Genomic DNA, 461,373 nt, shown 5'->3' on the forward strand with positions numbered 1-461,373 from the left:
GATTTACTAGCATTACAGCGTCTCAAATTGGTTTTTTGACACACCAGATAATCAATTAATGAAACCAGCAAAATTGTCTCCAGATACAATATTAACCTTTCGTAAATTACTATCTGTTAACTTTTAAAATTTAGAAAAAACAAATATACGACAGATAAACAACATTAAAAATATTGTTCATATTACTGATTTTAAATAATTAAATATTAAATGTGAAATTGTGACGCATTAAATAAATCAGATAAATTGCAGCTATCTTTTTGCGTGACTATTATCGGCCGCATGGCCAAGGCGACCTGAATGGAACAGTAACTATGATAAGATCTGTAAAAATTGATCAGCACAATATGTCAGCTCACCCCGAACATCATCATGGTCAAATCATGAGAGAGCCGCAAGCTGGTTTTGCAATTATATCCGTTCTTGTCATTGTCACGCTTCTTGGCGCCATTGCTGTTCCCTTACTAAACACAGTGCATAAAAGCCGGGAAAGCGCAGTCTCACTTCGCGTCACGTCTCATCTTGGGCATGAGGCGCGAGAGAATTTCGAACTTGGGTTTCATATGACAAAACTTGATGGTGGCATTCCCAGCTTTTTCAAAACGGGCATATCACCATCGGTTATCCCCATTGGTACAGCTTGTTTCAAACGCATTAATGCAGTCGATAATGAATATCTTGGTGGCTTTGACATTTTTGACCCAAATATTCACCATTCACCAATGACAGTATCAAACAACCGATCTGTAGTTACATTTGCATATGATAATGGGCGCAAAACGGGTGCGGTATTTGAGGAGCTTGTTATTGTATCCTGCGCCATGTCAGAAACGGGTGAAATTGGTGTCTATGCGGGTAAATTGGGTGTTATTGATGGCTCCTTCTATCCGATAAATTACGGACAATTTTAGAGCATCATGGCGTTGGACATCTTTGGGACTCGCTAATACGCAACTGAATGTCCGGTTTGTCGCGTATAGTAAATTGCCGATAGCTAACGCCAATACCTGAATCATTGACGGCGCGAATATTCCATTTTGTGATGTTGTCAGTTAAAAGCATTTCGAGTCGAGGGTTAACATCGCCATCGCCATCTGGATCCTGATTATAGAATTCCAATTCATATGTGCCATTACGTTTACCATTACTGGGAAGTCGAAGGGGAAGCACAACGCCATCATGTGATTTATCCCACCCCGGGGTTATCCTAAGCTTTCCAGATGAGTGAATCGTGGATGGTCTATATTCATGGGGATCATCAGCAAATGTAAATTTATCGGCAAAAGATGTTAAATCGCGGTTAGGTTCTATATTGTTTAGATTAAAATATGCTTTGCCGCCAGTTTTATCATTATCATCAAAAACAAAAAACAAGCTGAAGCGGTCAACCGTATTGAGATTATGTTGTTCATGTAAGAAAACGGTGACGCTATCTGGAACTTCATCGCGGTTTTTTGGTGAATAGTTGATATATTTACCAGGTAAATTTGCATCGGCAGCATGTGGCCTCGTACATGGAAAAGGATCACCTTGTTCTTTTATGTATTGATAATAGCTTGGCACGCCGTCTGTGCGATCAAACCTAACATACTGTTTGGGTTGATTTTTTAAGGGACCGCAATATCCATAATAATCTTGCGGATAGAGATTACTCCATACGGATACAGTCGTCACAAATTCACGTACTTCAAATGTTTTCGAAGAAGCATTATAGCGGCCAAGGTCAAAACGCGTGGCCGTGCCATTTGCAACACCACCGCAATTTGCCGTTACCTTTATGGTGGAAGATGCTGTGCGGCTGATTATTCCTGCTCGGGCATTGAGGGTTAAAATATCATCACCAAAAAACCCGTTATCCGATTGGTATTGAAGATTTGAAAGAAGGCTTGCTACTTGTGTTGGTGAGCCCTGAAACATCACATTTGAACTATTATCACCCGTAATCGTCATTCCGGACGGAATTGACGAAAAACGAAGCCGGTTTGTTGGGTGCGACGTGTTAATTTCCAGACTGAGCTGCGCTGCTGTATCCAGCGCATAAACGCCAATATCTTTAAGCGCCGTTAAAACGCTACTTATGCTGGTGAATATTGCAGGCATTTCTATGGTCAGGCCCGGGGCGCTTTTGTCAATTGGCTCGATCATGGATGTATAAAAACTGCCAGGGTTATCTCGGCTATAAGCAACATAGCGGGGAAAGATAATTTGTTGCCCTGCTTTGACAGGTAATGACTGGTTTGCGGCTTGCGTTAAACAGGTAGCGTCCTCAACGAATACTCTTAAAGACGGATTGCTTGATGATGCGTTCTGAATTGGCAATGATACAGTACATCGGCCACCGCCGCCTTCCAGTGCAAATGCGATCTTGCCGCCACGCGACAGAATTGCATTTATATTTTCAGCGATGTTATGACCAGCCGCATCCTTGCAATTTTTTTCAATACTGAAAGTGCTGAAACGAATAATGGCGTCGGAACTGAGTTTGCACTTTGGCACAGTGCCGTTATAGCGACTTCCATTGCCAAAAACAGTGCCCACAACAAGCGGGGGGGCGTCTTGAAGGTCCTGCGGCATTGTGCTGTTTATATACACAGGTGATTGCAATGTATCGCTCAGCTGGTCACGCCTGAAATCATCATAAATAAAAGCCGCTATGGCTTCGTTCTTTTGTTGTGTCGTTAGTTCGTTTCGTCCTTGAAGTAAACTTATCTTATTCTGCGAAACAAATTGAATGGCGGCAACACTGACCACGGCAAACAATGAAAGTGCGACAAGAAGCTCAATCGTTGAAAAACCTGAATGTGGTTTTTTAAACCTAACATCTATGTTTGTCGAACGCATAAAATCTCTATTGGCAATATTTAGGAAGCCAAAAGATAAAGTAATTAATAATTTTTTAGCATTTTCTATTTAAGTTTATTTAATATCTGCATGGCATCATTGACGCGCCCTGCCGCATTCGGTATTACCTGACCAATATCACGCAGGCCCGGTGGCAGAGTGGTTATGCAGCGGTTTGCAAAACCGTGTACATCGGTTCAATTCCGGTCCGGGCCTCCATAACTTTGGGCATTATGCCTTAAAAACGCTCATTTTTGGGGCACTCACCCAATCAATCATAATTTCCAAGCATAATCAGTGCTGTTTTTATGTCATTGATTGGTGCGGAAAAAATTATGTTTTCTGCCAGCTTTTCCAATATTTCCATTGCTGTTCGGGTGCCAGTGACTATGTTGGTTTTATTATGATTGAATAAATAGGGGTATAAGATGGCCATCGTAACGGAAAACAATTCTACTATCGTAGAACCTTTAGAAATGCGCAATGCAATGGGCAAGTTTCTGACAGGTGTGACCATTGTCACGATCATACAAACTGATGGCACCCCCTATGGTCTTACTGTTAATTCTTTCAATTCCGTGTCTTTAGATCCGCCTTTGGTCTTATGGTCGCTTGATAACCGTAATGGTAATTTACAGGCCTTTCGTGATGCGGATGGTTTTGTTGTCAATGTGATGGCGTCGGCACAGGCTGATTTATGTGGACGTTTTGCAAGTCAAACACCGAACCGTTTTGATGGTGTTGACTGGGAAAGAGGCGTTTCTGGTCACCCGGTTCTAAATGGTTGCTTGGCAAGTTTTGATTGCCGGCATTGGACCGAATATGAAGGTGGTGATCACACAATCTTTATTGGTGAGGTTGTGTCAATCAAACAACAGGAAGGCACACCAGCAGCCTATTTCAGCGGCAAGCTTGGTCACTATAACCGTTAATGGATAAATCCAGCTCTTCAATTCTGGGTGATGTGGTGCTTCTTGGCGGTGGCCATGCCCAGATCGCCGTTTTGAAGATGTTTGCGATGAAACCGATAGCGGGCATTCGGTTAACCCTTGTAACCAACGATATGCGAACGCCCTATTCAGGGATGTTACCTGGCTTTGTTGAAGGGGTGTGGGACGATGATGATCTGCATATCGATCTTGCCACATTAGCGCAATTTGCTGGCGCACGTATCATTCACGCGTCATGTACAGGCATTGATGCCGACCATAAACGACTTTTGTTTGATCATCGCCCTACCCTTCGGTTTGATGTGCTTTCTGTCAATATAGGCGGTCAGCCTGCCTTAGACGCAATTGATGGTGCAATGGAACATGCTATTCCCGTCAAACCGATTGCACAATTTCAACATCGGCTAAATGACGTGCTTTCAGCTGACAAAAAACATAAGTTGAGTGTTATTGGCGGTGGGGCGGCAGGGTGCGAATTAGCGCTCGCTTTATCCAAACGATGGTTGACTGAGACGGGAAAAAGACCTGAATTGCGCCTGTTCAGTCGCTCGAACCGTCTTATGCCATATATGGCAGCACGAGCCGGAAAATTGATCGAAGCTGATTTGAACGCTATTGGTGCTCATATCCATAAGGGTGCAGAAGTCACTAGCATTCACGCTAATGGCCTTTCATGTCGTGATGGCCAGACATATGATTTTGACGCCTGTTTTCTGGTATCTGCGGTGAAACCACCTGCATGGTTAGCCTCATCTACAATTGAACGTGATGAAAACGGTTTTATTCGAGTTGGACAAAATTTACAGTCATTGAGCCACCCCTATATTTTTGCAAGTGGTGATATCGCGTCTTTACATCCATATAGCAGACCTAAAGCAGGCGTTTTTGCGGTTCGTGCAGGACGAATCCTTGCCCAGAACCTGCAACGCTATATCAAGCAGCAATCACTCCGCCCATGGAATCCACAATCACGTTATCTGGCGCTTATCGGTACAGCCGACGGGGCCGCAATCGCCGCGCATGGGTCGTTTGGGTTTAAAGCGCACTATCTGTGGCGACTCAAAGTCTGGATCGATCAACGCTTTATGGGTAAGTATAAATCTCTTGCTATGCCCCCCACCCCAAAAACAGACACTTTAGACGCGATCAATTCCGATGAAGGCAAACACAGTGATCCAGCTTTTGCGGCAATGCGTTGTCTTGGTTGCGGTGCCAAAACAGGCCATGAAACGCTACAAAATGCGATGCGTGAAGCGGTGTCTATAGCCATAGGGATGGGGGCTGATCCCGATCTGATGCCAGATGACAGCCTTGCAGAAGACGCCGCATCACTGCCCTCACCGGCACCCAATATGCGGATATTGCAGTCTGTCGATATGCTGTCCGAAATTGTGTCAGACCCATTTAAGCTTGGTCAAATAGCTTCGGTTCACGCTTTTAGTGATATATACGCAATGCTTGGAAAGCCATTATATTCATTGGCTATTATTAATTTGAATGAAGCAAAAATATCGATTCAAACTGACCAGCTCACGCACATTCTTGCAGGGACTTTACTGGCTCATAGCAAGGCAGGTGTAAAGCTGGTTGGCGGCCATACCAGCGAAGGCGGGTCCTTGTCGGTTGGCTTTTCTGTAACAGGCACGCGTCCCGAACATGGCGCATATACACCAGCCCCCAAAGATGCGGTGATTATTCTGTCAAAACCGATTGGCACTGGCCTCGTCATGGCGGGACATATGCAATTGAAAGCTCGTGGGAACTGGATCACATCCACAATCGATACTATGTGCATGAGCAATCATCAGGCCACCAAGATAGCCATGGAACATGGTATCGAATGGGTAACTGACATAACTGGGTTCGGTCTGGCGCGGCATGTGCTTAATCTGGCTAATCGTGCGGGGGCAACAGGATGCTATCTTTATCCGGATGCCATCATCTCTTTACCTGGTGCCCAGTTCATGGCCGATAATGGCATTGTTTCCAGCCTTGCTGGCCAAAATCAGGCGGCGGTTCGACTCGATCATAATGGCTGTGATCAACATAGAACGCCATTATTATTTGACCCGCAAACAAGTGGTGGTCTGGCGATGCTGGCAAAACCTGAACAGGCTGACCACATCCTTGCGGCATTGGTTGCGACAGGTCATCACCCCGCAATTGTCGGGCGTATAACGCATAGTAAGAGTGGCATAACCCTGTCAGCAAAGGATGCTGGCTAATGGGTGCACCCATAAAACGAATTACCGAATGGTGGCACAATGATGATGTTGATACGGTTATCGATGTGCGCACGCCAGCTGAATTTGCCGATGATCATATTATAGGGGCGATAAATTTACCGGTCTTAAACAACCAGCAACGTATTGATATTGGCACCATGTATAAACAGACCGGCCCTTTTGAAGCCAAACTTGCAGGTGCGGCATTGGTCGCACAGAATATTGCCTCACATTTACAGCAAAGTCTGGCTGACAAGCCGCGTAACTGGCGTCCTATGGTCTATTGCTGGCGGGGAGGACAACGTAGCGGTGCCATGGCGCAAATCCTCAGCGATATTGGCTGGCATGTGAAATTGATCGATGGCGGTTATAAACGCTATCGGCGGGATATATTAACAAGACTGGATGAAATGCCGCCTAAATTGCGCTTTATCAAGCTTGGCGGCGTCACTGGCACTGCCAAAACGCATATTTTACGAGCCGCCCGCGCGCTAGGGGCACAGGTCATCGATCTTGAAGGGCTTGCCAGACATCGTGGTTCATTATTGGGCATTGAACCGGATGCGGATCAACCTGCGCAGCGTTTGTTTGAATCCGAAATTGCGCATTGTCTTGAACAATTCGATAGCACTCGTCCGGTTTTTGTCGAGGCAGAAAGCAATAAAATTGGTCAACTTCATATTCCGGCGGCATTATTCGCTTCAATGCGTTCAGCCAAGACAGTGCTTGTCACAGCAACATTAAAAGCCCGCGTTGCCTTTTTAAGGCATGATTACCAGCATATGACCAATCAACCAGAACGGCTGCTACCGCTATTTGACGGGCTGGTAAAACGCTATGGTCATGACATTGTTGATGGTTGGAAAGTCCTGTCATCTGATGGTGACTGGGATGGTTTGGTAGCTGATTTACTGGAAACACATTACGACCCGGCTTATCGCCGTTCGGCGACAGCGCATGGCCATGAGGTTATATTAGAGATTGATGGTGGCGCACTTGATTCCACGGCAATCCAGAGGGCCGCTATGCAGATACTTACAATAACCTGATTTTTGCCATTCAGAATAAATGGCACGTAAAATGCAGTTTAATTTTGATGAAAACGCGCTTGCATCTGCGCGTTGGTGATGTATAACTCCTCACCAAGTCTTGTGATTTACCATTTATGGTGTGTCTTATAGGTTATGGCTCTATTCCCCGGTAGCTCAGCGGTAGAGCAAGCGACTGTTAATCGCTTGGCCGGCGGTTCGAATCCGTCCCGGGGAGCCAATCTTCTCACTATCCCAGAAAATATTCCGTTGAAACGGTTGTCAACGCAAAGGTGGCTTCATCGATGAAAAAACCTGCCAATATGCCCGTGCTTGCCGTGGAGGATATAAGCGAGATTGTGCAGATGGCACTTTCGGATCATGATAGTTTCGCCCAGATTGAAATGCTTTATGGCTTATCCGATAGTCAGGTAAAAACATTGATGCGCAAGACCCTCAAACGCGGTAGCTATGAAGCATGGCGGAAAAGAGTGCGGCAGTTTGGTGATCGGCGTGCGCATTACAAATAAAGCATCCGTTGCCAGGCGGACACTAACAAAATTTATGCGGTCTTTTTTTCTATCTCGATAAAGCTGAACGGGCTATCGCTGTCATTTATCACATTATGATCGACACCAGCATAGCGCGCATAAGAAACACCATTGGTAAGGGGGCTTTGCGTGATCTGGCCATCAGCCGCCTCGATAGTCAGTGTCCCTGTCGTAAGGGGAACAACCACATAATCCATCTCATGCACATGTCGGCCTGTTTCAGCACCCGGGGCAAAGTCCCAGCGTGTAACGACAAAAGCATCATTTTCGGCCTGTTTGGTGGGTATGGCGCGTGGCCGATCAGAATTATTCTGCATTATATCATTCCTTTTCACTGTCAAAGATCAAAGTTAACTGTCATAGAGCAGACATAATATAATTAAACTTATTTATGACGGTCTTGCAAAACAGAAATCGCATCGGCCAGTGATAAATCAGCATCTTCCAGCAATACCATCATATGGAATAGCAAATCTGCCGACTCATTGGCCATTTCGGCCTTATCATCCTTCATACGGGCCAGAGCAAGTTCAACCCCCTCTTCACCAACCTTTTGTGCGATACGCGCTTTCCCAGCTTCAAACAGACTGGTTGTATAGCTACCTGCTGGCATAGCGGCATGACGTTGCTTTATCACAATCCCAAGGCGGTCAAGAAACGTCGTGTTTGATGCTGTTTTCTCACCAAAGCATGAATGCGCACCAGTATGGCAAGTGGGGCCAGCCGGTGATGCCAAAACCAACAAACTATCATTGTCACAATCAAGTTTGACCTCAATAAGTGTCAATATATTACCCGAGCTTTCACCTTTCATCCAGAGGCGTTGCTTGGAACGGCTATAAAAGGTTACCTTGCCGCTATCATAGCTTGCCGCCAGAGCGTCACGGTTCATATAGCCAAGCATCAACACTTCGCGCGTATCTACATGCTGGATAATCGCTGGTAATAAACCGCTTTCACCATCTTTGTTCCAGTCTGGGGCATCCAGATTGATCATGACCGCATCAGACATTGCTAAATTCTCACTTCAATTTGTTTCGATTTTAGATAGGCTTTAAGATCGGGAATCGGTATCTGTCCACTATGAAAAATGGACGCTGCCAACCCGCCATCAATATTGGTTTGTGTGAACAGTTCAACAAAATGCTCGTAATCACCAGCACCACCCGATGCAATGACCGGCACTGAGACAGCATCACGCACCATCTTTAGCTGCGCCAGATCATAACCTTGTTTCACGCCATCATTATTCATACAGTTCAACACAATCTCGCCCGCACCATGTGCCACAGCTTCTTGTGCCCACGCCACTGTATCACGCTTGGATTTAACCGTTTTTTCAACGTCACCAGTATATTGATAGACCTGAAAACCATCATTTTCACGGCGCGAATCAATACCAACAACAACGCATTGCGTACCAAAGGCCGCGGCCAGTTCACTTATAAACTCTGGTCGTTCAAGCGCCGGTGAGTTAACTGAAATCTTGTCAGCACCATCATTCAGCAAAATTTTGGCATCTTCGATAGAGCGTATGCCACCAGCCACACAAAAGGGAATATTGATGCGGCGCGCCACAGCATTGACCCAGCTTTTATCAACCACGCGGCCATCAGCACTAGCGGTGATATCATAAAACACCAGTTCATCAACCCCTTCATCGGCATAACGCTGGCTTAGCTCCAGAATATCCCCCATATCACGGTGGTTGCGGAATTGTACGCCTTTCACAACACGGCCATCTTTGACATCTAGGCAAGCGATAATCCGTTTTGTCAGCATGCTACAACCTCCAGAGCTTCCCTGACACTAAACACCCCTTCATACAGGGCTTTACCAATGATCACCCCATCTGTAGGCAAGCCTTCAAGATCATTCAGCGCGCTCACGCCGCCTGATGCCTGTAGCTTGATGTTGGGAAATGCAGACTTAACCGAAGCGTAAAGATCACGGTTACAGCCGGTCATCATCCCATCACGCGCAATATCTGTGCATAAAGCATGTAGCAATCCATGATTGGCGTAATGCCCCAGAAACTCAAACAATGTCAGTTTGCTGGTTTCTTGCCATCCCGACATCGCAATATTATAGCTGACATCACCTGATGTGTCGGCTACCGGCATAACATCTGCAGCAAGGCATATGGTTTCGCCGCCATATCTGGAAAACAAGGCTTCCCCGGCTGCGTAATCACGCACAGCCAGACTGCCAACAACAACACGGCTAGCCCCGGCATTAACCAAGTCCGCAACGTCATCCAAACTGCGGATACCACCGCCGGTTTGTACTTTCAGACCGGTTGCGTCAATAATTCGGGTAATCAGATCAAGCTGGCGGTTTGCTGGGTCTTTCGCCCCATCCAGATCAACAAGATGTAACCAGCTTGCCCCCGCATCGGCATATGATTTGGCAACAGATACGGGATCAGTGCCATAGGTGGTCTGCTGATCAAAATCCCCTTTATTAAGGCGGACAACAGCTCCCCCAATCAAATCAATCGCGGGATAGATAATCATGCGGGCATCTCCAGAAAATTCTGTAAAATTCGCGCCCCTACTGGACCCGAGCGTTCGGGGTGAAACTGGCATCCCATAAAATTACGATCCGCTACTATGGCCGTAAATCTATCACCATAATTACAACTGGCAATCGTAGCTTTGGTAACAGGCGCAAAAAATGTATGCACAAAATAGACATGCGCACCTTGCTCGATTCCTCTTAGCAAAGGGTGTGCGCTGGCAAAATCCAGACTGTTCCATCCCATATGCGGTACAGAGCGATCACTAGCGGGGGTAAAGGCCGCACAATTACCTGGCGTAATACAAAGCAAATTTGTATTGGCGACAGTGCTATCAGCCTTTTCTGGCGACTGCTCAAACAAAAGCTGCATCCCCAGACACACCCCCAGCACAGGTTGCGTCAAGCCGCGAATAACATCAACAAGCCCGGCCTTGGTCAGGATATCCATCGCAACGGGGGCTGTCCCCACGCCTGGCAGTATCACACGTTCGGCGTCGCGAATAACATCTGCATCAGTGGTTAAAATGCTGGTCACGTCCAAACGTTCAAGAGCAAATTGTACAGATGCAATATTGGCACCACCGCTATCTATAATCGCGATCATAATACGCCTTTTGTACTTGGCAATTCACTGCCTTCACGACGCACAGCCTGACGCATGGTCCGGCCAAACCCCTTAAAACAGGCTTCAACCATATGATGGGCATTTTCACCTGTTACTGAAATATGCAGATTGGCCTGCATATGTTCGGCGAGCGAATAAAAGAAATGGGGCACCATATCGGTTGGCAAATCACCAACATGCGTCGCCGGAAAATCAGCTTTAAAATCAAGATAGAAACGACCACTCAGATCAAGCGCAACATTCACCAGCGTCTCATCCATTGGCAACATAAAGCCGTAACGATTTATGCCGCGCTTATCGCCAAGCGCCATCCTTATGGCCTGGCCCAATGCAATGGCGCAATCTTCAACTGTGTGATGCGCATCAATATGCAGATCACCGTCACATTCGACCTCCAGCGAAAACCCGCCATGTTTGGCAATCTGATCAAGCATATGATCATAAAAACCAATGCCGGTATTAATATTGACGGGAAATGCCCGATCGAGATTTACCGAAACCGAAATAGCCGTTTCACTGGTTGTGCGAATGACCTTGCCCGTTCTGGCTGGATCAGTCGCTATCTCTATGCTGTCACCGTTTAGCGCCGCCATAAGCGCATTCATCTCGTCCTCAGTTCCAATTGAAATACGAATGCTATTGGCCAGCCGCGGCTGGTGCGATTGGTTACGTACGACAATCCCGGCTTGCAGACAGGTTGCATAGAATTTATCGGCATCCTGCACCCGCACCAAAATGAAATTGGCGTCACTTGGCAAAATCTCGTCAACCATTGGCAAGGCGGCCAGACGCGGAATAAAGCGGTCACGGCGCTCAATGAGCGCATCCCGTTTTGCGGCAAGCGCGCGATGATTTTTTGACGTTAGAATAGCAAGAGCTGCATCAACAACAGGGCTTGCCAATGGATATGGGGCCAGAACCTTTTGCAAAAGCTGGGTAACCTCCCCGCGCGCGATCGCTGCCCCACACCGCAAACCTGCCGCCGCGTGCGATTTGGATAAGGTGCGCAAAATGACAAGATTGGGCGTCGATTCAATCATCGGAACCAAGCTGCTGGCCTCGGCATATTGGATATAGGTTTCATCCAGAACAATCAGTGCCTGATCCGCATAGGCATCACAAAGGCTCATTATGTCATCGCGTGCCATGACATTGCCTGTAGGATTATTGGGCGAACAGATGAATATCATCTTGGTATTTTCATCCGTTGCCTTGTCAATGGCTACAATATCAAGACCGAAGTTATCATTCAAAGGCGCTTCGCGCGTTTCGACAGCATGTAGAATGGCTGACTGACGATACATGGCAAATGTTGGGGGACAAATGACAATATTATCGATGTTTGGTACACAAAAGGCGCGCATTAGACATTCAATCGCTTCATCCGCACCACGGGTAACCGTCAGATTACGTGTTGATATATCAAGCCAGTCACAGATAGCGACCGCCAGTCTTACAGGTTGCTGGCTTGGATAGCGCGCCAGATTATGCGCACCTACAAACGGCTCAAAGGGACATTCATTAGCATCCAGAAAAATAGATGTATCCGCACCAGTTTGTAACGATCGTGCTGATGAATAGCCTTTCATTGCTAAAATCTCAGGACGAGCTCGATTGACAATGGGCGTGGTAGATTGATTTTTTTGGGTCTCCATAATTTGCCTCTAATCCAGCATTTTTTCGATGGGCACAACGAGAATGGAATTGGCCCCTTTTGCTTTCAATGCTTCCATTGTGTTCCAGAACACCCCCTCTTCGCAGACGGCATGGACAGCAACCATGTCATCACGACCTTGCAGAGGCATAACGGTGGGTGATTGCGAACCGGGTAAAACCGCTTTAATCGCATCGAGCGAATCTATGGGGCTGTTCAACATGATATAGCGGCTGTTTTCTGCACGTAAAACGGCACGCAATCGCGCGATCAGCTTTTCACAAATCGAATTGATCTCGACGTCCTTTATTTCATTTTTGATAACGACAGCCTGCGATTGCATCACGATGTCAGTTTCGCGCAAACCATTGGATTTTAGCGTGTTACCGGTTGAAACAAGGTCACAGATCACATCGGCAAGATGCGTGCGAGGGGCGACTTCGACTGCGCCCTGCATGGTGACAATATCGGCTGAAACATTCTTCTCGGCCAGATATTTGGCAAGCAACCCTCGGTATGATGTGGCAATCGTCTTGCCGGACAATGACGTGATATCTTTGTAATCAAAATCATTTGGCACGGCGATAGATAGACGGCATTTACCATAACCAAGCGCCATAACCTCTTTTAATTCGGCATATTTACCATTTTCGTTAGCCTGCTGTTCAAGCAATGCATTCTGCCCCAGAATACCCAACTGGCATACATTTGTAGCCAGAAAAGCCGGAATGTCATCATCTCGTACCAGAAAAACATCTAACGGAAAATTATCTGCCATACATAAAAGTTGGTCGCGGCTTTTAGCCAGCGAAATACCGCATTTTTCAAGCAATTTTAGCGACATATCCGCCAGGCGCCCTGACTTCTGAATGGCAATTTTCAACCTGCCGTTATCACGCATTGTATTCATTGACTCACTATCCTTTACCTAGAGCTTTCCCTGGCGTTGCATAATTGTTTTATAGCCATCAAAACCGTTATTCAGAAACCGGGCGACCCTGACAATCGTTGCGGTGCTTACACTGGTTTCTGCGGCAATCTTGCGATATGGCACCTTTTGCACAAGCATTTGCGCCACCCGCCACCGATCAATCAACCCTTCAAGTTCGGCAGGCGTACATAGATCATAGAAAAAGCTTCGTGCTTCCCCATTATTCTCCAGCGTCAATATCGCGTCGAACAGATCCTGTTCATGCTTAGTTTGAATTTCGTTGCGCTTCATCTGAACCATAAGTTATGTGACTTGTTTCAGCGTTTTAATACGCTAAAACACATCTGTCAACACGCAGAAACCGCATAAAGTCATAAAATGATTAAGATGCTATAAAATGAATAATGAAAATGAAGCTTTACAGCGCACGAGAATCTAAATCACGGGCGCGTACGATCGACAAAAGCCGACCATCTTCGGGATCAATATCGCGCACCCTATCGGCTTCAAAACCGATATCGGCAAGACAGCAAGTCGGAAAATACGATAAATTATTGTCAGTATGTGTTGAACCAACCATTCGATTAAGCAAAACGACAAGACTTGGATTATGGCCAATAACCATCATATTCTCGCAGTTATTTGCCTGTTCCTCGATCACATACATAAGTTGATTAGCTGTCGCTTCATAAAGACTATCAACAAACAGCATAGCAATGTCAGGCCAGTTTTGTGAGACAATTTCATATGTCTGTTTGGTACGTATGGCTGGTGACACAAGCACAAAGTCAGGTAGCATTTTCTGTTGCACCATCATGTTACCGACATTTTCAGCATTCTGTTGACCACGCTTAATGAGCGCACGATCAAAATCAGAAATACCGACTCTAGGGGTTTCGCTTTTACCATGTCGTAAAAGAGTGATACGAGCCATAAGCTGTCCAAACAAAGCCATTTGCTAACATTAACAAATCATAAAATTAAATTGGCATGATCTTGCTATTCTGCCAACCATCAATTTTTAAAAACTATTTTGCATCGAACGGCTTATACACCTATTGTCGGATAAACCGATATGTATCTTTCACCACGGAATAAAGAACAGCAATAACATGCAGAAAAATGATTTCCTGGCCGCCATTGGCAACACCCCTCTCATCAAGCTTCGTGCTGCATCTGAGATGACAAATTGCACGATTCTGGGCAAGGCAGAATTCATGAATCCTGGCGGGTCTGTCAAAGATCGTGCAGCTCTGGCTATCATTGAAGATGCAGAAGCCAAAGGCCTGCTTGGTCCCGGCGGTATGATTGTAGAGGGTACGGCGGGCAATACAGGCATTGGTTTGACTATGGTGGGAAATGCCAAGGGTTATCAGTCGGTCATTGTTATGCCCGAAACGCAAAGTGAAGAAAAAAAACAAGTTTTGCGCGTTTTTGGCGCTGATTTACGCCTTGTTCCGGCAGTCCCTTATAAGAATCCAGACAATTACGTTCGCTATTCTGAAAGGCTCGCTCAAGAGCTAAGCGGGACACATAATGGCGGTGTGATCTGGGCGAACCAGTTTGACAATACCGCCAATCTTGACGGGCATTACAAAACCACTGGGCCTGAAATATGGGCACAGACCGATCAAAAGGTTGATGGGTTTATCTGTTCGGTTGGATCGGGCGGCACATTAGCCGGCGTCAGCCAGTTCCTGAAAGAAATGAATCCTGATATCAAAATTGGCCTAGCTGACCCAGAAGGCTCAGCCTTATTCAATTATTACGCACATGGTGAATTAAAAGCCGAAGGCAATTCGATTTCAGAGGGTATTGGTCAGGGGCGCATAACCGCCAACCTGGAAAAAGCCTTTGTTGATATGCCTTTCTGCCTCAGTGATAAAGAGGCCTTGCCGATGATTTACGCATTGATGCGGGATGAAGGCCTGTATCTGGGTGGTTCCTCTGCGATCAATATTGCAGGTGCTGTTGCGATGGCACAGGAAATGGGGCCAGGTCATACCATTGTCACCATTCTATGTGACAGTGGTCAACGCTACCAATCAAAGGTCTGGAATCCGGAATTTCTGCGGGAAAAAGATTTGCCCATACCCGATTGGCTTTAAAGAGGAATACCATGGCTCATAACAATAATATCGTTACAGCAGAATGGCTTAAAGCGCATATAGATGATAGTGATTTAAGAATATTTGATGCGACCTTTCACATTCCCGCAACTGGACGTGATGCCAATACCGAATTTGATGACGGGCATATCCCGGGTGCCCAGTGTTTTGATCTTGGGGTGATTGCTGATCCTGATGCGGCGCTACCGCACACCGTGCCTTCTGCCGAAATATTTCAAACGCATTTGCGCAGACTTGGTGTCAATCAGCATGATCATGTGATCGTCTATGATGATTCGGTTTTCATGTCTTCGGCGCGGGCATGGTGGTTATGCCGTTTGTTTGGTCATACCAAAGTCAGCTATCTTGATGGCGGCCTCACCGCATGGAAACAGGCTGGCGGCAATCTGGAAAAAGGCGCTTCAACAGCTGTTGCCTTGGGTAATTTTATCGCTGGTAAAGCACGCGATTCAGCCGTGGCCTATATGCCGGACCTCCGTGCGCAGGTCGAAGCTGGCACCGCCGGTCAAATCGTTGATGCCCGGGCTACAGGTCGCTTTACTGGCGAGGTTCCGGAACCCCGTGCGGGTATCCGTTCGGGGCATATTCCGGGGTCATTAAATGTGCCTGTTACGTCGTTGTTTGATCCGGATACAAAGCTCTTAAAGCCTACCAATGAATTAAAACAGATCATTGAATCTGCTGGTGTTGATCTATCGCAAGACATCACGACAACATGTGGCACAGGCGTAACAGCATGTGCTTTGGCGCTAGCGCTTGAACTTGTTGGACATCGACAGGTTGCAATGTTCGATGGATCATGGACTGAATGGGGTACATCAGATGCCCCAATCGAAACCGGTACAGCCTAGCCCAATATTAGCATAAAGCCCTAGCTAACCCTTAGAGATTAGTCATTCAGAATCTGGCTGAGGAATAGTTTTGTACGCTTACTTTTTGGCTTATTAAAGAATGTTTCCGGATCATTTTCTTCAACAATTTCGCCTGCATCCATAAAGATGACCCGATTTGCAACTTTACGTGCAAAGCCCATTTCATGGGTCACAACAATCATCGTCATGCCATCTTCAGCAAGCGAGATCATAGTTTCCAGCACTTCCTTGATCATTTCAGGATCAAGCGCGGATGTTGGTTCGTCGAACAGCATGATCCGAGGGCGCATACACAAAGCACGGGCAATCGCCACACGCTGTTGCTGACCACCTGAAAGCTGGCCAGGATATTTGAGCGCTTGTTCTGGAATACGCACACGCTCCAGATATTGCATAGCAATCTCTTCGGCTTCCTTGCGCGGCATCTTGCGCACCCAGATCGGGGCAAGCACACAATTCTCGAGAATTGTCAGATGCGGGAACAGATTGAAACTCTGAAACACCATACCGACTTCTGAACGGATCGTTTCGATATCCTTCAGATCACTTGTCAGATCAGTACCATGTACATTGATGACGCCTTTTTGATGTTCTTCAAGACGGTTGATACAACGAATCAGCGTTGATTTACCTGAGCCTGACGGGCCACAAATAACAATTTTTTCCCCAGACTTAACTGTCAGATCAATGTTTTTGAGCGCATGAAAATTACCGAACCATTTATGCATCGCCTCGATGCGGATAACAGTTTCACCTTGTGAAGATTTGTTTGGTTTCCCAGCCATTTTATTTCCAGCCATTTTGTTTCCAGCCAATTATTTCTTCTGAAATTTGTTTTCAGTGTCCAGTTTACGCTCCAGATAGGCTGAGTAATAACTCATCCCGTAGCAGCATATGAAAAAGAATATTGCAACAAAGATATATACCTCGCGTGCCAGACCATTCCAGTTCGGGTCCGCCAGCGATGAACGCCCCATACCAAGCACATCAAACATACCAATGATCAAAACCAGCGTCGTATCTTTGAATAGGCCGATAAAGGTATTCACGATACCTGGAATTGAAATTTTAAGAACCTGCGGCATGACAATCAGATATGTTGTCTTCCAATATGTAAGTCCGGACGCTTGCGCCGCTTCAATCTGACCTTTTGGAATACCTGCCAGACCACCACGGATCACCTCGGCCATATAGGCTGAGGCAAAAAAGGTGACCATAATCAGAACCCGAACCAGAAGATCAAACGTGGTACCTGGTGGCAGGAAGTAATTCAGCATGGTTGACGCAATGAACAGCAAAGCGATCAGCGGAACACCGCGAATGAACTCGATAAAGATAACCGAAAGCATCTTTAGCACAGGCAGTTTGGATGTCCGGCCTAGTGCCAGCATGATACCAATGGGCAATGAAAAGGCGATTCCCGTAACTCCAATAAGAAGTGTCAGGGCAATACCACCGATTTTCTTGGTTTCAACGGGATCCAGCCCCAGACCGCCAAAAACCAACCATGTTGCAATAAAGGGGAATAAGGCCGAATACAGCAAAGCCAACGGGCGGCGCGGCGTGTTATCCCATAATATAGGTACCAGCGCGATCAGGAACAGGACAAAGGACAGATTGACCCGCCAGATATATTCTTCGGGGTAAAAACCATAAGTAAGCAGTTGCAGTCGTGTACTTACAAAAGCCCAACATGCAGCACTATTGGGTTCTTCCATCTGCTCCCAGCAATCAACCCTGCCTGACGCCGACCAAACCGCATCAATGATGCCCCACTGAACCAGCCCCGGCACAAACAGATACAGAATATAAATACACACAAGGGTAAGCACAGTGTCGGCAGGCGTCGCAAACAGGTTCTTGCGTAGCCATAACACAATGCCTGTCTCACCGCGTGGCGGCAACATAACCTCGGAAGCATTTGACTGTTTTGTTGAGTCTGTAGAAGCTGTCATGATTATCTAGCCTTCAATGCAACGCGGTGGTTAAGGTAATTCATGGCTCCTGAAATGATAAGCGACAGGCATAGATAAGTCAGAAGCACCAATGACATGGTCTCCACCTCTTTACCTGTCTGCATCAATGAAATACCACCCAACGTCGCTACAATATCGAAATACCCAATGGCAATGGCCAGTGACGAGTTTTTGGTCAGGTTCAGATAATTACTGGCAATCGGCGGAATGATCAGTGGCAAGGCCTGTGGAATGATCACCAGGCGCAAGGTACGAGTAGGCGAAATACCAAGCGCATGCGCCGCTTCTTTTTGGCCTTTATGTATAGCCAGAATACCACCACGCACAATCTCGGCAATAAAGCTGGCCGTGTAATATGATAATGCGAACCAAAGTGCCACATATTCAGGGCGCAGAATTAATCCGCCTTTGAAATTAAAGCCTTTGAGTTTTGGCACTTCAACACCAATAGCACCTCCAATCATCATGTTGGTCAGAACGGGTAAGGCAATAATCAAAGCCAAGCATGTCCAGAAAAGAGGAAAAATCTTACCGGTCTTCATTTGTCTGTTTTTTGCCCATTTTGCCAGAACAAAACAACCGGCAACGGCAATCAGAAAGGCACCAACGACGAACTCGTAACCTTGCTCTAATGTAGGCGCAGGGGCAAAAATACCCCGGTTCGTCATATAGAAAACACCGCTAATGGCTTCGGCTTTTTTAGGTACGGGCAACAGATTAATGATGACGCCATAGATAAAGAAGATATGAAGCAAAACCGGAACATTGCGCGTGAAATCAATAAATATCTGCGATAATTTACTGACCAGAAAATTATTTGACAGGCGCATCACACCAAGTGTGAAGCCTAGAATTGTAGCCAGAATAATCCCGGTTACGGCGACAAGCAAAGTGTTGGACAAACCCACCAAAGCTGCACGGAAATGCGTATCTGTGGGGCCATAATCGACGAACGGTTGAAAGGTGATATCATATCCGGCGGGTACCCAGAGGAAATTCATGCTGAGATCTTTGCCAATGGCGGCAAGGTTAACAAGCACATTCTGCCCAATGGAAAAAACAAGATAACATATTACCGCAAGTGTAATAATCTGGATCGCAACAGATCGCACTTCTTGATTGTAAAACAACCGGCGTAAACTGAAATCCGTGGTGCTATTTTGATGCATGCGGTTTTCCAAAATATTTAAAATAAATGTCTATTAATAATAAAACACCGCGGGTTACCCCGCGGTGCGTATTCTGTAACCGGATCCTAGCGGAACGGAGGTGAGTACTGCAGACCACCATCTGTCCATAGTGCGTTTACACCACGGCCAATACCCAGTGGTGTGTTCACACCGATGTTGCGCTCAAAGATCTCGCCATAGTTACCAACCTGAGCAATGATGTTCTTTGCCCAATCGTTGCTAAGACCAAGCTCTGGACCCAAATTGGCTTCAAGACCAAGAAAACGCTTGATTTCAGGGTTGTTGGTAGTAGCACCAATTGTGTTTACGTTAGCCTGTGTAATGCCCAGCTCTTCAGCTGTGATTGTTGCATACAGAACCCAACGAACAATATCGGCCCACTCATCATCACCCTGACGTACTGCTGGTCCAAGTGGCTCCTTAGAGATAATTTCAGGAAGAACCATGTGATCGTCTGGGTTTTCCATTGCAGCGCGCTGTGAAGACAGAGCAGACGCATCAGTTGTCAGAACGTCACCACGACCAGAATTGTAGCACTCGCGTGCTTCAGCTGAATCAGCAACTGGAACAGCTTCATAGGTCATGTTGTTTGAACGGAAATAGTCAGCGAGGTTCAGTTCGGTTGTTGTACCTGTCTGGATACATACAGATGCACCATCAAGCTCAAGAGCAGAACTAATGCCCAGTGATTTTTTGGCCATAAAGCCCTGACCGTCATAGTAGTTCACACCCAGGAATGTAAGCTTAACGCCCACATCACGGCTGAAAGTGATTGTTGTGTTACGCCACAGAACGTCTGCTTCGCCAGCATTCAATACTGTAAAGCGGTTCTGAGTTGTTGCCGGTACAGGACCGATCTTTTGTGCGTCACCAAGAACAGCGGCAGCTGTGGCACGACAGAAATCTACGTCGAAACCAGTCCAGTTACCTTTGTCATCTGGAAAAGCAAAGCCAGCTAGGCCAGTACTAAATACACATTTTACTTCGCCACGAGACTTGACGTCTTCCAGCGTACTAGCCTGTGCTGTGCTAACAAGCGCAGCCGCAGCAAGACCAGCAAATGCAAAATAAACCTTTTTCATGAGTTTGTTCCCTGCTTAGTTTATTGTTGTTTAAAACCGTTAAAGTTATTGAAACTTCAACACTATATTATCCTACCCAATCGACAGTATTAAAGAAAGTATAAAGTCAATTTTTGTAATAATTTGGAATAGTAAACTTTCATTTTGTTCAAAACTGAAATTATAGATGGCCTTGCATCAATCATTTTTGGAATGCGTTTTCTGTAAATTTAAAGATACTTAATTTAGAAAAGCAGTATTCAACTCGACTCTTCGATGGCTTGAAATGCTCCCCCAAACAAACCTTGCACTTGCGTCAAAATTATGACTAGCTAGGGTCAAGTCAAAGGTAATTAAGACTGTTTTCTTCCGCAATTAACTCGTTAGGAGAAATAAATGTCTATTAACCCTCCCCTGACTAATCTTCCAATTGAAAAAGCTGGTAGCGGTTTTTATCAAGGTTTCAATCGCGCTGTAACGGTAGGATCCAAAGCCCTTATTGGGGCTTTGATTCTATGGGCCGCCGTCTTTTCCGATCAGGCTGGCGCGCTGTTAAGCCAGATCAACGGCTTTCTACTCGCGCATTTTGGCCACTGGTATATGTATGTAGTGGCTTTCTATGTTGTCGTCTGCTTCATTCTGGCATTATGGCCACGCACAGGCGCCATACATCTTGGCCAACCAGATGAAAAGCCCGAATTCTCGCGCTTTTCATGGTTTTCGATGATGTTTGGCGCGGGAATCGGTATCGGCATGCTGACCTATTCAACAGCCGAGCCGATCTATCACTTTTCCAATAACCCCGATATTATTCGCGGTACGGTCGCGGCTGTATCGGCTGAGAATGTGAGACCTGCTTTCCAATGGTCATTTTTGCATTGGGGTTTATCGGCTTGGGCTTGTTATGCTTTGGTTGGCTTGGCGCTGGCCTTTTTCAGCTATTCACGGGGTCTGCCCTTGACCATACGTTCCGGATTGACACCTTTACTAGGCAAAAGCCTATCTGGTCCGCTTGGCCATGCTGTGGACATCGTTTCGGTTATTGCAACAATATTGGGGGTGTCTGTCACAATCGGCTATGGCGTGTCGCAATTTTCGTCTGGCATGTTCAACATCACCGGCGCAAACTGGATGATGGATGCTGAAGGTTTGCCAACCAAAACAGCCATGATTTTATCGCTACTTATTGTCATGGGCGCATCAACTATGTCTGCAATGTCGGGCGTTGGCCGCGGCATTAAATGGCTATCCAACTTGAATATGGGGCTGTCTTTGTTCATTCTGACATTCTTCATATTGTTCGGGTCAACGCTGTTTGTGTTCAAATCCTTTTTTCTAGGCCTGTATGACTATCTGATTGCTTTTCCGCGCATGTCGCTGGAAGTCTGGAGTAATGATGGTAGCGAGGTAAGCCAAAAACTGGCTGACTGGCAAGGTGGATGGACTATCTTCTACTGGGCATGGTGGATTGCCTTTGCACCTTTTGTCGGGCTGTTTTTGGCGCGTATATCCCGCGGCAGAAGTATTCGTGAATATGTACTTGGCGCCATGATTGTCCCTGCGACCATGTGTTTTGTATGGTTTACCTTTGTTGGCGGTACGGCGATTGATCTGGAACTCAGAGGCATTGCTGGCGGTCAAATCATGGATGCAGGCATTTCATCGCAATTATTTGAAATGATAAACATCATGCTGTCACCAGCCTTGGCAACAGCCATGTCAGTGGTGATTGTCATTCTGTTGCTGACCTTTCTTGTGACATCGGCCGACTCGGCAGTCTTGATCATTAACACAATCGCTGCAGGCGGTGACGCCTCACAAAAAGGGAATGTTCATATCATCACATGGGGGGCGGCATTAACGCTGGTTATCGCCGTTTTGCTGCTGGCTGGTGGCCTTTCGGCGATCAATACAGCGATGATTATCGGGGCATTGCCATTTTCCTTTGTGATGGCTTTGATGGGCATTTCCTTACTCAAAGCCCTTATTCGAGATGGCATGCGTGACAATTCAAAAACAAAGTCATAGCCCACTGACGTCACATTTTAACGATCTGATCCCGATATGAATAATATTGGGATCAGTTTCACGTTTAGATTGATGAATTAGGTTCATAAATTTGATCATGTATCGGTGACAAGGGTCATAATTACCCTTAGCATGCAACATCATCTAAAAGGGGGAGGATATGATGAGCGAAAATGTGTTTTTAAAATCGATTGAAGAAAATTTTAAAAAGGCGGCATCCTTTCTGGATTTAGATGAGGGTCTGGCCAATAAGATCATGGTCAATAATTCCACCTATGTTGTGCGCTTTGGTGTCCGTTTGCGAGGTGAGCTTCATACCTTTACGGGATACCGTTCGGTGCATTCCGAGCATTTTGAACCGGTGAAAGGGGGCATTCGATTTAACGAACATGTGACGCTCGAAGAAGTCGAGGCGCTGGCCTCGCTAATGACTTATAAATGCGCCTTGATGGAAATTCCGTTTGGTGGATCAAAAGGCGGTTTAATTATAAATCCGTCCGACTGGAATGAAACCGAACTTGAACGCATCACCCGGCGCTTCACCCAGGAATTGGCCAAACGCGACCTTATTAATCCGTCCCAGAATGTCCCTGCCCCCGATGTTGGCACGGGCGAACGCGAAATGGCGTGGATGGCCGATGAATATAAACGCCTGAATCCCACCGATTTACATGCCTGGGCATGCGTCACCGGCAAACCGGCTGGTAAAGGCGGCATAGCAGGCCGGACAGAGGCAACAGGACGCGGCATTCAATATGGGCTACAAGAGTTTTTCCGTCACAAAATTGATGTCGAAAAGACCGGCCTTTCAGGCAATCTCAAAGGCAAACGCGTCATTGTTCAGGGGCTTGGCAATGTTGGCTATCATGCCGCTTTGTTCCTCAGCACAGAAGACGGTGCGCTGATTACCCATGTTTTGGAACGTGGCGGTGCCGTCGTCAATGAAAACGGTATCGATATTGTATCTTTGCACGCGCATATCATGGAACATGGCACTGTTAAGGGGTTTGACGGCTTTGTCAAAAGTGGCAGTGAAATGCTCGAATCCGATGCTGACATTCTGATCCCCGCGGCAATGGAACTTGTGATCACCAAAGATAATGCCTCTAACATCAAAACCCCGCTGATTATCGAAGCTGCGAATGGCCCCATTTCAGCCGAAGGTGATGCTATCCTGTGCGACCGTGGTATTGTGGTTATCCCTGATCTCTATGCAAATGCTGGCGGGGTAACGGTTAGCTATTTTGAATGGATCAAAAATCTAACCCGCATACGGTTTGGCCGCTTGCAACGACGGCAAAGTGAAAACCATTTTGATGCCATTATCAGCGGTGTTGAAATGATGACAGGCAAGACCTTTCCCACCGATTTACGTGATCGCGCCCTAACCGGTGCGACCGAGCTTGATCTGGTGCGTTCGGGATTGGAAGATACCATGCGACAGGCCTATATCGATATCAGCGCGGCATGGAATGCGAATCCAGACATACCAGACCTGCGCACAGCCGCCATGAAAATTGCTGTACAGCGGGTATCATCCAGCTACAGTTCACTTGGCATTTAACCCAATTCACTAGCGGCAGTAATGTGCATAGGCGTCGGCACTGGCTTTGAAAATATGCGCATGGCGGCTTATTAATGCGGCTACATCCTTGTCATATCCGCCACCTATCACCGTGGCCACAGGAATATCGCGTGCCAGAAAATGCGCCAGAACCATATCATCGCGCGCCCGTAACCCTTGATCGGTAACATTTAGATAGCCAAGCCGGTCATCAATATGAATGTCAACGCCAGCATCATAAATGACAATATCTGGACGCATCACACCTGCCAGTTTTGATAAAGTATCGGCAAGAATGGCAAGATAGCCTTCATTATCAAGCCCTCGATCAAGTTCGATATCAAAATCACTGATCGCCTTGCGTGCAGGATAATTCGTAGCACAATGCAATGACACGGTAACAGCTCTATCCTCATCCATGAGCATCCGTGCAGTGCCATCCCCCTGATGCACATCACAATCGAGTATCAATACCTGATCTATGCCCGGGTCACGCAGCAGATTGATCGCGGTGAAGGCAATATCATTAAACACGCAGAAACCCGCACCATGGCCGTAATGCGCGTGATGTGTTCCACCTGCTGCATGACAGGCAAGCCCGTGTTCACGCGCTAGCCGCGCTGTCATCAAAGTACCATTCGGGGCCAGAAAAGAACGTCTTGCCAAAGCCTCGCTCCACTCAAACCCCAGCACACGCAATGCCTCTGTTGTAATGCTACCATCATGGATAGAGGCCACATAATTGGGGTCATGTATTTGTGAAAGCGCCTCAATCGTGGCTGGTATGGGGGTAGCATGGGTGAATTCAGCCAATATGCCCTCAGCGTCAAGATGGCTGATCAGGCGGGTAAATTTACGAGATGGAAAGCGGTGCCCGTCGGCAAGCGGAATATCATAATCTGGATGCGATACGATATGAAGCATGAATAAACTAACCGCACACAAGTAATTACAGCGTCATATATGGGCGCATATGAACCCAAACAATGGCGATTCCGGGAGGACTCGAACCCCCAACCTGCTCATTAGAAGTGAGCTGCTCTATCCAGTTGAGCTACGGAACCGATGACGTTGTCATAGCCATCTTTACCGCCTCTTGTCCAGTATATATGATGAACTTATGACTGATAAATCTGCAATTTGCCGCCTTCCAAACCATAGCGGTATCATTCGCGCGTTAACTGATGATGATATAGTGGCGGCAACGGCTATTTATGCCCATCATGTCGAAACTGGCACTGGTAGCTTTGAAACCGTTGCCCCCTCTGTTAAGGATATGGCCGCGCGCTTTGCAGAATTACGCAATGCCCATTATCCGACGCTGGTCGCTGTCAATGCTGATGAACTTGTCATGGGTTTTGCCTATGCAGGGCCTTATAAACCTCGCGCGGCTTATAAACATACTGTTGAGGACAGTATCTATATACATCCGGATCATATGGGCATGGGAATAGGCCGGGCTTTGCTGATCTCAATAATTGATCAGGCAAGGCTACAAGGCTATAAACAAATGATGGCGGTAATTGGTGGGTCGGATAATCACGGCTCCATTAAACTGCATGCGTCACTTGGTTTCACGCTTATTGGCACCGCACAAAATATTGGCTTTAAATTCAATGATATGGTTGACGTTGTTTTCATGCAACGTGATTTGGAAACAGACGAATGACGAAGCCGGATTTAATGCGTCCAGGCGCCTTTGCGGTTAAAGGCAAAATTATCGGCATATGCCCGTGGCTTGACCTTGCGTGATGTTGGTTCACGCACGTCAAAATCGATCCCATGCGCCTCGGCATAGGCAATGGCTGCCTCTTTGCTGGGAAAGCGCATACGTACCTGACGGGCTGTATCGGACGAAGATTGCCAGCCCATCAATGAGTCCGGACGCGCACCTTCGGAACGGGGAAAGGAAAGAACCCACACATTGCCACGGCTCACATTACCATTGCGACCCGATTGCATAGCTGTTTTGCTTGGTTTGTGGATAATTGCACGCATAGATAACATCTCCAGATAAAAGCGATATTTCCGGGCGCAGCCCTGTTCCGATCAGCCCTCAAGGAAAAACATGCAAGACAGAAGGGATTGGTCGGAGTGGAGAGATTCGAACTCCCGGCCCTCTGGTCCCAAACCAGATGCGCTACCAGGCTGCGCTACACTCCGACGGGTTTTTAATATCGCTACTGTCAGGTTTTTTCAAGCCTAGATCACTGCAAAAACGATATTAATTAGAATTTGATGAATTTCAAGGCGTTGCCAGTGGTAGTTTCAGATGAATTTCACCTCCCAAATCCCATGTCTCGCTGGTTTTGCCTGCAACCTCAAGAACATAAATCGCTGGACTCAATGACACACGGTTAGTCAGGGTTAACGGCGGCACATTGACAAATTTATTAATAAAGCGCCCATCCTTGTCAAAAAACAGAATATCCAGAGGTATAATTGTGTCTTTCATCCAGAATCTGAGTATCTCTTCAGCTGGAAAAATGAATAACATGCCGCTATCAGCCGCCAGCTTGTCCCGAAACATCAAGCCTTCTTGACGTTCGTCCCTGGTCACAGCCAGTTCCACATGAATTATTTTGTGCGCCTTAGCCCCCGCCACAACAAGCTCAATCCGCTTTGTGTCAGCCCAGACAGGAAACGATATATAAAGACTTAATGATATTAAAAGCCCTATGACTATTCTAGCTGGCGATCGCATAGCCAAAAATCAGGATAATTGTCAGAAGAATAGCCTGTACCATAACCGCCCGACCCGGGATGGTGGGACCCGAAATGGGCTTATCCATAACCAAGTCAACAGCATCCCAGATCATTGTCTTTGCCTGTGCCAGAATGCCAATCAGCCAGTGCCATAGCGTCATGACGCCCCGTAATATGGGCATGCCCACCATAGGCGCGAGCCGACGGTAGAACCAATCTGAATTAAGCACAACGGACGGGATTTCTGGCGGATATAATTTCATCCGAATCAACAACACAAATGCCAGCATGGCAAAGATCAATAATTGTAACTGGCCAGTTACATGACTTGCATCATAGGGATGATAATCGATTGAATAGGGCAGAATACTGTAAAGGGCGGCAGGATAGACACCGATCGCGACACATAAAACCGCGGCAATTCCCATAGCAATTCGCATATTAAGAGGGGCTTCGGTGGTTTTTAGCCCTGAATCATGCGCAAAGAAAGCAAAATACGGTATTTTGATTCCCGAATGTTCAAGCACACCTGCCGAGGCGAACAACAACACAAAATAAGCCCAGACAATGCCCGTATCGCCAAGCGCGGACATGGTCAGCGATTTTGCGACAAATCCACTAAAAAGCGGAAATGCCGAAATCGACATGGCACCGATCACACAGCAAATCATGGTAAATGGCATCTGCCGGTAAAGACCACCAAGCGCCGAGGCTTTGATTGTACCCACCTGATGCAGAACCGCGCCCATGCTCATGAACAACAGGGCTTTGTAAATAATATGCACAAACGCATGAGCGACCGCGCCATTGATTGCCAATTCACTGCCAACACCAACCGCCACAACCATAAATCCAAGCTGGTTATTGAGGCTAAAGGCCAGCACCCGACGCAGGTCATTTTCAATCACCGCAAAGAATACCGGTAAAGCCGTCATCGAAGCGCCAATCCAGATAAGATATTCTGTGCCCGGAAACGCCCGCGCCAAGGCATAAATCGCCAGTTTGGTCGTAAAGGCGGATAATGCAACCGTGCCTGTTGGTGTGGCTTCGGGATAGGCATCCTGAAGCCAGCCATTAAGAAACGGAAAGGCAGCTTTGATCCCCAGCGCAAGGAAAATAAACCAGCTTGCCAGACTGCCCAGTTCCATTTTTTCAAACAGAATTGACTGACCATTAGCGGCCAGAACCGCCGCCCCGCATAAAAGCAGAACTCCGCTTGTTACCTGAAAGATCAAATAACGCATCGATGCCTTGCGGGCACGTTCGGTATTTGACGCCAGAATAAGGAAAACCGACGTAATGGCCGTTGCTTCCCACCAGATGAACAATGTAATCAGATCACCCGCATGCACAGCCGCAATTGCCGCACCGGCATAGGATAAAGACGCCGTATGCTCCTGCCATTTCTGATCATGCCAGCTATAGATAACGTTTAAGGCAGCCGCCAGATGGAAAATAATGGCAAACGGCATGGTCAGCGCATCAGCGCGATACAGAACCAGATCATAGCCCATGACATGCCATATGGCATGGATACCATCGCCAGTGGTTAATCCCCACGCTGACAGGCCAATCATCACCAACATCCATATCTGGCGTGATATATGCGGAATGAATGGCACTGCACAAGCGCCAAGCAACATGATAATGCCAGGAGGCAGACTAGCGAACATGGCTGTCCTCCCCGGTATCCTGCTTATCATCATAATAGCTTTCATCGCGCATGATCAGGCGGCGCAGAATCTTACCTACTTCGACGATAAAGATAAAAGCTATGAATCCATAAATGGCTGGAAACATGAAACTGTCTTCGATAAGCGTTTCACCATGGCGATGCACAACAAATTCCAGCGCTATAAGAATAACAGCGATGACCAGCAAAAAGCGAGTGAACCGACTGCCTAGCCGTGCCAGATCAAGCTGGGTTTTTGAAGGCGATTTACTCATGGCGACACCATCATGGACGCAAGATTTGCAAAAGGATCAACAAAGAAAAACAATAACAAGGATAAAGCCGCCGTCACAACTGGTGGGATAATCACCAGAGGGTGCAGGGTGATTTTAAGGTCTTTGACCTTGGGTCTGAAAAAGCCCCGCGAAACAGGTTCTAGCAGATAATAAATATTCAAAAGCGACGACAAGCCCAGCACGCCCAGAACAAACAACATGCCGCTGTCAACCGCGCCAACCATCAGATAGAATTTCGACCAGCTTCCCCCCAAAGGCGGGATACCGATAATCGATAATGCACCCAGAAAGAAAGCCCCAAACACCCATTTCAATTCAGGTCCCTGCCCGTCAAGATCCGAAACTTTCGTAACATGGGCGCATACATAAATAGCCCCCGCACAGAAGAATAGCGTGATTTTACCAGCGGCGTGCATGACGATATGCAAAGCTGCGCCCTGGATCGCAATGGCCGATGCTAATGCTGCCCCCAACACAATATAAGAAAGCTGGCTGATCGTCGAATAGGCCAGACGCGCCTTGATATCATCCTTGGTGATGGCCACAAAGCTTGACGCCAGAATGGTAAAGGACGCAATCCATACAAGCCATTGTGATGCGCCGCTTGCGGATAGAAAGCCTGTTCCAAAAATATAGACAACCACCGTCAACATGGTGAATACACCCGCCTTGACCACCGCCACCGCATGCAGCAAGGCTGAAACGGGTGTCGGTGCCACCATAGCGGCAGGAAGCCAGCGATGAAACGGCATCAATGCGGCTTTACCAATCCCAAAGGCAAATAGCGCCAGCAGAAACGGCGCCGCTTGTGGGCTGATATAGCCTTCCAGAATACCGCCTTGCTGAAAATCTAATGTTCCAGTCGCCAACCAGACCCAGATGACTGCAGGTAATAACAGCACCACCGAGGTACCAACCAGAATGCCCATATATAAACGGCCAGCATTCCGCGCGACCTTAGACTCCTTATGTGTCACCAGTGGATAAGTTGAAAAGGTCAGTATTTCATAAAAAATAAACAGCACCAGCAAATTGCCCGACCATGCAATGGCCAGGGCGGCATGCACGGCAACAGCATAAAAGGCGGCAAAACGTGTTTGCTGTTTTTCATGATTGCCACGCATATAGCCAACGGAAAATATCGCCGCCAAAATCCACAAGCCTGAGGCAACAAGACCAAAAATAGCGCCTAACGGGGTAACAGCAAATGTCAGCGAAATACCATCGGCGAAATTGGCAACAACCAGCGTTGGCACATTGCCAGCAAGTACATCCATGGCCACATGAATGGCAGCAAACAGTGTAACAACCGCGCCTATCGGGCCAGCCGCATCACGCCATGTGGCACGCACTGCCAGAAATGGCGTCAATAGCGCAACAACCAAAGGTGCCAAAAGACCAAGGATTATGGCTGAATCTGCTGACATCATCATAATCCGGCTCCGATCAACGCCTTGGCAGCAAATTCTGCGCTTGCCACCATCCAGCTGGCATCAATACCAAACCATAAATTCAGCCCAGCCAACATCCAAAGCGGCATATAAACTGCCGGATTTTCATTAAGCTTCGGCGCGTCATGGGCGGCTGGCTGCATCCACATCACTTCGATAATTTTCCATATATAGATCAAAGATAGCGCACTACTGGCCAGCACGATGCCAACTAGCAGGTAACTATCCATTTCAAGCATCGCCCTCACCAGATACAATTTTGAGATAAAGCCAGCGGTCAATGGCAACCCGATCAAAGACAAGCCACAAATAACAAATGCGGTGGCCGTAATCGGCATGCGATGCCCCATGCCTGTCAGGCTATTAAGATCAACACGGTTGCGCATGGCCGTGAAAAAACCGGCAACCGCCATAAACAGGCCACCCTTTATAAGCGCATGATTACCAATATGGATGAAACCGGCGGCAACGCCTGATTTTGACGCAAGTCCGAAACCAAGGGTGATATAGCCAATCTGGGCAATCGATGATTGGGCTAGCAATTTTTTTATGTCGGACTCATATATCGCCATGATCGTACCGACAAAAATACCCATCACCGACAACGGAACAATCACCATCGTCAAGGCTGATCCAATCATCTCGGGGAAACCACCAAAGACAGTGAATATCAGCCGTGCCAGCACATAAATCGATGCTTTGGTCGCAATCGCCGCCAACAAGATAGACACTGCCGACGGGGCATAACTATAGGCGGCAGGCAACCAGACATGCACCGGAAATACAGCCGCTTTGACCAGAATGCCGGCAATCATAAAGCCAAACCCGACAAAGATAACAATACTCTGCTCTATTTCGGGCAATCGCAGTGCCAAATCGGCCATGTTCAATGTGCCCGTAACAGCATAGACAAAGCCAATACCGATCACATAGAAAGTGGCACCAACCGCACCGATAATCAGATAATTAAACGCCGCAATCAGGCTGCGTCGGTCTGTGCCTGCACCCATGGCAATCAAAATTACCGAAGACAAAGCCGAGATTTCCAGAAACACAAACAGGTTAAAGGCGTCCGCTGTCATGACCAGGCCAGATAGCCCCCCACAAACAAGCAACCAGGCGGCATAGGTTTTTCCACAATCAGCTAACGCGATTTCAGCCGCAATCAGATGTCGTGCGGCCAAAGTCGTGATAAAAGCCAGCCCCATCATAATCACCAGCGTCATGCTGGTCGCCGAATCAACGACAAATTCGATGCCCCATGGCGGTTCCCAATTGCCTAGATAATAGGATATTTCAACACCAGTCATGGTGACGCTATGCAGCAACAGAGCGATGACAAAACTGGCACCAACTGCAGCTAGGCTGATAACCCACGCAAACGCAGGTATCGGCACCAACGTGACAACAGCCGCCAATATCAGCGGAATGGCCACCAGCAAGGCAGGCAAATTCTGAATCAGCGAGCTAGCTGTCATGATGTTTACCATCCTTGACCGCTGTCCGCCGTCTGTTTGGGCGCGCAAGCGCCGCTTCTGCCTTTGCCGCTAGAAGCTCATCTTCTTCGATTGATCCAAAAGCTTCATTGATACGTAGAACCAGCGCCAGCCCCAATGCCGTTGTCGAAACACCTACAACAATTGCCGTCAGGATCAGCACATGCGGAAGCGGGTTAGAATACACCACAGACGGATCATCAACCAAAATAGGTGCCGTACCGCCCGCCATTTTGCCCAGCGTGATATAGAATAAGAATACGGAGGTCTGGAAAATGGACAGGCCTACCAGCTTTTTGACCAGATTCTGTCTCGATATCACCATAAACAGACCAGCCATCATCAAGAAAATGACAACGTAATAGTTCCACAGATCTGCGATAGCCAGCATTGTCATGACTTATCCTCAACAAAACCTGCAAATGCATGAAACAGAGCCAGCATGACACTGGTAACTGTCAGCCCGACACCCAGCTCAACCAGCAGAATACCCATATGCTGGCCGCTAGCCACATCACCTGTTAAGGCGGTGTAATCAAGGAAATAACCGCCATTCATCACGCTCACTACACCAACAGAACCGTAGAGCAGAACCCCCGAACACATCAGCACGACATTGACCTTGGTTGAAACCAGCTTGCGCCCTGCATCAAGACCAAAGACAAGTCCATGCAAAATGAACGCCGCGGCAATAATCACGCCCGCCTGAAACCCACCACCTGGGCCGTAATCACCATGGAATTGGACATACAAACCAAACATGATGATAGGTGCAAACAAAATTTTGGCGGCCAGACGGAAAACAGGATTATTCTGCATATCTAGCCCTCATCCTTGGAACGTGATTTATGCTTGCGCGTGCGCGTATACCCACTCAACAGCAACAAAACGCCCAGACCTGCGGTAAACACAACAATCGTCTCTCCCAGCGTATCGAAGCCACGATAACTGGCCAGCACGGTGGTTACTACATTCGGAATATGCAGAACATCGCCACTTTCTGCCAGATAACGCGGGGCAACATGGGTATGGGCAGGTGCCGTCGGGTCACCAATTGCAGGTAAATGCGCCGTCGCCGCGACCAGAAGCAAGCCAGCAATACCACAAATCATAAAGGCGGCCAGATTGTTATGCGTTGCCGGTTTTTCTTCGGCAGGCAGATAAGCCATCGCAGCAAGAAACAAGACCGATGACACACCAGCTCCGACAGCCGCTTCGGTAAAGGCCACGTCAACGGCATCAAGATTGACAAAAAACGCCGCCGAAATCAGCGAATAGGCACCCGACATAACAATCACGGCAAAAAGCCGTCCTGTTCGCACCACCATGACGGCAATCACCAGCAAAATGCACATCAGGAATATGTTGATAATAAGACCTGTCATGTCGCCGTACTCTTTTTGGCAGCGCCCTTTTTGGCAGCGCCCTTTTTAGCCGCACTCTTTTTAGCCGCACCCTTAGATGACGGTGTCTTGGCTGAAAGTGTGCTGATTCCTTCGGGCTTCACGCCATGCTTATAAGCAGCCTGCACGACTGCATGTCCAGCAATAGGACTTGTGAAAAACAGAAAAATACCAATAAAGGCCAGCTTCACCGTTATCAATGTAAAACCGGCATGCAGCATCATCCCAAGTATCAGAAAGCCTAGACCCGCCGTATCCATCATACCCACAGCATGCATGCGGCTATAAACGTCAGGAAGGCGCAACAGGCCAAGACTACCTATCAGCAGGGCGACAATGCCGATAAACAGACAAAGTGACGACAATATGGAAACAATCATTTCGATCACTTATTATCCCCACGCTTTGCATCACCAAGGCTACCTGTACTGAAAAGTTTCAGAACCGCAAAGGTGCCGATGAAGTTAATCACCGCATAAAGAATGGATATATCGATAAATTCCGGCCGTCCCATCACAAAGCCATGCAAGGCGATCGCCAGAATGATAACAGTACCAATGGCATTAACAGCCAGAATACGATCAAAAGCTGTTGGCCCCAAACCCGTTCGGATCAAAGCCAGTACGATAGAGACCGCACATGCGGCCAAGGCTGCTACCATCATCATGACTTGGCCAGCTCCGCATCTGTTATGTCTTCTAGAGCCGAAACACGGCGATCCATATCGCCACTACGCACATCATCACCAAAATCCGAATGCAGTGCATGCACAATAAATGTCGATGATTTACTTTCATTGATATCAATGGTTACGGTGCCAGGCGTCAAGGTAATCGAATTGGCATAGGTGGCCACACCTGCCGCAGTGCGTTGGGTGGCGGGAACCTCAAATATTTCTGGCTTGGCACCCCCAAACAGAATGATTTTTGAGGTGGCAATATTCGACATGATGATTTCACGCAAAAGCCACAACAGGAAAGCTGGCAGTCTGGCAAATAAATGCGTCGGCAAGCCTTCAAGATCACTAGCACCAATGCGCCAGGACAGCCACGCACAGAGCGCACAACTCAAGACGCCGAATGATGTGATTAGGGGCGTATAATGCCCAGACATCAATAGCCATCCACAAAACAGGATCACGAATAGAAGAACAACACGCATCATAGACTAGGCATACCTCAAAACAGGAATCTTCATAATAGAGATATTTGTGAGAGTATCAATGCTTGCTCGGTTGTTTTGGTTTGAAAAAATGTTATTTTTTTCATCCCTATCGACCTTGCAAATTTAATGGCTTCACGATAATTTAAGATCACAAAGTAACTAGGCATCATGCGTCTTAAAGGAATTGAAAATGGCCACCAAATCTGCATCAAATGCGAAACCACGTCCGGATCATGTGCCGGAGGAAAATGTATATGAGAAAATGCATTGGATGGTGATTGTTACCTACCTTTGCGCTGCCGTTGCTGTGGCTGCCATGGTTATTAACGCTGGCTAATTGAAAAGTCGTAGAAGCAACGATTCACTGTAACTTTATTATGGGAGCGTTAGTGGACGCTTTATACCAAAAGCAGATACTGTCACTAGCGCATAGCGCCCGCGCCAGCACCCTTGATTTTACGCCCGCTTATACAGCCAGCTGTAACAATCCTGTTTGTGGTGACCGGGTAACCGTATCGATTGCCATCAAGGCAGAACACATTTCCGATATAAATGTTGCTGTCAAAGGGTGTGCTCTTTGTGAGGCAGGGGCTGGTCTTTTGCTTGAATCTGCTCGGCATGAACATCTAGACAGAATCAACGCACTTGGCACAAGCCTTCGCGCGTTTCTAGATACCGGTAATGAAGATGAAAAACAGCCAGGCGACGAAACAAGCACTCAAATTCAGGTGTTCGCACCAGTCAAACCCATAAGCAACAGACACAAATGTGTCACGCTTGCCTTTGACGCCTTTGACGAGGCCATCGGCCTATTCAGGGCGGACAGAGACCTTGTCAAAAGCCCATAAGGCCACGCACAAAGCAAGCGGGAATCCGATAACAAGGATCAAGCCGATATTCGCGTTCATAATTATCTCCACGACAAAGTTATGCCTGTTTCTACGATGACCCGTCATCTCTTGGCAAGGGACAAAACGACGCGATTTCCCTAATCATCCAAAAGCAGGCAAGCATATTGAGGTAAAACAAGATCAGGCCCCTGCTCCCATGCCGCCGCTCTATAGGCATCTGCCACTATTTTGCCTGTTTCGGTCATACAATCGTCAACCGAGTCAAATGTAAGATCGGTTGTTATCACCCCCGATGTCATAATGGCTACCGCTACCCACTCCATCTTAATCATCCATCAACACACAAGCATATTTGTTGAGTTCGATATCCTGCGCTTTTGCTTCAACGATATCGGCTTTGGCTGTCCGCGCCATCAAGGCGGCCTCGGCAGCTTGTTTATAGCAATCATCAACAGTTCGGTAGGTAATATCAGTTGGCACAATGCCCTGTGATAGCACCGCCACTAAAAGCCATTTCATTCCTAAACCCCGCCATATGATTAACTATGGGGCTAGAATAAAAGCGTTATTAATTGCAAACAAGAGCGCAAAATATCTAATTTAATATTTTGTAAAACTAGATTTTTAGATTATTTTTCAATCTACTAAAAGATTCTTGTGAACCATCATGAAAGGTGCCGAACCACCGATCAAGTGGAAAGTCAACACTGCCATAATTACACTCAAAATAACGATGATGCAGTTGATGATGAAAATGACCCAACGCAAAGCGGTCTTTATTGCCAATAAACAAGCTATGAAACCCGCTATGCCCAATAATCGCTGAAAGACCCAGCATATACATATGGAAACAGATATGTATCGGGTGCGACGGTATGAATAAATGAATAAAAACTGACGAGAAATATATGGCATGTTCAACTGGATGCATTGAAATGCCTGACCATGGACCAACATTCACATTGCGATGGTGCAAGGCATGAACCCATTTATAAACGACGCCCATATGCAGAAAACGATGTCCCCAGTAAAAGTGAAACGCGATCCACGGCCCGGTAAGGAATATAATCAGACTGAACAGAACCGGACTATCACCCCACTCAATAGCACTTGCAGCACCACTATTGAGGCGCCATAGCATAATCGCCTGATAGAATGTCCAGAATCCAACGCCGCTGACTAAGGTCCAGAATATATTGTCATGCACTTGATTCCCAAAGCTGAAACGACCGCCCCCTTTATGGCCGAACGCGCTGATATATTTACGTTCGATGCCTTGCCCTTTATGTATATACAAAAACCAGTGCAAGCCTCCAGCAACAGCACAAACCAGTCCCAGATTGACGCCATAAAGAACCCCCACCCATGTCATGCTGCCGCTATCACCATCAACAGGCATAACAGGCTGCATCAGATAGAATGTGGCAATAGCCAAAATCAGAACAAAGCTGACTTCGGATAGCTTCAACCACGTATCACGATGATACGCCCAAATTGTTGGCATGTGCCAAGGCCACTCAAACAGCGGGTTATTCCCTATTGGCAGATCGGGATGCCAGTTCCATTGCTGACGCGCTGATTGTGCCGGGGCATCATGCGATGAACCATTGTCTCTAAAGGGGGTTTGATTGTCAGCTGGCATGGCTTGATCTCCCATTACAGATAAAAATGTTTCAGATTATCTGAAAGCAGGCAATATCAAATCAGCATAACAACGCAAGCTAGCCTATTTGCCGATCAAGGCTTCCCACCATCGCTCAAAGACGCCCGGATCATCCAAAACCACCGTTTGCCCCATAAGCGGAGTCATCACAGATATATTATGTGGCTTTGCTCGTTTGATAATTTCGATCGGCGGATCATACCAGTTATGCATTGATAAGGTGAACATGCCCCAATGAACCGGAACCAGATGCTTGCCTTGCAAATCAATGAATCCCTGTATCACTTCATCTGGCATATTGTGAACAGCGGCCCAGTTTTCATTATATTGCCCGCTATCCATGAACACGATATCAAACGCGCCATATTGATCACCGATGTTTTTGTAATGCACATCATAACCAGAATCGCCACTATAATAGACACGCTTGCCTCCGCCTTGAACAATCCAGGATGCCCACAGTGTTTTCATTGTCGAAAACAGCGCTGTCCGGCCAGAAAAATGCTGGGCTGGTGTACAGATAAAAGTAACGCCATCAAAATCTATCTTATCCCACCAATCCAACTCGATCAGCTTGTCATTCGCAACGCCCCATTTTCGCAAATGCGAACTAACGCCAAGCGGTGTCACAAAGGTTACATCATCATCCTTTAGCTTGATGATCGTTTCCATATCAAGATGATCATAGTGATCATGTGAAATCAGCACATAATCAAGCTCAGGCAAATCATTGAGATTGACTACAGGCGGCTGAAACCGTTTTACCAGAAAACTGACCGGAGACGCGGCATTGGAAAATATCGGATCGACCAGAACGATCTTGTTGTTAATGGACAGCAGGAATGTTGAATGGCCTAGCCAGATGAATTTTACCGTACCGGTGCTATCGCCAAAATCGGCAGGCACCCCCGAACGATCTTCGGGAATTAATTGCGATGGGGACGTTTCATTAGAATTGAAAAAGAAATTATGCCTTAAATTACCTATTGGATCGTCCCAGAAGCTCGTTTCATCCCCCATATTCTCTATGATATCAGGGCGTCGATTGACGAATGTCTTGCTGGCCATATCATAATTGGGTGATGACTGAACAATTTTCAGATGCACATCTTTGGGGGGTTCGCCTAACTGGTCACATCCCGTCAGCATTATAAGTGCCAATGTTACCAGTAAAAATCTTCTCAACATCATCGTTACACCTATAACTTTAATCAACATCCAGCCCTCATTTTGATTGCATCCTGTTCACGCCGTCCCATGTTGATGCGTCCCACCCACCTCTCAAAAGACTTTCACATCTTTCAACATATAAATGTGCCACCATATCGGCCGGATTATTATCATGGATATCAGCAAATATTGTCTGCGCTTCATGAATATTCTGGGCCTGATACAATGTCACAGCTTCATCAAAACGTGCCTTGTTCCTGACCTTCAAAGCCATGATGTCATCAGCTTCAGCATCCAGAACCTCAAACACCTTGACCGCATCTGACTTGCCTTTGACCGCAACCCTGTCAATCATCCGCACGGCAAATAAGCCGGGCGTTAATTTCAAACAGCTATCCTCGCTTATCAGAACCTTTGCCTTATATAGCTTGGTCAGCATTTCAAGTCGGGCAGCTAAATTAACAGCATCGCTGATAACCGACCCTTCCATCCTGTCCGCCTCGCCAAGCGTGCCGAACATCATCGAGCCGGTATTGACGCCAATACCGATATTGATACTCTGCTTACCCTGTGCTTTGGCCTCTTTGTTATAAACGATCAAATTCTGCTGCATTTTCACCGCAGCGGCTGTCGCGTCATCGGCAGACCGATTAAACAAAGCCATAATGCCGTCACCGAGAAATTTATCGATATAGCCATTATGCGCGCGTACGATCGGCCCCATGCGCTTCAGATAGCCATTCACAAAACTGAAATTCTCGTCAGGTGTCATATTTTCCGAGATACTGGTGAATGACCGTATGTCAGAAAACAGAATGCTCATCTCAATCTCGACCTGATCGCCAAGATTAACATCCAGAATGCTGTCTTTCTTTAAATTCAATAACAGCTGCTTGGGAACGAAACGCTGATAAGCCGATGTCAGACGGATTTGCTGATCAAGAGCCAGAGCTTTAAGATCATTGAGTTGTTGTGCCACCGCAAAACCAAAGGTAACAAACATCGACAAAAACAATAACCCGCCACTTGTTGTGGCTACCAGCATGGTGACCCATGTGAACCCGAACATCAGATAGGCAATGATCGAAATGGGGACTGTCAGCAACGGCAACATGAACGACATACACATATATTTTCCGGTCTTGCTTCCCTTGAACCAAGAAACGGCAGATATACCAACGGATGCCAGCAACAATAAACCAAATGGCAAAACCAGATATTGTAATTTGACGACACCTGGTCCAAGCCGGTCAGGTGGATAGGCAATCAAGTCAAATTCTGATGCACCCGGCCATGACAGCGCGGTGACAAAATTGACAAAAATCATAATGGCGTAAAAGCCAATCACCGCCAGAAAAACTCTATCTAAACGCTTAAACTGTTTGTCCAATTCCAGCGATTTTCGGAAAAATTGTAATAGCAGAGCAAATAAAGCTGAATTCAGGACAAGGGTGAATTCGCTATTCGATACCCATCGGTTAATCCCGAACAACATGGCATTTGATGATGTCAGACCCACAAAGGCAGTGGCCTGAAACAGACTAAGAGACAGCCACAGATAATTACCTTTCGAAACAACATAAATGAACAAATAATAAAGCCCAAAAGCAAAAGCCACCGACATGAACACGATGTTGCTGGCAAAGCGGAACAATTCGCGCAATTGCACATCCTGCCATGTCCCAACCGTCATGCGGTCAAGGCCATTGACCCGCCCCATAAAGCGGTCAAACGGATTGCTGCGAAAATAACTGTAAAGCACGGTTTCTTCACCGATAGGCATCAGAACCCTATATTGCCCTAAAATCCGACCATCATCGATCCAGTCACCACTCTCATATACCCAATAGGGATAGCTGATTGCGCCCTGACGGCTAGTTGTGAAAATCTTTTTTTCGCGGTTCCAGTTGTGATTAATGCCGATCTCTTGGGTTGCCGTATTATTGAAAATGCGAACACGAACCCAATAACCATCTGCGATCGATTGATCGCTTTGCAACGTTGAAGACCAGTCGCCTTGTTCCAAAGCCGATAAAGCGGCAGTATGGTCAACTCCCTCCAGAAACGACAGATTCTCGTGCGGAATGGTTGCCAGTTGCTGAGGTTCAATTGAAAAAACAGTTTCGGCATGCGCTATCGTGCTGGTTAGCAAAGCTATCAGAAACGCCAGACACTTTATGCTGTCACCAGACAAACCCAGAAGGCCACGTATGTGAAGCTTCATGCAAAAGTACCACAACACCTAAACAATGTTACCATCACATTTAAAAGCGACTTTAACAATACCAAAGGCAAAAAATTTCCCTGAACAAAGCTTGCGCGCATGAACCATCACGGTCCCCGCGTCAGCTATGCTTGCAGCAACGCTTTTTTATGTTTTGCAATTTCTAATATCCACGGTGCAATAGCATCAAACTGTTTGATCAGTTGCAGATAATCATTGCGTTCGGTGATTTTATGCACCTTGTTCAGAGGTGACCAATGCCGTTCACGTTTATGGTCCTCTGGCCATTTATTGACCTGTTTGGTGACCAAAAGCGGGTAATAGGTAACCAGAACATTTTCAACGTTAATCCCGTTGCTTTTTCCAATCACCACAGTCATAGGAAAATCCGTTAGTAACGTACCCCTTACCCCAGCTTCTTCAAAGGCTTCGCGTTTGCATCCCTGCTTATGCGTTTCATTAGCTTTCAGATCACCTTTGGGCAGGATCCAGCTACCACGGTTCTGCGATGTTACAAACATCACCGCTATACAATCACCGCTTATATCAAAGGGAATAACGCCTATTTTATGACTCATAAAACATCTTATCTTATATCATTTTCTCTAATGTGCATTTTATTATCAGTAATAAATCTAAACAATTTAAATCCAGACCCAAATAAAAAGATTACATGCAGATCGGCTTTATTTTTCGGCAATATATACTGTCTGGCAACAATCAGTTTCCATCAACGGGTTAAAAAACACCACATCTTCCGCATATGCTTTGGCAAATACCTTTGCAAGACGATCGACAAACGTATCATCCGCAGCATCATTCGACCATAAGGCAAAAACACCACCATCCTTCACAAATGTGGCCAGTTGGCGCAAGCCATCTTCGGTATAAAAGCCAGCATGACTATGATTCAGATGAAAATCGGGGGTATGATCAATATCCAGAAAGATGCCGTCAAAACTGCGATGCGGATGCGCTTTATCAAACCCCTTATCATCAGCAGCACAGGCAAAAAAGTCAGCTTCGACAATATCACAACGCGGGTCTTCAGCCAACATGGTGCCAATAGGAAGCAGGCCATGCTGATGCCAAGCAATGACCGGAGCCAGATATTCGATAACCGTCACTGACTTTACATGATCGAAAGCCAGCGCCGCCTGTGCCGTATAGCCAAGCCCCAGCCCCCCAATCAGAATATCAGGCGCAGCATGCGTCATGCGCGATAAAGGGCGCTCGGCAAGGGCGACCTCAGACGCCGTGAACATATCCGACATAAGATGCTCGTCATTCAGAATGACTTCGACAACATCTTTATCGAGCTTTAACTGCCGGCGGCGGCGCAGCGATAGTGGCCCTAGCGGGGTCATCTGATAATCGAGTTCTTCAAATAATACTGACAAATCTAAGACCTACTCATCCCATTTTATATCTTTATAGTTGAACTTACGACTTATCGTCGGTTTGACAATCTGAAAATATGGAGACAGGTCAAAGTCACGCGGCGTGAAATGGCTATAATGTCTTTTTTGCATAACACGCTGATCAATAGAAAAGCGGGTTTGCTTCTGCGTTCCAACAGCGCGCGGCAGAATGGGATATTTTATTGATTGAAACGATTGCGCAACCAGCGTCGAACAAATGGCTTTTGTTGGATCGCCACTGCCAAAAGCGATCAATGAACGCCGATAGCGCGATGGCACAGGGGGCGTGGCAATCAGATAGCGCATTAGATCAAAAATATTCTTACTGTCATATTGATGCCCGATACGTTCGATGGCGAAATTGATCAAGGCGCGCTTATCCGCATCGGTTACATTAACTGGACGACAGATACGGACATTATACCCATCATATTTAGACAAAGGCACCCGACAGACACCATTCACCAGATCAGCCTCCAGCAATGGATCCTGTCCGTCTTTATCACCAACAAACAGACAGACATGCGACCAAGTTGACTGCGTCAGATATTTGATCGCGGTGCTTATCTGGCTATTGCCTTCGACGAGCAATAGGTCACAAGGTTGTAACGTCGCCATTAACTGCGCCTGAGACAAAACCGAAAACCGTTCATATCCTGGCTTTGGTTTGCTCAAATAGCGTGCAAGCATGTTTCCGAAATAGCGTAATATGGATTGCATATGCTTAAAACCAAACCCTATTTTTCATATCACCAGTTCTATTCTATGCGCTTGTCCTTTTTGCCGCGCTTGAACTTTTTGAAAAAGCTATGCGAAATCGCAAAGCGGGGGCGTAATCCGTTGTCTGGGCGGAAAATAGCCTCGGACAATACCGGCTGCAATGATTGCTTTTGGCTCAATTCGCGTTTCACGATATAGAGACCACTAGCAATGATCAAAGCAGATCCCGCAACCAGCGATATGGTTACCTGATCGCTAAATAGTATCAAACCGAAAAATCCGGCCCATAATATCTGCGAATATTGCATCGGGGCAATAATCGCCGCATTAGCATTTTGAAAGGCTGAGACAATGAAAAACATCGCCAGAAACCCTAAAAGAGCCAGAATGGCAATGCTACCAAGATGCAATAACGGCATGGGTTCGTAAACAAACGGCAAAACAGAACCCATAATCAGAAAATTACCCAACATAGGGTAAAGTAGCATGACAGCCATTTTTTCACGTTGTCCAATTCTGCGGGTGATTAACGAATTGGTGGCTGCGCCGACAACGCCGCCCAAACCTGCCAGATGACCTAACGTGAATGACACATCACCTGGTTGCAAAACCACTAGAACACCAATAAAGCCAACAAGCACTGATAATCCACGATGCAGACCAACACGCTCCCCAAGCACGGGAATTGATAAAACCGTGATCAATATGGGGGTCAGAAACAACAGCGCATATGTCTGTGCAAGCGGCAATACCGAAAAAGCATAAAAGGTACAAAAACCCGACAGCGATGTTGCCAGCACCCTGATACTCATCTGCACAGGATGATGCGGCCACAGGCTACCTGTGCGCGGATTTCTGAGGATATAAAGCGTGACCAGAGGAAAGGAAAACAGCACCGAAAAGAACATGATTTGAAACGGGGTATAAAAGCCACCAAGATATTTTACAACAACGTCATGCGTTGAATATAAACCAAAACCAACAAGCGAAAGAAAGGCACCCTTAGCTGATGATTGTTTGATTTTTCCCATGCTTACTTTTGACAGCTTTTAACCAATATAACCAGCCTAATTTTATCAAAAAACAATCAATCAACCTGTTTTTTTAGTATATTTTTCTATTAAATTGATCTCATCCGCCTTGACAAAAATACTTAATGGACGCGAATTTTAAGAAAGGGCTAAGTCTTTTAGTCACACTGAAAACAAAATAAACGCCCTGTAATTAATTAGGGAGATTATTATGAAACACGTCAAAACAATAATGGCTACAGCCGTTGTTAGTGCAACAATGGTTTCAGTAGCCGCACAAGCTGAAAAATGGGATATGCCCATGGCCTATGCCGCAGGTAATTTCCATTCGGAAATGGGTGTGGTCTTTGCTGATAGGGTTCGTGATTATACCGATGGTGATATTGACATTACCGTGCATGCTGGTGGTTCCCTGTTTAAAGGTGGTGAGATCAAGCGCGCTGTTCAAACTGGCCAGGCACCAATTGGTGAACGCTTCATGTCTGCACATGCAAATGAGGTGCCTCTTTTGGGCTGGGATAACTTGCCGTTTCTGGCAACGACATATGCAGATAACAACAAATTATGGGCTGCTGCCAAAGACAAGGTCAATGCCCAGCTTGATAGTCTGAACCTTGTTGCCCTTTACACCTGCCCTTGGCCAGGTCAGGGTTTTTATTTCAAGAAGGCTGTTAATTCATCTGCCGACACCCAAGGTGTAAAATTCCGTTCCTATAATACAGCGACAGCAACCTTTGCAAAAGAGCTTGGCATGACACCTGTTCAGGTTGAAGCTGCCGAACTATCGCAAGCACTGGCAACAGGCGTCGCTGAAAGCTTCATTTCTTCCGGTTCAACAGGCTATGATCGGAAAGTGTGGGAACATCTCACCCATTACTACAAGGTGAATGCGTGGCTGCCACGAAACTATGTCATCGTCAATAAAGGTGTTTGGAATGGTCTCGATAGCAGCACAAAATCAGCCATTCAGAAAGCGGCTGACGAAACTGGTGCTGATTGTTCTGCAAAGTCGGCAGAACTCGCCAACTGGTATTTCGAACAGCTTGAGGCCAATGGCATGAGCGTTGAAGATGCAAGTGCCGATTTCCTTAGAGAACTTAAGGCTATTGGTGCAAAAATGCAGGCCGACTGGCTCGCTTCGACAGGTGCAGATGGCCAAGCCATCATTGACGCCTATAAGTCAATGTAACTGAAGATGAAATGATTATGCCCCTTGCCATTGGCGGGGGGCATAGATTTAATTATGACAAATTGGCCTCTATTACTCGGAATGCCGCTTTGGTTCTGGTTGTTCATCCTTCCTGCCATGGTTGCTTTATTCTGTCGTCTTGCCCGTTTCCGCATCCAGCCTCTGCTAAAACCAGTATGGCGTATGCTGGATCGTGTTTATCTTGCCTCGGGCATCATTGCCGCCATTTTTATGATCACAATACTGGTTATCATCATGGCGCAGATGGCGGCACGTTGGCTCAATATACCCTTTGAAGGCTCGACTGAATTTGCCGGCTATGCGATGGCCGCGACGTCATTCTTTGCACTGGCGCATGCGCTGAGTCGCGGTGCCCATATCCGGGTATCGATTCTATTGAATCTAAACCGTTACACCAGACTTTGGCTGGATGCTTTTGCAACGCTGATCGCGGCGGTAATCGCCACATATTTTGCCCGTTTTGCGGTAAAGACGAATTTCATGTCAGAAATTTTGAATGACCGGACACAAGGTCAGGATCAGATCCCCGAATGGATTTTATCGATACTCAAAATGCCCGGTACCTTTCCAACTGAATGGGCAACATTATGGGCAAATACCAGTAATGAATTGATTTTTACCCCGGTCTGGGTGCCACAGATACCTATGTCGATTGGTACAATCCTGTTGGCCATTGCCTTATGGGACAATTTGATACGTCTGCTTGTAACAAGTGAAACCGCCATCAAGGGAGAAGTAGTTAAATGACCGAACTATATGCCACCGGCATTTTCCTATTTGTTCTATTTGCCATGCTTGGTAGCTCCGTATGGGTTGGCCTTGCGCTTGTTGGCGTTGCCTTTGTGGGGATGGAACTGTTCACCTCGCGCCCTGCTGGCGATGCAATGATTACGACCATCTGGACAGGTGCCTCAAGCTGGACACTGACCGCCCTGCCCCTATTCATATGGATGGGTGAGATTCTGTACCGAACGCGATTATCCGAAGATATGTTCCGCGGGTTGGCGCCATGGATGCGCTGGTTGCCTGGTGGTTTGTTGCATACAAATATTGCCGGATGTACTCTTTTTGCGGCTGTATCGGGGTCATCGGCGGCGACTTTGACCACTGTGGGTAAAATGTCGATTCCCGAATTACGTCAACGTGGTTATCCAGAATATATGATCATCGGCACCTTGGCTGGTGCTGCCACCTTGGGGCTCATGATTCCACCGTCATTGACGCTTATTGTCTATGGCGTATCGATCAATGAATCGATCACCAAATTGTTTCTGGCCGGTGTTATTCCCGGACTGGTTCTGGCGGGTTTATTTATGACCTATATCATAGCGTGGCATTTTTTACGGCCATCCGAACGACCTGCCGCCGAACCAGCAATATCATTATCACAAATGATTAAAGACAGCCGGTTTCTGGCTCCCGTTCTTATGTTGGTATTCCTTGTCATCGGGTCAATGTATTTTGGCTGGGCCACAGCCACCGAAGCTGCTGCTGTAGGTGTTGTCGGGGCTTTGGGGCTGGCAGCTTTGCAACGGTCATTATCGATGGAGACCTTTCTGTCCAGCCTCATGGGGGCTACCCGCACATCGGCGATGATTGCGCTCATCTTGATGGGTGCGTCATTCCTGTCTTTATCTATGGGCTTTACTGGCTTGCCGCGCGCCTTGGCAGGATGGATTGATGAAATGCAGTTATCACCAATCGTTCTGATTGCCGCATTGACGGTCTTTTACATTATCCTTGGTATGTTTTTGGATGGCATTTCCTCGGTCGTTTTGACCATGGCAATTGTCGAGCCGATGATTCGGCAAGCTGGCATCGATGTGATATGGTTTGGCGTATTTGTCGTGGTCGTGGTCGAAATGGCACAGGTGACGCCGCCTATTGGTTTCAATTTGTTTGTTCTGCAAGGCATGACCAAACATGAAATTTCCTATATCGCGCGTACCGCCATACCAATGGTTCTGCTGATGGTGCTAATGGTGATCATTCTGGTGATATGGCCAGAGCTTGCGACATGGTTGCCGGATAATGTGCGTCAGAGCCCATCAAGCTAGACCGGATATAGCCGGAGACACTTATGGCAAAACTGACAGTCTTGCAACTTGATACAGCATTTCCGCGTTTACCTGGGGATGTTGCTTCACCTGATAGCTATGACTGTGCCATTGAAATCGTGACCATTCCTGCGGCCACCGTAAAAGCCATCGTCACTGATCATCCTGACCAAACGGATATCAGTGGTTTTGAAACGGCGATTGATCTTATTGACCGCACCGCAGAGGATGATGACGTTATCACCACATCCTGTGGATTTTTATGCTATTGGCAGAAACATCTTGCCCGCCGAACGCGTCTTCCCTTTGTTGCTTCGGCTTTAACTGATATGCCGCGCCTGCAGGCACAATATGGACAACGGCTTGGCATTTTGACCTTTGATGCAAACACCCTCACCCAGCCTGCTTATGCTCCCGCCTTAGCTGGCTTTAACGGTTCCATAGCTGGTCTGCCAAAGACCGCATATCTGCGTCAGGTTATCACCCAGAATGCCCCCCAACTGGACAGCCAGCGCGCTGAAGCTGAACTTATTGAACTTGTGCGCAAAATGATTTCAGACACACCCATTGACGCCTTATTGCTCGAATGTACTAACCTGCCCCCCTATAAAGCCGCGTTGAAAGCCGAATTTGGCATTGAAATTTATGATATTTTGACAGTTTTGCATAAAATCGACGCACAAATGGTTAAACCGTATTATAATTGAAATTATGTAACGGCCAATTCATGGAGATACCGTTATGGCTGATATAAAAACACCCGGATATGCCAAGGCTGGCCTTGTGAATTTTGAAGATATCCCGGTTATTGATCTTAGTGATATTGATACCGATCAGGGGCGCCAGAAAATCGCCCGGGAACTTGTGCACACAGCAAAAACGATTGGCTTTTTCTACATAAGCAATCATGGCATTTCCGCAGACATATGTGCCAAGGCCTTTGCCGCATCGCGCCGTTTCTTTGCCCTACCATCATCAGACAAAAGCACCATCGAAGTTGATCAGCATCAACGCGGCTGGATGGCGCAGGGCATGGCCAATCTCGAAGGATCAAAAACCTATGATGCAAAGGAAGTGTTTTTCTGGGGATTTGATGTCGCTAATGACGATCCTGATGTCATCGCAGGCTTGCCCATGGTGCACCCGAATCAATGGCCGGATGATGTCGCACCTTTCCTTCGCCGTGATATTCTGCCCTATTATGAAGCAGTTCTTGATCTCAGCCGGAAACTCCTGGCCGCTTTAGCGGTCGGGCTAGGACAATCCGCCGATATGTTTCAGGCGGCTTATCAAAAACCGCTAGGTCGTGGACAATTGGTCTATTACCCCATCTTGAACCAAGAGGACATAGATGCCGAAAGATTTGGCGCGGCGACACATTCGGATTTTGGCGTTCTGACAATATTGATGCAGGATGACTTGGGCGGCCTTCAGGTTCAAAGGCTTGATGGGAACTGGATTGAAGCCACACCAATCGAAGGTACGCTGGTTTGCAATATCGGTGATCTACTCGAACGCTGGACGAATGGCGTACTCATCTCGACAAAACATCGGGTGTTGAATCGTGCGCATAAAAGCCGGTTTTCGATTCCAATTTTCTGTGATCCGGCAAGTGATGCCATCGTTGACCCGCGGGATTTTGACCCAGACGCCGACATTAGCACCTATCCGCCAATCACCGCAGGCAATTATATCATGGGGCGCAATCAACGTAATTTTGCCCAATATGAGAATAAATGACAATATTATTAGGCTGGTGTCTTATCAACCGTTACGGCGTAAACTTCTTGGGTATTTAATGATGGGGAATCAACGACTTTATAGTGCGCTTTGCTAATCTGCTCACATTTTTCATAAACTTCAAAGCTTTCATATTCATAGACAACCATGCGATAGTATTTGTCAGGGTGATCTAAAAAGATCGTTTGTTTGGCAGAAAGTAACCTATAAAATTATCTAGGGAATTTTAATGGACATAATAAGTACGATTAAGGCTTTGTTTAGTGGCGAGCGAGTCTCTCAAAGCGATACGTTGATTCTGGCTTTGGTGGTATTGGCTTTATATATTTGTATTAAACGGTTTATGAAGCGCAAAAGCGCCGATAAATAGACGCTTAATATCGTCTCTATCATCGTTATTTTGTAATCAAACTTTCTCCAAAACCTGCCCCAAACGCAAAAACGCCCCCGGCCAGCAAAGGTCGATGGTTCATAAACTATTGATTTAATGTATTAAACGACTTGGCATCCCGTAGGGGATTCGAACCCCTGTTGCCGCCGTGAAAGGGCGGTGTCCTAGGCCTCTAGACGAACGGGACATAAAGGCAAGTGAGGTTGTATTAGTCAAATAACGCGGCCAAATCAAGCCGATTTCGCGCCAAACAGCCAAATAAATGTATAAACCGTTATGTAACCTTCAAAAACCCACTGTCACATTGGTTTTCAGCCGTTTTATGACCGTCCAAATGCGAGTGCGGGCGTGGCCACATCCTCTATTTCAATCTGCATGGCACGGCCGCCACGATAGCGGTCGCGGCGTAATTTACCCAATATATGCAAATAACGCCCATCAGCGGCTTGTTGCAGCAACTGGCCAATGGGTGCCCCACCCGCTTGAAAGGCGATCGCATTTAGCGCGGTACCACTTCCATCATCAAGACGGCATGAAACATGCGCTCCCGCGTCACCAACCAGACGGATATTCTTGATGCGGCAGTCAGGAAGCACAAAACGTGGTTCTGGATTTCCACTGCCAAACGGGCCTAATTTATCCAGCCAGTCAGATACTTCAGGCTGGCATCCGGCAACGCTCAGCAACGCACTCACTTTATGCGACACTTTCGGGATTTCACCTTTCAGATCATCCAGCAGACGTTGATTCATAAAGGCCTGAAATGCGGCAAGCTTGTCTTTCATAATGGAAAAACCAGCCGCCATATCATGCCCGCCACCACCTTCCAGAAGCCCCATCTGATGCGCCGCAATAATCGCATTACCAATCGCAAAGCCGGGAATACTGCGTGCCGAACCTTTGCCCAAACCATCGGGGGAAAAAGCAATCACACAGGCGGGCTTGGCAAAACGGTCTTTCAGGCGTCCGGCAACAATGCCTATCACGCCTTCATGCCACGCCTCATCTCCAACTACCAGAACATGGTTATCACTTTGCGCACTGGCCCGATCCATGGCATGGGCACGTATATCGTCTTCGATGCTACGCCGTTCTTTATTCATTTCATCCAGCCGTGCGGCAAGCCCGATGGCTTCATCTTCACGCTGACAGGACAATAGTTTGACCCCAAGTTCAGATACGCCAATCCGCCCCGCCGCGTTGATACGCGGGCCAATCAGAAATCCCAGTGCATAGGGATTCGGTGCGCTATTCATGCCGGCCACATCGGCCAGACGGGCAAGTCCATGATTATGCCGGTTTGCCATGATTTTAAGCCCTTGCGCTACAAAGGCACGGTTTAAATCGGTCAACGGCACAACATCACACACGGTGGCCAATGCCACCAGATCAAGCTGTTGCAACAGATCAGGCGCCTTACGATCCTCGAAAAAGCCCCGCTGGCGCAAAGCCCGAAGCACCCCGACCAGAACAATAAAACAGACACCAGCGGCGCATAAATGGCCATAACGACCATCCTCATCAAGCCTGTTGGGGTTGATAACACTATGCGCACGCGGTAATTCTGGACCCGCTATATGATGATCAATCACAATCACATCCATGCCACTATCGGCAACGGCGGCAAGCGGTGCATGCGCAGAAATACCGCAATCAACGGTTAACAGCAAAGACGCGCCTTTTTCCTGCAGGCGAGTCAGCGCATTGGCGTTCGGGCCATAGCCCTCTTTGAAACGATCGGGAATATGCACAAATGTTTCGATATGCAGCGCCCGCATGACATTCACAAACAACGCCGCTGCCGATGCGCCATCAACATCGTAATCACCAAAGATACCAATCGCATCTCCGGCCTCGACACTGTCGGCAATACGCGCGACCGCCTTATCCATATCCTTAAAGCGCGAAGGATCAGGCAAAAGATCGCGCAAACGCGGATCAATCAGCGTTTCAACCTCGATTGCGCTGATACCACGCGAAGCCAGAATACGGGCAATCGGCAATGGCATATCGGCAAAATGCTCTTGCAAGCCAGCCGTATATCGATCGGTATCATGTGCATTTAATGATGCGGAGATATGGTCCCAACGGGCATCGCTTGCGGACTGCGTGATTCCAAGGCATGCGTCAGGCGTCATTACCCCTCCTGCTCGCTTGGTACAATCGGCATGGATACCGGTGACGCCTTCACACAGGAAAGCGCACTAAGCGCGCTCAAAGCGGCTTCTAGCGCCGATGCAGGGCATTCATGCGTTGTCATGGCAAGTGCCACAACATCATCAGGTGCCCGCCCCTGCTGGACAAGCGACTCTACGGAAATATCATGTTCTTGCAGAATTCTTGTCACATCGGCCAGAACACCCGGCTGGTCAATCACCGTCAGACGGATATAAAAGGCTGTATCAGGGCCATTACCATTCTTGGCCTTGCTGCCATCGCTAAGCGCGGCCATCGGGCGGCCAAACGGCAAACAGGCGCGTCCGGCCGCAACATCGATCACATCAGCTAATACGGCTGATCCTGTTGCCCCTGCCCCCGCGCCAGGGCCAACTGATAAGACGCTGCCAATCGGCATACCATCATAGGCAACAGCATTCAAAACACCATCAACCTTAGCCAGCTGGCTTGATAACGGCAATAAACAGGTTTCCATCCGTGGCACACGACCTGGCTCAGCTACACCAACAAGCTTGATACGGAATCCAAGCTGGCGGGCATAGGCAAAATCAACCGCCGACACATCACGGATGCCGCTTATTTTGACCGCTTCGAAATGTGGTGTATGACCAAAGGCAATCGCCGCCAGAATGGTCAGCTTATGCGCGGCATCAATGCCATCAACGTCAAAACTTGGTTCGGCTTCGGCATAGCCGAGCTTTTGTGCATCAACAAGCACATCGTCAAAATGCTCGCCAGTTTTTTCCATGCGCGATAGAATATAGTTACAGGTGCCATTCAAAATACCGGCAACGCGGGAAAATTCATTCGCTACCAGTCCTTCGCGCAATGTCTTAACGGCAGGAATGCCACCAGCCACTGCCGCCTCAAAGGTCAGCGCAACCTCATTCTCCTCTGCCAGTTTTGCCAGCGCACCACCATGATGCGCAATCATCGCTTTATTAGCCGTGACAACATGTTTTCCGGCCGCTAAGGCCGCGCGTGTTAGATCAAGTGCAACACCCTCACTGCCACCGATCAGCTCGATAACAAGGTCAACATCATCAATTTTGGCAAGATCGCGTGCATCATCCACCCATTGGATACCATCCATTGAAAAGCCACGATCACTATCCTTGCTTCGCGCTGATACGGCTACCAGTTGCAAGCGGCTACCGCCCGCCGCGCTCAGCGCGTCGTTGCGTCTAATCAACTGGCGAGCGACTTCACTGCCAACGACGCCTAGACCGGCAATAGCAATATTCAAAACAGATTTTTCATAAGTCATCAAAGATTTCCATCAAGGCCGAAGAAAAAAGCGGAAAAACGGCTCACCACCACCTGCATTTTCTAACGAATTGGTCATAAACTAGCAAGCATAACTGGTGCGATTAGCCGTCGTCATTTTTGCCAAACCCGCCACCTCCGGGGGTTTCAATGACAAACACATCACCGGGCTTCATTGTGCGCAAATCGGTAGCCGTTAATGTCTCGATTGACCCATCGGTGCGTTCGACCCAGTTTGCGCCGGTAGCCGCTGCCCCACCGCCTGCCATGCCATAGGGCGGTACAATCCGGTGGTTAGCAAGGATAACAGCTTCCATTTCTTCCAGAAAGCGTGTGCGACGCCGGACACCATTGCCGCCCATATACTTGCCGACACCACCAGAGTTTTCCCTGATTTCAAAACTTTCCAGAATAACGGGATAGCGCCATTCAAGCACTTCCGGATCGGTCAGACGACTATTGGTCATGTGCGTATGCACCGCGTCCGTTCCGTCAAAATCAGGGCCTGCGCCAGATCCCCCACACAGGGTTTCATAATATTGATGCGTATCATTGCCATAGATGAAATTATTCATCGTACCTTGTGCTGCTGCCATCACCCCAAGCGCGCCATACAGCGTATCCGTAACAATCTGCGACGTTTCTACATTGCCGGCGATGACCGCGGCTGGATAGCGGGCTTTTAGCATGCAATCATCAGGTAAAATGATGCTGACCGGCTTCAGGCAACCTTCATTCATTGGTATATCATCATCTACTAACGTTCTGAAAACATACAATACTGCGGCACGGCATACAGCCGCAGGAGCGTTGAAATTGTTAGCCCCTTGTGGACTGGTGCCGGTGAAATCCACCACCGCTGACCGTTTCGCTTTATCAATCGAAATCTTGACTTTGACCTGCTGCCCATTATCCATCGGATAGGTAAATTCGCCATCACTCAGCACATCAATCACGCGGCGTACCGATTCTTCGGCATTGTCTTGCACATGCCCCATATAGGCAATGACCGTATCAAGCCCGAACTGCACCACCATCTTGTTTAGTTCCTGCAAGCCTTTTTCATTGGCGGCAAGCTGTGCCCGCAGATCGGCAATATTCTGTTCGGGGTTGCGCGCTGGATATTTTGCCTCTTTCAGAATTGCCATCATTTCGGCTTCGCGATAAGTACCGGCATCGACCATCTTAAAATTATCAATCAGCACCCCTTCTTCATCGATATGCGCTGAATCTGGCGGCGCTGATCCTGGCGTGCGCCCGCCCACATCTGGGTGATGACCTCGACAAGCGACAAAGAACAGAATATCGCTTTTATCTGCCTTGAACACTGGCGTAACGACAGTAATATCCGGAAGATGCGTACCCCCATTATAAGGGTTGTTCAGAACAAATGAGTCGCCCGGATTGATATTGCCTTCATTACCATTGATGATCGCGCGTACACTTTCACCCATTGAACCAAGATGCACCGGCATATGCGGGGCATTGGCAATGAGCGAACCGGTGGCATCAAAAATGGCACATGAAAAATCAAGCCGTTCCTTGACATTCACTGACAAAGCCGTGTTTTGCAGTGTATAGCCCATCTGTTCGGCAATCGACATGAACAGATTATTGAACACTTCCAGCATTACCGGATCACAGCTAGTACCGATCGCATGGCGTTCTGCCCGTGCTTCGGTACGCCGCAACACCAGATTGCCGATGTCGGACATTTCCGCTTCCCAGCCAGGCTCGACAACATTGGTGCCAGTGGCTTCGATAATCAAAGCGGGACCTTTGATCCGGTTGCCAGCGCCGATCTTGTCACGCTGAAAGACTGGTGCCTTGACAAATTCACCCCCCATATAGGCATCAACGATGTCAACTGGCTGGGGATCATCCGCGCTCATAGGTTGGCTGATCGATGGCAAGTCAAATGTATGACCAATCGCTTCAACCGAAATGGTGGCCGCGATCAATGCTTTGCCTGACATCAAAAATCCGAAACGTGACCTGTAGGCGGCCTCATAGGCGACGGTCATCGAGTCTATATCGCCATCATAGGGAACTTCCAACGCTGTATCCGAGCCATCATAGCGCAGATGCACAAACCAGTTGGTTTCCATGCGCTCAGCCGCGATATTCTGCGCCCGCACCTCGGCTTCGGCATCCGTAGCCAATGCGCTCAGCTCACTTTCAAGACGGCCAAGCAATTCCGTGTTCAGATGCGCTTCAACCGACCTTTCGCGCATCGCCGTTACATCGGCCAGCCCCATGCCATAGGCTGATAACACTCCGGCAAATGGATGAATCAGCACCGATGTCATGCCCAGATTATCGGCGATCTGACAGGCATGCTGTCCACCAGCCCCGCCAAAACATTGCAAGGTATATTCGGTGACATCATAGCCGCGTTGCACCGATATCTTTTTGATCGCATTCGCCATATTTTCAACCGCTATACGCAAAAACCCATCGGCAATGGCTTCGGGCGAGCGATCCATACCGGTGCTGGCCTTGACCTGTGCTGCCAGCGCTTCAAATCCGGCACGTACAGGCACCGCGTCAAGCGGTTGATTCTGGTTCGGGCCAAATACTGGGGGAAAGAATTGCGGTTGTAATTTACCCAGCATCACATTGCAGTCAGTGACCGCCAACGGGCCGCCGCGTCGGTAACAGGCTGGCCCCGGATTGGCACCAGCGCTTTCCGGCCCCACCCGAAAACGCGCGCCATCGAACTGGCATAAAGACCCGCCACCTGCCGCAACCGTATGGATCAACAGCATTGGCGCATGTATCCGCACGCCAGCTACAACAGTCTCAAACACCCGTTCAAAGGCATTTTCAAAATGCGCCACATCGGTTGATGTTCCGCCCATATCAAACGTAATCACCCGGTCAAAGCCAGCTTGCTGCGCCGTTTTGACAGCCCCGACAATCCCCCCAGCCGGCCCTGACAAAATCGCATCCTTGCCCTGAAACAGACTCGAATCTGTCAAGCCGCCATTCGATTGCATCAGTTGCAAATTGGTGCTGTTTCCGTCATCTGACAGCGCCTCGGCAATCCGGTCGATATAGCGGCGCAAAATCGGCGACAGATAAGCATCGGCGATCGTCGTATCGCCGCGCCCGACAAATTTGATCATCGAGCTGGTCTGATGGCTTGTCGAAATCTGGCTAAAGCCAATATCTGATGCCAGTTTGGCTATCTTTTGCTCATGCCCTGGCACACGGTAAGCATGCATCAACACAATCGCAATCGACCGGATGCCATCATCATAGGCGGCTTGCAGACGCGGCCGCAGATCATCCAGATCAAGCGGCACCAGCACATTATCCTCGGCATCAATGCGCTCATTAACTTCTTCCACGCGTTCATACAGCATTTCAGGCAAGGTAATCTTGCGGTCAAACAGCCGCGGACGTGCCTGATAGGCAATACGTATCTGGTCACGGAAACCCTTTGTTACAACCAGCAAGGTGCGGTCACCCTTGCGCTCCAGCAGTGCATTGGTGGCGACCGTTGTGCCCATTTTCACCGCATCAATCAGGCTGGCGGGGATCGGGTCGTTGCTCTCGATATTCAGAAAGTCGCGGATCCCCTGCAACGCGGCATCATCATAGGCTTCCGGATTTTCCGACAGTAATTTATGCGTCGCCAGCACGCCTTCGGGACTGCGCGCTACCACATCGGTGAATGTGCCCCCACGGTCAACCCAGAACTGCCAGCCGGATATATCCGCGCCTTTATCTGAAGCGTGCGTTTTGTCAAAAGAGTCCGGTGGCATAAAATATCCGTTCACAAGCAGTAATCGAAAGAACAAACAGCAATATCGATGAAAATGATTCCGCTAAATATGTTCGTAATGAATGTCGCGGATAACCGCCCGTCTTGTCAATTTGTCTTGTCAATTTTGATCTATGAAAATCAGCTTATTTTCTGTCACAGACATGATTGATACCATCGCTAATCTTCGCATCCATAAAGGCATGAATATCGACCATATCAAAACAGGCAATATTAACCCCATAAGTAGTCGGGTCAGCGCGGCGCTTATGAAATGTATAAATACCGCATTTTTTACAGAAATAATGTTTTGCTTCACCTGTATTCCACCGATACAGCGTCAGCAACTTTTCACCTTTGACAATCTTCAGATCGTCCAGTTTGACCGAGGCCATGACCGCCCAGCGGCGACGGCATAGGGAACAGTCACATCTCTTGGCGCTAACAAATTCTCCATCAAACGGAATTATGAATTCTACCCCGCCGCAATGACACGTACCGGTTATGGTCATTTTCAAAACTCCTTTTCGAAATATACGCGGTCATAGCCGTCAACTTCACCGCGAAAGGTTTCGCTAAAGCCAAGCGCATGATACCAGCTGATATTCCGTTCCATCTTAACATTCGTATAAAGCTGATAACGGTCACAAAGCGGGCGCAGATAATCTTCTATAAAATCCATCATGCGCTTGCCTAGCCCCTTGCCTGCCGCCATCGGCGTTACGGCCACATTTTCAAGCCAGTAATCATCACCTTTTTTGACAATTATGGCAAAGCCAACAATGTCAAAATCGTCACGCTTGCCACTATCACTTTTGGTATCGGCCACCTTGTCCTCGACAACAAATACAATATCATCCGCTATATGCGCCGCATAATCAGCCAGCATCGGCGCTGGCCTCCGCCCCATCAGCGGCACATAATCCCGATAGGCCGCCACCGCAATCGCAGCGCACGTTTCGGCATCATCCATAGTGGCTTTACGTATCTTCATAACTTCTCTTCATCCGGCATAATCCGCGCCATTGCATCGGCCAGCACGGGTCTATCCGCTTCCAGCTTCTGCCGCACATTATCTCTATCCTGTACTGGCCGGTTCTGGCTCATTTTTGACTTGGCTTCACATCTTGAAACCGAAATGCGCAACCCGATAATTGATGCTATCTGTTCATCCAGAAAATCACGCGGCGCATCACGCATTTTCCAGGCCTTATCACCATTAACTCTTTGTTCAAACAGGCTGGTCAATTTGCCAACCACTGACCGCAGGAATTTCACATCATCACTAAATGTGATGGTGCCGTGAAAATGCACAATCTGGTAATTCCATGTCGGCACGACCTTATGATGCTCTGCCTTTGATGGATACCAGTTCGGGCTGATATAGGCATCCTCGGCATGAAAGATCACCATGACATCGCTAGATTGCGCGACAATCTCATGCATGTCATTGGCTTTGGCGATATGTCCGATTAATGATTTATTGCCATCATCATCCGTTTCCAGTAATAGCGGGATATGGTTGGCAAGCAGGCCATCTGCACCATGCGTTACCACCGTGGCAAGCGGAAAAGACGTTACGATCTTTTCGATTTCGCTATCACGCACTTCATTGAAATGGACGGGTATATACATTTCGAGTCACCTGTTCCTGTTTATATATTTCATGGCGGTTGACTTCCTGTTGCAGATTAATGGGGCCAGGCGTTGTCCAATAACGCTTAACTGGTCGGAACCCCAGACTTTGCAAAACCTTGTTTGGCCCTATATTCTGCGCATAAGGTTCGCAAATAATCATCTGTAAATTCAGAATATCAAAAAACATGGCAATTGATTGCCCAAGACAGCTTTTGGCAATGCCCTGCCCGCGATTGGCATCATCCCAGATATGCATATGTATCATGCCCGTTTTGCCATATGTGAAGGGCGACATATTCGAATGGCCAACCAGATCACCCTGAAATTCCCATCCAAGATAGAACATATGACGCTCAGACAATGATGTGTGAAACTGATCTGTCAGTGTCTTGACCCATTGGCCTCTTGACGGCAATTTTGTTTTATCAACGCCAAGCGCCAATAAATGGCTATCACTGGCATTGCCCCAGTAATCGGCAACCAGCATATGTTCCGCCAAAGTCATTTCGCGCACTATTATACTACTCATCGTAAAAATCTGTCTCCATAATTGTTTTTATTCAACAATTTATGGAATTAACCAATTTGCCCCATAAAAAAGGTACAAAAAGCAAAAAGGCAGGGAAAATCCCTGCCTTTTCGAAATATGAAACGGGCAAACCTAACGCTTGGAGAACTGGAAGCTCTTACGCGCTTTCGCTCTACCGTATTTCTTACGCTCGACAACACGTGAGTCACGTGTCAGAAAACCACCGGCTTTCAAAGCGGGGCGCAGGCCTGGCTCGAAATAGGTCAAAGCCCGGCTGATACCGTGGCGTACCGCGCCAGCCTGACCAGACAGACCGCCACCTTTAACCGTAGCAAACACATCAAATTCACCAACACGCTCAACCGTTTCGAAAGGCTGGGCAAGGATCATCTGCAAAACCGGACGTGCGAAATAAACGCTGACGTCACGACCATTGATTTTCACCTGACCGGTGCCACGCTTCACCCATACACGGGCAGAGGCGTCTTTCCGGCGACCAGTTGCATATGAACGGCCAAGACTATCGATCTTTGGCTCGGCAGGTGCGGCGACAACTTCGGCAGGCGCGGCATCAGCCGTGCCACCTTCGGTAAGCGCACCAAGCGCGGCCATGCCCACAGCTTCGGGTGCAGACGTTACTTCGGGTGTAGATGGGGCTTCAGCAACGGTCTCTGCTACTGGCTTTTCATCTTCGTTTTGCGTTTCCTGAGCCATAACTACCTCTTATTCTTTTCGTTCATGCTGGCGATATCGAGTACCGCTGGCTGCTGTGCTTCATGCGGATGCGACGGGCCAGCATAGATATGCAGGTTACGCATCGCCTGGCGCCCAAGCGGGCCACGTGGGATCATGCGCTCGACAGCTTTTTCGACAACACGGGTCGGAAAACGGCCATCAAGAATTTTGTCGGCTGTACGTTCCTTGATACCGCCCGGATAGCCGGTGTGCCAGTAATAGGTCTTTTGCGAACGCTTATTACCCGTCAGCTTCACCTTTTCGGCATTCACAACGATGATATGATCGCCGCAATCCATATTAGGTGTATAAGTCGGCTTGTGCTTACCCCGAACACGCAAGGCGATCAAAGACGCAAGACGTCCCAGAACCAGATCCTGCGCATCGACAACGAACCAGTTCTTTTCGATGTCTTTGGGTGTTGCAACATATGTCCTTGGCAAAGGCATAAAACAATCTCCAATTTTAGAATGATACAGACAGACCAGTTCATCTTTACTGGCTCATCTGCGAAACTGTTGCGGTTATAGGGCGATACAGTCACCTCGTCAAACAAAAAATATATTGTATTAATTATATAATCGTTTAAATACAGTAAGTTAATTATGTGGTTTTATTTTACCACATATATTTTGACCCTGCCTGCATAAATTTGACTCCAGATTGCTTTTACCGCGATCATGTCTATGCTACTTAAAGTGACAGAACCTTAAGGTCTCGTGCATCCGTAGCAATGTCACGTTGCCAATTAGCAAGCTTATCAAAAGTTACAGTATCTTTGGATGGTTCTAACAAAACATTGTTTAATGTTTTAAACTCGGCATTGGCCCTATCCACTGTGCTATTTAGCGGAAAGGCGATTCAAGGAGAAAAATAATGCAAAACCTGACCACACCAAAAGCGACATTGATTGGTTTAAGTTTAATAGCATTAGCGATTGCGACAACACCGTTTACAAGTGGTTTTGTTCAGCCTGCTAATGCTCAAAGCGGTATTCAAAAAGTAATAATTTGTGACCACCTTGACCCTAACGTTTGTGCAGGAGTTCATTGGGACTTTCTTACTGAAAAAAACGCGCTTTTTACAAGAGCAAACTAAACCCAGCAGATAATGTAAAGCACCATCATGTTCATCCTCATTGATAATTACGACAGTTTCACTTGGAACCTTTGGCATTTCCTGTCTGACCTTGGTGCCAGGGTCGAGATCATCCGCAATGACGCGGCCACGGCTGACGATATCATCACGCGCGCGCCGCAGGGCATTATCGTCTCGCCTGGCCCGGGCACGCCTGATGATGCTGGCATCACCATTGACCTGATACGTGCGGCAAAAGGCAAAATCCCCCTGCTTGGCGTTTGTCTTGGGCATCAAGCGCTTGCCGTTGCCTTTGGCGCGTCGATCATGCGCGTTGATCCGCCGGTTCATGGCAAATTATCAATGGTCAAGCGCACCTATAGTAACGCCGTTGTCACCGACATTTTCGCCAATTGCCCTGAAGACTTTCCGGTTACCAGATATCATTCACTCGTGGTTGATGAAGCGACCTTGCCTGATGAATTGACCGTGACCGCGCGCACGGCGGCGGGGGCGATCATGGGGCTATCGCATTGTCAGGCTGAATTGCACGGCGTCCAGTTCCATCCCGAATCCATTGCTTCGGTGGCGGGATACCGTATTCTGGGCAATTTTCTGAAAATCTGCGGGCATGACCTGCCTGATGAGGACACATTGGCGGCACTGGAAACACAAATCCTGCGTCTCGATCAACGCTTCCCCGACCAGATGCACGCTTAAGGCCAGATGCACGCTTAAAATCATCACCTGCAACCGCAAAGGGGCGCGGATCATCTCCACGCCCCTCATCAATTCATATTATATATTCTATGCGTCCTAGGCCGCCTTGCGCGCGCCCTTGGTCGCTTTTTCCAGCGCCTGTTCCAGATCGGCAATGATATCATCAATATGCTCGATCCCGATCGACAGGCGGATATAGCCCTGATTGACGCCAGCCGCTTCCTGTTCTTCTGGGGTCAGTTGCGAATGCGTTGTTGACGCTGGATGAATGACCAGCGAACGGGCATCACCGATATTGGCGACATGATGGAACAGCTCCAGCGCATCGACAAAGGCTTTACCTGCTTCCAGACCACCTTCCAGTTCAAACCCGACCAGGCCGCCATAGCCACCTTTCAGATACTGATAGGCACGGCGCGCTGGCTCGGCATCCTGCAACCGCGGATAATTGACCTTGGCAATGCCCGGATAGCTATCAAGGAAATCAGCTACCGCGCTGGCATTCTTGCTATGTTCGCGGATCCGCAATGGCAGGGTTTCAAGCCCCTGAATAAGCTGGAACGCATTAAATGGGCTAAGCGGTGCGCCCAGATCGCGCAACAATGTAACGCGTGCTTTCAGAACATAGGCAATCGGCCCCAATGGCTTGGCCGCCTCGACCCAGACCGCACCATGATAAGACGGATCAGGCTGATTCAGGGCTGGTTGACGTGCGGGGAACGCCCCCCAGTCGAAATTACCACCATCAATGATAATGCCGCCAATCGATGTGCCATGCCCGCCAATATATTTGGTCAGGGAATGGACAACAATCGCCGCGCCATGATCGAATGGTCGGGCCAGCAAGGGCGCTGCCGTATTATCGACGATCAACGGGATACCCAGAGGCCGGCCAATATCGGCCACTTCCTGAATTGGAAACACTTCCAGCTTCGGATTAGGCAGGGTTTCGGCATAATAGGCACGCGTGCGCTCATCTGTCGCCGCCGCGAAATTTTCTGGCTTTGACGGATCGACAAACCGCACCTCGATACCTTGCTGGGCAAAGGTGTTTTTGAACAGATTCCATGTCCCGCCATAAATATCGGTTGAACTGACGATATTGTCACCGGCAACCGCCAGATTCTGGATCGCATAGGCCGAAGCCACCTGCCCTGACGCCACCGCCAGTGCCGCGACACCGCCTTCGATTGCGGCCACGCGTTTTTCCAGCACATCCGTTGTCGGGTTCATGATCCGCGTATAGATATTACCCAGTTCGGCAAGGCCAAACAGATTGGCCGCATGATCGGTTGAGCCAAATTCATAGGATGTCGTTTGATAGATCGGCACTGCCACAGCATTGGTTGCTGGATCCTGACGGAAGCCAGCATGCAACGCGGCGGTTTCAGGATGCAGAACAGGTGTAGATGTAGGCTGATTTTCAGAATTAGACATTTTTGTCTCCTCTTTAGTGTTTTCGACGACATGTCAGGGCACACAAGCTAGAATCAAATACCCAACCCGTTTTAAGAGAGGTCAGCTCACAAGGATGGCCGAAACAGGATCCGACCCGAAAGGCTGATGACATCTGGGCAAAATCCAGAAGCACCAACCAAAGCGGCATTAAAAGAAAAGTGCCGTAACCTAAAAAACGCCTCGGCTAAAAGCGGGCGTTTATTGCTGACATCAAATCGTCAGGACATCCGGATCACGCTTTAGCCGTATTTATGAATCGCCCGCAAGTTGATATTAAATCGGCGATAAGGAATAAAAACATGCGCGAGTCGCCCTGTCAACAAGCCCTAAAGGAATATCATTTCAAATTTAGCTATAATATGAGCAAATTTTACTATTAGATGCAGAACAGCTACCCCGGCACTCCCAGCCTTTAGAACCGCCAACTGCAAAGCCCATAGCAGAGCGAAACAGCCCAATTGATAACGGAATTTTAACCACCCCTCTGGTATTATTGGCGGATGATAGTGCCAATTTACATATGGCGTTGCATATCGCACCTGCGCGTCTTGATGATGTTGCGGTGCCTGTTAATGTCATCCCTGTTGCTAGCGCCTCTGTTGTTTTCACCACCCGTAATGGCGGCTGATCTGGATAAGGGCGTACGCGCCTATAACGCTGGCGATTATACCACCGCCCTAGCCGAATTTCGTCCTCTAGCTGAACGAGGTGATGCCGCAGCACAAAATAATCTTGGGGTGATGTTTCATCTTGGAAAAGGTGTAGCACGGGATCACAGTTTGGCCTTTAAATGGTATAACCTCGCCGCTAATCAGGGGTATGACATGGCACAACATAATCTTGGCATTATGTATGTATATGGCCTAGGCGTGCCAAAGAATTATGTTGAAGCTTTACGCTGGTTTCGCCGTGCCGCCATGCAAGGACATGCGGCGGGGCAATATGATCTTGGCGTGATGTATGCCAATGGTGAAGGCGTATCACAGGATGATGTGCTTGCGTATATGTGGGGTAATCTAGCACGGGGGCAAGGTTATGAAAAAACCGATGGTTTGTTTGAACGTCTTGAAGTCCGCATGACCCGCAAACAGATCGCCACAGCCCAGGCCATGGCACTGAAATGCGCCGTACAGGATTACAAGGATTGTGATCAGCTTTAACCCGATTGCCAAATCCGATTGCCCAATATCCTGCGCGATAAAAATCAAATCGCCCAACATAAAAGCGCACAAGATATAAGCTGTCCGATTCAAGTTTGTTCACGAAATGTTTCACGTGAAACATTTTTTAAAATGGCCATTCTTTCAAAAAAGATATGGCGCAGAGTCACAAACTCCATATATGACGGAGCCCTATATATGACGTGGGTTTCTTGCAAAAGCGGGACGAGCCACATATAGTTCAGCAACTTGGCAAGTCCATACAGGTAAATCATGCCCGATATATTGAAATCTGACATTATGAAAACCGCGATAGATGAGCTTATCAGCGGCGCAATGCCGACGCCGGCAACAATCCGCGATTGCTTTAACCAGATTATGGAAGGTGACGTGTCGCCAGTCCGTATTTCGGCGTTCCTGATCGCGTTGAAAATGCGCGGTGAACGTGTTGAGGATATCGCCGCCGCGGCTTCGGTGATGCGCGAAAAGGCACTGACGATCGACGCCCCCGATGGCACCATGGATATTGTCGGCACTGGTGGTGATGGCATCGGCACCTATAACATATCTACCGCCACCGCCTTTGTTGTGGCGGGATGCGGAGTGCCTGTGGCCAAGCATGGCAATAAAGCTGTTTCATCGAAAAGTGGTGCGGCTGACGTGTTGTCCTGTCTGAATATCAAGCTTGATTGTGATATCTCACTTGTCACTAAAGCGCTTTATTCAACTAATATCTGTTTTTTAATGGCACCCCGCCACCATGCCGCGATGCGCCATGTTGGCCCTGTCCGCGCCGAACTTGGGATCCGAACCATTTTTAATCTGCTTGGTCCCCTCGCCAATCCGGCGTTGGTCAAGCGCATCATGATCGGCGTATTTGACAAGGCATGGTGCACGCCTTTTGCGCATGCGCTGGCACAGCTTGGCACCACACATGCCTGGGTCGTGCATGGCTCCGATGGTCTTGATGAAGTGACCACGACAGGGGTGACGCATGTGGCGGCACTCGAACATGGCACAGTGCGTGAATTCACCATTTCACCAGATGATTTTGGCATTTCTACTGCCAGTCTGGATGATCTTCGTGGCGGTAGCCCGGAAGAAAATGCCGACCACCTGCGTGCCTTACTTGATGGCGCAACAGGTGCCTATCGTGATATCGTGATAATGAATGCCGCCGTTGCGCTTGTAGCGGGTGGGCATGAGACTGATCTGAAAACAGGCGCCGAACGGGCACGCCATTCGATTGATACTGGACATGCCACAGCGGCGCTAGACGCGCTTGTTCGTATCACCAATAGCGGAGATTGACCATGCAGGACGTTCTAGCCCAGATTATCGATACAAAGCGCACTGAAATCGCCACGTTATTTGCCACAAGCAGTTTTAGCGATATTGACAAGGCGGCGCATGCGGCCTCGCCTGTGCGGGGGTTTACCAATGCGCTTAAAGCCGCCTCAAAAACCGGTTACGGCCTGATTGCCGAACTGAAGAAAGCATCCCCATCAAAGGGGCTTATCCGTGCCGATTTTGACCCCGAAACTTTGGCAAGAGCCTATGAGGAAGGCGGCGCGACCTGCCTTTCGGTGCTGACCGACCGGAAATGGTTTCAAGGCGCGTCTGAATATCTGGTGGCGGCGCGCAATGCTGTAAATCTGCCAGTACTGCGTAAAGATTTCATGATTGATCCGGTGCAAATCGCCGAGTCACGCGCGCTTGGCGCGGATTGTATTCTGCTGATTATGGCCGCGCTTGACGATGAACAGGCATTGGAGCTTGAAGCCTGTGCGCTTGATTACGGCATGGATGTGCTGATCGAAGTGCATGATGCCAGTGAGCTTGACCGCGCCTGTAAGCTAAAGTCACCATTGATGGGCATTAATAACCGTAATCTCAAAACCATGGACATTTCGCTTGATGTTGGTGCCGCCATGTTGCCGCTTTTGCCAGATGACCACATTGCCGTTGCCGAAAGCGGTTTATTTGCACCAGCTGATCTGGCGCGTATGGCAAAATCTGGGGCACGGTGTTTTTTAATTGGTGAGTCGCTGATGCGTGCCGATGATGTTGCGGCCGCGACTGCCGCTATTTTAGATAATCCGGTTGCGGCTGGTTAGTCAGCTCATAACTGCATGAAACGAGGTTGAAATGTCAAAATTCACCCATTTTGACGATAAAGGTGCCCCACATATGGTTGATGTTGGCAACAAGCCAGCAACTACAAGGGTGGCTGTTGCCAAGGGCTGTGTGATGATGCAACCCGAAACCCTGGCGATGATCGAAGATGGCACCGCCAAAAAAGGTGATGTGATGGGTATTGCCCAACTTGCCGGTATTATGGGCGCAAAACAGACAGCCAGTCTGATTCCGCTATGTCACCCGCTTGGACTGGATCATGTGGCGGTCGAACTGACAATCAACCATGACCGTAATGCAGTCGACATTACCGCTACCTGCCGACTGTCCGGCCAGACCGGCGTCGAGATGGAAGCATTGACAGCGGTGAGTGTTACCGCACTCACCATCTATGATATGTGTAAATCGGTTGATCGTGGTATGCAGATTGCCGATATCCGGCTGACGCATAAATCAGGCGGTAAATCCGGACAATATGATGCCCCGTAACAAACACGCAGATGACAACCGCCCTCCTCTGCTTGCTGTTGCCGAGGCAAAGCAGCGTATTCTTGACGGACTTGGCAGAACTGCAACCGAAAAGGTGTCATATGGTTCCGCATTGGGGCGCACGTTAGCCGCGCCAGTATATGCCAAGGCATCGGTGCCAGCCTTTGATCTATCGGCAATGGATGGATATGCGGTGCGTGGTGAAGATGTAAAAACCTTACCAGCGCGCCTGACGCGATGCGGTGAGTCGGCGGCTGGTCATCCCTTTACCGGCAAAGTTGCTCGGGGTGAAGCGGTACGTATTTTCACCGGCGCAAAGGTGCCCGATGATGCCGATGTGATTATTCTGCAAGAAGATGTCGATGCCATGTCAGAAGAAAACGGCATTACAATCACAATCAAAAGCGGCAATCCGGCTGGCAAACATATTCGCCGTAAAGGGCTGGATATGGAAAAGGATACGCCTGTACTTGATGCCGGACAGCATCTATCAGCCCGTGCTATCAGCCTGTGCCTGTCAGCAGGACATATTGAACTTGAGGTATATAAACAGCCCCGCATTGGCATTTTATCAACAGGTGACGAACTGGTGCCACCCGGCACGACACCCGCCAAAGGCCAGATTGTCAGCTCCAATGCCCAATATCTGGCAGATTTTGTCGAGATGAATGGGGGTATCCCTATTAATCTGGGCATTGCGCGTGATGCGGCTGGGGCTTTGGCAGAGGCGCTGGAAGCACATGCTGAGCTTGATTTGATTGTGACCAGTGGCGGCGCGTCAGTGGGCGTTCATGATCATATAGCTGGTGATCTGGATGGTGCCAATCAAAAGGTTGATACGGTTAATCAAACCCAGATAGATTTCTGGAAAATTGCCATGCGCCCGGGCAAACCGGTCATTTTTGGCAAGATTCGTAATATTCCGCTTTTGGGATTGCCCGGCAACCCAGTGTCATCGGCCATTTGCGCGATGATATTTCTGGCACCAGCAATGGCGCATATGCAAGGACGGCATCATCAAGACATGACTTTTCATGCGATGCTGGCATCTGATTTGCGGGACAATGACAAACGTCAGGAATATTTGCGAGCGACCCTTGCCTATGATGCGGCTGGTAGGGCGATTGTGACACCGGCCAGTTTACAGGATAGTTCGATGTTGTCAGTGCTGGCCAATGCCGATGTTCTGATTATGCGTCCGCCTTTTGATCCCGCCCGACATGCTGGCGATCAGGTTACGGTTCTGCCAATCCCCCGCCTGTTCTGAGTTTCGCATTAATTCATTTATCCTGCCTATTGCCAAAGGCCCAGAACATTGCTAGAACATTTAGAGAACAAATGTGAACAGCAAGGATCAAAGCCATGTTAACACGCAAACAAAGCGAGCTTCTGGACTATCTAACAACGCATCTAGCTACGCATGATGTACCCCCTTCTTTCGATGAAATGCGAAACGCATTAGGCCTTGCGTCAAAATCGGGCATTCATCGGCTGGTATCGGGACTTGAGGAACGCGGCTATATAAGGCGCTTACCTAACCGAGCCCGTGCTATCGAAATTTTACGTCCTGCTGGCGAACCATCAGCTATGGCAAATGCTGTTGCGGCGGCCGCAGACATCATTGCGTTACCCTTCCTTGGTCGCATTGCGGCGGGAACACCAATTGAAGCTTTGAGCGATCCGACAAGACAGCTTGAAGTACCGGCAAGCATGATCGGCAATGGCGAACATTTTGCCCTCGAAATTGTGGGGGATTCGATGATTGATGCCGGTATTCTTGAGGGTGATACGGTGGTGATCGAACGCGCAAATACAGCCAGTCATGGTGAAATCATCGTTGCCCTGATCAACAAACAGGAAGCGACGCTGAAAACATTGCTGAAAGAGCCTGGCCGGATTGGTCTGGAAGCGGCAAACCCACAATATGAAACCCGCTATTTCAGCACGGATGCTGTTGAGGTACAGGGCAAACTCGCTGGTTTGATACGGAATTATTAGAGATATAAACTGATTCATTATTATTAATGTAAATCAGACTATTATATCCATAATGTAAAGTCATATCATAGATTTTTACATTGTTTCTGCATGGGTATTTGACGGGCACAAGCGACAGGATTATGTCAGTTTGACTTTGGCAGGCAGTGGTCAAATTATATCTGCGATCAACGATCGTCACTTTGCGCCCGTCAGCCATGTAATCAATACAGTATGGTTTGCACATTGTCGCCGGATGTACAGGACGAGCCAACTGTCGTTCGGCAATATCGGTAAAAAAGGAGGATAAACGGCGATGATTTTGCGAGCTGTGGCTATGGGCGATCCCATCCTGACCCGCCATGATCAAGAAGCGTGTTTGCCCTTTGGCAAATAAAACGCCCTGTGGGATTTCTGTGCGCCACCATAGAGCCACCGCCAGAACCAGCAATGACAGACCAAACGGATAGGCCCGATGATGGCATCCGATACATACCAAACACCCAGCCGATAAAATTGCCAGCGCCATATAACCGGGTGGATAAATCCGCCATCCCGCCCACGGCAAAGATGATATATATCCAGCCAAACTCACTAGCAGGTCTATTCCAGCCTGCATGATACCATTCACATAAGCTTCAAGCCCTGTCATATAGCCAATGACAACCAGAATGCCGCTGGGCATAATCCATAACCCCGTTAATGGAATACCCACTATATTCGCCATCACCCCCCATGGGGTTACCGCACCAAAATGTTGCGCTGTAAATGGCGCGGTTGCGGTTGAGGCAATCAGTGACGCGATGATGACACCCCCTATATAGGCCAATACCGGGTTACGCGAAGCCGAGATCAAGCGCGGACGTGTGGCATAAAATTCATACCAGGCAACCAAAGCCATGGTCGCGGCAAAAGATAGCTGAAAGCTAGCTGTATAAAGCGCTGCCGGATTAAGAATCAGAACAAACATAGCTGTCAAAGCCACATTACGTAATGTGAGAGCAAGCCGATCAAGCAGAATGGCCGAAATGACAAATAGCGCCATGATAAAGGCGCGCACCGCGCTGATCGATGCGCCTGAGACAAATACATAACCAAGCCCGGTTATCACACCAGCCACGGCGGCATATTTATGCACGGGCACACGCATTGAAAAAGAGGGAGCCAGACTGGCCAATGCCCGTACTGCGGCAATCACCCCAAAACATAACAGCCCCATATGCAAGCCCGAAATGGCCAGCAAATGCGCCAATCCGGATTTACGGAATGTTTCATAGGTTGCCTCGCTGATAAAACGACGATCACCGACCATCAATGCGGCGGCAATACCGCCTGCAGGCTTGTTCATATCCCTAGATAGCTGCAAAGCAAATTGATTCCGGAACCGTCCCAACCGATCCGCCAGACTATCTCGTTGGCCGCCATCATGTTGCAGATCGCCAATCACAAAGCCACTGGCTGAGACATTGCGGATCTGCGCCTGTAGGGCGTAATCGGGACTGCGCGGCAATATCGGTGTTGGTGATGGATAAAGGCGCGCGGAGAAGGCGATATGATCACCTATGGTCGGCAGTGAGGATACCCGGTCTGTTGAAATGCGGATAAGCGGGTGCCGCCCCACCGATAATTCCCTATTTGGATGGTCAAGTGCGATCCATAGTCTGATCCGGCGATCCATGGTGCCATCAATCGCAGTCACGGTGCCACTGCTGGTAATAGTGATCCCCCTATCCAGCGATTGCGGCGGATGTAGCATGATCTGCAAACTAGCGGCGGCAATGCCAACTATAGCGGTCACCAAACAACGTACCGAAAAGCCCGTCAGCATAGCTGATCTGGTGACGGCATATAGGCCTAGCCAAAGCCCCAGCGCAAGCATGGCGAGGGTGAAAACAAATTGCGGATTAGTGATTTCATGATGGTGAAAAAGCGCAATGGCTGTGATAAGACAGGCGGCATAGAATAACGCTCTTTTTTCCGGCTTGATAAGGCCGTCAAATAGGTGCATTTTCCGCATTGAACCAGATTTTAGCGCCATCTACCCTGCTCCTTAAGGATAAACCTAACCGGAAAGGCCTTAATAAATTATGAATGTTGTTACCCGTTTTGCCCCTTCACCCACCGGATATCTGCATGTTGGTGGCGCACGTACTGCTTTATTCAACTGGTTATTCGCACGTCATCATGGCGGCACCTATTTATTACGGATCGAAGATACCGACCGGCAAAGATCAACCGAAGATGCGATCAAGGCAATTCATGATGGGCTTGCGTGGCTAGGACTTGGCGGGGATGCGCCTGCGGTTAGCCAATCTGCGCAAGCACCGCGTCATGTCGAGGTGGCCAAAACGTTGATCGAACGTGGGGCGGCCTATCGTTGCTATCTGACGGCTGACGAACTGACCACCATTCGCGAAGAGGCCAGCAAAAATGGCACAACAGTGCGCTCGCCTTGGCGTGACCGCACTGACGCCCCAACGGATATGCCCTATGTTGTGCGGATGAAAATGCCTGATGATGGTGCAACAACCATTGATGATGCGGTTCAGGGCTCGGTGACCGTGCAAAATAGCATGCTTGACGATATGGTGATTCTGCGCGCTGATGGCACCCCGACCTATATGCTGGCTGTGGTCGTAGATGATCATGATATGGGCGTGACACATGTAATCCGTGGTGATGACCATCTGAATAACGCGTTCCGGCAATATATGGTCTATCACGGCATGGGATGGGATGTACCGATTTTTGCCCATATTCCCCTAATCCACGGCGCCGATGGGGCCAAATTATCAAAACGGCATGGTGCGTTGGGCGTTGATGCCTATCGGGATATGGGCTTTCTGGCCGACGCTATGGTCAATTACCTGCTGCGTCTTGGCTGGGGCCATGGCGATGACGAAATCATCTCACGCGAGAACGCCGTTAAGTGGTTTAGCCTCGATAAGGTTGGACGCGCGCCATCGCGTTTTGATATCGATAAGCTATATGACATGAATGCACATTATCTGCGCCATATGGCTCCGGAAGAGTTGGTCAGGCAGGTGCTGTCGATGACGAATGCGTCAAGCCCAGATGCCGAAGCCAGAGTGATGACATTACTGCCTTTGTTGCGTGAACGCGCCAAAACACATCTGGATATTGGCAATGCTATCGGTTTTCTGCTGCATGACGGGGCACCAGTGATCAGCGATGACGCGCAGGCATTACTAACAGTTACGGCAAAAGAGAATATTTCCAGATTGATGCAGGATCTGGCCGATAGCGACTGGGAGCTGGAGGCGTTAAAGCAGAATATCAAGGACTGGTTGGATCAAAACAATCTGAAAATGAAGGATATTGGTTTGCCATTACGTGCCGCTGTCACAGGAATGCAACAGTCCCCCTCTATCATCGACGTGATAGCTACTTTAGGGGCTGATGAAGTGCGTGCGCGGGTTGCAGAGGCTTGCAAATAAAGGTTATTTGCGCTATTAAAGCATCTCGCCCCCAATAAGAGTCATGCGCATTTACTGCGCCTATTGTGGTTCGTGAAACGTCTTTAAGGATAACATTATGGCTGACAATTCAAGCGCCGGCAAATCGATCACCCTCACCGATAATGAAACCGGCAAGGTTACACATTTACCTGTCCATAAAGGATCAATCGGCCCTGATGTCATCGATATTCGCCAGCTTTATGCCGAAACTGGCATGTTTACCTTTGACCCTGGCTATGGCGCAACCGGATCATGCGTGTCTGGCCTGACCTATATAGATGGTGATAAGGGTGTGCTTCTGCATCGTGGTTATTCGATTGACGAGCTTGCCGATAAATCCGATTTTCTGGAAGTTGCCTATCTGCTACTAGAAGGAGAATTACCAAGCGCAGACGTTAAAGCCTCATTTGATACAGCAATCACCCGGCATACAATGGTGCATGAACAGCTTTCGACCTTTCTGCGCGGGTTCCGGCGTGACGCGCATCCGATGGCCATCATGTGCGGGGTTGTTGGCGCTTTATCAGCTTTCTATCATGACTCGACCGATATTCACGACCCGCAACAGCGGATGGTGGCATCACGCCGCCTGATCGCCAAAATGCCAACTTTGGCAGCAATGGCGTATAAATATTCGCAAGGTCAGCCATTCAATTATCCGAATAACCAGCTGTCCTATGCCGAGAACTTTCTGCATATGTGCTTTTCGGTACCTGCCGAACCCTATGTCGTTGACCCTATTCTGGCCGATGCGATGGACAAGATTTTCATCCTGCATGCGGATCATGAACAAAATGCGTCAACCTCTACAGTACGCCTGGCAGGATCATCAGGGGCTAATCCGTTTGCCTGTATCGCAGCTGGTATCGCATCTTTATGGGGACCAGCGCATGGCGGGGCTAATGAAGCGGTTCTAAATATGCTAAACGAAATTGGGCATAAGGATAATATTCCTGAATATATTGCCAAAGCCCGGGATAAAAATGACCCGTTCCGGCTATTCGGTTTCGGCCACCGTGTCTATAAGAATTTTGATCCACGCGCCAAGGTTCTGCGTAAGGCATGTCATGATGTACTTGGCAAATTAGGCGTTCAAGACCCGCTGTTAGAACTTGCTATGGAACTTGAAGATATCGCTCTTAAGGATCAGTATTTTATCGATAAAAAGCTATATCCAAATGTAGATTTCTATTCGGGAATCATCCTCAAAGCTATGGGCTTCCCAACCTCTATGTTTACTGTTCTGTTTGCTGTGTCACGGACTGTCGGCTGGATCGCGCAGTGGAATGAAATGATCAAGGACCCCGCCCAACGTATCGGTCGCCCACGCCAGCTTTATACAGGCCCAGGCGAACGTCCCTATGTTGACGCGTCCAAGCGCTAAGCTGTCGATCACATTCAGCTAGATCAAGCTTTTTCAGACAGGTTATCTTTCGGGCTGGTTTCAAGCCAGGGAGTCATGGCCTGTGCCACCATATCATCAAAGCTGTTGCCACCACCGCGCAACATATCAGTCAGCGCCCGAGCGTTGCCTGTAGCTTTTGACAGCGCTTGAGCATCCGCCAATATAGTTTGCACAGTTACTGCCAGTGCCTGCGGCGTAGCCTGTTCCTGAAACAGGAATGGATAGACAGGCCGACCAAGCAAGGCGTTAGGCAAGACGACATTATCCATATTGACCAGACGTCGCCCGATAAAGGCCGATAATGGCGAAGTGGCATAACATACAACACCCGGCACGGCATGAAGCGCCGTCTGCAATGTAACAGTACCCGAAGCCGCCATCATGACATCAGCAGTGTTCATGGCGGTCAGAAAGGCCTCACGACCTGTATTTATGGTTATATCCTGGGCTATGCCATGACCAGCACATATATGTTCAACCTGTTCCTGAACATTCGATACGGTTGGTAGCGTCACATCTAAAGCAACACCCTGTTCACGCAGGATATCAAGCGCGGCAAGCATACGCGGCAAAAGCAAGCCAACTTCAGACCGCCGGCTTCCCGGTAATAAGCACAGTTTCTTTGTTCCCATATCCGATTGTTGTGCGGCGGTTGCCGGAATTTGTGATGCCGGTTCACTTGCCCAAGCCTCGGGGTGGCCTATAAAGGATGCTTTGACATCAAGTCCGTCAAAGAAAGCTGGCTCATGCGGGAACAGGCACAATAACCCATCCAGATGACGCGCAAATTTATGCCGCCGCCACGCCCCCCATGCCCAGATTGTTGGTGCCACCGCATGCACAATGGGTATGTGCATATTCGAACGCGTCAGGCGGCGTTTTAATCGTGCCGCCAAACGGATAGAAAACCCCTTTGCATCAACTGTCATGACAAGTTTGGGATTATGAGCAACTATCTGTGCAACAAGATCATTGGCAAGAGCCGATAGCTTTGAATAAGCGGTTAAGACTGCGGAAAAGCCAACAATCGACAATTGATCCATATCGGCCAGCGGTTTCAGGCCTTGTGCCAGCATCTTGTCGCCACCAACACCGATCCAGTTCTGTTTACCATATTTTGTTTCAATCGCCATCATCATCCGGGCAGCCAACGCATCTCCAGACGGTTCACCGGCAAGAATAAAGATCGGTGCGCTCATCGTTGGTTCCGTGGTTTCAGCCCTACCAAAGATATGTTACCTGCGATACAGGCAGCGATTACCTGTTCACGTGGATCAGCCAGCATAACCCCACCAGCTTCGATCGCCATGACACGGATGCCGGCATCCACAACAGCTTTGACCGTTTCAAGGCCAATAAAGGGAATATCAAGGCGTTTATCCTGAGCCGATTTCGGGATTTTCACAAACACGGCACCGCTTGCCGTCTTATCAATCAGATCAGCCGAACGTGCCAGCATTGCATCGGTGCCTTCAGCTGCCTCTATCGAAATGATCCGGCCATCCTGCACGACAACCCCCTGCCCGATATCATGCGATCCGATGCTGTCGAGAACTGCACATCCAAGGTCTATATCAGCACGATTCTGTTTGCCAAGCCTAGAGCCAGCGACAAGCCCTATAGCAAGATGCCGATCCGGCATTATATCACTGGCGGCCATGACCTTTATGCCAACCTCGGCAAAATATTCAGCAACGAGACGCAAAGTTTGGTCATCGCCACGCATGAGCATTTTGCCAAGCAATTTCACCCCATCCACATCAGGGCGCAAATCACCAATAGGAGGACGTCTGACCTTACCAACCATAATCATGGCATCACAGGCATGATCCAGCATCAATTTGCGTGTACGTCCGATATTCGCCAAGCCAATAGGTTCAGTCTGAAAGCTACTGTAATCAGCATCGGCCTGATGTTCCAACGGCATCATCACAACATCATGACCATTCGCAATGGCGGCATGGCCAATATCGACGGGAATGTGTCCCTGACCAGCGATAATGGCAAGCTTTGTCATAGTGCCCCTCAGCGTTTGGCCGCCTGACAAACACCGTTGCGCCCAGCATCGTCAATAAAGGCAATCATGTCCTGGACTTCGGCAACATCAGCAAAATGAGCGCGTGTTGTTTCAACGCGGGTCGCAAAAATATCCGCATCATTAAACAACATCAAAAATGCGGCACGAAGTGCGCTTACGCTTTCATCAGAAAAGCCGCGCCGTGCCAGACCAATGACATTTATGCCAGACAGACGCGCGCGATTGCCAACGGCGATAGAAAACGGTACCACATCCGAGTCAACAAGCGAATGGGCGCCAAGCATACAATGACTGCCCACACGGCAATGCTGTTGCACCGCCGAGTAACCGCCAAGCATGACAGAGTCGCCAATCTTAGCATGCCCGCCCAATGATGCGTTATTGGCAAAAATAACGTTATCGCCGACTATGCAGTCATGGGCGACATGCGCGCCTGCGAAAAACAGGCCATTATTACCAATGATGGTGCGCATATTATCGATCGCTGTGCCCGGGTGCATGGTAACATGCTCGCGAATGATACAATTTTCGCCAATCTCCAATGTCGAGGCCTCACCGGCATAGCGGGTATGCTGCGGGGCGCAACCAAGCACGGCAAAGGGATAGATTTGAGTACCCGCACCAATCGATGTATGGCCGTCAATCACCACATGGCTCATCAATTTGACACCGTCGCCAAGCACAGCATTGTCGCCAACAACACAATAGGCACCTATAGAGACACCAGCCCCGATGGTTGCGGCATTACTGATAATGGCTGTTGGATGAATAACGGTGCTGGTAAGGTTTGATTGATCCATTGAACTGCTCATAACCTAACGCGCCGGATCGACAGTCATCGCGCCAAATTCGGCCTCGGCAACTGTTTTACCGTCAACTGATGCAATACCGGTAAATTTCCACAAAGGCCCCTTGGCAGCGGTTTTTGTCACATGCAGGCGCATCATATCACCCGGGCGCACCGGTGTACGGAAACGCGCTTTTTCAATAGTGGTAAAGAAAACAAGCTTGCCTTTGGTAGCATCACCAAGCGTCACTGCTACCATACAGGCCGCCGTTTGCGCCAAAGCCTCGACAATCAGAACCCCCGGCATCACCGGAAAATCAGGAAAATGCCCAACGAAAAAGGGTTCACCCATGCTAACAGCTTTGATACCTGTCGCTTCCTGATCAGAAATCACGTCTTCGACCCGATCAATCAGCAATAATGGCGGACGATGCGGGATTAGCTTTTTAATCTCGTCAATGTTCAAATTTACTGTATCCGCGCCCATCATCTTACCCTTGTCAATTTTTGTTGTCTGACTGTTTCAAAAGACGGCGCAATCCAGCCAGTTTACGCCAATAATCACCACTTGCTTCGGCTGGAAACCCAACAACGGTTGAATTGGCATCTATGTTTTTAGTCACACCCGAATGCCCCATTATTATAGCCCCATCGCCGATGGTCAAATGCCCAGATATACCAGCCTGGCCACCAATGATAACATTTTTACCCAAAGTAACACTACCTGCCATGCCAACCTGCGCGGCTATCATGCAATTGTCACCAATAACGCAGTTATGGGCAATGTGGCATAAATTATCGAGCATGACCATTTTGCCCACTATTGTATCGTCCAAAGCACCGCGATCAATCGTGCTATTCGATCCGATATCACACCCATCAGCAATGCGCACAATACCCAACTGTGGCACCTTAACTATACTATCTGAAGCAGGTTCAAGGCCAAATCCAGCACTGCCAATAACGACACCGTTACGGACAACAACATGATCACCGATATCAGCAAAGGCTATCGAACTATTGGCAAAAATATGGCACTGCGCACCGATGGTAACATGCGGATAGATAATCGCACCGGCCTCAATAATGGTGCCTGCTCCAATAACAGCGTCGTGCATGATTGTTGCACGTGGTGATATTTGTGCTGTCGGATCAATACGGGCGTCAGGTGCGATGCCTGCGGTCGCCATATGCGCTTTGGGGTCAACCCGTTCAGTTACGAGATGCTGCGCTGCCTTGGCATAGGCAAGGCGTGGATTGTCAACGATGATCAGATGGATGGCATCAGGCAGGCTGTTCAGGCATGACTCGGATGCCAGAATGACAGCATTGTCAGGAATAGCCTGACCGGCTAAATGTTTTGGACTTGATACATAGGATAAAGCCCCGCTAGCCACACTATGCAAAGGCTCTATGTCGGTAATAAAGGATGCGGATATGGCGCTTGAAGGCGCAACAACACCCCCCAAGATGACAGCAAGATCAGCAACGGTTACCGTTTCGTCAAAATCATAGAATGTGCGATTAATTGTCACCAAACCATCCTAATTATTGTCAGGATTTGTGATTTCAATCTCAATTTTTGCATTTTTCGTGCGCTCATCCAGACGTTCAAGCACCTCGTTAGAGAGGTTGAAATGGGGTAAAAAGATCAATGCAGAATTTCGCGCCAAAATAAGATCAAGTTTCTTTTCAGCGGCAATTTCGGCAAGGATATCTATGGCCAATGCGCGCAGATCATTTTGTGCTTTTTGATAGGCGCTATCAAGAGCCTGACGCCGATACTGAATATCTTGCTGTAACTGGGTTACCTTATTCTGGAAGGCAATACGCTGTTGATCAAATTCAGCGTCAGAAATCACCCCGCGCTTTAACGTCAGGTCGCGCTCGGTATCCTGTAACTGTTTTTCGGTAACGCTAAACTCTTGCTGGAATTTTTCGCGTTGTTCATCAAGCAATTTGCGCACTTTATCGGATGCTACCGCAGAGCGAAGCACACCTTCAATATCAACAAGACCTATACGTTTTACATTGAGGTCAGCATTCTGCGTGGTCGCGTCCTGGGCCATTACAGGTCCGGAGAGGACACAAGCAACAAGCCAAAAAATCGCGTATTTAGCTAATCGATAATGCATAATCCAGTTTCCTTATCGCGCAGACCAAAGCATTTTGACAAAGCTAACGCTATTTCTTTATTCTATACATCATTTTAACGGCTTGGGCTATGTTCCAGCCAGACAATGTTTAGAAACGCGTGCCAATCGATAGTTGGAATCGTTTGGTTTCGTCATGCGATTGCTTTGATATCGGATCAGCCCAGTAGAATGACATCGGCCCCAAAACAGTATCCCAGAGGACACCCACACCCAATGAGGCACGCATAGCTTGATCATTAGGCTTGGTTACGCCCGCGGGATAATCTGTTCCCCATACCGAACCAAAATCGGTATATGCCGTCCAGCGCAGACCAATATCCTTGCTTAAGCCAAGGTCTGATACAATTTCAACAGACCCTGCATACATATTATTACCACCAACAGCCGCCTTAGAACCTGTATCACGCGGCCCAATACCAGACCCTGTAAAGCCGCGTACAAGCCGACCACCAAGCGAGAAACGTTGTGATTGTGTTACATTTTCACCAAGGCCTGCTACATGCCCGATACGCCCACGAACACCCAATATAACGGCATTAAACAGATACGGCTGATAATAAGCCGCGCGGCCCACAGTTCGCGAATATTTCGCATCACCACCAAAACCGGCAAGCGTTTCGGATATTTCCATCAGATACCCTTCGGAGGGATCAAATCTATTATCACGCGTATCCTTGCCCAGCGTATAGCTGACCGAAGATGTCAGAATGTTTTTTCCATTTTCCCCCGTCACCGACGTCGCGGTTGTTGATGAGTCAGTCGTTTCACTTTGATCAAGTCGGTAATTGACCTGATGATAAATATCATTAGCCGCACTAAAGCCAACGCCGAAATTAACACCTGTGCGTTTCGTTGTTACCGAACTGGATTTCGTCTTTTCATTGAATAGCGACGCACTGCCAGTCAGATTACGGCCAAGGAAATAAGGCTCGGTAACGCCAATCACAAAATCTGTTTTTGAGTCGGACAGGCCGATGCTGGCGCGCACCGAACGACCAGATCCCAAGAAATTGCGCTCGGCGATACCCAAATTCAAACTGGTTTTATCCAAGGTCGAATAACCGACACCAACACTGAATTCACCTGTCGATTGTTCTTCAACGATGATCTGCGAGATGGTCTGATCTTCGCTACTACCTTGGATGTTACGGACATCAACTTTGGCAAAATAACCCAAATTGCGAATGTTACGTTCTGAACGCTCTAGCTTGAGGGTGTTAAACGCATCCCCCTCGACAAGCTCCATTTCGCGGCGAATAACATCATCAAGCGTACGGGTATTATCAATAATATCAATGCGTTCAACAAAGTTCTTACGCGCCTTACCCACGGTGACATGAATATCGAGAACACTGTCTTCAGGTATGGTAGTTATTTCAGGGCGCACATCAACAAAGGCATAGCCAAATTCACCAAGACGGTTGGTGATGTCAACAAGCCCCTGCTCAAGCCGGCGCACGTCGTATCGATTATCATCAGAAAAATCAAACAACGAAATCAGATCAGGAATATCAACATTCTCAATTTCACTGGTCAGTGTAATATCACGAACCGTATATTGCGTGCCCTCGTTCAAAATGAAGGAGACGGCAAAACCGCTTCGGTCAGGCAATAGACCGCCCCGAACCCGGGTGACCGAAATGTCGGCATAACCACGCGCCAGATAAAACTGGCGAAGCAAACGCACATCATAATCCAACCGGCCTTCATCATATTTATCTGCCGAACTCAAAAACGCCCACCAGCGCTGCTCACGGCTTGAAATAGCACTGCGCAGAACCCGGTCAGAATAACGTTGGTTGCCCGAAAAGCTGATCGAACTGATCTTGATAAGAGGGCCCTCATTCACTTCGAACACCAGATCCACACGATTTTCATCAAGCTCGATGATTTTAGGCTCAACAGAGGCACCAAACCGGCCGCCAGCCTGATACAGATCAAGCAATGTTCTGGTCGCTTCAAGGGCTAGTTTCTGGGTGAATACGCGGCGCGGTTGAACGTCAATAGCTTCCAACAGGCGTTCATCGCTGATTGCGTCATTCCCTTCGATATTAATCCGGTTGATAATGGGGTTTTCCTGAATATCAATGGTGATAACACCAGCCTCATTATCAATGCTAATATCTTTGAAAAGACCGGTATCAAAAAGCCGTTCAAGCGCGACATTGAGGCTGCTCTGAGTTACCACATCACCAATATTTACCGGTAGATATGACAGCACCGTACCCGAAGACACACGCTTATTCCCAAGCACCCGTATCTCTGACACACGAATATTCTGATCATTCGATTGGGCATGTATTTCATTGGCGGGAAGTAACAGACCTGAAGCAAATAGAAAAATCGCAATTAGCAAAAAATTACGCATGGATACTCCATCTTTATCCGAACAGGCACGGCACCAGTTTTCAGTCCAGAACAATGCATTATTGAGACAGTAAAGGCAAATACGTCAAAAACACAGATACAATAACCTTCCAGATACAATAACCTTAAGGTATCAATCGTGCCAGATCAAATAAGACCAGAAATAACGTAAGCGTCATCAAAATTGCTATGCCACCCCGCATCAAGATAGCCTGCCAGTGAAGTGGTAATGGTTTTCCAAGCACCGCTTCAATCAGGAAAAATGCCATATGTCCCCCATCCAGCGCCGGAATTGGAAGCAAATTAATCAAGCCAAGATTGATCGAAATCACCGCGGTAAGCAAAATGAACGGCACTATTCCCTGATTAAGCACAGTACCAGATATTTCGGCTATGCGAACAGGACCGCCAACTTCACCTTTTTGAATGTTACCCGTGACCGCACGCCCCAAACCACGCAAAATCATTATCGACATGTGAAACGCGTCCGATGTTGCCGTAACCACTGCTGTCGAAGGTGCCATGCGCACACGGGCATTAACAGGAACTGACCTAACCCCCAACACCCCAACTGTTATGTCCAACTGATCGCTGAATTGTGCTTTAGGCGTCACAGGCAAGGTAAGTTCTTGACCATCACGGCGTAAACGAAAATCCAGCTGTTTACCCGGGCTTTCAATAATCAAACCGCGCATATCATTGAATTCACGTATTTTAATGCCGTCAATTTCTAGAATCAGATCACCGCTTTGCAAACCTGCCTCGGCGGCAGGCATGTTCGGTATAACCTCTCCTATTTCGGCTGGCAGTATCTGTTTACCAACGGTTATGTACACCATGGCAAATAACAATATGCCAAGAATAAAATTAGCTACAGGTCCTGCCAGGACAATCGCCATCCGCCAGTAAAGCCCAGCCCCACCAAAACTGCCCTCGACATGAGCACTGTCCTGTCCAGGTGTACTGGCGGCGTCTTCATCACCTCGCATTTTGACAAAACCACCAAATGGGATTGCCGCAATACGCCAGCGCGTCCCATTTTTGGCTGTCCGGCCATAAAGTTCGGGACCAAATCCGATGGAAAAAACCTCGACGATCACGCCGGCTTTGCGCGCCACCCAATAATGGCCAAGCTCATGAAAAAAAACGACTGGGGTTATTAGTAGCAAAAACCCAATAATCAGATCAAAGAATCCAAGATCACCCATCTTAATTACCCCTAGTTTCTGCGACAGATAACATTACTGCCCTTTAATTTTTTCAACAAGAACCGTAGCCACACGCCGCGCCTCGTTATCAACAGCGATGACAGCGTCAAGCGTGTTAATGTCACCATCTATATTGGTGGCTAGGCTATCTGCAACAATAGTGGCAATAGACGAAAAACTAATGTGACCGGCTAAAAATGCGGCCACAGCCACTTCATTGGCACCGTTTAGAATGGCCGGAGCAGTTCCGGCTTGTATTAAAGCGTTCTGTGCAAGAGCAAAGCATGGAAACCGATCCGGCTCAATAGGCAGAAATTCGAGTTTACCAAGCGCAACAATGTCCAATGGTTCCGGATCCCAGTTCAACCGACCAGGCATTTTCAGCGCATAAGAGATTGGCACCTGCATATCAGCAGAGGATAACTGGGCAATTATTGATCCATCGCGAAAATGAATCATACCGTGAATTATAGACTGGGGATGAATAACCGCTTCAATTTGTTCGGCAGGCAGATCAAACAGAAAATGCGCTTCGATGACTTCAAGTCCCTTATTCATCATTGTTGCGCTATCAACCGAAATTTTGCGCCCCATTTCCCAATTAGGATGCGCTACTGCATCTTGCGGCGTAATAGATGCAAATTCATTCAACGCGCGGGTTAAAAATGGGCCACCCGATGCTGTTAGACAAATCTTCTGAATCGATGACATGCCCTCATGAACGTCATTGCCATCAAGACGTTCCTGCCATCCATGCCAACATTGAAAAATAGCACTATGTTCACTATCAAGCGGAATGATCCGTGCCCCATTTTTTGCCGCAACCTGGCTGATCACATGACCTGCCGAAACCAAGGACTCTTTATTAGCCAACCCAATGGTCTGGCCTGCTTCGACAGCTTTCATCATTGATGGCAAACCAGCCAAGCCAACAATACCAGCAATAACGATATCAACCTTTATGGCGGCTAAATCCTTACATTCAGCATCGCCCGCAACAATCTTTATTTCGGAACCTAGCAGACGTTCAGCCAGACGCGCCTGCTTGGTGGCATCAGCAATACCGACAACATCTGGGGTGAATTCGAGCGCAAGATCGGCAAGCTTTTCAACATTTGAGCCGCCAACAAGGGCCTTAATGCGAAACAGGTCAGGATTTTGTCGCACCAAAGCCAGCGTATTATCGCCAATGGAACCTGTCGCCCCAAGAATGGTGATGACCGAATGTGATGACATGCCGAACCTTTATTAAATAAAAAACACCAACGCGACTATCGGTAAGGTGAGAAGATATCCGTCAAACCGATCAAGTAAACCACCATGTCCCGGGATAAGCCGGCCACTGTCCTTTACACCCATTTGCCGTTTTACACTGGACTCAAACAAGTCGCCAAGCTGAGCCAGACACCCAATTATGCACCCAAAGCCAAAAGCTACAACCGATGTCAGACCGAACATACCCGCAAAGATAAAATACAGTATGCCAGCCGCCAGAACACCGGCAATAGCTCCAGACACTGTTTTATTCGGGCTGATCGACGGTGCCAATTTTGGCCCACCCACACGTCTTCCAACGAAAAATGCTGCTATGTCACAAGCAGCAACAACAGCACAAACAGCCAACAGCATATATTGCCCGTTCTGGTTGTTGATAATCACCTGAGCACTGACACCGCACAAGGATGTAAGGCCAACGAAAACGGCTAATGGAAACGATTTTTGCCACATTAGCAAAACCATCATAGCTGTGATCACTGCCAAGATTAACCGCGTATCAATGACCATAAGCCATAGTGGCATACCCACAAAGGCAAACAGGACAAGCACTATAAACGTAAAGGGCTTGGCCAAATCAACCAACCGGCTAAATTCCAACCCCATAAGAATGAAAGCCAGCCACACAATCAAAGATGCAATTTTAGCATCAAACCAAACAAGGACTATAATCGGAACAAGGGTAGCAAACCCAACAAGGCGCTGAGCCAATGGGGAAAGCGACGAAAATGTCATCAAGTGGTGTCGCTTGATGCAGAGCTGAGGTTTTTGTCATTGTCAGCATAATTGCCACCAAAGCGACGCTCTCTATTATTGAATTCGGTAATTGCAACTTCTAGATCAGAGGCTTTGAAATCGGGCCAATATGTATCGCTGAAATATAATTCAGCATAGGACAGATCCCACAACAGGAAGTTTGAAATACGCTTTTCACCCCCAGTGCGGATAAGCAAATCAACTGGCGGCAAAACTGCCGTCTGCAAACGTGACTTCAAGAAATCGTTATTTACCAACTTTGGGTCAATAACTCCTGCTGCCACCTCTTCGGCAATTTGACGCGTAGCTTGCGTGATGTCCTGCTGGCCGCCAAAATCAAGTGCGATGGTTAGATTAAGGCCTGTGTTTTCAGCCGTCAAAGTCTCTGATTTGCTGATAAGCTGCTGCAAATCTGTAGAAAAATTACCTCTATTACCAATGACACGTAGGCGGATATTATTATGTATCAATTCTTCGATTTCACGCATTAGAAATAGGCGCATTAATTTAAGCAAACCAGACACTTCAGGTTCAGGACGGCTCCAGTTCTGAGCAGAGAATGCAAACGCCGTCAGCCAGCGGATCTGGCCTTGAGGTGCCGCACGACAAACATCCTTAAGCGACTCAGCGCCCTGATTGTGCCCACGAATAATGTCAAGCCCGCGCCCTTTTGCCCAACGCCGGTTGCCATCCATTATTATTGCTGTGTGATGCGGTGTTTTTACCATTTTTAAACCCGTTTTGGTAGTTTTCCAAAATTCAAATGGCTATATCCAAAGCAAGGATTATAGCCAATAGGTTGATATTATACCTGCGTTATCTCTTTTTCTTTATTGGCAAAAGCATCATCAATTTTTTTAACATATTCATCAGTTGTTTTTTGAATGTCACTTTCGAGTCCATGGCGTTCGTCTTCAGACATCAAACCTTCTTTTTCGGCCTTGCGAACACTTTCAATACCATCACGGCGAACATTGCGGATAGCGACACGAGCCGCTTCTGCATAGCGGCCTGCAACTTTGACCATATCTTTCCGGCGTTCTTCGGATAAATCAGGGATTGGCACACGAATGAGCGTACCTTCGGCCATCGGATTTAGACCGAGATCAGACTCACGAATGGCTTTTTCAACAGACGCGGTCATGGACGCATCCCACACGGTCACCGTTAGCAAACGTGGCTCAGGTGCCGAAATATTACCAACCTGACTCATCGGCATCTTAGAGCCGTAAGCGTCAACCATAATAGGTTCAAGCATTCCCGTCGATGCACGACCAGCCCGAAGCCCCATGAATTCAGTTTTCAGACTGGCAAAACCGCCTTCCATCCGACGTTTCATATCTTCGATGTCAAAATCAGCCATTTCCCCTACCTTTAGCTAAATTAAAGTCCGATGCCATTCATTGGTCAGTGCACGATGGTAAACTTGCCCTGATGCCGCAATACGCTAGCAAACCCACCTGCGCTTTCAATAGAAAAAACAAGGATGGGTATATTGTTCTCGCGCGCTAAAGAAATAGCAGAAGCGTCCATCACCCGCAAATCATCTGAAAGCACCTGCAAGTAGCCAAGTTCGTCATAGCGCTTTGCATTTTTATCTTTTTCTGGATCAGCCGAATAAACGCCATCAACACGCGTACCTTTCAGCAAGGCATGACAATTCATTTCGGTGGCGCGTAAAGCGGCGGCGGTATCCGTAGTAAAAAATGGATTGCCGGTTCCAGCTGCAAAGATCACAACACGGCCTTTTTCAAGATGCCGCGTTGCCCGACGACGTATATAAGGTTCACAAACAGCACTTATTGGCAATGCCGACATGACCCGCACAGGAACGTCCAACTGTTCAAGCGCGTTTTGCATGGCAAGGGCATTCATAACCGTTGCCAACATGCCCATATAATCACCAGTCGCGCGTTCCATACCCGCGGCGGCACCAGACACGCCCCGGAAAATATTACCGCCACCAATGACAAGGCATACCTCGACACCCGTGGCGATAACGTCTTTTACCTCTATGGCGACTTTGCTAACCATTTCAGGATCAATACCATATGAACGTCTGCCCATCAGAGATTCCCCTGAAATTTTGAGCATCACACGTTGATATTTCAAATCCGTTACGGTTTCGCTATCTGTTGCCAAGGCTAACTCCTGTGTTTTTCACTTAGGAAAGTTGTGCAGCAACTTCCGCCGCAAAGTCTGACTCTTCGCGTTCAATACCTTCACCAAGATTAAACCTTACAAATGCCTTAAGGGCAATGTCTGCACCGGCATCTTTACCTGCTTTGATGATGACATCTTCGATCCGAGTTTCACCATCAATAACGGACGTTTGCTCAAGCAGAACGACTTCCTGATAGTATTTTTTCATCCGACCTTCGACCATTTTTTCGGCGATTTCCTGAGGCTTGCCAGAGGCTTTGGCCTGTTCGATCAACACGTCGCGCTCACGCGCAACCATATCGGCATCAAGATCATCAACTGATAAGCTAGCTGGCGATGTTGCCGCTATATGCATGGCTACCTGCTTACCCAAACCATTCAACACATCAGCTGATGCGCTTGATTCCAGAGCCACAAGAACGCCAATACGGCCAAGACCGTCAGCTGTCGCATTATGCATATATGAAACGACAGAGCCGCTGGAAACCGATACTTTTTCCATACGACGCAGTGACATATTTTCACCAATCGTTGCAATCTTGTTGGTCAGTTCTTCCGAAACGTTACGACCTGTATCCGGGTAATCCAGCGTCTTAAGCGATTCAATGTCTGAAGCGCCAAGCGCAAGCAAACCAAGATTTCTGGCGAAATCCTGAAACTCGGTGTTACGCGCGACAAAATCGGTTTCTGCATTGAGTTCAACAATCGCACCTGACGTGCCATCAACAGCAACGGCAACCAAACCTTCAGCCGCTACACGACCTGATTTTTTAGCAGCCGCCGCCAAACCCTTTGTCCGCAACCAGTCAATTGCCGCGTCCATATCGCCACCGGTCTCGCCGAGAGCTTTTTTACAATCCATCATACCTGCGCCAGATTTTTCGCGCAGTTCCTTAACTAGTGCAGCCGTCACACTCATTTTGCTATCCTTATATGCAAAGTTGTTAAAACCATTAGCCCGCAATATGCAAGCAAAGCTGTTTTCCCCACTGTGGGGAAAACAGATGTTTGTTATTCTTTGGCAACTGTGTCTTCAGCAGGTGCCGCCGTTGCCGCATCTGCGGCAACTTCAGCAGCCACCTCAACAGGTGCTTCTTCGGCAGGTGCTTCTTCGGCTGGTGCTTCAAGAGCCACCTCGACAGGCGCTTCGACAGCCGCACCAACATCACCACCACTTTTCATCAATTCGGTCTGCAAACCGTCAAGGACAGCACCTTGAACCAGCTCGCAATAGAATGTGATGGCACGCATGGCATCGTCATTACCCGGGATCAGGTAATCAACGCCTTCCGGACTGGCATTACTATCAACAACAGCGACGACCGGAATATTGAGACGGTTAGCTTCCTGAACCGCAATGGCTTCTTTATTCGTGTCGAGGATAAACAGGATGTCAGGCAGACCGCCCATTTCCTTAATACCGCCAAGTGTGCGTTCAAGCTTTTCCTGTTCGCGAGTTAGCTGTAGAATTTCTTTCTTGGTCAGCTGGTTAATCTCGCCACTTTCCATACGGGCTTCAAGATCACGCAAACGACGGATCGACTGGGATACAGTCGCCCAGTTTGTCAACATGCCACCAAGCCAGCGATGATTTACATAATATTGTCCGCAGTCACGGGCTGTTTCAGCGATCTTTTCAGACGCGGCGCGCTTTGTGCCAACAAACAGCACACGGCCACCCTTAGCAGCCACATCACTGATTGCCTTTAAGGCGTGATGCAGCATTGGGACAGTCTGCTGGAGATCAAGGATATGCGTTTTGTTGCGCTCACCGAAAATAAACGGTTCCATACGCGGGTCCCAACGACGGGTGCTGTGACCGAAATGAACGCCTGCTTCAAGCATTTGGCGCATAGTAAAAGTAGGGAGAGCCATGTTATTTACTCCTGTTCTCCGGTTAAACCTCCATGAGGGAAATGAAAGGCATATGCCTTCACCGGATGGCCTGAAGCATGGATTTTGCCATGCCGGACCGCCCTCATGTGTGAATTGAGGTGAGATGTATCGCCTTATCCATGAAAAAGCAAGCCAGAAAGCCGCATTTATCAGCCAAACAAGAATAATATTTTCAATCTGAATGAACCTAAAGGTCGCGGACTTCAAGGACCCCCGGAATACGACGCAAATTCTGGCGCAATTCACCACTCAGCTTGAAACGACCTGCCAATGCGACGCGCACATCATGCCCATCGACAGTGAAATGCAACTTGACCTCGGCCTTGCCAGGCCCATCATCACGTAAAGCCGATTTAAGCTGTTCAAGCGGTTTGTCATCGCGGATCCATAAGCCAACCCCGCCATGCCATGCCGCAACAGCATCATCAAGCAACTGTACACGCGCAGCTAGTAACCGAGGCCCATTTTCTTCAACTTTTAGATTAGCAGAAACCAGCAATGGCTTGTCATCATTTAATAAATCTGAACTATTAGACAACACATCAGAAAAGAAAGTTGTTTCAAAGACACCTGTCTGATCAGTGAATTGGACAAAGGCGAATTTGTTGCCACGTTGTGAAACACGCACCTGTTTACCGGTGATTGACCCCGCCAGATTAACGCGTTGCGGTGGCCGTCCAGCCTCGATTTGACGGTTTAATTCACTAGCCGTGATAATGCGCAGTTTTGCAAGCTGGTTGCCATATCCATCAAGCGGATGTGCTGACAGATACAGACCCAGCGCGTCAAACTCTTCTTTCAGACGATCCATTGGCACCCAGTCTTCACATGGGGTAAGCCGCAATGAACTTGCCATACTATCGGTATCGTCACCAAACAGATTATTCTGGTTTGATTCCTTGTCACGTCGGAGGGTTTCGGCATGTGCCAATAGATAATCGATGTTGTTTAATAGCTCGTGGCGATTGGCATGAAGACAGTCAAGCGCCCCTGCCCGCACCAGATTTTCCATCTGCCGCCGATTGCTGGCATCACGAGGCAGACGTTCAAGGAAATCCATCAAATGTTCAAATTTTGAACCTGCGTCACGCTTTTCGGTAAGCCGCGCCATAGCTTCGGCGCCCACATTCTTTATCGCTCCAAGCGCATAGCGAATAGCCAGCTTATCATTGTCAGATTCGGGATGATTATTGTCAGGCTCCACGCGAAAACCGGCAAAGGAATGATTGACGCAAGGCGGCTTGATTGTGATGCCCTTTTGCTGGCATTCCTGACGGAATACAGCCAGTTTTTCGGTATTACCCGCATCAAGCGCCATCGACGCGGCCAGAAACTCGACTGGATAATTAGCCTTGAGATAAGCGGTCTGATAAGACACAAGCGCATAGGCCGCGGCATGCGATTTATTGAAACCATAGCCAGCAAAGGCCGCAATCGTATCAAAAATGTCTGAGGCCAGTTTTTCAGATATCGCATTATCAACAGCGCCATTAACAAAGGTTGCCCGTTGAGCATCCATTTCGGCTTTAATTTTCTTGCCCATCGCGCGACGTAGAATATCAGCTGCGCCAAGCGTATAGCCAGCTAGCACCTGCGCGGCTTGCTGTACCTGCTCTTGATAGATCATGATGCCATAGGTTTCGTTCAGGACTGGTTCAAGATCAGGGTGCATATAGGTAATCTGCGACGGATCATGCTTACGCGCTACATAGTCAGGGATATTCTCCATCGGCCCCGGACGATAAAGCGCCACCACCGCAATGATATCTTCGAAACGGTCAGGCTTCAGGCCACGCAGAACATCCCGCATACCAGCTGATTCCAACTGGAATACGCCAACGGTGTCACCAGCTGACAGCATTTCAAAGGTTTTGATATCATCAAGCGGTATGGCATCCAGATTAATTTCAATGCCACGCTGGGCAATAAATTCAACCGCACGCTGAAGAACGGTCAGCGTTTTCAGCCCCAAAAAGTCAAATTTAACCAGACCAGCCTGTTCAACCCATTTCATATTGAACTGGGTTACCGGCATGTCCGAGCGTGGATCCCTGTAGAGCGGCACAAGATCAGCCAAAGGACGGTCACCAATGACCAAACCCGCCGCATGTGTCGAGGCATGTCTGTAAAGACCTTCTAGCGACAATGACATATCAATCAGATCAGCAACCTGTTCATCCTGATTGCGCTCGGCACGAAGATCAGCTTCGCTTTCCAGCGCCTGTGCTATGGTGGTGGGATTGGCCGGATTATTGGGAATTAATTTGGCGATGCGATCCACCTGCCCATAAGGCATTTCAAGTACACGGCCAACATCCCGCAAAGCCGCACGCGCCTGTAATGATCCAAAGGTAATGATCTGGGCAACGCGGTCTTTACCATATTTTTCCTGAACATATGTGATGACTTCATCACGGCGATCCTGGCAAAAATCGATATCAAAATCAGGCATAGACACACGTTCTGGATTCAAAAAGCGCTCAAACAGCAACCCCCACCGGAGTGGATCAAGATCCGTGATTGATAACGCCCACGCCACCACCGAACCAGCACCAGACCCCCGCCCCGGCCCTACAGGAATAGCCGCGTTCTTAGCCCATTGGATAAAATCAGCAACAATCAGAAAATAGCCTGGAAACCCCATCTGATTGATGACACCAAGCTCAAAAGCCAAACGATCTTGATACGGTTTGGCTATATCAGCTTTTGCAGCAGCATCCATGTCATCGCTATAGACATAACGTTCCAACCTGTGCGCAAGGCCATCTTCAGCCTGTCGTGCCAGCGCAACATCTTCGGTTACATCTGTGCCAGCCGTAAAAGCAGGCAGGATCGGCGCCCGTTCAGGCGACATATAGCTACAACGTTTGGCGATGGTTACAGTATTTGCAATTGCTTCTGGAATATCTACAAATAAATCAGTCATTTGTTTGCCTGATTTAAAGTAATGGTTAGGTGAATATTTGATCCGGTTTTCTTCGGAAACCTTACGCCCTGTTCCAATACAAATCAGCGCATCATGTGGACCAGCCATCTTAGGTGAATCAAACCGGCAATCATTAGTGGCGACCAGTGGCAGATCAAGATTATCGGCTAATGCGACAAGTATCGGTTCAGCCACCTGCTCAGCACCTAGGCCATGTCTTTGCAGTTCGATATAGACACGCCCCTGCATGATCGTGTTCAAAGCCTGCAAACGTGATTTGGCCAGCGATTGGCGACCATCTGATGCTGGCAAGCCGACGAATCCGTCCATCACACCGCCGGACAGCAAAATCAGCCCTTCAGATCGTGCTGCCAAGGCATCAAAGTTACAATGCGGGTTGGCGTTTGCCTCTGAATTCAGCAAAGCGTCAGATAAGAGATGGGAAAGATTTACGTAACCCGTTTCATTCTGCGCCAGCAAAACAACTTCGCCTGTACCCTGACTGTCAGTGATATTGAGCTGAGCGCCCATAATGGGCTGAACGCCCACATTGACCATAGCCTTGGAAAATTCAAGCGCCCCAAACATATTGTTGGTGTCAGTGATGGCCGCAGCAGGCTGGGCATCTTCAGACACAAGCCGCGCAAGATTCTTGATTCGCAAAGTCGATTCGGCCAGTGAATAGGCTGTATGCAAGCGAAGATGGACAAAATTGGTGGGCATTTAACACCTGTATCATGGCTGGAACAGCCAGCATAAACCATAGTGACATAAGCGCAATGGACTGGCGCTTAGTTGCCTCAATATTTTTTAAAATAAGGAATAGAAAGATCAGTTGATAGTTTCGATGACACCGTTTTTTAGCGTCAAAATGCTGTCCATTTCATGCGCTAGCTGTTGATTATGCGTAACCACCAAGGCCGCTGTATTGGTGCCATGCACAATCGCCGATAGATGTTCAAAAACACCTGCCGCCGTAACCGGATCAAGATTACCCGTTGGTTCGTCAGCCAGCAGAACGCGCGGTGCATTGGCGACTGAGCGTGCGATGGCAACACGTTGCTGTTCACCACCCGATAGTAAGCCCGGACGATGGCTATCACGATTCATGAGGCCAACCATCTGTAATAATTGTTCAGCGCGTGCGGCTGCTTCGTCACGGCCAAGACCATTCAGCATTTGCGGTATCATGATATTTTCAAGCGCCGAAAATTCAGGAAGCAGACGGTGAAACTGGAACACAAAACCAATATGCGTGCGGCGTAACTGGCCTCGCTTACGGCGCCCAATCTTATCTGTTTGATGACCAGCTATGGTAACGGTGCCACTTGTTGGCGTTTCGAGAAGACCCGCGATATTCAGCAAGGTTGATTTGCCTGAACCCGAAGGCCCGATAAGCGCTTTCATTTCCCCTGAGGCTACCGTTAAACTAGCGTCACTAAGAATTTCCAGTTTGTTTTCGCCTTGCGTATAGTTCTTGGTCACCTTGTCGAGTGACAACATTGGCATTCGGCTTTGGTCCTGTCTATTCATAGCGCAAAGCCTCTGCCGGGGCGATGCGTGTTGCCCGCCATGCTGGGTAAAGACTAGCAATGAAAGATAATGAGATAGCCATGACAATCACCATTAAAACTTCCTGCGAATCAACCTTAGCCGGTAAATTTGATAGGAAATAAATTTCAGCGGCAAATAGTTCGGAACCGGTCATGCCTTCGAGAAACTGTTTAATAGCGTCTATTTTCCAACAGAACAGCATCCCCAGAACAGACCCAATGGCCGTGCCAACGACGCCTATGCTGGCACCTGTCATCAGGAAAACCCGCAAAATGGATCCCCCGCTTGCGCCCATAGTTCTCAGTACAGCAATATCAGCGTTCTTTGAGCGTACCAGCATAATCATTGATGATACGATATTGAAAGCCGCGACCAGAATGATCAGCGTCAGAATCAAAAACATAACATTACGCTCGACAGCTAGCGCGTTCAAAAAGCTCTTATTTCTATCAAGCCAGTCAAAGGCACGGAGGTTTTTAGTCAGAGTGCTGGCAATTGTCGCCCGGTAAAAGGCTATGTTCTGCGGATCATCAACATAGATTTCAAGCCCCGATACCGACGTGGGCAGACCCAGAAATTCACCTGCGACATCAAGCGGCATAAAAATGAAGCTAGTGTCATATTCATGCATGCCAACATCAAAAATGCCTGCAACCTTGAAACTACGACGTGTTGGCAAGGTGCCAAAGGCGGTGGCTTTACCACGCGCCGTGGTCAAGGTGATTGTACCGCCTGGCACTATACCGGTCTTGAACGCCATGGTTTTGCCAATCAACACGCCACCATCATCGCGAAAGCTGGCTATGGCCTTATCATCAAGTGAGTCCCATAAAGGCTTGCGCGCCGCAAGATCAGACCAGCGTACACCGCGAATAACGGCACCAAGGCTAACCGCATTTTTGGTCGCCATGACCTGACCTTCGATCTGAGGTGTTACCGCAATTACACCTGGCATATCAGTGATTGAAAGTGCCAGATCATCATAGTTTTTAATGCCATTCCCCTCGGTACTATAGATAGCCACATGACCATTAAGACCAAGAATGCGATCGACAAGTTCGGCGCGAAATCCATTCATTACCGACATCACAATAATCAGCGTGGCCACGCCAAGGGTAATACCCGCCAGTGAAAACCAGGCAATAACCGAGATAAACCCTTCAGCCCGACGCGCCCGCATATATCGAAGCGCAAGCATCCGTTCAACCGGAGAGAAAAATAAAGCCATTAGACGGTTTCCAATTCAGAGGATAGGTGAATGACGCGCATCATAAGTTATATCAATTATCGGTTTAAGATTTTGATAACAGCAGAATCTGGCGACATTTCGGCAGTTTCGCCCGTTTTACGCCGCTTTACCTCAACCATGTTATTTTCCATACCACGTGGACCAACAACAATTTGCCATGGAATACCAATCAAATCCATACTTGCCATCTTGGCACCCGGACGATCATTGCGGTCATCAAGCAACGGCTCCAATCCGGCATTGTCGAATTGTTCGTAAAGACGTTCGGCCTCGGCATCACACACGGCATCACCCGGTTTCAGATTAACGATCGCCACACCAAACGGCGCCACAGAATCTGGCCAAATAATACCCTTATCGTCATGACTGGCTTCAATGATGCCACCAACAAGCCGTGACACGCCAATACCATATGACCCCATATGCACGGGCACAGCTTTGCCATCAGGGCCACTGACTGTCGCGCCCATGGCCTCAGAGTATTTTGTTCCAAAGTAAAAGATATGGCCAATCTCAATACCACGAAGCGACATCAATTCATCTGCTGTCACCGGACAGTTATCCGCATCATGCATATCATCAGCACGCGCATAGAGACTGGTATATTTATCAACAAATGGCTGGAGATCGGCATTATAATCAATATCAGCATCCAGATTGATGTTCATCCAATCTTTATGAAAATAGACGCCGCTTTCGCCCGTTTCCGCCAGAATGATAAATTCGTGACTCATGTCACCGCCGATCGGTCCTGTGTCGGCTTCCATCGGGATTGCTGTTAAGCCCATGCGGGCAAAGGTTTTGAGATAAGATACAAACATACGGTTATAGGCCGCCCGTGCCTTGTCGCCATCCAGATCAAACGAATAAGCATCCTTCATCAAAAATTCACGGCCACGCATAATACCAAAACGCGGGCGCACTTCATCGCGGAATTTCCACTGAATATGATACATATTTAACGGTAGCGCTTTGTAACTGCGCACATGCGCCCGAAAAATGTCAGTAATCTGTTCTTCATTAGTAGGGCCGTAAAGCATGTTGCGCTCATGCCGGTCAACAATGCGCAACATCTCGGCACCATAATCGTCATAACGGCCAGATTCCTGCCATAGCTCGGCGGGCTGTATCGTCGGCATCAGAATTTCCAGAGCGCCTGCGCGGTTTTGTTCTTCGCGGACGATATTTTCGATTTTATCGAGGACACGCTTACCAAGCGGAAGCCATGAATAGATACCAGCGCTGGATTGTTGCACCATTCCCGCCCGTAACATCAAGCGATGCGATGCAATTTGAGCTTCTTTCGGGGTTTCTTTCAGAAGGGGTAGAAAATACTGGCTAAGACGCATAAAAGTTTCCTTGATATGGCTAATTCATAATAAGATCTGGTACATCCGGCACATTAAAGTCGGGCACGTCACTATAATGACCAGCAGATATCGATAATCTAGATTGAAGCCCCGCCTAACGCAAGGATGGAAGCCCTTCATGATTGAAGATATCGGCGATCATGTCATCCGAAACCTCTGCCAGTGTCGCAGGTGACCATGACGGGGCATTATCCTTATCCACCAGAACGGCTCTGACACCTTCAACGAAGTCCGGGCGGCGCATCATCTTGAGCGCAAGTTTGAAATCAAGATCAAGTGCAGCATCGGCGTCTGCAATCGTATCTGAGAGGTTCAATAGATGTGTGAATACCTTGATTGAGGTCGGGCATCTTGTGGTCAATAGACTGTGGATGCTATCGGCAAAGGCATCGCCCTTGATCCGCGCCATATCGGCTGCGCGCATCACCATGTCTTCGGCCTTTTCAGCGCCAAAAATATAATCAATAGCCGCCCGGTTTGCGGTCAGCCCAGGCACCCCCGGATCAATTTGAAAGTCAGCAATGACGCTATCAATCATATCCGCTGAACAAGTCACAAGCGCGTCTGACAGGGTATCAATATCAGCGCTTTTAACAGCCGCATGGGCAAGACCCAGCATCATACAATCAGCCCCATCAAGCATCGCCCCCGTGTTACCGATCCATAGCGCAACCGGCCTTGGACAGCGGCCCAGAAACAAGCTGGCTGTTGCATCCGGAAACAGGCCTATAGCGGTTTCAGGCATAGCAAAACGCGTGGTATCGGTAACAATGATATGTGAACAATTCTGCGCTATGCCAGCACCACCCCCCATCACAATGCCATCACATAAAGCAATCATTGGTTTGGAAAAATGCGCAACCGCAACATCTGCCAGATATTCAGACCGGAAATAATCAAGCGCCCCGTCAACAGGGTCTTCAGTCATTAATGTGCGTGCTAATCGCACATCACCACCCGCGCAAAACGCACGAGGTGCACTGCTTTTGAGAATGACGTGCGAAACCGTATCATCCTGATCCCATGCGGCTAGTTGGTCATGCAGAACCGTAACCATCTCTATACTAAGCGCGTTCAACGCCTTGGGGCGGGCAAGTGTGATCACGCCAACCCTTTGTGACCCAGAGCCGGTTTCACATGAACAGATAATGTCGCTTTGTCGCATTGCAGAAAGCCCCATGTTTGTTTACATATATTCAACAAAATGAAACATATCGGAAACCAGCAGGCATGAGTAGAGGTCAATTTCCATCCACAAGGATGCGTCGTAACCGCATGCAATCCTTTTCTCGTCGGCTGATGGCAGAAACAAATCTGACAGTTGATGATCTGATCTGGCCTATGTTCGTTGTCGAAGGTCAGGCGATAGATGAACCCATCGCGTCGATGCCCGGGCAATATCGGCATTCGATTGACCGCCTTGTCGCAAAGGCGGGAGAAGCTGTTGGCCTTTCGATTCCAGCCATTGCGATTTTTCCAGCTCTGGATTCATCGATGAAAGACGCAGACGGCACCGGTGCCCTTGATGGTAACAATCTTATCTGCCGGGCTGTTCGTGCTGTCAAAGACGCCTATCCAGACCTTGGCATCATTTGCGATGTCGCGCTTGACCCCTTTACCGATCATGGTCATGACGGCGTAATCCGTGATGGTATGGTCGCCAATGATGAAACCATTGACATTCTGTGCCAGCAAGCGGTTCTTCAAGCTGATGCTGGCTGTGATATCATCGCACCATCCGACATGATGGATGGGCGTGTTGGCGCTATCAGAACCGCCCTTGATCATGCCGGACATCAAAATGTGATCATCATGTCCTATGCAGCCAAATATGCCTCGGCTTTCTATGGGCCGTTCCGCGAGGCGGTTAAGGCAGGCGTCTCGCTTGGATCAACTGGCAAATCAAGCTATCAGATGGATCCGGCGAATAGCGATGAAGCTATGCATGAAATCGGCCTCGACCTGCAAGAAGGTGCCGATATGGTGATCATCAAACCCGGCATGCCTTATCTTGATGTTCTGAATAGGGCAAAAACTGAATTTGGTGTGCCATGTATCGCCTATCAGGTGTCAGGAGAATATGCGATGATTCTAGCGGCGGCGGAAAATGGCTGGATCGATCAGGATCGAAGCATGATGGAAAGCATGGCGGCTTTCAAACGCGCAGGCGCCGATGCTGTTATTACCTATTTTGCCCCGCAAATTGCCACAATTCTGCACTCAAAATAGCTTCTGCACTAGCGCAGATAATGAAAGCCCGTTAACGTCATCAAGCACGTAATCCAACAGTGCTGAACATGCCCCCCCATGTTTGGCAATCACATCTCCAAAGGGGTTCTTAATATGGGTGTTTCAGCACAAGATATCCGCGATGCGGCCACATTACTTGATGGCAATGTTATTCGGACGCCAATGATAAAGTCACCTTTATTATCCCGTCATCTGGGGTGCGAGGTCTATGTAAAACTCGAATGCCAACAATATACGTCGTCATTCAAGGCACGCGGCGCTTATGTTGCCATGCTTGGGCTTGATGACAAGCAACGGGAAAAAGGCGTTATCGCCATGTCAGCTGGCAATCATGCGCAAGCGGTCGCCTATCACGCCGAAGCCATGGGCATACCCGCGGTGATCGTGATGCCGTCACAAACGCCCTTTGCCAAAGTCACACGCACCCGAAGCTATGGCGCCGAAGTGGTGCTTGAAGGGCGCAATTTGAATGAATGCGAAAATACAGTACAAAAACTGATTGAAGAGCGTGGCCTGACCCTTATTCATCCCTATGACAATGAAAAAGTCATGCAAGGTCAAGGTACGGTCGGACTGGAAATGCTGGAAGACCAGCCTGATCTGGATATGCTGGTTGTGCCTATTGGTGGTGGCGGTCTGATGGGCGGCATATCGACAATAGCGCGCGACATGCGCCCTGATTTAAAAATTTATGGTGTCCAGACCGAAGCCTATCCATCAATGAAACTGGCCGTAGCCGGGCAGGAAATTGTCTGTGGCGGAGAAACGCTTGCCGAAGGCATTGCGGTTAAAAAACCGGGTGGGGTCACCTTGCCAGCCATCGAAAAGAATGTTGACGATATTCTGCTGGTAAATGAACAGCAGCTTGAATGGGCTGTCGGCGCCCTCATCGAACAACAACGGGTTGTTTCCGAAGGGGCTGGTGCGGCTGGTATCGCGGCACTTTACGCTTATCCCGAGATGTTTGCAGGTCAAAAAGTCGGGGTTGTGATCTGTGGTGGGAATATCGATCCACGATTACTGGCATCAATATTAAACCGTAATATGGCTAGCGACGGCCGGGTTGCGCGTTTACGTATCGATATTTCGGACGAACCGGGGATGCTAGCAGCGATTACCGCATCGATTGGACGATGTGGTGGCAATATCATCGAAATTTACCATCAAAGGCTGTTTTTTGATGTGCCAGCCAAACTCGCTAAAATTGACGCTGTCATCGAAACACGCGGTACCGAGCATGTCAAAGAGATCATCGATGATTTACGCAAGGCAAACTTTACAGTTCGCCAACTTGATGACGCCGACAAAAACTAGTAAAGGCACAAAAGCGTTTTTACGAAACGCCAAGCTTGATTTCTGACGCTGTTCATTGGCACATTAGTGTATGGATCAGGATAAGCGACTTCATAATCAGCCCCCCCTTGCCGTTCGCTTGAGCATGCGCAGTGAGTGCCCGTATATTGCTGGACGAACCGAACAGCGCGTGGCTGTCGATATCAGTCAGAATCCTGCCTTGCACGATCAAATGGCGCGGGCTGGTTTTCGCCGTGTTGAAAACTGGGTTTACAAGCCTGCCTGCCCCGGATGCAATGCCTGTATTCCGTGGCGCGTTGATACGGTTGGTTTCAAGATGGGGCGCAATCTGTCACGTATATGGCGTTCGAATGAGGATTTGACGCGTCATATTGCACCAATCACCCCAACAGCAGAACATTTCAATCTATTCAAACGCTATATCAGCACCCGTCATGGTGATGGACAAATGGCAACGATGAATCAGGATGAGTTCGTTAGCATGATCGAAAACAGCCCTATTGAGTCTGTCTTACTCAATTATATGACTGCTGATGGGCGCTTGATTGGGGCGGTACTAACCGATGTGCAAAGTGACGGTTTAAGTGCCGTTTACAGCTTCTATGACCCGTCTGAAACAAAACGATCGCTTGGCACTTATATGATTATGGACATGATTGATTTTGCCAAAGAACTAGGTTTGCCATGGCTTTATCTAGGCTATTACGTCGAAGACAGCAGCAAGATGTATTACAAAGCCCGCTTCCAGCCAGCCAGTGTTTTCATTGATGGGCAATGGCAAACATATAAAGCGCCGCAAGACACATAATCAAAGCTTGAAAAAAACACCATTTAACTGGATTTAAGTGAATTTTGCCGGACGCGGAAACCCTGTTGGCGGCAATTTACCCGCACCTGCCCTTTTGGCAATCCAGTTGCTCATATCCGTTTCGGTACGCGTGCGCCCGCCACCAGCCTGCCAGCTCAAGCCTTTATCACTGTGATACACTGTAACATCAGCAAGGCCGCCATCTTTGAAACGTTGCAGAATGACACCACGTCCGCGCGTCATTTCCGGTAATTCACTAATCGGAAAGGCCAGTAATTTGCGGTTCACTCCAACCGAAGCAACCATATCGCCATCGACCATACAACAGGCAACAGCGCGCGCATCTCCAGGCAAGTTGAGTATCTGTTTTCCACTTCTGGTTTGCGCAATAGCAGATTGCATATCCACGATCAGACCATGGCCAGTGCTAGCCGCAACCAGCATTTTACCAGCTACACCGCGCAATAATGTGATAATTTCGATATCCGCCGGCAAATCGGTCAAGAGGCTTACAGGTTCACCAAAACCACGCCCACGCGGCAAGCGATCACCTGCCAATGTATAGAAGCGGCCATTATCGGCAAACAGCAAAATCTTGTCGGTGGTTTCGGCATGTAAAACCAGCCCTGGACCGTCGCCCTCTTTGAATTTGAACTCGCTATCAAGCTCCTGATGCCCCTTCATGGCACGAATCCACCCTTTGGCTGAGCAAATGATGGTTATTGGTTCGCGCTCAACCAGAATTTCAGTTGGGTCAAAATCAATTTCAGGCGCATCAGCCAATGTTGTTCGCCGCCTGTCATGCTTGGCAAAACTATCTTTCATATCTTTGATTTCAGTGGCTATTTTTTTCCATTGCAAATCTTCATTCGCCAACAAATTCTGCAAGTCAGCCTGTTCGGCAACCAGATTATCCCGTTCGGTGCGCAAGGCCATTTCTTCAAGCCTGCGCAAAGAACGCAAACGCATATCCAGAATCGCATTGGCCTGTGTTTCGGTCAGATCGAAGCGCGCAATCAACGCGTCACGTGGATGTTCAGATTCGCGGATGATGGCGATCACTTCGTCAAGATTGAGATAGACGATGAGATAGCCTTCAAGCACCTCAAGACGATGCGCAATCTTGCCCAAACGGAAATGCGCACGCCGTTGCAAAACAACCTGTCGGTGCGCAAGCCACGCATTCAAAGCCCCACGCAAATCCATGACGCCAGGTCGTCCTGTTGCATCAAGTACATTCAGATTCAGCGGCACACGGGTTTCAAGATCGGATAGTTTGAACAGACTTTCCATGACGATTTCAGGTTCAAGACGACGTGATTTTGGCTCAAGCACGATACGTAAATCTTCGGCAGATTCATCACGGATATCAGCCAGAACAGGTAATTTCTTTGCATTAAGCATTTCTGCAAGACGTTCAATGAGACGAGATTTTTGAACCTGATACGGGATTTCAGTAACAACGATCTGCCAGCCACCTCCCTTTTCCTTTTCAATTTCCCAGCGCGCCCGCACCCGAAACCCGCCACGGCCTGTTGCATAGGCATCACGGATTGAATCCGCTGGTTCAACCAGCAACCCACCTGTCGGGAAATCAGGCCCCTTGACATATTGCATCAAGGTATCAATCGATGCGTTTGGATGTTTAATCAAATGAAGCGACGCATCAGCAAGCTCAATGACATTATGAGGCGGGATTGATGTCGCCATGCCAACCGCAATGCCCTGGGCACCATTGGCCAGTAGGTTAGGAAATCCAGCAGGCAGTAAGACAGGTTCTTCGGATTCACCATCATATGTTGGTCTGAAATCAACCGAATCTTCGTCGATACCGTCAAGCAAAAGCCGTGCGACTTCGGTCATGCGCGCTTCGGTGTAGCGCATGGCGGCCGCGTTATCGCCGTCGATATTACCAAAATTACCCTGCCCGTCCACAAGCCGATAGCGCATGGCAAATTCCTGTGCCAAGCGCACCATGGCATCATAAATGGCAGCGTCACCATGTGGGTGGAATTTACCCATAACGTCACCTACCACACGGGCAGATTTTTTGAACCCCTGACCCGGATCAAGCTTTAGCTGGCGCATGGCAAAAAGCAAACGCCGGTGCACAGGCTTCAATCCGTCACGTACATCTGGCAAGGAGCGTGATGTGATCGTAGATAAGGCATAGGCCAAATACCGTTCACTTAACGCATCGGAAAAGCTTGTCTGGTCAATATGTTCGCCAGGATTGGTATATGTATCATTCGCCATAATGTACCTTGTTAAAATCGTTTGTGGTCACTGGTTCTATTCGATATGAGCGCTTTGGTTATAGCGGCTTAAGACCATATCGGCTAGCCGTCTTCGTTGTATTGGTAGATCTTGATTATGCGCCGCAAAGACACGTTTCTCAAGGAAATGACCGGTTAAATTCAGGCCTGAAACATGATCAGATGCAACATTCGTAATTCCACCCAGAAATACCGGTAATGTCAGCATCCGCTGGACATATTCGCCAGCCTGATCCAAAGCGATCGCACATCCCGATTTCGGGCTTACATAGGCAAGCTTTTCCCGGGCACCACTGGCAGCACAGCGTGTCAGATCAAGCTGGTACCCTGCAGCATTCAGCAAGCCAAGCTCCCAACGGATATAGCCCTCGATCCAGCGATGATCCGGATCATCGAGACACATCAGATCAAACAGGGCATTTGTTCCATCATATAAAGCATGCTGGGCTTCGCGTTCAGGCAAGGTCCCATCAAGCAATGCACAGGCTGACGCAATGCCCGCAAGCCGCAAGGCATCATCTAGCATCAAAGCCGGTATCGCGTTAATCAATTCAATTTGCATCTGTCCAAGCTGGTCAATAAGCCGAGCACGCCAACTGACGCGCACGCGATTGCCAGGCTGTAAAATGCCACGCATTTTGGATGAGCTACCGCCACGAACAAGGCCAGCATGACGACCATTTTCTGCGGTCAGCACAATCACCACGGCACTGCCCTCACCATGTGGCTTTGCCGAAATAATGACGGCATCAGCAACCCATTCAGGCATTGTAATCCAGATCCCACAAAGAATAACGCGCCGAGTCATCCATCCAGTCTTTGCGATATTTCACATGCGAAAAGACATGCACCCGCCTTTCAAGTGCCTCTTCAAGATCGCGGCGGGCAGCAGACCCGATGCGCTTGATCGACTGTCCCTGCTTGCCAAGGATAATGCCACGATGCCCTTCACGCGCGACATAGATCGATAAATGCACCTCAGCGCTACCATCGTCGCGCTCTTCCCAGCTTTCGGTTTCCACCGTCAGCTGATAGGGCAATTCCTGATGCAAGTTCAAAAATAGCTTTTCACGCATAATTTCTGCTGCCAAAAGCCGCAGGGGCATATCTGAAAGGTCTTCAGGATCGAACAGATAGGGGCTTGCCGGCATATGGTCTGCCAGCCATGTTTTCAGATCATCGATACCGTTACCCGTTTCCGCCGACACCATGAAAATACGTTCAAAATCATACAGCTTGGACATGGCGTCAGCGCGTTCAAGCAAGCGTTCCTGCGGCGGCAGGTCAATCTTGTTAAGCACCAATGATGCCTTGCGACCAGACTTTTTGAGCTTTTCGATGATGTTCAGCGTATCCTGATCAATTTCGCGGCGGGCACAATCATGCAGTAGCAACAGAACGTCACCATCTTCGGCGCCTTGCCATGCTGCCTGCACCATAGCCCGGTCTAGGCGCCGCTTTGGCGTGAAAATACCCGGTGTATCGACAAAAATGATCTGCGCCGTGCCCTGCATGGCAATGCCACGAACCCGGCTGCGGGTGGTTTGCACCTTTGGGGTAACAATCGACACTTTCTGGCCAACCATGGCATTCATCAAGGTTGACTTACCCGCATTCGGTGCCCCGATAAGCGCTACAAAGCCAGCCTTGGTCATCGCGTCATCGCTTGTCATGTTATCTCTTTCTTGGTTAGGTCTTTTTTAGTTATTTGGGCCACCATAAGCGCAGCGGCTTGCTGTTCTGCCAGTTTCCGGTTTGAAGCGCTGGCCACGATAGAATCATACCCCTCAACAGATACTTCATATATCATTTCAGGCGCATGATCGGGTCCAGATTTAGAAATCAATCTATAGTGTGGCAAGGCAAGCCCCTGTTTCATGACCAATTCCTGCAGCCGTGACTTGGCATCCTTGTCGGTACCTGCTGGCGCGGCCGTATCAAGCGCCCAATATGCAAGGATAAAACGACGCGCCACCTCAAAGCCACCATCAAGATAATGCGCCGCAATCAGACTCTCAACCGCATCAGCAATGACCGATTCATTTTCAGCTAGCGCCATGCCGTTCTGAACCGAAATAAAACGAGCCAATTCAAGTTCACGGCCAACTTCGACTAGCTTTGACTGACGGGCATCAGCATGCAAACGCAAAGATAACTTGCCTTCATCTTCATCCGGACATTGACCATAGAAAAAATCAGCCAGAACAAGACCAAGAACCCGGTCCCCCAGAAATTCAAGCCGCTCGTTACTTTTTGTCGGCCCTGCAAAACTGGCATGTGTCAAAGCACGGACAAGCACTGATTGATCGTTGAATTTATGTGCCAGCCGTTCGGCTAGTGGTTTCAGATCAACTGATTTCATCAAATAATTGTATCACCAAGCCGGCCATAGCGAATTGCGAATGGCCATTTCCAGAATTCCCAAATACGGGCACTGCCATCATGGCTGTAAAACAGGATTTGCGCTTTACCGATAAGGTTTTCGGCAGGCACCATACCAACCGATGATGTTCGGCTGTCGCGCGAATTATCCCGATTATCGCCCATCATGAAATAATGATCCTCAAGAACGGTGAATTCAACCGTATTATCGAAGCTGTCATTATCTGAACGTTCCTGAATATAATGTTTGGTGCCGTTCGGTAATAATTCCTCATAGACCTTGAAATCAATTACCGATGAGGCATTACGCGCTTTTGTATTGCCAAGATAGGTGCGTTTGACCTGTTCGCCATTGATATGCAGGATGCCGTTTTTGACCTGAATACGATCGCCAGGCAAACCAACAACACGCTTGATAAAAGATATCGAAACATCGGTCGGCTGACGAAATACGACAACATCACCTCGCTCTGGCACATCTTCAGCTATACGCCCGCCAAAAGGCAAAATGCCAAGCGGGAAGGAATAGCGTGAATAACCATAGGAATATTTCGACACAAACAGATAATCCCCAACCAGCAAGGTGGGAACCATCGAGCCGGAAGGAATGTTGAATGGTTCAAACAGAAATGATCTAAAACCAAGGGCAATAGCGCCAGCAATTATTATCGTTTTAAAAAGCTCGCCTTTGCTTTCTTTTTTCTTAGTCATGTTAAATTCCCGTTTGAATCATTGATGCACTGATGACAACGAATGCTTGTGCATAGGGCAACTCGTCGCTAAGCGAAATATGTATTGAGGCCTTATAGCCTTCTGGGGTTAAGCGCTCAAGCGCCGTTTTGCACCCACCAGAAAGATGTAATCTTGGCGCACCATTCGGATCATTCAGCGTTTCGGCCTCACGCCATCCAAGGCCAGCCACCTCAGCAGCACTTAAAGCTTTGTAAACAGCTTCTTTTACAGCAAACCGTTTGGCGTAGAATAGTGACGGATCAGGTCTGTTTCGGGCAGTTTCAATTTCTTTTTCGGTAAAAATACGGGTTTCAAAACGCGCACCAAAGCGATCAAGACTATTCGCAATCCGGCGGCTATCAACCAGATCAGTCCCAATCCCCAAGATCATACTGACAAACCTGTACGCGCATCATCCATCAGATTACGCATGCGGCGGATGGCTTCGGGAAGCCCAAGGAAGATGCTTTCGCCAATCAGAAAATGCCCAATATTCAACTCTTCCATTTCGGGAATGGCCGCAATCGCCCCAACTGTGTCAAAGGTCAGACCATGCCCTGCATGGCACTCTATACCTTGTTTGACTGCATAGGTTGCCGCCGATCGAATACGGGTATATTCAAAATTACGGTTAGTGTCATCATGACAATAACGCCCTGTATGCAACTCAATAATATCAGCACCAACAGAACGCGCGGCATCAATTTCAGCTTCGCTTGCTTCGATAAATAGCGAAATACGAATACCTGCATCTTTCAGCGGCTGCAACAATGTGCCCAGCCGATCTTCATTGCCCACAACCGCCAAGCCACCTTCGGTAGTGACCTCTTCACGGCGTTCCGGCACAATACAGGCCGCATTTGGCCTGACAGCCAGCGCCATATCGATCATCTCTGAATTTGCCGCCATTTCAAAATTCAACGGCACTGTAATAGCCGCCTTTATCGCATGAATATCGTCATCATGAATATGCCGTCTATCCTCACGAAGATGAGCCGTAATGCCATCTGCGCCTGCCTGCTCTGCCAATAGAGCCGCGTCAACCGGATTGGGATGAACACCACCACGCGCGTTGCGAATAGTCGCAACATGATCAATATTGACGCCAAGACGCAATCTGGAAAGCGCTGATGATGATGTTTGGGTCATAAGAATTCCTTTATTCGCCCTTTTATATGATTGGTGTTATTTTGTGTCCTGATCGGTTTTCTGATCAAATTTTGTCGGCGTATCATGCGTCTTATCAGCTCCGGTGCCCCGGGTTGCCTGTGCGCGTCGCAATTTAGCCTCCATAATTCGTTTTGCCCTATGCTGACGCCAGGCGTCAATCGCCCAATAAGCCGCACCATAGGTCGTAAACCAACTGATTGCACCAAGTACAAAGCCCCCAAGCGTTAAAGGTAGCAGAAGATCGGTCGGATGTGACGAAAACTGATCCAGTGAAAGTAACTGTTGGCTGAAATCAAAACCTAAAATACGTAAAATGAATATACCCAGTTCATAATCAGCGTACCAGATTAGCGGGAATGTCCACGGATTGCCAATAAAGGTACCTATCGCCGAAACCAGAACGTTACCGCGTGCCAATGAGGTCAAAACGGCCGCCAGAATTAGATGAAAGCCGATAAAAGGCGTAAAGGATATAGCCACACCAAAAGACAGGCTGACCGCGATTGAAGAGGTGCTGCCGGGTGTCCGCACAACGCGTTGCATCAAATAGGCAAATAACCGGCGAAACCCGCGCTCGGGCCAAATCACCCCCCGCAACTGTGACAGTCGAGTTAAAGGATTCCTGCGCCTAAACATAGGCAAGCCCAAAACTGGTTAACATTGGCAGATGAAACTGCGCAGAAATATTAGCCATTAATATCCCGCTCCACGCTTTCAATATGCTTATTGGACTGCAAAACACCGATGATTGATCTTAAATGTTCAACATTTTTGACGTCAAGCTCCAGCTGAAAGCTGAAAAAATCAGGGGTGCGGTCAATCAGGTAAATATTTGAAATATTGCCACCTTGCTGGCCAATAACTGTAGTCAAAGCAGCCAAGCTACCAGGCACATTGGACAAGACTGTTTTTAAGCGCCCAGAAACACGCTTTGGCCCCTCGCGTTCCCATTCAACATCAATCCATAATTCAGGAGTGTCATTAAATTTGGATAAAGTATCACACCCAATCATATGCACCGTGACACCTTTGCCAGTAGTGAAAATGCCAACCACATCATCACCTGGTAACGGATGGCAACAGCGCCCCATAATAATCGCTGTTCCTGAATTATCTCCTTTTATTTTAAGCGCCACTGTTTGCTTTTTGGCGGTTTTACTGCTGCTTTTGCCTTTTACGGCAACTGCCGCATCGGGATGTACAGTTTCAAAAATTGTCAAAGCTGGAATACGGCCTTCGCCAACCTGCGCAAACAAGTCATCAATTTTGGTTGAACCAAGTGCAGTTAAATAATTTTCAATGGCTGACTGGCGAAAGGACTTACCATTTTCACGAAAAGTTTTCTGAAGCATTGCCTTGCCAACACGGCTGAATTCGACAATACGCTCAGCCCGCAGAAAGCGCCTTATGCCTGACTTGGCGCGCCCGGTTTTGACAAACGCCTCCCACTCGGCACGGGGGCGTGCATTCTCATCTGTGTGAATGTCAACCTGATCACCATTTTCAAGCTCGGTAGCTAGCTGACGATTCTTACCGTTAATGCTTACACCATTACAAGTAATGCCAATTTTTGTGTGAACGGCAAAAGCAAAATCCACCGCCGTTGCCCCTCGCGGCAAGGCAATTAGATCTCCACGGGGGGTAAAACAGAATACCTGATCTCGATATAAATCCATTTTCGTATGTTCAAGAAATTCATCAGCGCCTGCTTCTTCATCCAAAATAGAAACAAGTTCATTTATCCATTTTATTTTTTTGAAGTTATCAACATCTTCTTTGGTTTTATAGCTCCAGTGAGCCGCCACGCCATTTTCAGCATATTCATGCATTGATGGCGTCCGCACCTGAATTTCAATTTTGTGATTTTCAGGACCAATTACGCCTGTATGAAGTGACTGATAGCCATTGCGCTTTGGCGTTGAAATATAATCTTTAAATCGTCCCATAACCGATGGATAGGTGCCATGCACAGCACCAAGCGTTCTATAGCAGCTTTCAACATCAGGTACCAAAACACGAAAAGCCATTATATCTGCAAGCTGATCCATGGTGACTTTTTTGTGCTGCATTTTACGCCAGATTGAATAAGGCGTCTTAATACGTCCGGTAACACTACATTCTATGTCATGGCGCTCAACAACATGCTGAAGCTCAACACTGATAGTTGGAATGATGAGTTCTGTTTCTGTCACCAGATATTCAAGACGGTTTTTAATGGTTTCCTGCATTTCAGGATTCAGCACACCAAAAGCATAATCCTCCAATTCATTCTGGATATTGGTGACGCCAATCCGTTCAGCAAGCGGGACGTAAATTTCCATTGTCTCACGCGCAATGCGTGTTCGTTTTTCTGCTTTTGGAATGAAGGATAACGTGCGCATATTATGCGTTCGGTCGGCAAGCTTAACCAGCAACACCCTGACATCTTCGCTCATAGCCAGAAGTAGTTTACGAAAATTTTCTGCCTGAGCTGTACTTTGACGATTTTGTTCACCAATCCGACTCAGTTTGGTAACACCATCAACAAGCTGGGCAACACTAGCACCAAATGTCGCTTCGATGGTATCAAGCGAAACATCACAATCTTCTACGGTATCATGCAAAAGCGCCGTTATGACCGTATCAAGGTCAAGTCCCATCCCCGCCAGCATATTGGCCACGGCGACAGGATGCGTGTAATAGGCCTCTCCCGAAGCGCGCAACTGCCCATCATGCGCGGTCATGCCAAAATCAAAAGCACGCATCAAAATGTCGCCATCGCCCAAAGTGCCATAGCGTTGCATAGTGTTTTTAATCTGATCTGCAGTTTCAATCATCCAAGATCCCACCGATGCTCAAAATACCAGCATCCTTTTGGGCTGTTTGAATGATGCTGGCTGGCTTAATCCTCGCCCTGTAATTCGGTAAGGTCAACATCTTCAAAGCCAGTTTCTTCCAGCTCTTCGCTGCTACCGATTTGCATACCGCTTTCCTGAGCCTCATCATCACTGTAATCACCAACCATTTCAGATAGGTCAACTTCAGCAGCGATAGCAGCATCGTCGTGAGTTTCCTGTTCTTCACGAACAGAAAGACGCTGTAATTTCTTGATCAACCCCTCAGAAAGCACATCAAGATCGACGGTTTCTTCAGCAATTTCACGCAGCGCAATGACCGGGTTTTTGTCATTATCCCGATCAATCGTCGGAACGTCGCCTTTCAAAATGCCACGAGCGCGTTGACCAGCTGTCAAAACAAGCTCAAAACGGTTAGGGATTTTTTCAATACAATCTTCAACGGTGACACGTGCCATTCAGGTCTCCACGATTGGCGGCTAAAGCCAGCTCAAAAAATTAATGATTGACGGATGTTTACAGGAATTAAAAAAAACCCGCAAGCCCTTGTTCGGCGTATAATTATGATACCGGACGAATTATCTGACCATCTGGCAAAGTATCAATCAATGACTGGATAGAATCACCAGTCACCGGATGCACCCAGTCAGGCGCTAAATCCTGAAGTGGAAGCAATACAAAGGCGCGTTGATGCATGCGCGGATGCGGCAAAAGCAAAGATTCGTCATCACTGTGCATACCACCAAAATCCAAAAGGTCTATGTCAAGAACGCGGGCTTCGTTACGGATTCGCCTTTGGCGTCCGAACTGTGCCTCAACCTTATGTAAGGCGGTTAATGTTTCGGCGGCATTTAGGGATGTGGTGGCATGAATAACGGCATTTTTAAACCATGGTTGATCAGACACCGGCACCGGAGCCGACTCGAACCAGCGCGAAATTTTAATTATATCAATGCTATAACCAGACAGGCCGTCTAGCGCAGCCTCGCACCCCGCTTGAGGACTGTTAAAGCCATCAGGCGTTAAATTAGCGCCAATGCCCAGATATATGTCGGTTTTTTGCATGTTTATCCCTAAAGGTTTTATGCCAGCCACGCACATCATGCCCTAAACACATTTAGAACATGAATATGACGCCGTTATAGGCAAGTTGAATATATAAGTCGCTTTATTTTTTAGAAAAAGCTCAGCTTCTGTGTATTTATTATTAGTATTAAATTACGAATAGCTTTTATTCTTAATCATCATTTTTAAAAGGATTTATTAAAGGATTTTTTCTCATGGACAAAACAGCATTATTTATTGATGGATCTAACTTTTATGCCGCCGCCCGTGCGCTTAATCTGGATATAGACTTTGCGCGTATGCGGACTCATTTCGCCAAAGACACCAATCTCATCCGTGCTTATTACTATACCGCTATCCCTGAAGATCAGGAATTTTCCTCGCTTCGGCCGCTGGTCGATTGGCTGGATTATAATGGCTATGCCGTGGTCAGCAAATTAACCCGCGAATTTATTGATGAAGAAACCGGAAGACGCCGACTTAAAGGCAATATGGATATGGAACTGGCGCTCGATATGCTAAAGCTAGCGCCGCATATCGACCATGCCATTCTGTTTTCTGGTGATGGCGATTTCTGTCGTCTGCTCGAAGATGTGCAGGCGCTTGGTGTCCGAACAACGGTGGTGTCAACCAATAAGACATCCCCGCCGATGGTTGCCGATCAGTTACGTCGCATGGCTGATGTCTATATTGATATGGCCGATATTGCGGCAGATATTTCCAAAAGTAGTTCAAAAGCACCTGCCAAAGCGACAAATGACACCTAGACTTTCGACCTTTTCGCCGCCGCCAGCTGATTGTGCATTATGTCCACGGCTGCATGACTATTTGCAAACATATGCCAAAACACATCCTGAATGGCATAATGCGCCTGTTGATGCGATGGGATCATTGAAAGCGCAGGTTTTGATCGTTGGCCTCGCGCCTGGTTTAAAAGGCGCAAATGCAACTGGCCGCCCTTTTACCGGCGACTCGGCTGGAGGTTATCTTTTTGAGATGCTAGGACGATTTGGGATGGCGCATGGGGCATATGGCGGTCATGCAAATGACGGCATCAGGCTTGACGATGTCCGGATCACCAATGCGGTGCGATGCGTGCCCCCTCAAAACAAACCAAGCGCTGTCGAAACGCATAATTGCCGTCCCTTTCTTGTCGGTGAAATTATGGCCATGGCCAATCTCAAGGTGGTGCTGGCACTGGGGCGACTTGCGCATGATGCGGTTCTGCGCGCAACAGGATATAGATATGCAGAATATCTATTTACACATGCCAGCCATCACCAGATCGTCAGCAAGATGGCCGATGGCAACGCACGCAAACTTCAGCTGATCAGTTCGTATCATTGCTCACGATACAACACCCAGACGCGCCGATTGACCGATGATATGTTTTCACATATTTTCAGTATGGTGAAAGATGAAATTAATTTAGAAAATTAATTTTTACCACGTAAAAGGCGGGCTTTGTCACGGCCCCAGTCGCGATCCTTTGCCGCCTGGCGTTTATCCTGTTTCTTTCGGCCTTTGGCAAGACCAACCGAAATTTTAGCCACGCCTTTATCATTAAAATAAAGACTAAGCGGCACAAGTGTCATGCCTTCGCGCCGGATCAACCCCAGTAACTTGTTACGTTCACGTGCCTTGACCAACAATTCACGAGGACGCTTGGGTTCGTGATTAACCCGTGCAGGTTCGTAAATAGGGATATTTGCATTGAACAGCATCAAGCGCCCACTATCTTCACCAGCATAAGATTCGGCAATGCTGGCGCGCCCTGTCCGCAATGATTTGACCTCACTGCCAAGCAGGATCAGCCCAGCCTCGATACGGTCTTCGATCTCATATTCATGGCGCGCTTTTCGGTTTTCAGCGATACGGCCCGTTGATATATGCCCAGAGGCCATTTGATTTACCTAACTGGATAGATGACTAATTCAACAAACCTGCGCTTCGCAGGGCGGCTTTTACCTGTGCCTTGCTGGCTTCGGCAATTTCGCATAATGGCAAACGCGTATCTGCTGAACAGATGCCCAGCAGTTCCGCCGCATATTTGACCGGTCCGGGGCTCGCTTCGCAGAACATGGCATCATGAACTGGCATTAAACGCGCATTGATGAGCTGTGCGGTTTTGATATCGCCAGCCTGCCACGCCTGATGCATTTCAGCCACTAACTGAGGGGCGATATTGGACGTAACCGAAATCGCACCGTGACCACCTGCAGCAAGATAAGGCAAGGTTGTGGCATCTTCCCCCGACATCTGGGCAAAGCCATGCCCCAGCAAAGTTTGCAGTTTTGTTGGCCGTGCCACATCGCTGGTTGCGTCTTTAATGCCGCAGATATTACTGAAATCCTTGGCCATTCGGCATAGGTTATCATCGCTCACCCGCACGATTGATCGGCCGGGGATATCATAAACGATGACCGGTACGTCAACCGCCGTGGCAACGGCTGTGAAATGGCGATAAAGCCCCTCTTGCGTGGGCTTATTGTAATAGGGGCTGACAATCAGCACCGCATCTGCCCCCGCATCTGCACCATGTTTAGCCAGACGTACTGCCTCGGCTGTGCTATTTGATCCAGCCCCCGCAATGACAGGCACACGGCCAGCGGCCTGTTCTATACACAACTCAACAACGCGATCATGCTCTTCATGTGACAAGGTTGGGGATTCACCAGTAGTGCCGACAGGTACCAGACCATTCGTGCCACTTTCGATCTGAAAATCCACAAGTTTGCAGAACGCAGCTTCATCAATTTTACCATTGGCAAAAGGCGTAATAAGCGCTGTGAATGAACCGGCAAATTGCGGTGATGTGGCGGAACTGGTCATCTGGTGATCCTTTATGTTAACAAGCCACCAAAATAGGCGTGCAACGCGCCAAACTCAAGTGCCTAAAACAAACTAAGGCGATTGATAGGCTAACCGCTTGCGCCTATGACCTATTATTCCTAGGGTGTATCGTGATTTTTACCCATCCTGTCGGAGCCTTATCATGACAGACACCAAAGCGGCCATCGAACAAACAGCAGACGCGGCCTTGCAAATAACTGCAAAAACAATTGCCGATGCCGCGATCCGCATCGCGCCTCATACGATACAAACCCCCTTAATGGAGTCCCCTCTTTTAAATCAGTTGCTGGGTATTAGGCTATTGGTAAAAGCCGAGTGCCTGCAACATACGGGTGCCTTTAAATTACGCGGTGCCAGTAATGTGATCTGGTCGCTAGGTGATGAGGTCAAGCATGTCGTTGCCTATTCAAGCGGCAATCACGCGCAGGGTGTTGCCCGCGCCGCCGCCAGCCGCGGCATCAAAGCCACAATCGTGATGCCCGAAGACGCGCCAGCAAACAAGGTGGAAGGGACGCGTGCCTTTGGGGCTGAAATTGTCTTTTATGACCGCTATTCGCAGAATCGCGAGGAAATAGGCGAAGCCATAACCAAAACACATAATGCCGAGCTTGTTCGCCCTTATGAAGATGTGCGCATTATCGCCGGACAAGGCACTGTCGGGCATGAGATTGCCGCCCAATGCGCCGCCATGAATATCACGCCTGATGCCCTATTATGCTGTTGTGGCGGTGGCGGCTTAATCGCCGGAACAAGCATCGCCTTAAAAGCTGCCTTTCCGGATATTGATATCTGGTCTGCCGAACCAGCCTTTTATGACGATACCAAGCGATCGCTGGAAAGCGGCAAAATCCAGACCGCCGATATATCCAAAAAATCAATCTGTGATGCGATTGTGACCCCACAACCTGGCCAAATGACCTTTGCAATCAATCGTAACAACCTCAGCGGTGGTGCCGTTGTCAGCGACGAATTGGCTCTCAAGGCGATTGCAACTGCGTTTAAATATCTGAAGATCATTATTGAGCCAGGTGGTGCTGTGGCATTGGCGGCGGCTTTGGATGGACAATATCCAGCTGGTGCCAAAACTGTTATTGCCGTGGCATCAGGCGGTAATATTGATAACCAGATGTTTGCCCGCGCACTTGACGCCGGTGCGTTGATCTAGCTACGCATACGCCCTGCATTAGCATCAAATAACGGTACGCGCTGTAATCGTGCATCCAACTGTTCGCTGAGCAATTCTATCTGCCAGCCATCATTGTGATCGGCAAGTTCCTTTGGCACATAACCCTGTGCCACTGATACGCCCGATGCGTGGGCAAAACCACCCGATGTTACCCAGCCGACAACCTTGCCCGCATGGGATATAGGTTCATCGCCAATGACATCAGCGTCTTTGGCATCAACAACAAAGCTGCATAAACGCAATGAGCCGCCAGATTCACGCTCGGCATGCGCCGCAGCCTTGCCAATGAAGTCTGTGTCCTTGTCGTAGGCAACAAAGCGGTCAAGTCCGGTTTCAACAGCCCCATAAATCGGCCTGAATTCGCGTCCCCATGAGCCAAAATTCTTTTCCAGCCGCAAGGCATTCAAGGCGCGGGCGCCGAATAATGTGATGTCATGATCTGCACCTGCCAACATGAATTGGTCATATAGATTAGTTAGATATTCAGGTTTAACCCATATTTCATACCCAAGATCACCCGTGTAGCTGACCCGGCCAACAATGGCTGGCACCATGCCAATATCCATTCTGCGCACCGACATAAACGGCATAGCCGCGTGAGATACATCATCAAATGTGCACGCCTGCAAAACATCACGCGACTTTGGCCCAGCAAGCGTCAGACCAACAAGCTCAAGATTATGCGATGTAATCGTCACTGATCCATCTTTTGGCATATGCGCCATAAACCAGCGCATATGGTAATTTTCGGCAATTCCCGAGCCAATAATCAGAAATTCATCTTCTGCCAGACAAGCGAGGGAAAAGTCACCGATGACCTTGCCATCATCTTTCAGCATCGGCGCCAATGTCATGCGACCCATCGGTGGTAGCTTGCACGCCAGCAATCGATCCAACCACGCATGCGCACCACTACCTGTTACACTATATTTGGCAAATCCCGATATATCACCCAGACCAACAGAGTCGCGAACGCCGCGTGCCTCGGCACCAATATGCTCAAAGTCAGTTGACCGGCGCCACGAAAATTCATCCTTCACCCCTTCGGGGGCATACCATAGCGGCACTTCCAATCCATAACTGGCACCAAATTGCGCACCTGCAGCTTTTTGCCTGTCATATATGCTGGTGGTCAGCAAGGGACGGCCAGCTTCGAGTTCTTCATTCGGATAACGGATGGAAAAGCGACGTGAATAATTTTCACGCACACGCGCATTTGTGTAAGCCATATTCGTATAATCACCAAAGCGGCTGATATCCATCGCCCAGACATCAAAACCCGGATCACCATTAACAATCCAGTTTGCCAGCGCCAGACCAACCCCACCGCCCTGGCTAAATCCAGCCATAACAGCACATGCAGACCAGTAATTCGTCATGCCCTTGACCGGCCCGACAAGCGGATTACCATCCGGTGCAAAGGTGAACGGTCCATTGATGATTTGCTTTATGCCCGCGCGTTCAAAAGCGGGAAAATGCCGAAAGCCGACTTCCAATGACGGGGCAATCCGGTCAATATCAGGCTCGAGCAGTTGATGCCCAAATTCCCATGGTGTTTCGCGTTCTGACCACGGCACACAGGCTTTTTCATAAGTCCCCATCAGCATGCCGCCGCGTTCCTGGCGCACATAAATTTCACCGTCAAAATCAACAGCATGGATAACTTCAGACCCTGTTTTGGCGTTTGCCTCGGCGACCTCGGGCATATCCTCGGTTAACAGATACATATGTTCCATCGCCAGCACGGGCAATTCCAAACCCACCATGCGGCCAACTTCACGCGCCCACAACCCTGCGGCATTAACAATATGTTCTGCCTTGATTGTGCCTTTGTCAGTTATCACATTCCACGTACCATCCGGGCTTTGTGTCAGGGATTCAACCTTTGTATGAGTATAGAATTCTGCCCCATTCTTTCGTGCAGATTTTGCATAAGCATGGGTCACACCATAAGGATCAACATGTCCTTCAATAGGATCATACATAGCCCCAACAAACTGGCTAGGATCAATAAGCGGCAACAATTCATGGGCGCGCTCAGGGGTGATGATTTCAAGATCATCCATACCAAGATATTTACCCTTGGCATAAACGCCCTTTAACCAGTCAAAGCGTTCTTCGGTAGCGGCCAGCATGACACCACCCGTCATATGCATGGTGATATCCTGACCCGATAGGTCTTCGATTTCCTGATATAGCTCAATCGTATATTGTTGCAACTTGGCAACATTCGGATCACCATTAATCGTATGCATACCGCCCGCCGCGTGCCATGTTGATCCGGACGTCAATTCCGAACGTTCGAGCATGATAACGTCGCGGCATCCCAGCTTGGTCAGGTGATACAGAACCGAAGCCCCAACGACACCACCGCCGATAACAACCACTTTTGCTTGTGTTTTCATGTTAATACAATTCCATTCATATATTGTTGCATTGTTTAAAAATCAGTAGGCGCGCCGCCTTCAGCCTTACGCCGATCTACAAATGCCAGCAATTCTTCATGTCTGTCTGCAGGCATTGGCGGTGCCTGAAACGTGGCGATGATATCCTTGAATAGTTTATTAGCGCGTTCGGGTGTTCTGATTGCACCAGCGGCTTCCCAGGCTTCAAAATTCCGCCAGTCACTGACAAACGGTTCATGAAATGCGCTTTGATAGCGATCCTGCGTGTGCTGGATACCGAAATAATGGCCGCTTGCGCCAACTTCCCTGATCGCATCAATGGCAATGGCATCGGGTTGTGCATCCCATATGTCTGGCTCCATATAACGCTGGATAATCTGAAGCATTTCACAATCCATAATGAACTTTTCCGGACTTGCTATAAGCCCACCTTCAAGCCAACCAGCCGCGTGATAGACCATATTGGTTCCCGATTGCACCGCAGACCATAGTGAATTGGACGTTTCCCAGATAGATTGACCATCCGGTATATTTGCCGCACAAACGCCTGATGCACGCATAGGCATGTCGTAATATCGCGCCATCTGACCAGTAATCTGGGTTGCACGCATATATTCTGCTGTTCCAAATGCAGGCGCACCCGATTTCATATCAACATTCGAAGTAAAGGTGCCAATAACACAGGGACAGCCAGGCTTTACGTATTGAAACAGGGCAATGGCGGATAAGGCTTCGGCAATAGACAAGGTCACCGCCCCCGTCATGGTTACAGGCGCCATCGCGCCAGCCAGAGTGAAAGGTGTTACCACGACGGCTTGACCACGCCGGATCATCCGCAATGAACCGTCAATCATCGGATGATCATGCTTGAGAGGTGAAGTTGAATTGATGTTTGTAAACATATGCGGTTTTGACTGAAACGCGGCTTCACTAAGTCCCGCCGCAATCTTTACCATTTCCATGACATCTTCAATACGCTCTTTGCCAAGCGCATAAGCATGAGCGACCTTATCAGTCAGTGTTAGCTTGTCATAAATAACATCAAGATGACGAATAGAGGCATGAATATCTACCGGTTCGACCGGATAGCCTCCCACGAAATGAATGCAATTGAAATATTGTGAAAGTTTCAACAAATTTGCACATTGTTCTCGGGTACCAGCGATTTTATGCCCAAGGTCAAGATCATAGTAATTTGGTGGTGATGACACATTGCCAAAGAGAATGTGATTACCGCCAATGGTAATTTCGTGATCTGGATTACGAGGCGTTATGGTAAACTGGCGTGGCACTTTGGCAATCATATCCATGACCCAGTCACGCCCCATTTTTACGTTGGTGCCATCAACCTTACATCCAGCGTCTTTAAAAAGCTGCTGCGCTTCTTCATTAAGAAACTCAATGCCGATTTCTTCGAGGATATGCATAGCCCCGTTATGAATGGCGATAACACCATCCTCGGATAGAGGCTCGATTGGGCGATCATGATTAACGGGCAACCGCCACGGGCTTTGTTTGAAAAGCGTATCACCCCGGCGGGCCGTATTCGCGGCACGTCCCCCAGACCGTAGGCGCCGACCAGATTTTGCACCACCTGTTTTTGATGAATTCTCGTCCATGACGCCCCCTCAACATCCGGCAGAACACGGCTATCACGCCGATGTATCACATTCATTCATATTCGTAACTTTGATAACCATTTTTTGTGTCTGTCAAACATTTCTCGATCAAAAACCAAAGTTTGATAATGTTTTTACAGCGGCATCAAACAAACCAACTTTTAACCCTTTGATGGTTAGCTTGCATATAATGTCAATCTATCAAGAAATTGTTTTCACTTTTCATCAAGCCTGACTTTCAAGATAATTATGGCCATTTTCCATAACTAGCGTTTATAAAGGCGATATGATGACTGCGTCTGCCAAGATCCAAGAGAATGCCAATTGTGATCAGGCCGTAAATACAGCCAGATATTAGGATGAAATTTTATGCCTCATGATATTCATTTTGTTTTAGGCGGCGCACGTTCTGGTAAATCCCGCATAGCTGAAAACCTTGCCTTTGACAGTTTTAAAACCATGGCATCAGATGATGCCCAGCTTCTATATATTGCCACAGCACAGGCGTTTGATGACGAAATGCAGGCACGTATCGACCTGCATCAGCAGCGCCGCGGCGACGCGTGGAAGCTTGTCGAGGCACCAATTGATCTGGCCGATAATATCAAACTTTATGATAATCCCCATACTGTCATGCTGATTGACTGCCTGAGCGTCTGGGTTACCAATCTGTTGATCGGTGACCAGGATATAAAAGCCGAAAGTGAAAAGCTTTGTCATGGTCTCGATAACAGCCAGGCTACGATCTTTTGTGTTGCCAGCGAGACCGGATTGGGAATTGTGCCAGATAACGCCTTGTCACGGCAGTTCAGAGATGAAAGCGGATTGTTAAATCAGCATGTCGCGGCACTGGCAGATCATGTCTATTTTGTTACAGCGGGGCTGGTATCAAAACTTAAACCTTAACCCATAAACTTTGCTTATCTTTTACCTAATTCATACGAGACATTCATGATTTTTTCTTCAACCGCACATGTAATTGACATTATTGATAACCTTCCCGCCGCCAATGGTGAGGTCAAAAATCAGGCCTATGCACGGCAAAACCAACTTACAAAACCACCTGGATCACTTGGCAAACTGGAAACCATAGCTGTCTGGATGGCAGGATGGCAAGGTGTGGAAAAGCCTGTCATAAATAATGGGCAATGTCTGGTTTTCGCCGGCAATCATGGAGTTGTAGCACAAAATATTTCATCCTTTCCTGCAGAGGTTACAGGTCAGATGGTGGCCAATTTTGCCGCCGGTGGCGCTGCGATAAATCAGCTATGCGATGAAGCTAATCTGAAATTGACAGTTACCGATATCGAACTTGACCGGCCGACACATGATCTTTCTCAAGGTCCGGCAATGACCGAAGATGACGTTCTTGAGGCGATGAATATCGGTGCGGCTCAAATTGCCGAAGATTGCGATTTTATCGTCGTAGGCGAAATGGGCATTGGCAATACGACCGCCGCCGCCGCCTTGTGCATGGCACGATTTGGCGGCGACGCCCCACGCTGGGTGGGCCCCGGTACCGGGCTTGATGACGATGGCGTTGCACATAAAGCCAAAATCATTGAACAAGCTATAGATACACAAGGCAAAACAGATGCTAATCCGGTGGCCTTGCTGGCTGGATTTGGTGGCCGTGAACTAGCTGCCATTGCCGGTGCCGTTTTGGCTGCCCGGATGCGCTCGATACCGGTAATACTTGATGGCTTCATCAGCACCGCCGCCGCCGCCGCCCTGACCGCCGATGGCAAGCTTGACGCCCTAGATCATACGGTTATATCGCATATGTCGGCAGAACCGGGACATTTGAGACTTGCGGTTGCCTTGCGCAAACAGCCGCTTATCGATCTGGGCATGCGCCTTGGCGAAGCGAGTGGCGGGGCTGTGGCAACCTTGATTATTCGTGCGGCTCTGGCAACACATAACGGTATGGCTACCTTTGCCGAAGCTGGCGTAAGCGAGGGATAATGGCGAAGAAACCGCGCGCGCACACCCCAAAAAAACAGGATTTAATGCCTTTCTCGGTGTTTGGTGACAGCGCATCAGCCTTCATTCTGCTCAGCCGGATTCCTGTGTTCTGGTTTCGCTTTGAAGCATCAAAGACCCCTGATTTCACGCGTTCCTTATGGGCATTTCCCCTTGTAGGGATGATTATCGGTGCTGGTGCTGGTTGCATATTGCTGCCTACTGTTCAAACGGTTCTGCCCCCAGCGGGCGCTGCCATTCTAGCACTTGGCTTCATTGCCATTATTACTGGTGCCATGCACGAAGATGGCATGGCTGATCTGGCAGATGGCTTTGGCGGTGGGCAAACAGAAACCGATAAAAGCCGGATCATGCATGACAGTCATATCGGTTCCTATGGTGTGCTGGCGCTGATTTTGGTCAGTCTATTTCGTGGCACCCTGTTTTTTGCGATCAGCACCCTATTTAGCAATGGCATGATGCTGGTGCTGTTTATGGCAATCACGCTGGCCACCGCACGTGCGCAGATCATCTATCAGCTTTGCCTGTTTCCAATCAGCCCGCATGCTAAACTGGGGGCCATGCTGAGCCGCCCTGCCCCTATTGTTGTGATTATCGGCACTGCTTTATGGGTGATACCGTTTTTCTATCTATTCCCGCTGGTGCCTGCGCTTGGTGCAAGTTGTGCGGCATTGATCGTATCATTTTCGATTGGGTATCTGGCAAAACGCCAGATTTCCGGCCTATCTGGCGATGTCATGGGTGCCAGCATTATTGGTGCCGAAATGGGCTTTATGACGCTGTTTTATGCTCTGTCCACCAGTAGCTTTACCGGATAATAATATTGTCATGGAACATAATACACCTATCACCCGCTTTTATTTTGTCCGACATGCCGCTGTCCAGAAAGTGGCAGGCTGCTTGCCGCCGCATGATCCCCCTATAACCGATCATAGCCATGATCTGACTCACTTACTGGCATCACTGCCAACCGGGGCGGACTGGCATATAAGCCCGCTACAGCGCACACGGCAAACGGCCGATCTGCTAATGACACAGTTGCAACCGCAATCAATAAAAATGGAACCTGCCTTGGTTGAACAAAGTTTTGGCAACTGGCATGACCAGCCAGTGGATGAAATATGGAAAGAGCTTAAAGATAAACCGCGGCATAATTGGTCATTTATGACTGCGAGCTTCATTCCGCCTGATGGCGAGAGTTTTGTCCAGCAGTGTGCGCGGGTTGCTGACTGGTGCAAAATACAGGAGCAACAGGAATTTATCGTGCCACAGATTCTGATTGCGCATGCTGGCACCATTTGCGCTGTGCTGGCGCATATGCTGGCCATACCGCCAGATCGCGCTTTGGCTTTTACAGTGCCAAATTTAGGTTATCTGGAAGCACATCTGATGAATGCCAGCCATGGCACACAGCATGCTGGCGGTCTATGGCAGGTAAAATCACTACCATAGAGCGATCATTAAGGCCATGTTACGTACCGACCCCCATCCGGCGCATACCACGAGGATCAATCCAGCCAATCGTGCCATCTTCACGAAAATGAACAACATTCAGGCCAAGATGATTGGCATTCCGGAACATCAGCATATTGGCACCGCTTAGTTCCAGACGCATAACGGCCTGATCAACGCTCAATGTTTCAATATCATAAGACATATCTGCAAAAACAGGCACTAGTTCATCATCAGACTTTACATCATCGGACTTTACATCGTCGGACGCATGCACCTGCTCGCTAGAAGCATATACGCGCATGGGCGCGGTCATGATTGCTTCTTCTTCCTCGCCAATCGTAACTGTATTTCGATGATTTTTTAGACGCCTTTTATGGCGTCGCAAACGTTTTTCAGCATGCGTCATCGCTGCATCAAGTGCCGTATGGGCGTCGCCAGCCTGGCCAGTGGCTTCGAGTTCGATCCGGCGTGACAGGGCAACACGCGCTTTAACAGTAAATCCAGACTCGGCTTTCTCGAGCGTTATGTGGCCACTAACAGCATTTTGAAAATACTTTTCGACGACATTGTTCAGGGCATTATGGGCGTGTTCCTGAAAGGCCGCCCCGGTATCCATATTTTTTCCTGAAATGTTAATTTGCATACGGCGTATCTCCCTCAATCAAAACGTAACTGAATCACACATATGAACAGCCACTGAAGCGCAAATAACCGCGCCCATCTTTGCTATGAGGGAGCAGAAGGGCGCTCCAGATGTTTATGGTGACAAGAATAATGATTTGAAGCAAGAGTTTAGTCGATATTTATATCGAAATGGCTGGCGTCGCTCTGAAACCAAGCGAAAGCCGTCCTTGAGCAACCCTGTCAACACCATGAAGCGGGCGCGCATCTTCACCAGTTCGATTACTAAAACCTGGTGCCGAGAGTAAAACCATACGACCGGGTCGATCATCGATGGTTCGTTTGCCCCTGCCCGAGCGATCTTCACAGCCAAATAGACGTGACGAGCCATCAAGACAAATGATAATCACGATGTGATGATAACGTTGCCCGTCTCGATGAATGCCAATCCCTCGTGAACCTGCCGGGTATTTTTGAATGGCAAAGTCTTCAAGGCGGAAAGGCTGGGCAAAGGGGTTTTGTGGCAAAGCTTGCCCCGCCGCCCATAAGGACGTTTCAAGATAGGTAGCTAGATTATCAAAAACACCCTCGCGTGGTGCTGGAAAACAAACATCAAAATCCTGAAATGTAGAGCGCCCCTGATAATTGATTGCGCCTTGAGCACGCCGAAATTCCTGTTGTTTGGCGGCCATACGCAAACCGGCAACTTCAGCATCGGTGAAAAATTGCAAACTTGTTATCCGCTTTGCAGGATGAGCCAATCGTTGCAATGCTGCACCAAGTTGTTTTAGGCGCTTGTGATCATAGTCAAACATGCTGTCTCCCTGGCTCAAAAACCACAGGGCTTTTGCAGGTAGCACAAAGCAATCCCGATTTCCGACGATGGCGTTCAACCTCAAAACAGCCATTAGGGCACCGCATCATCCAGCGTGCATAAGAAAAATTCAGTGTATGACACCGTGTCGCCGTACATCCAATCGCGCGGGCCTGCTGCCGCCAAACGGCATCATGACCATGATGTGGCCCAACCAGCGCATGCGCGATTTCATGTAAAATCGTATCACGAATATGATCCATTTCAGCGTAACGGACATAGTGCCGCGACAACGATATTTCTTTTTTGTTATAATCACATTGGCCAGCCCGGCGGCGGGCATGATCAAGCTTAATGCGCCAGTCACCAAGACCATGCTGTTTCATCATATCCGTAGCCAAATTTAGGGCTTCGGCATGCGGACGGTCTATTTTTTTCAGCTTTTCGGGATCATGTTCAGAAACTGTCGGTACCGGATTCGGGCGGCGTGTCGAGGTTTGCGCGCCCGCCTGAACCATCAAATCAGAAAAAATATCAATGATTTTATTTTTCTGACGCATCAATAAACCTTCATAACCAGCACCAATTCAGTGGCTTTCATGTTTGGCAAGCCAGCCAACCACTTTGCCAGCTGCCGGTATCCAGATCAGACCTGCAAGCACATAAAAGACCAGATCGATAAGCCAGTGAATATTGGTGATATAATCAGCCAGCACCATCATCATTCCGACATAGATAATCAACGCTGGCACCAAACCTACCGCTACCGTAAAATGTCGCCACCTAGCCATAAGAACCTCATTTTCTCTGGCGTCAAAGCGCCCCAGTACCCAGTCTAAAGTCAGCCAGTGAATGCATCAACGAGCAATTTTAAGCCCATAAGCAACAAGACACCATGCGATATATGATAGAAGATGCGATCATTCATGCGCTTGTTCAACCACCAGCCCAGAAAAACACCAATTGGCACAACAGGTAATAACATTGCCGAAATATGCAAGCTATCGTTAGTAAATAGATCAAGCTGTAGATAAAGCGGTGTCTTTAGCAGATCGATAACCATGAAATAGACGCTGAATGTGCCGACAAAGGCTTGCCGTGAAACCCTGTGCGGTAACAGAAACACCTGTGCCGGAATGCCGCCTGACAAAGAAATAAAGCTGGAAATACCTGACAATCCACACCATAGAGCAGCACGTTGCCAGATACGCTTATCAACATAAGCAACCAGAACTGACAAGGCTGAATTCCTGATGATATCGATCCAGTATTTAACACCGGTAACCACGGCAACGACACCGATCAAGGCTGTTAGCATTACGTCGGTAAAATAGTCAAATAACAACCAACCAGCCACCTGTCCCAAAAGGGCAAACAGGCACATGATCGAGACAATTCGCCAGTTACAGAATTTGTACCATATAAATAAAACGCCAATATCGGTTAGCAGGAAAATTGGCAGTAACACAGCCAAAGCCAATTTAGGTGGCAACACAAATAACAAGATCGGCACTGAAGTGGAGGCTAACGCCCCGCCAAAGCCAGATTTGGCAACGGACAACATTAGGACTGACATGGCTGCCATTACCCAGAAAAGAAATGGCGATTCCGCCACTATTTCAAAACCGGTCATGATTTATGCTTTCGTGCCTCGACAAAGGCGATATAGCTAATTGATGACATCACAAGAAAGGCACCTGCCCATGTCGTTATGGCCGGTACTTCGTCGAATAAGATGAAGCCAAAAGCAGCAACAAATAATAATTGGATGAATTTACCTGATTGAGACGCCCACATAGGCCCGCGAAATGACCGCATTATGGCAACATGTGCCAAAGTTGCCAAAAGCCCGATCAAACATACACCAAACCAATGTGATAATGTCATCGGCTCCCAGACTAGCAATGCGGGAATGAACAAAATCAAGGCAATCAGCACCGATAATGTGATGATGATCATTTTGTCATCGTAGTTTGCTTTAAGTTTTTTGGCGATCAATTCGGATGACGCAAAGGCAGGCCCTGCGGCAAAAATTGCCAGCATGCCAATATTAATATCGGCAAAGCCCGGGCGTACGATCAATAAAGCCCCGCTAAATGAGACCAGAATGGTGATCATGCGCGGCACGGTTAGTATCTCACCAAACATCAGGGCCGCGCCGATCACAACATAGACAGGGACAAGGTTAAGCATGGCATTTACATCAGCCAGCGCTGCATGCAGAACGGCAAAGAACCAAAGAAACACCGCGGCCCCATGCAAACAGGCACGAATAAGAAACAAGCTACGATGTTTACTTTTCAAAAACCCAAGGCTTAGCCTGCCAGCAAAGGGAACCAAAATCAGGGCGCCAATGGCATAGCGTAAAAAGGTTGTCTGCGTGGTTGGCAAATCGATCAGCAAAAGACGAACAGTGAGCATCACACCTGCAAACATCAACACCCCGACCATCATCCACATTAAAGCGGCTATGATCTGATTACTATATATTGTCGATGGAATGCCGACGTTATCAGGCGCGGGTTTCAAACTATAGCCAACGCTGGATTGTCATCCGCCCAGAACAATGGCCCGCCAGTATGGGCAGCAAAACCCACACCAAAAAGCATGGCGGCATCTGCCATATCCCTAGATGTAACAACACCTTCTGTAACCGCCGCCCGGCATTCAGCCACAAGAGGCGTCAGCAACCGTAACGCAATTGCCTGTAACGCATCTGCATCATAAGATGCTCGTGGCCGTATAGCTTTTTTATCATCCCATTGATAAAAGCCCTGCCCACTCTTGCGGCCAATGGTTCCAGCGTTAATCAACGTTTGCAGTCGTGATTGGGACGTTTCCGACATGCCGAGGACAATGCCGGCATCATGACATACATCAAGCCCAATCTGATCCGCCAATTCAATGGGCCCCATAGGCATGCCAAATTCAACTAGCGCCTGATCGATCATATCGGCGTTTTCACCATCAATCACGGCATCGATAGCGGCAAACAAATAGGGAAGCAATGCCCGGTTCACCATGAAACCCGGAGATGATTTACAGGCAATTGGTAATTTTTTCATAGCCCCTGATACACACATGGCACGATGAATCGCGTCAGCATCACTGGCCTGGGTATGGACAATTTCAACCAATGGCAAAACCGGCACCGGATTGAAGAAATGCATGCCAATTAGACGCTCAGGTTTTTTCAGCGCAGCACCAATATCTTCAATAGGAATCGCCGAAGTGTTTGTCGCCATGATCGCGCCAGCTTTCATTTTGGTTTCGGCGTCGGCAAAGACCTTTTGTTTAAGATCAAGGTTTTCCGCTACCGCCTCAATCAACAGATCGGCGTCATGAAGCCCGGTGCCTGTATGATCAACATGCAAACGGTTTTTTGCCGCCGCCGCCATATCCGGTGACCTCAAACGGCGATCATACAGGCCATGAGCACGTTTTACAGCCGACTCAATGGCCTCAACATTGATATCCTGAAGCGTAACCTTAAACCCACTCATTGCCGCTACCGCCGCAATATCACCGCCCATGACACCTGCACCGATGACATGAATATGGGTGACATCACTGTTGCCACGGCCTTGTTTTTTTACTGCATCATTCAAGGCAAAAACACGCCGTAAACCTCGTGAGGCACCCCCCATCATCAAGCGGGCAAAAATATGGCTTTCCGCCGTAATCAACCGAGCCTGATCCGGGTTTTCCATGGCGAAATGACGTAAAATCTCAAATGGGGCTGGCGTGTTGTTTTCGGTAAAACGCGCTTCAATTTTAGCGGTTTCTACAGCAATCAGATCCGTTGAATCCACAATTAGAGGATCTGGCAATTCACGACCTTTATAGGCTTTAATTATTTTAATAGCTTCGGCTTTTAATTCATTGTTATTATTTACCAATAAATCAATTGCATTGCATGATTTTGCATCCTTGGCCTTTAGCGGTTTACCATAAAGCACCATATCCAAAGCTGTCGCAAGGCCTACCCTTTTGAATATACGGCCCGTACCACCATAACCAGGTAAAAGCCCAAGATTGACCTCCGGAAAGCCAATTTGCACAGATGGATCATCAACGCCAACAATGACATCAAACCCAAGGGCTAATTCATAACCGCCACCAAGGGCAACACCATCAATCAATGCCACCGTCGGGCATGGCAAATCGTCTATGCGCTGGATCGTTTCAAGGGTTTTGGCAATATGGGCTTTCACCACATCTTCGCTTGAGAATGCTTCAAATTCATTGATATCAGCACCAAAAATAAAACCGCGGTTTTTATGCGAATGAAGCACCAGCCCTGTTGGCGGGGCATCAGATAGACCTTTTGATATGTCTGCCAATTCGCGCAAAACAGCTGTGGTAAGTACATTGACCGATTTGTCCGCCACATCAAGGCCAAGCCAGACAATGCCATCATCGTCGCGTTCGACATGCCAATGGTCATATTTAATATTTGTTACGTGCATCTTTATTCCAATTTATGAGTATCGCGCCAACGCCAGTGATATCTATTCCCGCCTCATCCTTTTATAACAGCCAGTTACATACTGGCAAAGGATGCAAGACTAAAACATATGCTTAATATGTCGCAAAATTTCGGCTATGTCGCCAGAAATGAATTGATCAGAGGTGTTATCCTGCATATCGGCTTTAGGGCGTGTAAGCAACCAGACTGGCAAAGCAAGCGAACGCGCCGCGTGCAGTTTGGCAATACTGGCATTGCCACCTGAATTCTTGGCACAAATATGTGTAATGGCATGAGCTTTAAAAAGCGCTTCCTCATCTTCACTCATTTTGTTAGGTAATGATTCTATAAATTTGAAATTATGTGATTTATTAACATTTTCTGTCTTCAACCCTCGTGCCAAAACATCTATGTGATCAGCATCTTGAAACGCTGGCAAAGCCGCGCTTCCGCCTGCCAGAAACACACGAGCACCGGCGGGAAGTGCTTGTGCCATTTCTGTCCAGCTATCAAAATAGCGCCAATGATCACCTTTGCCTGCCTGCCATGCCGGACGCATATATCTTATCAGCTTCACACCTGACATTGTAGCCGCCGCATGGGCATTCTGGCTCATCTGCGTGGCATAAGGATGGGTTAAATCAATGATGGCATCGACATTATGGGTTGCGCAATAACCGGCCAGCCCAGAAGCGCCACCAAATCCGCCTTTTCTAGTTGGCACCAGTAAATCGATTGGTGATGGCGTCACCCCAGCGAGAGACGCCGTAATCGTGAAGCGTACATCATCTTTCAATTCACCAATGATGAACCGTGCTTCGCTTGTGCCAGCCAAAATCAGCAGATGCATCACGATTCCAAACGACCAGCACGCCCTAGCAAGGCACCGTCACGGCTGACAACAAATATTTCAACCGCAATATCATTCCGCTTCAGATAGGTCATTGCTGCATCAAGCGCCTGTTCGGCAATAATGGTCGCCAATGCGTGCCTCTGTTCAGGGTCAGCCATCTGTGCAATTTCAAGCACGCTGTTCGCATGCGCCACCGCATCATAACGGAACCCCAAAGGTTCTGCCAATAGTGCCAGCTTTTCAAAATCCACCTGCGATCGTGCCGAATGAAGATCAACCGCACCTTGTGCCATTTTCACCAACTTGCCAAAACCACCAGCTATGGTCAGACGCGGCACTGGGTTTTTGCGCATATATTTGAGCATACCACCTACAAAATCACCCATATCAAGCAAAGCTATATCAGGCAGATCATAGCGTTCTTTGGCAAACCCTTCAGATGTGGCACCGGTTGACCCAATTACATGCGGCAAGGCATTCGCCCGTGCGACGTCTATGCCACGATGAATCGAAGCGATCCATGCTGAACAGGAAAAAGGCCGTACAACACCTGTTGTGCCCAGAATTGAAATGCCGCCTTCAATTCCCAGTCGCGGATTCCATGTTTTCAGGGCAATCTTGTCACCATCTGGCACCGAAATTTCAATTTCAACATCACCAGTGCCCCCAAGTGACGTTGCCAAATCATCAATAACGGCACACATCATCTGGCGCGGCACCGGATTAATCGCCGGTTCGCCCACATCAATGGGTAAACCGGGTTTGGTGATAACGCCTACGCCAGATCCCTGACGAAACACCACACCGCTATCAGGCGCGCCCAAGCGTACAGTAGCGCAAATCATCGCACCATGCGTGACATCCGGATCATCGCCTGCATCCTTGACAACGCCAGCGCATGCCCAGCCTTCTCCCGAACTGGTTGTGGCTATTTCCAAATCGGCATTTTTGCCGCTTGGCGTCACAATAGTGACGCGATCAGGAAACTCGCCCGTCAGCAAAGCCATGTAGGATGCATTGACCGCGGCACTTGCACAAGTGCCCGTTGTCCATCCGAACCGTAAATTAGAGCTTAGCGTTGACGTCATGGGTTTCTGTCATTTTGTCTGAATGTGATAACCGCTTCATTTGCCGTCAAATTTTCGTGCAAAGGACAGCTAACAAGGATAATATCGCGCGTAATGACCAATGATAACAACCAAAATCAGACAGGTGTAGTGTCAATGACACAGGATGTTACCAATTCTGACCTCCAGACTGGCAAGCCAAACGGCATTTTGCCGGCGCTTGATAGCGTTGATTGGCCAGTTTTTGAAGCTGGATGGGTGTGGATGGTTGGCGGCGGCCCTGGTGACCCCGGATTATTGACCCTGCATGCGCTAAATGCCCTGCAACAAGCTGACATCATCATTTATGATGCGTTGGTTGATAAGGCGCTTTTATCCTGGGCAAAGCCAGATGCCGTGATTGAATATGCTGGAAAACGTGGGGGCAAACCCTCGCCAAAGCAACGCGATATTTCATTACGCCTAATTGAACTCGCCCAAGCCGGCAAGCGCGTTTTACGCTTGAAAGGGGGCGACCCATTTGTCTTTGGTCGCGGCGGCGAGGAAGCCCAAACGCTGGTGCAAGCTGGTATTAAGCTACGAATCATTCCGGGTATTTCAGCTGGCATTGGCGGTCTTGCCTATGCTGGCATTCCGGTGACGCATCGTGATGTGAACCAGTCCGTAACCTTTTTGTCCGGACATGACCGAACCGGCCTAATGCCATCAGCACTTGACTGGGACGCCTTGTCCAAAGGGTCGCAGGTCATAGTGATGTATATGGCCATCAAACATATGCCTGATATCTGTGAAAAGTTAATCGCCGCTGGTCGTGATCCACATGAGCCGGTTGCCGTGGTCAATAACGCAACGCGCGATGACATGCAGGTGCTGGAAACAACGCTGGTTAAAGCCCATGAAGATATAACTAGATCGGGCATTGGCGCGCCAGCGATTGTCTGTATAGGTCGGGTCGCGTTGATGCGGCAATGCCTTGACTGGATGGGACAAATGCAGGGTGTTCCTCCACGCAATCTTGATCCTCTTGACGTAAGGTCAGAATCGGAAACCGGATAATGGCGTGCTCAGGCTTTGTTGTTAGCGGTTTGTCATCAGGCAGTGGCAAAACTGTCATTACCCTTGGCCTGTTAAATGCGTTTCGGAAAGCAGGTGTCGCGATTGCTGCGGCAAAATCTGGCCCTGATTATATTGATAGCGCCTTTTTAAAAGCCGCAGCCGGTCAGGCAGCGATCAATCTTGATAGTCACGCCATGACACCGACATTGATTGACAGTCTGCTCCACAGGCATATCGCACGCCACCATGCCAAAACATTGATTGTCGAGGGGGTGATGGGGCTGTTTGACGGCACGCATAATGGCCGTGGTAGTACGGCTGATCTAGCCTGTCATCTGGATCTGCCGGTTATCCTTGTCATTGATGTCCGCAATACGGCGCAAAACGCTGCTGCACTAGCCGCCGGACTTGATCATATTCTGCGCCAGCATGCAAAACAGCGCTACTCAGGCGCATCAGGCACACATATCGCTGGCCTTATATTAAATCATGTGGCGTCAGCACGTCATCATACACTGATCGCCGAAGCCATGTCACATTATGACATTCCCATGCTTGGCAGCATCCCGACAACGGCTGATATTGATGTGCCATCTCGCCATCTTGGCCTTGTTCAAGCTGCCGATCTGGCCGCATCCGGTCGCCTAGATAGCGTGATTGACGCGGCGACAAAGCTGGTCGAAACGCATCTTGACCTGAACCTTATTCAGAAACTTGCTACGCCGCTTTCATTACAAGCTACATCACAAACGGCACTTGGTGCCCCCGCCCAGCATATTGCCATTGCGTCTGATGCGGCCTTTGGCTTTAGCTACAGCCATATCATCGATGAATGGGCATCATCAGGTGCTACAATATCACCCTTTTCACCGTTGAATGATGAAGCACCGCATGTTGATGCCGGATTTGTCTATATACCGGGGGGGTATCCCGAACTGCATTTGCAAAAATTAAGCACCGCCACTCAATTCATGGCTGGGCTTCAACAGATGGCTAGCCGAAACGTGCCCATATATGGCGAATGCGGTGGCTTTATGGTTTTGGGTGATGCTATCGTTGATGCCGATGGCAATCGCTTTGCCATGGCCGGCCTACTGGAGCTGGAAACCAGTTTTGCCAAACGCAAACTTCATCTTGGCTACAGAACACTGACCACCAAACAGGCAGGATTGTGGAACAATAAACTTGCCTCCACCCTGATGGCGCATGAATTTCATTATACAACAGCAACCAGAATGGCTGGTGAAGCACTGTTTGATGCCAAAGATGCCGCGTCTAACGATGTCGGCACTATGGGGCTTATTAAGGGAAGCGTTACTGGCTCATACGCGCATATTATCGCCGCCATCGAGGCTTAGGTTTTTGGTTTTTATTTTTGCTTTGCGTTGTCCTTTTTGGGCCGCAAGACATGGACATGATCTGCGTCGTATAAGGCGCTATCACGAAAATCAATGTCCTGAACAAGACTTTTGCCAACAAATATCAACGCTGTACGGGTGATTTTTTGCGCCTGTGCGGCTTTGTGCATATGTGCCAAATCAGTGTGGATATATGCCTCATCAGGCCAGCCAACACGATAAGCAATGATGACCGGACATTCAGCCCCATAAAAGGGTGTCAAATCCCGTTCTATCTGGCGCAAATTGCGGACGGATAAATGAATTGCCAAAGTGGCTCCCGTGCGGCCAAGACTTGTCAGTTCTTCGCCTTTGGGCATGGCCGAGGATTTCATCGCTGTGCGGGTCAGGATAAGGCTCTGGCTGACCTCAGGGATGGTTAATTCAATACCAAGCGCCGCCGCCGCCGCCGCATAAGCCGACACGCCGGGGGTGATGTCATAATCAATGCCAAGCACCTTTAGCCGCCTTATTTGTTCAGCAATTGCGCCATATAGTGACGGATCACCCGAATGAACACGCGCCACATCCATACCCTTGTCATGCGCGGCGGTAATTTCGGCCAGAATTTCATCAAGCGTCAGGGAAGCCGTATCAATAACACGCGCATCAGCCGGGGCTGATGCCACGACAGCCTCGGGCACCAAAGATCCGGCATAAAGACAGACCTGACAGCTTTCGATCAGACGCAAACCCCGAACGGTAATTAATTCAGGGTCACCAGGTCCGGCACCAATGAAGTGAACAGTCATGACTTTGATTCCTTGCCTTTAGAGACCGCGTTATCAAGATGTTTGGCGTAACCCCGCGGGGTATAAATCGCGGGCCCTGTCCCCCGTTCAAACATCCGTGATGACCCCGCGCCAACCATAACAACGGTCAGCATATCGACTTCGTTAATATCTAATGTGCCAAGCGTTCGATAGATCAGGTTTTCGTCAGGACGCCCCAGATTTTGCGCCAATAGAACCGGCACGGCATCACCACGATAGGAAATCAGTATATCTCTTGCCGTTGCCAATTGACTGCGCCGGCGCATCGAAACCGGATTATAAAAGGCGATAACAAAATCGCCTGCCCCGGCGGCATGAATACGTTGTTCAATGGCAGTCCATGGGGTTAATAAATCGGAAAGAGAGATGGTACAAAAATCATGACCAAGCAAAGCGCCTGATCGTGCGGCAGCCGCCTGAAGCGCTGAAATGCCTGGTGCGCTGACAACGTCAACCCGGCGCGCAGCATCACTAACGCCGCCATCATCATCTGTACGATCAAGCAATTCAAATACCAATGCGCCCATTGCGTAAATACCCGCATCACCAGAACAGATAATAGCCACATCCTTGCCAGTCGCGGCTGTTTCCAGCGCATAACGGCAACGTGCTTCTTCCTCGCCAAGCTTGAAATCTCGCCGTGGAATATGGGCAGCTATCGCGCCAAGTATATCGATATATAGACCATATCCAACCAATTCATCAGCCATCTGCACCATGCGTGATGCCTCAGGCGTGCGCCACGAACTTTGTCCCGGGCCAATCCCTATCAACATAACCCGACCAGTTTTACGCCCCCCCAGCATAGTGATATCAGCACATGGTTGATCAAGCAAAGCCACCGCCATAGTTGATGATGCTGATTTTTGCTTTTCGACAAGCAGTCGTCCGTTTATGCCAGATGCCGCCAGTGCGGCGGCCTCGGCCACTCCATGCGCCCCTATTTCTGCATGGACAACTTCCGAGGGATTAGCCAAACGCGGCGTTTCAGCTTCAAGACGGGCAACGTCATAAACCAGAAACGGGACATCAAGATGTGCTGCCAAAGCCTTTATGGCTGGCTCATCAGCCTTAATATCCACTGACACCACAGCCGCAATCGCTGACGGGTTTAGATCATGCGCGTCGAGATGCGCCAAAACATGCGGCATCAGTTCCTCAACTGCACAACCTCTTGCGCACCCAACACCCAGAACAAGTTGCTGCGGACAATAAACAAGCTGATTATTTGCGGGAGCTAGAGCCTGCATGGTTGCGGTGAGAACGACATCATCACCATGCGGCACCTTAGCCAGCCATGAATCTAATGATGCCTGTGCCTCACCATCACGCTTTGCGCCTGTTCCTGCCAGCAAGCTTGCCATAACGGGTGCGGCCTGATCCGGGTTTGCCAAGCGCCATCCTTGTGGGGGTTCATCTAAGGATGCCGACCATGCGATATTGCCAGCCATGGTCACGGCGATATGGCTATCATTTTCAGATGCTAATGCTTTGGCTATCCTAAGCCCGCCATGATGCCCGCCCAGTAATGGGACAATATTTACCCCATCATCGGACATCGCCAATACGGGGGCATCAGCTGTTTTATGCGACAAATACGGCGCTACCGCGCGAATCAGAATGCCCGATGCGCATATACCTATTATCGGACGTCCGGCAACGAATAATGCACCGATATGGGCTATTGTATCATCAAACAGATATGGCGCATCAGGGCAGCGGCTTTGCAGACCGTGAATATCGGCTTCAATACGCGACGCCAATGATCTGGCAAGGGTCAGTCCAGAAGCCGTCAATGCGACCATAACAGGACGCCGTGAGGTTAAAGCCATGGGTCATCACCCTTATATAAAATAATCATTGAGAAATAAGGTGCGTCATCGGGGGCATCAGATAATTTGTGACAGGTTTGGTGCGATAATGACGCGTGGCTGACATAGCGGGCTGTTTCGGCATAACCAAGCCGTTCAAACAGGCTACGAACCCGCGCAAGATGCCGTCCCACCTTGATAATGACTATCGCTTCGGCAGCTTTTATACCCGCTTCGAGCGTTGTATCATCAAGCGGTGCGGGCAAAATGGTCAATATATCATTACGCGCCACAAGCGGATGAGCCACCGCCGCCGCACACGCTGTCATCGAGGTGATGCCGGGGATGATTTCAACTTCGTAATCACGCAGACGTGCCAGCAGATACATGAAAGAGCCGTAAAATAGCGGATCCCCCTCGCATAGCACAACAACATCACGCCCAGCATCAAGATGGGTTTTGATCACTTCGGCACCCTGATCATAGATGCTTTGCGCTGGCATTCGCCCGCTTCGCATTGGCACCACCATCGGGATTTCAATAGCATCGCAAGATATGGCATCAGCCACAATAGAACGGGCAAAGCTGACACCATTGTCAGGTGCCGGATAGGCAATCACCGTTGCCGCTTCAACCAGACTCCATGCGCGGCGGGTGACAAGTTGTGCGTCGCCAGGCCCCGTGCCGACGCCATATAACCTGCCTAAGCTCATAGGCTTGATCCACTTGTATTGATGTTTTTCCGCCAAACCCATTGTGTTACCGGCATAAGGGCACGCCAGCCATGATATCCTCCAACCGGATCAGCGTGATTGACAGCTATGCGTGTTAAATCGCCTTTTGTCGCTTGCCAAGATGACAGCAAAATGGCTTCACTTTCGAGCGTTACCGCATGGGCAACAAGAACACCACCCGGACGAAGTTGTTGCTGGCAAAGCGCTATTAACGCGGGGGACAGACCACCACCAATAAAGATAGCATCCGGTGTTGGCAGGCCAAATAGCCCATCGGGCAAGGATGCGTGAATGGCGTGATAGCCAGCAGCGTCTGGACTATCATGCGAAGCCGAAACCCCGTGACGGCGGGCATTAGCCATCGCACGTTTGATCTGCGCGTCATCGCGGTCAATCGCATAGGCCTTTCCCCGCGGTGCATGGCGCAGAAAATCGATAGATACAGCACCAGATCCAGCACCTACATCCCACAGCACAGCCCCCGGAAAAGGTGATAATTTTGCCAGCGCGCTGGCGCGTAAATCGCGCTTTGTCATCTTGCCGTCAGTTTCAAACAAACTGTCTGAAAGAGCCATGCCTGTTGCACCAATATGATCCGGAACGGTGATCGCCAAAATATGAAAATCAGATATGTCTGCATGCGCCCATGCGCTGGCTATAGCATCAAAACGGGTTTCATATTCACCACCGATATCACCCAGCACAGTGATATGCGCCGAACCATATCCATGATCAACCAGAAGGGCAGCTATATCGGCGGCTGATTGGGCATTTGCTGTCAGCACAAGCAGTCGCGCCCGCGGATAGAGATAGGGAATAATACCCGTTACTGGACGGCCATGCACGGTTACAGTTTCACAATCGGCAAGCGGCCATCGCATGCGCGATGCCGCCATCTGAAATCCAGAAACAGCAGGCATGATTACGCATCTATCATGACCAAAATGCGTGACCAAACTGGAACCGACGCCAAACCATAATGGGTCACCTGTCGCCAGAATTACGATATTTCCAACAGTCGCCTCGAGTTTGGTAGTCAAATCAGAAAAAGGTGTAGGCCAGCTTTCGATTATGCCATCTGTATCAATCGTGGCATGGAACCGTTTCGACGCAAATATGTGATCGGCGGCCTTGATACAAGCAAGTGCATCAGGTGCCAAAGCCATGCACCCCGCTTCGGTAACGCCTATAATGGTAATATTTTGCGGGGCTGTGCTCATCTTGACCGCCCAGCGATCACCGCAAGCGCATTCAATGCCGCCGACGCAATTGCTGACCCCCCAAGAGTACCATGAAGGGTGATAAAGGGCGGCGCATACGGCTGTTCTAACGTGGCATGTTTGGCTGCTACGGACCACTCATCTGCGAGAGAGGCCAGCGCCATTTTTGACTCAGCCGCGCCAATAAAGCCGACAGGAAAACCAAGAATCAAAGCTGGTCTTACTGACTCATCACGCATACGTTCAAGCAAACGAAACAGGGCTGTTGGTGCATTGCCAATAACCACGATCCCGCCCTCAAGCCGTTCGTCCCATAGATCAACCGCCGCCGCCGAGCGTGTGGTTTTGTCAGCTAGGGCTCTGGCAGGTGTTTGCGGATCGTTTAATGTCACCCGAACCGGGTTATCTGCAGGTAGAAAACGTCGTGTTATACCCGATGCAACCATTTCACAATCACAAAAAATATGCGCGCCAGCTCGTAAAGCGGTAACCGCAGTTGATGTAGCATCCGCATCAATAACCAGCTGTTCAGCCACATCAACCATGCCACACGCATGAATGATACGGATCGCTATTTCGGCATCATCACCTGAAAAAGTGCCCAGCTGTGCCTGTTCACGAACATGCGCAAAGGATGCGTCGTAAATGGTCTGCGGGTCTTTGATATAGGAATAGGTTGTTGTCATCAGCGCCAATCACCTATCTGATTCCTGACTGGACTTGGGTTTGTAGTTGCGCACCGATTCCGGCCCATGCGGATGTTTTGCATGCGGATAAGGCTGATGCGTATGCCCATGATGATGGTCATGATCGTGGTGATGGTCATGATCGTGGGCATGATCGTGGCCGTGATCATGGTGGTGGTCACTGTCAAGGCGACACGCACCGCTACAGAAGCTATCACATAATTTACAATCTTCGACATTGCTACCGGGGGCTGAAATTCCCTGCCCCTCGACGTGATGATGATGACTTTCCTGTGCCACACCAACATCAGCTTCAAAACCCAGCACTTGCGCGCGGTATTTACACAAAGCACAGTTCATATTGTTATTACCATCAATGATCTCACGAACCCGATCGGCAAAGGTTGCAATCACTTTCGGATGGTCATTCAGATAGCTGGCCTTAATAAATTCAATATCCGGATAATGCGCTGCCACTTCATCGGTAAAGCCATAAATACGGTCAATCAGAATGCCTGAAAATAGGAAATACGGAAACACAACAACACGTTTATAGCCAAGCCGCGCTACATGCTCGAGGCATGGCTGGACAAGGGGAAAGGTTACGCCGCTATAGCCAACTTCTGCCCAGCCAAACCCCATACCTTCCCACAGCATCCGGCAAATTTTGGAAACATTGGAATTCGCATCAGGATCAGAGGCACCGCGCCCGATAACAACAAGGCAAGTATCAGCAATATCAACCGCACCATAGGTGGCGTTCGCTTCATCGACTGCGGATTTAATCCGATCACCAGCCGCTTGCAGCATTTGCAGATCGATCGCCAATTCACGGCCATATTGTATCGTAATATCATGTTCAGCCGCATAGGTGTTAAGTACCGATGGAATATCATTTTTGGCATGGCCAGCCGCAAACAACATGCCTGGCACCGCCAGAACATGCGTCACCCCTTTTGCACGCAAAGCATCCAGACCTGTTTTGATCACAGGTGTTGCAAATTCCAGATAACCATATTCGACAGGCCAGTCCGGAAACAAAGGTGCCAGTTTTTCCGCAAGTACGGCAAATTCCGTGACTGCGGATTTTGACCGTGAACCATGACCACATATCATCACACCATATTTTGGCGGTGTTTGCGTTTCATTAACATCATGCATTTTGTTCTGTCCCTTCGGTCACATCGGGAAGTTCACCCCCATCATCAGCATTGTCACCAGTATTACCTCTGGCACCGTTAGCTGATTTAATATCACTATCTTGTCTTCGCTTACGGTTTATAGCCAGAATGCCAGCCAGACCAACAGCCAGACCGCCTAGCACGGCACCCGCTATATGGCTATGACCGGCAAATTCGCCGAAATGCCCAATATGCGCAAATGCAGGCGCGCTGGCCATATTCAAGATAATACCGAAACCGAATATCAATAAGCAGGATTTGTTCTTATACATTCATATCTCACGTCACAAATTGTTACATCATGAATCAGGTGAGATATGTTTTGGATAGAAGCAAAGCAAAAACTAGAAACACAGCCATTTTGCTGCGTCATAGATCTTGGCTCGGGGCCCGGAATTGGTTGCCTGATTTAGGTCCACCGCACCGGGATCGCTTTCATCTTGTTCACAAGTCCACCGTCCTTGATTATGCATACTAGGAAGTTAGAACAATTACAATTACCCATAACCGCCATTAATTAGGTGAATTGCAACAAGCACGTTGAGCCATATCGCCTATATGGCTTACTATCATCATGGTAAAATACTGTTAGCGGAACATATCATCCTGATGTCTTCATTTTCCGATATAGAATTACGTGCGCTTGTTCTGATTGCGGCTATCTTGATCGACAGGATGGTTGGTGAACCTGCGCTGTTATGGCGGCACTTACCGCATCCAGTCGTTTTTTTTGGAAAATTAATCAGCTTCTGTGACCGAAAACTGAACCAAAAACGCAGAAAATGGACAGGGAGAAGACGACGTCTGCATGGGCTAATGGCCATATTGTTTCTGGTCGTGATTGCTGGCATTGCTGGATATGTGGCATCTTTTGGCGGGCTAATAGCCGATATTGTCATCGTCACTATTCTTATTGCTGGCAAATCGCTACATGATCATATTGATGCCGTTGCTGTTGCTTTACGCCGCGACATTAGTTCTGCCCGATACGCAGTCAGCATGATTGTCGGACGGCAAACCAACAATCTGGATGAAGATGAAATTGCACGTGCTGCCATCGAAACAGGTGCTGAAAACCTATCTGATGGCGTTTTTGCCCCTGCCCTATGGTATCTTGCGCTTGGGTTACCGGGAATTCTTATCTATAAAATGACCAACACGGCTGACAGCATGATCGGCTATAAAAATGCACGCTATCTGGCCTTTGGCTATGGCGCGGCTAAATTTGATGATTTGCTTAACTATGTTCCCGCACGCCTGACAGCTTTGCTAATCGCACTTGCTGGAATGCTCAAAGGCAGTTTACGGTTTTCTACCCTGTATCTTTTTGTCCCTGATGCCCGCACGCATAGCTCGCCAAATTCAGGTTGGCCCGAAGCCGCTATGGCATATGCCTTGGATATTTGGTTGGCCGGATCAAGATATTATGGGAATAGGTTGATTGTCGCGCCACGGATGAATCCTGACGGACGTTTGGTTGAAAGCAACGATATTCAAAAATCACTTGAAATATTGACCACTGCACAAATTCTGTTTCTTTTGGCCATCGCACTGACATTGATATGGTGGCATTTAGCTAGCTAGGTTGGTGACTCAAAGCCCCGCAATTTTTGCAATTTTATCCATATCAAGATGCGTCGCAATATGTTCAGCCAGTTTATCAAGAATTTCATCCACCATATCGTCATAATTGAGCTGGCTTTGTATCCCGCCAAGTTGCTGCATAAAGGCACTGCGAAAATCATTGCTACTGAAAATACCATGCACGTAACTGCCCGCGACCAACCCGCTTGGTGATACAGCTCCTTCCGGACGTCCTTCAATCATCAGTAAAGGGCGATCCCTATCATTTCCGCGCGTTCTGCCAATATGAATTTCATAACCAGAAACCAGAACCCCAGAATCAGCTGTCGTGGCGGCAACCTGTCTGACAGTTTTGTCAGTTGCCAAAAATGTTTCAACATCCAGCAAACCAAGCCCCTCGGCTGATCCTGCCTTACCTTCAATGCCATATGGATCATGTACCCAGTTACCAAGCATCTGATAACCACCACAAAGACCCAGCACACGCCCACCACGCCGGACATGGTTGATAATATCAGCGTCCCAGCCTTGCTGGCGCAAAAAGCCCAAATCAGATATTGTCGCCTTTGAACCGGGTATCAGAATAACATCCGCATCAACAGGCATAACATCACCTGGCTGAACAAGTGTCAGATCGATGCTGGGCTCAACCGACAAAGGATCAAGATCATCAAAATTGGCAATCCGTTGCAACAGCGGCACAGCAATTTTGAGTGCTTTATCTGAGCTGCCCATTGATTGCGATGACCCGATATCAAGGATATCTTCAGCTGGCAAAAGCCGCGCATCGGCAAACCATGGCAATATGCCAACACCATCCCACTTAGTATGGCTTTCGATAATTTTCATACCATCATTAAATAGATTAGTATCGCCACGGAATTTATTGATTAAAAATGCTTTTATCAAATTTGAATCTGCATTATCAAGCACCATATCGGTACCAACAAGACTGGCAATGACCCCACCTCGATCAATATCACCAACAAGAATAACGGGTATATCAGCCGCCTGTGCAAAGCCCATGTTGGCGATATCACCTGCCCGCAAATTTACCTCAGCGGGACTGCCAGCGCCTTCGACAATGACGATATCTGCCGTTGTGCAAAGCCGGTTAAAACTATCCATTACGCGTGGTAACAAGGTGGCTTTATGTGTGCCATATTCCTTGGCACGCATGCTGCCAAAGCGTTTTCCCTGAACGATAATCTGTGCCCCCGTATCCGTTTCAGGTTTGAGTAAAACCGGGTTCATATCAACAGAAGCGGCAACACGACAGGCCAAAGCCTGCAAAGCTTGCGCGCGGCCTATCTCACCACCATCGCTGGTCGCAGCCGCATTGTTTGACATATTCTGGGGTTTGAAAGGTCGGACAGTCAGGCCTTGATTGGCAAAATAACGACACAGGCCAGCGACCAATACCGATTTACCAACATTTGAACCCGCCCCCTGAATCATAAGACATGGTGTTGGCTTGTCTGTTGGTGAAAACACGGCGTGATCAACCATTAAAATTCAACACCAATCTGCGCCTTTATGCCAGAACGGAAAGGATGCTTTATAAGTGACATATCAGTAACAAGATCGGCTATTTCTATCAGCTCTTCAGCCGCATTACGTCCGGTCAGCACAACATGCGTCATGTCTGGCTTTTGCGTTTGCAGGAAGCTGATAACCTCATCAAGCGAAATATACCCATAGCGCAAGGCGATATTGATCTCATCCAGCAAAACCATTGCATTGGTGTCATCCAGAATCAAAGCCTTTGCCTGTTCCCAAGCAGCCAGTGCGGCGGCAATATCACGTTCTTTATCCTGCGTTTCCCAGGTAAAACCCTCGCCCATTGTATGAAACTGGCATAGATCACCAAAATGAGCCGTGATGAGATTGCGTTCACCCGTATCCATGCCCCCTTTGATAAACTGAACAACAGCACACGGCATCTGATGCGCGATACAACGAAAAATCATGCCAAAAGCGGCCGAGGACTTCCCTTTGCCTTTACCCGTATTGATAATGATTAACCCTTTTTCCTGGGTCTTACTGGCCATGATTTTGTCACGCGCCTGTTTTTTCTTAGCCATTTTGCTGTTATGGCGATCTATATCGTTTGGTGCCTGATCATCGGTCATCTTGGTTCCCCCTTCGTTTCTCAAGCTCAGCTTGCACGCTATTGCGTCTTGGTGTCCATAGGCCACGGTCGATGGCCTCTTGAAAGCGTGCCAGCATATCGGCATAGGCCGCGTCATTGGCCGTTTCAAGAAAATCGCGCACAAGGTCATCTTCTATATAGGCTTCATATAAGGCGGTGAAATGATGTTCATCAACCATCCGCGTGGTGGCCGCAAAAGCAAACAGATAATCAACGGTTGCCAGCATTTCAAATGCCCCTTTATAGCCATGTCGCATAGCCCCCGCGATCCATTTGGGATTACTAGCGCGGCCACGAACAACACGGCTGATTTCTTCGGCAAGGCTTCGGATAACGGGGCGCTCAGGTAATGAGTGGTCGTTGTGATAGACGGGCACATCACGCCCTGACAGATGCGCGACGGCGGCAGACAGACCACCTGCAAATTGATAGTAATCATCGCTATCAAGGATATCATGCTCACGATTATCCTGATTATGCAGCACTGCATCTGACGATGCCAACCGAGCTTCTAGCGCATCACGGGCATCAATTCCTGATAATTGTTCACCATAAGCATATGATGACCAAGTCAGAAAAGCTTCGGCAAAATCAGCACGTTGTTCCCAGATACCCTCATCAATCAGAGTTTGCAGACCTGCACCGTAAGCACCTGGCTTGGCACTGAAAATACGCATGGTACTTTGCCGCAACGCATCCTTAAGCGGCACACCATTATCCGTAAGCTTGGTTGTTTCGGCACGGGCAACCGCGGCAAGCGGGTTCTGGTCATCAGGCTCATCAAGTGCCGCAACAGCCTGAACAGCGCGATCAATCAGACTCATCTGTGCGGGAAAAGCATCGCGGAAAAACCCTGAACAACGCAATGAAATATCAATGCGAGGCCGACCCAGCACCGCTAGAGGAATGATATCAAACCCTGTCACACGGCGTGAATTATTGTCCCATTCAGGTTGCACACCCATTAAAGCCAGTGCCTGCGCGATATCATCACCGCCTGTTCGCATGTTTGATGTACCCCATGCCGACAGCACCATCGCCTTTGGCCAGTTACCATGATCAAGCAGATATCGGTCAAGCAACGCATTTGCCGACGCCCATCCCAAACGCCACGCAACCGGTGTTGGCAAAGCCCGGCTGTCAATTGAATAAAAGTTGCGGCCTGTTGGCAACACTTCGGGACGTCCACGTGTTGGCGCACCAGAAGCACCTGCAGGCACAAACTGACCCGCAAGTCCTCGTTGTAGAGCGTCTCGTTCAGCCTCGCCGCATGTATTTAAGGATGGTTTAATCACCGTTAATCCATGCGACAGCACCCTTGCCGATACTGGCCCTGGTGGTTTGATATCACCCGCAACCAGCGCCGCCGCCAGCATATCAAGCCGTTCCACTGTATCACCCTGACTTCGCCAGATGCTATTGGATATTTCAGCAAGAATGGCTGGTTGTGTTCCCTGCCAAGAAACAGCGCGTTCGGCAGTCAAAGGATCAAATAATTCATCCCCAATCGATAATTCAAGATCATCTGCCAACGCCCGAAGCAGTGACGCATGCGCGCCCTCTCCATCATAACGAGGGGTGCGCAAAATCTGTACCAGCAACGCATTCAACAGATCAGGCGCAGCATTACGGCCAAAAATATGCAAACCATCACGGATTTGCAGTTCCTTTAGATCACACAGGAAATTGTCAAGTTTCAGCAGTTTTTCACCAGCAGCATCATCAGGTAGAATGCCGCAATCCTTGGCCAGACCCGCGCGCTCAGCGTCAATCAGAATATCTTCTAAAAGTGCGGTAGAACGGGCTTTATCCATGCCAGCGGCTTCATAATATTCGTCCATTTGCGACTCGATTGCCGCCATGACCCCATGCGAGTCAGCATTTGTCATCGGTGGTGTCAGGTGGTCAAGCACAACCGCCGCGGTGCGGCGCTTGGCCTGTGCCCCTTCACCCGGATCATTGACAATAAAGGGATATAAATGCGGCACCGCCCCCAATACGGCCTCAGGATAACAAGACGCACTCAAAGCAAGCGCTTTGCCAGGTAACCATTCCAGATTGCCATGCTTGCCAAAATGAACCACGGCATCCATGCCCCAGATGTCACGCAACCAGATATAAAAGGCAAAATAATTATGTGGCGGCACCAGATCAGGCGCGTGATAGGTTGCCTTTGGATCGATATTATATCCCCGCGCTGGCTGAACACCGACGACAACATGCCCAAAGGCCAGAACCGGAATGCGGAAAGCCTTACCGTCAAACATGGGATCTTTTTCAGTAGTGCCCCATCGATCAATGACTGCGGATCGCACATCATCCGGCAATGATGCAAAGGCGTGCGCATAAACATCATGGGCTAGCGTTATATGGGATTCGCGCCCTTTCCATCCGGCGTTTGTTGGGCCTTTGCGAAGCGCAGCAATCAAATCGGCACTTGAGTTCGGTAAATTCGTGATTGTGTATCCAGCCACCTGCAAATCACGCAGCGTCTGAAACGCACTTTCTGGCGTATCAAGCCCAACCCCATTGGCAATCCGCCCGTCCTTATTCGGATAATTAGCAAGGATGAAAGCGATCTTTTTATCAGCCGGCTGTTTTTTGCGTAATGTACACCATTTTGCAGCTAAGCTTGCCACAAAACGGGCACGCTCTGGCACCAGCACATAATGCGTTGTCATGGCATGTGTAACAGCATCTTTGCTTAGTGGCTTTTTAAAGGCGATGGCGCGCGATAAAATTCGGCCATCCAATTCAGGCAAAGCCACATTCATCGCCAAATCACGCGCGGTTAGACCTGCCGAATTATCCTGCCAATCAGACGCACGGTTTGACGCCAGAACCACCTGAAAGACCGGCGCATCAACGGTGCCAAACGGCCCTGCCGAGCGCATATTCTGCTTGGCTGGTTGCATATTATCCACTGCCGACGGGTCAGAGACAGCAAAAGAGGTCATGTTTAAAATAACATCCGCTTTCGCCGTATGAAGACATTCAGCAACGATACTCGCTGATTGGGCTTCTTTAAGGCTAGACGCATAAATAGCTAGTGGGTTCATACCTGCGGCAATACAGGCCTCTATCAACCCGTCAATGGGCGCCAAATCACCAGCTTGCACAAGCGCCCGATAAAACACCAATGCCGCCACCGGCCTTGTTTGATCCCCCCATTGTGAACGAATGGTATCAAAGTCCGGCAGGTCACAATCCGGCCAATAAAGTCCTGCCCGGAGAAGTGGCCTGGCTGGCGGCGCATTCTGAGTATCATTGGCAATATCATAAAGACGCAGGAAAAAACTTTCGGCGTTCATCAAACCACCACCGTCAAGATAAGCGGCAAGGTCAGCGCATATTGCGGTATCAACCGAGGATAAATAGTCAAGTTCGGCATCCGGCTTGCCATCGCCCGAAATAAAGATAACCTTAATATCAGTATTTTGCGCTAGCTGACGCAGTTGCTGGGTACCATATGACCAGTAAGACGCCCCACCAAGCAAACGTACAACAATAATACGCGCTTTAGCCGCTGTTTTTTCGATATATAAATCAACCGAATAGGGATGTGTCAGACTCAGGTAATTCGCAATGCGAATATCACCAATAGCTGCATTTTTTAATTTTAATGACGCGGCCGCATTAGCCAGCAAGCTGACCTCGGTATCGGCCGAAGATAAAATGACAATATCACCTGGGGGCTGGGCTAGATCGACTGCCTCTTCAGAGTCATATAAGGCACCACTTTCATCAATTTTAAGAAGATGCATCAGCCAAACTACCGCCAAGCTGGCTTGCGATTGCCGCCCCGTCAAGCCCAGCCAGACCAATCACAACAAGCTGACCAACTCTAGCCTCGGTATCGCGTGCATAATAGCTATCCACACGCTTGCCAACAGCCTGTACAACCAGAGGAAGTGCTTTACCGGCTTCCTGTAAACGACCCTTGGCACGCAGAATACCATGCTGACCAGCCAGTTCGGCCAGCTGGGCAGTAAATGTTGCCGCGCTATCAACCGACCCCATCGAAATGATAAAAGAGGCAAATTCATCATGGCCATGTTCATGTTCGTGATGATGATCTGGATCATCATCATGATGGTGATGGTGGTGATGTGCATGTTCGGCGCGCGCATGCGCCTGATCTTCCATATCCAGCCCTAAAATCGCATCCATAGGGGCAACGCCGCCAGCAACCGAAATAATGGGCGTTGGTTCGTCAAGATGGCGTTCAACCATGGTCCGTGCTTTTGCCGCCCCGTCATCATCCAACATGTCGGCTTTTGATATGACAATCAGATTGGCTGCGGATATCTGGTCTTCAAATAACTCATCAATCGGGCTTTCGTGATCAAGTTCCGCATCCGCCGCACGTTGCGCTTCGAGTGCCTCAAGATCATGGGCAATCCCCCCCATGGCCAGCGCTGGCCCATCAACCAATGTAACAACCCCATCAAGCATCACCCGCGATTTGATGTCTGGCCAGCCAAAGGCCTGAACCAGCGGTTGCGGCAAAGCCAGACCCGATGTTTCGATCACGATATGATCGGGGGGCGGATCCTGTGCCAGCAATGTCTGAATACTGGGCAGAAAATCATCAGCAACCGTGCAACAGATACAGCCATTCGCCAGCTCGATGATATCTTCAGCACGGCATGAATCAGCACCACATTCCTGCAGCATGTCGCCATCCATTCCAATATCCCCGAATTCATTGACGATCAGTGCCAGCCTTTTGCCATTAGCCTGCATGATTATATTGCGGATCAGGGTTGTCTTTCCCGAACCAAGAAAGCCGGTAATAACAGTTGCTGGAATACGGGCTTGTGACATGAAAACCTTCTTTGACTGATTGCTAGAGATAACCAACTATAAAAGGCAGAACTGCGTTCTGCCTTTTAACGCATTACGTTAGTATATTACATTGCCGGAAAAACCAGCCCTTCGACTAGTTCGACCATATAGGCAACGCCTACACCAGCCATTAATGCACCTGCCAAACGTGGCTGAAGTGATGCGGCTGAGGTCGCTTTCCACATATTGACAGCAACATAACCTGCCAACAGGGCAATCGCCATCTGCACAAGGCCAAAGCCAGCAAGATAAGCAATGATCGGGGTCGCTTCGGCACCAACAACTGCGGCACCATATGCCCAGCCATGAAACAGACCAATGACCGTCGCACCTGCTGTCATTGGAACGATTGATGTAAGCTTGCCGCGCATGGCAATGACACCCGCAACAATGACGGATGCTGTAATCACAAGCTCGGCAAATGGAAGTGCAATTGCTGAGATGGTCATCATAGTTCCGGCCATAGTACCCAGCACGAAGCCAGCAGGCATGATGGCACGCTGTTTATGAAAGGCTGCGATAAGTCCAATCGCCACGACGAAAGCAAAATGGTCAAATCCAATGACCGGATGCCCTACACCTGATAAAAAACCATGAAGCAACGTTTGTGGCACTTCACCACCAAGCGGGTGATGCGCAAAAGCATTCGTTAGGGTTATAGATGAAAACGCGACTGCTAAAGCAAGAATTCTATGCATTTAGGTACTCCCAAAATTAAGCCCTCAGGCTGTTGCGGGGTACATTGATGACGGCGTTCAAAAATTGGACGACATCTTCACGGCACTCCCCGACCGTTTGAATCCGTATTTCAAGGCAGGTCTCCTGGCTTATGGCCATTTGTTCTCCGGCCTTCCCAGTGCTTTCAAGGGTTAACCTTGGCAGACACCAGTGGCATTTCGAAGAACGACCAGTTCACAGTCGCGGGGACGGCTATGGAGTCGGATGGCTTGTTTCATCCTTAACCATATTCCCTCTTTAAGGCATGATGCTTGGCATCAAAGCCACCTCTAATACTGATTAAAGTGTTCTCACAATACGATGATAGAAGTCAACCAATTGCGTCATCGTTTAGCCTAACTTCGCCAGATTTGAATTGAATTATGCAACCTATCCATTTCAGTGCTGTCGCGCAGCAACCCAAAACGCATCAAGTCCGGCCATTCACGGTATATGCGCGTCCAGATTCCTGTCTTTGCCAGATGCTCATGCAATGACAGCGCATCGGCATCACGGATCGTTTGAAACAGAAATGTACCGCCGATAATGCTTAGATTCGCATTGGTCAGAATTTTGGCCAGTTCAGCGGCCTGTTGTTCCAAAACATCTTTGTGATTTTTGATCCAGTCATCATCCTGTAATGCTAAGGTTCCTGCCATTAAAGCCACATTATTCACGGCCCATGGACCCAGCATGCCACGCATAGCATCGCTGTAGGTTGGTGATGTCATGGCAAAACCCAGCCGCACGCCTGCCAAACCAAAAAACTTTCCAAATGACCGTAAGTGAATGACGCAGGAATAGTCCGATAAATCAGCAAAAAGTTCTGCCCCTTCAGCATTATCCAAAAAGGCACCATCAATAATCAGCAGACCGCCCTTGCGTTCAATTTTCGACGCCAAAGCATTCAAATCTGTATATCTGTCACCTGTGGGGTTATTTGGAAAAACAACGACCGCGTGATCAGCTTCATCCGGCATCACATCACCATCAACAATATTATGACCGGCGTCTGCCCAGCAATGGGCATGCTCATTGTAAGTGGGCTGACGAATCCAGACAGTTCCGACGTTCACAAGCCGCGGAATAATTTGCAAGAATGCCTGTGTGCCAGCCCCTGCCATAACAGTTAGCCGATCAGGTACCTTGTAGGCATGGCGCGCGGCCTGAACGCAGGCCGTGAGCGAGGCTGCAGTTGGTAATGCTTGCAATGCGTCAACGGTAATCGGCGATAAGGGATAGATAAACGGGCTTATACCTGTTGAAAGATCAAGCATATCATCCGGTGCAAAGCCATATCGGGCTGCGGCAACGTCAATATTTCCACCATGCTCACGCATATGAAGCCTTTATACCCCCATCGAAGGTGATGTCACCAATCTCATCGCCTTCCCAATTTCGAAGAACAGGTCTGAAAAAGGCATCAAGCGAGGCTGGAATATCATACCCAATCGCATGTAAAACTGCGCCAAGCGCGACTTCGGTAGCGCGTGTTTGCCCATCACGACATTTTATCATCACCCCCAAACCCAGTTCATGAAGGGCTGCGGCATATACGCCCTCGGCACCAGTCTTTCCGGTGATGCGGGTACCAAAGGCGGCAGCAAGTGCGCTACATAGACGCCTGTCCCCCGCCAGCAAGAGTGGTGCGGATGCAATGCCGCGGATAATGCGCATGCAAGCCTCAGCCCTGTGCGTTGGCAATTGATCATGATCGGCAAACAAAGCAAAAGCCCGGGCCCAATTGCCCAATGGGGCACTGACCGCTGGCGCGCCGCACCCGTCAAATCCATGTGCATAACTCAATATATCAACGCCTGTCATGGCATCCAAAACACCAATAATCGATTGTTGAACCGGATGTGTTATGTCCGCATAGCCGTCGTAGGTCACACCCATCAGCTTTGCTAGTATCAGCATCCCACTATGTTTGCCGCTACAGTTGTTATGAATGCGTTCAAGCGCTTTTAGATTTTGCACCTGTTCAACCATAGCATTACGTTCAATCGACCAATGCGCACCACAGACAAGACAGCTTGGTGCCAGATCAAATTTTTGAAGCAATTGCGAGACCGCCGCACTATGTATTGGCTGACCATTATGGCTGGCGCAGATGATCGACCAGTCCGTATCATCAATAGCTGGAACCATCTGGCCTAGCGCATATTTTTCGGCCAAAGCTATCGCTTGAAGCGGCTTCATTGCCGAGCGTGGGAAAATAGGTCGTTCGACATCACCCAGGCCGACAATCACCTTGCCATCGGCGTCGCACACGGCAATGTCAACCGCATGATAACTCTCTAATGAGTGATTACGATTTACCTTTACAATGAGCGGCTCATCGCTGTGTAGAGGCAAACTCTGACGAGGTGTAATAATCTGGGTCATTGGGCACCTATATCATGATCATGTGTCAGCCTAAACATCATTTATGATTTGTGCTTCATGTAAAACGCTATCTAGTCGCGTCAATAAAAGGTCTGCATCTTTGTGATCAATTGTCAAAGGGGGACGAATTTTCAGCACATTATCCCATGGCCCATCTGTGCCGATAAGAATACGATGCGCGCGTAGCCGGTTTGAAACATATCCTGCCAGATGCGTTGCTGGTGTCTTGATAGCAGGATCAGTAACCAGCTCTATACCAGTAAACAACCCCATGCCACGAACATCGCCTACAATCTGATATTTATCCTGTAATATGCGATAACCATCTAGCAAGTGATGCCCAATTGTCTCGGCATTTTTCTGCAAATCTTCGTCATCGATAATGTCCAGCACCTCTGCCCCTATCAGACAAGCCAGCGTAGTGCCACCGAATGTCGAGAAAAACTCCATTCCGTTAACGAATGAGTCAGCGATAGCTTTGGTGGTTGCAACAACACCAATAGGGTGACCATTACCAATAGGTTTTCCAAGCACAACCATGTCAGGGCTGGCATCTTGCTGTTCAAACCCCCAATAGACACTGCCGAGCCGCCCTAACCCGGTTTGCACTTCATCAGCAATACAGACACCTCCTGCCTTGCGCACGCGTGCATACACCTCTTTCAAATAGCCTTCTGGCGGGATGATCTGTCCCCCAACACTGGGAAAACTCTCGGCGATAAATCCTGCAAGACCTGCGCCCTTTTTATCAATCGCCGCTATAGAATCATCAACGCTGGCCGCATATTTGGCACCTGCGCACGGATCATCATATCCGAACTTGCCACGATAGGGGTCAGCCACCTCGACCACTTCAACCCAGTCAGGTGCCCCCTCGCCCCCCGGCCCATTAAATTTATAAGGACTTATATCAATCGTTCCGGTGGTATGACCATGATAGCCATGATCCTGAACGATCATATGTTTCTGGCCTGTATGCGCACGCGCAAGCCGGAGTGCCAATTCATTAGCTTCTGACCCCGATGTCAGGAAATAGAAATGATCGAGATGATCTGGCAAGCGTGCCCGCAAGCTATCAGCAAATTTAATCTGTGCCGGATGCAGATAACGCGTATTCGTATTTATCATTTGCAACTGGCGCGCGGCAATCGCCTGTAAACGTGGGTGCGCATGCCCCACATGCGGTACATTGTTATAGGCATCAAGATAAGTGCGGCCATATTGGTCATAAAGATAATTGCGCCAGCCGCGTAACAACATGACTGGTGCTTTATATGATAATTTCAGATTGGCGCCAAAGCGCTCGCCTCGTGCTACCTGCGCATTATCGGTGCTGGCAATATCATAAAGCATACGCGCTTCATCCAGCCCCAGCAAAGCCGCCGGATTGGGATATAAGGCAGCGTAAAATGCTACATCATCCGGATCAGCAACACCAGGCCAGTCATCACCATGCAATATCAGACTTATACCAAGCTGAAAATGAAGATGCGGTTGCCAGCCACCATTAACCGCAACTGATCCAAGGGTGGCAAATTTTGTGCCTTTGTTTATAGTTTGACCGGGAGTTAGCGTGGCTATTGAATGTGGATCAAGATGGCCATAAAGGGTGTAAAAATCGTCACCATGTGCGGTCTTGTGAGCAAGTACAACGACGCCGCCATAATCAAGACGTTGCGCGCGATCAACCGCACTCACAACAATCGCATCATAAGGGGCAAATACAGCCTGATCATCCGGCGCAAACACGTCTATGCCCAGATGCATGGTTCGCCGCCCGTCAACGGAATGCGCTGCGGTTAGAAACGCCGCCTCGGTGTAAACCAATCTGGGCTCAAGGTAATGGCCGACTAGCGCCTTGGGCGCATCATCATCTGGCATTTCTATAAGTCGGGTAGCTTCTGCGCTGGTCAGATTAGTGGGATTCTGAGGTATAACCGTATCACCTACAGCGCATGAACAAAGTGGCATATTGGCAAGATCAAACCCAAATACAGGTGCAAAATCAGCTTTATTGCTGTTGATCCATTCTAGGGTTTGCTTGGAAAACGGCGTAATATCCAACCCGCATGCTAGCCGCAAACGCGCTGTCACTTCGTCATTTTCGATATGCTGGAATTTATGCAAGAAAGAACGGATCGGTGCCTGTGATACCATTACATAAGGATCATCAGGGCGCTCTTTAGCCATCACGCCAGCATTCACCATGCTTACGGCAAACCGTGTCAACACCAAAGGATAGATCAGCGCTATATCATCAGATGTCAACGGATAAGCCCGGTGGTAGCCAGCAACAACTGCGGATAATTTTTCAAGTGGGCGCGGATCATCAAGAATAATATAAGCTGCTAGAATGGCTAAATCGCAAACCGCAGGTGCCATGATCATATCACCAAAATCAACGATACCTGTTAATGTCGGGGTTGGTATCATTCCAGCAGAATCCATACCGGGCGTTACCAGCAGGTTATAATCATTGGGATCATTGTGGATCGCTGTTTTTGGTCGCTTTGCCAGCGCGGCGCTGATATACGCGCGGTAATCATCAATAATCGTACCAACGATCTGACGGTCATCTGGATCACCCAGCACCGACATATGGTCATAGATCCAGTCAGCACGGGTTAAATCCCACTTCATTTCGCGGGATAATTCAGCATGCGAAAAATCTGCAAGTGCAGCCGTCACCCGACCACACTTATAGCCAATATCATCAAGCAATAGACTATTATGCGGGCGAATGTCGGCAAGTGGTTGGCCTTGCAAACTCGTCATCATCCAGATCAAGCGCGCAATTCCATTAGTATCAACCGCCTTGTGATAGGATCGTCCATCACTTGTCGATATGATTCGAGGCACAGGCACATCAGGGATAATCTTGGCGATATGAGTCAACGCCGCAATCTGCATATCAATATGCGCTAATGAACAATCGGGGGGTGCGATTTTGGCAACAGCGATAATCTTACCCTGATCATAAATACCAATATTGGTGTCATATTCGCCATTTAATCCTAGCACTTCACCCGACATGCCAAACTCAGATGCGAATATTTGTTTCCAATGGGCTGTATCAGATGGTGATAATATGGGTGTTTTGGCAGACATCAAAGTTCACTCACTTCAAAAAAAGGGATATGCCAACAGGTATTTTGACAGCAGAACACATACATCATACAACAGGATTATCGACCTGCCGATCATTTCGCACCAATTTACAGTGGAAATATGTCATGCGCCATTATTTCATCACCGGAGTCAGCTCAGGCATAGGGGCTGCGTTAGTATCCGCCTTGAGCCCACACGCAAAAATCACAGGCGTTGCACGGCGTCGGGATCGGCTTGACGCGCTGGCAAAAGAAAATGACAATTTTCATCCTATCGCCGCCGATGTTACCGACCCAAAAGCGATGCAGTCCGCGGTCAATGATGCGATAAAGACCTCTGGTTCGATTGATGTGGCGATCCTCAATGCTGGTATCTATACCCCGCAAGATGGAAGCAAAATAGAGCCAGCCGTTTTTCAACAGCATATGGATGTAAATTATATGGGCGTTATTAATGCGCTAGCGCCAATAGTTGCTGATATGACTGACAAAAAACAAGGGCATATAGCCATTACGTCATCAGTTGCTGGATGGCGAGGTCTTCCTAAATCAGCCGCTTATGGCCCCACGAAAGCCGCACTTATTTCCCTAGCTGAGTCGCTTTATTTTGACCTCTTTCCCAAGGGTATAAAGCTGCAAGTCATCTGCCCCGGTTTTGTTGAAAGCGAAGCCACAGCCATCAATGATTTTGAGATGCCTGATTTGCTAACAAGCAAACAAGCAGCAACGCATATTCTCAACGGGCTGGAGGGTGACGATTTCATCGTTGATTTTCCAAAATCATTTACCCGCAAAATGAAATTTCTGAAATATCTGCCTGACCGGCTATTTTTCAAATTTGTTGCGCGGCAAACCGGATACAAAAAACAGTCATGAAAGCCAAACAGCGCACTGATATCATTCAAGCCTATGTCGCCGCCTTTACCAATCTTCGCAGTGACAATATCGACACGCTTTTATCGCTGGTTGATAATGATGTCCGCTTTAGCGATCCATTCAATGATGTTCAGTCTAAAGACAGTTTTTGCGCCATCTTTGAACATATGTTCAAAACCTGTGATAAGCCGCGTTTTTCCGTAACAGATATCGCTTATTCGGATCAGCTGGCATATCTACGCTGGGAGATGACCGCCAGGCTGAAAAGCTGGCCTAAATCAGACCTGTTCCTATCAGGTATGAGCGAAATTCATATCGGCGAGGATGGATTAATAACCGCGCATGTCGATCATTGGGACAGTGCCAGTCAACTTCTGGCAAAGTTACCTGTGATTAAAACCCTGATGCGTCCAATATTGCGGCTTTTCAGGATACCGGTCTGAAAGTGATTAACACTTCACCAAGCAGAATGCCCCATTTCGAGACTTTTGCGCGATTGACCATAACCGACCCATCCTGTAACGCCATGACATCGTCAAACAGAACCGTGACTTTGCGGCCAAACATCGGCAGATTGAATTTGTAGTGCCAGCTCAAAACATTATCAGTCAACCGACCCGTCGCATGCCCCAGAACATCAGCACATTCACCGCGATAAAGGCCGTCACCACATGCGGTCACTATCCATTGGCGGGTTTCTAACGCACCATCATCATAGACAAAATATTCATCAAGAATAAAGCCATCATCCGTGCGGCGGCCGTCAATAGTGACGCGAAACTGTCGTTGAACAGTACCAAAACGATCAATGAACATGCCAAAAGCAGCTAACTGCCTGTCAAAATAGTCTTCGGGCAAAAATGTAGGTATATCGATACTCATACCTGATCCTGTATTTTCATTTATGTGTTTTAGTCATTAGCGATGCATCAACAACATCTGTTTCACATCAATCATGCCCGCGCGGAATCCGCCCTCACAATAGGCCAGATAAAGTTCCCACATACGCTTGAAACGCTCGTCGAATTTATCCTCAGCCATGGCTGGCCAGGCCAGATTGAACCGTTCGCGCCATTCTGCCAAAGTGCGGGCATAATGCTGGGCATAGCCATTTTCTTCAACCAGCTGCAAACCCGCGTCATTCAATGGTTTATCAAGCATTGGTAATGAGGGTAGCATGCCACCAGGGAAGATATAGCGTTGGATAAAATCAGGCTGGCTTTTGTAAGCATGAAAAGATTTATGGTCGATGGTGATGGACTGAATTGCCGCTCGCCCGCCTTTTTTCAACAATTTCGAAACCGCATCAAAATAGGTAGGCCAGTACGCCTCGCCAACAGCTTCAAACATTTCAATCGAAACAATTTTATCAAATTTTCCCGTGAGATCACGGTAATCAACAAGTTGAAAATCTGCTTTACCACCCAGACCTGCCGCATCAATACTTTGCGTAGCAAATTCAAATTGCTCTTTTGAGATTGTTATGCCTGTAACGCGTGCCCCAACCGTTGAGATGACATATTTGGCGAAACCACCCCAGCCACAGCCAATCTCCAGAACATGATCGTCAGGTTGAATGTCGGCCATTTCGACAAGTTTTTGATATTTATTGATCTGCGCCTTCGTCAGATCATCAGCATCATCTTCAAAAACCGCAGATGAATAAGTCATCGTGGGATCAAGCCAATGTGCATAAAAATCATTACCTAGATCATAATGATGTGAAATATTTTTAGCCGAGCCACTTTTACTATTTCTGCGCCCAAGATGAAATGCCCGTAGAGCCCATTTCCTGATGAAATTTGGTTTTAATTGCACATCCATGTCTTCATCATGATACACGGCAAGTTCAATCAATGCTGGCAATGCGGTACTGCTCGCATCGCCATCCATGATAGCTTCGCAAAACCCCATCTTCCCATCGCGCATAATGCGCGATAAAGCAACGCGCGTGTGCAGACGAAGATCAGCATCAGGGCCAGCCTTTGCAGATTTGAAATTATGTATTTGACCATCCGGTAGCGTCAATTTCAGACTTCCACATTCGATTCGACCGAGAATGGCAAGAAACAGTTGAACCTGTTTTTTGTACATGAATTCGGAAAACATAAATTAAAACTCCTTAACTTTTTCCGATATCTTTGGCTGGTGACCATTTGCCTGGGGGATCAGGTCTTGAGAAGAAAGGTACTTTTTTTAACCATAGTTTAAAGGCTTCAACATGTATCGATAGAAGCGGGCGAAGCGGCCATTGTCCAGTCGAAAACAGCCCGCTGAGTATTGTTTTATTGGATAAGTCACACATTTCACCACGAAGGGTAGCTGTCAGGGCAACTTTATCATCTTGCATGTAACGCATCAGTAGCCGCATTCGATCACCAAGGACGCGTATTTTGAGCCTATAATGTCCACTATTAGCAAAAAAGGGCGAAACATGCAGGCGTTTTTCCGCCACCATTATTGTGCGACTGCTAGTCACCTTACCAATATAGGAATGTATATCACCAAAAGTGTTCCGCACTTCATAAATATGGACACGCTCGGCACCTGACTTATCGCATAGGACATAGACTGACACCGGATTGAATACAAGGCCAAATATGCGAGGGAATGTAAGCAAATAAACAGATTTCATGTCTTCGCCAGGGCAAAGTTCGATGGCTCTGGCACGCGCATATTCTGACAACTTCACCAATGATTCCTTGGACTTGAAATTAACACCATGATCCCGCTGGTGAAATGATAATAGATTAAATTTATCAACGCTGAACAAAGCTGACATCCGGTTAATTCGTTCGAGTTGATCAAGGTCAAGCCATAGAGATAACCCTTTACGGCTCAAGAAATGGGATGTTTTGCCGTGCCGTGTATGGTCAATTTGCGAAATGACAAGACGGCAGGCTGACATCAAGCACCAACCTGAGACGCCATGTCGGCGGGGACAGTAAAAGGGGCAACATCACTATCCCATGGGATTGACGCACCTAGCGTTTTGGCGATGGCCACTGCTGATTTCAATCCGTCTTCATGAAATCCATATCCAGTCCAGGCACCAGCAAAAAACAGATTATTTATGCCCTGAATACCCGCCAGCGCTGGTTGCGCCTTAATCGCAGCATGATCAAACACCGGATGATGATAGATAAATTCCCCATGAACAAGGTCAGGATCCGGCTCAATATGCGGGTTTAGTGTCTCATATAGGGGGTATTTCATATCGATCGATTGCAAACGGTTCATCCAATAAGTCAAACATAGATTATCCGGACTTTCTGTTCCAGACCCGTCTTTGGACACAATATAGTTCCAAGCAGCCCAGACCGCTTTACGGCGCGGCATCAGACGCGCATCTGAGTGAAGCACTGCACGATTAGGCTGAAACTGAAAGGCGGATAAAATATCACGCTCATCGGCAGTCGGATCAGCAATCAAAGCAAGCGACTCATCAGCATGTGCTGCCATAATGACCTTGTCGAACCAGAGATCACCTTGCCCCTTTATCGAGAGCATAACTCCGCCATTAGCGCGCCGAAGTGATGTTATGTTGACATCACAATGCACCTTGTCGCCCAGTACTTTGCGTATTCTGGTGACATATTCACGAGACCCTCCTAGCACTGTACGCCATTGAGGGCGATCAACAAAATTAAGCAACTTATGGTTTTCCATAAACCGCATGAACGCACGAACAGGAAAGGCATTCATCATATTTGACGTACATGACCAGATCGCCGCCCCCATCGGCAACAAATGATCCGTTACAAAAGCCTCACCGTAATTCTGACGTTCGATAAAGGCACCTAGCGTTTCATCTTCAGGCCCACTATAGGCATCGCGTGGCGCCGTGCGATAAAAGCGCACGAGGTCAGTCAGCATTGACCAATAGCGTGGGCGCAACAGATTAGAAGGCTGTGCCAGCAACCCTTTGATTGAGCCTTCATATTCAGATTGACCATTTGCGAGCGAAACAGCAAACGACATATCCGTATTTTGCGTGGGCACGTCAAGAACAGAAAAAAGATTGATAAGATTAGGATAATTCAACGGATTATAAACGATAAAACCCGTATCAACGGGAACCTTTACACCATTAAAATCAGCATCAACGGTATGACTGTGACCGCCTAGACGCGTTGCCTTTTCAAAGACGTGAACATCGGCATGATCCTTTAGAAGATATGCTGAGCCTAACCCAGAAATACCTGACCCAACAACGGCAATCCGCATTCAAAAAACCTCGTTTCATATCTGATATGGCGCCTAAAATCTGACCTTATCAGGTGGTTACTTAACTGATTATTAACATATATACATAAACATGATATCTAATTCTATCAATGTGACAGCGTTATAGTTGCAATACTTTACACGGCGCGCATTAATATATTGGTTTTGTAAGGGCTTTTGTAAATCAATGATCAGATCTATCGGTATTTCCCGTCAAAATTGTGAAGTTCAAGCGATTGATATATGGCGAGACGGGCTTTCGGCAACGATTCTGACATGGGGCGCAGTGGTTCAGGATTTACGCCTATTGGGCCATGACGCGCCTTTGGTGTTGGGGTTTCGCAAGTTCAAACATTATCCTCGTTATTCGCCGTATTATGGAGCCATAGCTGGACGCGTTGCCAATCGCATTGCTAACGGACATGGAAAAATTGGTGATCTGAGCTTTCACAGCGATACCAATTTTCTGGGCAAGCATAGTCTTCATGGCGGCAAAGATGGCTTTGGCACCCGTGACTGGGACATTCGCGATCATGGACATGATTTTGTTGAACTGGGCTTGCGTGATCCCGACGGCATGATGGGCTTTCCTGGCGCACTTGACGTCACCTGCCGTTATGAAATTCAGCCTGGCAATGAGCTGGTCGTAACGCTTGATGCAAAAACCGACGCGCCCACCTTTTGTAATCTGGCACATCATAGTTATTTCTGTCTTGATGATACCGGAGACATTCGCGGGCATGAATTACAAATTCATGCTGACGCCTATTTACCTTGTGACGCGGAATTTATTCCGACAGGTGAAATACGTGATGTCACCGACACCAGTTATGATTTTCGCACGGTACGACTGATTGGCGCTTGTGATCCTTGCGCCTATGATGTCAATTACTGCCTTGGCACCAGCAAGGTGCCGATCCGACCCGTAGCCACTGTGAAAAGCCCGCATTCGGGTATTATGATGCAGGTGGCTAGCACTGAGCCCGGACTTCAGCTATACACTGGACATAAGCTCGGCCCGCCGGTTCCCGGATTGAACGGTCGGCTGAATGGCCCCTATTCGGGGCTTTGTCTTGAACCGCAATTATGGCCGGATGCGCCAAACCACCCCCATTTTCCGTCAATTTCACTTTATCCCGATACTCATTATCACCAGAAAAGTAGTTTCACTTTCGCTGTTACTTAAGAGAGGAATAACAATGCGCTATAAAAAGCTTGGATCGTCTGATTTGAATGTCAGCATGATTTGCCTTGGATCAATGACTTGGGGCACTCAAAATACGGTTGCCGAAGGCGCAGCACAAATTGACATGGCACTCGACCATGGGGTCAATATTATTGATACCGCAGAAATGTATCCAACGACGCCGCTATCCAAGGAAACTCAGGGCGACACAGAGCGCGTTATTGGTGCATGGGTAAAGGCAAGCGGCAGACGCAAGGATGTGATGCTGGCAACTAAAGTTGCTGGCCAAGGTTATGCTAATGTGCGTGATGGTGCCGCTATTTCGCCCAAAACAATAAAACTTGCTGTTGAGGCGTCGCTGACATCAATGGCAACCGACTATATTGATTTATACCAGCTTCATTGGCCAAATCGCGGATCATATATGTTCCGTCAGAACTGGACATATGACCCCACGCATCAGAATAAAGAAGAAACGCTTGCGCATATGTATGAGGTTTTGCTGACCTTACAGGAACTCAAAAACGAGGGTAAAGTCCGTGAATTCGGATTGTCGAACGAAAGTGCATGGGGCACCAGCCAATGGGTTCGTATGGCCGAACAGCACGACCTGCCCCGTATGGTAGCCATCCAGAACGAATATAGTCTGCTATGCCGGCTGTTTGATACAGACCTGTCTGAAACAGTTCATAATGAAGATATTGGTTTGCTGGCATTTTCGCCTTTGGCCGCGGGGCTTCTTTCGGGCAAATATGCGCCCGATGTAACGCCAGCTGGTTCACGCCGATCACTTAATGAAAGTCTGGGGGGGCGTATCAATGAACATTTATGGCCTGCGATTGATAGCTATCGTGACATAGCTAACCGCCATGGGCTTGACCTCTGCCAGATGGCAATTGCCTGGACTTTGACACGTCCTTTCATGGCCTCATCGATTATTGGTGCTACCAGCATGAACCAGTTAGACACCATTCTAGGCGCTGCCGATCTGGCGCTGTCTGATGAGGTCATGGCTGAAATTCAGGCTACTTTCCGCACACATCCAATGCCCTATTAAGCCAATAGCTTGTCAAGATTGCAAAACCATGCCCTTTAGCCTCGATAAACAACTTGAAGCCGATAGCCTGTTTGTCACAAGTTATGATGACATTCAGATAAGGGTCATGAATGATGCGCGTTATGTCTGGGTTTTGTTGGTGCCGGAAATTGCCGATATGACGGAATTACATGATCTATCACCAGATAAACAACAAATTTTGTTGCAGCTGGCGGCATCAATAGGCGCAGGGATAAAAACCACGCCAATGCCAAACTTGCCAGCGATCACCAAAATCAATACGGCACTTATCGGTAATATTGTCAGCCAGCTTCATCTGCATATTGTTGGGCGGCATCCAGATGACGCGGCATGGCCAGCACCCGTATGGGGCATGGGTAGCGCTATCAAGCTTGACGAAAATGCCACCAATCACCGGCGGCAACTAATTCATAAAATCATGGATGCGTTTCAGGAAAATTGATGAATTATATATATAAAATATGCCCTGCTGATATCTGGGCCAAGGCCGAAGAAAATGGTGTGTTTTCTGGCGCTGGCATTGATTTAACAGATGGGTTTATTCATTTCTCGACGCAAGCACAAACTGCCGAAACTCTGCGGCTTCACTTTGCTGGTATTGCTGGTTTGAGGCTTATTCAGATCGATGCTGATGCGATTGATATTATTTGGGAAGAATCAAGAGGTGGTCAGCTTTTTCCACATCTCTATGAAACGTTACCCCTAACCAAGGTTGTTGCTGTTTTCGATCTGCCATTAGATGATGATGGGGTGCATATTCTTCCCGACATGCTTGGTGCCTAAGCTGGTATAGTGGCCACCGCAGACGATAGAGATTTGATATCTTCAACAACAGCATGAATATAACGATCTGGCCGCATAATCACAGCCAAAGCCCCCAGATCATCAAGCATCTTTGACAGCGCTGGCTCATGCGCGTCACTAACCACACATATATCATCGCGCAAAAGTGCCGGTGCATGGACATCCCTGCTGACAATACCCCATCGCAAACCAATAAAGTCGTCTAACAAACGACCATCAGCCATGAGTGGTTGCGGCGCGCGATAGCCCCGCAATGGATTCGTTGCATCGCCAATACCCGCACCAAGCCGTGGCGCGATTGATTGCATTTTTGCATTGCCTGCGACCTGTCCGTCATCTGCTTGAGGTTGGGGTGAGGATAAGGCAGTGCGCAACCCATCAGCTGTTTCACAACTATTCAATAAATTGCCAAGATATGTTGCCATTTCGATATAAGCGCGCGCATGTGGTGCCCGTTCGCTATCATAGCTATCGAGTATCGAAAATGCACCGCCGCGTAATATATGCGCCAGCTTCCAAGCCAAATTGGCAACGTCACGAATGCCGATACACATGCCTTGCCCCATAAATGGCGGCGTCAGATGCGCGGCATCACCAGCAATCATCACGCGGCCGCGACGCCAATAGCGCGCCAGTTTTGACTGAAACGTATAAACAGCACGCCGCTCAATCGATATATCGTCAGCTGTCACACGCGGCGCCAGAAATGACCAGACAAATTCATCCGAACGGACATAATCGTCGGTTTCGTCATCTTTCAGGCTAACCTCCCACCGCCGCCAGTTTCCAGGTTGGCGCGCATAGGTGCTAGGGCGATCAGGATCGCATGTCTGAATGGTGAAATCACCAAGATCAGGACGCGGCCTTTTTAACAGCCCATCAAGCACTAACCAGCGTTCCTCAAACCCCAGATCATGCATTTCATCATCACGGTTAATGCGCGTTATATCATCGCTGGATACAATATCCTTTGACGCGCATATATAATGCCTGACGAGCGAACGTGCGCCATCACAACCAATTACAAATCGCGCCTTTGCCTGCGCTGTCGTACCGTCATCATCAAAAGTGATCAAAGCGTGATTTTCGGTCTGGCTGACCGATGTCAACGTCGCACACCAGCGCATATCAACAGAACTAAACCGCGTCATACCTTGATGTAGTATGGCTTCAATATCTGGCTGATGAAACCGATAGCTTGGATACCACCCATAAGGGCCAATCGATTGTGGCCTGGACCAATCAACCAGCATATTCTGTTCTTTATCAACAAAATGCATGCCTGCATTGATACGCACTTTATCATTTATCGCATCGGCAAGCCCGATAGCCTGAAACACACGCATGACTTCATCATCAAGATGCACCGCACGCGGCAAAGGATAAGCCGAAGCTGCACGTTCCAAAACCAGAACACGGAACCCGTAAAGCCCCAGAAAATTGGCAAGACTGGCGCCAGATGGCCCACATCCAACGATTGCCACATCATACATGCCTTTAATCACGCAAAGTTCCTTTAAGTTGGTCATATAACCAAGGACAGTCAGCTATTCCAGGTGCGCGCATGCCGTTGCGTGCTATTTTCAGACGCAATTCACGCATTTCTGTTCGGGGCGCTTCGGGTAGATGCAGACGTTCATGCCCCCAGAAGCTTGGACCGGCAAAGGTTTCTTGCGGCTCCCAGGTAGCTGGATCAATCACCCGTCCACCCCAGCCATTCTCTATAAAAAAATCTGATGGAGTGTGGGCATAAAACGACGTCATATAGTCATTCGTATGCCGACCAAGCGTATAGGCAATAGCGTTATCTTCAAGCTGAGCCAAATCATAACCTTGCCCCACATCGTCAAGATTTTCATATTCAATCATGAAATGATGAAACCCAGTCCGGCCAGTGCCAATCATTGCAAAGCTGTGATGCCGCCCGTTTACATGGAAGAAGAACAAAGGAATGGGTGACAAGGCATAGTCAGATACGTTGAATTCGAGAACATCACGGTAAAATGGCATTAGCGCATGTGCATCTTTAACATGAAGCACCGCATGCCCCATGCCATAGGCACCGGTTTTAAAACCTTCGATCGGACGACCCGAGACGAATGGATCCGTTGTGGTTTCCGGGGCGTGAAACAATTCGACACGATTCCCGTCAGGATCGTCAAAGTAAATCATATTATCGACAAAACGCTGATCACATAGGGCACGGGACGCTGGCAAGACAGGTATGTCTGCCGCATCAACTCTTGCCGCATAGCGTTCAAGGTCTGCAACAGATGCAACCTGCCAGCCCATGAAAGCAAGATCAGAACCAGGCTCGTTGGCAACAACAAATCTTTGACGCCAGTCATCCATACGGAAAGATAGGCTACCCGCACTCCGATCACAGGCGTGCATGCCTAGCCTGCGAGTTGCAAAACTGGACCATTCATCCAATTTGTCACTGCGCACACCAAGATACCCAAGCGCTATAATTGACATAAAAACTCCACCGAAAAGCCCTTTCTGGAATAGTAACCTATGCTTAGCTAAGAGCAAGACAGAACCACACAAACTATCTATATGTATCATGCGTCAGAACGCCACTTGACCATAACGTTACTTAAATTCATTTTATAAACATGATTACGAATTCATCATCACATAAGTCCGCAGAAGCTGAGCGTTTGACGATCTGGCCGCATAGATCATTATCGCCAAAGGGTTTTGGCATTGTAATGGCGGCAATTGGATCACTGGCCTTTATTATTGGTTTTGGGTTCTTTATGGCAGGTGCATGGCCTGTAATAGGGTTTCTGGGGCTGGAAATATTGATTGTGTGGGGTGCCTTCAAACTGAATTATCGCGCCGCACGCCGCCGTGAAACCCTGAAAACGGAGGCAGATGATCTGATCATCCAGCGAACCGACCCAAATGGCAAGATTGACATAGAAACGCTATCTACTGCCTGGTTACGCGTCCAGATAACCCCGTCGATTGCCCCAACGACTGCCCAGCGTTATCGCCAGCGTGTTATCCTGACAAGTCATGGTAAAAGCACCGAAATTGGGAGTTTTCTGCATCCAGCCGAGAAAAAGCATCTCGCCAATGAACTTACAAGCATGATTGGCAGGGCAAGAGAGCGTCAGCTTCACGGCGACTAGGCTTATCACCCGTATCAATCAGACATTCCGATTTTATTCTGTTATTTTCGGCGCCAGATGATATTTATGGTGCCCTGTACGGTACCGACTTGAGCCGCAAAACAGGAGATGTTTTTGGACTTTTGGACGCCTTTCAAACTGGCATTTGATTTGCTGCTTTCGTCAGACACTGAATTGATGGGTATTATTGACCTGTCTTTAAAGGTGAGTTTGACAGCGGTTTTCATTTCGCTTGTCATTGGCATGCCGCTTGGCGCCATTCTGGCCAGCAAGAAGTTTTTTGGCGCTCCCGTGCTGATTGTCATTTCAAATACCTTTTTGAGCATGCCGCCGGTGGTTGTCGGCTTGTTGATCTATATACTGATTTCGCGATCTGGCCCGCTTGGCTGGCTGGAAATTCTCTATACGCCTTATGCCATGATACTTGCGCAAAGCATTCTTGTCGTGCCTATGTCGATTGCCCTATCGCGGCAGATATTTGAAACGTTGAACAATGAATATAAGCCGCTTTTCACATCTCTTGGTGTCAATGCCTTTAGACGCATCATGGTGCTGGTTGTTGACGCACGTATCGCGCTTATTACCATTGGACTGGCCTGCTTTGGGCGTGCTATTTCCGAAGTAGGCGCGGTTATTATCGTTGGCGGGAATATTCGTCATTCAACGAGGGTCATGACCACAGCGATTGCGTTAGAAACGTCCAAAGGTGAACTAGCTATCGCCATGGCCCTGGGACTGGTTCTTCTTTCGATTGCATTACTGGTCAATATCGCCAGCCAGTTCTTGCGGCATTACTTCAAAAAGGCGGCACTTGATGTCTGATACCATCATCATAAAAGCCGAGGCGCTGTCAATCATTAAAGATGGGTCTGCGATCCTGAATGCGGTCACAACACATATTTTGCAAGGCAAAATTACCATGCTCTTAGGGCATAATGGCGCGGGCAAAAGTCTATTGCTCCAAGCTTTGCATGGTATCATCGTACCCGATAGCGGTGTCATCACGGCACCACCAGCACATACTCAGAAAATGGTCTTTCAAAAGCCCATATTGTTGCGGCGTAGCGCGTCTCGACATTTTGACTTTCTATGCCCCGACATTAGCCAAACTGAAAAAATGGCATGGTTTGAACGCGCTGGATTGATAGGTCAGATGGATACCCCTGCCCGCCAGCTATCTGGAGGCGAACAGCAAAAACTGGCATTTATCGGCGCGCTGGCAAGCAAACCAGACCTGTTGTTTCTGGATGAACCTTCGGCCAATCTTGATTTTGAAGCCAGCGCAAAAATCGAATCTTTAATCAGCGACGCGCATAAAAACGGTGTAACGATCATCATGACAACGCATAATATAGCCCAGGCACATAGACTGGCTGATCATGTGCTGTTCATTGAGCATGGCAAACTGATCGAAGATAGAAACGCAAAAGACTTCTTTGCAAACCCATTGCATGATGCAGCACAAGCCTATATTGCCCATCATCATGCCTGATTATCTGTTGCTTTTTGAAAGTCAATCCATGCACATATTTCGTCAATTGAAGCGTTTTATCATCGTGATAATGGTCATGGCATCTACAACCATATCCAGTCACACCTTTGCCGAAACACCCTTTATTATTCTGCAATCGACGACATCAGCACAAAATTCCGGACTTTATGATCATCTGTTACCGCATTTCAAAAAACAAAGCGGTATTGATGTACGTGTTGTTGCTGTTGGCACCGGTCAGGCATTGCGTAACGCCCAAAATTGTGACGGAGACCTTTTACTGGTTCACTCCAAACCTGACGAAGAAAATTTTGTACAAGCTGGATATGGCGCAACGCGGCGCAATGTCATGTATAATGATTTTGTCGTTGTTGGCCCACATGATGATCCAGCTAGCATCAGACAGGCAGATACCGTCGCCGAAGCTTTGCGAATGATCTACGCACAGCAAAGCAAATTTGCCACCCGCGGTGATAACAGTGGCACACATAAAGCTGAATTACGTTTATGGGAAAGTGCTGGGCTAAAACCTGATGCGCGTCATGACCAATGGTATCTGGATACAGGACTTGGCATGGGCGCGACACTCAATTTCGCTGTTCAGGCTGATAGCTATGCCATCAGCGATCGGGGCACATGGATCGCATTTGCCAATAAAGTGAACCACAGAATTCTGTTTGAAAGTGACCCGCCTTTGTTCAATCAATATGGCGTGGTGACAATCAATGCGGATCGATGCCCTTATGTAAAACAGGATCTGGCAGAAACATTTGCAAGCTGGCTTGTATCGCCAGCTGGTCAAAAGCATATCGGCGCCTATCGCCGAAATGGGGTGCAACTGTTTTTCCCGAATGCCAGCCGATAGCCAAACAATTGTGAACCGACGAGATCATCTAAGAGTGCCGTTCATAAGCGGACATAAATACCGCACCCGCAGCAATGAGACAAAATATCCCGGATAAAATCCACAATATATTATATGACCCCGTATTTGTGCGAATAATAGCGCCTGTAAATGCCATTGCACCCGCACCTATCTGATGAAAAGCATTGATCCACCCAAAAATGGCTGGACCATCTCTGCCAAAAATGCGGTTGCATAAAACAATTATTGGGGGAACAGTCGCTACATCGAGTACCCCAAAAAATACCCCAAAAATTATCAATCTAGGATCAAATCCAGATACAAGTATAAGGGGTAACCAAAGCAAGGTTCCTGCACGTCCAACAAAAATAAAAGCAAGAATGAGTCGTGAACTCATCCTATCCGAAAGCCACCCTGCCCCAATAGTTCCAACAATGTTAAAGACGCCAATCAGAAATAAAATTGAGGACGCCACAGTTACATCAATTCCACAATCAACAGCGGCAGGTGTAAAATGGCTCCACATAATTCCATTTGTTGTTGCACCGCAAATCAGGAACAACAATACCAACACCCAAAATGCAGGGCTTCGCATTGATAATAATAGAGTTTCTATAACCCTATAGAGACCATCCTCAAAGGGTCTGGTAACAGCGGCCGTTTCAGGTGATGGCTTGTCATGCACAAAGACGATAACAGCCAATATCGCCAAAAAACTCAATGTGGCACATCCAAAGAGTGGCGCACGCCATCCAAATATATCTGATAGTGTCGACCACAGTGGTAAAAGAGCGAACTGCCCAACCACCGCTGAGGCTGTCAGAACACCCGTTACAATACCTATTTTCTCTTTAAACCATCGACGCGCAACATATGCACCATATGCCATTGTCAGCAAACCGGTGCCAAAGCCAACGAGCAAACCCCAAGCAACATTGAAAAGACCAATATTAGGAATCAAACAGACAGCACTACCAACAATGAGCAAGCATAATGCCGTGATTGACACATGCCTAACACCATATCGTTCCATGAAAAAAATGCCAAATGGTGCTACAAGGCCATACATAATCATATTCACCGCAACACCAGTACTTATGCTGGTTGCATTCCAAGCATAGGCCAAGGACAATTTCGTTAATAACAGACCAGCAAGTGTTGTATATGATCCAGCGGCAATGACCGCCAGAGTCGTTGCAAACAATATTGCCCAATCATCTAGTTTAACGCGTACTGTTTTTATCAATGGGGTGAAACTGTTTTCAATTGATTAAATAACCTAGCATATTGCTAAATCATTTGTCCTTGCTAAGCCAATCACAATAAGGTGAACACCAATCAAGGGTCTGTAATCTAGCTAGAGGCAATATAAAATTTAAATTTGTCCAGATCACATCAGTATATTTTACATGAAATCCATAGCACCCGCCGTAAAACAGGCTTATTGAATAGATATGATAAAATTTAAATATCATGCGTGCCCCAGCTGAACCAAACGTTTGATTGAAACATATGACTCTATCTGATCCTGTTATTCTGACTGCCAGCCTGATTGCGGTTGCGTTTGTAGGCCTGTCCAAAGGCGGCCTTGGCGGAGCCTTTGGGCTTTTAGGGGTGCCTATAATGGCGTTATTCATCCCCCCTCTTCAAGCTGCGGCCTTGCTTTTGCCAATCTATCTGCTGATGGATGCGGTAAGTTTATGGTCTTGGCGCGGTCAATGGGACAAACGCATATTATGGCAGATGGTACCTGCCGGACTTGTAGGCATTACAATTGGCTGGCTTACAGCATCGATTGTTTCAGACGCGGCCGTGCGGCTTCTGGTTGGGCTTGTGGCTCTGGGCTTTGTTGTTTTGACGTTCATAAGAGCAAGATATAAAACAGCAGATAAAGCTAGAGCCGATAACCCGCTTTCAGCGCGTTTCTGGGGTTTGCTATCGGGTTTTACCAGCTTTGTTGCCCATGCTGGTGGCCCAACATTCCAGATCCATGTTATGCCCATGCGCTTAACGCCTAGTCTTTATACAGGCACCAGCGTGGTCTTTTTTGCCTTTATGAATGCCAGCAAAATTATTCCCTATTACGCATTAGGACAATTTGGTTTCTATAATGCCTCAGCACTGCTACCAATGTTGCCGGTGGCGGTCATTGCCACCCTAACCGGTGCCTTCATAGTCAAACGGATGGAAGCTAAAATATTCTACCCCTTCATGTACAGCATGGTCAGCATCGTATCGATTAAACTGATTTATGACGGTATGAGCGCATTATGATGTTGCACGTTGGTCAATATCACCAACTGATGCCTCAAGATTAGCTTCCTGTTTGATCGGATTTACCGCTGGGCTTGGGACAAATGTATCGAAAGCATAATCAGGGTCAGTCTTTTGTCGGTGCCAGGTTTCACGCATTTCCCGCCAGGCGCCCCACAATGTCCGCGGCTTTGGCATATCTGCGGCAGTCGCGCGATGTAATTTTTCAAGATTATAGCATGGCACCCCAGCGAACATATGGTGCTCAAGATGCCAGTTCATATGCCAATATAAAAATTCAGACAGCGGATCCAATGTTATTGTCCGGACGCATTTACGAAAATCGGTTTCATCATGCTTCAGACCACAATGCATTGTTACGCCAACAAAATATCGGTGTGCATTCGCGATAAATACCGAACCAGAAATCAAAACCGCAAGAATAGGATGACCAATAGCAACCGCACCTCCGATCACACAAGTATGAAAGAGAAGAACAATTCGTGCCCAGTTTTTGGCTTTGGCACGATGCTCGTCACATCCTTCATATAATTCGCCCCCCCAAAAATTATAGGGATTATCAAAACGATTTGAGGCAATTTGGATAAAATTGACTAGCGTTGGCAAGATCGCTTTAGACTGATAACCACCAGTAATATTGACAGTGAAAAGTTGCACTAAATACCAGATACGTAAGGATGGTGCAGCAGGCATTACTTCTTCACGATCACCTTCAATATGCAAGGTATAGCGATGGTGATAATTATGGCTGAACTGATAAACACGAAAATTCTGCCAGCTCAGAAGCGCAAATACATACAAAAAGAAATCATTCAGCCATTTGGTTTTGAATACGGTCTTATGGCATAACTCGTGATGCGGTGCGGTGAAAAATGATGCTACAGTGCCTTGAAGAAACAAGGCAGCAAAAAAGGCAAGCCATATTTCCTGAACGAACATATAGAACGCAAAGGTACCTGTAGCCCCCCATAAAGCCAGATGCCCGATTGCATGATATAAGCCCTTGATATCATCTGGCTTCATCAAGTCGCGCAGCAGCACTTTGTCCACTGGGCATCTATACCAGCGAATATTCAAACTTTTACTGGTATTTATCATCGGTTCGAACGTATTGTCCGCTACTCTTTTGGAATTGAGACTCATCGCCTAACCCTCACAAACTATGCTGTTACGCAGGATAATCGCGCAAGAAAACCCATTTTTGCGCATCCGATTGATCTGGCTGATAGCTATAACCACCGCTATTAAAATCACGTAAATCATCCGACTGTGTCAACCGATTCTGAATGATGTAGCGCGCCATTGCCCCACGCGCCTTTTTTGCAAAAAAGCTGACGATTTTAGCTTTGCCCGCCTTATATTCCATAAATACAGGCGTAATGACTTGTGACGTAAGAGCAGACAGATCGACAGCACCAAAATACTCTTGTGATGCACAATTAACCAAAATCTGGGATTTGGTCGCGGAGGCTTGTTCATTCAAGGCTTCGGATATCTGGTGTCCCCAATAGTCATATAGCGAAGAACCACGAGAGGTTCTCAACCGGCTTCCCATTTCGAGTCGATAAGGCTCGATCGCATCCAAAGGGCGCAAAATGCCATATAGGCCAGATAATATACGCAAATGATTCTGTGCCCACGCCATCTCGTCAGCATCAAGCGATGCTGCCTCTAGCCCCTGATACGTATCACCGGCAAAAGCCAAAGCGGCAGGTTTCCTGTCTTGGCTTCCAAAAGCAGCAAAGCGATCAGCGTTCAATTGCGCTAGGTTCATGCTTAGTCCCATCAGGCTTTGCAGATCTTGCAAGCTTAGCTCACGAGCGATAGCGGCTAGCTCATCTGCATGACGGGCAAAAACTGGTTCGCTGGGCAACACGCCATCCGCAGGTTGCATATCTAATTTTTTAGCCGGCGAAACCACAACAAGCATTGCACTATCCTCTCAATATTATGCTAAATTAACGTGCTATTAACTAAACGTCCAGAATTGCATCAGCAATATTTAATAAAACGGATTTGTAGATTAGCATCAATATCTATTAACAATAAACATTCAGTTGGGTTTGCCCATGATCGGGTTTATCATTATCAGATTGAGTGACTTCAACGCATACTTCAAAAGTCGAGGATAGCTATGACCGAAACCAATATATCAGCACTGGACATGCGCGGAAAAAACCTTCGGATCAATAGTGACCGTCTTTGGGATTCGTTGATGGACATGGCCAAGATTGGCCCAGGTGTTGCCGGTGGTAATAATCGCCAGACACTGACCGATGAAGATGCTGAGGGTCGCCGTGTGTTTCAGCAATGGTGCGAAGCTGAAGGCATGACCATGGGGCTGGATAAATTGGGAAATATGTTCGCCCATCGTGACGGTACTGACCCAACATTACCGCCTGTAATGATTGGTAGCCATCTCGACACCCAACCCACCGGCGGTAAATATGACGGTGTTCTTGGTGTCCTCGCCGGATTGGAAATTATCCGCACCCTGAATGATACAGGCATTAAAACCAAACATCCAATTGAGGTTGTAAACTGGACAAATGAAGAAGGCGCCCGCTTTTCACCACCCATGATGTCATCCAGCGTGTTCGCCGGTATGTATTCGACAGAATGGGTCTATGACCGCGAAGATGCAGACGGCAAAACCGTAGGCGACGAGCTTGCCCGAATTGGCTGGTTGGGTGACGAGGATGTCGGTGCCCGTAAAATGGCGGCTTTCTTTGAACTTCACATCGAACAAGGCCCCATCCTTGAAGATGAAAATATCGATGTTGGTGTCGTCACCCATGGCCAGGGTTTGAAATGGCTTCAGGTGACATTAACAGGCAAATCATCGCATACCGGTTCAACGCCAATGAAAAACAGGGTCAATGCCGGTCTGGGTATGGCACGGATAACACAGTTGGTTGATGAAATTGCCTGGTCGCATGCGCCGCTTGCCGTTGGCGCAGTAGGGCATTGCGATGTGTATCCTAACTCTCGTAACATCATTCCGGGCAAGGTCGTGTTCACAATTGATTTTCGCCATCCAACGCAGGAAGTCATTGATGATATGGAACAGCGCTTTCGCAAAGGTGCCCAAGTCATTATCGATGAAATTGGCCTGACGATGGAGATTGAACAGGTCGGACAATTTGATCCTGTTACATTTGACGAGGGCTGTGTGTCTGCCGTGCGCCGCGCCGCTGAACGGCTTGGTTATGCACATCGCGATATCGTTTCCGGCGCTGGTCATGACGCCTGTCTTATCAATCGTGTGGCACCAACCGCTATGGTTATGTGTCCATGTGTTGATGGCTTGTCGCATAATGAAGCAGAGGAAATAAGTAAAGAGTGGGCGGCGGCCGGAACTGATGTTCTGTTTCATGCTGTTCTGGAAACAGCAGGTATCGTCGATGATTAGATATAAAACCTGCTAAACCATTCATATAGCTTCATATCAAAGGCATAGTTAATATGCAAAATTCATAAGCTATATCTGTTATAGATTTTACGTTGCGACGACTTAAGTGAGGATGCAGGCATGATTGTTGATCTGATTGGCTATACTGACAAATTGTCAGGACGACCTGGCGATACCATAAATTTCAAGGTATCCAGCCAGTTAGATGCCCCCGTCAAAGCCCAGCTTTTGCGTTCAATATGTGCAGATGCAAATCCAGCTGGTATGGGCATTGTCGAAACAAACTGTGATGATCTCTTTACGCCGCAACAATTCACTGCCAAAAATCAGCCCTTTCAGTCTGGATCCTTTGCCAAAACCGCGATCCCATTACAGCACCATGCCAAGGACAATATTCAGATATCGGTTTCAGTATTTCCAACCTTATTGACAGCAGATAGTCAGACCATTCTATCGATTGGCGAAACCCGACTTGATCTCGACGCCAGTGGCCTTGTGAGCTTCACAACGCAACAGGACCAAATCACCTGCAAAACAGCTTTAACCTTGCATAAATGGCATATGATAACCGCACATATTAAGGTGAATGGTGAACTTAGGCTTAGCGTCAGGCGGCTTGATAATGACAATAGCGAAACCGTAACGCAGCAATCTAACACGGCTTCGGATATAATAAATCTTGATGGTCTTGTTTGTCTTGCCGCCATGATAGGCGCACAAGGACCAAGTCAGTTTTTCAATGGTAAAATCGAAGCGCCATCAATTAGTGCCGATAACACAGCTATAGCCAGCTGGAATTTGGCCACAAACATGAACAGTCTGAAAGTGCCTAGTGCCTTGGCGCACTCTGACAGCGACCATTCGTTAACTCTGGTGAACGCGCCAACACGTGCGGTATGTGGCAGCAAGTGGGACGCCAGTGAACTTAACTGGCGGCACAAGCCCGAACATTATGCGGCTATCCATTTCCATGATGATGATATTTATGACTTTGACTGGGAGACGAGCTTTTCATTTTCGATCCCCGATAATATGCCATCTGGCATTTATGTGATGCGCATTACCTGCGGCGACCATGAAGATGCCATGCCGTTTTTCGTTTGTCCGCCCAAGGGTATTCGCCGAGCTAAATTATGTGTTCTTGTTTCAACATTTACCTATGCCATATATGGAAATCACGCGCGGCCAGATTACGTTCCAGCATGGCAGGAACGTATTAAAGAGTGGGGTGCCTATCCGCATAATCCAGCAGCCTATCCACAATATGGTTTATCAACCTATAACAACCATAGTGATGGTGCGGGCATCTGCCATGCGTCGCATAAACGTCCACTTTTCAATTTGCGTCCGGGATATATAACTTTTGGCGCCGCGAATTGTTCCGGCCTGCGCCATTTTCAGGCTGATAGCCATTTGATTGCGTGGCTTCATAACCAGAATATTGACTATGATATTATCACTGATGATGAAATTGACCGTGATGGCCTTGCAGCTATAGCGGGTTATGACGCGGTGACAACAGGCACACATCCAGAATATCACACAAGTAATACGCTTGATGCGCTGACAGCCTACCGCGATGCGGGTGGTGCGCTGATCTATCTTGGTGGTAACGGCTTTTACTGGCGCATAGTCCGTCATACTGAAGACCCTGATCTTCTGGAAATTCGGCGTGCGGAAGATGGACTTCGCGCTTGGGCATCTGAACCTGGTGAATATTATAATGGGTTTGATGGATCATATGGCGGATTATGGCGCCGAAATGGACGCCCCCCGCAAAAGCTTGTTGGTATCGGCTTTACCGCACAAGGTGTTTTTGAGGGTATGCCCTATAAACGTGTTTGTGATGACAGCACCTTTGACTGGGTTTTTGATGGCATTGATGATGGCCCAATTGGTGATTTCGGCTTTAGCGGCAACGGCGCAGCTGGGTTTGAACTTGATCGCATCGACACAAAGTTGGATGAAGGTCAAGAAATAACCATACTGGCGCAATCCTATGATACACGCGATACGTTCATGTTGGTGCCCGAAGAACAATTGACACATTTGACCAATCTGTCTGGTGGCAGCGAAAGCGAAGCCAAGCGCGCAGATATGGTCTATTTCAAAACGCCATCTGGTGGACAGGTGTTTTCCGTCGGATCAATAACCTTTTGCGGAAGCCTACCCTGGAACAATTTCGATAACAATGTATCAAGATTGCTACGCAATGTCATAGATCGCTTTACCGGCGTCCGATAGCATTAAAAATGCAAACGGCTTAAAGCGGAGCACGGCCGATTGACGCGGTCACTGACTCAACAGCGGCACCAATGCGGATCGCCATGGCTTCATCATGCGCTCTTGCAATAATTTGCAGGCTAAGCGGCATACCATCACTAGCTAGCCCTGTCGGCACACTCAATCCACACATCGCCAGATAATTAAACGGGCGCGTGAAATGGCCTGGTGAAATGGCCTGATCTACATCGGTAATGATGGGGGCAGTGCTTGTCATTGATGGCGTCAGTATGGCATCAAAGCCGCTAATAGCTTCGTTAAATTCAACACAGCGTTGACGGCGGGTTTCCAGCATCCGCACATATTCATGCGCCAGATACGTCTTGCCTGTCAGCATACGTTTACGAACATCTTCATCCATTGGCGCGGTTTTATCTTCATAAAGATGCCCATGATTGTTATAGGCTTCAACCGCAGTTATGGCGCCATTATCATCAGCTAGGCTGGCATAGCCAAATGGTGATGAAAACACCTCTATATCCGCCCCAAGGCGTTGCAGTGAATCTATCGCCTGATCGTAACCAGCCAGAATGTCAGCCGTACAATTCGCGCGTTCCGACTGTGCCATCTGCCCTAACTTTAAGCCGCGGACACCTTTAGCCAGCATTTGATAAAGCCCATTATGGGTGCGCATGTCATCGTCAATAGCGCCCCCTTCCCGACCCATCATGATTTCATATAGCATCACAGTATCGGTAACTGTCTGGGTCATTGGACCAGGTGAGTCAAGTGTTTGCGCCAACGGGGCGATGCCATCACATGGCAATTGACCCTCGGTTACTTTCAGACCTGTGATACCGCAATAGGCCGCTGGTAGCCTTACCGAACCACCTGTATCCGATCCAATACCGCATACAGCCAGCCCAGCTGCTGTTGCAACGCCTGAGCCTGAAGACGAACCACCAGGAATACGATGATTTTTCAAATCCCAAGGATTCCATGGCGTTCCCATTTTCTGGTTTGTACCCCAACCACCAAAAGCTGACTCAACCGTTTTACTTTTACCAAGGACAATGCCACCAGCGGCAATCAAGCGCCGAACCACAGTGCCTGATTTCGGTGACACACGATCTTTAAGCGCCATGGACCCATTCGTGCATATATGGCCTTCAAGGTCATATATATCTTTTAGCGCAAAGGGAATGCCATGAAATGGCCCGATCCGATAGCCTGACATAAACGCCTTGTCTGCTGCCGCGGCCGCTTGCATGGCCTGATCAAAAAACACGGTTTGATAGGCATCAATATGTGCATTGTGTTTTTCAATCGCCTGCAAATGGGCATCAACCACTTTCGATGGTTTCAACTGTTGCTTTGCATAGGCCGCTGACAGGCTTTCAATAGTGCCAAACAAATTAGTCATGCAGGTCTCCTGCTAGAAATGAGAGATCAGGAACGTTTGGTGGCCACCTTCTAATTAGCAGTGGTTTTTTTAGCTGTAGCCTTCTTCTTTGATGCAGCTTTCTTTGGCTTCGGGCTGCTTTTCCAATCTTTACCGGGTACAGCCGCCAGAAGATCGCGCGTATATTCATGTTGCGGATTAGCAAAAACATCTGCTGTTGCGCCTGTTTCAACAACCTCGCCATAGCGCATAACCGCCAGCCTGTCGCATACCTGTGCTGCGACCCTCAAATCATGGGTAATGAAAATCATAGACAGATTCATCTGGTCTCTGATCTCTTCCAATAGATCAAGAATCTGTGCCTGAATAGACACGTCGAGAGCCGACACCGGTTCATCAGCGATTAATATTTCCGGCTTTAAGGCTAAAGAACGGGCAATACCAATCCGTTGACGCTGACCACCCGAAAATTCATGTGGGTAACGATCAAATGCACGTTCATCAAGCCCAACAATTGAAATAAGTTCACGCGCTCTTTTATCGGCTTCTATTTTACTTATGCCTTGCGTTACCGGCCCCTGAGCAATGATATCTCCAACCTTGATACGTGGATTTAACGATGCAAAGGGATCCTGAAACACCATCTGAATTTTGTTACGCCATAACCGCATCTCTGCACGGTTGAGTGCATTTATCTGCGTGCCTTCGATGCTGATTTCACCTGAGTCAGTATCCATCAGACGGATGATACAGCGTGCCAATGTTGACTTGCCTGACCCACTTTCACCCACAATACCCAGCGTTTCACCCTTATGAAGATCAAGAGTCACATTCTTGACAGCCTTTACTTCACGTGTTGCTGCACCAAACCCAAAAAGCCCGCGACCACCACCGAATGTCTTGCACACATCCTTTGCCGTCAGCACCTGGGATTCTGAACGTTTTCGTGCCTTTCGAGGAGAAAGGCTAGGAACCGCGCCAATAAGGGCCTGTGTATAGGGATGAGTCGGGTTATTCAGCACCTGTTGCACTGTCCCACTTTCAACGACAAGACCATGTTGCATAACAGCAACACGATCTGCAATATCAGCCACCACACCAAAATCATGCGTAATGAAAAGCACGCCTGTATCGTTGGCTTTCTGCATATCACGGATCAGTTTTAGAATTTGTGCCTGCGTCGTGACATCAAGGGCTGTTGTGGGCTCGTCAGCAATCAGAATTTTAGGCTTAAGCGCAAGCGCCATCGCAATCATCGCACGTTGGCGTTGTCCACCAGACAATTCATGTGGATAGGCATTCATGATATGTTCAGGATCAGGAAGATTCACATCTTCCAAAAGCGCAATCGCCTTTTTTGAACGTTCAGCACTAGGCATATCGACATGATAACGGAAAATTTCATCAATCTGAGCCCCAATAGACATCACCGGATTAAGGGCGGTCATGGGTTCCTGAAATATCATCGATATTTCACTACCTCGAATTTCCCGTAACCGGTCATAGCTGGCCTTGGTAACATCTTCACCATTAAAGTTGATCTGACCGTTTGAAACCTGCACATGCGGTGCTGGTAGCAATCCCATGACAGCTCGCGCCGTGAGCGACTTTCCCGACCCACTTTCACCAACCACGCATAGGGTTTCACCCTGAGCCAGCTCAAGATTGACTTTTTGCACAGCATATGTGCGATCAGCACCAGCGGGTAACTGGATGAAAAGATCATTGATATCCAGAAGTTTGTTTTTCAATTTCTTTCTCTCAACCGCGGGTTTAACGCATCATTCAAACCTTCACCAACAAGGTTGATCGCCAGCACTGTAATAAGAATGGCAATGCCGGGGAACGTACAGACCCACCATGCTGACCGAAGCATGGTGCGCCCCGCCCCAATCTGGAACCCCCAACTCATAATGTTTGGATCACCAAGCCCTAAAAAAGCAAGGCCACTTTCAATCAGGATAGCTGTTGCCACCATCAATGAACCAACCACAATAATAGGGCTTAGACAATTTGGCAGAATTTCACGCATCATGATCCGTAGATCATTCATACCCAGCGTATGACATGCTTGCACAAATTCCCGGTTTTTCAGAGCCAGAAATTCACCCCTTACAAGTCGTGCCACACTGGGCCATGACACAACAGCGATTGCAATCACAATACTGATAATTGATGGCTTCATAATCGCAACCAGCAGAATGGCGAAAATAAATGAAGGAATGGTTTGAAAAATTTCGGTGACGCGCATCAGCAAGTCATCCAAGCGACCACCATAATATCCAGAAAATGCGCCAAAAAGCACACCTATGAATACGGCAACCAATGTCGCCACCAAGCCAATCAGCAATGATGTTTTGGCACCATGAACAATCCCCGCTGCCACATCGCGCCCCAGCGAGTCACTGCCAAGCAGGAACCCGTTTGTGCCTGGGCCGGATAATGGTTTGCCAGCTAGACGAAACGGATCAAACCCATACAACAAGTCAGCAAAACCCGCCATCAAAACAACCAATATGATGACAAACAATCCAAAAACGGCAGATTTGTTGCGTTTATATCTTCCCCAGAATTCCAGCATATTAAGAAACCTCAATTCTAGGATCCAAGAAACAATAGATGATATCGACAACCAGATTAACAGCAATGACCAAAATTGATGACAACATGAAAATACCAAGCAACAGGTTTAGGTCGCGCGCAAATAGTGATTCAAAAGCCAGCATGCCTAACCCGGGCCAAGCAAACACTGACTCAACAATTACTGATCCACCAATTAGTGCACCCACCTGCACACCTGCCATTGTAACAACAGGAAGCAGAGCATTCCGTAGAACATGGACGAAGGTAATCCGACGTTCGGTTAATCCTTTGGCACGAGCGGTAATGACATAATCCTGACCATATTGTTCCAGCATCGAGGCACGCATCATGCGCGTATAAAGCGCTAGATAGAATAAGGACAAGGTAATCGTTGGCAAAACCAGATGCACTGCAATGTCTTTGACTTTATCCCAGCCTTCATAAAAGGCGGCGACATTCTCCATACCACTGGTTGGGAACCAGCCCAGTTTCAATGAAAACACAACAATCATCATCAGACCAACCCAGAATAAGGGGGTGGCATAAGTGATAAGCGCAAACACTGTGATCACAGCATCTTTCCAAGTGTTCAATCGCATTGCAGCAAGCAAACCAAGCAGAACGCCAAAACCAACGGCCAGAATGATTGTGCTTGTCATCAACAAACCTGTGGCAGCAAAGCGATCAAAAATCAGATCACTAACCGGCATATCATGACGGAACGAATAGCCTAAATCCAGCACAGCTACATTCTTCAGATAAACCATAAGCTGAACTGGAAGCGGTTGATCGAGGCCAAACTTCGCCCGAAGCTGCGCCATATATTCAGGCGTCGCCGAGCCAGCCTCACCTGCCAGCACATCAACGGCATCGCCTTCGGCCAAATTTAAAAGGAAAAAATTAATAACAACAATGGCTAGGATAATCGGGATGCCCTGAAGCAACCGTTTCCCGACATACTTAAAAATTTTGGAGGATCGTGTCATGTTACATCTGCACTCAAAAGGCAAAAAATTAGATTAAAATAATAAAGTAAATCGGGCCAGAAAAGTATTCTGGCCCGACCATAAAGACTTTAGTCGTCCAAATATGCTTCTCTGAACGAACCATATGCACCCATTGCCGAGCCATATGCACCTTTTAGTTTGGTGTTGTAAACAGTAAGGAATTCCAACTCAAACAGGTTAACGACAGGCATGTCGTTGGCCAGAATTGTCTGAATTTCCTTATATGTAGCTGTACGCTTGGCGGCATCTGGCTCTTTCGAACCTGAGTCAAGCAATGCGTCCAACGTTGGGTTGCTATACCGTGATGAGTTCACAAAATGTGTACCCTGACGGATCTGGTTAGTACCATAGTGGCGATGAACACCCAGAACCGGATCTGGCAACTGGTAGAAATAGTTAATGTTCATTGCAAAGTCATAACGGTGATAAACACGCTTCAACCATGTTGGCACGTCTTCGTAACGAAGTTCCAGCTGGATGCCAATGTCACCCATTGCCTGCTTCATATACTCACCAGCGCGTCTCCAGTCCTCACCATAAGGGATAAGATCCAGAACCGCGGTCATGCGAACGCCATTGCCATCTTTCTTGAAGCCGGCTTTGTCGAGAATAGCGTTAGCCGCTGCAACGTCGCCTCTTTCTGGATAGTTTGGCATTTCAGCATGCAGGTTTGTTGCCTTGAAGTTACTGCTGAGCGCACTTGTCGCTGGCTTACCATAACCAAAGAAGATCGTATCAATCATGAAACGACGATCGATTGCTGTAGAAATCGCACGACGAACGGCAGGATCAACAAAAGCACCTTCTTTGGTGTTGAATTCGATCAAAGCCATAGGATTGATCATTGAATAGCCATCAGTTGTGACATCAATGTCATCGCGCTCTTTCAAACGAACTGCATCGATATTAGGAATGGCGTTATAAGCCGCATACAAAACTTCGCCATTTTCCATTGCCGCTGTACGTGTTGACGCATCAGGGATAAAACGACCAACAATACGGTCAAGGTGAGGCAAACCTTCTTGCCAATAGTTTTCATTCTTATCTAGGCGGATATACTGGCCTTTTTTCCACTCGACAAACTTGAATGGACCTGTGCCAACAGGGTTATTTGCCAATGGAGCAGATTTAACATCCTGGCCTTCAAGAAGATGCATTGGCACCATCGGTGATTCATAGGCAGAGAATGATCTCATCATATATGGTGCAGGGTTATCAAGATTGAAGATAGCTGTATGCGCATCCGGTGTCTCGATACTGCTCACTTCTCTGAAAGAGTTAGGGCCACGAGGGTGTACCTTCTTCAACACTTCCATAATAGTGAATTTGACGTCAGCAGAGGTAAATGGTTTACCATCATGCCATGTAACGCCCTTGCGAAGATTGAATGTAACGGTCTTACCGTCTGCACTCATATCATAGCTTTCAGCAAGAATAGGAATCATCTTGCCGTCATTATCGTAATCAAACAGACCCTCATACACTTTTGGCATAACCAAACCGATAGGCCCTGATGTTGATACGTAAGACGCCAATGTTGGTGGCTCAGGCTGAACCAAAAACGCAAGTGTTCCACCGTCTTTTGCGGCATGCGCAGACACTGAACTCAACAACAGCGATGCAGCGAGTGCACAGCTTCTTAATAGTGTTTTCATGAATATTCTCCCTTTTTGACCAGCCAAAAATTACAATTAAAATTAAGGCATGGATACGATAATTTAGCGTTAAACAAACCGTACATTCTGTCAAATAATAAATATATGAACTGGTTAGAAAATAACCAATATTAAAGAAAAGTTCAGTTCAAACTGAAATTTAAGTCTTAATTATCATTTAAATTTTATGTCTGGTTATATAATTTAAGGCTTCGGATAAATTGCCACTTCAACATCTCAGCAATAGATTTCAGGCCCTACCCATTGTTGCGTTGAATAGCGATCTCCATGAGCCCATCCTATTGGTAATGTGTCTTCGATTATGCGCATGTCCGTATCCGACAACGAGACGTTTGCCCCTTCGCAAAGTTCAAGAAAATGCGCCACTGATCTTGTGCCAGGTATCGGAATAATATGCTCGCCCTTATGGATCAACCAGGCAATGGCCAACCCAGCAGCTGACAACCCCATATCAGCCGCCAAATTGCGGAAATTGATTCCAGCTTTGATATTTGCCGAATAATTAGGCTCGATAAAGCGTGGGTTTTGTCTTAACCACTCCATCCCGCTTATGGCGTCAAGAGTTAGTGGATTGTCCGTTAGCAATGACCGGCCAACTGGCGAAAAAGCGACCAAGGCTGTGCCAAGCTCCTTGGTTGTTTGCACCAGTCCCATTTCAGGACTACGTACCGAAAGCGAATATTCTGACTGTACAGCTGCTACATGATGGATTGCATCTGCGCGCCGCAAGGACGCGGGTGCAATTTCCGAAAAACCAAAAGATTTGATTTTGCCTGATTTCACAAGCTCGACCAGTGTCTCAGTAACGTCTTCAATCGAGGTCTGGGCATCGCGGCGATGGATATAATAGAGATCAATAGAGTCAAGTTGAAGCCGGGCTAACGTCTTATCTAGCTCAGCTATTAGATATGCAGGGCTGTTATCAAAGTAACGCTTACCTGTTTCTGGATCCTTGGCAATGCCTACCTTTGACGCAATCGAAAAAAGATCATTTCGGCGTGCGCCCTGTTTGGCTAAAAATGTACCTATGACCGTTTCTGATACGCCGCCGCCATAAACATTAGCGGTATCAATATGTGTGACTCCCTGATCAAGTGCTGTGGACATCAACCGATGTGATTCAGACTCGTTGGTTTCGCCGTAAAAATTCGAAAATGACATCGCACCGATACCAATAGCTGAGACCATAGTCCCATTTTTACCCAAACGCCGTTGCTTCATTCTTGCCTCACTAGGATAATTGAGTGACATATAAATCTTCATGTCGCATTCAAGATGTTATTTTTGACCGGACACTGACTTAGCGATTAGACGATGACCATCATAGCCACCCTAAACAATGGAGGCGTGAAAGCTAGCTTAATAGTCTCTATTCGTCATGGAAACTTATACGCTGCCTATTTTGAAAGGGCTTAGAAATACCAGCAATGACCGACACGCAGTGACGATCCGGCAAGCTTGAAAGTAGCCACACGGCCAATCTCTGAGCAAATTTGAATTTTTCTTTGGCTTGCGTTATATTAGATAATGCTTAAGGCAGTTCATATATCAAATCTTATAATTATTTGTCTATCAACATGGGCAATATACATTTCTGCGTCTGCATTTTGGGGGATTACCGTTTATTTCCCATTTATAGTTAGTGATGAGGCCAATATCCCATTTCACCGTATGCAAATTGTCAGAATTTCGGTACTTTTGACCTTTGCTTATTTTGGTATTATGCATCTTATCAAGGGTAGCGATCCCCTATATCCAATCCAATTTCTATCCGTTTACCTAAAGTTTCTCGTCATTGCCGGATTGCCAATTTGCTTTATTCACGGTGTTCCCTTTTTGGAATACAGCATTTGGTTATTTTTCTTTATTTGCTCTGTTATTCTCCACATTGCGTCAAAACCAAAATATCGAAAATATTTTTCCACAAAAAAGTAATTTCATAGATGTTGAAAATCTTTGCCCTGGCTTGTAAAAATTAGAAATGGCAGTGTGGACAGTTTTCTTTACCTGCCTGCGAACAGTTTTTTGCGATTTCAAGATCACAAAAATGGCATAGGGCAAAAGCATCACTCATCCTAATTTTGTTTCCATCAACAGTGATACCCATTTTCCGTATTTTTTTTAAGGCTCGCGAAAATGTTTCAGGCGTCATGCCAAGATGGCTGGCGATGGTCGCTTTCTTGAAGCTCAACTCAAACGACATGCTGTTTGCGCCTTGTTCAATATGCTTTTGAAGTAAATAATGGCCAATTCGCTGAAATGGCGTTTTTATGGAAATATTATCAACCTGATCTATGGCACTTTCGTAATGTGTGGCCAGCGTTTTAAGCATATTTATCGAAAATTGGCTGTCTTTGAGTACAAGATTTTTGACAAATGTTGCAGATATTTCCAATATACGTGACTTCGCTGTTACCTCTACCGCAAAGGGTGAATTACCACCCATAAAAACAGTAGCCGCCATGCAACTCTCGCCCTGATCAAGCATACGAAGCGTCACTTCGTCCCCCTCTTTACCAGAGCGAAAGGTACGCAAATGCCCTTCCAATAGGATGAAAATGCACCATACGTCATCACCCTGTTGAACAAGCATTTTTCCACCTTCATACTCCTTGACCACCGAATGAGAAAGAATGTCTTGCAGGGCTGATTTATCCAATCCCTGAAAAAGTTGTGGTTTACCTTTCGCAAATAATAATGGTGGAAACCAAGTTTCGGTTTCAAGATTTGTCATCACCTAAATCCATCAATTGAACCTGCATTGATCAGATAAAATTATCTGATCTTGATTTCAATCAATTGCATTTCGTCAACGCTATGGCCATTAACTAAAATTGGTCAAGACATTGTCGGCAATGTTTGGGCTTGGGTTTATACATTGCGGCTTGAATTAGGGTTGGCATTGATATGACATATTTTACCGTTAATTTTTACCATCAACATTTGTCCCAATGTTTACCCCAATTTGTTGCTGGAATGGGTGTAAAACCATCCGCTATAGTGACGTCTTACGGAAACCAAAAAACACAATAAAAACAATGTTTACAGGGTATTAAAGGGTGTTTTCGAGAGATAAAAAGGGATAAAATGGCGGAGGGGAAGGGATTCGAACCCCCGAAAGGAATTTCTTCCTTTAACGATTTAGCAAACCGCCGCCTTCAGCCACTCGGCCACCCCTCCGCAGGGTGATGCGCATTCTACAGAACAGGCACCAAACATTTACACGGCGTATGCAGGCTTATCTCTAGCCATGAAAGCAAAATCTGTCAAACCGAAATGCGCGTATCCGGCACGCAAATCGTCTCTTATTTACTGCCGATGATCTACTGTTGAGTTTCCGGCCGATGGTAATCTGTCAATGCATGGGCATGACGGCATAAACCCTGTTAGCGTAAACCCTGTTATATGGGCGTCATGCAAAACATGAGGCACTTTTATCGATTTACAGTATCGGGTGCGGCCTCAATATTTATACAATGATTTATATTAGCAAATATTGATATTATATAATAATTACAGTATCTTGACAGCCTGCAAAACAAAACCATAGTGTTTCCATGATCGCCTTCATTCAGAATATATATTATTTATCACTACTGCTTCTGCGCGAAGAAATGCGCGAGCCAGGCTGGCTGTTCTGGTCAGTCACCTTTCCATTCATCATAATGGTAGCCTTGTTTCTGCAAACCACCGACTCATTGAACGCAAAATTGTTTCCTATTATGTTGAGTTTTGTAAGTGTGGTAACAGCCATACGAAGTACAGGCGCGTATCTTGTCGGACGCCGCGAAGCAAATTTTCTGCAAGCTTTTGTGTCCTTTCCAGTAGCGCAGAAACGCTACGTTCTCGCTCAAATTATTGCAGGGTTTGTTTTCACAGGCATTATCGTAGCCGCTTTCGGCACCCTCAGTAGTCTTTTCTTTAATGATGTTACAATTGCTGAAAATCTCCATCAGATTATGCGCGCACTTGGTGTCGTATTTTGTGTAATTTGCGCTGGTAGTGTGCTGAATCTAATACCTCTAAAATTTCAAACGATCATGGGGTTAGTGACATCAACATATGCCCCCATGTTGCTGCTTACGTTCGCGGAGTTAATTCGGTTCCCGAACAATATGGCACTCGCTTTAATAAATACTATCAATCCGATAGCTGTCGGCGCTTCATTTATCGGCAATAACAACACATCATGGTTGGTGCTAACCATCTGGTTAATAGTGTGCCTTGGATTGCTTAGCGCAACCATCACTTGGTTTAATCTAGAGACACGGTGGGACAAATGAACATGAAAGGCACGAAAGTTCTGCAATCTTTCACCTGCCAAGTTAATGCGTTGCATTTTAGCTACAGCAGTAAGCAAATATTCTCAGATGCAAACTTCAAATTTGAGTCAGGCAAAATTTACGGCATATTGGGACCGAATGGCATTGGAAAAAGTACCCTGTTTAATATACTTTTTGGCCAGATCAAAACAGATGCAGGCTCAATAAACTGGCAGATCAAACCCGAAGATATGTTCTATGTTCGCCAGCATGTTTCCATTCCTCACGCACTAAGGATTGGTGAATTTATCGAAATGATATTTCGAATCAATCAAGGGGCATTTAGTCTTGATGAATTTTTCAAATCTGTTCCGCAAGAATGGCATGAACGACTCGAACGACTGTTAGAGTTAACGCCTAGCAAAGCTAGTTTTGGTGATGGCAAATGGGCAACAACACTTGCCACACTTAGTCTGAACCGGCAGTTTCTTGCACTGGACGAACCTACCGCCGCAATGGATGTCCATACACGCGCAGGATTATGGAATTGTATCACCGAGCGCAGAAAAAATGGTGCGACAATACTTGTATCCTCACACTATCTTGAAGAGTTTACTGATACGGTCGATGGTATTTTGGCGTTGAAACATGGAAAGCTGAACTTTTTTAACTCAGTCCAAGATTTTGTGGCCCAAACTGGGATTGATGCCAAGGCTAAGAACGTAAATGAGGCCTTCATGGGCTACTATAATTATTAGCCACAGGCACCCTAACCATCCAGTTTGGAGCGCAACAGCTGATTAACCATGCCCGGATTGGCCTGACCCCCAGACTGTTTCATCACCTGACCAACAAAGAAGCCAAACAATTTGTCCTTGCCACCGCGATATTCGGCAACCTTATCTTCATTAGCCGCCATGACATCATCGATCAGAGTTTCAATGGCACCACTATCCGACACCTGCTTCAGCCCCTTCTCTTCGACAATATCGGCAGCCTGCTTGCCCGACAGCATCATATCGGCAAACACATCCTTGGCGATGCGCCCCGAAATCGTGCCATCGCTGATCATATCGACCAACCCGCCAAGCGCATCCGGCGATACGGGCGAACGCGCCAGATCAAGTCCGGCCTTGTTCAACGCGCCAAACAATTCAACAGTCATCCAGTTTGCTACCAGCTTGCGGTCACGCCCCTTACTTGCGGCTTCATAGAAAGCAGCTGTCTCGCGTTCTTCGGTGATAACCGCCGCATCATAGGCGGATAGACCATAGTCATTCATCAAGCGGTCTTTGATCGAATCTGGCAATTCGGGCAGTTCTGCCGCCAGCTTATCAACATCGCTTTGTGTGATTTCTAGCGGCAACAGATCCGGATCGGGGAAATAACGGTAATCATGCGCATCTTCCTTGCTGCGCATGGTGCGGGTCATGCCGGTATTGGTGTCAAACAGACGGGTTTCCTGATCAATCGTGCCTCCATCCTCGATGACTTCAATCTGGCGGGCAACTTCATAGTCAATGGCTTGCTGGATGAAACGAAGTGAGTTCAGGTTTTTGGTCTCGGTTCGCGTGCCCAGTTCATCACCTGGACGCCGAACCGATACATTGACATCGGCGCGCATCGAGCCTTCTTCCATATTGCCATCGCATGTACCCAGATAACGTAGAATCGACCGTAATTTCCGCACATAGGCCGCCGCTTGCGTTGCCGAACGAATATCAGGTCGGGACACAATTTCCATCAAGGCAACGCCAGTTCGATTCAGATCAATATAACTTTTGCTTGGATGCTGATCATGCATTGATTTGCCTGCATCCTGTTCCAGATGCAAACGCTCAATACCGATATCCTTACTTGATCCATCGGCAAGATCAATCCGCAAGATGCCCTCGCCAACGATAGGCTGTTTGAACTGGCTAATCTGATAGCCTTGCGGCAGATCCGCGTAAAAATAATTCTTCCGGTCAAATACGCTGAACAGATTTATCTCGGCTTTCAGACCAAGACCGGTGCGAACAGCCTGATAAACGCATTCGCTATTGATAACCGGCAACATGCCTGGCATGGCCGCATCAACCAAAGATACATTTTGATTGGGCTCAGCACCAAATTTTGTTGGGGCGCCTGAAAACAGCTTGGCAGATGATGAAACCTGCGCATGCACTTCAAGACCAATCACAACTTCCCAATCGCCTGTGCGACCTGCAACTAGATCACTCATCACGCACCTCCTGCCATGCGTTGCGGCATAGAGCTTATCGCGGCCGAGTCCTCGATAACTTTTCCAACTTTATATATAGAGGCCTCGTCAAATGGCTTGGCCAGCACCTGCAAACCAAGAGGTAGCCCCGCCTGATTAAAGCCAGCTGGCACAGACATACCCGGCAAACCAGCCAGATTTGCTGGCACCGTAAAGACATCATTCAGGTAATTTATAACAGGATCATCAACCTTGCGTCCCACTGGGAATGCGGCAGATGGTGTTGCTGGCGTTAGAATGGCATCAACCGTTGCAAAAGCCTCGTCAAAATCATTTTTGATTAATCGTCTGACGCGCTGGGCCTTGAGGTAATAAGCGTCGTAATAACCAGCAGACAACACATAAGTACCAATCATAATGCGGCGCTGGACTTCATCACCAAAGCCTTCAGCACGCGTTAACCCATACATCTCGTCAAGCGAATCTGCTTCGATGCGATTGCCATAGCGCACCCCGTCATATCGCGCCAGATTAGATGACGCCTCAGCCGGGGCAATAATGTAATAAGCTGGCAAAGCGTATTTGGTATGCGGCAAAGAAATATCAACCAGCTCAGCACCAGCATCTTTCAGCCATTCCTGACCCTGTTGCCAGAGTTTTTCAACATCACTATCCATACCATCCATGCGATATTCGCGTGGAATTCCGATTTTCATTCCTTTGACGCCCGCGTTAACCGCCGCGACAACATCCTGAAGCGGAGTGGCAGCCGAAGTCGAGTCCTTGGCATCATGACTTGCCATCGCACTCAACAATAGCGCGTTATCGGCAACATCGCGTGAAAATGGCCCTGCCTGATCAAGCGATGAGGCAAAGGCAACAATGCCCCAGCGCGAACAACGCCCATAGGTTGGCTTCAGCCCGACAATACCACAGAAAGAGGCTGGCTGGCGAATTGAGCCGCCTGTATCGGTACCCACACTCAGTAAAGCCGATCGCGCGGCCACTGACGAAGCTGATCCGCCTGATGATCCCCCTGGAACCAGATCAACACCATCGCCAGCATCCCATGGGTTTATAACCGGCCCGGCAAAGCTGGTTTCATTAGCCGACCCCATGGCAAATTCATCACAATTGAGCTTGCCAAGCATCACACCGCCCTGTGCCCACATATTCGCGGTTACGGTGCTTTCATAAACAGGGGTGAAACCATCAAGAATTTTTGAACAAGCCGTTGATGTAACGCCTTTGGTGCAAAACATATCTTTGACGCCAATTGGCAGGCCTTCCAAGACGCCACCATTACCAGCGGCCATTCTTTTGTCGGCATCGCTTGCCATATCAAGTGCTTTGTCTGCGGTAAGCAGAACATAACTGTTCAAAGAGGCCGTATCTTCAGCAGCCTGAATATAGGCGCTGGTCAATTCAACCGATGAAATATCTTTTGCGTCAAGGGCAGCACGCGCCTCAACAGCTGATAAAGCGAGCAAGTCCTGCATTATTCAACAACCTTTGGTACAACAAAAAATCCACTTGCCGACTCAGGCGCATTGGCCAGCACATCATCAACATAGCCACCGTCGGTAACAACATCTTCACGCATCGGCAACGAATGTCCCGTTACGCTTGCCAAAGGCTCTACATTGTCTGTATTCACTTCATCAAGTTCGGCGATCCATGCGAGGATACCGTTCAATTCGTCGGCAATAGCCTCCTGACGCGCTTCATCAACATGAATCCGGGCCAGACGGGCGATTTTAGCGACTGTGCTCTTGTCAACGGACATATCACTGTGCTTTTTGCTGTTAGTGGGTAAGTTCAACAAGCGAAATATCATTCACCATGCCGATCTGCAAGCTAAACGATGTAAAACAGTCAATTTCTGATGGCCAGCGCCTGCTTGGGCTCGATATTGGCAAAAAAACCATCGGTTTGGCCTTATCTGATGCTGGGTTGAAAATCGCAACACCGGTTAAAATCCTGTACCGCACAAAATTTACACCAGATGTAGCCGAGCTATTTAAGCTGGTGGATGAGCAAAATGTGGGTGGGTTGGTTCTTGGATGGCCAGTGAATATGGATGGATCGACTGGACCACGATGTGACTCGACGCGGGACTTTGCCTATGCCCTCATGCGGATCAGAGATGTTCCGGTGTTTTTCCAAGATGAACGCCTATCAACGCAGGCGGTCGAAAGCGCTATGATTGCTGCTGACATGACCCGCGCCAAACGCGCAGTGCGGCGTGATGCCCTTGCCGCTGGCTGGATTTTGCAATCAGCACTCGATACAATTCATGATCGCGCAATCACGCCTGAGTAAAAGTTTCGTAACATGGTATTCTGCCAATTCGAAATATAGCTAGACCAAAAGCATCAGTTTCGATTATACACTAATTTTCATGAACAAGACGTCATCTAAACACTCTGCTTCGGTTGATGCCTCGGTGCCAGTAAGCCTTCCATCAAAACACCTACTTGGTATTGAGGGCATGTCCCCACTTCTAATCCGCGCCCTTCTCGACCGTGGCGACATGTTTGCCAGTAATCCGCAGTCAGACATATCTGCGGCGCTCAAAGGCAAAACAATAGTCAATCTCTTTTACGAAAATTCAACGCGGACCCGCGTTTCTTTCGAATTGGCCGCCAAACGTCTTGGCGGTTCGGTATTAAACATTGCGGTGGCTGGATCGTCGGTCAAAAAAGGCGAGACCCTGCTTGATACAGCTACCACATTAAACGCAATGCACCCTGATATTCTGGTTGTTCGCCATAATTGTGCTGGCGCCGCCAAATTACTAAGCCAGCATGTTGACGCGGCGGTGATCAATGCCGGCGATGGCAGACATGAACATCCCACACAAGCGTTACTTGACGCCCTGACCATTCGCCGCCGTATTGGTCGTATTGAGGGATTAAGGATCGCCATATGCGGCGATATTGCCAATAGCCGCGTCGCCCGATCAAATATTCACCTGCTGGGTACATTGGGTGCTGAAATGCGTCTGGTCTGTCCATCAACCTTGTTGCCTGCGGCTGTTGACCAGATGGGGGTCAGTGTCTTCACCGATCTGGAAACAGGCATCAGAGATGCAGATATCGTCATGATGCTTCGTTTGCAAACCGAACGCATGGCCGGTACCGAAACACCATCACAGCGCGAATATTTCAATTTCTTTGGCCTAGATAAAGCCAAACTCGAACGGTCGGCACCAGATGCCCTGATCATGCATCCCGGGCCGATGAACCGTGGCGTCGAGATTGACTCGACAACTGCTGATGATGTTGAAAAAAGCCTGATACGCACTCAAGTTGAAATGGGGGTTGCGGCGCGTATGGCCTGTCTAGAAGCGCTGGCTCTTGGATTGGATAATGCCTCATGAGTGATATCCAGTTTATAAACGCCCATATCATCGACCCATCTCAAGATATGGATGGTATCGGCTATGTATCTGTTGAAGACGGCATCATTACCGACTGTCGCCTAGGCGATGCGCCCAAACCATCTAAAGATGCAAAAATTGTTGATTGTACCCATGGGTATCTGGCTCCAGGCTTGGTTGACATGCGTGTTCAGTCTGGTGACCCGGGTGCAGAACATCTTGAAGACCTGAACAGCCTTTTGTCCGCGGCAGCGGCGGGCGGCGTTACAGCTTTTGCCTGCTTGCCAAACACCTTGCCGATAATTGATGATCCCGCCATGATCGACTCGCTATGCCTTCGCGCATCGCGTCAGGGTGGGTCACGGCTATATGTTTACGGCGCAGCTACAAAAGGGCTTGCTGGCAAAGAAATGGCTGAATTAGGCATGATGGCGGAATCCGGTGCAATTGGATTTAGTAACGGCCTAACATCAATTCAGGATGCACTGGTGATGCGACGGTTACTTTCCTATGCCAGTATGATTGACAAACCTGTCATTCAACATTGTGAAGATGCGTCACTAACAGCCGATGGTGAAATGAATGAAGGCGAAACATCAACCCGCCTTGGCCTAATCGGCAGCCCCTCAGTTGCCGAAGTTATCATCATTGACCGCGATCTGCATCTGGTTCGCCTTACCGGTGGCCGTTACCATGTAGCGCATATCAGCACCCGTGCCGGCATTGACGCTGTACGCAAAGCCAAAGCAGAAGGCTTGCCCGTTACGGCAGATACCGCTCCACCATATTTTATCCTGAACGAACTGGCTGTAAGCACTTATGATACGGCTATGAAATTATCGCCGCCTTTACGAAGCGAAGACGACCGACTTGCTGTTATAGAGGGGCTGGCAGATGGCACAATAGATGCGGTTTCATCGGATCATACGCCCGTCGATGGTGATGCAAAGATGCAGCCATTTGGGCCTTCACAGCCAGGCGCATCGGGCATTGACACGTTATTTGCACTGACGATGAGCCTTGTGCATGCTGACCATATTTCCATGATGCGCGCAATTGAAATTCTCAGCCTTGCACCTGCTACCATACTTGATGTGCCTGGTGGCAGTCTGGTGCCCGGAAGCATGGCCGATGTCATTCTATTCCGTCCAGATACAGGATGGATTGTAAAAGGGGTGAACTTTGCCTCGGCTTCGCGTATCACACCTTTTGAAGGACAGCCCGTTCAAGGCGTTATTGACGCGACCTATGTCAGCGGCAAAGAAACCTTTAGACGCGATTAAACAAACGTTACGGTATGCTTATGTCAGGTTTTGATTATATATGGATAGGCCTAGCTGCCTATGTAATGGGCTCGATTCCATTTGGCCTTGTTCTGACACGTTTGTTCGGCGGGGGAGATATTCGTGATATCGGCAGTGGCAACATTGGTGCTACAAATGTATTACGAACGGGAAAACGCTCTGTCGCCGCCCTCACCTTAATCCTAGACGCGGGCAAGGGGGCTGTTGCCGTTCTGCTGGCAAAGCATTTTGCAGATGGAAATGTAGCCGCACTTGCTGGTTTGATTGCCATCATTGGACATTGCTTTCCTGTCTGGATTCGCTTCAAAGGGGGGAAAGGTGTCGCCACATATCTGGCCGTCATGAGCGCTTTGGACATCCGGTTTGGTCTTATATTTGCTGTGCTATGGCTTGGCACTGCTTTTATCGCCCGCTATTCGTCACTGGCGGCACTTGTTGCCACAATGGGAGCAACCATTGGTGCCTTTGTTCTTGATAGCGACAGCATGGATAATGCCCATTTAATCCCGGTTTTCATGATCGTGATGACAGGCCTGATCTGGACGCGCCATCATGCAAATATTGGCCGATTGCTATCCGGTCAGGAAACCAAAATCGGCCAGAATGGCAAAACGAAAAAATAAAGCATATTATACTTCTGAGTTAACCTTTAGTTAAGGTTACTGCTTTATAGCTATAGGGATGGAACATTCCGAAAAACTGGCACGTATTCGGTTAATCCGCACGCAAAATGTCGGGCCAATGACATATAAATTGCTGATGCGTCGTTACAAAACGGCAAAAGAAGCCCTGCGGGCCATACCCGAACTAGCCAAACGCGGGGGCAGAAAACTGGTTCCTGCCAGCCTTGCCGTTGCCGAAGCCGAATTTAACGCTAATGAGGCCGCTGGGGCGACATTACTGTTTCGCGGCACCGAGCAATATCCTCGGCAGCTTGATATGTTTGATGATGCACCAGCCTTATTGTCGGCCAAGGGAAATATACATCTGTTGCAAAAGCCCATGCTGGCAATGGTTGGTGCACGTAATGCCTCGATAAATGCCATGCGATTATCCGAAAAGCTAGCCAGCGAACTTGGCACACATGGCTATATCATAGTATCGGGGCTCGCCCGCGGCATTGATACTGCGGCTCATAATGGCGCTCTTGATACCGGTACCATTGCGGTCATCGCCAGTGGTATAGATCTGGTCTATCCGCAAGAAAACGCTGATCTTTTTGACTCGATCATTGAGCGTGGCCTGTTATTGGCCGAAATGCCGCCTGGTACGCAACCAACACCGCGGCATTTTCCAATCCGCAACCGCATTATCGCCGGTTTATCACATGGCGTTATTGTGGTTGAAGCTGCCGCCAAGTCTGGCTCGTTAATAACAGCACGAGAAACTGGGGAACGTGGTGGCGAGGTAATGGCAATTCCTGGCTCTCCACTTGATCCAAGATCAGAAGGCTGTAACAAGCTGATCCGCGAAGGCGCGACATTGGTGCAAAACACATCCGATATCCTTGAATGTCTGAGTCGGCCCTATACCGCATCCCAGCCGCCGCCGCCGCCTGTTCAAGATGCCAATGCACCTGAACCCAATAGCAATGCAGTTAACAAATGCCGTAACATTATCACTGAAGGTGTTGGCCCCGATCCAGTGGCAATTGATGATATCATTCATCTATGCGATATGCCGGCTTCAATTGTATGGGCGGCGTTGCTTGAGCTGGAACTTGCGGGGGTCATTTTGCGACACCATGGTAACCGGGTGTCTAAAATAGCGGCATTCAAGGCATAAATATGCGTCAAATAGACAAAAACGCATCAGATATTTTGACAAATCACATTTTACGTTATATCGGATGGCCTCCACCATTAGTCGGATCATCCAATGAAAGTTGTTATTGTCGAATCACCTGCTAAAGCAAAAACCATTAACCGTTACCTCGGTGATGGCTATAAAGTGCTTGCCTCATACGGGCATGTTTGTGATTTGCCAAGCAAGGACGGATCCGTTTCCCCGGAAAATGATTTCGAGATGAAATGGCAGATTTCATCTGGTTCTGAAAAACATCTCAAGGAAATCACCAGCGCGCTTAAAAATGCTGACAAGTTAATCCTTGCGACTGACCCTGACCGTGAAGGGGAAGCGATTAGCTGGCATGTATTAGAACAGTTAAAAGCCAAAAAGCTTGTAAATGACATGCCTGTCGAGCGCGTTGTTTTTAACGAAGTCACCAAATCGGCAATCTTGACAGCGATGGACAACCCGCGCGCGCTAGATGAAGAATTGATCGATGCCTATCGTGCGCGACGTGCGCTTGACTATCTGGTTGGTTTTTCTATTTCGCCTGTTCTGTGGCGCAAATTGCCAGGATCAAAATCAGCTGGCCGTGTCCAATCGGTTGCCTTGCGCCTGATTTGCGAACGTGAAGCCGAAATTGAAGCCTTTATAACCGATGAATATTGGAGCGTGGATACCAGAATGGCTAAGGCCGATGGCCGTGAGTTCACAGCCCGCCTGACCCATATTGATGGTGAAAAACTTGGCAAATTGGATATCCCAAACGAAGCCGCCGCAAAAGCCGCTGAAGCCAAGATCAATGCTGCTGATTTATCGGTTAAAACGATTGAGACCAAACGCGTCAAACGTAATCCATCACCACCATTCACTACATCGACCTTGCAACAGGAAGCTTCGCGCAAGCTTGGCTTTTCAGCAAGCCGCACAATGCAGATTGCCCAGCGCCTTTATGAAGGTATAAATATTGGCAGTGACACAACAGGTCTGATTACCTATATGCGAACCGATGGCGTTCAGCTTGGCAAGGAATCCATAGCTGCCTTACGGGACGATATTGGATCGCGCTTTGGTAACCGCTATCTGCCAGATAGCCCTCGTATTTACAAGACCAAGGCCGCTAATGCACAAGAAGCGCACGAGGCTATCCGCCCGACAGATATTACCCGCGACCCGGAAGCGATGCGTAGCTTTCTGGATCATGACCAGTTCAGACTTTATGAGTTGATCTGGAAACGTACGATTTCCAGTCAGATGCAATCTGCCGAACTAGACCAAACTGGTGTTGATATTACTGATCCTGCGGGAACTGTTACCTTGCGCGCCAATGGCCAAGTGATGGTTTTCGATGGTTATTTGTCCGTATATATGGAAAGCCAAGACGATAAAGATGAAAAGGACGAAACCCGTTCTAATCTGCTTCCAGAAATGAAAGAAGGCGAAAATCTGGATACACAGAACGTGTCACCAGAACAGCATTTTACCCAGCCACCTCCACGTTTCACCGATGCCAGCCTTGTCAAACGTATGGAAGAGCTTGGCATTGGCCGACCTTCGACCTATGCTTCAATTATTCAGGTCTTGCAGAATCGTGATTATGTCGTCAAAGACCGTAATCGCTTCATACCTGAAGATCGCGGCCGTCTTGTTTCGACGTTCCTTGGCAACTTTTTTGACCGTTATGTCGAATATGATTTCACTGCACAGCTTGAAAGCCAGCTTGACGAAGTCTCGGCTGGCCGACTGGACTGGAAAGCGTTGCTTGCCAATTTCTGGCGTGATTTTAAATCCGCTATCGATGGCACCAAAGACCTGACGATTACAAACGTCCTTGACGTTCTGGACGAAGAGTTGGGGCCGCATTTTTTCAAAGCTGATGAAAATGGCGCTTTGATGCGCTCATGTCCGAATTGTGACGATGGACGGCTTGGTCTAAAGCTTGGAAAATTTGGTGCTTTTGTGGGCTGTTCAAATTATCCTGATTGTAAATTCACTCGCAAACTAACCGATAGTGATGGTACTGAGGATGATGCACCCGTGGGTGATAAAAATCTCGGTATTGATCCGGCAACCGAACTGCCAGTATTCCTGCGAAAAGGCCCCTATGGGCCTTATGTTCAGATTGGTGACCCTGAAACCAAGAAGCCGAAACGTGCGTCCTTGCCAAAAGGAGAAAGCGCTGCCGCCATTGATCTTGATCGTGCATTGTCGCTATTGGCACTTCCACGTGAGGTGGGGGCACATCCCGAAACAGGCGACATGATTCAGGCTGGGCTGGGACGCTTTGGCCCTTATCTGAAATATCAAGGCGGTTTTACCAGCCTGCCTGCTGATGACGATTTATTGACTGTAGGCATTAATCGGGCCGTTGATTTGCTTGCCGAATCGGCCAAGAAAAAGGGGCGTGTACTTGGCGCACATCCAGCCAAAGGCGATGTTTATGTCAAAGCTGGCCGCTATGGCGCCTATGTTGAACATAATAAACTTCGCGCGACACTGCCAAAAGACGTTGATATAGCAGATGTGACGCTGGAACAGGCGATTGAGCTTCTCGCCGAAAAAGCCGCCAAAACGCCAGCAAAGAAACCGGCCAAAAAGGCCGCAGCCAAGAAGAAAGCCGCACCTAAGAAGAAAGCCGCAACCAAGAAAAAAGCGACCGCTAAAAAGAGCGCCAAGAAAGATAGCTAGTGGCTGATCAAGACAATAGCGATGACAAGACTATAACCGGGCTACCCACGCAACAGGCCATTACTGATTATGTGAATAGCTGTGCTACCCCTCCTACCCAGCGTGAGATTGCCCGCGCGTTCAATATTGGACAGGACTATCGCGCGCCCTTGCGACGGCTTTTACGAAGCCTGAGCGAACAGGGTATTCTGGCGCGCCGCGATGGACGACGTATCGCAACGCCTGATCAATTACCCGAAGTCACTGTGCTTGAACTCGTATCATTCGACGATAATGGTGATGGTATGGCACGTGTTGCCGGTGAAAATAGTGATGATGAAGCCGATGCCCCCGAAATACGTGTCATCCTGAGTCGCAAAGCAGGACGCGCGCCATCTGTTGGCCAGACAATCTTAGCGCGCCTCGCCCGGGTCGGCCCCAATCTATATGAAGCACGCATTATCAAAGTTCTTGAACGCCAGCAAAAAAGGCTGTTTGGCGAGGTCATTGCATCAAATAAGGGCTTTAAGCTCATGCCTGCCGAACGCGGCAAACGCGACGCCATTAATTTACAGACATCATCATCAGCACCTTGCGTAGCTGGCGACCTTGTCGAAGCCGAATTACTGCCCTCAAAAGGGTATCTGGCAAAGACCGCTAGAATCATTCGCAATCTTGGATCATCCAGTAATACAGGCGCATTCAGCGCGCTGGCGATTGCTGAATTCAACATACGCCACCATTTCCCTGATGCTGTCATCAGTGAAGCCAATGCGCTTAAGACACCACCTGCGAAAGGGCGGCTAGATTTACGTGATACCGCACTTGTCACCATTGACGGTGCCGATGCCAAGGATTTTGATGATGCGGTCTTTGCCGAGCCAACTGACACTGGTGGTTGGCGGCTTTTGATCGCTATCGCTGACGTATCACATTACGTACGGCAAGGCTCCGCCCTTGATAAGGAAGCCAGAACAAGGGGAAATTCTGTATATCTGCCAGATTTGGTGGTGCCCATGTTGCCTGAAGCTATCTCGAATGATCTATGCTCATTGCGGCCACATGAAGATAGAGCCGCCATGGTAGCCGAGATATTTATCGATAATGAGGGACAAAGGATTAGTCATTCAATACAGCGCGCCTTGATCAAATCTCATGCTCGTCTGACCTATGACACGGTACAGGCCGTATTTGATGGCACGCTTGATGAAGCTGATGCCGACGTACCACACGGCACATTGCATGCGCTGTTTGGCGCATGGCATGCGTTAAATATTGACCGCACCGCCCGCGAGCCACTTGCACTTGATCTTCAGGAACGCCGCGTCGAGTTTGATGACAGTAATAATGCTGTTGGCATTGCCCTACGTAAACAAAGCGAGTCACAACGACTGATTGAAGATTTCATGATCGCCGCCAATGTTGCCGCCGCAGATACGTTGATAGCTGCCAAACGCCCATGCGTATTTCGCGTTCATGATGCACCTGATCCCAAAAAAGCGGATAGTCTGCACAAACTGGCAGATGCTATTGGTGGTAAATTTACCCGTGGACAGGTTTTACAACCACATCATTTCAACAAATTACTTGCCCATGTTAAAGACACAACCGATGAATTGATGGTTAATGAAGCTGTATTACGCAGCCAATCTAAAGCTGTCTATGATATTAATAACATTGGTCATTTTGGTTTATCCCTAAGAAATTATGCCCATTTCACATCACCTATTCGCCGCTATGCAGATTTGCTGGTTCACCGCGCACTTGTCGATCACGCCGCAAAAGGGAAAAAGGCACCGGTTGATGGGCTTTTAGATATGCCGCTTGAGATAATGGGTGAAATTTGCACGCATATTTCTGAAACCGAAGCGAATGCCGCCGGAGCAGAACGACGAAGTATTGACCGGTTCGCAGCGGCATTTTTTGAAAGTCGCATAAATGAAACAATGGATGCTGTCATTGTTGCCATTACTGGCTTTGGCGCCTTTTTGCGTCTTGATGATGGCAAGGCTGACGGATTTCTGCCGCTAAAAAATCTGCCTGATGATTATTATGATCTGGACGCATCAGGTCAATGGCTCGAAGGGCGTCATACCGGCTGGACATTCGGCATCGGCACCGAACTGGGCGTTCAGATTGCCGAGGTTAATGCCGTTTCTGGCGGCATTCTGCTACGCTGGGTCAGCGGCGGATTAAGTGGCGACCGCCCAAACCGAAATAGCCGAATGGCGCATAAAAAGGGTGAAAACCGATCATCAGCAAAAGCGGCTAAACGATCCAGTCACAGAAAAAACAAATCAAGCCGCCGAAAAAGCCGATGATCTGACTTGACATTAGCGTCATAATCACGCAATTTGCGGCCAGTTTTACGGCGTTAACGCGCCCCTATCCGGAGTTAGTGACATGGCAAAGCCTGCTACCCTTCAAATCAAGCTCGTTAGCACAGCCGATACAGGCTATTTCTACGTGACCAAAAAGAACCCACGTACAAAGCCAGAAAAGCTGGAGCTCAAGAAATTTGATCCTCGCGCACGCAAACATGTCCTGTTTCGTGAAGCAAAAATCAAGTAATAGCCAAGTGCTGGTTTCAGCATGCGTCTTGGTTTAGACATTGGATCGCGTTTTATCAGCACCGCCATTCTTTCGGATGGCGGTGAATTTTTATGTCTAAAACAGGCCGCAACACCTTTAGATAGTTATCAAGACATTCTTCGTACCATCGCCAGCCTGATAGCCACAGTAACAGCAGACATATCCCATGATGATATTGTCGGCGTTGCAGTGCCAGGTTTTGTGCATGAAGGCGTGGCACAAAATAGCTATCTGGAGTCGTTAAACGGTAAAAACCTGCAAGCTGATCTTCAGGCATCTTTGGGACGGCATGTGACGCTGGCCAATAGTGGGGCGTGCTTCACCTTATGGGAAGCACGACATGCTGGGGCCAAGGACCATGAAAATGTCTTTGGTATGCTGATAGATGACAGTAGCTGGGGCGGGCTGGTGATCGATAAAAAATTGATACGGGGCCGTAATGACATTGCCGCAAACTGGAGCCATATCCCCCTTCCATGGCCAGTACCACATGAACTGGACGGACATGATTGTTGGTGTGGACGTGTTGGATGTCTTGACAGCTTTGTGTCAGCGCGCGGCATGGAAGATGATTATTTCCGCATTACCGACAGCCAACTATCTGCCACCGCAATCGCAACAGCGGCACATAGTATGGACATTGTCGCCGAGAGTGCCTTGCAGGTTCTAGAAGACCGTATTGGCCGCGCAACCGCTTTGATCATCAATATGGTTGATCCGGATGTTATAATACTTGGGGGCGCTGTAGGGTGCTTTGAAAGGCTATTAACCACTGTACCACGCAAATGGCCAGGATATGTTCACACCGCAAAGGTCAAAACCCAGCTTTTACAGTCACAATCAGGGCATAATGCTGTTGTGGCAGGTGCGGCCTTTTTAAACGGATAAAACCAACCAGCTTTAATTGCATACTGGCAAGCTGACATCTTCGATATTTAGTAAATTGGCCTTAATGCTGAATTCGCCATAATCAATTTCATAATCACGAACGACACCGTTCGACTGTAACGAAAAATTGATTTCATAAGATGGTTCAGACGCTGTTGCCAAAGGCTTGAAATAGGCAACATGAACTGGCCAAAAACCTTTGTCAGCAAAGCCACCAAAAGAATTTGGCGCTGCGCTTGAGCGCCAGCCCCCAATAACCGTGTTTGTTGTCATCAAGGCATCTTCTGGTTCGGCACCCGTGAACACACTGGCCGCAATAATCCTAGTTCCCGCATTTGCCGATTCGATTATTTCCTCAACATGCTGCATCGGGAAATAAGTATCACTAGGCAAAACAATTTTATCATTTAATTCATTCGTAAAAACCGCGTCCCCACCCTGTTCTGTCATTTGGGCAAAGCCACCAAATTGCTTATCACCTTCAAAAGTGCTTTTTTCCTCAATATCAAAACTGTATTTGTCACCGGCGTCAGCTTCCCATGACTCGAAATGCGATAGAATGCGTTGAACATTACCGCCTGCACCGCCGAATTCGATGACATAATCTTCAACTGAACGCCAGCCATCACAATCGCGCTCAACCGAATAGGCTGACCGACCTGACACACTTAACACCGACGAGTTTTTATTCATCTCGCCAATTGTCATTTCATAAAACGCACGATGCGCAACAACAGCCCCAGCCAGACCAGGTTGTACGACGGAAAAAAACATCATTCCTGAGAGAAGCGTGACGCATCCGGTTTTGATATATTGTGATTTCATATTAGAAATTTATGAACGCGCGTTGATGATTTCAATAGGTTTATCTTTGCCATGCCGATTTTTTACCTTATACACACGATTGAGGATTGAGGTAAAATGGATCAAAATCACAAAAAATATTCCCACGCAAAGCGCAATGAGCCCGATAATTCCATCCCACTCGAAAAGCTACCGCCCGACGCCCTGATAACAACGAATGCAGATTTGTTACGTGTGGTCGATGAATTTCGGGGCAAGCCCTTCCTCGCCATTGATACAGAATTCATGCGCGAACGCACCTATTACCCACAACTTTGCCTGATACAGGTCGGTGATGGCACCAAGGCGGTGGCTATTGATCCTTTGGCTAAAAACTTAAATCTGGAACCCTTGTGGAGCCTTATGCGAGATGAAAGTATCATCAAGGTGTTTCATGCTGGCAATCAGGATATGGAAATTTTTCTAAATGAAATGGGTGGGTTGCCAAGCCCTGTTTATGATACCCAAATTGCAGGTTTGGTATGTGGACATGGCGACCAGATTGGCTATGACAGTCTGGTAAAGTCCATTCTAGGTAAAAATGTCGATAAGACATCGCGCTTTACTGACTGGTCAAAGCGCCCTCTTACCGACAGACAGATTTCCTATGCGTTGGACGATGTTATTTATCTGGCACAGATATATCCAATCATGCTGGACAAGATTGCTAGTGAAAACCGAACTAATTGGCTCGATGAAGAATTCAAAAAATTCTCTGATCCGGCAACCTATGTCACCAAACCTGAGAATGCCTGGAAACGTATTAAAATTAGGCATTTGAAAGCACCTGCATTAATGCGGTTAATGCGACTGGCCGCCTGGCGCGAGATTGAAGCGCAGAATCGTAACGTACCACGCAATCGGGTGATACGTGATGAGACTTTGATTGACCTTGCCGGTACAGCGCCCAATACAATCAACGAATTCAGCAAAATCAGGAATTTTCCCGGTGGCACTGATGGCAAATTTGTTAAACCTGTACTCAAAGTCATTCAAGATGTTGCGTCTATTCCCGAGAGCGAATTACCTGTCATCCCATCACGGGGCAAGCCTGTTAAGCCGCCCCAAGCTGTTATGGAATTACTTCGGGTATTGCTGAAATATACGACCGATCAACATAATATTGCGCCAAGACTCATTGCTTCGAGTGACGATTTAGAGTTACTGGCCACTGACGATAACGCACCGATAAGAGCGCTACAAGGCTGGCGCCGCGAGGTATTTGGCAACACCGCCTTGAAACTGAAATCGGGCGAGATTGGTCTTGCCGTTAAAAACGGCAAAATCAGGGTAATCGAGCTTAGCTAGACTATAGCGTACTGTTAAATTTACCACCATCCATCAGGATGTTCTGGCCTGTTAGAAAGCCTGAATGCGCGCTACACATCCACGCACAGGCAAACCCGAACTCCTCAATCTCGCCAAGCCGTTTAGCCGGCGTAGCCTGTTCAAAGCTAGTGCGCACATCATCAGGTGAGCGACCGTCATTTTTAGCTGAATTGGCAATTAATGATTCTATCCGGTCTGTATTGAACTGACCTGGCAGTAACCCGTTAATGGTAACATTATGCTCCGCTACCTGACGCGAAAGACCAGCGCAAAATCCAGTAAGCGCCGCACGCGCACCATTTGAAAGACCAAGTGCCGGGATTGGTGATTTAACCGACCCTGACGTGATATTGACAATACGCCCAAACTTTCGTTCGATCATCGGATCAATCACAGCCTGAATCAGCGAGAACGCAGCCAGCATGTTCGCATCAAGCGCCGTGATCCATGTCTCACGTGTCCAATCACGAAAATCACCCGGAGGGGGGCCACCAGCATTATTAACCAAAATATCAACATCACTGGTAGCATCAAGCAATGCGGCGCGGCCTTCATCTGTGGTCACATCGCAAACGACTTCTGTCACCTTTACATTATGCTTGTCACGAATAAGCTTTGCCGCATCACGAAGCACATCACCACCCCTTGCGCACATCGTTACATTGACGCCAGCCCCTGCCAAAGCGTCGGCACAGCCAAAGCCGAGCCCCTTACTTGACGCACAAACAATGGCATTTCTATTCGCAATTCCAAAATCAAGCATGCTATTCACCTTATTAATTTTTTTGCAATCTTCTTTGAAAGCAATGTTTTAAATGTCTATTTCTAGTTGTTTATGCAGAACGTCTCGCGCCAGATTAACCGACAAACTCTTTTTACTGGCTAGGGCTTCACGATCTAATGCAGCACCAATCTGATGCACCGCACTGAATGATCTATCCATCCGACTAACAATATAATGAAGCATATTATGGGGCGCGACAAGCTGTCGTTCAGCAAAGTATTTTTCCAGTAATGCAAATAACAGCATATCGTCAGGCAATTCGATCTGCGCCACGTTGATGGCTTTCAAGCGCGACATTAAATCAGCCAGCTTCCAATTCATCAAAGCGATGGGCATGGATGACAAAATCAATAACGATCCCTGAACCGACTTGATTGCATTCAAAAAATGGAAAAGTGCCTCTTCGTCGCTATTTTCTGCGGATAAATTATCAAGAATAAAGCATGGTGCCTCAGCATTTTTTTCCATCAACCTATGAACCATATCCGCATCAGCTTTGGATAGTGACACCGAACCGGTTTGTTCTTGCCAAACAGCCGCAAGATGTGATTTTCCAGAACCGGGCTCTCCGACAATATTTAGCGCCTGCATCTGGCCAGGCCAATCAGGCCAGCGATCAATCCAATCAGCCGCAAGCTGGTTGCTTGCACTAATGAAAAAATTGTCTCGGTCCTGTGCTGACCGGAAAGACAAATCCATTGGAATTTGCTGCATATTAGATCCTAATTACCCTGCGCCACAGTCAAGACAGGCAAGCCATCATCCTTCATGCGTAACTGCAGGTTATGAACTGCCAGAGCATTTTCAAGTGCCGTAACGGGCCCAACAAGTTGCAGTGAAATGATTGCCGAAGTTATATCTAATTTATGAATTTCCATTTTATCAATCACAGCAATCGCACGTAACGTCTGCAGACGTGATGCCCAGTCAGTCAAAGTGTCAATGGGCACCTCAACAGTCAGTCGGCTCGAAACGGGGTCCCCCATCAAATTAGCAGCATGCCAGCCTTCTTCCATTGATTTGGCAATGCTAACAATATGGCGATTAACGATCGTAGCGAGATCATTCTTACCTGCAACTTTGCCTATCGCTGATTTGCCATGTTTGAAAACTGCGGATAAATATTTGCCATCACTATCATACAAGTCAGCAGATACATCTATTAGGCGGGTGCTGCCCTCGTAATCTTCATTGGCAATAACCAAAAGCACCTGCTGTGCTTCAGCCAGAACCGCCGCGCTGGCCAGATGTTGCTGATTAGCAGCAGACAAATCTTCGGCGCGTAACCGGCGCTCACGATATAGAGTTGGTCGCAGAATACGAAAAGAAACCAGACCTGTATTATTACCGACAAATTGATGCCAAGCACCAATCCACTTGTTTTTCAATTGCCATGCGCGGGCACCATCTGTGCCATTCCAAACTGGCACCACAAGGATCGGTGGGCTTTGCAATTCTGACCAGCGAAGATTAGCCTGCTTTAGCGCCGTGCGAAGGCGCTGGGCATCAAAACAAAAATCAAGGCGACCTATGTAGCGCTTTGGTAGATTATTTTCTTCAATGATGTGAACAAAATCCGTGAACTCATCTAGATCATGCTTTTGCAAAAACGCATCACGACGTTCTGGTGCCATTAATAGCCGATCAAGCACGATCGTGAACGCCCTTTCAGCAGCCAAACGCATCCCTTTTGTCCGTGCGGCATTGGCATTGTCCGCCGTCTGGTCAATTACGATGTCAGCAACCCCAAAAACAGGTTCGACACAACGTTCAGAGGCATTGGCAGCCGATGTCATGATCAGACCGATGCTCATCAAAAAGCCAATACGAAAACAAAAAGCAGAGACGAGATACCGATAAAGGTCTGCTCGAAGACGTAAAAATGAAAATAACGTTACAGACATACGTACAACGCCTATGATCCTGATGCATAAAAGACTATACTTCTTATATCACTCAAATGCGCCGAGACCAGCATGTCTAACCAACAAAACAATACAAATTCGCTAAGTTACAAAGATGCTGGTGTCGATATAGACGCGGGTGACGCCCTTGTGCGTGAAATTGCCCCGCATGCAAAGCGCACAAGACGAAGCGGTGCTGAGGCAGATCTTGGTGGTTTCGGTGGCCTGTTCGATTTGAAAGCTGCTGGCTTTTCCGACCCTATTCTGGTAGCTGCCACCGATGGCGTGGGCACAAAGCTGGAATTGGCCAAAGCAATCAATATTCATCGTGGCCTTGGCATTGATTTGGTTGCCATGTGCGCTAACGATATTCTAGCACAAGGCGCTATGCCCTTGTTCTTTTTGGATTATTTTGCGACAGGCAAGCTGGAACCGCGTGTGGCTGCTGACGTGATTGCTGGCATTGCCGATGGTTGCATTGAATCCGATTGTGCGCTGATCGGCGGTGAAACGGCTGAAATGCCAGGGCTTTATGGGGCTGGCAGTTATGATCTAGCAGGCTTTTGTGTTGGCGCTGCTGAGCGTGGCACCTTACTGGCTCCTGGCCAACCCAAGGCTGGTGATGTTGCAATTGGCATCCCATCTTCTGGCGTTCATTCAAACGGTTTCTCACTTGTCAGAAAAATTATTGACGTCACTGGTGCCGATCTATCCGCAGCAGCACCGTTTGACCCAGCACAATCGCTTGGTGAGGCCTTAATAACCCCTACCCGTATTTATCAGAAAGCCGCCAAAACCGCCCTTGCGCATGGCGGCGTATCAGGCATTGTGCATGTGACTGGTGGTGGATTGATTGAAAATCCACCGCGCATCTATGCCAATGATCTGACTTTTGACATTGATTGTGCACTTTATGATTTGCCGCCGGTTTTTGGCTGGCTTCGTGATAGTGGTAATATGGAATTACACGAAATGGCGCGCACCTTTAATTGTGGAATCGGCCTCATCATTTTCACCAGCCCTGATCAAGCCGAAACCATGCTGGCCAGCTTACATGACGGTATTGAGCCAGATGCCACCATCATGGGTAGCTTGCGTCCTCGTGAGAACTCACCTCCGGTGGTTTTGAATAATAGCCATCATTGGCAAGGCAAATAGATCGTTCCATGACACGCGTCGCCATTCTTATTTCTGGACGTGGTAGCAATATGGAAGCGTTAGCTGACGACATTGAAGCTAATCATCACAGTACGATTTGTCTGGTTGTCGCAAACAAACCATGTACAGGCATCGATAGTGCCGCTGCACGCGGCATTCCAACCAAAATTGTCAATCGTTCGAATTTTGACACACGTGAAGATCATGACCACGCCATGTGCGCCATTCTGGCTGATGCTGAGCCTGATTATATTTTCATGGCTGGATATATGGCCATCGTCGGCGCCGCATTCATCGACCGATTTACGGCCCGCATTCTGAACATTCACCCTTCGCTTTTACCCGCCTATAAAGGGCTTGATACGCATGAGCGCGCGCTAGCGGATGGTGCCAAACAGCATGGCGTTAGCGTCCATATTGTTTCAGAACAACTCGATGACGGCCCAATCATTCTGCAAGCGGCGCTCACTATAAATCCAGAAGATACCGCCACAACATTGGCTACACGCGTATTAGCGCTTGAGCATATTTTATATCCGCTTGTGCTTAGCAGTCTGGCCCATGGTGATCTTGAACTCAGCCACTCAGGCGTTAAGTGGCATAACAGAGAAGCCGCGCTTAGCCGCCTTGGCCATAAAGCGCGACTTCAGATTGAAACGGCATTAATTTGGCCTTAATGCCGCATTGATTTTTACGATGGTATGGGTCATAAAATAGGTAATTAACAGTTTAAAAAGCAATGTATACTGTAGGAGAGAGTAAACATGGACACTTCAGATTTTGACAAGCAGGCCAAGTCGCATCTGGCTATTTATAATGGCTTTATGACCGCCTCAAAGATTGTTATCGGCTTGGTGATTGTTACGCTTATAGCCATGGCAGCAACCTTGCTCTAGGCTAACTTCATATAAATAAATAGATAAATAATAATATATACAAAAGGCGGGATTTCACCCGCCTTTGTGCTTTTGAAGTGGACACGCCTTTTCGGCATATTCATTTAGCCAGTGATTTCTGAACCAGCAAAGAAGTAGGCAATCTCGATCGCCGCATTTTCAGGGCTGTCTGATCCATGAACAGAGTTGGCTTCGATTGATTCAGCAAAATCTTTACGAATTGTGCCATCCGCTGCATCTGCTGGGTTAGTTGCGCCCATTGTCTCGCGATTTTTAGCAATAGCGCCATCGCCTTCAAGGACCTGCAGAACAACCGGACCCGATGTCATAAATGACACCAGATCATTGTAAAACGGGCGTTCGGCATGAACTGCGTAAAATTCTTTAGCTTCGCGGTCACTAAGAAGAACGCGCTTTTGTGCGACAATGCGTAGGCCTGCAGCTTCGAGGCGGGCATTGACCTGACCTGTCAAATTACGGCGTGTTGCATCAGGTTTGATGATGGAAAAAGTTCTTTCGAGTGCCATGTTGCGATCCTCTGATATCAGCGATAATGGAATATTCGGCTTCAATACAAGAGCAGACCGTTTGGCACAAGTCATAACTTCATAGATTTATCAGACAAATGGATTTAGGCCTTTTTCTCCCATCGGCCATCATCCGTTTCGGCAAAGTAACCACGCTCTACAGTGCCAAGATCAGCCCAGCTTTTCCATTGGATACGCGCATGCTGAACCTGAGCCTCGGATCGGCCATCAAACAGATTAAAGACTCTTTCAAATTGGCTAATTTCGGCAGGCACACTTCCATGCAACAAAAACACAAATTCGGCCTTGATTGGATTAACAGCCATATCGGTTGAAATCCAGATTTTGGCAATATCTTGCCCATCTGCATCATCCAGCCCATGCGCAAACCATGAGTCCGGTTCGCGCGTCCATAAATCTGTATCAAGAGCCGAGGCGGCAGGCTGGGGACATAGAATGAGTGCCTTTTTCCCCGCTGCCAGTGTTTTTTTGAGCAGCATCAACAGAACAGTTTCCATATCCGTCTGGGTAAGGTGATAAAAATCTATTTTACTCATTCGGCGCCATACCCGATGCCTTTACTGTTTCAAAGCTTCACTTTTAACCGTCATTTGCCGTGATATGGGCTGTTGTCCAATTATCAACAAGACGATTCAGCAACCGGACACCAAAACCAGTGCCACCTTTTGGCACCGTCGCCGTGGCCTTGTCCGACCATGCTTTACCAGCAATATCAAGATGTGCCCAAGGGGTTTTGGAAACAAACCGTTCAAGGAAACAGGCTGCCGTAATCGAACCACCATAAGGGCCGCCAATATTCTTCATATCCGCAATATGGGATTTGAGCATCTTATCATAGGCCTTGCCCATTGGCAGACGCCACAGCTTTTCTTCGGTTGCCATACCAGCTTGGGTCAACTGTGCGGCCAACTCATCACTATTGCTGAACAGTCCCCCATATTCCTTGCCCAGTGATACAATGATAGCGCCGGTTAAGGTTGCAAGATTAACCATCATTGCTGGTTCAAAGCGCGTTTCCGTATAATGCAATGCGTCGGCAAGCACTAAGCGGCCTTCTGCATCGGTGTTGATAACTTCAATCGTTTTACCAGACATTGCCGTGACCACATCCCCGGGACGCTGTGCATTACCGTCAGGCATGTTCTCAACTAGGCCAATGACACCAACTACATTTCGTTTCACTTTACGCCCAGCAATAGCGGCCATAGCCCCCGTTACCGCCGCCGCGCCACCCATATCCCATTTCATATCTTCCATGCCTTTGGCAGGTTTGAGCGATATGCCCCCCGTGTCAAAGGTCACCCCTTTTCCGACAAGCGCTAACGGGGCTTCGTCTTTACCACCACGCCAGTTCATCACCACCATACGTGATTCACGACGTGACCCCTGACCGACACCAAGAAGTGCTCCCATACCAAGAGCTTCCATATCAGCTTCACCGAGAATTTCGACATCAAGCCCCAAGTCTGACAAGGATGCACAGCGGTCAGCGAAAGCTTCTGGATAGAGTTTATTAGCCGGTTCAAAAACCAGATCGCGCGCCAGCGCTACCCCGTTAGCCAGCGCCTGACGGTCAGCAAGATCACGATCATCTTCGGTAATAAATTCATTGGAAACAGTTAGCTGAACTGATGCTTCGGCACTATCCGTTTCGGTAAAATACTGTTCGAAATGATAAGCAGCCAATTCAACACCAAAGATGATATCAGCTGCCACTTCATCAGCAAGCTTGAGAGCTGGAATCCAGCCCTGCTTATGAGGTGTCGCCGCAAGTGCCGTAAACAAATTGCCGCCGACTGTCTCGGCATGGATTCCCGCCTTGATCATCTCGCCAACGCCAATAAGCAGATACACACCTACATCAAGATACAGACTCAGGCTTGTGCCCTTTTTACCCGTGAATTGTGCGCTTGCCATCTTTGCAATCAGCTGAGCCGCAACATCCTTATCGAGCTTCGGGATAATCACACTGTCTGTAGAAATAAGACATATGGTTACGCAATCCCCCTCGGGGGCATCGTTGGAAAAAGTGAGCTTCAATTTACTGGTCATAAAAACCTCTTGTTCTGGCTAAGATCTGTTTGGGCTGATGTTACCGCACCAATATTGGATAGATATCACATATCATTACAGAAACATCATCATTTTCGCATTTTTAGACTGTCATATTTTTTGCGTTTTGGCAGGCGTATGTGGTATTGACTCTATGAATGGAGAGTTGCTCTATCATGCAGTTTAATATCTACATTTTCAACCAGCTGTTTCGTGCCACCTGCGTTATCTCAATGGTGCTTATTGGCATCATGTGGCTGTTTCAGACGATTAAGTTACTTGAACTTGTTGTGAATAAGGGCGCGCCCATTTTTGATTTTCTTCTGATGTCAATAACTGTAATTCCCCTTTGGTTAACTATCGCGCTTCCCATTGCCGGTTTTGTAGCGGTAAACTGGGTCTTTCATCGTATTCTTGCAGACCGTGAACTCACCGTAATGCAGGCTGTCGGCCTCAGCCCAGCTCAACTTGCCAAAGCACCTATAGCTTTGGGCATGTTACTAACTAGTGTTCTGTATTTTAATTCGGTATATCTGTTGCCAACTTCATTTGGCATATACAAGGATCTCCAATTCAACCTTCGAAACGGCATACCCGTAATTCTTTTGCAGGATGGTGTGTTTACCGAAGTGGTACCGGGGCTAACCATGTTTATTGGCTCGCGTGAAGAAAATGACGTTGTAAGCGATGTATTCATTCAAGATACGCGAACGATTGATAAAACAATCATCCTGACTGCAGAAAATGGAAAATTCGTGGGAAAAGACTACCACCCAACATTAATTCTGGGCAATGGTCAACGATTAGAAGTGAATAGTGACGGCGAGTCAGGTGCTTTACTTTTATTTGAAACGCATTCGCTTTCACTTGTCACAAACGAGAAAAAACCAAGTGAGCGCATCGCAAACGACATGAATGAAGATAGCATAAGCAACTTGCTTGATGCCAAAAAATCACCCTATGCAGATTACGCATTTCAGAGAATAGCCGAAGGACATTACCGCATAGCCTCGCCTGTTCTGGCATTGGCGCTCATTATGATGGTTATTGCCATTACTTTGCATGGCCAGTTACGCCGGGATCTCTGGTTGCGGCGATCTCTAATAAATATCAGTTGCTGCCTTGGCCTTATTGTTGCGTTAATCCTTGCCCGAAGCTGGACAATTACAATGCCTCACTTATGGATTTTGATTCATATTGTTACCACATTGCCTATTTTGATTTGCGGTATTGCATTAGCTAGACCACTGAAATTTGCAAGAAATGTGTAAAGCATGAACCCGTTCTTTATATTTGGCACATTATTTCGCTATTTCGCCTTTTACTACACGCGATGGATATTGCTGTGTCTTTTTGGACTCACCGTCATTATTAGCGTAATCCAAAGCGTCGAGCTTATGCGCCAGAAAAGCGTCAATAAATCCGATGTCGAAGAGATCAGCGTATCTGTGCTGGCAATGCTCAACTTACCAAATATTATTGAAGTAATTTTACCATTTGCAGTGCTTATTGGCACAATGCTGTGTTTTCACGCTTGGAATAAATCAAATGAATTTGTTGTAACTAGGGGCTTTGGGCAATCTATCTGGGTGTCATTGAGTCCCGTTTTAGTGTCGGCACTAGCCATAGGCGTTCTGTTCGTTATGGTAATAAATCCGATTGGTGCGGTAACGTCCAAAAGATACAATAGCCAGATGGCCACCCTAAATGATGATATTTCAAATAATTTAACAATATCTGAAAGCGGGATCTGGCTTCGTGACATGCAGGATAATGTAAAAATCATTATCAATGGCGATGCGCTGGATATGAAAACAGCGCAAATAAGTAATCCGACAATATACAGTTTTGTGAATGGGTTTGAGCTGAATTGGCGCGTTCAAGCCCAGTCAATACAATTGACTCAGATGGGTTGGGAAGTCGTTGACGGTATTAAATGGGACAGTGATGGGTTACAGAACGAACTTGGCACATTCATCATCCCAACCAATCTGGAAGCTGTTGACCTGACGCGATCTGGTCAATCCCCCCATTCAATCTCGATTTATGCGCTTCCGCATTTTATAACGGTTCTTGAACGAGCTGGGTTGCCAACAATCAACCACGAAATACATTTTAACAAAATATTGGCGTTTCCATTTTTACTTGTTGGCATTTCAATGATAGCAACGCGTATCACCGTTCGTTCAATAAATCGAGGACGACAGATGAAATTAGTCATCAAAGGCCTTGGTATAGCAACATGTATTTTTATTTTTAGTTACCTAATGCATGTCATGGGCACTTCGCTTACTGTGCCAGCATTAGTGGCTGGCTGGACACCAGCTATTACTGTATTGCTTATTGGCTCGATCATGTTGGCACGACTTGACGAAAATTGACTGGAAAATGTGATGAAACAATATTCATTATTCCGAATTTTTACCACATCCATCATGCTCATTGGCATGATGGCTTTAGGGGGGCTCAATGCTTCTGCAAATATTAAAATAGTTGCAAAGGTAGATGGCAAACCGATCACCAACTATGATGTTGATCAACGTGTTTTGTTTTTGAAAGCCGTGACAAATCTCCCAGAGACTGAGAATATCGAAAAGCAGATTCGCAAAGACGCTCTACAGATGCTTGTTGATGATACGTTAAAGATGCAAGCGGCTCTATCGACAAACCCTCTAGTACAACAACAGGCTAACAGGCCAGCTACCGATCTGATTGACCAGTCATTTGCTTCAGATAGTGAGTCAGGGTCAGCAGCCCTTAGACGCCTTAATCTGAATTATGACGCGGTGAAAACAAAATTTGCTGCCGACCTTATATGGAGTGGTTATTTACAGGATAAATTTGCTGACATATTTGCAGAAATAGACGGAAAAATTGATCTTGAACTTGAACGTATTAGGGCTGATGCATCACAACCACAGGTAAATATCAGTGAAATTGTTCTTGCGCCTGAACCCAATCGTCCTTTGGCGGCGACAATGGCGCTGGCCACCGAAATGGTAAAAGCTGTTAAAAAAGGGGCTGATTTTAACGCCATTGCCCAGCAATATTCTGCCGCCGGCACAGCCCAACAAGGCGGACGTTTAGGATGGGTTTTATTAGAACGCCTTCCTGAAAAGCTACAAGCCATGATCGCCCCACTTGATGTTGGCGGCGTAAGTGATCCAATACAGCTTGATGGTGCGGTTTATATTTTCAAAAAAACCGGTGATCGTAAAGATGGCGCAAATGATATTTCACAGTCACGTATTTGGCTGGTTCGCGCAGTTCTGCCTGTCAATGCAGAGGCCACAAAGTCTGACAGATTGGAAGCTGCAGCCCAGCTAGGACGTGATGTCACAGACATCAATGACTGTGACTCTATGGTTGCTCTACATGAAGAATATGGATCGGGCACCGCGCCAAGGTTGGAAGATCTTCGTCTTGGCGAACTTGCGCCGCAAATGCAAAATCTAGTTAAAGAGCTGAATGTTGGTGAGCCTAGTGAAGCTTTGTCTTTTAGCGAGGGTGTTGCATCATTCATGGTATGTAAACGTCTCAAGCCTGAATTGAATTTGCCAACGCGTGACGACATATATCGTGTTCAGTTCAATCGCCTTTTTGGATCCTTAAGCGAGCGTTATCTGTTGCGGCTTAGGCGCAAAGCATCAATCGAGTTTATAGACTGAGGCTTTGTAGTGGCACAAACACCAATCATTGTAACGCCCGGAGATCCTGCAGGTATCGGTGCGGAAATTGCGCTAAAAGCATGGCAAAATGGATGTAAAGATTTTGTTATTTTGGACAATGTTCCAAGGCTTGAATCTCTTGCCAGCACCCTTGGCATAGAGATACCGATTATCTCTATCTCACAACTTGATGCCTTTAGTCCTGATTGTGGCGCGCTTCAAGTCATGCCCGTTTCATGGGCTGTCTCACCCCAAGCTGGCAAGCCTGATATAGCTAACGCACCCGTGGTTATCCAAGCCATTAAAGATGCGGCAACTTATGTACAATCAGGGCAAGCCGCCGCAATGGTGACCAACCCGATTGCCAAAGCAACCTTATATGAAGCTGGCTTTACCTATCCCGGCCATACGGAATTTCTTGGCAGCCTATCCTCGCTGGATAAAGGCGCGCCATTAATGATGCTTGCATGTGATCAATTGCGCGTTGTCCCGCTGACCATTCATATCCCGCTTACTGAGGTCGCCCCCACAATCACCAGCGCAATGATTATCGATGCGTGCCATCTGATAGCAAAAAGCCTGCATAGGTTGGAAGGCATCAAAGACCCACATATAGCAGTGTGCGGACTCAATCCCCATGCCGGTGAGCAAGGCTCTATTGGCCAAGAAGATGAAAAGGTCATAGCCCCGGCCATTGCTACTCTTCGTGCCGAGAACATCAATGTGACGGGCCCCCATTCAGCCGATACTTTGTTCCATGCCGAAGCCAGAGCCACTTATGATGCTGTTTTGGGCATGTATCATGATCAGGTTCTTATACCTATAAAAACAATTGATTTTTATGGGGGCGTTAACATTACACTTGGTCTTGATTTCATTCGGACATCGCCCGATCATGGTACCGGTTTTGATATCGCTGGCAAAGCTATTGCCCGGCCAGACAGCCTAATCGCCGCGCTTAAACAGGCGCGTCATATGGCAACAAGGCAGGCATCAAATAATGCGCGATAAATCTGCCACACCACAGCCAGACCAAGCTGATATCGACGCCAGCAATAGTGAAATCGACAATTTGCCATCCTTGCGTGACCTTGTTGGCGCGATGGATATGCGTGCGCGTAAATCCCTTGGGCAAAACTTTTTGTTTGATCTCAATTTAACGCGACGCATTGCACGGTCTGCGGCCCCTCTGACAGGCACAACAATAGAAATAGGTCCTGGACCGGGTGGATTGACACGCGCCCTGCTTCTTGAAGGTGCTACAAAGGTGCTGGCCATCGAAAAGGATTGGCGGGCCCCAGATGTTTTGGCTTCACTATTATCTGCATCCAGAGGACGACTGGAACTGACTGAAGCTGATGCCATGGATTTCCCGATCTGGGATATTGAACCAGCGCCGCGACGCATCATTGCCAATTTACCATACAATATCGCTACAACCTTGCTGATCCGCTGGCTCGAACATGCCGCAGACTTTGAGTCCATGACATTAATGTTCCAACGAGAGGTAGCTTTACGTATCACAGCCAAACCTGGTGATAGTGCCTATGGTCGGTTAAGCGTACTTGCCGGATGGTTAGCCGATGCCGAAATCTTGTTCGACATCCCCCCCGAAGCCTTTGTACCTGCACCAAAGATAACATCGTCAGTTGTCCAAATCATACCGCTGGCTGCGCCCCGTTTTCCTTGCAGACAACAATATCTTGAAGATGTGACACGACATGCCTTTGGCCAAAGACGCAAAATGCTACGAAGTTCTTTGAAAAAAATTGGTGGGGAAGCGTTGCTTTTGGCGGCTGGCATTGACCCAGAAACCCGCCCACAAGACCTTGATATAGAGTCATTTTGCAAGCTTGCCGAGCTACATGAAACCAAAGCCTTCGGCTAAATAATAATTAGTCTGGTTAAATTTGGTCACGAAGTTCTTTGACAAAATCAGTCAGGCCGACCTGTCGATCACGTTTTAGCCTTTCGGCTACCATGATGGCCTTAATATCACTGATCGCTTTATCGACATTTTCATTAACCAGAATATAATCATATTCACGATAATGGCTAATTTCATCTGCCGCCTTTGACATACGTTTGGCGACCACTTCTGCACTATCCTGAGCGCGGTTTAAAAGGCGTTTTTCGAGATCTTGGGTGGATGGGGGCAGAATAAAGACTGATACAAGGTCATCTCGGCTTTTATCAGCAATTTGCTGGGTACCCTGCCAGTCTATATCAAACAGAATATCGCGCCCTTCACTCAACGCATTCATCACCGGTACCGCAGGCGTGGCGTAATAGTGATCAAAGACGTTGGCATGCTCTAAAAATTCACCACGATTGGCCATTAAATGAAAAGTTTCGTCCTCGACAAAATAATAATCCTTGCCCTCAACCTCACCAGGTCTTCGTGGTCGTGTCGTTGCTGAAACGGACATATATAGACCATTTTCTTCTTCGATCAGACGTCGTGCAATTGTGGTTTTACCAGCACCTGATGGAGATGAAAGGACAAGCATAAAGCCGCGACGACCTATAATGTTTGATTGCATCTTTGAATCTTCATTTTTGGCCATAATAACGTCCTGCCCTATCGCTCTATTTTTTTGCCGCACGCTGAAATTGTCTGAATAATCTTACATTCCGGTTGTGTGCGTCCAGTGTTTTTGCAAATCGCGACCCACCTTTACCGTCTGAGACGAAATACAAATAATCACTATCTGCTGGATTTAATGCCGCAAGAATGGATTCGCGACCCGGATTGGCAATTGGTGTTTTTGGCAAGCCTTTGATAACATATGTATTCCACGGGGTTTTGCGTTTCAAATCTGCCTTGGTGATAACCCTGCTCATATCGATTGCTGGATTGGTGTCATAAACAACCGTCGGATCGGACTGTAGCCGCATACCTTTTTTGAGTCGGTTCACCAGAACCGAAGCCACCATAAGCCGTTCACTAGCGATGCTCGACTCCTTTTCGATGATCGATGCCATAATTACTGCATCTTGCATTCGTTTATAAGGTAAATCATCAGCTCGTGATGCCCAGGCTTCGGCTATTGTGATGGCCATTACATCCTGCATCCGCGCAATAAGCGCCGAACGTTTTGTATTATGTGTGAAAAAGTAAGTTTCGGGTAATAGACTACCTTCATCGGGAATCTTGTCGATCGTACCCGATAGATGATCCATCGCCATGATCTGGGCAACCACTTCAGATGAGCGCAAGCCTTCAATAATCGTAATCCGTCTTTGATAACTTCGTCCTGAATGCAGAATATCCATTACTTCGTTCAGGCTTGATGCGGCGGGAAGCAGATATTCACCTGCTTTGGGTACAAATTGATCCCCAGCCATGATGCGTGCGGCATCATAATGATAGGTCTGATGGATCACCCCCGCACTTTTCAGACGATAGCGCAAAGTCGCATGTCCATTGCCCGCTTCAACAATAAACATGACATCTTCTGAATGCGGACCTGGGGCGTCAAGCACCTGTGCGCGCCAGGCCCATAATCCGCCAGTCGTAATCGTAAGGATGATAACGCCAACAACAACCGACCAGATTAACCAACGGATCGGTGTCGGCATCATTAGGTAACCTGACCCATGATAAGCGAGGCATTTGTACCGCCAAATCCAAACGAATTCGACATAGCATTCCGTACAGTACGTTTTTTAGATGTCAGTGGCACAAGGTCAAAATCTGCGACAGCATCTTCGGCGTCATTCAAATTCAAAGTCGGTGGCACCTCGCCGGTTTGCACGGCTTTAAGCGAGAAAATTGCTTCAATGGCGCCAGCCGCCCCAAGCAAATGTCCGGTCGCGCTTTTGGTTGACGACATTGAAATATCCTTGACGGCATCACCCAGCAGACGCGCAACGGCGCGCGCCTCAATAACGTCACCAAGCGGTGTAGATGTTCCGTGCGCATTCACATAGTCAATATCGTCAGGCGAAAGACCTGCACGTTTTAAGGCTGCCTGCATAGCGCGGAATCCGCCATCACCATCATCTGCAGGCGCCGTAATATGATGCGCATCACCCGAAAGACCATAGCCTTTGATTTCACCATAGATAGTCGCGCCGCGTGCTTTGGCATGCTCCAGTTCTTCCAGAACAACAACCCCAGCACCCTCGCCCATCACAAATCCATCACGGCCTTTATCCCACGGGCGTGAACCGAGTTCAGGTGTATCATTATAGCTTGTAGATAATGCGCGGGCTGCCGCAAAACCAGCCATACCAATTCGACATACTGCGGCTTCTGCACCACCCGCAACCATCACGTCGGCATCATCAAGCATGACCATCCGTGCTGCATCACCAATGGCATGCGCACCAGTTGAACATGCCGTTACGACCGCATGGTTAGGGCCGCGAAAGCCGTATCGTATTGAAACAAAACCAGAAATAAGATTGATCAAAGCTGATGGTATAAAGAACGGGCTAATACGCCGAGGTCCCTTTTCATGCATCAACTGATCTGTTTTAACAATCGAGTCCAGACCACCAATACCTGACCCAATCATCACGCCAGTGCGGTTCTGATCCTCACGGCCTTCAGGCATCCATCCTGAATTTTCAACCGCTTCAATCGCAGCAACCAGTCCCAGCTGGATGAAACGATCTTGTTTGCGCTGATCACGAGGATCAACGAAATCATCCATTTGCAATCCGCCTGCGACGCCAGCTTCAGGCACTTGGCCTGCAATCTGGCAAGATATATCTGACACATCAAAATTAGTGATGCGGGATATACCGCTGTTTCCGGCAATAATATTAGACCAATTATGGTCAACGCCAACACCTAGCGGTGTAACCATTCCCATTCCAGTAACAACAACGCGACGCAAACTGTCCTCCGGGTCTGTTTAGGCGATAATACGTAGCCCTATTTAGACAGGGCTACGTTAAACATTCTTGCACTCTAACTTTAAGATGCGCTCTCTTCCAAGAATGACACGGCGTCTTTCACAGTGAGAATTTTTTCTGCAGCATCATCAGGAATTTCGACACCGAATTCTTCTTCAAATGCCATTACCAATTCCACTGTATCAAGGCTATCTGCGCCAAGATCATCGATGAAGCTTGCGCCCTCAACAACCTTATCTGCATCTACACCAAGATGTTCAACTACGATGTTCTTAACACGATCTGCGATATCGCTCATATTGTGCCCCTTTAAGAAGGTTGATTCTTGCCGATTAAACGACTCAGAAATTTAAAATTGGGCGGCAATTACCATAATTTCTTGTCTTGTGCCACCCCTTACAAGCTTTAAAAATCAGCTTTTATGTATTTTAACGCTAATAACATGCCAAGTCATTGGCGATATATTGAAATAAATCCATGTAAAGTAAGGTGATGTCTATATTAAGCACATCTATATTATACACATCTATCTTTACAGCATTGCCATACCACCATTCACATGCATCGTTGCCCCTGTAATGTAAGCTGCCTCATCGCTGGCTAAAAATACTACGGTTGCCGCGATTTCTTCGGGATTGCCAAGCCGGTTTGCCGGCACGCGCGTCAAAAGGCTTTCTTTTTGGGTATCGTCCAGCACATCAGTCATCGGCGTCGCAATAAATCCGGGCGCCACCACATTTACGGTGATACCCCGACTAGCCACTTCCTGCGCCAAAGATTTACTATAGCCGATCATACCTGCTTTTGATGCCGCGTAATTGGTTTGCCCGGGATTACCCGTCACACCAACAACCGAAGAAACAGAAATAATACGACCTGACCGCGCTTTCATCATGCTACGCAGAGATGCGCGGCACAATGCCATCGTTGATGTCATATTGACTTCAAGAACACTGTCCCAATCTTCATCCTTCATCCGCATGGCCAGACCATCACGGGTAATGCCAGCATTATTGACCAGAATGGAAATGGGCCCGGCAAGTGCGGCTGCAGCATCTATCAAACCAGCTACAGCCTCTCGGTCAGATAAATCTGCCGTACAAACATGTGCACGGTCACCAAGTGATGCTTTCAAGGCTTCAAGTGCCGCGGCACGCGTGCCATGAAGAACAACTGTTGCCCCTTGCTTGTGTAACGCTGTCGCTATAGCCGCGCCGATACCGCCACTGGCACCGGTGATTAGGGCAACTTTGCCAGTTAGATCGAACATTCACTATTCTCCCGTAGATAGATTTTCAATTCTGCAGTCTTTAAAAAGCGCAGGTTTCAGTCTGTTCTAGAATTGTGACAGAACCTTGTCCAGATCATCTGTACCATCAAGGTTAGCGATGCTGACATCTTCCAATGTTCGCTTAACCAGACCCGATAAAACTTTACCAGTACCAAGCTCGATAAAATGCGTTATCTCAGATTGCCCCAACAGCATCAACGTCTCTCGCCAGCGCACACGACTACAAATTTGGGTTATAAGATTTGCCCGCAACATATCAGCATCCGTTTCAGCGGCAGCACTAACATTACATATAACAGGTACAATCGAATCGAACATAGACACTGATCCAAGGGCAGACTGCATGGTATCGGCAGCAGGTGCCATCAGGTCACAATGAAAAGGCGCACTGACTGGTAATTTGATAGCGCGGCGAATGCCTGCATCCTTGGCAATATCGATCGCTGCATCAACTGCGTCTGTCATGCCGCTAATAACAATCTGACCTGGCGCATTATCATTTGCGATTTGTACAAGACCTTTGGCTGACGCCTCAGTCAGAATGGCATCAATCTGCGCTTCATCTGCACCAAGTATGGCGGCCATGGCCCCATCACCATCAGCAACCGCCGCCTGCATAGCATCACCTCGCTGGCGCAAAAGCTGTGCAGCATCAGCAATGCCAAGGCTACCTGCCGCCGCAAGTGCTGCATATTCACCCAATGAGTGACCAGCAACATATGTAGCCACCGCGGTCAACGGCTTGCCAATTTCAGTTTCTAGCACGCGTACCGCCGCCATTGACGCCGCAAACAAGGCTGGCTGGGCGTTTCGTGTCAAACGTAGAACATCTTCGGGGCCATTTTGCATTAGTGCGAACAGATCCTCACTTAGCGCATCATTCACCTCTTCAAACAGATGCCGTGCCACGTCATGCGATGCGGCAAGTTGACGTCCCATACCTATAGCTTGCGCCCCTTGACCCGGAAACAAAAACGCCATCTTGGTTGTAGTCATATGTCCCTCACAATGTTCAAAATAACTTGTTTCAGTCTGTCACTAGTAGCAGACAGGTGCCGTCATGTCATCTGGGCACATGATATATGGCCGAAACGCTTGCATCTGCCAGATATTTGTGTATGGTGCGGCACAAGTTGATGCATAGAAATCTATCACCAGCTTTTGAAATCTTTGAAATCCTTGCCGGGAAACCGGTTGGTCTGTTCATAAATCGATGTTCAGACAACGAGCCAGAAGGAGTTATCATGCGCTTGTATGAAAGCGTGTTTATTGCACGTCAGGATGTTTCGTCTACCCAGGTTGAAGCCATGGCCGACGAATTTGCCGGAATCATCACATCCACCGGCGGTTCAATCAAAAAACGCGAATATTGGGGTCTTCGCACCCTTGCTTACCGGATCAAAAAGAACCGGAAAGGCCATTATGTCATGTTCAACATGGAGACCGATAGTGACACGCTAAAGGAATATGAGCGTATCATGGGTCTTAATGAAGATGTTCTGCGTTTCATGAACATTCGTATCGAAGAAGTTGATGAAGCCCCATCGATCATGATGCAGGCCAAATCAGAGCGCCCATCACGTGGACCGCGTGATGATGACCGCCGCGACGATCGCCCTAGAAGTGACGACAAACCCGAAGCATCTGCTGACAGTGCCGTAGTTGCCGAGAAAGAGGAGGCATAAATGACTCAGCTAGAAATCAAACGCGAAGCCCTTCGCAAGCCATTTAATCGCCGCCGCAAGTCTTGTCCATTTTCTGGCGCAAACGCGCCAAAGATCGACTATAAAGACACCAAGCTTCTGGCACGCTACACGTCAGAGCGCGGTAAAATCATTCCTTCACGTATTTCGGCTGTATCTGCGAAAAAGCAGCGTGAACTGGCAACCGCAATTAAGCGTTCGCGCTTTTTGGCGCTTATGCCTTACGTCATGTCATAGAAACAGCCATTCGATTTTAGGAGATACGATATGCAACTCATTTTGCTAGAACGCGTGGAAAAACTTGGACAGATGGGTGATCTCGTCACCGTCAAGCCAGGCTATGCACGCAACTTTCTGTTGCCACAGGGCAAAGCGCTACGTGCCAACAAATCCAACCGCGAACGGTTTGAAACCGAACGCGCCCAGCGTGAAGCTGATAACCTTTCCCGCCGTAGTGAAGCCGAGACCGAAGCTGGTAAAATGGCTGGTCTGGCTGTCAATATGGTACGAGCAGCCTCAGAAATGGGTCAGTTATTTGGTTCGGTGACATCGCGTGATATTGCCGAAGCTGTTAGCGAAGCTGGTTTTACCATTACCCGTTCACAGGTTGTTATGGACAAGTCGATTAAAACCCTTGGCCTGACCGACACGCGCATCCGGCTTCATCCAGAAGTGCATGTTGACATCATCGTCAATATTGCGCGCTCACTTGAAGAAGCCGAAACCCAGCTGAAAACAGGTGTTGCCGTTACCGGTGGTGTTCAGGATATTGACGATGAAGACGACAATATCAATGTTGCGGTTGCTGCTGTTGAAGCTGTTGAAGAAGCCGCGTCAGCCGAAGTTGAGACTGCCGAAGTTGAGGCCGAAAGTGCTGAAGCAGACGCATCTACAGACACAGACGAGTCATCTAAAGACGCTTAAAACTACATTTTAATGCACATCAAAGCCGGAGCCTGTCTCCGGCTTTTTTCTGTTCTGCCGCGCCCAAAAACTATCCACAGGCTAAGAGATGATTTTAAGGCACTTATCCCCATCAAACTTAATCTTAACACCTCCTAATAACCAAAAAATTAGCCTACTATCTGGTTCATGGCTGAAGAACAAACCAACATAAAACCCTTTCCAACTGGCGTATCTGGCACTGGCCCGACCCGGCAAATGCCACATAATTTGCCAGCCGAGCAAAATCTGCTTGGCGCGTTGTTGCTTGATAACAGTGTGATGGAGCGCATTGACGACCGTCTGCGCGCCGAACATTTTTACGATCCCCTTCATGGGCGTATTTTCCAGACAATCATGCGGATGATCGAACGTGGGCAACTGGCGAATCCGGTAACGCTGAAAAGCTTTTTCACCGGCAGTGATGAATTCCCGGATTCGGACACCCAGAATTACCTTACAGATCTTGCCGATGGTGTTATCAGCATCAGTCAGGCACCCGATTATGCCCATACCATCCATGAGGCGCATCTGCGCCGTGAATTGATCCTGATCAGCGATCAGGTCATAACTGATGCAATCCAGCCTGAAGTCGATACCCCGGCATCAACCCAGATTGAAACGGCCGAAGCACATTTGTTCCGTCTCGCTGAAAATGATACAGCCAGCACCGGATTACGCGGATTTGATACCATTGTCGCTGCCAGTGTTAATCAGGCAGATCTTGCGCGTAAGAATGATGGACATCTGTCAGGCTCCAGCACTGGTTTAACCGATCTGAATAATCTCTTGGGTGGTTTACAGCGGTCGGATCTGATCATTCTGGCTGGTCGTCCCGCAATGGGTAAAACCGCACTGGCAACGAATATCGCCTTTCATGCCGCAACAACGACAAAGACAGGTGAAGTCGCCAGTCCGGTTGCCTTTTTCTCACTGGAAATGGCCGCTGAACAGCTTGGCACACGTATCTTGAGCGAGCGCGCCAGGGTTGATTCGGAAAGTATCCGGCGCGGCAAACTGGATTCGCAGGAGTTTGACCAGCTGGTTGCCGCCAGTACCGCCATTTCATCAGCGCCATTCTATATTGATGATACGCCCGCCCTTTCTGTATCCCAGCTTGCCAGCCGTGCCCGTCGCCTGAAACGCACGTCTGGGCTTGGGGTTATCGTGGTTGACTATCTACAGCTTCTAACTGCCCAGCTTGGCGTTCGATCTGAAAACCGGGTGCAGGAAATCTCCAATATCAGCCGTACATTAAAGGCAATAGCCAAAGAGCTTGATGTGCCTGTTCTGGCTTTGTCACAGTTATCACGTGCTGTTGAAATGCGTGAAGACAAGCGCCCAAACCTGTCTGACTTGCGCGAGTCTGGATCGATTGAACAGGATGCCGATGTGGTGATGTTTGTCTATCGTGAGGAATATTATCTCAATAAACGTGAACCTGAACAGAAAATGGAAGAGTCGGTTGATACCTTTAACATCCGCCATGCTGACTGGTTAAGCAAAATGCAAAGCGCCGAAAACAAGGCCGAAATCATTGTTGCCAAGCAAAGACATGGTCCTACAGGTTCGGTGAATGTGCATTTCGAAAAGCGCTTTACCCATTTCACTGATCTGACCGAAAGCACCCATCTGCCTGAGGGTTTCTAAACATGTCCACAGGTGATGAAAATGTGCTGGCGGCTTTTGGCGCGGCTGACAACCGCATTGACATTGATCTTGGCGCTATCGCCCATAACTGGCTTTATCTTGACAGTTTATCCCCAAAAAGCACAATAACCGCCGCTATGGTTAAGGCAAATGGCTACGGTCTGGGCGCAAATCACGTTGGTGCAGCGCTCTATAAGGCTGGATGCCGCCAATTCTTTGTCGCCAATCTTGATGAAGCGGTGTCATTTCGTACCTATCTGGACAATATCAGCATATCCGACGCCCAGATCATGGTGCTACACGGATGCCACCGCGGTCAAGAACATGACATGCGCGCTTATCGACTGACACCTGTTTTGAATGATCTTGAGCAAGTGAGCCGCTGGCGCTTATATGCCCAGAATGCCAATGAGACCTATCCAGCTATGCTGCATCTGGATACTGGCATGACACGGCTTGGGTTTGATCCGGATCAGACTGACTGGCTGATTGAAAATAAACAGGCTTTGAACGGCCTTGAGATCACATATATCATGAGTCACCTGATTTCAGGAGAAATCAGCGACGACCCTGCCAATACTGCCCAGAAAACACGCTTTGACGAATATCGTAGCTTTTTTGGCGGTATCAAAGCCAGCCTTGCCAATAGTGGTGGCGTATTTCTGGGTAATGAATTTCACTATCAGATGACCCGACCTGGCATAGCCATTTATGGTGTTCATCCATGCGGTAAAGACCAAGCCATCACTGATTCAAACGGCTTAAAATCATGTATCACCTGGCATGGACGCATTATTCAGGTGCGCACCGCCCCCGAAGGCGCAACGGTTGGTTATGGCGGCACGCATCGCCTATCTCGGCCGTCACGTATCGCAACCGTGGGTGTTGGTTATGCTGACGGCTATCAGCGCAATCTAAGCAACAAAGCTTTTGTAAATATTCTTGGACACCGTGCGCCAGTGATCGGCCGCATATCCATGGATAGCATCACGATTGATGTTACTGACATCCCACCCAATATCATGCTGAAAGCCGAAACCGCCGCGTTACTGAGCGATTTATACAGCATCGAAGATATGGCAAATGATGCCAGCACAATTCCTTATGAAATACTGACAGGCATTAGCCGTCGTGCGATCAGACGCTATATTTAGATTACCTATAGCCAAAAAGTGCAAACATTGTCATAAATGTAACAGCTAAATATTCGGCGTAACGATCTATCAGGGTGACACATTTATGACTGGCTTTGTGCGAAATATCGGTCGCGCCGTGCTGAATTTTTTGGCATCTCTTGGTCGCATAACGTTGTTCACCCTAGCTGCCATCCGCTGGACATTTTTTCCACCCTATTATTGGCAGCAATTATGGCGACAAACGCTTGATATAGGGTACTATTCTTTACCTGTTGTTGGTTTGACAACGCTGTTTTCAGGCATGGTGCTCGCGCTTCAATCATATACTGGATTTGCACGCTTTTCTGCCGAAGATACGGTTGCAACTGTCGTGGTTCTATCTGTCACACGTGAGTTGGGCCCGGTCTTGGCTGGATTAATGGTTGCCGGACGGATCGGCGCGTCAATGGCCGCCGAAATTGGCACCATGCGCGTTACTGATCAGATTGATGCGCTCGACACGCTTTCCACCCGTCCTATGCAATATCTGGTTGCCCCTCGTATTATGGCAGGAACGTTATGCTTGCCATTTCTGGTTTTGATTGGCGATATTATTGGCGTGTTTGGCGGATATATCGTTGGGGTCTATAGGCTGGGCTTTAACCCATCGATTTATCTATCGCGGACATTAGAATATCTGGAAGTTTCCGATATTACCCTTGGGTTGGTCAAAGCCGCCGTTTTCGGTTTTCTGATTGCCCTAATGGGTTGTTATCATGGCTATCATTCTGGGCGCGGCGCCGAAGGCGTTGGTCGCGCCACGACGAATGCGGTTGTGTCATCGTCAATCCTGATTTTGATCGCCAATTATCTTGTTACAGCCCTGTATTTTGGAGTCTAGATGATGCCGACACCCAAAATCGAACTTGCAGGCGTTACCAAGTCATTTGACGGTAAACAGATTTTGCGCGGCATCGATATTTCAGTCGATGCCGAAGAATCGCTTTGTATCATTGGCACCTCGGGCTGTGGCAAATCAGTCTCTCTCAAATGTCTGCTGGGGCTAATTGTGGCAGATGGTGGGTCGATCAAGATTGATGGTCAGGAAATATTAGGCGCAAATCGTAAAAAGCTCGAAGCCGTAAGGCGGCGCTTTGGCATGACTTTTCAGTTTGGCGCGTTATTTGATTCCTTGCCGATATGGCAAAACGTAACCTTTCGTCTGGTTCAAAGTCAGAAAATGTCGCGCGATGAGGCTCGGCAAATCGCCAAACATACCATTACCCAACTTGGCCTTGCCCCTGATGTAATTGATCAATATCCGGCCGAATTATCTGGGGGTATGCAAAAACGCGTGGCGCTAGCTCGCGCCATTGCCGACAAGCCCGAAATTTTGCTTTTCGACGAACCCACATCCGGGCTTGATCCAATAACAGGCGGTGTGATTGATAGCCTGATTGTTGATGCTGTCAAACGCCTTGGCGCGACCGCTATTACCATCAGTCATGACATGGCATCTGTACGGCGAATTGCTGACAAGGTTGCGATGATCCATAATGGTGTCATTATCTGGTGCGGACCAGTGGCCAAAATGGATGATAGCGGCGTTCCCGAAGTGCATCAGTTTGTGCATGGCCTTGCTGAGGGCCCACTGACAAGACCCTCGCAAAAGGGACATAATTGATGGCACGATCATCGGTCAGCTTTGTGTGCCAGCAATGCGGCGCGACATCACCAAAATGGTCAGGCCGTTGCGACGATTGTGGAGCTTGGAATACGCTTGCCGAAGAACGCAATGAAGCCCCTTCAGGGCCAGGCAAACGTAGTCAGGGTCGTCGCATATCGCTTGAAGCACTGGATCTTCCGCCCGACACTAAACCATTACCGCGACATCTATCACATATTTCAGAATTTGATCGTGTATCCGGAGGTGGGCTCGTGCCTGGCTCGGCAACCTTGATTGGCGGTGATCCCGGTATTGGCAAATCAACCTTGTTATTGCAACTTGTTTGCAAGCTGGCATCTGGTGGATTGAAAGCAGCCTATATTTCGGGAGAAGAATCAGCCGATCAGGTGCGCATGCGCGCACGGCGTCTTGGGCTAAGCGATACCAATGTGCAATTAGCCACCGCCACCAATGCCAGTGATATCGCCGCGTCACTTGGTGGTGTTGATGGCCCCGATGTTATTGTCATAGACTCGATACAGACTATGTATCTGCCCACATTAGACTCGGCGCCAGGAACGGTCTCGCAGGTACGTGCGACAGCACAGGAACTCATTCGGTCTGCAAAACAGCAAGGTGCTGCCTTGTTGATTGTTGGGCATGTGACCAAGGACGGAGCCATCGCTGGCCCCCGTGTGCTTGAACATATGGTGGATTCAGTACTGTATTTTGAAGGTGATCGCTCGCATCATTTCCGCATTCTGCGCAGTGTTAAAAACCGGTTTGGTGCTACGGATGAAATTGGCGTCTTCGAAATGGTTGAAACCGGGCTTGCCGAAGTGCCCAACCCATCCGAACTATTTCTGGCTGACCGCCGTGACGAGGTCACTGGCGCGGTTGTTTTTGCCGGCATCGAGGGAAGCCGTCCACTTCTGGTTGAAATAGAAGCGCTTGTTGCCCCTTCATCTCTGGCCTCACCCAGACGGAACGTGGTGGGATGGGACAGTAGCCGCCTTGCCATGCTAACAGCAGTTCTCGAAGCCCGATGCGGTGTTCCCTTGTCAGGCCGGGATATTTTTCTGAATGTAGCTGGTGGTATGAAAATATCCGAAACAGCCGCAGATTTGGCGGTGGCCGCAGCTTTGATCTCGTCAGTAACCGGACGACCTGCGCCTAAACGCACTGTGTTTTTTGGCGAAGTCGCTTTATCAGCCGAATTACGTCAGGTGGCGCAGGCCGAATCACGGTTGAAAGAAGCGGCAAAGCTGGGTTTTGATAATGCAATCATGCCACGACCGCGTAAAAAACTATCCACATCGTCAAAAATATCTGTTGCTCAGCCATCTACATTATCTGACCTGATTGACATTATGGGGGGAATGACATGATGTTAGTTACATTGTATTACCTGCTGCCACTTTGGGCTCAAAAATGATTGATTTTTCCGTCCTTAATTTAGTTGATTATGGCATAGTGATTGTCTTGGTCGTTTCGGCGCTGTTTTCAACCTTGCGCGGTATGACCCGCGAATTTCTTGGCATCGTTGGCTGGGTTATTTCGGTTTTTGTCGCCAAGCTAAGCGCCCCTGCCCTTGAACCTTTAATAGCCGAGATCATCAATATTGAAGGGCTGTCGTCAGCCTTATCATGGGCATTACCATTTGCCATTACCGTCGTCGTATGGTTTGTGATTGCAAGCCTGATGTCACCAGGTCTGAAACGGGCGGGACTGGGCAGTCTTGATCGATGGCTTGGCGTTATTTTCGGGCTTGTAAGAGGCTATGTCATTGTCCTAATTGCCTATATGACAGCAGTCGTCGCTCTTGATGGTGAAAGCAAACTTCCTGATATTGTGACCGAGGCTTATAGCACGCCATTTATGCGCCAAAGCGTCCACAGTCTGTCAGGCGTGATTCCCGAAGAAATGCGCGACAATCTGCTGGAAAATGTGCCTCTGGACGATGGCACAGGCGATAAAGAGCTTATTGACACTGACGAAGTCCCAATTTCTGATGCCCCATTATCTGATATCAGTAAAACGGCAAGTGATAACCTCGATCTATTAGCTGACGAGGCTGAAAAGGTCGAATGAGCATCTTATGCACTATATCGGCTTCTTGACGACCAACGGCTTAAAGAGGATAACCTGACACACAATATGATTGCGCGTTATAACAGGGAAAATTGCATGACTGGTGTTTCCACAAATCCATTCGATGACGACCATTTTCACGAAGAATGTGCAATCTTTGGCATATATGGTACCCCTGAATCGAGCGTTCATACAGCCCTTGGCCTTCATGCGCTTCAGCATCGCGGCCAAGAAGCATCGGGCATTGTCAGCTTTGACGGCAAAGATTTTCACGCACATCGCGGTGTCGGCCATGTTGGTGAAAACTTTGATGCTAATTCAGCACCGATGCAGGCTCTCAAAGGCCATATCGCCATTGGGCATAATCGCTACTCGACAACAGGTCCATCGGAAGTGCGCAATATTCAGCCTTTCTCATCCGAGCTGGCCTTTGGTGGCTTTGCTTTGGCGCATAATGGAAACTTGACCAATGCGGCACGTTTGCGCGCATCGCTTGTTGAAACAGGTAGCCTGTTCCAATCATCTACAGATACAGAAATCATCGTTCACCTTGTCGCACGGTCTCATCAGCAGGGTGTTAGCAACCGATTGATTGACGCGCTGAAACAGATCGAAGGCGCCTATTCACTAGTTTGCATCGCCGATGACATGCTGATTGGCGTTCGTGATCCTCATGGTGTACGTCCACTTGTATTGGGCAAACGTGATGACGCCTATGTGCTGTCATCTGAAACATGTGGATTAGATATTGTTGGCGCCGAATTTGTTCGTGATCTTTTGCCTGGCGAAATGGTTGTCATCGACAAAACCGGCATTACGTCAATCATGCCATTTCAAGAACAGCCATCGCGCTTCTGCATTTTTGAATATATCTATTTTGCCCGCCCCGACAGTATACTTGAAGGACGCGGCGTTTATCACGCGCGCAAATCTATCGGTGCTGAACTGGCTACTGAGTCGCATGTTGATGCTGATCTGGTTGTTCCCGTGCCAGATTCAGGTTTGCCCGCCGCAATTGGTTATGCGCAGGCAGCAAACATACCGTTCGAGTTAGGTATCATCCGGAATCATTATATTGGCCGTACCTTTATCCAGCCAACACAGAAAGGGCGCACCGACTCGGTCAAGATGAAGCATAATGCGAATTCATCGGCGGTTGCTGGCAAACGTGTAATTCTGGTCGATGACTCTATTGTCCGTGGCACAACGTCGCGTAAGATTGTTCTGATGATGCGCGCGGCTGGTGCCACCGAAGTGCATATGCGCATAGCCAGCCCGCCAACGATTAACCCTTGTTTTTACGGTGTGGACACGCCGGATAAAGATCAACTTATCGCCGCCCAGATGTCTGTTGATGATATAGCCAAGGAAATTGGCGTTGATAGTCTCAGCTTTATCTCGATTGATGGTCTATATCGCGCCATGGGAGAAGCACGACGCGACCCCGATTGCCCACAGTTTTGCGACGCCTGTTTCACGGGTGATTACCCAATCAAGCTGGCCACGGGTCTGTCGGCAAAGCGCGTTTCACATGGTGTGATTAACTAAATTCGTATTTACCAAAGACGTAATTAACCAAATACAGGAATCATTTCAAACCATGAGCAGTCAAGATCTTGATGGCAAGCTGATACTTGTAACAGGTGCAAGCCGGGGCATTGGCCGTGCTGTGGCCATTGCCGCCGCACAAGCTGGTGCCGAGTTGATTATTACCGGTCGAACCATGGGCGCGCTGGAAGAAACTGACGATGCGATTAAATCAGCCGGAAGCAAAGCGACAATTGTTGAACTTGATATGGCTGACACCCCTGCCATTCCAAGATTGGCCAGTGCCATTCAAGGGCGCTGGGGACATCTTGATGGCCTCGTTGCCAATGCTGGCATGATTGGGCCTTTAACGCCTGTATCGCATCATGAAGAAAGCGTTTGGAATAACACCATTATGATAAATCTGACCGCGCAATGGCATCTGATAAAGGCGATGGAGCCTTTGCTTTTGCAAAGTGATGCAGGCCGTGCGATTCTTGTATCATCGGGGGCGGCAAGTAACCCGCGTGCTTTCTGGGGTGCCTATGCTGCGTCAAAAGCTGGGCTTGAAGCATTGGGCATATGCTGGGCGGCAGAAACCGAACAAACAAATCTGCGGGTGAACATGATCAATCCCGGCGCAACGGCAACTCTTATGCGCGCTTCGGCATTTCCCGGCGAAGATCCAAGCACGATTCCGGCACCCGAAGATATAGCCCCTGCTTTCGTCACTTTGCTCAGCCCGGCCTGCACATCGCATGGCAAAGTCGTTGCAGCCCGCGAGATGCTTGGCCTTTAAAAGGTACGGTATTTCCTTCTTCAAGGTTTCTACTTCCTCGCTCTTTAGTAAATCATATATCAGTGACATTATTTATTGAATTTTTAGCCCAATCAACTTTGCCTCAAGTGTTGAAAAACTTGGGGAGCTATCCAAAATATGTAGTTTTATTCCGGTTATGTCAATTTTGCCGTTTTTCATCGGCACACGTATTCTCACATCTTGAACCATTCTCTTTACACTACATTTACGATAATAGTCATATCGCCATGAACAGTTGTTAATCTCCTCGCAAATGTAAAGTTTTAGCGCAGGGTCATTAGGTATTTCGTCTAGCAAGTTACAAATCAGCACATCTGAGACAGCGCCAAACTGATAGGGATGATAGAATGCTTTACCACCACTGCCATTTGCACTTATTGTAATAAGATCAAATTTAATCTGATCAGTGGGAACATCATACATCCCATGAACACCATTGTTGCTTTCTCTAGTAGTGATGAGGGGAACCTTGCCCGCTCCCAATCCCTTCGCTGGTGGACATTGCCCTCTTCGAGGTTGTATCAATTCAGAAATTTGGAATTCCCTGATTTCCTTTGCCGCGATTATGAAGGGTGCATTTTTGGCTTCCACGCTTTCGAGCATTTTAAGCACCCCAGCGATACTTTTTTCTGGCGCAATACTTATTTTTTCACTACTTGAGAGATAAGCTTCAGACGCAAAGTCATATAGCCCGTCAAGTTTGAGCGGCGAAAGAATTTTCTCGCGAGGTTTAGCACCTATTTTTGTGTCTCCTATTTGCATAAATTTGCGTAAGTCGTCCGTAATTTCATTCATATTATCTTGTGCTGTTGCCTTTGCGATTAACTTTGATTTTTGTGAAGCGCTTTGACCGTCAAAAAGAATGCCAAAGTAAACCAAATCATCAATTCTGTGAGGCCTCCATGTTTCTAAAATAATGGCGTATGTGCCCTTGTTCGCGACTGGGTAGAATAGGTCATCTTGCATTCTGATGACCGCTTTAACAGTGTGTTGTAATAAGAGGTTCTTTCGCCACTTTTTATGATCGTCGCCCGTGATCGGTCCATTAGGCAGTATGGCAAACAGCTTTGCACTTGGTGCAGCTTGAAGAATGGCGTGATCAACAAAGTCACACTCAGGCTCAGAAACTGCAAATGGTGGGTTCATAAAAATTCTAGTAAATGGCCCAGACGCCTTATTAGGTTCGCATTCACTAGCAGATTGTCGTTTAACCGTCTTGCTCAGCATATTAAATTGATTGTCAAAGCAATTACCGTTGTGAATTTTGCTACTACCATCGCCACGGAAAATCATATTGACTAATGCAATACTAAAGACACGATCCGATTGTTCAATCCCGTAAAGGTTATCATTACGGAAGGCATCGAACTTTTCCCCATCAGTCTGCTGGCAAGTTTCACGCACCTTATCTAATGCCGCAACCAAAAAACCACCAGTGCCACACGTTGGATCATAAATGACATCATGTGCCCCAACACCGACAACCTCTGCTGCAAATTTGGTTATGTGACGAGGAGTGAGGACAATTCCCATTTCACTTGCATCATTAGCATACTTCAAAAAAGTTTCATAAAATTGACCTAGTGCATCTGCACCACTATTGATCGCCGACCGTACGTTCATCTCTCTAAGATGCTGAACTGTCCTTACAATTGCTCTTCTATATTTGAAATGGTTTTCAGCGGTTGCCGGAAGTTTCAGCGTTACTTGGTCAAAAAAAACAAGCTTACCATGAATTTTCAGCAACGCTTCAATTCTAGCGTTAATATCATTTACCAAGGTGGCAGGGTCATTATTGAGACTCATGTCGTTGTCTTTGACCAGTGCAAGTAACAGGCCAGCCACAAGGCAAGCTCGCTCGCTCGCGGTAACAGCGTTGATGTGTAGGTCATGATTGATTTCGTTTGCTTTCACCAGAAATTCATCAAGATTAACTTCATACCCACCAATAGAAGGAGAATTAGACTCAATTATTTGGATGCATTGAGATTGTGATATAAAACCAGTAGTGGCATAGTTGTTTATAGTTATATCCTGCCAATTATCACCGTCCCAGAATTTAGTTTGTACTATGATGGATTCATCTGGTGATCCTGCAACGGCTGACACCAATCTTGCAGGTGAGGTGCCACTCGCCATGTTGATCACTTCACAATACGTTTGCGCTTCTTTTAGGGCAACTGACAAATCATCCGTCTTACTTTTTGCTTCTATAACCCAATAACAAACCTCAGACCCTGACTCAAAGACGACTATGTTTTCTGGCTTTTTCAGCCCGAGTCCATCGGCAAGAGTCTTATCATGTTTGAAAAACTCCCCTTGCGTATAAACTGATCCTCCTTTTGATGGATTGCGAATGTCCCAACCCAACGTACGCAAATTTTCGGTTATATACTTATATGATCTGAATTCGCTGTCAGTCATTGTGATGCCCTCCCATTTAGGGCATCTAGCTTAGTTACAAAAGGTAAAGAAAAGGTTTACAGACCGGAATTAAACATTACTTAAATCAAACATATTGATCCCTCGACAAAAAACTGACTTAAAAAGATTATCTATAAACGTTCACCGCATCCTGAAGCGGAACGGATCAAGTGCATGACAGATATCACGCGCCAGCGATACTGGCGTGCCGGTAATTTCGGCGGCCAGCATATCCCCAAGCAAAGGCGCAAAGGTCATGCCGCGCGCACCCAGTGCCCCCAGACAATAGATACGATCCCCAAGATGCCCCATGATCGGGTTACGATCCGGCGTGCTGGCACGCTGGCTCATGCGGCCTATAAAACCACCCGTAACATCTGGCACCTCAATCAATCCGGCCATACCGTCAGGTAGCAGGTTCATATTATGGGCATGTCCCTGATCAGTGACAGTCATGGCGGCAGTGCGGTCAAATGTGGCACCAAGCTCGTGAAACCCATTATATGCAGGCGTCAGATAGCCACCAAAGCTCAGCCCAGATTGCAATGGCTGCACGGCATTATTCGTAGGAATATGGCTAACTTGTCCCGAAGTCACGTCAAGCGGAATACCGCTTTTATGCAGATGTGACAGAATCTGGCTGATATTGGCGCCGCCAGCTAGCACGACAGCGCTATATGCTTCGCTCATGTCGCCATTAATGCGGAAGGTCTGCGCATCCAGCTGGGTTATATCCGTAACCTTGGTTGCCAAAGACAAGGACGCCCCCGCGGCAAGGCGCTCGACATATTTGACCGGATTGATGATGCGACCATAATCATGTACGGCGCCGCCAAGCGGAAGTGCGATAGCTGACAAAGCAGAGGCTTCATCGGCATCGACAAAACGCATCAGGCTATCTGGCCAGAATTGCCGCCTGAATTTATCCTGTCGCACGGCTTCGCGGTTTGGCCAATCCAGCGAAATCACATTGTGGGCAACACTGCAATCAAGTGCGTCAGATAATCTGGCCGCAAAGGACAAACACATTGATGATAGCTGACTGGCAAGATTATGATCGACAGCCAGCCTTGGGCTTTGCACAGCCATACGGTTGCCGGATGCCCCGCTTGCCAGCTTTGGCGCACTGTCAAAAATAGTCGCGCTGACACCTCGCCTGTTCAGGCCGGACGCAATTGACGCACCCGCTATACCGCCACCAATAATGGCCACCTGTTTGATACCATCTGCACGAGTGGCCAGAGGGGCAACAAGCGGCTTTATCCCGGTTAACATATGGCGTTTGCGGCCAAAGCCGGGGCATTTTTCAACGACAAAGCCAGCCCCTTGAAGGGCGTCTCTTACGCCGCTGGCCACCGTAAAGCTAGACAATGTTCCGCCTTGGCGCGTTAACCGGCCAACATGACCCAGTATATCTTTGTCCCACATAGCCATATTTTTGGCGGGACTGAACCCATCAAGAAACCAGGCATCAGCCCGAAAATCCATCTCGGCCAGCATGTCCTCTGCCTGTCCGTAAAGCAGGTGTAGCCGTAGCCGCCCATCAAGCAAAGGCACCATATGCGTCCCTGGCCAGCGCGGTGGCATAGCCGCACGTAAAGTTTCAGCATACAAAGCGACCTCGGCAAAGGGCGCATGCGCACGTGCAAGGTCATCCAGCCTAAGTGGGCACGCTTCGAGTGAGATATAATCCAGTTGCAGGTTGGGAAACTTATCCATCTCGGCCATCACTGCCAGCAGATTCAACCCCGTACCAAATCCCGTTTCGGCAATGGTGAAATGTGACGCATCTTGCAGCCGAAAGGGTAAATCATTTCCACTTAGAAATACGTGGCGGCTTTCAGCCAAGCCGCCTTCAGCCGAAAAATAGACATCATCATAGTCATCAGCACGCAGAATATCATCGCGCCAGCTCAGCTTCGCTTCAGCCAGTCGATAATCTGCACCATCATGCATATGTAGGTTTTCTGCCATACTGAACCAGTGCGGTAATTGACGAAAAGTAATGTTTCAAAATCGGCTTAATATTCGTGTTTTGAGTTAACTATTTATTATACATAATTGGATAAACTAACGGAACGTAACTAAAATGAGGGCTAAAACATGCTGAATTGGATTGCGTTATCCGTTTTTAAACAATTTGTGAATGTCGGCAAGATCACAGTTAAGATTGCAGATAAAAAACCTATTACATGCTATGGCAGGCATGATGGCCCCTCTGTCATGGTCACATTGCGCTCTAATCGTGTTTTTCGTGAAATCGTTATGCGCCCTGATCTGGCTATTGGCGAGGCTTATATGAATGGTGACCTTATCATCGAAAATGATGATCTGGATTCATTGATGCTATTCTTGATGTCAAATCATAGACATTGGTTGACGCATTGGGCAGGACGCACAAGCCTTGCCATTAGTAATCGGCTGGCTTTCCTGCGGCACCATAATCTAGTGCGTGCCTCAAAACGCAACGTCGCCCATCATTATGATCTGAAAGATACGCTATTTGACAGTTTTCTTGATCCTAGACGGCAATATTCATGCGCCTATTCTGACGACAGCACGACAACAATCGAGCAAGCGCAAATCAATAAATTGGCACGAATTGCTGCTAAACTAAACATACAGCCCCATGATACTATTCTGGATATTGGATGCGGTTGGGGTGGATTGGCACATGCGTTGATCGATTGTGTACCTGAAACGCATGTAACAGGCATCACCCTATCCGAACGCCAGCTTGATTTTGCCACTCAACAGCGTGATCAGAGTGGCAGACAGCAACAGCTTGACTTTCATTTACGTGACTATCGCCATCAAACGGGCAAATTCGACCGCATTGTATCAGTTGGTATGCTTGAGCATGTAGGTCCTGGGAACTATGATACCTATTTCAAGACAATCAAAAAGCTTCTTAAACCCAAAGGTGTCGCCTTGATCCATTCGATTGGCGTTTATGCGCATCCCCATCCTTGTAACCGCTGGCTAGCAAAATATATTTTTCCTGGTGGTTATCTGCCCTCGCTTGAACAAATGGTGAAAAGCGTTTCAAAACAAGGTTTGAAGATTATTGATGTCGAAATCATGCGTGACCATTACGCGGAAACGTTGCGCCATTGGCGCCTCCGATTCCGCAATAACATTGATACGATCCGCAGCGAATATGATGACCGATTCATTCGCATGTGGGAGTTTTATCTTGTCGGTTGTGAATATTTTTTTCGTGTGCAAGAAGGTATGGTGTTTCAATTTCAGCTTGCGCACGATCATACAGCCGTACCGCTGGCGCGAAACTACATCACGCATCAACAGAAAATATACCGAGACCTATTGTGCAAGACGCCTCCTTTTGGAAACAGAAACAGCTAAATGAAATGTCCACCCAAGAGTGGGAATCACTGTGTGATGGATGCGGAAAATGTTGCGTGTTAAAGCTAGAAGATATTGATACTGGCGACGTTTATTATACTGATGTGGGTTGCAAATTGTTAAATTGCGAAACCTGTGCATGTAAAGATTATGGCAACCGAAAACAGATTGTTCCTGATTGTGTTATTTTGACACCGGACAATCTGGCTGATCTGAAATGGATGCCAAAAACATGCGCCTACAGGCTTGTCCATGAACATCAAGATTTGCCTGCGTGGCATCCTTTGGTAAGTGGTGATAAAAACAGCACTCGCACATCGGGCAATGCGGTTGCCGGACGCATCTTCACCGAAAAGGATGTGCCCGAAAGTGAATTGCCTAATCATATAACCGAATGGTAGTCAGTTGGCCTATGGTCGTTAGCAATATAATGAAAGGAACTGCAAATGAGCCGGAACATGTGGATTTTAGCTGCTTTGTTAGCCGTACTTTCAATTGCAACAATCTGGCATAGCGAGTCTGGGCAACCTGACCCGAAATGGACATTATGCAAAGAATCACTATTCACCCAGGTTTTCACTGGCGCCTGTACGTTAAAATTTGACGGAGCGCAGACGCCTTCTTAAAGCTTTACGCTATGCCTGAACACCAAAAGCAGCGCGCCATTCAGGATCATCCATTTCCTTGATTTCAGCGCGCCATCCAGCACCCGTCTTCATACCTCGTAAAACAGCGGGGCGTTCAATCATGCGGATGCGCCATGCCGCTACATTGGGATAGTTTTCTATCTCAACATTTTGACGCGCATGTGTCCGCGTCCATGGAAAAATGGCGATATCAGCAATCGACAATTCATCACCTGCTACAAAATCTTTACCTGCCAGCTGGTTATCTAGCACCCCATAAAGACGGTTCGCCTCGGCGCTATAGCGTTTAATGGCATAAGGCAGCTTTTCCTTGGCATAAAAATTAAAATGATGCGCTTGTCCAAGCATGGGGCCAAAGCCGCCCATCTGCCACATAAGCCATTCCATAACCGTTTTCTGGCCATGCGCGTCCTCAGGCATCAAAGCACCGGTCTTGGCTGCAAGATAATGAAGTATCGCGCCTGACTCAAACAGGCTAACAGGACCATCCGTACCATCATGATCGACAATGGCCGGTATCCGGTTATTGGGAGCAATCGCCAGAAAATCAGGGGCAAATTGCTCATTTTCGTTGATATTAATCATATGGACATTATACGCCAGCCCAAGTTCTTCAAGGGCTATGGAAATTTTCTGCCCATTAGGGGTTGGCCAAAAATATAGATCAATCATGGGTTTTTCCTATCAGCCGGGAATGGTCTGAAAATCGCAAATATCAACAAAGTGCAACTATGGTAAATTATACAGTAAAAATGCTAGCAGATGTAAGGTGTAGCGATATATAAGGTTAAGTTCAATCTTTGCAAAATTGGAATAGCGAAAAAAGCATGTTTTTTAAGCCCGGAACACATAAAGACGCTGGTCTGCATTATAACCCGTTAAAAGCCATTGTAGCACCTCGACCAATAGGGTGGATTGCCAGTCGCGGTAACGATAAAAGCCTTAATCTTGCACCCTATAGTTTTTTTAATGCTATCGCCGAATTGCCACCAATGGTGATGTTTTCAGCCGGGTCAAACCCTGATGGATCGGATAAGGACTCGTTGCGCAATGTCAAGGAGACGGGCGAGTTCACAGTTAATATCGTGGGGGCGGCACAAGGGGATGCGATGAACATCACCTCAGGAAGCTATGCCTATGGATCTAATGAGTTTGAACTGGCCAATCTGGGCATGATAGATGGTGAAACCGTCAATGTACCGCGTGTGGCAAATGTTCCGGCTGCGCTCGAATGCACACATTGGCAAACAATCGTCTTGCCAGCCGATGAAGGCGCGCATCCATGTTCGATGGTTATTGGTCGTGTGACCGGCATTTATATCGATGATGACGTCGTTGTTGATGGCAAAATAGACAATACATTGTTTCAGCCACTAGCGCGGCTTGGCTACAAGGATTATGCAAAAGTTACCGAACTATTTGAAATGTCCCGTCCAACAACAACGGCTTAGACTATCGTAGCACGCAACTCGAAACGATAGCCGTAACATAGCCACGCAAATCAGCATTGATATAATTTAGCTTGAGCACCCATTCCTCGGCCGGAATTATTGTCTCAAGTGGTAAAACACCTTCGATGATCTTCTGGCCATTCAAAAAGGCATGCCTTATCCGCACAGGTGATGACGGATTAAACCATGGTGTTTCACGTTCTGATTTTTTACCTGCTTGCCCTTCAACAAAAAGGTTGAGGCCGCCACTGAATAATTCAAGCTTGGACTCAGGTCCCGCATAAAGCGGTGTTGCAACCGCAACATCATGGCGCGCGACTTCGCGGCAGTTAATTGGTTCACCAAGACTTTTAAGTGACGACATTATTTGTTCAGGTGTCACACCACGGGCAATTTGTTTTGTAATGATGGCACGTAATTCGGCCTGATTGCCGCCGATAAGATCAGATGTTTTCTTTTTGGCGTTGTTTTCCGCAATAATACGTTCAAGGTCTTGAACCTGCGTTGTTAGGGTATCAATACGCTGGTTGTTTTCATAGATAACCAGATCCGCTTCGGCTTGCAGACTTGTCTGCTCGGCATGTCCCCACAACCAGCCAATCCAGAGCACGCCGCCGACAATAACAACGCGCACCAGAAACATGATCCAGCCTCGCATTTCCTGGCGACGGTAGCGCTCTTGTGTTTCGAAAAAATCCATAAATGGCCTTTGGCATTAAAATTCACTGCAAATCAATACAACAATACAGCACAAAGGCCAATATAGCGATGAACATGCGCTTGAAAAATCATCATCCTATATGCAAGATATGCCAATGCCCAAAATAAAACCAATTATATCCACCACTCTAGAACCTCGTGCATGGCAACGTATGCTAAGTGGGCGACATCTTGATATTTTGAATCCATCGCCAATGGATATCGAGATCGAAGATATAGCCCATGGATTGGCGCGTGTTAGCCGCTGGAACGGCCAAACCAAAGGCACACATCTGTTCTCGGTTGCCCAGCATTCGGTGCTTGTGGAACGCCTGTTACGTCACAACGCGCCAAAACTTGAACAAAAATGGCAACTCGCCGCCTTGCTACATGATGCACCTGAATATGTGATTGGTGATATGATTACGCCCTTCAAATATGCCTTGGGGGGCATTTACCGCGATATTGAAGATCGTCTTGAAAAGGCAGTACATATCCGCTTTGGATTACCGCCTGTATTACCCGAATATGTCGAGCGCTCAATCAAACGTGCCGACCGCATGGCGGCATGGCTTGAAGCTACACAATTAGCAGGTTTTAGCGCGCAGGATGCTGCAAAAATCCTAGTCAAACCCCGTGGTATTATTGATGTGAAACTGCGCGCTCAATCCGCCACCGATGCCAGTGCCGCTTTTCTGCATCGCTTTTCGATGCTGGGTGGGCAAACAAAACCAAGACAAGATTCCTGAATACTTTAAAATAGCATCTATTGCTTATGCCCTGACATTCAGGGACTAGCGGCGTGCCACTTTGACTGCCGAATTGTCGCGTTGGCTTTTTCTGGCCTTACGCGCTTTGGTCATATCTTTGGCTTGGCCAAGCGTCATGCAATCCGGACAGACGCATTTGCCCGCTAGGTCAAAACTCTGCCGCAAATTCGGCAGTTCCATGCACCAGCAATGATCCTTGCCGGGGGGTGCACCACAATTAAAGCTTGTGCCACATTCGTCACATTTAAGCTTGTCCATTTCTCCCTCCATTATCACGCATAATAAAGATCAGACACTACACTCAGAACTTTAAATCCGATTAAACAATATTGTCCATATGATTTCAGTGATTGGCATTGGCCTCGTCACCTCAGATCAGGAATTTTGCTCAGTTTGGAAGGTTTTCTTTGCATCATTTAGCAAGTGACGTTATCACATAGCGACTTGCCGCCAGCCACGCGCGGCAAGCGTTGCGAGCGTGATGGAATGGTAGACATAACGGACTTAAAATCCGTGGGCCTTAGGCCGTGGGGGTTCAAGTCCCCCCGCTCGTACCATTAAACAATAACCTGAATTTAATTGCTTTAGCCGCATCATGGAAGCCAGGCCAGCGTTTCATATGCGCTTTTCTCACTATTTCATATACCCCATACCGATAAACATGGTCGGACTCACGTTCTACCTGTTTTCAAAGCATCATTAGATTTTAATCCATTCGCTAAAATATAGTGAAGCGAAGCGTTATAAGGTGATCCAAGCAATCTTGCCCTTGTCTATATTGTTACCATCGCACTCTTTATGAGGCCACTAATGCGACTATGAAATCCTGATCCGCCAGATTTAGTTTGGTGTTTTGGTCTTTTGTAACTTTGCTGCGTTAGCACCCTCGGCGTGTGGTGTTTGCAACAGCTTCAAATTCAGCTTTTTTACAGCGGCATCGGCGGCAAAGATATATTGCGTGATATTTATAAAGGGAAATGGCTTGGCTGGCACAGCACTGAGCCTTATTTGTCCCCCATCTTTGACAAATGTTTCAAGTGGGGGCATCAAATCATTACTACTCATGGGCAGAAAGCTACCCAAGGTTGCTTTCATGGCCGTAATGGTCTGGTCGCGTGCCACCATATAATCAACATTCTGTTTGCGCGCCGACATATGAAGCGCGGCATTAACGGCGCCATGATCGTCAAACACAATCGACATATCGTCAAGCGCAACATCCTCAATCTCATCTGGTTCCAGATCATATGTATCGGACATAAACAGCTTATTATAACTATCCAGTGACATTTCTATGCCAAGCTGGGCATCAAGATTACCGATACCATTCATCGCTGTTTTCAAAACTATATCGCTAGATACGACCCCGTTATTGATCGCATTCACCTGTGTTTGCGTCATATTGAGCGTCAGGTTTGGTTCACCTGTCGCCGCAATGAAATGTGCAAATTCCCCTCTATTTTGCAATGGTGTCAGTATCAGGTTTTCGACCTGCATACCTAATTTAGTTATAAAGGGGTCACCGTTGGCCAAGGCGCCAAACTTGAACGGCAAGCTGGTAATTCGATCAATCGTCAATGACATGCCATGCGCCGCATAGGCTACGCCGGTCAAGGAAACATGTGATGAATCGGTGATTGCATTCATATGCGCTGCGTGTTCAGAAATGCTTGAAAAAAATGCCGGTGCCATATCCCGAATATTTAGCGACTTGACGCTCAGCGGCAGATCATCAAAGAAAATATTCTTCATGCGCAAGCGTTTAATCATGTGATTGGCAGTTCCCGCCTCACCAGATGTTTCAACTTCCACCTCATCTGCCGTCAGCACCCGCTGATCATCAATGAAAATCGTAACATCCTGCATCTCGCCATTCAAATTGCGGTTATCGAACGAACCTGACGAAAAGGTTACCTTGATGTCATCTTCCAGATAAACAGTGACTTGGGCCTGTGCCGTGCTAACCATCAGCCACATGGCGATCCCCCCACAAAGGGCAGATGCTATTTTTCCTATCTTGGACACTATGCGCATATCAGTCTCCCATGACGAGCAAGGTATTATTGATGATGTGCCAATAATGGCGGGCAAATATATCAAAAATATGGCAATTACAAATATTGGCTATTTATTTACAAAATGATTGTTTGCCCCCATATCTATGGCTAGCATATCACCTTCCAAACGCCATTGTAGGCATATTTAATGTTCTTTTTCCCTTTATTTGACAACAATCCGACTGGCCGTCGTCCGTTTGTGTCGTGGGCGATACTGGCATTATGTATTTTGGGTTTTTTCTGGCAACTCTCATTAACAGGGACTGCCGCAAACTACAGCCTTTATCAGTTTGGATTTGTGCCCGCCCTCGTGTTAAGCGATGCGTCACTTCCGGCTGACATGGTACTGGTACCCGCATGGATGACCATTTTTACATCGATGTTTCTGCATGGGGGTTGGATGCATATTGGCGGCAATATGCTATATCTCTGGATATTTGGCGATAATGTCGAAGATGCAATGGGGTCGCTAAAATTCATCCTCTTTTATGCCCTTTGCGGTGTTGCAGCTGCATTTTCTCAAGGATTGATAGCACCTGAATCGACAATTCCGATGATTGGTGCATCTGGGGGTATAGCTGGCATTCTTGGTGCATATATCATGTTGCATCCAAAGGCTTCGGTGCGAACCTTAATGGTGATATTTGTATTTTTCCGCTTCATCAATTTGCCAGCCTGGCTGGTTCTTGGCGTTTGGATTGCTGGACAGTTTGTTGCTGTACCGCAAGCTCTGTCAGGTAATGAAGGTGGTGTAGCCTATATGGCTCACATTGGCGGGTTTCTGGCAGGTATGGCGCTCATTCCCTTTTTCAAGCATCGTGATATCGCCTTGTTTGATCGCGACTTGCCCCCGCAAAAATGGAGTGGGGAACCCATTTCATTCGCCACAATTAAAAGCGAGGCAAAGCTGCGTTACCGGCGTGACCCCCTTGGATCACGTATTCTTAACCCAGCATCTTCAGTGCCAAAAAAATCTGGCTCGGTGCCTAGCTTCAAGCGACGCTCTGATAAAAAATCACCGTGGGGTTGATCCCTGCTCAGGCCGTATCACCAGGCATGACAATATGCGCCGTAACACCTAGGGCTAGAACCGCACCAGCAATATCCTCTGCTGCTTGGCCGGTAATCAGTGCATCAAGCCCGCTAACCACAACGGCTGTGCCAAAGTTACCTGGCTTGAACCACGGATAGCTACCAACACTAATGCCATCATATTGGTTTTGTATGCGCTCCATGATGGTCGCTATATTACCCTCGCCTGAGCCACATTGCACCGTTATGCGAGTCATCATCACGCCGCCAGGCAACCTTACCCGCAACCCTTCGAACATGGCTTGTAAAATTGAAGGCACACCGGGAAGCACATGAACATTATGCAGAATGAACCCGGGGGCGGCGCTCAAAGGGTTATCGATAAGATCCGCATCCATCGGAATATCAGCCATCTTCTGACGCGCCGCGTTAAATTCCAGATCGGTATTGGCATAATGCTTGAGTAACACCGCTTCTGCATCTGGATGCCGAATCACAGGCTTATCAAAGGCTGCCGCAATCGCTTCGGTGGTGATATCGTCATGCGTTGGGCCAATTCCGCCACTGGTAAAAACCAGATCATACTCTGAAGACATATGCCGCACCGTATTGATTATTGTTGCGCGAATATCGGGAATAACACGGGCTTCACATAAATCAATGCCTTGCGAGAACAACTGCTCAGCAAGCCATCCAATATTTTTATCCTTGGTTCGGCCGGAAAGAATTTCATCACCAATAACAATGATGGCGGCGGTTGGATTTGACATTTTATTTTCCAGACTAAACACAAAAGCTAACGGCAAAATTATATGCCGCTTTATACATTTTTTATACCAAAATGCAGACCAAAAATTATGGAAATTTGCTCGCTGTCACTATGCCAGTAAAACTTGTTTCAGGCTTGGCATTGTGACAAAACGGGTTTAAGAGCAAAGAACGCCATAAATATGGCTATAGCGGTCAGGAGAGATAGACGAATGCGCACTGAAACGGTTATTCAACATGGCGACGATGGTTTTGCCAAAATGCGTGACGCTGGCCGTCTGGCCGCAAGTGTGCTTGATATGATTACCCCGCATGTCTCTGCTGGTATCACCACGGGCGAACTCGATAAAATCTGCCATGAATTTATTGTGGCGAATAACGCTATTCCCGCGCCACTCAATTATAAGGGCTTCCCAAAAGCCACTTGTATTTCTTTGAACCATGTCGTTTGTCATGGCATCCCCGGCGACAAGAAATTGATTGAGGGCGATATTCTCAATATTGATATCACTGTTATTCTTGATGGGTGGTATGGCGATACGTCCCGTATGTTTTATGTTGGCACACCGTCAATCAAAGCCAAGCGGCTGACGGAAGTCACCTATGAATGCCTGATGCGCGGAATTGAAGTGGCGCGGGCAGGTAATACGCTAGGTGATATTGGTCATGCTATCCAGTCATATGCCGAGGGGTTACGCTTCTCAGTTGTCCGAGATTTCACCGGTCACGGGCTTGGTCAGGTCTTTCACACATCACCAACTGTTTTGCATTACGGTGAGCCAAAGACTGGCATGACGCTTATGCCCGGCATGATCTTTACGATCGAGCCAATGATTAATGCTGGCAAGCATGACACAAAGATCCTGAATGACGGATGGACGGCTGTGACGCGTGACAAAAGCCTCTCGGCACAATTCGAACATTCGATCGGCATTACCGAAGATGCAGCAGAAATATTCACACTGTCACCGGCAGGTTTCTCATTGCCACCTTATCACAGCTAGATTAACGGTTTTTTAGTTCTTTTGTATTATGCCTATGGTTATGGGCGCAAAAGACACATACAAAGCAGATACTATAAAAACCCGTCTGCAACATGATAACGATCCTGACAAGGCCGGTCATCGAAAGCGAATGCGCGCGCGCATTCTCGATAAGGGTGCCGACAGCCTGACTGAACTGGAATTGCTTGAAGTTCTGTTATACGCTGGCAATGCCCGTCGCGACACCAAACCACTGGCCAAACGGCTAATGGTTAAATTCAAATCATTATCAGGCGTGTTGCGCGCTGATCAAGCCGATTTACGCGCCGTTGATGAGATGGGGGACGCCTATATCGCGGCCCTAAAGCTAGTCGAATCAGTCGGCATGCATCTGGCGCATTCGCGTATTAAAGATCAACCTATTTTGACCAACTGGGTGCAGGTACAGGAATATTGCATCAACCGGCTCGCGCATCAGCCAATTGAACATTTCCTTATTCTGTGCCTTGATAATCAGAATCGGTTAATCGCCGAAGAAACCCTATCCAAAGGCACTGTTGATCAGACCCCGGTTTATGTACGCGAGGTGGTCAATGCCGCGTTAAAACATCATGCGCAATCATCAATATTGGTGCATAACCATCCAAGCGGCGAAGCCGAACCATCGCGTGCCGATATCGAAATGACGCTCGCCATTCAGGACGCTCTCAACATTATGTCTATCAATTTACACGATCACCTGATCGTCGCAGGCAAGCAGTGCGTTAGCCTGAAAACCCTAGGCTATCTGTAATTTATAACATGGTCGCTATCCTAGCGACCATTGGTAATATCGTCGATTTTCTGTTTTGCCTTCCGCGTCATCACACCTGCATTACGGCTAGCCTTTAGCAAGCTAGGTCGCGCGCGATCCAATGCCTTATGTGCCGCCTCACCTGCTTTTTTCTGCACCGCAGGGTTACGCGCAGCAGTCATCAATGCACCAAAAATCAATCGTCTTATCAGCATCTTGTGTTTCCTCACCAATAATAACCACAAATTGTAGTTCTTGGCTGGCTTTTCCAGATAGCCAATGTTACAACCACAACTCATACAACGCAAAGGATTTTAGACGAATGATTCCGCGGTATTCCCGACCGGAGATGACCTCCATATGGTCAGAGCAGAGCAAGTTCCAGATTTGGTTTGAAATTGAAGCGCACGCATGTGATGCCCAAGCGCAACTAGGTGTCATACCTGCTTCGGCAGCTGCCGCCGTGTGGGAGCGTGGTTCGTTTGACATTGACCGCATCAATGAAATTGAACGCGAAACCAAACATGATGTCATCGCGTTTCTAACAAACCTTGCCGAATATGTTGGTGAGGAAGCTCGTTTCGTGCATCAGGGCATGACCTCATCCGACGTGCTTGATACGACGCTGGCAGTCCAAATGGCGCGGGCTTCCGATTTGATGCTATCTGGCATTGACCGCCTGCTAACAGCGCTGGATAAACGTGCCAAGGAACATAAACACACCCCTACGATTGGACGAAGCCACGGTATTCATGCCGAACCAACAACCTTTGGTCTGAAGCTGGCAACATTTTACGCTGAGTTCAAACGATGCCGTAAACGGTTGCAACAGGCGCGTGAAGAAATTGCGACCTGCGCCATTTCGGGTGCTGTTGGCACCTTTGCGCATATTGATCCATCGGTTGAACAACATGTTGCTGATAAAATGGGGTTGCAAATTGAACCGGTGTCAACGCAGGTCATTCCCCGCGACCGGCACGCCATGTTCTTTGCTGTTCTTGGTGTTATTGCCAGCTCTGTCGAGCGCTTGGCGACCGAAATCCGGCACATGCAACGAACCGAAGTACGTGAAGCCGAGGAGTTTTTCTCGGCTGGCCAGAAGGGGTCATCGGCAATGCCGCACAAACGTAATCCGGTTCTCACAGAAAATCTGACTGGCATTGCCCGCATTGTTCGGGCGGCGGTAACGCCTGCGCTTGAGAATGTTGCGCTTTGGCATGAGCGCGATATTTCACATTCATCGGTTGAACGCGTGTTTGGCCCCGATGCTACCATAGCGCTGGATTTTGCCTTGCACCGCCTTTCAGCTGTTATGGAAAACCTTCTGGTCTATCCCGAGAACATGCAGGCCAACCTCGATCAGCTTGGTGGCCTTGTCCATTCACAACAGGTTCTGCTTGCCCTTACCCAGAAAGGCGCAAGCCGCGAAGATGCCTATAAGATGGTTCAACGCAATGCGATGCAAATCTGGTCTGATGGCGGTAGCTATCTGGACAAACTGAAAGCAGATAGCGATGTTGCAACATTCCTATCGTCGGATGAGCTCGAAGTTTTGTTCGATCTTGACCAGCATTTTCAGCATGTTGACACTATTTTCGAACGTGTGTTTACTTAGGAACAACAATGACAGACGCCACATCAAATACACGCACAATGCTTTATGAAGGCAAAGCAAAGGTAATCTTTGAAGGGCCTGATGACGGCACCTTGATTCAATATTTCAAGGATGATGCCACCGCTTTTAACGCTCAGAAAAAAGACGTTATCAAAGGCAAAGGTGTGCTGAACAACTATATCAGCGAACATATCATGCAGGCTGTTGGTGCAATGGGTATCCCAACGCATTTTCTGGCGCGCATCAATGATCGGGAACAGCTTATACGACAGCTGGAAATCGTACCCATCGAAGTGATTGTCCGAAACGTAGCGGCAGGATCAATTTGTAGCCGCCTTGGCTTGGAAGAAGGTGAAGAGCTGCCTCAAACGCTGATTGAATTCTGTTTAAAGGATGACGCGCTTGGCGATCCGGTTATTGCGCCTGAACATATTTTCACCTTTGGCTGGGCCAGCCCCGAAGAGCTGGAAACAATCTGTGAAGATACCCTGCGGATTAATGATTTCCTGACCGGTTTGTTTCACGCGATTGGTGTCAGGTTGATCGATTTCAAGCTGGAATTTGGCCGTATCGAAATTGACGGTGACATCGAGATCATCCTTGCTGATGAAATCAGCCCCGATAATTGCCGCTTGTGGGATATCCATACAAACGAGAAAATGGATAAAGATCGGTTCCGTCGTGATCTTGGCGGCTTAATCGAGGCTTATCAGGAAATAGCCAGCCGTCTTAATATCCGCATTCCCGATATCAGCAAAATTGAACCGTAACGTTGTTAAAGCATTTTGTTCCGAACCAATCAAACCATCACAATCAAAGGCAGATAGATGCAAGTCGTTGTAAATATATCGCTTAAAGAAGGGGTTCTTGATCCGCAAGGCCGCGCTATTGAACATTCCCTCCGCGGACTGGGCTTTCAGGAAGTAAGTGAAGTGCGCGTCGGCAAACAGATCACGCTTGATATTGACGAAAGTGACCCTGCGCGCCTGCGCCAGCGCGTCGCACGGATGTGTGAGACATTGCTGTCAAATACAGTTATCGAAGACTATGTCATTGATATCGTGGAACAGGAATAGGCGATAGCATGAGCATGTCAGCAATGCGCGTTGTAATCGCCGTTTTTCCTGGATCAAATTGTGACCGCGACATGATGGTCGCCATGGAACAATTAACAGGTCGCCGTCCCCAGCTTGTCTGGCACAAGGAAAGCACCCTCGATCCAGTTGATCTGATTATCATTCCAGGCGGATTTTCATTTGGTGATTATCTGCGCTGTGGTGCTTTGGCAGGACGCTCGCCTGTCATGGATGCGGTGATGGATCATGCCGCCAGAGGCGGGGCTGTGCTTGGTGTGTGCAACGGATTTCAGGTGTTAACCGAAACCGGCATGTTGCCTGGCGTTCTACTGCGCAATGCTGGCCTGAATTATGTCTGCCGTGACACCCGCATAAAGGTTGCTGAAACAATCACCTCTCCCTTTACCAGCGGTCTGGCTGCCGGCTCGGAACTGACCATTCCGGTTGCTCATAATGAAGGTAACTATTTTGCCAGCGACGATGATCTGGCAAAACTCGAAGATAATGGCCAGATAGCCTTTACCTATATTGAAAGCGATATTCATGGCCCCGCAAATCCTAATGGCGCAGCCCGGGATATTGCAGGCATCGTATCTGCCAACGGACGTGTAATGGGCATGATGCCGCATCCCGAACGCGCTATGTCTCCGGCATTGGGGGGCAGTGATGGGGCTTTACTCCTATCAGCATGTCTGGAGGCATTGGCATCATGACTATGGATAACGACATGATGAATTTCGAACATGCCGCCTCGATGGGTCTATCCGAAGATGAATGGCAACTGATCAATAAGCGCCTAGGGCGCGTTCCAAATTTATGTGAACTTGGCATTTTTTCGGCGATGTGGTCTGAACATTGTTCGTATAAATCGTCAAAACGCTGGCTTAAAACTCTGCCTGTAGATGGCCCGCATGTTATTGAAGGCCCTGGCGAAAATGCCGGTGTCGTTGCCATTGGTGACGGGCTGGCGGCGGTTTTTAAAATTGAAAGTCATAATCACCCCTCCTTTATCGAGCCCTATCAGGGCGCAGCAACAGGTGTTGGTGGTATTTTACGTGATGTCTTTACCATGGGTGCCCGGCCGGTTGCATTGTTGAACGCCTTGCGCTTTGGCGCGGCAGATCATGAAAAAACGCGGCATTTGCTTAGCGGTGTGGTTTTGGGCATCGGCGGCTATGGCAATTGCATAGGTATTCCGACCGTAGGTGGCGAAGTCAATTTTGATCCATCCTATAATGGTAATATTTTGGTCAATGCAATGGCCGTTGGCCTGGCCAATAGCGACCGGATTTTCCGATCCGCCGCAACGGGTGCTGGTAATCCGGTTATTTATGTTGGCGCCAAAACAGGGCGTGATGGCATTCATGGTGCGACAATGGCATCAACCGAATTTTCCGATGAAACCGAATCCAAGCGACCAACGGTACAGGTGGGTGATCCCTTCACTGGCAAATTACTGATGGAGGCGTGCTTGGAACTGATGGCATCGGACTCGGTGCTGTCGATTCAGGATATGGGCGCTGCTGGCCTGACTTCATCTTCGGTTGAAATGGCGTCAAAAGGTGGTCTTGGCATGGAGATTGATCTTGATCTGGTGCCCGCACGTGAAGAACAGATGAGCGCCTATGAACTCATGTTATCTGAATCTCAGGAACGTATGCTGATGGTGCTTAAACCTGATGCAACAGATGTGGCGCGGGCTATTTTTGACAAATGGGATCTCGATTTTATGCCGATTGGTCAGGTGACCGATACAGGCCGTCTTGTGCTTCTCAAAGATGGCGGTACTGCCTGTGATATTCCCATTGCACCATTGGTTGATGACGCGCCGGAATATGATCGTCCGCAAGCTGATGTGCCCCCTCGCCCTGTTATCAAATCGGGTGATATTGTAGAAACCGGACGTATCAGCGATATTCTGCGATTGCTCATGGGCACAAGTGACCTTGCCAGCCGACGCTGGATTTACGAACAGTATGACAGTCAGGTGATGGCAGATACAATGGCAGGGCCTGGCGGTGACGCAGGGCTTATTCGCGTCCATGGTACAAATCGAGGTCTTGCCATGACCACTGATTGCACACCACGCTATGTCGAAGCCGACCCAAAAACGGGCGGCGCACAGGCGGTTGCAGAAGCCTATCGCAATATCACAGCGATTGGTGCAACCCCTCTGGCCATTACCAATAACCTGAACTTTGGCAATCCTGAAAAGCCTGAAATCATGGCGCAATTAGCGCAGTCGGTTGTCGGTATGGGCGAAGCCGCAAAGCGTCTTGATACGCCTGTCGTGTCTGGTAATGTGTCACTATATAATGAAACCGACGGCGTTGCCATCCAGCCTTGCCCAGTTATTGGCATGGTTGGCGTGATTGATGATGTCGATAGGGCGATTGGAAGCCGTTTTACCACCGCCGGTCAGGATGTTGTTTTGCTGGGTCACAGCAATGATGGTGATGGATGGCTTGGCATGTCACTTTATGCCCGCCATGTCGCCAATCGCAAAGATGGCGCCCCACCGCCTGTTGATCTTGATGCCGAACGCAGACATGGTGACTTTTTACGCGGTCAGATTTTAGACGGCACGGTGAGTGCAGCTCATGACATAAGTGATGGTGGTCTGGCGGTTGCGCTTGTTGAAATGGCCATGCAGTCGTCTATTGGCGTTGACGTGGATATGCCAGACACAGCCCATTGCCATGGCTGGGCTTTTGGTGAAGATCAAGCCCGCTATCTTGTCACCCTCACAGATGCCACCAACTTTATCACTGCGGCTAGGGCGGCGGACGTTCCAGCCCAAAAAATAGGTACAACAAATGCCTCAGGTGAATTGAAATTTGGCACTGACGATGCCATATCTCAGATAGAGCTAGAAAAAATATGTGAATCGGTCATTCCGGATCTGATGAAAAACTAGTATTAGCTGGGGTTTCATATGAAACCTTCGGCAAATAGCAAAGGAGCAAGCCATGGCTATGCAAGCAAGCGAAATAGAAGCCCTTATCAAAGCTGCTTTCCCTGATGCTGTCATTACTATTGAAGATTTACGTGGCGATGGTGATCATTACGCTTGTCAGGTTGTTTCCAGCGCGTTTGAAGGTAAAAACCGGGTGCAACAGCATCAAATGGTTTATAAAGCCCTAGGCGGCCGAATGGGCGGTGAATTGCATGCCCTTGCTTTACAAACCTCGGCACCAACCAGCCAGTAAGTTAAGATTTTGCAGAATAAATGGCGAATACCGCCTGTCCAATCAAGGAGTGAAACATGCTAGACGCAGCAACCAAAGAACGTATTGACGCCGATATCGCCAGCGAGGACGTGGTGTTGTTCATGAAGGGCACGCCTGTATTTCCACAATGTGGATTTTCTGCTGCTGTCGTTGGTGTACTAAGTCATCTTGGGGTAAAATTCCGAGGCATCAACGTACTCGAAGATGATGCGATCCGTGAAGGCATTAAAGCCTATTCAGATTGGCCAACAATCCCCCAGCTATACGTAAAGCGGGAATTTGTGGGTGGCTGCGACATTATCCGGGAAATGTATGAAACAGGCGAACTGACCGAAATGCTTCAGACGCACGGCATTGACGCGCATCCCGCCTAATCAAAGGCACCGCGCATAATCAAATAGCTGTATCAGCAAAAAATGCATGATCGTCGGCCACTTCGGCGATCCGCACCCTGTACCATTGGTAAAACTCCTGCCGCCCCATCTCCTGCGCGATAAGATGTTCACTATTTTCGCGCCAGGCACGTATCGCGTCACGATCACGCCAATATGAGACAGTAATACCAAGCCCATCATCACCACGCACTGACTCAACCCCCAGAAATCCTGGTTGTTGTTGCGCGAGATGCATCATTCGATCACTTGTGATCTCATATATGTCATCGCCGCTAAGACTTCGCTGGGCGGTAAAAACCACAGCAAAATATGGCTTTGGCCAGTTTACCTTTTTATTTTCCGTCACATCTTCGCCCATCACAACTTCACCTGTCATATATGTTGCTCCAGCCATATATGTGATCATTTATGTCAGGCTACAATTTTACACAAAAAAGGGTAGCCGTAAAATAGCTACCCTTTACATGATCTTGAACCTGACGCCTAAACACGCCAGAGATGTTAGCGGGAGTAATACTCGACCACTAGATTTGGTTCCATCTGGACTGGATAAGGCACCTCATCCAATGTTGGAATACGAATGAACTTCGCTGTGAATTTATCATGATTCACGTCAACATATTCCGGCACATCGCGTTCAACTGATGCAATGGCATCAAGCACGGCTGGGATTGTTTTCGCTTTTTCTTTCAGCGCAATTTCATCACCTGGCTTCAGCATGACAGACGCGATATTACAACGCTTGCCGTTGAGCATGATATGACCATGGTTGATAATCTGACGGGCTGCAAACACTGTTGGCACCATCTTTGAACGATACAGGATCGCATCAAGGCGACATTCCAGAATACCGATAAGATTCTGGCCAGTATCACCTTTACCACGGGCAGCTGCCTGATAATATTTCTTGAACTGCTTCTCGCCGATATTGCCGTAATAGCCTTTCAGCTTCTGCTTGGCCATCAACTGCACACCAAAGTCAGTTGGCTTTTTACGGCGCTGACCATGCTGGCCGGGGCCATATTCACGAGCATTTACTGGAGATTTAGGACGACCCCAGAGGTTTACACCTAGACGGCGGTCAATTTTATGTTTAGCGGAATGCCGCTTATGATCTGATTTTGCCATTTTTGGCTCCTTTGTTGCCCCGGTAGGGTCTTTCGACCGGCATCACACCCCGCTGGTGTAATCCACGTTCCCGAGAATGGCGCAAACTAGCCATTCACATAGCTTTTGTCAACCATCTATCGATCACGCCGCTTGCTAGTCAAAGCCTGAATAATACCATGTAATGTGCCTATTTCCTGACGGCTTGGCGTGGCGCGATTTATCAATGCACGAATATTGCGTTTTACAGCTGGTGCCATCTCTGTTGACGAAAAAAAACCACTATCATCTAATGCGTTTTCAAGCCGCTGGAAAAAATAATCGCGTTCTTTTATGGGGGCATCATCATCGTCAGCAGAATCGTCGCTCGGCTCTGAGCGATCATCATCTCCGATGTCAGATAATGCGGCCACACGCCACTCCCAAGCCAGTAGCAACACCGCCTGGGCCAGATTGAGTGATGGGTAAGCCGGATTTAAAGCCGCTGACACCGCCACATCGGCAAGCACAACCTCGTTATTATCAAGTCCCGATGCCTCTGGGCCAAACAGTAAGGCGACGCGCCCCTTTTTGGCTTTTTGAACCAGCTCACTGCCAATCGCACGAGGCTCACTGGCACGGATAGGCATATCACGTTGGCGCGCTGTTGCCGCCGCCATAAAGCAAATATCATGCGTAGCGTCGGCTAACGTATCAAAAACCTGTGCCGTCTCAATAATAGATTTGCCACCCGCCGCCATCGGCAAGGCAACCGGATTAGGCCAGCCATCACGCGGTTTTACAATGCGCAGGTCACGTAAACCACAATTCATCATGGCGCGCGCTGTTGCCCCGATATTTTCAGCCATTTGTGGACGTGCCAGTATCACCACCGGGCACTCATCCATCGGTATCAGATCATTCATCATCAATTCCGCATTAAGCGTTTCTGGGGTTGCATCACAACCTAGGGTGCTGGCACATTATCATGCACCAGTTTCCAGATCATCCCATCGCCAAGTGCCGCAACCGAGGCATCAATGATATTGGTTGATAGGCCAACCGTGCGCCAAGTGGTTCCGTCTGGCACACGAAATTCAATCAGCACACGGGTGATCGCACCTGTACCAGCCAGATCATCATTCGCATCAAGAATGCGTACTTTATAGTCAACAAGCTCGACATCAGCCAGAGTTGGATAAGCTGATACCAATGCCTTGCGCATTGCCGTATCGACAGCATTGACCGGCCCGTTACCCACTGCGGCTTCATGATGTGTATCCGCGCCCACCACGATTGTTGCGGTTGCTTCGGATTCAACGACCAAATCACCTTTGGCGTTAAAGCGCCGTTCATCCATGACCCGAAAACGGCCAATTGAGAAATAATCACTTGGCTCACCCAGCATCCGCCGGGCTAGCAATTCAAAGCTGGCTTCTGCCGAGTCAAATGCCCAGCCCTCAAATTCCTTTTCCTTGACCACTGCGATCAGACGGTCAAGACGCGGATCCTTTGGGTCAACCTCAATACCAAATTCGGCAAACCGCGCCAGCATATTTGACCGGCCTGCCTGATCCGACACCAGATAATGGCGCTCATTGCCCACTGTTTCTGGCGCTACATGTTCGTAAGTTCTGGGATCCTTTTGCGCGGCTGAGGCATGAAGCCCTCCCTTATGCGCAAAAGCCGCCGCACCAACATAAGGCGCATGTGCATTCGGCGCACGATTCAATCGCTCATCCAGCATCCGCGACAACGCCATTAGTTTTGGCAATTTATCTTTTGGAATGCCTGTTTCAAATTCGGTTTTCAGCACCAGAGATGGTATCAAGGAAATCAGGTCTGCATTGCCGCACCGTTCCCCAAGCCCGTTGATTGTGCCTTGCACCTGTCGCGCCCCCGCCCGAATCGCTGCTAGCGAATTTGCAACCGCCACACCAGCATCATTATGACAATGAATACCCAACGCCACGTCAGGACAAGCCTGTTTAACCGCGCTGACAATCTCAAAAACGTCATCCGGCAACGTACCACCATTAGTGTCACATAATACAACCCAGCTAGCCCCGCCAGCATGTGCGGCTTTCACGCAATCAAGCGCAAAAGCCGGATTGGATTTATACCCATCAAAGAAATGCTCACAATCAAACATCGCTTCGCGCCCGCGTGCCTTGGCGGCGGCAATTGACTGGCTGATCATATCTAGATTTTCTTCAAAGGTAATATTAAGCGCTGTTTTGACGTGAAAATCCCATGTTTTACCAACCAGACAGGCCGCCGGAACATCAGCGTCAATTACGGCATTCAATCCAGGATCATTGGCGGTGCTTCGGCCACCACGACGGGTCATGCCAAAGGCAACCATCTTGGCGTTTTTGAGCTTTGGGGGGCTGGCAAAAAAGGCATCATCGGTTGGGTTTGCACCCGGCCAGCCACCTTCGACATAATCGATACCGATATCGTCAAGCGCCGTGGCAATCGCAATCTTATCCGCATGCGAAAAATCAACGCCGCGGGTCTGGCCACCATCGCGCAATGTTGTATCAAAAAGCCAAATTCTCTCGCCACTCATATGGGCATCTCCCTTTGGACACTATAGATGGCACAATGGCACATCACTAACCTTGCTCAGTATCTAGCAAATGACTACCAGAATTGCTAGCCACGCCGCCAGATTGTCCCCTCAGCCGTATCTTCAAGATGTATGCCATCTGCCGCCAGTTCGTCACGAATTCTGTCTGCTTCGGCAAAATCACGACGGTTTCGGGCGACATTGCGCGCGGCTATCTTGGCGTCAATATCACTATTATCCACCTCTAATTGTGCAGATGAAGTGGGTTCACGAGTCATGCTTGATGATAAATCTTTTATCTCACCTTTACCCCAGGCATCACCAGTCTGTCCCAGCAAACCCATTACCTCAGCGCTTGATTTCAGGGCAATGGCCGCCGCCGCATCGCCTTTATTGGCCAGCCGTGCCAGTTCATGCAGACGCGCCATAGCTGCTGGCGTGTTCAAATCATCGCATAGACAATCCAGAAACGCCGCGTCCACTTTCGTTTCATCAGCCGCCACATCACCAACGGCACGGTATAGTCGATCAAGGCTATTACGCGCGTCAAACGCCGCATGATCCGAAAAATCAAGTGGCGCACGATAATGCGCTGATAACAGTATATAGCGCACAACTTCACCACGGTGTTTGGCGACAGCATCAGCGACTGTCACAAAATGGCCAGTTGATTTCGACATGGTTTCGCCTTCGACAGTGACAAAGCCATTATGAAGCCAATAATTAGCCATTTTATCGGTATTATGCGCACAGCAGGATTGCGCGATTTCATTTTCATGATGTGGAAAAATCAGATCAAGGCCGCCAGCATGGATATCGAACACCTCGCCAAGATAGAATTTAGACATTGCCGAACATTCAATATGCCACCCGGGACGCCCACGTCCCCACGGGCTATCCCAACCGGGTTGGGCTTGTGAGCTAGGCTTCCATAGAATGAAATCAGACGCATCGCGCTTATAAGGTGCGACTTCAACACGGGCACCCGCAATCATATCATCCATGCTACGGCGCGACAGGCCACCATAGGTTGGCATTTGTTTCACGTGAAACAAAACATGCCCTTCAGCTTCATAGGCAAACCCATTCGCAATCAGCGTTTTGATCATCGCCACCATACCATCAATATGTTTGGTCGCGCGCGGTTCAGCATCGGGAGCTTTGGTCAGCAGGCTTTCGGTATCCGCGTGAAAGCTTTTGATCGTATCAGCGCATAATGTAGCGATACTCATATTACGTTCATCAGCGCGTGCGATGATCTTATCGTCAACATCGGTGATATTGCGGACATAGGTAACCGTGCCATATTGGCGGCGTAGCAAACGAACCAGCACGTCAAATACGACGATTGGTCGTGCATTACCCACATGAATACGATCATAAACTGTTGGACCACAGGCATATATGCCTATATGCGCCGGATCAAGCGGTACAAATTCATCTTTTTGCCGGGTCAGCGTATTATAGAGTTTTAAGCCACTCACGCGCGCTTCCCCTGCAACCGTGCAATGACGCGATCACGCCCCATAAAAGCTAGCAAAGGCGCAATTTCAGGCCCTTTGGCCTGGCCAGTCAGTGCCAATCGAAGCGGCATAAATAGACCCTTACCCTTGGCACCTGTTTCGGCGGCAATAGCCTTTGTCCAGTCCGACCAAATGCTGGCAGACAGATCACCATCAGGCAACAGATGTGCCGCCGCTGTTGTGACATCTGGCGCATCCATGACTGGCGTGATCGGCGCTGTACATATCTGCCACCAGTCAGCCGCATCACCTACAATGCGAACATTACCTCTAACCGTTTCCCAGAAATCGGCACCCCCGCCTACGCCAAGGGAATCGAGCCTGTCCGCAACCCTGTCAAAATCGAGTTCCTGCACAATACGCGCATTCACCGCATCAAGCTCAGCTGGATCAAATTTGGCTGTCGCCCGTCCAAAACGGCTGATATCAAACCCCTCAATAACAGCGGCCATATCATTTTGCGGCACAACCGAATCAGCCGTCCCAATACGTGCCAATAGGCTGGCGATCGCCTCAGGTTCTAATCCGTTAGCGCGTAATTCATTAATAGACAGACTTCCCAAACGCTTTGACAAGCCCTCGCCATCGGCACCAGCAAGCAATGCCACATGACCCATTGTTGGTGCGCTAGCGCCCAACGCCTCAAATAATTGTATTTGGGCAGCCGAATTGGTCACATGGTCTTCCCCGCGCAAGATATGTGTTATGCCATGATCAATATCATCAACCACCGATGCCAATGTATAGATCACCCGGCCATCTTCACGCATCAGCACCGGATCCGACAGGCTGGACATGTGATAGGCAACATCGCCACGCACTTTGTCATGCCAGCGCACCTCAGTGTCATTCAGCAAAAAGCGCCAATGTGGTTTACGCCCTTCAGCTTCGAATTTGGCCTTGGCTTCGTCAGTCAGCTTCAAGCCTGCCCGGTCATAGACAGGTGGGCGCCCCGCACCAAGCTGGGCTTTGCGTTTTAGCGATAATTCTTCGGGGCTTTCATAGCAAGCATAGGCGCGCCCTTTGGCGACCAGATCTGCCAGCGCGTCATCATAGCGCAAAAGCCGGTTAGACTGACGGTCTTCGGACGCCCATGTCATGCCCATCCATGTAAGGTCAACACGGATTGACTCTTCGAACGCTGCTGTTGATCTTTCATCATCGGTATCATCAATACGCAACATAAAATGCCCATCAAATTTGCGGGCAAATAGATAATTGACCAAAGCTGTGCGTAAATTCCCAACATGCAAGTTACCTGTCGGGCTTGGCGCAAAACGAACCTTTATCGCACTCATTTTATCTCCTGGTCACGCTACTGCGTTGTCAATTTGGTTTAGACCCTGCCTGCCTACTTCATAGACGTTTTTAGGGGGCTAAATCCAGACGTTAATGGTAAACGGCGATCACGGCCAAAGGCAATTGATGTCATCTTTGGTCCTGGCGCCGCCTGAAATCGTTTAAATTCGGCACGAAACAGAAGCTGGCTTGCCTGGGCAACTTCTTTAATGTCATAGCCCTGTGCAACGATAGCATCAATGTCAGCTGCGTCTTCGGTCAGCGCCTGCATAATGGCATCAAGTCGTTCATAAGGTGGCAATGAGTCGGTATCTTTCTGATCTGGACGCAATTCGGCGGATGGTGGCTTGTCGATAATGCGTTTTGGAATGACTTCACCTTCAGGCCCTGCCGCGCCACGAGGTAGATTTGCATTACGCCAATGGCATAGGTCAAAGACCTGTACCTTCCAGACATCCTTGATTGGGGCAAAGCCGCCACACATATCGCCATATAGCGTAGAGTAGCCAGCGGCATATTCGGATTTATTGCCGGTTGCCATGACCATCGCACCGTTTTTATTTGAAATTCCCATCAAGATTGTACCGCGCAATCGAGACTGAATGTTTTCTTCGGCAATATCCGGATCCTTGCCCGCAAATTGATCAGCCAGCATTTCGTCCATTGCCGCCATCGCTGGCCCGATTGAAATGGTATCAAGGCGCATACCAAAACGGCTGGCAAGATCAGCAGCATCCTCAAGGCTTTCATCACTGGTATAAGGTGACGGCATCATCACCGCATGAACAGCATCAGCACCAAGCGCATCGGCGGCAATGGCGGCAACCAACGCCGAGTCAATACCGCCTGACAAGCCAAGCACAACACCGGGAAATCCATTTTTCTGCACATAATCACGGACACCCAGCATCAAGCCACGATAGATTGCGGCCAGATCTTCGTCGGGCGGGGTAATCTGGCCAGTTAAAGATAGGGCACCAAAATCAGATTTGACTTGCACCTGAACCACAGCCTGAGAAAAGCTAGGTAAATGGGTAGCAAGATTACCATCTGCATTAAGGGCAAATGACCCACCATCGAACACCAGTTCATCCTGACCGCCAATTAGATTAACATATAAAAGCGGCAAAGATGACTCGATTGTCCGGCTGACGGCATGCGCCATTCGCTGATCATTTTTACGGCTATCAAAAGGCGACGCATTCAGCGATACGATCATATCGGCACCAGATTCCTGCAGACATTCTACGACATCAGGCGTCCATATATCTTCACAAACAGGTAAACCAAGTTTTAAGCCACGTACCAGCACGGGCCCAGGCATTGCACCAGCCGTGAAATTTCGTTTATCGTCAAAAACGCCGTAATTCGGTAAATTGACCTTGTCACGCCGACCGATAATTTTACCGTCATCAAGAACAAATACCGAATTGTAGATACGGACGACATCGCCATCCTGTTCCCGATAAGGGGCACCAACAATGATCGCCGCACCGCCATCAGCGGTTACCTGTGTCAGACGGGCAATCCCTGCGGCAACTTCGTGCATAAAGTCACTGCGCAGGACAAGGTCATCACACGGATATCCAGACAAAAACATTTCTGGCGTCACAATGATATCCGCACCGCCAGCATTGGCTTTTTCACGGGCATCAATCAGACATTCTACATTGGCGGCTATATTGCCCAGATGAGAATTCAACTGTGCAAGCGCAATCGAGATGGGTTTATCAATCATAATACTGTTTCTATTTACGAATTAAGAATTCCCGACCCACTTTTACCCGCGCCTGTTTATCATAGGCGATAATATCAGCGGTCGCATAGGTTTCAGACCATATTTGGGGCAGAAACGAGCCTGTACCAATTAAATTAAGGGGTGCTTTTGCCAATGAAAACACACGACATTTATCAGGGCCAAAGCCGCTTGAAGCAACAATTTTTACATTTTCAAATCCATGTGAATCAAGCGTTTCACGAAGGTGCCAGACCGATGCTGCACTGACGCCCGTACCCATCAAATTCTTGAGTTCGGCATCACTTCGATATCCGCGGATTGCTTCGGGCACATTCCGCTCAAGCACGGCATATGAGGTCTGCGTATCCAGCCCTTCGACGTAACGGCCACCATGCGTATCAAGACGGATCGACAAAGCACCTGATTTTGCCATATCCTTGAAATGGTTTGCTACCTCAAGCGCATCAGTGATTTCATTGCCAAAGTAATCAACCAGAACTGTTAATGGTGCATCCGGGATTGTTTCATGAAATAATTGTGCCGCCCGCAAGGTTGATCCGGCATATCCAATCAGAGCATGGGGCATAGTGCCCATACCTTTTTCGGTACCAAAGAAATGCGCTGTGGCATCTGCTGCACACCCGATAAACCCAACGGCGCCTGTTTTGGCCTTGGCTTTTGTCGAACCAACCGATGCGCCATACGCCATTAATTCAGCCATTTCCGAACCTGCACAATGGCGTGCATCCATTGCCAAAAACCCGACATACGGCAGTTCAATGCACATATTGTAGGCGTTGTAAGCTGCTACACAGCTTGGCCCCAAACGTTGCAAGAATATTGTTTCCAGATCGACCAGTGCTGAAAATGGGCCACTGATATAGCAAATTGGCTCACCTGCACCTATCCATGCGCCTTCGGCATATAGTTTTTCGATCTGTAACGTGACACCCCGGCTTTCGGCCATCGCTTCAAGCCAGTCAAACGCCAATTTTCCAGCCAGTGTGACAGGTCGGCGCATAAATACAGCATAGGTCACATCGCAATCGCCATGGGTCTGTACGATATTGCGCGTATGTCTGAAATAGGTATCCGTCAAGCTAGGCTGAGCGCTTGGCGTGGGCCCTGTACTGGCAAATTTTGACATCATGTCTCCCCGCTATCCGCAACGATGACGCGTGAAACACTTAGACGGCTTGCGACAATTCAGCCTGTCCACCACGGCGACGTTTCATCAAGTCGGCAATAAGGAACGCAAGCTCCAGCGCCTGTGCACCATTCAAACGTGGATCGCAATGCGTATGATAACGATCCCCCAAACGCGCCTCAGTTACATCGACAACACCGCCAACACATTCGGTCACATTCTGTCCTGTCATTTCGAAATGTACGCCACCCGGATAGGTGCCAACTTCGTCATGCGCATCAAAAAATCCACGCACTTCAGACATAACATCATCAACCCGTCGGGTCTTATAACCGCTTGATGCCTTGATGGTATTACCGTGCATCGGATCACAGCACCAGACCACATGCGCACCATGATTTTGCACGGCTTTGAGCAATGGTGGCAAACCAGCACGCACCTTGTCAGCGCCCATGCGGGCAATCAAAGTTAATCGACCCGGAATATTGTCTGGATTCAGCACATCGATCAGACGCAATAATTCATCTGGATCAAGGCTTGGCCCGCATTTCAATCCGATTGGATTCGAAATGCCACGCATATATTCAACATGCGCGCCGTCAGGCTGGCGAGTACGGTCACCTATCCAGACCATATGCGCCGATGTCGAATACCAACCCTGTTCATCAGTGATCGTATCACGGCGCGTCATTGCCTCTTCATAGCCCAGCAACAACGCTTCATGACTTGTATAGAGTTCGGTTTCGGCCAACGGCCGCGCGGTCGCAGAGGTGATTCCACAGGCCTTCATGAAAGCAAGAGATTCTTCAATGCGCTCGGCAAGCGCTTCAAATTTTGCAGTTTCAGGCGCATCACGCAGAAAATCTGTAACCCAGCTATGCACCTTATTCAGATCAGCAAGACCACCTTGGGCAAAAGCACGAAGAAGATTGAGCGTGGCGGCGGATTGTTCATAAACGCGCAACAGCCGCTTTGGATCGGGCACGCGTTCCTTTTCGGTAAAGCCCATAGCATTGACCATGTCACCACGGTAGCTTGGCAGTTCGACACCATCAATGATTTCAGTTGGTGCCGATCGCGGCTTGGCAAATTGTCCTGCCATCCGGCCAATTTTCACAACAGGCATTGAAGCACCGAAAGTCAGAACCACTGCCATCTGCAACAACACTTTAAAGCTGTCACGGATATTATTGGCTGAAAATTCAGCAAAGCTTTCGGCACAGTCACCACCTTGCAAAAGAAAGGCACGCCCTTCGGCGACATCGCCAAGACGATCACGCAAGCTTTGCGCTTCACCAGCAAATACAAGCGGCGGCATAGCCGAAAGTTTTTTCTCGACCATCTGTACCTTATCGGCATCGGGATATTCGGGCACCTGCAAAATAGGGTGCGAGCGCCAGCTAGTTGGCTGCCATTCCATAATTTCTGATCCTCTTTTGCACTACGAAAGGTCGAAAGTGCATTTTTGATGTTTGAACAAGCCCAATCATGCGTATCTGTGCCAAAAATTCAAGCTTTTTCGCCATGTAGCAATGACTATGAGCTGGCCTTGCCACAGATAGGCGATGAAGCATCCAACTCGGAAAACAGGCTAATCACGCGGTGAACGCATGGTCACAAATTCTTCGGCTGATGTGGGGTGAATACCAATGGTGGCGTCAAAGTCAGCCTTTGTAGCGCCAGCTTTGACGGCAATCCCCACACCCTGCATAATTTCCCCGCAATCCGGCCCCATCATATGGGCACCAACAACCTTGTCACTGACATCATCGACAATCAGTTTCATATAGGTTTTTTCACCGCGTCCCGAAATGGTGTTTTTCATCGCCCTGAACTGACTTTCATAAACTCGGATTTTGGCATATTTTGCCGTGGCTTCGGGTTCGGTTAAACCGACAGTGGCTATTGGCGGCTGGCTAAACACAGCCGAGGCAATGTTTTCATGGCTGATGGTGCGTGGTTTGTTACCATATAAGGTATCAGCAAAAGCATGGCCTTCATTGATGGCAACAGGCGTCAGATTCACCCGATCAGTGACATCACCAACGGCATAGATGCTGGGTATGGATGTACGCGAATAAGCATCCACCAGCACTTCACCATTGCGCCCCATATCGACACCAACCTGCTCGAGACCTAGCTGGCTGGTATTGGGCTTGCGTCCAGTCGCGGCCATCACCTGGTCAACATGAATGGTTGAACCATCACTGAGACTGGCAATTTTTCTGCCATTGTCAGACGCAAGCGCATCAACGGTCGTTCCCGGGTGCAAGATAATACCGCGATCCTGCATCGCTACAGCAATATGCCGGCGCACATCTTCATCAAAGCCGCGCAAAGGCAAATCACCCCGATAGACAAGATGTGTTTTCGCCCCATAGCCATTGAAAATACCCGCAAATTCAAGCGCAATATAGCCACCACCATAAATCAAAATTTCAGACGGAAAATCATCTAGATCAAGCGCCTCGTTCGAGGTTATCGCATGCTCATTCATGCCAGGCACATCGATTATCTGCGGCAGGCCACCAACAGCCACCAGGATGGTTTTGGCGGTGATATCCTGATCATTCACGGTAACGCTATGCGGGCCAGTAACCTTGGCAAAGCCACGAAGTAATGTAGCACCAGCATTCTCAAGCAAAGATACATAGATCGACTCAAGCCGGTTTAGTTCGGTATTCTTCGCGGTAATCAGATGTGCCCAATCATGTGTTGGCGTCTCAATATGCCAGCCAAAACCGCGTGCATCTTCGACATCGGCAGAAAACATCGATCCATACATAAGTAGCTTTTTTGGCACACAGCCCCGGATCACACAGGTGCCACCCGGCCGGTCGCCTTCGATCACCGCAACCTTGGCACCATGAGTTGCTGAAATTCTGGCCGCCCGGACACCGCCAGAGCCAGCGCCGATAACCACCAAATCATACATATATTCCATTTTGTCCCGCTTCATGTCTGTAGAAAAGACAGTACCCGTTTCACAGACAGGCACCTGACATTAAACACACATATGGGTCAAAGCGCAGAGATGCAATAGGTGATGATGATTGCTCAAGCAAAATCAAGTTCGCTAATGACGTCGGTAAATTCGGTATCATCAACATAATCAAGCAAAATAACCGCCGCCATATTGTGAAAATTATTAATCATAGTTGCCAATGACGCGCTTGTCGCATCGCTGAGATCCACAAAGCGGTAAACCGTAATTGAGGCTTCACCCGAACAAATGCCAAATGGTGAACTGCTTGTTGCTATCGTATCCTCAAGTAAAAGCATGGTCAGGAATGAAGCTTTAAGAGGGCCCGTTCCATCACGCGAGGCACAACAATAAAGTAGCCCTTTATTGCCCGAATGCATTAGCTCAAGCTGTGTTATGAGATTGCTCTTATCCGAGGTCATCCAGCGGCTTTTCGCTACTTCAAGAAGGGGCTTGTTCAATGGGGGAAATGCACTTTCAATCAGAGGTGCAACCTGATCTCTTATCAGCTCTTTGAGATGCTGGTTCATTATTCTGCTTGCTCCGGTTTGCATAATGGCAATTGGTAAACGTTAACATAATTTAACTATTTGTTAACGTTTAAACAAAACATTTAATATTGGCTACTATCTAGAGGTCTTATTTTTTAGGATCAAATGCACCAGAAACTAGGCAAGGCATTGTTTTTGCATAAAAAAGAAAACAATTTTCCAATTTTCTTAAAAAGGGATTTTCATGCTGAAGATTGCACCGCATCATTATTATGATAGGGTGACTAGCCCCATAGATGCTAGACATATTTTTACTTGGATATTTACATGATGCCAACCTTATCCACATCACATGACCAGCTTTTATGGCGTCCTGACCAGGCCTTTTTAGAAGATGCCGAGATCAGCAAATTCATTGCCTATCTGACGCAAAACAATGCTTATGACGGTGATCAAGATTTCCAGAAGCTATGGCAATGGTCTATCGATAATAGCGAACAATTCTGGTCGGCATTATGGGACTGGCATGGCGTCATTGGTCGTAAAGGTGATCGTGTTCTGATCGATGCCGGCCAGATGCCAGGGGCAAAATTTTTTCCGGATGCCAAAATCAATTTTGCCGAAAATATGATACGCGACGCGGATGATACCATCGCTATCAGCGCCTATGGTGAGGATGGCCGACACCAGCGCCTCACCCGTCAAGAGCTATATGATAACGTCATGTCATTGGCTGGATGGTTACAGCAAGCTGGCGTTAAAAAGGGAGACCGCGTCGCCGCCTATGCACCGAACGTTCCTGAAACGATCATCATGATGCTGGCATCAGCGACGATTGGTGCGGTTTTTTCAAGCTGTTCGCCTGATTTTGGTCTTGATGGCGTGCGTGATCGCTTTGGCCAGATCGAGCCAAAAATCCTACTTGCATGTGATGGATATCATTATGCAGGTAAACACATAGACCGTTTACCGATTATTGCGGATCTGGTGGCCACGGTATCGTCAGTCAGCAAAATTTTGATCATTCCCTATCTGAACGAAACACCCGATTTATCAGGCCTTGCAAATGCCACGCTATTCGCCGAGGCGCTGGGTACCACGCCAGTCACCGATTTTACACAAATCGCCTTTAATGATCCGCTATATATTCTGTATTCAAGCGGCACAACTGGCGCGCCAAAATGTATTGTGCACGGCACTGGTGGCACGATGTTACAGCATATCAAGGAACATCGTCTGCACAGCAATGTCAAAGCAGGCGACAATGTTTTCTATTTCACCACTTGTGGCTGGATGATGTGGAACTGGCTTGTTTCAGCCTTAATGATGAAAGCAACAATTGTACTTTATGAGGGCAATCCATTCTTCCCCGGCCCTGAACGCCTGTGGCAAATTGCCGAGACCGAGAAACTGAGCCTATTTGGCACATCGGCCAAATATATCGACGCTGTCTCTAATGCCGGATACCATCCCAGGCAATCAGTTGATCTAAGTGCACTTCGCAGCCTTTTATCGACAGGCTCACCGCTATCTTCTGATGGCTTTGATTTTGTTTACAAATCAATCAAAGATAATGTGCAGCTGTGCTCAATTTCGGGAGGAACGGACATTGTGTCCTGTTTTGTCCTTGGCGCACCATCTCAACCTGTTTATGCAGGCGAAATTCAGACACGTGGTCTTGGCATGGCTGTTGACGTTCTTGATGATGACGGAATGCCTGTGCGCGGCAAGCAAGGCGAATTATGCTGTTGCGCCCCCTTCCCATCGATGCCGGTAATGTTCTGGAACGATCCGGATGAAAGCAAATACAAAGCTGCCTATTTTGAACATTTTCCGGGACTATGGCGACATGGCGACTGGGCAACATTGAACGAGCGTGGCGGCATTGTCATTCATGGACGATCAGATGCGACGCTTAATCCGGGTGGTGTTCGTATCGGCACTGCCGAAATTTATCGTCAGGTTGAAGCCTTTCCCGAAGTTATCGAAGCTCTTGTCATCGGCCAGAATTGGGATAATGATGTTCGCGTGATCCTGTTTGTTAAGATGGCTGATGGGTGCGCTCTATCAGATAAAATCAAAGCTGATTTAAAGGCAGCTATCCGCAAGGGTGCTACCCCGCGCCATGTTCCGGCTGTTATCGCGGCTGTGCCAGATATACCGCGCACAAGATCCGGCAAGATAACCGAACTTGCGGTGCGTGACATCATTCATGGGCGTGATGTAAAAAACACATCGGCCTTGGCAAATGCCGAAGCGTTGGACTTTTTCAAACATATTGCCGAATTAAAGAGCTAGTATTAACCACGCCATCAGCTCAGCCAATTATATGATTAGCGCATAGCCTAGTGCCATTGGCACGTTCGGCGGTGGAAACCTCAGATACCATAGTGCTTGCACAGGTTGCGGCTTATAAACATAGGGGCGCTGATTATCGAACGTGTTTAGCTAGCGAAACCCTGCTTGATGAGCCCCTGAACAGCGCTGCTATTGGCAAAGCGCCGGCGGTTTTTTTTGAAAAATGGCAGGGCAAAGGCAAGCTGGTTGGTCTCTGATTGCTTGAGCAGATCATCATCATCAAGATTTTCAATTTTAGCCGCGCCACATGGATGTATCACATAGGTATGTTCAGCACTAACCCGGTTGGCGATGGTCTGAAATTTTGCTTTGGAACCAACTGGCCATTTCTCACGCAGGACAGTCACAACAATGAAATTGGCGCCCACATCAAATTGTTTGGCAATCGCGTGATTTTCGACATGGTCCTTGGCAATTAACGTCATCGCCGCAAGATGCGCTGGATCAGCCGCCAGCTTTTCGCCACGATCCTGATCCATCCAATGTCCCAGAATATTGACGCGATCTTCAGCAACCAAACCCATCAATAGCGGCAATCCGGCATCCGTGCTGGCATCCATATCGATATCGACAATATCGGACTCGCCCATAATACGAATAAGACGTGTTGGCATCAGAGCCTCCTAAGGGACCTATAAAATAATCAGATGCCCGTTATAGAATATCAGGATGCTTTTGCAACAGGCTTTACACCAGCCCCTTATTTAAGGTCATTCCGGCGCAATTGTGGTTTCACGATTACGGACAAATTCGCGCCATGCGATCACCAAACAACTTGATATGATGATTATAACACCAATGATCTGCGTCATATTCATGACCTCGGCAAACATCAGATAACCTGCCATTCCCGAAAGCGGAATTTGCAAATAACGAATAGATGATACAACCACCGCATCCGAGTATTGATAGGCGCTTGTAAAGCATATTTGTAATGCCGAACCAATGACACCAAGTAAGATCAAATCATACAATAATTGCCCACCAACCGGATCAAGCAATTCCGGCATCATGAAAACAACAAGCCCCACCACAATTGTGCCTGACCCATTATACCATAGGGCAACGCTGGCTGGTGCATCGCCACGACCAAGGCGCCGTAAGACAATTGATAACGCCGCCCCCGACATTGCAGCACAAACACCAAATAGCGCATAAAGGGAAAGCGCACCAGCGAATGGATCAGTTACAATGAAAACACCAGACAGACCAGCAATCACCGCTGACCAACGATATATACCTATTCTCTCGCCAAGCATCAGTGGCGAAAAAATGGTTACAAAAATCACCGCACTTTGAAATAGCGCTGTTGCCTGGCCAAAAGGCATATTTCGTATCGACAAGAACCAGAAAATTATGCCAGAGCCGCCAAAAATAATCCGCAAAGCCAAAGTCTTGGTCTGGTTTATCTGAAGGAACTGTCCACCACGCACATATAACGCATAGATACATAACAACGGAATTGAGAACAGAAACCGATAGAATAATGTGGTTACAATGCCAACATCTAAGGCGGTTTTCTTAATAAGAATACCCGTTACAAGACCAAGTAATACGGCTATGAAGCTAAGAAGCAATCCCAAAAATGGGCGCGATACAGATAACGAAATTGATGAAGTCACAAGGAATCCCAGTTTTACCGACCCCGCATTCGGCTCAGGCGAGCACAGAAACTAGGCGGCAAAAACAATAGCTAAATAATATAACAGTGATATATTATTCATAGACAACACACCAATAAAATCTACTGGACTCTAGAAAAATGCAGGACGTAATAGGGTCAACATCTGCGCACCAGCGACCATGATCAGCATCAAAAAAACACCAAAGATTGTGCGGTTACGGGAAATCGATCCATCGGCTCCTTCTATGGTGTCCGGAAGATCAGTTGCCCGCCCTTTGATCATCGCCATGGTCAAGCCACGTTTTTTGATAAATTTATAAACAAGAATAGCTGCAATATGCAGAAACAAAATAAGAAATAATACTTTTTCACCCAAATGATGAATTGAACTGGCTGTCTTGCTATAGGCAGGCAGAAGGTGAGCCAATGGCCCGTCAAACAGGATGCCGTCAGTTGAAATGGAGCCGCTGAAAGCCATAAACCATGTAATCATCAAAAGTGCCAAAACAGCATAACCAGCAAGCGGACTATGCCCCGCACCACGGACTTTGTGCCGCCCTGCAATTTCTCCACGCAACCATTGTATAACGGTAACAGGTCCACGTAAAAAATTGGCAAAGCGTGCATGATGGCCACCAACAAAACCCCATATAATACGCCATCCAACAAGCGCCATGACAGCAAGTCCAAATCGTTCATGCACAACAAGCACCCCAATCTTTGCAGACATGATCGCGCCAATTACGGATATGGCCAATCCCCAGTGAAACAGTCTTAGCGGTAAATCCCAGATACGCATTGATCGTCTCCTCTGTTTTCAGTTAAAATCCTAGCGTTCCTTATAGTTTAATCAAATTATACCTTACGTGATATGACAAATGACTTGTTAATTGACATGAAAACCATACTGCTTGCGTCTGGCGGCGCCATTGATCAGCTGAGCGCGATTGACGCAGATGTTGCTGATGTCATAAAGCAGTATGGACCACCACCTGATAGATCGCTTCCTGCCAATTTCGATACCTTGGCGCGCGCGATCGTCGGACAACAGATTTCGCGCGCAGCTGCCACATCAATCTGGAATAGAATGGAAGCAAATGGCGTTAGCGAAGTAGATGTCATTGCAACAAAATCACCTGATGATCTTGCCGAACTTGGCTTGTCGCGCCGCAAAGCCGAATATATCATCGGTATCGCTGACGAAATCGTATCCAAACGAATTGATCTGCATGAATTGGCCACTTTGGATGGACAGGCAGTGCAAGACCGGCTTGTGCAAATTCGCGGCATAGGCGCCTGGACAGCAGATAATTTCCGCCTTTTTGCTTTGGGCGATATGGATGCTTGGCCTGTTAACGATATTGCGCTTCAAGAAGGGATGAAGCGGCTGAAGAAACTGTCACATCGACCAAAGGCACCTGAGATGGAAACCTTGGGCGAGGCCTGGCGGCCTTATCGCGGGGCTGGTGCGCTTGTGCTTTGGCACCTTTACGGGATAGTGGTACGCAAAGCCACGATCAGCGATATCTAATCAAACAAATCTGCCTGATCGGGCTTTGCTGGTAACAACGCGTCAGCCGAAAGCGGCGTCACGAGTTCCGGATTATCATTGCCTACATTGCCAACATCAGCAGCAACCCGGTACCAGTTAAATAAGTGCGATGGGGCAATCTTGCACTGTCTTGCGGCTAATTCAAGATCACTACCAAGCCATTGATTCCAGGCATCAGCGGCTATGACAAGTGGTTGACGGTGATGTATTTCACTTAACTTTTCGTTCGCGGCGCTGGTCATAATCACAAAATGCAGATCACCACCGCGCTGGAAGGTCAAGCCGGCAAAGCCCATAACATCACCATCACGAAGCTGCACATGCCACGGGGTTTTTGGGGCTGACCACTCAAACCAACCACTTGATGGCACAATACAGCGCGACAGGCGAAACGCATCGCGAAAGGTTGGTTTTTCAGTAACCGTTTCCATACGTGCATTAATCAAAAAGCTGGCCTTGCTGGTGGCAGGCGGCAACCCCCATTTTGCGGTCACAGCTTCATTTTGTAAGCCTTCGCGCGTGATGATTGTAACCGACTGGCTGGGTGCCACATTCCATCGCGGGCGCATATTCTTTAGCATCGACACGCCAAAAAGCCGCATAAGTTCTTCTGGTGTTGCGGTGCTGGTAAAACGTCCACACATGCGGGTGCCCTATCGATATTCCAGAGTCTAAAAATCTAATAGATGGCATTTCCAGAACAAAGTCCATAATCAAAGAGGCGCTTGCCCCCAAACCAGCTTATCGCAAACCTAAGGCTAGGCGCACAGCATGCAATGATGTATGTAATGGCATGACCGAATGCCTTTCAATCTCCGAAAATAGTGTGGCGCGCGCTGTTGATTTATTGCGCGCCGGACAGCTTGTGGCGTTTCCGACTGAAACGGTATATGGGCTGGGCGGCGACGCCTGCAATGACCATGCTGTGGCTGGCATTTTTAAAACCAAGGGGCGGCCATCCTTTAATCCGCTTATCAGCCATGTGGCAACAATTGACATGGCCTTCACACTTGGCAAAAAAACCGCAATTGCCGAAATTCTGGCTTACAATTTCTGGCCTGGCGCAATGACCATGATCCTTGATCGAACCAAAGACTGCAAGGTCAGCATGCTGACAACTGCCGGTTTAGACAAAATTGCAGTCCGGGTCCCATCGCATGAAGCGGCTACCCAGCTTCTAAGCAGCTTTGGCGGCCCCCTTGCCGCACCAAGTGCCAATCCATCCGGCCGCATTAGCCCCAGCACAGTCAGCCATGTTATCGATGGATTAGGCGGGCAAATTGATTTGATACTTGATGGCGGAGCATGCGAAAGCGGCCTCGAGTCAACGATCATTGACTGTAGCGCCAACATTCCGGTTATTCTGCGCCCTGGCGGCATCACTCGTGATGCGGTTAATGATGTATTAAATCAGGCTGGCCACAGGTTATTGGAGCAAACCATAGCAGGTAATGATGACAAAAGACCTGTAAGCCCCGGACAGCTTGCTAGCCATTATGCGCCACAGCTTGGCGTTCGGATGAATGCAACAAATGCAGAAGATACCGAAATAGCCATCGGTTTCGGTAGCCAGATGCACGAGGCACCGTTAAACTTAAGCCTATCGGGAAATCTTACCGAAGCTGCCGCCAACCTGTTTGCTTTACTGCATAAAGCCGATAAGCTAGGTGCCAAACAGAATGCCACGCATATTGCCATAGCCCCTATTCCCGATCATGAACTGGGCGAAGCTATTAATGACCGACTGCGCCGCGCATCTGCGCCCCGTTAACTATTCAGATTATGTAGAGAACTATATGCCAAATAGTATTATTGACAGTTTAACCAAAATTGTTGGCGCAAAATCCGTATTGAATGCGGCTGCAGAAATGGCACCCTTTTTGTCTGATTGGCATGACCGCTATCATGGCAAAGCGCATGCCGTTGTTCTGCCCGCAACCACGGATGAAGTGTCGCAGGTTATGGCCTTTGCCGAATCCGAAAATATTGTCGTGGTTCCGCAGGGGGGCAATACGGGCTTTATGGGCGGCGCGACACCAGACGCAACAGGTAATACGATTTTATTATCTTTGCGCCGTATGAACACGATACGCGACATTGATGTGCAGAATATGTCAATGACGGTTGAAGCTGGGTGTATTCTGCAAAATCTGCATGACATCACCGAAGAAAAAGGACTCTATTTTCCCCTAAACCTTGCCGCCAAAGGCAGTTGCACCATAGGGGGCAATCTGGGCACAAATGCAGGCGGCCTAAATGTTGTTCGTTATGGTTCTGCCCGTCAGCTCACCTTGGGGTTAGAAGTTGTATTAATGGGGGGCAAGGTCATCGATTTGCTAGGTGGTCTGCGCAAAGATAATACCGGATATGACCTGAAAAATCTGTTTATTGGATCAGAAGGCACATTGGGTATTATTACTGCCGCCACCTTGCGTCTATTTCCTTTACCGGTGGCGCGAAGCACCGCCTTTGCCGAAGTGCGAGATGTCGAGGCGGCTGTAACTTTGTTGCATCGTCTGCAAGCGGCATCAGGCGGCACTGTTGAAGCGTTTGAGCTGATTCCGGCTGATATTTTGCATGTTCTATTCGACAAATTTCCCAATATTCCTCAACCGCTAAAAACACGCGGTGCCATGAATGTGCTTATGGAAATTGCCAGCACCAATCCAGCAAGCGGTAACGTCGATGCAACGGGGTCATTACCATTAAATCAAATCATTGAAGATGTGCTGGCCAGCGCCTTTGAAGATGGGCTGGTCATTGACGCAACAATCGCCACCAGTGATGCGCAACGTCAATCCTTATGGGATGTTCGTGAAAATGCGCCTGAATCCCATAAATTATCAGGTAATGTTGCCCGTTCTGATGTTTCGTTGTCACAATCGGATCTAGCGCCTTTTTATGCCGAGATGGTTGCAGGTATCAAAGAGATTGATCCAACAATCTGGATTTGTGGTTACGGACATTTGGGTGATGGCAATTTGCATTTTAATCTGGTCGAAGGGCCTAATAGCAATTCAGATTTTAACGAAAAAGTGCCACATCTTTATGAATTGCTCTATCGAAATGTCGCAAAATATAATGGTTCCATCAGCGCAGAACATGGCATAGGTCAGACCAAGCGTGATCAGCTTGCCTCTGTCAAAAGTCCTGAAATCATGGATACGATGCGCGCGATAAAAACAGCATTAGATCCCAAGAATTTAATGAATCCAGGTAAAATATTATGATGGAAACAGTAATCCTGACATAGGGAGGTTTTAAACATGCCTAAAATGCCCGAAAATGATGAGGTTATAAATTTTTGGTTTCACGAAATCACCCCCGAACACTGGTTTAAAAAAGATGATGATTTTGACGCGCTCATAAAAGCCAAATTTGATAAAACAATCGCCCATGCTATGGCTGGTCGTCTTGACAGCTGGGCCGATAGTGATGCGGGATGCCTTGCGCTGATCATTGTTCTGGATCAATTTACCCGTAATGTTTACCGCGATACACCACGTGCTTTTGCTGGCGACGAGATGGCCCTTGCGCTGAGTTTACGATGCAAAGAACGCGGATACCTGGATCATCCCGATGCGAATTGGCGTCATTTCATGCTTATGCCAATGATGCATAGTGAAGATATCCACATTCAGGATGCCTCGCTTCCCTTGTTCAAGGAACTGACTACAGATCGAACCCATGAATTTGCCGTGAAGCATCGTGATATCGTTGCCAGGTTTGGCCGTTTTCCGCATCGCAATGCCATCTTGGGGCGGCCATCAACCGAGGAAGAAATTGACTTTCTGAAACAGCCAGGCTCGTCTTTTTAGATTATCTTAGAGCGCTTTCATCGAGCTTAGCCGGTCAATCACCATATCTGGCGTAATATTACTGATCGGTACGTCTTGAATCCATGAACAATGCGCCCCAACAGGGGCAGACATATCTGGATTAGTATCACCACCAAGAAGCATAACTGTAGGTGTGCCTGTTCGGGCAGCCAGAAAAACAGGCCCCGTATCATTGCCAACCACGAGACTAGATTGGGAACATAAAGCCGCTAACATGGGAATATCGGTTTTTCCTGCTAAATCTATGCTGTCTGATGCGCTGCCACGCACCGCGTCCACCGCTTCACGATCAGCATTTGTCCCGGCCAAAACAACCGCAAACCCTTGCTTCATAAGGGTGTTAGCCAGACTGGCAAAATGATGTGAAGGCCATCGTTTACTTGGCTTGGCTGGTGAACAACCAGCGATTAAAACAGCAAAGCGCTTTGGCAGTCCAAATTGGGCGATATCAGCGTTTAACCAGCTCGTATCGGCTTTGATATTGACGCCACCAGCCATTTTGGCAGTAGTCAGCATGCGTTGTTGATTATTGACGCCTGTAAAATCAGGCATCGGATGTGAACAGCCTGTGGCCGTACCATACCAGTCAGTTGAGGCGGCAACAAACAAACGATGATAATTTGCTGTACGCTTGCTACATTGCATATCAATGATCGCATGCCATTTTCGCCGTAAATGACGCGCCACAGTAACCGTTGCGACAAGATTGAAAAATGAGGCACGCTGATCAACGATAATTTCATCAAACCACGGCATTTTGCCAACTAAAGGCGCAAAGGCTGGTGATGTCAGCAATGCAATATGCGCATCCGGAAAGCCTGCCCTTACACTAGCATAGGCATCAAGACCCTGTATCAAATCACCAAGAGCGCCGTGTTTAATCACAAGAACTGACTTTTGCGTCGTCATCGGTTGCATTCCCAAGCCATATAATCGCCAAAATACATCTATTTATGTGTCATAGCATATTGTTTAGTTGCTGGTATGTAATAGAATGTTCATATGTAGATTTAATATCTTCATATCCAACTCAGACCTACCTGCAACCACCTTTGAGAGACACTATTGTCGTTATCATCGCTATCAAAAAAACCACGCATTGATATGCTGTTACCTTCAAAGGAACGTTTTACACCCGATAATGCAGGGGCGATTGCCGGTGTTGTTCGTGACCTTGCTATTGCCAGTGCGACGCCAGACATATTCCATATCTATGGTACTGCCGTCGAAAACGCATTTTCCGATGTCAATTTCACTGGGCTTAAACCAGAACATAGCTTGTTTCGAGGACAAAATATTCGTTTTGCAAATGCCTATTTAAAGCATATCGCCGCTACGACCATGCCAGACATTGTTGAAGTCCATAGCCGTTGTCATGTCGCGGGGTATCTTGCACGAAAAAACAAAAACTTGAATATAGTGCTTTATCTGCACAATGATCCTCGCACTATGAAAGGGGCAAAAACCATAGCTGAGCGCCGGTTTTTACTTGATCATATGGCGGCAGTGATTTGCATTTCCAATTATATTCGCGATTGTTTTCTTGATGGTATAGGCGACAAACATCCAAAAGCGCATATTGTTGGTGTGGCCAGAAATGGCACGAACCGCTGGATACAGAAACAACCAAAAAAAGAACCTTTCATATTGCTAGCTGGACGCATGGTTCCGGAAAAAGGCATTCTTGAATGTGCCGAGGCCATTGCACAGGTTCTGCCAAACTTTCCCGAATGGCGGCTAATCATTGCAGGCGCGCGACGTTTTGAGCAGGCCAAACGCGGTAGTTACGAAGATAAAGTTGCTACCGTGATAGCGCCATTGGGATCCCGCGCTGAAATGCTGGGCTTCATTCCCATCAAAGATATGCAAAAGCTACAGGCACGGGCAGCAATTGCAGCCTGCCCATCTTTATGGAACGAACCAATTTCAAAAGTTGTCCTTGAATCATTGGCCGCTGGTTGTGCACTTATAACAACGCGGCGTGGCGGGATTCCAGAGGTGGCCGAAGGCCGCGCTTTACTTGTTGATGATCCAAATATCATCACATTCAGCAACGCTTTTAAAACATTACTGGATGACGATAACATGCGCCAATCCCTACAGCATAAGGCATGGCGTGATTTTCCTTTTACAGCTCAACAAATGGCGCAAGATGCAGACGCGTTGCGTCTGCTAGCACTTTTACGCGAGAGTTAACCTCTGTTAACATGGATCAACAGCTACTTTGCATGGACATAGGCAACAAAACTCGTTAGCCATAGATCGTTACGTATATATCTAAGGATAAGAAATGCGCGTGTTTTTTAAGTTTTTCAGCTTTGTTTTTGTCGCAACTTCGTTGATGTCAGCCACGGCTATGGCAGACGATAATCCAATCGCCTTTGAAGCCGATAAGGTGCAAGTTAACCAAGAAGATGGTAGCATGTATGCTACTGGCAATGTTGTATTAAAGCAGGCTGGCAAGACATTACGTGCCGACGAAGTCACCTATAACAAGCCAAATGATCGCGCCATCGCACGCGGCAATGTGGTCATGACATTGCCGGACGGCACACGCCACAAAGCGATTGTTATGGAAGTTGATAATGAATTCACCCATATCGTTGCTGAAACACTCAGCACCAAATTTGCTGACGGTACATCGATGAAATCAAAAAATGGGGAACAAACTGTCGGCGACAAAGCTGTTTTCCAAAGTGCGCGTTTCACACCATGTAAATGTGATTTTGAAAATGGTGAAACGCCAATATGGGATTTACGAACAACATCTACAATAAGATCCGAAAAAACCAACACAATCAGTCACAATAATGTTCGTATGCATGTGCTGAATATTCCTGTTGGCTATTTCCCTTATTTAGCGCATCCAGATTGGACAGTACGGCGGCGGTCAGGCTTTTTAACGCCAAGCTTCGTCATCAGTTCGGATCTGGGATTTACAGCTTCAATTCCTTATTATCAGGTCATTGACGACACGCGTGACATAGAATTCACCCCATACAGATTTCAGCATCGTGGCACAGCGGTCAAAACCCGCTATCGCCAGAAATGGGATAATTCCGATTTGAACGTAGCTATCTATACCGCCTCAGTTGAAACTTATAAGAAAAACCGTGAAGCTGTCGGTGCTATTGATGGATTATTTACATCGACATTAGGTGATGACTGGAAGTTAAGAGCGCGCCTGAATAGAGCTAGCCAAGATACATTTATGCGCCGCTATAATTTTGATGAGTCAACGTCGCTAAAGTCAGAGATTGTGGCTGAAAGGATTAAATCAGAGCGCTATTATCTGGTCGAGGCCAACGATATTCAGACACTTCAAACAAAAACGGCTCTGGCTAATGAACCGTCATTACTTCCCAATATATATTATGAAGAGGTTAAAGCCGGGTTTCGTAGAAATCAGGTTTTGCGCACTGAAATACAGGCCTTCCAGCTGGATAATGACCAGGGTTACGATATGTCACGCTGGAGTGGTACGGCACAAATAACCGAAGACTTCCCAATGACTTATGGCATTGCCAGCTATGATGCTAATATAATTGGTAGCTTTTACAACCTGCATAGCCAACCTACCACCGCGACAACCAAAACTGGCACTGTGACTGCCGTTAACCCTATTATGTCCTTGGGGTATCGCCTGCCATTAGCAACATCTATTCTTGACCGTTTGGTTGTTATCGAACCGCAAGCCAAGCTGGTTCACGTGGCGGGCGAAGATAACACAGATAAAATACCAAACAGGGATGCTGCTGATTACCGAATTGATGAAGCTAATCTGTTTCTGCTTAACCGCTATCAGGGAAAAGACTATATCTTACCAGGTAGCCGAATGGATGTTGGCGTATCAGCCATCACACAAGATGCCGTACTTGGAGAAATATCAGGCTTTGCCGGTGTAAGCAGGCGCCTGTCTTCTCAGCGGACTACCGGGCTCAGCATCAATTCAGATGATATCTATTCCGATTATGTTGCTAGCGCGTCGATCGATCCACCTGGCGCCTATAAAGTCACATGGTCAGGGCGCCTATCTTCACATGATTTTACGCTTAATGAGTCTAAAACGACAATCACAGGTAATGTTGGTATCACAAACTGGTCACTTGATCATAACCAACTGAACAAGGCCTATTTTGCAAGTTCCAGCGATGATCGTGAAGAACTAACAGCGAATGCAATCCGCAGCTTTGATAATGGCTGGAATGTATCCGCAACCCAGATATGGGATTTGTCATACGGCACAACCAAACAGGAAAAAACCAGCGCATCGCTTGGCTATGGTGCTGGCACCTTTGCCGTTAGTAAAACCAGAGGCGGCGAGAAAAGTGCCACTCTAATATGGAATGGCGGGGTACAGGATTGCATCACCGTAACAGTCAATTACAAGCATGACCCGACCAAGGACAGAGACATCAAAACCGTCGATGAACTCAATTTTACAATCAGTTTCAAACATCTAGGAGCGCTGTCGCAGTCTGAAATAGCAAACGCCACAAAAAGTGAATGACTATAGAGCTTCAGTGCTAACTTGGTCGTTAATCGTCAGGGATAAGTCGCTTTCCAAAGAAGAAAACATCATCCGGCTTATAGCCAAGCGCATCATAAAACTGCACAACAGGTTCATTATCACGCCGGACGCAAAAGCTGATTTTGGGACAACCGATCGAAATCAAGAATGTTTCGGCTTGCTGCATTAACTGGCGACCATATCCCTGCCCTTTGAAAGCCGGATCGATAGCCAGATAATTGATCGAGCCGCGATGTCCATCATAGCCAATCATGACTGACGCCATAATATCACCACCAACGCGCCCAACCCAGAACGCGCCATTGCGGTCAGTCATTTTACGATCAATGTCTTTTTGTGGATCATTCCACGCACGGACGAGATCACACACCTGCCATAGCTTGATAACAGCATCTGTATCAGCAACCCCAAATGCACTAATGATCATGCTAACGCCCTGTAGTTTCAGCCGTCATCTCATAAACCAGCCAATTACTCCGTGTCGATAATTTATCATATAAAGCACGGGCACGATAGTTGTCATCACGCGTGATCCACCGCACGACATCCCACCCACGCTGTCCGGCGATGGCGTCAATCGCATGTATCAATGTTTTCGCCGCACCGCTACCGCGCTGGGCTGGATCCACAAATAAATCATCCAGAAATCCAACATTGGCGGCGCGTAAAGGCGATGGCATGGCTCGAAAATGTGCCAGCCCGATAAGCTGACCTGATTTATCGGCAACCAGGCCTTCGCAAACATGATCCACATCGCAAAGCCAAGTAAACAAGGTATCGAGCTTGGCGTCATTGGTCTCAACTTTGTAATAATCAGCGTAGCCGCGATAGAGATGCTCCCACGCGTTACGGTCAGCTTGGGTTACGGGTCTAACATTCATAGTTGCCTCCTTTGTTCGTATTGTCTCAATAGCTGTTCCAGTAACCACCAACTAACAAAAGGGGTCAAGTCGAACGGGCACGCATATGGTAATCAAATTCAAAATTGCGCTGAAAAATAGCAAAACCGCATATCAGTAAACGTTTTCTTAACTCTATTGCTCTAAAATTTATCTTGAATATGACTATGCCCCCGCACCGAAAGATAGGGGCCAATGTCATTACCGTTAATAGGCTACTTTCAGGGATGAACAGACTGGGCAGAAAAATGGTTTTAAAGGAGCAAAACGGGGCTTTGGCATGGCATCTTATAAAAACGCCCTTTTACAAATATGCAACATTCACGGGCCGTGCCCGGCGGGCAGAATATTGGCTTTTTGTGCTCAGTATGATCGTGATCGTAACAACGGTTGGCATGTTTGTGGATCTACTATATTACGGCGTGGATGACATGCATCGATATCATGTCAAAGGCCATTTTTATGATAATGGTTCAGGCCGGTTTGAAGCGCATTGGGATATTCATCCCGGATGGGGGTGGGCTGGCTGGATCAAAATGCTCATGACGATAGGTCTGGCGATACCCTTTTTCGCTGTCACCACACGACGACTTCATGACAGCAATAAAACAGGCTGGATACAATTACTGTATTTCATCCCCATACTTGGCTGGCTTTTGATGATCCTGTTTCTTGTGACCGAAGGCAATGAAGGTCGCAACCAATATGGCGAAGACCCATTGAAAGCTGATGAATAGGTGAACCTGTCATCATAATAATGGCCAGACATTAGCCACCAAAAAGCGGGGCAATATAATGATAGGCCAGCCAGATCACCAAGACCAGAACAACAATCAATATCATTATTGTCTGCAGAAAGTCATTCACAAGTGCCAGAAGTAATTGTTTCGTCCGCACCGACCCCAGCGTCAGATAGCACAGCAAAAGCGACAATGGAAACGTCAGATAAAAGATCGTTGAAACCACCCAGAATGTTATAAACCCCATATCTCTGAATGGGTTTTTGTCATCCTGTTCGTCTGGCAAATCCTGTAATGCTGGCATGTATTGTGACCTGACTTTGACTTATTCCACGGTAACGGTTGTATTCAAGTTGCGCTGTTGCTTTTGCATTAGGTTAAGGCCATTAAAATGGATAAGAGAGTTGACCTTCACCCTCTGTGATTATCGATATAGTCATTAAACGCTGACTATTACCACATATCTGGCTTTGATAGTGCCGCAACACACTCAAACTTGATTGGCGTATCGGGAATAGCCGTATCCTTAAGTGTCATTCCCAACCATCCAAAGGGATATTCCAGTGGATATGGTGGCATAAATGAACGACCAACTTCTTCCTTCAATCCAAACCGTCCATAATATTCGGGATCACCATAAACGACCAGAACACTAACGCCATCTTTGGTGAGCATATCTATTCCACTGTTGATGAGATTTGAACCCACACCTTGTTTCTGATGTTCTGGAGACACAGCAAGTGGGGCAAGAATATACCCAGAGATAGTAGAGTCAGATTTCAAAAATATTGGACTATAGGACACATAACCAATCACCTGATTGTCTTTTTCAGCAATCAATGACTTTATAGATGGAATTGTGGTTTCTTTTGCAAGTTCAGCGACTAGGTTCATGATGACTTTGTTTTCTTCATCAGAAAATGCAGTTTCAATAACCTTCTGGATTGAGTCTAAATCTGTTTCTTGAGCAAATCTGATATTCATTAACTTTGTCCAACCGGATAATTATTCAAGACATACATTCTTAAGTTTTCAATTTTTAATTTATGCTTTTGATTAGATCATGTGGTGACTCTTGGTAATCAGAATAATGTGAATACCAGAGGTGAGATGATCTAAAAGTTACAGTGAGACATTAATAACCTTTAACAAAGTGCGTCCGTTCGAAACTACTCCACGGTTACCGATTTTGCGAGGTTGCGTGGCTGGTCAACATCGGTGCCTTTATCCAATGCTGTCAGATAGGCCAGAATCTGCACAGGAATGGTCAAAAGAATCGGCGCAATTATCGGATCAACCGCGGGCACCGTGATGATATCAGCTTCAAAATCAATGTCATTTACAGCACGCTCATCAGCGATCAGAATGATACGGCCACCTCTGGCACTTGCTTCCTTGAGGTTGCTGGCAGCTTTTTCCATCAATTCATCCGCCGCGAGCAATGCCACAACCGGTAAATCATCTTCAATCAGCGCAATCGGCCCATGCTTCATCTCGCCTGATGCAAAGCCCTCGGCATGGATATAGCTGAGTTCCTTGAGTTTCAACGCGCCTTCCATGGCTATTGGAAATAGATGACCCCGCCCCAGATAAATCGTCGAGCGCGCATGTTTCAACTGATGGGCAATGGGACGTAAGTCGTCAAACAGCTTCAAGCTTTTGCCTACCAGACCCGGCAGTGCCTGTAGCTGATCATGAATAGCATCAGCACGCGCGGCATCGATATGGCCTTTAGCCTCGGCCAGCGCAACCGCAAAACTGATCAGCACAGTGAGCTGCGCGGTAAAGGCTTTGGTGCTGGCAACGCCGATTTCAGGCCCCGCATGTGTTGGTAATATGGCGTCTGCCTCGCGTGCAATGGTACTGCCATCGACATTAACCAGACCAATGGTGGATAGACCACATGTTGCGGCATGGCGCATGGCTTTTAATGTATCAAGACTTTCGCCTGACTGGGAAATGGCAATAGCTGTGGTAATGCCCGTGGTTACCGGGTTTCGGTAATGATATTCGGATGCAATTTCACAAGCCACTGGGGTTCTTGCAAGCCCTTCAATCCAGTAGCGCGCAACCTGCGACGCATAATGGCTGGTGCCTGCGGCAAGCATGACGATGCCATCAATGGCCTGTAATTCTTCACGCGACATGTTGGCCGAAATGCGGCCATCCTCACCAGTCATGCCTGCCAATGAATTCAAAATCGCATCTGGTTGTTCATGGATTTCCTTTTCCATGAAATGACGATAACCACCTTTGTCAATCATACCGAGGCTAGCCGCTACAATTATAGTTTCACGGTTGGCAGGGGTGCCATCAGAGAGAAATATATCAACGCCATCAGCACGGACAAGCGCATAGTCATGATCTTTAAGATAGATCACCTTGCGCGTCAGATGCGCAAGCGCCGTGGCGTCAGAGCCTATATAAGAACCATCTTCACCAAGACCTATGGCCAGTGGTGATGCGTTTCGCGCAACCATGATAACATCGGGGAAATCTTCGACAATGGCAGCAAAGGCATAAGCCCCGTCAATTTCTGCCAGAACCTTTTGCATAGCCTGATCTGGATTAAGACCTGCATCAAAAGCTTCGACAAATAAATGCGCCAGAACCTCACTATCAGTATCACTAGAAAATTTATGACCTTGTTCTATCAGACGGGCGCGGATTGGCCGATAATTTTCGATAATGCCATTATGGACAATCGCCACCCGATCAGATGCGACATGCGGATGCGCATTCATCTCGGACACACCGCCATGCGTTGCCCAGCGCGTATGGCCAATCCCCACGGTTCCGGCTAATGGGCTTTGCGTCAGCACCGCATCAAGATTAACCAGCTTTCCAACAGCACGACGAAGGTCAAAGCGCGATCCATCAAGCGTAACAATGCCCGAACTGTCATAGCCACGATATTCAAGCCTTTTAAGCGCATCAAGCAAAAGAGGACTACATGTTTGCGATCCAATCGCGCCAACAATTCCACACATCGTCACACCTCTTCATATTTATGCCAAGGCATGATTATGCCAAAGTTAATCCCTGCATTGTTGATAAAGACATTTTAAGGCAAATGAAAGGCATGCCACCCTCGCAACAGCAGTTTTTCGACCTAGGCTGCCCGTTTATTAAAACATGACACAGTTACTGGCATTTGTTTGGAATTTAGCGTGTTTCATTCTATAACAGTGTCATGAACGTTGTCGCAATTATTCTGGCTGCCGGCCAAGGCACGCGGATGAAGTCTGCTTTGCCAAAACCACTTCATGAGGTTGGCGGAATGCCGATGCTTGCCTGGTCACTAAATGCGGCGCAGGCGGTTGGGGCATCGCGTATCGTAACTGTTTTACCACCACATTCCGAAACCACGCAAAGTTGGCTTGGCGACATAGAATTCGCCATACAGGAAAACGCACGTGGGACTGGCCATGCTGTATTGGCCGCCAAAGACAAATTGGCTGGTTTTTTAGGTGTCGCGCTGGTCATGTTTGGCGATACGCCATTAATCACAGCCGCCACCTTAAGCCAGCTCACCCAATGTATCAAAGATGGTGCCGACCTAGCCGTGCTTGGCTTTCATGCGGCTGACCCGACAGGTTATGGACGATTTATATGCGCCGAAAATGGACAGCTAAACGCCATTATAGAGCATAAAGATGCCAATGATGCCGAACGGCAGATAGATTTCGTCAATGGGGGCGTTATGGCGGTTGCATGCCCGCTACTATTCGATCTTCTTGACGCGGTGTCAGACGACAATGCCAGTGGTGAAATCTATCTGACCGATATTGTTCACATTGCGAATGCGCGCGACCATAAGGTGGTCACCTGCAAAACTGATGAAGCCGAAATCACTGGCGTTAACAACCGCGCTGACCTTGCCAAGGTTGAAGGCATTATCCAATCACGTCTGCGCAGTGCCGCTTTGGATCAGGGTGTAACCATGCGCGCGCCAGAGACTGTGTTTTTGTCCGCAGATGCGATCATCGAACGCGATGTTATTATTGAGCCTCATGTTGTGATCGGCACCGGCACACATATTGGTGAAGGCAGTATAATCAAATCATTTTCCCATCTTGAAGGGGCTAGCTTGGGACCATGCTGTATCATTGGCCCCTACGCAAGACTGCGTCCGGGAACAATTGCTGGAGATGGCGTTAAAATCGGAAATTTTGTTGAAACCAAAAACACCAACCTTGCGGCGGGTGCCAAGGCCAACCATTTGACATATCTTGGTGATGCGATGATAGGTGAACAGGCAAATATTGGCGCAGGCACAATTACCTGCAATTATGACGGTACCAACAAATTCAAAACTCTCATTGGAGATGGTGCCTTCATAGGCTCAAATTCGGCTCTTGTCGCGCCAGTGCGTATCGGGGCCAACGCAATAGTGGGTGCCGGTAGCACTATCACATCAGACGTTTCCGATGACGCCATCGCCATTGCCCGCGGCAAACAAAAAAATATCGATAATGCAGCCACGTCATTTCGTGCACGAGCCCAAGATAAGAAACAAAAGAATAACAACCAAAAAAAATAGGCTAAATCGCGCCAGAAAACAAAGACCACAGGACAGGAAATGAATGGATGACAGCTGATCTAGCAACCATTTCAGAAGCATTTTGCACCATCCAGAACAGCCATATTCTGGTTGTGGGTGATGTTATGCTAGATCGGTTTATAGATGGCCATGTCAGCCGCATTTCGCCTGAAGCCCCTGTTCCTATTCTTGAAAAATCAGCTGTCAAACAGATGCCAGGTGGCAGTGCCAATGTTGCCTGTAATTTAGCCTTTCTTGGTGCGAAAACCACACTGATCGGTGCTATTGGCGATGATGACGCTGGACAAATTCTAGCTGCTGAACTTGGCAAGAATCCAGCGATTACATTTGCACCTCATATTGTTGCTGGCCGCCCAACGACATTGAAAACGCGCTATCGGGCAGCTGGCCAGCAGATTTTACGGGTTGATGATGAGGATACATCTCCGCTAATGCCTGATGTGACAGATGCTATTCTTTCACAGATTGAAACCTGCCTGAAATCGACGCCAGCCGTCGATGCTGTGATTATATCGGATTATGCAAAGGGCTGCCTGACACCAGCCGTCATTCAGAAGATTGTCACTTTGTGCAAACAGGCAGATATAAAAACCATAGCTGATCCAAAACTGGCTGATTTTTCAGCTTATAGAGGCGTTGATATTCTGACGCCTAATCTGTCCGAATTACGCGCTGCCAGTTATGAAGCACTTGACGCGATAGATGATATAACAAATGTAGCGCATGACCTTATCGTCAAACATGAGCTAGGCGGCATTCTGGCAACTTTAAGCGCCCGTGGCATGGTTTTGACCGTGGCTGGTGGCACAACCATCCTTGGCGCGGCAACAGCCAGAGACGTATTCGATGTTTCGGGTGCGGGCGATACTGTGGTTGCCACAGTGGCGGCCTGTGTTGCGCAAAATATCGCGCATCCGCTTGCTGTCGATATAGCCAATCTTGCCGCTGGCGTCGCGGTAGCCAAGTCAGGCACCGCTATCGTCAGCCCAGGTGAAATTCTAGCCCAACTGCCAACTACAAAGATAGCTACTGACTGGCCTTATTGGGCGGATCAGTGTCAACAATGGCGTAAAAGCGGTGCCAAAGTCGGTTTTACCAATGGATGCTTTGATTTATTGCACCCAGGACATATTTACCTGTTGCAACAGGCTGCCGCGCATTGTGATCGCCTGATTGTAGGCTTAAACAGCGATCTTTCGGTAAAACGCCTAAAGGGCAATAACCGCCCCTTACAAAGCAGTGACAGCCGCGCCAATGTACTAGCATCGCTTCCATTTATTGATGGGGTCGCCGTATTTGAAGAAGATACGCCCTATAATCTTGTCAGCACATTGCAACCTGATGTGATTATAAAAGGCGGTGATTACAAAGCGTCAGACGTTGTTGGGGCAGATATAGTAAATGCCCGCGGGGGTGAGGTTATTATCACCCCCACCCTTGGCACCCATTCAAGTAGCGCTATTATCGAACGCTAAAGATACCACTTCGTTTACTCCTGAATTTTTCCTTGTGCATCAAGATAGTCTTGATCGATTTTTGGCAATGGCATATCAGCCATAGCAGCTTCAAAAGACGCAAGACGCTTATGAATTGATAATAGTTCAACGATGGTAGGCCATGAATTGACCAGGAATTGGAATGATGATGCGACCTGGCCAAAGGCTGTTAAAATCTGTTGTAAAATACCATAAGTGATTTTAGCAGCCACAATTGTTGGCACCAGAATGAAATAGGCGAACAGATTATCTGCCTGTAGATATAAAGACCGTGTGACGTTGAAATACAGATAGTGAAAATAAAGCTTGAAGTAGTTGCGCCGCACATTCAGGAATAATTCTTCAAGTGTGATAGGCTCTGCCCGGTTTGCATCATCTTCACCAAGCACAAGTTCTTTTCTGAACGCCGCTTCGACCCGCTGGTTTTTAAAATAAAGACCAGGCAGTTTAATGCCGACCACGGCTAATAGAAATGTTCCGAAAAGCGACCAGAAAATCACCGCGGTCATTAATGGTGCTGGGATCTCACCAACAATGGGAAGTTCGGTGACATGCACGGACAACTCGAACAAAATAGGCAAGAAGGCAAATAGCGTCATAATCGAATCTACGATTGAGACACCAAGGCCCTCGACAATACTGGCAAACCGTTGCGTATCTTCCTGAATACGTTGTGATGCGCCTTCGACATGCCGAACACGTTCCCATTGTGCGGTATAATATTCGTTCATCGCTGTCCGCCAACGAAACACATAGTGACTCACAAAAAAGCGGGTGAATGTGAAAATGGCTACGGCAATAAAGGCTATTTCGGCAAATGTGCCCATAAGCCCATAAAAATCACCCATGGTAACATTGCCCTCACCCATCAATGCATTCTGAAGCGTGTCACCAAATGGACGCCGCCAGTGATTGATCGCAACAGACACCTGAACACCGTAATAGGTGCTAAACAAAATAAGGGCGGATCCCAAAATTGACCATCTATGCCACTTGTTGGGCGATAGTGTCTGCCAGAACAACCAGAATGGTATCGTTGCCATAATAAAATACAGATAGAACCATAAAAAATTAGGGGTAACGAAAAAGCCCATGCCTATGACGGGGGGTGCGCCTTCTTCAGCAAATTCAAACCCGAGAAACTCACCAACGTCAGTCCCTAATGTAAACCAAAACAAAACAACAATAGACGCCCAAATTAGCAAACTCGTAAAAAATAATTTTGGCCTTGGGAAAAACGACTCAAACATCTTATTCCTTTCCGTGCATCACCCAGTCACAAATGCTATTTGGATGTTGTCATAATTCTATACGTTAAACTAGATTAAGCTAAATTAGTTATGCGTTTTGTTATTCGATCCGATCATGCACGTTGGCACTTGCCACAATGCCAATGCCCGCAAACACCGTGAGCATAGCGGTGCCACCATATGAAATCAGCGGCAGCGGCGCCCCGACTACTGGCAATAAGCCGGTAACCATAGCTACATTGACGAACATATAAAGAAACAGCATCACCGCAATACCGACACAGGTCAGCTGGGCAAATCGCGAGGCCACGCGATAGCTGATATGCAAAATAGCCGCAATAATCAGCATATAGATCAGCATGATAAACAAATTACCCACCAGACCAAATTCCTCACCAATCATGGTAAATACAAAATCGGTCTGTTTTTCCGGCAGATAATTCAGATGCGTCTGGCTGCCTAGCAAAAACCCCTTACCAAACATGCCACCTGATCCCAATGCAATTTTGGATTGCGTGATCTGATAACCCGTCCCAAGCATATCGGCTTCGGGATTCAAAAACGTCATCACCCGCGCTTTTTGATAGGCATGTAAATTCATCCATAAAACAGGAATGGCCGCACAGCCTGAAATGAAAGCAATCGTGACATAGCGCCACGGTATGCCCGCGACAAAAATAACAGCAACAGCGCCCAGAAAAAGCATAAGCGCAGTGCCAAGATCTGGCTGTTTCAGCACCAGCAAAAAGGGCACACCAACAAGCACCAAGGTAGGCAAATAGGTCAGGATCGATTGAAATTTATCAGCTGGCTGTTCATCAAAGTAACGTGCCAGCACCAATATAACTGCAATCTTTGCAGGCTCTGATGGCTGAAAGGTAAAGCCTCCAACGGTGATCCAGCGTGAAACACCACTGCCTGTTCCAATGAATAAAAGTAGAATCAAAACAATGATTGTCGCCAGAAACAGCGGATACACAATCGCACGTATATATTTGAAATCGATAAAGGCAAAAACGATGACAATGGCCAGACCAGCACCCGCACGCATGGCGTGACGCCCTGCCCATGGTACCCACGATCCTTCAGATGCCGAATATAGCGCTAATGATCCTACCACGACCAGAATGCCGGCAAGAAAAATGATGTGCCACGGAATGCGCACTAAAACTTTGCCAACGGCCATCATACGCCAAGCTCGGTAATGGTTTTCGCCATTATATCGCGGGCTATTGGCGCCGCCATTGATGAACCACTGCCACCATGTTCAACAACTACCGAAATCGCATATTTAGGCGCATTTATGGGTGCATATGCCACAAATAAGGCATGGTCACGTTCTTTCCAGGGTCGGTCGATATTCTTGGTGATGCCATCTTCACGCTGCTGTTTGGTAATCCGCTTAACTTGCACCGTGCCCGTTTTACCTGACATACCACCATATTTTTGGGATAGGGCGTAATTGCGCGCTGTGCCCATCGGCCCACCAGTTACCGCAAACATACCTTTGCGAATGATCGCCAAAGCTGACTCGGGTATATCAAGCGGCTCAAAAACGGGTGGATTATTCGGGTCATGCATCACCAGTGATGGGTTAACTGCAAACTTACCATTGGCAATACGGGCAGTCATGACAGCAAGCTGCAATGGCGTTGCCAGCACATAGCCCTGTCCAATCGCTGCCACGACTGTTTCGCCAGGCGTCCATACTTTGCCATGCGTTGCCAATTTCCATTCATGGCTAGGAATAATACCAGATTTTTCGCCAGGGATATCAACACCAGTAACATTACCAAGCCCAAGACGAAGCGCCATATTCCGAATACGTTTAATGCCTGTCTTAAGCGCCACTTCATAAAAATAAACATCGCAGGATTGTTCCAGCGCCGACGTGAGGTTCATGCGGCCATGCCCACCTTTACGCCAGCAATGGAAGGTTGCATTGCCAAGTTCCATATCCCCTTTACAAAAGAAAGATGATTTTTCCGAGATTATGCCCGCTTCCAAGGCGGCAAGACCAACCACCATCTTGAAGGTTGAACCGGGGGCATACATTCCAGATGTCGAGCGATTCAACAGGGGGCGGCGCGGGTGATTATTCAATCGCCGCCAATCACGGGTCAGCAGCTTTTCGGTAAACATATTCGGGTCATACATCGGGGTTGAGACAAGCGACACAATGTTCCCATTATGAATGTCCATAACCACCACCGCACCTGACTCAGGCGGCGTCAAACGCCCCTTTGGGTCGCGCAAGATCAAATCATCACCACTGGTAATATGCGCAACCAGCTCTGGATTAGACGCTAAACCCGCTTGCACGTCCTTTTCGGCAAAGGATACGACATCTGAGCGCCCCTTGCGCAATACCTTACTGGCATGAAGCTGAACGCCAATATCAATAGATAGCTGAAGGTCGGCACCAGCACGGGGGTCGGTATCGCGTAACACACGAATTGGACGACCTCTTGCATTGACCTCGATTCTTTCATAGCCCGGCATGCCACGCAGATTTGGCTCTTGCGCATATTCAACACCAATTTTTCCCGTTGATAAATCAGGCATCTGGCGCAAGCTACTATCCTGTTCGATTTCATCACTGCTAATCGGGGATACATAACCAGTGACATGACAGGTTAATGCGCCCTGCGGATAAATGCGGCGCAATGACTTTTCAAAGGAAACGCCGGGGAGATAGGCACTGCGAATGGCTAGCCGTGCCAATTCGCGTTGTGTCAGGTTACGCCTGACGATAAGCTCACGGAAAGATGGCCCTTTCTTTGCTTTTGTTAAAATGTCAGTCTGTATAGCTTCAGGCAGGTCAATAACCTTGGAAAGAGACTGTAATGTACCTGCCATATCTTTGACATGCATCGGCGTCATCCGCAATTGGAACGATTCAGCATTACCAGCAATCAGACGCATTTTATTATCATAAATACGACCTCGCGGAGGTGCCACAACACGAAGGTCAAACTGGTTTTTATCAGAAAGGCGTTGATAGCGCCGATTTTGTGTAACTTGAAGTTGATAGAGTCGGCCACCAAGAAACCCTGTCAGCAATAGCTGTCCAATACCCAATATGGCACCGCGCCTCGATACATTACGGCGGAAATCTCTTTCCTTAGCCCTATTCATGCGAACACCTTTATTCGCTCAAGCAAGTTTGAAATGGCGAAAAGAAAAACATACGCAATCGGAAACAGAATTAATGTCACGCCAATCTGGAACATCATTGGTGACAACGAAGGAATAGAAAAATTGATTACCGAAAAGAATATTAACTGGAACAGCATCACCGTCATTACGGCGACCACAAAATTAACCCATACTTTTAAAAACTCATCATCCTGAGGGTCAGTCACACGCAAATTCATGAATAATGCCAATAGCATATAGGATGTTGCACGACCACCTATGAGATCAGAAAACAGAATATCAGAAAGCAAACCCATGATAAAAATGGTTATGAACGGCATCAATTTACTGTGATACAGGGTCATCCAATAGACAAAAATCAGCGATAATAACGGCACCGCGCCATAGAATACTGGCCAACTTGCCAATGTGCCTTCAAACAGCACCAATATCACACCAACAAAACCAATCAGAAACTGTCCAGACACTTCTGAATGTTCCATTGCCTTTTCGAAATACTGTCCGGTTTTCTTCATTATTGCCGGGCCCCTGAAGCATTTAGACCTTCAAGTAAGCGTGTACTTTCATCGATTGGCAAAGGTGTATAGAACTCTTCCAACTGCAGATTGTCCGTATCCACCCCTTCGAGCCCACCCAACAGAATTGTCACAAAACTCAAATGCCGGAAATCAACAGCTGGCTTTATGCGCACAAAACCCTTCTCGGCAAGATCGACCCGGCCAACAGGCAAACCTGCCGGTAAAACACCGCCATGACCGGACGTAAGCACCAATTCACCAACCGCTGGTGTTGCTTCTTCAGGCAAAAAGGCCAATTCGAGATAGGTGCCATTCTTACCCATGGTCAAACCTGGCCAAGATGACGATGCCAGAATAACCGGAATCCGCGCGTTAATATCACTGATCAACAAAACACGCGAGTGGGATGCCCCCACATCCACAACCATACCCACCAACCCATCAGCTGTGACCACGGGGTTGCCTGGCTGGACGCCTTTATCAACACCATTCGAAATAAGCACTGTATGGGCAAAACTGCCCCCAGGTGCTGTTACGGCGCGTGCCGTCAGCGGAACGCGTCCCTGAGGCGCAAGAGCGCCAGTAACACTCCGTAATTGACGATTTTCACTTTCAAGAATTTCAGCACGTCTTTGCCAGCGTTTCAGCAAATCATTTTCAGCTACAAGCCGAACATTTTCAGCCCGCAAAGAAGCCACCGTCCGAATACCTTCGACCATCGTTTCAACACCGCGAACGGGAATAGAAATGAAATCAATGGCTGGTGCCAGAAAATCATTCGCACCCATCTGGGCATTGCGCCAAGCGAGAATGTCGGCCTTGCCAACAAACATCAGCGAAAAGCTAATCACCATTAGCAGACCATGCGCTACACGCCTTTGTCTGACTCTATGTTTATCAGACGCTCGCATAGCCCTGCCTACCCTAAGCGCCGATCAAAACATTCCGCAAAGTTTTGAGTTCCTCAAGGCAACGCCCGGTTCCAAGAGCCACACAGCTAAGCGGATTTTCGGCAATCGAAATTGGAAGGCCGGTTGCATCGCGAAGCACGCCATCAATATCGCGTAACAACGCACCACCACCTGTCATGACAATGCCTTTTTCGACAATGTCGGCAGCAAGTTCTGGCGGCGCCTGTTCAAGTGCCATTTTAACGCCATCAACAATCTGGCGAACAGGATCTGAAATAGCTTCGGCAACTTGGGCTTCGGTAATGGTAATTTCCTTTGGCACACCATTGACAAGGTCACGTCCACGCACCTCGATCTTGGTACCACTGCTTTTTTCCGGCTTGCGGGCAATACCAATAGTTTTCTTGATACGCTCGGCACTTGCCTCACCGATCAGCAAATTATGCGTGCGGCGCATATAAGCAATAATTGCTTCGTCAATTTTGTCACCACCGACGCGCACCGAATGAGCAAAAACGATATTTCCAAGTGACAGAATAGCCACCTCTGTTGTGCCACCACCAATGTCAACAACCATAGAGCCAGATGGCTCGGTCACCGGCAAAGCAGCGCCAATAGCTGCCGCCATTGGCTCTTCGATCAGAAACACACGGCGCGCACCTGCGGCCTCGGCTGACTCCTGAATGGCGCGGCGTTCAACAGCTGTCGAGCCAGATGGAACACAGATAATCACCTGCGGACTTGCAAAGGATAAGCGGCCATTTACCTTGCGGATAAAGTGCTTAATCATTTCCTCGGCAACTTCAAAATCAGCAATCACGCCATCAGCCATAGGCCTGATCGCACGAATGTTACCAGGTGTTTTACCAAGCATCACTTTTGCTTCTTCACCGACCGCTAAGACCTGAGTTTTGCCTCTCATTTCGGCCATGGCGACAACGGATGGTTCATCCAGAACTACGCCTCGGCCCTTGACATAAACAAGTGTATTAGCAGTACCCAGATCGATACCAATATCTGCTGAGAACAATCCAAGTAGCGAGCCAATCATTCGGTGTCTCCAGAATTACAGTTACTCACAATGAGTAACTTTACGCCAATGTGACAAAGAACAAACGTCCTTTGTCACCATTTGTTTATAGATGTAGATGATAAATGCGGCGAAATCTAGTTCTTTGCCTTATCAACAAGACGGTTTGCACCAATCCATGGCATCATTCCACGTAAACGCGCGCCAACTTCCTCAATTGGGTGTTCTGCATTGCGACGGCGCGTGGCTTTAAAGCTGGTCTGACGGACACGGTTTTCAAGCATCCAGTCACGTGTAAAGCGCCCTGACTGAATGTCCTCAAGCACACGTTTCATCTCGGCCTTGGTTTCTTCGGTTACAATACGTGGACCCGTGACATATTCACCATATTCAGCCGTATTTGAGATTGAGTAATTCATGTTTGCGATACCGCCCTCATAAATCAGATCAACAATCAGTTTCACTTCATGCAAACACTCAAAATAGGCCATTTCTGGGGCATAGCCAGCTTCGACCAGCGTTTCAAAGCCCGCTTTGATTAGTTCGCACAAGCCGCCACACAAGACAACCTGTTCGCCGAACAGATCAGTTTCGCACTCTTCCTGAAAAGTTGTCTCGATAATGCCTGAACGACCACCGCCGACAGCAGAAGCATATGACAGGCCAATAGCATGTGCGTTACCTGATGCATCCTGATCAACAGCCAACAGACATGGAACACCGCCGCCTTTGGCATATTCCGAGCGCACAGTATGGCCAGGGCCTTTTGGCGCGATCATCATCACATCAATGTCGCCGCGAGGCTCGATCAGATTGAAATGCACATTCAAGCCATGCGCAAATGCAATCGCAGCACCCGGACGGATATTTTCAGCAATTTCGTCTGAATAGATATCCGCCTGCAATTCGTCAGGAGTCAGCATCATAACGACATCTGCCCATGCCGCAGCTTCTGGCACATCCATAACCTTGAAACCAGCTTCGCTGGCTTTTGCCCGCGTAGCCGAATCAGGACGAAGCGCTACTGCCACTTCCGCAACGCCACTATCTTTCAGATTGGCAGCATGGGCATGGCCCTGGCTTCCATAGCCTACGATAACGACCTTTTTCTTTTTGATAAGCCCTACATCGGCATCACGATCATAATAGACACGCATTGATAAATTTCTCCTGGTTCAAAAACGTAAAAGCAAGTCTATGCTTGCTTGCACCATGTAATGATGGTGACTTGTTTAAATATTAAACTATCGAGCCGAAAGATCGACCAGATTACCCCTAGAAATAGCCGATACACCTGTTCGCGCGATCTCGACTTCACCTAGCGAGCGCATCAAATCAATGAAAGCGCCAACCTTGGATGAATTTCCTGTCACTTCAAATACAAAACTATCTAGTGTGCTGTCTAGTGTTCTTGCACGGAAAGTGTCAGCAATTCGCAAAGCCTCTATTCGTTCATCACCTTTATTGATGATTTTCACCAATGCAAGTTCACGTTCGATAAAGGCTGTCGTTTCGGTAAGATCGCAAACATCATGGATTGGCACAAGGCGCGATAACTGCGCCTTTATCTGCTCAATGATCATTGGCGTGCCGCTGGTAACGATGGAAATCCGCGAAATAGAAAACTCTACATCCACCTCGGACACGGTCAAGCTTTCGATATTGTAGCCTCGTCCCGAAAATAGCCCAATAACACGTGCCAACACGCCAGGTTCATTATCAACTAGTACAGAAATTATGTGGCGTTCAACCACGTCAGTCATCTTCATGCTTAACTCCTTAGGATACGGTCTAGTTTGCTGTTTAGACCAACACCATGCCTTCTTCAGAAATCGGCTTTTCAGCCTGATCAGCTGGACCAAGCAACATTTCGTTATGTGCCGCACCTGATGGGATCATCGGGAAACAATTTTCATCTTTCGTTACCCGAATGTCGGCAATAACCGGCCCATCAACCGCAAGCATTTGTGTTATGACATCATCAAGCTCATTCGCTGATTGCGCAACAAGCCCTGTCATGCCAAAGGTATCCGCCAGCTTGACAAAATCAGGTAATGATTCACTGTAGGATTCCGAATAACGGCCACCGTGAATAAGTTCCTGCCATTGCCGGACCATACCCATCCATTCATTATTGATGATGAACATCTTCACAGGCAGATTATATTGCGCCAGCGTAGATAGTTCCTGCATATTCATCATGAAGGACGCTTCACCCGCAATATCGATCACCAGCGCGTCGGGATGTGCTACCTGCACCCCCATGGCTGATGGCAATCCATAACCCATGGTGCCTAGACCACCCGATGTCATCCACCGGTTAGGTGCTTCAAAGTCGAAATATTGCGCTGCCCACATTTGATGCTGGCCAACCTCGGTAGTGACATATACATCATGCTCTCGTGTCATTTCACAAAGACGCTTGATCGCATGCTGAGGCTTGATAATATCGCCTGATTGATCGAACCCAAGGCATTTACGTGCTTGCCACCCTTTGATCTGCTTCCACCAAGACGCAAGCGAGTCAGCGTGTGGTTTGAATGACTGCGCCTTCATCTCGGCGATCAACATTTCCAAGACCACCGTCGCATCGCCAATAACAGCCAAATCAACAGCAACATTCTTGTTGATTGATGATGAGTCGATATCAATATGGATTTTTTCCGAATTTGGTGCAAAGCCAGAAATACGACCTGTGACGCGATCGTCAAAACGTGCACCGACATTCAACATAATATCGCAATCATGCATTGCCAGATTGGCTTCATAGGTGCCATGCATGCCTAGCATGCCCAGAAAATGGGGATCAGATGCTGGTAACGCGCCAAGTCCCATCAAAGTCAATGTCGTTGGCCAGCCCGTCATATGCACAAGTTCATGCAATAGTTTTGACGCTTTCGGACCTGAATTGACGATACCACCGCCACCATAGATAATCGGGCGCCGCGCGCGCTTAAGCATCGCCACTGCCTGTTTGATTACGTCATTGTCCGGACGGGTGGTAACCGCATAACGTCCACGCGCCTTCGAAACAACAGCATCATCTACAGATGTGTCATGATAGCCATATTCGCCCATCAAAATGTCTTTTGGCAGATCAATCAATACTGGCCCTGGACGCCCGGTACTGGCGACATGAAAGGCTTCAATAACAGTATGCTGTAGCTTAGTGCCATCTTTGACCAGGTAATTATGCTTGGTACAAGCACGCGTGATACCGGTTGTATCGGCTTCCTGAAACGCATCATTACCAATCAGATGTGTGGGCACCTGCCCTGTCAGACAGACGACAGGCACCGAGTCCATCAAGGCATCGGTCAAACCGGTAACGGCATTTGTCGCTCCCGGGCCAGATGTCACCAACACAACGCCTACTTTACCAGTTGAACGTGCATAACCTTCAGCCGCATGCACAGCGGCCTGCTCGTGGCGCACAAGTATGTGGCGTATTTTATTGTTTTTAAACAAAGCATCATAAATAGGCAGAACCGCCCCGCCCGGATAGCCAAAGATGACTTCAACCCCCTCATCTTCGAGCGTCTTGAGCAAAATTTCAGCACCAGCCATAGCTTGTGTAGGGGCTTCGGTAGATTTAGGGCTATTCCCAGGGGATGACTTAGCCATTATTTTTTCCTTTAGTGATATCTATCAAACAAACAAAGCTGCCATTTCAGGCAGCGTGACGTAAATTTAACCTACTTTATCGACGCAGAATCGTAATTTAGACAACTTGTTTTTGTAGTCTTTTATTTTTCTTCAAGAAATCCAATGTGATTCAGCTCTTTGTTTAATGATAGGTGCCAGCTTTTTAACGCTAGGTCAACCTATTTTCGCGAAGATTGTTAAAGATATTCTCAAAAAAACTTTCCGAATATTTCTCATTTACCTCAAATTTCGCATTAAAATTATTTCTAAGCCAGGTCATCTGACGTTTTGCATAATGCCGACTATCCTGTTGCGCCTGACGAACAGCATCGGCTTTAGCCACATCTCCGGCCAGATATGCCGACAATTGCCGAACCCCCAGCGCTTTCATCACTGGCAAACCCGGATCAAGGTTCCGCGCTACCAGCTTTTGGACCTCATCAAGCGCCCCTGCCTCAATCATCATATCAAAACGTGTATTTATCCGCTGGTAAAGAATATCTCGCGCCGGTAACAACTTAATGGTTGTGGCCACCCCCTCAAACGCCCCCTCATGTGGGTCTTGCTGCCATGCACTGATCGGACGGCCTGTGGCCTGAACAACCCCCATGGCGCGAATAAGCCGTTGCGTATCCCCATCATATAGGCGCTCAGCAGTTACGGGGTCTAGCGCTGCCAATGCCTGACGGAATCCAGCCCCCCCTATTTCGGCATGAAGCGTGACGGCATTGTCATGAATGTTACGAGGCACATCGGGAATTGACGCCAAGCCGTATAGGCCAGCATTGAGATACATGCCGGTTCCACCGATGATAATTGGTGTTTTTCCAGCTTCCCATGCGCCTCTCATTTCGGTAGCGGCCATGTCCAGCCACATCGCCACTGAGGCTCTTACATGGCCATCAAGGACGCCATAAAGCCGATGCGGTGCCTGCGCCATGTCTGCATCAGATGGGCGCGCTGTCACAACCGCAAGATCTTTGTAAAGTTGCATGGAGTCTGCATTTATAATGACACCATCTGTTCGACGCGCCATCTCGATAGCGAGCTTGGACTTACCCGAAGCGGTTGGCCCTGCAATCATAATATAATGCTTAATCATAAATTTTACCCCAGCACCTTATGGCATATTTTGCAGTGTCGTGATACATCCCAGCATATCTTGGTGATAAATGAAAAACACTGACCCAAACAAAGGTTTGTCATGAATAGTGTCCTTATTTTCTCTAGCAGCAAGGCGACGACCACACCAGCACGCGCCGCCGACTGGATTGCGCCCCTGCTGGCCACAGCGCGAGACATTAATATCTCTAGCGAGGCATCATGGCTAGCCAGGGGTTATGCTGCCGAAATAACTGTGGCAAATGATAAAGCATTCGATATCGGCAAACTTCGGACAATTGCAGATGACCTGTGCATCGATGTAAATATTGTTCCTACTGAAAATCGGCGCAAACGTCTATTGATTGCCGATATGGATAGCACGATCATCAGTTCGGAATCTCTGGATGATTTGGCAAGGCTTGCCGGGCTTGGTGACGAAATCGCACATATCACCGCACAATCAATGGCCGGCAAGATAGATTTTGAAGACGCCATCGATGCCCGTGTCGCGATGCTAACTGGCAAACCAGCCTCGCTTTTTGAGCAACTGCTTGATGAGATGACACTCACCGCTGGTGCTGTTGCGCTAGTTAAAACCATGCGCGCTAATGGTGCCTTTTGCTATCTTGTATCTGGAGGATTTGACTTTGCCACATCATATATCGCTGATATGTGCGGGTTTCATGATAGTCACGCCAACCATATGAATATATCGTCTGGCCTGATTGAGGGTACGGTCAGAAAGCCCATATTAGATCGTGATGCAAAGGCAACCTATCTTGCACAATATTGCACGACCCATGACCTGACTATGGCTGATGCCGCCACAATCGGTGATGGCGCCAATGATCTTGCAATGTTAAAAGCCGCCAACTTTGGCGTGGCGTTTCAGGGCAAACCGTTACTTCGTCAACATATAGACTTGCAACTCAACCATACTGACCTAACCGGATTATTATATTTGCAAGGCTATCGTGACAGCGAATTTGTTTCTTGAAGCCAAGATAAATATCTTAAAACACAAAATTAAAAAGGGCGCCACAATAGCGCCCTTTTATTCTTTTTTTGTAACAGATTATTCTGTCTTTTCAGCAAAACCAATCTGGACAAAACGTTCTCGGCCATCACGCTCAACCAGAATGAGGATGCCTGACTTGCCACCATTTTCTGCCGCCTTGATATCTTTGGCCAAACCAAGCGCGTTTTCAACACGACGTTGACCATAACGCCGAATGATATCACCGGGGGCAAGCCCCTTATCTGCGGCCGGACTTCCGGGTAGCACCTCAACAACAGCAACGCCGGTCAATTCAGGATCAATTCCCAGTTCTTCGGCAAGTTTAGCATCGATATCCTGAACTGACATGCCAAGACTTCCAAAGCTCTGTTTATTTCCCGGTTCAGAGCTTGAGTCACTGTCAACAAGCCCAACAAGCTCGGCTTTTTCAAGCTCGCCCAGTTCGACCGTGACTGTCATTTTCTTGCCTTGGCGGAAAAGTTCAACCTTAACTTTTGAGCCTATATCAGTTTCAGCAACAATACGTGGTAGATCACGCATACGCTCAATAGCCTTGCCGTCAAATTTTAAAATCACATCACCAGGCTCAACACCCGCAACAAAGGCAGGGCTGTTTTCATTCACTGTTGACACCAAGGCACCTACAGCTTCGTCAAGCCCCAAAGATTCAGCAATATCTGTCGTCACTTCTTGAATGAATACACCTAGCCAACCGCGACGTGTCTTTCCAAATTCGGTAAGCTGGTCAGCAACCCGGCTTGCCAAATTCGACGAGATAGCAAAGCCGATACCGACCGATCCACCCGATTGTGAAAAAATAGCCGTATTGATACCAATCACTTCACCTTCAACATTGAAAAGTGGGCCACCAGAATTTCCACGGTTGATCGAAGCATCGGTCTGAATGAAATCATCATACGGACCATTGCCAATATCACGACCACGCGCCGAGACAATACCAGCTGTCACGGTACCACCAAGACCAAACGGATTACCAATTGCCAACACCCAATCACCAACACGCAAAGCATCCGAGTCACCGAATTTGACTGATACAAGCTCTGTATCGCCAGGATCGATTTTCAAGACTGCAATATCGGTCTTCTTGTCCTGACCTAGTACTTTTGCCGTAAAGCTGGTTTCATCGGCTAAAATGACCCTAATCTCTTCGGCATTTTCGATAACATGATGGTTGGTAACAACGATACCTGCATCATCAATGATGAAGCCTGACCCTAATGACTGGGCACGTCTTTGACGATTATTATCACCAAAATTCTTGAAAAATTCTTCAAAGGGTGATCCTGGCGGAAATTGAGGCATTTCCATGCGCTGACCATCATTAACAATGGTCGTGGTCGAAATATTGACCACCGCTGGGGACAAACGTTCAACCTGATCTGCAAAACTGTCTGGTCGTTCACTGGCACCTGCAATTCCACCAGCAAAGCTGATAGACATAAAAATAACCACAAACACCGCTACACCAGGTTTGATATGGTTGGCACTTACATGTGCCAACAACCGCATCAAATTGACTAACATTCTTGATATCTCCTTAATAAATCCCCCATCGATTGATGGGGACATCATACTGACATCCCCATCCAATCAGGATTAACCCACATATAAAGGCTTTAACCGTTAAACTAGGCACATATGATGACCAAAAAATGGCAACATGATGTTAAGAAGCCCCTAGTTTGCTGACAAACCAGTCATGCCATCTTTGTTCTTGAAGAACCGGAAAAAGCTGCTGTTAGGTGATATGACCATTGATGTACCGCTATCGGTCATAGACTTGTCATAGGCTTCCATCGAGCGATAGAAAGCAAAGAACTCAGCATCCTGGCCAAAGCTATCAGCATAAATGCGAATTGCTTTACTATCGCCAGCACCGCGTGTTTCCTGCGCTTCACGTTTGGCTTCGGAAATGATCACCGTACGGGTTTTTTCAGCATCAGCACGGATCTTCTGCGCTTCTTCTTCACCTGTTGCACGGAATTCCTTGGCTTCCCGTTCACGCTCAGACTTCATCCGGTTAAAGATGTTCTGACTTGTGGCTTCCGGGTAATCAGCACGGCGTAACCGCACATCGATGATCTTAATGCCAAGCGATGATACAGACTCGTTCACTTCATCACCAATAGAGCGGGTGATGTCATTTCTTTGGCCTGTCAGGATCGATCCCAAGGTTTCACGTCCAAGAGCCCGACGAACAGATGAGTCAATGATTGCTTCAAGACGACCACGCGCACCTAGTTCGTTACGAACTGTTTGGAAGAACAACAAAGGGTCTTCAATCTTGTAGCGCGCATAAGCATCTACCTGCAAACGCTTCTGATCCGAGAGAATGACTTCTTCAGCATCCTGTGGGATCAAACTCAATACACGCTTTTCATAATAGACCACGTCCTGAATGAACGGAAGTTTGAAAGCAAGGCCTGGTTCCTGAATGGTGCGCTTAGGCTCACCAAACTGAATGACGAGGGCTTGTTGGGTTTGATTGACGGTGAATAGCGACCCATAGGCTACTATTCCCAAAAGACCAACGGTGACAAGGCTTATAAAACGTAGAGATGCCATTTTAGTTGCCCCCTGACTTTTTGTTTAATTCGTTTAGCGGCAGATAAGGTACGACGCCGTTACCAGATGAACTCTCGTCAATGATTATCTTGTCAACATTGCTGAGAATTTTTTCGATCGTTTCAATATAGATACGCTCTTTGGTTACATCTTTGTTCTGTAAATAGGCTTTATACACCTGATCAAAACGTGACGCATCACCTTTTGCCCTGTTTACAACTTCAGCTTCATAGGCTTGTGCCTCTGCAACAAGCTGGGCAGCTTCACCTCGTGCCCGTGGGACAATGTCATTACGGAATGCATCTGCTTGGTTCTTGAGCTTGTCACGATCCTGCCGTGCACGTTGCACCTCGTTAAAGGCGTCAATAACGTCGGCAGGCGGATCAACCGCCAAAAGCTGGACATCACGCACACGCACACCAGCCTTATATTCATCGAGCAAGTCTTGTAATTGTTGGCGGGCTTGTACCTGAATTTCCTGACGACCTTCAGTCAAGACTGTTTGGATTGTCGTACGGCCAATGATTTCACGCATCACCGCTTCCGCAGCAACCTTGATTGTTTCATCGGGTTCAGCAAGATTGAACAAATACTGGCCTGCATCTGACACGCGCCAGAAAACCACAAAATCAATATCGACAATATTTTCATCGCCAGTAATCATCTGACTTTCATCAGCAATATCGCGACGCGAAGAGCTACTGCCACCAACATCGCGGTAACCAATCTCAATCCTATTATCACGTGTGACCTCGGGGGTCAGAACAGTTTCAACCGGAAACGGTATGTGATAGTGCAAGCCCGGCGCTGTGGTACGCACCCATTCACCAAAGCGCAAAACCACGCCCTGCTGTTGCGGATTAACACGGTAAAAACCAGTAGCCGCCCAAATGCCAGCAAAAATGATAAGAAGAAGGATAAACGAGCGTCCAGAAGATTGGCCGCCCCCCGGGATAATACGGCGTAAAGTGTCACGACCTTGCTGGACAAGTTCATCAATGTCTTGCGGGGGTTTACCGCCGCCACTTCCACCTTGACCCCATGGGCCGCTGCCGCCGCCGTTATTTCCACCAGTGCCGCCGCCTTGTCCCCAAGGTCCGCCGCCATCATTGCCTTGATTATTCCATGGCATAATATTTGTGCTCCGTTTCAAAAATTCACGCCGACTATAAGCTAATCAGACACTAATGCCTAATAAACTATAGTAAGCTTGGTAGCATTTACACTGTTTAGCTTGTAAATAGCTAGACAAAGGCATATGTCACCAATCAATAGACAACATATTTGTACGGGAACGGTTTTTTTCAAGCATGGCAAACGAATTGAATGACATAAAAATACGAGACGCGCTGTCAAAGATAATGGCGTCCGGTGCAGACACTGACATTGTCACCTCTGGCGCGGTTTCGGGGATCGTTATCAAAGATGGCCATGTTGGATTTTCAATCGAAATCGATCCAAAGGACAAAGACGCCGCTGAACCCTTGAAACGGGCTGCTGAAAAAGCAGTTCTGGCGCTTGATGGTGTTTTATCTGCAACCGCTTTGTTAACAGCGCATCAGGCCGCCCCAACGCAACAAGCGGCGCCACAAAGTCCTCCTCAGGGGGATCACGGAACACTCCAGCCTGCAACGCATGTTATTGCTGTTGCGTCAGGTAAAGGCGGTGTTGGCAAATCAACAACAGCAATAAATTTAGCTTTAGCCCTGGCTGAAACAGGCAAGAAGGTTGGCATTCTGGATGCTGATATCTACGGCCCGTCTTTGCCGCGCCTGATCGGGGAAAACCGCAAGCCCGAAAGCGAAGGCAAGAAGATCAAACCTATTGAAGTTTGGGGGTTGCAAACCATGTCTATCGGTTATCTTGTTGCCGAAGAGACACCTACAATCTGGCGTGGCCCCATGGTGATGAGCGCGCTAGAACAAATGCTTCGTGACGTGGCGTGGAATGGCCTTGATATTCTGGTCATTGATATGCCGCCTGGTACTGGCGATGCCCAGCTTTCACTGTCGCAGCGCGCTTCACTTGCGGGTGCAGTTATCGTTTCAACACCTCAAGACCTTGCTTTAATTGACGCCCGCAAGGGATTGAATATGTTTAAGAAGGTAAATGTCCCACTTTTGGGTATCGTGGAAAATATGAGCTTCTTTAGCTGTCCGGATTGTGGTAGCCGGCACAATATTTTTGGCCATGGTGGTGCCGCAGCCGAGGCGAAAAAACTTGGCGTACCTTTCCTTGGCGAAGTACCATTGGAGATGGATATCCGCGAAACCTCGGATTCCGGCAAGCCCATTGTTGCCAGCGCACCGGACAGTCCGCATGCCGCGCATTATCGCAAGATTGCTGCCGGCGTTCTGAATGCCCTCGATATCGGCAAGGCCGCAGCCCCACAGATTATCTTCGAATAGATAATAATCAATTTATGCTGTTGTCAGCGGGCGCGGCGCGACTGGACGCGTCAGCGTCTGATATTGAAACGCTGGAGACTCAGCATCTGCAGGCATGTCCGCTTCGATGGTTTGGTGCCAGTCAGCCATATTGAAGTCGGGGAAATAGGCAGGCTCTGTGCCGCCATCAGGTAACAGATCAACGACTGTCAATTCGATTCGAGTGCAGTAATCCAATCCTTGTCGATAAATCTCGCCGCCACCAAATAGAATGATATTAAGCTTGGCGCCTTCATTAGCGTTGATCCAGTCGATTGAGGCCGTGATAGCCGCAGATATATCGGCAACCCTATACGCACCTTCGGCGACCCAATCTGGATCACGTGTCATAACGATACTGGCACGCCCAGGCAAAGGCCGGCCAATCGAGTCCCAGGTTTTACGCCCCATAATCAGCGGACACCCCATAGTCAGTGCCTTAACGCGTTTCAAATCGTCGCGCAAATGCCACAACAGACCTCTACCATCACCAATGATGCGGTTTTTTGCCATCGCCACAACAGCGGTCATCTGGATAGCCGGAATGATCGTTTCAGACATGAAACCCCCTAAACGGCAATTGGCGCGGAAATATGAGCCTGCGCGTTATAATCAATAATTTCAAAGTCTTCAAACTTAAAGCCATCAATATCTTTGGGGCGATTGTGAATGAGTAGCTTTGGCAATGCGCCCGGAGTCCGCGTCAATTGCAGGCGCGCCTGATCAAAATGATTCGCATAGATGTGGGCATCACCCAATGTATGAACAAATGTACCCGCTTCCAGATCGCAAATCACCGCAATCATATGCGTTAGCAAGGCATAGGACGCGATATTGAACGGCACACCAAGAAATATGTCAGCGCTTCGTTGATAGAGCTGGCAGGATAATCGCCCGTCAGCAACCTGAAACTGAAACAGGCAATGACATGGCGGTAAAGCCATGTTCGGAATATCCGCCGGATTCCATGCAGATAACATCAGACGACGTGACGTTGGTGTTTCACGAATCATGCGAATCAATTCGGCAAGCTGGTCAATCTCCGCACCATCAGGCGTTTTCCAGCGTCGCCATTGCTGGCCATAGACAGGGCCAAGATCACCATTCTCATCCGCCCACTCATCCCAGATCGAGACACCATTATCCTGCAAATAACGGATATTAGTGTCACCGCTAATGAACCAAAGCAATTCATGGATAATAGACTTTAGGTGAAGTTTTTTGGTGGTCAGAACAGGAAAGCCATCGGCAAGATCGAATCGCATCTGATGGCCAAAAACAGCTCTTGTGCCTGTCCCCGTGCGATCATCACGGTCAATACCTTCATCCATAACGCGGGCAAGCAGGTCAAGATATTGTTGCATCAATAGTCATCCCTTGGATGTGGCGCAGAAGACATAGCGGATTGCTTGATAAAATGCCATGTACACCCAACAAGGGGCAAGCGCTTTATAGGCAATAACATACTATATCAAAACTAAGCTTCCATTGCGTGACTATTAGCCCTATATTAAGGGTGCTGGTTTACCAGCTATGGCGATAAACGTGCTGTGTAATAAGCAGAGCGGACCCGGGGGCGGTACCCGGCGCCTCCACCATATCAGCTCACCCCTTTAGTTTTATAAAATTGGGTCAATCAGGAGCTGATAGCATGGGGGCGAAATAGGATCGACGCATGTAGTAAAGGCAGTATTTTCGTTCGGTATGGTACCCACCGTTATCGGGCCATGTAGTAGTTGCAAATGACAACACTGCTCCGGTAGCAATCGCAGCCTAAGGCAGCGGGAGTAACCGATCTTAAGTCCAGATTGATTGAGCTCAGTTTGGCGGGGTTTGGGGCGCACCTGGCAACAGAAGCGTTCCGCTTATTTTGGGGTAGATCGCAAAGCTGGCTCGGCTTAATGTAGCCAGAGACATTGAAAAAGGCGCCACCGATGGAAAATGATGACGGTCAGCAAGTTGGTCTAAATTATGAGCTTCTGGTTGAGGACGCATTGCGCTCAGTTGTGCGGGGGTCTTTGCTGATTGCGCAAAAGGCTGGCCTACCTGGTGACACACATTTTTATATCAGTTTCAAAACTGACTATCCGGGTGTGGAACTGGCTGATGATCTTAAAATCAAACACCCCGACATCATGACGATCGTTCTGCAGCATCAATATGCTGATCTGGAGGTTGACGATGACAGTTTTTCCGTCACCTTGTTTTTTGGTGGAAAACCATCACCGATGATCGTTCCATTTGCATCGGTTACGGGTTTCAATGATCCATCTGTCGGTTTTGGCCTCCAATTCGGGACACTTGATGAGGATAATGAAGATCTCGGGGATAGTGACCAGTCCTCGCCAGATGCCAAGGCTGAAAATGGCGAAGAAACGACCGCTGATGTGGTATCGCTGGACACATTCAGAAACCGTCCCAACTAAACAAATTCTGTTTATTGTTTTTATTGTTCCTATGGCAACAATGTAACTATTTATCATTCAGGATGTAGATGATGGCTGATTTCGCTTATAGCCCAATGTTTCCAGTGGGCACTGATGACACAGAATATGAATGTATATCCAAAGAACATGTAAAGCTGGTGGAACTTGATGGTGAAACTTTCCTACGTGTAGATCCGGCGGCGCTTACCCTTTTAGCCGAACATGCCATGCGTGATATCTCGCATTTATTACGAAGCAGTCATCTTGGTCAGCTTGCCGCCATTCTAGATGATCCCGAGGCCAGTCGAAATGATCGCTTTGTTGCCCTTGAGATGCTGAAAAATGCCGTTATCGCTGCAGATGGCCTTTTGCCTATGTGTCAGGATACTGGCACAGCTATTGTCAGTGGTTATCGCGGTGATCATGTTCTGGTCGATGGTGATGATGGCGAAGCGCTTTCACGCGGCATCTATAACACCTATCAAAACAGTAATTTGCGTTACTCGCAACTGACCGCGCATAGTATGTTTGAGGAAAGTAATACGGCCACAAATCTGCCGGCCCAGATCGATATCAGCGCTGGCAAGGGGCTGGAATATAAATTTGCCTTTATTCAAAAAGGCGGCGGTTCTGCAAACAAAACCTTCCTGCACCAGAAAACCAAAGCTGTTCTGAATCCTGACAGTCTGCGTGAATTTATTCGTACCGCGATACTGGAATTAGGCACATCCGCCTGCCCACCCTATCATCTGGCTGTTGTGATTGGCGGCACTTCAGCCGAATTGACAATGAAAACTGTTAAAATGGCGTCAATCCGTTCGTTGGACGCCCTGCCCACAACTGGTAATGATCTTGGCCATGCGTGGCGTGATACAGAATGGGAAGCAGAAATTCTTAACATCACACGCGAGCTTGGCATTGGCGCCCAGTTTGGTGGCAAATATTACTGTCATGATGTACGCGTTATCCGCTTGCCCCGACATGGTGCATCCTGCCCGATTGGTATTGGTGTTTCCTGCTCGGCTGATCGTCAAGCATTAGCCAAAATCAATGCCGATGGTCTATTCATCGAAAAACTTGAACGTAATCCGGCAAAATTCCTGCCTGATGTCGAAATGGATGCCACTACCGATGTCGTCAAAATTGACTTGAACCAGCCAATGGCAGACATTCTAGCCAGTTTGACCAAGCATCCGGTTGAAACGCGCCTATCGCTCACCGGTCCTTTGATCGTCGCGCGTGATATTGCCCATGCAAAATTACTTGAGCGCTTAAACGAAGACGGCAGCTTGCCGGACTATATCAAAAACCATCCGGTATATTATGCTGGTCCTGCCAAAACGCCTGAAGGCATGCCATCCGGATCATTCGGCCCCACCACCGCTGGACGCATGGATTCCTATGTCGAAACCTTCCAGAAAGCAGGCGGCTCTATGGTGATGCTTGCAAAAGGCAACCGGTCACGTCAGGTACGCGAATCCTGTAAAAAACACGGTGGCTTTTATCTTGGCTCGATTGGTGGTGCGGCGGCCAAACTCGCCCTTGAATCGATCAAAAAGGTTGAGGTTCTGGAATATCCTGAACTGGGCATGGAAGCCATATGGCGGATTGAAGTCGAAAATTTTCCAGCTTTCATTATCACTGATGATAAAGGCAATGACTTTTTCGATATCGACTAATACGTCATATCAGGGCTTTGGCCCTCCGCTTGCCCAGTCGATAAACTGAACCGTATGGCGCACAGGCAAATCAGTGTCATTGAGTTGGGCAATACAGCCAATATTCCCGGCTGCCACATAATCTGCACCCGTTTTGATAAGACTGTCTTTTTTTCGTGCTTTCAAATTATCAGCCATATCTGGCTGTAAAATATTATACACACCAGCAGACCCACAGCAAAGATGACCATTCACTGGCTGGCGCACGTCAAAGCCAGCACGCCGCAGAAGGCTTTGCGGCACATCATGGATTTTTTGACCATGCTGCAGTGAACAGGCGGAATGATAGGCAATAACAGGTTTGACCCCATCTTCGGCTGGCCTGATTATGTCATCTATACCAATGTCATCTATAATTTCCGAAACATCTTTGCAAAGCGCTGATATATGCTTGGCTTTCGCCGCATAGGCAGGATCATCAGCCATCACATGCCCGTAATCCTTGACCATTGTTCCACAACCAGACGCATTTGCGATTATCGCATCAACACCCTGACCATTGATTTCTTCATCCCATGCGTCAATCGCCAGACGAATGGATTTCAACGCCGACTCGGTTTCACCGATATGATGCGTCAATGCCCCACAGCAATGGGCCTCGGCGCGTACAACCACCTCAACACCAAGCCGGTTCAAAACGCGGATTGTGCTGCGGTTAATATCTGGATCCAGCGCCCGTTGCGCACAGCCTGCCAACAGCACGACACGCTTAATCGGCTGTTGCTGATCTGCTGGGAAAATTTCGTTTTGTGATCCAATCACATCTAATTTTGGTATGGTTCGGGGTAATTTGTTCAATGCCGCCTGAAGTTGACGTGGCATAAGCGGTGCAAAAAGACGCCCGATGCCCGCAAAACGCATCATCATATGAAAACGTCCCGCATGAGGAATGGTCATGCCAAGCATCCGGCGCATTAGTTTATCGCCAAGTCCACGTGGGGCAACAATGTCGATTTTCTCGCGGCCTATATCAAGCAGATGGACATAATCAACACCCGAAGGACAGGTTGTCATGCAAGACTGGCATCCAAGGCAACGATCAAGATGATGGCGGGTATCTTTTGATACGGTTTCTGGCGATTCCAATAATTCGCGCATCAGCCAGATACGGCCACGCGGGCTATCGCGCTCGTCACCAGTCTCTACAAAAGTTGGGCAGGTTGCCGTGCAAAAGCCGCAATGCACACATTTGCGTAAAATATCATTGGCTTCTTTAATTTTTGGGTCGCTGAGCTGTTCAAGCGAAAAGTGCGTTTGCAAGACATTAACCTTTCTTAAATGCCATCATGCATACGGCCAAAATTTAATACAGATTTTGGATCAAAGGCCGCTTTTACACGTTTATGTAAATCAAACATTGGTTTTGCCAATGGCTGGAACGGCGGCACAAGGGTCTTGGTGTCGCCACTATCACGCATAAGCATCGCAAAGCCGTCCGCCCCCAAGGCCGAGCGAACAGCATCACCAAACTCTTTATCGGATGCGCCCGCTAGCCAGATAAGGCCGCCAGCCCAGTCAGCATAAAAGTCAAATTCAGCCTGTTGGCCTAATTTTTCAAGAAATCCTGCGGCAATCGATGGGGTGCAGGAGACTTTCCACACATCAGCTTTAGCATCAGAAAGCAGATCAACATCACGAATTTTCTGCCATATATTTTTAGATTTATTATGCACTAGCGTTTCGCCAGCTGAATTGGCATTCAAAAGATGGGTAGCGCGGTCTTTAACCGAAACGGCAATACCTTCAAGGCGGATCACAATGATCATGGGCGCATTCATATCTATGCCCGCGCTTTTGGCAATGTCACGCGGCAGAATAGCTGCCGATCCTGGTTCATGTGGGGTCGCAAATATATCAGTAATCATCTTGGTCGCGCTGGCCATATCATCAGCAGGAAACAAAAGCGAAAGGCTGGTTTCTGGACGTGGTAGGGTTTTAATGGTTATTTCATCAAGCACCGCCAATGTGCCAAAAGATCCACAAATCAGCTTTGACAGGTCATAGCCTGTCACATTCTTGACGACTTTGCCGCCCGACTTGAAAAATTCACCACGACCTGACACGGCTTCAAAGCCAAGCATGAAATCACGCGCCGCCCCTACTGTCAGACGTCGCGGCCCTGACAGGTTAGCCACCATCACCCCACCAATGGTGCCAGCACTGCCAGCCCCCAGAAACCTGCCATAATCCGGAGCATCAAAAGCCAGCATCTGATTGGCATTCTCAAGCAAGGCCTCAACCTCACCCAAGGGGGTTCCCGCACGTAATGTCAAAATCAGTTCTTCTGGCTGATAATCAACAACACCAGCCATCTTAGTAACATCAAGAACGCCATCATAAGCCCCCATGCGCCCCAAAGCTTTTTTGGTACCCATAGCGCGCACCTCAAGGCGGATGTCATCAGCAATCGCCGCGTTAATGATGTCGCTTGCATCAGCAAGGCTTTGTGCTGATGTCGTTGCTAATGAATTAGCCATGAACCTTGCCTCATATAGCTGGGCCTCACTTAACTGGGTCTCACTAAACTGGGTCTGTCGGACACATTTTTACCAAAACCTAGAATCTTGGGATATCGGCATGTGGCATCTTGCCTTTATGGACATGGAGCCTTCCAAGTTCAGCACAGCGATGAAGATGCGGAAACACTTTACCGGGATTGAGCAAGTGATCGGCGTCAAAGGCACATTTTAGACGCTGTTGTTGCTTCATATCATCTTCGGTGAACTGGATACCCATCAGATCGCGTTTTTCAATGCCGACACCATGCTCACCTGTCAAGACACCACCCATCTCAACACAGGCGCGCAAGATATCACCACCAAAATCTTCTGCCCGTTCAAGCTCACCTGGCTCATTCGCATCAAAAAGAATGAGTGGATGAAGATTTCCATCACCAGCATGAAATACATTGGCAACACGAAGTCCATATTTCTGGCTGAGTGACGCCATCCGGATCATCATATCGGGCAAGCGCCGCCGCGGGATTGTGCCATCCATACACATATAATCTGGCGAGATACGCCCAACCGCGGGAAATGCCGATTTACGTCCCGCCCAGAAAAGGGTGCGTTCTTCTTCAGATTGGCTGACCTTGATTGATGATGCGCCGGCATTTTTCATAATCACTTCAACACGGTCTATCAACGTATCAACCTCAACCTCCGGCCCATCAAGCTCGACAATGATCAAGGCAGCAGCAGAACGTGGATATCCGGCATTGGCAAAATCTTCTGCCGCATTAATGGCCAAACCATCCATCATTTCCATGCCAGCTGGGATAATGCCAGCACCAATAACATCACCAACAGCCTTGCCAGCAGACTCAGTATCCTCAAAACCAACAAGCAAAGCCCGACGCGTGGCAGGCTTTTGCAGAATGCGCAGCGTTACTTCTGATACAATGCCAAGCAAACCTTCAGAGCCGGTCATGATACCCATCAGATCATAATCACCGGCATCCAGATGTTTGCCCCCAAGGCGCAGAATTTCACCTTCAATAGTTACCATTTCAATGCCAAGCAGATTGTTGGTTGTCAGGCCATATTTCAGACAATGAACACCACCCGAATTTTCGGCAACATTTCCACCAACCGAACAGGCAATCTGGCTAGACGGATCAGGCGCATAATAGAAACCTTGATCCTCAACCGCATTGGTAATCGCCAGATTGGTCACCCCTGGCTGAGCAACAACACAGCGATTATCAAAATCAATGTCTAGAATTTTATTGAATTTACCCAGACCAAGAAGAACTGCGTCAGCTAATGGCAAAGCCCCTCCTGAAAGGGACGTCCCCGCACCACGCGGCACCACCTTTATGCCATTCTGATGACACCATTTCATCACGTCGGCGATCTGCGCAACAGTTTCGGGCAAAACAACGGCAAGTGGAAGCTGGCGATAGGCAGAAAGACCATCAGAATCAAAAGCACGCATGCTCTCTACCGAGTCAATCACGCACTCAGCCGGAATAATTGTTCGTAACGTAGCGCAAATTTCATCGCGCCTTTCAATCACATCACTATCAGGTTCAGGCATATGCATTTTTCGCACTCCTTATCAAACGTAATATGCGCTTCTATAAGCACTATCGCCTTAAAATATTAAAGCCATCCCCATTGATAGATTGTATTCTGGACTGGTTAGACAAGTTTTTCAATTTTTTCAGACGATTAATTCAAACAAAAACGGCCAGGTTTCCCCAGCCGCATCGTTAATTTCAATAAAAGAAAGTCTGATTAACCCTGACGCGCCTTTAGACGTGGGTTCTTTTTGTTGATAACATAAAGCCGACCGCGACGACGCACGACCTGGCAATTGCGATCACGAGACTTCAATGTCTTTAGCGAACTTGCGACTTTCATAATCCTAGACTCCGATTTTGACAACCATATCAGCTGTCTATTCTTATGGTTCAAAGCGCTTTAAGCAATTATGCGCAACACGAAACCCTTTAAAACTCAATTGGCGCGGAAATTAACACCTGATTATCAATAGGTCAATGCCCTAATCAGCAGATTGATCAGTTGTTTTCACATGCGCCTAGTTAAGCTGAACGGCTAGTGATTTGCCTTCCTGCGCGCCCATTACACCACCAGTATCTACCATATCTGCCGCTTTACGTGCGGTCAAATCATTAGCGGCAAATACATTATCAAGCTTAACAAGCGTTTCAATATCTATACCCGTATGCGCCGCCTGCTTGTAAATCAATTGAACGCGCATCAAGATCTGCTCGGTAAAGACGTCAGACTTTGCGATGACACGTGCCTGGTTTATCTGATCGGATGATAATCCACTCAACTCATGAATGGTTCTCTCGACAGCACTACCAACAATATCAATGATTTGCAGTTTAGATTTTTCCTTTAACTGGGTAATGGGAACATAAGTAACAACGTCACCAATTTTTATATAAAGATCATGCCCGCGAATATCCGAAGAGTCAGCAGCATCTAGATATCCAAACGACATAACTGCAATGGCTATTGCGAACATGCCTGATCGCACCCTACTGCTTCGCTTTTCGAATGATCGTACAACCGGACAAAAACCAGCATTGCTTATCCGCAATATTGCCTTAAACAAGCCTAAGTCAACCATCGTCAATCTCCATAACTCAGACTTTTCTGAATAATTGGATTAACGATTTTTGCGAAGTATTTTGTTATTTAGATGGCTTTTTAAGGCGATGTTATCACCTTATTCTAGGCAACCTATTAAGGCTCAATCGAGAACGCACACCACACCTGTACCTTGCAGGCCACAATATCCGTTAGGCACTTTATGTAAATATTGCTGGTGAAAATCCTCAGCATAATAGAATGGTGGTGCCAGCCTGATTTCAGTGGTGATTTCGTCATTACCCGAGGCCTTTAGCGCCTGTCCATAGACCTTTGCCGATTCCCGAATAACGTCTAATTGTGCCGCATCATCAGCATAAATAACCGAGCGATATTGCGTACCAATATCATTACCTTGGCGATAGCCCTGAGTTGGGTCATGAGCTTCCCAGAAAACCTTCAATAAATATGTCACATCAACAATCGCAGGATCAAACACGACAAGTACAACTTCGCTATGACCGGTCTGACCTGAGCAAACCTCTTCATATGTTGCATTAGGCGTTTTGCCACCCGCATAGCCAACAGACGTTGAATAGACGCCATCAATGGTCCAGAACAGACGCTCAGCTCCCCAGAAACAGCCAAGGCCAAAGATAATTTGCTGAAGATGTGCGGGGAATGGGGCTGTTGTCGGTGTGCCAAGCACACAATGCGGTTCACCCGTAAAAATCGGATTGGATCGACCGGGCAAAGCTTCGGGATCTTCAGGCAAACGTGATTTAAAAGGATTCTGGAATAACATTTACATCTCCGCAAACTTATATGGTCAAGAGGGGTGCTTCACCCTGCAACCATGACGCACCACTAGTTAATTCGCAACGCTTCAACGCCTGGCAATGTCTTGCCTTCAAGCCATTCCAAAAACGCACCACCAGCCGTTGATACATAACTGAATTGGTCACTAACACCAGCATTTGCAAGGGCTGCCAGCGTATCACCGCCTCCAGCCACGCTCATCGTGCTACCGCCTGCTGAACGCATACCAACAGCTTTTGCAATGGCGTTTGTTGCCGTATCAAAAGGCGGAATTTCAAAAGCACCCATCGGGCCGTTCCAGACAACAGTGTTACAGGTTGCCAGAAATGCAATCGCCGACTCTATCGATTTTGGCCCGGCATCCAGAATCATATCATCATCTTCGATAGTATCTATGGTGGCAATACGATGCACCGCCCCAGCTTTAAACTCGCCAGCTACTAGGGCGTCATCAGGCAGAATTAGTTTACAGTTACTTTCTTCGGCACGCTGTATAATGGCACTGGCTATATCAACCATATCGGGTTCGGCCAGTGACGCCCCAACAGAAAACCCCTTGGCAAGCAAAAATGTATTTGCCATACCTCCACCCAGAATGAGCCCGTCCACCTTAGTAACCAGATTATTGAGCACATTTAGTTTAGTGGACACCTTGGCACCACCAACAAGGGCTGCCACAGGTCTTTTTGGATTGGCAAGCGCCGATTCTAATGCTGTTAATTCAGCCCCAAGTGCCCGTCCAGCCGCTGCCTTCATCATTTTTGGCAGGGCCTCAACCGACGCATGCGCCCGATGCGTACATGAAAAAGCATCGCCAACATATATATCGCCAAGTGCCGCAAGTGCCGCCGCAAAATCGGTGTCATTCGCCTCTTCGCCAGGGAAAAAGCGTAAATTTTCCATCATCAATATCTGTCCAGACTGTAATCCAGCGGCAGCTACTTTGCCGCCAGCACCTATCACATCAGCCTCGATTGCTACCTGCTTACCTATAAGCTTGGCCAGACAATCGGCTATCGGTTGAACCGAAAATTCAGGCATCATTTTGCCTTTTGGACGACCAAAATGGGTTAAAATGATCACCGACGCCCCTGCCGCCAGCATATCCTTTAGCCCAGGCAAAATGCGTTTTATGCGCGTATCTTCACTGACCTTGCCATCTTGAAGCGGCACATTGAGATCAAGACGAAGCAACACACGCTTGCCTTTTACATCAAGCTCATCGGCAAACAAAAAGGGGGCTGTCATAATCTGTCTCCCGCGAAAGCATTTCTAATCTGTTAAGATGCATTTATATACGCGGTTTATCCTGGCTATGTCAGATAATGTCAATATTGTGACAAGAATGTTTGCCAAGAATGCAAATGCCAAATTTTCAAAAACTTGGGTAAAAGCAATAATTTGCTCTAGGCAGTTCGTTCAAAAAAATAGGTTTGCTTGAGTGTTTCTCTGAGTTGAAAATCAGCATCTATAAAAGCTTTTGACAATTGTTTCAGAACAGCCTTGCCATAGACTTCTGGGTGGAACTCAATGACAACTTTATCTATATTCTCCATCTTGTGTGGGTCGCAGAAATGTTGCTCGGCACCCTCTATATCGCAAAAAATAGCATTTGGCTTATGTCGGTGAATCAAATCGGAAAGCTCAAAGGTTGCCACTTCTATCTTTTTATAGTTTTGATGTTCACTAGGCTCGTCAAACGAGCTCAGAATATAGTCATTACAAGCATAAAAATTCTTCTTACTACCATCCCCCAGCGCACCCTGAAGCAAATTTACATTCATATTATTATTACTAAATAATACTGATGCATATTCAATGGCAAGAGGATTCGCTTCAAAACAAATGATTGAGGCCGGTTGTACCGCCTTTATCAATCGTGCCGCCGCCACACCAAGGCCACAGCCAAATTCCATAATCCTGTCGTCTTTATTGAAGTAACGTTTGGCTAGAATAAACTCTTCACGCTCTAGCGCACCTGATGCTAGGGCAATAAGTCGCTTTTGATCCATAAGCCTTTTGTCAAAATGAAATATGATGTCATCACATATACATCCCTCAGTGGCATCCTTGACTAAGGCTTTTGCGAGGCTTTTTCTGGTTCCTGCAAATTTTCTGGCAATAAACGAGGTTGACTTGGACAATTTCAATAACAACAACTTAATATCCAATTAAACTAAAACAAATATTTCTGATATAATGAGACGTATCATGATGGTCGCACAAGACAAAGTTGCAAATTGAGTCACATTTCATACGAGGAGCCATCATTCTGTTTGAGCAAAACGGGTATGTTTTATTAGTAAAATATTATAAAATACTAAATTAGATATTAATTTTTAGTTGCACTGATGTCGTCTGGCATTGTGCGCATTTTTTCAAGAAGCGTTTTATGATTGCTGACAATGCTCACATTTCGGACTCAAAACCTGCATTCGGGCATAGTATCGGTTTTGTTGCTGGCGGGATTGGCGACCAGATTTATCATCTGACCCAGCTACGCACACTCGCCACCGTAGCTAAAGATGGCGTCATCGACATTGCCTGCATTCATCCAGGCCCCATAGGGCAGCTTCTGGCTAACAGCTCGTGGGTTGGCAGGATTATTGATGCGAGACCTCTTCGACGATATGTCCCTGTTATTCGTGGACAGGTAGCCGTTGATGCCATCAAAAGACAATGCTATGACACGGCCTTTTTTATGCATCGGTCAACCAGTTTCAAAATCGCTGCGATGGCGGCAGGCATCAATTACCGTGTTGGCTTGTATGGCCATTGGCTTGATCGCGCCATATTGCATCACCGGCTTAATGACACTAACGGCACCCGCAGTGATGTATGGGGACATCGCCCCTTTATCGGCGCAATTGATGATTTTGTTGCCGCAAGTGGCCTGACATTGGATGAAACAACGCCAACGATTTTGCCCTCAAAGCATGCGTTGGCTGAGGCTGACGAGATGTTGGCACCGTTATCAGGGCCTATCATAATTCTGAATCTATTTGCCGCTGATCCCATGCGGCGCTGGTCCATAAACGCGGCATTAGAATCAATTATGCATCTGGCTGAAGTAACTGGCGGTACATTTATTTTGAATGCGGGGCCCGACGCCCACGCCTATCACGAAGAATGTATGACACAGTGGCAGACCATGACCGCCGACAAAAGCCGTAAAATACAAGCCGCCTTAGTGAACAGTCTGGCACATAATCCATCGATGGCAAAAGATGTGGCACTTTATCATCGTGCTGACTTTTATGTTGGGGTGGATTCATTCACCGCCAATCTTGCCCTTAATTGCAACTTGCCTGCTCTGATCCTGTTTGCCCGTGAAAGCGATATTTTGCGCTATCGGTCTGTAAGCCAAGCTGTTGCAGCACCCGATGATGGTGACATTAGCTCTATCCCGACTGAAAAAATCATCATGGCATTCGAAAAGCTATCAAAGATTACGAAAGTAGGCTCTTTATCTAGCTGACGGCCTCATCACGACTGTAATCTTCATAGGATTTTTCTTCGACGATGACCGAACCAGTGGCTAGGTTAATCTGTTTCTTGATATGCGCGCGCTCGTCGTTTGTCACATATACAGCCCGGGCAAGCTCGATGAACCGTGATCCGAAATCGCCTTTGTATTCTTGAATGCGGATATCGTCCTCGATATCCCATAACGCTTTGTTAATCGACTTCAACTGGTCAATCAAATCGACCATATGATCGGTTAAAAACATCTCGTCTGAAACCAGCGGCCGCAGATGCGATAATTCTGTTTCGACATTGGCCAATTTCGCCGTGTCATTGATGTTTTCCAACTTGATTTCAAGGATGGTGATCTTATCCAGCACTTCACCAACTGACATAGGCACATTCAGCAACACGACACTAGCCTTTCGCCGTTACAATAATAACCGGATCATATCTGATTTGCAGATAGGTGCAAATCAATAGCGGCGAAACCATACTTAAATATTTATGACCCATACTTGTCATAGGTTCCATAATAGATGTAAATGGTGCTTGTTCAGCATATTAGATATGCACCAAAGAAACCCAATTACAAAATGCAGAACCCATGCCCGACAAAGCCGTAACATCATCCAAAGACGAGTTTTGGCTCGGTGTGCGTGATGAGCTGCCAATGATGCTTGGCATTATTCCATTCGGCCTTGTTTTTGGCGTGTTGGGTATTTCCAGCGGATTAACACCACTTCAAACCATTCTGATGTCGTCCATTTTGTTTGGCGGTGCCAGTCAGGTGGTCTTTGTCCAACTATGGGCAAGCAATGTACCAGCCTTAGTAGTGGGCGGATCCGTAAGCGTGATCAATTTACGCCATGCACTCTACAGCGCATCAATAGCCTCCTATCTGCGCCCTCTTCCCCTGCGGTGGCGCATTATTCTGGGCTATTTGCTTACCGACGAAGCCTATGCGATTTCAATCCGGCGCTTTACGAATAAGCCTTATAGCCCAAACCAGCATTTTCATCTTCTTGGCGCTGGCCTGACATTATGGATTAGCTGGCAATGCGCAACCATTACAGGCGTATTGGCAGGCACAACAATTCCGCCTGAATGGTCGCTTGGTTTTGCCATCCCTCTGACATTCATCGCCATAGTGGCCCCCGCCATCAAGTCCCGTGCTGATCTTGCTGCCTGCATCACCGCTGGCACCATCGCTATTACAGGCCAAAATTTACCTTTCAAAACATGGATCGTTCTGGCGGCCATAGGCGGAATTGTGGCTGGCTGGAGCGTCAAAACTGTAACGCGGCGCCCACGAAGGCAGGACGCCGGAGGGCCGTCATGATCTGGTTTGTTATCATCGCTACTGGACTGATTAACTTTGCCACACGCATTAGCATGTTCTCGGGCTATTCTCCCAAACAATTACCGAACTGGCTTGAAGATGCGCTTAGCTTCGTGCCGATAGCCGTTTTAACCGCAATCATCGCACCGGCGGTGCTGTTTAACGATGCCGGCATGATCTCGATCGTCGATAATACACGTTTTTATGCGGCGCTTGTGGCCATAGTCATTGCCCTGATTACACGTTCGGTTTTGGCCACGATTTCCTCAGGTCTGATGATATTATGGGCACTAACCTATTCCGGTTTTTAGGGTTTCAAACAGCTCTGGCCTTTGGCCGCTGCCTACACATGACAAAATAACAAAGCACCATCATGACAAATACCGCCATAATCGCGCTTATATAATATATTTTGAAAGTGCCCAGATACTCCTTGGTGACGCCGCCAAACACATTGCCAAATACCGCACCGATACCCAGCATTATATTACCACCTGCAAAAATCTGCGTGGCTAATACGGCGTCATATACCTTACCTATATAGGTGGGAATGAGCGCTGGCACCGAATAGAAACATAGACCGAACCCGATACCGGCCCCGATGAAATAAAGTGTATCATGGTGCAGAATCAAAAACACATTCGCCGCGATCAAACAAGCCAAGGCCACGATTATGACATTACCAATGCCAAAACGGTCAGACGCCATCCCCATTACAATGCCAGCAAACAAACCTGTTGCCCCCATCGCCACCCACGCATCACGGGCAATTTCGGCTGAATATTGCAATTCATCGCGGATAAATGGAGACAGGTAATTCTGAAAAGGCTGCATGGTAAAACCAACAAAGAACAACAAACACCACAGCATCATAACATCACGAGACAGCAATGTGCCAAGCGATACAGACTTGGATTGCAAATCTTGAGGCGCTATTGATGCACTGATCTTTTTTTCAAGAATATTCATGTGCCAAAGATATACTGCCGATAAGCCAACAAATATCAGACAGCCTAAGCCAACTGTTATCACCCCTGCTCGCCAGTCAAAATTATTTATAAAATAGGGGGCAATAGATCCGCTGGCAAATGTACCTATTCCGGCGCCCGTTCCAACCGCACCAAAGGCCTTACCCATATGCGCCTTGGAAATAAAGCGGGCAAAAACGCCAACCATTGGGGCCCATGAGACAATGGTCGCAAATCCAGCCAAAAACATGCACAGGCCAACCATCCAAGGCTGTTCTGCATATCCCAACCCAATCAGACTCAATCCAGTCAGCGCAACAGCTAACACCACAAGACGACAATTACCAAACAAAGGGGCTAACAGATAACAGGTCACACCACCAATGATCAGACCTATCTTGCCGCCTGCTGTTAAAAGCCCAAGATAGTTATAATCAAAACCGATTTCCGCCTGGATGTCAGGCAGAAATGCGGAAACAAGATCCAGACCGAATCCAAATGAAATGGCCAAGAACAAGCCAAAAATCATCACCAATGATGTTTGTGCCACTGTGCCCATGACACGCTCCAGAAGTTATGATCCGCTACTAACCTCTAGTCTGGACTCACATATAATCATAGTATTGGATATTTGATGACTGTGGCGCAAAAGCCCGTAATATCAAATCACAATCTTGTGAACATACTAAACGCCGGCGGGGTTATCCACATCATTGCCCATTTCGGCAAGGTCCTGATAACGATCACCAATACGATGATGCGGACGTCCGGTCGTTGCGCCGCCAAGTGCTACCAGAATCTCATCAGGTCCTGGCGCGTCGCCAATTGCAAATTGCAAAGTCAGATAATGTGACCGCCGTCCCGCATCGATTTTATCCATCATCGGAATGGTAATGGCGGTATTGGCTGGGCCGCGAAGATTGGTAAAGCTTAGATAAGATTTTGCCCCTACCGCTTCACGGTAGAAATTGCCAAAGCGTAGGGTATGGGTCACGCCAGACGCATGTTCAATCTCACCATTCATGCCCACAATTGCTGCCTTGCCGTAGGCTTCGATTTTGTCGCCACCACCTGCCATGTCAACAACACGCGCACTAAGCATCTCTCCAATCACGGGGGCTATTGCCTGAATACCGGGGCGCAAATCATCAACAAATTGTCCTGCCCATGGATTTGTAAATACGGCTGCCGCCGCAAACATATGCCATGGCTCAGCAACCGCCTTAAACCCTTCAATGAAGGTGGTGTCTTCATAGGTGACGATTTTACGGATTTCGGGCTTGATGATTTTATTGGACATGGTGAACCTATCAAATATGTGAGTTGCAGATTTTTTGATTGTTACTAATGGACTGGTGCTTGCCCGAATTATTTCAATGATGCACTTTTGGCAAATATATCACATTTTTCAGCCAGAATAACATCAAGATTGCTGATGCCACCTTCGGAATGCGTTGTCCATCTCATCTGTACCTTATTATAGACATTTGACCATTCAGGGTGATGGTCCATTTTATCAGCCGCCAAAGCAACCCGTGTCATAAACCCAAAAGCCGCATTGAAATCGGTAAATTTAAACGTTTTTTCAAGACCTATGTGATCATCACTTATACGCCAGACATCAAGCGCATCTAATGCCTTTTCAACAGCGTCCTTATTTAATTTTTCAGCTTTTAGAGCCATGGATAGACTTCCTTTCATCCGGTGAGGGTCACATGATAGTCACTGGGTGGGGCGATGTGCCAGCGCAAAATAGCACCTCTATTCACATAGCTTTTTCATGGGTATGATATCAATATGAAAAAAGAGCTTTTGATCGTCGCCCATGCACCGTCAGATAATACGGCAGCGCTATCGCGCGCCGCTTTTGATGCCGCAAATAACTACGCGCCAGATGATCTTATGGTTAGGCTTTTATCCCCCTTTGATGTCCAAGCCAAAGACGTAATAAAAGCCGACGGCGTTATTATTGGCACCACCGAAAATATCGGTTACATGGCGGGTGCAACCAAAGATATGTTTGATCGATGCTATAATAACTGGATTGATATATGCGCTGGCAAATCTGTCGGGGTTTACATTCGCGCTGGCCTTGATGGCACCGCAACCACACATGCGTTAAACAGTATTCTCACAGGTTTGAGATGGCGAATGATGGCACCGCCATTGGTTCTTCATGGCACTTGGAATCCGGCTTTCATCGATGACGTTGCCGAATTATCACTGGGTATGGCTGCAGGCATGGATGCTGGGATTTTCTAGCCTTACATAATTAATGCGAATGCTTTTTCTTGGTTTTTGAGTCAGTTGACATACCACCAATATCGGCAGGCTTCTTGACCATGGCATCCTGTTTTTGCGTACCTGCCTTTTCAAAAACAAGCGTGACTGACAATGTCTGTCCAACAGCTAACGTATCTTTTAGCCCCATGAACATCAAATGCAGACCGCCAGGTTCTAAAGCCACATTACCATGTGCGGGCACTTCAACCCCGCCCATGACATGCCGCATTTTTGCAATGCCATCGACATTGGTCATTTCATGAATCATTGATTTTTCGGCAAAGTCGGCTTTTACAGCTACAAGGCGGTCGGCTTTCATTCCATGATTGGCAATTGTTAGATAACCCGCCGTTGCCGACATGCCTGGCGCAGTGGCACGAATGGCAATATCACTTATCACCAGTTTTCCAACCTGCATGTCTGCATAGGCCATTTGCATGCCAAAGACCGAAACAAATAATAATACAAAAAATTTGCAGATTAGGCGCGACAGAAAAGCGGGAACCAAGCTGGACATTTATTGACCTCTTATAGACGATGCTTAGGAAAGATTTAGAGATTTGACGTCAGCAATGGTTTGCAATCCAAGCTGCGCCATGACATCACGCACTTCTTCAAGCAAAATATCTGCGGCATGATCACCACCTTTTTTACCTAAAGCGGCTACTGCATACATAAAGGCACGACCAATCATTACAAAATCTGCGCCCATTGCCAGCGCGCGAACAACGTCAAGACCTGATTGAATGCCGCTGTCAACAATCAACGGTATATCATCGCCAACAACGGCACGAATGCCGGCAAGTTGGGCAAGAGGCTGTGGTGCTGCATCAAGTTGTCTGCCACCATGATTTGAAATAACAAGCGCATCGACACCCATTTTCACAGCGCGTGCCGCATCCTGACCATGCAAAATACCTTTTAGAATAAGCTTGCCTTCCCATTCGGCGCGAATATCTGCCAGATAATCCCAATCAAGCGACCCGTTTAGCTGTTCGCCAATAAATTTGGTTATTCCCATGGCGCCATCATTCTTGGCATAAGGTTCCATATTGCGGAACCGCGCGCCGCCATTTAGCAAAGTACGAATTGCCCATTCGGGACGCATCATGCTTTGCCACACAACCTGTGGGCTAAAACTCGAATTACCGCGACTACCCAGCGGCGCACCAGCAATCCGCATACGCTCACGGCGGCTTGGTGAAGGCACATCGGCAGTCAAAACAATATTCTTAACACCGCAAGCACGAGCCCGGCTCAGAAGATCTTTCATCAATTCACGATTGCGCGGGGCATAGAGTTGAAACCATGTCATATCGTCAGCTACTTCACTCACACGCTCAACCGAGTCGCTGGCGACAGTGCTAAGCGCATATGGAAAGCCGTTGCGCTTTGCCGCCGCGCCCAAGATCTGTTCAGCACCTGGCCAGATCAGCGAGGCAAGGCCAATTGGTGCCACACCAAACGGCGCCTTATAGGTTTTGCCAAATAATGTAGTGCTGATATCAGCATCAATCCGGCCACGCAAAAATTGAGGTGTGAGCTGAATAGAATCGAGAAAGGCACGGTTTTCATCGCGCGTCGTATCATGCCCTGTTCCTGAGTCCAGATAGGCAAAAACAAATTTGGGAATACGGCGCGATGCGACTGGGCGCAGATCGCTTAACCGTGGATAGCGATTCATTAAGTCCATAAAAACCTCAGGAGCAAATGCTCACAATAACAAGAGATGTTCTTTTACGCTTTTATTTTTGGGTTTTCAAATATGCGATCACATTTTGAATGTCTGACTCCTTCTTCAGACCTGCAAACACCATTTTAGTGCCTTTAAGGAATTTTTTAGGTGCCTTTAAATAGGCCGTTAAAGTGGCCTCATCCCAGATAAGTCCGGACTCACGCATCGCCTTTGAATATTTATACCCCTCTATCGAACCGGCTTTACGCCCAATGATATTGACAAGATGCGGGCCTGTCTTATTCTTTTCTTTATCGGCATAGTGGCAGGCCTTGCAGCGCTTAAACACTTTTTCTCCATTGGCAACATCATCAGCTATTGCTGATGTCCCGAAAGAACAGAGCGAAATAGTTAATACCAGTTGAAACAAAACTTTCTTTAACCGCATGAAACGACCTTTAGCTAGAGCATGCCGCACGCCTATTGTAAAAAGCTGATGAAGCGTGATTTACATTCGAATTGTTACAATGCCTTGCTTTGGATTTCAACAGCAAGCACTTTCATGCGCCATCATGCCGCTATTTTGAACGGGTGAATATCTTGCCAAAACTGGCGTTTAGGCATACCAATGCCCATATCCTAGTGATGGAATTAACCAGGGGCTTTTGATGGTACCAAAGCGCAGAAGATTGATAATTATTGCGTCATACGCCGCTTTGCTAGGGGTTGTTGTCACACTTACGCTGACAGCATTGCAAGATAATATCGTTTTTTTCTACACACCCAAAGAGATTGCTGAAACCAATCTTGGCCGTGACCAGCAATTGCGGCTTGGCGGCATGGTGAAAAACGGCAGTCTCGATATTGTAGGTCTAGACTCAAAATTTGTTGTCACCGACGGGGAATATGACATAGCTGTCACATATGGTAATGCGTTGCCCAGCTTGTTTCGCGAAGGCCAAGGCGTTGTAGCCGAAGGACGCATTATTGATGGGGTTTTTATGGCCGATAATGTTCTTGCTAAACATGATGAAAACTACATGCCTGCCGATGTTGCCGAAAAATTGAAAGAACAGGGTGTCTGGCAAGGTAGCGAAATGGAAACAGGTGACGCACAATGATTGCTGAAGCTGGTCATCTATTTCTGATTATCGCGTTTGCGCTGTCGGTTTTGCAAATCTTTGTGCCTACCTATGGGATCGTCAGTCATAATCCTAAAATGGTTACCGCAACCTCGACGATCACACTTATATCTTGTGGTTTCGTAATGGCTGCTTTTCTGGCGCTTATGTATGGGTTTATTACATCAGATTTTTCAATCGCGTTGGTCGCTGAACATTCACATTCGTCAAAGCCAATGATCTATAAAATATCAGGCTTATGGGGTAATCATGAGGGTTCATTGCTATTATGGATTCTGATCCTGTGCTTATTTGCCGCCGCTTTGGCCGCAGGCTTCACATCAATGCCAGCAATATTGAAAGCCCGCATTCTGGGCGTGCAAGGTGTGATCGCCACCGCCTTTATCGCCTTTAGCCTGTTCACCTCAAACCCCTTTGCGCGGCTTTCACCCCCTCCCTTTGACGGACGTGGTCTCAACCCTGTCTTACAGGATCCCGGCCTCGCGATGCATCCGCCAATGCTATATATTGGTTATGTGGGATTGTCATTGGCCTTTGCCTTTGCTGTCGCCGGATTGATCGAAGGGCATATTGACACATTATGGGCACGATGGGTGCGCCCCTTTATTCTGGCCGCATGGTGCGCATTAACGCTAGGCATCGGGCTAGGCAGTTGGTGGGCTTATTACGAGCTTGGCTGGGGCGGTTGGTGGTTCTGGGATCCGGTAGAAAACGCCTCGTTAATGCCATGGCTTGTTGCAACAGCTTTGCTTCATTCAGTCCTGGTGCTTGAACGGCGCGGCGCGCTAAAAAGCTGGACTATTTTGCTAGCTATTTTGGCTTTTTCATTGTCACTGCTGGGCACATTTATTGTTCGCTCAGGCATTCTGGTATCAGTGCATAGTTTTGCCAGCGATCCCTCGCGTGGCGTGTTCATTCTAGCCATTTTGATGGTGGCTATAGGTATTCCACTAGCGTTATTTGCATGGCGCGGCCCAAGACTAGCTAGCTCTGGTGACTTTGCCATCATCAGCCGTGAGGGCATGCTGATAGTGAATAACCTGTTGCTGGTGTCATCAACAGTTGTTGTTCTGACAGGCACATTATATCCGCTAGCTTACGAGCTTGCCAATGGTGGCAAAATTTCAGTCGGGCCACCTTATTTCAACGCAACATTCAATCCGCTACTGGCACTCATGGCAATCGGCATGGCCATAGGGCCACTGTTTGCCTGGCGCAAGCAGTCATTGGGTCGGCTATCGAAAATATTCACGATCATGGCATTAGCCGTTTTGATTGCAATGATCACCTATGTCTTTGCCCTGCAACCGGCTGGCGTTACCGCTATTGCAGCGGCGGGCATCATTATCTGGCTGGTCGCTGGTATCATTGCCGAAATAGCTGTTCGCGTTCAGCTTTTCAAAGTACCGCTTGCCCATAGCTGGCGACGTTTCACAGGTTTGCCCGTTGCTACACATGCTGTCACTCTAGCGCATTTTGGCTTCGCTTTATTCCTGTTTGGTGCGGTATCTGACAGCTATCATCGAAGTGAGACTATCACCCGCGCCACAGCCAACAGCATGATTGAATTACCCGATACTGTTATGGGACAAGGCCGCTATTTTGAATTTGCAGGCGTCGAGGCACGCGAAGGTGCCAATTATGTCACCCAGACAGCCCTGCTTCATCTGTATGATAAGCACGCGTCAAAACTTGATACTTTAACGCCTGAAATACGTCGCTTTCCTGTCGAACAGCAAACCACCTCTGAAGCTGCCATAAGAAGCCGTCTTTCAGGTGATCTATATGCCGTACTTGGCGATGGTAACGAAACGATTGGCTGGACTTTGCGCATCTATCAAAACCCCTTCATCGGATTTATATGGATCGGCGCGATTGTCATGGCGCTTGGTGGTGGGCTGGCTATGCTTGGTGGCCGTCGCCTCGAAACCAAAAATGGCAGTGCATCATGAACAGGGCAACCTTCATCATCCCCTTATTTGGGTTTTTGCTGGTCGCGCTGATCGCTGGCTGGACATTATTGGGTATGCTTGACGGACAGCGTTCGGATAACCAACTACCCTCAGCCTTGCTCAACAAACCGGCGCCCACAACTATTCTGCCCGATATGGCTGGCAACAAAACCGACCTTGGCCAATTTAAGGGTCAGCCAGTTTTGGTAAATTATTTTGCGTCTTGGTGCGCGCCCTGCCGCGCCGAGGCACCAGCCCTTGGGCTTTTATCAAAGCGTATTGATATTGTCGGCATCGCCTATAAAGACCGTCTTGAAGATACAAATAAGTTTCTGGCTGAATACGGAAACCCCTTTCGTGCCATTTTAGTTGATAAAGATGGCATGACCGCGATCAGTTGGGGTGTTTATGGTGTGCCCGAAACCTTTATTCTTGATGCAAACGGCACCGTATTATTTCGCCATGCAGGCCCCGTTACCCGTACGGTTCTGGAACAGGATATTGAGCCAATTCTGGAAAGTCTGGGGCTATGATACGCCAATGGCTCGCGCAACTGCGTTTTATCAAATTGGCGCTGATTGGCGTGCTTTTGATGGGCGCTCTTGTTATGCCGATTGGCCCATATCAACAGCAGGCCTTGGCGATCACTGCCGAAGAAAGGCTGGATGATCCAGCGATGGAAATGCGCGCTCGTGATATCGGGCGTGAATTACGATGTCTTGTGTGCCAGAACCAGTCAATCGATGATTCTGACGCGGAACTGGCGGTTGATCTGCGCAAACTTGTCCGCCAACGTCTTGTCGCCGGGGATACGGATGCTGAAGTCATTGCGTTTATACGTGAACGTTATGGTGATTTTGTCTTGTTCAAACCGCCTGTATCTTCATCTACATGGCTTTTATGGGGCGCCCCTATCATTGCGCTTGGCCTAGGTGTGCTGATTATCTTTACAGCACGGCGCAAAACCAAGCCCGAAACAAAGGTAACTGCTTCGGCAGATAAAACCGAGAGAGCGCAAAACCCTGACGCCAGGATATCCGGACGGTTTGATCCGGCGATATTCATCATGGGCGCCGGTGCCATTGCGCTTGTTCTCGGCATTTACGCCATAATAGGGCGACCTGATCTGCCTGATCAGCCGCTGGCCGCACGGCAAGCAGATATTGCAAAGGAACGTGACAACCTCAAGCAAATGCGTACTGCCAGCATTGATGCGTTGCAAAAGGCGCAAGAGGCAACAGCGGCCAACCCTGATGACATAGCTAACTGGCTGGATCTGGCTGACAAGGCGAGCATGCTAAATGATTATGAAACGGAATTATTTGCCCTTGGCATGGCACTTGAAATAGCACCAAACTCTACGCCGCTTATGGCCATTCAAGCCGAAGCCATGGTGCGCGCTGCAGAAGGTCAGGTTACATTGCCTGTGCGAGAACGTCTGGCCGCCATTCTGGAACGTGACCCAATGCAACCAAGGGCGTTGTTTTTGACGGGTCTTGCCGCCTATCAGGATGGCCGAAAAGGTCTCGCCCTCAATATATGGAAACAGCTTCTTGAAAGCTTGCCCAAAGATGCACCTGTAATACCAATGCTAGAAGCGCAGATAGCTGCCATCAAAGCCGAAATGTAACGCTATTTTTGAATATCGTTCGAATCGTCATCTTTATAATCTAAATTCTGTGATGGCGCCGCTGCGGCTGGCATAGGGGCAGATAATGTCACATCAACGTCACGCGCCTTTTCCCTATAGACCATATAAAGGCCACCTATCAAAATCAGCCCCATCCCGATCCAGGCGCTCGTTTCCGGCCATTCATCCCAGATCAACATGCCCCAGAAAATACCTGACGGGATCGCCACATATTCGAACGGCGCAATGACCGACGCTTCTAAAACGCGATAGGCATGTGCTGACGTTACAGACAGCAATAAAACCGAAACTCCACAAATCAGAATAAACAGATAATCCATCAGGGACAGCGACGCTGGCGCACGCAACAGAAAATCGATCGTTGGATTATCACTATCCGGACGCTGCATGAATATATTCATTATCAGTAGCAAACCACCAACCACGAGATAGCAAATTTGCTGGACTGATACCATCGTGGCCAGATCACCCATGCCACTAAGCCGCCGCGTCCATATCTGGCAAAGTGCATAGCTTAATGCCGACAGCACAACCAGCAATGTTTCCGGACGGAATTCATCACCACCAGGCTGAATAATGACAATCATACCCACCAGCCCAATCAAAACGGCAATAGCACGATGAATACCTATGGTTTCTCCAAGAATTGGCACCGAAAGCAAGGTGATGAAAAGCGGCGATACAAAGAATATCGAAATGGCTATGGCCAGTGGCAAACTACCAAGCGCGGCAAAGAAGCTAATCATCGCCACCACAATGCACATGCCGCGTCCCACAAACAGCCAGAACACATGTGCTGGTAGCTTAAACATTTTGGATATGCCACGACTGACAAGCATAACAAGTATAATTGAAAATATCGCCCGCACGAACATGATCTGACCAAGCGAAAGATAAACGCTCATCAACTTTATGAGAGCATCATTTATCGGAATAACACCCATACCAAAGGCAAATAGCGCAAGCACAATAACGGGCTTATTAAAACTATCCTGCCACATATCAAACATCTCTCTAACTTCGGATTTTCCGACGATTAATGTCCTCTATCAGCAATTTCAATTCTGCGAAAGCATCAAATACAATCAACATAAACTCCGATAACCGGCATATCTTGCTATTGAGAATTCAGATTGAAATTAAACATGTCTTGAGGCAGTGTGTTCACATAAATTCATACCTCAGATCTAGCCCATGCAGGATGTAATCTGTCTTACCAGAAATAGGGTGTATTGATGACAATTCTCAAAGGTTCATGCCATTGTGGTAACATTCAATTCGAAGTCCATACCGGGCTTCGTGATATTGTAAAATGCAACTGCTCGCTTTGTAGCCGCAAAAATGCGCTTATGGCACAGGCGGAACCCGAGGAATTTGTCCTTGTGTCAGGTGAAGATAGTTTAGGACTATATCAGTGGAATACCGGGGTGGCGCGGCACTATTTCTGCAAGAATTGTGGCATCTATACGCATCACTGGCGGCGAAGCAAACCTTGCTTTGCCTATAACGTTGCCTGTATTGAAGGGGTGGATAAAGATAATATAACTGAATTCACTCAGGTTGATGGGCGAAGCTTCTCCGTCACCAAAGAAGATTAAAACACCCAAAGCGGTGCACATTAAATTTATCATAAGCAAAAGCGTGGAGCATAGGCATGGCGTTACAGAAAAATTTCATTGCGGGCGAATGGCTTGAGGGCGACAGTGCCATCGAAAACCGTAATCCGTCTGACCTGGGCGATATTATCGGCACATATGCCCAGGCTAGTCAGGCACAGTTGGATATGGCTTTTGAAGCGGCTGAATCCGCCCAGAAAATCTGGGCGAAAACTGGCCTTGAAGCCCGGCAAACAGCCCTGATGAATATTGGCAATGAACTGATGGCGCGAAGCACTGAGCTTGGCACTCTATTGAGCCGAGAAGAAGGAAAGCCATTAGCCGAAGGCAAAGGCGAAGTTTACCGTGCCGGACAGTTCTTTACCTATTACGCCGCAGAAACATTACGGCAAATGGGTGATACAGCCGACTCTGTGCGCCCCAATATTGAAATTGATGTTCGGCGTGAACCCGTGGGCGTTGTAGCCATCATCAGCCCATGGAATTTTCCGACAGCCACGGCCGTCTGGAAAATTGCACCTGCACTGGCATTCGGCAATGCCGTTATCTGGAAGCCAGCTAATCTGGTGCCAGCTTCGGCGGTTGCCCTTGCCGAGATCATCGCACGTCAGGACTTACCAAAAGGTCTGTTCAATCTGGTGATGGGACCAGGCAGTAGCATTGGTCAGGCACTTGTCGAAAGCACGGCGATTAACGCCATCAGCTTTACCGGTTCGGTTGATGTTGGCAAGCAGATCGCCACGTCGGCAATTGGCAACCTGACCAAAGTTCAAATGGAAATGGGATCAAAAAACGCATTGGCTGTCATGGAAGATGGTGATCTTGATCTGGCTGTCACCTGTGCGCTTGGCGGGGCTTTTGGCGGCACTGGCCAGAAATGCACCGCCTCCTCCCGCCTCATAGTGCATGAAAAAATTCACGATGAATTTGTCGAGAAACTATCAAAGGCGACCTCGTCGATGGTTGTGGATCATGCGCTTAAAGACGGCACCCAGTTGGGGCCAGTGGTCAGTGAAACGCAGTTAAACGAAAATATGGCTTATATTGATCTAGCAAAAAGCGAGGGCGGTGAAATTCTATGTGGCGGCGAACGCGTAACGCGCGAGACCGAGGGCTATTACATGACCCCGGCCTTGGTAGCCAATACCAGCAATGACTGGCGTATCAATCGCGAAGAAATGTTTGCACCCATAGCTTGTGTTATCAAAGCGGGTACATATGACGAAGCTCTGAACCTTGTAAATGATACGAATTTTGGTCTGACCTCGGGGATCATCACAAAGTCACTTGCACGCGCAACACATTTTCGTCGTAACGCCCGCACTGGATGCGTTATGGTCAATCTAGCCACAGCCGGTACCGATTATCATGTTCCCTTTGGCGGGCGGGGCGACAGCTCATACGGTCCAAGGGAACAGGGTGGTTACGCCGAAGAATTCTACACCACTGTCAAAACATCCTATATTGCATCAGGAACGCCGGAATAATCATGCATCGCATCGATAATCTACAATATGCCAACTGGTCTGAAAAAATATTCCGCCAAATGCGTGAAGGCAATGTCGATGCTGTTCATGTGACGATTGCCTATCACGAAACCTTTCGTGAGATGGTCGCCAATGTCGAAAAGTGGAATCTATGGTTTGAACGCTTTCCAGAGCTTATTTTCCATGGCAAGACAGGGGACGATGTCCGCCGTGCAAAAGCCGAAAACCGTACCGCTATCTTTTTCGGCTTTCAAAATCCCTCACCTATCGAAGACGATATTGGGCTGGTGGAAATATGCCACACACTTGGCGCACGATTTATGCAGCTTACCTATAACAATCAATCCCTGCTGGCTACCGGCTGTTATGAAGATGAAGATACCGGCATCACACGGATGGGACGTCAGGTTATCAAAGAGATGAATCGCGTTGGGCTGGTGGTTGATATGAGCCATTCTGCCGAACGATCAACGCTTGATGCTATAGATGTGTCCGAACGCCCTATAGCCATAACTCATGCTAATCCTGATTTCTGGCATCCAGCCAAACGAAACAAGTCTGACGATGTGTTAAGAGCACTAGGTGCGTCCGGCGGCATGCTTGGGTTTTCGCTGTATCCACATCATCTGAAAGATAAATCCAACTGCACGCTTGCTAGCTTTTGCGAGATGATTGCGCGAACAGCCGATTTGATGGGTATAGATAATATCGGTCTTGGCTCGGATTTATGCCAGGATCAGCCAGACTCTGTAGTTGAATGGATGCGCGTTGGCCGTTGGACAAAAGAAATCGATTATGGCGAAGGATCAGCCTCAAATGCAGGCTTTCCCCCTATGCCAGAGTGGTTTGAAGATAATCGCCATTTTGGTAATATTGAAGCGGGCTTGATGGCTCATGGCTTTTCGGCGACAGAAACCGCCGCTATCATGGGAGAGAACTGGTTGCGGTTTTACGATAACAATTTTGGTGCATCAGACGTTTAATATTTAACAGGGTCTATCATGGCAAAGACTGTTACGGCAAATAACCAGACACATATACCGCTTCGGGCAGGTAACGATGTCATGCGTCTTGCGCGAATGGGGTCTTTCCATCAAAGCAGGCTCAGCTTCATGCGGGTCTTGCTCCGGCGCCTCAAAAGCGAAAACTGGACATTCACGCGCCCTATCTGGGACATTGATGCCAATGGTGTCGGCGTTGCCACATACAGTGCTATTGGCCCCCAACGTACCTATACATTGGTTGCGTTTGCCCATGATCTGCCTGATGAGTTGAGGTCTGACCGGGTTATTGCCGAAGCATGGGATGCCACATTCAGCTTGCATGACGGGGATGTTAGTAAAGCCGACATTGAACGGTTGAAACAAAATGTACCTCTTCAGGAGGCAGGCCGCATTTCAGATGATGAGTTGGTTTTGTCCCGGGCAAACAAATCCGTCAGACTGTTTGATTATGTTCGTGACTGCCTTGCCGCTGGCACCCAGCCAGATCTGGCAAAGATAGAACCCATCGGCTATCTCATGCGGACAAGTGCCGTATATGGATCTGGAAAGTTTGGTGCTGCAGATCGGCACGCATGGGCTGACCGCCCTGAATTCGCAGGGTCTTTTCAACCCGAATTACTTGCCGTATGGCTGATACGTGCCTTTACCATAGACATGGTTGAACATATGGCCAAAATTCAACAGCCTGATACAGCCGTGACACTCGCCCCTGATATCCGCCGCCGGTTTGGTGTTGGCAATTCTACAGGCCTTGGTATGGCACCATTTCTGATCAATCATCCGGCTCTGATCCATGCGTGGATAAATGCCCGCGAAACAGCATTAGGACGGGTGCGGGCAATAGCCTCAACTGACACCGTGACATTGGCGCATTTTATATCGCTGGTGAAACGTGCGGCTATAAATGCTGATGCGTGGCAGGTAGAGCATCCATATCAAAATTCAAAAACCGAAGGCTTGCGCACAGACCTGTCCAGCCTTACTGCATATATGCAAACTTTTGACTCTGATCAGGCCTATCCATGGGATGTGATTTATCTGTGGGGAACCGATAATCTGACGATTGAAGGCCAGGAACAACTCGTATCGTTGCTCATCGAACCCTTTGGTGATCTTGTCGATGATCTTGCCAGCACCATGTCTGCTGATGAAACAACCCGCCATATCATTGACGGAACCCAGACGATAGCGGCATTTCGTGAACTCATAACCACCCAATATGGCTGGGCGGGCACCCTTGATTTTTCTCAGAAAGCCGAACAGGCGCGCGTTTGGTATGTATCTCAAGAAAAGCTAGAGCCGCGACTTGGTGAACGGTTTGAAGAGCCGATTGCCCCATACGAGCAACCTCTGGCGCCCGGGCGAGATGTGATCGCCTGCTATGAAGCCATGAAAGACTGGGGGGACAACGATACCCTAGCCACGTTTTTAATGGCACATCCTGAACATCGGCATATCGTGCGCCGCGCCCAGCTTATTAATGGTCTTGATTATGCGGAAATCCGCGATAATACAATCGCTGCCAATATGATGCCGATTGATCTTTTACGGTGTAAATTATCATTCTTTGGCGCTACCAAATTTGATCCGCGGTCAGACCGCTGGCTCCGCATCACAATGTATCAAGGCGCCCCCTTCCCCGAAGAACTGGAAAACCTGGATCCTGATGATCTGGTTTATCCACCGTTGCAATAGACATGTCTGATGCCAGCTGGTCTCTTAGCGAAACTGGTGCACTTGCCCTGAAAGCCGCAAGAGGCGCTGGCATGTCATGGGGGCTTGCCGAAGAATCCAGTCATGCCGTGATATGGTTGGCTCATCGCAGTGCCCCGGGCATTGCTTCATTATGCCGGCACCTCACCTGGTACAAGGCAGATTATGTAAACAAGGCAGAACAATGTCCCATTGCTATTGGGGCGGCTATCTCTGATGGTGCCATAGCTCTGCCTTGCGACCTTGGCATCATTCGTGAACCCTTACTTCTTGTGCCTTTTATATCCGCCAGCGCACGCCATAATGAATGGACGTTGCATATAGACGAACTGACAATCGATATTAGCGCCAGCGGCTTTTCCAGTGATATCATCAATACGGCACTGTTAATTGAAAAGGCCGATTGCCGCATTAGCCCCGGCACGCTTTCGGCCGAAACCATTGCAAAACATAAGGCAAAGGCAACAATCGGTCGCATTCCTGCCACGGCATCGGCCTGTATCAAAACATTTGAAGCCTTTGCCCATCATACATATGCGCCACCTACTGAGCAGTCACGCCTTGCGGGAGCAGGTTCAGGTCTTAGTGACAACGATTAAGCATTGCTCAGGCGTCAACAATTCCACTGATTGTTTTGACTTCAAGAAATTCTTCAATACCCATCGCACCGCCTTCACGGCCAACACCTGATTGCTTGAATCCACCAAATGGGCTTCCTGATGCGCGCGACGCCCCATTCACCTGCACCATGCCTGCACGAAGCTGGCGCGCGACACGATGTGCGCGTTCGGTGTCACCGGTCTGTAAATAGGCTGATAGCCCGAATGGTGTATCATTGGCGATTGCGATTGCCTCATCTTCAGTATCGAACGGCATAATTGATAAAACCGGGCCAAAGATTTCTTCGCGCATGATCGTCATGTCATTATTTGTGTCGGCAAAGACCGTCGGCCTGACAAAATATCCCCGGTTCAAGCCATCTGGGCGACCTACACCACCAGCAACAAGACGCGCACCTTCATCAATACCTTTTTGAATCAGATCCTGCACCTTATTGAATTGCGCCTCAGACACAAGCGGGCCGATATGCTTACCCTCTTTGGATGGCATATCTACCTTGGTTTCATCGGCAACTCTGGCAGCCACTTCGACCGCTTGATCATAGGCACTGCGCTCGACAAGCATCCGCGTTGCCGCGTTGCATGACTGCCCCGTATTATTAAAGCAGAATTTGGTGCCACGCGTTACGGCAGCTTCAATATCGCAATCGTCAAAAATCAGATTAGGCGATTTGCCCCCCAGTTCCAGAGATACATTTTTGACACTGTCGGCAGCGGCTTTCGTAATCAAAATGCCAGCACGCGTTGACCCGGTAAAGGAGACAACATCAATATCAGGATGTGATGACATGATTGAGCCCGCACCAACACCATCGCCATTAATCAAATTAAAAACACCCGCAGGCAAACCAACTTCATGAACCATTTCGGCAAATAGCATACCTGACATCGGCGCAATTTCGGATGGCTTTAACACCATTGTGCACCCAGCCGCGATGGCCGCACCGACTTTCAAGACAACCTGATTCATGGGCCAGTTCCATGGCGTGATCAACGCCGCCACACCAGCCGGTTCATAGGTTAGATCCTGACCAGCCGTACCCGGGCGCAATGGGCGCACCCATTCAAAAGCGGCCAATGTGCGAATAAAAGCTTTGAGATGCGATGATCCAGAGCTGGCTTGCTCAGAAATAGCCAGGTCAATCGGCGCGCCCATCTCGTCAGAAATGGTATGTGCCATCTCACGTTCGCGTGCCTGATATACCTCAAGAAGCTTTTTCAGATAATCCAGACGCTCTTCAGGTGATGTCATTGACCATGCTGGAAATGCGCGTTTTGCCGCCGCAATCGCTGACTCGGTATCGGCTTTGCCCGCAAGCGTGATTGAGGCATATTCTTCTTCGGTTGCCGGATTAATAACCGGAACTACCCGCCCGTCAATGCTTTTAACCCATTCCCCATCAATGTAGAGATCTGTTTTATCAATCATGCCATTATCCTGTCACTGCCAAATACATCAATTAACCGCTTATAGAAGTAAATCCGTGTATCTGGATATAAATCAATGTTCGAAAGAAATACTCTTAAACACATCTTTTCAACAACCACGGTAACAAAATCTTGTCAAGTCAAGTCGTTACCGTACCAGTGCTTTCTTACCTCTTTCTGCCATGTAAATACCACCAAGCACGAATGCAAGAGATAAAATATGATAAAAATACATAACCTCGCCCAGAATGATCACAGCAAATAGTGCAGCAAACACCGGTACCAGATTAACATATAGGCCTGCGCGGTTAGATCCCGCCAGTTCAACCCCACGCATAAACAATAGCTGCGCTAATAACGAAGGAAAAATGGCGCAATAAATCACCAATAACCATCCCTTTAAACCGGGCATGACTAAGTTGCCTTGTGCATATTCGATGGCACTAGATATCGTTAACGTCACCACTGCAGCAGCCGAGAAAAATGCCAACATCAAGACGGGCGACATAACAATCCTGCGGCTCAAGCCCACTGTATAGCCGGCATAACAAAGACACGCCACCAGCATCAACAAGTCACCAACATTGAACTGGACGCTTTTAAACACGCTAAATGAACCGCCACTGACCAACAGCACGACCCCTGCAAGCGAGAGCGCAAGGCCACAAATTTGCAAAAGGCTAATCTTCGTCCGTAAAACAACAAGACCGATAATCATGACAAAGGCAGGAATCGACCCTTGCGTGATACCAAGATTGACCGCTGTTGTATGTTGCGCGGCCAGAATGAAAAAAACAGTAAAGCCAGCCATGCCAAAAGCACCCATCATAAAGACCCAGCCAAGCCGTTCTTTCACTAGCGGTATTTGAGATATGAGTTGTTTTCGGCAAAACACAATCAGCACAAGCAGACATAGTATCCAGCGCAATTCCATCAACAGCATTGGTGAAATTTCATTAACCGAAATGCGCGCCGCAATCGTATGACCTGCCCACATCATGGTGGCTAATGTCAGAACCACATACGGTGTGTTCCATAAATGTAAAAGAAACGCTGGCATCAAAAATCCACTTGGTACTATCTGCCCAGAACTGGACAATACAATATTTCATTTTGCGCATATTTCACAGCAACATAATAAATTTAAAAATGCCCCAGCATGAACCGGGGCATTTATCGAAGTTTGTCTAGTGAGCATTGGCGAACCTATTTGTCAGGCTCTGAATATTCACCATTACTTGAACTTCTTGATTTCTCCGCTATCCAAGCGCGCCAGATAGGAATTCATTTCCGCACGCACAACAGGTGCAAGGAAATAAAGACCAAGGATATTAGGCACACAAATCAGGAAGACCAGCGCGTCTGAAATATCCAGCAATGGTCCAAGCTGAACCATACAGCCCAAGGCAACAAACGCACAAAATATAACCTTGTAGATATTCTGTCCTTTTTCACCTTCACCAAACATATATGTCCATCCCTTGAGCCCGTAATATGACCACGATATCATCGTTGAAAATGCGAACAACACCGCAGCCAAAGCAAGCGGATATGGGAACCATGAGAATTGCCGTTCAAAGGCTGATGATGTCATGGCAATGCCTTTCGCATCACCAGCAAAGCCAGGATCAGCAACCTGAGATGTGCCAATGACAAGCGCTGTGATCGTACAGATCACAATCGTATCAATGAAAGGCTCTAACAGAGACACATAACCCTCGGTTACAGGCTCGTCTGTCCGGACAGCCGCATGGGCGATAGACGCCGAACCAATACCAGCTTCGTTCGAGAAGACAGCACGCTGGAAACCGATAATCATCGCACCAAGCGCACCACCTGCAACTCCCTCGCCAGTAAAGGCACCGGTAAAGATATTGGCGATCGCTTCTGGAATCGAGGCATAATTAAGCAAGATAACGATCAGTGCAAAAAGGCAGTAAAATACAGCCATGAACGGAACGACCTTTTCGGTCACCTTGGCGATAGATTTAATACCACCGATAATAACCACAAAGACAACAGCCGCCAGAATAAGACCAACAAGCCATCCCAGCCCATCCAGTGCGCCACCTGAAACGTGGTTTAACTGCACATATGCCTGATTGGATTGGAACATATTACCAATACCAAGTGCACCGATAAAAATGCCAATCGCATAAAAGGTGCCGATGAATTTTCCAAACCCTTCCATGCCGCGATCGGCAAAGCCCTTTTTGAGATAATACATAGGACCGCCCGAAACCGAGCCATCAGGGTTTTCAGATCGATATTTCACACCAAGTGTACATTCAACAAACTTGGTGGACATGCCAAGAAAGCCTGCAACAATCAGCCAGAATGTGGCACCAGGGCCACCAACGGTCACCGCAACGGCAACACCACCGATGTTACCGATACCAACCGTACCTGAAACAGCTGTTGCTAAAGCCTGAAAGTGAGATACCTCACCCGCACTATCGGGATCGGCATAATCACCGCGTACCAACTGAATGGCATGTTTAAATCCGCGCAGATTTACAAACCCCATATAAAACGTGAAGAAAACGGCACCCGCAACAAGCCAAAGTACAACTACTGGCAACTGAGCACCAAAGATCGGGATTTTGAAAAAAACGATTTGTCCAATTAAAATGGCAATTGGCTTTGTCAAATTGTTGATAGTTTCGTCAATTCCCGCATGCGCCGAAGTTATAAACAGCAACGAGAATATGAGTGGAAGAATAAAGCGATGCATTGATAAATTCCCCTTTTTTAGCTTTGCATCCGCGATGGCCTAGCCGGGCATCATGGTACAACAGTGATTGGGACTTCAGATGTCTGAATGAGGCTTCCTGCCACGCTTCCAAACAACAATGATTTGATGCCTGATTGACCACGACGGCCAATCACGATCTGATCTACATTATGTTTTTTGGCGAGGTCGTTGAGCGTTTCCACCGGGGCCCCATGTCGGACAATTGATTCCGCTTTGATATTATGACCTGCAAGTTTTTCCATTGCCGGGTCAATAATCGTCTTTTTGGCACGTGAAATTTCACTCTCACGACGCTTATGCCGTTCGGCATTTTCTTCAGGTGTATTGAATGAATAGGGAGACCATTCGATAACATAGGCGACAATCAACTCAATACCGCGATCCTTGACCTGAGCTATAGAATATTCCAAGGCACGGTCACCACCTTGGCTACCATCAACTGCAAGTAACATGCATTGTGTCATAACCAACTCCTCAATTAGCGCGCACAGGTCGAAACTTTCACCTGTGGGCAGACGTAACAGAACGAAACGGTAAAACAAATAATGGTAATTTAGTAATGCAATCTATAGTTATAAATTTGTAACGTAACTATGATTTACCTACCTGACTTTCATTGCTAAAGAACAAAGTGTCAATAATCATAAAATAGCATGTTTATATAGTAATACACGTTTTAATAGATTTTAGTGAAATGATATTATGCCACTTGCAAGCCTTTTCAAGCGATCAGGACAACGAAAAGGTCATGAAGGTGCAGACAATGAACGTAAAATTTTGACGCTAGAAGAAAGCTGACTTGTAGTGAAAGCTAGCTTGTGGTGACGCCGCGCAAACGATCTGACCGCCGCCGAAGCAACTCAATTACCGTCAGCAGAATAACAGATAATATAACCAGTAAAGTGGCCACTGCCAGAATCGTCGGGCTGATCTGCTCACGAATACCTGACCACATTTGACGCGGAATAGTACGCTGTTCAGGGCTGGCAAGAAACAGCACGGCTACCACTTCGTCAAATGACGTGATAAAGGCAAACAGTCCGCCCGAGATGACTCCGGGAATGATTAGTGGCATCTGCACCCTGAAAAAGGTCGTAATTGGCCCGGCACCTAGTGAATTGGCAGCCCGCACCAACGATTTATCAAAACCAACCAGGGTTGCCGTCACTGTAATGATAACAAAAGGCGTTCCCAGCACCGCATGTGCCATGATCACGCCTAAATAGGTCTGGCTTAACTGTACTTTGGAATAGAAAAAGAACATGCCTGCCGCGGTAATAACCAATGGCACAATCATCGGTGAAATGAGAATTGACATGATCAGCCGACGATATGGCATTTCTTCACGACTCAGACCAATCGCCGCCAAAGTCCCCAGCGCCGTCGATAACAAAGTCGCACAGATACCAATGAAAAAGCTGTTACGAATAGCCCGCATCCATTGCGAGTTATTCCATGTATCGCTGACCCACGCCCAGTCAAACGGCGCATCGGGGACTTTCATACCATTCGTAAGAATATCTTTATACCAGCGCAGCGAATAGGCTTCCGGGTCAAAAGCCAGCATGCCTTCGGTAAAGCTGAAATATGGAGACACATTGAATGATAACGGCAACACAACCAAAATAGGCAACATCAAAAATATGAATACAAGCCCGCATATCACGCGGAATGTGTAATGCCAGATCCGTTCGCCAGTCGAGGTATAGGGAGGAAGTTGTGCCATAATCGCGCTATCCCAGCTTCATATTATCGATGCCAATGATACGGTCATATGCCCAGTAAAGAAGCAAGACGCATCCTAGCAAAATACCACCCAGAGCCGCCGCCAGCGACCAGTTCAGTGATTTTTGCATATGATAGGCAATCATGTTCGAAATCAATTGACCATCCTGTCCACCAACCAAAGCTGGGGTGATGTAATAGCCAATTGCAAGAATAAAGACCAGCAATCCACCTGCGCCGACACCCGGAATTGTTTGCGGCATATAAACCTTGATAAACGCCAATGTTGGCGTTGCCCCAAGTGAACGTGCCGCCCGCATATAGGATGGAGGGATTGTCTTCATGACCGAATACAAAGGCAGGATCATGAATGGTAATAAAATATGCGTCATCGCAACGATAGTGCCCGTCATATTATAGATCAGCGAAAACCGTCCATCATCGGCGGCAATACCTATCCACACCAGCAGATCATTGATCACCCCCTGAGATTGCAAGATAGCAATCCATGCGGTAGTTCGAACCAGCAAGGATGTCCAGAAAGGCAATAGAACCATAATCATCAGAAGGTTCGACGTTTTCAGCGGCAAAGTGGCCAATAGATAAGCAACTGGATAGCCTAGGATAAGGCACATCAGCATGACACTACCCGAAATCATAAATGTCCGGATGAACAGCTTTACATAAATCTGTCTATTTTCATCAACAGCGACGAAATCACCTGTAACAGTGAGAGTCTTATCAACCGAGGACGCATAAAACCCGGGTGTCAGACTATCTGACGTTAATTTCATTGCCTGCCAATATTCGATTTGGCCCCATTTCTTTTTGGTTTTAATAACGCTTTCTTTGAAGGGGGCTTCTAATTTATGCGCTTTGCGCGCGGTACCGGTAAATAATGACCGTGCACCTGAAAGTTGTTGGTTTACACGAGACCCCACTTTACCTGCCGTTTTTTCCTTGCGTGCCACGATCAGATCAGCCACCAGCGCCGCATACATGTCTTCCGTCGGTTCGCTGACCCCATCCCAAGCCGCGAGCTGGATAGTTGTTGCAGGCATGAGCCGTTCAAAAGTATCGTTATAAACCCCTTGCCACATCAGGGCAAAAATGGGGATCACAAAACTGGCCAGCACAAAACCAAAAAGTGGTAAAACCAAACCCGCAGCCCGCAAACGGCTACGGAACATGGCCTGAGCCAGCTTTTTCTTAAGCGGCGTGCCATCAGCGGCCACAATTGGTGCCTTATTCATGTTTTCGGAAATGGTGTTCATAATATCTCAAATATAAATAAAAGAGGCGGTCATAAAAACAACCGCCTCAAATGTTTGGTCTTTACTTGGCCAACCAAGAATTGAAACGCTCGTTCAATTCGTCAGCATTATCAGCCCAGAATTCAAAATCGTTTTGCAACGCATTTTTGAAATTAGCAGGAGCTGTTGGCATGTGGTCTGCCATGTTGATCGCCGGGTTATCATGGTAAGTACCAATCTTGGCAACTGAAGATGCACGCGCAGGACCATATGAAATCCATGAGGCCTGTGCAGCAAGCTGCTCAGTGGCAGTTGAGAAGGCAACAAAGTCCATTGCCGCTTCTTTGTTCTTGCTGCCTTTTGGAATGACCCAGAGATCAAGGTCATAAACCTGACCGTCCCAGACCATTTCGAATGTCTGGTCTTCAGCCGCAACCGCGTTGAACACACGACCATTCCACGCTGTTGTGAAGATCACTTCACCGTCAGCAAGCAACTGTGGTGGCTGTGCACCAGCTTCCCACCAGACGATATCGTCTTTGATGGTATCAAGCTTGGCAAACGCACGTGCAACACCTTCTTCGGTACCCAGAACGTCATAGACTTCACTTGTTGGAACGCCATCGGCGATCAATGCGAATTCCAGAGTCACCTTAGGATTCTTACGCATGCCACGCTTGCCCGGATAGGCATCGGTGTTAAAGAAGTCAGCCATGGTCTTTGGCGCATTCCAGTTACGAACCTTGCTTGAATCGTAAACATATACAGATGACCAGATGATGTTTGATACAGCGCAATCATGCAATGTACCTGGCAGGAAGTCATCTACCGCCGGCGTACCATCAGGCGCTGCTGGCAGCATGCTGGGATCGATTTCTTCAAGAAGACCTTCATCACAAGCGCGGATCGCGTCTGACAATTCAACGTCAACAACATCCCAGGTTACGTTACCTGACTCAACCTGTGCTTTGATCTCGGCAATACCCCCGCCGTAATCTTCAGACACAATGGTCTTGCCTGTGCTAGCCATCCAAGGCTTATGATAGGCCTCGACCTGGGATTTGGTGTACGCACCACCCCATGATACGACTGTCAGGTCTGCCGCAACAGCACTGCCTGCCGTAAAAGCCGACATTGCCGCAATAGCGACCAGTTTATTGGTAAGTTTAGACATAATATTTTCTCCCTTATTGTTACCCCTTATGGGGTTCTACGCACATAACGATCCGAGGTGCTTTGCATTACCCTTTGTAAGGACCGTCAATTCATGACCATTGTCATGGTCAAACTGTTGTCCCGCAATCAAGTGCCCGGCAATCATCCGTATTCCAAGCCACAAATAAATCTGCACCAATGTCCAGTCCCAAAGGTCCTGCCGTGTTTGGCACCTTTACGATAAATTGATCATTGCCAGTCACCATCATCCGGCACCTGATATGGTCGCCTAGATAGATCAGTTCCAAAACCTTTGCATCCAGTGCGCTCATTGACTTAGATTTCTTGTCGGTCAATACGCACCTCTCTGGGCGGATAGACAGCATTGTTTTGGAACCTGGCCCATCAATATTCACAGCCAAAGCCTTAACAATATCGCCCTGATCCAGCTTAACGCTGGCAACATTACCGCTTACATTATCCACAACACCTGGAAGCTGGTTATTTTCGCCAATAAACTGCGCAACGAAGGCATTTTCCGGCTTTTCATAAAGCGTAACGGGATCGTCAAGCTGTTGAATAATGCCATCATCAAACACCGCAATCCGATTTGACATGGTCAATGCCTCGGATTGATCATGCGTTACATAAACAACCGTCACACCTAGATTTTCATGGATATGCTTAATCTCATACTGCATATGCTCACGAAGTTGCTTATCAAGCGCGCCAAGCGGCTCATCCATCAAAACAAGGCTAGGGTTGAAAACCAGTGCTCTTGCTAGCGCGATACGCTGTTGCTGACCACCCGAAAGCTGGGCTGGTTTACGATCAGCAAACTGCCGCATCTGCACCATATCTAGAACGTTACGAACTTTGTCTTCTACATCAGACGAATTGAATTTACGGACTTTAAGCGGAAAGGCCAGATTTTCAGCCACCGTCATATGCGGAAACAGTGCGTAATTTTGAAACACCATCCCGATACCGCGTTTATGCGGCGGGATGTTGTTGATCGCCACATTATTGAGTTTGATGTCGCCATGCGTTGCGGTTTCAAAACCGGCAAGCATCATCAGACAGGTTGTTTTACCCGAACCTGATGGCCCAAGCATGGTGACGAATTCACCCTCGGCAATATCAAGGTTCAGATCCTTGACCACAAGCGAGACACCATCATAGCTTTTTTGAACACCCTGAAATGATACAAAAGCGTTTTGCGGCGCGGACATTACTGACATTTTATAATACTACCAAGATGATTTATCTTTATTATTTGTTTAACAGTACTTTATTATTTTTTTAACAATGCTTTCCATGTCTGGCATATGTCAATCATTTTCTGGCACTTTAAAGTGGCTTAACAGTGCTTTAGAATTCAACAATCCATCCCCAATATCCAGTGCTTAATGTGACCACCAGCAATGCCAAAAACGATGCACGCTTTACGGCACAGCAAAAACAACACCCCCAAAATAACATCCCCAAAACAGCAACGGCTTCATCATATTTTGCAGTCGGTATCTAAATGCAGTGAATTCGATTGACCAGCTCTTTATTTTTCTCTAATGCCAAAAATAAATCACGATTATAAATAGTTTACAGGAGTATATAATGTCCGACGATCAGATGCTTCATGTTACCCGCTGGCATAATGGGGAAAAGACCTTCCAGCCTTTTTCTAGTGGTGAAATGAATCGTCGTAGTGATGCGATGATGGCGATAATGGGCAAGCTGGATATTGATGCCTGTTTGTTCACATCCTATCATAATGTCTGCTATTTTTCGGGCTTTCTATATTGCCAGTTTGGGCGGCGCTATGGTGCGGTTCTGGGCAAGGATGGCGTCACCACTATTTCGGCTGCGATTGATGGTGGCCAGCCTTGGCGCCGTTCGACAGGCGATAATGTGACCTACACCGATTGGCGTCGTGACAGCTATTTCACCGCCCTCAAAGACCTTCTCAAGGGCGTAAAACGTCTTGGTATCGAATTTGATCATGTCAATCTGGATTTAAAAGTCCTGCTTGAGGAACAGTTTCCGGGCGTCGAACTGGTCGATTGTGCCACCGCCGCGATGAATCTGCGCACCATCAAAAGTGCCGAAGAACATGTTCTGATCCGCAAAGGTGCCGAAATGTGCCGCGTTGGTGGCCGTGCGGTTATGGAAGCTGTAAAAGCTGGCGTGCCCGAACATGAAGTTGCTATAGCCTCAACAAATGCCATGGTGCGGGCGATTGCCGATTCCTTTCCCTTTGTCGAATTGATGGATACATGGACATGGTTCCAGTCGGGCATCAATACCGATGGGGCGCATAATCCGGTCACCAACAAGCTGATCGAAGATGGTGATATTTTATCGCTCAACACATTTCCGATGATGTTCGGCTATTACACCGCGCTGGAACGCACCCTGTTTTGCGGGTCGGCATCGAACGCGCATCACGATCTCTGGCAGAAAAACTGCGCCGTGCATGTGCGTGGCATGGAACTGCTGAAACCCGGTGCCAAATGTGCCGATGTAGCGGCCGAACTCAATGAAATGTATCGCGAGTGGGACTTGTTGAAATACCGGTCATTTGGCTATGGCCATTCCTTTGGCGTGCTGTGCCATTATTACGGGCGCGAAGCCTCGGTTGAATTGCGCGAGGATATCCAGACCGAACTGAAACCGGGCATGGTGGTGTCGATGGAACCAATGATCATGATCCCCGAAGGCGACTCAGGGGCTGGCGGCTACCGTGAGCATGATATCCTGATTATCACCGAAGATGGCGCGGAAAACATCACCCAATTCCCATTTGGCACCGATGAAATGATCGTCGGGCGGTAACGTCCGGCGGTATAAATCATAAAATCACGTTATCTTCGATGCCCAAACATTTACTATTTCGTTGGCGATGGTGTGTTGTCTTTCCTTAATTGTTTCTTCGTTCCAGTCATCAAATTCATCAATAAAAGCAACTTTCGAAAACTCATTACCTGCCTCAGCAGAATAATATTTTTTCTGCTTCTCAATAAATTTTCTTCGGGCGGCCTGTTTATTCTTTTTACCACTCAAAATCATCATATTTCCAAGCCTTTGATGATAGGTGCGATGTGTATCAGTATCAAAGTTTGGCCAGTTTTTTTTATGTAGTTCTTGGGGCAGAATATGCTCTACGTGCAAATCAGAACTGGATGAAACTCGTAGTGTTTGCACGTCCCGTTTAGCGTTATAGATTGCGATCAAAATATCTCGTGCTCGCTCTTCTTTTATTACCGGCAGGTCAGATAATCTTCTTACAAACTGTTCATCATCTAATACAAGTTTACCTTTTGAGCTAGCATCATGATCTTTCAATTTCTCATGAACATATTCTAATACATCGTCCTCAAGAACCTCTTTCTGGTAAATTTCTTTGCCCATTTCAGTAAATAGTTGGCCATATTGCATCCCCGGAATGTTGCCCAAAACCTGAGTTCGCTTTATCAGCGCTCCCGCCATTTTTATGGCACCAACAGTGACCTCATCACCAAAATCTCTTGTTAAAAGGGAATAAGCGAAGGTTCCTAAAATTTTGTATTGATTGAAATCTAGTAAACAATCCTGAAGTGATGGTCGATTGCTACTTTGAGTTGGTCTAATCCATCTGATATAGGTTGTATTAGCCAAGTCTGAGCAAACTAAATTGATCAAATCAGTGGACACTTTTGAAGCATCAGTTTCATTTCTCAGGTATTGCCTGAGCTCTGGAAACAAACTCTTTGGCTCAAGCCATTTACCAGCCTTAATACTGAGCACTATAGAAAATAATGTTTGAATATGGGAGTCTGTTTGACCGCCGTTTAATACACGCTTCAAAACAACATACAGTCGATCCCATTCATCAAGCAATAAGTTCAAAGTTTTTTCATCTTGAATTGTAGAAAATAATTTATTTCGAATTAAATCAAGTGGTGAAAGGCCTCTTCCTCTAGCATTGAGGGTTTCAAAAATTTGATATGAAATATCATCATCAAGACATTCAACAGCGATACAAATCACCTTATTACAGAGATAGCTTAAAAACTTTGATTTTTCAGACTCGTTATAATTTTCAAAGTGACGGCAGATAATTTCATTGGCTTCCTTTATACTGAGTTGTGGCTTTGTTTCAGATAATTCGAGAACACTCTCAAAGGTTTCCCTATCGTCCTTACGAAGGTGATGAATTACGGCTTTACAATCTCTAGCTATTAAATACCTTCTTGTTTCGTTTTGGGTCTTTGGATCACCAGATTTGAGCATACACGCAGATAAATGATTTATAATCAGGGCAATCGTTGTTAAGCGTTGCTGCCCATCTATAATTTCACACCGATCTGTATTTTCATTTAGCAGAATGGTAATCGGACCAATAAAATATCCGTCTGGTTGAGATTTGCTGGCATCTCGAACATCCTCTAAGAACTCAACAATTTCGTCTTTTTTCCAAGAAAACCCTCGTTGATAATGAGGAACATGATACACTGGAAAAGGATTTTCTGAAGATTGGGAAGATTGGTTTTTGGAACCAAAGACGTGCTCAATATTCTTTACTTGTACTTGAAAGTTTCCTGACATTTTCTTTTCCTAAAATGTGACGAATTCACTCTCGTCAAACTTGTTCAGTGGGATCCGAACTCCTATGTACCTCTGAAAAAAAACTCTATCTTCCTCCCAAAGATCGTGAATTAAATCAATTTCTTGATCTAATATCAGATTTGCACCAACAGTCTTCTGAACGGTCATTAATTTTGTTAAAATTTCTAAGCGATGTTCTAATCTATATGGTCCATACACTAATAAGCCGTTTTTGTATCTTGTTTGACCCTGCCTGTTAAACGGCAATCTAGTTGTGATGTCATCACGTGTTTCAACTAACCAATTTCGAAAATCGTAAAGCGGCTTCAAATTCATATAACCCGAAGCTATTAGACCTTGGAGGCTGGAGTCATCCTTTACCAAGGTACATGTCCAGCACCCAAAGCGGGGCGAACGCTCGCCACAGCTTGGTTGACTCAATGCTGAGGCATCCGCCACAACAGGGCATTCACCACCATAAGCCTCACGGTAAAGATTTATTAAATCCATATAATCGCCACCCCAAGGCGGCGTTACAGATGCCAGATATTCCCAGACATCATCATCCGTCAAATATCGGATTGGCATAAAAATCTGCGTGTTTTGACGTGTGGTATGAGTAGAAAAAAACTCTGATACCGAGTGCTTGTCGATATTACGCTTCCGCGATGCACTTTCTGCCGCCCTTGTCCCTACTGACATCATCAAATCTTTATTACCAATTGTACGGTCAATAAATGCTGACGTTGGGTCAATTTTTAGGCGCGAAGTACACCAGCGAAACATCTGGTTAGGTGCAGGATAACCTTTACCAATCAGATTAACCCAGAAGCTGTCATATAGTGGCGGCTCGGTCATATGTACCGACACTTTCAAACCCTCAGCTTCGATATAGCGTCTCAAAATCTTGTGCATTTTTTCCAACTGGCCAATAACCAGCGGACTTTCAACGCGCGTATTGTTTGAAACTACATAGATGTGCTTGCCATCTGGGTATTTTTTCGCTGAACGCAAAAACATGTCCAGCACAACAGAACTGTCTTTACCGCCTGAATAAGTAACAACCCACGGCGATGTTGAATTTCTGTAAACGTCATCAACAAGTTTTTGAATATTTTTGAATTGTGATGGTAGTTTCGCCGCGTTGCCATTTTTAGGCATATTCATAGCCTTTGTTCAAAATGCTCCCTGCACATGACAAGACTCGAAAACAAAAACTTTGTGCGTTACCAGATCATCCAATAACTTGAAAATGAACGATGCGCAAATATTTTTTAACATATTGAAATAAATTGGTATTTTTTCAATTTGCTAATTTAGATTTTTGCTAGATTCAAAAGTATGAGAATACTGGCAACACTCATTCACCCACAAAAAGATCGCGGCTTGAGGTGCTGAGGCGGGTGCCGCCTGTCTCCTCAAGCACAAAGCTTTCGCCCAGATTCATCGCCACGCCGCTTTCGCTATCCATCAGGATCATATGCATGAAAAAGGCCATGCCCTGTTCGAGCTGCACCGGATTGCCCTGATAGAACATTGGCCAGTCCATCCAGTTTGGCGAAAAGGTCGCGCCCATCGAATAGCCACAGGCATTGAGCCGCGCATGATTATAGCCGCGGGCGTCCATAACGCGGGCATGGGCATCAAACACATCGCCAACATTATTGCCAACGCGAAAGGCATCATGACAGGCGTCAAGCGCCTCGACACACGCCGCATGCATGTCAATATGCGCATCGAGCGCCCGCCCAATCGGGATTGTACGCATCATGGCCGCATGATAATGCCGGTACGCCCCCGCCCATTCGAGGGTAAGCTGGTCTTGATCCTGCAAAATTTTGCGTCCGGAAAAATACCGGCATAACAACGCATCCTTGCCTGACCCGATGATAAATTCATTCGCCGGATAATCGCCCCCGCCCGCAAAGATCACCCCCTGCATCGCCGCCAGAATCTCGCCTTCATCGGCACCTGGCTTGGCCAGTTCATAAGCGGCATCCAGCGCCGCATCAGATAGTTCCCCTGCCCGTTTTATATAGGCAATCTCGGTAGCTGACTTGACCAGCCGAAGGCGCGAGATCATCTCTGACGCATCAACCATCTCGCCAAAGCCATCCAGCGCCGTATTCAGCCGCATGGCGTTGCGCCCTGTCAGACCATAAGCTTCATATTCGACACCGAATTTTCCGTCTTTCAGGCCAAGCTCGACCAGAATATCGCGCAAATCATCAGCGGGGCTGGCGCCATCTCGATCAACCCAGATGCGAATATCCGCTATGTTCGACGTATTCTGCGCTTGGCGCAAATCGGGCGCGCGCGTCATCAGCACAACATCGCCATTGGCCGTTAGCACCAAGGTCTGGAAAAACACATAACCAAACGTGTCATAGCCTGTCAGCCAATACATCGATTCCTGCCGGAATATCAGCATCGCATCGAGCCCGGCCTGTTTCATCTCGGTCATCACCGCCATCTTGCGCGTGGCAAATTCGCTGTCAGAAAAATGTAATGTCATCAAAAACTCCGGTTCGGGTCTATGGGTTTGGCTGGGGAGGAAAGTCAACAATTCCTGCCGTTATGAAAGCTAGTCTTTATGCGGTGCGCCGCGCATAATCAATCCGGCCAATGATGTTCAGCAATATCTGCGCGGCCAGTGTCGTTGTGCTACCCGACAGATCATAATCTGGTGCCACTTCGACCAGATCAAGACCAATCACATCACCACGTTTAATCAGGCCAGCCAGCAATTCCAGCACTTCATAATACAGAAATCCGCCATGCGACGGCGTACCTGTACCTGGCGCAATCGATGGATCAAAGCCATCAATATCAATGGTAACGTAATATCGTCCTCCTGCTGGAATCCGATCCAGCATCGCCGCTACGCCTATCGCGCGGAACTGGCGCACCGACTGGATATCAGATCCCATTTTGCGGGCATCCTCATAGCCGTCGCGGGCTGTTGATGACACATTGCGAATACCAATTTGCGACAACCCTGTCACATAGGGTTTTTCGGCCGCGCGCCGCATCGGATTGCCATGGCCATAGCGCACGCCATGCCGTTCATCGACAAAATCCAGATGCGCATCGATCTGCACCAGATGGAACGGCTCCTGATCTGCAAAGGCATTGATACAGGGGATATTGACCGAATGATCGCCGCCCAGAACAATGGGAACAGCCCCCGCTTTCAATATCGCGCGGACGCCAGCCTCGATATTGGCGTGGCTTTGCATGGTATCGGTATGGATAATATCAGCATCGCCTATATCGACAATCCGCACCTTGTCAGCTTCGAGATAGGTGACATCATCTTCATGGTCGTAAGCACCGGCATGACCAAAGGAAAACAGCGTTGATGCCTCACGGATACCGCGTGGGCCAAAGCGTGCCCCTGCTCTAAATTGCGTGCCAGAATCAAATGGGGCACCAAGCACCGCATAATCAGCTTCGATATTGTCCCAGTCTGGCTGATATGGATATTTGCCAAATGTACATAAACCAACGAACGGCAGATTCAACCGCCCGGTTTCATACCCATGTCCGCTCATCTACTAGGCTCCTTCATTCATGTGACGTATAAGCTTGTCTGACAGCCATTTGGTCAAATGGCAATCTGGCAAATCGTCAAAAACGCTAATATAGTTAGTCTGTGTATGCAACCACCGATACCAATCTAAAGCGATTGCAAATTTGGGCTTTACTCGGATCGCTTTACGCGCAAAAGATAAACTTAATATAGAATTAAGAGGGTTTTCTAATGCTCACGGATGCGCAAAAACAGCACTATGATGATCATGGCTTTGTTGCCCCTATCGATATTTTTACCGCCAACGAAATTGCCTCTATTCGGGCTGACATCGAAGCGGCAGACGAACAATATCATGATGAGCTAGCAGGTGCCGGTCGCAATAATGCCCATTATGTTTTGCCTGTTCTGGACGCCATCACGCATGACAGCCGGATTCTTGACGCCGTTGAAAGTCTGATAGGCCGGGATATTCTGGTCTGTGGTACAACATTATTCATCAAGCCGCCGCACACTGAGGGTTTTGTCAGCTGGCATCAGGATGCCCGCTATATTGGACTGGAACCGCATAACTGGGTCACCGCCTGGCTGGCAATCGATGATGTCGATGAACAGAATGGCTGTATGCGCATGGTCAGCGGATCGCATAAAGCCCCCTTGCAAGATCATGTTGATACATTTGGCGAGGATAATATCCTGACCCGTGGCCAGACCGTGCCTGATATCAGAATGGAAGATAGCGTGCCTGTCATCATGCAAGCCGGACAGCTATCGCTTCATCATCCACGCATTGTGCATGGGTCAGGCCCTAATCATAGTGACAAACGCCGCATGGGGTTTGCAATCCAGAGCTATATCGGCGCCAATGTCGATCAGGTGATTGGCAAAATCTGGGTACAACATGCGCGCGGTAATGATACCTATCAATATCACCAATATGCAGGTCGTCCAAGCCAGCCAATGCAACCAGATGATCTTGCGTTCAGACAAAAGGCTAATGACTGCCTTTCAGATATTTTTTACGCCGGCGCAGATAAAAAAGGACAATTTTAATGAGTAATTTAGATCAGGCGATGGGACAATGCAGCATTGTCGAATGTATCACCAACCAGAACCATAATCCGGGTACATTTCCGGATGACGAGCATGTGCTTAGCAATGCCCAGATGCAGACCGCACAATCCGTCATCGCCGCCTGGCCTGGCTATGAACCAACACAGTTGCTGGAACTTGACGTTGTGGCAAATGCCTGTGGGGTAAAATCGGTTCTTTATAAGGATGAATCAACACGTTTTGGCCTGCAATCATTCAAGGCACTTGGGGGTGCCTATGCGATTGCTGACGTGCTAAATAGCTTTGTCAGCAAAGGCGGCAAGCCAGAAGACTTCACCGCCGCCACCGCCACTGATGGTAACCATGGACGTTCGGTTGCATGGGGCGCCCAGCAGGCCGGATGTAATGCCAAGATTTATATCCATGCGCATGTCAGCACCGCCCGTGAAGACGCCATGAAAGCCTATGGTGCCGATGTAATCCGGGTTGATGGTAACTACGAAGCCTCGCTTGCTGCCTGTAAAAGCGACGCTGAAAAACATGGATGGCAGCTGGTATCAGATACGTCATGGGATGGCTATCTGGATGTGCCACGTCAGGTTTTGGCAGGTTATTCGATCATTTCAGCTGAAGTCATGGATCAGATGGGCGAGCAGCGCCCGACACATGCCTTTTTGCCTGTTGGCGTTGGCGGTCTTGCCAGCGGAATCGTTGGCCCGTTCTGGGATGATATGGGTAGCAATATGTGCAAAGCCATTTCGGTTGAAAGCGCGATGTCAGCCTGTTTCCTTGAAAGCATTCGCAATGATCGTCCTACATTGGTTGATATTGCCGAAGAAACCATGATGGCTGGCCTGTCATGTGGGGAAATCTCGTCTCTGGCGTGGGATATGCTGCGCCCGACCCTATCGCACTGCCTTAGCATTACCGATGATGGTGTTGCCCCGCTTATGCAGGCCTTTGCAAATGGCCAGCTAACCACTGATAGCACCAAAATCGAAGCGGGTGAATGCTCGACATCTGGCCTTGCCGCTTTGATCGCCGCAACATCTGACCCTGCCTTCAAAGATCAGCTTGGTCTGGATGAAAACGCCATAGTGCTTTTGATTGGCACTGAAGGCGCAACCGATCCTGCACTTTACAGCGACATAACCGGTATCAATCTCTAGCGTGATAAGGACATATATGCACATGGAACGCGGCTTTACATCAGAAGAATTCGAACAACGCTGTCAACGCATTCAAAAGGCAATGCACAATAGGGATGTAGATGCTTTACTGCTGAGTTCAGAAGCTGAAATTCGCTATTTTACCGGCTTTATGACGCAATTCTGGCAAAGCCCAACCCGTCCCTGGTTTATTCTGATTCCGGCAGATGGCAAGCCAATTGCCATAATACCGACAATCGGCGTCCCACTTATGCAAGACTGCTATGTCGGTGACATCAAAAGCTGGCCATCACCAGCCGAGGATGACGATGGCATCAGCCTCGTATATGACGCCATTACCAGCCATATGGGATCAAAAAGCAGACTTGGTATGCTTATGGGACGTGAAACCGCGATCCGTATGCCTCTGGCCGATCTTGATAGATTACGCGCCCGGTTGACGGATATAGAATGGGTCAATATGACAACCGATGTTCAGCATATCCGGATGATCAAATCACCAGCCGAGATAGCAAAATCACGTCATGTGTGTGGCATGGTATCATCGGTATTTGCCGATCTCCCAAATTGGGTAACAGCAGGCCTGCCTTTGCGCGAATTATTCCGCGAATTCAAAATCCGGGCGTTGCAGGCGGGTATTGACGATGTCAGTTACCTTGTCGGCTCCGCTGGTCCGGGTGGATATTTTGATATCATCGCCCCGCCAGATGGCCGCATGCTTGCCGCAGGCGACGTCTTTATGCTCGATACCGGATGCATATGGGACGGCTATTTCAGCGACTTTGACCGTAATTTTGCCATTGGCCACGCCACTGATGATGCCAAGAGCGCGCATCATCAACTCTATGACGCCACCGAGGCGGCCTTGGATATCCTGAAACCCGGCATAACCGCGTCTGATTTGTTTCATGCCATGGATAATATTTTGCGGCCTGATGCAGATCCAGATGATGGTGGCGGTGATGTTGGCCGATATGGACATGGTCTGGGCACGCAATTGACCGAGACGCCCTCACATACGATATGGGACAAAACCGTGATTGAGGCTGGTATGGCCCTGACTATTGAACCATCGATTATCTATGGTGATGGGTTCCTTATGGTCGCCGAAGAAAATTTGGTCGTGACCAAGGATGGATTTGAGTTATTATCATATCGTGCTGATCGTGATCTTCCGATCATTGCATAACAACCAGGTGATAAAGGAAACAGATGATGGATGAAAACCGCACCGCTAAAACAGCATTCAGCCGACTGCCCTTTGATGTGATCGCACCCCAGGATCAGCCCTTACAGCTTGGTCTTGTGACACTGGAAACGGATCTCACAATCGAAAATGAATTCCGCTATTTTCTGGGTGATGGTGCGTTGTCACTGATCCATACACGGATCGCCTGCGACGATCAGGTAACTGCCGATAATCTGACAATGATGGAAGATCGCTTTGCAGAAGCATTATCACTATTTCCTCCAAAATATGCGTTTGATGCCGTTGGTTATGGCTGTACCTCAGCGTCATTACTCATCGGCGAAGACAATGTTGAAAAGATCATCAAATCGCATGTAGATGCGAAACATGTGACAACGCCCATGACCGCCGTTAAGCGGGGCCTGTCAAAACTAGGCGCGCGCAATATCGGGTTTTTGGCACCCTATATCTCGGATATTTCGCAAAAAATGTGTAATGACCTGTCATCTGCCGGATTTACCGTTGCCACCGCTGCCAGTTTTGATGAAGATCGCGACTCGATTGTAGGATGTATATCGCCACCAGCCATTATGGCGGCGATCACCGCTGTCGCTAACAATGCTGGCACCACATCGCTTGATGCTATTTTTGTTGCCTGCACATCATTAAAATGCGCACCTATAATTGCCGAAGCTGAAGCCATACTTGGCATTCCGGTAATTTCCAGCAACTCAGCTTTGGCGTGGGATATGGCACGCTTAACCGGCCTTAGCGTTGGGGCGGCTGGAAAAGGCGCCTTATATAACTAAATTAAGCATAGCTAGACGCGTGTGCCCTCACCCCTAGCGCAACAGAATACTGTCATCAATGCTGGCAAGATCGCTTTTGCCGCACAAGCCCATCGTGACATCAAGTTCTTTATGTATTATTTCCAGCGTCTCGCGCACACCATCCTGTCCACGCGCCCCAAGCCCATAAAGAAAAGCGCGCCCGATCAGCGTTGCCTTGGCACCCAGTGCAATCGCGCGTAACACATCCTGCCCTGAACGAATGCCGCTATCCATCCAGACTTCAGCCTTATCGCCAACAGCATCAACAATCGCCGGAAGCGCCGCAATCGCAGACATCGCACCATCCAGCTGACGACCACCATGGTTAGATACGACAATGGCATCAGCACCAATATTTACAGCCGCTTTGGCATCCTCGGCATCCAGCACGCCTTTGATGATGAGCTTGCCACCCCATTGTTTGCGGATTGCTGCCACATCGTCCCACGATAATGACGGATCAAACTGGCTATTCGTCCAGCTTGATAATGACGACATATCCTCAACGCCCTTTACATGCCCGACGATGTTACGAAAATCACGACGTTTTGTGCCAAGCATACCCAAACACCAGCGGGGCTTGGTCGCCATATTGACCATATTTCTGATGGTCAGCTTTGGTGGGGCGCTCAGCCCATTATAAACATCCTTGTGACGTTGCCCAAGAATTTGCAAATCAAGTGTCACCATCAAGGCAGAACAATTTGCATCGCGGGCGCGCTCAATCAGGCGCGAGACAAAATCGCGATCCCGCATCACGTAAAGCTGAAACCAGAAAGGTTTATTCGTATCTTCGGCGACATCCTCAATCGAACAGATCGACATGGTGGACAACGTAAAAGGCACACCATATGCAGCCGCCGCGCGTGCGGCCAGAATTTCACCATCGGCATGTTGCATACCAGTAAGTCCGGTAGGTGCCAGCCCAACAGGCATGGTAACCTTTTCCCCCAGCATGGTCATTTCGGTTGACCGCTTACTAACATCCAGAGCGACACGCTGGCGGAATTTTATGTCCTGTAAATCAGTTTCGTTCGCCCGATAGGTTGACTCAGTCCATGAGCCACTATCGGCATAATCATAAAACATTTTTGGTACGCGTCGTTTGGCGAGCTTTTGCAAATCATCAATGCAAGCGATTTTGGTCATTCGTCGAGCCCTTGATAGAAAACCATAAACTCACAGCTATTACCTTATTTGTAAAGTCTAACGGCTTCGTTTAAGCATCATATTCATTAAAGCAACCGGCACCAGCCCCGCAATGACAATCATCAAAGCGGGCAAGGCCGCTTGTTCAAGCATTTCATCCTTGGCAAATTGATACGTAAAGGTCGCCAATGTTTCGAAATTAAACGGACGCAATAATAAAGTCATGGGTAGTTCTTTCATGACATCAACAAAAACCAGCAAACCGCCTGCAAGAAGAGAGCTCCGTAAAAGGGGTAAAATGACCAGCTTTATACTGCTTGAATATCCATGTCCAAGAATGCGGCTGGCATTCATCATATTAGGTGGTAACCGTCGAACCCCTGATATCATGGCTCCATAGCCAACAGCCTGAAACCGAACAATATAGGCAAATAGTAAAACTCCCAGACCACTAATTAGGATACCCAATATATGCCCGTTGGTAATAGTTGCAATCACGCGATCAAATGCACTCGCAAAAATCAGCACACCGATAGCCAACATGGTTCCAGGGAAGGCATATCCAAGCGATGATAGCAACGCCAGCGAGCGCACCCATTTGCCCGAGCGATATGTTGCGGTCAGTACAATAAAACATGAAACAACCATCACAAAAACTGATGCCATACCCGCAATCATCAGGGTGTTTGATATAATGCCCGAGACTGCAGCAAAATCAGCACCCGCATTATTCACCAATACGAAACTCAGCAACACCAGAACTGGAATGAGGAAACCAAGCGCAAGCGGGATCATACATATCAGCCAGCAGATAAACACCTTGCTACCATGTAGCACGATAGGTGTGACTGGCGTAGGCGGTTTTCCATTACCAGAAAATTGTTGGCGTGCGCGTGCATAAAGCTCTAGTCCCAGCAAACTGACAATAAAGACGAAGCCCACCAGCGAAATTTGTGCCGCGGCAACGATATTATTCATCCCCAACCAGACATTAAAAATGCCCAGCGTTATGGTTGGAATAGCAAAATATTCAACAGTACCAAAATCCGAAACCACTTCCATTAATACCAGTGCCAGACCCGCCATAATCGCTGGTCTAGCGAGTGGCAATCCGACTGTCCAAAATTGTGATTTATTATGCACAAGTGCAATTTCAAAAAGGCTGGCTGGGGTCAGACGAAAAGCAACACGTGTGACCATATAAATATAAGGATAGAGAACTGAGGCCATCACCAATATTGCCCCACCAAGCGACCTGATCTCCGGAAACCAATAATCTTGGGCTGTCTGCCAACCAAAAACGCTACGCAAACCACTCTGAACAAAGCCGGCATATTCAAAGAAATCTGTATATGTGTAAGCTATAATATAAGCAGGAATGGCCGCAGGTAACAAAAGGGCCCATTCCATCACTGTCTTGCCAGGAAAATGATAACGACTCACAACCCAAGCCGTACTGACACCAAAACCGATGGCAAGCACACCAACGCCAACCATCAAGATGAGCGTGTTACTTACATAAGTCCCTAAAACCGTATTCAGCAGATGTGACCAAAGGCCGTCACTATCACCACTAGCTGTGATAACAAGCGCCAAAACCGGTGCCAGAAACAAACCACATAACAACACAACACCGACCAACCAGCGATCCAAATACTGGCGCGAAGCACCCGCCCAGTTGGTTAAAAATGTTGCTACCATAAAGCCTATTCAACTGTCTTTTACGGATATGATCGCGACAAAGGCCAATCACCTAATGTCATGTTTGATGAATATAAGTGACATCATTAATAAGAATGATTATCAAAATCAAAAACTGTTTGCAAGCGCCAAATTGATAATCATTCGCAATTTTTGAATTACAGAAAATGATGAATAATTAGAGAATTGAGCAAAATCGACCCTTTCATTTCGCTACCCCTGCACCTATCTTCAATCAGATTAATTAAAGCTGTTTCAAGATTAAAAACCTAGAAAGTCTAACCCATGCCAGAATTCATGTCAGCGTTCATGACTGATGCTCTTGTCATCTCCATTCTTCAAATTATTGCGATTGATATAATTCTGGGGGGTGATAATGCGATCATAATTGCTTTGGCCTGTCGTGACTTGCCTGCCCATCAAAAAAAGCTGGGCATTCTGTGGGGCACAGCTGGCGCGATCATTTTACGTGTTATCCTCGTTTTCTTTGCTACGACTTTGCTAACCGTTCCTGGTCTAAAGCTTATTGGCGGGCTTTTACTTTTATGGATTGGCGTCAAGCTACTTATGGAAAATGATGATGAAAGTGAACATAAGGTCAATAGTTCCAAAGGTCTTGCATCGGCTATTCGCACCATCATAATTGCCGATTTTGTGATGAGTTTGGATAATTCGATAGCGATTGCGGCGGCGGCAAAAGGTAATATGTATCTGGTGGTCTTTGGCTTGCTTCTAAGCGTGCCTATCATCATCGGAGGCAGTGCAATTATCCTTAAGCTGATGTCTCGCTATCCAGTTATCATCACTATGGGCGCAGGATTATTGGGGTGGCTTGCGGGTGATTTGATCGTTCATGACCCGCTTCTCAAAGCCTATCTGACCCAGCATATACCCTATGCGGATATCGTTGTTGCAGGTGGATTTGCGGCGGCTGTTATCATCAGCGGGCGCATACTTGCGACACGTCATAAACCCGTTTAGTCAGTCGTCATATTACTGGACATAATGCCGATATACGCCCCTGTCATAATGATCGCGACAAACCCGACCCATTGCCAGTAATCAAGATGTTCACCTAAAAATATGGCGGATGATAGGGCCGCAACGATAACTTCTGACAACATTACAATGCCTACCAGCCCGGGCGACACATATTGATTGACGCGAAAGATAATCAGAACCGATGGCAGAAAAATACATACTGATGCCACAAATGCTACTGGTAATGCACTTACTAACATACCCATATCAGGCATTGGTATGCCCAGAAACACCGCCGCTATAGCGGCTATTAAGCCGCCTACGGCATATTGAAACAAGGTGATATTCATGACATTGGTGTTTGGGTATTTACCGATAATGATCGACCCCACTGACCAACTTAAGCCTGATAGAAACCCCAGAAAATCACTTTTTGAAAACTGTATGTCAAAAACATTCATTTTCATGATCAGAATACACCCAATCAATCCCATGCTTATCGCTATCCAGCGTTCTCTGTTTAGTTTTTCAGCCAGATATATGCTGCCAAGTAAGGTTGACCATATGGGCGTCAGATAAAACAGCACTGTAGTTTTGGTAACCGATGCCACCACAAGCCCAAGAGAATAAAGCGCAAAGCCAATACCCATCGCACCACCGGCGGCAAGATAAACACCCCAGTCCTGACGATTTGACAGCAGTGATTTTCGGCAAAATGGAAACAAAGCCATAAAGGGCAAAGTCTGAAAAATGACCACAACCCATAACGCACTGATGCCCTGACTTTCGACATAACGCATGGGCACCCAGATCAATCCCCACACCGAAGCCGCCACACAGACCAGCAACAAACCTGTTCGCTTGTTCGTTGATTGAAGAGTTAACTGTGAAATGTTCAATATGTACCCTGTACCCTATATGGCGCCTTGTTTCCTTATTGAAGATCAGAAAAGGCATCCTGAAGGCGTTCTACAGCTTCTTCGATAAGGGCGCGGCGTGTCGCCAGATTAAAGCGCATAAAATCATCACCACCTGCCCCGAAACTGCTACCAAAATTCCCGGCAATACGTGCCTTTTGCGTGACGCGGTCATTAAATTCATCTGCGCTCATGCCGGTATCAGCAAACCCTACCCAGGTCAGATAAGTCGCCTCCAGAGGCATGATCGTCAAACCAGGAATTCTGCGAATCCCTGCGGCAAAAATACGGTTATTTTCGGATAGGTATAAGCGTAGAGCGTCAAGCCATTCATCACCATGCTTATAGGCAGCCTCAGACATGATCATGCCAAATCGGTTAAGCGACGTGCCTGCCGCTTTATGCGCTTTTACAAATTGTTCACGCAACATTTCATTTTCTATAATCACACTGCCAAGCATGGCACCTGCAAGATTGAATGTCTTTGTCGTTGCCGCCAAAGTAATAAGATTAGCTTCAAATTCCGGCGCAATTTTCGCCAGCACATGGTGCTCATGACCATCCAGAATAAGATCATGATGCACTTCATCACTAATCAGGATGATATCCCGTTCTGCACAAAAAGCGGCAACCGCTCGTAATTCATCTTTTGTCCATATACGGCCACCGGGGTTATGCGGCGAACACAGAAACATCAGCTTCTCATCCCCCTGAAGTTGCAACGCCAGGGCATCCAGATCCATAGAATAGCGTCCATCGTCAAGCACGAGTTCGGATTCGATCACCTTGCGGTCATTCGCTTTGATAAGCCGCTGGAACGCGTGATAGACTGGCGAGAAAATGACCACGCTATCGCCAATATCGGTAAAGGCATGAACAGCAAGCGATAGCGCATTTACCAGACCATGTGTATTCACGATCCAGTCAGGCTGCACAGTCCATCCATGCCGCCGATGCATCCAGCCAACAAGCGCATCACGGAAACTTGTATCATCGCCATAATAGCCATACACGCCATGCGCATGCATGTTTTTCACCGCATCAGCCACCGCCTGCGGGGGTTTGAAATCCATATCGGCAACCCACATGGGAATGCCGTCATGCGGCGATACGTTGTAATTTGCTTGCATGGTGTCCCATTTATCCGAATGGGTGTTCACGCGATTAATGATTTCATCAAAATCTATTGTCATCAAAATCCTATCGACAAATATCCGATTGGCCGACAGCCAATACATGCAAAGGCAATGCTTTAGAAATCATGGCGGAAAATAACCACACATATTATCCAATAAATTACAGTCGTTTATCAGCACAGGTCAAGCCATCAGCTTGAAAGATGTTTTCTATAATGTAGCGTCAAGTGCGGTAATCAGCTTTTGCACTTCATCGGCATGCGTATAATGTACAAAGCTCAAACGAAGCACGCCAGGGTCACTTTTAACGCCCATCGCCTCAATCAGGCGAACAGCATAAAAATCGCCACCCCCTGCCATAACGCCATGCTGTACAAGCCTTTTGGCTAAATCTGGCGCTGGTTTATCAGAATGCACAGCAACGGTTGGCACGCGATACCCCACCTTGTCAGTACCCAGAATACGGATATCATTTCGGCTACGCAGATAATCAAGCAACGGTGCTAAAATCAAATCTTCATGATCGCGTTGCAACTGACGCACCGCCCTACCGCGCGCCGCCGCATCAGCATTTGGAGCAAAATGATGCTTGTGAATAAGATCAATATAATCAGCCATGCCGGCACAGGCAGCAATCTGCGCATGATCCGGTCCAGCGGGGGTAAAGCGCTTATAGCGTACATCACTGTTAAAAAAATGTGCCTGATTTGGCAATCGATCCGCCAGATCGCGCGCCACAAACATGATGCCTTGATGCGGGCCATAGGTTTTATAGCTTGAAAACAGATAAATATCGGTTCCAAGGGCGTGTATATCAGGCAACCCATGCGGTGCCATGCTAACCCCATCGGTACAGGTAACCGCCCCGACCCCATGTGCCATTCGCGCAATATCGGCGACGGGGTTTTCCTGACCCACAATATTCGAGCAATGCGGAAAACAAACCAGCTTGACGCTTTCATCTAGAATCGACGCTAGCGTTTTGAGGTCAAGCTGACCGCTTTCAGCATCAACATGCCATTCACGTACCTCAATACCCTGCGCGGCAAGTCGCCGCCACACGCCGGTATTGGCTTCATGATCCTGATCTGTCACGATAATGGCATCACCCGCAGACAGCATCTGACCAAACGCATGTGCCAATACATAGGTGTTTTGGCTGGTTGATGGACCAAAACTGAGTTCGTCGCTATGAATATTCATCAAAGCCGCAAGCCGTGAGCGTGCTTCGTCCATTTCCTCACCGCCAAGGCGCGACGCCTCATACGGTGCATAGGGCTGCACCTTTCGCTCACGATAAAAACGATGCAGACGATCAACAACCTGTTTGCATGTATAAGAGCCGCCCGCATTTTCAAAAAATGCCTGCCCTGCCAGTGATGGCTCAGAAAAAGCCGGAAACTGGCTACGGATGAAATCTATGTCCAAGGCACTCATGACTGATCCTATATATTTAAAAATGTAGTTCTTATGTTTTACTGTGTTCACGTAAGCTCGAAATTGTAGCACGCGGGCTAATGGCTTCGGTGCCTATCATGAGTTCTAATACGGCACCGGTCGGCGATGCCAACGCACGCTCAAAAGCAGCACGGAACGCTTGTGTGCTGGCGACGCGCTCACCATAAAACCCATATGCTGATGCCAATGTAACAAAATCGGGATTCACCAGATCGGTTCCTGAAACACGGTTTGGATAGGTGCGTTCCTGATGCATCCGTATTGTGCCATAGGTGCCGTTATTCAAAATCAGGATTATAGGCTGGATATTCTCCTGCATCGCTGTGCCTAGTTCATTTCCATTCATCTGAAAATCACCATCACCGGCAAAACACAGAACCGTACGATCAGGATACTTGGCCTTGGCGGCAATGGCGGCGGGAACCCCTGCACCCATTGCACCACTTTGTGGTCCCAGCAACCGTGCCTTATGTCCAAATTTCATAAATCGATTTGGCCATAGCGCAAAATTACCTGCCCCATGTGTCACGATCACATCGTCAGGCAGAACATCGTCCAGAACTGCCATCACCACGCTCATATCGACCGGGCTGTCCTGAGGATCAATTTTGAAACTTGATAAATAGGTTTTTCGGGCTGTATGGCACCATTTTTGACGTTTTGAATTAGCCACCAGCGTGCGTGTTGACAAGGCTTCGGCAAAACAGTTAGGTCCCGCATGAAGCGGTATATCTGCCGCATAAATTTTACCTAATTCACCATCAGATACATGACTATGAATCAATTTGGCTTTCATGTTGGGGCTGTCAAAAAGCTGATAGGCATCGGTTGTCATTTCACCAAAACGGATATTGATCGCCAGAATCAAATCAGCCTCACGCAACATTGACTTCATATAGGAATGCATGCCAACACTGGCATCACCAGCATAGCAATCGTGGTGGTTATCAATGATGTCATGAAACCGGTGCGCCGCAACAATTGGCAGATTATTCGTCATACTGAAATTACATAACGATTTAACACCGTCATCATGCCAGCGGCTTCCCCCAACTATGATAACCGGCTTGTCCGCCCTATTGAGCATGGCTTCAACCGCATCCAATTGCGACATTGATATGCCGGGTTCGGGAATGCGAACAGGCTTGCATGGTGGGGTCGCAACTTGTTGCGTCAGCAATGTTTCGGGCAAAGACACAATGACAGGTCCCGGGCGGCCACTCAAAGCCGTAATCCACGCCCGACTGATCAATTCCGGAATACGTGCCGCGTCATCAATTTCGACAACCCATTTGGCAATACTACCAAAATAGGCTGTATAATCAATTTCCTGAAACGCTTCACGGCCAATCATATCGCCACCAACCTGACCGACAAATAACAGCATTGGCGTTGAATTCTGCATTGCCGTATGCACGCCAATTGACGCGTTTGTGGCACCGGGTCCCCTTGTCACAAAGCAAAGCCCTGGTTCACCAGTGAGTTTGCCCCATGCCTCAGCCATATAGGCTGCGCCACCTTCCTGTCGCGCCATGATAAAACGGAATTCATCTTGGTGATCGAACATGGCATTCAAAACAGCAAGGTAGGATTCACCCGGGACACCAAAGCCTACCTTGGCACCCAGTGTTATCAGGCATTCCATCAAAAGGCTGCCACCATCTCTCATAGCCGTATCCTATCCAATGAAGGTACCCCCTGACGTCAGCTAAACTTATATCAGGATGAAAAGATCACGAACATTATTTTGAAATATTAGCAACCATAGAAACTGCTTTGGCAAAGGGAGCCACGCGCCCTCCAGACAAGCCTGGCACATTGATACGACTATCACCAACGACATACATACCATGATCAACACGAAGCATTTCAACCTGTTCAGGCGAAAGGCCAAGCCGTGAGAACATACCACGATGGTCTTTTATAAAGTCAAAATGATCTGAATTACATTGCTGACGCAATGCTTCGGCAAGATCTTCACGCACCGTCAACATGGCTAGGCGCATCTCTTCTAATTCGGCTTCCCACTCGGCGCGTAATTCACTGTCCGATAGAATAATGGCCACCAAAGCAGCTCCATGATCAGGTGCAAAGGAATAATTCATCCGATTCAAAGTTGCCAAATTACCCTGTGTTACGGTTGCAGAGTCCGCATCCTTGGCAATAACCATCGCGCAACCAACACGGTCACGATAAAGGCCAAAATTCTTTGAACATGACGCCGCTACCATCATTTCTGGCATCCGTGAAGCCATGGTACGCATGTATATAGCATCTTCTTGCAGACCGTCGCCAAAACCCTGATAGGCAATATCAACAAGTGGCATGACATTCTTTTCCAGAACAAGATCGGTGATGGATTGCCATTGATTTGCTGTCAGATTGGCACCTGTTGGATTATGGCAACAGCCATGAAGCACGAGCATGTCGCCAGCCTGCATGCCTTGAAGCGACACCATCAGGCCATTAAAATCAACCCCGCTTGTTGCTGGGTCAAAATAATCGTAATTTTCAGTTTTAAAGCCAAGATGCTTAGCCATTGCCACATGCGATGGCCAGCTTGGGTTGCTGACCCATATAGTTGCATCGGGATTCAATAATTTCATGGCTTCGAAAAGCTGATGTAATGCGCCAGTGCCGCCTGGTGCTTGCAAGGTTGCCACACGATCTGCCGCAACTGCATCTCCCAATACAAGCTTGCGCATCTCATCTCTAAACACCTCATCTCCGGCGAGCGCCTTATAGGATTTTGACGTCTGCTCAGCATGTAACCGGACTTCGGCTTTTTTAACAGCTGTCATAATCGGTGTTTTACCGTCAGCATCTTTATAGACGCCAACGCCAAGATCGATTTTATTTTCGCGTGCATCGGCAGCAAAAAGTTTACCTAGACCAAGAATGGGATCAGCTTTCGCTGGAATGAGCTTTTCAAGCATTATAATGTTCCGATTGTAAGGGCTGTCTATCTATTTTGTAGGGCAAATCTGCCTTTCAAGGCAATCACTTTTAGCTAGCGTTTAACCTCGGGTATCAAACCACGAGGGGCAAATCTCAGCACCAACAGTAAAACCAGACCCATTGTGATCAAGCGCATATGCGCGGCGCTATTCATCAGATGCACGCGTAACCAGTGATCTTCTGACATTCCCGAGGTAAGCGTATCGATAAGCCATAATCCCATTGGTTCGGCTTCAATCCAGAAAAACCAGATTATGAAACCACCAAGGATTGAGCCCCAGTTATTTCCCGATCCACCAACAATAACCATAACCCATATCAGAAAGGTAAACCGAAGTGGTTGATATGTAGTCGGGGTAAACTGGCCATCCAGAGTTGTCAGCATCGCACCTGCAACACCCACAACGGCTGAACCTAGAACAAACACCTGTAAATGCCGCCAGGTGACATTCTTGCCCATCGCGCTGGCAGCGATTTCATTATCCCGTATGGCGCGCATCATCCGACCCCAGGGTGAACGCAATGCCGTCTCAGACAGCCACAAAATTACCAGCAATACAGCCGTAAACAAAATGGCATAGCATAATTTAACGACAATGGATGATGCGTCATCGACCTGCACACCTAAACTTTCTGCCCAATCCTGAAAACCGGCTGAATTATTTAAATCGACTTCATAGGGAACGGGACGCGGCAAACCAGCCACATTCTTGACACCACGCGTAAGCCAATCCTCAAATTTGAGAAAATAGATAATAATTTCTGAAATACCCAATGTGGCAATCGCCAGATAATCCGACCGAAGACCAAGTGATATTTTTCCAACCACCCATGCCGCACCAGCGGCAAAAACACCACCAACAAGCCAGCTGAAAATGATCGGCATGCCAGCGCCACCCAGAAATCCGGTCTTTGCTGGCTCGACCGACTCAATCGCTAAAATAGCAGGGTCAATAATCATCCGCATAATGATATAGCCAATTAGAACAGCAAGGCCCGTCAGCCAGTAACGCCGCCGCCCCATTTTGGCAGTCTTGCGCCAGACAAATATGCCCGCAACGATCATGCCAAGACCGGCGATAAGGCCACCAAGGATGCCAAGGCCACCTACTTGCCACGCTTCAGGTACAGGTTGCGATGCAACCAACACCCCTGCTAGACCACCAAGCGCGGCAAAGCCCATGATTCCAACATTAAACAGACCTGCATAGCCCCATTGGATATTAACCCCAAGCGCCATGATCGCCGAAATCAAACACAGGTTTAAAAGCGATAGTGACACACTCCAGCTCTGAATAAAGCCGACAAAAACGAGCAAGCCTGCCATGATTGAGAAATAGACAAGATTTCTTTCTTTATCTGTCATATTGATTTCCCACTAAAGATACCGGTTGGCTTCACCAGAAGCACAATCACCAGGATGACAAAAGAAACGGCAAATTTGTAATCGGTAGATAGGAATTGCACCAATCCCTCGGGCGCCATGCTTTCTGGTAGCATATAAGTTACAACACGCTTATACGCGAAAGTGATGATCAACTCGGAAAAAGCAATGACAAATCCACCAGCAATTGCTCCAACCGGACTGCCTACACCGCCAACAATAGCCGCCGCAAAAATTGGCAATAGCAGTTGCAGATAGACAAACGGCTTAAAGCTTTTATCAAGACCATATAAAGTGCCCGCTATAGTTGCCAATGCAGCGGTGATAATCCATGCGATCATCACGACCCTATCTGGATTAATGCCAGATAAAAGCGCTAGATCTTCATTGTCTGAAAAGGCGCGCATCGATTTACCTGTCCGTGTTCGGTTTAAAAACCAGAACACAGCCGCAACAACGATGACTGCCGTGATCACTGTTACGCCTTGCGATGTTTTTATCGCCAGCCCTTCATTCAGACCGGTCATCTGCTTAAAGGCACGCGCTTTCATGATAAAACGGGCACCATCACCAAATAATTGATCATTCGGGCCAATAATGAAACGTATTAGGCCGCCGGTAACGAACATCACACCAACCGAAACAATAAGATAAGTAACGGATGACGCCTTTTGCTCACGATAATAGCGATAAACCACCCGATCCGTTGTCAGGCACAGGATGGTTGTTCCCAAGATACCAACTGGCAAAGCCAATAATGCTGTTGGTAGCGGGGCTATGCTGACGCCCAGTGATTGCAACCACCAGGTCACCATGATCGTTATCATGGCACCAAAGGCCATCGTCTCACCATGCGCAAAATTCGAAAAGCGCAAGACGCTATAGATAAGCGTTACGCCTAGGGCACCAAGTGCCAGTTGGCTACCATAAGCCAGGCCAGGCACAAGAATGTAATTTGCCAGAATAGCCAGAGGGTTTAGAAAATCAGCCATCATCTACCCTCCCAGAAATGCTTTACGCACATTCGGATTAGCCATCAATGCCGATCCCGTGTCGGTATAGCGATTTTCACCTTGCACAAGGACAAAACCCTTATCAGCGATATTCAGCGCCTGTTTGGCATTTTGCTCGACCATCAAAATAGCAATGCCGGTGCGCGCGACTTCAATGATCCGGTCAAACAGCTCATCCATGACAATCGGCGACACACCAGCGGTAGGCTCATCAAGCATGAGCACTTTTGGTTTTGTCATCAAAGCCCGGCCAACAGCCACTTGCTGACGCTGACCACCAGACAGTTCGCCCGCAGGCTGCAACCGTTTTTCGTGCAGAATGGGAAACAGCCCATAGACCTGATCCATTGTCTCGGCAATATCATCGCGGCGGATAAAGGCACCCATTTCAAGATTTTCTTCAACCGTCATGCTGGTAAAGACATTGCTGGTTTGCGGCACAAAACCCATGCCTTTGAGCACCCGATCCTGTGGCTTCAAATCGGTAATATCCTCACCATCAAACAATACTTTGCCTGCCCGCAAATCAAGCATTCCGAACATGGCCTTCATAGCTGTTGATTTACCGGCACCATTTGGCCCAACAACAACAGCGATCTCGCCGCGTTCAACACTTACTGTGCAGTCATGCAGAATGTCGGCACCGCCATATCCACCGGTCATTTTATCACCAATCAGAAAGCTCATTTTTTAGCTCTCTTATTGTTTTTCAATCCGGTGCCAAGATAGGCTTCGATGACGTCTTCATTCGCCTTGATTTCAAGCGCGGTGCCTGTTGCAAGCACACTACCCTCGGCCATGACAATGACTGGATCACATAATCTGGAGATAAAATCCATATCATGCTCAATCATGCAGAACGTATAACCACGATCCTTGTTCAGGCGGAAAATGGCATCGCCGATGGAATTAAGCAATGTACGGTTCACACCTGCACCGACTTCATCCAGAAACACGATCTTTGCATCGACCATCATCGTGCGGCCAAGCTCAAGCAGTTTTTTCTGTCCACCAGATAGATTTCCCGCCAGTTCATCCGCAACCTGACTGATTTGCAGAAAATCAATGACGTCACTAGCCTTTGCCCTGATCTCAGCTTCTTCAGAACGGACACGTGCCGGATTGATCCATGTATCGATCAAACGCTCACCAGATTGCATACCAGGTACCATCATCAGGTTTTCGCGCACGGTTAATGTCGAGAATTCATGCGCGATCTGAAACGTTCGCAACATGCCTTTTTCGAACAATTCATGCGGTGCAAAGCCGGTGATATCTTCACCATCAAGAAACACCTGTCCGGATGTGGGTTTATAGACCCCCGCAATGACGTTGAATAAGGTGGTCTTACCAGCACCATTAGGGCCAATCAGCCCTGTAATTGAACCTGTTTCAATGACCATAGACGCATTATTGACAGCTTTAATGCCGCCAAAATGCTTACTAATGTTTTCAATAACTATCATGAAAAATACAAAACAATAAAATGATCCAGACACCCAATAATGTCTGGATCATAAAATATACCGAATCTAGCGGAAACGTGCTGTTGTGATCTCGCCACCTTTAACAAGGATTTCCTTGTAGTTGCCAGCAGACTCACCAGCATCAATCAGCTCAACAGCAGACGCGCCGACATAATCGATGTCACCACCATCAGCAATGATCTTCATCGCCTTGGCTAGTTCACCAGGATAAATCTTTTCACCTGGCGCATTAGCAACATCCATCACCTTGCCTTTGAAATCAGCACTTTCGGCTGAACCAGCAGCCTGCATGGCCAGCATGATCAAAGCCGCACCATCATAAGACTCAGCCGCGAAAGGACCGTCTTTGAAACCAGCGGCCATGGCAAGTTCTGCAAACTTTGCAGCACCTGGGCTGTCGGTACCTGGGATAGTTCCAAATGAACCATCAAGATCAGGACCAATAGCCTGTGGAAGTGAGTCACCAATCATGCCATCAGGAAGCACAAATGTGTCAAATGAACCTGTGTCCAATGATGCCTGAATGACGCCTTTACCGCCCTGGTCAAGGTAACCAGCAACGACCAACACTTCACCACCAGCCTGGGCTAGTGCGGCTACTTCTGCGCCATAATCGGCTTTACCATCTTCATGCGAAGCTGAAATGGTGATTTTGCCACCCAGTTTTTCAAAATTCATCTGGATGCTGTCTGCCAGGCCCTTACCATAATCATTATTGGTATATGTCATGGCAACAGACTTGATGCCCTTTTCATTCAAGATCTCAGCAACAACCTGACCTTGACGCGCATCTGATGGTGCGGTCCGGAAAAACAGACCATTATCTTCCAATGTCGATAATGCTGGCGATGTGGCTGATGGTGAAACCATCACAATACCTTTGGCCATGGCAACATTCTGCAAAATAGCTGTTGTTACACCTGAACAGTCAGCGCCCATGATAGCTTTGACGCCATCTGACGTGATCAGACGTTCAGCTGTCGCCGTTGCAGCCGCTGAATCGATACAAGTAGAGTCACCACGAACTGAGGTCACAGAAGACCCGCCCATGAATGCAGCTGAATCGGTAACTTCCTTCATCGCAAGCTCAGCCGCCGCCGCCATATCTGGCGTTAGTGATTCGATCGGGCCTGTATAACCAAGAAGCGTTCCGATTTTGATATCAGCCGCAAACGCCGGTGTAGCTGAAACCGCTACAGCCAAAGCGGCAATAATAATTTTTTTCATCATTAATCTCCCAAAACATAATTCATACTTTGTTGGTGATAATGGCTTAATATGCACGTAATACAAGTCTTAAACTATCATAAATACTCAAAAAACGATCTCATGAAATGAAAATTATTTACCAATCAATATAAATACATGATTGTAAGTCCCTATAATCATCCATCTAGGTTTTGCCATTCATGATCAGTCATATAACCACCAAAAACCTACCGCATAATCCGGGCATATCAGGCTGGAACGCGATACTACCAGATGACAAGCCACCACAGCCTTTGAATAAGGATATGACTGCCGATTGGCTGGTGATTGGGGGCGGTTTTGCTGGGCTATCAGCGGCGCGGCGTTTGTCACAGCTAACCCCCAGCACAAAAGACATAAATGGCGCAAAAATTGTCGTACTGGAAGCTGGCCGCATTGGTGAAGGCCCCGCCGGACGCAATTCTGGCTTCATGATTGATCTGCCGCATGTGCTGTCATCCAAAGACTATGCTGGTGACAATACCGAAGACCAACTTCAAATAACGATGAACCGCCGTGCCATAGATTTCGCGCTTGATGCCGCAGATGAATATGGAATGGATGCTGAAACCATTTCACAAAGTGGCAAGGTCAATGGTGCTGCCACCGCCAAAGGCGTCGCGCATAATCTGACCTATGCCGATCATCTGCAGAATCTTGGCGAAGCCTTTGAAATTCTTGATGCGCAGCAGATGCAAGAGCTATCTGGTAGCGATTATTATCATCAGGGACTTTTCACACCCGGCACAACAATGCTTCACCCTAGCGCCTATATACGTGGGCTACGTGATGGCCTTCGGAACAAAGTCGATGTTTTTGAAAACAGCCCTGTCATATCACTGAATCGGACAGGGCCCGACTGGCAAGCCAAGACACCTGATGGCACCATCACAGCACCCCAAATCATCATGGCGGTAAATGGTCATGCGCAAAGCTTCGGCTTTTTCAAAAGACGGCTGATGCATATTTTTCTTTACGCTTCGATGACCCGTGCCATGAATGCGGAAGAAGTACGAAAGCTTGGCGGGACATCACGCTGGGGCATCACCCCGTCAGACCCTGTCGGCAGTACGATACGCCGCATATCAGGACGCTCTGGTGACCGCATCATTGTCCGAAATCAAGCCAGTTTTGTAAGCTCTATGGAAGTGCCTGACCATGTTGCCACAGTCAAGCGCACGCATCATGAACGTAGTTTCGCCGACCGCTTCGAGAAAATGGGCAATATAGAAATGGAATATAGCTGGGGCGGTAAATTATGCCTTAGTCTGAATGATGTGCCTGCCTTTGGTCCGATTGAAGACGGCATCACCGCCGCCTGCTGTCAAAATGGGCTGGGCACTGCCCGCGGCACATTATCAGGCATCGTGGCGGCTGATCTTGTTACCGGCAATCTTCATGACAATCATCAAAGCCTAGAACGCATGCTATCCTATCCACAGCCCAAAAAACTGCCTATGGAACCTTTTGCAACAATTGGTGCCACCCTGACGATCAAATACCGCGAATGGCGTGCTGGCAAAGAAGTCTGATGGCATAAAACCTAATAAGTTTCATTTAGCCCCTTATCTTCGGGAATTTCGCGTTCACGGCGGGCAATATAGTCAAGCAAGGCATCGTTGATCGCCACATCCAGCTTTGGTTCTTCATATTCATTCAACATCTGGCGCGCCATTGACAGCGCACGCGCGGTGACATCCTGTGCGCCTTCTGCTTGCCATTGTTCAAATGAATTATTGTCAAATAACGAAGGCATAAAAAAGGCACGCTCAAAATTCTCAAGCGTATGGGCATGACCCAGATAATGACCTCCTGGCCCTATATCTCGAATGGCAGATAATGCTTCATCAAAATCGTCCCAGCGTAACCCCTCTGCCATGCGATATCCCATTGCACATTGTTCGGCATCAACCATGAATTTGGCCACCGAACAATGCATGCCGGCCTCGTTCCAACCAGCCGAATGCCATATGTAATTCGCGCCAGCCATCAAAACAGCCATCAAGGTTGTTGCGCTTTCATAGCCTGCCTGCGCATCAAGTGTTTTGGCACCACCAAGTGTATTCGATGTCCGCCAAGGCACACCATAAAACCGTGCCATCTGACCAATCATGAAATTCATCAGCGAAATTTCGGGCGTTCCTGCCATCGGCGCCCCTGACCGCATGGATACCGTTGATAGATAATGCCCATAGATCGCTGGTGCTCCTTTGCGCACAACCTGCGTATAGGCAAGTGCCGAAAGCGCTTCGGCATTCAACTGCGCAACCGCAGGCACAGTCGAAGCTGGCGTATTGGCACCACCAAGTACAAAGGGCGAGCAAAGAACCGGTTGGTTACGTCGGACAAAGGCACGCATCGCGCCCAGCATCGTTTCATCCCACACCAATGGCGAATTGCCATTGATATTGCCGACAACAACAGCATGATCTTCAAGATATCCAGCGCCAAACAATATATCGCACATATCCATGACATCTTCGCCATTTTTACCCGACGTCGTCATACCCATGAATGTCTTGTCCGAATATTTCATCGAAGAATAGGTGATTTGCAAATGCCGGTGCGGCACCGGATGATCCATTGGTTCAACAATATGATGCGCTGAAGAATGCAATGCTGGCGACATATGCGCCAATTTATGGAACATTCCCAGATCATTCAGCGTCGGCAAACGTCGATCATCATCAAGATCGCGCAAATAAGGCGCACCCGTCATCGGGATAAACATTGATTTACGACCGCCTAGACCGATCGTGTTTTCGGGATTGCGTGCATGAAGCGTTATCGTTTCGGGAATCGAGCTTATCAGACTGCGTATGTGTGCGCGGTCGAATTTAACAAGATCGCCCTCAACACGGGCACCGGCACTGCGCCAGTCATCAAGCGCAACTGGGTCACGAAACACAACACCAACATCTTCCAGAATAGACATTGACGCATCATCAATGCGGGCAATCTGGTCTTCATCCATTGGTTCCGTCAGTGGCAAACGGCTTTCCAGCGTCGGCAGCATAGACGGCACATGAAGTTTCCGCTTTTCTCTGCGTGATGATCGTCCACCAGCCCGATTGGGGGTATCTGATGATGATGCGTCCATGTAGCCCCCTATTTATGCGTTCTCAGCATATCCAATCGTCTTTAATTGCGCTGCTATTTCATCCAGAATAGTTGGATCATCAATTGTTGCAGGTATTGTCCAAGGCTGGCCATCAGCAATCTTTGCCATCGTACTGCGCAATACTTTTCCCGAACGCGTTTTGGGCAAACGTTCGACAACAACAACCAGATTAAAGGCCGACACCCGTCCGACGCGCTCTTTTACAAGCGCAATCGCCTCGGCAACAATATCCTCAGCCGGACGTTGGCAATTTGGATAAAGACAGATCATGCCTAATGGTAACTGACCTTTTAATTCATCAGCCACCCCAATAACAGCACATTCGGCAATATCGGGATGATCAGCCAAAACCTCTTCTAATTGCCCTGTCGAAAGCCGGTGCCCTGCAACATTAATCACATCGTCGGTTCGCGCCATAATATAGACGTAACCGTCCTCATCCTTAAACCCGGCATCACCCGACTCATAATATCCCGGAAACGTGGTGAAGTATTTTTCCACAAACGCGTCATCAGCGCCCCAGATTGTTGACATGCCAGATGGCGGCAAAGGCCATTTGATCGCGATAGCTCCCAACTCACCTGGCGGCACAATCGCACCTTCGGAATCAAGAATATCAATCTCGTAACCTGGCATCGGCACCGAAGGTGAGCCCAGCTTGATAGGCAGTTTTTCGATACCCATGGGATTAGCACAGATAGACCACCCCGTCTCGGTTTGCCACCAATGATCAATGACCGGAACTTTCAACTTGTTTTCGGCCCAGGTGACCGTATCTGGGTCGGCGCGTTCGCCAGCAAGAAACAGATACTCCAGCGATGAAAGATCATGTTGCTTCATCAAGGCACCTTCTGGATCAGCGCGCTTAATCGCCCTGAATGCTGTCGGCGCTGTAAACAGCACTTTAACCTTATGCTCGGCAATCACCCGCCAGAACACACCTGCATCAGGTGTTCCAATGGGTTTGCCTTCAAACAGGACACTGGTGCATCCGAACAGCAAAGGGGCATAAACAATGTAGGAATGCCCAACGACCCAGCCAATATCCGACGCTGCCCAGTAAACCTCGCCGGGGCTCATGTCGTAAATGGCTGACATCGACCAGTTTAGCGCCACCGCGTGTCCACCATTATCGCGGACAATACCTTTTGGTTGGCCCGTAGTGCCTGAGGTATAGAGAATGTAAAGTGGCGCCGATGCTGCCAATGGCACAGGCGGCAATTCGGCTACCCCATCATGCGCGTCATGCCATTCAAAATCGCGTCCCGGAACAAGCTCGGCTTTCAAGGCATCACGCTGGACAATCACACAATGCGACGGCTTGTGTTCAGACATATCAATCGCCGCATCAAGCAGGGGTTTATATTCAACAATGCGGTTCGGTTCATGCCCACAAGAGGCGCTGATAATGACTTTTGGTGTTGCATCATCAATACGTTTGGCAAGTTCAGCCGCAGCGAAACCACCAAATACAACCGAATGCACAGCCCCTATGCGCGCGCATCCAAGCATGGCGATCACCGCTTCGGGAATCATCGGCATATAGATAATGACACGGTCACCAGTTTCCACACCAAAAGATTGCAACATACCGGCGAATTGAGCGGTTTTTTGCTGAAGCTCGGCAAACGTAAGTTTGCTTGACGAACCAGTGATAGGCGAGTCATATATCAATGCATTCTGCGCACCGCGACCAGCCATCACATGCCGGTCAACAGCGTTAAAACATGTGTTCATAACCCCATCGGGAAACCAACTGTAAAACGGCTTACGCGATTCATCCAGTGCAGAAGATGGCGGCAACACCCAATCAATGCCGTTCGCAGCCTCAAGCCAGAACCCCTGACTATCACTGGTAGCCTTTGCAAAAAGAGATTTATATGCACTCATTGATCACTCTCCCAAAGCCAACTGGTTTTCACCATATAGGCATCTCTTAGCTTTATCTGAAAATTTGTCCAAAATCGTAAATTATTAGCGCTATATTAGACTCGAGTGGAAAGGATAGCATGCCCATCACATCATAGCCCAACACGGCCGGCATAATATAAAATCTGATCATATAGAGAAACCACGCCACATAGAGCGGCTTCATCCTATCGATCAGAAAGGGAGGTGTTAATCGGTGCATGGCCTTCAGCATCGGGTTGGTGATTTTGATGAAGGCTTTCATGAAAAAGAAATCTGAATTCTCAGCGACAAAAAGCGACATGCCAAAGCGGCCAATCAAAGTCCACATAGCCGCGCCCATCAGATAGTCCATTATCAGGACGATTGTTGAAAAGCCACTTTCCATAATTAGCATTCCCTACTTGCTTCTTGAAATTCTCTATGCCTCGTTAAACATCCGTTTACAGTAGCAAAAAATAGGGCGGGGAAAAGCCCCCGCCCCTTTCATTCGTGAAACATAATCAGTCAAGTGACCAATTATTGCGATGCGTCCAGCACAGCTTTGCCTTTCGGAATGCGGATTTCGTCAACCATCTTTTGGGTTTCCTCATCCGGCTCCTCGGTAGCCAAGCTGACCACAACCATCAGAATCAGGCTGACCGGCATACCGATCATACCAAACCGCAGACCGTCGAGGCCAAGCCATGGCGTCATGCCAGCGAACTGCACCATATACAGATACCATGCGCCAGCGCCAAAGCCACCGATCATACCGGCGACAGCACCTTGACGGTTTGCCCGTTTCCACCAGACACCAAGGACTAGCGGGAAGAACAAGCCCGAGTTTGCAAAGCAGAACGCCCATGCAACCGCACCAAGAATACCTGTCAAACCTTGCGACGCGACATAAGCACCAGCGGCACCAACCGCCAGCAACAGAATACGAGCCACAACTAGGCGTGTTTTGGTATCAGCCTTTGGATCAATCATCTTGTAGTAAAGGTCATGTGACAAAGCATTCGCGATCGCCAGAAGCAAACCGTCAGCTGTTGACATCGCAGCCGCCAGACCACCAGCGGCCACAAGGCCGGAGATGACATAAGGCAGACCTGCGATTTCTGGTGTTGCCAGAACCACAATATCACCCTTCATGAAGAATTCATTGATCTGCAAAATGCCATCGCCATTGCCATCAAAGATTTTCAGGAAGCCAACATTGCTCCATTTCTGAACCCATTCCAGCGCGTTCACATCGGCAATCGACTTGCCGATAATGCCTGTTGCCAGGTTCGGATCAAGCAGAGAAAGCTTGGTGAATGTCGCCAAAGCAGGCGCGGTGAAATATAGCAGGAAGATGAATGCCAATGACCAGCCCACGGACTGACGCGCGGCTCTTACTGAAGACGTTGTAAAGTAACGCATAAGAACATGCGGCAGAGACGCTGTACCAGCCATCATACAGATAACCAAGGTCAAGAACTTCCATTTCGCCATCAATGTCGTGCTGGCATCATTAATACCAACTTTCAACGCGGCAAGACTACCAGCCGCAGCTTGTGCCTCGGCAGTCGGCATAACAGTGCCAACACCATGCAAGGCCTCAAGTTCCTGCACACGCAAGACAGCATCAAATTGTGCAAATTGCGGTATCAGTCCATAATCGAACTTGTTGGACATCCACACCACAGGAAGAATATAGGCGATAATCAGCACGATATATTGGGCAACCTGTGTCCACGTAACCGCTTTCATACCCCCCAGCATTGAACAGAGCAAAATGCCTGCAAGGCCGATCCAGACAGCTACATTAAATGGAATAGCCAGCGCGCGAGACGCCACAATACCCGTTCCTGTAATCTGTGCTGTCACATATGTGAATGACGCCACCACCAGAATGATCACCGCACACAGACGGGCAAGATTGCCACCGTAACGCGTACCGATAAAATCAGGCACAGTATAGCAACCAAACTTGCGCAGATATGGCGCCAGCAAACTAGCCACGAGCACATAACCACCGGTCCAACCGACGAGGAATGCCATATACGGATAGCCTTTAAGATATATACCACCAGCCATCGCAATGAATGACGCCCCTGACATCCAGTCAGCCGCCGTCGCCATGCCGTTAAACACAGCCGGCACTTCACGACCAGCGACATAATATTCGCTGGATTCCATTGTTCTGGATAAAATGCCGATCAAAGCATAGATACAAATGGTGAAACCAACGAACAGCCAGCCGATTGTATCTGCGCTCACACCAAGCTGTTCGAGAATTGCCATTAGAATTACAAAGCCAAGAAATCCAAGAGTATAGATTCCATAAACTTTGGAAAGATTGTTAATAAATCCACCCTCAAGTTTCATGTCACCCTCCTCTAATCTTCAGCAACGTCGAATTCTTCATCCAATTTGTTTTGCTTTGACACAAACCAAAAGATGAGAATAACAAACGCTATCTGTGAACCCTGGCCAGCCATGAAATAGCCTCCCGGGAATGAACCTGCGACGCCGTTTAGCTGTTCGCCAAACCAATGCACCACAAATGAAAAAACGAACCAAATCGCAAGAGTCGTAAAAAGCAAACTCTTGGTTCGGTCCCAGTGGCTTAGCGCCCCTGAGTCTTGCTTACTCATGATGTAATCCCTCCGTTTACGTGGTTTCAACTCTCCAGAAAAACCACCATATGCTGACCCCTGAACTATTCGTGCTCCTGAAACAACATATCTATGTACAAATCGCAGATAGTAATTGTTATTATTTTGACCGCGACAATATAGGAAACAGATGTTAGTGAAGAAGTTGAAAATGACAATCGATTTTTAAAAAACGTGATTGCAAATATGTTCCAGAAATTGAAATCACTACTGCAAACGCTAGGATTAAGAAAGCTTGATCCCATCACCACGCACAAGCAACTTATTGATTTTATTGAATCAAGATCCGCATTCGTTTCACAGACCACGTTGTACACCTATGTAAAAGCACGGGCGGGCATGCAGCATCCAAAATTATTTGCCAACCCGGATTTTTTGACCTCTTTGCGAATTGCGCGCTGGCATATTTATGGTGCCGCCATTAGTGACTTGACGCTTTTTGTAGGGGCGCAAATCAACCGTGACGCGATACTGGCACACGATCAGCTAAGTATTTATTGCACCGAAATGATCGAGGATATTTTTGCAGCCAATTCCCAGGAAGATATCGATTCCAAGCGATTCATGCAGATTTGTGAAAAAGGAAAACAGCGGATAGCCTTTGCAGACTGGCAAGCGATTGAGAGTGGATCTGCCGCTTTTCAATCCAGTTCGGATGCTGTTTTTAAGTGGGCACCCATTGCCGATGAATTAAAAGTGCATGATGAAGAAATTGTGCGCAACTCCATTCACTTGCGGTGGATTGGTGTGCGCCGCGATTTAAAAGACCTAATCAAGCCAAGACTGATTATTGATGACTGGCAAAAACATCGTGATCACGCCTGTTAGGTCACTTATCACTGATACAAATCACTGATACCATGCGGACGAACGCGCGACCTTATGACAACAGCCTAGGTTAGTGCTTTCAAACGCCTGAAACTTGTTGAAATTCTGACCTAGCCAACTGCACGCGCAACAGCCTGCAAGGCGCATAGCAAATCTCGATCCGTATCCGTATCAATGGCTGTCCCGTTCGACGCCATACGCACAATCACGGTCTCGCGCTTGGGGTTTACCCAGATCCATTGGCCATGAATCCCGATAGCGCAATATTCATCTTCGTCAAACCCTGGCTTGTACCATTTGGCACGATAGGTACCCTTTGGAAACAGACGTGGTCCCTCGCCTTTCTTTTGCTTCAGCCAGGCACGGCTATCGGCATAGTTCCGGAACTCACTGATCCAGCTAGCCGGAACAATCTGCTGACCACCCAACGCGCCTTCACATCGGGTCATTTCGGCAATCTGCAACAGGTCATGCACCGCCATGCAATAGCCCCCTGCGGCACGTGGTGCACCAAATGTATCAAGCGTGATATAACTCTCATGCCGCGTCCCGCATGGCTGCATAATCAGCTGTGAAAACAATGTTGATAGCGACATACCCGATACGCGCTCGATGACCCAGCCCAGCATATCGGTATGCGGCGAACAGTAATGATGAATCTCACCATGTTTCTGTCCATCACCCGCGGCTGGCATCTTCGCCAGAAACGCTCTTAAACCATCTGTTGTATGGCCTTCCTCGACCGGATTCCACGCCGATGCGCGCCGATAGGCCATGAAGACACCTGTCACATCCTCGTAATCCTCGACAAAGCTGGACGCAACTGTCATATCCAGTAGCTGGCGAAGCGTCGCATCTTCATATGCACTACCGGCAACCTCCGGCACATAGGCGGATATTGTGCGTGTTACATCCAGCACACCCTGATCCACCAACACCCCCACCACCAAAGCGGTTAAAGACTTTGATACCGAAAACACAATATGTGGTCGGTCTGGCGCCCCAAAACCGTCAAACCAGTCATAGATTAGCTGGCCATTCTGCATCACGGCAAAGCAATCGGTCTGGCTGTTACGCAAAAATGTATCGAGGGTCATATCCTTACCATCGGCACCGGTAAACCGCATGGATCCTAGATCCTGCCGCGCTTCATTCAGATCCAAAGGGGGCGATGCTGCCATTATCGGACTGGTAGGCAGAAGCTGGCGCATATGCGAAAATGACCAACGGGCAAATCCGGGTTCACGCCAATTTGCCAGCGTTACTTGATCATGCGGCGAAGGGGGCGCGCCCTTCATCAAGCTATCATGCGTCGCATTATCATTTTGCTGATTATCAGACATCATCTCACCCCTAGCTTAGCTAGGCTGGTAAAATTCGGCGCGCGCTGTTTTTAAAAATCCAGCGCGCAAAGCTTGTGTAAAAGCACCAGGCGTACCGTCAGCAATCATATTATCGTCAATATGGCTGACTGGCAGCACATAAATTGAGGCCGCCGTCAAAAAGGCTTCGTCAGCCCCCAACGCTTCATCCAGCTTGTAAATACGTTCCTCGACCGCTATCCCCTGTTCGCTGGCAACACGCAACATGGTCTGCCGCGTAATGCCATGCAAAATCTCATTACTCACTGGCCGCACAATAAGCGTCTTATCCTTGATAAAGAAAAAGCTTGAAGACCCTGCCTCGGTTATAAAACCATCCTCATCAATCATCAAAGCTTCATAGGCACCCGCTTCATGCGCTGCCTGCTTGGCCATGACTTGCGCCAGCAAATTCGTTGTCTTGATATCACGGCGCACCCATCGCAAATCTGGTGCTGTCAGAACCTTAACAGCTGGTGCCGGATCATCAGCGATAAATTTAGCCCCTTGCGTAAAGGCAAATATATTTGGCTTATAACTGTCATTATAGAAAAAGCTGCGATCACCCTCGCCGCGCGTAACGTGCAGATATAAAAACCCTTCAACCAGATCATTTTCGCTAACCAACCGCATCAGCATCTCAAATAATGCGTCCTTATCCATTGGCGAAACCATGGCAAGCTCACCACATGACCGTTCCAACCGATGAATGTGATATTCAAAATCTACAATTTGACGGTCAATAACGCCAAATCCTTCATAAACAGCATCGGCAAACAGCAAACCACGGTCAAAAATTGATAGTTTGGCATTGCCTTCAGCTACAAATTTTCCATTCAGAAAAACAATCCGTTCACCACTCATTTTCACTATGTCCTTATGGATAAATATCTAATTAGAATCAGCTTATAATAAAGCACTATATCAAAACTATAGATTTGATTGCCCAAAGAACCTAATTTAAAGAGACCTTCATGAAAAGATGGCTGATGAAATCATCTCGTCAAAGGTGCTAAAGCTTGGCGGCTACCTCTATAAATGTGGCCAACGCGCTTGAAAGCGGTTCCGGTTGGCAATGCTCATCGTCAAAGATACCGTTTCATTTCCAGCCTCATCAAACAAGCTATTATGCACTGTGCCATGCGCGTGAAGCCATGCACGTGGAGCGCCATCTTCAGGCGCCAGCATAACATCAAGTCGTATGTCATCAATATTGATCTTCTCATCCAGCGCTAATAATGCATCATCAATGCCAGCGCCAGTTAGGGCGGACACAAACACACCATTGCCGACTAGATTTTCCAGATATTCGCGGGTCTCGCCAGCCATATCCCCTGCCATATCATCGATCTTGTCCGATTTATTCAGAATATGAATCACACGCTCGGCCTGCATCTCGGCATCAAGCCCTAACTCTTCAAGTATCTGGCACACATCGGCATATTCTTCTGCCACCATTGGTGATGAGGCATCATGTACATGCACCAGAATATCAGCCTCAACCACTTCTTCGAGTGTGCTTTTAAACGCCTCAACCAATTCAGTCGGTAGCTGGCTGATAAATCCAACCGTGTCGGCAAGCACCGCGCGACGTCCCGATGGTAGCTTCATACCCCGCATAGTCGGATCAAGCGTCGCAAACAGCATGTCTTTTGACAGAACATCTGCGCCGGTCAACATATTGAATAAGGTTGATTTTCCGGCATTCGTATAGCCAATCAGAGCCAATGTTGGCGTTTCACTGCGATCACGATTACGGCGTTGCAAATGACGTGTTCTTTCAACCTCACGTAACTCACCTTTGATGCGCATGACCCGATCCATCAACATGCGCCGATCAAGCTCGATCTGGCGTTCACCAGGGCCACCCAGAAAACCACCACCACCGCGCTGGCGTTCAAGGTGCGTCCAGCTCCGTACCAACCGCGAACGCTGGAATGTCAGTGCCGCCAGTTCGACCTGAAGCCGTCCTGCATGGGTCTGCGCGCGTGCACCAAAAATCTCTAGAATCAAAGCTGTCCGGTCAATGACCTTGCATGATGTCAGCGTTTCCAGATTACGCTGCTGCACCGACGACAAAGTCGTATTGATAATGATCAGAGGATGATCATAGGCCTCGGCCATTTCGGCAAGCTGGTCGGCATAGCCTTTGCCAAGAAATGAGCCCGCACGCGGTTGCGAAATATTGACCGTTTCCGCCACAACCACATCCAGCCCAATGGCCTCGACAAGCATACAGGCTTCTTCCAGCATCATGTCGGCTGGGCGTGATGTTGGCGCGTATTTTACGTCTGGATGAATGACAAAGGCGTTATTACTACCCAAAATATGTCCTCGAAAATTAACTTATAAATCGATCCCGTCTTTCTGGAATATCGATAACTATCATATATGCAGATTGGTTTGCTGGGATACACTGACAAAATATATCGTATCGTTAACGATATACTAAACTTTTTTTCCTATACTTTAGAATGGAATATTAATCGTCGGAGATATTAGGCTATGAAGCAAGCGCACGTTCGTCCCCCGGAATGTAGGTTTAACCTAAATTTGAAAGACGCTGATACGGTGCTTGATATTGTCACGCTGAAGAAAAACCAGAACCGGATTTCGCTGGATAGATTTACACCTTTGATACTTTTGATGCTGGCAGCATGTGGCGGTGGCGGTGGCGGTGGCCTCGGCAAACCAAGGGTAAAAATCTCGGATGATGGTTCAGACGTTGCGATAAGCATATGGGAAAACACGACGTTGGTTTCATCTGATAGCGAAGAAACTAATCGAGAACTGCTGGAAAAACATGCCCGTGAAATCGCATCACTTGCTGGTAAATCTCCGGGCAGGGCAAATATTAGCGACATAAATATAGCGCCTGACGGTAAAAGTGTTACGCTTAGGCTAGATTATTCAAACTCTGAATTTTCATATCTTTCGGCAACTGTAAAAATAGAGCTTGTCGGGAATGATGCCGAATTTTTCCGTATGATCAGGCTTGACGGCCTTGGGTCAGAAATCAGATTCATAGATACCCCCAATTACGAAGAACCATCCGATAAAGATGCAAATAATATCTATAATTTTAAATTAAAATACACAATGACCTTTGTTGAAACTGGCAAATCGGAAGTCTCCTACGTAAACTATGCGGTAACAGTGAGCGACGTAATAGGCGATTTGGATTCCACTGACGGAGGTGTGATTAGAGCATTCGATGTCGCGGAAAACACGTCTTGGATACTTACCAACAATATAATGACATTGAAAAATGTATCTCGCATACAGAAGATCACTTTTGAAAATCTCGTCATCGCTGAAGATGGAAATTCAGCCACCTTTAGAACAACTGACAAAGCCACAGGTGCTGAAGGAATAGTTACAATTCGCTTAACTGGTAAAGATGCTGATAAAATTGAAATAGTACGATTTGGAACTGCAGATACATATTTTGGTCTTCAATTCAGAACCGCACCCGATTACGAAAACCCAACTGATAGTGATGGCAACAAAACTTATGAATTTTCTCTTGTCTATACGGGATTAAAACAGCCAGAAACCACACGTTTCCGTATCACAATTACCGATCTTGACGAACCCGCATCGTCACAAAGTCGATCGCATCAAAATATGGAAATATTTCATCCGGATACTGACGACTATAATATGCCCGAAAGTCAGGATTTATCACCCCCGTCTGAATTCATTTAGTCTGAAATCATTTAGTCGGGTACATCTTGATCGCTGGACGCATCGCTTTCGTTTGCCTAAACTAACCACGATTTGGTAAGGGGCAGGTTTCATGGCGAAAACAATCATCATCACGGGCGCGGGTAGCGGTATTGGGCGGGCAACAGCACAGGCTTTTCTTGATGCTGGTTACAAGGTCGGCTTGATTGGCCGGCGCAAGTACACGCTCGATGCAACCGCCAACGGGCATGAAAATGCCCTTGCCCTGCCATGCGATGTCAGTGACGCCGATGCTGTCGAAACCGCATTCAGTACCGCCTTTAGCAACTGGGGACGGTTAGACGTTCTGTTTAACAATGCGGGTATTGGCAGTCCAGCCATGCCGATTGACGAAATCCCCGTCCAGACATGGCTTGATGTTGTGAATATCAACCTGACCGGATCATTTTTATGCGCCCGTGCGGCTTTTGCCCTGATGCGCGCGCAATCCCCGCAAGGTGGCCGTATCATCAATAATGGGTCGATTTCGGCGCATGCCCCACGCCCGGGATCGTTACCCTATACGTCAACCAAGCACGCGATTACCGGTCTGACCAAAACCCTGTCGCTGGATGGCCGCCCGTTTGATATTGCCTGCTCGCAAATTGATATAGGCAATGCGCTGACCGACATGGCGATACCGATGACCAAAGGTGTGCCGCAGGCCGATGGCACAATCAAGGCCGAAGCCACGATGGATGTGGCACATGTTGCCGACGCGGTTCTGCATATGGCCAATCTGCCGCTAGAAACCAATGTCCAATTCATGACAATAATGGCGTCAAAGATGCCTTTTGTCGGGCGCGGCTAGGTGGATCGTAACTAAATCAACATTTCCAGGCATAATGTGGCTAAATTGGCATCATCGGATCAGCGCGACGAGATTGGCGCAACTTGGGTAAACAGGGTCATATGGCTATCTGCCGTGACCAGTAATGCGACAGTCACCAGCGTTTGTTCACGAAATGTTTCACGTGAAACATTTTAGCCTGCTATAGCCCAAGCTCCAGCTGGCTATCCTGATCCAGCTGCTTTTGGCGGCGTTTGATGTGCATATCGTCAGTGCCTGATTGTATCCTGCGGGACAGTGGCACCCCCTCTTTCCGACTCGCATGTTTGGTCACAATACGCGCCGCTTCACGGCGGTGCATGGATGATTTGCGTATGTCGTGCATTTGCTGGCTAGCGCTTTTACGGGCGATTTTCTCATCGACGATGGGCGCAGGATAGTCCGGTGCCTGATCTGGCCGTATCCATGGCGTATGGATCAAATTATCCGATATATGCCGCAGCTCAGGTACCCAGCGCCGGATAAAAATGCCTTGTGGATCCTGATCCTGACTTTGCTTGATCGGATTATAGATACGGATCGTATTAATGCCGGTAATGCCCGACTGCATCTGGCATTGGCTGTAATGAATGCCTGGTTCATAGTCGATAAAACTACGCGCAAGATGCCGGGCTGGAGATCGCCAATCCAGCCATAGATGATAGCTGGCAAAGCTCATGGTCATGGCACGCATTCGAAAGGTCAGCCAGCCAGTCGCTGTCAGTGACCGCATAACTGCATCGACAAGGGGATAGCCGGTGCGCCCCTCTACCCATGCGGTAAGTCGGGAAGCGGCATCGGCATGCGTCTTGTCGAGAGATTCATAAGCCGAATGAAAAGGCCTAAATTCAATGGCAGGTTCATCTTCAAGTTTCTGCATGAAATGGCAATGCCAATGCAGTCGGCTTTCAAAGCTTTTTAGGGCATTCTGCCATGCTCGCTTATTGCCGGTGCCACTGTCGCGTATTGCCATTTGCCGGCGTCTTGAGGCTTGAAATACCTCGCGCAGTGACACAGCACCAAAGGCCAGATGTGCCGATAGACGCGAACAGCTATCAGCGGCGGTCACAGGTGATGACATTTCATAACGGTATTTTTGCCCACGGCTTGCCAGAAAGCTTTTTAACAGCGCAATCGCCTCGTTTCGGCCACCTTTCTGCCGCTCATTGCATTCATCATCAACAAGACCCAAGGCACTAGCACTGGGCAATGGTACCCCCTTTATCCCAACTGATGATAAATGATCTGGCGCAGGCACTACATCGGCCTGCATCATCTTGTCCCATTTGCCAGCCCAGCCCCGCCGTGAACGAAGCGGGCGATGCACACCATACTGCGCAAATTCATGCCACGGACAATGATGGTCCTTACACCATTCTTGAACAGCCAGATCACGGGCATATGTCCAGCCATTCCCCGTTTCTTCATGCGAATAAAGCGCCGTTATACCATATTTTTGATGGATGCCAGCTAGCACGCTTGGCATATCACCCGCATATATAACCAGGGGCTGACCTAATTTGGTTAGGCTTTCATCAAGGCTGGCAAGGGTTTCACCAAGAAACGCATAATGACGATATGACATGTCAGGCTGCGCCCATAATGCAGGCTCGACAACATAAATAGGCAAGACAGCACCAGCAGCAGAGGCCGCAACCAGTGGCGCATGATCCCATACACGCAAATCCTTTTTAAACCAAACAACATGCATGACTTTGCCCCTTAACGAGATCTATATGTGTATCAGATTGCGGAAAATCAAATGACTGTCTAAAAAACATAACTAATATTGCATATATTGCAATGACACCCATATAGCAGTCACTTCAGAATGAACGCGGCAATCCATATCCGCCATATCCGCCATATCCGCCATATCCGCCCATATCAGGTCAGAACATGTCACTTCAGCCCCTTAAGTCCCGTTTTGATAGCCGCGAAGAGCTCATCGCATATGTTGCCAGCCTTAGCCCCAAGAGTGATGACTCTATTGTAAGCGCAACGATAGGTGGAGAAGAACCTGCACAAATCGCACTGAAAAATATTAATCCAGATCAATATGCGCATACGCGTAACTATCTTGATGGTGATGTGTCGCGGTTATCGCCTTATATCCGGCATGGCATTATCTCGCTTAATGATGTACGGAACCATGCTCTTTCGATCAGCGGTGAACCACAACAAACCGAAAAGTTCATTCAGGAACTGGCCTGGCGCGATTACTGGCAAAGACGCTACCGTCAAAATCCGCACGACATATGGCATGACATCGAAGCCTATAAGACCGGTTTTACGGCAGATGATTATGCTGAAACGTTACCTGCGGATATTGAAGCTGGCGAAACGGGCGTTGCTGTTATCGATCATTTCATTCATGAACTATGCACGACTGGTTATCTGCATAATCACGCGCGGATGTATGTTGCCGCCTATATTGTGCATTGGCGGCGCATAAAATGGCAAGCTGGTGCGCAATGGTTCCTGCATCACCTGCTTGATGGCGATCCAGCCAGCAATAATTTATCCTGGCAATGGGTAGCCAGCACCTTTGCCAACAAACCCTATTTTTACAATCTTGAGAATGTCGCTAAATATGCCGCACCAGGGTTGAATGTTGCATCACAGGATAATCTGCCGCTTGCCTATTCCTATGATGAGTTGGACAGCATGCTGTTTCCGTATCGTGAGGATCATAATGGCTAATCTTATCATTCTTCATGAAGATGCTTTGCGCTTAAGCCATCCTATTTTCAACGATGACACGAAATCCCTGTCCGATCACAGCGACTGGAAAAAACCTGTTTTCATCTGGGATCCAGATTATTTTGCGGATGCTGGATATAGCTTCAAACGGCTGGTTTTTATCTATGAAACGCTCAGCACAATGCCTGTTGATATATATTATGGCAAAATGGATGAGGTGATTGTTGACTTAATACAAGATCAGTCTGTGACTGATATATTTATCCCAGAAACACCAAATCCCCAGCTATACGCATTCATAGATTTCGTCAGCCGTTTGGGGGCAACGCATATCATTGACGACGATGCTTTTGTGTCATTGGAACGTACACCTGATCTGGGGCGGTTTTTCCGCTATTGGAACAAGGTCAAGAAAGCCGCTTTATCACCCGATGGCATCAGATTATAGATCAGGCAAAATTTCGACAGGAAGCCCAGCATAGTTTTCGGCAAATGATTTCATCGCGGCATCTGATGATAAAAGATAATCCATGTCAGCACGTTGAAGTTTCTTTTCAAATTCCGAATGGCGATGATCGGTATGGAGCAAAGTTGTGCAGAACCAGCTAAAGCGTTCGACTTTCCAAACGCGGCGAAGCGCACGAGATGAATATTCCTGCAGTTGGACTTCGCTTTCAGCACAATAGAAATCAATGAAGGCAGCCGATAATAAGGCTATGTCAGCAATGGCTAGGTTCAGCCCCTTTGCCCCGGTTGGTGGCACAATGTGGCCAGCATCGCCAGCTAGAAACAGACGTCCAGAGGACATAGGCTCAGATACGAATGACCGCATCGGTGTGATGCCCTTTTGAATGATCTCACCACGATTTTGCTTAACGCCAATCCGGACATCTAATTCATCCCATAATGCCTCATCCGACCAGTTATCAACATGATCATCATTATCAACCTGAATATAGAGGCGGCTGATGTCATTCGATCGCATCGATTGCAAAGCAAACCCTCTTGGATGCTGGGCATAGATGACAACTTTATTCATAGGCGTTGCCTTGGCCAGAATACCCAGCCATGAATAGGGATAAATCAGATCAAAATCATTGCGTATAGATGTTGGCATAGCCTTTCGGGACACACCGCGAAATCCATCACAGCCAGCCACAAAATCACAGTTTAGTGTATGGTCTTTGCCTTCACGACGGTAGAGTATCTGCGGGGAAATGCCATCAATGTCATGAATTGCAGTCACCTCGGCATCAGTTATAATGACCGTGCCATTATCCACATGCTGACGAAATAAATCTTTGACAATTTCAGTCTGGCCATAGGCCATAACCTGTCTGCCACCATCATATTTTTCAATGCTGATGGGATGAATACCCCCATCAAAAGCAATATCAATGCCGTGATGAGGCAATCCTTCACGGTCCATTCGTGCGCCTAGGCCGGCGGCCCGTAAAATATCAACTGTACCTTGTTCGAGAATGCCGGCCCGAATACGCGCCTCACAATAGCTTTGTGACCGCGCTTCAATAATGACCGATGAAATTCCTCTAAGATAAAGGATATGCGATAATAACAGGCCAGCGGGCCCTGCCCCTATAATTGCAACTTGAGTCCGCATAACACACTAACAATCCAAACGTTTCATTATGGTTAGCGCAGATTTTAACAAAACACCACCAGCTAGATGTCATGCAGTTGGATAAAGTGCGCAGTTAGGGGAAATCCATGTCCTTTTGCGATGACTCTCCAATCGCTTGCAAAATCATCTTTCCAATAAGGCCAATCGCAACTAAACGCAAAATGGTAACTGTTGAAGCTGTTAGTGAAAATGGATCGTCCGAATGTGTGATTCGCATACTGAAATCATCTACCAGGCCGAAAATGGCGGCAACAAACACAAGAACAGCAATCAGCGAAAAATAGCGATTTATTATGGCACTCACGCCGATTATAGCTGACAAGACTATGACTTTGATAATCCGTTGATTGAGTGTCGCTTCGGCAAATTGAAGATCAACATTTTCCATCAATCTTAGCTCGTTGATAAAAAATTCCTTTTTCAAAATTATGAATGTCAATGTGCATAATACGATGACAAAATAAGATAAAAGGAGAAATAAAAGATTACGCGAAGCAATGTTTGTGTTGCTGTGGCTGGCAAGATCAACATTTGTTAGCGCGTCAATTTCCTTTTTGCTTAATTTGCGAAAGAAATCTTCTGTCATGACTGCGTCCTAAAGCACTCAGTTTAAGGCTTTATAATCATCGCACAATTAATTTTTGTATCAAATTGCTATGTTCATGAAAAAACTAGCGCGCAAGGTGCGCACTGGTTTGGAATATCTTTATGAGTTTAGGGTTTAGATTTTAAGACTTGCGCCCAACCGATCCGATAACTTCGGCACCAAGTTCGATGGCAAGTGAATTCGCTCTTAACTCTCCATCAACTTTTGCTGTTGACCCAACTGATAGTTCTTCAGTGGTCAAAGTTCCGTTGAAATCACCTGCTATTTCAACACGATCAGCGTTCATAGTGCCTTTGAAAACGCCCATCTCTTCAAGGAATACTTCAACAGCAATCAACTCACCGGAAAAATTACCTGAAATAACAACCGGTGATTCACCTCCGTCAAGCTTACCTTCAACGACCATGCCCTGTATGATGTTTGTACTTCCGTCCATAACTATTTTCCTTTACTGCGCCAGACCGAACTGGACTAAATTTTTATTTATGAGGCTTCATCACCTGTTTCAGCATCATCGCTGGCGGCATCTTCATCTTCCGGCTCCGCAACACTATTGCCCGTATCTTCGGTCCAGTTATGAACAACACGGCAATTCAGTGCGGCACCACGATCCATTTGCAAAGATTGATAATGGACTTCGCCAGCGATCTGCGCTGTTTCGGTTGCCCACACACTATGGGCGTGCATTTCACCATGATAATGACCTGAAATAACAACCAGATCAGATTTGATCGCGCCTCGAAATTCACCTTCTGGTCCGATTGAAACTTTTTCAGCTTCCAGATCTGCTTCGACGGTGCCATTGATCTCGATTGACTTGGCATTGCTTATCGTGCCTGAAAAATGAGCGCCCTCACCTATGACAGCTTTGGTTTTAGATATATCCATTCTTCTATCCTCTAATCTTAATAAATTGGTTTTTAATTGCGGCTATTTAGTCGGCTTCGGTTTCCAATTTGGCTGCCGCCTTTAGGATTTTTGCTGGCGCTTTTTTGAATTTGGCAACAACATGAGCCCCAGCTTCAACTTCTATGCCTATACATTTTAAATCACCCTCAAAATGACCAGACGCCTCGATTTGAGCGTTAATGGAGACAACATCACCTGTAACCGTCCCCGAGATGACAACTTCCCCAGTCTCGATACTGCCATTAAGAATGGCACCATCTTCGACAGTTAATTTATTGCAAATAATCTGCCCATCCAATTGACCTGCAAGAATAACATCACCATCCGAAACCACTGTTCCGGTGATTCGCATCTGGTCATCGATTACAGACACATTTACACTATCTGCGCCGTTTGACTCTGAATTTTTAAACATAACAACCCCCTGATAACGCGAGCTTATCAAATTTTTTCTAATAAAGTTAAAATTAATTGTTTGCCGATACGTTACAAAGGTAACAATTTACTAAAACAGTCGTAAATAATAGTATGAATTTACCCGTTGAATGATTTTGGTCATTAGTCTTAACGGCTCATTTTATTTTTTTTTAAGTCGCGCGTTTGAGGAAGTTATGAGTGAAGATGTAGTTGACATTCGAAAGCGGATTGAAGAAATCCGAAACGAAGTCAGTTCGGCGTCGGTTTCTCAGCGCGAAGAACCTCGCTCGCGATCAGTTGGCAATATTGCTGAATTGGCGGTGGCACAGGCTACAGCGCAGCCTCAATATGAGAACTCTACAGCTCAAGAAGTTACAAGCCCTGCCCCTCAAGAGGTGCCGCAGAATGATACAAAATCGGCGCTCGACTCAGCGTTACAGATGCCCGCTTTTACTTTAAACGTAAAAAATCAGGTCTCTAACAAAACATTGCTGGCATTTTGTGTCATTCAGACTCTTTCGAATATTGCCGTAATTGGCGTGTTGATGTGGAAGCTTGGATAGATCCATGCGCAAAATACTCGGCAAAATCATTCAACGTTTTACCCCCACAATGATCCATGGCAACCGTGCCGATTCGCCTCTAACAATGAATAATAGATTATGGTTTCTGCGCGAAAACAGATTTCTGTTCATGACCAAGAATGGTCCAGTTGAGATTACCGTTAAGCCCACTTATGTGATTTCCGCAGCGGTTGTTTGTTTTGTCGGCACCGTCGTTATCGCTATTTCGACCGTGTTTCTGGGATATAACGCTGTTGGTGTTGTCAGCCGAGATTCTATCCAGACGGCGAATGCCAGCATCACCGAAATTGACTTGGATTCGGATCGTATCACAGACAAGCTAGAGGTGATAACGCTTGCCCCCAAGACAAAGAATGCAAACCCACAAGACGTACCCAGAAAACCTGCCAAAGCGCGCGCCGCGCTTGCCAACGCATCAAAAAAGAAAGCAGATGGCATAACGACGTCTGACGATACCTTTGCCCGTATGATTTCAAAACGGGCTGGTGTGAATGCGCTGCCAACTGCCGGAAATGAAGAAGCTATGATGGCCGCCAATCTGCTGGCGAAAAAAACAGATCCGGTTTCAGACCCGTCAATATCCCTAGCAGATGACAGTGAAACGGCGCCTAAGCTTGCCGCCGCGCCATTAGCCCCGTTGCGGCCTAAACAGACGATAGATGTTGGTAAATCCGTTCAAACCCAGCCAAGCCCAAGAGAACGCGCCGCTATTGAACTGGCCGCATTAGGTAATTTGATTCCAGATTTTGCCTTTAACAGCTTTTATAATAATGACACTTTGAATGAGCCTGATAGCGCTAATGAACCAAGCTTGGCGTTGCCAAATCAAGGCACAGTAAGCGCAATTACCTTGCGGCAGACACCCGCCCCCGCGCTTGATAATGCTCAGGTTCGCATGCAGAAGATCGAGCCCGAAAACATACTCCCTGAAATAGACAGCGCTGTTCAGGAAATGAAACTGCTTGTGTCCATGGTCAGAGAGATTGATACAATCCGAAGCCGCGTTGCCAATCTTGGTCTATTAGTAGAAAATTTACCAGACTATTCATCGGTTGGCGCGGCACTCGATCGTAAAGATTTTAAAACGCTGGTTCTGGTTTTAGACAATCATCGTTCTGCCTTGCGCAAAATTCCGTTCAAACCGCCAATGCTATATTTCTATATCTCGAGCAATTATGGCTATCGCAAGCATCCGGTGACAAAAAAGAAAGTATTCCATCACGGCATTGATCTGGCTGGCACATGGCAGGAAGATATACTGGCATCAGCACCAGGAACGGTGACATTTGCAGGGAATGCTGGCTCCTTTGGCAATGTGGTCAGGGTGCGTCATGCTTTTGGCATCGAAACCGTGTTTGCACATCTTTCCAAGATACGCGTCAAAAAGGGTCAGGATATCAGTGAAGGTACCGTGATCGGCAATATGGGCAGAACCGGCCGAACCGAAGGTGCCCACCTGCATTATGAAATGCGCGTGAATGGCCAATCACTGAATCCACAATTATTCTTTGATGTAGGTCGGGCCATGAGCGTTAGTGGTGAATTGCGGGTTGTTTCCAGCGATCGTTAAGTTGTCACGCCGGATATTTATTTCCTAAAAAACTGTCACTTTGCGCCGTTAATATGTGAGGAGGAAACGCCTCCGAATTTTTCAAAGGTAGATGAAGATGTTTCGTGCGCTTCCCATTATTAGCCTTGTTACGCTTTTATCTGCCTGTAACTTATATGTGGTTGATAGTAGCGCGCCCGCATTAACGGCTTCGCAAATGACCAAAAGCGCTGATAGCACCGAGGCGGCAGTCCCGCCACCGCCACCGCCACCGCCACCGCCACCGCCACCGCCAAAACCTGTCGCTGGAAGCGAACAGATCGCTTTTATGGATAAAACCACAGCGCATCTCGAGGGATGCCGCTTTTTAAGCATGATGCGGCTGACACATCGGGGCAATTTTGAGGATGGCTTGATTCTGCTTCGTAACGGTGCCTATGCAATCAATGCCAATATGATGGTGCCTGTTCGGCTTGTCGAAATGGCCGACCCCATCTCTGGATTACATTATTACCATGTTCGCCTGATGCGTTGCCCTATGCAAAACCTATCGGCTGAAAATTAGGAGATATGATTATGGGCGACGTCCTATATCTAGATCATTACAAATCCGCTAGCCACGCCCCTGTGGATATGCAGAGCCAAAAAATGCCGCAAACCGAACGTGAGCGCATCGAAACCATTCGCGACAATATTGAGGAATTGCTGAATATGGTTGCTGGTCTGCGCCGGGACCCGGCATCAGTGGCGCTGGCGGCCAGCCGCTTTGGCATCATGCGTATGTATCAAATCCATGGCCGTGCGCACACAATGGCCTTTGTGGATCGGTGTATTGAAACAGCCGAAATCGCCGAAGATATTCTTGGCACCTAAGCACTTTACAAGCTAAAATTTGCGCTGTGTGATTTAGGATGTATAGTCATATGCGTGAGAGGATAACATTATCTTTTTTGATATGGCACTTTAAAATAAGATGGCGTTTGCATGTCTGGCTTGAGTAAAAAACGGGTACTTGAAATACTCTCCCGCTCGAATGGTGACGATAAGGTCAGCATGTATTGTGACCGGGCGCTGTCAACATTGATCCTGTTGAACTTACTAGCTGTTTCACTTGAATCAATCGACCATTTAAGCATCCAATATGGTTATCTATTCTGGGCTTTTGAGCTGTTCTCGGTGACTATATTCGGCTGTGAATATATTCTGCGCATCTGGTCAAGTGATGCGAATATAGATCGCGAAGGTGGCACACCAGCAAAATTGCGTTTTGGCTATATCTTCAGCTTTACCGGTTTGATTGACCTGATTGCGATTTTGCCAAGTATATTGCCATTAATCCTGGGGCAGATAGACCTGCGCTGGCTTCGCGTACTAAGGCTTGTGCGCCTGTTGAAAATTTCGCATTATTCAACAGCTCTCGAGGATTTAATCTCGGCAATTCGTGAAGAGCGCAATGCTTTTGGCGCGGCGCTGTATCTTTTTTGCATTGCATTATTTGTATCCAGCGCCTTGATGTATGTCGTCGAACACGAAGTCCAGCCTGAGAATTTTTCATCAATACCGACGACAATGTGGTGGTCAATGATTACGCTGACAACTGTTGGTTATGGCGACGTGTCGCCGATGACATCCCTTGGCAAACTCGTCGGCGCGGCAACAGCCATTATGGGCATTTGTGTTGTGGCCTTGCTAACAGGTATTGTTGCCACGGCCTTTGCCAATCAAGTCGCGCGCCGCAAAGATATATTCGAGGCTGAAATCCTGCACGCGCTTGCTGACGGCGTAATATCGGAGGAAGAACTTGAACGTATCAAGAAAATGCAGACCGAACTTAACCTATCTGATGAACATGTAAGAGCTTTGATCGAACTGCTGAGCGAGCGAGGTACAACAAAGCCCGATTAGGGGATGTCTTAATATCCTCTAACATTCTGCATCTGATTAAAATATATATCCCCCGCATCACCACAAAACCTAGCTGTATAAATGCACATACATATACGACGGTAAAACAACTTGGCATGATAAATGCACTCATATCTGCATAGAAACTCTTGGTAACATTTTCAAGGAGAGATAGCCATGCAGGACCGACTCGATAGTGATTTAGATGCCCGCGCCTTTGATTTAGTTGCGGATAGCTTTACTAGGCATGAATTGCATACAGATCATGATTTTGCCGCAGATAGTGATGCTGGCAATTTAGGTGTGCAGTTTGTGCATTTTGATGAAGCTGAGAATACAACCGAAACGGTTACGGTGCCCTTGAGTGATTATTTTGCGAATTACGCATCAAGTAGCGAAGAATTTATCAATACGCGCATGGCTGTGGGCGGTAAGAGGCTTTAGAATAAGCCTCCCCCCAAGCAACCGTATTTACTTTCCAAAATTTTAATAGTTACCCTAGATTAGCTGGCCACATTCATACGCGCCTGGCGACGACGCTCTGATGATGATGGAATTCTGAGCATATCACGATATTTAGCCACGGTACGCCGGGCTAGTTTCACACCCTTTTTGGCAACCAACGCCGCAATCGCATCATCACTAAGGGGTTTGCCGCTGGTCTCACCATCGACGATTTCCTTAATCATATTGCGAACCGCAGCAGCTGCTGTTCCATCACCTGAGTCTGTGGTTGCAATAGACACGCTAAAGAATGATTTCAGAGCGAAACATCCCTTTGGCGTCGAGATTGTCAAACCACTTGTTACCCGGCTAACGGTACTTTCGTGCATACCAACCGCCTCGGCAACATCTTTGAGTGCCAATGGTTTCAAAGCTGCCAATCCATGCACAAGAAATTCACTTTGGTGCCGAATGATTTCACCACTTATCTTCAGCGTTGTTGAATTACGCTGTTCAAGGGCGCGCTTCAACCAGCGTGCAGATCCCAATGCGTCACCAGCAAAATTCTTGGCTTCATCTTTTTTGGCACCTCGGTTGCTAGCTGCAACCTTATTTCCATAATCTTCATCAATAACAAGTGACGGTAAAGTTGACCTGTTCAGATCAACAATCCAGCCCATTTTGCCCTTTGTAACCACAACATCAGGGGCACTGGCAATAAACTGGTTGCTCTCAAAACCTTCGCCAGGCTTTGGATTGAACTCACGAATACGCATCAGAATATCAGCAATGTCAGAAACATCACATTTTGCTTTGCGCGCCAGCCATTGCATATCGCCACGGCCAAGAACATCTAGATTATCCAGAACCAAAGCCATTGTTTCACATAGATCATCCTGCTCGCGTGCCTGTATATATAAGCATTCCGCTAGATCACGCGCAAAAACACCTTCGGGCTCAAGTGTCTGAAGAACAGCCAGCACATCTTCGACATCGTCAATGGTGCATGTGCACATATCAGCCACATCTTCTACTGACCGGCCAAGCCATCCACTTGGCTCCAAAGCGTCTGTGAGTTCATAAGCAATAAAACGCTGTTTGGTGTCGGTAATACTAAGGTCAATTTGACGCAGAACGAATTCACGCAGACTTGCCGGACGTTCAGCAACCAGACCAATCAAGTCATCCCAATCGCTATCCGTTCCTGTATTCGATGAACCTGACGAACGGCCAAGATCAAGACCTTCAGAACTGAATCTATTTTCAAGATCACTATGGGCTGTCGGGTCATCCGCCAATGCCGTGCCATTCTCAATGGATGACGACAAATCGGATGTACCATTTAAACCGTTTTCAACATCAGCAAACGCATCATGTGCAGTCTCTTGTGCATCAGCATCACTGGTTTTCATTTTTTCACCATCATCTGGTTTGTCAGGTGATGAAACTTCAACAAAGGGGTTATCAAGCACTTGTTCCTCTAGGAACGCGGCGATATCCATATTCGTCATTTGCAACAATTTGATGGCCTGTTGCAACTGTGGTGTCATAACCAAAGATTGCTTTTGCTTCAAATTTACTGATGGCATTAACTGCATAGCTACCTCCCTGTTGAATTCACTATGCGAGGCAAAAATGAAGCTTGCAAAGCTTCTATTTGACAGGGGGACTTGTCACTTTTCCGACAAAAATATCGTTATAATACATATGGTTGAAATATTTCCATTTTGGAAAGAATGCTATGTGTCAACAAATAGACGAGTTTTTGTGATCCTTTTATAGATAATCGATGTGACATGGCATGATTATTGTAGTGCTGGTATTTACCTTATGATTTATTGTTTAATAAGTTTCTACTGTTTAATAAATTTTGCTGTTAAAGGACGAGGATGATTACTCTTAGCCGCCTAAAACCGAATAGAGGTGCTGTGTGTCACCGGTGCCAATTTATTCGCGCCTTCATAATGATGGCTTTGATGATTGTCATTTTTGGTCTAGCTGCAGGTGACAGAGCAGTTCATCTGAGCGTTATCACTACCGAACGGGTTGCCGCTGTTATCTGCATCGGTGGAAGCATCATGTTTTTATTCAAGCTTCTGTTTTATTGGCTTGAACGGCGTCAGGCCAATGCGGCACTTAATGACGATCGCGAACAAGGCGAACAGCTAGTTGCTGATATGGGAAAAAACGGCCATATGTAAAACCTGTCGCAAAATTGACAGACCACATATGACGCTTGGCAAACTCATTTACCTGACCTGTCCAATAAGGTACTGAGTCGGTTCCGGGAAACATCTCTGCATCAATTTTAGGATTACCGCATTCATTACATACCAAGCCTTCGAGTTCTTTGCGCGTGGGCAGACGCCATTCCCCGTCAAGCTGTTCATTCGCCTGTTCTATGGCCTGAGCAATCATGTCATGATTTAGCGATAGCACCTCGCCTGTGCAGGTTTTGCCATCCCAGCGCTGACCAATGCTACAACGCAGCCAATCAACACCATGCCTTAGATCAACGACAATGTGATCGCGCGCCATAAACAAGGTGGCCTGTGCGTTGCCCACATGCCCAACTGCAAAGAATAATGACATTATAGACAATACATATAGTCGATTTCGTATTTTCTCACGCATGTGATCTCCTTACGTAATCTCAATCTTGTATTCCTAAAATATAAGAATACACTCATTTAGCGACACGTTAAACATTGTTATGTGCATAAAACGTGCCGCAAATCGTGTCGATAATAACAAAGATTATAAGTTGGTACGGTTATTGCTAAGACTTGCTGGTATGCACGCCCAATTTAAAGGTGGAATAAACTTATGGATATAGCTTCTCTTATTGGAATACTTGGTGCCATTGGCATGATTATGTGGGCCATGCTATCAGGTGGTGGCCTTGGCACATTTATTGATACGCCGTCAGTTTTGATTGTTTTTGGCGGTACTTTTTTTGCTGTCATGTACACAACGCCTCTTGCAACTTTTCTGGGTAGCTTCGGCGTCATGGGAAAAGCGTTCCTGCCACCTATTAAAAAGCAGGAAGATCTGATTGAGCGTATGGTTGAACTGGCCGGTATTGCCCGTAAAGATGGTATGATGGCACTTGAGGGACAGGAAGTGCCCGACAAGTTTTTTTCTAAAGGTATGCAGATGCTGGTTGATGGGGCTGACGAAACAAAGCTTACCGCCCAGTTGAATCAAGAAATCAAGGCCATGAAGATGCGTCATGAATCCAATCAAAATGTTGTGAAAGCTTGGATTGATATTGCACCAGCGATGGGCATGATTGGTACACTTGTCGGTTTGGTGCTTATGTTGGGTAACATGGCCGATCCAAAAGCGATTGGTCCTGCCATGGCGGTTGCCTTGCTTACAACACTCTATGGTGCCTTTATCGCAAACGTTTTGTTTGCGCCAATGCTGACCAAGCTTGAAGGCTATACAACATATGAAGTTACCTATCGTGAGATGGTTGTTGCCGGACTGCGCAATATTGCCCGCGGTGAGTCACCTCGTAACATTCAAGACCAACTGGTCTCTAACCTGCCGCCTAAGATACAGCAGAAGCTTGAAGAAGCTGTATAGCGTTTTGCAAAATGAAGCGCGCGTAGGGCAATAATTAGCAAGGTTGGAAAGGATTTGAACGATGGCTGAAGAAGTCGAAGAAGTTGAAGAGAAGGAAGAGGAAGATTGTCCTAAATGTCCTCCCGTGGGTGCGCCTGCATGGATGGCTACCTTTGCTGACATGGCGACATTGCTGATGGCGTTCTTCGTTCTTATTCTGTCTTTTGCGGAATTCAACGTACCAAAGTTCAAACAGATTTCTGGTTCTTTGAAAAATGCTTTTGGTGTGCAGCGGACTGTTCCCATTGTTGAGCAGCCAAAAGGCACAACTATTCTGTCGCTGAATTTCAGCCCAAACCCAGCCCCATCTGCGACTAACCAGATGAATCAGGAAACGACAAAAGACACACAGCCTGATCTGGATATCAAGAACAAAGACAAAGATGACGATGGCGGCGATCTTGATAATGCAGAAGATATTGTTAAGGCGCTTGAAGATGCCATCGCGCGCGGTGAAATCGAGGTCGAATCCCTTGGTGAAAAAGTGATTGTGAATTTCACGCCTACCAACGCGCCTGAGGAAAATATGCCACAGCTTTTGAAAGAAACCTTGAATGCTATCGAGCAGGCCAAGGATGCCGCTGGCAAGGCCGAGGCCGAAGTGCTTTTTGGTGGTCTTGAGCAACAGCTTGAGAAAATGCTGGCGGCCGCAGAATCTGCCAGTGCCAGTCAATCACAATCAGAAGCAGAAGAAGCCGAAGCACAAGAACAGCAAGAAAAGCAGAATGCACAAGCAGCGATTGCTGAAGATGAGCTGAAAGTGGCTTTGCGTCAGGAAATTGGTCAGGGGCTAGTAACGGTCGAACGTGAAGAGGATCGTGTCCTTATTACCGTTGGATCAGGCGGCGCCTTTGCATCCGGTTCAGCCGAGCTGACAGATAGCGCCAGGGAGATCATGCAGCAAATCGCCGAGGTGAGCGCTGGTGGCTCTAGTTCAATCAATGTATCTGGTCATACGGATAATGTGCCACTTATCTTTGGATCGCAATTCCGTGACAATTGGGATCTGGCTGCGGCGCGTGCCTCAAGTGTTGTGCAGGCACTCGAAGATAGTGGTCAAGTTCCAGGTAACCGCATGCAGGCTGTTAGTTTTGGTGAGTCCATGCCACTGGAGAGCAATGATACGGCTGAAGGGCGCGCACTGAACCGACGCATTGAGATTGAGATCAACTATTAGACCCTATGTACTTGCCTAGGCTAACTCAGCCAGCGTTTCGTATCAACCAACCATCACCCCCAAAGGGGTGGTGGTTTTGTCGTTTATGAGAGATTGTATTGGCTTTAACAGCTATGATGGATCGATATCAGCATCGGTTAACGGGATCTGGTAGCGGCCATTGAGCCACAAGACTTTTGGCTATAGGGCAGTTCAAGACAAGACCTTAAGCCGGATTGCATGATATGCCGAACAGATATTTAGCGCCACAAGCAGGCATGAGTATGAGCATCAGCCTGACTAGGATGTGATATGAGGATGGACTATAGCCACTCTATAGATAGGGTGTGTGGCCGCGACGCTGAGACCAGATAATAGGTCTATTTTTTGCGTGGGCGGCGGCGTTTTTTGGCTGGTGCTTCATCAGGCAGGACAGGTCCGACTTCGCTATCAATAAAATCACATTTTGGATCAATCTTGCGACATATTTCCTGTACCTCACGTATCGAGCGTCCCGCTATTATGAGCCACATCTGCCGTTCTTTGAACAGGCTGAAGCTACGTCTTAGAGGCACCTGTGCCTTTTTGAAGTAAAGCGACAGCAATATATAGGCGATCACAAACAGCACCCAGTGGACGCTCAAGGTGACACCATAAATCAAGGTCACTGCCAGCAAAGCTTCCCATAGCCGGTTTTGCATAAGCCAAATGGCAGGGATAAACATGATAAGATCAGACGGGCGCGTATCAATGACTTCTGTCTTTCGCTTGATGTCGCGCAACACTTCAAAGGTCGAATAATCATCCGGATGACCTATATCAGCCTCTTTAAAATCATTGTTAATGGCTTCGGATATGTCAGGCTTTGCATATTCAAGGGTGCAGCCAAGAGGACCACGCACAATGATATTATAAATCACGCCCTTACGCCAAATTGTAAGCATAACAGACTTGCCATCTTCGATGTCGAACAGAATGTCCAAGAAGGTATCAATATCACCGTGATACGGCTTTGCATCAACAGCGACAATCGCATCACCATTTTGCAGGCGAAGTGTCCGAGACCGCGAAATAGTGCCAATTTCAGAAATAGACAGAAAGCTGTTACGCGGCGCATTATTCTGAGGGTTGGCCGCGCCAGCATCACTTACTGTGTCTGGGTTTGGGCTTGTCTCATAACCAAAGGCACTCTTTGGTATGGCGCCATCAGGCGACGAGCCCGACTGGTTTCTGCCGGTACTGGTGTTGTTTTCATTCATCTTATGACCTTGGGTGCATAACAGGCAAAAAGGGCCTTTTCAGAACCCATCTTCACCCCTTGTCGATAGTGGATTGCAATATCGATCACGGATAGCTGACCTTATTATCTTTGGCTTTGAACTGCGCCAGAATCTGCTTGTTCTGGCCAGCTAGCGCTTCAAGATGATCTGCAAGCACGGCCTGATTGGCTGATACTTGGGTTAGCACCTCATTGCTTGCCATACTGCGGGCAAGAGAGTCCATGGCGCCTTCGTTTGATTTAGCCAATTGCGCCATCTGTTTGGTAATTTTGCTGGTCTGACTTCCCATTTCATTGGCGATGCCATTTGTGATGGCTTTGGCAAGCTTATCATTATCAGCTGACATTTTCTCGTTACTGTCACGCATGCTGGCGACAACTTCACGGTTTGAATCAATGATCGTTGTCCGCAAAGTATCAAGCTCGGCAATCAGCGTTTTGTTTAATGAGACTAACTCTTGCTGTGCCTCCAACGACACTTTCAACTTATCTAGCGAGTTGTTCATCGTATCAACATTTTCTGCAAATACGACCAAAGCTTCACGGCTTGTTGTGGTCATTGTGGTCAAATCAGACAAAGTTCTGAAATAGATTAGAGACGCAAAAATCAATGCTGCCACCGCGGCAACCATTGAACTGGCAAATATAATTGCTGTATAGCGATGAATCATTTTAATTGACCCTTCCAGTTTTTTGTTTTCACGCTTAATCTTATTAAATTCAGACGAAACGTCTGTGGCAGCGTCTGCTGCATCTAGCGCGATTTTGATACTTTCCTGTACCGCATTATATTCGCTGCTCATACCTGTCTCCTGACGAATTAGGACGAAGAATGACGCCTGACAGGCGCTTTCCTCGGTTGAAAGTAAGCACATTTCATGCCAGTTGCTTCAAAAACATGCCGTGACGGCAAAAATTGTCCTTTGAACCCAAATTTCTGACATCCATATGGCCGCCCACGCTCATGCGTAATGAAATGGAATGTACATTCAAAGCAATTGGGCTGTTTGATTGGTTTGGCATTTTTGATTGGCTTGGAATTTTTTTTCAGCGTCATTTCTTATGCCTTTGAGACTGATCAAACATATTGGCAATAGAAAATCTCGCACCGCCCAGAAAACATAAAAACGAAGCGGTAAAAATCAAAACTGTTTTATAGAGTGGTTCATCAACCTCAAGTGACGCCATACCATGCACGAAAGCCCCTGCCGAAACACCGTAGAAGCTCACAGTGCTGATCATTTCGCCCAAACTTCTATGCGTGCGTCGTGCCATTATTCTACATCCTTACTTGTCTTACCATTCTCATCAAAACGCAGATCTTCAGGCAAATCGATATCCGGCATGCCAAGCGTTTCACCATTATCAATGCGATAAATATAGGCCAAGGCGATCGCAACAGCATTATATAATTTTTCGCTAATTTCACCGCCAATGTCACTCGTAAAGAACAAAGCACGGGCAAGAAGCGGGCTGCGCATTATGGTGATTTTTGAATCATTAGCGCGTTCGATAATCTGTTCGGCAATGCGCCCCTTACCCATAGCCAAAACAACTGGCGCGCCTGCTTCACCCGCAACATATTTAAGCGCGACGGCAAAATGTGTTGGGTTGGTGATAATGGCTGTAGCATCCGCGACATTTTCAAGCGATTCACGTTGCTGGCTTGAGGCTTGTGATTGTTCCATCTGCATGCGGCGAATTTTGGCTTTCACTTCAGGTGAACCCTCGGTTTGCTTATGTTCGTCTTTCTGTTCCTGCCGGCTCATTTTCAACTTCTTGGTATGTGAGTAGCTTTGCCAGGAATAATCAATCGCCGCGATAATGAATAGAACGATCAACATGGCACCCAAAAGCGCCGGAAATACGTCACCCATTTTTTCTATGGCGCCGTTGAGCGTGCCTTCAGATAGACGTAAAATGCTGGGCAACTGGCCATAAATTAGCAAACCAGCGACACCAAACAGTAGCACAACCTTTAATATCGACTTGCCAAGTTCAACAAGTGATTTAGCCGAAAACATACGCTTCAGACCAGATATGGGATTTATACGGTTCGCTTTGAACGCCATCGACTTAGGGGCGAAATTGACCCCGCCAACAGCAAGCTGCGTAAACAGCGTAACAATCATCATCGGCACACCAATAATGGTCGATATGATAATGATCATCCAAAATGACTGCACAAGTTTGCCAAAAGCAAGTGTATCAATATGATCCGCATTATCCCAGCGGAACAATGTACCCCAATGTGTCAGTCCAGCTGACGATACAGAGGATAGTCCCATCATAAGGACAACTGCCATGGCCAATGTTGTGAATACAAAGGCTTCCTTGGAGGATAATACTTGACCATCTTCGCGGGCTTTTTCGAGTTTCCGTTCGGAGGGGTCTTCGGTCTTTTCTTGCCCATCACTGGATTCTTCAGCCATTTGCCAAATCCTCCATCATTACCTGCAGATCAGAAATCGCGTTAAACACCAAATCTGACATGTTGCTTGATAGCGTGCCTGCAGAAAAATACAGCACAATAAAGACACCCAACATCGAAATTGGGAAACCAAAAGAAAATAGATTTAGCTGAGGTGCCGAGCGCGTTATGACACCAATCGATACATTGATCATCAGCAAAATGATCACAACAGGTAGCATGATGATGGCCCCAACAAAGAACATCGATCCAGCAGCGCTGATACCAGCCTCAACAAGAATACCCATGTCTGGCACATGCCCAAGCGGCATAATGCTATAAGATTCCAGCATGATCCGGATCACCATCAGATGCCCGTCCAAGGATAAGAAGATAACCGTAAGAAACAGATATAATATCTGACTGATAACTGGTGTTTGGCCACCAGTTGATGGATCTACCTGCGCGGCAAACCCCAGACCCGCCGTTGACGCAATTTTTTCACCTGCGAGAAGCGCACCGGCAAACCATATTGTCAGAACCAGACCTGCAGCAAGCCCAATTGTGATTTCTGTTGCCATGATCATAAAGCCAGGCAATGACGTAATCACATTCACATCAATAGGTTCAACTTGAATAGCAACACTCATAGCCAACATGAAGGCCATTATAATTCGTATCTGCAAGGGCATCCATCGGGCACCAAACATAGGCGATGAAATCATAAATGCGCCAATTCTCAAGCTTGCAACCAAATATTGCACCAATAACGTCACAACCCACTGCAAATCCATGCCGGGAAGAGCAACCATATTTTGGGTGACGAGAGGAAGCATTTTTCAGTTAGCTGATTGTGGCAATTTGATCAAAGATGAAAGCGAAATAGTCGGATAATTGAGCAAGCATGAAGCTGGACACCAACCCAAAGGTAAGCATAACAATCACCAATTTTGGTACAAAGCTGAGGGTTTGCTCGTTAATCGATGTCGCCGCTTGAAAGATACCAATCAGCAAACCAATCGCGAGGGCAACTCCCAGTAGGGGACCAGCAGCAATGATAATCTGCCAAAATGCAATACGTAGAAATTCTACATTTGAGTCAAAATCCATAATCAGCATTCCTATTCTTAAAAGTGATCGTTAGGGCGTATCCGGTCATGATCCGGCGTAGGTGGCTACAAGTGAGCCAACTGTCATCGCCCAGCCATCGACCAGAACAAACAGCAGAAGTTTAAAAGGTAATGCAACAAGCATCGGGCTCAGCATCATCATACCTAGTGACATCAAAATAGACGCAATCACCATGTCGATGACCAGAAATGGCAAGAATAACAAAAAGCCAATCTGAAATGCTGTTTTCAATTCGGATGTGATGAAAGCTGGTAGTAAGACGGTTAGCGGCACATCTTTTGGATCTTCATAAGTTGTGTCACCTGCCATCTCAGTGAACATGACCAGATCAGTCACACGCGTATTTTGTACCAGAAAATCCTTCATAATATTGGTGCCGTCTGAAAGCGCTGTTTCCATCGGCATCGTCCCTTCCATATAGGGAGAAAGCGCCATATCATTCAGCTGCGTGAATGTTGGTGCCATAATGAAAAAGGTCAAAAACAGGGCAATCGCAACCAGCACCTGATTAGGTGGTGTTTGCTGTGTGCCCATCGCCTGACGTAAAATTGATAAAACAATGATGATACGGGTGAAGGATGTCATGCCTAGAACAAGTGACGGTAACACTGTCAAAGCCGTCATCAATGCCAATATCTGTAATGACAATGAATAGGTTGAAGTACCGTCTTCGCTGCCGGTTACATTGAATGCTGGCAATCCCGGTGGCGTATCACCAATGAGCTGTGCTTCGGCACCACTCATCACACCACAAAGAGAAAGAATGGCAATAGGCAAAGAGGTTATGAGGATGCGCACAATACGGGTCATTCTTCTAATCCTAATTTTGGGTTACGAAGGCGCGCCTGCTTAATAGCTGCAGAAATTGGGTTTTCTTCAGCATCAAGTGTCTCAGCCGTGATCGTTTGCGATGCTGGCTTTGCCGTTGGAATTGATGGAATTGGTTTGGATGGTTGGGCTGGTTTCGCTGATGGCGATACTGATTTTTGTTGCGATGGTTGCGCAATAGCCAGATTTTTATCCAATTGCACCATGGTGCTTGGCTGACCCTTTGCGGTAAAAATCAAAAACGTCGTGCCCGCAACATCAACAAGCCGCAAACGTTCGTGCGGTGTCATCGACATTTCTTCAATTAGGTGCATTCGCTTTTCTGGCTGGAACCGCTTTCTTATACCGCCACGAAATCTTCGAACGATAATCAACAGCAAAAGCATTAGCGTCAGGAACGCCAGGGTAATAACCCCCTGCTCTGTTGTGATTGTTGTCAGCGTCATAGTCCGTCTCCGCCTTGAGTGAAATTCACTTCAAACAAGGCAAAGACCATGCCAGACTTATATTATGAAACAGGTTTTTTCATAACGTACTGTTTATAAATAATTTTAATAGTCGCTATCTGATAGAAATCAAAAGTGTGAAGCCTTCATATAATCATCAATCAGATAGCATTCATTTTTGTCAGGAAATTGACAGGATGCGTTAAAGTGTTTCCATCCGCTTTTCTGGCGCGACAATTTCTGAGAACCGAATACCAAAGCGTTCGCCAACCATAACCACTTCGCCCTTGGCGATCATGGTTCCATTAGCCAAAATATCAAGCGGATCGCCTGCCAAACGGTCTAACTCGATAACCGAGCCTTCATTAAGCCTAAGCAAATCACGGATTTTAATCTCGGCACTACCGACTTCTACGGTTAGGCTAACGTCGATATTTTCAAGAACGCGCATATTTTCCTTGCTGATGCGCTCATCTATGCCCGCACTTTCAGCACCCGGAATTTTGGCTTCTTCAACAACGTTTTCTGCTTCGTCAGACATCTAATTATCCTCTCTAAACACGGATCCAGTAGAACATACCGGCATATCCCGCTACGACTATTCGACTATTCTTGAGGTCAGGTTGATGGCAGATTGCCCCCCAACTTCACCCATTTCTCCATAATAAAAACGATGTTCATCCATCAAGACTTCGACACCATCGCCAATCTGGATCGGGAATACATCACCCTCTTTCAAGCGAATTAGTTTGCTCATTGAAACGACAGGTTCACTTAGCTTGGCCGTCATTTTAATGGGAATATCAAGTACAGCGCGTTCCATCCGGTCACGCCAGCTTTGATCATCTTCAATACGGTCAGACTGAACACGTGAGCGCAACTGTGCGGCAATCGGCTTTAAGGTCTGCAATGGGTAAATCACATCAAAACTGGCTGCGTCAATATCCGGCAATTGCACAACAAATGAACAAATAATGACCAAATCAGCACCATCAACAAATGATGCGAATTGCGTATTCACCTCACTACTTTGATGCGACAAGGTGATCTCCATAAGATCACGCCATGAATTTTCCAGAGTTTCGTTAAGACCGCGATTAATCAACTGAATCACACGTTCTTCCGTGGCGGTAAATTCCGGGCGGCGGGATTTATTACCCTCGATTTTGCCACCATAATAGGAATTGGTTAGCACCGAAATAAATGACGGTGAAAGAACCGTGAGCATGCTGCCTCGTAATTCTTCAATGCGGCTGATATTCAGACTCATGAAACTGTCAATACCAGCGGCATATTCATCAAAGCTCTTTACCTCGGGCGGGAATGACGAAATACGTGGCTGCACCCGCAACATTGGCAGAAAAACAGAACGGGCAAAGCGGGCAAAGCGTTCATTGATCATCCGAAGCGCATAATAGTCACCAAGTAGCGAAAGATCATCCGAACCAAATTTGAACGGACGAACATCTGCCATGTCACCAACGTCCAAAGACGCCGGTGATGCGGACGAGTCTGATCCTAGCCCTTCGATAAGGGCATTAACTTCGTCGCTACTTAATTTCCGCGTGGATGCCAAGATTACACCTATTCTGTCTTAAACGTTTATTGCAGTACAAAGGATGTGAAATGCACTTCTGCCACACCACCGAAATCTTCAAGAGATTCAAGTTTAGCATTCATGGCATCTCTCATGGCGGTGGCAAGCTTTTCACGGCCTGCGATGCCCTGGACATCATCTTCGCCAAACTCGCTCAAAACGCCAAGCACGACTGAACGAAGCGCAAGTTGATGCGACTCAACCATTTCCATTATGCTTTCATCATATTGCGTTGATACACCAACACCAACCTGAAGCATTTTACGTGATCCCATAAGGTTTGACGTAAATGTGCCCGGAAATTCATAATAGATGGTTACAAAGTTCTCAACTTCGGGAGTGTCCTTTGACACACGCTGTGCTGTCGCATTGTCGAGCGCTTCCTGTTCAGCAGCCTCGGCTTCCTGCATCTTGCGTTCTATGATTTCCTCAATCTGCTCGGATGGATCAGGTTGCGCCGCGCCAAACAGCATGTAGCCCACGCCAAGGCCAGCACCAATCAATACAAATCCGCCAACTACGAACAAGATAATTTTTATAAGAAATCCTTTGGACTTCTTTGGTTCTTCATCATTTTCAGCCATTAATCCGTCCTCTTTAGAAATCTATCATCACGCCAAAATATTCAAAACTGTTTTATTGTCATTTTCTAATGTATTTGGCGTTTCTTCACCATTATCGGCCTCGTCACGCCCATTCGAGCTTTGGTTTTTGCCAGCTGATTGATCATCATTGCCAGAAGATGTGCCGGTCTGACCAGAATTTGCCTGGCCACCCATATTATTGTTCTGGTCGAAACCCGATGATCCTGTTGTATTTGTCTGTAAATTGCCAAGTTTGAGCCCTGCCTGATCCAGCATTTGGCTCAACCGGCCTTCATTCTCTGACAATAATGCTGCTGCTGCTGAGGTTTCGGTTGTAATCTGGATGCGTGTTGCATCCCCCTGAAATCCAAGCTTTACCTGCATACGGCCAAGTTGCCTTGGTTCAAGCGAGATACGAATGACGCCGTCACCATTCTTGATGCTATTTTCAACACGGCGCACAAAACCTTCATGCCAAGTTTTATCTGCCATGTTCAGGCGATGCGCTGTCATTATTTGCGTGTTGCCACGCGATGCCTGGTCAAAACCACCGCCATCATTTCTATTACCGTTATTCTGGGTTCCTGACCCATTACTGCTTTCACTGGTTTGAATGATGGCCGCTGTGTCGCCGCCTATGCGCTGGGGAACAGGCTTTTCACTTTGCATGCGGATAGCGCCATTATCAACAATGATAGATGCCCGTGCTGCCACATCCTTTGGTGCAGATGGCATGAGGCCACTTTCGATGACATTACTAAGTTGAACTTTATTTTGCTTTGTCGCTTGCGCCACATCAAATGCCTTCACCTCACCATTTGACTCAATAACTGTATGCGCTTGGCTATACATAACGGCGGCGGTGCCAGACTTGCCAGCAATGGTCGGCATTGGCGCGGCCTTGGCGATCATATCCGGCGCTGTTAAAACCGTATGCGGGGCATCATAGGTGACAAGGGCACCAGCAGATTTTCCTATAATATTCGGCATTGGCGTTGCGCTTTCGAGCTTTGCCAATTGCGGTGCTGTTAAAACAGTGTGGGATTCATTATAGGTGACGCTGTCTGGTGCCACCTTAGTAGCTATGCGCGGCATCGGGGCTGAATTAGGTGCCATAACCTGAACTGCTGGTACGGTATGCGGGGCATCATAGATGACAAGGGCACCAGCAGGCTGACCAACAATATTTGGCATAGCGTCATCAGATAATGGCGTCTCTAGCGTCTGAACGCGCGTTAGCTTATCGTCCTTTGACACCACAGCTTGTTTCAAGAAACTCATCAATTGATGCACAGGTTGCGGGCCAGTGCCATAATTATTTCGTGATGGCGCGGTCACTTCACCTTTAACAAGCGCGCGCGCCTTGGCAAATAATTCAGCAGGTACAGTGACCGGAAGTTCAGGCTCGAAATGATCTTTTTTCAGTGCTGGAATCGGTGACCCAATTTTAAAATCAAGCGTAGCAGGCGCATCTGTATTAGCATTGGCATCACCATCCGCGTCAACCAAACCAACGCTTTGCGCCACCAAAAGCGTTTGTGCCATGGCCAGCGCACCATCCGAAATTTCAGCTTTAGGTACTGCGGGCATAGCTATTGTTGATCCCAAGGGCACCGATGCAATGATGGCTGGCAAAGACGCCAGATCAACACCTGGTTCCGGCGCACCATCAACCATAAGGCCAGATTGGGCTTCCATAGCATTGGGAATATCTGTCGCCGTTTGCATCAACCCAAAAAGCGTTTCAAACAACGCTGCATTTTCAGATAAAGCGATAGCTTCATTTCCAGAGGTTGGAACCATTACTGATTTGGCTGATGAATCGATAGTTGTCATGCTGCACTTCCTGCGATTGATGTCCGGAACATGCCCGGAATGAACTTTGATTACCAAAGCTTTGCAAGTTCGGTGCCAGTCACAAAATATCAGGAAATCTATCTAACGATCTGCGAGTGCGCGGTTAATACGCGGCACATCAGTCGCCGCCTTTTCTTCGCGCTCTTCGCGAAGAATGCGTCGCCTTTCATCAGCTTTTTCAAGCGATTTATTATGCCGGTGTAAAGCTTCTGCAATATGTTTCTTCTGGGTGCCGACTTCTTCGCTGAGAAATTCTGTCCGGTTTTCGACTGTCACCAATTGTTCATGAATCTGCGCACTATACCAATTTGATGAACGCAGTTCACGAACACTCGTTTCACCCTTTTTTATAGCCGTATCGTCAACAATTGACTTGAGCTGATCCTTGATTGAAGTAACGCGTGTCAACTCTTCCTGCAAGGTCTTCATGCCACGTGCCTTTTGCATCATCAGCATCTTTTCCTTTAGGGCTAGCTTATCATAAATTGTTTTATCCTTTGCCATTACGCATTTCTCATCAAGCCAATAAGTGCATCACGACTGATTGCAAAATTTGCTTTTTCAGCTTCCGGCTGTTGTATATGTTTGGTCAAAGTTGGCCATAATTCAACGGCAAGATCGAGATCCGGGTCTTGACCAGGGGTATATCCTCCCATAAGGATCAGATCACGGTTTTCCATATATAGGGAAACCAGACGCCGAAAGCGCGCGGCGGAAGCTTGCTGATCTGCATCAGTAATGTCATTCATAACCCGGCTAACCGATGTTGTAACATCAATAGCAGGATAAATGCCCATTTGCGCTTGCTGACGCGAGAGCAAAATATGACCATCCAAAATAGCACGTGCTGTATCAACAACGGGATCATTTGCATCATCACCATCAGCAAGCACGGTATAAATTGCGGTAATTGACCCCTGCCCTTCGACACCGGTACCCGAGCGCTCAATAAGTCTTGGTATCATTGATACAACTGATGGTGGATATCCCTTTGATGTCGGCTGTTCACCAAGAGCAAGACCGATTTCACGGCGCGCATGAGCCACACGCGTCAGAGAGTCCATAATGAGTAGAACATTTTTACCTTTATCGCGAAAATATTCAGCAATGGCTGTTGCGCGTTCGGCACCACGTATCCGCAATAACGGAGATCTATCAGCTGGCACCGCCACAACAGCGGCGCGATCACGGCTCTCACTGCCAAGGATGTAGTTAACAAAGCTGCCAACTTCTCGGCCACGTTCTCCAATCATACCAACGACCACAATATCAGCATCAGTAAACCGGCTCATCATTCCCAGCAAAACTGATTTTCCAACACCCGATCCTGCGATAATGCCAACACGTTGGCCTTGGCCTACCGAAAGGACCGAATTGATAATGCGCACGCCAACATCCAACGGTTTATCAACGGGTTTACGTTGCAGAGGGTTCAGTTCTTTTCCCATCAATGGCCACTGACCCTCTAATGGGGGAAGCGGGCGATTATCAAGCGGCACACCAAGCGCATCGGTTACCCGTCCCAAAAGGCCTTCGCCAACAGGTATATACGCGCCATCATCAACAAGTGACACGCGGGCACCAACAAGGATACGCGCACCATAATCATAAATCGAAAGCAGATTATTTCCGTTATTGAAACCAATCACTTCTGCCATTGCAGGCGTCTCATTGTCGGTTTTCACCTCACAAATTGATCCTATATTTGCTGGAAACCCATCGCACTCAATAATCTGGCCATCATAACGACTGACATGTCCATATAATGAGATAGGTTGATCCAACTTCACAGCGTTCAAATCAGTCATGATTGCGTCGCTCAAGATACTCATTTCGCGCTATCACTCTCAGGCTTAGCATCCTCGGACTTGGCATCCTGGGACTTGGCATCCTCGGACTTGGCATCCTGGGACTTGGCATCCTGGGACTTGGCATCCTGGGACTTGGCATCCTCAGGCTTGGTGGCTTCTGCTTCACGCTTATCATCACTGGATACCGCTTGGGTATCTGATACAGATGCGTCTGTTAGGTCTGAAACAGGTGGGGCAAGATCAGCCGCTTTGACATCAGCATCAGATGCAGGGGCTGCGTCCACTTCATCTTCTGATGGGTTGATAGCTTGTGGCTTTGCAGTGATGGCTAGATCAGCATCTGCGGCTATAGCCGCGTCATATATCTCAGGTTGGCTGGCGGCTTCGTCACTTTTTTGATCTTCAGATAACTGGATGTTTGTACGATTTGAAATCTGGTCAACAAGCCCGACGCCACCAACCGCTAGTCGTACATCACCACGCGCCATTGTTTCATCAATGGCGAAGTTGCAGCCTTTAAGCTTTTCACGGTTTCTTGCCAACGGTTTGATGCTGGCAAAATCTTCTGGATTCAGATTAATGGTGGGGCTGGCTGTATCGGACTTGACCATGGTGATCAAATCTTCAATGCGCTTGGCGAAGGGTTCAGGCATATCTGAAATGGCCTGACCAGCTCGATCACTTGCCAGTGCCATTATACGGCTGGCAATCTGTGCACTTAAAGCTGATACATCTAGGGCATCGGGATTAGCCAAGGCCAATGTAGCCTGTTCAAAATTCTGTAGGACTTTCTCAAGCTGTTCTGCCGCTTTTGCCTGACCTTCGGTAAGCCCTGCTTCATGACCACGCTTATATTCTGCCTCAAGCACGGCAGGATCCGGCATTGATGGCGTAGCTGCATCAGGCGACAACTGAGTAGTTTGTTCATTTTGAGCATCTGCCTGTGGATCGACTTGCGCATCTGGCAAACTATCAGATGCGTTGTTTTCCGTTTCCATGCCTGGCGCAACATCGACTGATTGATCAGCATTATTTACTGATTGTGGCTCAACGTCTTTGGATACATCAATTGTGTTTGCATCTGCTAGCTCAGTTGTAACCACTTCAGCCGTATCAAGATTTTCAGTAGATGATTCACCTGAACCTTCCTTTGGTGATACTGTCGGTTCACCAGCAGATTGTTCAGCAGCAATTTGTTCGGCCATTACCTTTTCAGCCACTGCATGCGCTTTTGCTTCATCACGGCGCTTTTGAGCCGCCATGGCTATTTCAACAAGGGTTTTAGGTTCAAACGGACTTGGTTCGCGGACAGGCAAAATATCAGACCGAGAATAGCTTGCCTGGTGCGATAATGTAATCAGACGGGATATTTCAGTATCCGCCAATCCATTCGTATTTTCGAGAGCTGCTTCGTTCATATTTTATATGTCCTGTAACTTCATCATCTTCATTCTAGACGAAGTCATCACCTCCACGGCCTGCAAGTACGATACTGCCTTCATCAGAAAGGCGACGTGCTATGTTAATGATACGTTTTTGCGCTTCCTGAACCTCGGTCAGACGGACAGGCCCCAAGGCCTCCATCTCATCAGCAAGGTTGGCCGCAGCACGAGCCGACATACATGAAAACAGCTTTTCACGAAGTGGTTCATCTGCCCCTTTTAGGGCCAGAACCAGATCTTCGGTATCAACGTTACGCATAAGCGTCTGTAATGATTTATCATCCGATCCAAGCAAGTTATCAAAGACAAACATCGCTTCTTGAATACCTTGCATAAGAAGCTTATCGCCCTTGGCAAGCTCTTTCATGATGCGAGCTTCCATATCCTGTTTTGTAAAGTTCATAATCCGGGCAGCCGCTTTAACACCGCCAACCTGCGTTGCGCGCAAAGTTGTATTGGCTTTGAACTTGCGTTGCATAACGTCTTCAAGCTCGCGCAGCGCATCCGGTTGAACCGTTTCAAGCGTTGCAATACGCCCAATAACATCAGACTGGATTTCATCAGGCAAAAGCATAAGCACATCGGCACCAAGTCCGAAATCAAGGTAAGAAATAACCAACGCGATGATCTGTGGATGCTCATCGATAACCAGTTCCGAAATAGATCGGGCATCCATCCAGTCCAAAATTTCAATTGGACGATCGCTGCTTGAAGGCGTGATCCGGCTAAGAACTGATTGCGCTTTATCTTCACCCAGCGCTTTATTCAGCACGTTACGGATATAGTTACCAGCACCAAGACCCAAACTGGTCTGCTCTTTGATGATCGCCAAGAATTCATCAAGAACCCTATTCACCGTATCCTGATCAAGACCTTGTACCGAATACATAGCGGCACCAAGATGTTGAACTTCACGGGGTGAGAGATTTTTCAAAATCTCCGAGGCTTCTTCTTCACCAAGCAACATCATCAGAATGGCTGATTTTTGAGTACCTGATAACTTTTCATAAGCTTCGTCTTTTTTGTTCGGAGCATCTGCCATGTCACTCTCTTCTAACCTTGTCTATATCTTCGGCAAAACTGCCTACATGATTTGATTTATCCGATGTCACGTTCCATCATGGACTTAAACACATTTGAAACGCGACCAGCTTCATCACCTACGATCATTCTGATCACAGCGACCTTATCATCATACGTGTTGGCTGTATCTAGCATTTCTGCCGAAATAGCTGCCTTCTTAGGCTTCAGTTTGGCTTTGATGTCCTCAAGGCTTTCACCTTCTTGAACTTCAATAGCTTCACCGCCCAGATCATCATCAAGACTGACCATTGCTTCGCCTGGTGCACCAACTGCGGCTGGCACCATAATCCGGCCAATCAACGGGCGGATAACACCCAGCACGACGACACCCATAATGAGGAGTGTCATACCCTGTTTCATAAGATTGATAGCCCATTCCATGTCATACCAGGCTTTTGTGACACCTTCGATTGCTGACACAAAGGCAGAACTGCTGACAGTAAGCTTGTCACCACGCTCGGCATCAATACCGATAGCATTAGCTACAAGCTTTTCAATTTCTGCCAGTTTTTCAGGAGTGAAAGGCACAACTTCCATCAGACCCGTTTCAGGGTTCACAACTTCCTTATCTCTAACCAAGACGGCTGCCTGAATACCAACGATACGCGTTGAAGGGCTTTGCGTTGTCGATACAGTACGACTTACTTCATAGTTACGCACTTCGTTTGATGATTGTGTCGATACACTGCCTTTTGCACCAGCATCATCAGCCTGAACAGAATCTATTTCACTTTGCAATGGAGGGCGGTTTGCTGTTGCACCCGGGATGCCGCGCGCATTTGCGTCTGATTTCATATCAACACTTTTCTGCTCACTGCGTAAAGCGTTGCCATCGGGATCAACACGTTCTTCGGTTGTTTCGCTGCGCGTATAATCGATATCAATATTAATTTGTGAGGTAACGTTGCCTGCACCGACAATAGGTGAAACCAACGAAATAACACGGTTGCGATAAATGTTTTCAAGACGAATTCTGTGCTGTAACTGGCTGTCCGAAAGTAATGACGCCATGTCGTTGGTAGGATTTGACAGCAAAGCTCCAAATTGATCAACAACCGTTACATCTGTTTTTGCCATGCTTGGCACGGATGACGAAACAAGATGAACTACAGCTTCAACCTGTTGTGAGCCAAGCGTCCGGCCATTATTCATCTGAATGAAAACAGATGCTGTTGGCGGTGTCGCATTTCGCGCAAAAACAGATTTTTCGGGAATTGCAAGGTGAACTCGTGCTGAAACAACTCCATCGATTTCACCGATAGAGCGGGCAAGCTCAATTTCCTGGCTTTGTTTCAGGCGGACATTTTCAACCGAACGGCTAGACCCCATCGGAATGTCACCAACACTGGCATAGCCATCAGGCACTGAGGTTGGCAAACCCTGCGCCGCAAGGCTCATCTTTGCTTGGTGAAAATCACTTGTTGGCACCAGCACATCACCTGTTGTTGGATCAAGGGTTACCTCGACACCAGAATTGATCAGCGCTTCGACAACGCGTGCCTTTTCTGATTCGGGCAAGGACGCATATAAGGTTGTTCGTTGCGGTGCCTGCATGAAAACAAATACAAAAAGACCCGCAACAGCAAATATAATGGCCGCAAAGGTTGGTAAAGCTCTGCGCACGGCAGGGTCTGACGTAAACCGTCTTACTGTTGAGAGCATTCCACTGTCTGATTTGACAGCAACGGTTGTCCCGTCTGCACTTGCGTCACCCATGTTTACTGCTTCAGCCATTTTAATCTCTCTTTATGCGCCAATGTGGCTTATGAAATTCAAAAAAATATGCGACTAGACCGGCATATTCATAATATCTTTATATGCACTCAGAACCTTGTTTCGGACATTCAATGTCATCTGAAAACCAAGTGATGATACCTGCTGATTGACCATGACCTTAGTCAGGTCATTTTCTGTGCCCATTTCATAGGCCTTGGTCAATTCGGCAGCGTTTTTCTGGGTATCAGCAACAGATTTCAAAGCATCGCCAATACGGTCTGAAAAGCCGTTATCTGGTTCCTTGCTCAAGGCTGTATCCGCACGCTTTAAAACCTGTGCGTGCAAGCTTGATATATTACTTCCAACTGGCCCAATAGATGTCATTGTCTAATCCCCTTACCCGACGGCCACATTCTGCAAAGTCTCTGAAGTCAGAGGCTGCCGGTTCATGTTATGAATGGCATCGTCAGTCACGATATCTGCCACGGTGATTTTGTTGTCCATCGCCAGCACCAAAGCGCGCTGTAGAACATTCTCAAGTTCGCGGACATTGCCAGGCCATGCGTAGCTAGTCAGTTTTTCAACCGCAGCATCGGTGAGCCATGGAATATTTGAAATGTCAGAACAGTGACGACGCATCAAAAATGTGCAAATAGGCACAATGTCGAGTGCGCGATCAGCAACACTGATGGTATTCAAAGGAAATACGTTCAACCGGTAATACAAATCCTCGCGGAACCCGCCGGTGCGGATTTCATGCGCCATATCACGGTTGGTTGTAGCAATAACACGAACATCAACCGGAATGTCGGTCTGTGAACCGATTGGTGTGACCGCCTTTTCCTGAAGCACGCGGAGTAGTTTGGCCTGTAGGCCAAGCGGCATCTCAGAAATTTCGTCTAACAAAAGCGTACCACTATCAGCCGCCCGGAAAATGCCTTTATTTGATGTAGATGCACCTGTAAAGGCGCCTTTCTCATAACCAAACAAAATAGCCTCAAGCATATTTTCGGGAATAGCTGCACAATTCACACCCACAAAGGGAGCGGCGGTGCGCGATGAATGATTATGAACAAATTTTGCCAGAACCTCTTTGCCGGTGCCCGTGGGCCCATTGACGAAAACAGTTACATCTGTACTGGCAACACGCTTGGCTAGGTTCAGAAGCTCAAAGCTGGAGCTGTCACCAGCCGCAACATTCTTTTCGCCGGACAACAATGTGGCGATTAATTGCAAACCATAGTCAAGCGCACGATCCGCCAAAGGGTTAGCCAGCTTTGCTGTTTTAACAGGCAAAGACACACGGATAAATTTTCCGCCAAACTGTTCTTCGATTTTAAATTCTGGCTGATTTTCGTTGACAATAAGGACCTGGCTAGCACGATATTTCCGGCTCAGCGCAATGACGCCTTCCTGACCACCTGATTTAGCTTCAAAGGCTGCTGAACATACATATGCACTTGCGCGCCCCTGATTTTCAGCATCTCCAGGTGCAGCATTGTCACCTTTGGATGTGAATGGAAGCATACGGTCATTAAGTATGTCAGCCAGACATGATGCAGCGTCGAAGCTGTCGATTTCCAAGTGAATTGAGCCCATAATATTCGCCTTCGGTTAAAAATTGTTGTCCCCGAAGTAAGGCAAAAACCTTGCCAATTTTAATTTTTGGTTAATTTTTTTTATTAGTTATTGTTTTAATTAGTTTTATTTTTAAAGTAATTTCTGAAAAAAACTGTTCAAAATTCTGACGTTTTGCTTGAAATGTTAACAAATTACTAACAGAATATTGACACATGACTTTTCAGAGGGATTTGCACTGTGCTTCAAACAGATGAGCTTATTGTTGGCAACTCAGCCGCGTCAAAAGATTTAAAAAAACTAATAGACGTGGTAGCGCCATCATCAACAACCGTGCTTATTCTGGGCGAAACAGGTGTTGGTAAAGAACTAGTCGCCCGCTCTATTCATAATAGTTCCAACCGTACCGGTGAACTGATTTCGGTAAATTGCGCCGCCATCCCCAGTGAATTGCTGGAAAGCGAATTGTTCGGGCATGAAAAAGGCGCCTTTACCGGTGCCGATAAAAACCGCAAAGGTCGTTTTGAAATGGCTGATGGTGGCACGTTGTTTCTTGACGAAATTGGTGACATGCCCCTCTCCCTCCAATCTAAATTGCTACGCGCGTTGGAAGATCGCACAATTCAGCGGGTTGGCGGCGGCAAGGATATTAATGTTGATTTCCGCCTTGTCTGCGCAACTCATCAAAATATCCCATCAAAGGTAGATAACGGTTCATTTCGTGCTGACTTATATTACCGGATCAATGTGTTCCCTATCCAAGTGCCAACTTTGGCTGAACGCGCCGTAGATATCCCCCAGATTGTTGAGCGTATTTTGTCACAGATGGGTAAGTATGATGATATTATTCCCCCTGAAATATCCGAAAGTGGCTATAGCGAGTTAGGCCGCTATACATGGCCCGGCAATGTTCGTGAGTTACGCAACGTCATTGAGCGCGCCGTAGTGCTATTCGCTGGTAAAAGCATTTCCGGCACCCAAGTCAAAGAAAACCTTTTACGACTAAAAGTTCCCGATCGCGAGGAAGAGATGAATGCCATTTGGGATGCCGCTGATGATTTAAGTGGTATTTCATTAGGTGGCATTGGTGACCCAGAAGATGCCCCACTTCCGCATCCATCGCATTATCGGGACTGGTTTAGTTATTTTGATACAATTGATCTGCGCCGACATCTGCGTGACATAGAAGTGGTACTGATTGAAGCGTCGTTAGAAAAAAGCGACGGTATGGTCAGCCAGGCGGCTGCCGCGCTGAAATTAAGGCGCACCACGCTGATTGAAAAAATGAAAAAATTAATGATCGAAAAACCAGTAGCGCAATCAAGCGCCCTTGAAAATATTGACTAGCTTGGCCGATAACCATTCAATTGTCTTAACTTCGACCCAGTGTTCTGACGTAATTCAGCCATCAGCCCCAAAACTCTTTCTTTAGCTGCATCATTCTGCTGGACACACCGTCTGGCAATCTTGAACCATTGTTCGTCAGCAACGGCATCTTGAGGCACTTCCATCTTATTCACCAGATTCCGGCGCGATTGGTCTAAAACCTCAATAGCCGCAAAATCGGCACGGTTGATGGCATCATCAATTTCATGGCTAAGCGCCTCAAACTCTTTTATCAAAGCCAGATTATTCGGGAATTTTTTGTTTTTTGATATTACTGTCATGTTACTGCCTTTCCTATCATCCCCCATGCATCACAAATTTCGTCCAAAGCGCTAATCGCAACCTTAGTTCCCGCAATTTCATTATTCCCTGAGTCGGTAATTAGCTGAATACGTGCGTACTCATATAGCCGAAACAAATTTTCAGCAATTTCACCACCATCCTCAAAGTTAAGGCTCGTTTGCAGACCATAAATAATGCTTAATGCACGAGACAAAGATTTCGAGCGCTCCTCTGGAGACCCTTTAGAATCCTCTACGTTCACGACGAATTTGTTCATCGCGCGCAACAACTCTTCAAACATAAGAAAAACCATTGCGTGGGGATCATCCGACTCAACAATAGCGTCCTGATCAGATTTTTTATAAGCATGCATCATTTTATTGTAGCTCATTGAAGAATTTCGCTCCTATTTCTTGCATTTTGACGCAGTTATGCTATTGCTAAATTCATGATTAATACTTTAGCAAATCAAGCTATACCACCAGTTTCAGCGGCAAAACCCGCCAACGCATATGCTATGACTGCTATGTCACCTGCAAACATTGTGCCAAGTTTGCGCCAAACGGTAATGGGAATCGAGGCAACAAGCGCCTTACAGGTAATGCCGAAGGATTATCCAAACCAACCTGCGGTGATTATTAGACACCCAAGGCATGCCCCTTCTGCTGTGCCCGCCGAACAATTTCTAGCGGCGCGTGCACTTATGTCACCTGCTTATCAACACAACACACTTTTATCTAAAATGGCACGCATTTCTAATATGCATATTGAAACGCCTCGTTTTCGCGATCATGTGGATATTCTGGCCTAATTCAGAATCGTTTGTGTCAGGCGCGCTCTAAGTCGGCGACACGCCCCTGTAAACCCAAATATAACTTAAATAGGTCGGCTTCGGTTACAACACCAAGCAAAGCATTATTATGCCGATCAATAACCGGAATGTTTTCGCCAACAAAATGACTGGCAATTTCGATGGCTTGCTGGAGTGATGCATCATGCTTGATCGATATTGGCTCCAACTGAATATGTGTTATAGCCAAGTTGTCAGATGGTTCAGCCAGTAACGCATGTAAGCTTAGCTTGCCTTTAAAACCATTACTATCGTCAAGCACATAAGCTTCTGTGGCTTTGGCGTCAACCATGATCCTGATTGCTTGTTGCGCTGAACAGGTTTCATCTAAATGCACATAGTCATCATGCGCAATATCAGCAATGTAGGTTTCCATCATTTCTATGTGTCCCCGCCCAAGCGAGACATCTATGCCACGATCAAGAAGTTGCCGGTCAAAAAATGAATGGCCAAACATAACATGCGCTACCATCGAACTTGTGACAACGCTGAGCATAGCGGCTACGGCAAATTCATAGCTCATTGTTAATTCAAGGATGATCAAAACACCCGAAATGGGCGCACCTATGACCGCGCTTGCAACCGCGGCCATACCACAAATAGCCAAGCCGGGCCCTGCGTTGAGGACACCAAGACTGACAAATATACGCCCAACAATGGCGCCAGCAGACGCGCCAACAAGTAAGGCAGGGGAAAATACGCCACCAAACATCCCAAAGCCAATACAAAGCGCCGTCAGCCCAATTTTGGCAACAAACAAAATCATCAGACTAACATTTAACGTTTCTTCGTTCAGAATATTTGAAATTACTGATGTACCTAGACCAAGGGCCTCAGGAACCCACATGCCAACAATGCCCGCCCCCATCGCGGCAGTGATAAGCAAACGTGCAGGTGACCAGCCAGATGCAGCAGCAAAACGTGCACAATGTCGAATTGACAACATGAATAAAACGGCAATAAGACCAAATAAAGGACCAGCGATTAATGCCACTGGCAACAGCCCGATGAGATCAACGTTGATGTTATCCATGGCAAACACGTAACTATCGCCAAACATCCATTTACTGACGCCCGCAGCGGTAATGCTGGCGATAGCAATCGGGGCAATGGCACGAAGCGAGAAATGCCGCAAAATAGCTTCATGCGCAAAAACAATTCCAGCAATTGGGGCGTTAAAACCAGCTGCAATGGCGCCTGCAACACCGCATCCAATAAAGATATCCGTTGAAAGCATGCCACCTGTATGCTGGCGCATAAAACTGCCCATTGTGGCACCAAAATGCACAAGAGGGCCATATTGGCCAACTGACCCGCCACCAGCAGCCGACACAAAGGCTGCAAGAGTTGAACCAATACCAGCCCGCACATCCAACTCGTTATCAGTGCGATGAGCCGCAAAAATACTATCAGCGGGACCATGAAAACGATTAATTTTAAATAAGTGACGGATAATCAAAATCGCGGCTACAGCCAATAATAATCCACATAAAGGCGCAAAAGACAGGGTAGTTGTTCCGATTGTAAGATCAAGATTGCTAAAGGTACCGCGAGCGTCAGAAAGATATTGAACACCCTTTACAAAGCCATTTGACATTAATGCCATGACGAAACCGAACAATAATCCCGTTGCAATCACGACCACGAATGATGTCAAAACAGGAGTATATTTAACAAATTTATTGATAACATAATTCATCACTCTAACTCACAAGCATCTCAATTAAACTGCCAAAAACCCCAATTAATAGGCAATTTAACATCCATGTGCCCGCCTCCTTAACAAAATATTAATATGTTTAAAGCCAGATTGCATTAGTTTTATCTAAAGCGGCATAAATCTTGCAGTTTTGAGCCGTTAACATAGATAGATGAAAATTTAGGCATGATTAAATGGCAGTAGATTATCTAAGCGCCCTCAATGTAGGCTCAGGGCTGAACACGACCGAGTTGATTGATACCCTTGTAAATGCGGAACGCGCACCGACTGAAAGCCTTATCACCACAGGTAAAGAAGAGCGTACCGTTAATATTTCGAGTGTGGGAAGAATCAAGCAGGGCTATAGCGATTTTAATAGTGCGTTAACCCCTTTGGACGGCATTACGGGCCTGACTGCGTCACATATTGGAAGTTCGCTTGACATAGAAATTTCTGACTCAACGATTGCTAAGAATTTTTCAAGCAATATCGAAATCAACAGTCTAGCCGCTAGTCAGAATCTAGTCTTTGATGGTTTTTCAGCGGTTACATCAAGTGTTGGTACCGGCACGTTGGAAATATCGCTTGGCAACCGTGAATCACTTACCGTTGTCGAGACAACAGATGGCAGTAGTTCAAATGTTGAAATCCAATCTATTACTGGTTTAGACAGCGTTGCTATAACTGCACTTGCGGGCAAAACAATAACTTTATCTGATGGCACAAATACAGTGTCACACACATTTTCTGCGGGGGCATTAACCGTTGCCGAAACATCAACGGGGTCTGACTCAGTTGTCGAAGTGCAATCAATCACCGGCCTCGATGCCACTGGCCTTGCCAATCTGGCAGGTCAAACACTCACACTCTCTGATGGCACCAACTCAATCATACATACTTTTGATAGCGCGCCGGCAGATTTAGATGCGATGGTTACAGCACTTTCAAATGCAACAGGATACGCGGATTTAGAGTTTGGTATTACGGCTGGTACCGATGCCCTTACACTCACTTATGAAGCGGTTGGAGAGGCTTCTTTAGCCACCGCCATCACGTCGTCACCTTCAAACTTGGCAGCTATTGTAACCGGCATTCAAGGCGCAACAGGTTATGCAGACCTTACCTTTGGTGTAGCAGCTGGAACAGATGCGCTTACATTGACCTATGAATCAAATGGTTCTGTTAGTCTTGCGACAGCTGAAACTTTTGACCCAAATGATGATGTAACCACACAGACTATTACGATCGGTACGCAGTCATCATTTACCGTCAGCGAAACAACCACAGGCTCCGACTCAGTGGCTGAAATTCAATCTATTGCTGGTTTTGACAGTGCTGGTTTGACAAGTCTGGCTGGGCAAACTGTGACCATTTCAGACGGCACAAACTCTATTGAACATACATTCGCAACTGCCCCCGCCGACCTTGCTGCAGTTGTAACTGCGCTTCAGGGGGCAACAGGCTATGCTGATTTGACCTTTGGCATTACCGCCGGCACTGATGCACTTACCCTCACCTATGAGTCAGCGGCCGCGCAAGATTTGGCTACAGCGGTTCAAATTGGTGGCGGTGATAGCCTTACCGAAGTCCGTGACTACATCAACGCATCTTCACTTGATATAGTCGCATCCGTTGTTAAGAAAAGTGATACCAATTACGCGCTTGCCATTAAATCACGCGAAGGTTTGGATTACAGCATGAATATAGCTGTAACCGAAACGCCTGCATCTTCGGGGCTCAGTAGCCTTAGCTATACAAAATTCAATAGCTCACAAGAGACCGTTAGTGCCGCCGATGCCAGTATTACTGTTGATGGGATTTCAGTGACACGTGACAGTAACAGCGTCACCGATCTGATCGATGGTATGACCATCACGTTAAAATCGACGACCACAAGCGCAGAAACCATTGGGGCCTCTTACGACTCGAACACTGCCTATGCCGCGATGAGTCTCTTTATAACAAATATCAATACGCTCGCGGCTAATATAGACGCCGAAAGCAAACGCGGTGTTAATGGGGATGAGAGCGGGCCACTCGCTGGCGACCCATCAATCCGTAGTTTGCGCCAAAAGCTTCGCGCGTTCAGCACACAAGCGATACCTGGCTTTGGATCCGATTCAATTTATCTTGCTAATTTTGGTGTGCGCACTGAACTTGATGGCACATTGACGCTTAATGAAACAGAGATGAAAGCCGCCTTTGAGAATGATCCCGATAGCTTTGCTGCGATCATGAATAGTCGGGTTACAACAGGAAGCCCACTTGTTTCAGGAAGCGTATCAGGCGATGAATACACACCTGGTGCCTACAGCTTTACACTGACTGATGGCGTTGGAACGCTTGGTGAAACGGTATTAACAAATTACGGGACGGCCTATGCATCAACATCAGGTGATACAAGCGGCGTCGCTCTATCCATAAGTGGTGGTGGCACCGATACAACAGTCTATGTGGGCAAAAGCCTGCTTGAAACATTTCAGGAATATGCAGGCAAATTGCTGGCCAGCACTAATGAACTCGATAAAAAAATAGCAGTCTATAATAGTGAGATAGAAGATTATGATGCCCAGCTAGCGGCACTCGAAACACGTATGGCAAGCGTCAGGTCACAATATGTGACCAAATTCTCGGCGATGAATTCGGCCGTGGCCAGCATGGAAAGCACAAAGACACAATTAACAAGCATGATGGATGCTTGGACAGCATCGCTGAAAGCCTAAATGAAACTGGCGTGAGAGATTAGCACTAATAGCTGAGCCCTAAAAGGCATCCAACAAAGATACAGTTCGACCAGCCAACTCTACAAGATGTGGCAGGTTTTCCTCTTCGTCTTCGACTTTCCATCCCGCTGGTGCCTGAGGAACCGTGTTTGAACGAAGTCCAAAGACATAAGCTCGAAACCCCTTTATCATAGCAACAGAACCAGCTTCGGCTTGTTTTACTGGATCTTCGGCAGACCCAAACATTGATTTAAGCTTGCGGGGCTTGCCAACACCCTCATTATGGATACGGTAATAGCAATAATCTGTAATCAAACTGACAGCTTGTTCACCAGCATCTATTTCAGCCAAGAACCCCATTAATTCATTAGCTGTGTCACTAAACACCGCCTCATCAATGGGCGCATATCTCTCAGCCAGCCCGTTAGCATATTTTGAGGCAAAAACCTCAAGGTTTAGCTCTGCTGACAAAAACTCAGCAACGCATCTAGAAACAGCGACATCAAAAACCCAACCTGGACAATGCATTGGATACCCCAACAAACCAATTAATTTTAAACTGAATAGTTATATTCAATCTCGATATTTATAATAATTTACTTACAGACAATCAAAATAAATTTTTAATCAATAATAAATCAAACAGAAAAAACTTAGCAGACATATAAATATTATATTATTTTCAATATGTTGAATTTTTTTCACACAGAACGCTAATCATTTTTGCCATGCGTCGTAAACCTTCCTGACGAAGAAACTTTCACCTAGTTATGGAGATTTACTATGACTGCTATTAACACAAACGTATCTGCCTTGAATGCGCAGTATTATCTTTCGAATACCAACAAAGAAATGGAACAGTCGATGCAGCGTCTATCGTCTGGTTTCAAAGTCAACAGCGCCGCCGATGACGCTGCTGGCCTGGCAATTGCTGGTCGTATGGAAGCCCAAACTCGTGGCCTTACAATGGCGATAAAGAACGCCAATGACGCTGTCTCTCTAGCCCAAACTGCTGAAGGCGCCCTTGGTGAGGTCACCAACATGCTTCAGCGTATCCGTGAACTAGCCGTTAACTCTGCCAACAGCACTTTGAACGATAGTGACCGTCTGTCACTTGACAATGAAGTTCAGGCGCTTAAGGCCGAGATCGACCGCGTTGGTTCAACAACAACTTTCAATAGCCAAAACCTGCTTGATGGTACTTATAAAGGTAAGTTCCAGATCGGTGATAAAGATGGCCAGACTGTTGATCTGAAAATCGGATCTGCCATGACAAGTGCGCTTGGCATGGGCGGCGGTGCTTCAGGCTCTAACACTCTTGTTAGCGCTCGTATTGCGCTTGCCGACGCAGCTGCTGGTGACATTGAAATCAACGGTCAGGCTCTTGGTGCTATCGATGTGTCTGGTGGTGAAGATCTAGAAGACGTTCTTGCCAATATCAACTCAAATGTTGATAACATCACAGCGACTGGTTTCAACGTCCTGACCGCGGCTACAATTGGTAGTGGTGTTACTGACGGTACTGCTGCTGGTGGTCTTTCGATTGTAACAACTGCAATGGGTGCTTCAGCAGCCACAACATTTGTTATCTCGGCTTCATCAAGCATGGATGAGCTGGTTGCCAACATTAACAATGAAACTGGTGGTGTAGTTGCCGCTACAGTCAATGAAAGCGGTAAACTTGTACTGTCAAACAACACAGGTGCTTCAATCTCAGTAGAAGATGACTCAACAGGTCAAGGTGCTGGTTTTACATCAACTGCCACTGATTATACAGGTTTCATCAAGCTTGAGGCTACTGATGGGTCTGCTGTTCGTGTGGAAGCTGGCAATAAAGGCTTGTCAAGCCCAGGTACTACAGCTGATTTGTTGACGCTTGGTTTCCGTGAGACAAAGGCTGTATCAGCTTCTGACGCCTATACAACTGTTGGTGCCGCTCTGACCACCCCAGCCACAGCTCTTGTCAAAGGTGATCTGACCATCAATGGTGTTGAAATCTTTGATGGGGGTACAACAGCATCAGACAGCTTCCAGGGTAAACTGAACCTGATCAATAAATTCAGCTCAGAAACTGGCGTTAGCGCATCAGCAAGCTTCTCTCAGACTTTTGCCATTGATACAGATGATATCGTACTTGGTGAGACTTTGAGCATCAACGGTCAGCAACTGACGCACGTAACCAAGACAGTTGCAGGTCTGACAACTTTGCTGAACACAGTGTCAGATGAGACAGGTCTTGTTGCCACACAAAATGGTAACAATATCACTCTGGCAGGCGAAAATGTCACATCACTTAATATCGACTTTTCTACTGTTGCTGATTTGACTGACGGCTTAACATCGACTGCTACTTCATCAGCTGCCCTGATCAAAGGTGTCATGCAGGACGGTGGCGTTGCAGCTACAGCTCGTGAACTGACTATTGTTGCTGGTGATGTTAAAGAAGGACGTACATTCACATTCAGTTCTACCGGCGCTACAGGGGCTGACTTCAGTGTTGATTACACAGTTGTAAGTGGTGATACAGCTACGACAGTTGCTCAAGGCATAGCCAACCTGGTAAGAAACACCGGTTCACCGTTTGATGTTGCTGATGCCTCAGGCATTAGTGCAGCGGCAGGAGTTATCACGATTGTTTCAGGCTTGAACTATGGTGATGGAACCATGAAGTTTGAAGTAAAAACTGGTAGCTCTAAGGATGTTTTATCAACTGGTGGAACAGCAGGCACGCCTGTAACTAGCTATGCCAGCATCAAGCTAGACTCTACAAGCAACACGCCTATCAAGATTGATACAGGTGCGACTAACGCTGGTGCAAACCATGCAGCACGTCACGGCTTTATCAATGCAAATGTTGGCGCTGCTGACTTTGATGTCAATGAGCCTACATTGAGTGCCGCTGGTGGTTCATCAATGTCTGGTTTGAGCATCTCAACAGCAACTGGTGCAGTAGCAGCTTTGACAACCCTTGATAATGCAATCGACAGTGTAAACTCAATCCGTGGTGATCTGGGTGCGATTCAAAACCGCCTCAGCTACACAACGAACAACCTGTCATCGATTGTGACGAACACTGAAGGTGCCAAAGGCCGGATCATGGATGCTGACTTTGCTGTGGAAACCAGCAAGCTGGCCAAGACACAGATCCTGTCACAGGCAGCTACAAGCATGCTGGCTCAGGCTAACCAGTCCAAGCAATCACTGCTGGCTCTACTTCAGTAGTTTCGGCCTGATTAAAAACACAAATACAAAAAGAGGGGTGGTTTTCCACCCCTCTTTGCCGTCAGGACTGAATTTAATCTTATCGCATAAAGTCAAACAGGCTTTGGCGTCCAATATTTACAAATGCCTGCTGGGCAGCGTCACGGCTTGTGATCATTGACTGCATTTCAGTCACAATGCTTGCAATATCAGCATCTTCAAGATCAGAGATATTTTCGTTCAATAAAAGCTTTCGTTGACCCAAAGCATCTGCCTGCATGTCAGCCTTGCTTAACTGCGCGCCAATAAGAGTTTGCTGGCGCGTGATATGTTCGATTGCTTTGCTGATATCATCCAGCGTGCCTTCTTCCAAAGAACCAGACAATATCTGGTTTTCAACAAGCTCGATAATTTCAAAAGCCGAATCATGGCCATAATCACTTTCAACCCGCATAAAGGCAGAAGCCCCATCAACACCAGTTTGAAGTCGCATTGATTCAGACACCTGTACATCATGTGTGCCACGATCACCAACAAATTGAACAACGCCATCTTTATCGATCTCAAACGCATTTGAGTTTACCTTATACCCCGCAAATAATGACTGGCCAGTCAGATCCTTTTTATTGGCAAGTTCAACCATACCCTTTTTCAACTCGCCAATTTCCGCCTTTATTGATTGACGGTCAGCAGAAGAATATGTGTCATTCACCGCCTGAATAGACAATTCAAAGATACGCGTCATGACAGTCACCGCCTGACCAAGCGTCTGATCCGTGAGGGCAAGACGGTATTGCGCCCGGTCGAGATTTGATGAAAACCGGTCAAGAAGAACCTTTTGTTCTTTGGCGGCGGATATATTGGTCGCCGCAATGGGGCTATCAGACGAGCGAAGGATTTTCTTGCCTGACGCTATACGCATTTGCGCTTCTTGAATCTGCCCGGTAATTTTATGAAATCCAGCCAGCGATTGCGCATTAAATGTTTTGGTACTAATGGGCATTTTGAATCTCCTAAATTGACTGCATCAGCGTTTGAAATAATTCACGCGCTGTTGACAATATCCGCGCCGAAGCCTGATATGCCTGTTGTTGTTCGATAAGACGCGAGGCTTCCGTATCCAAATTCACGCCGGAATAGCTGGCTTCTGCCTCAAGACTTGCATCGCGCAATGTTTGAGCCGCTTCGAGTGTCAGCTTGCTGGTACGTACGCTTGAACCTAGCTCGGCAACCATTGACCCAAACACTTCCTGGAACCCACCAATATCAAGCTCTTCATCATTGGGGGTTTGCAGATCAATAATAGCTTTCAGATTACGGCCATCACCAACACCATCATAATTGGTGGCTATGTGAAATTTATCTTCAATTTCTAATTCACCAGATAATTTGACAGCAAACCCTTTAGCAGATGCTTCTTTATACGCATCCAAAGTTCGTGTCGCCATCGTGGTGCCGGTTTCTGTATCAACAAAGTCCACGATACCGTTTATGGGATCTGTCACTGTAACGGCGATGTCGCGGATCATGACCTTGGCCTCAGGTGGGCGCACATCATAAGTTGCCGATATTTTTCGGGCGCCTTGCCCAGTAAGCACAACGACAAGATCCTCATCTGGCATATCACCAAGCGTGACGCGTTGCCCCATAAGACTGTCTGCCGTTGCGCTGGCTTGCAAATCTTCGGTGCTGTCAATATGCGTTGCAATAATGTTCGCACCATTCACCTTGATATTAAAGTCTCGGTCATAAAAGCTGTTGATTTCAGCTGTTGGTGCGTTGCTGACAGCTGCTTGTGTTTTATAAGTCAGGGTTAAGGCGCCAGTTCCCGTTGACACAGTAAAATCTAGGTCTGCGTAGCTACTATGGCTTTGAAGAGCAAGAGCCACATCGGATATTGATGGTGTCGTTGAAAATTCTACAGTTACGGCATTGGTGGTCTGGGTATAGCTAGCGGTGGTCGCCATACCAGAATTTTTATAATTTAATGTCAGTGCATTGGATCCAGTAGCAACGTCAAATAACAGATTGCTGTAACCAGTAGCATTTTGTAATGCGGATACGATTGCCGAAACGCTAGAGGGTGCTGTAATAAATTTATGTGAAATGGTTGTGACGCCATCAGACAGGGTGATCGTTTGCCCTGCCAAATTAGTTAACCCTGTATAATCAAACCCGGCAATAGACTGAACTTCGGCGACATTCTGAGAACCCTCAGTTGTGACACTGACATCATGCTCAAAAATGCGCAGATTCAAGGTACCATCACCAATTGTCAGTGTATTGCCGACTAATGCAGCAAGGCCAGCCTCATCAAAACCAGATATCGATTGCACTTCATTAGTCGAACTATCGCCTGCAACCGTTTGCGAGACCGTCATAACAATGCTTTGTTGCGTAAGTGATGCAGTCGGCTGGGTTATGCCACTCGTCAGTCCAAAGCGCGTCGCCGCTTCGGTATTGTTTTCAATGGTCGTTGATGTTGGTAGCGTAATGTTATCGCTTACCAAAGTGCCATCATTTGACCAGATATGTAGCTTATAATCTGCATTGAAGCTGGCGCTTAGACGTCCTGTCTCACCACCGGTGACATATAACTCCCCGCCCATCATGGTGATGGTATAGTTCTGCCCCTCAAATGTAACAGTTACGTTTTCACCATCAGTAGGAAGGTCTGTTAGCGTTTCAGAAATATTATAAGTGCTTGAATCATAACTGATTGAAATTGTATTCTGGTTACTGCTTGTAATGCCAATTGAGCCGTCAGCTAACTCTTTTAGCTGGTAGCTCGCCCCATCAAACTGAATATTCAACACGCCTGATTCTGCGAGTATGGTTCGGTTTTCTTCAGACACGGCAATGGTGTTTGATTTGGTCAAAGAAGCCGCACCGGTAAGATTAGCAATCGGCGCATTAGACCTAAACTTTTTGGCCATAGCATAAGCAATATCAGCAGGTTCAGTAGAGCCCACATCCGCGCCAGTGACCTTTTCCGTAATATTATCAATTGTTAACGAGTAAGAGACAGTTTCTGCTGACGCACTTGTTCCGGTTACCGACTCTTCGTTGCCATCAATATTACCCAAACTATCGAATGTAATAGTCCGACTTGTCGCCACATCACTAATGCTTGTCAAAATGTCTGTTGCGTTAGTCTTGTTGGATACAGTGGCGCCAAGATACCCATCTTCACCAGTCTTATTCAAATAAGTATCAACATAGGTAGCACCAGCATTAAATCCATTTGCTGTGGTTAAAAGATCGCTGATCTCGTCAGCTGTTAATGCTGACCCCGCAATATGGCGCCCTTCCCGGGTAAAAATTTGTATATCTGAAGCCACATCACTTCGGCTTGTGACCAGACCCGAAATGTCATTAGCGTTGGCAAGGCTAAGTGACGCACTATCACCGATGGTATTTTTAGAGAAGCTGATTGTGATTTGACCACCTGAACCAGATGCAAAGCCACCAAGGTCTATCAAGGAAAATTCAGTGTCGCCGTCAATATCATTTGTGCCCGTTATCACACCCTTATTGAGCAGATCGGCAACCCGATTCATATCAGTCCAATATCCCGTTCCATCCGGATTGAAAGCGTCATAGCTGAGATCAAAGCTATAGGTTTTTTCGTTCCCATCGGGATCGGTAACACTGAAGGTGGCTGTTTTGATACCGCCCAGATTTTCATCACTTACCGAGAATGCGAGTTGTGATTGCTGTGTAAGGCTGGCCAAATCAACGTTAGTTACATTTGCAGGTATTATGACAGCTGAACCGTCAGCACGAAAGGTAGTTCCCGCAACGGCCGAAAGACCATTCGAAAGCACCTTTGTCATGTCTGGCACATTATCGACTGGTTCATACACTGCAACATCCACGGCCATGGTTGCAGCACTTTCATTATTAGGATCTGCGGACGATAATAGCTTTGAAGCGGCCGCAATATCATGTGGTCTGGTAATCACGAGACCAATTGCACTCGCCGATCCAGCGGCTGGTTCCAGAAAAAACTTATCCCCATTGCGAGGATTACCACCAAATTCAATGATTAGGCCGGGAAGAGATATTCGTGACTCACCTGAACCAACCACTTGATTTTTTTTATCACGCGCTTCCCATAGGTTGCTCTTCGTATCAAATTTAATTTCAAGGGGTTGAGGGTCAACAATAGTATAATCAGTGACCTCGACAATAACCACGCCACTTCCAAGATTCTGTGAACTCTCAATCGTTTTGATGTCAGCCATCTGAAAGAATTTACCACCAGGCAAACCCTCTAGATTGATGCCCTGTTCATGAATTGTATTAATATCACGGACAAATGAATATGCCAGCCCATCAACCTTATCCATTGTCTCGGACGCCTTTGAAAAACTATCACTTAGGCCTTTTAATGAACCATTCTTGATTTGGCTGGTTGGAACGAAACCACTCCCCTCACCAATAAGGAAGCTAAGGTTTTTATCACCCTCAACAACTTGAAGAGTTGCAAATCTATCATGACGAACAATGGCGGGACCAGTTCCAGTGGTACCAAGTGTCAGACTTGTAGATCCATCTTCATTACCCACAATTGTGACTTCAACATAGTTGCTAATTTTATCAATAAGCGCATCACGGGCATCCAACGCAGAATTTGATTTATTAGCTGTTCCCGCGCCAATCGACCTGTTCAAATTTGCAAGCTCTGCAACGAGCCCGTTGAGATCACGGATATTCTGATTGGTTTGTTGAACAATGCCTTTTTTGACTGCGGTCATCTCTGTGGATAACTGCCTAAAACTTTCAGCTAGTGCATTTGCTTGTTCCAAGGCGACTGTTCTAGGGGCACGATCAGCTGGTGCCACTGACACTTCTTGCAATCCATCAAAAAACTGAGCAAGCATCGAACCAAGATTATGCTCACCAGGCAAAAGCACATCTTCAAGGTTGCTGATATTAGATGAATAGGCCTCAGCACCCTCAGCATAAGATGATGTGGCGCGCGCTTTATTCAGCAAAAATTCGTCAAATGAGCGCCTTACATCGGTTACCCGAACACCAAGGCCACTTTGATCTGGCACACTATTAACACTACCCGTGCTACCCTGAATTTCTTCAAGGTTAGCCTCGCGGCGCTTATATCCATCAGTATTTATATTAGCAATGTTTTGACCCGTTACCGCCAAAGCCTGCCGGTAAGAACTCAATCCAGATTTACCAATATCAAATAAACTAGCCATATTTACATCGCTGACTTATCAAATTGGCGCACTAACGCCTCAGCGATACCAAGATCAATTTTTTTGGACATGATATCCGCATGTTCTTGATCGAGCATATCTTCGTAAGTACTTTTAGCGTGACTACCAAAAAGATCGTCAGCCAGTTTTGTTTTACGGGCGTCTTTTAAAAATTGATGCAAAAAAATCGCTTCAAATTTTTCAGCAGCATCCCTTAAATCCTCATTTTCATCAGGTAATTTGGTTTTACTGGCCTCATACATAGCCATGGATGAATCAATAGGTGTTAATTCCATAGCGACCCCCTAAATTACAATTATTTCTGCGCGAAGCGATCCAGCCTCACGTAGCGCTTCAAGAATGGCAACCAAATCAGCGGCACTGGCACCAACAGCGTTAATCGAGTCAACAATATCAGCCAGATCAACACCCGTATCAAAAACAAAGGCTTTGGCCGTTTCTTCCTCAATTTCAATTTCAGTGTCAGCTGTTTGAACAGCGTCACCAGGCGTGGTTACAGTGCCATTAGCATTTGTGGTGGTTGTGCCCGTTGCCGTTACATCCATATCTTCGGTCACTTTAACAGTTAGTGATCCATGTGTAACAACTGCTGGTGTTACCCTTACATCTCCACCAATAACGATTGTACCTGTGCGAGAATTGACGATGACCTTTGCAGATGGGCGTGCTGGATCGACCTCAACATTTTCAAGCAGGCTTACAAAACTGACTTTCTGTTTGGGATCAACAGGCGCGCGGACCTTAATTGATGACGCATCCAGCGCAACTGAAACATCAGGCCCAAATATATCATTGATAGCGTCAGACACACGAATTGCCGTACTGAAGTCACCTTGATGCAAGTTAAGTATTAAATTATTGGATGACTGAAATGGACTTTCGACCATTTTCTCTACAGAAGCCCCCCGTGGAATACGACCAACAGTTGGAATATTCACAATTACAGATGAGCCATCATTTCCCGTTACGCCAAGGCCACCAACAACCATATTTCCTTGTGCAACTGCGTAAGTTTCACCATCAGCACCCAGCAAAGGCGTCATTAGCAATGTGCCGCCACGTAGTGACTTTGCCGCGCCAATAGTTGAAACTGTAATATCAATGCGCTGACCTGGTTTGGTAAATGCTGGCAAATCAGCAGTTACCATAACGGCAGCGGCATTTTTACCCGATAAGTTTGATGCATCTGTTACTAAACCAAATTGCGACACCATTGATTGCAAAGATTGCAACGTCAGGCCTGAGTTTCCATCGCCCGTTCCAGACAGACCCACAACAAGCCCGTAACCAACAAGCTGGTTTGATCGCACGCCAGCAATTGAAGTCATGTCTTTCAACCGATCAGCTACCGCACTGCCGATGCCTGCAAAGGCACTGAACATAACGATCAAACTGGCAGTAATGATGGTACGAATTGACATTTTATATTCCTAACATAACAGAACAGTTTAGAATGGCGAGATTGTACGAAGTGTTTTGCTGAGCCACCCTTGGCGCGCCGAGTCAGCTGTTTCGCCTGCACCTACGTAAGTGATTTGCGCATCAGCAATGCGATTTGATAAAACAAGATTTGACGCCGAAATATCTTGAGGCCGGACAAGACCTGTCAAACGCACATATTCATCGCCATTGTTCAAGTTCAGCTTTTTCTGACCTTTGATTTCCATATTACCATTATCAAATACACGCATCACGGTCACAGACAAAAAGCCTGACAGCGAATTAGACTGCGCGGCAGAGCCAGAACCAGAAAAACTGCGGGCGGCACCACCAGTTAGTCCCGCATCTGAATATCCGCCAGTTAGAATATTTGGTAATGCTGTTGGTAAGGTAACACCAAAGCTATCAGTTTTGGCTGATGCAGCAGTTTGCGACTTGGTTGCCGAAAATGATTCACTTAGCGACACTGTCAAAATGTCTCCAACATTACGGGCACGGCGATCTGTTGCGAATAGGCCACCTTTGGTCTTTTCAAATATACCGCCAGTTGGTATTGCCACCATTTGCGTAAAATCGTTTGTTTCGTAGATTGGCTCAAACTCAACCGATGCCTGATTCTCGACATAGGTTGAACAACCACCTAGTCCAAGCATGAATAAAGCAACAAATAAAGAGCGAGCATTCAACATAACAGGTCCTCAAATATAACAGATCAATTACAGGTTATTGGAGATGAAGCGCAGCATTTCATCAACAGATGTAATCGACTTCGAGCTCACCTCATAGGCACGCTGTGTTTCAATCATGTTTACAAGTTCTTGCACCACATTAACGTTGGAAGCCTCAAGCGACCCCTGTACCAATTTACCAAAGCCTTGCTCTTGAGGGTTTGCAATGATGGCCGCGCCACTAGCAGCAGTTTCGATTGAGAAACTCTCACCGATTGGCTGCAAACCACGGCGGTTATTAAAGTCAGCAATGGTCATCTGGCCAACATTCTGAGGTTCAATTTCACCAGCTACAATCACACTGACAATACCGTCACCAGAGATGTTAATCTGGCTTGCATTTCCAGGGATCTGGATTTCAGGCTGCAAGACATAACCACTTGGCGTTGTCAGCGTACCTTCGGCGTTAGTTGAAAATGAACCATTTCGTGTATAGCCAATCTGGCCATCCGGAAGCAAAACCTGAAAGAAACCAGACCCCTCAATAGCCAGATCAAGAGAATTATCTGTTTGGATCATGCTTCCCTGGCTCATCATCTTTTGGGTGTTGACGATGCGCGCACCTGTTCCAACGGCAAAAGCTGATGTCAAATCAGTATCTGCGGATGTTTCCTCACCTGCTGAACGGCGAACTTGATAAAGGAGTGTTTCAAAATTTGCACGATCACGCTTGAAACCTGTTGTATTCACGTTAGCCAGGTTGTTGGCGATGACCTGCATTCTGGTTTGTTGGGCATTCAGGCCTGTTTTGGCCACATGCATTGAACTCGTTGACATTTACTTGCCTCCAGCAGATTAAAATACTCTGCTGTTATGTAAGCAAGACCCGTGCCAAACCGATGAAATTAGTTAGGCAACCGCATAAGAGATGACGTGCCTTCGTCAAGTTCCTGAGCAGTAGAGATCAATTTAATGTTTATTTCATACTGACGCTGATCTTCGATTGAATTGACCAGCTCTTCGGTAATATTGACGTTACTCAGTTCAACATTGTGCTGGATAACCCTAGGTTTTTGATCGATTTCAGGCACTTCGCCATTTGCCGCACGAATTTCCCCATCAGGAAATTTTTTAAGCTGAACATCAACTGCTGAGGTCATTGCCAGCTGCCCAATATTTACCCTTGTGCCAGCCTCAGCACCAACTGGCTCAATAATTATTTCACCGTTTTCAGAAAAGGTGATTGATCTATTAGCAGGCACTTGAATTGGATTCAGTTCAGCATCGAGAAGCTTTGCTTTTGATCCATTGACAAGAAACCCATCAGCACCAACACTTAGATCACCACGACGTGTCAAAGAAACGTCACCTTGACCTTTTACAACAAAATACCCTTCACCACGAATAGCAATGTCCATAGCTTCATTCGTCTGACTAAGCTGACCGGGAGCACTTTCGAAAATATTATTATTATCTTTCAGGGCAAATGCACGTGATTGAAATCCATTCATCACATTTAGAAATGCAGAGCCAGCAGATTTGGTACCTAGGTCTCGTCGATAGCCAGGCACACTGATGTTAGACATGTTTTGCGCGCGAACCGATCGGTTGTCATAAATATTATTGACCGTATTCATCGCGGTAAAAATAAACTTGTCCATGGCTATCTCCTAATTGATATCTTAGTTCAATAAGCAAGAGCCATGCCAAACCAGCCTTAGCCAGTTTGGCATTTAATGTAGCGCTATTTTATCCGAAGTTACATACGGATATTAATAATGGTCTGGGTCAGGCCAGTCGTTGTTTCGATCGCTTTCGCTGACGCCTGATAGTTTCTTTGAGCCGTAATCAAATTCACCAACTCTTCAGTAATATCGACATTCGAACGTTCGAGTGAACCTGACAGGATGTTACCAAATCCTTCAGCACCCGCCTCACCAACCTGTGGTGTACCTGAAACAGCGGTTTCAACATATGTCGCATTACCAATCTGTTTCAAACCATTCTGGTTGTTAAAGTTAGCCACAACGATCTTTCCAAGCGGATTGTTTTGACCGTTTGTATAGTTGGCGCGAATGGTACCCGAAGAGTCAATTTCCAAACCGTCAAGACGTCCCGATGTGAAACCATCCTGCTGCACAGAAAGCACTGAGAATGGTTGTGCAAACTGGGTTGAAGCTGCAAAATCTACATCCAAGGCGATAGAGAAACCTTCTTCCTGCTTTTCATAGTGCACATTATTCTTTGGACTCACCAACGCACCTGTTTTGTCAAAGGTCAACTCACCTTCGTCAATGTAAAGTGGATAATAGCCTTCTACCAAGTTTTCCGGAGGTGATTCGACAACCTTACCATCTGCACTTACGTAAAGAGCCACACCATTATCATTCGTTGCCTGGACCAGATTATAAATCTCTGGAACTGATCCAACACCTAGCGGCACATCATCAAGACCAAGCCGGGCAATACCCTTAACCTTGATCGTCGATGAGTCACCAGTTGTTCCAGTTGTGAATGAAAGATTGTTGTTTTCCAAATCATAGCTAACTGACACACCACCAATTGGGTCACCTGTAACAGGATCCGAAATTTGGTTGATCCGCTTTTCAAGTGCAGACGCCAGCGTTGAGCCAACATATGAACCAGCCGGCACCTCAATAATACCGCTAATACCATTAACAGAAATATTGAATACGTTTTCACCTGTTTGTGCAGATAGCTTGAAAACACTACTCAAATCTTCGTTCGCACTTGCACCGGATGCAACAGCAGCTGTTGCTTTAAGGCCTCTACCTTCGGTGAAGATAAAGTCTGTCTTTGTTGAGCCAACTCCAAGAAGTTGATTTTCGCCATTACCAATAATACGGGCATCCGCATCAGCGATGGTTTTAATAGCGCTACCATCAGTTGCACTAATCGTATAGCGACCAACCTGTATATTTGAACTCTTTTGAGTGGTTTCTACACCGATTGCGCCGTCACCAGCTATCGTTTCACCAGTTGAACCGCTGGAAAATTCAAAATTCTCTAGATCACTATTATAATTTACAGAGATGCCATAGCGTTTGTCGTTTGGCTGAACTTCTTCACCATCGGATATAAAGCTATCGCCAAAAAGAATCTCTCCACCCTTGATCGGAACAGTTGATGACGAACTTTGTGAAGGAATACCGAGGTTGTTAGAACCAGTGGCGTTTGATCCATAGATCGAATAGGAGCTAAAGTTACTATCAGTTCCACTGCCAAGCACGGTTCTATCAACTGTAAAATTCAGGCGCTGGTTAACAGCATCATAACCAACCTTGATGGCAGGGTTTTTCTCATCAACCCAGTCAATAGTTGAATTTTCAGCAGTTGTCGCAACAGCCATCGCATCAAGACCAAGAGCCGCCAGATCAGTTGCCGTACCTGTATTATCAAAAGCGGCAGACGAAGCCACAAAACCACCAAGGTCTGTTCTTTTACTACCAATTTCGCGAACAACCATGCGCTTACTTGAATAGTTTTCCTGTGAACCTTCATATACTGGATAGGATCCTTCGAAAAAGGCTTCGGTTGTCGTTGACTCATTAGCCAGAATATAAACCGAGACATCTGCCGCCGCGCCAGCAATCGTAAAATCATTTTCAGCAAGCGCGAGACCAGATGTGCTGACCTCAACATAGCCTCGACCCGTGGTATTGCCTGTTGTGGTGCTAGAGGCCACGGATACGATTTCAAATTCCCGACCATTCAGCGTTCCGGCATTTCCCTCAGTAGCAGGGAATTTGCCTGACAAACGAATGTTTGCACCCACAGTAAAGTTAGTAGCCTGCGCATCATCAATAAAGATTTTCATCTTATTTTGCGTTGCTGTATAGGAAATATATGATGTTGTTGCATCACCACTTGCTGCCACACGGGTATCATAGACATCCATTGATGGACGATTACCGAAGTAGGAATAGGCCATATATTGTGAGTCGACATTATCATCAGAGACCATTTTGCCAACTGACGCCGCTGTTGTAGTTGCGACCACACCATTACCTGCATATGTCAAGGTAAGAGCATCTGTGCCAGCAGAAACGGTGAAGCCAAGATCAGCATAATTTGAATGGCCTTGAACCGCTGATACAACTTCGGCAAGTGTTGGGGTTGTGGTAAAATCAACAGTCACTGCAGCTGATGCCTGGGTAGCTGTTGACGTTGTCGTAATCACAGCTGCACTTTTGTAAGTAAGCGAAACAGCGTCGGTACCAGCCGATGCCGTGAACAATAAGTTACCATAACCTGTTGCACCCTGGATGGCTGTTACGACCGCGGCGACATCAGCTGGTGCCGACGTGAAGGTATGTGAAATAGAATTTGTTCCGTCTGAAACGGTTAATTTTTGACCTGCCAAATTAGCAAGCCCCGTTGTAGTCAATCCTGTGATGGACTGAACTTCAGCAACCGATGCTGTGCCAGTTGTTGTTTTGCTGACGACAAGTGAGCTGGTTCCAAAATTAATCGTTCCACTTTCGCCAAGTGTTAGGCTCTTTCCAGCCAGATTAGCAAGGCCAGTGGCATCAAGACCGGCAACGCTCTGAACTTCAGTTGCAGATACTGTTCCTGTTGTGGTTTTCGTTACAGTTAATGTATCCGAAATATCGGCACTGCTTACTTGTAATGATGATCCAGTTGGGAACGTTGAATTTCCTTTAAGCACGGAAAAGTTGACACCATCCGGGCGCGCGATTGTTAGCACACCATTCGAGGCAGACACCTCATATTTGCTTGTCGTACCAGACACATCACTATCAATTGCCAAAGCGGCGGCAATTGTTGTCGCTGTATCCTGTGCCAGAACCAGTGTTCCTGAATTCAAAGTCACACTGCTCTCAAAAACACCATCACCATCCTCATCAGCGACAAGGTCAATGGTAAATTCTTCTGAGTTGGCATCATTTATTGTACCAGCAGTGATCGTCACGTCAGTACTTTTGCCTAGGCGATCAAGGGTAACGATATTATTATATTCATAGATTGTGTTAATCTTATTACTTGTAGAACGCGTGAACGACAGGTTCTCAACACCCAAAGGATTACCTGATTGTGTGCGGTTATATGAATTCAGTGCTTCATTGATTTTTACCTGTGTATGCGCAAGAAAATCTTCACGCGTGATATCAGGGGATGAACCATCAATATCAAAGTCGGTGATATTTTCTGATACAAAACTATCTGTACCCAACAGATCAACCTCGATGGCTGTATCCAAGCTACTTACCGCACCATCTGCATCGGTCCGCTTGAGATCAATTTTGATTTTGTCATCAAGGTTTTGAACAATTTGGAGCTTCCGGTCATCACCATAAGCGGCGTTAACCGAACGCTCAACTTCTGCAGCAAGCTGGGTCGCATTATAAGTACCAGGTCTGATATCAATACTGACAGGCTGGTCACTATCATCGACATTGATAAGCAGAAAATCTTTGCCCCAATAAACGTCACCACCAGCATTACCACCTTCACGTGTGGCTTTGAATTCCAGTGGGTCGGTTACAATCTCAACCAGCTTGTCACCCTCTTCACCAAAGTCGAAGGATGTCTGCTCACCTTTGATTGTTGCAGGAGATGAAGGAATCAGCTTCTGTAAATCATCAAGTTTGTAAAGCGGCGAACCCTTACCTTCCAGAAAGTAGTTGTCATCTGGAACGGTTGTTGTCTGGCGTCCAAACCTATCTATGAATACCTGATTACCCGCTTCATCAACTGAACTTACAAGATCAGGATCAATGATCTGGTCGTTAATGACCAGACGCGTATCGTATTTATTTGTTGGGTCATCAGCAGATGCCGATTGTGTCTTGATGAAATAGACAGTCGCAATTGTTGGGTTACCCAAATCATCAAAAATCGTAATTGATGTTGAATTTGTGAAGGTGCTGGCATCATCAGGATTAAATGTATAACCATCAGCAAATTGGGCTTGATCGGTGACAACTTCTGAAGACGCTGGAACGTTCACACCAAGATTAATGTTACTTGTGGCCTGTGGATCACCAGATGTAACAGGAAGTTGCAAAGGCACTGCACTTTGAAGATCTTTAGCCGTTACCGATCCGTCATTGTTAACTGGGTATGTCAGAAGATACTGACCTGCCGAGTCAACAACATAACGATCATTATCGACGTTCAATGAACCGTTACGCGTATAAACTGTCTGGGCTGACGTCAAAGATGGTTTCAGAGCAAAGAAACCCTGACCAGAAATCGCCAAATCGAGCGCGTTCAAAGACGATGCAATGTTACCCTGCGTAAACTGCTGTTTTACCCCTTTCAGGATTGCACCAGAACCAAGCGATGAGGATGAGTTCTGCAACGGTGAGGTCGCAAAGATATCGCCAAATTCAACACGGCTTCGCTTAAAGCCTGTTGTGCCAACGTTCGCAATGTTGTTGGAAGTTGCGGAAATATCTGCCGAAGATCCATTCAGTCCAGTCAAAGCTGTATAAAACGACATTAGTTAGTCTCCTGTAATGCAATATATTATTCAAAATTTCAGTTTATTAGGGTTACTAGTCTGTGCGTCCTTAACGGAAACGTGCCACGTCAGCCGCACGCACTTCGCCATAGTCACGAACATCAAGCATCACCCCTGTGGTCGCGTCACCAGTAGAGGCAGAGAGAACGTCAGCAAAAATGCTTGGGGTCAGTGTTTCCATGCCATTACCAAAATCGACATGAGCTTCGATACGAACTGGATCCCCGCTGTTTAGAATATCTTCAGGAATATCTTCCCAAGAAAACCCAACAAGGCCAGATGCTTGCGGCCCAAGATCCTTTTTATGCAACAAGGCTCCAGCTTGATCCGTAAAGGCAAGGCTGGTAACGCCAGATGCAGATGGAAGATCCAGCATCCCGTGAATTTCACCATTATTATCTGGACGGGCATAATTACCTGGAATCATAACTGAATTGCCAAGCATGTTTGATGCCGTAGCAATTCTAAATTCCGCCAGGGTTTCAGCCAATCCATTTAGCGTCTGATTCATGTCAGTGATGCCTGTTACAGTCGAGAACTGCGCCATCTGGGCAATCATGTCTGTATTTTCCATTGGTGCAAACGGGTCCTGATTTTGCAGCTGTGTAGTCATCAGCGTCAAAAACTCTTCCTGACCCAGCTGATCATTATTAGCTGGAGCTTCATCATCAGCAGATTTCACACCAAGCTTATCCAGAATTGAATTCAGCGAGTTCTGGGAAGATGTATCAATAGTGCTCATTTATTCGGTCTCCGTTTCTATTTGCCCATGTTGATTGTGCGCATCATCAGAGCGCGTAAGGTGGTAACGACTTCAATATTATTCTGGTACTGGCGGCTAGCCTCCAGCATTTCTACAAACTCTTCTTCGACATTCACCGCAGCGCTATAGACAAAGCCTTTTGCGTCAGATTTTGGATGATCTGGCATATAAATACGCTCAGGCTTACGACTAAGCTTTGTTACACCAACCACTTGCGTGGTTGACATGCCGCTATCATTAACATTGTCTGCAAAGCGCGTTTCGAAAACTGGCTTCATCGAGCGATAGGCTTCATCCTCGCTACTTGCCAGGTTTCCAGCATTAGCAAGGTTACTGGCGATCGTGTTGAGGCGCACCATTTGTGCGGCCATCGCCCGACCAGAAATATCAAAAACGTTTTTAATATCGGCCATTACTCGCCCCTTATCGCCGACATCAAGCCGGTTATGCGGTTGTTAAGAAAAGTGAGTGATGTTTGATAACGCATAACGTTTTCAGAAAATTCCATCTGTTCAACATTCAGTTCGACTGTATTTCCATCCAATGATGGATTTAATGGTTGACGATAAAGAACCTGATCTGGCCGACCATTCACCGCAGTTCTGATGTGACGTGCGTCAGAGCCATCCATAGTTCCATAGCCAGCAACACGACTGATTTCGTCTTCAAAATTAATATCACGTGCTTTGAAATTTGGAGTTGCAGCGTTGGCAATGTTCGACGCAAGAATATCGTTACGTTTAGAGCGCAAAGACAATGCTGCCGAATGCACTTGCAAATAATCGCCAATTCCTTTCATTGTCTTACCTCTATATAGTTAACATTGATGGTTATAGATCTCAGCTTTTCCACCCTTTTCAGGGTTTAAAAAACATCAACATAAACCGTCGATTGGTCTGGAATTTGCAATAAGGATGCCAAATACAACGGCAAGGATAAAAAAATGGCTAGAACGACATTATCGAATAGTGCAGGTCCCGGCTCTTCAACGCCATTGGCACCTCAGACTATAAAAGTTCGCGATGCTGTAATCGCCAAGTGTGATGACCAGTCACTTGATGAGATGAATGAGTTTGTTAAAGGGCTGCTTGATCGCGAAACAGATGAACTGAAACGTCTTGGTATTCTGGCGGCGCGCGTTTACATTCTGCGCCAGCGGATTATGGCACTAATGGAGTCCGGCGCCTTAAAAAGTAACGATAAACAACTTGATTTTATCGATCCTGCACCCGCAGTAGCAGATGATAATCTTGATGATTTTTCTGATCTTGATAGTGATGTTAAAGACACGAACTGGATGCGTGTCCGCATTATTGAGAATTGTGAAGTTAATGGGGTTCGGTTCCCAAGCGGGGTTGTCATTGACGTTCATGCTGACGATGCCGCCAAATTAATTGAATTTGAGAAAGCCGAATTACAAGCAACCGATGTGAATGATAAACCGCTTCCAGAAATGATTGCCTCGGCCGCTGACTTATCAGACATTCCTGACGACCTGATTGATATTTCTGATGAATTAACAGACATAAGTGAAGACATGCTTAAAGAGTCAGATGACACGCTGGACGCGACTGATGGTCTGCCGGACGCGTCGGATGATATGATGGATATATCTGGTGAACTGGATGGGGAAGCTGAAAACCCTTTAGATACACCAACAGATGACATTATTGCTGAAAATGACATCATGCCTGAGGACATACCTAATGAAATCGATTTAACAGCACCCCTTTTTGAAGATAATAATGATGAAAATGAAGTTAGCCCATCTGATGATATAGCAGATAACGAGGCGATTGCCGCGGCTGTTGCGGACAAAATGCCAAAGGCTAGCGCCTCTTCACCCGATGGAGAACCTGTCGAAACCACCGAAGAAGATCTCCTCGCCGGCTTACAAGAGCTCACCGATCTAGACGAGATTGAAGCAGGGTCAGATGACAGCAAAAAAGATAGCTGATAATAGTGACGTATAGATTGAAATATTTTGTATATGGCGTTTTTGGATTTGGACTGATAATAGGGTTAACCAGTTGCAAAGGCATGTCTCGATTTGAACAGGAAACCTTTTCATGCGGTTTAAACGCAACAGGTATTATTGAGATCATTGTAAGGTCTATTGAACGTGGCGAGGATGCGATCCTGACAACTGTGGACGGTGAAACTAGAATGCCCATCACGCAAAGCACTGACAATTTGATTGCAATATCTGACGGGCAAACAAACATCGTAATTGACCGTCACACTAAGATGTTAGAAGTCACCATCGCAGACAAAGTATATTAACTTGAATGCAAAAGCAGCATTTTCAAGATGTAGCCTTGTTAACTTTTATCTATTTTCCGTGAAACCGAACAATCGCATCAACATCACCTGCAGATAGCTTAGTTGCTTTCATTATCGCGTCTGCAGACGCACCTTTACGCGCCATTTCAATCGCTTTAGATGTGCCAACCTCACCCCGGACATCGTCAGTCAAACGCAATATATCCTCGCGCATGGAATCAAATGTTGCCCCATGCTCGGTGATCATATCACCCAATTTTGAAACATGCCCAGCAAGGCGCGACATGGTTTGGTTTTGAACTTCTAATTGTTGCGCTTGGTTTTGGAGCGCCTCGTCAAGTTTTTCTGACAGCAGCCTCTGTTCAGCCTGAACCGCGAGGCTTCGCCATACAACGACACCAAGTATGATTGCAACAGTCAGTAAAACAATGCCAGCAGGGCTCATAACAAAAGATAAAAACGTATTCAGACTGTGCATAGCAACGCCTTTTCTTTTTGCCAGCTATCAATACTGGCTTCCAATGCTAAATCGATTTATCAAGTGATTTGCGAATATATTTTCCTAAATCATCTGACCATACGAGCCTAGCTCGCGTTTTAGCTTCCAGTAGATTTATCTTATCCAAGATTGCTGAAAGTTGCACCTTATCATCGGCACTAAATGTTCCACCTACTTGGGATGATTCAATTTCAGGCCAGACATCTTGAACCTGTTTTTCAATTTCTGCCAGCATAGCACGAAGATTAGCGGCATCGTCCAGACGCACCAAAGCACTGTCAAGCGAGCGCTCGACAGTGTCAATAAGGGTCTGCGTTTTGGATGTGCGAATATCTGTCACCTAAATAACCAGTATTTAGGTTTTCAAATCCCTGTATGCATCCATTAGCGCATCAGAAATCAAATCAAGGTTAATTGGGTACTCACCGTTAGCAATCGCACTTTTGATGCGGTTAACCGCCTCAGCATTAACTGGTGGCTTTTCAGCCAGTTGTGCAATAGCCTGGGGTGAAGCCGCACCGCTCATCGTTACAGTATCGCGTGCGACTGGTGCTACGTTGGACGCACCTGTTGCAACTGCTTTGCTGTCAAAATCACGATCGCGGGTTCTTTGAACCTCGACTCGATTGACCATATTTTTTATGGCATCAACCATTAAAATAGCCTCCTAAAGATCATTAACGACTAGAACTCACTGAATGTTAGCCCCTGTTGCAATTTTTTTTGAATTAATTATCTGGCCATGAACAATTTTATCGCTATTCGCATTCTTGACCTTAATCCACTCACCAAATTGTCCATTTTCTAGGGCATATCCTAGCATACTGACAGCCACGGCACCAGCGCGATTCACCAATGTTACTTCTTGGTCTTTTTCGACCATCCAATATGGATGAAGCTGGCGGGCAAAGACTGGTTTCCTTGCAGAAATTGAAGTCTTTAAACGGCGTCCAACCACATCATCATGATCAAAAAATACACCAACAACTTCACGCATCGACACATCAATAAACGCAACATCTTCAGGTGTGATTATATCGCCACGCGTCATGCTACGGGTCAGGCTTACAACACGAGCCGTTTCCATTTGTTTGTTAGGTTTGGTGACTATGTTTCTTGATGTTCGAATGGTGGCTTTAACACTGGTTTTAGGTTTAGAAATACTGGTGTCTGGAGTCGCTGTTTTAATTTTTGTTCTTACGGCAACGCGCCACCCCGTTGCGTGTTCGCATTCCACGCGTACAGTTTGAAAATTACCAAACATCGGGTTTACAGTCAGATCGCCATCACACTTTCGAAACAAGCGATCAGGATTTAAACTTGGCGTGGCTTCTACACCTTTGACTGACAAAAACTGGGTGACAATTTCATTAATATATTCACCAGTAATAATTACACTGTCAGCGACCTTGCTGTCAGCCTTATCATCATTCAAAACTGAGGGCGGCACTGTTTTATTGGTACTTACAGCAGCCGCTGAACCTGCATTGACAATGCCCACAAACAGCCCAGCAACAACAGGCACCGCTAATTTGCTAATGCACAGCAAATTATCCACCAATGAAATAGATCTGATCACTTTGTGAACTCCCCCCGCCACTGGTTGCCTTTGACTTGTTCTTGCCCAAGATCATATCTTGAATTTCATTCAATGACGGCAGATGCAATGTTTTATCAGCATAAAGAAAATTTGGATTACCTCTTACAAAGGCTTTGGCATTAGCAGCAACAATAGCCATTTCGATGAATTTCAAATTCAGTCCGCTATTGGCATAATGCTTGTTAATGACATGGCTTAGCGTTTCATTTTGCGCGACCTTGTGTTTAGTTGTGTAATTTGGATCAATGACGAACGGATTATTGCTATCCACATTGCCAGACGCTGACTGATTTGGATATTCAAGGACAACAAGCGGTTGAGACTGGGCAAATGCACCTATTGAAACTGTTAAACCAGTTAGCAAGGTTATTGTTAAAATAGTACGTATAATCATTGCGTTAACTCCATAAATTCAACCTTTGCGCCCTGTAACATATTTTTATCACGCGCGGGGTTCAAGGGCTCTAGGACGACCGATCGTGCATCCGCTTTTGAAACACGCAAAATAGTCCAGAGGGTATCAGTACCGCTGGTCACAGCTAGTGAATTTTGGCCTACACCATGTTTTTTGCCAAGAGGCACAGTTAAAACACCATCAGCTAATGTTAGCGTGCTGACAAGAGGGCGGCAGGTGAGTTGTTGCGACAGGTCATTGATGAAGCGAGGCATCATGCCGAAAATATGGGCAGTGACGTCTTTACGCTTGCCGCGGGACAGCACATTGAACGTACGCGACGGCGATATATCGCTGAGCTTGATCGTCTGTGTTACGCTGTGATCAAGGACTGGCGCGTAGGACACCCCATCAGCAACATGCATGGTGACGGTCACATCAAGCACCATTTCATCGCGCAGAAACTTGCCTATTTTTCGGGCATTGAACGAAATTTCGGGGATAAAAGCAAAATCACCTGTAGCAACCCGCACCCGCCCCTGGGTCAGCGAGGTATAGTCAAACGCATCATTGGTCCGCGCCAGCGCCGCCGCATCAAGCGTGGTGGTAATCGCCCCCCGCGTCTTCAGATTGGGATGACGCTCCATCTGCATCAGCATCTCGGATACACTGGTTCTGGCAATCGGTGCCAGCCATGCAGGCACCGTTGGCCCGACATAAATAGATGGGGCAAATACGGTCACATTGTGGTGCCGCGGCGTCACACATTCAACTTTCGGCAGTTCGCCAACAGCCGCCCGCACGCTAACCATATAATGCTGATCATCAACAATCTCATTGGTGATGGTATAATCAAGAATGCGGCTCGATGGACGCACAATAAAATGATCGGTCAAGGTGGTATCCGCTGACACCGCCGAAAAGCCGTTCACCTCGGCACCGCCCTGTAAAGCCACCTGATAAAGTGCATCTTCAAGCGCAATCATACGGGCTTCATCCTGTGCCGCATCATCCATGATGACAGCGCGGCCTGTGGCCTCGGCAAAACGGAAACCGTCAGCCCCAATCGCCGCTGACATGAATAGACCACATAGCAAAACGAACCAAACCGGCAGTACTGCAATAATCAGTACACACCAGTTTGGCAGGGAGAACGGGATAATGGAAACACCATCTTTTTTCATTGTTCTGCTTTACACCCCAGAGCGTGACACGGCGTATATTCTGACGCCTGTTAGCAACAGTTTTAGCCGACGCTGCGTGCGCTTCCCATCAGATGCGCAATCATGTCACGGTCAATTTCCAAAACGATTTCGTATGTATCCGAACCTGTCGGGTTGATACGCACGGTACGCGCGCCCCGGATCGTTCCCGAAACAACACCACGGAAAGTATCATTCTGAACCATAAGATCGATAACTGTTGTCGAACTGTCCACCTGTAGGCCGTGGATCTGTTCGGCAAGGTCGCGCATAGCAACCATACGGGCTGACCGAATAGCCATCAGACGCTTTTGCGCATCCGAGCGCCCAGGCTGTGATGACACAACAGCATAACCAACCGCCGTCAAAGTCGGAATTTCGTCTGCGCCCGCGTCAAACACCTCGGCAACCGATGCCAGTGATGTTGCCTGGCTTTGTTCAAGCGTTGATAAGCCTGTGCCGCTGGTGGACATCGCCGATTTACCACTAAGGCTATCGGCAAGTTGACAGCCAGACACCGCCAATGACGCCGCCATAAGGGCCGCAAATGTAATTAAAGTATTCCGCTTGGGTGTATTAAGCATGGATGTTTTTTGCATGGGTCCGTTCCATTCTTCAAAAATTTGATACGCACCAGCTATGCATTATCCGTGCCACTCATCTCAAGTGACGGGTTTTCGGGCTTTTCCCGATGAAAATGCCGGTTTTTTTCATTCTGGCACGCTTATTGCCTTTATTTACGCGGGTGCTGTCAGCTCAACTGGCTGCAACATATAGTTAAAAAGGCATAAAGCATGTTTATTCAATCTATTAGCAATAATATAGCTAATCCAATCCGGCGCCATGTCCCGGGGTTTGCATCACATGCTGTTCAATATACTGACAGAGGATATGCGTCATGGAAATGACACTCGCCCGATTTGGCATCAACGATCCAAAGGCTCTGGTAACGACTGGCATTTTGCCGGTCGGTATTCTGGTGCTGATTTCAATGATGGTTCTACCCTTACCGGTATTTCTGCTTGATACGTTTTTTGTCTTTAATATCCTGATGTCTTTACTGATCCTGATGGTGGCGATGAACGCATTGCGGCCACTGGATTTTTCAAGTTTCCCCAGCCTGCTTCTGATCGCCACAATCCTGCGGCTTGGTCTGAACGTGGCTTCAACCCGGATTGTGCTAAGCGAAGGCCATACAGGTGGTGATGCTGCCGGTCAGGTCATCAAGGCGTTTGGCGAATTCGTTATTTCCGGCAATTACGCTGTCGGTATTTTTGTATTTATCATTCTTATTATTATTAACCTTGTTGTGATCACCAAGGGTGCTGGCCGTGTTTCAGAAGTTTCAGCCCGCTTTACTCTTGATGCAATGCCAGGCAAACAGATGGCAATCGACGCCGATTTGAATGCCGGTGTGCTGACCAATGAGGAAGCACGCGACAGGCGCGAAGAAATTGCCAGTGAGGCCGATTTTTACGGAGCCATGGATGGTGCATCAAAATTTGTCAAAGGTGATGCTGTAGCGTCGATTTTGATCCTGATCATCAATATCGTTGGCGGTCTGATCATCGGTATTTCACAGCATGATCTGTCAGTCAGCGTGGCTGCCGAAAACTATATTCTACTGTCTATCGGTGATGGTCTGGTCGCGCAGATCCCGTCTTTGCTATTAGCCATTGCCACAGCGATCATCGTCACCCGCGTATCATCAACCCAAGATATGGCCGCACATATCGGCGATCAGATCAGCCTGTCACGTGCATGGGCCCCTGTTTCCGGCGTTCTGATGTTGATCGGTTTTGTTCCGGGTATGCCTAATCTGCTGTTTATCGGCGCGGCGCTGATTGCGGCCGGTGCAGGCTATTGGTCCTATACAAAGGAACGCAAAGCGCTGGAAGATGTTGGTGCCGAAGAGCTGGCCGAACTGGAAGATGTAGCCAAGTCACCCGATCTTATCGAACTTGACGAAATTGCCGATAATGCGCCGGTTTCAATCCAGCTTGGTTACGGGCTTGTCGAAATGGTCGAGGAAGATACTGGCGGTCCATTGACCAACCGCGTTACCGGCATTCGCCGTCAGGTATCAAAGGCCCTTGGCTTTATCGTGCCCGCGGTTCGTATCCGCGATGATATGAGCTTGCCAGCGAACACCTATCGCATCCGCATTGGCCCGACCATCGTAGGCGAAGATCAGGTCTATCCGGATCGCAAACTGGCCATTCCAGGTGACAATGTGAATATCAAAATTGACGGCATTGAAGTCAAAGACCCCTCATTCGGTATGGATGCCATCTGGATTACCAGCCAGCAACAGACCGAAGCCGAGGCCAAAGGATATGTCGTGGTGGCACCGGAATCAGTGCTGTCAACGCATCTGAGCCAGATACTTTACAAATTTGCCGGTCAGCTTATCGGTCAGGATGATGTTCAGGGTCTGCTTGATAATCTGGGACAAACATCACCAAGTCTGGTTGAATCAGTTGTGCCAAAGCTGGTGCCGCTTCATACATTGACAGGTATTTTGCGTACCTTGCTTGAGGAGCGTGTGCCGGTCAGCGATCTGCGCGGCATTCTGGAGAATATGTCAGGGCTGGCAGCGCGTAATCTGTCCACTGCCGATATGGCCGAGGCGTTGCGCCCTGCCCTTGCCGGATTGCTGATCCAGCAGGTCGCACCCTTGAACCAGCCTTTGCCCGTTATCACGCTTAATTCCGATCTGGAACATATGCTTATTTCAATGGCACGTCAGAGTGGCGATCAGGGACTGGTGCTGGATAACAGCCTAGCCCAGCAGCTTCTGGAAAGAATTTCAGCCGCCAATGAAACATTGGCATCACAAGATAAGCAAGCCGTGATCGTTGTATCACCAGCGATCCGCCGCGAATTTTCAGCCATTATCCGTCAGCATATCGACGATATGGTTGTCCTAGCCTTTACCGAATTACCTGAAACACGAAAAATCGAAGTCGTTGCGACCATCAGTGGCGAAGCCAGCGCATAACCATGATGGCATTCGCCTCAACAGATGTGACTATGAAAGGATAAAATAATGGCAACCATAACCGTATCAGCATCAGATACCGCAGCTGCAATGGATGAGATTTTCCAGAAGCTCGGAGATGATGCAATGATCCTGGAAACAGCCAATCGAAATGGCAAGATCGAAATGGTCGCGACGAATGACGCGGCGCAACGTGTCAAGGTCAGGCCGTCAAAAGTGGCCAAGAAAGCCCCTGCCTTTACCGAGCTTTTCGATCAGAAACTGGTTCAAGAGCCAATCGAGGACATGCCACAGGGTGATGCCAATATAACGGCGGATTTTGCCCTGAAAGCATTGGCGAAAAGCCAAAGCGAGGATCAATCATCACCATCTGATATGGCAGCGATGCGCAAAGATATGGCGATGCTGAAATCGATGCTGACAGGCATGATGATTACCGATGAGAACGGTCTTAGCGAAAAACTGGGGCATAGCACGACGATCAAGCTCCGTCAGGCCGGATTTTCACCCGAAGTGGTGAACGAATTGCAACATGCGTTTGAAGGCCAAACTTATGAAAAGGCGCGGTTGAGCTTTATGAACGAACTGGCACGCCAACTGATCCGCCCGAATACCGAGGATCTGTTCGAAGCCCGCCTGATTTGCGTGGTGGGATCAAGCGGTAGCGGCAAGACAACGCTGGCAACCAAAATTGCGGCGCATTGCAAGGAAACCGGTATCGCCAATAACATGATACTGGGCACGGTCACATCCGAAAGACAGGCAGGTGACACCATCAAGGATCATGCCCGTTTGATGAATATGCCATCGGTTGATTTTCCGCTTGCGGAACTGCCAATCCGGGTCAAGGAAACAAGCCGCCGGATGATTATGGATGTATCAGCACAACCAGATCAGGCGGTAGCCGCGATCCGCAAAGCCACGGCAGCGCTGGATCCAGCGCGGGTTGCCGTTGTGCAGGCCATTCCAGGCGGTAGCAGCAGTGTGATGATCGCGCATCAGTGCGCATTATATAAACAATTGTCACCAACCATTGCGCTGACCAAACTGGATGAGTGCGAAGCCACCCCGCCAGAGCTTTGCAGTCTGCTGACGCATGGCAATGGTATCGGGCTGTTGACAGGGACAAAGTCCATTGTTGGCGGAATAGCCATTGCTACAGACGCAATATTAGCGCAATATTTAAAAGAGAACTGCTAATGAAAGCGCTGATGTATTTACTTTTGTCCGTTACGGGCAACTTTGTTTTTTCTAAGCCGGAGTGATCCTGACATGGCATCTTCAATTGCAGTTGCAAGTGGTAAAGGCGGCGTTGGCAAAACCAACATTGCTGTCAATCTTAGCCTGACCCTGTCCCGCATGGGGAAAAAGGTTACCTTGCTCGACGCCGACTTTGGTATGGCCAACGCCCATATTCTGCTGGGGGTAAATCCGCAAAATTACATCAGTGACGCGATTAGCGGCAGTGTGCCATTAGCCGATACGGTTTGTCCGGGGCCTTTGGGGATGAATTTCCTGTCGGGAGGCAGTGGTCTTCTGGACATGCTGAATCTGGACAAGAAAACCCGCTATGAAACCATCCGGCTGATGGATAATCTGGAGCCAAAGCCCGATGTTCTGGTGGCGGATGTTCCCGCTGGCGCGTCCGATAATTCGATTGCCTTTGTGGCGGCGGCCGACCGCGTTGTTGTGGTTCTGGTTGGTGAGCCGACAAGCTTTCTTGATGCCTATTCGCTGATCAAGGCGGCCAATCTGGAAGCGGGTGTGCAGAATTTTTCAATTGTCGTGAATATGGTGACAGGCAAAGGCCAAGCGCAAGCACATTTTGCTAAATTCCAAAACATCGTGTACCGTTTTCTGGATGTAAAGTTAGAGTTAGCTGGATATTTACCGTTGTCAAACCGGATCAGAAAATCGATTGTCGAACGTCGTCCGATTAGTCTGGGTGATAAGAATCTTCCCGAAAATCTGGCGCTGCAAAGCCTGTCCAAAGCCGTAATGGACGCCACCCCCAACCAATCCAATGGCATTCGCTATTTCAGCAAAACGCCAAATATGGTAGGAGCATAGCCCATGAAATCCGGTTACGCGGAACAAAAACCCGACGTTGAAGGCCTGATCCGCGATCATATGGAGCTGGTGCGCCAGATCGCATGGCATATTCATGGCCGGGTTCACGCGTCCGCCGAAATCGAAGATCTGGTGCAGATTGGCTATTACGGGCTGGTCATGGCCGCCCAGAATTATACGGTACAGGAAGGGGCGACCTTTAGCTCTTATGCCAGCATCCGTATTCGCGGCAGTATTGTCGATCATCTGCGCAAAAATTCAAATCTGTGCCGGACGACAATCCAGATGCAAAAAAAGGCACGACAATCCGAAGAAATTCTGCGCCAGAAGCTGGGGCGTGATCCGTCTATTGATGAGGTCGCCAGTGATCTGGATATAGCCCCCGAAGAAATGCGCGAATGGGAACAAGCCTTTCAGGCGAATGTGCATCAGTCGCTGGATAATGTGTATGACGAATTTTCAATCTGGTTTGTGTCGAATGAAAATACCCCAGAAGATAATATAAGCGACAATGAATTGCGCGACGTTCTGAAAGATGCGCTGACCACACTGCCCGAACGTGAGGCCTTGGTTATTCAGCTTTATTATGTCGAAGAATTGAATGTATATGAGATTGCCGAAATTCTGGATGTGACCACAGGGCGCGTATCGCAGATCAAAAAGGCAGCCATCGCCCGCCTGCGCGGCTATATGGAACAGATCGATGAACAGGAAGCCATAAGTGGCTGAGGCCAAGGCAAGCATGTGGCACCAAACCGACCAGATCAATATGTCGGTACAAATGGCCGATATATCGCTGGATGCGTCTAGGGCAGCTCTTGATGGGTCTAGCGAAGCTCTGACGCTGAAAATCAACTGCAATTTGAAGAATATCGCCCGTGGCCAATGCGCCGTGACGATCCAGCCCCGTGCAGATGCCCCCGATGACAGCGGGACAGCCGAGAACGCAGCGCGTGGGCAACTGCATATTTTTGTTGATCGTCCACTTATGACCGCCACGGTAACCGTATCGGCGCGTTATTTTGACCAGCTTACAGGTTTTATGAGCAGGGCCAGTAGCCGCCCGATGGAGCTGGTTCTGACGCTGGAAGATGCGTTGGCGGTGAGCCTCGACGGGGATTTGCGCATCGATAGCGAAACCATCATCGCCATCACCGGCATAGTGGCCACTATACCGGTGAAATAGCTGTATCAGCCGAATGACAAGAAGATTAAAGGAATTTCTTGACGATATCAGAGTCAGCCTGCAACATCCGCGAGGAAGCCGAATAAGCCTGTTGTGCGCGGATCATGCTGGTCAACTCGTCATTGATCTTGACGTTTGAAACTTCAAGATTGCCGCTTAGCACATCGCCGAAATTGCCCTGGCTAGCGGCGCCAACCGCCGGCAAGCCGGTTTTGGCATTCATGATAAACTGGCCATTGCCCTTGGAGGTCAGATCAGCCTCGTTCTGAAAGCGTGCCAAAGCAATGGTCCCGCGATTGATAACCGCACCATTGCCGCGGGTCATCGCGCCAGCATATGTCGCCTTGATCTGGCCATCAACGCCAATCGAAACCGAGGTCAGAAGCTCTTCAGCCGCGACATCGCCATCTTCAGCAGGATTGCGCCGCAACGGCAAACGCAACGGGGCACCATCAAGGCCAATCAGAAAATGACCTTCGTTATTGACAATGAAACCATTCTCATCAAGGCGCATCGAACCATCGCGCGTGTAGCGTAGCTCATTGCCTGCATTCGGCGGGGCGACGATAAACATGCCCTCGCCAGCAACCGCCAGATCAAGCTCGCTGCCGCTGGTCTTGAACGCCCCTTGCGCATGATTACGGCGGGATGCGTCAAACACCGTGCCCTTGCCCACCTGCGCGGCGGCGCGCTTCTCACCAGCTATGCCATAAATATCCTGAAACTGGGCGGATGACCGCTTGAAGCCATTGGTGCTGGCATTGGCGATATTGTTGGAAATGACACCGATTTCCTTGTTGGCGGCGGCGATTCCTGACCTGATTATGGCTAGCATAGTGACCCTCTTTGATTAATTTCACACATCTACATTCAATTTCTGTGCCGAAATCACCAGCTTTGATATTTTTATCACGCCGATAGTTTTTTTCATCGCTGATAGGCTTACTATCGCTTAATTAGTTGCCATTTTACAATTTTCAGGCATGATATGAGCATTATCTAAATTATGATTATATGTTCATTCGGGTGTCATGAGTACAAATCCACCAAATGCGCTTATCACTGTGCCGAAAGCCAATCCGCCAGCACGGCGCAACGACAATGACAGCAGCGGCTTCCGTCTGGTCAATGGCGATGTGCATCTGGGTGACCGCAAAGATGTGCAGAACCGCCTGCCGGACATTTTGGGTAAGGCGCTGGCGCTGATCTGGATCGATAAGGAATTTAACGACCAGTTTTCACGCGACCCGCAAGGCACGCTGACCAGCCATGGTGTGCATCTGCCCGAAAATATGGTGATCGAATTCCAAAAACCAGGCACCGACCGGCCACGCATCGTCGTATATGAACGCCGCCCCAATTCCAAATTCAAGCTACGGGTGTTCTATCTCCAACTTGTGATGATGGCAGGGCGGTAATGGTCAGGCGCATGTTGACATACAGCACCCGGATTCTGGCTGGTCTAATACTGGTGCTGACGCTGGCCACACAAGCCAGCCTAGCAACGGATAATGCCACCGCCAGCGATGCCGATCTGACCAGTGACGCCGCATTTAACCGCGCGGTACAAGCGGTCAAAAGCAAGAATTATGACGCTGCCATTAGTATTTTCGAAGCCCAAGCAGAGGCCTCACAACATGATGCCCAATATAATCTGGCAGTGCTGTTACATGCTGGAAAAGGCCGCCCACAAAATTTCCAGCAAGCCTTGATCTGGGCGTGGTCAGCAGTGCTTGGCGGCATTGAAGAAGCAGCCGAGCTGGCCGATGAGCTGGCTGACATGATACCCGAAAAAGCACTGGATGATGCCCGCGAAAGCCTGCGTGACAAATTACAGACGCGGATCGATGCTGGCGACCGCACTGCGGTCATGCAGTTTGCGTCCTATCATGCGACATTGCTCGCGGAAGCTGACTTTGAAACAGCCTATATCTGGTATTCAATTGCCGCCGCCATTGGCGAAGATGGTAGCATCGAAGCCCGCGATGACGCCAAAGGCAAAGTCGATGATGAAGAAATCGTCAAACTACAGGTCAAGGCTGGCACAATTTTTGAAGGGCTGACCTTCAATAACTAGCCTTCGATGACCGATGGCTGTCAGAACAGGAGACGAAAATGCAGGTTAAAGTTCACTGGATCATCGACGGTGTTGCCGAGATGGACGCAGAGTCATTCGAGGCTGCCGAAAAGCATATTGAAGATACAATCCGTGGTCTTATCAGCGACAAACCTGACTTGCTGGACAAGCTGGGCGCGCGTGCGATTCAAGGCAAGGCCTATCTGCCCGGATCCGAAGATGATATCGACATGGCCAATAACAGCGAGGGTTAGGACGATGCCACAGGCTATCATCACTACCCTGATTGCGACTATCCTTGTGGCTGGCCTTGTGGCTGGCCTTGTGGCTGGCCTTGCCAGCCCTGCCCTTGCGATTGGTAAAACATATGTGCCGCGTGATGACAGCAAAGAAGTGCCAAAAATGGAAATTTGCCGCCTGATGAAGGTCGAACGTGACCCTGAACAAGGTACCAAATGTATTTATCAACGGCAAAGCCGCGGGCAACCTGCGCAAATTTCGAATGATAGCCCAACTGCGGCCTGTCAAAAAACCTTTCAGTGCAAGCGTGAATAAAGCTTATAATTGAAACTGTTTTATAGCTTCTGACGCCAAATTTTGCACGCCACTTGAGGCCGCAACCTTATTATGTGTAGCAAATGCTTCGTGGTTATCAGCCAGATGTGGCACATCATATAGATAGTTTACCATCAAACCTGCCGATTGCTGTTTGCCCTTTGGTGATATGTCAGCGTCGCCATGAATCGCCTGTACCCTGGCCCCATTATTGAGATGAAACCGCGCGACAGGATCGAGAGGCCGGTTATCTGCGCGCTTGGCGTTGAGCAGATAATGCGCAACCAGCCGCCGTAAATCACCCGTGTCCAGATTATCCGTCTGGAGGTCACGGCCATTACACCAGCTTTTAAAGCCCGGAATTGGTGATAAGGTCACAAATACCGATAGGCTGGGCAATTCCCGCGACAAGGTCTGCACAACGGTTTTAATAAGCGAATTACCGAATGAAATGCCAGCTAACCCCTGCTGGCAATTAGAGATCGAATAGAAGGTAGCGGTGGTGGCAGTATCTGCGCTGATCGCCTCACGATCATCCGACAGGATTGCCTGAATTGAATGTGCCATCGAATCTGTCAACGCCACCTGCACAAAAATCAAGGGTTCATCGGGCATTGAAGGATGGAAAAAGGCAAAACACCGCCGGTCTTCAGGTTGCAGACGTCGCCGCAAATCATCCCAGCTATCAATTTCATGCACCGCTTCATAGGCAATGATTTTTTCAAGGATATGCGCCGGACTCGCCCAGTTGATAGGCCGGATCACCAGAAACCCCCGGTTAAACCAGCTTAGAAACAGCGTTTTGAAATCATAATCAATAATAGCAATATCGGGATTGTCTTTGGCCAGACGCAACAAATCCTGACGCATGGCCACAAGTTGCGCGGTGGCACCAGGCACCTGGTTAAGGCGGCGTATAAGCTCCTGACGCTGTGGGTCAACCGCGTGCATGAATGTAGCATAGTTTTTCTGGTCAGGGTTTTGCTGGTAAACCGACAATGCCATTTTTGCGGCATCTGCATTGAGATCAAATTCATCACGAAGCTGGCAGAAGAAAGCAAGCTTATCCGCATCGTCAAGGGCGGTATATTCATTCAGAACGGCTTGTGCCAAAGTAGCGCCAGAGACCTCGCCCTTGCTGGTCAATAATTCCCGACATAACACATCAAGCGGTGCCTGTTTCCGCGCTGATAGTTTGCCAAGGCTGGAAGCACGTTCGAATAATGTCGATAAAAGATCAGCGAAATAGCTCATATTTTCCCTAATCAGTTTAATGGCGTTTGTTTAACAGGGTTAAACATAATGTACTATATGAAGCTGGGTAGTGACTAGGCTATGTTTGTGCTGTCGCATTAGCCGCTTTTTTTTTCGTCGCTGGTTTTGTCTTTGCCAGAATCGCTGCCTGTTCTTCTTCAAGCAGTTTCTTTTTTTCCGCATCCTTTATGGCAAGTTTTTCAAAGATCGCCAGCGCTTCATCAGCTTTGAGTTTATGCAGAACGCCTTTTTTCACCTGATCTGGTGACCACATCCAGTTTTTGTTGAAATCATATTTCATCGCCCATGCGCCGAAAACACGTCCATTCACGTTCTTTCCACGCAATCTTTTGATATCCGTATGACGTTTATCAACGAGTATTTTTTCGTAAAGGGCATCGATGGATTCTTTCGGCCCTTCCAGAAATTGAAGATAGAAATCAGACCGGCAAATAAGACAGCCTGTCACTTTCAGGGGGGCATTATTCGCCATAGCAGACCGCAGAACATCTTTCAAGATGCCGTTACTGAAATCGGTTGGCTTTGAAACATAAATAATCTGTTTCACCTTTTCAGGTTTCGGCACTTTTTTCTTGGGGCCCGATTTTATGGGCAGAACAGTTTTAACATTGTAATCAATATCATGGATAGTGAATAATTTGTCATGCGCGGTGGTTCTTTCCTCTTCCCATAGTTGTTCATCTTCCTTGCTTTCAAAAACGAAAAAGCTGCCCAGAATCTGTTGGCGACGCCGGATGGTTATTAGCGTAATCTGTTCGACGGTTCTGGCGTAAATCGTTTCGATCGTTTCCATCGTGGGTTTGATATCAAATTCTTCGATATATTCACGATCTACGGCGGCGCGTAAGCGCTCTAATGTATCACGCTTGACGTTTGCCGCGGCCTGACGGGTGGCGCGTTCCAATCGGCTGGCTTCAAGTGCCAACTCATGGCGCTGGTCATAGCTAGGCCGTTTGATGATGATCCATAAAGTCATATTATCTTCATCAAACTTCATCTCGTCAAAACCAGCAGACCGCATAACCCGCCTTACATCACGGACAATATCCAATCGGGTAACAGACACACTGAAAAATCTGGCTTTGGGGTCATTTTCGAGATGGACTTCGGCAAAGTCGGTAAGATGACGGTTGCGATAATCGATAACAACCCGCACACCATATAAAATATTTTTGAGGGTATCGAGTGACGCCAATTCATTTAGCGAATGGATGTAGCCATCAAGCATGGCTTCGATACGGTTTTTACACGCACGGGAATAGGAGTCTGCAACCTTCCCCATTCCTAAATCCATAAGACCACCCACATGTTAGATTTTACCTTCAAACTATAACTTGTGATGTGTTACTAAACTGCTACAAAACAGAAAAATATTCAGCTCAAGGTGCGTTGATTTTGTAGCATGGCAGTGCCAAAAATGCACAGCAAGATCACGGCATGAATAATGTTTATTCATAACAAGGGATTACTACCTATTATTGTGAAATCAATGCGGGGATAAAACCTGAAAATTATTTTACCTTGCTATCAGAAAATTCACGACGCAACGTATCATCATGTTCACCCAGCGTCGGGACAGCGCCAAAGCCATGCGATTCGCCCATAACGGTGGCACCAGGGGCAAGCAATTCAAGCTCACCTTCGCTGGTTTTCACCGTCACAAAACGCGACTGCGGATGACTGGCCAGTTGATCAAGATTGTTGAGCCGTCCATAGGCAATATCAGCTCTGGCCAG

The 461,373-nt window shown here is 47.7% G+C and carries 445 protein-coding genes, 7 tRNA genes, 1 other RNA gene and 1 riboswitch (2 of these 454 running past the window's edge); of the genes, 165 read left to right on the forward strand and 288 right to left on the reverse strand.

The annotated features are described in order from the left end of the window. Positions 1-71 carry the 5' portion of a LamG-like jellyroll fold domain-containing protein gene (locus tag SAR116_RS02215; RefSeq protein WP_013045303.1) on the reverse strand. 2,344 nt of this gene lie to the left of the window's left edge, so 71 of the gene's 2,415 nt are visible here — the first part of the coding sequence; its start codon is at positions 69-71; its stop codon lies off the left edge, out of view. A gap of 312 nt (positions 72-383) precedes the next feature. Between SAR116_RS02215 and SAR116_RS02220 the strand changes: the two genes are divergently transcribed. Then, positions 384-911: a hypothetical protein gene (locus SAR116_RS02220; RefSeq protein ID WP_148212233.1), complete on the forward strand. Its 528-nt coding sequence runs from the start codon at positions 384-386 to the stop codon at positions 909-911. A gap of 4 nt (positions 912-915) precedes the next feature. On the opposite strand, the gene SAR116_RS02225 is transcribed toward SAR116_RS02220, so the two are convergent. Further along, positions 916-2,538 carry a hypothetical protein gene (locus SAR116_RS02225; RefSeq protein ID WP_190275461.1) on the reverse strand — a complete coding sequence of 541 codons (1,623 nt, stop codon included), beginning with the start codon at positions 2,536-2,538 and terminating at the stop codon, positions 916-918. A 448-nt stretch (positions 2,539-2,986) separates the two neighbouring features. Here SAR116_RS02225 and SAR116_RS02230 point away from each other — a divergent pair. The 6 genes from SAR116_RS02230 to SAR116_RS02255 all read left to right on the forward strand — a co-directional run bounded on the left by SAR116_RS02230 (position 2,987) and on the right by SAR116_RS02255 (position 7,574). Then, positions 2,987-3,060: transfer RNA gene (locus SAR116_RS02230), tRNA-Cys, on the forward strand. A 209-nt stretch (positions 3,061-3,269) separates the two neighbouring features. Next, entirely contained in the window at positions 3,270-3,773 is a 504-nt protein-coding gene (locus tag SAR116_RS02235; protein WP_013045306.1) for a flavin reductase family protein, read from the forward strand. Next, positions 3,773-6,016, forward strand: coding sequence for a slr1591 family oxidoreductase (gene selD, locus SAR116_RS02240; RefSeq protein WP_013045307.1), 2,244 nt, complete (start codon positions 3,773-3,775; stop codon positions 6,014-6,016). Before SAR116_RS02235 ends, selD begins: the two co-directional genes overlap by 1 nt. Then, on the forward strand, positions 6,016-7,065 hold the full coding sequence (gene mnmH, locus SAR116_RS02245; protein WP_013045308.1) for a tRNA 2-selenouridine(34) synthase MnmH: 1,050 nt from the start codon (positions 6,016-6,018) through the stop codon (positions 7,063-7,065). Before selD ends, mnmH begins: the two co-directional genes overlap by 1 nt. A gap of 145 nt (positions 7,066-7,210) precedes the next feature. Beyond that, positions 7,211-7,285: transfer RNA gene (locus SAR116_RS02250), tRNA-Asn, on the forward strand. A 64-nt stretch (positions 7,286-7,349) separates the two neighbouring features. Beyond that, a complete protein-coding gene (locus tag SAR116_RS02255) occupies positions 7,350-7,574 on the forward strand; it encodes a DUF2805 domain-containing protein (RefSeq protein WP_013045309.1) in 225 nt (74 codons plus the stop codon). Positions 7,575-7,606: 32 nt separating this feature from the next. On the opposite strand, the gene SAR116_RS02260 is transcribed toward SAR116_RS02255, so the two are convergent. The 9 genes from SAR116_RS02260 to SAR116_RS02300 all read right to left on the reverse strand — a co-directional run bounded on the left by SAR116_RS02260 (position 7,607) and on the right by SAR116_RS02300 (position 14,259). Beyond that, entirely contained in the window at positions 7,607-7,912 is a 306-nt protein-coding gene (locus SAR116_RS02260) for a cupin domain-containing protein (RefSeq protein WP_013045310.1), read from the reverse strand. Between the two features lie 68 nt (positions 7,913-7,980). Then, the gene (gene hisIE, locus SAR116_RS02265; RefSeq protein WP_013045311.1) at positions 7,981-8,607 is read right to left on the reverse strand and encodes a bifunctional phosphoribosyl-AMP cyclohydrolase/phosphoribosyl-ATP diphosphatase HisIE; all 627 of its coding nucleotides are present in this window, start codon (positions 8,605-8,607) and stop codon (positions 7,981-7,983) included. Positions 8,608-8,609: 2 nt separating this feature from the next. After that, positions 8,610-9,377 (reverse strand): imidazole glycerol phosphate synthase subunit HisF, encoded by a 768-nt coding sequence (gene hisF, locus SAR116_RS02270; protein WP_013045312.1) that lies wholly within the window; start codon positions 9,375-9,377, stop codon positions 8,610-8,612. Further along, a complete protein-coding gene (locus SAR116_RS02275) occupies positions 9,371-10,111 on the reverse strand; it encodes a 1-(5-phosphoribosyl)-5-[(5-phosphoribosylamino)methylideneamino]imidazole-4-carboxamide isomerase (RefSeq protein WP_013045313.1) in 741 nt (246 codons plus the stop codon). The genes hisF and SAR116_RS02275 overlap by 7 nt, the downstream gene beginning before the upstream one ends. Beyond that, a complete protein-coding gene (gene hisH, locus SAR116_RS02280) occupies positions 10,108-10,719 on the reverse strand; it encodes an imidazole glycerol phosphate synthase subunit HisH (protein WP_013045314.1) in 612 nt (203 codons plus the stop codon). The genes SAR116_RS02275 and hisH overlap by 4 nt, the downstream gene beginning before the upstream one ends. Beyond that, the gene (gene hisC / locus SAR116_RS13670) at positions 10,716-12,395 is read right to left on the reverse strand and encodes a histidinol-phosphate transaminase (RefSeq protein ID WP_013045315.1); all 1,680 of its coding nucleotides are present in this window, start codon (positions 12,393-12,395) and stop codon (positions 10,716-10,718) included. The genes hisH and hisC overlap by 4 nt, the downstream gene beginning before the upstream one ends. A gap of 9 nt (positions 12,396-12,404) precedes the next feature. Beyond that, positions 12,405-13,304, reverse strand: a complete 900-nt coding sequence (gene hisG, locus SAR116_RS02290) for an ATP phosphoribosyltransferase (RefSeq protein WP_013045316.1) — start codon at positions 13,302-13,304, stop codon at positions 12,405-12,407. 18 nt (positions 13,305-13,322) lie between these two features. Beyond that, positions 13,323-13,625, reverse strand: coding sequence for a YerC/YecD family TrpR-related protein (locus SAR116_RS02295; RefSeq protein ID WP_013045317.1), 303 nt, complete (start codon positions 13,623-13,625; stop codon positions 13,323-13,325). A gap of 118 nt (positions 13,626-13,743) precedes the next feature. Beyond that, positions 13,744-14,259, reverse strand: a complete 516-nt coding sequence (locus SAR116_RS02300; RefSeq protein ID WP_190275463.1) for a SixA phosphatase family protein — start codon at positions 14,257-14,259, stop codon at positions 13,744-13,746. A 178-nt stretch (positions 14,260-14,437) separates the two neighbouring features. Here SAR116_RS02300 and SAR116_RS02305 point away from each other — a divergent pair, with 178 nt between their 5' ends. After that, complete coding sequence (locus tag SAR116_RS02305; RefSeq protein ID WP_013045319.1) at positions 14,438-15,433, forward strand: cysteine synthase A; 996 nt, start codon at positions 14,438-14,440, stop codon at positions 15,431-15,433. An 11-nt stretch (positions 15,434-15,444) separates the two neighbouring features. Further along, positions 15,445-16,305 carry a 3-mercaptopyruvate sulfurtransferase gene (sseA, locus tag SAR116_RS02310; protein WP_013045320.1) on the forward strand — a complete coding sequence of 287 codons (861 nt, stop codon included), beginning with the start codon at positions 15,445-15,447 and terminating at the stop codon, positions 16,303-16,305. A 38-nt stretch (positions 16,306-16,343) separates the two neighbouring features. Here the strand turns inward: sseA and SAR116_RS02315 are convergent, their stop codons facing one another. The 4 genes from SAR116_RS02315 to SAR116_RS02330 form a co-directional block, all read right to left on the reverse strand. Further along, entirely contained in the window at positions 16,344-17,111 is a 768-nt protein-coding gene (locus SAR116_RS02315; RefSeq protein ID WP_041861064.1) for an amino acid ABC transporter ATP-binding protein, read from the reverse strand. 30 nt (positions 17,112-17,141) lie between these two features. Then, a complete protein-coding gene (locus SAR116_RS02320; protein WP_013045322.1) occupies positions 17,142-18,281 on the reverse strand; it encodes an amino acid ABC transporter permease in 1,140 nt (379 codons plus the stop codon). A 2-nt stretch (positions 18,282-18,283) separates the two neighbouring features. Continuing rightward, entirely contained in the window at positions 18,284-19,471 is a 1,188-nt protein-coding gene (locus SAR116_RS02325; protein ID WP_013045323.1) for an amino acid ABC transporter permease, read from the reverse strand. Positions 19,472-19,557: 86 nt separating this feature from the next. Next, on the reverse strand, positions 19,558-20,574 hold the full coding sequence (locus tag SAR116_RS02330) for an amino acid ABC transporter substrate-binding protein (RefSeq protein ID WP_013045324.1): 1,017 nt from the start codon (positions 20,572-20,574) through the stop codon (positions 19,558-19,560). Between the two features lie 375 nt (positions 20,575-20,949). Here SAR116_RS02330 and SAR116_RS02335 point away from each other — a divergent pair, with 375 nt between their 5' ends. After that, a complete protein-coding gene (locus tag SAR116_RS02335; protein ID WP_013045325.1) occupies positions 20,950-22,581 on the forward strand; it encodes a BCCT family transporter in 1,632 nt (543 codons plus the stop codon). A gap of 163 nt (positions 22,582-22,744) precedes the next feature. Then, positions 22,745-24,145 carry a Glu/Leu/Phe/Val family dehydrogenase gene (locus tag SAR116_RS02340; RefSeq protein ID WP_041861065.1) on the forward strand — a complete coding sequence of 467 codons (1,401 nt, stop codon included), beginning with the start codon at positions 22,745-22,747 and terminating at the stop codon, positions 24,143-24,145. Between the two features lie 9 nt (positions 24,146-24,154). On the opposite strand, the gene SAR116_RS02345 is transcribed toward SAR116_RS02340, so the two are convergent. Together SAR116_RS02345 and SAR116_RS02350 are read right to left on the reverse strand one after the other, a co-directional pair. Then, entirely contained in the window at positions 24,155-25,069 is a 915-nt protein-coding gene (locus SAR116_RS02345) for a histone deacetylase family protein (RefSeq protein WP_013045327.1), read from the reverse strand. 63 nt (positions 25,070-25,132) lie between these two features. Continuing rightward, positions 25,133-25,209, reverse strand: a tRNA-Arg gene (locus SAR116_RS02350). A 56-nt stretch (positions 25,210-25,265) separates the two neighbouring features. On the opposite strand from SAR116_RS02350, the gene SAR116_RS02355 reads away from it, so the two are divergent. Further along, positions 25,266-25,814, forward strand: coding sequence for a GNAT family N-acetyltransferase (locus SAR116_RS02355; protein WP_013045328.1), 549 nt, complete (start codon positions 25,266-25,268; stop codon positions 25,812-25,814). Between the two features lie 11 nt (positions 25,815-25,825). On the opposite strand, the gene SAR116_RS02360 is transcribed toward SAR116_RS02355, so the two are convergent. From SAR116_RS02360 to SAR116_RS02420, 13 genes are all read right to left on the reverse strand, one after another. Further along, on the reverse strand, positions 25,826-26,143 hold the full coding sequence (locus tag SAR116_RS02360; protein ID WP_013045329.1) for an ETC complex I subunit: 318 nt from the start codon (positions 26,141-26,143) through the stop codon (positions 25,826-25,828). 88 nt (positions 26,144-26,231) lie between these two features. Beyond that, positions 26,232-26,308, reverse strand: a tRNA-Pro gene (locus tag SAR116_RS02365). Between the two features lie 82 nt (positions 26,309-26,390). After that, on the reverse strand, positions 26,391-26,849 hold the full coding sequence (locus SAR116_RS02370) for a DUF192 domain-containing protein (protein ID WP_013045330.1): 459 nt from the start codon (positions 26,847-26,849) through the stop codon (positions 26,391-26,393). Further along, positions 26,833-28,524, reverse strand: a complete 1,692-nt coding sequence (locus SAR116_RS02375) for a Na(+)/H(+) antiporter subunit D (protein WP_013045331.1) — start codon at positions 28,522-28,524, stop codon at positions 26,833-26,835. The genes SAR116_RS02370 and SAR116_RS02375 overlap by 17 nt, the downstream gene beginning before the upstream one ends. Then, positions 28,514-28,798 carry a hypothetical protein gene (locus SAR116_RS02380; protein WP_013045332.1) on the reverse strand — a complete coding sequence of 95 codons (285 nt, stop codon included), beginning with the start codon at positions 28,796-28,798 and terminating at the stop codon, positions 28,514-28,516. Before SAR116_RS02380 ends, SAR116_RS02375 begins: the two co-directional genes overlap by 11 nt. Further along, complete coding sequence (locus SAR116_RS02385) at positions 28,795-30,252, reverse strand: proton-conducting transporter transmembrane domain-containing protein (RefSeq protein WP_013045333.1); 1,458 nt, start codon at positions 30,250-30,252, stop codon at positions 28,795-28,797. The genes SAR116_RS02380 and SAR116_RS02385 overlap by 4 nt, the downstream gene beginning before the upstream one ends. Further along, complete coding sequence (locus SAR116_RS02390) at positions 30,249-31,748, reverse strand: monovalent cation/H+ antiporter subunit D family protein (protein WP_013045334.1); 1,500 nt, start codon at positions 31,746-31,748, stop codon at positions 30,249-30,251. The genes SAR116_RS02385 and SAR116_RS02390 overlap by 4 nt, the downstream gene beginning before the upstream one ends. Further along, on the reverse strand, positions 31,738-32,163 hold the full coding sequence (locus tag SAR116_RS02395) for a cation:proton antiporter subunit C (RefSeq protein ID WP_013045335.1): 426 nt from the start codon (positions 32,161-32,163) through the stop codon (positions 31,738-31,740). Before SAR116_RS02395 ends, SAR116_RS02390 begins: the two co-directional genes overlap by 11 nt. Further along, the gene (locus SAR116_RS02400; protein WP_013045336.1) at positions 32,160-32,585 is read right to left on the reverse strand and encodes a Na(+)/H(+) antiporter subunit B; all 426 of its coding nucleotides are present in this window, start codon (positions 32,583-32,585) and stop codon (positions 32,160-32,162) included. Before SAR116_RS02400 ends, SAR116_RS02395 begins: the two co-directional genes overlap by 4 nt. A gap of 2 nt (positions 32,586-32,587) precedes the next feature. Then, positions 32,588-33,151, reverse strand: a complete 564-nt coding sequence (locus SAR116_RS02405) for a DUF4040 domain-containing protein (RefSeq protein ID WP_041860720.1) — start codon at positions 33,149-33,151, stop codon at positions 32,588-32,590. After that, positions 33,148-33,549, reverse strand: coding sequence for a monovalent cation/H(+) antiporter subunit G (mnhG, locus tag SAR116_RS02410; RefSeq protein WP_013045338.1), 402 nt, complete (start codon positions 33,547-33,549; stop codon positions 33,148-33,150). The genes SAR116_RS02405 and mnhG overlap by 4 nt, the downstream gene beginning before the upstream one ends. Before the next feature lie 5 nt (positions 33,550-33,554). Then, a complete protein-coding gene (locus SAR116_RS02415) occupies positions 33,555-33,836 on the reverse strand; it encodes an MrpF/PhaF family protein (protein ID WP_013045339.1) in 282 nt (93 codons plus the stop codon). Then, positions 33,833-34,333: a Na+/H+ antiporter subunit E gene (locus SAR116_RS02420; RefSeq protein WP_013045340.1), complete on the reverse strand. Its 501-nt coding sequence runs from the start codon at positions 34,331-34,333 to the stop codon at positions 33,833-33,835. Before SAR116_RS02420 ends, SAR116_RS02415 begins: the two co-directional genes overlap by 4 nt. A gap of 190 nt (positions 34,334-34,523) precedes the next feature. Between SAR116_RS02420 and SAR116_RS13675 the strand changes: the two genes are divergently transcribed. Then, positions 34,524-34,670 carry a hypothetical protein gene (locus tag SAR116_RS13675; protein WP_013045341.1) on the forward strand — a complete coding sequence of 49 codons (147 nt, stop codon included), beginning with the start codon at positions 34,524-34,526 and terminating at the stop codon, positions 34,668-34,670. Between the two features lie 52 nt (positions 34,671-34,722). Beyond that, positions 34,723-35,181, forward strand: coding sequence for an iron-sulfur cluster assembly scaffold protein (locus SAR116_RS02425; RefSeq protein WP_013045342.1), 459 nt, complete (start codon positions 34,723-34,725; stop codon positions 35,179-35,181). Positions 35,182-35,321: 140 nt separating this feature from the next. Here the strand turns inward: SAR116_RS02425 and SAR116_RS02430 are convergent, their stop codons facing one another. From SAR116_RS02430 to SAR116_RS02470, 9 genes are all read right to left on the reverse strand, one after another. After that, positions 35,322-35,507: a hypothetical protein gene (locus SAR116_RS02430; protein ID WP_148212236.1), complete on the reverse strand. Its 186-nt coding sequence runs from the start codon at positions 35,505-35,507 to the stop codon at positions 35,322-35,324. Position 35,508: 1 nt separating this feature from the next. Further along, positions 35,509-35,703 (reverse strand): hypothetical protein, encoded by a 195-nt coding sequence (locus SAR116_RS02435; protein WP_013045344.1) that lies wholly within the window; start codon positions 35,701-35,703, stop codon positions 35,509-35,511. 97 nt (positions 35,704-35,800) lie between these two features. Beyond that, on the reverse strand, positions 35,801-36,826 hold the full coding sequence (locus SAR116_RS02440; RefSeq protein ID WP_013045345.1) for a sterol desaturase family protein: 1,026 nt from the start codon (positions 36,824-36,826) through the stop codon (positions 35,801-35,803). Positions 36,827-36,910: 84 nt separating this feature from the next. After that, on the reverse strand, positions 36,911-38,065 hold the full coding sequence (locus SAR116_RS02445; RefSeq protein WP_238531167.1) for an MBL fold metallo-hydrolase: 1,155 nt from the start codon (positions 38,063-38,065) through the stop codon (positions 36,911-36,913). A 7-nt stretch (positions 38,066-38,072) separates the two neighbouring features. Beyond that, the gene (locus tag SAR116_RS13140; RefSeq protein WP_013045347.1) at positions 38,073-40,241 is read right to left on the reverse strand and encodes an adenylate/guanylate cyclase domain-containing protein; all 2,169 of its coding nucleotides are present in this window, start codon (positions 40,239-40,241) and stop codon (positions 38,073-38,075) included. A gap of 125 nt (positions 40,242-40,366) precedes the next feature. Beyond that, positions 40,367-40,819, reverse strand: coding sequence for an NUDIX hydrolase (locus SAR116_RS02455; RefSeq protein WP_013045348.1), 453 nt, complete (start codon positions 40,817-40,819; stop codon positions 40,367-40,369). A 108-nt stretch (positions 40,820-40,927) separates the two neighbouring features. Continuing rightward, entirely contained in the window at positions 40,928-41,641 is a 714-nt protein-coding gene (locus tag SAR116_RS02460; RefSeq protein WP_013045349.1) for a polyamine aminopropyltransferase, read from the reverse strand. Between the two features lie 9 nt (positions 41,642-41,650). After that, on the reverse strand, positions 41,651-42,382 hold the full coding sequence (locus SAR116_RS02465; RefSeq protein WP_013045350.1) for a YiiX/YebB-like N1pC/P60 family cysteine hydrolase: 732 nt from the start codon (positions 42,380-42,382) through the stop codon (positions 41,651-41,653). Positions 42,383-42,420: 38 nt separating this feature from the next. Next, entirely contained in the window at positions 42,421-43,413 is a 993-nt protein-coding gene (locus SAR116_RS02470; RefSeq protein WP_013045351.1) for a DMT family transporter, read from the reverse strand. A 232-nt stretch (positions 43,414-43,645) separates the two neighbouring features. On the opposite strand from SAR116_RS02470, the gene SAR116_RS02475 reads away from it, so the two are divergent. From SAR116_RS02475 to SAR116_RS02495, 5 genes are read left to right on the forward strand one after another with little or no spacing between them, the layout of a single operon-like run. Next, positions 43,646-44,602, forward strand: coding sequence for a TRAP transporter substrate-binding protein (locus SAR116_RS02475; protein WP_148212337.1), 957 nt, complete (start codon positions 43,646-43,648; stop codon positions 44,600-44,602). A 54-nt stretch (positions 44,603-44,656) separates the two neighbouring features. After that, positions 44,657-45,370 carry a TRAP transporter small permease gene (locus SAR116_RS02480; protein WP_013045353.1) on the forward strand — a complete coding sequence of 238 codons (714 nt, stop codon included), beginning with the start codon at positions 44,657-44,659 and terminating at the stop codon, positions 45,368-45,370. Then, on the forward strand, positions 45,367-46,680 hold the full coding sequence (locus tag SAR116_RS02485) for a TRAP transporter large permease (protein WP_013045354.1): 1,314 nt from the start codon (positions 45,367-45,369) through the stop codon (positions 46,678-46,680). The genes SAR116_RS02480 and SAR116_RS02485 overlap by 4 nt, the downstream gene beginning before the upstream one ends. 23 nt (positions 46,681-46,703) lie before the next feature. Then, positions 46,704-47,387: an aspartate/glutamate racemase family protein gene (locus SAR116_RS02490; protein WP_013045355.1), complete on the forward strand. Its 684-nt coding sequence runs from the start codon at positions 46,704-46,706 to the stop codon at positions 47,385-47,387. A gap of 34 nt (positions 47,388-47,421) precedes the next feature. Next, a complete protein-coding gene (locus tag SAR116_RS02495; protein ID WP_013045356.1) occupies positions 47,422-48,420 on the forward strand; it encodes an isopenicillin N synthase family dioxygenase in 999 nt (332 codons plus the stop codon). Between the two features lie 502 nt (positions 48,421-48,922). Here the strand turns inward: SAR116_RS02495 and SAR116_RS02500 are convergent. From SAR116_RS02500 to rplM, 10 genes are all read right to left on the reverse strand, one after another. Next, a tRNA-Glu gene (locus SAR116_RS02500) sits at positions 48,923-48,998 on the reverse strand. A 133-nt stretch (positions 48,999-49,131) separates the two neighbouring features. After that, on the reverse strand, positions 49,132-50,949 hold the full coding sequence (recJ, locus tag SAR116_RS02505; RefSeq protein ID WP_013045357.1) for a single-stranded-DNA-specific exonuclease RecJ: 1,818 nt from the start codon (positions 50,947-50,949) through the stop codon (positions 49,132-49,134). Beyond that, positions 50,949-52,256 carry a homoserine dehydrogenase gene (locus SAR116_RS02510; protein WP_013045358.1) on the reverse strand — a complete coding sequence of 436 codons (1,308 nt, stop codon included), beginning with the start codon at positions 52,254-52,256 and terminating at the stop codon, positions 50,949-50,951. Before SAR116_RS02510 ends, recJ begins: the two co-directional genes overlap by 1 nt. Positions 52,257-52,359: 103 nt before the next feature. Next, complete coding sequence (locus tag SAR116_RS02515) at positions 52,360-56,025, reverse strand: hydantoinase B/oxoprolinase family protein (protein WP_013045359.1); 3,666 nt, start codon at positions 56,023-56,025, stop codon at positions 52,360-52,362. A 145-nt stretch (positions 56,026-56,170) separates the two neighbouring features. After that, positions 56,171-56,536, reverse strand: a complete 366-nt coding sequence (locus SAR116_RS02520) for a GFA family protein (RefSeq protein ID WP_013045360.1) — start codon at positions 56,534-56,536, stop codon at positions 56,171-56,173. 2 nt (positions 56,537-56,538) lie between these two features. Then, entirely contained in the window at positions 56,539-57,018 is a 480-nt protein-coding gene (locus tag SAR116_RS02525) for a GNAT family N-acetyltransferase (RefSeq protein ID WP_013045361.1), read from the reverse strand. Continuing rightward, positions 57,015-57,659 (reverse strand): FMN-binding negative transcriptional regulator, encoded by a 645-nt coding sequence (locus SAR116_RS02530; protein WP_013045362.1) that lies wholly within the window; start codon positions 57,657-57,659, stop codon positions 57,015-57,017. The genes SAR116_RS02525 and SAR116_RS02530 overlap by 4 nt, the downstream gene beginning before the upstream one ends. Continuing rightward, positions 57,634-58,191, reverse strand: coding sequence for a GNAT family N-acetyltransferase (locus SAR116_RS02535; RefSeq protein ID WP_013045363.1), 558 nt, complete (start codon positions 58,189-58,191; stop codon positions 57,634-57,636). Before SAR116_RS02535 ends, SAR116_RS02530 begins: the two co-directional genes overlap by 26 nt. A gap of 132 nt (positions 58,192-58,323) precedes the next feature. Further along, positions 58,324-58,803 carry a 30S ribosomal protein S9 gene (gene rpsI / locus SAR116_RS02540; protein ID WP_041861074.1) on the reverse strand — a complete coding sequence of 160 codons (480 nt, stop codon included), beginning with the start codon at positions 58,801-58,803 and terminating at the stop codon, positions 58,324-58,326. A gap of 104 nt (positions 58,804-58,907) precedes the next feature. After that, the gene (gene rplM, locus SAR116_RS02545; protein WP_013045365.1) at positions 58,908-59,375 is read right to left on the reverse strand and encodes a 50S ribosomal protein L13; all 468 of its coding nucleotides are present in this window, start codon (positions 59,373-59,375) and stop codon (positions 58,908-58,910) included. A gap of 427 nt (positions 59,376-59,802) precedes the next feature. Here rplM and SAR116_RS02550 point away from each other — a divergent pair, with 427 nt between their 5' ends. Together SAR116_RS02550 and SAR116_RS02555 are read left to right on the forward strand one after the other, a co-directional pair. Continuing rightward, positions 59,803-60,024, forward strand: a complete 222-nt coding sequence (locus SAR116_RS02550) for a hypothetical protein (protein WP_041860722.1) — start codon at positions 59,803-59,805, stop codon at positions 60,022-60,024. A gap of 27 nt (positions 60,025-60,051) precedes the next feature. Further along, a complete protein-coding gene (locus tag SAR116_RS02555) occupies positions 60,052-60,723 on the forward strand; it encodes an anthranilate synthase component II (protein WP_013045366.1) in 672 nt (223 codons plus the stop codon). A gap of 96 nt (positions 60,724-60,819) precedes the next feature. On the opposite strand, the gene SAR116_RS02560 is transcribed toward SAR116_RS02555, so the two are convergent. Continuing rightward, a complete protein-coding gene (locus tag SAR116_RS02560; RefSeq protein WP_013045367.1) occupies positions 60,820-62,160 on the reverse strand; it encodes an O-acetylhomoserine aminocarboxypropyltransferase/cysteine synthase family protein in 1,341 nt (446 codons plus the stop codon). A 593-nt stretch (positions 62,161-62,753) separates the two neighbouring features. Here SAR116_RS02560 and SAR116_RS02565 point away from each other — a divergent pair. From SAR116_RS02565 to lexA, 6 genes are all read left to right on the forward strand, one after another. Beyond that, a complete protein-coding gene (locus SAR116_RS02565) occupies positions 62,754-63,341 on the forward strand; it encodes a tetratricopeptide repeat protein (RefSeq protein WP_013045368.1) in 588 nt (195 codons plus the stop codon). 273 nt (positions 63,342-63,614) lie between these two features. After that, complete coding sequence (gene trpD / locus SAR116_RS02570; RefSeq protein ID WP_013045369.1) at positions 63,615-64,652, forward strand: anthranilate phosphoribosyltransferase; 1,038 nt, start codon at positions 63,615-63,617, stop codon at positions 64,650-64,652. Positions 64,653-64,654: 2 nt separating this feature from the next. Further along, positions 64,655-65,458 carry an indole-3-glycerol phosphate synthase TrpC gene (gene trpC, locus SAR116_RS02575; RefSeq protein ID WP_013045370.1) on the forward strand — a complete coding sequence of 268 codons (804 nt, stop codon included), beginning with the start codon at positions 64,655-64,657 and terminating at the stop codon, positions 65,456-65,458. 31 nt (positions 65,459-65,489) lie between these two features. Then, a complete protein-coding gene (moaC, locus tag SAR116_RS02580) occupies positions 65,490-65,966 on the forward strand; it encodes a cyclic pyranopterin monophosphate synthase MoaC (protein ID WP_013045371.1) in 477 nt (158 codons plus the stop codon). Then, positions 65,953-67,233: a molybdopterin molybdotransferase MoeA gene (locus tag SAR116_RS02585; protein WP_013045372.1), complete on the forward strand. Its 1,281-nt coding sequence runs from the start codon at positions 65,953-65,955 to the stop codon at positions 67,231-67,233. The genes moaC and SAR116_RS02585 overlap by 14 nt, the downstream gene beginning before the upstream one ends. 95 nt (positions 67,234-67,328) lie before the next feature. Continuing rightward, positions 67,329-67,964, forward strand: a complete 636-nt coding sequence (lexA, locus tag SAR116_RS02590) for a transcriptional repressor LexA (RefSeq protein WP_013045373.1) — start codon at positions 67,329-67,331, stop codon at positions 67,962-67,964. On the opposite strand, the gene SAR116_RS13145 is transcribed toward lexA, so the two are convergent. Further along, positions 67,906-69,981, reverse strand: coding sequence for a ComEC/Rec2 family competence protein (locus tag SAR116_RS13145; protein ID WP_013045374.1), 2,076 nt, complete (start codon positions 69,979-69,981; stop codon positions 67,906-67,908). The genes lexA and SAR116_RS13145 overlap by 59 nt on opposite strands. 49 nt (positions 69,982-70,030) lie before the next feature. Here SAR116_RS13145 and gltX (SAR116_RS02600) point away from each other — a divergent pair, with 49 nt between their 5' ends. Beyond that, entirely contained in the window at positions 70,031-71,401 is a 1,371-nt protein-coding gene (gltX, locus tag SAR116_RS02600) for a glutamate--tRNA ligase (RefSeq protein ID WP_013045375.1), read from the forward strand. A 97-nt stretch (positions 71,402-71,498) separates the two neighbouring features. Continuing rightward, entirely contained in the window at positions 71,499-72,806 is a 1,308-nt protein-coding gene (locus tag SAR116_RS02605) for a citrate synthase (RefSeq protein WP_013045376.1), read from the forward strand. Positions 72,807-72,829: 23 nt separating this feature from the next. Here SAR116_RS02605 and lpxB read toward each other — a convergent pair whose 3' ends face one another. From lpxB to SAR116_RS02705, 20 genes are all read right to left on the reverse strand, one after another. Then, positions 72,830-74,026 carry a lipid-A-disaccharide synthase gene (lpxB, locus tag SAR116_RS02610; RefSeq protein ID WP_013045377.1) on the reverse strand — a complete coding sequence of 399 codons (1,197 nt, stop codon included), beginning with the start codon at positions 74,024-74,026 and terminating at the stop codon, positions 72,830-72,832. Beyond that, on the reverse strand, positions 74,023-74,844 hold the full coding sequence (locus SAR116_RS13150) for an LpxI family protein (protein ID WP_013045378.1): 822 nt from the start codon (positions 74,842-74,844) through the stop codon (positions 74,023-74,025). The genes lpxB and SAR116_RS13150 overlap by 4 nt, the downstream gene beginning before the upstream one ends. 8 nt (positions 74,845-74,852) lie before the next feature. Then, positions 74,853-75,665 carry an acyl-ACP--UDP-N-acetylglucosamine O-acyltransferase gene (lpxA, locus tag SAR116_RS02620; RefSeq protein WP_041860723.1) on the reverse strand — a complete coding sequence of 271 codons (813 nt, stop codon included), beginning with the start codon at positions 75,663-75,665 and terminating at the stop codon, positions 74,853-74,855. Positions 75,666-75,680: 15 nt separating this feature from the next. Further along, the gene (gene fabZ / locus SAR116_RS02625) at positions 75,681-76,139 is read right to left on the reverse strand and encodes a 3-hydroxyacyl-ACP dehydratase FabZ (protein ID WP_013045380.1); all 459 of its coding nucleotides are present in this window, start codon (positions 76,137-76,139) and stop codon (positions 75,681-75,683) included. 13 nt (positions 76,140-76,152) lie between these two features. Continuing rightward, positions 76,153-77,187 carry a UDP-3-O-(3-hydroxymyristoyl)glucosamine N-acyltransferase gene (gene lpxD / locus SAR116_RS02630; RefSeq protein WP_013045381.1) on the reverse strand — a complete coding sequence of 345 codons (1,035 nt, stop codon included), beginning with the start codon at positions 77,185-77,187 and terminating at the stop codon, positions 76,153-76,155. A 9-nt stretch (positions 77,188-77,196) separates the two neighbouring features. Further along, positions 77,197-77,721: an OmpH/Skp family outer membrane protein gene (locus SAR116_RS02635; RefSeq protein ID WP_041860724.1), complete on the reverse strand. Its 525-nt coding sequence runs from the start codon at positions 77,719-77,721 to the stop codon at positions 77,197-77,199. Positions 77,722-77,896: 175 nt separating this feature from the next. Beyond that, positions 77,897-80,176 (reverse strand): outer membrane protein assembly factor BamA, encoded by a 2,280-nt coding sequence (gene bamA, locus SAR116_RS02640; protein WP_013045383.1) that lies wholly within the window; start codon positions 80,174-80,176, stop codon positions 77,897-77,899. Between the two features lie 124 nt (positions 80,177-80,300). Beyond that, positions 80,301-81,383 carry an RIP metalloprotease RseP gene (rseP, locus tag SAR116_RS02645; RefSeq protein ID WP_013045384.1) on the reverse strand — a complete coding sequence of 361 codons (1,083 nt, stop codon included), beginning with the start codon at positions 81,381-81,383 and terminating at the stop codon, positions 80,301-80,303. Between the two features lie 33 nt (positions 81,384-81,416). After that, positions 81,417-82,619, reverse strand: coding sequence for a 1-deoxy-D-xylulose-5-phosphate reductoisomerase (gene dxr / locus SAR116_RS02650; RefSeq protein ID WP_013045385.1), 1,203 nt, complete (start codon positions 82,617-82,619; stop codon positions 81,417-81,419). A gap of 12 nt (positions 82,620-82,631) precedes the next feature. Continuing rightward, positions 82,632-83,393, reverse strand: coding sequence for a phosphatidate cytidylyltransferase (locus SAR116_RS13155; protein ID WP_013045386.1), 762 nt, complete (start codon positions 83,391-83,393; stop codon positions 82,632-82,634). After that, a complete protein-coding gene (gene uppS, locus SAR116_RS02660; protein WP_013045387.1) occupies positions 83,393-84,142 on the reverse strand; it encodes a polyprenyl diphosphate synthase in 750 nt (249 codons plus the stop codon). The genes SAR116_RS13155 and uppS overlap by 1 nt, the downstream gene beginning before the upstream one ends. 77 nt (positions 84,143-84,219) lie before the next feature. Next, positions 84,220-84,777, reverse strand: coding sequence for a ribosome recycling factor (gene frr / locus SAR116_RS02665; protein WP_013045388.1), 558 nt, complete (start codon positions 84,775-84,777; stop codon positions 84,220-84,222). 44 nt (positions 84,778-84,821) lie between these two features. Further along, positions 84,822-85,508: a UMP kinase gene (gene pyrH, locus SAR116_RS02670; RefSeq protein ID WP_049757567.1), complete on the reverse strand. Its 687-nt coding sequence runs from the start codon at positions 85,506-85,508 to the stop codon at positions 84,822-84,824. Between the two features lie 70 nt (positions 85,509-85,578). Continuing rightward, a complete protein-coding gene (tsf, locus tag SAR116_RS02675) occupies positions 85,579-86,496 on the reverse strand; it encodes a translation elongation factor Ts (RefSeq protein WP_013045390.1) in 918 nt (305 codons plus the stop codon). 92 nt (positions 86,497-86,588) lie between these two features. Next, positions 86,589-87,452 (reverse strand): 30S ribosomal protein S2, encoded by an 864-nt coding sequence (gene rpsB, locus SAR116_RS02680; RefSeq protein ID WP_013045391.1) that lies wholly within the window; start codon positions 87,450-87,452, stop codon positions 86,589-86,591. Positions 87,453-87,660: 208 nt separating this feature from the next. After that, positions 87,661-91,122, reverse strand: a complete 3,462-nt coding sequence (gene dnaE, locus SAR116_RS02685) for a DNA polymerase III subunit alpha (protein WP_013045392.1) — start codon at positions 91,120-91,122, stop codon at positions 87,661-87,663. A gap of 108 nt (positions 91,123-91,230) precedes the next feature. Then, positions 91,231-91,932, reverse strand: a complete 702-nt coding sequence (locus SAR116_RS02690; protein WP_041860726.1) for an ABC transporter ATP-binding protein — start codon at positions 91,930-91,932, stop codon at positions 91,231-91,233. Beyond that, on the reverse strand, positions 91,925-93,181 hold the full coding sequence (locus tag SAR116_RS02695; RefSeq protein ID WP_013045394.1) for a lipoprotein-releasing ABC transporter permease subunit: 1,257 nt from the start codon (positions 93,179-93,181) through the stop codon (positions 91,925-91,927). The genes SAR116_RS02690 and SAR116_RS02695 overlap by 8 nt, the downstream gene beginning before the upstream one ends. A 56-nt stretch (positions 93,182-93,237) precedes the next feature. Next, positions 93,238-94,551, reverse strand: coding sequence for a proline--tRNA ligase (proS, locus tag SAR116_RS02700; RefSeq protein WP_013045395.1), 1,314 nt, complete (start codon positions 94,549-94,551; stop codon positions 93,238-93,240). Between the two features lie 115 nt (positions 94,552-94,666). Beyond that, positions 94,667-95,737, reverse strand: coding sequence for an enoyl-CoA hydratase/isomerase family protein (locus tag SAR116_RS02705; protein WP_013045396.1), 1,071 nt, complete (start codon positions 95,735-95,737; stop codon positions 94,667-94,669). 65 nt (positions 95,738-95,802) lie between these two features. Between SAR116_RS02705 and hemB the strand changes: the two genes are divergently transcribed. The 3 genes from hemB (at position 95,803) to SAR116_RS02720 (ending at position 98,944) form a co-directional block, all read left to right on the forward strand. Beyond that, entirely contained in the window at positions 95,803-96,801 is a 999-nt protein-coding gene (gene hemB, locus SAR116_RS02710) for a porphobilinogen synthase (protein WP_013045397.1), read from the forward strand. A 114-nt stretch (positions 96,802-96,915) separates the two neighbouring features. Continuing rightward, positions 96,916-98,136: a threonine ammonia-lyase gene (locus SAR116_RS02715; RefSeq protein ID WP_013045398.1), complete on the forward strand. Its 1,221-nt coding sequence runs from the start codon at positions 96,916-96,918 to the stop codon at positions 98,134-98,136. Between the two features lie 70 nt (positions 98,137-98,206). Beyond that, positions 98,207-98,944: an arginyltransferase gene (locus SAR116_RS02720; RefSeq protein ID WP_013045399.1), complete on the forward strand. Its 738-nt coding sequence runs from the start codon at positions 98,207-98,209 to the stop codon at positions 98,942-98,944. A gap of 33 nt (positions 98,945-98,977) precedes the next feature. Here the strand turns inward: SAR116_RS02720 and parC are convergent, their stop codons facing one another. From parC to folK, 11 genes are all read right to left on the reverse strand, one after another. After that, the gene (gene parC, locus SAR116_RS02725) at positions 98,978-101,200 is read right to left on the reverse strand and encodes a DNA topoisomerase IV subunit A (RefSeq protein ID WP_013045400.1); all 2,223 of its coding nucleotides are present in this window, start codon (positions 101,198-101,200) and stop codon (positions 98,978-98,980) included. A 36-nt stretch (positions 101,201-101,236) separates the two neighbouring features. Beyond that, entirely contained in the window at positions 101,237-101,989 is a 753-nt protein-coding gene (gene recO, locus SAR116_RS02730) for a DNA repair protein RecO (RefSeq protein WP_013045401.1), read from the reverse strand. Beyond that, a complete protein-coding gene (era, locus tag SAR116_RS02735; protein ID WP_013045402.1) occupies positions 101,982-102,893 on the reverse strand; it encodes a GTPase Era in 912 nt (303 codons plus the stop codon). The genes recO and era overlap by 8 nt, the downstream gene beginning before the upstream one ends. Further along, the gene (rnc, locus tag SAR116_RS02740) at positions 102,890-103,582 is read right to left on the reverse strand and encodes a ribonuclease III (protein WP_013045403.1); all 693 of its coding nucleotides are present in this window, start codon (positions 103,580-103,582) and stop codon (positions 102,890-102,892) included. The genes era and rnc overlap by 4 nt, the downstream gene beginning before the upstream one ends. Beyond that, on the reverse strand, positions 103,582-104,313 hold the full coding sequence (lepB, locus tag SAR116_RS02745; protein WP_013045404.1) for a signal peptidase I: 732 nt from the start codon (positions 104,311-104,313) through the stop codon (positions 103,582-103,584). The genes rnc and lepB overlap by 1 nt, the downstream gene beginning before the upstream one ends. Position 104,314: 1 nt before the next feature. Further along, the gene (gene acpS / locus SAR116_RS02750; RefSeq protein ID WP_013045405.1) at positions 104,315-104,725 is read right to left on the reverse strand and encodes a holo-ACP synthase; all 411 of its coding nucleotides are present in this window, start codon (positions 104,723-104,725) and stop codon (positions 104,315-104,317) included. After that, positions 104,722-105,483: a pyridoxine 5'-phosphate synthase gene (locus tag SAR116_RS02755; RefSeq protein ID WP_013045406.1), complete on the reverse strand. Its 762-nt coding sequence runs from the start codon at positions 105,481-105,483 to the stop codon at positions 104,722-104,724. The genes acpS and SAR116_RS02755 overlap by 4 nt, the downstream gene beginning before the upstream one ends. 36 nt (positions 105,484-105,519) lie before the next feature. Further along, positions 105,520-106,140: a DUF2062 domain-containing protein gene (locus tag SAR116_RS13160; protein WP_013045407.1), complete on the reverse strand. Its 621-nt coding sequence runs from the start codon at positions 106,138-106,140 to the stop codon at positions 105,520-105,522. A gap of 50 nt (positions 106,141-106,190) precedes the next feature. Beyond that, entirely contained in the window at positions 106,191-108,320 is a 2,130-nt protein-coding gene (locus SAR116_RS02765) for a RelA/SpoT family protein (protein ID WP_013045408.1), read from the reverse strand. A 65-nt stretch (positions 108,321-108,385) separates the two neighbouring features. Further along, positions 108,386-108,796 (reverse strand): DNA-directed RNA polymerase subunit omega, encoded by a 411-nt coding sequence (rpoZ, locus tag SAR116_RS02770; protein ID WP_013045409.1) that lies wholly within the window; start codon positions 108,794-108,796, stop codon positions 108,386-108,388. A 103-nt stretch (positions 108,797-108,899) separates the two neighbouring features. Beyond that, positions 108,900-109,403: a 2-amino-4-hydroxy-6-hydroxymethyldihydropteridine diphosphokinase gene (folK, locus tag SAR116_RS02775; protein ID WP_013045410.1), complete on the reverse strand. Its 504-nt coding sequence runs from the start codon at positions 109,401-109,403 to the stop codon at positions 108,900-108,902. A 215-nt stretch (positions 109,404-109,618) separates the two neighbouring features. Between folK and SAR116_RS02780 the strand changes: the two genes are divergently transcribed. Both SAR116_RS02780 and SAR116_RS02785 read left to right on the forward strand, forming a co-directional pair. Beyond that, positions 109,619-110,170 carry a LabA-like NYN domain-containing protein gene (locus SAR116_RS02780; protein WP_013045411.1) on the forward strand — a complete coding sequence of 184 codons (552 nt, stop codon included), beginning with the start codon at positions 109,619-109,621 and terminating at the stop codon, positions 110,168-110,170. Next, on the forward strand, positions 110,160-110,843 hold the full coding sequence (locus SAR116_RS02785; RefSeq protein ID WP_013045412.1) for a uracil-DNA glycosylase: 684 nt from the start codon (positions 110,160-110,162) through the stop codon (positions 110,841-110,843). Before SAR116_RS02780 ends, SAR116_RS02785 begins: the two co-directional genes overlap by 11 nt. On the opposite strand, the gene smpB is transcribed toward SAR116_RS02785, so the two are convergent. Further along, positions 110,840-111,307, reverse strand: coding sequence for an SsrA-binding protein SmpB (gene smpB, locus SAR116_RS02790; RefSeq protein ID WP_013045413.1), 468 nt, complete (start codon positions 111,305-111,307; stop codon positions 110,840-110,842). The genes SAR116_RS02785 and smpB overlap by 4 nt on opposite strands. A gap of 25 nt (positions 111,308-111,332) precedes the next feature. Next, positions 111,333-112,235, reverse strand: coding sequence for a 4-hydroxy-tetrahydrodipicolinate synthase (gene dapA / locus SAR116_RS02795; protein WP_013045414.1), 903 nt, complete (start codon positions 112,233-112,235; stop codon positions 111,333-111,335). A gap of 163 nt (positions 112,236-112,398) precedes the next feature. Here dapA and SAR116_RS02800 point away from each other — a divergent pair, with 163 nt between their 5' ends. Beyond that, on the forward strand, positions 112,399-113,421 hold the full coding sequence (locus SAR116_RS02800; RefSeq protein ID WP_013045415.1) for a threonine ammonia-lyase: 1,023 nt from the start codon (positions 112,399-112,401) through the stop codon (positions 113,419-113,421). Here SAR116_RS02800 and SAR116_RS02805 read toward each other — a convergent pair. After that, a complete protein-coding gene (locus SAR116_RS02805; RefSeq protein WP_013045416.1) occupies positions 113,418-115,847 on the reverse strand; it encodes a GcvT family protein in 2,430 nt (809 codons plus the stop codon). The genes SAR116_RS02800 and SAR116_RS02805 overlap by 4 nt on opposite strands. 35 nt (positions 115,848-115,882) lie before the next feature. Next, complete coding sequence (locus SAR116_RS02810) at positions 115,883-117,466, reverse strand: trimethylamine methyltransferase family protein (RefSeq protein ID WP_013045417.1); 1,584 nt, start codon at positions 117,464-117,466, stop codon at positions 115,883-115,885. A 369-nt stretch (positions 117,467-117,835) separates the two neighbouring features. Between SAR116_RS02810 and cobU the strand changes: the two genes are divergently transcribed. The 4 genes from cobU to SAR116_RS13165 are packed head-to-tail and all read left to right on the forward strand — an operon-like array spanning position 117,836 to position 120,901. Further along, the gene (cobU, locus tag SAR116_RS02820; protein WP_013045418.1) at positions 117,836-118,372 is read left to right on the forward strand and encodes a bifunctional adenosylcobinamide kinase/adenosylcobinamide-phosphate guanylyltransferase; all 537 of its coding nucleotides are present in this window, start codon (positions 117,836-117,838) and stop codon (positions 118,370-118,372) included. 45 nt (positions 118,373-118,417) lie between these two features. After that, on the forward strand, positions 118,418-119,431 hold the full coding sequence (gene cobT, locus SAR116_RS02825) for a nicotinate-nucleotide--dimethylbenzimidazole phosphoribosyltransferase (RefSeq protein WP_013045419.1): 1,014 nt from the start codon (positions 118,418-118,420) through the stop codon (positions 119,429-119,431). Then, positions 119,431-120,267 carry an adenosylcobinamide-GDP ribazoletransferase gene (locus SAR116_RS02830; RefSeq protein ID WP_013045420.1) on the forward strand — a complete coding sequence of 279 codons (837 nt, stop codon included), beginning with the start codon at positions 119,431-119,433 and terminating at the stop codon, positions 120,265-120,267. Before cobT ends, SAR116_RS02830 begins: the two co-directional genes overlap by 1 nt. Before the next feature lie 10 nt (positions 120,268-120,277). Next, positions 120,278-120,901 carry a histidine phosphatase family protein gene (locus SAR116_RS13165; protein ID WP_049757475.1) on the forward strand — a complete coding sequence of 208 codons (624 nt, stop codon included), beginning with the start codon at positions 120,278-120,280 and terminating at the stop codon, positions 120,899-120,901. Positions 120,902-120,920: 19 nt separating this feature from the next. Here SAR116_RS13165 and hpf read toward each other — a convergent pair whose 3' ends face one another. The 9 genes from hpf to SAR116_RS02880 all read right to left on the reverse strand — a co-directional run bounded on the left by hpf (position 120,921) and on the right by SAR116_RS02880 (position 128,748). Beyond that, positions 120,921-121,547 (reverse strand): ribosome hibernation-promoting factor, HPF/YfiA family, encoded by a 627-nt coding sequence (gene hpf / locus SAR116_RS02840; RefSeq protein ID WP_013045422.1) that lies wholly within the window; start codon positions 121,545-121,547, stop codon positions 120,921-120,923. A gap of 160 nt (positions 121,548-121,707) precedes the next feature. Next, complete coding sequence (locus SAR116_RS02845) at positions 121,708-122,340, reverse strand: hypothetical protein (RefSeq protein ID WP_013045423.1); 633 nt, start codon at positions 122,338-122,340, stop codon at positions 121,708-121,710. Further along, a complete protein-coding gene (locus SAR116_RS02850) occupies positions 122,333-122,899 on the reverse strand; it encodes a SprT-like domain-containing protein (RefSeq protein WP_013045424.1) in 567 nt (188 codons plus the stop codon). The genes SAR116_RS02845 and SAR116_RS02850 overlap by 8 nt, the downstream gene beginning before the upstream one ends. Positions 122,900-122,926: 27 nt before the next feature. Beyond that, positions 122,927-123,130 carry a DUF2842 domain-containing protein gene (locus tag SAR116_RS02855; protein ID WP_013045425.1) on the reverse strand — a complete coding sequence of 68 codons (204 nt, stop codon included), beginning with the start codon at positions 123,128-123,130 and terminating at the stop codon, positions 122,927-122,929. 50 nt (positions 123,131-123,180) lie between these two features. After that, a complete protein-coding gene (locus SAR116_RS02860; protein WP_041860728.1) occupies positions 123,181-123,972 on the reverse strand; it encodes a sulfite exporter TauE/SafE family protein in 792 nt (263 codons plus the stop codon). Then, positions 123,969-124,868: a DMT family transporter gene (locus tag SAR116_RS02865; protein WP_041860729.1), complete on the reverse strand. Its 900-nt coding sequence runs from the start codon at positions 124,866-124,868 to the stop codon at positions 123,969-123,971. The genes SAR116_RS02860 and SAR116_RS02865 overlap by 4 nt, the downstream gene beginning before the upstream one ends. Then, a complete protein-coding gene (locus tag SAR116_RS02870; protein WP_013045428.1) occupies positions 124,865-126,808 on the reverse strand; it encodes a 3-hydroxyacyl-CoA dehydrogenase NAD-binding domain-containing protein in 1,944 nt (647 codons plus the stop codon). The genes SAR116_RS02865 and SAR116_RS02870 overlap by 4 nt, the downstream gene beginning before the upstream one ends. A gap of 99 nt (positions 126,809-126,907) precedes the next feature. After that, positions 126,908-127,657, reverse strand: coding sequence for a precorrin-6A/cobalt-precorrin-6A reductase (locus SAR116_RS02875; protein WP_013045429.1), 750 nt, complete (start codon positions 127,655-127,657; stop codon positions 126,908-126,910). Next, the gene (locus SAR116_RS02880) at positions 127,657-128,748 is read right to left on the reverse strand and encodes a cobalt-precorrin-5B (C(1))-methyltransferase (protein ID WP_013045430.1); all 1,092 of its coding nucleotides are present in this window, start codon (positions 128,746-128,748) and stop codon (positions 127,657-127,659) included. Before SAR116_RS02880 ends, SAR116_RS02875 begins: the two co-directional genes overlap by 1 nt. 135 nt (positions 128,749-128,883) lie before the next feature. On the opposite strand from SAR116_RS02880, the gene cobA reads away from it, so the two are divergent. Both cobA and SAR116_RS02890 read left to right on the forward strand, forming a co-directional pair. After that, a complete protein-coding gene (gene cobA / locus SAR116_RS02885; protein WP_013045431.1) occupies positions 128,884-129,783 on the forward strand; it encodes a uroporphyrinogen-III C-methyltransferase in 900 nt (299 codons plus the stop codon). Then, positions 129,783-131,141 (forward strand): cobyrinic acid a,c-diamide synthase CobB, encoded by a 1,359-nt coding sequence (locus tag SAR116_RS02890; RefSeq protein WP_013045432.1) that lies wholly within the window; start codon positions 129,783-129,785, stop codon positions 131,139-131,141. Before cobA ends, SAR116_RS02890 begins: the two co-directional genes overlap by 1 nt. 11 nt (positions 131,142-131,152) lie before the next feature. Here the strand turns inward: SAR116_RS02890 and cobM are convergent, their stop codons facing one another. From cobM to SAR116_RS02925, 7 genes are read right to left on the reverse strand one after another with little or no spacing between them, the layout of a single operon-like run. Further along, positions 131,153-131,932 carry a precorrin-4 C(11)-methyltransferase gene (gene cobM, locus SAR116_RS02895; RefSeq protein WP_013045433.1) on the reverse strand — a complete coding sequence of 260 codons (780 nt, stop codon included), beginning with the start codon at positions 131,930-131,932 and terminating at the stop codon, positions 131,153-131,155. Next, positions 131,929-133,785 carry a precorrin-3B C(17)-methyltransferase gene (cobJ, locus tag SAR116_RS02900; RefSeq protein ID WP_013045434.1) on the reverse strand — a complete coding sequence of 619 codons (1,857 nt, stop codon included), beginning with the start codon at positions 133,783-133,785 and terminating at the stop codon, positions 131,929-131,931. Before cobJ ends, cobM begins: the two co-directional genes overlap by 4 nt. Beyond that, positions 133,776-134,477 carry a precorrin-2 C(20)-methyltransferase gene (gene cobI / locus SAR116_RS02905; protein ID WP_041860730.1) on the reverse strand — a complete coding sequence of 234 codons (702 nt, stop codon included), beginning with the start codon at positions 134,475-134,477 and terminating at the stop codon, positions 133,776-133,778. The genes cobJ and cobI overlap by 10 nt, the downstream gene beginning before the upstream one ends. Then, positions 134,474-135,718, reverse strand: a complete 1,245-nt coding sequence (locus SAR116_RS02910; RefSeq protein WP_013045436.1) for a bifunctional cobalt-precorrin-7 (C(5))-methyltransferase/cobalt-precorrin-6B (C(15))-methyltransferase — start codon at positions 135,716-135,718, stop codon at positions 134,474-134,476. Before SAR116_RS02910 ends, cobI begins: the two co-directional genes overlap by 4 nt. Beyond that, positions 135,715-136,404 (reverse strand): precorrin-8X methylmutase, encoded by a 690-nt coding sequence (locus SAR116_RS02915; RefSeq protein ID WP_013045437.1) that lies wholly within the window; start codon positions 136,402-136,404, stop codon positions 135,715-135,717. Before SAR116_RS02915 ends, SAR116_RS02910 begins: the two co-directional genes overlap by 4 nt. Positions 136,405-136,413: 9 nt before the next feature. Continuing rightward, positions 136,414-137,565 carry a sirohydrochlorin chelatase gene (locus SAR116_RS02920; protein WP_013045438.1) on the reverse strand — a complete coding sequence of 384 codons (1,152 nt, stop codon included), beginning with the start codon at positions 137,563-137,565 and terminating at the stop codon, positions 136,414-136,416. Next, positions 137,558-137,857 (reverse strand): DUF6732 family protein, encoded by a 300-nt coding sequence (locus SAR116_RS02925; protein ID WP_013045439.1) that lies wholly within the window; start codon positions 137,855-137,857, stop codon positions 137,558-137,560. The genes SAR116_RS02920 and SAR116_RS02925 overlap by 8 nt, the downstream gene beginning before the upstream one ends. A 337-nt stretch (positions 137,858-138,194) precedes the next feature. On the opposite strand from SAR116_RS02925, the gene cbiB reads away from it, so the two are divergent. Beyond that, on the forward strand, positions 138,195-139,169 hold the full coding sequence (cbiB, locus tag SAR116_RS02930; RefSeq protein WP_041861096.1) for an adenosylcobinamide-phosphate synthase CbiB: 975 nt from the start codon (positions 138,195-138,197) through the stop codon (positions 139,167-139,169). A 9-nt stretch (positions 139,170-139,178) separates the two neighbouring features. Here the strand turns inward: cbiB and SAR116_RS02935 are convergent, their stop codons facing one another. The 8 genes from SAR116_RS02935 to SAR116_RS02970 form a co-directional block, all read right to left on the reverse strand. After that, positions 139,179-140,678, reverse strand: coding sequence for a cobyric acid synthase (locus SAR116_RS02935; RefSeq protein ID WP_013045441.1), 1,500 nt, complete (start codon positions 140,676-140,678; stop codon positions 139,179-139,181). After that, positions 140,678-141,301, reverse strand: coding sequence for a cob(I)yrinic acid a,c-diamide adenosyltransferase (gene cobO / locus SAR116_RS02940; protein ID WP_013045442.1), 624 nt, complete (start codon positions 141,299-141,301; stop codon positions 140,678-140,680). Before cobO ends, SAR116_RS02935 begins: the two co-directional genes overlap by 1 nt. Continuing rightward, positions 141,291-145,085 (reverse strand): cobaltochelatase subunit CobN, encoded by a 3,795-nt coding sequence (gene cobN / locus SAR116_RS02945; RefSeq protein WP_013045443.1) that lies wholly within the window; start codon positions 145,083-145,085, stop codon positions 141,291-141,293. Before cobN ends, cobO begins: the two co-directional genes overlap by 11 nt. Beyond that, positions 145,072-146,148 carry a cobalamin biosynthesis protein CobW gene (gene cobW, locus SAR116_RS02950; RefSeq protein ID WP_013045444.1) on the reverse strand — a complete coding sequence of 359 codons (1,077 nt, stop codon included), beginning with the start codon at positions 146,146-146,148 and terminating at the stop codon, positions 145,072-145,074. Before cobW ends, cobN begins: the two co-directional genes overlap by 14 nt. Before the next feature lie 86 nt (positions 146,149-146,234). Then, positions 146,235-146,867, reverse strand: a complete 633-nt coding sequence (locus SAR116_RS02955; protein WP_013045445.1) for a HupE/UreJ family protein — start codon at positions 146,865-146,867, stop codon at positions 146,235-146,237. A gap of 97 nt (positions 146,868-146,964) precedes the next feature. Next, positions 146,965-147,193, reverse strand: a riboswitch (cobalamin riboswitch). 49 nt (positions 147,194-147,242) lie between these two features. After that, on the reverse strand, positions 147,243-148,226 hold the full coding sequence (locus SAR116_RS02960) for a threonine-phosphate decarboxylase (RefSeq protein ID WP_013045446.1): 984 nt from the start codon (positions 148,224-148,226) through the stop codon (positions 147,243-147,245). Then, on the reverse strand, positions 148,219-149,274 hold the full coding sequence (locus SAR116_RS02965) for an asparaginase (protein ID WP_013045447.1): 1,056 nt from the start codon (positions 149,272-149,274) through the stop codon (positions 148,219-148,221). Before SAR116_RS02965 ends, SAR116_RS02960 begins: the two co-directional genes overlap by 8 nt. Before the next feature lie 30 nt (positions 149,275-149,304). After that, a complete protein-coding gene (locus SAR116_RS02970) occupies positions 149,305-152,382 on the reverse strand; it encodes an aminotransferase class III-fold pyridoxal phosphate-dependent enzyme (protein ID WP_013045448.1) in 3,078 nt (1,025 codons plus the stop codon). A gap of 125 nt (positions 152,383-152,507) precedes the next feature. Between SAR116_RS02970 and SAR116_RS02975 the strand changes: the two genes are divergently transcribed. Together SAR116_RS02975 and SAR116_RS02980 are read left to right on the forward strand one after the other, a co-directional pair. After that, entirely contained in the window at positions 152,508-153,257 is a 750-nt protein-coding gene (locus SAR116_RS02975; protein WP_041860731.1) for an SDR family NAD(P)-dependent oxidoreductase, read from the forward strand. Further along, positions 153,254-153,700 (forward strand): nuclear transport factor 2 family protein, encoded by a 447-nt coding sequence (locus tag SAR116_RS02980; RefSeq protein WP_013045450.1) that lies wholly within the window; start codon positions 153,254-153,256, stop codon positions 153,698-153,700. The genes SAR116_RS02975 and SAR116_RS02980 overlap by 4 nt, the downstream gene beginning before the upstream one ends. Here SAR116_RS02980 and SAR116_RS02985 read toward each other — a convergent pair. From SAR116_RS02985 to SAR116_RS03000, 4 genes are read right to left on the reverse strand one after another with little or no spacing between them, the layout of a single operon-like run. Then, positions 153,684-154,139 carry a DUF3833 family protein gene (locus SAR116_RS02985; protein WP_013045451.1) on the reverse strand — a complete coding sequence of 152 codons (456 nt, stop codon included), beginning with the start codon at positions 154,137-154,139 and terminating at the stop codon, positions 153,684-153,686. The genes SAR116_RS02980 and SAR116_RS02985 overlap by 17 nt on opposite strands. A 36-nt stretch (positions 154,140-154,175) precedes the next feature. After that, positions 154,176-155,366: an SAM-dependent methyltransferase gene (locus SAR116_RS02990; RefSeq protein ID WP_013045452.1), complete on the reverse strand. Its 1,191-nt coding sequence runs from the start codon at positions 155,364-155,366 to the stop codon at positions 154,176-154,178. Between the two features lie 13 nt (positions 155,367-155,379). Beyond that, a complete protein-coding gene (locus tag SAR116_RS13170) occupies positions 155,380-156,165 on the reverse strand; it encodes a DUF1365 domain-containing protein (RefSeq protein WP_013045453.1) in 786 nt (261 codons plus the stop codon). Continuing rightward, positions 156,165-157,484, reverse strand: coding sequence for an NAD(P)/FAD-dependent oxidoreductase (locus tag SAR116_RS03000; RefSeq protein ID WP_013045454.1), 1,320 nt, complete (start codon positions 157,482-157,484; stop codon positions 156,165-156,167). The genes SAR116_RS13170 and SAR116_RS03000 overlap by 1 nt, the downstream gene beginning before the upstream one ends. A gap of 187 nt (positions 157,485-157,671) precedes the next feature. Between SAR116_RS03000 and SAR116_RS03005 the strand changes: the two genes are divergently transcribed. The 4 genes from SAR116_RS03005 to SAR116_RS03020 are packed head-to-tail and all read left to right on the forward strand — an operon-like array spanning position 157,672 to position 160,531. Continuing rightward, a complete protein-coding gene (locus tag SAR116_RS03005) occupies positions 157,672-158,670 on the forward strand; it encodes an aldose epimerase family protein (protein WP_013045455.1) in 999 nt (332 codons plus the stop codon). 13 nt (positions 158,671-158,683) lie between these two features. Then, on the forward strand, positions 158,684-159,727 hold the full coding sequence (locus SAR116_RS03010) for an aldo/keto reductase (protein WP_013045456.1): 1,044 nt from the start codon (positions 158,684-158,686) through the stop codon (positions 159,725-159,727). A gap of 28 nt (positions 159,728-159,755) precedes the next feature. Then, complete coding sequence (locus SAR116_RS03015; protein WP_049757476.1) at positions 159,756-160,190, forward strand: HIT domain-containing protein; 435 nt, start codon at positions 159,756-159,758, stop codon at positions 160,188-160,190. Continuing rightward, positions 160,190-160,531 carry a DUF952 domain-containing protein gene (locus SAR116_RS03020; protein WP_013045458.1) on the forward strand — a complete coding sequence of 114 codons (342 nt, stop codon included), beginning with the start codon at positions 160,190-160,192 and terminating at the stop codon, positions 160,529-160,531. Before SAR116_RS03015 ends, SAR116_RS03020 begins: the two co-directional genes overlap by 1 nt. On the opposite strand, the gene mhpA is transcribed toward SAR116_RS03020, so the two are convergent. After that, positions 160,528-162,057, reverse strand: a complete 1,530-nt coding sequence (gene mhpA / locus SAR116_RS03025) for a bifunctional 3-(3-hydroxy-phenyl)propionate/3-hydroxycinnamic acid hydroxylase MhpA (RefSeq protein WP_190275465.1) — start codon at positions 162,055-162,057, stop codon at positions 160,528-160,530. The two genes, SAR116_RS03020 and mhpA, sit on opposite strands and share 4 nt — an antisense overlap. Further along, positions 162,050-163,030, reverse strand: coding sequence for a VOC family protein (locus SAR116_RS03030; protein ID WP_013045460.1), 981 nt, complete (start codon positions 163,028-163,030; stop codon positions 162,050-162,052). The genes mhpA and SAR116_RS03030 overlap by 8 nt, the downstream gene beginning before the upstream one ends. Before the next feature lie 140 nt (positions 163,031-163,170). Between SAR116_RS03030 and SAR116_RS03035 the strand changes: the two genes are divergently transcribed. From SAR116_RS03035 to SAR116_RS03050, 4 genes are all read left to right on the forward strand, one after another. Beyond that, on the forward strand, positions 163,171-163,692 hold the full coding sequence (locus SAR116_RS03035; RefSeq protein WP_041860732.1) for a DUF2244 domain-containing protein: 522 nt from the start codon (positions 163,171-163,173) through the stop codon (positions 163,690-163,692). A gap of 108 nt (positions 163,693-163,800) precedes the next feature. Beyond that, positions 163,801-164,514: an ABC transporter permease gene (locus SAR116_RS03040; RefSeq protein WP_013045462.1), complete on the forward strand. Its 714-nt coding sequence runs from the start codon at positions 163,801-163,803 to the stop codon at positions 164,512-164,514. Beyond that, on the forward strand, positions 164,507-165,184 hold the full coding sequence (locus tag SAR116_RS03045) for an ATP-binding cassette domain-containing protein (RefSeq protein WP_013045463.1): 678 nt from the start codon (positions 164,507-164,509) through the stop codon (positions 165,182-165,184). Before SAR116_RS03040 ends, SAR116_RS03045 begins: the two co-directional genes overlap by 8 nt. Positions 165,185-165,260: 76 nt before the next feature. After that, positions 165,261-166,049: an ABC transporter substrate-binding protein gene (locus SAR116_RS03050; protein WP_013045464.1), complete on the forward strand. Its 789-nt coding sequence runs from the start codon at positions 165,261-165,263 to the stop codon at positions 166,047-166,049. A gap of 28 nt (positions 166,050-166,077) precedes the next feature. On the opposite strand, the gene SAR116_RS03055 is transcribed toward SAR116_RS03050, so the two are convergent. Further along, positions 166,078-167,295 (reverse strand): MFS transporter, encoded by a 1,218-nt coding sequence (locus SAR116_RS03055; RefSeq protein ID WP_013045465.1) that lies wholly within the window; start codon positions 167,293-167,295, stop codon positions 166,078-166,080. Between the two features lie 266 nt (positions 167,296-167,561). Between SAR116_RS03055 and SAR116_RS03060 the strand changes: the two genes are divergently transcribed. Beyond that, the gene (locus SAR116_RS03060; RefSeq protein WP_013045466.1) at positions 167,562-168,323 is read left to right on the forward strand and encodes a sulfite exporter TauE/SafE family protein; all 762 of its coding nucleotides are present in this window, start codon (positions 167,562-167,564) and stop codon (positions 168,321-168,323) included. Here SAR116_RS03060 and SAR116_RS03065 read toward each other — a convergent pair. Together SAR116_RS03065 and yaaA are read right to left on the reverse strand one after the other, a co-directional pair. Beyond that, positions 168,318-169,373 carry a fatty acid desaturase gene (locus tag SAR116_RS03065; RefSeq protein WP_238531170.1) on the reverse strand — a complete coding sequence of 352 codons (1,056 nt, stop codon included), beginning with the start codon at positions 169,371-169,373 and terminating at the stop codon, positions 168,318-168,320. The genes SAR116_RS03060 and SAR116_RS03065 overlap by 6 nt on opposite strands. Positions 169,374-169,491: 118 nt before the next feature. Further along, positions 169,492-170,253 carry a peroxide stress protein YaaA gene (yaaA, locus tag SAR116_RS03070; RefSeq protein ID WP_013045468.1) on the reverse strand — a complete coding sequence of 254 codons (762 nt, stop codon included), beginning with the start codon at positions 170,251-170,253 and terminating at the stop codon, positions 169,492-169,494. A 204-nt stretch (positions 170,254-170,457) separates the two neighbouring features. On the opposite strand from yaaA, the gene SAR116_RS03075 reads away from it, so the two are divergent. Then, complete coding sequence (locus SAR116_RS03075) at positions 170,458-171,735, forward strand: Zn-dependent hydrolase (protein ID WP_013045469.1); 1,278 nt, start codon at positions 170,458-170,460, stop codon at positions 171,733-171,735. Positions 171,736-171,855: 120 nt separating this feature from the next. Then, entirely contained in the window at positions 171,856-173,979 is a 2,124-nt protein-coding gene (locus SAR116_RS03080) for a N,N-dimethylformamidase beta subunit family domain-containing protein (RefSeq protein WP_013045470.1), read from the forward strand. 19 nt (positions 173,980-173,998) lie between these two features. On the opposite strand, the gene SAR116_RS03085 is transcribed toward SAR116_RS03080, so the two are convergent. The 8 genes from SAR116_RS03085 to SAR116_RS03125 all read right to left on the reverse strand — a co-directional run bounded on the left by SAR116_RS03085 (position 173,999) and on the right by SAR116_RS03125 (position 183,806). Then, positions 173,999-175,381, reverse strand: coding sequence for an amidase (locus SAR116_RS03085; RefSeq protein ID WP_013045471.1), 1,383 nt, complete (start codon positions 175,379-175,381; stop codon positions 173,999-174,001). A 50-nt stretch (positions 175,382-175,431) separates the two neighbouring features. Continuing rightward, a complete protein-coding gene (locus SAR116_RS03090) occupies positions 175,432-177,111 on the reverse strand; it encodes an ABC transporter ATP-binding protein (protein ID WP_013045472.1) in 1,680 nt (559 codons plus the stop codon). Further along, the gene (locus tag SAR116_RS03095) at positions 177,108-177,941 is read right to left on the reverse strand and encodes an ABC transporter permease (protein ID WP_013045473.1); all 834 of its coding nucleotides are present in this window, start codon (positions 177,939-177,941) and stop codon (positions 177,108-177,110) included. The genes SAR116_RS03090 and SAR116_RS03095 overlap by 4 nt, the downstream gene beginning before the upstream one ends. A 1-nt stretch (position 177,942) precedes the next feature. Continuing rightward, positions 177,943-178,929, reverse strand: a complete 987-nt coding sequence (locus SAR116_RS03100; protein WP_013045474.1) for an ABC transporter permease — start codon at positions 178,927-178,929, stop codon at positions 177,943-177,945. Positions 178,930-179,018: 89 nt separating this feature from the next. Continuing rightward, complete coding sequence (locus tag SAR116_RS03105; RefSeq protein WP_013045475.1) at positions 179,019-180,605, reverse strand: ABC transporter substrate-binding protein; 1,587 nt, start codon at positions 180,603-180,605, stop codon at positions 179,019-179,021. A 237-nt stretch (positions 180,606-180,842) separates the two neighbouring features. Continuing rightward, entirely contained in the window at positions 180,843-181,847 is a 1,005-nt protein-coding gene (locus SAR116_RS03110) for an aldo/keto reductase (protein WP_041860733.1), read from the reverse strand. Positions 181,848-182,601: 754 nt separating this feature from the next. After that, on the reverse strand, positions 182,602-183,360 hold the full coding sequence (locus SAR116_RS03120) for a Crp/Fnr family transcriptional regulator (protein WP_013045478.1): 759 nt from the start codon (positions 183,358-183,360) through the stop codon (positions 182,602-182,604). A 354-nt stretch (positions 183,361-183,714) separates the two neighbouring features. Further along, a tRNA-Ser gene (locus SAR116_RS03125) sits at positions 183,715-183,806 on the reverse strand. A gap of 377 nt (positions 183,807-184,183) precedes the next feature. Here SAR116_RS03125 and SAR116_RS03130 point away from each other — a divergent pair. Further along, entirely contained in the window at positions 184,184-184,909 is a 726-nt protein-coding gene (locus SAR116_RS03130) for a hypothetical protein (RefSeq protein WP_013045479.1), read from the forward strand. A 2-nt stretch (positions 184,910-184,911) separates the two neighbouring features. Next, positions 184,912-185,646, forward strand: a complete 735-nt coding sequence (locus SAR116_RS03135) for an ATP-binding cassette domain-containing protein (protein ID WP_013045480.1) — start codon at positions 184,912-184,914, stop codon at positions 185,644-185,646. A gap of 11 nt (positions 185,647-185,657) precedes the next feature. Here the strand turns inward: SAR116_RS03135 and gatB are convergent, their stop codons facing one another. From gatB to gatC, 3 genes are read right to left on the reverse strand one after another with little or no spacing between them, the layout of a single operon-like run. Beyond that, complete coding sequence (gene gatB, locus SAR116_RS03140; RefSeq protein WP_013045481.1) at positions 185,658-187,112, reverse strand: Asp-tRNA(Asn)/Glu-tRNA(Gln) amidotransferase subunit GatB; 1,455 nt, start codon at positions 187,110-187,112, stop codon at positions 185,658-185,660. Further along, on the reverse strand, positions 187,112-188,590 hold the full coding sequence (gene gatA / locus SAR116_RS03145; protein WP_013045482.1) for an Asp-tRNA(Asn)/Glu-tRNA(Gln) amidotransferase subunit GatA: 1,479 nt from the start codon (positions 188,588-188,590) through the stop codon (positions 187,112-187,114). Before gatA ends, gatB begins: the two co-directional genes overlap by 1 nt. Then, on the reverse strand, positions 188,590-188,877 hold the full coding sequence (gene gatC / locus SAR116_RS03150; RefSeq protein WP_041860735.1) for an Asp-tRNA(Asn)/Glu-tRNA(Gln) amidotransferase subunit GatC: 288 nt from the start codon (positions 188,875-188,877) through the stop codon (positions 188,590-188,592). Before gatC ends, gatA begins: the two co-directional genes overlap by 1 nt. Before the next feature lie 56 nt (positions 188,878-188,933). Here gatC and ruvX point away from each other — a divergent pair, with 56 nt between their 5' ends. The 9 genes from ruvX to SAR116_RS03195 all read left to right on the forward strand — a co-directional run bounded on the left by ruvX (position 188,934) and on the right by SAR116_RS03195 (position 199,712). Continuing rightward, complete coding sequence (ruvX, locus tag SAR116_RS03155) at positions 188,934-189,413, forward strand: Holliday junction resolvase RuvX (protein ID WP_013045484.1); 480 nt, start codon at positions 188,934-188,936, stop codon at positions 189,411-189,413. Positions 189,414-189,492: 79 nt separating this feature from the next. Further along, positions 189,493-190,473, forward strand: coding sequence for an aspartate carbamoyltransferase catalytic subunit (locus tag SAR116_RS03160; RefSeq protein ID WP_013045485.1), 981 nt, complete (start codon positions 189,493-189,495; stop codon positions 190,471-190,473). Continuing rightward, positions 190,470-191,756, forward strand: coding sequence for a dihydroorotase (locus SAR116_RS03165; protein ID WP_013045486.1), 1,287 nt, complete (start codon positions 190,470-190,472; stop codon positions 191,754-191,756). The genes SAR116_RS03160 and SAR116_RS03165 overlap by 4 nt, the downstream gene beginning before the upstream one ends. Before the next feature lie 20 nt (positions 191,757-191,776). Next, positions 191,777-192,400, forward strand: coding sequence for a glycerol-3-phosphate 1-O-acyltransferase PlsY (plsY, locus tag SAR116_RS03170; RefSeq protein WP_041861104.1), 624 nt, complete (start codon positions 191,777-191,779; stop codon positions 192,398-192,400). 58 nt (positions 192,401-192,458) lie between these two features. Continuing rightward, positions 192,459-193,562, forward strand: coding sequence for a DNA-processing protein DprA (gene dprA / locus SAR116_RS03175; RefSeq protein WP_013045488.1), 1,104 nt, complete (start codon positions 192,459-192,461; stop codon positions 193,560-193,562). 93 nt (positions 193,563-193,655) lie between these two features. Continuing rightward, positions 193,656-196,253: a type I DNA topoisomerase gene (gene topA, locus SAR116_RS03180; protein WP_013045489.1), complete on the forward strand. Its 2,598-nt coding sequence runs from the start codon at positions 193,656-193,658 to the stop codon at positions 196,251-196,253. Next, a complete protein-coding gene (rnr, locus tag SAR116_RS03185; RefSeq protein ID WP_013045490.1) occupies positions 196,253-198,553 on the forward strand; it encodes a ribonuclease R in 2,301 nt (766 codons plus the stop codon). The genes topA and rnr overlap by 1 nt, the downstream gene beginning before the upstream one ends. Before the next feature lie 82 nt (positions 198,554-198,635). Continuing rightward, complete coding sequence (rpmG, locus tag SAR116_RS03190) at positions 198,636-198,803, forward strand: 50S ribosomal protein L33 (protein WP_013045491.1); 168 nt, start codon at positions 198,636-198,638, stop codon at positions 198,801-198,803. Between the two features lie 21 nt (positions 198,804-198,824). Further along, positions 198,825-199,712, forward strand: a complete 888-nt coding sequence (locus SAR116_RS03195) for an ROK family protein (protein ID WP_013045492.1) — start codon at positions 198,825-198,827, stop codon at positions 199,710-199,712. 12 nt (positions 199,713-199,724) lie between these two features. Here SAR116_RS03195 and SAR116_RS03200 read toward each other — a convergent pair whose 3' ends face one another. Further along, on the reverse strand, positions 199,725-200,537 hold the full coding sequence (locus SAR116_RS03200) for a cell envelope integrity EipB family protein (RefSeq protein ID WP_013045493.1): 813 nt from the start codon (positions 200,535-200,537) through the stop codon (positions 199,725-199,727). Between the two features lie 96 nt (positions 200,538-200,633). Between SAR116_RS03200 and rnd the strand changes: the two genes are divergently transcribed. Further along, complete coding sequence (gene rnd, locus SAR116_RS03205) at positions 200,634-201,863, forward strand: ribonuclease D (protein ID WP_013045494.1); 1,230 nt, start codon at positions 200,634-200,636, stop codon at positions 201,861-201,863. A 1-nt stretch (position 201,864) separates the two neighbouring features. Here the strand turns inward: rnd and SAR116_RS03210 are convergent, their stop codons facing one another. Genes SAR116_RS03210 through SAR116_RS03220 form a run of 3 tightly spaced genes read right to left on the reverse strand, consistent with a single transcriptional unit; the run spans position 201,865 to position 204,482 of the window. After that, positions 201,865-202,647, reverse strand: coding sequence for an SDR family oxidoreductase (locus SAR116_RS03210; RefSeq protein WP_013045495.1), 783 nt, complete (start codon positions 202,645-202,647; stop codon positions 201,865-201,867). Positions 202,648-202,695: 48 nt separating this feature from the next. Further along, a complete protein-coding gene (locus tag SAR116_RS03215; protein ID WP_013045496.1) occupies positions 202,696-203,382 on the reverse strand; it encodes a P-loop NTPase family protein in 687 nt (228 codons plus the stop codon). Positions 203,383-203,390: 8 nt separating this feature from the next. Next, entirely contained in the window at positions 203,391-204,482 is a 1,092-nt protein-coding gene (locus SAR116_RS03220; RefSeq protein WP_041860736.1) for a DUF2066 domain-containing protein, read from the reverse strand. 162 nt (positions 204,483-204,644) lie between these two features. On the opposite strand from SAR116_RS03220, the gene purM reads away from it, so the two are divergent. From purM to SAR116_RS13575, 3 genes are all read left to right on the forward strand, one after another. After that, positions 204,645-205,730, forward strand: coding sequence for a phosphoribosylformylglycinamidine cyclo-ligase (gene purM, locus SAR116_RS03225; protein WP_013045498.1), 1,086 nt, complete (start codon positions 204,645-204,647; stop codon positions 205,728-205,730). 8 nt (positions 205,731-205,738) lie between these two features. Continuing rightward, positions 205,739-206,407, forward strand: a complete 669-nt coding sequence (gene purN, locus SAR116_RS03230; protein ID WP_013045499.1) for a phosphoribosylglycinamide formyltransferase — start codon at positions 205,739-205,741, stop codon at positions 206,405-206,407. 87 nt (positions 206,408-206,494) lie between these two features. Next, positions 206,495-206,626, forward strand: coding sequence for an aa3-type cytochrome c oxidase subunit IV (locus SAR116_RS13575; protein ID WP_148212240.1), 132 nt, complete (start codon positions 206,495-206,497; stop codon positions 206,624-206,626). A gap of 104 nt (positions 206,627-206,730) precedes the next feature. On the opposite strand, the gene ndk is transcribed toward SAR116_RS13575, so the two are convergent. The 3 genes from ndk to SAR116_RS03245 form a co-directional block, all read right to left on the reverse strand. Further along, positions 206,731-207,153 carry a nucleoside-diphosphate kinase gene (ndk, locus tag SAR116_RS03235; RefSeq protein ID WP_013045500.1) on the reverse strand — a complete coding sequence of 141 codons (423 nt, stop codon included), beginning with the start codon at positions 207,151-207,153 and terminating at the stop codon, positions 206,731-206,733. A gap of 104 nt (positions 207,154-207,257) precedes the next feature. After that, positions 207,258-207,710 (reverse strand): DNA polymerase III subunit chi, encoded by a 453-nt coding sequence (locus SAR116_RS03240; protein WP_013045501.1) that lies wholly within the window; start codon positions 207,708-207,710, stop codon positions 207,258-207,260. Between the two features lie 43 nt (positions 207,711-207,753). Then, complete coding sequence (locus tag SAR116_RS03245; RefSeq protein ID WP_013045502.1) at positions 207,754-209,226, reverse strand: leucyl aminopeptidase; 1,473 nt, start codon at positions 209,224-209,226, stop codon at positions 207,754-207,756. A 176-nt stretch (positions 209,227-209,402) separates the two neighbouring features. On the opposite strand from SAR116_RS03245, the gene SAR116_RS03250 reads away from it, so the two are divergent. From SAR116_RS03250 to rsmA, 5 genes are read left to right on the forward strand one after another with little or no spacing between them, the layout of a single operon-like run. Next, a complete protein-coding gene (locus SAR116_RS03250) occupies positions 209,403-210,497 on the forward strand; it encodes an LptF/LptG family permease (RefSeq protein WP_013045503.1) in 1,095 nt (364 codons plus the stop codon). Between the two features lie 3 nt (positions 210,498-210,500). Next, a complete protein-coding gene (locus SAR116_RS03255; RefSeq protein ID WP_013045504.1) occupies positions 210,501-211,607 on the forward strand; it encodes an LptF/LptG family permease in 1,107 nt (368 codons plus the stop codon). 12 nt (positions 211,608-211,619) lie between these two features. Next, positions 211,620-212,894 carry a peptidylprolyl isomerase gene (locus SAR116_RS03260; RefSeq protein ID WP_013045505.1) on the forward strand — a complete coding sequence of 425 codons (1,275 nt, stop codon included), beginning with the start codon at positions 211,620-211,622 and terminating at the stop codon, positions 212,892-212,894. Between the two features lie 9 nt (positions 212,895-212,903). Next, positions 212,904-213,905 (forward strand): 4-hydroxythreonine-4-phosphate dehydrogenase PdxA, encoded by a 1,002-nt coding sequence (pdxA, locus tag SAR116_RS03265; protein WP_013045506.1) that lies wholly within the window; start codon positions 212,904-212,906, stop codon positions 213,903-213,905. Next, on the forward strand, positions 213,895-214,782 hold the full coding sequence (gene rsmA, locus SAR116_RS03270; RefSeq protein WP_013045507.1) for a 16S rRNA (adenine(1518)-N(6)/adenine(1519)-N(6))-dimethyltransferase RsmA: 888 nt from the start codon (positions 213,895-213,897) through the stop codon (positions 214,780-214,782). Before pdxA ends, rsmA begins: the two co-directional genes overlap by 11 nt. A 16-nt stretch (positions 214,783-214,798) precedes the next feature. On the opposite strand, the gene gmk is transcribed toward rsmA, so the two are convergent. The 6 genes from gmk to fabD all read right to left on the reverse strand — a co-directional run bounded on the left by gmk (position 214,799) and on the right by fabD (position 220,047). Next, positions 214,799-215,461 carry a guanylate kinase gene (gmk, locus tag SAR116_RS03275; protein WP_013045508.1) on the reverse strand — a complete coding sequence of 221 codons (663 nt, stop codon included), beginning with the start codon at positions 215,459-215,461 and terminating at the stop codon, positions 214,799-214,801. Between the two features lie 22 nt (positions 215,462-215,483). Continuing rightward, complete coding sequence (gene mltG, locus SAR116_RS03280) at positions 215,484-216,479, reverse strand: endolytic transglycosylase MltG (protein WP_013045509.1); 996 nt, start codon at positions 216,477-216,479, stop codon at positions 215,484-215,486. After that, complete coding sequence (fabF, locus tag SAR116_RS03285) at positions 216,479-217,741, reverse strand: beta-ketoacyl-ACP synthase II (RefSeq protein ID WP_013045510.1); 1,263 nt, start codon at positions 217,739-217,741, stop codon at positions 216,479-216,481. Before fabF ends, mltG begins: the two co-directional genes overlap by 1 nt. Before the next feature lie 80 nt (positions 217,742-217,821). Beyond that, a complete protein-coding gene (locus SAR116_RS03290; RefSeq protein ID WP_013045511.1) occupies positions 217,822-218,058 on the reverse strand; it encodes an acyl carrier protein in 237 nt (78 codons plus the stop codon). A 234-nt stretch (positions 218,059-218,292) separates the two neighbouring features. Continuing rightward, positions 218,293-219,030 carry a 3-oxoacyl-[acyl-carrier-protein] reductase gene (gene fabG / locus SAR116_RS03295; RefSeq protein WP_013045512.1) on the reverse strand — a complete coding sequence of 246 codons (738 nt, stop codon included), beginning with the start codon at positions 219,028-219,030 and terminating at the stop codon, positions 218,293-218,295. A gap of 66 nt (positions 219,031-219,096) precedes the next feature. Then, positions 219,097-220,047, reverse strand: coding sequence for an ACP S-malonyltransferase (fabD, locus tag SAR116_RS03300; protein ID WP_013045513.1), 951 nt, complete (start codon positions 220,045-220,047; stop codon positions 219,097-219,099). Positions 220,048-220,295: 248 nt separating this feature from the next. Between fabD and rpsF the strand changes: the two genes are divergently transcribed. From rpsF to SAR116_RS03355, 11 genes are all read left to right on the forward strand, one after another. After that, entirely contained in the window at positions 220,296-220,736 is a 441-nt protein-coding gene (gene rpsF / locus SAR116_RS03305) for a 30S ribosomal protein S6 (RefSeq protein WP_013045514.1), read from the forward strand. Next, a complete protein-coding gene (gene rpsR / locus SAR116_RS03310; protein ID WP_013045515.1) occupies positions 220,737-220,991 on the forward strand; it encodes a 30S ribosomal protein S18 in 255 nt (84 codons plus the stop codon). Positions 220,992-221,021: 30 nt separating this feature from the next. After that, the gene (gene rplI / locus SAR116_RS03315) at positions 221,022-221,678 is read left to right on the forward strand and encodes a 50S ribosomal protein L9 (RefSeq protein WP_013045516.1); all 657 of its coding nucleotides are present in this window, start codon (positions 221,022-221,024) and stop codon (positions 221,676-221,678) included. Between the two features lie 168 nt (positions 221,679-221,846). Beyond that, entirely contained in the window at positions 221,847-223,346 is a 1,500-nt protein-coding gene (locus SAR116_RS03320; RefSeq protein WP_013045517.1) for a replicative DNA helicase, read from the forward strand. A gap of 2 nt (positions 223,347-223,348) precedes the next feature. Continuing rightward, a complete protein-coding gene (gene alr / locus SAR116_RS03325; RefSeq protein WP_013045518.1) occupies positions 223,349-224,500 on the forward strand; it encodes an alanine racemase in 1,152 nt (383 codons plus the stop codon). Between the two features lie 85 nt (positions 224,501-224,585). After that, the gene (locus tag SAR116_RS03330) at positions 224,586-225,362 is read left to right on the forward strand and encodes an MlaE family ABC transporter permease (protein WP_013045519.1); all 777 of its coding nucleotides are present in this window, start codon (positions 224,586-224,588) and stop codon (positions 225,360-225,362) included. Beyond that, entirely contained in the window at positions 225,363-226,145 is a 783-nt protein-coding gene (locus SAR116_RS03335; RefSeq protein ID WP_013045520.1) for an ABC transporter ATP-binding protein, read from the forward strand. Continuing rightward, complete coding sequence (radA, locus tag SAR116_RS03340) at positions 226,145-227,515, forward strand: DNA repair protein RadA (RefSeq protein WP_013045521.1); 1,371 nt, start codon at positions 226,145-226,147, stop codon at positions 227,513-227,515. Before SAR116_RS03335 ends, radA begins: the two co-directional genes overlap by 1 nt. Positions 227,516-227,558: 43 nt before the next feature. Then, entirely contained in the window at positions 227,559-228,218 is a 660-nt protein-coding gene (locus SAR116_RS03345) for a CvpA family protein (RefSeq protein WP_013045522.1), read from the forward strand. Positions 228,219-228,314: 96 nt separating this feature from the next. After that, positions 228,315-229,766 (forward strand): amidophosphoribosyltransferase, encoded by a 1,452-nt coding sequence (gene purF / locus SAR116_RS03350; protein ID WP_013045523.1) that lies wholly within the window; start codon positions 228,315-228,317, stop codon positions 229,764-229,766. A 52-nt stretch (positions 229,767-229,818) separates the two neighbouring features. Next, positions 229,819-230,544 (forward strand): SDR family NAD(P)-dependent oxidoreductase, encoded by a 726-nt coding sequence (locus tag SAR116_RS03355; protein WP_013045524.1) that lies wholly within the window; start codon positions 229,819-229,821, stop codon positions 230,542-230,544. Between the two features lie 72 nt (positions 230,545-230,616). On the opposite strand, the gene SAR116_RS03360 is transcribed toward SAR116_RS03355, so the two are convergent. After that, the gene (locus tag SAR116_RS03360; protein WP_013045525.1) at positions 230,617-232,989 is read right to left on the reverse strand and encodes an HsdM family class I SAM-dependent methyltransferase; all 2,373 of its coding nucleotides are present in this window, start codon (positions 232,987-232,989) and stop codon (positions 230,617-230,619) included. Between the two features lie 141 nt (positions 232,990-233,130). Then, the gene (gene mnmC, locus SAR116_RS03365; protein ID WP_013045526.1) at positions 233,131-234,963 is read right to left on the reverse strand and encodes an FAD-dependent 5-carboxymethylaminomethyl-2-thiouridine(34) oxidoreductase MnmC1; all 1,833 of its coding nucleotides are present in this window, start codon (positions 234,961-234,963) and stop codon (positions 233,131-233,133) included. A 129-nt stretch (positions 234,964-235,092) separates the two neighbouring features. On the opposite strand from mnmC, the gene SAR116_RS03370 reads away from it, so the two are divergent. Next, on the forward strand, positions 235,093-236,355 hold the full coding sequence (locus SAR116_RS03370) for an SAM-dependent methyltransferase (protein ID WP_013045527.1): 1,263 nt from the start codon (positions 235,093-235,095) through the stop codon (positions 236,353-236,355). Between the two features lie 5 nt (positions 236,356-236,360). Further along, positions 236,361-236,756, forward strand: a complete 396-nt coding sequence (locus SAR116_RS03375; protein WP_190275466.1) for a YcgN family cysteine cluster protein — start codon at positions 236,361-236,363, stop codon at positions 236,754-236,756. Between the two features lie 234 nt (positions 236,757-236,990). Here SAR116_RS03375 and SAR116_RS03380 read toward each other — a convergent pair whose 3' ends face one another. Continuing rightward, a complete protein-coding gene (locus SAR116_RS03380; protein ID WP_013045529.1) occupies positions 236,991-237,674 on the reverse strand; it encodes a glutathione binding-like protein in 684 nt (227 codons plus the stop codon). A gap of 155 nt (positions 237,675-237,829) precedes the next feature. Here SAR116_RS03380 and SAR116_RS03385 point away from each other — a divergent pair, with 155 nt between their 5' ends. Next, positions 237,830-238,453: a flavin reductase family protein gene (locus tag SAR116_RS03385; protein ID WP_013045530.1), complete on the forward strand. Its 624-nt coding sequence runs from the start codon at positions 237,830-237,832 to the stop codon at positions 238,451-238,453. A 1-nt stretch (position 238,454) separates the two neighbouring features. Here SAR116_RS03385 and SAR116_RS03390 read toward each other — a convergent pair whose 3' ends face one another. Continuing rightward, positions 238,455-239,153, reverse strand: a complete 699-nt coding sequence (locus SAR116_RS03390) for a PilN family protein (protein ID WP_013045531.1) — start codon at positions 239,151-239,153, stop codon at positions 238,455-238,457. A 115-nt stretch (positions 239,154-239,268) separates the two neighbouring features. Between SAR116_RS03390 and SAR116_RS03395 the strand changes: the two genes are divergently transcribed. Next, positions 239,269-239,901 (forward strand): YfbR-like 5'-deoxynucleotidase, encoded by a 633-nt coding sequence (locus tag SAR116_RS03395; protein WP_148212241.1) that lies wholly within the window; start codon positions 239,269-239,271, stop codon positions 239,899-239,901. 45 nt (positions 239,902-239,946) lie between these two features. Here the strand turns inward: SAR116_RS03395 and SAR116_RS03400 are convergent, their stop codons facing one another. Beyond that, complete coding sequence (locus SAR116_RS03400) at positions 239,947-240,180, reverse strand: cysteine-rich CWC family protein (RefSeq protein ID WP_013045533.1); 234 nt, start codon at positions 240,178-240,180, stop codon at positions 239,947-239,949. 214 nt (positions 240,181-240,394) lie between these two features. Between SAR116_RS03400 and SAR116_RS03405 the strand changes: the two genes are divergently transcribed. Then, positions 240,395-240,479, forward strand: a tRNA-Leu gene (locus tag SAR116_RS03405). 283 nt (positions 240,480-240,762) lie between these two features. Here the strand turns inward: SAR116_RS03405 and SAR116_RS03410 are convergent. Continuing rightward, positions 240,763-241,956, reverse strand: coding sequence for an aq_1923 C-terminal domain (locus tag SAR116_RS03410; protein WP_013045534.1), 1,194 nt, complete (start codon positions 241,954-241,956; stop codon positions 240,763-240,765). A gap of 171 nt (positions 241,957-242,127) precedes the next feature. On the opposite strand from SAR116_RS03410, the gene SAR116_RS03415 reads away from it, so the two are divergent. Continuing rightward, entirely contained in the window at positions 242,128-243,009 is an 882-nt protein-coding gene (locus SAR116_RS03415; RefSeq protein WP_013045535.1) for a rhomboid family intramembrane serine protease, read from the forward strand. A gap of 7 nt (positions 243,010-243,016) precedes the next feature. On the opposite strand, the gene SAR116_RS03420 is transcribed toward SAR116_RS03415, so the two are convergent. Further along, the gene (locus SAR116_RS03420) at positions 243,017-243,781 is read right to left on the reverse strand and encodes a competence/damage-inducible protein A (RefSeq protein ID WP_013045536.1); all 765 of its coding nucleotides are present in this window, start codon (positions 243,779-243,781) and stop codon (positions 243,017-243,019) included. Positions 243,782-243,991: 210 nt separating this feature from the next. Here SAR116_RS03420 and map point away from each other — a divergent pair, with 210 nt between their 5' ends. Then, on the forward strand, positions 243,992-244,783 hold the full coding sequence (gene map, locus SAR116_RS03425) for a type I methionyl aminopeptidase (protein WP_013045537.1): 792 nt from the start codon (positions 243,992-243,994) through the stop codon (positions 244,781-244,783). Positions 244,784-244,823: 40 nt separating this feature from the next. Next, positions 244,824-245,555 (forward strand): RadC family protein, encoded by a 732-nt coding sequence (gene radC / locus SAR116_RS03430; RefSeq protein ID WP_190275467.1) that lies wholly within the window; start codon positions 244,824-244,826, stop codon positions 245,553-245,555. A gap of 20 nt (positions 245,556-245,575) precedes the next feature. Here the strand turns inward: radC and SAR116_RS13680 are convergent, their stop codons facing one another. Continuing rightward, positions 245,576-245,770, reverse strand: coding sequence for a hypothetical protein (locus tag SAR116_RS13680; RefSeq protein WP_041860741.1), 195 nt, complete (start codon positions 245,768-245,770; stop codon positions 245,576-245,578). A 107-nt stretch (positions 245,771-245,877) separates the two neighbouring features. On the opposite strand from SAR116_RS13680, the gene purB reads away from it, so the two are divergent. From purB to grxD, 7 genes are read left to right on the forward strand one after another with little or no spacing between them, the layout of a single operon-like run. Then, the gene (gene purB / locus SAR116_RS03440) at positions 245,878-247,170 is read left to right on the forward strand and encodes an adenylosuccinate lyase (protein WP_013045539.1); all 1,293 of its coding nucleotides are present in this window, start codon (positions 245,878-245,880) and stop codon (positions 247,168-247,170) included. Positions 247,171-247,178: 8 nt separating this feature from the next. Next, entirely contained in the window at positions 247,179-247,940 is a 762-nt protein-coding gene (gene purC / locus SAR116_RS03445; RefSeq protein ID WP_013045540.1) for a phosphoribosylaminoimidazolesuccinocarboxamide synthase, read from the forward strand. Between the two features lie 57 nt (positions 247,941-247,997). Next, positions 247,998-248,246, forward strand: coding sequence for a phosphoribosylformylglycinamidine synthase subunit PurS (gene purS / locus SAR116_RS03450; RefSeq protein WP_013045541.1), 249 nt, complete (start codon positions 247,998-248,000; stop codon positions 248,244-248,246). Positions 248,247-248,254: 8 nt separating this feature from the next. Beyond that, positions 248,255-248,959, forward strand: coding sequence for a phosphoribosylformylglycinamidine synthase subunit PurQ (gene purQ / locus SAR116_RS03455; RefSeq protein ID WP_013045542.1), 705 nt, complete (start codon positions 248,255-248,257; stop codon positions 248,957-248,959). Then, positions 248,956-251,163 carry a phosphoribosylformylglycinamidine synthase subunit PurL gene (gene purL, locus SAR116_RS03460; RefSeq protein WP_013045543.1) on the forward strand — a complete coding sequence of 736 codons (2,208 nt, stop codon included), beginning with the start codon at positions 248,956-248,958 and terminating at the stop codon, positions 251,161-251,163. The genes purQ and purL overlap by 4 nt, the downstream gene beginning before the upstream one ends. 52 nt (positions 251,164-251,215) lie before the next feature. Beyond that, entirely contained in the window at positions 251,216-251,455 is a 240-nt protein-coding gene (locus SAR116_RS03465) for a BolA family protein (RefSeq protein ID WP_013045544.1), read from the forward strand. A 56-nt stretch (positions 251,456-251,511) separates the two neighbouring features. Then, positions 251,512-251,850, forward strand: coding sequence for a Grx4 family monothiol glutaredoxin (gene grxD / locus SAR116_RS03470; RefSeq protein WP_013045545.1), 339 nt, complete (start codon positions 251,512-251,514; stop codon positions 251,848-251,850). Between the two features lie 19 nt (positions 251,851-251,869). Here the strand turns inward: grxD and SAR116_RS03475 are convergent, their stop codons facing one another. The 11 genes from SAR116_RS03475 to SAR116_RS03525 all read right to left on the reverse strand — a co-directional run bounded on the left by SAR116_RS03475 (position 251,870) and on the right by SAR116_RS03525 (position 264,749). Next, complete coding sequence (locus tag SAR116_RS03475; RefSeq protein WP_013045546.1) at positions 251,870-252,247, reverse strand: antibiotic biosynthesis monooxygenase family protein; 378 nt, start codon at positions 252,245-252,247, stop codon at positions 251,870-251,872. 125 nt (positions 252,248-252,372) lie between these two features. Continuing rightward, a complete protein-coding gene (gene rpsD / locus SAR116_RS03480; RefSeq protein WP_013045547.1) occupies positions 252,373-252,999 on the reverse strand; it encodes a 30S ribosomal protein S4 in 627 nt (208 codons plus the stop codon). Positions 253,000-253,115: 116 nt separating this feature from the next. Continuing rightward, positions 253,116-253,886 (reverse strand): RNA methyltransferase, encoded by a 771-nt coding sequence (locus SAR116_RS03485; protein ID WP_013045548.1) that lies wholly within the window; start codon positions 253,884-253,886, stop codon positions 253,116-253,118. A 38-nt stretch (positions 253,887-253,924) separates the two neighbouring features. Then, on the reverse strand, positions 253,925-255,529 hold the full coding sequence (gene cimA / locus SAR116_RS03490; RefSeq protein ID WP_013045549.1) for a citramalate synthase: 1,605 nt from the start codon (positions 255,527-255,529) through the stop codon (positions 253,925-253,927). Between the two features lie 86 nt (positions 255,530-255,615). Continuing rightward, positions 255,616-257,013 (reverse strand): cysteine--tRNA ligase, encoded by a 1,398-nt coding sequence (cysS, locus tag SAR116_RS03495; RefSeq protein WP_013045550.1) that lies wholly within the window; start codon positions 257,011-257,013, stop codon positions 255,616-255,618. Further along, positions 257,010-258,350, reverse strand: a complete 1,341-nt coding sequence (gene gltX / locus SAR116_RS03500) for a glutamate--tRNA ligase (RefSeq protein WP_013045551.1) — start codon at positions 258,348-258,350, stop codon at positions 257,010-257,012. The genes cysS and gltX (SAR116_RS03500) overlap by 4 nt, the downstream gene beginning before the upstream one ends. 53 nt (positions 258,351-258,403) lie before the next feature. Then, positions 258,404-260,089 (reverse strand): NAD+ synthase, encoded by a 1,686-nt coding sequence (locus SAR116_RS03505; protein ID WP_013045552.1) that lies wholly within the window; start codon positions 260,087-260,089, stop codon positions 258,404-258,406. Positions 260,090-260,099: 10 nt separating this feature from the next. Continuing rightward, complete coding sequence (locus tag SAR116_RS03510) at positions 260,100-261,236, reverse strand: nicotinate phosphoribosyltransferase (RefSeq protein WP_013045553.1); 1,137 nt, start codon at positions 261,234-261,236, stop codon at positions 260,100-260,102. A gap of 40 nt (positions 261,237-261,276) precedes the next feature. Further along, on the reverse strand, positions 261,277-262,656 hold the full coding sequence (locus SAR116_RS03515; RefSeq protein ID WP_013045554.1) for a class II 3-deoxy-7-phosphoheptulonate synthase: 1,380 nt from the start codon (positions 262,654-262,656) through the stop codon (positions 261,277-261,279). Positions 262,657-262,827: 171 nt separating this feature from the next. Next, positions 262,828-264,180 carry a glutathione-disulfide reductase gene (gene gor, locus SAR116_RS03520; RefSeq protein ID WP_013045555.1) on the reverse strand — a complete coding sequence of 451 codons (1,353 nt, stop codon included), beginning with the start codon at positions 264,178-264,180 and terminating at the stop codon, positions 262,828-262,830. 113 nt (positions 264,181-264,293) lie between these two features. Then, positions 264,294-264,749 carry a hypothetical protein gene (locus tag SAR116_RS03525; RefSeq protein WP_013045556.1) on the reverse strand — a complete coding sequence of 152 codons (456 nt, stop codon included), beginning with the start codon at positions 264,747-264,749 and terminating at the stop codon, positions 264,294-264,296. A 288-nt stretch (positions 264,750-265,037) separates the two neighbouring features. Here SAR116_RS03525 and SAR116_RS03530 point away from each other — a divergent pair, with 288 nt between their 5' ends. After that, on the forward strand, positions 265,038-267,008 hold the full coding sequence (locus SAR116_RS03530; protein WP_013045557.1) for an acetoacetate--CoA ligase: 1,971 nt from the start codon (positions 265,038-265,040) through the stop codon (positions 267,006-267,008). A 146-nt stretch (positions 267,009-267,154) separates the two neighbouring features. Here the strand turns inward: SAR116_RS03530 and SAR116_RS03535 are convergent, their stop codons facing one another. The 3 genes from SAR116_RS03535 to SAR116_RS03545 all read right to left on the reverse strand — a co-directional run bounded on the left by SAR116_RS03535 (position 267,155) and on the right by SAR116_RS03545 (position 269,491). Continuing rightward, positions 267,155-267,682 (reverse strand): hypothetical protein, encoded by a 528-nt coding sequence (locus SAR116_RS03535; RefSeq protein WP_013045558.1) that lies wholly within the window; start codon positions 267,680-267,682, stop codon positions 267,155-267,157. A gap of 96 nt (positions 267,683-267,778) precedes the next feature. Next, positions 267,779-268,690: a DMT family transporter gene (locus tag SAR116_RS03540; RefSeq protein ID WP_013045559.1), complete on the reverse strand. Its 912-nt coding sequence runs from the start codon at positions 268,688-268,690 to the stop codon at positions 267,779-267,781. A 132-nt stretch (positions 268,691-268,822) separates the two neighbouring features. Continuing rightward, positions 268,823-269,491 carry a cytochrome b/b6 domain-containing protein gene (locus SAR116_RS03545; RefSeq protein ID WP_013045560.1) on the reverse strand — a complete coding sequence of 223 codons (669 nt, stop codon included), beginning with the start codon at positions 269,489-269,491 and terminating at the stop codon, positions 268,823-268,825. Positions 269,492-269,587: 96 nt separating this feature from the next. On the opposite strand from SAR116_RS03545, the gene SAR116_RS03550 reads away from it, so the two are divergent. Beyond that, on the forward strand, positions 269,588-270,223 hold the full coding sequence (locus SAR116_RS03550; RefSeq protein ID WP_190275468.1) for a DNA-3-methyladenine glycosylase family protein: 636 nt from the start codon (positions 269,588-269,590) through the stop codon (positions 270,221-270,223). Here the strand turns inward: SAR116_RS03550 and SAR116_RS03555 are convergent. Then, positions 270,220-270,888 carry an SOS response-associated peptidase gene (locus SAR116_RS03555; RefSeq protein ID WP_013045562.1) on the reverse strand — a complete coding sequence of 223 codons (669 nt, stop codon included), beginning with the start codon at positions 270,886-270,888 and terminating at the stop codon, positions 270,220-270,222. The genes SAR116_RS03550 and SAR116_RS03555 overlap by 4 nt on opposite strands. A gap of 149 nt (positions 270,889-271,037) precedes the next feature. Here SAR116_RS03555 and SAR116_RS03560 point away from each other — a divergent pair, with 149 nt between their 5' ends. Genes SAR116_RS03560 through SAR116_RS03570 form a run of 3 tightly spaced genes read left to right on the forward strand, consistent with a single transcriptional unit; the run spans position 271,038 to position 274,062 of the window. After that, on the forward strand, positions 271,038-272,015 hold the full coding sequence (locus SAR116_RS03560; RefSeq protein ID WP_013045563.1) for an L-threonylcarbamoyladenylate synthase: 978 nt from the start codon (positions 271,038-271,040) through the stop codon (positions 272,013-272,015). Between the two features lie 25 nt (positions 272,016-272,040). Continuing rightward, positions 272,041-273,474: an FAD-binding oxidoreductase gene (locus SAR116_RS03565; protein ID WP_041861120.1), complete on the forward strand. Its 1,434-nt coding sequence runs from the start codon at positions 272,041-272,043 to the stop codon at positions 273,472-273,474. A 36-nt stretch (positions 273,475-273,510) separates the two neighbouring features. Continuing rightward, positions 273,511-274,062, forward strand: a complete 552-nt coding sequence (locus tag SAR116_RS03570) for a DUF924 family protein (RefSeq protein WP_013045565.1) — start codon at positions 273,511-273,513, stop codon at positions 274,060-274,062. Positions 274,063-274,068: 6 nt separating this feature from the next. Here the strand turns inward: SAR116_RS03570 and SAR116_RS03575 are convergent, their stop codons facing one another. After that, the gene (locus tag SAR116_RS03575) at positions 274,069-274,992 is read right to left on the reverse strand and encodes a glycosyltransferase family 9 protein (RefSeq protein WP_013045566.1); all 924 of its coding nucleotides are present in this window, start codon (positions 274,990-274,992) and stop codon (positions 274,069-274,071) included. A gap of 156 nt (positions 274,993-275,148) precedes the next feature. Between SAR116_RS03575 and SAR116_RS03580 the strand changes: the two genes are divergently transcribed. Together SAR116_RS03580 and SAR116_RS03585 are read left to right on the forward strand one after the other, a co-directional pair. Continuing rightward, the gene (locus tag SAR116_RS03580) at positions 275,149-276,279 is read left to right on the forward strand and encodes a glycosyltransferase family 4 protein (protein WP_041860742.1); all 1,131 of its coding nucleotides are present in this window, start codon (positions 275,149-275,151) and stop codon (positions 276,277-276,279) included. A 94-nt stretch (positions 276,280-276,373) separates the two neighbouring features. After that, positions 276,374-278,593: an LPS-assembly protein LptD gene (locus SAR116_RS03585; protein WP_013045568.1), complete on the forward strand. Its 2,220-nt coding sequence runs from the start codon at positions 276,374-276,376 to the stop codon at positions 278,591-278,593. Between the two features lie 28 nt (positions 278,594-278,621). Here the strand turns inward: SAR116_RS03585 and SAR116_RS03590 are convergent, their stop codons facing one another. Together SAR116_RS03590 and SAR116_RS03595 are read right to left on the reverse strand one after the other, a co-directional pair. Then, the gene (locus SAR116_RS03590; protein ID WP_013045569.1) at positions 278,622-279,041 is read right to left on the reverse strand and encodes a GNAT family acetyltransferase; all 420 of its coding nucleotides are present in this window, start codon (positions 279,039-279,041) and stop codon (positions 278,622-278,624) included. 1 nt (position 279,042) lies between these two features. Beyond that, positions 279,043-279,495 (reverse strand): GNAT family N-acetyltransferase, encoded by a 453-nt coding sequence (locus SAR116_RS03595; protein WP_013045570.1) that lies wholly within the window; start codon positions 279,493-279,495, stop codon positions 279,043-279,045. A 266-nt stretch (positions 279,496-279,761) separates the two neighbouring features. Here SAR116_RS03595 and SAR116_RS03600 point away from each other — a divergent pair, with 266 nt between their 5' ends. After that, positions 279,762-280,250, forward strand: coding sequence for a DUF805 domain-containing protein (locus tag SAR116_RS03600; RefSeq protein WP_041860743.1), 489 nt, complete (start codon positions 279,762-279,764; stop codon positions 280,248-280,250). 31 nt (positions 280,251-280,281) lie between these two features. Here the strand turns inward: SAR116_RS03600 and SAR116_RS03605 are convergent, their stop codons facing one another. The 3 genes from SAR116_RS03605 to glmS all read right to left on the reverse strand — a co-directional run bounded on the left by SAR116_RS03605 (position 280,282) and on the right by glmS (position 283,243). After that, positions 280,282-280,557 (reverse strand): hypothetical protein, encoded by a 276-nt coding sequence (locus SAR116_RS03605; RefSeq protein WP_013045572.1) that lies wholly within the window; start codon positions 280,555-280,557, stop codon positions 280,282-280,284. A gap of 149 nt (positions 280,558-280,706) precedes the next feature. Then, the gene (locus tag SAR116_RS03610; protein WP_013045573.1) at positions 280,707-281,237 is read right to left on the reverse strand and encodes a GNAT family N-acetyltransferase; all 531 of its coding nucleotides are present in this window, start codon (positions 281,235-281,237) and stop codon (positions 280,707-280,709) included. A 185-nt stretch (positions 281,238-281,422) separates the two neighbouring features. Further along, positions 281,423-283,243, reverse strand: coding sequence for a glutamine--fructose-6-phosphate transaminase (isomerizing) (gene glmS, locus SAR116_RS03615; protein ID WP_013045574.1), 1,821 nt, complete (start codon positions 283,241-283,243; stop codon positions 281,423-281,425). Between the two features lie 203 nt (positions 283,244-283,446). Between glmS and glmU the strand changes: the two genes are divergently transcribed. Both glmU and SAR116_RS03625 read left to right on the forward strand, forming a co-directional pair. After that, entirely contained in the window at positions 283,447-284,796 is a 1,350-nt protein-coding gene (gene glmU, locus SAR116_RS03620) for a bifunctional UDP-N-acetylglucosamine diphosphorylase/glucosamine-1-phosphate N-acetyltransferase GlmU (protein WP_013045575.1), read from the forward strand. A 47-nt stretch (positions 284,797-284,843) separates the two neighbouring features. Next, a complete protein-coding gene (locus SAR116_RS03625; RefSeq protein ID WP_013045576.1) occupies positions 284,844-286,292 on the forward strand; it encodes a PfkB family carbohydrate kinase in 1,449 nt (482 codons plus the stop codon). Positions 286,293-286,306: 14 nt separating this feature from the next. Here SAR116_RS03625 and sbmA read toward each other — a convergent pair whose 3' ends face one another. From sbmA to miaA, 10 genes are all read right to left on the reverse strand, one after another. After that, positions 286,307-287,563 carry a peptide antibiotic transporter SbmA gene (sbmA, locus tag SAR116_RS03630; protein ID WP_013045577.1) on the reverse strand — a complete coding sequence of 419 codons (1,257 nt, stop codon included), beginning with the start codon at positions 287,561-287,563 and terminating at the stop codon, positions 286,307-286,309. A 100-nt stretch (positions 287,564-287,663) separates the two neighbouring features. Beyond that, positions 287,664-288,752: a rod shape-determining protein RodA gene (gene rodA / locus SAR116_RS03635; RefSeq protein WP_013045578.1), complete on the reverse strand. Its 1,089-nt coding sequence runs from the start codon at positions 288,750-288,752 to the stop codon at positions 287,664-287,666. Beyond that, positions 288,749-290,701 carry a penicillin-binding protein 2 gene (gene mrdA / locus SAR116_RS03640; protein ID WP_013045579.1) on the reverse strand — a complete coding sequence of 651 codons (1,953 nt, stop codon included), beginning with the start codon at positions 290,699-290,701 and terminating at the stop codon, positions 288,749-288,751. The genes rodA and mrdA overlap by 4 nt, the downstream gene beginning before the upstream one ends. Continuing rightward, entirely contained in the window at positions 290,698-291,237 is a 540-nt protein-coding gene (mreD, locus tag SAR116_RS03645; protein WP_013045580.1) for a rod shape-determining protein MreD, read from the reverse strand. The genes mrdA and mreD overlap by 4 nt, the downstream gene beginning before the upstream one ends. Beyond that, positions 291,237-292,151 carry a rod shape-determining protein MreC gene (mreC, locus tag SAR116_RS03650; RefSeq protein WP_013045581.1) on the reverse strand — a complete coding sequence of 305 codons (915 nt, stop codon included), beginning with the start codon at positions 292,149-292,151 and terminating at the stop codon, positions 291,237-291,239. The genes mreD and mreC overlap by 1 nt, the downstream gene beginning before the upstream one ends. A 13-nt stretch (positions 292,152-292,164) precedes the next feature. Beyond that, the gene (locus SAR116_RS03655) at positions 292,165-293,202 is read right to left on the reverse strand and encodes a rod shape-determining protein (protein WP_013045582.1); all 1,038 of its coding nucleotides are present in this window, start codon (positions 293,200-293,202) and stop codon (positions 292,165-292,167) included. A 116-nt stretch (positions 293,203-293,318) separates the two neighbouring features. After that, on the reverse strand, positions 293,319-294,338 hold the full coding sequence (gene ilvC / locus SAR116_RS03660; protein WP_013045583.1) for a ketol-acid reductoisomerase: 1,020 nt from the start codon (positions 294,336-294,338) through the stop codon (positions 293,319-293,321). 87 nt (positions 294,339-294,425) lie between these two features. Next, complete coding sequence (ilvN, locus tag SAR116_RS03665; protein WP_013045584.1) at positions 294,426-294,950, reverse strand: acetolactate synthase small subunit; 525 nt, start codon at positions 294,948-294,950, stop codon at positions 294,426-294,428. 34 nt (positions 294,951-294,984) lie between these two features. Continuing rightward, complete coding sequence (locus SAR116_RS03670) at positions 294,985-296,805, reverse strand: acetolactate synthase 3 large subunit (RefSeq protein WP_013045585.1); 1,821 nt, start codon at positions 296,803-296,805, stop codon at positions 294,985-294,987. A 190-nt stretch (positions 296,806-296,995) separates the two neighbouring features. After that, positions 296,996-297,928, reverse strand: coding sequence for a tRNA (adenosine(37)-N6)-dimethylallyltransferase MiaA (miaA, locus tag SAR116_RS03675; RefSeq protein WP_013045586.1), 933 nt, complete (start codon positions 297,926-297,928; stop codon positions 296,996-296,998). 102 nt (positions 297,929-298,030) lie between these two features. Between miaA and serB the strand changes: the two genes are divergently transcribed. Then, a complete protein-coding gene (gene serB / locus SAR116_RS03680) occupies positions 298,031-298,927 on the forward strand; it encodes a phosphoserine phosphatase SerB (RefSeq protein WP_013045587.1) in 897 nt (298 codons plus the stop codon). A 78-nt stretch (positions 298,928-299,005) separates the two neighbouring features. Here serB and SAR116_RS03685 read toward each other — a convergent pair whose 3' ends face one another. The 3 genes from SAR116_RS03685 to hflK form a co-directional block, all read right to left on the reverse strand. Continuing rightward, entirely contained in the window at positions 299,006-300,493 is a 1,488-nt protein-coding gene (locus SAR116_RS03685; RefSeq protein WP_148212246.1) for a DegQ family serine endoprotease, read from the reverse strand. Positions 300,494-300,646: 153 nt separating this feature from the next. Continuing rightward, positions 300,647-301,534 (reverse strand): protease modulator HflC, encoded by an 888-nt coding sequence (gene hflC / locus SAR116_RS03690; protein WP_013045589.1) that lies wholly within the window; start codon positions 301,532-301,534, stop codon positions 300,647-300,649. Between the two features lies 1 nt (position 301,535). Next, positions 301,536-302,666 carry an FtsH protease activity modulator HflK gene (gene hflK / locus SAR116_RS03695; RefSeq protein WP_013045590.1) on the reverse strand — a complete coding sequence of 377 codons (1,131 nt, stop codon included), beginning with the start codon at positions 302,664-302,666 and terminating at the stop codon, positions 301,536-301,538. A 178-nt stretch (positions 302,667-302,844) separates the two neighbouring features. Between hflK and SAR116_RS03700 the strand changes: the two genes are divergently transcribed. Further along, positions 302,845-303,942, forward strand: a complete 1,098-nt coding sequence (locus SAR116_RS03700) for an Mrp/NBP35 family ATP-binding protein (protein WP_013045591.1) — start codon at positions 302,845-302,847, stop codon at positions 303,940-303,942. 12 nt (positions 303,943-303,954) lie between these two features. On the opposite strand, the gene SAR116_RS03705 is transcribed toward SAR116_RS03700, so the two are convergent. Both SAR116_RS03705 and SAR116_RS03710 read right to left on the reverse strand, forming a co-directional pair. After that, complete coding sequence (locus tag SAR116_RS03705) at positions 303,955-304,521, reverse strand: dihydrofolate reductase (protein ID WP_013045592.1); 567 nt, start codon at positions 304,519-304,521, stop codon at positions 303,955-303,957. Between the two features lie 8 nt (positions 304,522-304,529). Next, positions 304,530-305,324, reverse strand: coding sequence for a thymidylate synthase (locus SAR116_RS03710; RefSeq protein WP_013045593.1), 795 nt, complete (start codon positions 305,322-305,324; stop codon positions 304,530-304,532). 115 nt (positions 305,325-305,439) lie between these two features. On the opposite strand from SAR116_RS03710, the gene ssrA reads away from it, so the two are divergent. The 3 genes from ssrA to SAR116_RS03720 all read left to right on the forward strand — a co-directional run bounded on the left by ssrA (position 305,440) and on the right by SAR116_RS03720 (position 308,065). Beyond that, positions 305,440-305,826, forward strand: a transfer-messenger RNA (tmRNA) gene (gene ssrA, locus SAR116_RS13450). A gap of 68 nt (positions 305,827-305,894) precedes the next feature. Further along, the gene (locus SAR116_RS03715) at positions 305,895-306,386 is read left to right on the forward strand and encodes an SspB family protein (protein ID WP_013045594.1); all 492 of its coding nucleotides are present in this window, start codon (positions 305,895-305,897) and stop codon (positions 306,384-306,386) included. Between the two features lie 71 nt (positions 306,387-306,457). Continuing rightward, positions 306,458-308,065, forward strand: coding sequence for a fumarate hydratase (locus tag SAR116_RS03720; RefSeq protein ID WP_041860744.1), 1,608 nt, complete (start codon positions 306,458-306,460; stop codon positions 308,063-308,065). Positions 308,066-308,074: 9 nt separating this feature from the next. On the opposite strand, the gene glcF is transcribed toward SAR116_RS03720, so the two are convergent. From glcF to SAR116_RS03740, 5 genes are all read right to left on the reverse strand, one after another. Continuing rightward, complete coding sequence (gene glcF, locus SAR116_RS03725; protein WP_013045596.1) at positions 308,075-309,364, reverse strand: glycolate oxidase subunit GlcF; 1,290 nt, start codon at positions 309,362-309,364, stop codon at positions 308,075-308,077. A gap of 14 nt (positions 309,365-309,378) precedes the next feature. Beyond that, positions 309,379-310,581: an FAD-binding protein gene (locus SAR116_RS03730; RefSeq protein ID WP_013045597.1), complete on the reverse strand. Its 1,203-nt coding sequence runs from the start codon at positions 310,579-310,581 to the stop codon at positions 309,379-309,381. A gap of 79 nt (positions 310,582-310,660) precedes the next feature. Further along, complete coding sequence (locus tag SAR116_RS03735) at positions 310,661-312,148, reverse strand: FAD-linked oxidase C-terminal domain-containing protein (RefSeq protein ID WP_013045598.1); 1,488 nt, start codon at positions 312,146-312,148, stop codon at positions 310,661-310,663. 194 nt (positions 312,149-312,342) lie between these two features. After that, on the reverse strand, positions 312,343-312,468 hold the full coding sequence (ykgO, locus tag SAR116_RS13455; RefSeq protein WP_083775255.1) for a type B 50S ribosomal protein L36: 126 nt from the start codon (positions 312,466-312,468) through the stop codon (positions 312,343-312,345). Between the two features lie 178 nt (positions 312,469-312,646). After that, entirely contained in the window at positions 312,647-313,102 is a 456-nt protein-coding gene (locus SAR116_RS03740) for a hypothetical protein (protein ID WP_148212247.1), read from the reverse strand. Here SAR116_RS03740 and SAR116_RS13685 point away from each other — a divergent pair. Further along, positions 313,101-313,241, forward strand: coding sequence for a hypothetical protein (locus SAR116_RS13685; RefSeq protein WP_190275469.1), 141 nt, complete (start codon positions 313,101-313,103; stop codon positions 313,239-313,241). The two genes, SAR116_RS03740 and SAR116_RS13685, sit on opposite strands and share 2 nt — an antisense overlap. A gap of 89 nt (positions 313,242-313,330) precedes the next feature. Here the strand turns inward: SAR116_RS13685 and msrA are convergent, their stop codons facing one another. The 3 genes from msrA to SAR116_RS03755 form a co-directional block, all read right to left on the reverse strand. Continuing rightward, the gene (gene msrA, locus SAR116_RS03745; RefSeq protein WP_013045600.1) at positions 313,331-313,972 is read right to left on the reverse strand and encodes a peptide-methionine (S)-S-oxide reductase MsrA; all 642 of its coding nucleotides are present in this window, start codon (positions 313,970-313,972) and stop codon (positions 313,331-313,333) included. Positions 313,973-314,034: 62 nt separating this feature from the next. Beyond that, the gene (locus SAR116_RS03750; RefSeq protein ID WP_013045601.1) at positions 314,035-315,234 is read right to left on the reverse strand and encodes a phosphoglycerate kinase; all 1,200 of its coding nucleotides are present in this window, start codon (positions 315,232-315,234) and stop codon (positions 314,035-314,037) included. A gap of 158 nt (positions 315,235-315,392) precedes the next feature. Then, complete coding sequence (locus SAR116_RS03755; RefSeq protein WP_041860745.1) at positions 315,393-316,145, reverse strand: FkbM family methyltransferase; 753 nt, start codon at positions 316,143-316,145, stop codon at positions 315,393-315,395. Positions 316,146-316,378: 233 nt separating this feature from the next. Between SAR116_RS03755 and SAR116_RS03760 the strand changes: the two genes are divergently transcribed. Next, complete coding sequence (locus SAR116_RS03760) at positions 316,379-317,464, forward strand: glycosyltransferase family 9 protein (RefSeq protein ID WP_013045604.1); 1,086 nt, start codon at positions 316,379-316,381, stop codon at positions 317,462-317,464. Here the strand turns inward: SAR116_RS03760 and SAR116_RS03765 are convergent. Then, entirely contained in the window at positions 317,457-317,846 is a 390-nt protein-coding gene (locus tag SAR116_RS03765; RefSeq protein ID WP_013045605.1) for a DUF6165 family protein, read from the reverse strand. The genes SAR116_RS03760 and SAR116_RS03765 overlap by 8 nt on opposite strands. 212 nt (positions 317,847-318,058) lie before the next feature. Between SAR116_RS03765 and SAR116_RS03770 the strand changes: the two genes are divergently transcribed. Continuing rightward, positions 318,059-318,793, forward strand: a complete 735-nt coding sequence (locus tag SAR116_RS03770) for an AzlC family ABC transporter permease (RefSeq protein WP_013045606.1) — start codon at positions 318,059-318,061, stop codon at positions 318,791-318,793. After that, entirely contained in the window at positions 318,790-319,104 is a 315-nt protein-coding gene (locus tag SAR116_RS03775) for a branched-chain amino acid transport AzlD family protein (protein WP_013045607.1), read from the forward strand. Before SAR116_RS03770 ends, SAR116_RS03775 begins: the two co-directional genes overlap by 4 nt. Positions 319,105-319,108: 4 nt before the next feature. On the opposite strand, the gene SAR116_RS03780 is transcribed toward SAR116_RS03775, so the two are convergent. The 3 genes from SAR116_RS03780 to SAR116_RS03790 form a co-directional block, all read right to left on the reverse strand. Then, positions 319,109-320,320 (reverse strand): MFS transporter, encoded by a 1,212-nt coding sequence (locus SAR116_RS03780; RefSeq protein WP_013045608.1) that lies wholly within the window; start codon positions 320,318-320,320, stop codon positions 319,109-319,111. Positions 320,321-320,446: 126 nt separating this feature from the next. Further along, positions 320,447-321,046, reverse strand: a complete 600-nt coding sequence (locus tag SAR116_RS03785) for an amino acid synthesis family protein (protein WP_148212347.1) — start codon at positions 321,044-321,046, stop codon at positions 320,447-320,449. Between the two features lie 83 nt (positions 321,047-321,129). Next, complete coding sequence (locus SAR116_RS03790; RefSeq protein ID WP_013045610.1) at positions 321,130-321,444, reverse strand: 4a-hydroxytetrahydrobiopterin dehydratase; 315 nt, start codon at positions 321,442-321,444, stop codon at positions 321,130-321,132. 114 nt (positions 321,445-321,558) lie between these two features. On the opposite strand from SAR116_RS03790, the gene SAR116_RS03795 reads away from it, so the two are divergent. Continuing rightward, complete coding sequence (locus SAR116_RS03795; protein WP_013045611.1) at positions 321,559-322,023, forward strand: flavodoxin family protein; 465 nt, start codon at positions 321,559-321,561, stop codon at positions 322,021-322,023. Positions 322,024-322,033: 10 nt separating this feature from the next. Here SAR116_RS03795 and SAR116_RS03800 read toward each other — a convergent pair whose 3' ends face one another. The 3 genes from SAR116_RS03800 to SAR116_RS03810 are packed head-to-tail and all read right to left on the reverse strand — an operon-like array spanning position 322,034 to position 324,167. Next, positions 322,034-322,561 carry a copper chaperone PCu(A)C gene (locus SAR116_RS03800; RefSeq protein WP_013045612.1) on the reverse strand — a complete coding sequence of 176 codons (528 nt, stop codon included), beginning with the start codon at positions 322,559-322,561 and terminating at the stop codon, positions 322,034-322,036. Positions 322,562-322,585: 24 nt separating this feature from the next. Continuing rightward, entirely contained in the window at positions 322,586-323,737 is a 1,152-nt protein-coding gene (locus tag SAR116_RS03805) for an alpha-hydroxy acid oxidase (RefSeq protein WP_013045613.1), read from the reverse strand. Between the two features lie 52 nt (positions 323,738-323,789). Then, entirely contained in the window at positions 323,790-324,167 is a 378-nt protein-coding gene (locus SAR116_RS03810) for a c-type cytochrome (RefSeq protein WP_013045614.1), read from the reverse strand. Between the two features lie 220 nt (positions 324,168-324,387). On the opposite strand from SAR116_RS03810, the gene ccmE reads away from it, so the two are divergent. The 4 genes from ccmE to SAR116_RS13910 are packed head-to-tail and all read left to right on the forward strand — an operon-like array spanning position 324,388 to position 328,443. Next, on the forward strand, positions 324,388-324,840 hold the full coding sequence (gene ccmE, locus SAR116_RS03815; RefSeq protein WP_013045616.1) for a cytochrome c maturation protein CcmE: 453 nt from the start codon (positions 324,388-324,390) through the stop codon (positions 324,838-324,840). Then, the gene (locus tag SAR116_RS03820; RefSeq protein WP_013045617.1) at positions 324,837-326,813 is read left to right on the forward strand and encodes a heme lyase CcmF/NrfE family subunit; all 1,977 of its coding nucleotides are present in this window, start codon (positions 324,837-324,839) and stop codon (positions 326,811-326,813) included. Before ccmE ends, SAR116_RS03820 begins: the two co-directional genes overlap by 4 nt. Continuing rightward, positions 326,810-327,346 (forward strand): DsbE family thiol:disulfide interchange protein, encoded by a 537-nt coding sequence (locus tag SAR116_RS03825; RefSeq protein WP_041860746.1) that lies wholly within the window; start codon positions 326,810-326,812, stop codon positions 327,344-327,346. Before SAR116_RS03820 ends, SAR116_RS03825 begins: the two co-directional genes overlap by 4 nt. Beyond that, positions 327,343-328,443 (forward strand): cytochrome c-type biogenesis protein CcmH, encoded by a 1,101-nt coding sequence (locus SAR116_RS13910; protein ID WP_013045619.1) that lies wholly within the window; start codon positions 327,343-327,345, stop codon positions 328,441-328,443. Before SAR116_RS03825 ends, SAR116_RS13910 begins: the two co-directional genes overlap by 4 nt. A gap of 2 nt (positions 328,444-328,445) precedes the next feature. Here the strand turns inward: SAR116_RS13910 and SAR116_RS03835 are convergent, their stop codons facing one another. Then, complete coding sequence (locus SAR116_RS03835; protein WP_013045620.1) at positions 328,446-329,474, reverse strand: DMT family transporter; 1,029 nt, start codon at positions 329,472-329,474, stop codon at positions 328,446-328,448. Positions 329,475-329,699: 225 nt separating this feature from the next. Here SAR116_RS03835 and SAR116_RS03840 point away from each other — a divergent pair, with 225 nt between their 5' ends. Genes SAR116_RS03840 through SAR116_RS03860 form a run of 5 tightly spaced genes read left to right on the forward strand, consistent with a single transcriptional unit; the run spans position 329,700 to position 334,883 of the window. After that, positions 329,700-330,062: a GFA family protein gene (locus SAR116_RS03840; RefSeq protein ID WP_013045621.1), complete on the forward strand. Its 363-nt coding sequence runs from the start codon at positions 329,700-329,702 to the stop codon at positions 330,060-330,062. 56 nt (positions 330,063-330,118) lie between these two features. Continuing rightward, a complete protein-coding gene (locus tag SAR116_RS03845; RefSeq protein ID WP_013045622.1) occupies positions 330,119-331,567 on the forward strand; it encodes an aldehyde dehydrogenase family protein in 1,449 nt (482 codons plus the stop codon). Positions 331,568-331,569: 2 nt separating this feature from the next. Beyond that, the gene (locus SAR116_RS03850; protein ID WP_041860747.1) at positions 331,570-332,550 is read left to right on the forward strand and encodes a membrane dipeptidase; all 981 of its coding nucleotides are present in this window, start codon (positions 331,570-331,572) and stop codon (positions 332,548-332,550) included. 18 nt (positions 332,551-332,568) lie between these two features. Next, complete coding sequence (locus SAR116_RS03855; RefSeq protein ID WP_013045624.1) at positions 332,569-334,266, forward strand: hypothetical protein; 1,698 nt, start codon at positions 332,569-332,571, stop codon at positions 334,264-334,266. Between the two features lie 2 nt (positions 334,267-334,268). Next, complete coding sequence (locus SAR116_RS03860) at positions 334,269-334,883, forward strand: DUF3726 domain-containing protein (protein WP_013045625.1); 615 nt, start codon at positions 334,269-334,271, stop codon at positions 334,881-334,883. A gap of 7 nt (positions 334,884-334,890) precedes the next feature. On the opposite strand, the gene SAR116_RS03865 is transcribed toward SAR116_RS03860, so the two are convergent. The 8 genes from SAR116_RS03865 to SAR116_RS03900 all read right to left on the reverse strand — a co-directional run bounded on the left by SAR116_RS03865 (position 334,891) and on the right by SAR116_RS03900 (position 344,461). Then, positions 334,891-336,333 (reverse strand): aldehyde dehydrogenase family protein, encoded by a 1,443-nt coding sequence (locus SAR116_RS03865; protein ID WP_013045626.1) that lies wholly within the window; start codon positions 336,331-336,333, stop codon positions 334,891-334,893. A gap of 147 nt (positions 336,334-336,480) precedes the next feature. After that, positions 336,481-337,392, reverse strand: a complete 912-nt coding sequence (locus tag SAR116_RS03870) for a DMT family transporter (RefSeq protein WP_013045627.1) — start codon at positions 337,390-337,392, stop codon at positions 336,481-336,483. Between the two features lie 174 nt (positions 337,393-337,566). Then, positions 337,567-339,066: an alanine/glycine:cation symporter family protein gene (locus SAR116_RS03875; RefSeq protein ID WP_013045628.1), complete on the reverse strand. Its 1,500-nt coding sequence runs from the start codon at positions 339,064-339,066 to the stop codon at positions 337,567-337,569. A 50-nt stretch (positions 339,067-339,116) separates the two neighbouring features. Further along, the gene (locus SAR116_RS03880; protein ID WP_013045629.1) at positions 339,117-339,551 is read right to left on the reverse strand and encodes a universal stress protein; all 435 of its coding nucleotides are present in this window, start codon (positions 339,549-339,551) and stop codon (positions 339,117-339,119) included. A gap of 347 nt (positions 339,552-339,898) precedes the next feature. Then, complete coding sequence (locus SAR116_RS03885) at positions 339,899-340,813, reverse strand: ABC transporter permease (protein ID WP_013045630.1); 915 nt, start codon at positions 340,811-340,813, stop codon at positions 339,899-339,901. Between the two features lie 7 nt (positions 340,814-340,820). Continuing rightward, positions 340,821-342,086, reverse strand: coding sequence for an ABC transporter permease (locus SAR116_RS03890; protein ID WP_013045631.1), 1,266 nt, complete (start codon positions 342,084-342,086; stop codon positions 340,821-340,823). A 61-nt stretch (positions 342,087-342,147) separates the two neighbouring features. Continuing rightward, entirely contained in the window at positions 342,148-343,239 is a 1,092-nt protein-coding gene (locus SAR116_RS03895; protein ID WP_013045632.1) for a polyamine ABC transporter substrate-binding protein, read from the reverse strand. Positions 343,240-343,348: 109 nt separating this feature from the next. After that, complete coding sequence (locus SAR116_RS03900) at positions 343,349-344,461, reverse strand: ABC transporter ATP-binding protein (protein WP_013045633.1); 1,113 nt, start codon at positions 344,459-344,461, stop codon at positions 343,349-343,351. 373 nt (positions 344,462-344,834) lie between these two features. On the opposite strand from SAR116_RS03900, the gene SAR116_RS03905 reads away from it, so the two are divergent. Then, entirely contained in the window at positions 344,835-346,052 is a 1,218-nt protein-coding gene (locus SAR116_RS03905) for a M24 family metallopeptidase (RefSeq protein WP_013045634.1), read from the forward strand. 24 nt (positions 346,053-346,076) lie between these two features. On the opposite strand, the gene SAR116_RS03910 is transcribed toward SAR116_RS03905, so the two are convergent. The 4 genes from SAR116_RS03910 to speB all read right to left on the reverse strand — a co-directional run bounded on the left by SAR116_RS03910 (position 346,077) and on the right by speB (position 351,358). After that, a complete protein-coding gene (locus SAR116_RS03910) occupies positions 346,077-347,804 on the reverse strand; it encodes a DUF262 domain-containing protein (protein WP_013045635.1) in 1,728 nt (575 codons plus the stop codon). A gap of 9 nt (positions 347,805-347,813) precedes the next feature. Then, complete coding sequence (dndC, locus tag SAR116_RS03915; protein WP_049757479.1) at positions 347,814-348,965, reverse strand: DNA phosphorothioation system sulfurtransferase DndC; 1,152 nt, start codon at positions 348,963-348,965, stop codon at positions 347,814-347,816. Positions 348,966-349,164: 199 nt separating this feature from the next. Continuing rightward, a complete protein-coding gene (locus tag SAR116_RS03920) occupies positions 349,165-350,319 on the reverse strand; it encodes a M24 family metallopeptidase (protein WP_013045637.1) in 1,155 nt (384 codons plus the stop codon). Positions 350,320-350,395: 76 nt separating this feature from the next. Continuing rightward, the gene (gene speB, locus SAR116_RS03925) at positions 350,396-351,358 is read right to left on the reverse strand and encodes an agmatinase (RefSeq protein WP_013045638.1); all 963 of its coding nucleotides are present in this window, start codon (positions 351,356-351,358) and stop codon (positions 350,396-350,398) included. Between the two features lie 209 nt (positions 351,359-351,567). On the opposite strand from speB, the gene SAR116_RS03930 reads away from it, so the two are divergent. From SAR116_RS03930 to SAR116_RS13175, 4 genes are read left to right on the forward strand one after another with little or no spacing between them, the layout of a single operon-like run. Continuing rightward, positions 351,568-352,389, forward strand: a complete 822-nt coding sequence (locus SAR116_RS03930; protein WP_013045639.1) for a phytanoyl-CoA dioxygenase family protein — start codon at positions 351,568-351,570, stop codon at positions 352,387-352,389. Continuing rightward, positions 352,389-353,558, forward strand: coding sequence for a diaminopropionate ammonia-lyase (locus tag SAR116_RS03935; RefSeq protein WP_013045640.1), 1,170 nt, complete (start codon positions 352,389-352,391; stop codon positions 353,556-353,558). The genes SAR116_RS03930 and SAR116_RS03935 overlap by 1 nt, the downstream gene beginning before the upstream one ends. A 22-nt stretch (positions 353,559-353,580) precedes the next feature. Further along, complete coding sequence (locus tag SAR116_RS03940; RefSeq protein WP_238531172.1) at positions 353,581-354,747, forward strand: M24 family metallopeptidase; 1,167 nt, start codon at positions 353,581-353,583, stop codon at positions 354,745-354,747. Positions 354,748-354,770: 23 nt separating this feature from the next. Continuing rightward, complete coding sequence (locus SAR116_RS13175) at positions 354,771-355,556, forward strand: maleate cis-trans isomerase family protein (RefSeq protein ID WP_013045642.1); 786 nt, start codon at positions 354,771-354,773, stop codon at positions 355,554-355,556. A gap of 33 nt (positions 355,557-355,589) precedes the next feature. Here SAR116_RS13175 and SAR116_RS03950 read toward each other — a convergent pair whose 3' ends face one another. Both SAR116_RS03950 and SAR116_RS03955 read right to left on the reverse strand, forming a co-directional pair. Continuing rightward, positions 355,590-356,726: an alpha-hydroxy acid oxidase gene (locus SAR116_RS03950; RefSeq protein WP_013045643.1), complete on the reverse strand. Its 1,137-nt coding sequence runs from the start codon at positions 356,724-356,726 to the stop codon at positions 355,590-355,592. A 57-nt stretch (positions 356,727-356,783) separates the two neighbouring features. After that, positions 356,784-358,427, reverse strand: coding sequence for an ABC transporter permease (locus tag SAR116_RS03955; RefSeq protein ID WP_013045644.1), 1,644 nt, complete (start codon positions 358,425-358,427; stop codon positions 356,784-356,786). A 309-nt stretch (positions 358,428-358,736) separates the two neighbouring features. Between SAR116_RS03955 and SAR116_RS03960 the strand changes: the two genes are divergently transcribed. Continuing rightward, complete coding sequence (locus SAR116_RS03960; protein WP_148212351.1) at positions 358,737-359,408, forward strand: TerC family protein; 672 nt, start codon at positions 358,737-358,739, stop codon at positions 359,406-359,408. On the opposite strand, the gene SAR116_RS03965 is transcribed toward SAR116_RS03960, so the two are convergent. From SAR116_RS03965 to SAR116_RS04010, 10 genes are all read right to left on the reverse strand, one after another. After that, positions 359,405-360,307: a DMT family transporter gene (locus tag SAR116_RS03965; protein WP_013045646.1), complete on the reverse strand. Its 903-nt coding sequence runs from the start codon at positions 360,305-360,307 to the stop codon at positions 359,405-359,407. The two genes, SAR116_RS03960 and SAR116_RS03965, sit on opposite strands and share 4 nt — an antisense overlap. A 35-nt stretch (positions 360,308-360,342) precedes the next feature. Next, entirely contained in the window at positions 360,343-361,518 is a 1,176-nt protein-coding gene (locus tag SAR116_RS03970) for a MalY/PatB family protein (RefSeq protein WP_013045647.1), read from the reverse strand. 153 nt (positions 361,519-361,671) lie between these two features. Next, positions 361,672-362,898, reverse strand: coding sequence for an aminotransferase class V-fold PLP-dependent enzyme (locus SAR116_RS03975; RefSeq protein WP_013045648.1), 1,227 nt, complete (start codon positions 362,896-362,898; stop codon positions 361,672-361,674). A gap of 31 nt (positions 362,899-362,929) precedes the next feature. After that, a complete protein-coding gene (locus SAR116_RS03980; protein WP_013045649.1) occupies positions 362,930-364,588 on the reverse strand; it encodes a thiamine pyrophosphate-dependent enzyme in 1,659 nt (552 codons plus the stop codon). A gap of 73 nt (positions 364,589-364,661) precedes the next feature. Next, complete coding sequence (locus SAR116_RS03985) at positions 364,662-365,855, reverse strand: amino acid aminotransferase (RefSeq protein ID WP_013045650.1); 1,194 nt, start codon at positions 365,853-365,855, stop codon at positions 364,662-364,664. Between the two features lie 74 nt (positions 365,856-365,929). Further along, the gene (locus SAR116_RS03990; protein ID WP_013045651.1) at positions 365,930-367,243 is read right to left on the reverse strand and encodes a branched-chain amino acid ABC transporter permease; all 1,314 of its coding nucleotides are present in this window, start codon (positions 367,241-367,243) and stop codon (positions 365,930-365,932) included. Then, a complete protein-coding gene (locus SAR116_RS03995; RefSeq protein WP_013045652.1) occupies positions 367,240-368,256 on the reverse strand; it encodes a branched-chain amino acid ABC transporter permease in 1,017 nt (338 codons plus the stop codon). The genes SAR116_RS03990 and SAR116_RS03995 overlap by 4 nt, the downstream gene beginning before the upstream one ends. Beyond that, complete coding sequence (locus SAR116_RS04000; RefSeq protein ID WP_013045653.1) at positions 368,257-368,961, reverse strand: ABC transporter ATP-binding protein; 705 nt, start codon at positions 368,959-368,961, stop codon at positions 368,257-368,259. Continuing rightward, complete coding sequence (locus SAR116_RS04005; RefSeq protein ID WP_013045654.1) at positions 368,958-369,740, reverse strand: ABC transporter ATP-binding protein; 783 nt, start codon at positions 369,738-369,740, stop codon at positions 368,958-368,960. The genes SAR116_RS04000 and SAR116_RS04005 overlap by 4 nt, the downstream gene beginning before the upstream one ends. Positions 369,741-369,806: 66 nt before the next feature. Further along, entirely contained in the window at positions 369,807-370,988 is a 1,182-nt protein-coding gene (locus tag SAR116_RS04010; RefSeq protein WP_041861135.1) for an ABC transporter substrate-binding protein, read from the reverse strand. Between the two features lie 182 nt (positions 370,989-371,170). On the opposite strand from SAR116_RS04010, the gene SAR116_RS04015 reads away from it, so the two are divergent. Continuing rightward, positions 371,171-372,541 (forward strand): NAD(P)/FAD-dependent oxidoreductase, encoded by a 1,371-nt coding sequence (locus SAR116_RS04015; protein ID WP_013045656.1) that lies wholly within the window; start codon positions 371,171-371,173, stop codon positions 372,539-372,541. Positions 372,542-372,552: 11 nt separating this feature from the next. On the opposite strand, the gene SAR116_RS04020 is transcribed toward SAR116_RS04015, so the two are convergent. The 5 genes from SAR116_RS04020 to SAR116_RS04040 all read right to left on the reverse strand — a co-directional run bounded on the left by SAR116_RS04020 (position 372,553) and on the right by SAR116_RS04040 (position 378,659). Beyond that, the gene (locus SAR116_RS04020; protein ID WP_013045657.1) at positions 372,553-374,109 is read right to left on the reverse strand and encodes a trimethylamine methyltransferase family protein; all 1,557 of its coding nucleotides are present in this window, start codon (positions 374,107-374,109) and stop codon (positions 372,553-372,555) included. Positions 374,110-374,121: 12 nt separating this feature from the next. Beyond that, the gene (locus SAR116_RS04025; RefSeq protein WP_013045658.1) at positions 374,122-376,020 is read right to left on the reverse strand and encodes a propionyl-CoA synthetase; all 1,899 of its coding nucleotides are present in this window, start codon (positions 376,018-376,020) and stop codon (positions 374,122-374,124) included. Positions 376,021-376,072: 52 nt separating this feature from the next. Further along, positions 376,073-376,426 (reverse strand): YggT family protein, encoded by a 354-nt coding sequence (locus tag SAR116_RS04030; RefSeq protein WP_013045659.1) that lies wholly within the window; start codon positions 376,424-376,426, stop codon positions 376,073-376,075. A 131-nt stretch (positions 376,427-376,557) separates the two neighbouring features. Then, on the reverse strand, positions 376,558-378,390 hold the full coding sequence (locus tag SAR116_RS04035; RefSeq protein ID WP_013045660.1) for a sodium:solute symporter family protein: 1,833 nt from the start codon (positions 378,388-378,390) through the stop codon (positions 376,558-376,560). An 11-nt stretch (positions 378,391-378,401) separates the two neighbouring features. Beyond that, entirely contained in the window at positions 378,402-378,659 is a 258-nt protein-coding gene (locus SAR116_RS04040; protein ID WP_041860751.1) for a DUF4212 domain-containing protein, read from the reverse strand. Between the two features lie 207 nt (positions 378,660-378,866). On the opposite strand from SAR116_RS04040, the gene SAR116_RS04045 reads away from it, so the two are divergent. Next, positions 378,867-379,508, forward strand: coding sequence for a hypothetical protein (locus tag SAR116_RS04045; protein WP_013045662.1), 642 nt, complete (start codon positions 378,867-378,869; stop codon positions 379,506-379,508). A 110-nt stretch (positions 379,509-379,618) separates the two neighbouring features. On the opposite strand, the gene SAR116_RS04050 is transcribed toward SAR116_RS04045, so the two are convergent. From SAR116_RS04050 to hflX, 3 genes are all read right to left on the reverse strand, one after another. Next, a complete protein-coding gene (locus SAR116_RS04050; RefSeq protein ID WP_083775256.1) occupies positions 379,619-380,854 on the reverse strand; it encodes a serine hydrolase domain-containing protein in 1,236 nt (411 codons plus the stop codon). 12 nt (positions 380,855-380,866) lie between these two features. After that, positions 380,867-381,733 carry a D-amino acid aminotransferase gene (locus tag SAR116_RS04055; protein WP_013045664.1) on the reverse strand — a complete coding sequence of 289 codons (867 nt, stop codon included), beginning with the start codon at positions 381,731-381,733 and terminating at the stop codon, positions 380,867-380,869. A gap of 168 nt (positions 381,734-381,901) precedes the next feature. Beyond that, a complete protein-coding gene (gene hflX, locus SAR116_RS04060; RefSeq protein WP_013045665.1) occupies positions 381,902-383,194 on the reverse strand; it encodes a GTPase HflX in 1,293 nt (430 codons plus the stop codon). Positions 383,195-383,422: 228 nt separating this feature from the next. Between hflX and SAR116_RS04065 the strand changes: the two genes are divergently transcribed. Further along, positions 383,423-384,577, forward strand: coding sequence for a hypothetical protein (locus SAR116_RS04065; RefSeq protein ID WP_148212249.1), 1,155 nt, complete (start codon positions 383,423-383,425; stop codon positions 384,575-384,577). 91 nt (positions 384,578-384,668) lie between these two features. Continuing rightward, entirely contained in the window at positions 384,669-385,406 is a 738-nt protein-coding gene (locus SAR116_RS04070; protein WP_013045667.1) for an SDR family oxidoreductase, read from the forward strand. A gap of 181 nt (positions 385,407-385,587) precedes the next feature. Here the strand turns inward: SAR116_RS04070 and SAR116_RS04075 are convergent, their stop codons facing one another. Further along, positions 385,588-387,135 (reverse strand): FAD-binding domain-containing protein, encoded by a 1,548-nt coding sequence (locus SAR116_RS04075; protein WP_013045668.1) that lies wholly within the window; start codon positions 387,133-387,135, stop codon positions 385,588-385,590. Between the two features lie 188 nt (positions 387,136-387,323). On the opposite strand from SAR116_RS04075, the gene SAR116_RS04080 reads away from it, so the two are divergent. Together SAR116_RS04080 and SAR116_RS04085 are read left to right on the forward strand one after the other, a co-directional pair. Then, a complete protein-coding gene (locus SAR116_RS04080) occupies positions 387,324-388,127 on the forward strand; it encodes an FAD-binding domain-containing protein (RefSeq protein WP_013045669.1) in 804 nt (267 codons plus the stop codon). After that, on the forward strand, positions 388,120-388,575 hold the full coding sequence (locus tag SAR116_RS04085; protein ID WP_041860752.1) for a hypothetical protein: 456 nt from the start codon (positions 388,120-388,122) through the stop codon (positions 388,573-388,575). Before SAR116_RS04080 ends, SAR116_RS04085 begins: the two co-directional genes overlap by 8 nt. Here SAR116_RS04085 and SAR116_RS04090 read toward each other — a convergent pair. From SAR116_RS04090 to SAR116_RS04110, 5 genes are all read right to left on the reverse strand, one after another. Continuing rightward, the gene (locus SAR116_RS04090) at positions 388,570-389,748 is read right to left on the reverse strand and encodes a 4-hydroxybenzoate 3-monooxygenase (RefSeq protein ID WP_013045671.1); all 1,179 of its coding nucleotides are present in this window, start codon (positions 389,746-389,748) and stop codon (positions 388,570-388,572) included. The two genes, SAR116_RS04085 and SAR116_RS04090, sit on opposite strands and share 6 nt — an antisense overlap. A gap of 94 nt (positions 389,749-389,842) precedes the next feature. After that, positions 389,843-390,355, reverse strand: a complete 513-nt coding sequence (locus SAR116_RS04095) for a hypothetical protein (RefSeq protein ID WP_013045672.1) — start codon at positions 390,353-390,355, stop codon at positions 389,843-389,845. Positions 390,356-390,497: 142 nt separating this feature from the next. Next, positions 390,498-390,812, reverse strand: coding sequence for a bactofilin family protein (locus SAR116_RS04100; RefSeq protein WP_013045673.1), 315 nt, complete (start codon positions 390,810-390,812; stop codon positions 390,498-390,500). A 47-nt stretch (positions 390,813-390,859) separates the two neighbouring features. Further along, positions 390,860-391,264: a bactofilin family protein gene (locus SAR116_RS04105; protein ID WP_013045674.1), complete on the reverse strand. Its 405-nt coding sequence runs from the start codon at positions 391,262-391,264 to the stop codon at positions 390,860-390,862. A 46-nt stretch (positions 391,265-391,310) separates the two neighbouring features. Then, complete coding sequence (locus tag SAR116_RS04110; protein WP_013045675.1) at positions 391,311-391,700, reverse strand: bactofilin family protein; 390 nt, start codon at positions 391,698-391,700, stop codon at positions 391,311-391,313. A 196-nt stretch (positions 391,701-391,896) separates the two neighbouring features. Here SAR116_RS04110 and SAR116_RS04115 point away from each other — a divergent pair, with 196 nt between their 5' ends. The 6 genes from SAR116_RS04115 to SAR116_RS04140 all read left to right on the forward strand — a co-directional run bounded on the left by SAR116_RS04115 (position 391,897) and on the right by SAR116_RS04140 (position 396,184). Next, positions 391,897-392,265, forward strand: a complete 369-nt coding sequence (locus SAR116_RS04115) for a hypothetical protein (RefSeq protein WP_148212250.1) — start codon at positions 391,897-391,899, stop codon at positions 392,263-392,265. Between the two features lie 4 nt (positions 392,266-392,269). Further along, positions 392,270-393,856, forward strand: a complete 1,587-nt coding sequence (locus tag SAR116_RS13180) for a M23 family metallopeptidase (RefSeq protein WP_013045677.1) — start codon at positions 392,270-392,272, stop codon at positions 393,854-393,856. Positions 393,857-393,953: 97 nt separating this feature from the next. Beyond that, positions 393,954-394,400, forward strand: coding sequence for a hypothetical protein (locus SAR116_RS13690; protein WP_013045678.1), 447 nt, complete (start codon positions 393,954-393,956; stop codon positions 394,398-394,400). An 11-nt stretch (positions 394,401-394,411) separates the two neighbouring features. Then, a complete protein-coding gene (locus tag SAR116_RS04130) occupies positions 394,412-394,708 on the forward strand; it encodes a hypothetical protein (protein ID WP_013045679.1) in 297 nt (98 codons plus the stop codon). A gap of 111 nt (positions 394,709-394,819) precedes the next feature. After that, positions 394,820-395,740 carry an ion transporter gene (locus tag SAR116_RS04135; protein ID WP_013045680.1) on the forward strand — a complete coding sequence of 307 codons (921 nt, stop codon included), beginning with the start codon at positions 394,820-394,822 and terminating at the stop codon, positions 395,738-395,740. A gap of 177 nt (positions 395,741-395,917) precedes the next feature. Then, the gene (locus SAR116_RS04140; RefSeq protein WP_013045681.1) at positions 395,918-396,184 is read left to right on the forward strand and encodes a hypothetical protein; all 267 of its coding nucleotides are present in this window, start codon (positions 395,918-395,920) and stop codon (positions 396,182-396,184) included. Positions 396,185-396,243: 59 nt separating this feature from the next. Here the strand turns inward: SAR116_RS04140 and rpoN are convergent, their stop codons facing one another. Next, a complete protein-coding gene (gene rpoN, locus SAR116_RS04145; RefSeq protein ID WP_013045682.1) occupies positions 396,244-397,782 on the reverse strand; it encodes an RNA polymerase factor sigma-54 in 1,539 nt (512 codons plus the stop codon). 538 nt (positions 397,783-398,320) lie between these two features. Then, entirely contained in the window at positions 398,321-398,818 is a 498-nt protein-coding gene (locus SAR116_RS04155; protein ID WP_013045684.1) for an Lcl C-terminal domain-containing protein, read from the reverse strand. A gap of 192 nt (positions 398,819-399,010) precedes the next feature. On the opposite strand from SAR116_RS04155, the gene SAR116_RS04160 reads away from it, so the two are divergent. Then, the gene (locus tag SAR116_RS04160) at positions 399,011-399,775 is read left to right on the forward strand and encodes a motility protein A (RefSeq protein ID WP_013045685.1); all 765 of its coding nucleotides are present in this window, start codon (positions 399,011-399,013) and stop codon (positions 399,773-399,775) included. Positions 399,776-399,836: 61 nt separating this feature from the next. Continuing rightward, the gene (locus SAR116_RS04165) at positions 399,837-400,991 is read left to right on the forward strand and encodes a flagellar motor protein MotB (protein WP_013045686.1); all 1,155 of its coding nucleotides are present in this window, start codon (positions 399,837-399,839) and stop codon (positions 400,989-400,991) included. A gap of 359 nt (positions 400,992-401,350) precedes the next feature. Here SAR116_RS04165 and SAR116_RS04170 read toward each other — a convergent pair whose 3' ends face one another. The 19 genes from SAR116_RS04170 to SAR116_RS13855 form a co-directional block, all read right to left on the reverse strand. Next, the gene (locus SAR116_RS04170) at positions 401,351-402,229 is read right to left on the reverse strand and encodes a hypothetical protein (protein WP_013045687.1); all 879 of its coding nucleotides are present in this window, start codon (positions 402,227-402,229) and stop codon (positions 401,351-401,353) included. Between the two features lie 85 nt (positions 402,230-402,314). After that, positions 402,315-403,052 (reverse strand): hypothetical protein, encoded by a 738-nt coding sequence (locus tag SAR116_RS13185; RefSeq protein WP_013045688.1) that lies wholly within the window; start codon positions 403,050-403,052, stop codon positions 402,315-402,317. Between the two features lie 250 nt (positions 403,053-403,302). Then, positions 403,303-403,524, reverse strand: coding sequence for a hypothetical protein (locus SAR116_RS04185; protein ID WP_013045690.1), 222 nt, complete (start codon positions 403,522-403,524; stop codon positions 403,303-403,305). Continuing rightward, complete coding sequence (gene flhB / locus SAR116_RS04190; RefSeq protein ID WP_013045691.1) at positions 403,524-404,681, reverse strand: flagellar biosynthesis protein FlhB; 1,158 nt, start codon at positions 404,679-404,681, stop codon at positions 403,524-403,526. Before flhB ends, SAR116_RS04185 begins: the two co-directional genes overlap by 1 nt. Next, a complete protein-coding gene (gene fliR, locus SAR116_RS04195) occupies positions 404,674-405,495 on the reverse strand; it encodes a flagellar biosynthetic protein FliR (protein WP_041860756.1) in 822 nt (273 codons plus the stop codon). The genes flhB and fliR overlap by 8 nt, the downstream gene beginning before the upstream one ends. A gap of 7 nt (positions 405,496-405,502) precedes the next feature. Beyond that, positions 405,503-405,769 (reverse strand): flagellar biosynthesis protein FliQ, encoded by a 267-nt coding sequence (fliQ, locus tag SAR116_RS04200; protein ID WP_013045693.1) that lies wholly within the window; start codon positions 405,767-405,769, stop codon positions 405,503-405,505. Positions 405,770-405,814: 45 nt separating this feature from the next. After that, a complete protein-coding gene (gene fliP / locus SAR116_RS04205) occupies positions 405,815-406,600 on the reverse strand; it encodes a flagellar type III secretion system pore protein FliP (RefSeq protein ID WP_013045694.1) in 786 nt (261 codons plus the stop codon). After that, entirely contained in the window at positions 406,597-407,064 is a 468-nt protein-coding gene (locus tag SAR116_RS04210; protein ID WP_013045695.1) for a flagellar biosynthetic protein FliO, read from the reverse strand. The genes fliP and SAR116_RS04210 overlap by 4 nt, the downstream gene beginning before the upstream one ends. Positions 407,065-407,266: 202 nt before the next feature. After that, positions 407,267-407,515, reverse strand: a complete 249-nt coding sequence (gene fliN, locus SAR116_RS04215; RefSeq protein WP_238531190.1) for a flagellar motor switch protein FliN — start codon at positions 407,513-407,515, stop codon at positions 407,267-407,269. A gap of 147 nt (positions 407,516-407,662) precedes the next feature. Beyond that, the gene (gene fliM / locus SAR116_RS04220; protein WP_041860757.1) at positions 407,663-408,643 is read right to left on the reverse strand and encodes a flagellar motor switch protein FliM; all 981 of its coding nucleotides are present in this window, start codon (positions 408,641-408,643) and stop codon (positions 407,663-407,665) included. Positions 408,644-408,666: 23 nt separating this feature from the next. Further along, a complete protein-coding gene (locus SAR116_RS04225; RefSeq protein WP_013045698.1) occupies positions 408,667-409,245 on the reverse strand; it encodes a flagellar basal body-associated FliL family protein in 579 nt (192 codons plus the stop codon). A 27-nt stretch (positions 409,246-409,272) separates the two neighbouring features. Continuing rightward, positions 409,273-411,081, reverse strand: coding sequence for a flagellar hook-length control protein FliK (locus SAR116_RS04230; protein WP_013045699.1), 1,809 nt, complete (start codon positions 411,079-411,081; stop codon positions 409,273-409,275). Between the two features lie 102 nt (positions 411,082-411,183). Continuing rightward, positions 411,184-411,606: a hypothetical protein gene (locus SAR116_RS04235; protein WP_013045700.1), complete on the reverse strand. Its 423-nt coding sequence runs from the start codon at positions 411,604-411,606 to the stop codon at positions 411,184-411,186. Continuing rightward, positions 411,606-412,934, reverse strand: coding sequence for a FliI/YscN family ATPase (locus tag SAR116_RS04240; protein ID WP_013045701.1), 1,329 nt, complete (start codon positions 412,932-412,934; stop codon positions 411,606-411,608). The genes SAR116_RS04235 and SAR116_RS04240 overlap by 1 nt, the downstream gene beginning before the upstream one ends. Next, entirely contained in the window at positions 412,931-414,331 is a 1,401-nt protein-coding gene (locus SAR116_RS13190; protein ID WP_013045702.1) for a FliH/SctL family protein, read from the reverse strand. The genes SAR116_RS04240 and SAR116_RS13190 overlap by 4 nt, the downstream gene beginning before the upstream one ends. A 34-nt stretch (positions 414,332-414,365) precedes the next feature. Next, positions 414,366-415,397 (reverse strand): flagellar motor switch protein FliG, encoded by a 1,032-nt coding sequence (gene fliG, locus SAR116_RS04250; RefSeq protein ID WP_013045703.1) that lies wholly within the window; start codon positions 415,395-415,397, stop codon positions 414,366-414,368. A 56-nt stretch (positions 415,398-415,453) separates the two neighbouring features. Next, positions 415,454-417,172, reverse strand: coding sequence for a flagellar basal-body MS-ring/collar protein FliF (gene fliF, locus SAR116_RS04255; RefSeq protein ID WP_013045704.1), 1,719 nt, complete (start codon positions 417,170-417,172; stop codon positions 415,454-415,456). A gap of 54 nt (positions 417,173-417,226) precedes the next feature. Next, a complete protein-coding gene (fliE, locus tag SAR116_RS04260; RefSeq protein WP_013045705.1) occupies positions 417,227-417,538 on the reverse strand; it encodes a flagellar hook-basal body complex protein FliE in 312 nt (103 codons plus the stop codon). 12 nt (positions 417,539-417,550) lie between these two features. Further along, a complete protein-coding gene (locus SAR116_RS13855; protein WP_013045706.1) occupies positions 417,551-418,753 on the reverse strand; it encodes a sigma 54-interacting transcriptional regulator in 1,203 nt (400 codons plus the stop codon). A 219-nt stretch (positions 418,754-418,972) separates the two neighbouring features. On the opposite strand from SAR116_RS13855, the gene SAR116_RS04270 reads away from it, so the two are divergent. Further along, a complete protein-coding gene (locus SAR116_RS04270) occupies positions 418,973-420,079 on the forward strand; it encodes a sigma-54 interaction domain-containing protein (protein ID WP_013045707.1) in 1,107 nt (368 codons plus the stop codon). On the opposite strand, the gene SAR116_RS04275 is transcribed toward SAR116_RS04270, so the two are convergent. Further along, on the reverse strand, positions 420,076-420,399 hold the full coding sequence (locus SAR116_RS04275; RefSeq protein ID WP_013045708.1) for a hypothetical protein: 324 nt from the start codon (positions 420,397-420,399) through the stop codon (positions 420,076-420,078). The two genes, SAR116_RS04270 and SAR116_RS04275, sit on opposite strands and share 4 nt — an antisense overlap. Beyond that, positions 420,396-420,791, reverse strand: a complete 396-nt coding sequence (locus tag SAR116_RS04280; RefSeq protein ID WP_013045709.1) for a flagellar export chaperone FliS — start codon at positions 420,789-420,791, stop codon at positions 420,396-420,398. Before SAR116_RS04280 ends, SAR116_RS04275 begins: the two co-directional genes overlap by 4 nt. A gap of 57 nt (positions 420,792-420,848) precedes the next feature. On the opposite strand from SAR116_RS04280, the gene SAR116_RS04285 reads away from it, so the two are divergent. Further along, on the forward strand, positions 420,849-421,211 hold the full coding sequence (locus SAR116_RS04285) for a hypothetical protein (RefSeq protein ID WP_041860758.1): 363 nt from the start codon (positions 420,849-420,851) through the stop codon (positions 421,209-421,211). A gap of 16 nt (positions 421,212-421,227) precedes the next feature. Here SAR116_RS04285 and SAR116_RS04290 read toward each other — a convergent pair whose 3' ends face one another. After that, positions 421,228-422,949, reverse strand: a complete 1,722-nt coding sequence (locus SAR116_RS04290) for a chloride channel protein (RefSeq protein ID WP_013045710.1) — start codon at positions 422,947-422,949, stop codon at positions 421,228-421,230. Between the two features lie 194 nt (positions 422,950-423,143). Between SAR116_RS04290 and fliD the strand changes: the two genes are divergently transcribed. Continuing rightward, entirely contained in the window at positions 423,144-425,672 is a 2,529-nt protein-coding gene (fliD, locus tag SAR116_RS04295) for a flagellar filament capping protein FliD (protein WP_013045711.1), read from the forward strand. A gap of 39 nt (positions 425,673-425,711) precedes the next feature. Here the strand turns inward: fliD and SAR116_RS04300 are convergent, their stop codons facing one another. Then, a complete protein-coding gene (locus tag SAR116_RS04300; RefSeq protein ID WP_013045712.1) occupies positions 425,712-426,200 on the reverse strand; it encodes a hypothetical protein in 489 nt (162 codons plus the stop codon). 255 nt (positions 426,201-426,455) lie between these two features. On the opposite strand from SAR116_RS04300, the gene SAR116_RS13195 reads away from it, so the two are divergent. Further along, positions 426,456-428,894, forward strand: coding sequence for a flagellin N-terminal helical domain-containing protein (locus SAR116_RS13195; RefSeq protein WP_013045713.1), 2,439 nt, complete (start codon positions 426,456-426,458; stop codon positions 428,892-428,894). 79 nt (positions 428,895-428,973) lie between these two features. Here the strand turns inward: SAR116_RS13195 and flgL are convergent, their stop codons facing one another. The 11 genes from flgL to flgB form a co-directional block, all read right to left on the reverse strand. After that, entirely contained in the window at positions 428,974-429,876 is a 903-nt protein-coding gene (gene flgL, locus SAR116_RS04310) for a flagellar hook-associated protein FlgL (RefSeq protein ID WP_013045714.1), read from the reverse strand. Between the two features lie 10 nt (positions 429,877-429,886). Beyond that, complete coding sequence (gene flgK, locus SAR116_RS04315; protein WP_013045715.1) at positions 429,887-434,095, reverse strand: flagellar hook-associated protein FlgK; 4,209 nt, start codon at positions 434,093-434,095, stop codon at positions 429,887-429,889. A gap of 2 nt (positions 434,096-434,097) precedes the next feature. Next, positions 434,098-434,391 carry a rod-binding protein gene (locus SAR116_RS04320; RefSeq protein WP_013045716.1) on the reverse strand — a complete coding sequence of 98 codons (294 nt, stop codon included), beginning with the start codon at positions 434,389-434,391 and terminating at the stop codon, positions 434,098-434,100. A 9-nt stretch (positions 434,392-434,400) separates the two neighbouring features. Then, entirely contained in the window at positions 434,401-435,498 is a 1,098-nt protein-coding gene (locus SAR116_RS04325; protein ID WP_148212354.1) for a flagellar basal body P-ring protein FlgI, read from the reverse strand. A gap of 66 nt (positions 435,499-435,564) precedes the next feature. Then, the gene (locus tag SAR116_RS04330; protein ID WP_013045718.1) at positions 435,565-436,245 is read right to left on the reverse strand and encodes a flagellar basal body L-ring protein FlgH; all 681 of its coding nucleotides are present in this window, start codon (positions 436,243-436,245) and stop codon (positions 435,565-435,567) included. Between the two features lie 27 nt (positions 436,246-436,272). Further along, positions 436,273-437,061, reverse strand: a complete 789-nt coding sequence (flgG, locus tag SAR116_RS04335; protein WP_013045719.1) for a flagellar basal-body rod protein FlgG — start codon at positions 437,059-437,061, stop codon at positions 436,273-436,275. A gap of 68 nt (positions 437,062-437,129) precedes the next feature. Then, positions 437,130-437,885 (reverse strand): flagellar basal-body rod protein FlgF, encoded by a 756-nt coding sequence (locus SAR116_RS04340; protein ID WP_013045720.1) that lies wholly within the window; start codon positions 437,883-437,885, stop codon positions 437,130-437,132. Positions 437,886-437,983: 98 nt separating this feature from the next. Further along, positions 437,984-442,711 carry a flagellar hook-basal body complex protein gene (locus SAR116_RS04345; RefSeq protein ID WP_013045721.1) on the reverse strand — a complete coding sequence of 1,576 codons (4,728 nt, stop codon included), beginning with the start codon at positions 442,709-442,711 and terminating at the stop codon, positions 437,984-437,986. A 70-nt stretch (positions 442,712-442,781) separates the two neighbouring features. Next, the gene (locus tag SAR116_RS04350) at positions 442,782-443,474 is read right to left on the reverse strand and encodes a flagellar hook assembly protein FlgD (protein ID WP_013045722.1); all 693 of its coding nucleotides are present in this window, start codon (positions 443,472-443,474) and stop codon (positions 442,782-442,784) included. A 17-nt stretch (positions 443,475-443,491) separates the two neighbouring features. Beyond that, positions 443,492-443,908, reverse strand: coding sequence for a flagellar basal body rod protein FlgC (gene flgC, locus SAR116_RS04355; protein WP_013045723.1), 417 nt, complete (start codon positions 443,906-443,908; stop codon positions 443,492-443,494). Then, a complete protein-coding gene (gene flgB, locus SAR116_RS04360) occupies positions 443,908-444,294 on the reverse strand; it encodes a flagellar basal body rod protein FlgB (protein ID WP_013045724.1) in 387 nt (128 codons plus the stop codon). The genes flgC and flgB overlap by 1 nt, the downstream gene beginning before the upstream one ends. Positions 444,295-444,438: 144 nt before the next feature. Between flgB and SAR116_RS04365 the strand changes: the two genes are divergently transcribed. Both SAR116_RS04365 and SAR116_RS04370 read left to right on the forward strand, forming a co-directional pair. Further along, entirely contained in the window at positions 444,439-445,452 is a 1,014-nt protein-coding gene (locus SAR116_RS04365; RefSeq protein ID WP_013045725.1) for a hypothetical protein, read from the forward strand. Positions 445,453-445,535: 83 nt separating this feature from the next. Continuing rightward, positions 445,536-445,778: a hypothetical protein gene (locus SAR116_RS04370; RefSeq protein ID WP_041860759.1), complete on the forward strand. Its 243-nt coding sequence runs from the start codon at positions 445,536-445,538 to the stop codon at positions 445,776-445,778. A 49-nt stretch (positions 445,779-445,827) separates the two neighbouring features. On the opposite strand, the gene SAR116_RS04375 is transcribed toward SAR116_RS04370, so the two are convergent. The 7 genes from SAR116_RS04375 to SAR116_RS04405 form a co-directional block, all read right to left on the reverse strand. After that, positions 445,828-446,256, reverse strand: coding sequence for a hypothetical protein (locus SAR116_RS04375; protein WP_013045727.1), 429 nt, complete (start codon positions 446,254-446,256; stop codon positions 445,828-445,830). Positions 446,257-446,302: 46 nt separating this feature from the next. Further along, entirely contained in the window at positions 446,303-446,617 is a 315-nt protein-coding gene (locus tag SAR116_RS04380; protein WP_013045728.1) for a hypothetical protein, read from the reverse strand. A gap of 15 nt (positions 446,618-446,632) precedes the next feature. Then, the gene (flgM, locus tag SAR116_RS04385) at positions 446,633-446,932 is read right to left on the reverse strand and encodes a flagellar biosynthesis anti-sigma factor FlgM (protein ID WP_013045729.1); all 300 of its coding nucleotides are present in this window, start codon (positions 446,930-446,932) and stop codon (positions 446,633-446,635) included. Positions 446,933-446,968: 36 nt separating this feature from the next. Beyond that, positions 446,969-447,856: a flagellar basal body P-ring formation chaperone FlgA gene (gene flgA, locus SAR116_RS13200; protein ID WP_013045730.1), complete on the reverse strand. Its 888-nt coding sequence runs from the start codon at positions 447,854-447,856 to the stop codon at positions 446,969-446,971. Continuing rightward, positions 447,828-448,271 (reverse strand): type IV pilus assembly protein FimV, encoded by a 444-nt coding sequence (locus tag SAR116_RS04395; RefSeq protein ID WP_013045731.1) that lies wholly within the window; start codon positions 448,269-448,271, stop codon positions 447,828-447,830. Before SAR116_RS04395 ends, flgA begins: the two co-directional genes overlap by 29 nt. After that, positions 448,268-449,455: a flagellar assembly protein T N-terminal domain-containing protein gene (locus SAR116_RS04400; RefSeq protein WP_013045732.1), complete on the reverse strand. Its 1,188-nt coding sequence runs from the start codon at positions 449,453-449,455 to the stop codon at positions 448,268-448,270. Before SAR116_RS04400 ends, SAR116_RS04395 begins: the two co-directional genes overlap by 4 nt. Before the next feature lie 62 nt (positions 449,456-449,517). After that, the gene (locus SAR116_RS04405) at positions 449,518-450,072 is read right to left on the reverse strand and encodes an LPP20 family lipoprotein (RefSeq protein ID WP_013045733.1); all 555 of its coding nucleotides are present in this window, start codon (positions 450,070-450,072) and stop codon (positions 449,518-449,520) included. Between the two features lie 305 nt (positions 450,073-450,377). On the opposite strand from SAR116_RS04405, the gene flhA reads away from it, so the two are divergent. The 5 genes from flhA to SAR116_RS04430 all read left to right on the forward strand — a co-directional run bounded on the left by flhA (position 450,378) and on the right by SAR116_RS04430 (position 455,730). Then, the gene (flhA, locus tag SAR116_RS04410) at positions 450,378-452,474 is read left to right on the forward strand and encodes a flagellar biosynthesis protein FlhA (RefSeq protein WP_238531191.1); all 2,097 of its coding nucleotides are present in this window, start codon (positions 450,378-450,380) and stop codon (positions 452,472-452,474) included. Positions 452,475-452,522: 48 nt separating this feature from the next. Next, the gene (locus tag SAR116_RS04415; RefSeq protein ID WP_013045735.1) at positions 452,523-453,674 is read left to right on the forward strand and encodes a flagellar biosynthesis protein FlhF; all 1,152 of its coding nucleotides are present in this window, start codon (positions 452,523-452,525) and stop codon (positions 453,672-453,674) included. 72 nt (positions 453,675-453,746) lie between these two features. Then, positions 453,747-454,544, forward strand: coding sequence for a P-loop NTPase (locus SAR116_RS04420; protein WP_013045736.1), 798 nt, complete (start codon positions 453,747-453,749; stop codon positions 454,542-454,544). A 3-nt stretch (positions 454,545-454,547) separates the two neighbouring features. After that, positions 454,548-455,273, forward strand: coding sequence for a sigma-70 family RNA polymerase sigma factor (locus SAR116_RS04425; RefSeq protein WP_013045737.1), 726 nt, complete (start codon positions 454,548-454,550; stop codon positions 455,271-455,273). Further along, complete coding sequence (locus SAR116_RS04430; protein ID WP_041860760.1) at positions 455,266-455,730, forward strand: hypothetical protein; 465 nt, start codon at positions 455,266-455,268, stop codon at positions 455,728-455,730. Before SAR116_RS04425 ends, SAR116_RS04430 begins: the two co-directional genes overlap by 8 nt. 25 nt (positions 455,731-455,755) lie before the next feature. Here the strand turns inward: SAR116_RS04430 and SAR116_RS13205 are convergent, their stop codons facing one another. Next, entirely contained in the window at positions 455,756-456,565 is an 810-nt protein-coding gene (locus SAR116_RS13205) for a flagellar hook basal-body protein (RefSeq protein ID WP_013045739.1), read from the reverse strand. A 196-nt stretch (positions 456,566-456,761) separates the two neighbouring features. Here SAR116_RS13205 and SAR116_RS04440 point away from each other — a divergent pair, with 196 nt between their 5' ends. Genes SAR116_RS04440 through SAR116_RS04455 form a run of 4 tightly spaced genes read left to right on the forward strand, consistent with a single transcriptional unit; the run spans position 456,762 to position 458,362 of the window. After that, positions 456,762-457,148: a hypothetical protein gene (locus SAR116_RS04440; RefSeq protein ID WP_013045740.1), complete on the forward strand. Its 387-nt coding sequence runs from the start codon at positions 456,762-456,764 to the stop codon at positions 457,146-457,148. Between the two features lie 11 nt (positions 457,149-457,159). Continuing rightward, positions 457,160-457,807 carry an SEL1-like repeat protein gene (locus tag SAR116_RS04445; RefSeq protein ID WP_041861147.1) on the forward strand — a complete coding sequence of 216 codons (648 nt, stop codon included), beginning with the start codon at positions 457,160-457,162 and terminating at the stop codon, positions 457,805-457,807. A gap of 38 nt (positions 457,808-457,845) precedes the next feature. After that, a complete protein-coding gene (locus SAR116_RS04450) occupies positions 457,846-458,061 on the forward strand; it encodes a hypothetical protein (protein ID WP_013045742.1) in 216 nt (71 codons plus the stop codon). A 4-nt stretch (positions 458,062-458,065) separates the two neighbouring features. After that, positions 458,066-458,362, forward strand: coding sequence for a gluconate 2-dehydrogenase (locus SAR116_RS04455; RefSeq protein ID WP_013045743.1), 297 nt, complete (start codon positions 458,066-458,068; stop codon positions 458,360-458,362). 3 nt (positions 458,363-458,365) lie between these two features. Here the strand turns inward: SAR116_RS04455 and SAR116_RS04460 are convergent, their stop codons facing one another. The 3 genes from SAR116_RS04460 to SAR116_RS04470 all read right to left on the reverse strand — a co-directional run. Beyond that, complete coding sequence (locus SAR116_RS04460; RefSeq protein ID WP_013045744.1) at positions 458,366-459,616, reverse strand: malonyl-CoA decarboxylase; 1,251 nt, start codon at positions 459,614-459,616, stop codon at positions 458,366-458,368. Between the two features lie 79 nt (positions 459,617-459,695). Continuing rightward, on the reverse strand, positions 459,696-460,919 hold the full coding sequence (locus SAR116_RS13210; protein ID WP_049757483.1) for a BLUF domain-containing protein: 1,224 nt from the start codon (positions 460,917-460,919) through the stop codon (positions 459,696-459,698). 229 nt (positions 460,920-461,148) lie between these two features. Beyond that, a protein-coding gene (locus tag SAR116_RS04470) for a CaiB/BaiF CoA transferase family protein (protein WP_013045746.1) crosses the window boundary here: on the reverse strand, positions 461,149-461,373 show its end. 915 nt of this gene lie beyond the right edge of the window; only the last 225 of its 1,140 coding nucleotides appear in the window; the start codon falls outside the window, past its right edge; its stop codon occupies positions 461,149-461,151.

It is taken from the genome of Candidatus Puniceispirillum marinum IMCC1322 (assembly GCF_000024465.1).
In the GTDB taxonomy this organism is placed as follows: Bacteria; Pseudomonadota; Alphaproteobacteria; order Puniceispirillales; family Puniceispirillaceae; genus Puniceispirillum; species Puniceispirillum marinum.

Excerpts from the sequence above, each read along its gene's own strand:
- rpsR (WP_013045515.1), top strand. The coding sequence starts at position 220,737 with ATGACTCAGCTAGAAATCAAACGCGAAGCCCTTCGCAAGCCATTTAAT.
- rpoN (WP_013045682.1), bottom strand. The coding sequence starts at position 397,782 with ATGCAGTTAATGCCATCAGTAAATTTGAAGCAAAAGCAATCTTTGGTT.
- SAR116_RS03585 (WP_013045568.1), top strand. The coding sequence starts at position 276,374 with ATGCGCGTGTTTTTTAAGTTTTTCAGCTTTGTTTTTGTCGCAACTTCG.
- SAR116_RS03990 (WP_013045651.1), bottom strand. The coding sequence starts at position 367,243 with ATGACAGATAAAGAAAGAAATCTTGTCTATTTCTCAATCATGGCAGGC.
- SAR116_RS02375 (WP_013045331.1), bottom strand. The coding sequence starts at position 28,524 with ATGTTCGCTAGTCTGCCTCCTGGCATTATCATGTTGCTTGGCGCTTGT.
- SAR116_RS04130 (WP_013045679.1), top strand. The coding sequence starts at position 394,412 with ATGGGCGACGTCCTATATCTAGATCATTACAAATCCGCTAGCCACGCC.
- SAR116_RS04170 (WP_013045687.1), bottom strand. The coding sequence starts at position 402,229 with ATGAATGAAAACAACACCAGTACCGGCAGAAACCAGTCGGGCTCGTCG.
- SAR116_RS02395 (WP_013045335.1), bottom strand. The coding sequence starts at position 32,163 with ATGACAATGCTGGCTATCGCAGATCTGTGGAACTATTACGTTGTCATT.
- SAR116_RS04455 (WP_013045743.1), top strand. The coding sequence starts at position 458,066 with ATGCCACAGGCTATCATCACTACCCTGATTGCGACTATCCTTGTGGCT.
- SAR116_RS03060 (WP_013045466.1), top strand. The coding sequence starts at position 167,562 with ATGACTCTATCTGATCCTGTTATTCTGACTGCCAGCCTGATTGCGGTT.
- SAR116_RS02255 (WP_013045309.1), top strand. The coding sequence starts at position 7,350 with ATGAAAAAACCTGCCAATATGCCCGTGCTTGCCGTGGAGGATATAAGC.
- SAR116_RS04440 (WP_013045740.1), top strand. The coding sequence starts at position 456,762 with ATGAGTACAAATCCACCAAATGCGCTTATCACTGTGCCGAAAGCCAAT.
- SAR116_RS03345 (WP_013045522.1), top strand. The coding sequence starts at position 227,559 with ATGATTGATTTTTCCGTCCTTAATTTAGTTGATTATGGCATAGTGATT.
- SAR116_RS04010 (WP_041861135.1), bottom strand. The coding sequence starts at position 370,988 with ATGAAAAAAATTATTATTGCCGCTTTGGCTGTAGCGGTTTCAGCTACA.
- cbiB (WP_041861096.1), top strand. The coding sequence starts at position 138,195 with ATGTCTTCATTTTCCGATATAGAATTACGTGCGCTTGTTCTGATTGCG.
- SAR116_RS03895 (WP_013045632.1), bottom strand. The coding sequence starts at position 343,239 with ATGTCTAAACTTACCAATAAACTGGTCGCTATTGCGGCAATGTCGGCT.
- purQ (WP_013045542.1), top strand. The coding sequence starts at position 248,255 with ATGAGCATGTCAGCAATGCGCGTTGTAATCGCCGTTTTTCCTGGATCA.
- flgC (WP_013045723.1), bottom strand. The coding sequence starts at position 443,908 with ATGGCCGATATTAAAAACGTTTTTGATATTTCTGGTCGGGCGATGGCC.
- SAR116_RS02335 (WP_013045325.1), top strand. The coding sequence starts at position 20,950 with ATGTCTATTAACCCTCCCCTGACTAATCTTCCAATTGAAAAAGCTGGT.
- pyrH (WP_049757567.1), bottom strand. The coding sequence starts at position 85,508 with ATGCTCAAAATTTCAGGGGAATCTCTGATGGGCAGACGTTCATATGGT.
- SAR116_RS02475 (WP_148212337.1), top strand. The coding sequence starts at position 43,646 with ATGGCTACAGCCGTTGTTAGTGCAACAATGGTTTCAGTAGCCGCACAA.
- SAR116_RS04115 (WP_148212250.1), top strand. The coding sequence starts at position 391,897 with ATGAGTGAAGATGTAGTTGACATTCGAAAGCGGATTGAAGAAATCCGA.
- SAR116_RS02445 (WP_238531167.1), bottom strand. The coding sequence starts at position 38,065 with ATGTTGATTAAAGTTATAGGTGTAACGATGATGTTGAGAAGATTTTTA.
- SAR116_RS02875 (WP_013045429.1), bottom strand. The coding sequence starts at position 127,657 with ATGCATCTGCTGATTTTGGCTGGCACAAGCGAAGCACGGTTCATCATT.
- sbmA (WP_013045577.1), bottom strand. The coding sequence starts at position 287,563 with ATGTTTGAGTCGTTTTTCCCAAGGCCAAAATTATTTTTTACGAGTTTG.
- fliD (WP_013045711.1), top strand. The coding sequence starts at position 423,144 with ATGGCAGTAGATTATCTAAGCGCCCTCAATGTAGGCTCAGGGCTGAAC.
- SAR116_RS02440 (WP_013045345.1), bottom strand. The coding sequence starts at position 36,826 with ATGCCAGCTGACAATCAAACCCCCTTTAGAGACAATGGTTCATCGCAT.
- SAR116_RS02915 (WP_013045437.1), bottom strand. The coding sequence starts at position 136,404 with ATGACAACAACCTATTCCTATATCAAAGACCCGCAGACCATTTACGAC.
- SAR116_RS02990 (WP_013045452.1), bottom strand. The coding sequence starts at position 155,366 with ATGTTTTCCGAATTCATGTACAAAAAACAGGTTCAACTGTTTCTTGCC.
- SAR116_RS03355 (WP_013045524.1), top strand. The coding sequence starts at position 229,819 with ATGAGCAGTCAAGATCTTGATGGCAAGCTGATACTTGTAACAGGTGCA.
- SAR116_RS03260 (WP_013045505.1), top strand. The coding sequence starts at position 211,620 with ATGAAACAATATTCATTATTCCGAATTTTTACCACATCCATCATGCTC.
- SAR116_RS02800 (WP_013045415.1), top strand. The coding sequence starts at position 112,399 with ATGACAGACACCAAAGCGGCCATCGAACAAACAGCAGACGCGGCCTTG.
- SAR116_RS03760 (WP_013045604.1), top strand. The coding sequence starts at position 316,379 with ATGATTGCTGACAATGCTCACATTTCGGACTCAAAACCTGCATTCGGG.
- SAR116_RS03030 (WP_013045460.1), bottom strand. The coding sequence starts at position 163,030 with ATGTCAATTATAGCGCTTGGGTATCTTGGTGTGCGCAGTGACAAATTG.
- SAR116_RS03195 (WP_013045492.1), top strand. The coding sequence starts at position 198,825 with ATGCGTCTTGGTTTAGACATTGGATCGCGTTTTATCAGCACCGCCATT.
- SAR116_RS03395 (WP_148212241.1), top strand. The coding sequence starts at position 239,269 with ATGCCCAAAATAAAACCAATTATATCCACCACTCTAGAACCTCGTGCA.
- SAR116_RS04185 (WP_013045690.1), bottom strand. The coding sequence starts at position 403,524 with ATGGCACGACGCACGCATAGAAGTTTGGGCGAAATGATCAGCACTGTG.
- SAR116_RS02360 (WP_013045329.1), bottom strand. The coding sequence starts at position 26,143 with ATGCGTGCAATTATCCACAAACCAAGCAAAACAGCTATGCAATCGGGT.
- SAR116_RS03370 (WP_013045527.1), top strand. The coding sequence starts at position 235,093 with ATGCTGAATTGGATTGCGTTATCCGTTTTTAAACAATTTGTGAATGTC.
- SAR116_RS04075 (WP_013045668.1), bottom strand. The coding sequence starts at position 387,135 with ATGCATGTTGTTTGGTTTAAAAAGGATTTGCGTGTATGGGATCATGCG.
- purB (WP_013045539.1), top strand. The coding sequence starts at position 245,878 with ATGATTCCGCGGTATTCCCGACCGGAGATGACCTCCATATGGTCAGAG.
- SAR116_RS02435 (WP_013045344.1), bottom strand. The coding sequence starts at position 35,703 with ATGAAATGGCTTTTAGTGGCGGTGCTATCACAGGGCATTGTGCCAACT.
- lpxB (WP_013045377.1), bottom strand. The coding sequence starts at position 74,026 with ATGAGCGCACCGATCTTTATTCTTGCCGGTGAACCGTCTGGAGATGCG.
- SAR116_RS03890 (WP_013045631.1), bottom strand. The coding sequence starts at position 342,086 with ATGAACACCATTTCCGAAAACATGAATAAGGCACCAATTGTGGCCGCT.
- SAR116_RS04375 (WP_013045727.1), bottom strand. The coding sequence starts at position 446,256 with ATGCACAGTCTGAATACGTTTTTATCTTTTGTTATGAGCCCTGCTGGC.
- SAR116_RS03100 (WP_013045474.1), bottom strand. The coding sequence starts at position 178,929 with ATGACACGATCCTCCAAAATTTTTAAGTATGTCGGGAAACGGTTGCTT.
- SAR116_RS03850 (WP_041860747.1), top strand. The coding sequence starts at position 331,570 with ATGCATCGCATCGATAATCTACAATATGCCAACTGGTCTGAAAAAATA.
- msrA (WP_013045600.1), bottom strand. The coding sequence starts at position 313,972 with ATGTTATTCCAGAATCCTTTTAAATCACGTTTGCCTGAAGATCCCGAA.
- SAR116_RS03240 (WP_013045501.1), bottom strand. The coding sequence starts at position 207,710 with ATGAGTAAAATAGATTTTTATCACCTTACCCAGACGGATATGGAAACT.
- SAR116_RS02855 (WP_013045425.1), bottom strand. The coding sequence starts at position 123,130 with ATGGCTAGGTGGCGACATTTTACGGTAGCGGTAGGTTTGGTGCCAGCG.
- mnhG (WP_013045338.1), bottom strand. The coding sequence starts at position 33,549 with ATGATTGTTTCCATATTGTCGTCACTTTGTCTGTTTATCGGCATTGTC.
- SAR116_RS03795 (WP_013045611.1), top strand. The coding sequence starts at position 321,559 with ATGAAAAAAGAGCTTTTGATCGTCGCCCATGCACCGTCAGATAATACG.
- SAR116_RS04025 (WP_013045658.1), bottom strand. The coding sequence starts at position 376,020 with ATGAGTGCATATAAATCTCTTTTTGCAAAGGCTACCAGTGATAGTCAG.
- mnmC (WP_013045526.1), bottom strand. The coding sequence starts at position 234,963 with ATGGCAGAAAACCTACATATGCATGATGGTGCAGATTATCGACTGGCT.
- SAR116_RS04280 (WP_013045709.1), bottom strand. The coding sequence starts at position 420,791 with ATGAGCTACAATAAAATGATGCATGCTTATAAAAAATCTGATCAGGAC.
- flhA (WP_238531191.1), top strand. The coding sequence starts at position 450,378 with ATGACACTCGCCCGATTTGGCATCAACGATCCAAAGGCTCTGGTAACG.
- SAR116_RS02480 (WP_013045353.1), top strand. The coding sequence starts at position 44,657 with ATGACAAATTGGCCTCTATTACTCGGAATGCCGCTTTGGTTCTGGTTG.
- SAR116_RS04000 (WP_013045653.1), bottom strand. The coding sequence starts at position 368,961 with ATGAGCTTTCTGATTGGTGATAAAATGACCGGTGGATATGGCGGTGCC.
- SAR116_RS02925 (WP_013045439.1), bottom strand. The coding sequence starts at position 137,857 with ATGTATAAGAACAAATCCTGCTTATTGATATTCGGTTTCGGTATTATC.
- SAR116_RS13155 (WP_013045386.1), bottom strand. The coding sequence starts at position 83,393 with ATGACATTTTCGTCGCTTTCCCCATTGGCTCAGCGCCTTGTTGGGTTT.
- SAR116_RS04445 (WP_041861147.1), top strand. The coding sequence starts at position 457,160 with ATGTTGACATACAGCACCCGGATTCTGGCTGGTCTAATACTGGTGCTG.
- gatC (WP_041860735.1), bottom strand. The coding sequence starts at position 188,877 with ATGTCCGTTGACAAGAGCACAGTCGCTAAAATCGCCCGTCTGGCCCGG.
- SAR116_RS03375 (WP_190275466.1), top strand. The coding sequence starts at position 236,361 with ATGTCCACCCAAGAGTGGGAATCACTGTGTGATGGATGCGGAAAATGT.
- fliF (WP_013045704.1), bottom strand. The coding sequence starts at position 417,172 with ATGGCTGAAGCAGTAAACATGGGTGACGCAAGTGCAGACGGGACAACC.
- topA (WP_013045489.1), top strand. The coding sequence starts at position 193,656 with ATGAAAGTTGTTATTGTCGAATCACCTGCTAAAGCAAAAACCATTAAC.
- SAR116_RS03515 (WP_013045554.1), bottom strand. The coding sequence starts at position 262,656 with ATGGAATGGCAGCCAACTAGCTGGCGCTCGCACCCTATTTTGCAGGTG.
- SAR116_RS02695 (WP_013045394.1), bottom strand. The coding sequence starts at position 93,181 with ATGGCTTTATTTTTCTCTCCGGTTGAACGGATGCTTGCGCTTCGATAT.
- SAR116_RS02910 (WP_013045436.1), bottom strand. The coding sequence starts at position 135,718 with ATGAGCACAGCCCCGCAAAATATTACCATTATAGGCGTTACCGAAGCG.
- SAR116_RS03095 (WP_013045473.1), bottom strand. The coding sequence starts at position 177,941 with ATGCTGGAATTCTGGGGAAGATATAAACGCAACAAATCTGCCGTTTTT.
- SAR116_RS03775 (WP_013045607.1), top strand. The coding sequence starts at position 318,790 with ATGATCTGGTTTGTTATCATCGCTACTGGACTGATTAACTTTGCCACA.
- SAR116_RS03165 (WP_013045486.1), top strand. The coding sequence starts at position 190,470 with ATGAGTGATATCCAGTTTATAAACGCCCATATCATCGACCCATCTCAA.
- SAR116_RS03040 (WP_013045462.1), top strand. The coding sequence starts at position 163,801 with ATGTTTTTGGACTTTTGGACGCCTTTCAAACTGGCATTTGATTTGCTG.
- SAR116_RS04275 (WP_013045708.1), bottom strand. The coding sequence starts at position 420,399 with ATGACAGTAATATCAAAAAACAAAAAATTCCCGAATAATCTGGCTTTG.
- SAR116_RS03985 (WP_013045650.1), bottom strand. The coding sequence starts at position 365,855 with ATGCTTGAAAAGCTCATTCCAGCGAAAGCTGATCCCATTCTTGGTCTA.
- SAR116_RS04240 (WP_013045701.1), bottom strand. The coding sequence starts at position 412,934 with ATGAGTATCTTGAGCGACGCAATCATGACTGATTTGAACGCTGTGAAG.
- SAR116_RS13185 (WP_013045688.1), bottom strand. The coding sequence starts at position 403,052 with ATGAGCAGCGAATATAATGCGGTACAGGAAAGTATCAAAATCGCGCTA.
- SAR116_RS03655 (WP_013045582.1), bottom strand. The coding sequence starts at position 293,202 with ATGATTGGCTCGCTACTTGGATTGTTCTCAGCAGATATTGGTATCGAT.
- SAR116_RS13575 (WP_148212240.1), top strand. The coding sequence starts at position 206,495 with ATGGACACTTCAGATTTTGACAAGCAGGCCAAGTCGCATCTGGCTATT.
- SAR116_RS03995 (WP_013045652.1), bottom strand. The coding sequence starts at position 368,256 with ATGATGGCTGATTTTCTAAACCCTCTGGCTATTCTGGCAAATTACATT.
- SAR116_RS04040 (WP_041860751.1), bottom strand. The coding sequence starts at position 378,659 with ATGAGTAAGCAAGACTCAGGGGCGCTAAGCCACTGGGACCGAACCAAG.
- purM (WP_013045498.1), top strand. The coding sequence starts at position 204,645 with ATGTCTAACCAACAAAACAATACAAATTCGCTAAGTTACAAAGATGCT.
- purS (WP_013045541.1), top strand. The coding sequence starts at position 247,998 with ATGCAAGTCGTTGTAAATATATCGCTTAAAGAAGGGGTTCTTGATCCG.
- SAR116_RS03335 (WP_013045520.1), top strand. The coding sequence starts at position 225,363 with ATGATGCCGACACCCAAAATCGAACTTGCAGGCGTTACCAAGTCATTT.
- SAR116_RS03865 (WP_013045626.1), bottom strand. The coding sequence starts at position 336,333 with ATGATTGATAAAACAGATCTCTACATTGATGGGGAATGGGTTAAAAGC.
- SAR116_RS04155 (WP_013045684.1), bottom strand. The coding sequence starts at position 398,818 with ATGCGTGAGAAAATACGAAATCGACTATATGTATTGTCTATAATGTCA.
- SAR116_RS03825 (WP_041860746.1), top strand. The coding sequence starts at position 326,810 with ATGAACAGGGCAACCTTCATCATCCCCTTATTTGGGTTTTTGCTGGTC.
- SAR116_RS03740 (WP_148212247.1), bottom strand. The coding sequence starts at position 313,102 with ATGTTCGCAATAGCCATTGCAGTTATGTCGTTTGGATATCTAGATGCT.
- SAR116_RS03625 (WP_013045576.1), top strand. The coding sequence starts at position 284,844 with ATGACAGCTGATCTAGCAACCATTTCAGAAGCATTTTGCACCATCCAG.
- SAR116_RS03135 (WP_013045480.1), top strand. The coding sequence starts at position 184,912 with ATGAAAGGCACGAAAGTTCTGCAATCTTTCACCTGCCAAGTTAATGCG.
- SAR116_RS04050 (WP_083775256.1), bottom strand. The coding sequence starts at position 380,854 with ATGATGTCTGATAATCAGCAAAATGATAATGCGACGCATGATAGCTTG.
- radC (WP_190275467.1), top strand. The coding sequence starts at position 244,824 with ATGGGCGCAAAAGACACATACAAAGCAGATACTATAAAAACCCGTCTG.
- SAR116_RS03685 (WP_148212246.1), bottom strand. The coding sequence starts at position 300,493 with ATGTTAGTCAATTTGATGCGGTTGTTGGCACATGTAAGTGCCAACCAT.
- SAR116_RS02510 (WP_013045358.1), bottom strand. The coding sequence starts at position 52,256 with ATGACTTATGAAAAATCTGTTTTGAATATTGCTATTGCCGGTCTAGGC.
- SAR116_RS02720 (WP_013045399.1), top strand. The coding sequence starts at position 98,207 with ATGGATCAGGATAAGCGACTTCATAATCAGCCCCCCCTTGCCGTTCGC.
- mreC (WP_013045581.1), bottom strand. The coding sequence starts at position 292,151 with ATGCGAGCGTCTGATAAACATAGAGTCAGACAAAGGCGTGTAGCGCAT.
- SAR116_RS04080 (WP_013045669.1), top strand. The coding sequence starts at position 387,324 with ATGTCACTTCAGCCCCTTAAGTCCCGTTTTGATAGCCGCGAAGAGCTC.
- SAR116_RS03820 (WP_013045617.1), top strand. The coding sequence starts at position 324,837 with ATGATTGCTGAAGCTGGTCATCTATTTCTGATTATCGCGTTTGCGCTG.
- tsf (WP_013045390.1), bottom strand. The coding sequence starts at position 86,496 with ATGAGTGTGACGGCTGCACTAGTTAAGGAACTGCGCGAAAAATCTGGC.
- SAR116_RS03360 (WP_013045525.1), bottom strand. The coding sequence starts at position 232,989 with ATGACTGACAGCGAATTCAGATCATATAAGTATATAACCGAAAATTTG.
- flgG (WP_013045719.1), bottom strand. The coding sequence starts at position 437,061 with ATGTCAACGAGTTCAATGCATGTGGCCAAAACAGGCCTGAATGCCCAA.
- SAR116_RS04345 (WP_013045721.1), bottom strand. The coding sequence starts at position 442,711 with ATGTCGTTTTATACAGCTTTGACTGGACTGAATGGATCTTCGGCAGAT.
- rplM (WP_013045365.1), bottom strand. The coding sequence starts at position 59,375 with ATGCCTTTGCCAAGGACATATGTTGCAACACCCAAAGACATCGAAAAG.
- mreD (WP_013045580.1), bottom strand. The coding sequence starts at position 291,237 with ATGAAGAAAACCGGACAGTATTTCGAAAAGGCAATGGAACATTCAGAA.
- purF (WP_013045523.1), top strand. The coding sequence starts at position 228,315 with ATGACTGGTGTTTCCACAAATCCATTCGATGACGACCATTTTCACGAA.
- rplI (WP_013045516.1), top strand. The coding sequence starts at position 221,022 with ATGCAACTCATTTTGCTAGAACGCGTGGAAAAACTTGGACAGATGGGT.
- fliP (WP_013045694.1), bottom strand. The coding sequence starts at position 406,600 with ATGACCCGTATTGTGCGCATCCTCATAACCTCTTTGCCTATTGCCATT.
- SAR116_RS02880 (WP_013045430.1), bottom strand. The coding sequence starts at position 128,748 with ATGACGTCAACGCTAAGCTCTAATTTACGGTTCGGATGGACAACGGGC.
- SAR116_RS03900 (WP_013045633.1), bottom strand. The coding sequence starts at position 344,461 with ATGTCAGTAATGTCCGCGCCGCAAAACGCTTTTGTATCATTTCAGGGT.
- flgL (WP_013045714.1), bottom strand. The coding sequence starts at position 429,876 with ATGCCCATTAGTACCAAAACATTTAATGCGCAATCGCTGGCTGGATTT.
- SAR116_RS03590 (WP_013045569.1), bottom strand. The coding sequence starts at position 279,041 with ATGATCATTAGTGCATTTGGGGTTGCTGATACAGATGCTGTTATCAAG.
- hisIE (WP_013045311.1), bottom strand. The coding sequence starts at position 8,607 with ATGTCTGATGCGGTCATGATCAATCTGGATGCCCCAGACTGGAACAAA.
- rsmA (WP_013045507.1), top strand. The coding sequence starts at position 213,895 with ATGCGCGATAAATCTGCCACACCACAGCCAGACCAAGCTGATATCGAC.
- recO (WP_013045401.1), bottom strand. The coding sequence starts at position 101,989 with ATGCCTGAATGGGTTGCTGATGCCGTCATTATTTCGGCAAAGCCACAT.
- SAR116_RS03570 (WP_013045565.1), top strand. The coding sequence starts at position 273,511 with ATGCCTAAAATGCCCGAAAATGATGAGGTTATAAATTTTTGGTTTCAC.
- hemB (WP_013045397.1), top strand. The coding sequence starts at position 95,803 with ATGAGTAGAGGTCAATTTCCATCCACAAGGATGCGTCGTAACCGCATG.
- flgK (WP_013045715.1), bottom strand. The coding sequence starts at position 434,095 with ATGGCTAGTTTATTTGATATTGGTAAATCTGGATTGAGTTCTTACCGG.
- speB (WP_013045638.1), bottom strand. The coding sequence starts at position 351,358 with ATGAGCGGACATGGGTATGAAACCGGGCGGTTGAATCTGCCGTTCGTT.
- cobA (WP_013045431.1), top strand. The coding sequence starts at position 128,884 with ATGACACAGGATGTTACCAATTCTGACCTCCAGACTGGCAAGCCAAAC.
- plsY (WP_041861104.1), top strand. The coding sequence starts at position 191,777 with ATGTCAGGTTTTGATTATATATGGATAGGCCTAGCTGCCTATGTAATG.
- SAR116_RS04290 (WP_013045710.1), bottom strand. The coding sequence starts at position 422,949 with ATGAATTATGTTATCAATAAATTTGTTAAATATACTCCTGTTTTGACA.
- cobJ (WP_013045434.1), bottom strand. The coding sequence starts at position 133,785 with ATGGCTTTAACCTCACGGCGTCCTGTTATGGTCGCATTGACGGCTTCT.
- lpxA (WP_041860723.1), bottom strand. The coding sequence starts at position 75,665 with ATGGATCAATCAAACCTTACCAGCACCGTTATTCATCCAACAGCCATT.
- SAR116_RS03790 (WP_013045610.1), bottom strand. The coding sequence starts at position 321,444 with ATGGCTCTAAAAGCTGAAAAATTAAATAAGGACGCTGTTGAAAAGGCA.
- uppS (WP_013045387.1), bottom strand. The coding sequence starts at position 84,142 with ATGGTAAAAACACCGCATCACACAGCAATAATAATGGATGGCAACCGG.
- SAR116_RS13855 (WP_013045706.1), bottom strand. The coding sequence starts at position 418,753 with ATGGGCTCAATTCACTTGGAAATCGACAGCTTCGACGCTGCATCATGT.
- SAR116_RS04030 (WP_013045659.1), bottom strand. The coding sequence starts at position 376,426 with ATGGAAAGTGGCTTTTCAACAATCGTCCTGATAATGGACTATCTGATG.
- frr (WP_013045388.1), bottom strand. The coding sequence starts at position 84,777 with ATGGCTGATTTTGACATCGAAGATATGAAACGTCGGATGGAAGGCGGT.
- hpf (WP_013045422.1), bottom strand. The coding sequence starts at position 121,547 with ATGCAAATTAACATTTCAGGAAAAAATATGGATACCGGGGCGGCCTTT.
- SAR116_RS03970 (WP_013045647.1), bottom strand. The coding sequence starts at position 361,518 with ATGACAATAGATTTTGATGAAATCATTAATCGCGTGAACACCCATTCG.
- map (WP_013045537.1), top strand. The coding sequence starts at position 243,992 with ATGCGCACTGAAACGGTTATTCAACATGGCGACGATGGTTTTGCCAAA.
- SAR116_RS04460 (WP_013045744.1), bottom strand. The coding sequence starts at position 459,616 with ATGAGCTATTTCGCTGATCTTTTATCGACATTATTCGAACGTGCTTCC.
- miaA (WP_013045586.1), bottom strand. The coding sequence starts at position 297,928 with ATGATTAAGCATTATATTATGATTGCAGGGCCAACCGCTTCGGGTAAG.
- SAR116_RS02295 (WP_013045317.1), bottom strand. The coding sequence starts at position 13,625 with ATGGTTCAGATGAAGCGCAACGAAATTCAAACTAAGCATGAACAGGAT.
- SAR116_RS04085 (WP_041860752.1), top strand. The coding sequence starts at position 388,120 with ATGGCTAATCTTATCATTCTTCATGAAGATGCTTTGCGCTTAAGCCAT.
- ccmE (WP_013045616.1), top strand. The coding sequence starts at position 324,388 with ATGGTACCAAAGCGCAGAAGATTGATAATTATTGCGTCATACGCCGCT.
- SAR116_RS03290 (WP_013045511.1), bottom strand. The coding sequence starts at position 218,058 with ATGAGCGATATCGCAGATCGTGTTAAGAACATCGTAGTTGAACATCTT.
- ruvX (WP_013045484.1), top strand. The coding sequence starts at position 188,934 with ATGCCGATCTGCAAGCTAAACGATGTAAAACAGTCAATTTCTGATGGC.
- SAR116_RS03610 (WP_013045573.1), bottom strand. The coding sequence starts at position 281,237 with ATGAATATCAGATTTGCTCAAGAAACAGATTTAGACTCAATCCAGAAG.
- purN (WP_013045499.1), top strand. The coding sequence starts at position 205,739 with ATGACACGCGTCGCCATTCTTATTTCTGGACGTGGTAGCAATATGGAA.
- SAR116_RS03735 (WP_013045598.1), bottom strand. The coding sequence starts at position 312,148 with ATGCATATGCCTGAACCTGATAGTGATGTGATTGAAAGGCGCGATGAA.
- SAR116_RS02755 (WP_013045406.1), bottom strand. The coding sequence starts at position 105,483 with ATGACCCAAACATCATCATCAGCGCTTTCCAGATTGCGTCTTGGCGTC.
- SAR116_RS04230 (WP_013045699.1), bottom strand. The coding sequence starts at position 411,081 with ATGACAACTATCGATTCATCAGCCAAATCAGTAATGGTTCCAACCTCT.
- SAR116_RS02220 (WP_148212233.1), top strand. The coding sequence starts at position 384 with ATGAGAGAGCCGCAAGCTGGTTTTGCAATTATATCCGTTCTTGTCATT.
- SAR116_RS03750 (WP_013045601.1), bottom strand. The coding sequence starts at position 315,234 with ATGACAGCCCCCTTTTTGTTTGCCGATGAGCTTGATGTAAAAGGCAAG.
- SAR116_RS03415 (WP_013045535.1), top strand. The coding sequence starts at position 242,128 with ATGTTCTTTTTCCCTTTATTTGACAACAATCCGACTGGCCGTCGTCCG.
- hflC (WP_013045589.1), bottom strand. The coding sequence starts at position 301,534 with ATGGCATCTCTACGTTTTATAAGCCTTGTCACCGTTGGTCTTTTGGGA.
- SAR116_RS04225 (WP_013045698.1), bottom strand. The coding sequence starts at position 409,245 with ATGGCTGAAAATGATGAAGAACCAAAGAAGTCCAAAGGATTTCTTATA.
- fliN (WP_238531190.1), bottom strand. The coding sequence starts at position 407,515 with ATGCGCGTTCTTGAAAATATCGACGTTAGCCTAACCGTAGAAGTCGGT.
- serB (WP_013045587.1), top strand. The coding sequence starts at position 298,031 with ATGAATAGTGTCCTTATTTTCTCTAGCAGCAAGGCGACGACCACACCA.
- SAR116_RS03545 (WP_013045560.1), bottom strand. The coding sequence starts at position 269,491 with ATGCGTATCTGGGATTTACCGCTAAGACTGTTTCACTGGGGATTGGCC.
- SAR116_RS02330 (WP_013045324.1), bottom strand. The coding sequence starts at position 20,574 with ATGAAAAAGGTTTATTTTGCATTTGCTGGTCTTGCTGCGGCTGCGCTT.
- SAR116_RS03935 (WP_013045640.1), top strand. The coding sequence starts at position 352,389 with ATGAGTAATTTAGATCAGGCGATGGGACAATGCAGCATTGTCGAATGT.
- acpS (WP_013045405.1), bottom strand. The coding sequence starts at position 104,725 with ATGATCTTGGGGATTGGGACTGATCTGGTTGATAGCCGCCGGATTGCG.
- SAR116_RS13910 (WP_013045619.1), top strand. The coding sequence starts at position 327,343 with ATGATACGCCAATGGCTCGCGCAACTGCGTTTTATCAAATTGGCGCTG.
- SAR116_RS03765 (WP_013045605.1), bottom strand. The coding sequence starts at position 317,846 with ATGTCAGTTGGTGAAGTGCTGGATAAGATCACCATCCTTGAAATCAAG.
- SAR116_RS03700 (WP_013045591.1), top strand. The coding sequence starts at position 302,845 with ATGGCAAACGAATTGAATGACATAAAAATACGAGACGCGCTGTCAAAG.
- SAR116_RS03960 (WP_148212351.1), top strand. The coding sequence starts at position 358,737 with ATGACTGATGCTCTTGTCATCTCCATTCTTCAAATTATTGCGATTGAT.
- SAR116_RS04365 (WP_013045725.1), top strand. The coding sequence starts at position 444,439 with ATGGCTAGAACGACATTATCGAATAGTGCAGGTCCCGGCTCTTCAACG.
- SAR116_RS02355 (WP_013045328.1), top strand. The coding sequence starts at position 25,266 with ATGACTGATAAATCTGCAATTTGCCGCCTTCCAAACCATAGCGGTATC.
- SAR116_RS02420 (WP_013045340.1), bottom strand. The coding sequence starts at position 34,333 with ATGATGCGTGTTGTTCTTCTATTCGTGATCCTGTTTTGTGGATGGCTA.
- parC (WP_013045400.1), bottom strand. The coding sequence starts at position 101,200 with ATGGCGAATGATACATATACCAATCCTGGCGAACATATTGACCAGACA.
- SAR116_RS03380 (WP_013045529.1), bottom strand. The coding sequence starts at position 237,674 with ATGATTGATCTATATTTTTGGCCAACCCCTAATGGGCAGAAAATTTCC.
- SAR116_RS04135 (WP_013045680.1), top strand. The coding sequence starts at position 394,820 with ATGTCTGGCTTGAGTAAAAAACGGGTACTTGAAATACTCTCCCGCTCG.
- SAR116_RS02325 (WP_013045323.1), bottom strand. The coding sequence starts at position 19,471 with ATGCATCAAAATAGCACCACGGATTTCAGTTTACGCCGGTTGTTTTAC.
- SAR116_RS03020 (WP_013045458.1), top strand. The coding sequence starts at position 160,190 with ATGAATTATATATATAAAATATGCCCTGCTGATATCTGGGCCAAGGCC.
- SAR116_RS03200 (WP_013045493.1), bottom strand. The coding sequence starts at position 200,537 with ATGAAATCACAATATATCAAAACCGGATGCGTCACGCTTCTCTCAGGA.
- SAR116_RS03600 (WP_041860743.1), top strand. The coding sequence starts at position 279,762 with ATGGTTTTAAAGGAGCAAAACGGGGCTTTGGCATGGCATCTTATAAAA.
- SAR116_RS02635 (WP_041860724.1), bottom strand. The coding sequence starts at position 77,721 with ATGGCCCAGGACGCGACCACGCAGAATGCTGACCTCAATGTAAAACGT.
- SAR116_RS03555 (WP_013045562.1), bottom strand. The coding sequence starts at position 270,888 with ATGTGTGGACGTTTTACCAGCACCGCAACACCAGAAGAACTTATGCGG.
- SAR116_RS02780 (WP_013045411.1), top strand. The coding sequence starts at position 109,619 with ATGGACAAAACAGCATTATTTATTGATGGATCTAACTTTTATGCCGCC.
- SAR116_RS03715 (WP_013045594.1), top strand. The coding sequence starts at position 305,895 with ATGGAAAATGATGACGGTCAGCAAGTTGGTCTAAATTATGAGCTTCTG.
- cobO (WP_013045442.1), bottom strand. The coding sequence starts at position 141,301 with ATGACCGATGATCAGGCACCAAACGATATAGATCGCCATAACAGCAAA.
- SAR116_RS04340 (WP_013045720.1), bottom strand. The coding sequence starts at position 437,885 with ATGGACAAGTTTATTTTTACCGCGATGAATACGGTCAATAATATTTAT.
- SAR116_RS13165 (WP_049757475.1), top strand. The coding sequence starts at position 120,278 with ATGGAACATAATACACCTATCACCCGCTTTTATTTTGTCCGACATGCC.
- SAR116_RS02455 (WP_013045348.1), bottom strand. The coding sequence starts at position 40,819 with ATGAGTCATAAAATAGGCGTTATTCCCTTTGATATAAGCGGTGATTGT.
- cobI (WP_041860730.1), bottom strand. The coding sequence starts at position 134,477 with ATGAGCTTAGGCAGGTTATATGGCGTCGGCACGGGGCCTGGCGACGCA.
- alr (WP_013045518.1), top strand. The coding sequence starts at position 223,349 with ATGTCCACAGGTGATGAAAATGTGCTGGCGGCTTTTGGCGCGGCTGAC.
- selD (WP_013045307.1), top strand. The coding sequence starts at position 3,773 with ATGGATAAATCCAGCTCTTCAATTCTGGGTGATGTGGTGCTTCTTGGC.
- rpsD (WP_013045547.1), bottom strand. The coding sequence starts at position 252,999 with ATGGCAAAATCAGATCATAAGCGGCATTCCGCTAAACATAAAATTGAC.
- SAR116_RS02385 (WP_013045333.1), bottom strand. The coding sequence starts at position 30,252 with ATGATGATGTCAGCAGATTCAGCCATAATCCTTGGTCTTTTGGCACCT.
- flgM (WP_013045729.1), bottom strand. The coding sequence starts at position 446,932 with ATGGTTGATGCCATAAAAAATATGGTCAATCGAGTCGAGGTTCAAAGA.
- cobW (WP_013045444.1), bottom strand. The coding sequence starts at position 146,148 with ATGTCACAAGCCCGTATTCCAGCAACTGTTATTACCGGCTTTCTTGGT.
- SAR116_RS13675 (WP_013045341.1), top strand. The coding sequence starts at position 34,524 with ATGGCCACCAAATCTGCATCAAATGCGAAACCACGTCCGGATCATGTG.
- SAR116_RS04285 (WP_041860758.1), top strand. The coding sequence starts at position 420,849 with ATGATTAATACTTTAGCAAATCAAGCTATACCACCAGTTTCAGCGGCA.
- SAR116_RS04100 (WP_013045673.1), bottom strand. The coding sequence starts at position 390,812 with ATGGACGGAAGTACAAACATCATACAGGGCATGGTCGTTGAAGGTAAG.
- SAR116_RS03770 (WP_013045606.1), top strand. The coding sequence starts at position 318,059 with ATGCCCGACAAAGCCGTAACATCATCCAAAGACGAGTTTTGGCTCGGT.
- SAR116_RS02515 (WP_013045359.1), bottom strand. The coding sequence starts at position 56,025 with ATGCCACCGGACTCTTTTGACAAAACGCACGCTTCAGATAAAGGCGCG.
- SAR116_RS03525 (WP_013045556.1), bottom strand. The coding sequence starts at position 264,749 with ATGAACCAGCATCTCAAAGAGCTGATAAGAGATCAGGTTGCACCTCTG.
- SAR116_RS04420 (WP_013045736.1), top strand. The coding sequence starts at position 453,747 with ATGGCATCTTCAATTGCAGTTGCAAGTGGTAAAGGCGGCGTTGGCAAA.
- SAR116_RS13180 (WP_013045677.1), top strand. The coding sequence starts at position 392,270 with ATGCGCAAAATACTCGGCAAAATCATTCAACGTTTTACCCCCACAATG.
- grxD (WP_013045545.1), top strand. The coding sequence starts at position 251,512 with ATGCTAGACGCAGCAACCAAAGAACGTATTGACGCCGATATCGCCAGC.
- SAR116_RS03605 (WP_013045572.1), bottom strand. The coding sequence starts at position 280,557 with ATGCCAGCATTACAGGATTTGCCAGACGAACAGGATGACAAAAACCCA.
- SAR116_RS03950 (WP_013045643.1), bottom strand. The coding sequence starts at position 356,726 with ATGACCAAAATCGCTTGCATTGATGATTTGCAAAAGCTCGCCAAACGA.
- SAR116_RS02380 (WP_013045332.1), bottom strand. The coding sequence starts at position 28,798 with ATGAGTAAATCGCCTTCAAAAACCCAGCTTGATCTGGCACGGCTAGGC.
- SAR116_RS03920 (WP_013045637.1), bottom strand. The coding sequence starts at position 350,319 with ATGACATTACATTTTTCTGACAGCGAATTTGCCACGCGCAAGATGGCG.
- hisC (WP_013045315.1), bottom strand. The coding sequence starts at position 12,395 with ATGGAGACCCAAAAAAATCAATCTACCACGCCCATTGTCAATCGAGCT.
- SAR116_RS03710 (WP_013045593.1), bottom strand. The coding sequence starts at position 305,324 with ATGCAACAATATCTTGACCTGCTTGCCCGCGTTATGGATGAAGGTATT.
- SAR116_RS13680 (WP_041860741.1), bottom strand. The coding sequence starts at position 245,770 with ATGCTGATAAGACGATTGATTTTTGGTGCATTGATGACTGCTGCGCGT.
- era (WP_013045402.1), bottom strand. The coding sequence starts at position 102,893 with ATGACAAGCGATGACGCGATGACCAAGGCTGGCTTTGTAGCGCTTATC.
- SAR116_RS02560 (WP_013045367.1), bottom strand. The coding sequence starts at position 62,160 with ATGTCTAATTCTGAAAATCAGCCTACATCTACACCTGTTCTGCATCCT.
- SAR116_RS03565 (WP_041861120.1), top strand. The coding sequence starts at position 272,041 with ATGCCAAATAGTATTATTGACAGTTTAACCAAAATTGTTGGCGCAAAA.
- SAR116_RS04320 (WP_013045716.1), bottom strand. The coding sequence starts at position 434,391 with ATGGAATTAACACCTATTGATTCATCCATGGCTATGTATGAGGCCAGT.
- recJ (WP_013045357.1), bottom strand. The coding sequence starts at position 50,949 with ATGACGCCTGACGCATGCCTTGGAATCACGCAGTCCGCAAGCGATGCC.
- SAR116_RS04425 (WP_013045737.1), top strand. The coding sequence starts at position 454,548 with ATGAAATCCGGTTACGCGGAACAAAAACCCGACGTTGAAGGCCTGATC.
- SAR116_RS03730 (WP_013045597.1), bottom strand. The coding sequence starts at position 310,581 with ATGGCTAATTCATTAGCAACGACATCAGCACAAAGCCTTGCTGATGCA.
- SAR116_RS02845 (WP_013045423.1), bottom strand. The coding sequence starts at position 122,340 with ATGTTTGACTATGATCACAAGCGCCTAAAACAACTTGGTGCAGCATTG.
- SAR116_RS03910 (WP_013045635.1), bottom strand. The coding sequence starts at position 347,804 with ATGTCAGGAAACTTTCAAGTACAAGTAAAGAATATTGAGCACGTCTTT.
- SAR116_RS02485 (WP_013045354.1), top strand. The coding sequence starts at position 45,367 with ATGACCGAACTATATGCCACCGGCATTTTCCTATTTGTTCTATTTGCC.
- SAR116_RS03320 (WP_013045517.1), top strand. The coding sequence starts at position 221,847 with ATGGCTGAAGAACAAACCAACATAAAACCCTTTCCAACTGGCGTATCT.
- SAR116_RS04005 (WP_013045654.1), bottom strand. The coding sequence starts at position 369,740 with ATGATAGTTATTGAAAACATTAGTAAGCATTTTGGCGGCATTAAAGCT.
- SAR116_RS02785 (WP_013045412.1), top strand. The coding sequence starts at position 110,160 with ATGACACCTAGACTTTCGACCTTTTCGCCGCCGCCAGCTGATTGTGCA.
- SAR116_RS03505 (WP_013045552.1), bottom strand. The coding sequence starts at position 260,089 with ATGATTGATAAACCCATCTCGATTGCGCTTGCACAGTTGAATTCTCAT.
- SAR116_RS03075 (WP_013045469.1), top strand. The coding sequence starts at position 170,458 with ATGACCGAAACCAATATATCAGCACTGGACATGCGCGGAAAAAACCTT.
- SAR116_RS03120 (WP_013045478.1), bottom strand. The coding sequence starts at position 183,360 with ATGACAAATCTTGAAACCGAAACTTGGTTTCCACCATTATTATTTGCG.
- SAR116_RS03855 (WP_013045624.1), top strand. The coding sequence starts at position 332,569 with ATGGCAAAGACTGTTACGGCAAATAACCAGACACATATACCGCTTCGG.
- SAR116_RS02430 (WP_148212236.1), bottom strand. The coding sequence starts at position 35,507 with ATGGAGTGGGTAGCGGTAGCCATTATGACATCGGGGGTGATAACAACC.
- SAR116_RS04395 (WP_013045731.1), bottom strand. The coding sequence starts at position 448,271 with ATGATTATACGTACTATTTTAACAATAACCTTGCTAACTGGTTTAACA.
- mnmH (WP_013045308.1), top strand. The coding sequence starts at position 6,016 with ATGGGTGCACCCATAAAACGAATTACCGAATGGTGGCACAATGATGAT.
- rpsI (WP_041861074.1), bottom strand. The coding sequence starts at position 58,803 with ATGGCCGCGCTTGGTGCGCTTACCGAAGGTGGCACGGCTGATGCCGCG.
- SAR116_RS04330 (WP_013045718.1), bottom strand. The coding sequence starts at position 436,245 with ATGTTGAATGCTCGCTCTTTATTTGTTGCTTTATTCATGCTTGGACTA.
- fabD (WP_013045513.1), bottom strand. The coding sequence starts at position 220,047 with ATGACTACAACCAAGATGGCGTTTTTGTTTCCGGGTCAAGGGGCGCAA.
- glmU (WP_013045575.1), top strand. The coding sequence starts at position 283,447 with ATGAACGTTGTCGCAATTATTCTGGCTGCCGGCCAAGGCACGCGGATG.
- SAR116_RS02765 (WP_013045408.1), bottom strand. The coding sequence starts at position 108,320 with ATGATTGAAACTGCAGATCAGATTAAAAACACTATGCAACGCTATGGC.
- SAR116_RS02980 (WP_013045450.1), top strand. The coding sequence starts at position 153,254 with ATGAAAGCCAAACAGCGCACTGATATCATTCAAGCCTATGTCGCCGCC.
- SAR116_RS02530 (WP_013045362.1), bottom strand. The coding sequence starts at position 57,659 with ATGTATATACCCGTCCATTTCAATGAAGTGCGTGATAGCGAAATCGAA.
- SAR116_RS04210 (WP_013045695.1), bottom strand. The coding sequence starts at position 407,064 with ATGACGCTGACAACAATCACAACAGAGCAGGGGGTTATTACCCTGGCG.
- SAR116_RS02970 (WP_013045448.1), bottom strand. The coding sequence starts at position 152,382 with ATGTCTGCCAAAACACCCATATTATCACCATCTGATACAGCCCATTGG.
- SAR116_RS03005 (WP_013045455.1), top strand. The coding sequence starts at position 157,672 with ATGATCAGATCTATCGGTATTTCCCGTCAAAATTGTGAAGTTCAAGCG.
- SAR116_RS04350 (WP_013045722.1), bottom strand. The coding sequence starts at position 443,474 with ATGAGCACTATTGATACATCTTCCCAGAACTCGCTGAATTCAATTCTG.
- SAR116_RS02955 (WP_013045445.1), bottom strand. The coding sequence starts at position 146,867 with ATGCATAGAATTCTTGCTTTAGCAGTCGCGTTTTCATCTATAACCCTA.
- SAR116_RS03000 (WP_013045454.1), bottom strand. The coding sequence starts at position 157,484 with ATGCGGATTGCCGTTGTTGGGTCAGGTATTTCTGGGTTAGGCTCAGCA.
- sseA (WP_013045320.1), top strand. The coding sequence starts at position 15,445 with ATGGCTCATAACAATAATATCGTTACAGCAGAATGGCTTAAAGCGCAT.
- SAR116_RS03010 (WP_013045456.1), top strand. The coding sequence starts at position 158,684 with ATGCGCTATAAAAAGCTTGGATCGTCTGATTTGAATGTCAGCATGATT.
- SAR116_RS03800 (WP_013045612.1), bottom strand. The coding sequence starts at position 322,561 with ATGTCCAGCTTGGTTCCCGCTTTTCTGTCGCGCCTAATCTGCAAATTT.
- SAR116_RS03105 (WP_013045475.1), bottom strand. The coding sequence starts at position 180,605 with ATGAAAACACTATTAAGAAGCTGTGCACTCGCTGCATCGCTGTTGTTG.
- SAR116_RS13140 (WP_013045347.1), bottom strand. The coding sequence starts at position 40,241 with ATGAAGCTTCACATACGTGGCCTTCTGGGTTTGTCTGGTGACAGCATA.
- dndC (WP_049757479.1), bottom strand. The coding sequence starts at position 348,965 with ATGCCTAAAAATGGCAACGCGGCGAAACTACCATCACAATTCAAAAAT.
- mltG (WP_013045509.1), bottom strand. The coding sequence starts at position 216,479 with ATGATGCCGACACCGATCCGTTGGTTAATCTGGTCGGTTGTTGTTGGC.
- SAR116_RS03560 (WP_013045563.1), top strand. The coding sequence starts at position 271,038 with ATGACCGAATGCCTTTCAATCTCCGAAAATAGTGTGGCGCGCGCTGTT.
- SAR116_RS02260 (WP_013045310.1), bottom strand. The coding sequence starts at position 7,912 with ATGCAGAATAATTCTGATCGGCCACGCGCCATACCCACCAAACAGGCC.
- SAR116_RS03475 (WP_013045546.1), bottom strand. The coding sequence starts at position 252,247 with ATGACAGGTGAAGTTGTGATGGGCGAAGATGTGACGGAAAATAAAAAG.
- SAR116_RS03250 (WP_013045503.1), top strand. The coding sequence starts at position 209,403 with ATGCAGTTTAATATCTACATTTTCAACCAGCTGTTTCGTGCCACCTGC.
- SAR116_RS03160 (WP_013045485.1), top strand. The coding sequence starts at position 189,493 with ATGAACAAGACGTCATCTAAACACTCTGCTTCGGTTGATGCCTCGGTG.
- gmk (WP_013045508.1), bottom strand. The coding sequence starts at position 215,461 with ATGGCCAAAAATGAAGATTCAAAGATGCAATCAAACATTATAGGTCGT.
- SAR116_RS02320 (WP_013045322.1), bottom strand. The coding sequence starts at position 18,281 with ATGACAGCTTCTACAGACTCAACAAAACAGTCAAATGCTTCCGAGGTT.
- SAR116_RS03550 (WP_190275468.1), top strand. The coding sequence starts at position 269,588 with ATGAAAACCATACTGCTTGCGTCTGGCGGCGCCATTGATCAGCTGAGC.
- SAR116_RS02585 (WP_013045372.1), top strand. The coding sequence starts at position 65,953 with ATGATGCCCCGTAACAAACACGCAGATGACAACCGCCCTCCTCTGCTT.
- SAR116_RS02555 (WP_013045366.1), top strand. The coding sequence starts at position 60,052 with ATGTTCATCCTCATTGATAATTACGACAGTTTCACTTGGAACCTTTGG.
- SAR116_RS02850 (WP_013045424.1), bottom strand. The coding sequence starts at position 122,899 with ATGCGTCAGAAAAATAAAATCATTGATATTTTTTCTGATTTGATGGTT.
- fliR (WP_041860756.1), bottom strand. The coding sequence starts at position 405,495 with ATGCTTCCTCTCGTCACCCAAAATATGGTTGCTCTTCCCGGCATGGAT.
- SAR116_RS02415 (WP_013045339.1), bottom strand. The coding sequence starts at position 33,836 with ATGATGATGGTAGCAGCCTTGGCCGCATGTGCGGTCTCTATCGTACTG.
- gatA (WP_013045482.1), bottom strand. The coding sequence starts at position 188,590 with ATGCAGGACTTGCTCGCTTTATCAGCTGTTGAGGCGCGTGCTGCCCTT.
- SAR116_RS02890 (WP_013045432.1), top strand. The coding sequence starts at position 129,783 with ATGGCGTGCTCAGGCTTTGTTGTTAGCGGTTTGTCATCAGGCAGTGGC.
- SAR116_RS03085 (WP_013045471.1), bottom strand. The coding sequence starts at position 175,381 with ATGACTAATTTGTTTGGCACTATTGAAAGCCTGTCAGCGGCCTATGCA.
- SAR116_RS02340 (WP_041861065.1), top strand. The coding sequence starts at position 22,745 with ATGAGCGAAAATGTGTTTTTAAAATCGATTGAAGAAAATTTTAAAAAG.
- SAR116_RS04300 (WP_013045712.1), bottom strand. The coding sequence starts at position 426,200 with ATGCATTGTCCAGGTTGGGTTTTTGATGTCGCTGTTTCTAGATGCGTT.
- fliE (WP_013045705.1), bottom strand. The coding sequence starts at position 417,538 with ATGACATCTATTGGGCCAGTTGGAAGTAATATATCAAGCTTGCACGCA.
- SAR116_RS03080 (WP_013045470.1), top strand. The coding sequence starts at position 171,856 with ATGATTGTTGATCTGATTGGCTATACTGACAAATTGTCAGGACGACCT.
- flgB (WP_013045724.1), bottom strand. The coding sequence starts at position 444,294 with ATGAAAGGAATTGGCGATTATTTGCAAGTGCATTCGGCAGCATTGTCT.
- SAR116_RS03220 (WP_041860736.1), bottom strand. The coding sequence starts at position 204,482 with ATGAGCATCGGTCTGATCATGACATCGGCTGCCAATGCCTCTGAACGT.
- SAR116_RS03980 (WP_013045649.1), bottom strand. The coding sequence starts at position 364,588 with ATGAGAGATGGTGGCAGCCTTTTGATGGAATGCCTGATAACACTGGGT.
- SAR116_RS03835 (WP_013045620.1), bottom strand. The coding sequence starts at position 329,474 with ATGTTTGATATGTGGCAGGATAGTTTTAATAAGCCCGTTATTGTGCTT.
- SAR116_RS03035 (WP_041860732.1), top strand. The coding sequence starts at position 163,171 with ATGATTACGAATTCATCATCACATAAGTCCGCAGAAGCTGAGCGTTTG.
- SAR116_RS03045 (WP_013045463.1), top strand. The coding sequence starts at position 164,507 with ATGTCTGATACCATCATCATAAAAGCCGAGGCGCTGTCAATCATTAAA.
- SAR116_RS02315 (WP_041861064.1), bottom strand. The coding sequence starts at position 17,111 with ATGGCTGGGAAACCAAACAAATCTTCACAAGGTGAAACTGTTATCCGC.
- SAR116_RS02975 (WP_041860731.1), top strand. The coding sequence starts at position 152,508 with ATGCGCCATTATTTCATCACCGGAGTCAGCTCAGGCATAGGGGCTGCG.
- SAR116_RS13170 (WP_013045453.1), bottom strand. The coding sequence starts at position 156,165 with ATGTCAGCCTGCCGTCTTGTCATTTCGCAAATTGACCATACACGGCAC.
- ilvC (WP_013045583.1), bottom strand. The coding sequence starts at position 294,338 with ATGCGTGTCTATTATGATCGTGATGCCGATGTAGGGCTTATCAAAAAG.
- smpB (WP_013045413.1), bottom strand. The coding sequence starts at position 111,307 with ATGGCCTCTGGGCATATATCAACGGGCCGTATCGCTGAAAACCGAAAA.
- SAR116_RS03465 (WP_013045544.1), top strand. The coding sequence starts at position 251,216 with ATGGCTATGCAAGCAAGCGAAATAGAAGCCCTTATCAAAGCTGCTTTC.
- SAR116_RS03780 (WP_013045608.1), bottom strand. The coding sequence starts at position 320,320 with ATGGGCACAGTGGCACAAACATCATTGGTGATGATTTTTGGCTTGTTC.
- fliG (WP_013045703.1), bottom strand. The coding sequence starts at position 415,397 with ATGGCAGATGCTCCGAACAAAAAAGACGAAGCTTATGAAAAGTTATCA.
- SAR116_RS02495 (WP_013045356.1), top strand. The coding sequence starts at position 47,422 with ATGGCTGATATAAAAACACCCGGATATGCCAAGGCTGGCCTTGTGAAT.
- SAR116_RS03720 (WP_041860744.1), top strand. The coding sequence starts at position 306,458 with ATGGCTGATTTCGCTTATAGCCCAATGTTTCCAGTGGGCACTGATGAC.
- trpC (WP_013045370.1), top strand. The coding sequence starts at position 64,655 with ATGCAGGACGTTCTAGCCCAGATTATCGATACAAAGCGCACTGAAATC.
- purC (WP_013045540.1), top strand. The coding sequence starts at position 247,179 with ATGACAGACGCCACATCAAATACACGCACAATGCTTTATGAAGGCAAA.
- SAR116_RS04405 (WP_013045733.1), bottom strand. The coding sequence starts at position 450,072 with ATGCAAAAAACATCCATGCTTAATACACCCAAGCGGAATACTTTAATT.
- SAR116_RS03420 (WP_013045536.1), bottom strand. The coding sequence starts at position 243,781 with ATGTCAAATCCAACCGCCGCCATCATTGTTATTGGTGATGAAATTCTT.
- dprA (WP_013045488.1), top strand. The coding sequence starts at position 192,459 with ATGGAACATTCCGAAAAACTGGCACGTATTCGGTTAATCCGCACGCAA.
- folK (WP_013045410.1), bottom strand. The coding sequence starts at position 109,403 with ATGCAAAAAACCGACATATATCTGGGCATTGGCGCTAATTTAACGCCT.
- rseP (WP_013045384.1), bottom strand. The coding sequence starts at position 81,383 with ATGGGTGATCTTGGATTCTTTGATCTGATTATTGGGTTTTTGCTACTA.
- flhB (WP_013045691.1), bottom strand. The coding sequence starts at position 404,681 with ATGGCTGAAGAATCCAGTGATGGGCAAGAAAAGACCGAAGACCCCTCC.
- SAR116_RS03110 (WP_041860733.1), bottom strand. The coding sequence starts at position 181,847 with ATGAAGCAACGGCGTTTGGGTAAAAATGGGACTATGGTCTCAGCTATT.
- SAR116_RS02470 (WP_013045351.1), bottom strand. The coding sequence starts at position 43,413 with ATGGGAAAAATCAAACAATCATCAGCTAAGGGTGCCTTTCTTTCGCTT.
- SAR116_RS02935 (WP_013045441.1), bottom strand. The coding sequence starts at position 140,678 with ATGGTTGATCACGCCGTGTTTTCACCAACAGACAAGCCAACACCATGT.
- SAR116_RS02920 (WP_013045438.1), bottom strand. The coding sequence starts at position 137,565 with ATGCATGATGTTAATGAAACGCAAACACCGCCAAAATATGGTGTGATG.
- cobN (WP_013045443.1), bottom strand. The coding sequence starts at position 145,085 with ATGCATCTTCTTAAAATTGATGAAAGTGGTGCCTTATATGACTCTGAA.
- rpsF (WP_013045514.1), top strand. The coding sequence starts at position 220,296 with ATGCGCTTGTATGAAAGCGTGTTTATTGCACGTCAGGATGTTTCGTCT.
- SAR116_RS02860 (WP_041860728.1), bottom strand. The coding sequence starts at position 123,972 with ATGACCGGTTTTGAAATAGTGGCGGAATCGCCATTTCTTTTCTGGGTA.
- SAR116_RS04015 (WP_013045656.1), top strand. The coding sequence starts at position 371,171 with ATGATCAGTCATATAACCACCAAAAACCTACCGCATAATCCGGGCATA.
- SAR116_RS02490 (WP_013045355.1), top strand. The coding sequence starts at position 46,704 with ATGGCAAAACTGACAGTCTTGCAACTTGATACAGCATTTCCGCGTTTA.
- rpsB (WP_013045391.1), bottom strand. The coding sequence starts at position 87,452 with ATGGCTCTCCCTACTTTTACTATGCGCCAAATGCTTGAAGCAGGCGTT.
- lepB (WP_013045404.1), bottom strand. The coding sequence starts at position 104,313 with ATGACTAAGAAAAAAGAAAGCAAAGGCGAGCTTTTTAAAACGATAATA.
- gltX (WP_013045375.1), top strand. The coding sequence starts at position 70,031 with ATGAATGTTGTTACCCGTTTTGCCCCTTCACCCACCGGATATCTGCAT.
- rpmG (WP_013045491.1), top strand. The coding sequence starts at position 198,636 with ATGGCAAAGCCTGCTACCCTTCAAATCAAGCTCGTTAGCACAGCCGAT.
- SAR116_RS03215 (WP_013045496.1), bottom strand. The coding sequence starts at position 203,382 with ATGCAGCAAATTCCAATGGATTTGTCTTTCCGGTCAGCACAGGACCGA.
- SAR116_RS03670 (WP_013045585.1), bottom strand. The coding sequence starts at position 296,805 with ATGGCTAAGTCATCCCCTGGGAATAGCCCTAAATCTACCGAAGCCCCT.
- SAR116_RS02520 (WP_013045360.1), bottom strand. The coding sequence starts at position 56,536 with ATGACCATAACCGGTACGTGTCATTGCGGCGGGGTAGAATTCATAATT.
- SAR116_RS03050 (WP_013045464.1), top strand. The coding sequence starts at position 165,261 with ATGGCATCTACAACCATATCCAGTCACACCTTTGCCGAAACACCCTTT.
- SAR116_RS13685 (WP_190275469.1), top strand. The coding sequence starts at position 313,101 with ATGCCTGATCGCACCCTACTGCTTCGCTTTTCGAATGATCGTACAACC.
- SAR116_RS13195 (WP_013045713.1), top strand. The coding sequence starts at position 426,456 with ATGACTGCTATTAACACAAACGTATCTGCCTTGAATGCGCAGTATTAT.
- SAR116_RS04415 (WP_013045735.1), top strand. The coding sequence starts at position 452,523 with ATGGCAACCATAACCGTATCAGCATCAGATACCGCAGCTGCAATGGAT.
- rnd (WP_013045494.1), top strand. The coding sequence starts at position 200,634 with ATGGATCAAAATCACAAAAAATATTCCCACGCAAAGCGCAATGAGCCC.
- hisG (WP_013045316.1), bottom strand. The coding sequence starts at position 13,304 with ATGAATACAATGCGTGATAACGGCAGGTTGAAAATTGCCATTCAGAAG.
- SAR116_RS03210 (WP_013045495.1), bottom strand. The coding sequence starts at position 202,647 with ATGCTTGATTTTGGAATTGCGAATAGAAATGCCATTGTTTGTGCGTCA.
- SAR116_RS03410 (WP_013045534.1), bottom strand. The coding sequence starts at position 241,956 with ATGCGCATAGTGTCCAAGATAGGAAAAATAGCATCTGCCCTTTGTGGG.
- lexA (WP_013045373.1), top strand. The coding sequence starts at position 67,329 with ATGTTAACACGCAAACAAAGCGAGCTTCTGGACTATCTAACAACGCAT.
- SAR116_RS02400 (WP_013045336.1), bottom strand. The coding sequence starts at position 32,585 with ATGCAGAATAATCCTGTTTTCCGTCTGGCCGCCAAAATTTTGTTTGCA.
- SAR116_RS13210 (WP_049757483.1), bottom strand. The coding sequence starts at position 460,919 with ATGGGGAAGGTTGCAGACTCCTATTCCCGTGCGTGTAAAAACCGTATC.
- SAR116_RS03485 (WP_013045548.1), bottom strand. The coding sequence starts at position 253,886 with ATGATGAATGATCTGATACCGATGGATGAGTGCCCGGTGGTGATACTG.
- fliQ (WP_013045693.1), bottom strand. The coding sequence starts at position 405,769 with ATGGATTTTGACTCAAATGTAGAATTTCTACGTATTGCATTTTGGCAG.
- SAR116_RS13145 (WP_013045374.1), bottom strand. The coding sequence starts at position 69,981 with ATGGCGCTAAAATCTGGTTCAATGCGGAAAATGCACCTATTTGACGGC.
- SAR116_RS04090 (WP_013045671.1), bottom strand. The coding sequence starts at position 389,748 with ATGCGGACTCAAGTTGCAATTATAGGGGCAGGGCCCGCTGGCCTGTTA.
- SAR116_RS03975 (WP_013045648.1), bottom strand. The coding sequence starts at position 362,898 with ATGAGTGCCTTGGACATAGATTTCATCCGTAGCCAGTTTCCGGCTTTT.
- SAR116_RS04020 (WP_013045657.1), bottom strand. The coding sequence starts at position 374,109 with ATGGACGCATCATCATCAGATACCCCCAATCGGGCTGGTGGACGATCA.
- ilvN (WP_013045584.1), bottom strand. The coding sequence starts at position 294,950 with ATGAAGATGACTGACGTGGTTGAACGCCACATAATTTCTGTACTAGTT.
- SAR116_RS02960 (WP_013045446.1), bottom strand. The coding sequence starts at position 148,226 with ATGCGTGAGCATGGTGGAAATATTGACGTTGCCGCAGCCCGATATGGC.
- SAR116_RS13205 (WP_013045739.1), bottom strand. The coding sequence starts at position 456,565 with ATGCTAGCCATAATCAGGTCAGGAATCGCCGCCGCCAACAAGGAAATC.
- rnc (WP_013045403.1), bottom strand. The coding sequence starts at position 103,582 with ATGAAATCAGTTGATCTGAAACCACTAGCCGAACGGCTGGCACATAAA.
- proS (WP_013045395.1), bottom strand. The coding sequence starts at position 94,551 with ATGCGTCTTAGCCAGTATTTTCTACCCCTTCTGAAAGAAACCCCGAAA.
- SAR116_RS03860 (WP_013045625.1), top strand. The coding sequence starts at position 334,269 with ATGTCTGATGCCAGCTGGTCTCTTAGCGAAACTGGTGCACTTGCCCTG.
- SAR116_RS04070 (WP_013045667.1), top strand. The coding sequence starts at position 384,669 with ATGGCGAAAACAATCATCATCACGGGCGCGGGTAGCGGTATTGGGCGG.
- yaaA (WP_013045468.1), bottom strand. The coding sequence starts at position 170,253 with ATGCTTGTTGTGGTTTCGCCGGCTAAAAAATTAGATATGCAACCTGCG.
- ykgO (WP_083775255.1), bottom strand. The coding sequence starts at position 312,468 with ATGAAAGTCGCAAGTTCGCTAAAGACATTGAAGTCTCGTGATCGCAAT.
- SAR116_RS04110 (WP_013045675.1), bottom strand. The coding sequence starts at position 391,700 with ATGTTTAAAAATTCAGAGTCAAACGGCGCAGATAGTGTAAATGTGTCT.
- purL (WP_013045543.1), top strand. The coding sequence starts at position 248,956 with ATGACTATGGATAACGACATGATGAATTTCGAACATGCCGCCTCGATG.
- SAR116_RS03940 (WP_238531172.1), top strand. The coding sequence starts at position 353,581 with ATGGAACGCGGCTTTACATCAGAAGAATTCGAACAACGCTGTCAACGC.
- SAR116_RS03845 (WP_013045622.1), top strand. The coding sequence starts at position 330,119 with ATGGCGTTACAGAAAAATTTCATTGCGGGCGAATGGCTTGAGGGCGAC.
- moaC (WP_013045371.1), top strand. The coding sequence starts at position 65,490 with ATGTCAAAATTCACCCATTTTGACGATAAAGGTGCCCCACATATGGTT.
- SAR116_RS03130 (WP_013045479.1), top strand. The coding sequence starts at position 184,184 with ATGATCGCCTTCATTCAGAATATATATTATTTATCACTACTGCTTCTG.
- SAR116_RS02535 (WP_013045363.1), bottom strand. The coding sequence starts at position 58,191 with ATGAGTAGTATAATAGTGCGCGAAATGACTTTGGCGGAACATATGCTG.
- SAR116_RS02370 (WP_013045330.1), bottom strand. The coding sequence starts at position 26,849 with ATGCGATCGCCAGCTAGAATAGTCATAGGGCTTTTAATATCATTAAGT.
- bamA (WP_013045383.1), bottom strand. The coding sequence starts at position 80,176 with ATGCGTAATTTTTTGCTAATTGCGATTTTTCTATTTGCTTCAGGTCTG.
- SAR116_RS02830 (WP_013045420.1), top strand. The coding sequence starts at position 119,431 with ATGGCGAAGAAACCGCGCGCGCACACCCCAAAAAAACAGGATTTAATG.
- SAR116_RS04035 (WP_013045660.1), bottom strand. The coding sequence starts at position 378,390 with ATGAAACTTGAGGGTGGATTTATTAACAATCTTTCCAAAGTTTATGGA.
- dnaE (WP_013045392.1), bottom strand. The coding sequence starts at position 91,122 with ATGCCCACCAATTTTGTCCATCTTCGCTTGCATACAGCCTATTCACTG.
- SAR116_RS03905 (WP_013045634.1), top strand. The coding sequence starts at position 344,835 with ATGTCCGACGATCAGATGCTTCATGTTACCCGCTGGCATAATGGGGAA.
- SAR116_RS02300 (WP_190275463.1), bottom strand. The coding sequence starts at position 14,259 with ATGGCTCGTATCACTCTTTTACGACATGGTAAAAGCGAAACCCCTAGA.
- SAR116_RS03390 (WP_013045531.1), bottom strand. The coding sequence starts at position 239,153 with ATGGATTTTTTCGAAACACAAGAGCGCTACCGTCGCCAGGAAATGCGA.
- SAR116_RS03400 (WP_013045533.1), bottom strand. The coding sequence starts at position 240,180 with ATGGACAAGCTTAAATGTGACGAATGTGGCACAAGCTTTAATTGTGGT.
- SAR116_RS03575 (WP_013045566.1), bottom strand. The coding sequence starts at position 274,992 with ATGACGACGCAAAAGTCAGTTCTTGTGATTAAACACGGCGCTCTTGGT.
- hisF (WP_013045312.1), bottom strand. The coding sequence starts at position 9,377 with ATGCTGACAAAACGGATTATCGCTTGCCTAGATGTCAAAGATGGCCGT.
- radA (WP_013045521.1), top strand. The coding sequence starts at position 226,145 with ATGGCACGATCATCGGTCAGCTTTGTGTGCCAGCAATGCGGCGCGACA.
- fabZ (WP_013045380.1), bottom strand. The coding sequence starts at position 76,139 with ATGGGCGCGGATACAGTAAATTTGAACATTGACGAGATTAAAAAGCTA.
- rodA (WP_013045578.1), bottom strand. The coding sequence starts at position 288,752 with ATGATGGCCGTTGGCAAAGTTTTAGTGCGCATTCCGTGGCACATCATT.
- SAR116_RS02690 (WP_041860726.1), bottom strand. The coding sequence starts at position 91,932 with ATGAATAGACAGGACCAAAGCCGAATGCCAATGTTGTCACTCGACAAG.
- gltX (WP_013045551.1), bottom strand. The coding sequence starts at position 258,350 with ATGAGTGCGATAAAGGTTCGTTTTGCGCCAAGCCCGACAGGTAACTTG.
- dxr (WP_013045385.1), bottom strand. The coding sequence starts at position 82,619 with ATGTCATCACATTCGGTCATCACCATTCTTGGGGCGACAGGTTCCATT.
- SAR116_RS03705 (WP_013045592.1), bottom strand. The coding sequence starts at position 304,521 with ATGTCTGAAACGATCATTCCGGCTATCCAGATGACCGCTGTTGTGGCG.
- SAR116_RS03015 (WP_049757476.1), top strand. The coding sequence starts at position 159,756 with ATGCCCTTTAGCCTCGATAAACAACTTGAAGCCGATAGCCTGTTTGTC.
- SAR116_RS04325 (WP_148212354.1), bottom strand. The coding sequence starts at position 435,498 with ATGTTCAGTGCCTTTGCAGGCATCGGCAGTGCGGTAGCTGATCGGTTG.
- SAR116_RS02705 (WP_013045396.1), bottom strand. The coding sequence starts at position 95,737 with ATGCGACAAAGCGACATTATCTGTTCATGTGAAACCGGCTCTGGGTCA.
- SAR116_RS04370 (WP_041860759.1), top strand. The coding sequence starts at position 445,536 with ATGTCTCGATTTGAACAGGAAACCTTTTCATGCGGTTTAAACGCAACA.
- SAR116_RS02235 (WP_013045306.1), top strand. The coding sequence starts at position 3,270 with ATGGCCATCGTAACGGAAAACAATTCTACTATCGTAGAACCTTTAGAA.
- SAR116_RS02345 (WP_013045327.1), bottom strand. The coding sequence starts at position 25,069 with ATGCTTCATATCGTATCGCATCCAGATTATGATATTCCGCTTGCCGAC.
- SAR116_RS02275 (WP_013045313.1), bottom strand. The coding sequence starts at position 10,111 with ATGATTATCTATCCCGCGATTGATTTGATTGGGGGAGCTGTTGTCCGC.
- SAR116_RS13160 (WP_013045407.1), bottom strand. The coding sequence starts at position 106,140 with ATGTTTAGGCGCAGGAATCCTTTAACTCGACTGTCACAGTTGCGGGGG.
- SAR116_RS04055 (WP_013045664.1), bottom strand. The coding sequence starts at position 381,733 with ATGAGTGGTGAACGGATTGTTTTTCTGAATGGAAAATTTGTAGCTGAA.
- rpoZ (WP_013045409.1), bottom strand. The coding sequence starts at position 108,796 with ATGGCACGTGTCACCGTTGAAGATTGTATTGAAAAAATCCCTAACCGT.
- SAR116_RS02965 (WP_013045447.1), bottom strand. The coding sequence starts at position 149,274 with ATGACCCAGATTATTACACCTCGTCAGAGTTTGCCTCTACACAGCGAT.
- SAR116_RS13190 (WP_013045702.1), bottom strand. The coding sequence starts at position 414,331 with ATGAACGAAGCAGCTCTCGAAAATACGAATGGATTGGCGGATACTGAA.
- SAR116_RS03810 (WP_013045614.1), bottom strand. The coding sequence starts at position 324,167 with ATGCGGTTAAAGAAAGTTTTGTTTCAACTGGTATTAACTATTTCGCTC.
- glmS (WP_013045574.1), bottom strand. The coding sequence starts at position 283,243 with ATGTGTGGAATTGTTGGCGCGATTGGATCGCAAACATGTAGTCCTCTT.
- SAR116_RS03870 (WP_013045627.1), bottom strand. The coding sequence starts at position 337,392 with ATGCCAGCGTTTCTTTTACATTTATGGAACACACCGTATGTGGTTCTG.
- fabG (WP_013045512.1), bottom strand. The coding sequence starts at position 219,030 with ATGTTCGATCTAACTGGCAAAGTTGCCCTAATCACCGGTGCCAGTGGC.
- SAR116_RS02605 (WP_013045376.1), top strand. The coding sequence starts at position 71,499 with ATGGCTGACAATTCAAGCGCCGGCAAATCGATCACCCTCACCGATAAT.
- hflK (WP_013045590.1), bottom strand. The coding sequence starts at position 302,666 with ATGCCATGGAATAATCAAGGCAATGATGGCGGCGGACCTTGGGGACAA.
- SAR116_RS13150 (WP_013045378.1), bottom strand. The coding sequence starts at position 74,844 with ATGACAAAGCTTGCCATTATCGCTGGTCAGGGACACATTCCCGTCGAT.
- SAR116_RS04235 (WP_013045700.1), bottom strand. The coding sequence starts at position 411,606 with ATGGCAAAGGATAAAACAATTTATGATAAGCTAGCCCTAAAGGAAAAG.
- SAR116_RS04165 (WP_013045686.1), top strand. The coding sequence starts at position 399,837 with ATGGCTGAAGAAGTCGAAGAAGTTGAAGAGAAGGAAGAGGAAGATTGT.
- SAR116_RS02525 (WP_013045361.1), bottom strand. The coding sequence starts at position 57,018 with ATGAAGATACGTAAAGCCACTATGGATGATGCCGAAACGTGCGCTGCG.
- SAR116_RS04045 (WP_013045662.1), top strand. The coding sequence starts at position 378,867 with ATGTTCCAGAAATTGAAATCACTACTGCAAACGCTAGGATTAAGAAAG.
- SAR116_RS03875 (WP_013045628.1), bottom strand. The coding sequence starts at position 339,066 with ATGCATCGCTTTATTCTTCCACTCATATTCTCGTTGCTGTTTATAACT.
- SAR116_RS03535 (WP_013045558.1), bottom strand. The coding sequence starts at position 267,682 with ATGCCAACACGTCTTATTCGTATTATGGGCGAGTCCGATATTGTCGAT.
- SAR116_RS13690 (WP_013045678.1), top strand. The coding sequence starts at position 393,954 with ATGTTTCGTGCGCTTCCCATTATTAGCCTTGTTACGCTTTTATCTGCC.
- gatB (WP_013045481.1), bottom strand. The coding sequence starts at position 187,112 with ATGAGTGATCTAGTTGCAGGTCGCACAGGCGATTGGGAAGTTGTGATT.
- SAR116_RS03595 (WP_013045570.1), bottom strand. The coding sequence starts at position 279,495 with ATGAATGTTAGACCCGTAACCCAAGCTGACCGTAACGCGTGGGAGCAT.
- SAR116_RS02870 (WP_013045428.1), bottom strand. The coding sequence starts at position 126,808 with ATGCACGTAACAAATATTAAATATGACCATTGGCATGTCGAACGCGAC.
- cobU (WP_013045418.1), top strand. The coding sequence starts at position 117,836 with ATGCCTCATGATATTCATTTTGTTTTAGGCGGCGCACGTTCTGGTAAA.
- SAR116_RS03885 (WP_013045630.1), bottom strand. The coding sequence starts at position 340,813 with ATGGCACAACTTCCTCCCTATACCTCGACTGGCGAACGGATCTGGCAT.
- SAR116_RS04160 (WP_013045685.1), top strand. The coding sequence starts at position 399,011 with ATGGATATAGCTTCTCTTATTGGAATACTTGGTGCCATTGGCATGATT.
- SAR116_RS02715 (WP_013045398.1), top strand. The coding sequence starts at position 96,916 with ATGGGTGTTTCAGCACAAGATATCCGCGATGCGGCCACATTACTTGAT.
- SAR116_RS02550 (WP_041860722.1), top strand. The coding sequence starts at position 59,803 with ATGCAAAACCTGACCACACCAAAAGCGACATTGATTGGTTTAAGTTTA.
- SAR116_RS02390 (WP_013045334.1), bottom strand. The coding sequence starts at position 31,748 with ATGACAGCTAGCTCGCTGATTCAGAATTTGCCTGCCTTGCTGGTGGCC.
- SAR116_RS04400 (WP_013045732.1), bottom strand. The coding sequence starts at position 449,455 with ATGAAAAAAGATGGTGTTTCCATTATCCCGTTCTCCCTGCCAAACTGG.
- ndk (WP_013045500.1), bottom strand. The coding sequence starts at position 207,153 with ATGGCACTCGAAAGAACTTTTTCCATCATCAAACCTGATGCAACACGC.
- SAR116_RS03245 (WP_013045502.1), bottom strand. The coding sequence starts at position 209,226 with ATGACCAGTAAATTGAAGCTCACTTTTTCCAACGATGCCCCCGAGGGG.
- gor (WP_013045555.1), bottom strand. The coding sequence starts at position 264,180 with ATGGAATATATGTATGATTTGGTGGTTATCGGCGCTGGCTCTGGCGGT.
- cobT (WP_013045419.1), top strand. The coding sequence starts at position 118,418 with ATGATTTTTTCTTCAACCGCACATGTAATTGACATTATTGATAACCTT.
- SAR116_RS04105 (WP_013045674.1), bottom strand. The coding sequence starts at position 391,264 with ATGGATATATCTAAAACCAAAGCTGTCATAGGTGAGGGCGCTCATTTT.
- SAR116_RS04450 (WP_013045742.1), top strand. The coding sequence starts at position 457,846 with ATGCAGGTTAAAGTTCACTGGATCATCGACGGTGTTGCCGAGATGGAC.
- SAR116_RS03930 (WP_013045639.1), top strand. The coding sequence starts at position 351,568 with ATGCTCACGGATGCGCAAAAACAGCACTATGATGATCATGGCTTTGTT.
- SAR116_RS03955 (WP_013045644.1), bottom strand. The coding sequence starts at position 358,427 with ATGGTAGCAACATTTTTAACCAACTGGGCGGGTGCTTCGCGCCAGTAT.
- SAR116_RS04140 (WP_013045681.1), top strand. The coding sequence starts at position 395,918 with ATGCAGGACCGACTCGATAGTGATTTAGATGCCCGCGCCTTTGATTTA.
- SAR116_RS02305 (WP_013045319.1), top strand. The coding sequence starts at position 14,438 with ATGCAGAAAAATGATTTCCTGGCCGCCATTGGCAACACCCCTCTCATC.
- trpD (WP_013045369.1), top strand. The coding sequence starts at position 63,615 with ATGCCCGATATATTGAAATCTGACATTATGAAAACCGCGATAGATGAG.
- SAR116_RS03330 (WP_013045519.1), top strand. The coding sequence starts at position 224,586 with ATGACTGGCTTTGTGCGAAATATCGGTCGCGCCGTGCTGAATTTTTTG.
- SAR116_RS03880 (WP_013045629.1), bottom strand. The coding sequence starts at position 339,551 with ATGACACAATGCATGTTACTTGCAGTTGATGGTAGCCAAGGTGGTGAC.
- hisH (WP_013045314.1), bottom strand. The coding sequence starts at position 10,719 with ATGATCGCGATTATAGATAGCGGTGGTGCCAATATTGCATCTGTACAA.
- SAR116_RS03510 (WP_013045553.1), bottom strand. The coding sequence starts at position 261,236 with ATGTCAAAATTTGCCAGTACAGGGCCCACGCCAAGCGCTCAGCCTAGC.
- dapA (WP_013045414.1), bottom strand. The coding sequence starts at position 112,235 with ATGACCAGTTCCGCCACATCACCGCAATTTGCCGGTTCATTCACAGCG.
- SAR116_RS02405 (WP_041860720.1), bottom strand. The coding sequence starts at position 33,151 with ATGACAGGTCTTATTATCAACATATTCCTGATGTGCATTTTGCTGGTG.
- SAR116_RS13175 (WP_013045642.1), top strand. The coding sequence starts at position 354,771 with ATGATGGATGAAAACCGCACCGCTAAAACAGCATTCAGCCGACTGCCC.
- SAR116_RS02810 (WP_013045417.1), bottom strand. The coding sequence starts at position 117,466 with ATGGACGAGAATTCATCAAAAACAGGTGGTGCAAAATCTGGTCGGCGC.
- SAR116_RS02565 (WP_013045368.1), top strand. The coding sequence starts at position 62,754 with ATGTCATCCCTGTTGCTAGCGCCTCTGTTGTTTTCACCACCCGTAATG.
- SAR116_RS02465 (WP_013045350.1), bottom strand. The coding sequence starts at position 42,382 with ATGCAATCCATATTACGCTATTTCGGAAACATGCTTGCACGCTATTTG.
- SAR116_RS03840 (WP_013045621.1), top strand. The coding sequence starts at position 329,700 with ATGACAATTCTCAAAGGTTCATGCCATTGTGGTAACATTCAATTCGAA.
- SAR116_RS02805 (WP_013045416.1), bottom strand. The coding sequence starts at position 115,847 with ATGAAAACACAAGCAAAAGTGGTTGTTATCGGCGGTGGTGTCGTTGGG.
- SAR116_RS03255 (WP_013045504.1), top strand. The coding sequence starts at position 210,501 with ATGAACCCGTTCTTTATATTTGGCACATTATTTCGCTATTTCGCCTTT.
- SAR116_RS03805 (WP_013045613.1), bottom strand. The coding sequence starts at position 323,737 with ATGGACTTAATGAATCGCTATCCACGGTTAAGCGATCTGCGCCCAGTC.
- SAR116_RS03385 (WP_013045530.1), top strand. The coding sequence starts at position 237,830 with ATGTTTTTTAAGCCCGGAACACATAAAGACGCTGGTCTGCATTATAAC.
- cobM (WP_013045433.1), bottom strand. The coding sequence starts at position 131,932 with ATGACTGTTCACTTCATTGGTGCCGGACCTGGTGACCCTGAATTAATT.
- cimA (WP_013045549.1), bottom strand. The coding sequence starts at position 255,529 with ATGAGTGGCGAGAGAATTTGGCTTTTTGATACAACATTGCGCGATGGT.
- SAR116_RS02985 (WP_013045451.1), bottom strand. The coding sequence starts at position 154,139 with ATGAGTATCGATATACCTACATTTTTGCCCGAAGACTATTTTGACAGG.
- SAR116_RS04095 (WP_013045672.1), bottom strand. The coding sequence starts at position 390,355 with ATGACAGAAGATTTCTTTCGCAAATTAAGCAAAAAGGAAATTGACGCG.
- mrdA (WP_013045579.1), bottom strand. The coding sequence starts at position 290,701 with ATGAATAGGGCTAAGGAAAGAGATTTCCGCCGTAATGTATCGAGGCGC.
- SAR116_RS03530 (WP_013045557.1), top strand. The coding sequence starts at position 265,038 with ATGATGCCAACCTTATCCACATCACATGACCAGCTTTTATGGCGTCCT.